This is a genomic window from Nocardia callitridis, assembly GCF_039543305.1.
Taxonomy (GTDB): Bacteria; Actinomycetota; Actinomycetes; order Mycobacteriales; family Mycobacteriaceae; genus Nocardia; species Nocardia callitridis.
This window is the reverse complement of record NZ_BAABJM010000008.1, coordinates 1-334,155: the sequence shown is the minus strand read 5'-3', so window position 1 is coordinate 334,155 and position 334,155 is coordinate 1. Positions and strand designations below refer to the sequence as shown.

At 66.4% G+C, this 334,155-nt stretch carries 280 protein-coding genes, 3 tRNA genes, 1 pseudogene and 2 CRISPR repeat arrays; of the genes and pseudogenes, 96 read left to right on the top strand and 188 right to left on the bottom strand.

The window, feature by feature from the left end:
* Positions 1–418: 418 nt before the first annotated feature.
* The 23 genes from murA to argS all read right to left on the bottom strand — a co-directional run bounded on the left by murA (position 419) and on the right by argS (position 25,991).
* Entirely contained in the window at positions 419–1,696 is a 1,278-nt protein-coding gene (murA, locus tag ABEA50_RS29175) for a UDP-N-acetylglucosamine 1-carboxyvinyltransferase (RefSeq protein WP_345499553.1), read from the bottom strand.
* Positions 1,697–1,868: 172 nt separating this feature from the next.
* Positions 1,869–2,462, bottom strand: coding sequence for a cob(I)yrinic acid a,c-diamide adenosyltransferase (locus ABEA50_RS29170; RefSeq protein ID WP_345499552.1), 594 nt, complete (start codon positions 2,460–2,462; stop codon positions 1,869–1,871).
* A gap of 90 nt (positions 2,463–2,552) precedes the next feature.
* Positions 2,553–2,969, bottom strand: a complete 417-nt coding sequence (locus ABEA50_RS29165; protein WP_345499580.1) for a DUF2550 domain-containing protein — start codon at positions 2,967–2,969, stop codon at positions 2,553–2,555.
* Between the two features lie 199 nt (positions 2,970–3,168).
* On the bottom strand, positions 3,169–3,546 hold the full coding sequence (locus tag ABEA50_RS29160; protein WP_345499551.1) for a F0F1 ATP synthase subunit epsilon: 378 nt from the start codon (positions 3,544–3,546) through the stop codon (positions 3,169–3,171).
* Between the two features lie 6 nt (positions 3,547–3,552).
* Entirely contained in the window at positions 3,553–5,001 is a 1,449-nt protein-coding gene (gene atpD, locus ABEA50_RS29155) for a F0F1 ATP synthase subunit beta (protein WP_345499550.1), read from the bottom strand.
* A gap of 42 nt (positions 5,002–5,043) precedes the next feature.
* Positions 5,044–6,015: a F0F1 ATP synthase subunit gamma gene (locus ABEA50_RS29150; RefSeq protein ID WP_345499549.1), complete on the bottom strand. Its 972-nt coding sequence runs from the start codon at positions 6,013–6,015 to the stop codon at positions 5,044–5,046.
* A 116-nt stretch (positions 6,016–6,131) separates the two neighbouring features.
* Complete coding sequence (gene atpA, locus ABEA50_RS29145) at positions 6,132–7,769, bottom strand: F0F1 ATP synthase subunit alpha (protein WP_345499548.1); 1,638 nt, start codon at positions 7,767–7,769, stop codon at positions 6,132–6,134.
* A 44-nt stretch (positions 7,770–7,813) separates the two neighbouring features.
* Positions 7,814–8,623 (bottom strand): F0F1 ATP synthase subunit delta, encoded by an 810-nt coding sequence (locus tag ABEA50_RS29140; protein WP_345499547.1) that lies wholly within the window; start codon positions 8,621–8,623, stop codon positions 7,814–7,816.
* Positions 8,624–8,735: 112 nt separating this feature from the next.
* On the bottom strand, positions 8,736–9,296 hold the full coding sequence (locus ABEA50_RS29135) for a F0F1 ATP synthase subunit B (protein ID WP_345499546.1): 561 nt from the start codon (positions 9,294–9,296) through the stop codon (positions 8,736–8,738).
* Positions 9,297–9,301: 5 nt separating this feature from the next.
* Positions 9,302–9,550, bottom strand: coding sequence for an ATP synthase F0 subunit C (locus ABEA50_RS29130; RefSeq protein WP_345499545.1), 249 nt, complete (start codon positions 9,548–9,550; stop codon positions 9,302–9,304).
* A gap of 80 nt (positions 9,551–9,630) precedes the next feature.
* Positions 9,631–10,479 (bottom strand): F0F1 ATP synthase subunit A, encoded by an 849-nt coding sequence (atpB, locus tag ABEA50_RS29125; RefSeq protein WP_345499543.1) that lies wholly within the window; start codon positions 10,477–10,479, stop codon positions 9,631–9,633.
* A gap of 251 nt (positions 10,480–10,730) precedes the next feature.
* The gene (locus ABEA50_RS29120) at positions 10,731–11,183 is read right to left on the bottom strand and encodes a hypothetical protein (RefSeq protein ID WP_345499542.1); all 453 of its coding nucleotides are present in this window, start codon (positions 11,181–11,183) and stop codon (positions 10,731–10,733) included.
* A gap of 10 nt (positions 11,184–11,193) precedes the next feature.
* Positions 11,194–12,348 (bottom strand): glycosyltransferase family 4 protein, encoded by a 1,155-nt coding sequence (locus tag ABEA50_RS29115; RefSeq protein ID WP_345499540.1) that lies wholly within the window; start codon positions 12,346–12,348, stop codon positions 11,194–11,196.
* A 24-nt stretch (positions 12,349–12,372) separates the two neighbouring features.
* Positions 12,373–13,038 (bottom strand): L-threonylcarbamoyladenylate synthase, encoded by a 666-nt coding sequence (locus ABEA50_RS29110; protein WP_345499539.1) that lies wholly within the window; start codon positions 13,036–13,038, stop codon positions 12,373–12,375.
* A 137-nt stretch (positions 13,039–13,175) separates the two neighbouring features.
* Entirely contained in the window at positions 13,176–14,051 is an 876-nt protein-coding gene (prmC, locus tag ABEA50_RS29105; RefSeq protein ID WP_345499538.1) for a peptide chain release factor N(5)-glutamine methyltransferase, read from the bottom strand.
* A gap of 628 nt (positions 14,052–14,679) precedes the next feature.
* Entirely contained in the window at positions 14,680–15,750 is a 1,071-nt protein-coding gene (prfA, locus tag ABEA50_RS29100; protein ID WP_345499537.1) for a peptide chain release factor 1, read from the bottom strand.
* A gap of 82 nt (positions 15,751–15,832) precedes the next feature.
* Positions 15,833–16,072, bottom strand: a complete 240-nt coding sequence (gene rpmE / locus ABEA50_RS29095) for a 50S ribosomal protein L31 (RefSeq protein ID WP_345499536.1) — start codon at positions 16,070–16,072, stop codon at positions 15,833–15,835.
* 627 nt (positions 16,073–16,699) lie between these two features.
* Positions 16,700–18,859 (bottom strand): transcription termination factor Rho, encoded by a 2,160-nt coding sequence (gene rho, locus ABEA50_RS29090; RefSeq protein WP_345499535.1) that lies wholly within the window; start codon positions 18,857–18,859, stop codon positions 16,700–16,702.
* Between the two features lie 430 nt (positions 18,860–19,289).
* Positions 19,290–20,255, bottom strand: a complete 966-nt coding sequence (gene thrB, locus ABEA50_RS29085; protein WP_345499534.1) for a homoserine kinase — start codon at positions 20,253–20,255, stop codon at positions 19,290–19,292.
* A gap of 25 nt (positions 20,256–20,280) precedes the next feature.
* Positions 20,281–21,354, bottom strand: a complete 1,074-nt coding sequence (gene thrC, locus ABEA50_RS29080) for a threonine synthase (RefSeq protein ID WP_345499533.1) — start codon at positions 21,352–21,354, stop codon at positions 20,281–20,283.
* Positions 21,351–22,703, bottom strand: a complete 1,353-nt coding sequence (locus ABEA50_RS29075) for a homoserine dehydrogenase (protein ID WP_345499532.1) — start codon at positions 22,701–22,703, stop codon at positions 21,351–21,353. Before ABEA50_RS29075 ends, thrC begins: the two co-directional genes overlap by 4 nt.
* Before the next feature lie 86 nt (positions 22,704–22,789).
* Entirely contained in the window at positions 22,790–24,205 is a 1,416-nt protein-coding gene (lysA, locus tag ABEA50_RS29070; protein ID WP_345499530.1) for a diaminopimelate decarboxylase, read from the bottom strand.
* Positions 24,206–24,332: 127 nt separating this feature from the next.
* Positions 24,333–25,991 (bottom strand): arginine--tRNA ligase, encoded by a 1,659-nt coding sequence (gene argS, locus ABEA50_RS29065; protein ID WP_345499528.1) that lies wholly within the window; start codon positions 25,989–25,991, stop codon positions 24,333–24,335.
* 117 nt (positions 25,992–26,108) lie between these two features.
* Here argS and ABEA50_RS29060 point away from each other — a divergent pair, with 117 nt between their 5' ends.
* The 6 genes from ABEA50_RS29060 to ABEA50_RS29035 all read left to right on the top strand — a co-directional run bounded on the left by ABEA50_RS29060 (position 26,109) and on the right by ABEA50_RS29035 (position 31,238).
* Complete coding sequence (locus tag ABEA50_RS29060; RefSeq protein WP_345499526.1) at positions 26,109–27,017, top strand: DUF3105 domain-containing protein; 909 nt, start codon at positions 26,109–26,111, stop codon at positions 27,015–27,017.
* Entirely contained in the window at positions 27,014–27,721 is a 708-nt protein-coding gene (locus ABEA50_RS29055; protein WP_345499525.1) for a DUF305 domain-containing protein, read from the top strand. Before ABEA50_RS29060 ends, ABEA50_RS29055 begins: the two co-directional genes overlap by 4 nt.
* A 99-nt stretch (positions 27,722–27,820) precedes the next feature.
* Positions 27,821–27,893, top strand: a tRNA-Arg gene (locus ABEA50_RS29050).
* Positions 27,894–28,235: 342 nt separating this feature from the next.
* The gene (locus tag ABEA50_RS29045) at positions 28,236–28,811 is read left to right on the top strand and encodes a TerD family protein (RefSeq protein ID WP_345499523.1); all 576 of its coding nucleotides are present in this window, start codon (positions 28,236–28,238) and stop codon (positions 28,809–28,811) included.
* A 150-nt stretch (positions 28,812–28,961) separates the two neighbouring features.
* On the top strand, positions 28,962–29,447 hold the full coding sequence (locus ABEA50_RS29040; RefSeq protein ID WP_345499522.1) for a hypothetical protein: 486 nt from the start codon (positions 28,962–28,964) through the stop codon (positions 29,445–29,447).
* Between the two features lie 357 nt (positions 29,448–29,804).
* Complete coding sequence (locus tag ABEA50_RS29035) at positions 29,805–31,238, top strand: metallophosphoesterase (protein ID WP_345499520.1); 1,434 nt, start codon at positions 29,805–29,807, stop codon at positions 31,236–31,238.
* 74 nt (positions 31,239–31,312) lie between these two features.
* Here ABEA50_RS29035 and ABEA50_RS29030 read toward each other — a convergent pair.
* Positions 31,313–31,384, bottom strand: a tRNA-Cys gene (locus ABEA50_RS29030).
* Positions 31,385–31,543: 159 nt separating this feature from the next.
* On the opposite strand from ABEA50_RS29030, the gene ABEA50_RS29025 reads away from it, so the two are divergent.
* Both ABEA50_RS29025 and ABEA50_RS29020 read left to right on the top strand, forming a co-directional pair.
* Positions 31,544–32,095 carry a MarR family winged helix-turn-helix transcriptional regulator gene (locus tag ABEA50_RS29025; RefSeq protein ID WP_345499518.1) on the top strand — a complete coding sequence of 184 codons (552 nt, stop codon included), beginning with the start codon at positions 31,544–31,546 and terminating at the stop codon, positions 32,093–32,095.
* A 115-nt stretch (positions 32,096–32,210) separates the two neighbouring features.
* Complete coding sequence (locus ABEA50_RS29020) at positions 32,211–33,287, top strand: Hsp70 family protein (RefSeq protein WP_345499517.1); 1,077 nt, start codon at positions 32,211–32,213, stop codon at positions 33,285–33,287.
* A gap of 7 nt (positions 33,288–33,294) precedes the next feature.
* Here ABEA50_RS29020 and ABEA50_RS29015 read toward each other — a convergent pair whose 3' ends face one another.
* Genes ABEA50_RS29015 through ABEA50_RS28995 form a run of 5 tightly spaced genes read right to left on the bottom strand, consistent with a single transcriptional unit; the run spans position 33,295 to position 38,727 of the window.
* On the bottom strand, positions 33,295–34,083 hold the full coding sequence (locus ABEA50_RS29015) for an enoyl-CoA hydratase (protein ID WP_345499515.1): 789 nt from the start codon (positions 34,081–34,083) through the stop codon (positions 33,295–33,297).
* Entirely contained in the window at positions 34,080–34,976 is an 897-nt protein-coding gene (gene mmsB, locus ABEA50_RS29010) for a 3-hydroxyisobutyrate dehydrogenase (RefSeq protein ID WP_345499513.1), read from the bottom strand. The genes ABEA50_RS29015 and mmsB overlap by 4 nt, the downstream gene beginning before the upstream one ends.
* Positions 34,973–36,061, bottom strand: coding sequence for an enoyl-CoA hydratase/isomerase family protein (locus tag ABEA50_RS29005; protein WP_345499511.1), 1,089 nt, complete (start codon positions 36,059–36,061; stop codon positions 34,973–34,975). Before ABEA50_RS29005 ends, mmsB begins: the two co-directional genes overlap by 4 nt.
* Complete coding sequence (locus ABEA50_RS29000; protein WP_345499510.1) at positions 36,058–37,197, bottom strand: acyl-CoA dehydrogenase family protein; 1,140 nt, start codon at positions 37,195–37,197, stop codon at positions 36,058–36,060. The genes ABEA50_RS29005 and ABEA50_RS29000 overlap by 4 nt, the downstream gene beginning before the upstream one ends.
* A 3-nt stretch (positions 37,198–37,200) precedes the next feature.
* Complete coding sequence (locus tag ABEA50_RS28995; RefSeq protein WP_345499509.1) at positions 37,201–38,727, bottom strand: CoA-acylating methylmalonate-semialdehyde dehydrogenase; 1,527 nt, start codon at positions 38,725–38,727, stop codon at positions 37,201–37,203.
* Positions 38,728–38,978: 251 nt separating this feature from the next.
* Between ABEA50_RS28995 and ABEA50_RS28990 the strand changes: the two genes are divergently transcribed.
* Positions 38,979–39,455: a helix-turn-helix domain-containing protein gene (locus tag ABEA50_RS28990; protein WP_345499507.1), complete on the top strand. Its 477-nt coding sequence runs from the start codon at positions 38,979–38,981 to the stop codon at positions 39,453–39,455.
* 23 nt (positions 39,456–39,478) lie between these two features.
* Positions 39,479–40,093, top strand: coding sequence for a PIN domain-containing protein (locus tag ABEA50_RS28985; RefSeq protein ID WP_345499506.1), 615 nt, complete (start codon positions 39,479–39,481; stop codon positions 40,091–40,093).
* 216 nt (positions 40,094–40,309) lie between these two features.
* Here ABEA50_RS28985 and ABEA50_RS28980 read toward each other — a convergent pair whose 3' ends face one another.
* Both ABEA50_RS28980 and ABEA50_RS28975 read right to left on the bottom strand, forming a co-directional pair.
* Positions 40,310–41,077, bottom strand: a complete 768-nt coding sequence (locus ABEA50_RS28980) for an SWIM zinc finger family protein (RefSeq protein ID WP_345499505.1) — start codon at positions 41,075–41,077, stop codon at positions 40,310–40,312.
* Entirely contained in the window at positions 41,074–44,349 is a 3,276-nt protein-coding gene (locus tag ABEA50_RS28975) for a DEAD/DEAH box helicase (RefSeq protein WP_345499504.1), read from the bottom strand. Before ABEA50_RS28975 ends, ABEA50_RS28980 begins: the two co-directional genes overlap by 4 nt.
* 237 nt (positions 44,350–44,586) lie before the next feature.
* On the opposite strand from ABEA50_RS28975, the gene ABEA50_RS28970 reads away from it, so the two are divergent.
* The gene (locus ABEA50_RS28970) at positions 44,587–45,300 is read left to right on the top strand and encodes an HNH endonuclease family protein (RefSeq protein WP_345499502.1); all 714 of its coding nucleotides are present in this window, start codon (positions 44,587–44,589) and stop codon (positions 45,298–45,300) included.
* 265 nt (positions 45,301–45,565) lie between these two features.
* Here ABEA50_RS28970 and ABEA50_RS28965 read toward each other — a convergent pair.
* Positions 45,566–45,742 (bottom strand): annotated as a pseudogene (locus ABEA50_RS28965) (oligopeptide/dipeptide ABC transporter ATP-binding protein); the annotation flags it as partial.
* 266 nt (positions 45,743–46,008) lie between these two features.
* Entirely contained in the window at positions 46,009–46,827 is an 819-nt protein-coding gene (locus tag ABEA50_RS28960; RefSeq protein WP_425577737.1) for a sulfurtransferase, read from the bottom strand.
* Between the two features lie 601 nt (positions 46,828–47,428).
* Between ABEA50_RS28960 and ABEA50_RS28955 the strand changes: the two genes are divergently transcribed.
* On the top strand, positions 47,429–48,682 hold the full coding sequence (locus ABEA50_RS28955) for a benzoate/H(+) symporter BenE family transporter (protein ID WP_345499501.1): 1,254 nt from the start codon (positions 47,429–47,431) through the stop codon (positions 48,680–48,682).
* Between the two features lie 430 nt (positions 48,683–49,112).
* Here ABEA50_RS28955 and ABEA50_RS28950 read toward each other — a convergent pair whose 3' ends face one another.
* From ABEA50_RS28950 to pdhA, 3 genes are read right to left on the bottom strand one after another with little or no spacing between them, the layout of a single operon-like run.
* Entirely contained in the window at positions 49,113–50,846 is a 1,734-nt protein-coding gene (locus ABEA50_RS28950) for a dihydrolipoamide acetyltransferase family protein (protein WP_425577736.1), read from the bottom strand.
* Positions 50,847–50,875: 29 nt separating this feature from the next.
* Positions 50,876–51,859, bottom strand: a complete 984-nt coding sequence (locus ABEA50_RS28940; protein WP_345499499.1) for an alpha-ketoacid dehydrogenase subunit beta — start codon at positions 51,857–51,859, stop codon at positions 50,876–50,878.
* Positions 51,856–52,968 (bottom strand): pyruvate dehydrogenase (acetyl-transferring) E1 component subunit alpha, encoded by a 1,113-nt coding sequence (pdhA, locus tag ABEA50_RS28935; protein ID WP_345499498.1) that lies wholly within the window; start codon positions 52,966–52,968, stop codon positions 51,856–51,858. Before pdhA ends, ABEA50_RS28940 begins: the two co-directional genes overlap by 4 nt.
* A gap of 133 nt (positions 52,969–53,101) precedes the next feature.
* On the opposite strand from pdhA, the gene ABEA50_RS28930 reads away from it, so the two are divergent.
* A complete protein-coding gene (locus tag ABEA50_RS28930) occupies positions 53,102–53,587 on the top strand; it encodes an Lrp/AsnC family transcriptional regulator (RefSeq protein ID WP_345499496.1) in 486 nt (161 codons plus the stop codon).
* Between the two features lie 52 nt (positions 53,588–53,639).
* On the top strand, positions 53,640–54,446 hold the full coding sequence (locus tag ABEA50_RS28925) for an SDR family oxidoreductase (RefSeq protein ID WP_345499495.1): 807 nt from the start codon (positions 53,640–53,642) through the stop codon (positions 54,444–54,446).
* A gap of 348 nt (positions 54,447–54,794) precedes the next feature.
* Here ABEA50_RS28925 and ABEA50_RS28920 read toward each other — a convergent pair whose 3' ends face one another.
* Entirely contained in the window at positions 54,795–55,187 is a 393-nt protein-coding gene (locus ABEA50_RS28920) for an acyl-CoA thioesterase (protein WP_345499576.1), read from the bottom strand.
* 26 nt (positions 55,188–55,213) lie between these two features.
* Positions 55,214–56,167 carry an AraC family transcriptional regulator gene (locus ABEA50_RS28915; RefSeq protein ID WP_345499494.1) on the bottom strand — a complete coding sequence of 318 codons (954 nt, stop codon included), beginning with the start codon at positions 56,165–56,167 and terminating at the stop codon, positions 55,214–55,216.
* Between the two features lie 81 nt (positions 56,168–56,248).
* Between ABEA50_RS28915 and ABEA50_RS28910 the strand changes: the two genes are divergently transcribed.
* Positions 56,249–57,103, top strand: coding sequence for an NAD(P)H-binding protein (locus ABEA50_RS28910; RefSeq protein WP_345499493.1), 855 nt, complete (start codon positions 56,249–56,251; stop codon positions 57,101–57,103).
* Between the two features lie 86 nt (positions 57,104–57,189).
* The gene (locus tag ABEA50_RS28905; protein WP_425577735.1) at positions 57,190–58,614 is read left to right on the top strand and encodes an MFS transporter; all 1,425 of its coding nucleotides are present in this window, start codon (positions 57,190–57,192) and stop codon (positions 58,612–58,614) included.
* Here ABEA50_RS28905 and ABEA50_RS28900 read toward each other — a convergent pair.
* The 4 genes from ABEA50_RS28900 to ABEA50_RS28885 form a co-directional block, all read right to left on the bottom strand.
* On the bottom strand, positions 58,556–59,479 hold the full coding sequence (locus ABEA50_RS28900; protein ID WP_345499491.1) for a collagen-like triple helix repeat-containing protein: 924 nt from the start codon (positions 59,477–59,479) through the stop codon (positions 58,556–58,558). The two genes, ABEA50_RS28905 and ABEA50_RS28900, sit on opposite strands and share 59 nt — an antisense overlap.
* A 221-nt stretch (positions 59,480–59,700) precedes the next feature.
* Complete coding sequence (locus tag ABEA50_RS28895) at positions 59,701–61,113, bottom strand: NAD(P)(+) transhydrogenase (Re/Si-specific) subunit beta (protein WP_345499575.1); 1,413 nt, start codon at positions 61,111–61,113, stop codon at positions 59,701–59,703.
* Between the two features lie 17 nt (positions 61,114–61,130).
* Positions 61,131–61,445, bottom strand: a complete 315-nt coding sequence (locus ABEA50_RS28890; RefSeq protein ID WP_345499490.1) for an NAD(P) transhydrogenase subunit alpha part 2 — start codon at positions 61,443–61,445, stop codon at positions 61,131–61,133.
* The gene (locus ABEA50_RS28885) at positions 61,445–62,563 is read right to left on the bottom strand and encodes a Re/Si-specific NAD(P)(+) transhydrogenase subunit alpha (protein ID WP_345499489.1); all 1,119 of its coding nucleotides are present in this window, start codon (positions 62,561–62,563) and stop codon (positions 61,445–61,447) included. Before ABEA50_RS28885 ends, ABEA50_RS28890 begins: the two co-directional genes overlap by 1 nt.
* 325 nt (positions 62,564–62,888) lie before the next feature.
* On the opposite strand from ABEA50_RS28885, the gene ABEA50_RS28880 reads away from it, so the two are divergent.
* From ABEA50_RS28880 to ABEA50_RS28870, 3 genes are read left to right on the top strand one after another with little or no spacing between them, the layout of a single operon-like run.
* Complete coding sequence (locus tag ABEA50_RS28880; RefSeq protein ID WP_345499487.1) at positions 62,889–63,329, top strand: HIT family protein; 441 nt, start codon at positions 62,889–62,891, stop codon at positions 63,327–63,329.
* Positions 63,326–64,162: a maleylpyruvate isomerase family mycothiol-dependent enzyme gene (locus ABEA50_RS28875; RefSeq protein WP_345499485.1), complete on the top strand. Its 837-nt coding sequence runs from the start codon at positions 63,326–63,328 to the stop codon at positions 64,160–64,162. Before ABEA50_RS28880 ends, ABEA50_RS28875 begins: the two co-directional genes overlap by 4 nt.
* Complete coding sequence (locus ABEA50_RS28870; protein WP_345499483.1) at positions 64,162–64,815, top strand: Type 1 glutamine amidotransferase-like domain-containing protein; 654 nt, start codon at positions 64,162–64,164, stop codon at positions 64,813–64,815. The genes ABEA50_RS28875 and ABEA50_RS28870 overlap by 1 nt, the downstream gene beginning before the upstream one ends.
* Here ABEA50_RS28870 and ABEA50_RS28865 read toward each other — a convergent pair.
* Positions 64,796–65,596 (bottom strand): MerR family transcriptional regulator, encoded by an 801-nt coding sequence (locus tag ABEA50_RS28865; RefSeq protein ID WP_345499482.1) that lies wholly within the window; start codon positions 65,594–65,596, stop codon positions 64,796–64,798. The two genes, ABEA50_RS28870 and ABEA50_RS28865, sit on opposite strands and share 20 nt — an antisense overlap.
* 18 nt (positions 65,597–65,614) lie before the next feature.
* The gene (locus ABEA50_RS28860) at positions 65,615–66,598 is read right to left on the bottom strand and encodes an AraC family transcriptional regulator (protein ID WP_345499481.1); all 984 of its coding nucleotides are present in this window, start codon (positions 66,596–66,598) and stop codon (positions 65,615–65,617) included.
* Between the two features lie 99 nt (positions 66,599–66,697).
* Between ABEA50_RS28860 and ABEA50_RS28855 the strand changes: the two genes are divergently transcribed.
* Together ABEA50_RS28855 and ABEA50_RS28850 are read left to right on the top strand one after the other, a co-directional pair.
* Positions 66,698–67,696 (top strand): MBL fold metallo-hydrolase, encoded by a 999-nt coding sequence (locus ABEA50_RS28855; RefSeq protein WP_345499480.1) that lies wholly within the window; start codon positions 66,698–66,700, stop codon positions 67,694–67,696.
* A gap of 159 nt (positions 67,697–67,855) precedes the next feature.
* Positions 67,856–68,008 (top strand): hypothetical protein, encoded by a 153-nt coding sequence (locus ABEA50_RS28850; RefSeq protein WP_345499479.1) that lies wholly within the window; start codon positions 67,856–67,858, stop codon positions 68,006–68,008.
* Between the two features lie 3 nt (positions 68,009–68,011).
* Here the strand turns inward: ABEA50_RS28850 and ABEA50_RS28845 are convergent, their stop codons facing one another.
* Positions 68,012–68,527 (bottom strand): GtrA family protein, encoded by a 516-nt coding sequence (locus ABEA50_RS28845; RefSeq protein WP_345499573.1) that lies wholly within the window; start codon positions 68,525–68,527, stop codon positions 68,012–68,014.
* Between the two features lie 106 nt (positions 68,528–68,633).
* Between ABEA50_RS28845 and ABEA50_RS28840 the strand changes: the two genes are divergently transcribed.
* From ABEA50_RS28840 to ABEA50_RS28825, 4 genes are all read left to right on the top strand, one after another.
* Complete coding sequence (locus ABEA50_RS28840; RefSeq protein ID WP_425577734.1) at positions 68,634–70,001, top strand: FAD-binding oxidoreductase; 1,368 nt, start codon at positions 68,634–68,636, stop codon at positions 69,999–70,001.
* Positions 70,002–70,068: 67 nt separating this feature from the next.
* Positions 70,069–70,353, top strand: a complete 285-nt coding sequence (locus tag ABEA50_RS28835; protein WP_345499477.1) for a GNAT family N-acetyltransferase — start codon at positions 70,069–70,071, stop codon at positions 70,351–70,353.
* 69 nt (positions 70,354–70,422) lie between these two features.
* Complete coding sequence (locus ABEA50_RS28830; RefSeq protein ID WP_345499476.1) at positions 70,423–70,617, top strand: hypothetical protein; 195 nt, start codon at positions 70,423–70,425, stop codon at positions 70,615–70,617.
* A gap of 118 nt (positions 70,618–70,735) precedes the next feature.
* Positions 70,736–71,734: a hypothetical protein gene (locus ABEA50_RS28825; RefSeq protein WP_345499474.1), complete on the top strand. Its 999-nt coding sequence runs from the start codon at positions 70,736–70,738 to the stop codon at positions 71,732–71,734.
* A 93-nt stretch (positions 71,735–71,827) separates the two neighbouring features.
* Here ABEA50_RS28825 and ABEA50_RS28820 read toward each other — a convergent pair whose 3' ends face one another.
* The 4 genes from ABEA50_RS28820 to ABEA50_RS28805 form a co-directional block, all read right to left on the bottom strand.
* The gene (locus tag ABEA50_RS28820; protein WP_345499472.1) at positions 71,828–73,531 is read right to left on the bottom strand and encodes a hypothetical protein; all 1,704 of its coding nucleotides are present in this window, start codon (positions 73,529–73,531) and stop codon (positions 71,828–71,830) included.
* A gap of 205 nt (positions 73,532–73,736) precedes the next feature.
* The gene (locus ABEA50_RS28815) at positions 73,737–74,021 is read right to left on the bottom strand and encodes a hypothetical protein (RefSeq protein WP_345499470.1); all 285 of its coding nucleotides are present in this window, start codon (positions 74,019–74,021) and stop codon (positions 73,737–73,739) included.
* A gap of 113 nt (positions 74,022–74,134) precedes the next feature.
* Positions 74,135–75,295, bottom strand: coding sequence for an acyl-CoA dehydrogenase (locus ABEA50_RS28810; protein ID WP_345499468.1), 1,161 nt, complete (start codon positions 75,293–75,295; stop codon positions 74,135–74,137).
* A 146-nt stretch (positions 75,296–75,441) separates the two neighbouring features.
* A complete protein-coding gene (locus tag ABEA50_RS28805; RefSeq protein WP_345499466.1) occupies positions 75,442–76,128 on the bottom strand; it encodes a TetR family transcriptional regulator in 687 nt (228 codons plus the stop codon).
* 79 nt (positions 76,129–76,207) lie between these two features.
* Here ABEA50_RS28805 and ABEA50_RS28800 point away from each other — a divergent pair, with 79 nt between their 5' ends.
* Complete coding sequence (locus tag ABEA50_RS28800; RefSeq protein ID WP_345499464.1) at positions 76,208–76,435, top strand: excisionase family DNA-binding protein; 228 nt, start codon at positions 76,208–76,210, stop codon at positions 76,433–76,435.
* A gap of 334 nt (positions 76,436–76,769) precedes the next feature.
* On the opposite strand, the gene purE is transcribed toward ABEA50_RS28800, so the two are convergent.
* Together purE and ABEA50_RS28790 are read right to left on the bottom strand one after the other, a co-directional pair.
* A complete protein-coding gene (purE, locus tag ABEA50_RS28795) occupies positions 76,770–77,270 on the bottom strand; it encodes a 5-(carboxyamino)imidazole ribonucleotide mutase (protein ID WP_345499463.1) in 501 nt (166 codons plus the stop codon).
* A complete protein-coding gene (locus ABEA50_RS28790) occupies positions 77,263–78,435 on the bottom strand; it encodes a 5-(carboxyamino)imidazole ribonucleotide synthase (RefSeq protein WP_345499572.1) in 1,173 nt (390 codons plus the stop codon). The genes purE and ABEA50_RS28790 overlap by 8 nt, the downstream gene beginning before the upstream one ends.
* A 155-nt stretch (positions 78,436–78,590) precedes the next feature.
* Here ABEA50_RS28790 and ABEA50_RS28785 point away from each other — a divergent pair, with 155 nt between their 5' ends.
* On the top strand, positions 78,591–79,130 hold the full coding sequence (locus ABEA50_RS28785; RefSeq protein ID WP_345499462.1) for a GtrA family protein: 540 nt from the start codon (positions 78,591–78,593) through the stop codon (positions 79,128–79,130).
* A gap of 7 nt (positions 79,131–79,137) precedes the next feature.
* Here the strand turns inward: ABEA50_RS28785 and ABEA50_RS28780 are convergent, their stop codons facing one another.
* Genes ABEA50_RS28780 through ABEA50_RS28770 form a run of 3 tightly spaced genes read right to left on the bottom strand, consistent with a single transcriptional unit; the run spans position 79,138 to position 81,695 of the window.
* On the bottom strand, positions 79,138–80,448 hold the full coding sequence (locus ABEA50_RS28780) for a sensor histidine kinase (RefSeq protein ID WP_345499461.1): 1,311 nt from the start codon (positions 80,446–80,448) through the stop codon (positions 79,138–79,140).
* A gap of 1 nt (position 80,449) precedes the next feature.
* On the bottom strand, positions 80,450–81,127 hold the full coding sequence (locus ABEA50_RS28775; RefSeq protein ID WP_345499459.1) for a response regulator transcription factor: 678 nt from the start codon (positions 81,125–81,127) through the stop codon (positions 80,450–80,452).
* A gap of 19 nt (positions 81,128–81,146) precedes the next feature.
* Positions 81,147–81,695 carry a PH domain-containing protein gene (locus ABEA50_RS28770; protein ID WP_345499457.1) on the bottom strand — a complete coding sequence of 183 codons (549 nt, stop codon included), beginning with the start codon at positions 81,693–81,695 and terminating at the stop codon, positions 81,147–81,149.
* A gap of 163 nt (positions 81,696–81,858) precedes the next feature.
* Here ABEA50_RS28770 and ABEA50_RS28765 point away from each other — a divergent pair, with 163 nt between their 5' ends.
* The gene (locus ABEA50_RS28765; RefSeq protein WP_345499455.1) at positions 81,859–82,812 is read left to right on the top strand and encodes an acyl-ACP desaturase; all 954 of its coding nucleotides are present in this window, start codon (positions 81,859–81,861) and stop codon (positions 82,810–82,812) included.
* 18 nt (positions 82,813–82,830) lie between these two features.
* Here ABEA50_RS28765 and ABEA50_RS28760 read toward each other — a convergent pair whose 3' ends face one another.
* Both ABEA50_RS28760 and ABEA50_RS28755 read right to left on the bottom strand, forming a co-directional pair.
* The gene (locus tag ABEA50_RS28760; RefSeq protein WP_425577733.1) at positions 82,831–83,628 is read right to left on the bottom strand and encodes a biotin--[acetyl-CoA-carboxylase] ligase; all 798 of its coding nucleotides are present in this window, start codon (positions 83,626–83,628) and stop codon (positions 82,831–82,833) included.
* A 107-nt stretch (positions 83,629–83,735) separates the two neighbouring features.
* A complete protein-coding gene (locus ABEA50_RS28755; protein WP_345499454.1) occupies positions 83,736–83,951 on the bottom strand; it encodes a hypothetical protein in 216 nt (71 codons plus the stop codon).
* A gap of 261 nt (positions 83,952–84,212) precedes the next feature.
* Here ABEA50_RS28755 and ABEA50_RS28750 point away from each other — a divergent pair, with 261 nt between their 5' ends.
* From ABEA50_RS28750 to ABEA50_RS28740, 3 genes are all read left to right on the top strand, one after another.
* A complete protein-coding gene (locus ABEA50_RS28750; RefSeq protein ID WP_345499452.1) occupies positions 84,213–85,853 on the top strand; it encodes an acyl-CoA carboxylase subunit beta in 1,641 nt (546 codons plus the stop codon).
* A gap of 129 nt (positions 85,854–85,982) precedes the next feature.
* Positions 85,983–86,342 (top strand): acyl-CoA carboxylase epsilon subunit, encoded by a 360-nt coding sequence (locus ABEA50_RS28745; protein WP_345499451.1) that lies wholly within the window; start codon positions 85,983–85,985, stop codon positions 86,340–86,342.
* A gap of 6 nt (positions 86,343–86,348) precedes the next feature.
* Entirely contained in the window at positions 86,349–86,984 is a 636-nt protein-coding gene (locus ABEA50_RS28740; RefSeq protein WP_345499450.1) for a Maf family protein, read from the top strand.
* Here the strand turns inward: ABEA50_RS28740 and ABEA50_RS28735 are convergent.
* Positions 86,910–87,722, bottom strand: coding sequence for a helix-turn-helix transcriptional regulator (locus ABEA50_RS28735; protein WP_345499449.1), 813 nt, complete (start codon positions 87,720–87,722; stop codon positions 86,910–86,912). The two genes, ABEA50_RS28740 and ABEA50_RS28735, sit on opposite strands and share 75 nt — an antisense overlap.
* 107 nt (positions 87,723–87,829) lie before the next feature.
* On the opposite strand from ABEA50_RS28735, the gene ABEA50_RS28730 reads away from it, so the two are divergent.
* The 3 genes from ABEA50_RS28730 (at position 87,830) to ABEA50_RS28720 (ending at position 91,838) form a co-directional block, all read left to right on the top strand.
* Complete coding sequence (locus tag ABEA50_RS28730) at positions 87,830–88,738, top strand: sulfurtransferase (protein WP_345499448.1); 909 nt, start codon at positions 87,830–87,832, stop codon at positions 88,736–88,738.
* 196 nt (positions 88,739–88,934) lie between these two features.
* A complete protein-coding gene (locus tag ABEA50_RS28725; protein WP_345499447.1) occupies positions 88,935–90,728 on the top strand; it encodes an acetyl/propionyl/methylcrotonyl-CoA carboxylase subunit alpha in 1,794 nt (597 codons plus the stop codon).
* A 129-nt stretch (positions 90,729–90,857) separates the two neighbouring features.
* Complete coding sequence (locus ABEA50_RS28720; protein WP_345499445.1) at positions 90,858–91,838, top strand: patatin-like phospholipase family protein; 981 nt, start codon at positions 90,858–90,860, stop codon at positions 91,836–91,838.
* A 63-nt stretch (positions 91,839–91,901) separates the two neighbouring features.
* Here ABEA50_RS28720 and ABEA50_RS28715 read toward each other — a convergent pair whose 3' ends face one another.
* Positions 91,902–93,218 carry a serine/threonine-protein kinase gene (locus ABEA50_RS28715; RefSeq protein WP_345499443.1) on the bottom strand — a complete coding sequence of 439 codons (1,317 nt, stop codon included), beginning with the start codon at positions 93,216–93,218 and terminating at the stop codon, positions 91,902–91,904.
* Positions 93,219–93,768: 550 nt separating this feature from the next.
* Here ABEA50_RS28715 and ABEA50_RS28710 point away from each other — a divergent pair.
* Positions 93,769–95,082: a fatty acid desaturase family protein gene (locus ABEA50_RS28710; RefSeq protein WP_345499442.1), complete on the top strand. Its 1,314-nt coding sequence runs from the start codon at positions 93,769–93,771 to the stop codon at positions 95,080–95,082.
* Positions 95,083–95,209: 127 nt separating this feature from the next.
* Here ABEA50_RS28710 and ABEA50_RS28705 read toward each other — a convergent pair whose 3' ends face one another.
* Positions 95,210–96,550, bottom strand: coding sequence for a serine/threonine-protein kinase (locus ABEA50_RS28705; RefSeq protein ID WP_345499441.1), 1,341 nt, complete (start codon positions 96,548–96,550; stop codon positions 95,210–95,212).
* Positions 96,551–96,579: 29 nt separating this feature from the next.
* Between ABEA50_RS28705 and ABEA50_RS28700 the strand changes: the two genes are divergently transcribed.
* A complete protein-coding gene (locus tag ABEA50_RS28700; protein ID WP_345499440.1) occupies positions 96,580–96,963 on the top strand; it encodes a DUF1707 SHOCT-like domain-containing protein in 384 nt (127 codons plus the stop codon).
* A 5-nt stretch (positions 96,964–96,968) separates the two neighbouring features.
* Complete coding sequence (locus ABEA50_RS28695; protein ID WP_345499439.1) at positions 96,969–97,307, top strand: hypothetical protein; 339 nt, start codon at positions 96,969–96,971, stop codon at positions 97,305–97,307.
* Between the two features lie 140 nt (positions 97,308–97,447).
* Here ABEA50_RS28695 and lat read toward each other — a convergent pair whose 3' ends face one another.
* Positions 97,448–98,782: an L-lysine 6-transaminase gene (lat, locus tag ABEA50_RS28690; protein ID WP_345499438.1), complete on the bottom strand. Its 1,335-nt coding sequence runs from the start codon at positions 98,780–98,782 to the stop codon at positions 97,448–97,450.
* Between the two features lie 64 nt (positions 98,783–98,846).
* Positions 98,847–99,299: an Lrp/AsnC family transcriptional regulator gene (locus ABEA50_RS28685; protein ID WP_345499437.1), complete on the bottom strand. Its 453-nt coding sequence runs from the start codon at positions 99,297–99,299 to the stop codon at positions 98,847–98,849.
* A 112-nt stretch (positions 99,300–99,411) separates the two neighbouring features.
* On the opposite strand from ABEA50_RS28685, the gene amaB reads away from it, so the two are divergent.
* Positions 99,412–101,013 (top strand): L-piperidine-6-carboxylate dehydrogenase, encoded by a 1,602-nt coding sequence (gene amaB, locus ABEA50_RS28680; RefSeq protein WP_425577732.1) that lies wholly within the window; start codon positions 99,412–99,414, stop codon positions 101,011–101,013.
* A gap of 63 nt (positions 101,014–101,076) precedes the next feature.
* Positions 101,077–101,150: transfer RNA gene (locus tag ABEA50_RS28675), tRNA-Met, on the top strand.
* A gap of 380 nt (positions 101,151–101,530) precedes the next feature.
* Here the strand turns inward: ABEA50_RS28675 and ABEA50_RS28670 are convergent.
* Positions 101,531–102,163, bottom strand: coding sequence for a nitroreductase family protein (locus ABEA50_RS28670; RefSeq protein ID WP_345499434.1), 633 nt, complete (start codon positions 102,161–102,163; stop codon positions 101,531–101,533).
* Positions 102,164–102,248: 85 nt separating this feature from the next.
* Here ABEA50_RS28670 and ABEA50_RS28665 point away from each other — a divergent pair, with 85 nt between their 5' ends.
* The gene (locus ABEA50_RS28665) at positions 102,249–102,917 is read left to right on the top strand and encodes a TetR/AcrR family transcriptional regulator (RefSeq protein ID WP_345499433.1); all 669 of its coding nucleotides are present in this window, start codon (positions 102,249–102,251) and stop codon (positions 102,915–102,917) included.
* Positions 102,918–102,995: 78 nt separating this feature from the next.
* On the opposite strand, the gene ABEA50_RS28660 is transcribed toward ABEA50_RS28665, so the two are convergent.
* Together ABEA50_RS28660 and ABEA50_RS28655 are read right to left on the bottom strand one after the other, a co-directional pair.
* Entirely contained in the window at positions 102,996–103,226 is a 231-nt protein-coding gene (locus ABEA50_RS28660; protein WP_345499432.1) for a hypothetical protein, read from the bottom strand.
* Between the two features lie 158 nt (positions 103,227–103,384).
* A complete protein-coding gene (locus ABEA50_RS28655; RefSeq protein ID WP_345499431.1) occupies positions 103,385–104,398 on the bottom strand; it encodes a hypothetical protein in 1,014 nt (337 codons plus the stop codon).
* A gap of 376 nt (positions 104,399–104,774) precedes the next feature.
* Between ABEA50_RS28655 and ABEA50_RS28650 the strand changes: the two genes are divergently transcribed.
* The gene (locus tag ABEA50_RS28650) at positions 104,775–105,710 is read left to right on the top strand and encodes an ATP-grasp domain-containing protein (RefSeq protein ID WP_345499430.1); all 936 of its coding nucleotides are present in this window, start codon (positions 104,775–104,777) and stop codon (positions 105,708–105,710) included.
* A 60-nt stretch (positions 105,711–105,770) separates the two neighbouring features.
* Here the strand turns inward: ABEA50_RS28650 and ABEA50_RS28645 are convergent, their stop codons facing one another.
* The 6 genes from ABEA50_RS28645 to ABEA50_RS28620 form a co-directional block, all read right to left on the bottom strand.
* Positions 105,771–106,100 carry a barstar family protein gene (locus ABEA50_RS28645; protein ID WP_345499569.1) on the bottom strand — a complete coding sequence of 110 codons (330 nt, stop codon included), beginning with the start codon at positions 106,098–106,100 and terminating at the stop codon, positions 105,771–105,773.
* A gap of 523 nt (positions 106,101–106,623) precedes the next feature.
* On the bottom strand, positions 106,624–113,286 hold the full coding sequence (locus tag ABEA50_RS28640) for a putative T7SS-secreted protein (protein ID WP_345499429.1): 6,663 nt from the start codon (positions 113,284–113,286) through the stop codon (positions 106,624–106,626).
* A gap of 2 nt (positions 113,287–113,288) precedes the next feature.
* Positions 113,289–113,906 (bottom strand): hypothetical protein, encoded by a 618-nt coding sequence (locus tag ABEA50_RS28635; RefSeq protein WP_345499428.1) that lies wholly within the window; start codon positions 113,904–113,906, stop codon positions 113,289–113,291.
* 26 nt (positions 113,907–113,932) lie between these two features.
* The gene (locus ABEA50_RS28630; protein WP_345499427.1) at positions 113,933–114,325 is read right to left on the bottom strand and encodes a hypothetical protein; all 393 of its coding nucleotides are present in this window, start codon (positions 114,323–114,325) and stop codon (positions 113,933–113,935) included.
* A 237-nt stretch (positions 114,326–114,562) separates the two neighbouring features.
* Positions 114,563–117,712, bottom strand: a complete 3,150-nt coding sequence (ileS, locus tag ABEA50_RS28625) for an isoleucine--tRNA ligase (RefSeq protein ID WP_345499426.1) — start codon at positions 117,710–117,712, stop codon at positions 114,563–114,565.
* Positions 117,713–118,130: 418 nt separating this feature from the next.
* Entirely contained in the window at positions 118,131–118,676 is a 546-nt protein-coding gene (locus ABEA50_RS28620) for a histidine phosphatase family protein (RefSeq protein ID WP_345499425.1), read from the bottom strand.
* Positions 118,677–118,782: 106 nt separating this feature from the next.
* Between ABEA50_RS28620 and ABEA50_RS28615 the strand changes: the two genes are divergently transcribed.
* Entirely contained in the window at positions 118,783–123,372 is a 4,590-nt protein-coding gene (locus ABEA50_RS28615; protein ID WP_345499567.1) for an ATP-dependent helicase, read from the top strand.
* A 24-nt stretch (positions 123,373–123,396) separates the two neighbouring features.
* Positions 123,397–124,185 carry a DNA-formamidopyrimidine glycosylase family protein gene (locus ABEA50_RS28610; protein WP_345499423.1) on the top strand — a complete coding sequence of 263 codons (789 nt, stop codon included), beginning with the start codon at positions 123,397–123,399 and terminating at the stop codon, positions 124,183–124,185.
* A gap of 269 nt (positions 124,186–124,454) precedes the next feature.
* Here ABEA50_RS28610 and ABEA50_RS28605 read toward each other — a convergent pair whose 3' ends face one another.
* On the bottom strand, positions 124,455–124,871 hold the full coding sequence (locus ABEA50_RS28605) for an SRPBCC family protein (RefSeq protein ID WP_345499422.1): 417 nt from the start codon (positions 124,869–124,871) through the stop codon (positions 124,455–124,457).
* A gap of 161 nt (positions 124,872–125,032) precedes the next feature.
* Here ABEA50_RS28605 and ABEA50_RS28600 point away from each other — a divergent pair, with 161 nt between their 5' ends.
* Entirely contained in the window at positions 125,033–125,254 is a 222-nt protein-coding gene (locus ABEA50_RS28600) for a hypothetical protein (RefSeq protein ID WP_345499420.1), read from the top strand.
* A gap of 479 nt (positions 125,255–125,733) precedes the next feature.
* Here the strand turns inward: ABEA50_RS28600 and ABEA50_RS28595 are convergent, their stop codons facing one another.
* A complete protein-coding gene (locus ABEA50_RS28595) occupies positions 125,734–127,467 on the bottom strand; it encodes a glycerol-3-phosphate dehydrogenase/oxidase (RefSeq protein WP_345499418.1) in 1,734 nt (577 codons plus the stop codon).
* A gap of 249 nt (positions 127,468–127,716) precedes the next feature.
* Here ABEA50_RS28595 and glpK point away from each other — a divergent pair, with 249 nt between their 5' ends.
* Positions 127,717–129,216 carry a glycerol kinase GlpK gene (gene glpK, locus ABEA50_RS28590; RefSeq protein WP_345499417.1) on the top strand — a complete coding sequence of 500 codons (1,500 nt, stop codon included), beginning with the start codon at positions 127,717–127,719 and terminating at the stop codon, positions 129,214–129,216.
* 691 nt (positions 129,217–129,907) lie between these two features.
* Here the strand turns inward: glpK and ABEA50_RS28585 are convergent.
* The 4 genes from ABEA50_RS28585 to ABEA50_RS28570 form a co-directional block, all read right to left on the bottom strand.
* Positions 129,908–131,083 (bottom strand): aminotransferase-like domain-containing protein, encoded by a 1,176-nt coding sequence (locus ABEA50_RS28585; protein WP_345499416.1) that lies wholly within the window; start codon positions 131,081–131,083, stop codon positions 129,908–129,910.
* Positions 131,084–131,301: 218 nt separating this feature from the next.
* Positions 131,302–132,327 carry a hypothetical protein gene (locus ABEA50_RS28580; protein ID WP_345499414.1) on the bottom strand — a complete coding sequence of 342 codons (1,026 nt, stop codon included), beginning with the start codon at positions 132,325–132,327 and terminating at the stop codon, positions 131,302–131,304.
* A 74-nt stretch (positions 132,328–132,401) separates the two neighbouring features.
* Positions 132,402–133,262, bottom strand: coding sequence for a hypothetical protein (locus ABEA50_RS28575; protein ID WP_345499413.1), 861 nt, complete (start codon positions 133,260–133,262; stop codon positions 132,402–132,404).
* Positions 133,263–133,854: 592 nt separating this feature from the next.
* Complete coding sequence (locus ABEA50_RS28570) at positions 133,855–135,258, bottom strand: NAD(P)H-quinone dehydrogenase (RefSeq protein WP_345499412.1); 1,404 nt, start codon at positions 135,256–135,258, stop codon at positions 133,855–133,857.
* Positions 135,259–135,428: 170 nt separating this feature from the next.
* Between ABEA50_RS28570 and ABEA50_RS28565 the strand changes: the two genes are divergently transcribed.
* Positions 135,429–135,905 (top strand): gamma-glutamylcyclotransferase, encoded by a 477-nt coding sequence (locus ABEA50_RS28565; protein ID WP_345499411.1) that lies wholly within the window; start codon positions 135,429–135,431, stop codon positions 135,903–135,905.
* Between the two features lie 71 nt (positions 135,906–135,976).
* Here ABEA50_RS28565 and ABEA50_RS28560 read toward each other — a convergent pair whose 3' ends face one another.
* From ABEA50_RS28560 to ABEA50_RS28550, 3 genes are all read right to left on the bottom strand, one after another.
* Positions 135,977–137,167, bottom strand: coding sequence for a M20 family metallopeptidase (locus ABEA50_RS28560; protein ID WP_345499565.1), 1,191 nt, complete (start codon positions 137,165–137,167; stop codon positions 135,977–135,979).
* Between the two features lie 218 nt (positions 137,168–137,385).
* Positions 137,386–138,672 carry a M20 family metallopeptidase gene (locus tag ABEA50_RS28555; RefSeq protein ID WP_345499410.1) on the bottom strand — a complete coding sequence of 429 codons (1,287 nt, stop codon included), beginning with the start codon at positions 138,670–138,672 and terminating at the stop codon, positions 137,386–137,388.
* A gap of 63 nt (positions 138,673–138,735) precedes the next feature.
* Positions 138,736–139,440, bottom strand: coding sequence for an enoyl-CoA hydratase-related protein (locus ABEA50_RS28550; RefSeq protein WP_345499408.1), 705 nt, complete (start codon positions 139,438–139,440; stop codon positions 138,736–138,738).
* A 128-nt stretch (positions 139,441–139,568) separates the two neighbouring features.
* Here ABEA50_RS28550 and ABEA50_RS28545 point away from each other — a divergent pair, with 128 nt between their 5' ends.
* Together ABEA50_RS28545 and ABEA50_RS28540 are read left to right on the top strand one after the other, a co-directional pair.
* Positions 139,569–140,348 carry a purine-nucleoside phosphorylase gene (locus ABEA50_RS28545; RefSeq protein ID WP_345499406.1) on the top strand — a complete coding sequence of 260 codons (780 nt, stop codon included), beginning with the start codon at positions 139,569–139,571 and terminating at the stop codon, positions 140,346–140,348.
* Complete coding sequence (locus tag ABEA50_RS28540; protein WP_345499404.1) at positions 140,348–141,850, top strand: phospho-sugar mutase; 1,503 nt, start codon at positions 140,348–140,350, stop codon at positions 141,848–141,850. Before ABEA50_RS28545 ends, ABEA50_RS28540 begins: the two co-directional genes overlap by 1 nt.
* A 22-nt stretch (positions 141,851–141,872) precedes the next feature.
* Here the strand turns inward: ABEA50_RS28540 and upp are convergent, their stop codons facing one another.
* Positions 141,873–142,496 (bottom strand): uracil phosphoribosyltransferase, encoded by a 624-nt coding sequence (gene upp / locus ABEA50_RS28535; RefSeq protein ID WP_345499402.1) that lies wholly within the window; start codon positions 142,494–142,496, stop codon positions 141,873–141,875.
* Between the two features lie 152 nt (positions 142,497–142,648).
* On the opposite strand from upp, the gene ABEA50_RS28530 reads away from it, so the two are divergent.
* The 5 genes from ABEA50_RS28530 to ABEA50_RS28510 are packed head-to-tail and all read left to right on the top strand — an operon-like array spanning position 142,649 to position 146,124.
* On the top strand, positions 142,649–142,972 hold the full coding sequence (locus tag ABEA50_RS28530) for a DUF2563 family protein (RefSeq protein WP_345499401.1): 324 nt from the start codon (positions 142,649–142,651) through the stop codon (positions 142,970–142,972).
* 4 nt (positions 142,973–142,976) lie between these two features.
* The gene (locus ABEA50_RS28525) at positions 142,977–144,071 is read left to right on the top strand and encodes an NlpC/P60 family protein (protein WP_345499400.1); all 1,095 of its coding nucleotides are present in this window, start codon (positions 142,977–142,979) and stop codon (positions 144,069–144,071) included.
* Positions 144,072–144,108: 37 nt separating this feature from the next.
* Positions 144,109–144,450, top strand: coding sequence for a hypothetical protein (locus tag ABEA50_RS28520; RefSeq protein WP_345499399.1), 342 nt, complete (start codon positions 144,109–144,111; stop codon positions 144,448–144,450).
* A 43-nt stretch (positions 144,451–144,493) separates the two neighbouring features.
* Positions 144,494–144,841 (top strand): YbaB/EbfC family nucleoid-associated protein, encoded by a 348-nt coding sequence (locus ABEA50_RS28515; RefSeq protein ID WP_345499398.1) that lies wholly within the window; start codon positions 144,494–144,496, stop codon positions 144,839–144,841.
* A 26-nt stretch (positions 144,842–144,867) separates the two neighbouring features.
* Positions 144,868–146,124, top strand: coding sequence for a primosomal protein (locus tag ABEA50_RS28510; RefSeq protein WP_345499397.1), 1,257 nt, complete (start codon positions 144,868–144,870; stop codon positions 146,122–146,124).
* Between the two features lie 59 nt (positions 146,125–146,183).
* On the opposite strand, the gene ABEA50_RS28505 is transcribed toward ABEA50_RS28510, so the two are convergent.
* Positions 146,184–147,281: an adenosine deaminase gene (locus tag ABEA50_RS28505; RefSeq protein WP_345499396.1), complete on the bottom strand. Its 1,098-nt coding sequence runs from the start codon at positions 147,279–147,281 to the stop codon at positions 146,184–146,186.
* A 324-nt stretch (positions 147,282–147,605) separates the two neighbouring features.
* On the opposite strand from ABEA50_RS28505, the gene ABEA50_RS28500 reads away from it, so the two are divergent.
* A complete protein-coding gene (locus tag ABEA50_RS28500; RefSeq protein WP_345499395.1) occupies positions 147,606–147,842 on the top strand; it encodes a hypothetical protein in 237 nt (78 codons plus the stop codon).
* A gap of 187 nt (positions 147,843–148,029) precedes the next feature.
* On the opposite strand, the gene ABEA50_RS28495 is transcribed toward ABEA50_RS28500, so the two are convergent.
* Both ABEA50_RS28495 and ABEA50_RS28490 read right to left on the bottom strand, forming a co-directional pair.
* Positions 148,030–149,322: a thymidine phosphorylase gene (locus tag ABEA50_RS28495; RefSeq protein ID WP_345499394.1), complete on the bottom strand. Its 1,293-nt coding sequence runs from the start codon at positions 149,320–149,322 to the stop codon at positions 148,030–148,032.
* 227 nt (positions 149,323–149,549) lie between these two features.
* Positions 149,550–149,951, bottom strand: a complete 402-nt coding sequence (locus ABEA50_RS28490; protein WP_345499393.1) for a cytidine deaminase — start codon at positions 149,949–149,951, stop codon at positions 149,550–149,552.
* 280 nt (positions 149,952–150,231) lie between these two features.
* Here ABEA50_RS28490 and sdhC point away from each other — a divergent pair, with 280 nt between their 5' ends.
* The 8 genes from sdhC to ABEA50_RS28450 all read left to right on the top strand — a co-directional run bounded on the left by sdhC (position 150,232) and on the right by ABEA50_RS28450 (position 156,742).
* Positions 150,232–150,630, top strand: a complete 399-nt coding sequence (gene sdhC / locus ABEA50_RS28485; RefSeq protein ID WP_345499392.1) for a succinate dehydrogenase, cytochrome b556 subunit — start codon at positions 150,232–150,234, stop codon at positions 150,628–150,630.
* Positions 150,631–150,632: 2 nt separating this feature from the next.
* A complete protein-coding gene (locus tag ABEA50_RS28480; protein WP_345499390.1) occupies positions 150,633–151,064 on the top strand; it encodes a succinate dehydrogenase hydrophobic membrane anchor subunit in 432 nt (143 codons plus the stop codon).
* 29 nt (positions 151,065–151,093) lie between these two features.
* Positions 151,094–152,845 carry a succinate dehydrogenase flavoprotein subunit gene (gene sdhA / locus ABEA50_RS28475; protein ID WP_345499564.1) on the top strand — a complete coding sequence of 584 codons (1,752 nt, stop codon included), beginning with the start codon at positions 151,094–151,096 and terminating at the stop codon, positions 152,843–152,845.
* Entirely contained in the window at positions 152,845–153,618 is a 774-nt protein-coding gene (locus tag ABEA50_RS28470) for a succinate dehydrogenase iron-sulfur subunit (protein ID WP_345499388.1), read from the top strand. The genes sdhA and ABEA50_RS28470 overlap by 1 nt, the downstream gene beginning before the upstream one ends.
* Before the next feature lie 786 nt (positions 153,619–154,404).
* Positions 154,405–154,710, top strand: coding sequence for a hypothetical protein (locus ABEA50_RS28465; RefSeq protein ID WP_345499387.1), 306 nt, complete (start codon positions 154,405–154,407; stop codon positions 154,708–154,710).
* On the top strand, positions 154,661–155,173 hold the full coding sequence (locus tag ABEA50_RS28460; protein WP_345499385.1) for a DUF6879 family protein: 513 nt from the start codon (positions 154,661–154,663) through the stop codon (positions 155,171–155,173). The genes ABEA50_RS28465 and ABEA50_RS28460 overlap by 50 nt, the downstream gene beginning before the upstream one ends.
* Positions 155,170–156,027 (top strand): helix-turn-helix domain-containing protein, encoded by an 858-nt coding sequence (locus ABEA50_RS28455; RefSeq protein WP_345499384.1) that lies wholly within the window; start codon positions 155,170–155,172, stop codon positions 156,025–156,027. The genes ABEA50_RS28460 and ABEA50_RS28455 overlap by 4 nt, the downstream gene beginning before the upstream one ends.
* 250 nt (positions 156,028–156,277) lie before the next feature.
* Entirely contained in the window at positions 156,278–156,742 is a 465-nt protein-coding gene (locus tag ABEA50_RS28450) for a tRNA (cytidine(34)-2'-O)-methyltransferase (protein WP_345499383.1), read from the top strand.
* A 177-nt stretch (positions 156,743–156,919) separates the two neighbouring features.
* Here ABEA50_RS28450 and ABEA50_RS28445 read toward each other — a convergent pair whose 3' ends face one another.
* The 3 genes from ABEA50_RS28445 to ABEA50_RS28435 form a co-directional block, all read right to left on the bottom strand.
* A complete protein-coding gene (locus tag ABEA50_RS28445; RefSeq protein WP_345499382.1) occupies positions 156,920–157,147 on the bottom strand; it encodes a DUF167 domain-containing protein in 228 nt (75 codons plus the stop codon).
* 43 nt (positions 157,148–157,190) lie between these two features.
* Entirely contained in the window at positions 157,191–158,291 is a 1,101-nt protein-coding gene (locus tag ABEA50_RS28440; RefSeq protein WP_345499381.1) for a DUF4349 domain-containing protein, read from the bottom strand.
* A gap of 108 nt (positions 158,292–158,399) precedes the next feature.
* Positions 158,400–162,020, bottom strand: coding sequence for an error-prone DNA polymerase (locus ABEA50_RS28435; RefSeq protein ID WP_345499380.1), 3,621 nt, complete (start codon positions 162,018–162,020; stop codon positions 158,400–158,402).
* Between the two features lie 95 nt (positions 162,021–162,115).
* Between ABEA50_RS28435 and ABEA50_RS28430 the strand changes: the two genes are divergently transcribed.
* Entirely contained in the window at positions 162,116–162,259 is a 144-nt protein-coding gene (locus ABEA50_RS28430) for a hypothetical protein (RefSeq protein ID WP_345499378.1), read from the top strand.
* Positions 162,260–162,341: 82 nt separating this feature from the next.
* Positions 162,342–162,557 (top strand): YciI family protein, encoded by a 216-nt coding sequence (locus ABEA50_RS28425; RefSeq protein WP_345499376.1) that lies wholly within the window; start codon positions 162,342–162,344, stop codon positions 162,555–162,557.
* Positions 162,558–162,637: 80 nt separating this feature from the next.
* Here the strand turns inward: ABEA50_RS28425 and ABEA50_RS28420 are convergent, their stop codons facing one another.
* The 3 genes from ABEA50_RS28420 to ABEA50_RS28410 all read right to left on the bottom strand — a co-directional run bounded on the left by ABEA50_RS28420 (position 162,638) and on the right by ABEA50_RS28410 (position 166,210).
* Positions 162,638–164,173 carry an AMP-binding protein gene (locus tag ABEA50_RS28420; RefSeq protein WP_345499375.1) on the bottom strand — a complete coding sequence of 512 codons (1,536 nt, stop codon included), beginning with the start codon at positions 164,171–164,173 and terminating at the stop codon, positions 162,638–162,640.
* Positions 164,174–164,245: 72 nt separating this feature from the next.
* Positions 164,246–165,373 carry a DUF5938 domain-containing protein gene (locus ABEA50_RS28415; protein ID WP_345499374.1) on the bottom strand — a complete coding sequence of 376 codons (1,128 nt, stop codon included), beginning with the start codon at positions 165,371–165,373 and terminating at the stop codon, positions 164,246–164,248.
* 33 nt (positions 165,374–165,406) lie between these two features.
* A complete protein-coding gene (locus ABEA50_RS28410; protein WP_345499373.1) occupies positions 165,407–166,210 on the bottom strand; it encodes an SDR family NAD(P)-dependent oxidoreductase in 804 nt (267 codons plus the stop codon).
* A 199-nt stretch (positions 166,211–166,409) separates the two neighbouring features.
* On the opposite strand from ABEA50_RS28410, the gene ABEA50_RS28405 reads away from it, so the two are divergent.
* On the top strand, positions 166,410–167,045 hold the full coding sequence (locus tag ABEA50_RS28405; protein WP_345499371.1) for a TetR/AcrR family transcriptional regulator: 636 nt from the start codon (positions 166,410–166,412) through the stop codon (positions 167,043–167,045).
* A gap of 52 nt (positions 167,046–167,097) precedes the next feature.
* On the opposite strand, the gene ABEA50_RS28400 is transcribed toward ABEA50_RS28405, so the two are convergent.
* Positions 167,098–167,574, bottom strand: a complete 477-nt coding sequence (locus ABEA50_RS28400) for a hypothetical protein (RefSeq protein WP_345499370.1) — start codon at positions 167,572–167,574, stop codon at positions 167,098–167,100.
* Positions 167,575–167,796: 222 nt separating this feature from the next.
* Here ABEA50_RS28400 and ABEA50_RS28395 point away from each other — a divergent pair, with 222 nt between their 5' ends.
* Entirely contained in the window at positions 167,797–168,768 is a 972-nt protein-coding gene (locus tag ABEA50_RS28395) for an SDR family NAD(P)-dependent oxidoreductase (protein WP_345499369.1), read from the top strand.
* 64 nt (positions 168,769–168,832) lie between these two features.
* On the opposite strand, the gene ABEA50_RS28390 is transcribed toward ABEA50_RS28395, so the two are convergent.
* The 5 genes from ABEA50_RS28390 to ABEA50_RS28370 form a co-directional block, all read right to left on the bottom strand.
* Positions 168,833–169,603, bottom strand: a complete 771-nt coding sequence (locus ABEA50_RS28390) for an alpha/beta fold hydrolase (RefSeq protein WP_425577731.1) — start codon at positions 169,601–169,603, stop codon at positions 168,833–168,835.
* 76 nt (positions 169,604–169,679) lie between these two features.
* On the bottom strand, positions 169,680–170,156 hold the full coding sequence (locus ABEA50_RS28385; RefSeq protein ID WP_345499366.1) for a DUF6653 family protein: 477 nt from the start codon (positions 170,154–170,156) through the stop codon (positions 169,680–169,682).
* Complete coding sequence (locus ABEA50_RS28380; RefSeq protein WP_345499563.1) at positions 170,153–170,749, bottom strand: TetR/AcrR family transcriptional regulator; 597 nt, start codon at positions 170,747–170,749, stop codon at positions 170,153–170,155. The genes ABEA50_RS28385 and ABEA50_RS28380 overlap by 4 nt, the downstream gene beginning before the upstream one ends.
* Before the next feature lie 104 nt (positions 170,750–170,853).
* Positions 170,854–172,440 (bottom strand): DNA polymerase Y family protein, encoded by a 1,587-nt coding sequence (locus ABEA50_RS28375; RefSeq protein ID WP_345499365.1) that lies wholly within the window; start codon positions 172,438–172,440, stop codon positions 170,854–170,856.
* Positions 172,441–172,633: 193 nt separating this feature from the next.
* Positions 172,634–173,326 (bottom strand): hypothetical protein, encoded by a 693-nt coding sequence (locus ABEA50_RS28370; RefSeq protein WP_345499562.1) that lies wholly within the window; start codon positions 173,324–173,326, stop codon positions 172,634–172,636.
* A gap of 899 nt (positions 173,327–174,225) precedes the next feature.
* Here ABEA50_RS28370 and ABEA50_RS28365 point away from each other — a divergent pair.
* The gene (locus ABEA50_RS28365) at positions 174,226–175,161 is read left to right on the top strand and encodes an alpha/beta hydrolase (protein WP_345499364.1); all 936 of its coding nucleotides are present in this window, start codon (positions 174,226–174,228) and stop codon (positions 175,159–175,161) included.
* A 303-nt stretch (positions 175,162–175,464) separates the two neighbouring features.
* Positions 175,465–176,592, top strand: a complete 1,128-nt coding sequence (locus ABEA50_RS28360; RefSeq protein ID WP_345499363.1) for a serine/threonine-protein kinase — start codon at positions 175,465–175,467, stop codon at positions 176,590–176,592.
* Between the two features lie 221 nt (positions 176,593–176,813).
* On the opposite strand, the gene ABEA50_RS28355 is transcribed toward ABEA50_RS28360, so the two are convergent.
* Both ABEA50_RS28355 and ABEA50_RS28350 read right to left on the bottom strand, forming a co-directional pair.
* Entirely contained in the window at positions 176,814–177,449 is a 636-nt protein-coding gene (locus ABEA50_RS28355; RefSeq protein ID WP_345499561.1) for a response regulator transcription factor, read from the bottom strand.
* A gap of 373 nt (positions 177,450–177,822) precedes the next feature.
* The gene (locus ABEA50_RS28350) at positions 177,823–179,265 is read right to left on the bottom strand and encodes an ATP-binding protein (RefSeq protein WP_345499362.1); all 1,443 of its coding nucleotides are present in this window, start codon (positions 179,263–179,265) and stop codon (positions 177,823–177,825) included.
* A gap of 212 nt (positions 179,266–179,477) precedes the next feature.
* Between ABEA50_RS28350 and ABEA50_RS28345 the strand changes: the two genes are divergently transcribed.
* Both ABEA50_RS28345 and ABEA50_RS28340 read left to right on the top strand, forming a co-directional pair.
* Entirely contained in the window at positions 179,478–180,923 is a 1,446-nt protein-coding gene (locus tag ABEA50_RS28345; RefSeq protein ID WP_425577730.1) for a PspC domain-containing protein, read from the top strand.
* Complete coding sequence (locus tag ABEA50_RS28340; protein ID WP_345499360.1) at positions 180,916–181,161, top strand: hypothetical protein; 246 nt, start codon at positions 180,916–180,918, stop codon at positions 181,159–181,161. Before ABEA50_RS28345 ends, ABEA50_RS28340 begins: the two co-directional genes overlap by 8 nt.
* A 98-nt stretch (positions 181,162–181,259) precedes the next feature.
* On the opposite strand, the gene guaA is transcribed toward ABEA50_RS28340, so the two are convergent.
* A complete protein-coding gene (guaA, locus tag ABEA50_RS28335; RefSeq protein WP_345499359.1) occupies positions 181,260–182,837 on the bottom strand; it encodes a glutamine-hydrolyzing GMP synthase in 1,578 nt (525 codons plus the stop codon).
* Between the two features lie 234 nt (positions 182,838–183,071).
* Here guaA and ABEA50_RS28330 point away from each other — a divergent pair, with 234 nt between their 5' ends.
* Complete coding sequence (locus ABEA50_RS28330) at positions 183,072–183,941, top strand: alpha/beta fold hydrolase (RefSeq protein WP_345499357.1); 870 nt, start codon at positions 183,072–183,074, stop codon at positions 183,939–183,941.
* Positions 183,942–184,613: 672 nt separating this feature from the next.
* Here ABEA50_RS28330 and ABEA50_RS28325 read toward each other — a convergent pair.
* A complete protein-coding gene (locus ABEA50_RS28325; protein WP_345499355.1) occupies positions 184,614–185,783 on the bottom strand; it encodes a GuaB3 family IMP dehydrogenase-related protein in 1,170 nt (389 codons plus the stop codon).
* A gap of 312 nt (positions 185,784–186,095) precedes the next feature.
* Positions 186,096–187,640 (bottom strand): IMP dehydrogenase, encoded by a 1,545-nt coding sequence (gene guaB, locus ABEA50_RS28320; protein ID WP_345499354.1) that lies wholly within the window; start codon positions 187,638–187,640, stop codon positions 186,096–186,098.
* Positions 187,641–188,037: 397 nt separating this feature from the next.
* Between guaB and ABEA50_RS28315 the strand changes: the two genes are divergently transcribed.
* Positions 188,038–188,442 carry a DUF5319 domain-containing protein gene (locus ABEA50_RS28315; RefSeq protein ID WP_345499353.1) on the top strand — a complete coding sequence of 135 codons (405 nt, stop codon included), beginning with the start codon at positions 188,038–188,040 and terminating at the stop codon, positions 188,440–188,442.
* Positions 188,443–188,758: 316 nt separating this feature from the next.
* Here ABEA50_RS28315 and ABEA50_RS28310 read toward each other — a convergent pair whose 3' ends face one another.
* The 3 genes from ABEA50_RS28310 to ABEA50_RS28300 form a co-directional block, all read right to left on the bottom strand.
* Positions 188,759–189,832: an anti-sigma-D factor RsdA gene (locus tag ABEA50_RS28310; protein ID WP_345499352.1), complete on the bottom strand. Its 1,074-nt coding sequence runs from the start codon at positions 189,830–189,832 to the stop codon at positions 188,759–188,761.
* Positions 189,825–190,403: a sigma-70 family RNA polymerase sigma factor gene (locus ABEA50_RS28305; protein ID WP_345499351.1), complete on the bottom strand. Its 579-nt coding sequence runs from the start codon at positions 190,401–190,403 to the stop codon at positions 189,825–189,827. Before ABEA50_RS28305 ends, ABEA50_RS28310 begins: the two co-directional genes overlap by 8 nt.
* 134 nt (positions 190,404–190,537) lie before the next feature.
* Positions 190,538–191,437, bottom strand: coding sequence for a hypothetical protein (locus ABEA50_RS28300; RefSeq protein ID WP_345499350.1), 900 nt, complete (start codon positions 191,435–191,437; stop codon positions 190,538–190,540).
* Positions 191,438–192,080: 643 nt separating this feature from the next.
* On the opposite strand from ABEA50_RS28300, the gene ABEA50_RS28295 reads away from it, so the two are divergent.
* From ABEA50_RS28295 to ABEA50_RS28285, 3 genes are all read left to right on the top strand, one after another.
* Entirely contained in the window at positions 192,081–192,374 is a 294-nt protein-coding gene (locus ABEA50_RS28295; RefSeq protein ID WP_345499349.1) for a WhiB family transcriptional regulator, read from the top strand.
* A 341-nt stretch (positions 192,375–192,715) separates the two neighbouring features.
* Positions 192,716–193,291 carry a sigma-70 family RNA polymerase sigma factor gene (locus tag ABEA50_RS28290; protein WP_345499347.1) on the top strand — a complete coding sequence of 192 codons (576 nt, stop codon included), beginning with the start codon at positions 192,716–192,718 and terminating at the stop codon, positions 193,289–193,291.
* A 1-nt stretch (position 193,292) separates the two neighbouring features.
* On the top strand, positions 193,293–193,544 hold the full coding sequence (locus tag ABEA50_RS28285; RefSeq protein ID WP_345499345.1) for a hypothetical protein: 252 nt from the start codon (positions 193,293–193,295) through the stop codon (positions 193,542–193,544).
* A gap of 226 nt (positions 193,545–193,770) precedes the next feature.
* Here the strand turns inward: ABEA50_RS28285 and groL are convergent, their stop codons facing one another.
* Positions 193,771–195,390, bottom strand: a complete 1,620-nt coding sequence (groL, locus tag ABEA50_RS28280) for a chaperonin GroEL (protein ID WP_345499343.1) — start codon at positions 195,388–195,390, stop codon at positions 193,771–193,773.
* A gap of 536 nt (positions 195,391–195,926) precedes the next feature.
* The gene (gene groES, locus ABEA50_RS28275; protein ID WP_345499558.1) at positions 195,927–196,226 is read right to left on the bottom strand and encodes a co-chaperone GroES; all 300 of its coding nucleotides are present in this window, start codon (positions 196,224–196,226) and stop codon (positions 195,927–195,929) included.
* 737 nt (positions 196,227–196,963) lie between these two features.
* Between groES and ABEA50_RS28270 the strand changes: the two genes are divergently transcribed.
* Entirely contained in the window at positions 196,964–198,571 is a 1,608-nt protein-coding gene (locus tag ABEA50_RS28270) for an Hsp70 family protein (RefSeq protein ID WP_345499341.1), read from the top strand.
* Positions 198,572–198,820: 249 nt separating this feature from the next.
* On the opposite strand, the gene tsaD is transcribed toward ABEA50_RS28270, so the two are convergent.
* Positions 198,821–199,864 (bottom strand): tRNA (adenosine(37)-N6)-threonylcarbamoyltransferase complex transferase subunit TsaD, encoded by a 1,044-nt coding sequence (tsaD, locus tag ABEA50_RS28265; RefSeq protein ID WP_345499338.1) that lies wholly within the window; start codon positions 199,862–199,864, stop codon positions 198,821–198,823.
* Positions 199,861–200,412, bottom strand: a complete 552-nt coding sequence (gene rimI, locus ABEA50_RS28260) for a ribosomal protein S18-alanine N-acetyltransferase (protein ID WP_345499336.1) — start codon at positions 200,410–200,412, stop codon at positions 199,861–199,863. The genes tsaD and rimI overlap by 4 nt, the downstream gene beginning before the upstream one ends.
* 214 nt (positions 200,413–200,626) lie before the next feature.
* Here rimI and ABEA50_RS28255 point away from each other — a divergent pair, with 214 nt between their 5' ends.
* A complete protein-coding gene (locus ABEA50_RS28255) occupies positions 200,627–200,773 on the top strand; it encodes a hypothetical protein (protein ID WP_345499335.1) in 147 nt (48 codons plus the stop codon).
* A 136-nt stretch (positions 200,774–200,909) separates the two neighbouring features.
* Here ABEA50_RS28255 and tsaB read toward each other — a convergent pair whose 3' ends face one another.
* The 5 genes from tsaB to ABEA50_RS28230 form a co-directional block, all read right to left on the bottom strand.
* Complete coding sequence (gene tsaB / locus ABEA50_RS28250; protein ID WP_345499334.1) at positions 200,910–201,656, bottom strand: tRNA (adenosine(37)-N6)-threonylcarbamoyltransferase complex dimerization subunit type 1 TsaB; 747 nt, start codon at positions 201,654–201,656, stop codon at positions 200,910–200,912.
* A 96-nt stretch (positions 201,657–201,752) separates the two neighbouring features.
* Positions 201,753–202,205 carry a tRNA (adenosine(37)-N6)-threonylcarbamoyltransferase complex ATPase subunit type 1 TsaE gene (gene tsaE, locus ABEA50_RS28245; protein ID WP_345499333.1) on the bottom strand — a complete coding sequence of 151 codons (453 nt, stop codon included), beginning with the start codon at positions 202,203–202,205 and terminating at the stop codon, positions 201,753–201,755.
* Entirely contained in the window at positions 202,198–203,277 is a 1,080-nt protein-coding gene (locus ABEA50_RS28240) for an alpha/beta fold hydrolase (protein ID WP_345499332.1), read from the bottom strand. The genes tsaE and ABEA50_RS28240 overlap by 8 nt, the downstream gene beginning before the upstream one ends.
* On the bottom strand, positions 203,274–204,428 hold the full coding sequence (gene alr, locus ABEA50_RS28235; RefSeq protein ID WP_345499557.1) for an alanine racemase: 1,155 nt from the start codon (positions 204,426–204,428) through the stop codon (positions 203,274–203,276). The genes ABEA50_RS28240 and alr overlap by 4 nt, the downstream gene beginning before the upstream one ends.
* 450 nt (positions 204,429–204,878) lie before the next feature.
* On the bottom strand, positions 204,879–206,393 hold the full coding sequence (locus tag ABEA50_RS28230; RefSeq protein WP_345499330.1) for an NAD(P)H-hydrate dehydratase: 1,515 nt from the start codon (positions 206,391–206,393) through the stop codon (positions 204,879–204,881).
* A 188-nt stretch (positions 206,394–206,581) separates the two neighbouring features.
* Between ABEA50_RS28230 and ABEA50_RS28225 the strand changes: the two genes are divergently transcribed.
* On the top strand, positions 206,582–206,974 hold the full coding sequence (locus ABEA50_RS28225; protein ID WP_345499329.1) for a plastocyanin/azurin family copper-binding protein: 393 nt from the start codon (positions 206,582–206,584) through the stop codon (positions 206,972–206,974).
* Positions 206,975–207,125: 151 nt separating this feature from the next.
* On the opposite strand, the gene glmS is transcribed toward ABEA50_RS28225, so the two are convergent.
* Positions 207,126–209,027, bottom strand: coding sequence for a glutamine--fructose-6-phosphate transaminase (isomerizing) (gene glmS, locus ABEA50_RS28220; protein ID WP_345499328.1), 1,902 nt, complete (start codon positions 209,025–209,027; stop codon positions 207,126–207,128).
* A gap of 36 nt (positions 209,028–209,063) precedes the next feature.
* Between glmS and ABEA50_RS28215 the strand changes: the two genes are divergently transcribed.
* Positions 209,064–209,927, top strand: a complete 864-nt coding sequence (locus ABEA50_RS28215; RefSeq protein ID WP_345499327.1) for a poly(ethylene terephthalate) hydrolase family protein — start codon at positions 209,064–209,066, stop codon at positions 209,925–209,927.
* A 58-nt stretch (positions 209,928–209,985) separates the two neighbouring features.
* On the opposite strand, the gene ABEA50_RS28210 is transcribed toward ABEA50_RS28215, so the two are convergent.
* The 5 genes from ABEA50_RS28210 to ABEA50_RS28190 all read right to left on the bottom strand — a co-directional run bounded on the left by ABEA50_RS28210 (position 209,986) and on the right by ABEA50_RS28190 (position 213,386).
* Positions 209,986–210,366, bottom strand: coding sequence for a hypothetical protein (locus ABEA50_RS28210; protein ID WP_345499325.1), 381 nt, complete (start codon positions 210,364–210,366; stop codon positions 209,986–209,988).
* Between the two features lie 52 nt (positions 210,367–210,418).
* Positions 210,419–212,071 (bottom strand): hypothetical protein, encoded by a 1,653-nt coding sequence (locus tag ABEA50_RS28205; RefSeq protein WP_345499324.1) that lies wholly within the window; start codon positions 212,069–212,071, stop codon positions 210,419–210,421.
* Positions 212,072–212,123: 52 nt separating this feature from the next.
* Positions 212,124–212,444, bottom strand: a complete 321-nt coding sequence (locus ABEA50_RS28200; RefSeq protein ID WP_345499322.1) for a hypothetical protein — start codon at positions 212,442–212,444, stop codon at positions 212,124–212,126.
* Positions 212,445–212,809: 365 nt separating this feature from the next.
* A complete protein-coding gene (locus tag ABEA50_RS28195) occupies positions 212,810–213,115 on the bottom strand; it encodes a DUF6802 family protein (RefSeq protein WP_345499321.1) in 306 nt (101 codons plus the stop codon).
* A 79-nt stretch (positions 213,116–213,194) separates the two neighbouring features.
* Positions 213,195–213,386 (bottom strand): PspC domain-containing protein, encoded by a 192-nt coding sequence (locus tag ABEA50_RS28190; protein ID WP_345499320.1) that lies wholly within the window; start codon positions 213,384–213,386, stop codon positions 213,195–213,197.
* 165 nt (positions 213,387–213,551) lie between these two features.
* On the opposite strand from ABEA50_RS28190, the gene ABEA50_RS28185 reads away from it, so the two are divergent.
* Together ABEA50_RS28185 and ABEA50_RS28180 are read left to right on the top strand one after the other, a co-directional pair.
* Positions 213,552–215,204, top strand: a complete 1,653-nt coding sequence (locus tag ABEA50_RS28185) for an ABC-F family ATP-binding cassette domain-containing protein (RefSeq protein WP_345499319.1) — start codon at positions 213,552–213,554, stop codon at positions 215,202–215,204.
* Positions 215,205–215,569: 365 nt separating this feature from the next.
* The gene (locus ABEA50_RS28180; protein ID WP_345499318.1) at positions 215,570–216,028 is read left to right on the top strand and encodes a hypothetical protein; all 459 of its coding nucleotides are present in this window, start codon (positions 215,570–215,572) and stop codon (positions 216,026–216,028) included.
* A gap of 105 nt (positions 216,029–216,133) precedes the next feature.
* On the opposite strand, the gene ABEA50_RS28175 is transcribed toward ABEA50_RS28180, so the two are convergent.
* A complete protein-coding gene (locus ABEA50_RS28175; RefSeq protein WP_345499316.1) occupies positions 216,134–216,388 on the bottom strand; it encodes a hypothetical protein in 255 nt (84 codons plus the stop codon).
* A gap of 78 nt (positions 216,389–216,466) precedes the next feature.
* Between ABEA50_RS28175 and ABEA50_RS28170 the strand changes: the two genes are divergently transcribed.
* Positions 216,467–216,595, top strand: a complete 129-nt coding sequence (locus tag ABEA50_RS28170; protein WP_345499315.1) for a hypothetical protein — start codon at positions 216,467–216,469, stop codon at positions 216,593–216,595.
* 9 nt (positions 216,596–216,604) lie between these two features.
* Here ABEA50_RS28170 and ABEA50_RS28165 read toward each other — a convergent pair whose 3' ends face one another.
* The 6 genes from ABEA50_RS28165 to ABEA50_RS28140 form a co-directional block, all read right to left on the bottom strand.
* Positions 216,605–217,033, bottom strand: coding sequence for a nuclear transport factor 2 family protein (locus tag ABEA50_RS28165; RefSeq protein WP_345499314.1), 429 nt, complete (start codon positions 217,031–217,033; stop codon positions 216,605–216,607).
* 128 nt (positions 217,034–217,161) lie between these two features.
* Positions 217,162–218,538: a phosphoglucosamine mutase gene (glmM, locus tag ABEA50_RS28160; RefSeq protein WP_345499313.1), complete on the bottom strand. Its 1,377-nt coding sequence runs from the start codon at positions 218,536–218,538 to the stop codon at positions 217,162–217,164.
* Positions 218,539–218,726: 188 nt separating this feature from the next.
* Positions 218,727–219,239, bottom strand: a complete 513-nt coding sequence (gene rpsI / locus ABEA50_RS28155) for a 30S ribosomal protein S9 (RefSeq protein ID WP_425577729.1) — start codon at positions 219,237–219,239, stop codon at positions 218,727–218,729.
* Positions 219,236–219,679 carry a 50S ribosomal protein L13 gene (rplM, locus tag ABEA50_RS28150; RefSeq protein WP_345499312.1) on the bottom strand — a complete coding sequence of 148 codons (444 nt, stop codon included), beginning with the start codon at positions 219,677–219,679 and terminating at the stop codon, positions 219,236–219,238. Before rplM ends, rpsI begins: the two co-directional genes overlap by 4 nt.
* Positions 219,680–219,884: 205 nt before the next feature.
* Entirely contained in the window at positions 219,885–221,399 is a 1,515-nt protein-coding gene (locus ABEA50_RS28145) for a hypothetical protein (RefSeq protein ID WP_345499311.1), read from the bottom strand.
* A gap of 91 nt (positions 221,400–221,490) precedes the next feature.
* A complete protein-coding gene (locus tag ABEA50_RS28140) occupies positions 221,491–224,160 on the bottom strand; it encodes an ATP-binding cassette domain-containing protein (protein ID WP_345499310.1) in 2,670 nt (889 codons plus the stop codon).
* 136 nt (positions 224,161–224,296) lie between these two features.
* On the opposite strand from ABEA50_RS28140, the gene ABEA50_RS28135 reads away from it, so the two are divergent.
* Positions 224,297–225,703 (top strand): neutral zinc metallopeptidase, encoded by a 1,407-nt coding sequence (locus tag ABEA50_RS28135; protein WP_345499308.1) that lies wholly within the window; start codon positions 224,297–224,299, stop codon positions 225,701–225,703.
* Positions 225,704–225,730: 27 nt separating this feature from the next.
* On the opposite strand, the gene ABEA50_RS28130 is transcribed toward ABEA50_RS28135, so the two are convergent.
* Positions 225,731–227,014, bottom strand: coding sequence for an FHA domain-containing protein (locus tag ABEA50_RS28130; protein ID WP_345499307.1), 1,284 nt, complete (start codon positions 227,012–227,014; stop codon positions 225,731–225,733).
* Between the two features lie 217 nt (positions 227,015–227,231).
* On the opposite strand from ABEA50_RS28130, the gene ABEA50_RS28125 reads away from it, so the two are divergent.
* The 6 genes from ABEA50_RS28125 (at position 227,232) to ABEA50_RS28100 (ending at position 233,725) form a co-directional block, all read left to right on the top strand.
* Positions 227,232–228,461, top strand: coding sequence for a DUF7373 family lipoprotein (locus tag ABEA50_RS28125; RefSeq protein ID WP_345499306.1), 1,230 nt, complete (start codon positions 227,232–227,234; stop codon positions 228,459–228,461).
* A gap of 10 nt (positions 228,462–228,471) precedes the next feature.
* Complete coding sequence (locus ABEA50_RS28120) at positions 228,472–229,680, top strand: DUF7373 family lipoprotein (protein ID WP_345499305.1); 1,209 nt, start codon at positions 228,472–228,474, stop codon at positions 229,678–229,680.
* A gap of 6 nt (positions 229,681–229,686) precedes the next feature.
* Positions 229,687–230,901: a DUF7373 family lipoprotein gene (locus tag ABEA50_RS28115; protein WP_345499304.1), complete on the top strand. Its 1,215-nt coding sequence runs from the start codon at positions 229,687–229,689 to the stop codon at positions 230,899–230,901.
* A gap of 126 nt (positions 230,902–231,027) precedes the next feature.
* The gene (locus ABEA50_RS28110) at positions 231,028–232,578 is read left to right on the top strand and encodes a serine/threonine-protein kinase (RefSeq protein ID WP_345499303.1); all 1,551 of its coding nucleotides are present in this window, start codon (positions 231,028–231,030) and stop codon (positions 232,576–232,578) included.
* A 492-nt stretch (positions 232,579–233,070) separates the two neighbouring features.
* On the top strand, positions 233,071–233,400 hold the full coding sequence (locus ABEA50_RS28105) for a WXG100 family type VII secretion target (protein ID WP_345499302.1): 330 nt from the start codon (positions 233,071–233,073) through the stop codon (positions 233,398–233,400).
* Positions 233,401–233,431: 31 nt separating this feature from the next.
* Positions 233,432–233,725, top strand: a complete 294-nt coding sequence (locus ABEA50_RS28100; RefSeq protein ID WP_345499301.1) for a WXG100 family type VII secretion target — start codon at positions 233,432–233,434, stop codon at positions 233,723–233,725.
* Between the two features lie 303 nt (positions 233,726–234,028).
* Here the strand turns inward: ABEA50_RS28100 and ABEA50_RS28095 are convergent, their stop codons facing one another.
* Together ABEA50_RS28095 and eccCa (ABEA50_RS28090) are read right to left on the bottom strand one after the other, a co-directional pair.
* Complete coding sequence (locus tag ABEA50_RS28095; RefSeq protein ID WP_345499300.1) at positions 234,029–235,474, bottom strand: type VII secretion-associated protein; 1,446 nt, start codon at positions 235,472–235,474, stop codon at positions 234,029–234,031.
* Positions 235,474–239,508 (bottom strand): type VII secretion protein EccCa, encoded by a 4,035-nt coding sequence (gene eccCa / locus ABEA50_RS28090; RefSeq protein WP_345499298.1) that lies wholly within the window; start codon positions 239,506–239,508, stop codon positions 235,474–235,476. Before eccCa (ABEA50_RS28090) ends, ABEA50_RS28095 begins: the two co-directional genes overlap by 1 nt.
* A gap of 181 nt (positions 239,509–239,689) precedes the next feature.
* On the opposite strand from eccCa (ABEA50_RS28090), the gene eccD (ABEA50_RS28085) reads away from it, so the two are divergent.
* Positions 239,690–241,156, top strand: a complete 1,467-nt coding sequence (gene eccD, locus ABEA50_RS28085; RefSeq protein ID WP_345499296.1) for a type VII secretion integral membrane protein EccD — start codon at positions 239,690–239,692, stop codon at positions 241,154–241,156.
* Entirely contained in the window at positions 241,153–242,547 is a 1,395-nt protein-coding gene (mycP, locus tag ABEA50_RS28080) for a type VII secretion-associated serine protease mycosin (protein ID WP_345499295.1), read from the top strand. Before eccD (ABEA50_RS28085) ends, mycP (ABEA50_RS28080) begins: the two co-directional genes overlap by 4 nt.
* Positions 242,548–243,376: 829 nt before the next feature.
* Here mycP (ABEA50_RS28080) and ABEA50_RS28075 read toward each other — a convergent pair.
* From ABEA50_RS28075 to eccB (ABEA50_RS28050), 6 genes are all read right to left on the bottom strand, one after another.
* Complete coding sequence (locus ABEA50_RS28075; protein ID WP_345499293.1) at positions 243,377–243,817, bottom strand: hypothetical protein; 441 nt, start codon at positions 243,815–243,817, stop codon at positions 243,377–243,379.
* An 89-nt stretch (positions 243,818–243,906) separates the two neighbouring features.
* Positions 243,907–244,185 (bottom strand): hypothetical protein, encoded by a 279-nt coding sequence (locus ABEA50_RS28070; protein ID WP_345499292.1) that lies wholly within the window; start codon positions 244,183–244,185, stop codon positions 243,907–243,909.
* 379 nt (positions 244,186–244,564) lie between these two features.
* Positions 244,565–246,037 (bottom strand): hypothetical protein, encoded by a 1,473-nt coding sequence (locus tag ABEA50_RS28065; protein ID WP_345499291.1) that lies wholly within the window; start codon positions 246,035–246,037, stop codon positions 244,565–244,567.
* The gene (locus tag ABEA50_RS28060) at positions 246,034–246,318 is read right to left on the bottom strand and encodes a DUF7162 family protein (protein ID WP_345499289.1); all 285 of its coding nucleotides are present in this window, start codon (positions 246,316–246,318) and stop codon (positions 246,034–246,036) included. Before ABEA50_RS28060 ends, ABEA50_RS28065 begins: the two co-directional genes overlap by 4 nt.
* A gap of 431 nt (positions 246,319–246,749) precedes the next feature.
* Positions 246,750–246,983, bottom strand: coding sequence for a hypothetical protein (locus ABEA50_RS28055; RefSeq protein ID WP_345499287.1), 234 nt, complete (start codon positions 246,981–246,983; stop codon positions 246,750–246,752).
* Between the two features lie 9 nt (positions 246,984–246,992).
* Positions 246,993–248,477 (bottom strand): type VII secretion protein EccB, encoded by a 1,485-nt coding sequence (gene eccB / locus ABEA50_RS28050; protein ID WP_345499286.1) that lies wholly within the window; start codon positions 248,475–248,477, stop codon positions 246,993–246,995.
* Positions 248,478–248,590: 113 nt separating this feature from the next.
* Between eccB (ABEA50_RS28050) and eccE (ABEA50_RS28045) the strand changes: the two genes are divergently transcribed.
* Positions 248,591–250,234, top strand: coding sequence for a type VII secretion protein EccE (gene eccE / locus ABEA50_RS28045; RefSeq protein WP_345499285.1), 1,644 nt, complete (start codon positions 248,591–248,593; stop codon positions 250,232–250,234).
* Positions 250,235–250,475: 241 nt separating this feature from the next.
* On the opposite strand, the gene ABEA50_RS28040 is transcribed toward eccE (ABEA50_RS28045), so the two are convergent.
* Together ABEA50_RS28040 and ABEA50_RS28035 are read right to left on the bottom strand one after the other, a co-directional pair.
* Positions 250,476–251,045 carry an NADPH-dependent FMN reductase gene (locus ABEA50_RS28040; protein ID WP_345499283.1) on the bottom strand — a complete coding sequence of 190 codons (570 nt, stop codon included), beginning with the start codon at positions 251,043–251,045 and terminating at the stop codon, positions 250,476–250,478.
* 97 nt (positions 251,046–251,142) lie between these two features.
* A complete protein-coding gene (locus tag ABEA50_RS28035; protein ID WP_345499281.1) occupies positions 251,143–251,955 on the bottom strand; it encodes an S-methyl-5'-thioadenosine phosphorylase in 813 nt (270 codons plus the stop codon).
* A 323-nt stretch (positions 251,956–252,278) separates the two neighbouring features.
* Between ABEA50_RS28035 and ABEA50_RS28030 the strand changes: the two genes are divergently transcribed.
* On the top strand, positions 252,279–252,593 hold the full coding sequence (locus tag ABEA50_RS28030) for a metal-sensitive transcriptional regulator (RefSeq protein WP_345499555.1): 315 nt from the start codon (positions 252,279–252,281) through the stop codon (positions 252,591–252,593).
* Between the two features lie 96 nt (positions 252,594–252,689).
* Here ABEA50_RS28030 and ABEA50_RS28025 read toward each other — a convergent pair whose 3' ends face one another.
* The 14 genes from ABEA50_RS28025 to infA all read right to left on the bottom strand — a co-directional run bounded on the left by ABEA50_RS28025 (position 252,690) and on the right by infA (position 263,598).
* Positions 252,690–253,595, bottom strand: coding sequence for a TAXI family TRAP transporter solute-binding subunit (locus ABEA50_RS28025; protein WP_345499280.1), 906 nt, complete (start codon positions 253,593–253,595; stop codon positions 252,690–252,692).
* An 84-nt stretch (positions 253,596–253,679) separates the two neighbouring features.
* Positions 253,680–255,113: a sensor histidine kinase gene (locus ABEA50_RS28020; RefSeq protein ID WP_345499279.1), complete on the bottom strand. Its 1,434-nt coding sequence runs from the start codon at positions 255,111–255,113 to the stop codon at positions 253,680–253,682.
* Between the two features lie 34 nt (positions 255,114–255,147).
* Complete coding sequence (locus tag ABEA50_RS28015; RefSeq protein WP_345499278.1) at positions 255,148–255,807, bottom strand: response regulator transcription factor; 660 nt, start codon at positions 255,805–255,807, stop codon at positions 255,148–255,150.
* A gap of 128 nt (positions 255,808–255,935) precedes the next feature.
* The gene (locus ABEA50_RS28010) at positions 255,936–257,291 is read right to left on the bottom strand and encodes an MFS transporter (protein ID WP_345499276.1); all 1,356 of its coding nucleotides are present in this window, start codon (positions 257,289–257,291) and stop codon (positions 255,936–255,938) included.
* Positions 257,292–257,346: 55 nt separating this feature from the next.
* Positions 257,347–257,640: a hypothetical protein gene (locus tag ABEA50_RS28005; protein ID WP_345499274.1), complete on the bottom strand. Its 294-nt coding sequence runs from the start codon at positions 257,638–257,640 to the stop codon at positions 257,347–257,349.
* 58 nt (positions 257,641–257,698) lie between these two features.
* Entirely contained in the window at positions 257,699–258,532 is an 834-nt protein-coding gene (locus ABEA50_RS28000) for an LLM class F420-dependent oxidoreductase (RefSeq protein ID WP_345499273.1), read from the bottom strand.
* Between the two features lie 51 nt (positions 258,533–258,583).
* Entirely contained in the window at positions 258,584–259,525 is a 942-nt protein-coding gene (truA, locus tag ABEA50_RS27995) for a tRNA pseudouridine(38-40) synthase TruA (RefSeq protein WP_345499554.1), read from the bottom strand.
* A gap of 149 nt (positions 259,526–259,674) precedes the next feature.
* A complete protein-coding gene (rplQ, locus tag ABEA50_RS27990) occupies positions 259,675–260,193 on the bottom strand; it encodes a 50S ribosomal protein L17 (protein ID WP_345499271.1) in 519 nt (172 codons plus the stop codon).
* A 55-nt stretch (positions 260,194–260,248) separates the two neighbouring features.
* Positions 260,249–261,307 (bottom strand): DNA-directed RNA polymerase subunit alpha, encoded by a 1,059-nt coding sequence (locus ABEA50_RS27985; protein WP_345499269.1) that lies wholly within the window; start codon positions 261,305–261,307, stop codon positions 260,249–260,251.
* 100 nt (positions 261,308–261,407) lie between these two features.
* Positions 261,408–262,013 (bottom strand): 30S ribosomal protein S4, encoded by a 606-nt coding sequence (rpsD, locus tag ABEA50_RS27980; RefSeq protein WP_345499268.1) that lies wholly within the window; start codon positions 262,011–262,013, stop codon positions 261,408–261,410.
* A gap of 20 nt (positions 262,014–262,033) precedes the next feature.
* Complete coding sequence (gene rpsK / locus ABEA50_RS27975) at positions 262,034–262,447, bottom strand: 30S ribosomal protein S11 (protein ID WP_345499266.1); 414 nt, start codon at positions 262,445–262,447, stop codon at positions 262,034–262,036.
* A gap of 10 nt (positions 262,448–262,457) precedes the next feature.
* A complete protein-coding gene (gene rpsM, locus ABEA50_RS27970; RefSeq protein ID WP_345499265.1) occupies positions 262,458–262,829 on the bottom strand; it encodes a 30S ribosomal protein S13 in 372 nt (123 codons plus the stop codon).
* A 270-nt stretch (positions 262,830–263,099) separates the two neighbouring features.
* Positions 263,100–263,213: a 50S ribosomal protein L36 gene (rpmJ, locus tag ABEA50_RS27965; protein WP_345499263.1), complete on the bottom strand. Its 114-nt coding sequence runs from the start codon at positions 263,211–263,213 to the stop codon at positions 263,100–263,102.
* Between the two features lie 163 nt (positions 263,214–263,376).
* Positions 263,377–263,598, bottom strand: a complete 222-nt coding sequence (gene infA / locus ABEA50_RS27960; RefSeq protein WP_003418601.1) for a translation initiation factor IF-1 — start codon at positions 263,596–263,598, stop codon at positions 263,377–263,379.
* A gap of 1,744 nt (positions 263,599–265,342) precedes the next feature.
* Here infA and ABEA50_RS31075 point away from each other — a divergent pair.
* Entirely contained in the window at positions 265,343–266,917 is a 1,575-nt protein-coding gene (locus tag ABEA50_RS31075) for a MinD/ParA family ATP-binding protein (RefSeq protein ID WP_425577740.1), read from the top strand.
* A gap of 1,154 nt (positions 266,918–268,071) precedes the next feature.
* On the opposite strand, the gene ABEA50_RS27950 is transcribed toward ABEA50_RS31075, so the two are convergent.
* From ABEA50_RS27950 to eccD (ABEA50_RS27935), 4 genes are all read right to left on the bottom strand, one after another.
* The gene (locus ABEA50_RS27950) at positions 268,072–268,572 is read right to left on the bottom strand and encodes a DUF4254 domain-containing protein (RefSeq protein WP_345499261.1); all 501 of its coding nucleotides are present in this window, start codon (positions 268,570–268,572) and stop codon (positions 268,072–268,074) included.
* Positions 268,573–268,980: 408 nt separating this feature from the next.
* Positions 268,981–273,036, bottom strand: coding sequence for a type VII secretion protein EccCa (gene eccCa, locus ABEA50_RS27945; RefSeq protein ID WP_345499260.1), 4,056 nt, complete (start codon positions 273,034–273,036; stop codon positions 268,981–268,983).
* Positions 273,037–273,048: 12 nt separating this feature from the next.
* Positions 273,049–274,434: a type VII secretion-associated serine protease mycosin gene (gene mycP, locus ABEA50_RS27940; RefSeq protein ID WP_425577739.1), complete on the bottom strand. Its 1,386-nt coding sequence runs from the start codon at positions 274,432–274,434 to the stop codon at positions 273,049–273,051.
* 38 nt (positions 274,435–274,472) lie between these two features.
* On the bottom strand, positions 274,473–275,948 hold the full coding sequence (gene eccD / locus ABEA50_RS27935; RefSeq protein WP_345499256.1) for a type VII secretion integral membrane protein EccD: 1,476 nt from the start codon (positions 275,946–275,948) through the stop codon (positions 274,473–274,475).
* A gap of 191 nt (positions 275,949–276,139) precedes the next feature.
* On the opposite strand from eccD (ABEA50_RS27935), the gene eccA reads away from it, so the two are divergent.
* A complete protein-coding gene (gene eccA, locus ABEA50_RS27930) occupies positions 276,140–277,963 on the top strand; it encodes a type VII secretion AAA-ATPase EccA (RefSeq protein ID WP_345499255.1) in 1,824 nt (607 codons plus the stop codon).
* Between the two features lie 243 nt (positions 277,964–278,206).
* Here the strand turns inward: eccA and eccB (ABEA50_RS27925) are convergent, their stop codons facing one another.
* Positions 278,207–279,697, bottom strand: a complete 1,491-nt coding sequence (gene eccB / locus ABEA50_RS27925; protein ID WP_345499253.1) for a type VII secretion protein EccB — start codon at positions 279,695–279,697, stop codon at positions 278,207–278,209.
* Between the two features lie 279 nt (positions 279,698–279,976).
* On the opposite strand from eccB (ABEA50_RS27925), the gene eccE (ABEA50_RS27920) reads away from it, so the two are divergent.
* Positions 279,977–281,731 (top strand): type VII secretion protein EccE, encoded by a 1,755-nt coding sequence (gene eccE, locus ABEA50_RS27920; protein WP_345499251.1) that lies wholly within the window; start codon positions 279,977–279,979, stop codon positions 281,729–281,731.
* Positions 281,732–281,776: 45 nt separating this feature from the next.
* Positions 281,777–282,294: direct repeats of the CRISPR family, unit length 28 nt; unit sequence GGATCATCCCCGCACGCGCGGGGAGCAC.
* 84 nt (positions 282,295–282,378) lie between these two features.
* On the opposite strand, the gene ABEA50_RS27915 is transcribed toward eccE (ABEA50_RS27920), so the two are convergent.
* The 33 genes from ABEA50_RS27915 to ABEA50_RS27760 form a co-directional block, all read right to left on the bottom strand.
* The gene (locus ABEA50_RS27915) at positions 282,379–282,579 is read right to left on the bottom strand and encodes a DUF397 domain-containing protein (protein WP_345499250.1); all 201 of its coding nucleotides are present in this window, start codon (positions 282,577–282,579) and stop codon (positions 282,379–282,381) included.
* A complete protein-coding gene (locus tag ABEA50_RS31070) occupies positions 282,572–282,703 on the bottom strand; it encodes a Scr1 family TA system antitoxin-like transcriptional regulator (RefSeq protein WP_425577738.1) in 132 nt (43 codons plus the stop codon). Before ABEA50_RS31070 ends, ABEA50_RS27915 begins: the two co-directional genes overlap by 8 nt.
* Before the next feature lie 8 nt (positions 282,704–282,711).
* Positions 282,712–283,011 carry a Scr1 family TA system antitoxin-like transcriptional regulator gene (locus tag ABEA50_RS27910; RefSeq protein ID WP_345499249.1) on the bottom strand — a complete coding sequence of 100 codons (300 nt, stop codon included), beginning with the start codon at positions 283,009–283,011 and terminating at the stop codon, positions 282,712–282,714.
* A 317-nt stretch (positions 283,012–283,328) separates the two neighbouring features.
* Positions 283,329–283,790: a hypothetical protein gene (locus tag ABEA50_RS27905; RefSeq protein WP_345499248.1), complete on the bottom strand. Its 462-nt coding sequence runs from the start codon at positions 283,788–283,790 to the stop codon at positions 283,329–283,331.
* 69 nt (positions 283,791–283,859) lie between these two features.
* Entirely contained in the window at positions 283,860–284,345 is a 486-nt protein-coding gene (locus ABEA50_RS27900; protein ID WP_345499247.1) for a hypothetical protein, read from the bottom strand.
* 348 nt (positions 284,346–284,693) lie between these two features.
* Positions 284,694–285,152 carry a hypothetical protein gene (locus tag ABEA50_RS27895; RefSeq protein ID WP_345499246.1) on the bottom strand — a complete coding sequence of 153 codons (459 nt, stop codon included), beginning with the start codon at positions 285,150–285,152 and terminating at the stop codon, positions 284,694–284,696.
* 3 nt (positions 285,153–285,155) lie between these two features.
* Positions 285,156–285,812: a pentapeptide repeat-containing protein gene (locus ABEA50_RS27890; RefSeq protein ID WP_345499245.1), complete on the bottom strand. Its 657-nt coding sequence runs from the start codon at positions 285,810–285,812 to the stop codon at positions 285,156–285,158.
* Complete coding sequence (locus ABEA50_RS27885; RefSeq protein WP_345499243.1) at positions 285,809–287,260, bottom strand: hypothetical protein; 1,452 nt, start codon at positions 287,258–287,260, stop codon at positions 285,809–285,811. The genes ABEA50_RS27890 and ABEA50_RS27885 overlap by 4 nt, the downstream gene beginning before the upstream one ends.
* A gap of 38 nt (positions 287,261–287,298) precedes the next feature.
* Positions 287,299–287,601, bottom strand: a complete 303-nt coding sequence (locus tag ABEA50_RS27880; protein WP_345499242.1) for a WXG100 family type VII secretion target — start codon at positions 287,599–287,601, stop codon at positions 287,299–287,301.
* Positions 287,598–287,930, bottom strand: a complete 333-nt coding sequence (locus tag ABEA50_RS27875; protein WP_345499241.1) for a WXG100 family type VII secretion target — start codon at positions 287,928–287,930, stop codon at positions 287,598–287,600. The genes ABEA50_RS27880 and ABEA50_RS27875 overlap by 4 nt, the downstream gene beginning before the upstream one ends.
* A 189-nt stretch (positions 287,931–288,119) precedes the next feature.
* A CRISPR array of direct repeats spans positions 288,120–288,454; the repeat unit is 28 nt; unit sequence GGATCATCCCCGCACGCGCGGGGAGCAC.
* Positions 288,455–288,638: 184 nt separating this feature from the next.
* Positions 288,639–288,935: a WXG100 family type VII secretion target gene (locus ABEA50_RS27870; protein WP_345499240.1), complete on the bottom strand. Its 297-nt coding sequence runs from the start codon at positions 288,933–288,935 to the stop codon at positions 288,639–288,641.
* 46 nt (positions 288,936–288,981) lie between these two features.
* Entirely contained in the window at positions 288,982–289,278 is a 297-nt protein-coding gene (locus ABEA50_RS27865) for a WXG100 family type VII secretion target (protein ID WP_345499239.1), read from the bottom strand.
* A 96-nt stretch (positions 289,279–289,374) separates the two neighbouring features.
* On the bottom strand, positions 289,375–290,169 hold the full coding sequence (locus tag ABEA50_RS27860; protein WP_345499237.1) for an ESX secretion-associated protein EspG: 795 nt from the start codon (positions 290,167–290,169) through the stop codon (positions 289,375–289,377).
* A 5-nt stretch (positions 290,170–290,174) separates the two neighbouring features.
* Positions 290,175–291,179 (bottom strand): PPE domain-containing protein, encoded by a 1,005-nt coding sequence (locus ABEA50_RS27855; protein WP_345499236.1) that lies wholly within the window; start codon positions 291,177–291,179, stop codon positions 290,175–290,177.
* A 33-nt stretch (positions 291,180–291,212) separates the two neighbouring features.
* Positions 291,213–291,551: a PE domain-containing protein gene (locus ABEA50_RS27850; protein WP_345499235.1), complete on the bottom strand. Its 339-nt coding sequence runs from the start codon at positions 291,549–291,551 to the stop codon at positions 291,213–291,215.
* Positions 291,552–291,583: 32 nt separating this feature from the next.
* Positions 291,584–292,840, bottom strand: a complete 1,257-nt coding sequence (locus ABEA50_RS27845; protein WP_345499234.1) for a hypothetical protein — start codon at positions 292,838–292,840, stop codon at positions 291,584–291,586.
* Entirely contained in the window at positions 292,837–293,154 is a 318-nt protein-coding gene (locus ABEA50_RS27840) for a type VII secretion target (RefSeq protein ID WP_345499233.1), read from the bottom strand. Before ABEA50_RS27840 ends, ABEA50_RS27845 begins: the two co-directional genes overlap by 4 nt.
* Before the next feature lie 114 nt (positions 293,155–293,268).
* A complete protein-coding gene (locus ABEA50_RS27835) occupies positions 293,269–293,544 on the bottom strand; it encodes a YbaB/EbfC family nucleoid-associated protein (RefSeq protein ID WP_345499231.1) in 276 nt (91 codons plus the stop codon).
* A gap of 44 nt (positions 293,545–293,588) precedes the next feature.
* Positions 293,589–293,930, bottom strand: coding sequence for a hypothetical protein (locus ABEA50_RS27830; protein ID WP_345499230.1), 342 nt, complete (start codon positions 293,928–293,930; stop codon positions 293,589–293,591).
* A 36-nt stretch (positions 293,931–293,966) separates the two neighbouring features.
* Entirely contained in the window at positions 293,967–294,749 is a 783-nt protein-coding gene (locus ABEA50_RS27825; protein ID WP_345499229.1) for an ESX secretion-associated protein EspG, read from the bottom strand.
* Positions 294,746–296,578, bottom strand: a complete 1,833-nt coding sequence (locus ABEA50_RS27820) for a hypothetical protein (RefSeq protein ID WP_345499227.1) — start codon at positions 296,576–296,578, stop codon at positions 294,746–294,748. Before ABEA50_RS27820 ends, ABEA50_RS27825 begins: the two co-directional genes overlap by 4 nt.
* Positions 296,579–296,591: 13 nt before the next feature.
* A complete protein-coding gene (locus tag ABEA50_RS27815; protein WP_345499225.1) occupies positions 296,592–297,176 on the bottom strand; it encodes a DUF3558 domain-containing protein in 585 nt (194 codons plus the stop codon).
* Positions 297,177–297,472: 296 nt separating this feature from the next.
* Complete coding sequence (locus tag ABEA50_RS27810) at positions 297,473–298,291, bottom strand: hypothetical protein (protein ID WP_345499224.1); 819 nt, start codon at positions 298,289–298,291, stop codon at positions 297,473–297,475.
* Positions 298,292–298,363: 72 nt separating this feature from the next.
* Positions 298,364–310,627: a glycerophosphodiester phosphodiesterase family protein gene (locus tag ABEA50_RS27805; protein WP_345499223.1), complete on the bottom strand. Its 12,264-nt coding sequence runs from the start codon at positions 310,625–310,627 to the stop codon at positions 298,364–298,366.
* Positions 310,628–310,655: 28 nt separating this feature from the next.
* Positions 310,656–311,180 (bottom strand): YbaB/EbfC family nucleoid-associated protein, encoded by a 525-nt coding sequence (locus ABEA50_RS27800; RefSeq protein ID WP_345499221.1) that lies wholly within the window; start codon positions 311,178–311,180, stop codon positions 310,656–310,658.
* A 92-nt stretch (positions 311,181–311,272) separates the two neighbouring features.
* Positions 311,273–311,587, bottom strand: a complete 315-nt coding sequence (locus ABEA50_RS27795) for a hypothetical protein (RefSeq protein ID WP_345499220.1) — start codon at positions 311,585–311,587, stop codon at positions 311,273–311,275.
* Positions 311,588–311,937: 350 nt separating this feature from the next.
* A complete protein-coding gene (locus ABEA50_RS27790; protein ID WP_345499218.1) occupies positions 311,938–313,662 on the bottom strand; it encodes a hypothetical protein in 1,725 nt (574 codons plus the stop codon).
* 154 nt (positions 313,663–313,816) lie between these two features.
* Positions 313,817–313,963, bottom strand: coding sequence for a hypothetical protein (locus ABEA50_RS27785; RefSeq protein WP_345499216.1), 147 nt, complete (start codon positions 313,961–313,963; stop codon positions 313,817–313,819).
* Between the two features lie 35 nt (positions 313,964–313,998).
* Complete coding sequence (locus ABEA50_RS27780) at positions 313,999–332,124, bottom strand: WXG100-like domain-containing protein (protein WP_345499215.1); 18,126 nt, start codon at positions 332,122–332,124, stop codon at positions 313,999–314,001.
* A gap of 17 nt (positions 332,125–332,141) precedes the next feature.
* Complete coding sequence (locus ABEA50_RS27775; protein WP_345499214.1) at positions 332,142–332,654, bottom strand: YbaB/EbfC family nucleoid-associated protein; 513 nt, start codon at positions 332,652–332,654, stop codon at positions 332,142–332,144.
* A complete protein-coding gene (locus ABEA50_RS27770) occupies positions 332,654–332,977 on the bottom strand; it encodes a hypothetical protein (RefSeq protein WP_345499213.1) in 324 nt (107 codons plus the stop codon). Before ABEA50_RS27770 ends, ABEA50_RS27775 begins: the two co-directional genes overlap by 1 nt.
* Positions 332,978–333,122: 145 nt before the next feature.
* Positions 333,123–333,437 carry a hypothetical protein gene (locus ABEA50_RS27765; protein WP_345499212.1) on the bottom strand — a complete coding sequence of 105 codons (315 nt, stop codon included), beginning with the start codon at positions 333,435–333,437 and terminating at the stop codon, positions 333,123–333,125.
* A 324-nt stretch (positions 333,438–333,761) separates the two neighbouring features.
* On the bottom strand, positions 333,762–334,155 hold a 394-nt coding region (locus ABEA50_RS27760), incomplete at its 5' end, for a hypothetical protein (protein WP_345499211.1).

Here is a 334,155-nt window from a genome sequence, read left to right as displayed (position 1 = left end):
CCAACAAAAAATGTTGACTAAAATGTCCGACACCCTCACACGGGGGTGCAAAAGCATCGGAACCAAATAAAATTTGGCACTGACATTCATCGACACACTATTGAGTTCTCAAAGAACACACGCACACACAATCTCCCGGGCCTTAACCCGATCAATCCGTGCGGCAGGTTTCCCACTCTAGCCCAACCCAGAACCCAAACAAAATCGGGGTCCCGATCGAACCTTACTTGGAGTGCCAGGCGCTCCTCGTACTACCTCGTTTCCCTGGCCTCGCTCAGCGCTTCCGCCTTGCTCTCCGGCCCCGGGTCGGTGTCCGTGTCGCTCTGACTCGAATAAAGTTACGTGTCGCCGTGAACGATGTCAAATCGCCTGGTCAGGAACTACTTTCAAGCCCACACGACGACACGCGTCCCACGCCTCAGGTGGCTTGTTTAGGTGAATTCGGCGAACCCACTCGCTCCACCTGCCCGCCGAGACTTTGCATCTGCTCGACGAAGTTCGGGTAGCCGCGATCGATGTGGAAGACGTCGTGCACCTCGGTCACCCCGTCGGCAACCAACCCGGACAACACCAGCCCGGCACCCGCGCGAATATCCGACGACCACACCGGCGCGCTGGACAACCGTGGAATGCCACGCACCACCGCATGATGCCCATCGGTCCTCGCGTCGGCACCCAACCGGATCATCTCCTCGACGAAACGGAACCGCGCCTCGAAGATGTTCTCGGTGATCATCGACGTGCCGTCCGCGATCGCCGCCAACCCGATGGCCATCGGCTGCAGGTCGGTCGGGAACCCGGGGAACGGCAGCGTCGAAAAGTTCACCGCGCGCGGACGATCCGCCTGGATCACCCGAAAACCGTCGGGCTCGAACGAAATCCGCGCGCCCGCCGAACGTAACTTGTCCAGCACCAACGACAGATGCTTCGGGTTCACCCCGGTCACTCGGACATCGCCCGTCGTCATCACCGCCGCGATACCCCAGGTCGCAGCCACGATTCGATCACCGATCACCCGGTGCGTAGTCGGCGACAGCCGCTCGACACCTTCGATGGTGAGCACCGAAGTGCCGGCACCGGTGATCTTCGCGCCCATCTGCACCAGCATGGTGCAGAGATCGACGATGTCCGGCTCGCGGGCCGCGTTGTCGATGACCGTCTCGCCCTCGGCGAGCACCGCGGCCATCAAAATGTTCTCCGTCGCGCCGACCGAAGGAAAATCGAGTCGGATCTTGGCGCCGAGCAGCTCGTCCGCACGCGCGACCACGCAACCGTGTTCGATCTCGCTGGTCGCGCCGAGCAGACGGAGACCGGCCTGGTGCATATCCAATGGGCGCGAACCGATCGCGTCACCACCGGGTAGCGCGACCACCGCGCGCTTGCACCGGGCCATCAACGGGCCGAGCACACAGACCGACGCGCGGAACTGCGTCACCGCGGGGAAATCCGCGTGATACTTCGGCTCCGCGGGTGTGGTGATGGAGACCACAGGACCGTCGATCGCGACGTCGCAGCCGAGGCCGCGCAGCACGTCACCCATCAACGGCACGTCCAGGATGTCCGGACAATTCGTGATCGTGGTGGTGCCTTCGGCCAAGAGCGCAGCGGCCATCAACTTCAAGACGCTGTTCTTAGCGCCTCCCACCGCGACCTCACCGACGAGTCGATTCCCGCCGGTAACCAAAAACCGTTCCATGCCGCCTCTCCGCGTATTCGGCGCACTCTGGAGTGCAAAGGTAGTTGCGGCCTGTGCCGCCACTTCGTGTATTGAGCGCGCTCGGGAGCGTGGTCGTTACGAAGCCTGCGGTCGGATGCCTGGGTGCGGTCCGTACCGTCGGCGGATTACCCATGTCGTCGGTGGATAAGACTCAGGAATCGGACGGGGTGTTCGACCGGGTTCCGCCCGGCTTCCACAGGATATCGCCGCCCGGATTCGCGACGCGGCCCAGGATGAACAACAGGTCCGACAGTCGGTTCAGATACTTGGCCGGCAGGACGCTCGTGTCGTCCTGGTAGGCCGCCACGGCCGCCCACGCGGAACGCTCCGCGCGCCTTGCGACGGTACGAGCCGTGTGCAACAACGCCGCCAAAGGCGTCCCGCCAGGCAGGATGAACGAGTTCAGCGCGGGCAGTTCGGCATTGAACTCGTCACACCACGCCTCCAGTCGCTCGATGTAGTCCTCGGTGACTCGCAACGGCGGGTACTCGGGGTCCGCGACCACGGGGGTGGAAAGGTCGGCGCCAGCGTCGAAAAGATCGTTCTGTACCTGTCGCAGCAGCTCGACGATCGCCTGGTCCGGTTGTCCCAGGGCGATCGCGACACCGATCGCGGCATTGGCCTCGTCACAGTCCGCGTAGGCCACAAGTCGGGCATCGGTCTTCGCGACACGGGAGAAGTCGCTCAGTCCCGTGGTTCCGTCGTCGCCGGTCCGCGTGTAGATCCGCGTCAGATGCACGCTCATCGGCACAACCCTACCGCCGCAACCCCCGCGCGTGTGCCGGTCGCGGCCGGTCGGCGCGAAACATCATGGGAATACCGACAATACGGAAACTCAGCGCATCCGCCGTGTGCGATCCGACGGGCGCGACTCCACCCAGGACGAGAACGCGGTCAACGAATCACGATCCAACGCCAACTCGAACGCGCCGTGCGGATCCGAGACACCCACCACCGCGATGCCGTCGATCATGATGTCGTACTCGTCGCCACGTGGACCCCTGCGCTCACCGATCTCGAGACCCTGCCGACGGATCACCGAATCGGGACCGAGCTTGAGACTCGTCAGCTTGAAGAACACCAGCCGATCCTCGTCGTAGCGGATCAGACCGTGCCGCCAGCCCTGACCGCCGTCGGCGGGCAATACCCGCAGGATCGCGGCGGTTCCGCCGCGACGCAGCATGATCAGGCGATACGTGGAGACACCGGCGAGAAACACAAGGATCAGCACCAGAATGATCAGGAGAACCATCCCGGTTTGCAATGTGCTGTCCATCCCTTCGCTGCGCCGCCGTGTCATCGACACTCCGTCGTCATTCAACCACGGACCCGAGTTTACAAATGGCCCGGCCGTGTCTTGGGCTGGAAACGACGACTGCCGGCGGCGAAGTTTCCCTCGCCACCGGCAGTTCTCATGCCTCAGGTCGTCGCCTATTGCCTCAGGTCGTCGCCTATGCCTTGCCGACCTGCTCGACCGCGCGCACGCGGCCCTGCGCGATCCGCTGCGCCTCCTCGGTGGCCTCGGCGTCGGCGAGCACCTGACGCGCCGACTCCACATCCACCTCGGCAGCGAACTCCGCCGACTCGGCGAGAATGCGCACCGAGTTGCCGGTCACCGAGAAGAAGCCACCGTGCACTGCGGCGATGATGCGCTCACCCTCGACATCCACGATGGTCACCGTGCCGCCCTCGACCAACTGGCCGAGCAACGGCTCGTGGCCCGGCATGATGCCGATCTGGCCCTCGGTGGTCTGCGCGCTGACGAACGACGCCCGGCCGGACCAGAGCAGTCGCTCGACAGCGACGAGATCAACTGAAATTTCCGCCATGGGTGGCTACTTTCCTGCGATCTTCTTCGCGGCCGCCTCGACGTCGTCGAGACCGCCGCAGCTGTTGAACGCCTGCTCGGGGAAGTGGTCGAACTCGCCCTTGCACACCCGCTCGAAGTCGTCGATGGTCTGCTCGAGCGGCACAACCGAACCCACCTGGCCGGTGAACTTCTCGGCCACGATGAAGTTCTGGCCGAGGAACTTCTCCAGACGACGGGCACGACCGACGAGAACCTTGTCCTCTTCGGAGAGCTCGTCCATGCCGAGGATGGCGATGATGTCCTGAAGTTCCTTGTACTTCTGCAGGATTCGCTTCACCTCGTTGGCCACCGCGAAGTGCCGGTCGCCGACAATCGAGGCCTCCAGGATGCGGGAGGTCGAAGTCAGCGGGTCGACGGCGGGGTAGATGCCCTTCTGCGAGATCGGGCGCGAAAGCTCGGTCGTCGCATCCAGGTGGGCGAAGGTGGTCGCCGGAGCCGGGTCGGTGTAGTCGTCGGCGGGCACGTAGATGGCCTGCAACGAGGTGATCGACCGACCACGGGTCGAGGTGATGCGCTCCTGGAGCTCACCCATCTCGTCCGCCAGCGTTGGCTGGTAACCGACGGCCGAAGGCATACGACCCAGCAGGGTCGAGACCTCGGAACCGGCCTGGGTGAAGCGGAAGATGTTGTCGATGAACAGCAGCACGTCCTGGTGCTGCACATCGCGGAAGTACTCCGCCATGGTCAGCGCCGAGAGCGCGACACGCATACGCGTGCCGGGCGGCTCGTCCATCTGACCGAAGACGAGGGCGGTGTCCGGCAGGACGCCCATCTCTTCCATTTCCAGGCGCAGGTCGGTGCCCTCACGGGTGCGCTCACCGACACCGGCGAACACCGAGGTGCCGGAGAACTCACGCGCGATACGGGTGATCATCTCCTGGATCAGCACGGTCTTGCCGACACCGGCACCACCGAACAGACCGATCTTGCCGCCCTTCACATACGGGGTCAGCAGGTCGATGACCTTGACGCCCGTTTCCAGGATCTCGGTCTTGCCCTCGAGCTGATCGAATGACGGTGGCTTGCGGTGGATTCCCCACTGCTCGCCGTCGCGGCCGAGGCCGGGGGTGTCCAGGCAATCGCCGAGGGCGTTGAACACGTGGCCCTTGACGAGGTCGCCGACCGGCACCGAGATCGGCTTACCGGTGTCGGAGACGCTCGCGCCACGGACAAGGCCGTCGGTCGGCTGCATCGAGATGGTGCGCACGATGCCGTCACCGAGGTGCTGGGCGACCTCGAGGGTGAGGGTCTTCGCCACCGACTTCAGCGCGATATCGGCGTGCAGAGCGTTGAAAAGGGCGGGGATCGAGCCACGCGGGAACTCGACGTCCACGACGGGGCCGATGATCCGGACGACGCGACCTTCGGTCGCTCCCGTCTGGCTCGTGTTGTCTTGTGTGACTGCTGCGGTCATTGGTCTTCTTCCGTGTCAGTGGGCGGCACTTGGCCGCTGCGCTTAGTCGCGGTCCGAACTCGCAGCTAGCGCGTTGACGCCGCCGACGATTTCACTGATTTCCTGCGTGATGTTGGCCTGCCGGATCGAATTCGCCTGCCGGGAAAGGCCTTCGGCCAATTCGTTGGCGTTGTCCGTGGCCGCCTTCATCGCGGTACGCCGAGCCGCGGACTCGGACGCCGCCGCCTCGAGCAATGAGGAGTAGATCCTGGTGTTGATGTACTTCGGCAGCAGCGCCGCCAGCAACACGTCCGCGTCGGGTTCGAACTCGTACTGCGCCCGCACCTCGGCGGTCGCCGAATCCGACAGACTGTCCTCGCCCAGATCGAAGCTCTCGTCGACGTAGCTCACCTGAATGGGCGCCAAGCGGCGAACCTCAGGAGTCTGCGTCAGCATCGATACGAACCGGGTGTACACGATGTGCAGTTCGTCGACACCGGCGATGTCCTCCGTGCCGTTCGGCGCGGGAACCACACCGTCGGAACCCACCATGAAGCTGTCCACCAGATGACGGCACGCGGCCGAGGCATCGGTGTACTTCGGCTGCTGGGAGAATCCGGACCACGAGAACACCAGCGGACGGTTACGGAAGGTGTAATACGTCAGGCCCTTGCTGCCCATGACGTAGAGCACCGGCTCCTTGCCCTCCTCGCGCAGCGTGGTGAACAACTCCTCGGCGCGCCGCAGCACATTCGCGTTGTAACCACCGCACATGCCGCTGTCACTGGTAATCACCAGTACAGCGGCCCGACGCGGATTCGGACGCTCGGTCAGCAACGGGTGCGACAGGTTCTTCGACGCGCTCGCCAGCTCGCCGAGTACCTTCGTGATCTCCTCGGCGTACGGCTTCGCCGCCGCGACCCTGGCCTGCGCCTTCGTGATTCGCGAGGTCGCGATCAGCTCCTGGGCCTTGGTGATCTTCTTGATCGAATTCACACCACGGATGCGGGAGCGCAATTCACGCAAGTTCGCCATCAGCGGTCACACTCCTGGGTCGCTGGCGTGAATCGACGGCCAGCGGCGGCCGACGTACGACTGCACGCCTGCCTTCCGCTCCCGTCGGGGACCTGGTATGTCATCACGACCCGCCGTTACTTCTCGACGTGCTTGCGGGTCACCGACAGGGACTCGACCTCTTCGTGGCCGAGTTCGCCCGCCGCCGCCTCGTTCACCACGCGGGTGCCGTCGGAGGCGAGGAAGCCCTGCTTGAAGGCATCCGTCGCGGACTTGATCGACTCGGCGGCGTCGCCGGTGAGCACCTTGCCGCCTTCGATCGCACCGAACGCGTCGGCGGCCGTGCGGTGCAGGTCCTCGAGCAGTTCCTGGTTGAAGCGGCGCACGTCGGCGACCGGAACGGAGTCGAAGTAGCCGCTGTCGACCAGGAAGATCGACACGATCTGGTCCTCGACCGCCACCGGGCTGTACTGGTCCTGCTTGAGCAGCTCCACCCAGCGGGCGCCGCGCTCCAGCTGAGCGAGCGACGCCGCGTCCAGGTCGGAAGCGAAGGCGGAGAACGCCTCCAGCTCGCGGTACTGCGCCATTTCCAGACGCAACGAACCGGCGACCTTCTTCATGCCCTTGGTCTGCGCGGCACCACCGACACGGGAAACCGAGGTGCCGACGTTGATCGCGGGGCGCACACCCTTGTTGAACAGATCGGACTCGAGGAACACCTGACCGTCGGTGATGGAGATGACGTTGGTCGGGATGAACGCCGAGATGTCGTTGGCCTTGGTCTCGATGATCGGCAGACCCGTCATCGAACCGGCGCCGAGTTCGTCCGACAGCTTGGCGCAACGCTCGAGCAGACGCGAGTGCAGGTAGAAGACGTCACCGGGGTAGGCCTCGCGGCCCGGCGGGCGACGCAGCAGCAGCGAGATGGCGCGGTAGGCCTCGGCCTGCTTGGTCAGGTCGTCGAACACGATCAGGACGTGCTTGCCCTGGTACATCCAGTGCTGACCGAGCGCCGAACCGGTGTAGGGCGCAAGCCATTTGAAGCCGGCCGAGTCCGAGGCGGGGGCCGCGACGATGGTGGTGTATTCCATCGCGCCCTGCTCCTCCAGCGCGGACTTGACGCCCGCGATGGTGGAGCCCTTCTGGCCGATCGCGACGTAGATGCAGCGCATCTGCTTGGTGGAGTCGCCGGACTCCCAGGCCGCCTTCTGGTTCAGGATCGCGTCGATGCAGACCGCGGTCTTGCCGGTCTTGCGGTCGCCGATGATCAACTGACGCTGACCACGCCCGATCGCGGTGAGCGCGTCGACGGCCGTGATGCCGGTGGCCATCGGCTCCTCGACCGGCTGGCGCTCCAGCACCGAAGCGGCCTGGAGTTCCAGCACACGCTGGCCTTCGGCCTCGATCTCGCCGAGACCGTCGATCGGCTGGCCGAGCGGGTTGACCACGCGGCCGAGGAACTTGTCGCCGACCGGGACCGAGAGCACGTCACCGGTGCGGCGGACCTGCTGGCCCTCCTCGATGTTCGCGTACTCACCGAGCACGACGGCGCCGATCTCGCGGTCCTCGAGGTTCAGTGCCACGCCGAGCACGCCGCCGGGGAACTCGAGCAGTTCGTTGGCCATCGCCGAAGGCAGGCCGCTGATGTGCGCGATACCGTCACTGGTATCGGTGACAACGCCGACCTCCTCGATGGAGGTTTCCGGGGTGTAGCTCTGGGTGTAGCTCGCAATCGCGCTACGGATCTCGTCGGAGGAGATCGTCAGCTCCGCCATGTTCTTCCTGCTCTCGGTGTCTCGAATGTCGGGGGGTGGGGGCGTCAGCTCAGCGACCGACGCAGCCGTTCCAGTCGGCCGGTGGCACTGCCGTCGATCACGTCGTCACCGACACGAACGACGATGCCGCTCAACAAACTCGGATCGACCTGCACGTGCACCGTCACCGGCTTGCCGTAGATGCGTCGCAACGACTCGGCCAGCCGTTCACGCTGTGGCCCGGTCACCGCGGTGGCGGCGCGCACATGCGCGACGATCTCGTCGCGACGGGCCGCTGCCAGGTCGGACAGATCGTCCAATGCCACGCTGATTCCGGTGTGCTGCCTGGTCACCACCTGCTCCGTGAGGGTTTGGGTGATGGTTTCGGTCTTGCCCGCGAGCAGGCGACCGATCAGTTCGCGCTTCGCGTTCGCCGGCTTGGACCGATCTGCCAGCGCCTGCTCGAGGTCGGGGTTGTCGGCGACGATCCGGCCGAGCCGGAACAGTTCGTCCTCGACGGCACCGAGGCGACCGCTGTCGGCGGCCGAGGCCAGCAACGCTTCCTGCCCGAGCAGTTCCAGGGTGTCGACCATGTCGGCGGTGCGTGACCAGTTCTGCGCCACCGCGGTGGTCAGCACCGCGAGCGTCGCCGCGCTGACCTTTCCGCCGAAGACCCGCTCGCTGAGCTCGGCCCGCGACTGACCCGGCACCGAAACGTCCGCGAGCGCGACACGCAGCGAACGCTCATCGTCCAGCACTGCGACGACGGCGAACAGTTCGGATCCCGCCGTGGCCGCAACACCGTCGCTGCCGGTCAGGGCGGCCCGAAGTGCCTCCCTGGACCGGGAGCTTGCCTCGCGGCTCGCTGCGTACATGCTTCTCACTTTCACTGTGTTGACCCGTGCCTGGTTGAACCATGCTTGGCAGGGACGGCCTCGGCGAGCGTGCTTATCCGCCGATTCCGGCCGCTGACCCGCTCGAGCATGGCTACCTTCCGACCCCGATGCCGGCATTCGAATCGTCGAGTTCGCTGAGGAACCGATCGATCGATGCCGCCTGCTTCGCCTCGTCCGAAACCGATTGACCGATGATCTTCTCGGCCAGGGTGACGGCCGTCTGGCCGACTTCGGAACGCAGCTCGGTCAGGATTTGCTGACGCTGGGCTTCCAGCTGACTGTGGCCAGCGGCGATGATGCGGTCGCTTTCGGCCTGGGCGTCGGTCCGCATCTGCGCGAGGATCTGCTGACCCTGGACACGCGCTTCCTCACGGATGCGCGCGGCCTCCAGCCGGGCGTCAGCCAGCTGCTGCTGGTACTGCTGCAGCGTGAGCTGGGCTTCTTCCTGCGCGGCCTCGGCACGCTGGATCCCACCCTCGATCTTGTCGGCGCGCTCGTCGAGCACCTTCGTCAAGCGGGGGACCACAAACTTGTAGAACGCGAACCCGATAATCGCGACGCAGACTATCGACCAGATGATGTCGTATGTCTCGGGAATGAGGGGATTGACATCGCTCCCCTCCTCCGCGGCGAACACTGAAAGCCTGTTCATGGCAATCAGAAAATGAAGCCGGCGACGAGGCCGATCAGCGCGAGGGCCTCGGTGAACGCGATACCGAGGAACATGTTGGTGCGGATCGTGCCCTGCAGCTCGGGCTGACGCGCGATGCCCTCGATCGCCTTACCGACGACAATGCCCACGCCGATGCCGGGGCCGATGGCGGCCAGGCCGTAGCCGATGGCGCCGTAGCCCTTGATCTTGTCGGAGTTGGTGGCGGCTTCCTGGGCCAAGTACGCGAGGCTCATGAGTCTTCCATTCCCTTTCTATTGCTCGCCGGCCGGTCAGCGCGGCGTAGCAGGTTTTCGCGGTAGGTATGCGGTTGGAGTCAGTGGTCGGCAGCGTGCTGCGCGAGGCTGATGTACACGGCTGTCAGCAGGGCGAACACATACGCCTGCAAGAAGATGACCAGCATCTCGAACAGCGTGAAGCCGATGCCGGCCAGCAGCGAGAACGGCGAGAACACCTTCATCCACGCCGTAGCGTCGAACAGGAAGAACCACGTGGCGCTGAAGAACAGCACCAACATGATGTGACCTGCCAACATGTTGGCCATGAGTCGCACGGTCAGCGTGAACGGGCGCAGGATGAAGGTCGAGATGAACTCGATCGGAATCAGCAGGAAGTGCAGCGCGATCGGCACGTCGGGCACGACGATGCTGCTACGCATGTACTTCCAGAAGCCGTACTTCTTGATGCCGATGGCGTTGAACGCGATATAGGCGATGGCCGCCAATACCAGCGGCATTCCTACGCGCGCATTCGACGAGATGTTCAGGAACGGCACGATGCTGGAGAAGTTCAAGAACAAGACGGTGAAGAAGATCGTGGCGATCAGCGGGAAGTAGCGCCGACCGGACTCTTTACCGAGGATTTCCTCGCAGATCTGTTCCTTGACGAACACCAGACCGTATTCGGCGACATTCTGCAGGCCGCGCGGCACGATGCGGGGGCTACGGAAAGCCAGTGCCATGACCGCGATGAGCACCACTGTCATCAGCAGTCGAATCAGCATCAGACGATCGAGTTCGAACGGCGTACCCTCGAACAGCACCGCTGGAGGGAAGAAGTCGGACAGCGACGGCGCGTGGAACTCGCCCGCCAAAGTGGTGACGCTCAGCGTTCTCTCCCGTGTTCGGGCCGTGGGTTCGTTCGTTCCCACGGTTCGATCGGACATTGACGATCAATTGGTCGACTCAGGTCGGCTCGAATTTCGTCAGCAGCTGAGCGGTAAGGGTGTAACTCCCACCGATGGCGTCTGTACGTGTGTCGGCGACATCGTCGACATGCAGAACCGGACCCTGCGGCCCGGTACGGCAGTAAGCATAGCGGCACGCTCGGGGACCTTGCTGATCGCCCGACACTTGGTCGCTTGCTTACCAAGACTTTACCAAGTTATCTACGACAGCGTGTAGGTGGGTACGGTTATTACCCGCCGGTACCAGATTCGTCATCCGCTTCGGGCACCGTAACAGTCGGAACCTTCTGACGCAGAACCCCGTAGGTCTCCGCGCCGAGGACGATCAGCAGCGCGCCGACGACCGTCAGGAACAACACCACCCGGTCGTAGAAGTCGAATCGGTTCAGTATCGCGATGATCACCACCGCCACCAGCATCTTTCCGGCCCAGCTCGCCAGCACCACCATTCCCGCGGTGCTCGGCGGCAGCTTCGAACCGAACAGCACGGCGGCCACCGTGGTGAGGATGAAGCCACCGCCGATGAGCGCGCCGAGCAGCCCACCCCAGAGGCCGGGCACCCCGGAGACGGCGGTGCCGATAGCCACCGCCAGCACCACGAGAACACCCAATCCGATGAGGCCGTAGCGCAGCGCGGCCTTGAGCGGGGCGTCGGGACCGGCGACCGGGTTAACCAAACTCACGAGTAGGACTTTACCCGGACGATGGTTTCTCCCCTGCGGCCTCCCTGCGTCGCATGCCGGGAATCGCGGTCACCACCAAGGCGAAAATGAGGCCGCCAGCGACGAACAACACCACCAGTCTTCGGTCGATCAACGACGTACCGACCGCACCGAACGCGAGCACACCGACCCATAAATAGATCAAAAGCACCACCCTGCGGTGCGAATGCCCGATCTGCAGCAAACGGTGATGCAGGTGCATCTTGTCCGGGGTGGAGAAACTCACCCCGGCGCGCACCCTGCGCACGATCGCCAACAACAGATCGAGCACCGGAATGAACATCACCGCGCCGACGAGCAGCAGCGGCGAGAGCAGACCGACGATGTCGCGGGGACCGTAACCCTGTAGGGGAATTCGACCGGAGGCACCGGTGGACACGGCCGCGAGCATCAATCCGATGAGCATCGAGCCGGAGTCGCCCATGAATATCCGCGCGGGCTGGAAATTGTGCGGCAGGAATCCCAGGCACGCGCCCGCGAGCGCGGCGGCGAGCATCGCGGGCGGGTAGGTGTCGACCGAACCGCCCTGGTCGTAGAGCAGCCCGACCGAGAAAACGAATACCGCGGCCGCGGTGATCAAACCGAGGCCCGCCGCGAGCCCGTCGAGCCCGTCGACGAAGTTCATCGCGTTGATCAGCGTCACCGAGATCGCCACCGTCACCAGACCGCCCTGCAAGGCGTCGAGTACGACCGTGGAGTCGTTGAACGGGTTGTAGATGACGTACCAGCTCAAACCCATGACAGCCATCACACCGGCCGCCGTGACCTGCCCCGCGAATTTGGTGAGCGCGTCCAGCCCCCACCGGTCGTCGACGATGCCGACCAGCACGATCAACGTCGCCGCGACCAGCACCGCGGGAATGTCCGGCGCGTAGTCGAACCCACGGCGCAACGCGGGCAGCTGATGGGCGAACAGCACAGCGGCGACCACGCCGATATACATACCGACACCACCCATGCGCGGCACCGTGCGCACGTGCACATCGCGTTCGCGCGGGACGGCGACCGCACCGAACCTGATGGCGAGGACGCGAATGCCGCCGGTGGCGAGGAAGGTGACCGCCGAAGAGGTCAGCAACACGAGCAACAGCTCGCGCAGAGGAACTACCGCACTCGAGCCGATCATCCGATTATCTGGTCCGCCATGCGACTACCGGGCCGGGGCACTGGTGAGCGCCTCCGGTGTGGTGCCGAGTACCTCGGCGACGTCGGCTGCCGAGACCGCGCCCTCGCGCAGGATTCTCGGCTGGTCGGCGGTCAGATCCACGATGGTGGACGGCACGGACTTCTCCGCGCGACCACCATCGAGGTACACGTCGACAAGACCGGCGAGCTGCTCACGCGCCTCGTCCGACGTCGTCGCGGGCGGCTTACCCGACACATTGGCACTCGATACCGCGAGCGGTCCCACCTCGCGCAGCAACTCCAGAGCCACCGGGTGCAGCGGCATACGCAGCATTACGGTGCCCCGGGTGTCCCCGAGGTCCCAGGCCAGCGAAGGCGCTTGCTGCACAACGAGACTGAGGCCACCCGGCCAGAACGCGCTGATCAGTTCTCTGGCCTGCGGGCGCACCGAGAACACCAGTCCGTCGATGGTGTGCCACGAGCCGACCAGCACCGGCACCGGCATGTCGCGGCCGCGGCGCTTGGCCGCGAGCAGCGCGTTCACCGCGGTGGAATCGAACGCGTCGGCGGCTAGGCCGTACACCGTGTCGGTGGGCACCACGACGAGCCGCCCCGATTTGAGGGCGCTGGTGGCCGCGGAGATTCCTGCGGCGCGCGAGTCGGTATCCGCGCAGTCGTAGACGCTACTCACGGTCACTATCCTGTCACGCCGGTCACCGGTTGCCATCATCACGGTCTACGACGCACCCGCGACCCCCGTCGCCGTGTGCTGCCGATTTCCGTCGCGCCGCCGGCGCGCGGAGTGACGATCGGCGGACCCGGTGGTGGTCAGCGCCGCCACGCCGCGACGAAGCGCGGCTTGCCGGCCAGGTCGGGGTGCTCGGTGATGCCCCTGAATTCGCCGTGTCGGGCCAGCAACGCGGCCAGGTCGGCACCGTTGGTGTCGTCGTGCTCGATCGCCATCTCGGCGCCGGAACGCAGCAGCCTGGCGATCGCAGGCACCATCGCGCGGACCACGTCGAGGCCGTCGACGCCGCCGAACAGCGCACGAGGTGGATCGTGTTCGGCCACTTCGGGTTCCAGCACCGCGTCCGCGGGAATGTAGGGCGGATTCGCGACCAGGATGTCGACCCGCCCGGTCAGCTCGTCGAGCACGTCGGGTGCGGTGACGTCGGCGGCGTGCAGGGTGATCGGGGTGTCACCGTCGGCGACGCGCAAGTCCGCGTTGCGCCGCGTCCACCGCAGCGCGTCCCGATCGAGCTCGACGGCGTGCACGTCGGCGTCGGGTCGCGCGTGCGCGATCGCCAAGGCCAACGCCCCCGACCCGGTACACAGGTCGACGACCACCGGCGCTCGTTCGTGCGCCACCGCCTCGAGATGCGCCAACGCCCAGGCGAACAACAATTCGGTCTCCGGGCGCGGCACGAACACACCCGGCCCGACCGCGAGGTCGATCTCCCCCATCGCGGCGGTTCCGGTCAGGTGTTGCAAAGGAATCCGCTGCGCGCGCCGAGCGACCAACCGCTCGAACTCGGCGAGCACCTGCGCCGACACCAACGGCGTGAGCACCAGCCGAGTGCGTTCTACGCCGAGCACATGCGCGGCCAGCAGTTCGGCGTCGACCAGCGGACTGTGCACCCCCGCGGCCGCCAATCTCTCCGCCGCGGCATTGATGGCGGGGCGCAACACTATTCGGCTCGACATGCCGCCACTGTGCCCTATCCGCAGACTCGCTGGTCACGCCGGTCCCGTGCGCCTTCGCCGCAACCCGACAGGCTCGCCCACCGACCACGAGACCCTGGGCCTCGGTCACGGATTCGCCATCGTGGCGAGCGCGCGGCGCCGGTTGGCTGTGCGTGGAGACCAAGGGCGCCGACGCGGCCGAGACGGTGTTAGTCGTCGAGTCGTTGCGGTGGGACGGCGGGCCGCGCACGGCTCGCCGCTCCCCGCGAATCCGCGCGGGGAAAGACTCGGACCGGCGGCCGTGCCCCAATTGTCACGAACGCACTCACCGCCGCCGCTGGCCACCGGCAACGATTGCGCTTCGAGATCATCGAGGCAGCGCGGCTGCGATCAGAACGGGGAGGCGATGACAATCGAGCCTTGGTGTCAGTCGGCCGCCGCCGAATTCCGCACGCCGCGGATCGTCGGTGCGCATCGGCAGCGCGTGCGGGCCGGATTCAGGGGTCTCGTACAGCACGCGTTGGCGCCGAGGCGGCACTCGGTCCGATCACAAGGGCGGTCGGGTTCGGTCGATTCAGCCGTAGCGCCGACCACCCACACCCTCGTCACCGAGACTCGACCAAGAAGTCTCACCACAGGACTTTTCGAGTTACTCAGCGGCCATGCGTGCTTCGCGGTCGGCCTTGCCCAGCGCGTCGAGCAGCGCGTCCATGTCACCGTCCAGAACCGCGTCCAGGTTGTGCGCTTTGAAGCCGATGCGGTGGTCGGCGATGCGGTTTTCCGGGAAGTTGTAGGTGCGCACACGCTCGGAACGGTCGACCGTCCTGATCTGGCTCGCGCGGCCCGCGGCAGCCTCCTGATCGGCCTGTTCCTCGGCCAGCGCTTGCAGGCGCGCGGCGAGAACCTGCATGGCGCGCGCCTTGTTCTGCAGCTGCGAGCGTTCGTTCTGGCAGGTCACCACGATGCCTGAGGGCAGGTGGGTCAGCCGGACGGCGGAGTCGGTGGTATTGACACCCTGGCCGCCCTTGCCCGAGGACCGGTAGACGTCCACACGCAGGTCGGACTCATCGATCTGCACCTGTTCGACCTCGTCGGGCTCCGGGTAGATCAGTACGCCCGCGGCAGAGGTGTGGATGCGCCCCTGCGATTCGGTCACCGGAACGCGCTGCACGCGGTGCACGCCGCCCTCGAACTTGAAGCGGGACCAGACACCGTCGCGGGCCGCGTCCCGGCTCTTGATCGACAACGTCGCATCCTTGTAGCCGCCGAGATCCGAGACGGTGACGTCGAGGATCTCGACTTTCCAGCCGTGTCGCTCGGCGTACCTCATGTACATCCTGGCCAGGTCCGAGGCGAACAGCGCGGACTCCTCGCCGCCCTCGCCCGACTTCACCTCGAGCACCACGTCGTCACCGTCGTGCGGGTCACGGGGGGCGAGCAGGTCGGCGAGTGTTTGTTCGAGCTCGGTGACCTGCTGTTGCAGCTCGGGAACTTCCGCGGCGAACGCGGCATCGTCGGCGGCGAGCTCCTGGGCGGCCTCGAGGTCGTCGCGGACGGCGCGCAGCTTGGTGTAGGTGGTCATGATCGGCGCGAGTTCGGCGAAACGCTTGCCGACTCTGCGCGCCGCGCCCGGATCATTGTGCAGCGCGGGATCGGCCAGCTGGGTCTCGAGGCCCGCGTGTTCGGCCAGGATGTCATCGATCGCGGACGGTTGGGTCACTGTGCTTCTTTCTTCTGGTAGCTGTCCACACAAAGCACCGACGCCCGGCCTGCGTTAACAGAACCGGGCGTCGGCGAGGAAGCTACTTCGCGCTCGTATCCGCGCTCTTGCGGTCGGCGCGCTTGCCGTAGCGGGCCTCGAAGCGGGCCACGCGGCCACCGGTGTCGAGAATCTTCTGCTTGCCGGTGTAGAACGGGTGGCACTGCGAGCAGACCTCGACGGTGATCTGTCCCGACTCCTTGGTGCTGCGAGTCTGGAACGTGTTGCCGCAACCACAGACGACCGTGGTGTCGACGTACGTCGGGTGAATTCCTGCCTTCATGGGTGTCCTCTCGATATTGGTCGCCGGGTCGCTTTCGCGCGGACGCGAGAACGTGAACCGGAACCGACTAGGCGGGAGGTCTGCTCGAGTGAGCAGACGCAACAGCCGCTCAGTATGCCAGAACAGCTGCTACGCACCGAAAACACCCCCGGTACTCGGTTTGTTCCCGCCCCATGGCTGGCCACCGTGCACACTCCCCCTGGAATTGCGGGCACGCGCTTCCCGCCGCATCGCGCAACGCTGGATTCGGGTAGCTCGCTACTCGGGTAGGCGAACGCCTCCGTTCATAGAGTGATCTCTTGTACATCGGCATGCCGATCCGAAGGAGGGAACTCGGTGAAGAAGTGGACGGCGACCGCGGTCTTCGGAGTATTGATCGCCCTCATCGTGGTGGGCTGGTTCGCCGAACTGGACACCACGACCACCGCCACCTACGCGCTGGAACCGCAGGCTGCGCAGGTCCACAGCGTCCACGACCCGGCCCTCGCGCATGGTCGCGCACTCGACACGGCGGTGATCCTCGGCGGCGTGATCGTCGGTGCCGCCCTCGTCGGGCTGCTCTTCTTCGGGCCGAGAACGCCGAAAGGGCCCCGCCTCAGCGGAGCCCTTTCGGTGCGACTGCGACGACTACTCGTCCAGTGCGCCAGGCGCGGTCTTGCTCACCTGCATCAAGAACTCCAGGTTGTTCTTGCTCTTCTTCAAGCGGTCGATGAGCAGGTCGATCGACTGGTGCGAGTCGAGGCCCGACAGAACGCGACGCAGCTTGTGCAGCACCGCGGCCTCGTCGGAGCTCAGCAATAGCTCGTCCTTACGGGTACCGGACGGATTGACGTCCACCGCGGGGAACACTCGACGCTCGGCGATCTTGCGGTCCAGCTTGAGCTCCGCGTTACCGGTGCCCTTGAACTCCTCGAAGATCACCGTGTCACCGGTGGAACCGGTCTCCACCATCGCGGTCGCGATGATGGTGAGCGAGCCGCCGTTCTCGATGTTGCGCGCCGCGCCGAGGAACCGCTTGGGCGGATACAGCGCGGTCGAGTCGACACCACCGGAGAGGATGCGACCAGAGGCGGGCGAGGAGTTGTTGTACGCGCGACCGAGCCTGGTGATCGAATCGAGCAGCACCACAACGTCTTTGCCCATCTCTACCAAGCGCTTCGCGCGCTCGATCGCGAGTTCGGCGACGGAGGTGTGGTCCGACGGCGGGCGGTCGAAGGTGGAGGCGATGACCTCACCCTTCACCGAACGCTGCATGTCGGTGACCTCTTCAGGACGCTCGTCGACCAGCACCACCATGAGGTAGCACTCCGGGTTGTTGGTCGCGATCGCATTGGAGATGTCCTGCATGATCGTCGTCTTACCCGCCTTCGGCGGCGAAACGATCAGTGCGCGCTGCCCCTTACCGATCGGCATGATCAGGTCGATCACGCGCGTGGTCAGCTTGTGCGATTCGGTTTCCAAGCGCAGCCGCTGATTCGGGTAGAGCGGAGTCAGCTTGCTGAACTCCGGCCGCCGACGTGCCGCGTCCACCTCACCACCGTTGACGGTGTCCAGGCGCACCAGCGGATCGAACTTCTGCCGCTGATTGCTCTGCTCGCCGTCGCGGGGAGCACGCACGGCGCCGGTGATGGCATCGCCGCGGCGCAGTCCGTTCTTACGGACGAGGTTCATCGACACGTAGACATCGTTCGGGCCGGCCAGGTAGCCGGAGGTCCGCACGAACGCGTAGTTGTCGAGCACGTCGAGGATTCCCGCGACGGGCTGCAGCACGTCGTCCTCGCGGATCTCCAACTCGCGGGCCTCGCCGCCACCGCCGGTGCCACCGTCGCGGTCACGCCCACGACGACGCTCACGGAAGCGACGTCCTCGGCGTCCGCGACCACCCTCGTCGTCGTCGTTGTTGTTATTGCGGTTGTCGCCGCCGCGGCCACCATCACCTCGGCCACCGCCACCGTTCTGGTTGCGGTCGCCACGCTGATCGTTGGACTGATTGCGCCGGCGCTCGCCCTGCTGCTCGTTGTCCTGCTTGGACTCCTCGCCGCGGTTGTCGGCGTTGCGGTTGTCGCCACGGTTGTCGGCGTTCGCGTTGTCACCGCCGGACCTGGACTGATCGCGTCCGCGCCGCTGACGGCCTCGGCCGCGCTGTCCGCCGCCACCACCTTCACGGCCGGAATCGTCGCTGCCACTGGTGGTCTCGGATGCGTTCGGGGTCGACTCCTCGACGGCGGTGCTGTTCTGTGCCGCCCCGTTCTGCGCTGCCGGGTTGGCCGCAGCGCCGTTGCTCGGCGCGGAATTGCCCCGAGCGGAGTTCGAACGTCCGGAATTCGAGCGCGAGGAATTCTCCTGCGTGTCCTTCTTCGCGGCGGGAGCCTCGCTCACCGCGGCGGACTGCGCCACATCGAGGGTGGTCTGCTCGGCTCTCGCGTTCTGGTCGGCCTTCGCGCCCTGTTCGCCACGGCCACGGCCGGAACGAGGAGCGTCGGTGCCGCTCGCGGGTGCCGCGTCGGCCGCCTTGTCGCCTGCCGCGTTGGCATCGGCGCTCTTCTGACCCCCTGCGGCCTTCGTCGAACCGGCCGCCTTGGCCTCGGGGGCGGCTTTGACCTCGTCGGTGCCGGGCTTGTCCGCCCGCGCCGATCTCCCCGCTTGGTTCTCTTTGATGGCGGCGATCAGATCGCCCTTACGCATCCCGGAGGTGCCTCGGATACCGAGCTCCCCCGCCAGTGCGCGCAACTGCGGCAACAACATTCCAGTCAGCCCCGATCGTGCGACGTCGGTTTGTTCGCTCATCTTCGCAATCTGTCCGGAGTCACTTTCGCGGTCGCCCGAGTTTCTAGAGTCTGCTTCCACCTCGGGTGTCGCGAGCAGGTCCGTATCTGTCACGGAATTCCTTTCCTTCCCTCGACAACCGTGTGCTGATTCGAGGGTTCGTCCCGCAGTCCGGACGTTGTGCCGGACCAGGATGCGTGGTGCGTCCGTGCGGGCGCGTGTGCCGTATCACCTGCCCCAGCGGCTTTGCCACCGGAGGTGGAAAAGGTGGGAGAGATCATTCCAGTTGCGCAGCTGCCGAGACCGACGCGGCACCCCCATGGCCTGGAGGCTCGAGCCTGGAGCCTGCTGGAGCGATTGCCCTGATGAAGCACCGGCGTCTGATGCGCACGATGTACGGACGTGCCAAGGATAGCTGCCAGGTGGGAACATCGGCAAGGCGGACGCGCCGTCAGTCGATCCGCACGCCGTCGGCGAGTCCCGGCTCGACCACGCGCAGCCCGTCCAACTCCGCGAGTTCGCGCAGTTCCGCAGGGAATTCGCTGGTACCCAAGGCCAATACGGTGGGCCCCGCGCCGGAGACCGTCGCGGCGATACCCGCCGCGCGCAGCCGCGAAATCCAGGTGGTGGTGAGCGGTAGCGCCGGTGCGCGCTGGGCCTGATGCAACCGGTCGGCGGTAGCTGGCATCAACAGATCGGGTCGTTCGGTCAGTGCGATCACCGCGAGTGCGGATCTGCTCGCGTTGAACGCGGCGTCACCGTGCGGCACCGCCTCCGGCAACAGGCCCCTGGTGTGCGCGGTCGAGGACCGCTCCCCTGGAATCAACACCACCGGACGCAACGACGCATGCGGGTCGAGCCGAACGGCACGGTAGAGCCGCCCGTGATGCTCGGCGGCCGGTACCCCGTTGCGACCGACGTCGGCCGCACGGTCGGTCTCGGTCCATGACACCACGACGCCGCCGAGCACGCTGGCCGCGGCATTGTCGGGATGACCCTCGAACTCGGCGGCCAGCTGCACCAGGGTCTCGTCCGAACTGGCAAGTGCCGGATCGAGTTTGGCGGCGAGGCCACTACCCGCCGCGAGACCCCCGACCACGGCCGACGCCGAGGACCCGAGACCACGCGAATGGGGAATCACGTTGCGACACACCACATCGAGACCATCGGCCCAGACACCGGCTGACTCCAGGCCGCGTTCGAGCGCACGCACCACCAGATGCGAGGGCCCCCACGGGACATCGTCGGCACCCTCACCCTCGACCCGAATCGTCAAACCGGAATCGGTGGTGCGCACCTCGATTTCGTCATAGATACCCAATGCCATGCCCAGCGAATCGAATCCGGGTCCCAGATTCGCGCTGGAGGCAGGCACCTTCGCGGTCACCGCGAGACCGGGCGGCAATGTCCTGGTCATCAGCGGGCTTCGTCGACGATCCAACTCAGGCCAGCTCCAGTTCGGCGGCCACCGCGACCGGGTCGACCGAAATCGCTTGCACCTGCGGCATTCCCAGCAGCGCGGTGTCGGGGTCCTTCAATCCGTTGCCGGTGACCGTGCAGACGACGGTCAGTCCCGAATCGAGCCAACCCTCCTCGCGCGCGGCGAGCACACCGGCGACGCTGGCCGCCGACGCGGGCTCCACGAACACGCCTTCGGTGGCGGCGACCAACCGGTAGGCGGCGAGGATCTCGTCGTCGGTGGCGGCACGGAACACACCATCGGACTCCTCGCGCGCCCGCACCGCGCTGTTCCACGAGGCGGGTGCGCCGATCCTGATGGCGGTCGCGATGGTCTCCGGATCCTTCACCGGCGCACCATTCACCAACGGCGCGGCACCCGCGGCCTGCACGCCGAGCATGCGCGGCAAGCTCGTGGTGATGCCGTCGGCGTGGTATTCGCGGTACCCGCGCCAGTACGCGGTGATGTTGCCCGCGTTACCGACCGGCAGCGCGTGCACGTCCGGTGCGCGGCCGAGCACATCACAGATCTCGAACGCCGCGGTCTTCTGCCCCTCGATACGCGCGGGGTTCACCGAATTCACCAGACCGATGCTCGGGAAGTCCGAGGTGACCTTACGTGCCAGCTCCAGGCAGTCGTCGAAGTTGCCCTCCACCTGAATGATCTTCGCGCCCAACATCACCGCCTGGGCCAGCTTGCCCATCGCGATCTTGCCCTGCGGGATCAGCACCGCGCAGGTCATCCCCGCCCGAGTCGCGTAGGCGGCCGCCGATGCCGAGGTGTTGCCGGTGGAGGCGCACAGCACCGCGCTCTGCCCCTGGTACTTGGCGTCGGTGATGGCCATGGTCATGCCGCGGTCCTTGAACGAACCGGTCGGGTTGAGACCCTCGACCTTCAGGTACACCTCGCAGCCGGTCAGCTCGGACAGGTGCGGGGCTGGCACCAACGGTGTGCCGCCCTCGAACAGCGTCACCGGTTCCCAGTCGGCGGCGCCCTGGAGTCGATCACGGTACGCGGCGATCAGTCCCGGCCAGCGGGTGTGCACTCCGGTAGTCATTCTTCGGTGCCTTCCAATCTCAAGACGCTGGTCACGGATGTGACGGATTCCATATTCGCCAACGCGGTCACGGTCTCCGCGAGCGCCGACTCCAGCGCGTGGTGGGTGACCACCACCAGCCGAGCACCTTCACCGTGTCCCTCTTGGCGGACCGTGGAGATGCTCACCTCGTGCTTGGCGAACTCACCCGCGACCTTGGCCAGCACACCGGGGCGGTCTTCGACCTGGAGGTTCACGTGGTAACGGGTGGGAGTGTCACCGATCGGCGCGATCGGTAGCTCAGCATAAACCGATTCGCCGGGAGCGCGACCGCCATAGAACTTGTTGCGTGCGGCCATCACCAAGTCGCCGAGCACAGCGGATGCGGTAGGCGCACCGCCAGCGCCCTGTCCGTAGAACATCAGCCGTCCCGCGTTCTGTGCCTCGACGACCACGGCATTGAATGCCCCGGTCACCGAAGCGAGTGGATGCTTGCGCGGGATCAGCGCCGGGTAGACCCGCACCGAGACCCGCTCCTTGCCGCCGTCTTCGGGCAGCGGCTCACCGGGAATCCCGACGACGCGTTCGCAGATAGCCAGCAGTTTGACCGTGCAGTCCAGCGCGGACGCGGTCTCCAGGTCCTCCTCGGTGATCCTGGAGATGCCCTCGCGGTAGACATCGGCGGCGGTGACGCGGGTGTGGAACGCCAACGAAGCCAGAATGGCCGCCTTCGACGCGGCGTCGAAACCCTGCACGTCGGCGGTCGGGTCGGCCTCCGCGTACCCGAGGCGGGTGGCCTCGGCCAGCGCGGCGGCGTAATCGGCGCCGGTCTCGTCCATCGCGGACAGAATGTAATTGGTGGTGCCGTTGACGATGCCGACCACGCGGTCGACCCGATCACCGGCCAACGACTGGATCAGCGGACGCACCACGGGGATCGCGCCCGCCACCGCGGCCTCGAAATACAGGTCGGCGCGGGTGTTTTCGGCGGCGGCGGCGAGTTCGCCGGTGTACTCGGCCAGCAACGCCTTGTTGGCGGTGACGACGGACTTGCCCGCGTTGAGCGCGGCGAGAATCAGCTGACGCGGCAGGTCGATACCGCCGATCAGCTCGACCACCAAGTCGACGTCATCGCGCGCGACGAGCGCTTCGGCGTCGGTGGTGAGCAACTCGGCGGGGACACCGCGGTCGATATCGACATTGCGCACCGCGACACCGCGCAGCACCACCGGCGCGCCGACCCTGGCCTGCAAATCCTGGGGCTGCTCACGCAGAATGCGCACCACCTCGGTGCCGACGTTGCCCATACCGAGGACCGCGACACCGATCGGACGATCGATTCCCCACGGGCTCTTCGTCGTTGCCGTCATGCTTGCACCTCTGTGTTCTTCCGTGGTGGTACCGGCGGGGCTGGTACCGGTAGGGCTGCTACCGATAGGACTCGATCACGGCGCACTCAGACCTCCAAGCCGAGTAGGTCCGCGATCGTCTCCCGCCGCAGGATCAGCCGTGGCACGCCCTCGCGAACAGCGACGACGGCGGGTCGGGTCAGTTGGTTGTATCGACTCGACATCGAGTAGCAGTAGGCGCCGGTCGCGGCGACCGCGACCAGGTCGTCCGGGCCGACATCGGCGGGCAGCCAGGTGTCGCGGATGACGATATCGCCGCTCTCGCAGTGCTTTCCAACCACCCGCGCCACCACCGGTGCCGCCTCGGACGTGCGCGAGACCAGTCGGCAGTCGTAGTCGGCCTGATACAGCGCCGGGCGGATGTTGTCGCTCATCCCGCCGTCGACGCTGACATATCGCCTGCGCAGACCGCCGTCCAGCGAGACGTCCTTGATGGTGCCGACCTCGTACAGCGTCACCGTGCTCGGTCCCGCGATCGCGCGACCCGGTTCGACGGCGATGGTCGGTACCGGAAGTCCCGCACGCCCCGCTTCGGCGGCGACCAGTTCACGCAGGCTCGCGGCAAACTGATCCAGCGGCGGCGGATCGTCGCTGGGCAGGTACGAGATACCAAGGCCACCACCGAGATCGAGGATCGAAATCTGCTCCGTGCGTTCGACACCGAACTTCTCGATCGCCTCGCGCAGCAGCCCGAGCATGCGGCGAGCGGCGATCTCGAAGCCGTCGATCTCGAAGATCTGCGACCCGATGTGGCTGTGCAGACCGACCAGGCGCAGGTTGTCCGCGTCGAAGACGCGAGCGATCGCTTCCATGGCGTCGCCGCCCGCGATCGAAAAACCGAACTTCTGATCCTCGTGCGCAGTCGAGATGTATTCGTGGGTATGGGCTTCCACACCGACAGTGACACGAACGAGAACGTCCTGCACCACCCCGGCGCGGCCCGCGACGGCCTCGAGTCGTTCGATCTCGATCAACGAGTCGACCACCACGTGCCCGACTCCGGCGGTCACCGCGGCTTCCAGTTCGCCGACGGATTTATTGTTGCCGTGCAGGGCGATTCGCTCGGCGGGGAAGCCCGCGTGCAGCGCGATCGCGAGTTCGCCGCCGGAACACACATCCAGCGAAAGCCCTTCGTCGCGAATCCAGCGCGCGACCTCACCACACAGAAATGCCTTCGAGGCGTAATGCACGCGCGCACCGGGTCCGAAGGCACGCACCATGTCGCGGCAACGGGACCGGAAATCGTCCTCGTCGACGACGAACAGCGGGGTGCCGAACTCGGCGGCGAGCTCGCGCACCGAGACACCGCCCACCCGCACGACACCGTCGTCGTCGCGAGCGGCGTTGCGCGGCCATACGTTCGCGGGCAGCTCGATCATCTGCCCCGGCGAACTCGGTCGTTCGGGCAGGTTGGGAGCGTGCGGAATCTCCGCGTGCCTCGGCCCGGCGGGGTGTGCGCTCATGCCGAAACCTCCTGACAGCGCGGTCCCGTGGTGCCCGTGCGGGCGGTCATAGCTGCGATCGGCTCGGTCACTGCCGTGCTCCTTCCCTGCCGTCGTTTCGGTCGCGCGTCGCTCGATGCACGGTGGCTCACATCCGCTCCGGCGCGCTGACGCCGAGCAGGGCGAGCCCGTTGGCCAGCACCTGCCTGGTGGCGTTGACCAGCCGCAACCGTGCCGCATTGGTGGACGAGACGGGTTCGTCACCGAGCGGGAGCACGCGCAGGTTCTTGTTGGTCTGGAAGCGGTGGTAGGCACCAGCCAGTTCCTCCAGGTACCTGGCGATCCGGTGCGGCTCGCGCAGGCTCGCCGCGCTGGCCACGACCCTCGGGTATTCGCCGAGGGTGCGGATGAGCTCACCTTCTTCTTCGGCCGTGAGCAATGCGAGATCCGGTGTGGCGGAATCGAACCCGAACTCCGCGGCATTGCGTGCGATGGAGGCCGAGCGCGCGTGCGCGTACTGCACGTAGTAGACCGGGTTCTCGTTGCTCTGACTGGTCCAGATCCCCAGGTCGATGTCGATGCTCGAGTTCACCGACGACCGGACCAGCGAGTAGCGCGCCGCGTCGACACCGATCGCTTCGACCAGGTCGTCGAGGGTCACCACGGTGCCAGCGCGCTTGCTCATCTTCACCGCGACACCGTCGGACAGCAGGTTCACCATCTGGCCGATCAGCACCTCGACGGTCGCAGGGTCGTCGCCGAACGCGGCAGCCGCGGCCTTCAATCGGCCGATGTAGCCGTGATGGTCGGCGCCGAGCATGTAAATGCACAGGTCGAAGCCGCGCGAACGCTTGTTCTGGAAGTAGGCGATGTCGCCAGCGATGTAGGCGGCGTTGCCGTCGCTCTTGAGCACGACGCGGTCTTGGTCGTCACCGTATTCGGTGCTGGCGATCCACCACGCGCCGTCTTTTTCGTAGAGGTCACCGGAGTTCTTCAGGGTCGCGACGGCCTTGTCGACCGCGCCGGACTCGAACAGCGAGCTCTCGTTGAAGTACACGTCGAAGTCGGTGCCGAAATCGTGCAGCGCCTGCCGGATCTGCGCGAACATCAATTCGACGCCTTCGGCGCGGAAGAGTTCGAGTCGCTGGTGCTCCGGCAGCGTCGCCGCCTCGGGATGCGCGTCGGTGATCTTGCCCGCGATCTCCGCGATGTAGGCGCCCGCGTACCCGTTGTCCGGTGTCGGCGCGCCGGTGGCCGCGGCGACCAGCGACAACGCGAAGCGGTCGATCTGCGCGCCGTGATCGTTGAAGTAGTACTCGCGGGTCACCTCGGCGCCCTGTGCGCTGAGCACGCGACCGAGCGCGTCACCCACCGACGCCCATCGGGTGCCGCCGAGGTGCACCGGGCCGGTCGGATTCGCCGAGACGAACTCCAGGTTGATCCTGGTCCCCGCAAAGGCGTGCGACGAGCCGTAGTCGGCGCCGTCGGCCAGCACCTTTTCGATGATGGCGCCCTGCGCCGACGCCGCGAGCCGGATGTTCAAGAATCCGGGCCCCGCCACCTCGGCGGAGGCGACACCGTCGGAGGCGCTCAACGCCTCGGCGAGCCAGGTGGCCAGGTCGCGCGGATTCGCGCCTGCTTTCTTGCCGACCCGCATGGCCAGATTCGTGGCGTAATCGCCGTGTTCGGGGTTGCGCGGACGCTCCACGGTGACCTCGTCCGGCAGGACCGCGGGGTCGAGCCCACGTTCGACGAGCACCTTCGCGGCGGTCGCGTGAAGGAGATCTGCAAGGTCAGCTGGAGTCACGAGTCTCTATCCTATGGTCTGGGCGGGTGCGCACCTTCGAGTGGGCACTGCTGCCCGACCCGTCCGGCGACGCGCAACCGTCAACGGAATCCCTCACGTGAAAGAGCACAGCGAGCGATGCCGAGCAGTCCCGAGGCCGAATCGGCCGAATCTGGCAAGGCCGCCAAGGCCGCCGCGAAGTCGACGTCGACGGGAAAACGGAAGGGCCCCACGAAATCCAAGCTGCCGGGATCCGGAGCCGAAAACAATCGGCAGTTCCCCTGGCTGATCGTCGGCGCCGTGGTCGTCGTCGTGGCATTGATCGGCGCGCTGGCCTTCAGCCTCGTTCCTAAATATCGCGAGAAGGCCGACCTGGAGCAGTTCACGCCGAGCGCCGAACGCCAGGACCCCTCCGAGCAGATCGACGGCGTCGTCAAGCGCGAGTACCCCGCCGGGCTGCACACCTCGCCGACCCAGCGGGTGGCCTACGACCAGACCCCGCCGTTCGGCGGGCCGCACGACGCGTCGTGGGCGACCTGCACGGGCACGGTATACCCGACGGCGATCCGCACCGAGAACGCGGTGCATTCGTTGGAGCACGGCGCGGTGTGGATCGCCTACAACCCGGACAAGGTGGACGCGGCGGGCATCGCGACGCTGCGCGAGAAGGTCGAGGGCAAGCCGTACACCCTGATGTCGCCCTATCCGGCGATGGATACCGCGATCTCGCTGCAGTCGTGGGGTCATCAGTTGAAGGTCGACAGCGTCGACGACCAGCGGATCAACCAGTTCATCACCGCGCTGCGGCTGAACAACTACGCCTACCCCGAGGTCGGCGCCGATTGTTCGACCATCGCCTTCGACACCGACAACCCACCGCCCTTCGATCCGACCCCGCCGGGGCCGGACGCGGTGCCGATGGACGGCAAGGGACTCGCGCGGGATCAGTCCGAGACCGGCGGCGGCCTGCCCGGCGTTCCTGGCGTGCCGGGCATCCCTGGCGTGCCAGGAATGCCCGGCGGCGCGGCGCCGTCGCTCGGCGGATGAGCGCCGAGCAGCGCGCGGGAGCGAACTCCGGCTTGCGCGCGCAGTACCGGCGACAGCGGGTCGCGCTGCTGATCGTCGGCGCGATCGGCGCGATCGTGGTCGGGTTCGCGGCGGGTGTCTTTCTCGGCGTGCCGGGGACCTCCGCCTCGGAGGCGAGCCCGGAGGCGGTGGACATCGGTTTCTTGCAGGACATGTCGGCCCATCACGCTCAGGCGGTGGAGATGGCGGGCGTGGTTCTGGTCAACTCCACCGACCCGGATGTGCGGCGCCTTGCCTACGACATCCTCACCACGCAGCAGAACCAGGTCGGCCGCATGCAGGGCTGGCTGCAACTCTGGGGTAAACCGGCACAATCGGTCGACGGATACATGGCCTGGATGACCGAACACGCTGCGGGACATGACCATTCGCAGACCGTTGGCGAACATTCCGTTCCCGTGCCGACCATGCCCGGTATGGCCACCGAGGACGACCTCTCCGCGTTGCGCGCGGCCACCGGTCCGACGATGGACACCATGTTCCTGCAACTGATGCTGCGTCATCACCAGGGCGGTCTGCCGATGATCGACTACGCGACCAGGTACGCGGCGACCACCGCCGTGCGCACCCTCGCCGACACCATGGCCAAGACGCAGCGCAGCGAATCCGTCACCCTCACCACCATGCTCAGCGCTCGCGGCGCGACACCACTGCCGCAGAACTGAAACCCGCCCAGACGCACCTTTTGGCCCGAGCACGCCGATACGATAGGCTGACCGAGCCCGATCGACCGGCCCCGCCGGAGCTGATCGAGTTGCTATCCCGCCCTCGTAGCTCAGGGGATAGAGCGTCTGCCTCCGGAGCAGAAGGCCGCAGGTTCGATTCCTGCCGAGGGCACACCGAAGGAAGGTCCCCGACCAGCTAGTTTTCCTGGTCGGGGACCTTCCGCGTTTCTTGTCTCGACCAGCCTGAGTGTCACGAGTTGTCGCAACCCGTCCGCGGTAACGAGCGAGCGGCCTACGGGCACAGGGACCTGCGAAGAGGGAGTTCGGTCTCCCCCCGCCAGGAACGGTTCGACCTGATAGGCCGGGTCACAGCACGCGCGAATCCCCTCGTTCGTCAATTCACTTAGCTACCAACGGCATTCCTGTCCTCGACAGCGGCAAATCGCCCATATCACGTGCTAGCTTCGAAGGGTCGGCGTCCTTCGCGCCGCGATGATCGACAGGGGAAATCGGTATGGGTGTCAGTTTGTCCAAGGGTGGCAATGTCTCGCTCACCAAGGCGGCGCCGAACCTGACCGCGGTCGCGGTCGGCCTCGGATGGGACCTGAGGACCACCACCGGAACGGACTTCGACCTCGACGCCAGCGCGATCGCGCTCGGCGCTGACAAGAAGGTCGTGTCGGATGGACACTTCGTCTTCTTCAACAACCTGAAGTCGCCCGAGGGCGCGATCGAGCACGCCGGTGACAACAAGACCGGCGAGGGTGACGGTGACGACGAGGTCATCAACGTCGACCTGGCCACCACCCCGGCGACGATCGAGTCCATCGTGTTCCCGGTCTCGATCTACGAGGGCACGACCAGGGGCCAGTCGTTCGGGCAGGTGCGCAATGCCTACATCCGCGTGGTGAACCGCGACAACGGCGAGGAACTCGCACGCTACGACCTGTCCGAGGACGCCTCCACCGAGACGGCCATGGTCTTCGGCGAGCTGTACCGCAACGGCGCCGAGTGGAAGTTCCGCGCCACCGGTCAGGGCTACGACTCCGGTTTGGCTGGCATCGCAGGCGATTTCGGCGTCAACCTCTGAGCACCGTCCTACCCTCGCGACCGAATTCACCGAATTCAGCGAGGGTAGGACGGATCCACTTTCGGCGGCGCGCAGGCCGACACCCTGCGAAAGCAACCCCACGAAATACGGTCCACGGTTCGCCAACTACCGAACTGCGGTCCACTCGACGTGCGCAGGCGCCTTGCCCGCGCGGGGACCGCTGGCGCACAACCGCATTCGGTGATCGCCACGGATCTGGAAGTCGTCACGATCACCGACACCACGGCGATACTGACCTGGACCACCGTGGCGCCGGACGCGTCAGGACGCCTCGTCCCGGTCGACGCCGACGCCGAAGTCCGCCTCGGCCCGGTCGATTCACCGTCGACCACAGTGCATGCCGACCAGCACCCGAACCAGACCGTGCGCTCCGACCACCATCGCGCGTGGACCGAGGCAGGCCGCCGAATGGTGATCCAACGCGCGGTGGCAATCCAATACGCCGGATGGCGACTCGGCCCGGCCGTTGCGAACGACCAGAGCCATACCGTCAGCATCGCACCCTCGCTGAAGGCCGAGTCCGCGCACTGCGCCGTCGCCGAAGACCAAGTCCGCGTGGCGTATACACCGTCGCCGACGCCCCCGACAAGGTCGCTGCAGGATTCGGCGGTATAGCTCGCCGAGGGCAGCGGTGTTCATAGTCGCCGTCGTCATACACACTCCATGAACCCGCCGCATCGGCGACACCCGCTGCCGCAATCTCGCGCCCGTCGCCACAACCGCTCGTTCGCGCTGTGGTTTCGCGTGTGTTCGCGACGGCGACGGCAGCCCACAGCCCGATCGGCTCAACCGCTTTCCGCACGCGCGCAACGTAATCAGAACGATCTTGCCCGAATCGCGGATCGCCGCCGCACGGCGGACTTGCGCAAGCCCTCCGCACGAGCACCGATAGGATCGGTCCGGTCGCTGACCGACAGCCAGCAAGGCGCGCACACCCGGACCGAACGCACGCACCGGCGGAAAAGGACGACGATGGGACGATCGGCACCGCACGCGCACACCCGCACCGACTGCTGTGGGCCGACCAGACGCACCGTGCTCGCCGCACTCGGCGGCGCGCTGGCCGCGAGCCTCGCGCAGGCGGGGACCGCTGGCGCACAACCGCATTCGGTGATCGCCACGGATCTGGAAGTCGTCACGATCACCGACACCACGGCGATACTGACCTGGACCACCGTGGCGCCGGACGCGTCAGGACGCCTCGTCCCGGTCGACGCCGACGCCGAAGTCCGCCTCGGCCCGGTCGATTCACCGTTGACCACGGTGTATGCCGACCAGCACCCGACGCCGTTCCACTACGCGCAGATCGACGGTCTCGAGCCCGGCCGACCGTATCGCTTCGAGGCGTGGTCGCGCGGCGCACGAGCGGTACCTGCGCTGAACGCGACCACCCTGATCCCCGGCGCTCCCGAATCCACCGGCCGTTTCACCACATTGGTGCCACCGCCGGGACGGCGACTGCGCACCCTCGCCTTGGCCAACGATCTGCACTTCGGCGAGGAGGTGAGCGGACTCATCGTGGGCGACCTGCCGCCCGGCGTGCGCCAGGACCCCGCTTTGCCGCCGTATCCGGAGGTCATGCTCGACGCGCTGCTCGATGATCTGCGCCGACCCGATCGCGCGGCGGACCGCCTGCTACTCGCCGGTGATCTCACCGCCGAAGCCTCCTCGGCGGATTCGCGCGCCGTACGCGCGAAGCTCGACCGGTGGGGTGCCTTGGGGAGCGACTACTTCGTGGTGCGCGGCAATCACGATCGCCCCCATACGGATTCGGACTACGCGGGCTGTGCGCCCGCACCGCGGGATCACCACGACTGCTGGGCAGAGGAATTCACCCCGCGCCAAGAATTGATCGAGCAAGACATGGGCGGGCTCCGGGTGCTCGGCCTGGACACCAGCGACCTCGACGGCTCCGGTGGTCGCATCGAACGCCCCCAATTCGATGTGCTGCGCGAACGATTGCGCGCCGAGCCGGATCGCCCGACGCTGGTGTTCGGTCACCACCCGGTCACCGTCGAATCGGGGCTCACCAACCCCGCGGGTCCCGGTTTCGTTCTCGATCGCACCGACAGTGCCGAACTGCAAGCGTTGTACGAGCGCAGCCCCGGCGTGTTCCTCCAGCACAGCGGACACACCCACCGCAACCTGCGCAGTCGTCCGGATACCGCGTACGGGGTGGAATTCCTCGAAGTCGCCGCGGTGAAGGAGTATCCGGGTGGCTACAGCCTGCTTCGCCTGTACGAGGGCGGCTACATGGTCAACTTCTACAAGACCCGTACCGACGCGGCGCGCCGCTGGAGCGCGACCAGCAGGGCCGAATATTTCGGTCTCATCCCGAATTACACCCTCGGCAGCTGCGCAGACCGCAATCACGTTGTGCTGCGTGATTTTTCGGGATTGTCCTGAAAGCTGGGCGCCCGGTCCGGCGTGCAGCGTTACGCCGAACCGAGCATGACCGACCGTGCGGTCGGCACCCGTAGAGCGAGCGGCGGGAATCGAACCCGCGTAAACGGCTTTGCAGACCGTTGCCTCAACCACTCAGCCACGCCCGCCTCGTGGACTACATTCCCATCGGCCGCCGCACGACCACAGGTTTGCGCTCGAGCTGATCACAAGGCTGGCTGATCACCAGGCTGGCTGGCACAAGGCGGCGGCCGGGATGTTGCCAGGACGTGCGCGGGCGCCACGACGACGCATGGAATGATCGGGAGATGTCTCGACCACGTCCGCTACCTCTCGACCCGATTCAGGAAGCCCACCGTCAATGGGTCGGTCACGGCTGGGGTGAGGTGGCCGACGGCATGGCGGCGGTGACCTCGCTGGTGCGAGCGCAGCAGATCGTGATGGCGCGGGTCGACGAGGTGCTCAAACCCACCGGTCTGACCTTCTCCAGGTACGAGTTGCTGATGTTGCTGAGCTTCAGCAAGCAGGGCGGGCTGCCGATGGCGAAGGCCAGCGCGCGCCTCCAGGTCCATCCCACCAGCGTCACCAATACCGTCGACCGGCTGGAAGCCGCCCACCTGGTGGAGCGAGTGCCGCATCCGAGTGACCGACGCGCAACGCTGATCGAGATCACGGACGCAGGAAGGGAATTGGTCGCGCACGCCACCGAGGAACTGAACGCGAAGGTTTTCGCCCTCCCCGGCATCGCGCACGATCGACTGAATACCCTGCTCCAGATCCTCGCGGAGTTCCGGCACGCCGCGGGCGATTTCGACGCGGGCGACGCGCCCGCCCGGTGGTCGACCGCCGAAACCGACTGAGACCCATCGCAACCAGACGGCCGGTTCTGCCCGCGCATAACGGTCCGGTATCCAACTCGCCGACCACGGTGCCAGTCGCCTTGGCATCCGCGTCGAATAGGTCCACGATGGACCCATGGTGCTGGTCTTGGGGGTGTCGGCGGGTGCGGGCAGTGCTCGCGCCGTGCTCACCCATTCCGATCAACCGCACCTACCGCCGATCGATCAATGCCAGGTACCTCGGCGCGTGGGCGGCGCGATCGACGAACCCGTCTTCGAGGCGATCCGGCGGATGCGTGGCGCCGCGGCCAAGCGCGACGAACTGATCACCGCCACCGCCGTCACCTGCCGCTGCGCCGAACACGCCGAGTCGATCAGGATCACGGCGGGACACCGCGATCTGCTGCTCGTCGACGAACCGTTGGCACAGCTGCGCTACCTACGCTTCACCGGTCAACTGCCGCACACCGGTTCGGTGATCCTCTACGATCTCGGCAGTTCGGGGCTGACCATCACCCACGCCGATTGTCGCACCGACACCGTCCTCGCGGTACGCCGCAGCACCGTGCTCGGCGGCGACGGCTACGACGCACTCCTGCGTGGCCAACTGGCCCGCGAGGGCGTCATCGCCGATCAACCGACCAGCCGCAGACACCGCGAGGAACTCAGTAGCGCACGCGTGATCACCGCGTGGGATACCGATACCGGCAGTCGCGCCGTGCTCACCCGCAACGACCTCGCCGCGCTGCGCTCGACGGGATTGCGGCATTCGGTCTCGATCGTGCGCGAACTGGTCGAGGAGTCCGGCAGCACACTTCAAGCGGTGGTGTTGCTCGGCGGCTGCCTGCGCGACCCCACCCTGCGGACGGCGCTCGCCGACCGGTTCGGCGTACCGATCGTCTACGACAGCGACCCCGACACCGTTTCCGCGCGCGGTGCCGTGTTGCTCGCGGCGCAACGCCATCCCGATGTGCGGATGAACCGGGTCTGCGGCGCGACACCACCGCCGGGCAGCGCGCTGTCGGAGTTGTCGGGGTCGATCGTCGCCCCGGTGGTCGGTCGACGCAAACTCGTCGCCGCCGTCGCGGTGACCGTCGCACTCGCCGCGACCATCGCCGGACTCCTTGCCGCACAACGCAACTCCGACCAACCCTCGGGGCGGATCTCGGTGCCGACGCAGATCGTCGACACCGCACCCACCCCGCCGCGGTAGCCGCGACTCAGCGGTTGGTGAACCGCGCGGGCCGCTTCTCCACGAAGGCGCTCATGCCTTCCTTCTGATCCTCGATCGCGAACAGCGAGTGGAACACCCGACGCTCGAAGCGCAGCCCCTCGGCGAGGGTGGTCTCGAACGACCGGTTCACCGATTCCTTCGCGATCATGGTGACCGGCAACGACATCGACGCGATGGTTTCGGCGACCTCCAGCGCGGTGTCGAGCAGTTCGGCCGCGGGGACCACCCGCGAGACCAGTCCGGCGCGTTCGGCTTCCTCGGCGTCCATATTGCGGCCGGTGAGCACCAGATCCATCGCCTTGGCCTTACCGATCGCCCTGGTGAGCCGCTGCGAGCCACCGATACCGGGAATCACGCCGAGCTTGATCTCCGGCTGCCCGAACTTCGCGGTGTCGGCGGCGATCAACAGATCGCACAGCATCGCCAGTTCACAGCCGCCACCGAGCGCATATCCGGCGACCGCGGCGATGGTGGGTTTGCGGAACTGCGCGAGCCGATCCCAGCGGGCGAAGTAGTCGTCGAGGAACACGTCCATGTAGGACTTGGGCTGCATCTCCTTGATATCGGCACCCGCGGCGAAGGCACGCTCGGAGCCGGTGATGACGATGGCGCCGACTTCCTCGTCGCGCTCCAACTCGTCCAACGCGCCGATCACGTCATCGAGTACCTGCGCGTTCAGCGCGTTCAGCGCCTTGGGGCGGTTGAGCGTGATCCATCCGACGCGGCCCTTACCCTCGCCCTTGCGCTCGACAAGGATCGTCTCGAAATCGGTCACTGGCCACCCTCTTGGTCGCTGCGGTTACGGATGTCGGTGACGATAGCGGAGAAGTCGCGCCCACCGTCGGTCTGGTTGAACCGCTCGTAGATCTGCGCGGCAAGCAGGCCGATCTCGCTGGCAACACCGTTGGCACGCAAGGCATTCGCGGCCAAACCGAGGTCCTTGGCCATCAGCGCGGTCGCGAAACCCGGCTGATAGTCATTGTTCGCGGGGCTGGTCGGTACCGGGCCGGGCACCGGACAGTAGGTGGTCAGTGCCCAACTCTGTCCCGAGGCGGTGGAGACCACGTCGAAGAACGACTGATGACTCAAACCCAGCTTCTCACCCAGCACCAACGACTCCGACAGAGCGACCATGGAGGCGCCGAGCAGCATGTTGTTGCAGATCTTCGCCGCCTGCCCGACACCGGAGGCACCACAGTGCACCACCTTGCCGCCCATCACCTCCAGCAACGGCAGTGCCGCACCGAAATCCGCCGCCTCGCCGCCCGCCATGAACGTCAGCGTGCCGGCCTGCGCGCCGCCGACCCCACCGGAGACCGGCGCGTCGATGGCGCGGTGACCCGCGGCCGTGGCCAGCTCCGCGGCCGCTTTCGCGTCGGCGACGTCGATGGTGGAGCAGTCGATGAACAGGGTGTTCGGCTTCGCCGCGGCCAACAGTTCCCGGTAGACCTCCAACACCAGTTTGCCGTTGGGCAACATGGTGATCACGGTGTTCGCCTCGGTGGTTCCCGCCGCGGTCTCGACGACCGTCGCGCCGTCGCGCTCGGCCTGCTCCCGAGCGGCGGGCACCGGATCGAAGGCCAGTACCTCATAACCGGCGCGCACCAGGTTCGCCGCCATCGGTGCGCCCATGTGGCCGAGGCCGAGGAAACCGATCTTTTCGCTCACTTCTTGTCCTCCGGTGTCGTCAAACCAAGTTCTCGATCGCCCAATTCGGCGAAATATGCCTCGACCAGGTCATCGGTCGCCTCGGGCAAGGTCGGGGGCACCCATTTCGGTGCGCGGTCCTTGTCGATGACCTGCGCGCGGATGCCTTCCACCAGATCGTGGGAGCTCAACGAGGCGATCGAGACCCGGTACTCCTCGTTGAGCACGGCTTCCAGGCTCGACAGCGCGCGTGCGGCGCGCAGCGAGCGCAGCGTGACCTTCAACGCCACCGGCGATTTCCCGAGAATCGCTTCGGCGGCCTCGTTCGCTTCCTGCGCGTCGTGGGCGCGCAACCGATCGACGATCTCCTCCACGGTGTCGGCGCTGTAGCAGGAGTCGATCCACGACCGAGCCGCCACGAGCCCGGATTCCGGTGCGGCCGTGGCGAATTTGGCGATCGCCACGTCTGCCGATTCCGTGCGCAAGGTCTCCAACAGCGCGGGAATCTGCTCGGAGGGCACGAAATAGTCGGCGAAACCCGCCGCGATCGCGTCGCCCGCACTCATGCGCGCGGTGGTCAGCGCGACGTGTGTGCCGATCTCCCCCGGCGTGCGCGAAAGCAGGTACGTGCCACCTACATCCGGGATGAAACCGATACCGACCTCGGGCATACCGATCTTGGAGCGCTCGGTGACGATGCGGTGGCTGCCGTGCCCGGAAAGCCCGACCCCACCACCCATCACGATGCCGTCCATCACCACGACATACGGCTTCGGATACTCGCCGATCAGCGCGTTCAGAATGTATTCGTCACGCCAGAACCGACCGGTCGCCGAATCAGCTTCCGCGGCGGCGCCTCCTGCGCTCGCGACCGAGGCGGAGGCGTCGGAGTGGATGGCGACGATATCGCCACCGGCGCACAACCCGCGCTCGCCAGCGCCGGTGACGGCCACGGTGCGCACGCCGTCGTCGACGGCCCATTCCCGCAACGCCTCGGTAATGGTCAGTGCCATCGGATGATTCAACGCGTTGATGGCCTTCGGCCGGTTCAGCGTGATCAGCCCGACGCCGTCGCGTCGTTCGACCAGAACTTCCGGTTCACTCATGCCGCTCCTACCACCGCGCGGGCGACGACCACCCGCATGATTTCGTTGGTGCCCTCGAGAATCTGGTGTACCCGCAGATCCCGGACGATTTTCTCCACACCGTACTCGGCGAGATAGCCGTAGCCGCCGTGTAGTTGCAGCGCCTTGTTCGCCACGTCGAAGCCGGTGTCGGTGGCGAATCGCTTCGCCATCGCACACAGTTCGACCTTGTCGAGGGCATTCGCGTCCAACGCCGCCGCCGCCCGCCACAGCAGAGTCCGCGCGGCCTCCAATTCGGTACGCATATCGGCGAGCTGGAATTGCAACGCCTGATTCTTCACCAGCGCGCGACCGAACGCCTTGCGCTCGGTCAGATACGGCACCGTCTTGTCCAGCGCGGCCTGCGCCCCACCGATCGAGCACGCGGCGATGTTCAATCGCCCGCCGTTGAGGCCGTTCATGGCGATGCGGAACCCGTCGCCCTCGGCACCGAGTCGATTTGCCGCGGGTACGCGCGCGTCGTCGAAGATCACCTGACGGGTCGGCTGCGCGTGCCACCCCATCTTCTTCTCGTTGGGGCCGAACGACATTCCCGGTGTCTCGGCGGGCACGATGAACGCCGAGACACCGCGCGCCCCGTCGTCGGAGGTGCGCGCCATCACCACATACACGTCGGTGGAACCTGCGCCGGAGATGAACTGTTTGGTGCCGTTGAAGACGTAGTCGTCGCCTTCGCGCACGGCCCGCGTGCTCAGCGCCGCGGCGTCCGAGCCGACACCCGGTTCGGTGAGCGCGTAGCTGGCCAGCAGTTCCATCGAGGTGAGGCCGGGCAGCCAGCGGCGACGCTGTTCCTCGTCGCCGAAGCTGTCGATCATCCAGGTCGCCATGTTGTGGATGGAGATGTAGGCGGCGATCGCCGGGCAGCCGGTGGCCAACTGCTCGAAGATCCGTACCGCGTCCAGCCTGTGCAGGCCGGAGCCGCCGAAATCCTCACGGGTGTAGATGCCGCCGAGGCCCAGCGGGCCTGCCTTGCGCAGCACGTCGACCGGGAAGAACTTGCGCTCGTCCCAGTCCAGTGCGTTCGGGGCCAAGAACTCGTCGGCGAACCCGCGCGCGGTGTCGCGGATCGCCTGTTCGTCTTCGTCCAGAATGAACATCGATCAATCCATCGTCGGGATGACGAAAGCGTTGGCCTGGGGCTCGTTTTCGGTACCGGCGACGCTGCGCAGTCCCTGCGGCCAGCGCTGGGTCACGGTCTTGGTCTTGGTGTAGAAGCGGATCGAGTCGGGACCGTGCTGATTGAGGTCGCCGAAGCCGGAACGCTTCCAGCCGCCGAAGGTGTGGTAGGCGATCGGGACCGGGATCGGCACGTTGACGCCGACCATCCCGACCTGCACCCGGGCGGAGAAGTCGCGCGCGGTGTCACCGTCGCGGGTGAAGATGGCGACGCCGTTGCCGTACTCGTGCTCGTTGGCCAGGCGCAACCCCTCCTCGTAGTCGGCGGCGCGAACCACCGCGAGCACCGGGCCGAAGATCTCTTCCTGGTAGATCCGCATATCCGGGGTGACCTTGTCGAAAAGGGTTGCGCCGACGAAATATCCGTCTTCCGCGCCGTCGACCACGAGACCGCGGCCGTCGACGACGAGCTCGGCGCCCTCGTCGACGCCGATCTGCACGTAGTTGTCCACCCTGCGCACGCCGTCTGCGCCGACCAGCGGGCCGTAATCGGCCGCGGGGTCGTCGGAGCGACCGACATTGAGCTTGTGCACTCGCTCGGTGAGTTTCTCCACCAGGCGATCGGCGGTCTGCTCACCGACCGGGACGGCCACCGAGATCGCCATGCAACGCTCACCGGCGGAGCCGTAGCCCGCGCCGATCAGCTGATCGGCGACGTCGTCGAGGTCGGCATCCGGCATGATGATCGCGTGGTTCTTGGCGCCGCCGAAGCACTGGGCGCGTTTGCCGTTCGCGGTCGCGGTCTCGTAGATGTACTGCGCGATCGGGGTGGAGCCGACGAATCCGACGGCCTTGATCCTCGGGTCGTGCAGGATCGTGTCGACGGCTTCCTTGTCGCCGTGCACCACGTTGAAGACACCCGCCGGCAGACCGGCTTCGAGGAACAGCTCGGCCAGGCGCAGCGGCACGGAGGGGTCGCGTTCGGAAGGCTTGAGCACGAACGCGTTTCCGGTGGCCAGCGCGGGACCGGCCTTCCACAGCGGGATCATCGCGGGGAAGTTGAACGGGGTGATCCCCGCGACGACACCCAGCGGTTGCCGCATCGAGTACACGTCGATGCCGGTGCCGGCGGACTCGGTGTATTCCCCCTTGAGCAGGTGCGGGATGCCGATGGCGAACTCGATCACCTCGATGCCACGCTGAATATCACCCTTGGCGTCGGCGATGGTCTTGCCGTGTTCGGAGGACAGCAGCGCCGCGAGTGATTCGATCTCGTCCTGCACCAACGCGACGAACTTCATCAGAATCCTGGCGCGCTTCTGCGGATTGGTGGCAGCCCATTTCGGTTGCGCCGCAGCCGCGTCCGCGATCACAGCCTCGACCTCGGACTTGCTCGCCAGCGGCACACGTGCCTGCACCTGACCGAGATTCGGATCGAAGACGTCCCCGAATTTCCCGGACGTGCCCGCGACGTTCTTTCCGCCGATGAAGTGGGTGATTTCGCGAACCATGCCAATCCTTGTCCTCGTAGCCGCCCACACCTGCCAACCGCAGTATATGGTCATCCAATAGTTGGACGCCCAAGCATCCTAGCACCGCGGAACCCTGTGATCCACCCCACGGAGCCGACACCCGCCGGGGATCGTCAGAGCAAGGAATGCCTTACACTTATAAGTGCAAGCACTCGGTTTGCCTCCCTGACAGGCTCCCCGATCCCTTGGCATCGAACTCGTGAAGAGGCCGGAAGGAGATTCGCGACACCATGGACGAAGCCCTGAATGCCTTAGCCATGCACAACACAAGGACGGCTCTGACGATCACAGCCGGCGAAATCGATCAAGCCAGAATGTTCAAAGCGCACATAGACACCCTTCGCAAGAACGCACCCGACGACAGCATCACCGTTGGCATCGAAGGCACCGGTTCTGTGACGCTGCCCGCCGAGCTGTCGTCGATATTGTCGATGATCTTGGACCTACTCGGCGACGGCCGCACCGTCACCGTCGGCAGCATGCCGAACGAAGTGACGACGACTGTCGCCGCGAAGATGCTCGGTATCTCGCGACCCACCTTGATGAAGCTCATCGACGCCGGCTCGTTGCCCGCACACAAGGTCGGCACCCACACCCGTTTGCTGAGCAAAGACGTGTTCGCGCACAAAGATTCACAACGCGAAACACAACGCGCGGCCTTCGCCCAACTGCGCGAGCTCGAGGACGAACTCGGTGTCATCGACTGATCACATCCTTGTACTCTGCTCGCATGGTCAGTGGGCGGGGTACTGGGGTTCTGGTCGACGCGAATGTCCTGTTCTCCCGCACACTCCGGGATTGGCTGGCGCTGATCTATCTAGACCCCGGCAACACCATGTTCGAGGTCCTGTGGACCGACGACATCATGGTCGAGTTCCACTATCACCTGCGCAAACGGAACCCGTTGCTCGATGATGCCCAGGTCGGCGGCATTCGGCGACGGCTAGAACAGGTGTTTGCCACGGGCCGAGTCGTCGGCTACACGATCGACAGGTCGAAACGATATCCCGATGTCGCGGATGCGCATGTGCATTGCGCCGCGGTGCACGCGGAGGCCGACATTCTGTTGACCGAGAACGTCAAACACTTCCGAAACCTCGATGACCTGCCGTACGAAATCTACACCGCCGACGAGTTCTTCGAGCTGGTCGATGATTCGGCACCGCGTGTAGTGCGGGCCGTGACCGCCGAACATCTCATCTATCACGTGCGTAGAAGCCACGATCGAAGCACCTCGCTGCCGGATCGACTCAAAGCAGCGGGTGCGCCCGCGTTCGCCGAGCGAGTCCGCAAGCATCTACTCACGCTCGATGTCGGCGCTCTGCTCGGTCGAGGCACGTCGTAGGACCCGTCGGGGAGAACTGTTCTGGCCGAAGGTCGGCGGAAGGGCAGTGTAGGGGCAGTTCCTTCTGTGGGTGGGTGGGCGCAGACTTGGGGTGGCACTCGGTGTCGGGAAGCCCGGCCCCCTTGCGATTCCGGACTGGTTCCTGCCCCGAAAAAGTCCGGGCGGCAAATTTGCCGTCAGCCCCGATACCGGGTGCCTACCAAGGGGTTTCGCTATTCAGCGGTCGAGCGTGCGGTAAAGGGTCGACAGGTCGCGGGCACCGGCGGACGCGGTCGGCTCGTCGGCGGCGGTCATACGGAGGGCCTTGCGCAGGAGCACCGGGTCCAAGTCTTCGGTGGCAGGGTGGTAATCGGGTTTCGGCAGTTCGGGCAGCGTGAGGTCGTCGCCGTAGGGATCATCGGATTCCCCGGTGTCCGTGTCGCGTTCGATGGCGCCGATGAGGGTGTCGAGGTCGATGCCGCGCAGATCGAGGATGTCGCGTGGGCGTTCGTCGAGCCGCTCGGCCAGCAGGTAGCAGACTGCGGCCACGTGCTTGCACGGCCAGCCTGGGTCGGGGCAGGTGCAGGTGAAATCCAGGTCGGCGGCGGTGGTCGGCAACAGATGCTCGCCCAGCGCGGTGGGCAAGGCGCCCGAGGCGATCTCCGCGAGCATCCCCGGCGCCGCGCGAATCGTCTCGACCAGCAGATCCATTTCCTCCTCGCGCAATCGCCGCACCGCGAACACCGCGACGAACGGGCGCGGCTGCGAACCCTGCACCTCGGCGGTCACGCTGCCGGGTTCGAGCCGGTAATCCACCACCTGACCAGCACGGGCGTAGGTGCGCCCCCGCGACATGCGACCGGCATCCGCCATCGCCTCGACCGACTCGATCAGCGCACGCCCCCACCAGGTGCGCACGAACGCACCACGCTTGCTCCTGGCGCGCACGCCGCCACGCACCGGCAGCCGCGTGCCGTACTGGCTGAAGTCCTCGAACGGGCTCATTCACCCACCGCCGACGCGCCGAGGGAGAACAGCTCACGCAGATCGTCGGTGCCCATCTCGGTGATCCAGTTCTCCCCCGTCCCCACCGCGAGATCGGCCAATTGCCGCTTGCCGTTGATCATTTCGTCGATGCGTTCCTCGATGGTGTCGACACACACCAGCTTGCGCACCTGCACATTGCGGTGCTGGCCGATGCGGAACGCGCGATCGGTGGCCTGGTTCTCCACCGCAGGATTCCACCAACGGTCCAGGTGCACAACGTGATTGGCGGCGGTCAGATTCAAACCGGTGCCACCAGCCTTGAGCGAGAGCAGCATCAACGGCGGGCCGTCGGGCTCCTGGAACCGCTCGACCATCGAGTCGCGCTTGACCTTCGGCACACCGCCGTGCAAGAACGGGACCTCGGTACCGAACCGTTCGACAAGATAGGGCGCGATCAGATCACCGAACTCCCGAAACTGGGTGAACAGCAACGCTTTCTCCCCGTCGGCCAACACCGAATCCAGCACATCCTCCACCAACGCGAGCTTGCCGGAACGATGCGAGCCACGATGCAGCACACCCGAGTCGTCACCGAGGAAATGCGCGGGATGGTTGCACACCTGCTTGAGTCGGGTCAGCGCGCCCAGCACCGCACCCTTGCGCGCCATACCCTTGGCGTCCTTGATCTTCGCCAACATGTCGTCGACCACCGCCTGATACAGCGCGGCCTGCTCGGCGGTGAGGTTCGCGCGCACCGTCATCTCCAGTTTTTCCGGCAGGTCGGTGATCACGGCGGGGTCGGTCTTCACCCGACGCAGCACGAACGGCTGGGTGATCCAGCGCAGGCGGCTGATCGCGTTCGCGTCGCGTTCGCGTTCGATGGGAACGGCGAAGCGGGCACGGAAGGACTGCGGGCTGCCGAGCAGTTTCGGCATCACGAAATCCATGATCGAGCGCAGCTCCTCCAACCGGTTCTCGACCGGGGTTCCGGTGAGCGCCAGCCGATGTCGAGCCGACAGCGATCTTGCCGCACGCGACTGCCTGGTATTCGAGTTCTTGATGTGCTGCGCCTCGTCGAGCACGATCCGTTCCCAGTGCTGCTCACGAAGCTGCTCCACATCTTTGGCCAGCAAGGCGTAGGTAGTCACCACCAGATCGGCCGCGGCTACCTCGGCGCTCAGCTGCTCGCCACGCAACCGCCCGACACCGTGGTGCACCCACACGCGCAGGCCGGGTGCGAAACGTTGTGCTTCGCGCTGCCAGTTCCCCACCACCGACATCGGACACACGAGAAGTGTCGGACCTGGTTCTGCGCTGTTACTTTCGATCTCGGTAGCGGCCGGATCGAGGGCTGCCGGTGCTCGACCGACCGGATCAGCGCCACGCGTGTGCTCGGTGCCGTCGTCATGGTGTTCCACCGGCGCACCGGCCGGGACGGACACCTCGCCCGCAGCCCACTCCGACTCTGCGCGAGCGGTGCGAGCGCGTGGCGACGCACTGCGGTCCGACCCGATCCGGTGCACCGACTCGTCATAGTGAACGTTGCGCCCGTCAGCACCAACGATCCGATCGACTACCGGGCTGTCGGCTGTTCGACCATTCGGGCTCGACGATTTTCCTCGGCCTGAACCGCGTCCACTGCCTGCGGCGTCGATCTCAGCGGCAGCCGCGATGTCGATCGCACCATTCGACAGCACACCCGCACTCGCGTGACCCGAGGGCGGCGCGAGTCCCTGCTCGCCGAGCCGGGGGTCTTCGTCCTGCGCGTGCGCCTCGCGCTCGTGCAGCAGCAGCGCCAGCACCTGCACGGTCTTGCCGAGACCCATATCGTCGGCGAGAATCGCGCCGAAACCATTGCGGCTCATGGTGGCCAGCCAGGTGAGACCGCGGCGTTGATACGGGCGAAGCTCGGCGTCCAGGCCCGAGGGCTGATCGACCGGATGCGCCGAATCACCGGAACCATCGAGGATTTCCGCGGCCCACCCGGTGGCGGTGACCTCGGAAATCGGCACTTGATCGACGCGGCTGCCCGCGAGTTCGCCGAGTAGATCGGCGAGTGTGATCGGGGTGTCGTCGGTGTGTGCCGCCACATAGCGTGCCGCGGCGGCCAGCGCCTTGTGATCGGCCTTGACCCACTCGCCGCGCAAGCGCACGAGATCGGATTTGGTGCGGATCATCCGTAGCATCTCGGCCTCGGTGAGCACCGTGTCGCCGACCGCCAGTTCCCACCGGTAGGCCACGAGCCCGCGCATGCCGACCGTGCTCTCGGCGGCGGCCACCGCGCCGTCCACCCGCAGCCGCATGCTCGGCGCGCCGACGCTCCACGCGCGCGGCAGCAGCAATCGAATACCGGCTTCCCGCAAGGAATGCGCGCCGTGTTCGACCAGGTCGGCGACCACCTCGGTGGGCAATAACAGGTCCAACGACCGTGGATCGGTGGGCAGGTCGCGTAGCCGAGGGTAAGCCTGCTGCGCCACCCCCAATTGCTCGACCGCGATCCGCACCGCAGTCGGATCACCATGCAGGACAACAGCGTTCGGCGCCTCACCGTCTACGCGTAGGCAGACCTCCAGTCGCCACAGCGCCGCCGATTCGTCGGCCATCGTGCTGGGTGCCTGCTCGGCGGACTCGAATTCGTCGAGATCGCTGTCGGGCTCGAGCAGTCGAAGCACCAGTTCCGGTTCGTCGCCGGTCAAGGTCTCGCGCCAACGCTCCAGCACTTCGGCGACCTGGTGGCTGCCCTCCTCCACGGGGTGATCCGCGACGAGCGCGGCGATCAGCGGATGCCGCGACCGCGGCGGGTCGATCAGTTCGCGCACGATCGGATCGGCGAGCTCGGTGACCATGTCGTCCAACAACGCGCCGGGGCGGCCTGCCACCCGCAACGCTTCCGGCATGGTGGCGGCGAGTTCGGCCAACCACGCGCGCTGCCGCTCGCCGCCGACCAGCCGCCATCGGACCCACCACTGACCGTCGTCCCTGCGCAGCTGCGGCACCACCCGTCCGGCCCGCACCCACCGCTCGACACCGAGCGCCACGTGCGCGAGAAAGCGCAGATCGCCGGAGACGGTCTCGGCGGGCAGGCGTTGCCGCAACGCGCGCGCCGCGGCGGAAGGCACCAACGCGTGGGCGCGTACCCGCTCGTGCCGGGCACCGTCCACCAAGACCTCGGCGCGATGGCGGAACTTCGACCCGCGCAACACCCCACCCAGCGGCTCGGGGACCGAGGCAGCCGCCGACTCACCCCACAGCAGCAGCCCCGATCCGGGCGACCACAAGCCGTGCAGCATCGTCCCATCCAATCAGGTGGGTCCGACAGCAATCTCCTCGCCGGGAGCACACGCGGGTATCCCCTGGTCAGCGCCGAAGAATCGGGCCGTTGTGCGCACCGAGGACGAACTAGCTCTGACATGGTTGTGATCCCACCGGTGCGACTGCGGCGGCTCAAGGCGCGATGCGTGCCGCGCACCGGGGACGCTGAGCCGCACACGCGTGCGATGTCGGTGCCCAGGTGTAGACCTGAGCCCATGAATTGGGGGATTCTTCGCTGCCTGCTTGCCGTGCTGATCCTGCTGACGACGGCTGTGGCGTCCGGCTGCGCCGGTCTCGGTGCGAGCGGCCCAGCCGCAGCGCCGGGCAGCCCGACCGCCGCCGAGCTGACGCTGCTGCTCGCGCGCGTGCGCGTCGTCTCCGAACGGCCGTTCCCCGGCGGGTACGAACGCGACTGCACGGCGGGCCGCGGGTGCGTATTCGGGCAGGCATGGACCGACGACACCGACGCGCCTGGCGGGCACGACGGCTGCGACACCAGGAACAACGTGCTGAACCGGCAGCTCACCGAGGTCACCTATCGGCAGCACACGCGCGACTGCGTGGTCGTCTCCGGCACGCTGGCCGACCCGTATTCCGGCAGACGTATCGACTTCACCAAGGCGCGGGCGAAAGCGGTACAGATCGATCACGTATATCCGCTGGCCGCCGCGTGGGATATGGGTGCGGCGCGGTGGCCGCTGGCGCGCAGGGTGCGCTTCGCCAACGATATCGAGTTCAATCTGCTCGCCGCCGACGGTGCGGCCAATCAAGCCAAGGGCGATAAAACGCCCGCGCGGTGGTTGCCGCCATGGCCCGAGGGGCATTGCTTCTACGCGGGCAAATACCTCACCACGGCAATCCAATACGATTTACCGATTACCACCGCCGACAAATCAGCACTCCAGAAAATCAGGCGCCGATGTCCGTGAGCGCGCACCAGCCACGCCGCCGAAATGGGCGCCGACGACCTCCGCCGTCGCACCCCGACCGCGAGGTGGATGCGGGCTCTCCGGCAAGCCACAACTCGTGCGGTGCACGGCCGACGGTAAGTCTCGGCACCGACGGACGACCCCCACCGTTGCCGCGGCCGCGAGAACGGTGAACTCGAGTCGTATCGACCGCGATGGCTACGGCAGCCGAGGGCCTTGTCGGGCGCATGACCACACCACACCTCGGCTTCTCGGGATAGTTCACCCGGTGCTTGGGTCCGGTCTGTTCCAATGGCGGTTCGGCGACCTGGCATTCCTCGATCGCGATCGGGCAGCGCGGCGCGAAGGAGCAGCCGGGTGGCAGGGCGTGCATGGCGGGTGGTGCGCCGACGATCGGGATCAGCGGGGCGCGGGCCGGGCCGTCCATCCGGGGAATCGATCCGCACGAAGCAGTTCGATCCACCGGCAAACGCCCCTGGATCGATCCAAGAATCGTAAGACGCACGGCCACATCGTGTAACGGCGTCACTCGACGATGCCGCTCACCGGTACCGCACGACGCGAGTCAGGCGACATGCACTCGGCCGTCGGACCCGAGAACCGGTGACTGCTACCTCGACCGCGCACAAACCACGTAAAGCGCACGGCCCCAGAATGTCTCGGCGCCAACTAGCCGAACGACTGGCTCCACCGGGCACACGACAGTGCTCAGGCCCCGGTCGCCACCGGTCGCTTGGGGTCGTTGGACCATTGCGACCAGGAGCCGGGGTACAGGGCGGCGGGGACGCCCGCGACGGCGAGGGCGGCGACCTGGTGGGCGGCGGTGACGCCGGAACCGCAGTACACGGCGAAGGGGCCGGTGCCGTAGCCGCTGAAACGTTCACGCAAGACGTCGGCACCGAGGAAGCGGCCGTCGGGATCGAGATTGTCGGCCGTCGGTGCGCTGATCGCGCCGGGGATATGTCCTGCGCGCGGGTCGATGGGCTCCACCTCGCCTCGGTACCGTTCGGCCGCGCGAGCATCCAGCAGCAGCCCGTCCCAGCGCGCCACGGCGTCACCGGTGAGGACGGGCAGGTTGCCTGGACTGAGTTCGACGTCGCCCGGTCGCGGGTCGGGTTCGCAGCCGGTCGCGAGCGCACCACCCGACGCGCTCCACGCGGCGAGTCCGCCGTCGAGGATGCGCACATCGGTGAGCCCACCCCAACGCAGCAACCACCATGCGCGCGAGGCCGCGAGACCGCTGGTGGCGTCGTAGACGACAACACGGTCGCCATTACGCACACCCCAACTGCGGGCGCACTTCTCGAGTTGCGTGGCCTCGGGGAGCGGATGCCTGCCACGCGTCGGCGAGGGCGGCGCGGACAGCTCGGTCTCCAGGTCGACGAATACCGCGCCGGGAATGTGGCCTGCCTGATAATGCTCCGGCCCATCGGGGTCACCCAGCGCCCATCGAACATCCAGCAGCCGTAACCGCTCGTCCGACAACGCTTCCCGAAGCTCCGGCGACGAGATCAGTACCGCGTTCAATTCAGCTCCTCGTCAAGAATCGCACCATTGCGTACCGACGCCGCTCACCATACCCATCCGGTTTCGCGGTGCCGTCATGTCTGCCACGTTTTCGTCGTGCACAGATCCTCGGCAATGTCGACCTCGACAGAGTGCCCATTTCGCCCGGCCGGGACACCCTGAAATCTCCACCGGGTTACTGGTCCCCGATCCTCCACTGCGACAACACCATTGATCGGCAAGATTCGACGCCGCGCCGAAGCGCCGCGCGTGCCCTGCTCAGGGGCGCTCATCACCGACCAAGCCAACCCACCACCGTCGCCGTGCGCCAGCGGCTTCCGTGGCGTCGGCGGCGACAACGACGACGAACACGACGACGGCGGTCGTCGCCAGCGACGACGGTCAGCACCGACAACGACGGTCGTCATCAGCGACGACAGTCAGCACCGACAACGACGGTCGTCATCAGCGACGACGGCCAGCACCGACAACGGCTACGACAACGGCTACGGCAGCGTTCGGCGCTCGAACTCTTCCGCGCGAGGCGAACCAGCGGAATTACGTCCAGTTTCGGCGCACTGGCTGGCGACATCACCGCAGGCCAGTCGGGAGAATTCGGCCTATGACGAAGGTTTCCCCCTCGTTGGAGTCATCGACCGTGCCACACCTCACCGACGAATCCGACGCCGCGCCAACACCCACCGAAACACCGGGACTCGCACAACCGCTCGGTGCCGGAGTGATCACCGCACTTGTCGGGTTCACCAGCTCCTTCGCGGTGGTGCTGAGCGGATTGACCGCGGTGGGCGCGAGTCCAGCGCAGGCCGCATCCGGACTGCTCGCCCTGTGTGTGACCCAGGCCGTCGGCATGATGCTGCTCAGCTATCGGTACCGCATGCCGATCACGCTGGCGTGGTCGACGCCCGGCGCCGCGCTACTCGTCGGCACCGGCGCGGTCGCGGGAGGCTGGTCCGCCGCGATCGGCGCGTTCGTGATCACCGGCGTGCTGGTGGTGATCACCGGCGTGTGGCAGCGCTTGGGCAGGCTCATCGCGGCGATTCCGATGGAAACCGCGCAGGCCATGTTGGCCGGGGTGCTGCTGCCGATGTGCCTCGCGCCGGTACACGCGGTGCGCACGAGTCCCGCCGTGGTGGTGCCCGTGCTGCTGGTGTGGTTGGTCCTACAACGGGTGGCGCAGCGGTGGGCGGTGATCGCCGCGTTCGTCACCGCCGCGGTCGGCGCGGGCATCAGCATCGCGGTCGAGCACAAGACCCTGGATCTGACCGCGATGGCACCCTCGGTCGATATCACGCTGCCGCAATGGAATTGGCAGGCCATGATCGGTATCGCCGTGCCGCTGTACGTGGTCACCATGGCCTCGCAGAACATTCCGGGCACCGCCGTGATGACCTCGTTCGCCTACCGCGTCCCGTGGCGTGCCGCGCTCACGGTGACCGGCCTCGGCACGATTGTCGGCGCACCGGCGGGCGGCCACGCGATCAACCTCGCGGCGATCAGCGCCACACTGTCGGCCGCGCCCGCCGCCCACCCCGACCCGAAGAAACGCTGGATCGCCGCGTTCACGGCGGGCGCGACCTATCTGTTGCTGGCCCTCGGCTCGGCGGCACTGGTCACCGTCATCGCGACCGCGCCCGAGGGAACACTGGAAACCGTTGCGGGCCTCGCACTTCTGGCGACCATGGCGGCGGCGCTCTCCTCGGCACTCGGCTCGCGCAAGCACCGGGTGTCCAGCGTGATCACCTTCCTGGTCTCGGCGTCGGGCATCGCCTTCTTCGGTATCGGCGGCGCCTTCTGGGCCCTCCTGGCCGGGTTGGCACTGCGCGGGTTGCTCGCCGATCACAGCGCCGATTCTTGAAGCGGGGCAAGACTTCCCAGCCGGGGTCGGTACGACACATCGACGGCTCGACCAGGTAGCCACCGACGCCGAGGAAGCACTCGATGACATCGCTTCGATCGCCCCGCCGTCGGCACATGCGGTCGCACCAGGACCTGCGTCGACTACGCGACTTCGATGTTGCCGCGCGTCACAACGATCGACAGGTGCGCCGGAAATCTCACGTGCTCGCACCGGAATACCGCCTGCCGCATACCGAACCCCGCTGATCCCAGCATGATTCACTCCGCGCGGCAGAACCCCAGTCAGCTGTCGAACTGGTCGAGATGTCTCCGGGAAGCGCGCGTCCCCGCACCGGACTCGTCGCGTCCGCCGACGATCACCGTGCCGGTACTCGAAGCGGCCCCGCCCGCCCAGCGCGTGCAGTCGATGACCGCCGAGCTGGCGCGACCTACAACCGGCCGAGCAGGACCAACGGGTCTTCGAGGAAGTTCGCGAGGGTGGCGAGGAAGCGCGCGGCTTGTTCGCCGTCGATCAGGCGATGGTCGAACGAGAGCGCCAGGGTGGTAACTCGGCGGATGGCTAGTTCGTCGTCGATTACCCAGGGGCGCTTGGCGATCGACCCGAGACAGAGGATCGCCGCCTCGCCGGGGTTGACCAGGGGTATGCCGGTGTCGACGCCGAAGACGCCGACATTGCTGATGGTGAAGGTGCCCCCGGTGAGGTCGGCGGGGGTGGCCGTTGCCGCGCGGGCGGACTCGGCGAGCCGAGCGATCGCGGCGCACAGCTCACGCAGGCTCAGCGCGTGCGCGTCTTTGATGTTCGGGACCAGCAGCCCACGCTCTGCGGCCACCGCGATCCCGAGATTGACGTAGTGCTTCGTGATGATCTGCTGCGCGTCCTCGTCCCATGCCGCGTTGATGCCGGGAAATTCCGTGAGTGCGGCGAGGACGGCCCTGCTCACCAGTGCCAACGGCGTGAGCGGTAAATCCGCGAACGACTTTGTGCCGCGCAGATGTTCGAGTAGTTCGATCGACGCCGTGACGTCCACCGTGACCGAGGTACTGGCTTGCGGGATGGTCCGCGCACTGGTCACCATGGCCGCCGCGGTGCGCTTGCGGATGCCGCTGACGGGGGTGCGAGTCTCGCGGTCGGAAGCCACCGGGGTGCCACGGTCGGCAGCATTGCCCGAAGCCGTATCCACGCGGCTCACGGCACGCACATCGTCGACGGTGACCGCGCCATCCGGTCCCGACCCCGCCAACTCCCACAGGTCGACGCCGAGTTCACGAGCGAGTTTGCGCGCGGAGGGCACGGCAGCGGGCCGGCTCGACCGGCCCGCCTGCGCGTTGGCGGTGCTCGAAACCACCTCCTGCGCAGCACTCTCCGGACCTTTTCTGCGCCTCGACACTCCTTCTTGTTCCGGGCCGTACCCGACGAGCACCGATTTACGCTCGCCACCCTGCGCGCCATCCCGATCACCCGCGTCGGCGCTGCCGCTCGCCCCATCGTCTGCGGCGGCCGATGCACGAGCAGTGTCCGAAACATCCTCCCGCACAGCACTCTTCGTATCGTTCTGCCGCCAGGACACGTCCGACTCCGCCGGGCCGCTTGCGTCGAGCACCGACTTTCGCTCGCCACTGACATCCAGCGCCTCGGCATCCACGTCCCCCGTGTCGCGCCCATCGACATCGCGCTCACGGCGGTCGAAGTGCTCACCTCTGACCAAATCGGTGTCGTCGCCACGGCGAATCCGGCCCGGCGGGTCCGCACGATCCTCGGCGGCAGTACTCGCGCGGTCGGCTTCATCGAGACGGCCGCCACCGCCGCGACGCTGTCCACCACCGCTCGGCGCGTTCGCCGGTTTGCGCCGAGACCGCCGACTACCTTCGCCCGCAGCACTATTCATCCCGCCGGATCCGGACACCGCATCCGAGCCGGTGCCAGCCACCCGAATGAGCACCGCGCCCACCTCGACGGTCTCCCCCGGCTCGGCGAGCAATTCCACCACCTCGCCCGCGAACGGCGACGGCACCGAGACCACCGCCTTGGCCGTCTCCACATCGACGATCGGCTGGTTCAGTTCCACGATGTCGCCGACCTGCACCGACCACTCCACGAGTTCGGCGTCGGCGAGTCCTTCACCGAGATCCGGCAACCGGAATTCCAGCAGTTGATCTGGCACGGGGGCACCCTCCCTGTGGCGCGGCGACATCAGGCGGCGAGCGAGCGATCGACCGCGGCGAGAATGCGGTCGGAGTCGGGCAGATGGTGTTTTTCCAGCTTAGCGGGGGGATACGGGATATCGAAGCCGCCGACGCGCAGCACCGGTGCCTCGAGTTGATAGAAGCAACGCTCGGTGATTCGTGCCGCGATCTCCGCACCGAGCCCGGCGAACACCGGCGCCTCGTGGGTGATGATCAGCCTGCCGGTCTTGGCCACCGACTCCTCGATGGTGTCGAAGTCGATCGGCGACAGGCTGCGCAGATCGATCACCTCGAGCGAATGTCCTTCTTCCTCCGCGATTTTCGCCGCCGACAGCGCGGTAGCCACGGTGCCGCCGTAGGCGACGACGGTGGCGTCGGTCCCCGTGACCCGCACATCGGCGCGGTGCAACTCGGGCAGGGATGCGGCGTCGAGGGCAAGGAAGTCCACGTCGGCCTTGTCCCAGTACCTGCGCTTGGGCTCGAAGAAGATCACCGGATCGTCCGAGGCGACCGCCGCGCGGATCATCTGGTACGCGTCGGCCGGGGTACTCGGTGCCACCACCCGCAGACCCGCGGTGTGCGCGAAATACGCCTCCGGTGACTCGGAGTGATGCTCCACCGAACCGATTCCACCACCGAACGGGATACGAATCGTCAACGGCGCGAGTACTTTCCCCTTGGTGCGATAGTGAATCTTGGCGACCTGCGAGACGATCTGGTCGAACGCGGGGTAGACGAACCCGTCGAACTGGATCTCACAGACCGGACGGTACCCACGCAGCGCCATACCGAAAGCCGTGCCGATGATGCCGGATTCGGCCAGCGGGGTATCGATTACCCGGTTGTCGCCGAAATCTTTCTGCAAGGCATCCGTCACCCGGAACACCCCGCCGAGGCTGCCGATGTCCTCGCCCATGAGCACGACCTTGGGGTCGTCTTCCAGAGCGCGACGCAATCCGGCATTGAGTGCGGCGGCGAAGGTGGTGATCATGACAGGACTCCTTCCGCTTCCGCGTCCTGCGCGCCGAAATCGTCGGCCAGGTAACGCGTGTACTCCCGTCGCTGCTGGGTGACCAGCGGATGCGGGGTGGCGTAAACGTGCTCGAACAGCTCCGACGGGTCGGGATCCGGCATCTCGATGGTCGCGGTGCGCAACTCGTGGGCGACCTCGTCCGCGCTATCGCGGACCCGCTGCTGGAAATCCTCGTCGAAGCCACCTTCGCGTGCCAGCAACCTGCGTACTCGGTCGATCGGGTCGCGGCGCGCCCACTGTTCGGACTCGGCGGAAACGCGGTAGCGGGTGGGGTCGTCGGCGGTGGTGTGCGGGCCCATCCGGTAGGTGATCGCCTCGATGAACGACGGGCCGCCACCTGCGCGAGCCCGCGCGATGGCTTGCCTGGTCACGGCCAGGACGGCGAGCACGTCGTTGCCGTCGACCTGCACACCGGGGATGCCGTAGCCGAAGGCTCGGCGCACGATCGGCGTCGCGCTCTGCACCCGAACCGGCTCGCTGATCGCCCAGTGATTGTTCTGGCAGAAGAACACCACCGGCGCGCTCCAGCCGGAAGCGAAACCCATGGCCTCGGCGATATCGCCCTGGCTGCTGGCGCCGTCGCCGAAGTAGGCGATGGTGGCGATCTCGGCGCCGTCGAGGTGCGCGGCGTAGGCGTAACCGGTGGCGTGCAGGCCCTGCGCGCCAACGATGATGTTCGGGTTGGTGATGTTCACTTCGTCGGGGTCCCAGCAGGAGTGCGCGACGCCGCGCCACATCCTGGTCATCTGGTCGGGTCGCACGCCGCGGCAATAGGCGACGGCGGCCTCACGGTAGCTACAGAACGCGTAATCGTCGGCGTGCAGTGCGCGGGCCGAGCCGACCTGTGCGCCTTCCTGACCGAGCAGCGGCGCCCACAATCCGAGCTGACCTTGCCGTTGCAGCGCCGTGCATTCGGCGTCGATTCTGCGGGTGACGACCATGTCCTCGTACAGATCGCGCAGTCGGTCGTGGTCGATGTCGGCGACGAGGGCCGCGTGTTCGCGGTCGAGGACACGGCTCCCGTCGGGCTGCACCAATTGCACCGGGTACTCGTTCGTTCCTGGCATCGGTCACCGCCTCCTCTACTCTTTTGTGCTGTACCTCACAGCATCCACGAGAAGTCGATATGCGCAAGTGGTGCGTTTCAATGTGAGCAAAATGCGCAATCTCGGGTGGGTTTGGAATGTCATACTGCGTTGCATGACCAGAGAAGCCGTGACCCTGGACGCTACCGACGCCAGGCTGCTGCGCGAGCTGATCGCGAACCCGCGCGCGACCGGCGTCGAACTCGCGGCCAAGCTCGGACTGTCCCGCAATACCGTGCAGGCACGCTTGACGCGGTGGGAGTCGGCCGGGTTGCTCGGCAGTTTCGAACGCAGGGTGCGTCCGCGCGCGTTGGGTTATCCCCTCGCGGCGTTCGTCGCGGTGGTGGCCGACCAACACCGGCTCGACTCGGTGGTGCACGAACTCGCCGAAGTCCCCGAGGTGACCGAGGTGTGCGGGATGACCGGCCTGACCGATCTGACGGTGCGCGTGGTCGCCAAGGATGCCGACGATCTCTACCGCATCGCGGGGCAGATCTTGAAAATCCCCGGTGTCGAGCGCACCAATATGGCCCTGGTGATGCGCGAATTGGTCGGGCCACGCACCGCGCCACTGCTCGACCGGCTGGCCGGACCGAACTGAACCGAGGCCGATCTCGTACCGTGCGCCGATTCGCCGTCGCTAGGGTGCGGAGATGGAGATTTCGGGAAAGGTCGCGATCGTTACGGGTGCGGGCGGGGGCATCGGGGCCGCACTGGCGCGGCGGCTGGTCGACGGTGGCGCACGAGTCGTTCTCGCCGACCTCGATGCCGCCGGTGCCGTGGACGTGGCGGGACCGCTCGGACCCCGCGCGATCGGCGTGGGCGGTGACGTCACCGACGAGCAGGTAATCCGCTCCCTGATCAACCGGGCGGAATCCGAATTCGGCCCGGTTGACCTGTATTTCGCGAACGCGGGCATCGGCGGCGGCGCGGGCCTCGACAGCACCGACGCGCAGTGGGCTGCCGCGCTCGAGGTAAATACGCTCGCGCACGTGCGCGCCGCACGGCTACTCGTGCCCGCGTGGCAGAAGCGCGGCACCGGCTACTTCGTCACCATCGCCTCGGCGGCCGGACTGCTCACCCAGCTCGGGTCGGCGCCGTATGCCGTGTCCAAGCATGCCGCCGTCGGCTTCGCCGAATGGCTCTCGATCACCCACGGGGACAAGGGAATCGGTGTGAGTTGCGTATGCCCCATGGGTGTCGACACACCATTGCTGCGGGGCGGACTGGTGCCGGAGGGTAACGCCGCCGCGGCCGAGCTAGCGGTGAAATCGGTGACCACCGCGGGCGCGGTGCTGTCCACCGACGACGTCGCCGAGATCGTGCTGGCCGGTGTAGCGGCCGAAGAGTTTCTCATCCTGCCGCACCCCGAGGTGCTGAAGATGTTCCGCAACAAGGCTTCCGACTATGCGCGCTGGCTCGACGGGATGCGCAGGTTCCAGGCCACACTGAGCAGCTAGGCCCCCGGTGCGAGCCGATTGTCCATCGCGAACGCCAGGTTTTCGGGCGCCCGGCAGGTTGCGCACCGTCGGCTGACCGCGACCTCGCTCGCTACCTGGTCGATCGTCGCCCAACAGTCGGAAACCCGCTCCGCGCGACAACTTTCGCAGCGGCACGGTAGATCTTCTGATCGATGAGCCGATCTGTTTCTGCGGATAGACGCGATCGCCGAGTCGCCGGCGCGCGACCCGTGCGTGCGCGGGACCCCTTCGGCGACCGTGAAGTACGAGTAGATCGCCGTCGACCGCCAACGCCCATCGGTACTCCGAGCCATCGGCCCGCAGCTCAACGGCGATGTGGTGCGCGGGTCAGTCGATGACGAGAGTGCTTGCGGCGGTGCGGATGATCTCGGGGATCTCGATCGACTTGCGGGTATCGGCGTCGACGTACACGTGCACGAAGACACCGGTGGCAACGAGCTCGGGCTCCTCGTCGACAGCACGGAAGATCGCGAGGTCGTAGGTGATGCTGGAGCGACCGAGGCGGGAGACGCGCAGGCCGACGTGCAACATTTCCGGGAAGCTGATCGAACCGAGGAATTGGCACGACGTCTGAGCCACGACGCCCAATGCGGGCAGTTCGCGGGTGTCGACGCCGGTGGCGTCCATCAGCCAGGCGTTCACCGCGGTGTCGAAGTACGAGTAGTACGTCACGTTGTTCACGTGACCGTAGTGGTCGTTGTCGGCCCATCGTGTCGGCATCGGCCAGAGCACCGGATACGGCTTGGTCACCCGACCGACGATAGCTCAGGGGTCCGCACGCCGCGGCGGTGGTCACGCGGGCTCACCCCGAACTGGCGTTTGAACGCGGTACTCAGGGCGAACGCACTGCCGTATCCCACCTGGCGCGCGATGGATTCGATGGTGGCCTCGGAGTCGGTCAGCAGATCGGCGGCCAGCGCGAGCCGCCACTCGGTGAGGAAAGCCATCGGAGGCGCACCGACCAGGTCGGTGAAGCGGCGTGCCAGCGCGGCGCGCGAGACACCCACCGCCTCGGCCAACCCCGCGACCGTCCAGCCGTGTGCCGGATTGTGCTGTAGCAGCCGAAGAGCCTTGCCGACCAACGGATCTCCGTAGGCGTGGTACCAGGCGGGTGCGTCGGTGCGACCGAGCCAGGTGCGTAGCGCGGTGATCAGCACCATGTCCAACAATCGGTCGAGCACAACCCCTTGTGCTGGTTCATCTTTGACAGCCTCGTCGACCAGGATGTCGAGCACGCGGGAGTCGAAGTCGTCGCGGCCGAGCACGATCACCGGCGGCAAGGCGCGCAACAGTCCATGACCTGCCGTACCGACGGATTCGTAGGCGCCGGTGACCAGCATCGTGCTGCCGTCAGGATCGGTACCCCACTGCCGAACGCCGAGACTCAATGTCTCACAAAGAATCTCACCGTCGGCAGTCTTGGTGATCTGCCCCGGCTCGATGATAACCTGCGGTGCGGTACCCGGGTCGTCGGCGACGGTGTAATGGTCCGGTCCACGGAAGATCGCGATGTCTCCGGCGCGCAGCTGCCGCGCGGGCGCGGTGTCGGTGACGATCCACGCACCGCCGCGCACCATCGCCACCACGGTGAGCGGCGCTTCGTCCTCGACGCGCAGCGACCACGGCGGCTCGAGCAGCGAACACATCACGAACGCACCGCGCGCACGCGGACCTTCGAGCAAACTGGCGAGAGCGTCCACGCCATCCAGATTAGACGATGACGCATGATCATGAGCTGATCAGCTATGTTCCGTCTCGCCCTCGGCCGGTGTACTCGAATCATGACAAGCACAACAGACATCACCACAACCCGCCGCACCCTCGTCACCGGTGGCACCGGGAAGACCGGCAGCCGGGTCGCCACACGCTTGCGGACCGCCGGGGTTCCGATCCGCCTTGGCTCGCGCGCGGCCGAGCAACCCTTCGACTGGGCCGATCGCACCACCTGGGCACCCGCGCTCACGAACATCGACGCGGTGTATCTCGCCTACGCGCCGGACCTCGCGGTGCCCGGCGCACCCGAGGTGATCAAGGCATTCGTGGCACAGGCGGCAGCACTGGGCGTAGAAAAGCTGGTGCTGTTGTCCGGTCGCGGCGAGGCGGAAGCCGAACAGTGCGAGCAGATCGTGCGGGACAGCGGCCTCGAATGGACCATCGTGCGCTGCAGCTTCTTCGCACAGAATTTCAGCGAAGGCGCCTTCACCGACTACATCCTCGCGGGCGAGCTCGCACTACCCAACGGCACCGTCGACGAACCCTTCGTCCACGCCGACGACATTGCCGACGTGGCGGTCGCGGCGCTCACCGAGCCGGGCCATACCGGCGAGACCTACGAGCTGACCGGGCCGCGCGCCTTGAGCTTCGCCCGGGCCGTCGCGGAGATCGCGGCGGCCACCGGACGGGAGATCAGCTTCGCCCCGGTCTCCCGCGCGGAATTCGTCGCGGCACTGACCGAGTATCAGGTGCCCGCCGACGAGGTGAGCCTGCTCGACTACCTGTTCGGCACCGTGCTCGACGGACGCAACAGCGACACCACCGACGGTGTACGGCGCGCATTGGGACGGGAACCGAAAGATTTCACCGAGTACACCGAAGAGGCCGCCGCGACCGGTGTTTGGGACACTCCGGCCCAGTAGTCGGTAGAGGGGACCGTCGGTCGCCGCGATCGCCGCTTCCACCCGCTGTTGGTCCTCCGCTCGACACAGGTCGGTACCGTCGAATGATGCCGCGCCCGACAGTCGACCAGCAGACCCGCATCGCCAGGCTCGCGGTGTTCACCGTTTTCGCGTTGAACGGTTTTCTGCTGTCGATGTGGGTGGTGCATATCCCCGTCATCACCGACCACACCGGCGTCTCGAAATCGACATTGGGGATGTTCATCCTGTTGATGGCGGGTGCGGGGGTTGTCGGTATGCGGCTGGCCGGTCCGTTGGCCGATCGGTTCGGGAGCAGGACATTGGTCGGCGCGGCCGCGGTCATCGCCTCGGTCGCGGTGATCGGCCCCGGTCTCGCGGGCGGACCGGTGACGCTCGCGATCGCGTTGTGCTGCTTCGGTTTCGGCAATGGCGCGCTGGACGTGTCGATGAATACCCAAGCGGTGCACGTGGAGCGGGCCTATCGCCGACCGATCATGGCGGCCTTCCACGCCTTGTTCTCCGGGGGTGGGTTGCTCGGCTCACTGGTCGGCGCGGCGACATTGCGCGCGGGGTGGGATATCCGAGTGACGTTGGTACTGGCCGCGATCGGCAGCCTGCTTCTCGTGGTGGTGCTGTTGCCGAGGCTGCTCGGCGACAACGCGGTGGCGTCGACGGCCGAGACCTCCGATTCCGCCACGGCGGGAGCGGAAGCGGCCGATGCCGTAGCGGAGCGAGATCCGTCGGCGTCACCCGTCGTCACCACCACGGACACAACATCGCCCGATGTGACACCGACCCGAGATACGAGCGCGCACACGCCCGAGCACGCGACCGCCGACGCGGCACCGCGCCCCGACGCGAAATCACCCCGCGACGAACCCGCACCGAACCCATCGCGAAAGGTGCTCGCGCTGTCCATGATCGCGTTCGCGGTGCTGCTCACCGAGGGCGTGGCCAACGACTGGAGCACGCTACAGATGCGTGAACATCTCGGTACCGACGCGGCCACCGCGGCGCTGGCCTTCGGCGCGTTCTCCACCACCATGACCGTCGGCCGGTTCGCCGCCGACCGCGTCAGCGGTGCCTTCGGCAGCGTCGCGGTGGTGCGCTACGGCACCGCGATCGCCGCTCTCGGCCTCGTGCTACTCCTGATCTCGCCGTGGGTGCCGCTGACATTGTTCGGCTGGGCGTTGGCCGGGCTCGGACTGTCCGGCAGCGTGCCCCAGATCTTCAGCGCGGCGGGCAATCTCGGCTCCGACAAGGCCGCGACGGACATGTCACGGGTATTCAGTGTCGGGTACCTCGGCTTGCTCGCGGGTCCCGCGGTGATCGGCTGGCTGACGGCACTGGTGCCACTCAACGCGGCGATGGTGGTGCCGTTGGTCGCCGTATTGATCTGCTGCCGATACGCGGGGGTCGTCGCGCCCGGTCGCCCGACACCGGACCCGGCGCCTAGCTGTCCACCGCCACCAAGCACAGCGTCATCGGATCGGGCTTCGGATACGCGATGACCTCGTCGGCGGTGTAATCCGCACCGCAAGCCGACGGTGTGGCACTCCCCTGCACGATCTTGCCGATCTTGTAGTCGGCACCCGAAGCAGTGCAGGCGATCTTCGTGCTGGCCGCCATTGTTCCGGCGTCGACGCAGTCCCCCTCGGCCACGTTGAGGCGCAAGCACACCGTGTAACCGCTCTTACCGGTCTGGTAATAGCTGGCGTAATCCTCGGTCGCGCAGTCCGCGCTACCGCTGTCGAGCCGCTCGGCCACCACGTAATTGGCTTCCGGGTCGGTGCACTCCTTGATCGCGAATTCGGGCTTGTAGGTGCTGCCCGCGAGCTTCGCGCACTGCCCCGCCTCGATCTTCTGGCCGTCGGAACGAAACACCGTCCGCAGGCCGAAGATCCCGCCGATCACCACGATCAGCAGCACAGCCGCGATACCGATCTTCAAGAAGCCCGAGCCGCCGCTGCCCGAAGGCCGTTGCCGCGGAGGTTGTCCCGGCGGCGGGAAGCCACCAACGGGCTGACCCGGCTGGCTGGGGAACTGCTGACCCGGCTGTTGCGGGAACCCGCCGTAGGGCGGTTGAGCTCCGTAAGGAGGCTGCGGCTGCGGCTGCCCCTGCGGCCCAGGATAACCCGGCTGACCCGGATATCCCTGCGGCACAGACTGTCCCGCCTGACCCGGCTGGCCCGCTTGACCCGGCTGACCCGGAAAGCCCTGCGCCCCTTGCTGGCCGGGGAACCCCTGCGGCGGTGCAGGATAGCCTTGCGGACCCTGCTGTCCCGGATACCCCTGCGGCGCAGGCTGTCCCGGCTGATTCGGATATCCCGGCCCACCAGGCTGGCCAGGATATGGATAGTTGGGCGGATTGGTCATCTCGCATCCCCTCCCCAGGGTCACACGTTGCACCGCCGTCGGCACGGCGTTTGTCTCGAGGAACGTAGCGGATCACCCAGAACCTGCCGTCCGTGGGGATGCCGTTCACGAGGTTTGTCCTGTTCAGCATGCTGGGCTGCCGCCTCACGACAGCACCTACGGCCCGCCGCTGTGCAGCGACGGGCCGTAGGTGAGCAGTGAACTTCGCGGAATCCGCTGTCTTACAGCGCCTTCAGTTCCTCGGTGACCGAGCCGACCGACTTCTTCGCGTCACCGAAGAGCATCGAGGTGTGGTCGGCGTAGAACAGCGGGTTGTCGATGCCTGCGAAGCCGGAGTTCATCGAGCGCTTCAGCACGATGACGCTCTTGGCCTGGTCGACATTGAGCACCGGCATGCCGTAGATCGGGCTGCTGGAGTCCTCGCGCGCCGCGGGGTTGGTGACGTCGTTGGCGCCGATCACCAAAGCGACATCGGTGCGCGAGAATTCGCCGTTGATGTCGTCCATTTCCTTGAGCGCGTCATAGGACACCTCGGCCTCGGCCAGCAGCACGTTCATGTGACCCGGCATGCGGCCCGCGACCGGGTGAATGGCGTACTTGACCTCGACACCCTTGGCCTCCAACAGCAACGCCATCTCCTTGACCGCGTGCTGCGCCTGCGCGACCGCCATGCCGTAGCCGGGCACCACGATCACCTGGTTGGCGTAGGCCATCTGGATCGCGGCGTCGGCGGCCGAGGTCGCCTTGGCCACCTTCTGCTCACCGTCACCACCGCCCGGCGCGGCACCGCCACCACCGAAGCCACCCGCGACGATCGCGGGAATCGATCGGTTCATCGCCTTGGCCATCAGGTTGGTGAGGATGGTGCCCGAGGCGCCGACGATCATGCCCGCGACGATCATCGCGGTGTTGTTCAGCGCCAGACCCGCTGCCGCGGCCGACAATCCGGTCAGCGCGTTGAGCAGGGAGATGACGACCGGCATGTCGGCGCCGCCGATCGGGAGCACCACCATCAGGCCGAGCACACCCGCGAGAACGAGTACCGCGATCATCCATAGTTGCGACACACCGTCGTTGGTGGCGCCGACACCGATCACGACCGCCGCGACGATCGCCAGGATGAACAGCAACGCGTTCAACGGCTGTTGCAGCTTGCCGATCCCGATCGGCTTGCCGGGCAGGATCTCCTGCAGCTTGCCGAAGGCGACCAACGATCCCCAGAAGGAGATCGATCCGATGATCGCCGCGAACAGCGAGCCGATCACGATGTGAATGGTCGGCTCCTCGTCGAACTGCGAGAAGCCGTGGCTGTTGATGAATTCCGACCACGCGATGAGGGCGACCGTGCCGCCACCGACACCGTTGAACGCCGCGACCAACTGCGGCATCTGGGTCATCTTGGTGTAGCGGGCCGGCGGAACGCCGAGCAGCACACCGACGACGAGTCCGGCGACGATCAGAATCCAATTGCTGGTGTGGCGCACCGAGATCAGCGTCGCCACCACCGCGAGCGCCATACCGATCGCGGCGATGATATTGCCGCGCACCGCGGTCTTCGGACCGGTCAGGCCCATCAGGCCGTAGATGAACATGCCGAAGGCCACAATGTAGAGGCCGTTGACCAGGTAGTTCACATTGTCGAAGGTATGCATCACTTGTCCACCTTCGCCGGTACGGCCTTCTTACCCTTGAACATGCCGAGCATGCGGTCGGTGACCACGAAGCCACCGATCACGTTCAGCGTGCCGAACACGACCGCGATGAACAGGATGATCTGGGTCAGGATCGAGGGATCCTGCACGCGGCCGAGGGTGACCAGCGCGCCGAGCACCACGATGCCGTGAATGGCGTTGGTGCCGGACATGAGTGGCGTGTGCAGGGTGTTGGGCACCTTCGAGATGACGGCGAAGCCGACGAACCCGGACAGCACCAGGATCGCGATGTTCGCGAGTAGTTCGGTATACATCAGGCATCCCCCTCACGGGTAACACAGGAATCCGCGAGCACCTGATCGCTGAAGTCGGGGGCGAGCTTGCCGTCGGCCACCATCAACTCCAGCAGTGCCGCGATGTTCTTCGAGTACAGCTCGCTGGCGTGCTCGGGCATGGTCGCGGGCAGGTTCAGCGGCGAGGCAATGGTCACCTCGTGCTTGACCACCGTCTCACCCGGTTCGGTCAGCTCGCAGTTGCCGCCGGTCTCACCGGCCAGGTCGATGATGACGCTGCCCGGCTTCATCCCTTCGACGGCGCCAGCGGTCACCAGCCGCGGCGCGGGACGCCCCGGCACCAGCGCGGTGGTGATCACCACGTCGAAGCCCTTGATGGCGTCTTCGAGCGCCTGCTGTTGCTGTGCCTTCTCGTCTTCGGTGAGTTCGCGGGCGTAGCCGCCCTCACCGGCCGCGTCGATGCCGAGATCCAGCCATTGGGCGCCGACGGAGCGCACCTGGTCGGCGACCTCGGGACGCACGTCGTAACCGGTGGTGCGGCCGCCGAGCCGTTTGGCCGTGGCCAGCGCCTGTAGTCCGGCGACGCCGACACCGAGCACCAGCACGGTTGCCGGTTTCACCGTTCCCGCGGCCGTGGTCAACATCGGGAAGAAGCGCGTGGACTCCGAGGCGGCCAGCAGGACCGCCTTGTAGCCGGACACGTTGGCCTGCGAGGACAGCGCGTCCATCACCTGGGCCCGGGAGATCCTCGGGATCGCCTCGACCGCGAAGGCCTGCACGCCCGCGGCTTTCAGCGCGCCGATCTGGTTTTCACTGTTGCGCGGCGCGAGGAATCCGATCAGGGTCTGCCCGGAGGACAGTTTGCCCACCTCGGCATCACTGGGTGGGGCGACTTTCACGATCACCTCGGCCGACCATGGGTCGCCGATCGTGGCGCCCGCCTCCTCGTAGGCGGAGTCGGGGATCAGGGCTTCGCGACCCGCTCCGGACTCGACGACGACCTCCAGGCCGTTCTTCAGCAATCCGGGAATGATCTTCGGCACCAATGCGACACGTCGCTCGCCCGCGTTGGATTCGCGAACAACACCGACACGCGCGCCACGTGGCGACGCGTCGCCCACGCTCTGCGTTGTCTCCACTTGTCAGACTTCCTTCTCGTACTGAGCCTCAGGCAACGTACTTCGATGCCCAGCTAAGTTACTCACCGGTAAGTTAATCCAAATCTTCGCAACTGTACCTGGCACGCGGTGAGCGTATCTGAGATAACCGTCACAGGCAGGCCGAGATTCCGTGGTGCGCTGCACGTGCCGACCAGCCGTTCGCCGAGCGCAGCCCCACCTTTCGCCCGCTCACGCGCTCCTGCACGACGAATCCGCGCGGCCCGAGCCAGAATTCGCGAACCGCACTCTTCACACGACGACCGCACCGCGGGTGTCAGTACTCGAAGCCCGTATCGTCCACCGTGTGAACGACTGCGCCTTCTGCCGCATAGTGGCGGACGAGGCTCCCGCGACCAAGGTGTACGAGGACGACCACCTGTGCGCCTTCCTCGACATCCGTCCCATCACCCGCGGCCACACCCTGGTGATCCCCAAGCGGCACGCGGCGCGGCTGTCGGACCTCGACGCCGAACTCGGCGCACGCGTCTTCCGCCTCGGTCACCGCCTCGCCGCGGCGGTCCAGCACGGTGGTCTCGCCGCCGACGGCGCCAACCTGCTCATCAACGACGGCGCCGCGGCCTTCCAGACCGTCGACCATGTGCACCTGCACGTCATCCCACGCAAGCACGGCGACAAGCTGCGCTTCGTCAAGGGCTTGGTGCTGCGCCGACCACACGACCCCGAATCCACCGCAGCGGCCATCCGCGCGGGAATCGCCGCGAAAGACCAAGGAGCACAGCCATGACCCCGACCCCGGATCGCGACGAGATCGTCCCGCTGCTCACCGAACAGTGGGATGCGCTCGCGAAGCTCGTCGCCGGACTGGACGAGAACCGTTGGCGCACACCGTCGCCCCTGCCGGGCTGGACGGTATTCGACGTCATCGCCCATGTGGTCGGCACCGAGTCCATGTTGCTCGGCGAGAAGCCACCCGCCCACGACCCGAACCGGGTGAAGACCGATGTGCGCGGTTTGGCGCACGTGCACAACGAAACCGCGGTGCTCAACGAGATCTGGATCGACCGCCTGCGCCCGCTCTCGGGTGACCGACTGTTCGCGCTCTACGACGAGGTCACCGAACGCCGTACCGCCGCACTGACGCAGCTGGACGCCGAGGGCTGGGCGCGCCAGACCCCGTCGCCGATCGGGCAGATCAGCTACGGCGCGTTCATGCGGGTGCGGCTGTTCGACTGCTGGGTGCACGAATTGGACATCGCCGACTCCCTCGGCCGCGAGGTCGAGGAGGGCGGACCGCGCGCCGAGGCGGCGTTCGCCGAGTTCGCGCGCTCGATCCCCCGTGTGGTCGCCAAACGCGGTGAGGCGCCGAGCGGTTCGCGCATCACCTTCGTCCTGACCGGGCCGTTGGCACGGACGCTGCATATCGCGGTGGCCGAGCGCGCGAGCTACGTCGACGGCTTCGATGAGCAAGCGAATGTCGAGATCACCATGGACTCGGGGCTTTTCGTGCGACTCGGCGGTGGACGCACCACCGCCGACGAGCACACCGAACAGATCTCGATCACCGGCGACGAACAACTCGGCGAACGCCTGGTCCGCAATCTGGCTTTCACTATCTGATGCGTCTGTTCCTGGCCAGCTACCGATTCGGCGCGCACTACGACCGGCTCGCCGCACTGGTCGGCAGGCCGGGACGCGTCGCGGTGATCGGAAATTCCTGTGACGCATGGCCTTCCATGCGCCCTGCGGCTGTGCAAAGCGATCTGGCTCCGCTACGCAAGCTGGGCTACCAGCCCGAAGAACTCGATCTGCGCGACTATCTCGAACGCCCCGACGCACTGGAATCGAGATTGGCCGAATACCCACTGGTGTGGGTGCGCGGCGGCAACACCTTCGTGCTACGCGCCCAATTCGCCCGCAGTGGAGCAGATCTCGTGCTCACTCGGCTGCTCACCGCCGACGCGCTCGTCTACGCGGGCTACAGTGCGGGCGCCTGCGTGCTCACCCCAGACCTGTACGGCATCGAGACAGTCGACGATCCCGCCGAGGTTCGATCCGCCTGCGGCATCGAACCACAATGGGACGGAATGGGTTTGGTCGATCGCGCCATCGTCCCGCACGTGCGTTCGGCCACCGACCCCGACGGCGAATGCACCCGCCTCGCCGAGCGACTTCGCGCCGAAGACTTCGCGCACTGGGCGCTCACCGACGACGACGCGATCGTCATCGATGGCGAACAGGTCTCGGAACTGCTCAGTCCAACGGCGTCATGAACGACCACAGCCGCCGTTCGAGATCGCGGACGCTGTATTCGCGGTAACCGTATGGCTGGTCGATCGGCTCGTAGACGATCTGCGCGCCTTCGTCTTTCGCGTGCCGAAAATGCGCGTCGACATCGTCTACGACGATCGACATCCCCTCGGTGCAGATGCCGTCGAGCGCGATCGGTGACGCGAGCCCGAACCGCTCGGACACCGCGTGCAGCCAGATCACGCCGTCACCGGCGGTGACCTCGCCGTGCTGCACCGAACCGTCGGGTGCGCGGTCGAGTCGGCCGGGCTCGAAGCCGAACACCGTGGTCAAGAACCGGTGCGCCGCCTCGATGTTCTGGTAGACCAGCGTCGGAATGCGTCGGCGAATCTTGGTGTCGAGCATGGTCATGTCCTCCAAGGTGTCGAGCAGCTCACGGGTGCCGAGGCTGCGTTGCTCGATGACGGTGGCGGCCATGGTGGTCAGCCGCTGCCGCAGCCGATGTTCGACGGCGAGCGTGCGATCCAGCTGCGCGATGTGGGTGCGCATCGCCTGGCTGAGATCCCAATCCGGGTCGTCCAGCGCTGCGGCCACCTCGTCCAAGCGAAGGCCGAGACCACGCAGCAAACCGATCCGGTAGAGCCGCTGCACATCGTCGCGGGAGTACAACCGATGCCCCGACGCACTGCGGCCTGACGGGGACAACAAGCCGATCTCGTCGTAGTAGTGCAGCGTCCGCACAGTCAGCCCGGCAACGGTCGCGAGCTCGCCGACCTTGACGTATTCACCCTTCGTTTCCGCCACATCATCGACGCTAAGACCTCACGGGGCGTGAGGTGCAAGACCCGCCGCGGCGGTTTCGGCGAACGAGTCGGCATCGTCGTCCCGTTCGGCGGACGGTCGCGGCGCGGTGCGGCGATAGCGGCCGGGCGAGACGCCGAACTGCTTGCGGAAGGCATGCGAGAAGGCATACGCGTTGGCGTACCCGACCCGGCTCGCCACGGTGGCCAGCGGGTCGGTGGTGCCGCGCAGCATGCCCGCGGCCGTGGTGAGCCGCCACCAGCTCAGGTACCCCATCGGCGCCATGCCGACGACCGAGGTGAAGCGCCGCGCCAGGGTGGCACGCGAAACGTCCACCTCGGCGGCGAGCCGATCATTGGTCCATGCCGAGCCCGGGTCGGTGTGGATGGCGCGCAGCGCGGCCGCGACCACCGGATCGTCGAGTGCGGCGGGCCAGACGCCCTTTCGGCTCATCGTCATCCATGCCCGAATCATGTACACCAGCAGCAGGTCCAGCAGGCCGGGCACCGCGACGCAGGAACCGGGGCGACGCTGGTCGAGTTCCATGCCGAGAAGTTCGATAGCGGAACGCAATTCCCGTTGATCGCCGATCCGGGCGGGCAGATGGATGAGCGGAGGCAATTCGGCCATCAGCGGATGCTGCCCCCTTCGATCCAGCCGATACTTGCCACACAGCACCTCGAATTCGCCCGACTCGGAGTGATTTTCGGGTCGGTCCCGCCACTGTTCGAACGGGACGGCCCGCGCCACGGCCTCGGCGTCGACCGGGCGATCGGCGAGCACGTGCGCGGTGCCGTGCGGCAGCAGCACCGCGTCGCCGGGGCCGAGCGTCACCGGCGCACCGCCGTCCGGCAGCACCCAGCAGCTGCCGCGCAGAACTATGTGGAAACCCGCGCCGTCGTAGGCCGCGAGCCGGGTGCACCAGTCGGCGGCGCTGCCGCGCAGTCGGCTCGACGACGGGCTGCCCACCCGCATGGCGGCGATCGCATCGCTCAGCACATCCATGCCTCGATCGTACCGAAAGCTTCGCCATTGAGCGTTTCTCATATCTATTTGAGAATCGACAGCATTGTTCGGCTCATACTTGCGACATAAGTTGAGGTCATGACATCTTCGTCGCACCTGTGGTTGGGCAATGTCGAGATCTTCCGCGTCATCGAATGGCACGGCCCGCTCATGCGCGGACCCGACCTGCTCCCCGATACCACCGAGCAGACCTGGCTGGACAACGCCGACTGGCTGGCCCCGGAGCACTGGGCGCCCGATACCGAACTGGCCGTCGCCGCCGTACAGACCTGGGTGCTACGCAGCGCCGGGCGCACCATCCTGGTCGACACGGGTGTCGGGAACGGGCGGGAACGCCCCGGCCGCGCTCTGTTTCACCGCAGGGATGGTGACTTTCTCGAACGGCTGATCCGGGCGGGGGTGCAGCCGGACGAGGTAGACGTGGTGATCAACACCCACGTGCACGGCGACCACGTCGGCTGGAACACCCACGACGTCGACGGCGAATGGCTGCCGACCTTCCCGAACGCGCGGTACCTGGTCCCCGCGGCCGACGACACCTACTTCGGCCCGAAGAACGGCTACGCGCGGGGCCGCCGCCCCGACGACCGCCTGCTGTACGAGGACAGCATCGCCCCGGTGCACCGATCCGGCCAGGTCGAGCTGTGGGACGGCGCCTTTCGGATCGACGACGCACTCACCTTGGAATCGGCGCCCGGCCACACCCCCGGTTCCTCGGTGCTGCGACTCGACTCCGGCGCCGATCGCGCGGTCTTCGTCGGCGACATGGTGCACACCCCGATGCAACTGCTGCATCCGACGTGCAGCAGCTGCCTCTGCCTCGATCCGACCGAGGCCGCGAGCACTCGTCAGCGCGTGCTCGAACGTGCGGCCGACCGCCGCGAACTGGTGATCCCCGCCCACTTCGCGGGCGCCGCCGCAGTGGAAATCCGCCGCGCGGGAAGCCGTTTCGAGTTCGGAGAATGGCAGTTCACCGATGACATGGACAGTGCGGCCACCACCCGAAGCGCGGCATCCAGCGAATCGGAGCCCGGCTCGAAAGTGGATGACGAGCGCGCTGCCCGTGCCGACCGATGACGTTCCCGACGGCCAGTCGTATGCGTGCGAGATCTCCTGCCGCACAGCCGAATCAGTGAGATTGCGCGGTCGGTCCCGGCCTTGCCGCAACAGACTCACGCCGCGACACTCGGTGCGACGACACCGCCTCCGCATAGGCGCGCAGCGTATGACCTCGTCATGATCGGCGGCGCGGTGCGCGCCGTCCCCGAGCACACGGTGCTGTTCGAACGCCTCGTCAACGCGATCGCCGACGCCGCGCCACGAATTCGCTTCTGCTTCAACACCTCACCCGAGACCACGCTCGACGCGCTACGCAGAGCCGCGGCCTGACGCTCACCGGGCATCCGAGGCGAGCGGGCGCGCCGGTTCGGCCTCGTCGCGGCGGCGGAACACCACCCACCGCATCGCGCTGTACATGTAGACCGCCTCGCAGGCCCCCGCGAGCAGGCGTGCCACATGGTATTCGACGCCGAGTGCGGTGAGACCGCTGCTGACGCCGAGCAGGAACAGCAGATAGTTCAGCACGACGACCACGACGTACACACCCGCCTGCTTGCCGACGGGTGCGTGTGAATGGAAGTTGAAGGTGCGGTTGAGCACGAAGCTCAGACTGAACGCGCACGCGTAGGCCGCCGTGACCGACAACCAGACCGGCAGCCCCCACCCGCCGTGCAACAGCGTCAGCAGGATCAGGTCGATCAGGAAGGTGAATCCGTTGATCACCGCGAAACCCAGAAATGTCGGCGCGACAACGTGGTTCAAACCGAACGGCAGCCGGGCGACGACCGCGACGCACACCTTGCCGAACCGGTCGACAGCCTTGTCGATACTCTTCGCCGCCTGCTGCACGCGGCCAGCCTGCCAGCGGAAGGTGTCGGCGAAGTGAGCACTCGGCAAACCCGCCGGTCATCCGGGAGCGCCGAGTACGCCACGACCGGGCACCCCGCCAGCTAGCGTGGATGGCGTGGATCTGCATGAGTTGATCGATCTCCTTCCCGACGGCACGGTGATCACCGACGCCGACCTGCTCGCGAGCTACCGACAGGACCACGCCAACGATCCCGACGCGGGCACACCCGTCGCGGTGGTGCGCGCGAACAGCACCGACGACGTGGCCACGACCCTGCGCTGGGCGCACGAACGCCACATCGGGGTGATCCCGCGTGGCGCGGGCTCCGGCCTGTCCGGCGGCGCGACGGCGGTCGACGGTTGCCTGATGTTGAGCACCGAACGCATGCGCGCGATCACCGTCGACCCGGTCACCAGGACCGCGATCGTGCAACCAGGACTGATGAACGCCGAGGTCAAGCGGGCCGTGGCCGAGCACGGCCTGTGGTATCCGCCCGACCCTTCGTCGTTCGAGATCTGCTCGATCGGCGGGAACGCGGCCACCAACGCGGGCGGGTTGTGCTGCGTGAAATACGGTGTCACCACCGATTACATCCTGGGTGCCGAAGTGGTCCTCGCCGACGGCACCGTGCTGCGCCTCGGCGGACCTCGCCTCAAGGATTCGGCGGGGCTTTCGCTCACCAAGCTGTTCATCGGCAGCGAGGGAACCCTCGGCGTCTTCACCGAACTCACCTTGCGGCTGCTGCCCGCACAGCCGCCGCAGAGCACGGTCGTGGCCGGTTTCGCCACGTTGGCGGGCGCGGTCGAGGCGATCCTCGCCATCACCGGCGAGCTGCGTCCCTCGATGCTCGAATTCATGGACTCCGTCACCATCAACGCGGTGGAGGACGAGATGCGGATGGGTTTGGACCGCAACGCCGCGGCCCTACTCATCGCCCGTTCCGACGCACCGGGCCAGTTCGCGTTACGTGAGGCCGAGCTCATGGTCGAGGCGTGCGAAAAGGCCGGAGCCACCGAGGTTTTCCATACCGAAGACCTCGAGGAGGGCGAGGCGTTCACCGCGGCGCGGCGCTTCGCCATCCCCGCGGTCGAACGGCTGGGTGCGCTCCTGCTCGAGGACGTCGGCGTCCCGCTGCCCCGCCTCGGCGACCTGGTCACCGGCATCGAAGCCATCGCGCAGCGGCACGAGGTGACGGTGTCGCTGATCGCGCACGCGGGTGATGGCAATACCCACCCACTGATCGTGCACGACCCCACCGACCCCGCGCAGACCGCACGCGCACACGAGGCGTTCGGCGAGATCATGCACCTGGCCATCGAGCTCGGCGGCACCATCACCGGTGAGCACGGCGTTGGCCGTCTGAAGAAGCCATGGCTGGTCGACCAGCTCGGGCCCGAGGTACTCGCCGTCTCGCAGCGCATCAAGGACGCACTCGACCCGCATGGCATCCTCAACCCCGGCGCGGTGCTCTGAGCACCCACGCGACCCGCCCACCTCGAAATCAGGAACATTCTCGCCAGGACAGGGGTTCTACCGAACTATGACCACCAGGCTCGAGCACAATGTCGCGGATACCCGTTTCGAGATCTACCTCGACGACGTCCTCGCGGGCTACGTCGACTACGCCGAACGCGAGGACCCGAAGGTGCGCGACTTCCAGCACACCATGACCTTCCCCGAGTTCCGAGGTCGCGGCGTCGCCGCCCAGGTCGTGGAGTTCGGCTTGCACGATTCCAAGAACGCCGGGTTCGCGGTCATCCCGACCTGCTGGTACGTCGACAAGTACATCGTCGAACACCGCGAGTACGCCGACCTGGTCGCCTGACACCGGCGGCCGGTCGCCGCGACCGGACAAGCATCGGCCACCGAAGCTACTGTCCCGGACAGAAATTCGATGCAAGGGGCATCGATCGCTGGTATCTGGCTGTGCGCCTTCGGCATCGGGTCGCTGCTGCTCGAACTGATGCAATTCATATTGTTGGCCTGGGCGCAGGATTATCAGCCGGTACTCGGCATCGTGCTCGCCGTCGTCGGCGCCGCTCTGCTCACCGCTCAGATCGTCACGGCGAACCGACAGCCGATCGAGTAGCGGGCGGGTCACTGTCGCGACCTGCTCCAACGGCGGACTGATCGATGAAAACCGTTGTCGTGCAACGCGATATCGGACGCGTCAGAATTATTCCTCAGATCGCGACCAGCAGTCGATCATGTCGACGCCGCCACCCGGCAAGCACGGCACTCACGCCGGGGTCGGCGGAGTTCGCTATACCGGGTCGGCGGTGTCGCGCATCGATCGCGTGGTGCGCCCGCACCGCAGTGCGCTGACCACCGCGGCCGATCCTCGCTCGAAAAGCACTCCGACGGGTGACAATCGAGCCATGGCCGACTTCGTGCTATCTACCGAACGCCGCGGCGAACTCGCCGAACTACTCGGCGACGAGCATCTACTGCGCACGCGTTATCCGAGGGTCGCCGAGTACCTGGATGCCGCGCCGAGACTGCCGGGGACCGGCGACGAGAGCGCCGATGCCGCGTTCGACCTGCGGTTGGTGCATTACCTCACCGGGGGTGCGTCCGAGAATCCGTACTGGGACATCGTCGCGCCCTCGGTTGGCGACGACGGTGCGCGCCGCGTGGTCAACGGCGGTCGACCGCGCGGAAGCGCACGTCTCGCCTTCGCGCAGACGATCCTGCAAACGGCGTACGCCTACGCGATCCCCGCACCCGAAACCTTGGACTGGGTCGCCGAATTCGCCGACGGTGCCGAGGTGGTGGAACTCGGTGCCGGTCGTGGTTACCTCGCCCGCCAGCTGACTCGAATCGGTGTCACCACAGCGGCGTACGACGCCGAGCCGCCGGACACGACGTCGAACCCGTCGTTCCCGCGGGCGGCGGGGCAACCCCAGGCCTGGCAGCACGTCGGCGATCTGACGGAGTTCGCGAAACAACCGCTCGCAGACCGCGTCTTGTTGCTGTGCTGGCCACCCGGCTGGGGTGATCCGATGGCCTCGCGCGCGCTGCACGAGTTCGAACAGGCGGGCGGCGAGCGGCTGGTCTTTCTCGGCGAACCGCACGGCGGTAAGACCGGTGACGACGGGTTCTTCGCTCGACTCGACTCGGCGTGGTCATTGAAATCATCGGACGCCCACTATGTTTCGTGGTGGAACCTGAATGACGTCGCGCAGGCGTGGCAACGCCGGAAGTAGCGCCGGTCCCCTCCCTCCGGCGCTGCCTCCGACATTGTGTGCACCGGAGCCGTGCGGCAATGACTCGTGCCGCGCCACTCCGGCCGACCGGTCTCAGTGACCGGTAGCGAAATCGGCCAACCGGGTGGAAACCACCTCGGGGCGACCGTTGTTCTGGCGCGCTGCGGCGGTGAGCACGTCGAGGTGGTTGTAACCGGGTAGCTCGATCACCTCGTCGCGCGGGTTTCCGGAATCCGCGACAGGAATCCCACCGCTGCTGCGGAAGCTGATGATCGGGTTCTGGTTCACACCGTCGCGATGAATGTGGTTGTGGGCGAACGACGGTGCCGTCTTCTGTTGCAGATCCAGCGTCAGCCGCGAAGGGAAATACCACTCGGTGAAGTCCAGCGGCGGCTCGGTCAGGCTGCGGGCCAGCTCATCGATGGATGTGACCTCGCTACCCGGCTCGGTGTACGGGCCGGAATCGGCGATCGCGGGATCGTTGTAGTCCAGCCAGCGATATACGGTGTCCTGGTCGAACCTCGTCGGCGAAACCTTCGGCGCGTCACCGAATCCGCCCATCGCCAGGCGGCTTCGGGCGATGGCGTCGGGCACCGGGAAGGTCTTGGGACCGACCGGCCCGCCGCCGACGAATCCGACGCTGGCCTGTAGGAAACCCAGCGGTTGCGAATTGTCGTCCAAGATCGCGCCGAGCACCGCCTGGTTGCTCGCGTTCAGTTGCCGCACATCGGGATTCCCGGTCGCGAACATCCCCAGGTCCTGGGAAAGCAGCGTGCGCAGCGTCCCGGTGATATTCAAGTTCTCCGGCAACCGACGCACGAGGTCGTTGGTCTCCTCGGGTCGCAGCCGCGCCGCGAGACCGGCCAGTGCGAGCAGGTTCGTGGTCTCCGGGTTGATCACCGCGGGCAAGCGCAACACCGGCATCGCCGTATCCAGTGCGAGCGAACCGTTTTCCACCACGCCCGCCAGCGGTGCGGGCAATTCGGGGAAGCTGACGCCACGCACGCCGAGGCCGGACTTGATCGAGGTGTCCAGCGCGAAGTAACCCGAACACTGGTTGTATCCGGCGTCGTCGGTGGTGGCGGGGTCGCCGTCGAAATCCCATTCGGCGAAGTACCCGGTGACGAAGCCGCCCAACGAATGTCCGCCGCACAGCACCTTCTGCTTGCGCACGGCCTGGTCGGGGAACTCCAGCCGCAGGATGTCGTATTCGTCGCGGAGGGTTTGTTCGAGCCCCTGGTCACGCAGCCAATCCGTCTGCGCGCCTTCGGCATAACCGGCGAAGCGACGGCCGTCTGCCTCGCCGTCGCGGAAGTAGTAGTCGGTGGCGGTGTCGAACGATCCGTTGCCCAGCGCAGCCTGCACTCCGGTGTGGTCCTCGAGGCAATTCGAGCGGCGATCCAACGCCCAGAACTCGATGTGTTTTCCCTGTTCGGCTGCGCTGGCGACAGTATTACGCGCGACGCTGTCGAACGCGCCAGCACCCTCGAAGACACCGGGTTGTGCCACCAGCACCCGGTCGGCGTCAGCGGCGGAATCCGGGCCGTCGGCCGAACGCCACCGCAGGTAGGAAAGGGTGTCACAGGCCGAAGGGTGCGGTGGGGCGCTCGCCGGAAGCGGCACCGACAAGGTGACCACCGACGACACCACCGACGACACCGGCGAGGACGATTCGTACACCGATTCGGTTCTGCCACCCGGCTCGGCGTTCACTACCGGAACGCTCACCGAGGCTCCGACGACACCGGCCGCGAGCGCCAACGACACGACCGACAACGGCGTCCGCCGAACCCGCATGCGTTTCATCCCTTCACCACATCGAACGTGGCGATGAAACCCCATGCGCCCGCATTCGGTGCCCGAATCGGCACAGCTCAGGCGAGCTCACAACGTGCACAGCGCGTCGAACAGGAACCCTCACAGTTGACCGAAAACGGGTCATGCCATCGGGAAAGCCGTTGTCTCCGAACGCACAACGGCCCAGCTACGGATCGGCGACCAGCTACTCGACGTCGAAGTACTCGTCGCCAGGGCGCTCCCACTCCGGGTGCGTCTGCCAATACGACCCACCCGGCAACCCGAGCAACGCCCAATGCCACGCATCGTTATGAAAGACCAGGCCACGGTTCGCGACATCCGGCGGCTCGTACTCGTAGAACCGCAACGCCTCCGCATGCGCCGCCGCCGCGGTCTTCCCGAGATACCGCTCCAGCACCCACGCATACCGCCGCCGCTCTTTCCCCAGGGTCTCGAGGTACTCGTCCTCGGACAATTCACCCGCGCCCATGGACCGACCGTAACCGATGCCAGCCGCCACGACTTCCCCGCACCGGCCACCGCCCGGCAACCCGAGAGGAACTGTCTCGGATCACCGTTCGACGCGACCGAGCCCGGTGAGGTTCAGCCCTTGAGCAGCGCGCGGCTCATGACCACGCGCTGGACCTGGTTGGTGCCCTCGTAGATCTGGGTGATCTTGGCGTCGCGCATCATGCGTTCCACCGGGAAGTCGGTGGTGTAACCGGCGCCGCCGAACAGCTGCACCGCGTTGGTGGTGACCTCCATCGCCACATCGGAGGCGAAGCACTTGGCGGCGGCGGAGATGAAGCCGAGGTTCTTCTCGCCGCGTTCGGCGCGGGCAGCCGAGGTGTAGACCATCAAGCGGGCGGCCTCGATCTTCATCGCCATGTCGGCGAGCATGAACTGGGTGTTCTGGAAGTTCGAGATCGCGGTGCCGAACTGCTTACGCTCCTTGGTGTAGGCGATCGCCGCGTCCAGCGCGCCCTGGGCGAGGCCGACGGCCTGCGCGCCGATGGTCGGGCGGGTGTGGTCGAGGGTTTGCAGTGCGGTCTTGAAGCCGGTGCCGGGCTCGCCGACGATGCGGTCGCCGGGGATGCGGCAGTTCTCGAAGTACAGCTCCGCCGTCGGCGAGCCCTTGATGCCGAGCTTGTGTTCCAGCGGGCCGACCACGAAGCCTTCGTCGTCCTTGTGCACCAGGAACGCGGAAATACCGTTGGAACCCTTGTCGGGGTCGTTCACCGCCATCACGGTGTACCAGGAAGACTTGCCGCCGTTGGTGATCCAACACTTCGAGCCGTTGAGCACCCAGTCGTCGCCGTCCTGCTTGGCGCGGGTGCGCATGCTCGCGGCGTCGGAACCGGCCTCGCGCTCCGACAGCGCGTAGGAGGCCATCTCACCGTTGACGATGTCGGGCAGCACCTTCTGCTTCAGTTCCTCGGAACCGTTGAGGATCAGACCCATGGTGCCGAGCTTGTTGACGGCGGGAATCAGCGACGACGAACCGCAGACGCGGGCAACCTCTTCGATCACGATGCAGGTGGCCACCGAGTCCGCGCCCTGGCCGCCGTAGCTGTCGGGCACGTGCACGGCGTTGAAGCCGGCGGCGTTGAGGGCACCGAGTGCCTCCTCGGGAAAGCGCGCGTCGCCGTCGACGTCCTTGGCGTACGGCGCGATTTCCTTCTCCGCGAGCCCACGGATGGCCTGGCGTAGTTCGTCGTGGAAGTCCTCGAGCTTGAACAGATCGAAATCCGGGTTTCCCGCCATGGGGCTCACTCCTGGTCGTCGTCACATGTCAGCAGTCAGGTGTCGGCACTCGGTGCCACATCAACGCAGAGCATACGCCTTGTTCCGCAACCACGTGCCGATACTCGATGGCACTGGGTGTCAATACCGTGCTAGTTCCTGGTAGCTCACAGGGTACCGAGCTTGCGCGCGAGCAGGTCGGCGACTTGCCTGGGCGGCGTATCGCGCGGGAACACCGCCAACACCAGATCGTCGGCGTCGGCACGATGACGCACACCGCGCGGAATCGCCGCCAGCTCCGCCCGTAGATCCACCGCACCCGCGTCGGTCTCCGCGCGCACCATCCTGCGCAACAGGTAATTGTGGGTCGCGGTGACGGACGCCGCGAACTGCACCCGTGTCAGATCCGGCACCTCGGGCAGCCGCGCACGCAGGTAGTCGGTGAACAACCGCTCGTAGCGGAACACCGTCACGATCTCCCGCTCCCGCAGCGCGGGCACCTGCCGCACCACCTGATACCGCCGCGCGGCGATCTCGCGCCATTGCGTGAACCGCTCGAACACCTGCACCACCGCGATGCACACCGCCTCCCACGGATCCTCGTGCGGCGCATCGAGAAACTCCGCGGCCTGACTCAGCTGCGATTCGTGATCGGCGAAGATCACGTCCTCCTTCGACCGGAACTGTCGAAAGAACGTCCGCCGCGAGATCCCGGCCGCCTCCGCGATCTCATCGACCGTCGTCGCCTCATACCCCTTGTCCGCGAACAACCGCAACGCCTGATCCACCACGGTCAACCGAAATTGCGCGGTACCGTCCCCGCCGCGCGTACGGGCAATATCGCCGGTAGTCACAGCTCCACCGTAGCGATCCCCGCGCCCTACCCGCGTCCCCACTTCGAGTAACCGCATCGACCATTGCGAAGTAACCCTCGTGTCCGCACACACCGAGCTCACGGCACAGCGGGCGGCAGACGTGCTCAACGTGTCGCCCCCTTACCTGGTCGGACTACTCGAGTCAGGCGACATTCCCTACAGACAGACCGACAGGCATCGCCGCATCCGATACGGCGATGTAAAGAAGTACCGGCAACAAAGCGACACCGAAAGCGCCTCCGCCGCTGACGAACTCACACGTCTCGGCCAGGAACTCGGCGCCTGATCACACCGACCGACCTCCCGCGCCTCGGGGCCCGATGCGCACGTGCAGCAGCACATCGGAATCCTGACTATCCGCAGACCCTCGGCGGTTTGGTCGACATCAACGCGATCTGAATCCGAGCGGCCCCCTGAATGACGCAAGCCGTGGGCCTCGTCTCCGGCGAGTGATCCCACGGCTTACTTCCAACCCCACCTCGATAGGGCGGCGATACCAGCGAAATTAGCACCGGTTGGTTCGGGCCACATTCTGACCCGAATAGACCAGATCGAAACTGTCCATCATTCCCAGCAGCGCTGCTCGGTGCTACGCCGCGCAGGTCGTCCGCGCGCTCACCTCAGCCCAGCAGCTTGGCACGCAAGGCGTTGTCCTTGTCGGTCACCATGTCGGCAAGGTCGGCTTGGAAGCGTTCCATACGGGTGCGCAAGGGCTCGTCGGTGGTGGCGAGGATGCGGACGGCCAGCAGGCCCGCGTTGCGGGCGCCGCCGATGGAGACGGTGGCGACGGGGACGCCCGCGGGCATCTGGACGATGGACAGCAGGGAGTCCATGCCGTCGAGGTACTTCAAGGGGACAGGGACGCCGATTACCGGGAGTGGGGTGGCCGAGGCGACCATGCCGGGGAGGTGGGCGGCGCCGCCCGCGCCCGCGATGATCACCTTCAGGCCGCGACCGGCGGCGTCCGTGGCGTAATCGAGCATGCGCTGCGGGGTCCTGTGTGCGGAAACCACACCCACTTCGAACCGAACACCGAACTCCGCCAACGCTTCCGCGGCGGCCTCCATCGTCGGCCAGTCCGAATCACTACCCATGATCAGGCCGACTCGAGGTTCACTCATGTGGGTCCCATCCATCCGTCCATATCGCGTGCGACATCCAATGCGCCGCACGCTCGGCCTGCTCGCGCACCACGGCCACATCGGCGCCGAGCACATTCACGTGGCCGATCTTGCGGTCCTTACGCTCCCCCTTGCCATACAGATGCACCTTCGCCTCGGGCAACCTGGCGAACAAATGGTGCAGCCGCTCGTCCATCGACATCTCCGGCGCCGACGGCGCACCGAGGATATTGGCCATCACCACCACCGGCGCCAACGGCTCGGTCGAACCGAGCGGGTAATCCAGCACTGCCCGCACATGCTGCTCGAACTGGCCGGTGCGCGCGCCGTCCATCCCCCAGTGCCCGGAATTGTGCGGTCGCATCGCCAACTCGTTCACCAGCAACGCGCCGTCGCGCGTCTCGAACAGCTCCACCGCCATCGCACCGACCGCACCGAGTTCCCGCGCGAGATTCAACGCCAAGGTCTCGGCTTCGGTCGCCAGATCGTCGGAAAGCTCGGGGGCGGGTGCGATCACCACCGCACACTGTCCCGCGCGCTGCACGGTCTCCACCACCGGCCAGGTCGCCGCCTGACCGAACGGGGAGCGCGCCACCATCGCCGACAGTTCCCTGCGCAGGTCGACCTTCGCCTCCACCAGCAGCGAAACACCCTGCTCCAGCTGCTCTTTCACGATCGCCGCCGCGACCTCCTCGGACTCCGGCATCCACACACCGCGCCCGTCGTATCCGCCGCGCACCGCCTTGAGCACCACGCGCCACTCGTGCTCGACACCGAACGCCACCGCGTCGGCGACCGTAGCCACCGGCGCGAAGGCCGGAACAGGCACGCCGAGCTCGGACAGTCGCCTGCGCATCGCCAACTTGTCCTGCGCGTAGACAAGGGCCTGCGGCGGCGGCTGCACATTCACCCCCTCGGCGACCAGCGCCTCGAGGTGTTCGGTCGGCACATGCTCGTGGTCGAAGGTCAACGCGTGCGAGCCGATAGCCACTTTGCGCAACGCCGCCAGATCGGTGTGGCTACCCAGCACCACGTCGGGCGTGACCTGCGCGGCGGGGTCATCGAGATCCGCGGCCAGCACCCGCAGGCGTTGCCCCAACGCGATCGCCGCCTGGTGGGTCATCCGTGCCAGCTGCCCACCACCGACCATGGCCACCGTCGGCATCGAGGAGGGGTCGAAGGATCGCACGCTCACGACGCGATCCCTCCTGCGAACGGTGTACACCCGCGTGGGGCCTCGGTGTCGAAGATTGGCTGTCTCACGCTTGCCAATATTGTCACGTCCGGCGCAAATGCCTGGTACCGGTACACTCCGGTCTTGTGTCATTCGTCGACAGCGTGGTCAGCGCGCTCCCGAAGCCGCTGCAACACATCGCTTACCGCAACCGCGAACTCATCAAGTTCGCCATCGTCGGCGCCACCACGTTCGTGATCGACAGCGGCATCTTCTACATCCTGAAATGGACGGTCCTCGCGGAGAAGCCGGTAACCGCCAAGATCATTTCCAGCGTGATCGCGGTGATCGCGTCTTACATCCTCAACCGCGAGTGGTCGTTCAAGAACCGAGGCGGCCGCGAACGCGCCCACGAGGCACTGCTGTTCTTCGTGGTCAGCGGCATCGGTGTGGTACTCGCCTTCACCCCGCTGTGGGTGTCGAGTTACGTGTTCGACCTGCGCCAGCCCAACGTGAGTTTCACCGTCGAGAACGTCGCCGACTTCATCAGCGCCTTCATCATCGGCAACCTGCTCCAGATGGGATTTCGCTTCTGGGCGATGCGGCGCTGGGTTTTCCCGGACCAAATGGACGAAATCTCCAGCGAATTCGAAGAACTCGTCGAAGAGGAATTCGGTAAGGGCTGAACCGCGCTCATCGCGGCTCGGTGACCGTCGCCGCGCTCTGCGACCGATACACCGACGAACCGAGAAAGACCGCGAACAACGCGGGCCTGCGGCGCTGCAACTCCAAGCGTCCACCGTCGGCCTCCACCAACGCCCTCGCCAACGCCAAACCGACGCCGGTGGACCCGCCCGCGGAGAACCCGCGATCGAAGATGTGTGGCGCCAGTTCGTCCCGTATACCGTCGCCCTCGTCGGCGACCTCGACACACACCAGCGGCTCACGGTCGGCACCCGGCCGCACCGTGCGCACCGACACAGTGCAGGTGCCCCCGCCGTGCATCAGCGCATTGTCGATCAGCACCGCCACCACCTCGCGCAGCCGGAAACCGGTGAACGGCGCGCTCAACGACTCGTCCCCGAGCAAAACCAACGTCCGACCGGCCTCGGCGAACGGTGGCGTCCACTCGGCGACCACCCCGCGCAACTCGTCCATCACCGGCACCGGATCGCGATCGGTGGCATCGTCGTCGCGCGCGGCGCGTACCAGATCATCGATCGCGTCGGTGAGCCGATCCACCTGCGCCATCGCCTCGTCGGCTTCGGCGACCACCTCGGGGTCACGGTGGGTCGACAACTCGTCCAACCGCAACCGCACCGCGGTGAGGCGACTACGCAGCTGATGCGAGACATCCGCCACCAACGCGTGCTCGCGCTGCAACCGCCCCGAAATCTCCACGGTCGCCGAATCGAGCACATCGGAGACCCTGTCCAGCTCGGAAATTCCGTGCCTGCGTGGATCGGGACGGAAGTCGCCCATGGCCAGCCGCGCGGCGCGCGCGGCGACATCGCGCAACGGGTCGGCCACCCGCCGGGCCGTGACCACCGCCACCGACACCGCCGCCGTCAACGAGGCGAGCACCGCCAACGCCACCACCGCGACCGCCTGCACCTGCATGGAATGCATCGGCCCCGAGGGCACCTCCAGTCGCAGCGACCCCGACGTGCCCATCGCCAGCGACTCCACCAGCGGATCGGGCACCTCGTCGACCCCGACATCCATCCGCGAGGCGTTGTCCTGCGGCGCCGGATACACGATGGTGAGCTTGCCGTCCTTGGGTACCAACGGCGCCACCGACCTGATATCCAACTCGCCGACCACCGTGCCTCGGTCGTGTTCCTGCGCGATGATCTCGGTGGCGATCCCGTCCAGGCGGGTCTGCAGATCGTTGCGGGTGATGTCCTCGACCCACAGCCACGCCGTGTACACCAGCGGAACCCCGAGCACCACCGTGGTGATGGTCAGCACGGTGAGCATGGACCGCAGAATTCTGCGCCGCACGTCAGTCGGTGTTCAGCCGAAAGCCGACACCGCGCACCGTGACGATGCGTCGCTCGGCCATCGGACCCTCGTCGCCGATCTTCCTGCGCAACCAGGACATGTGCATGTCGAGCGTCTTGGAACCACGCAGTTCGGCGTCGCCCCACACCTCGCGCAGGATGGTCTCGCGCCCCACCACCTGACCCGCCCGATCGATGAGCACCTTCAGCAGTTCGTATTCCTTGTTGGCCAAGCCGATCTCGACCCCGTTGACCAGCACCCTGCGTGCGGCGGGCTCCAACCGGATACCACCGACCTCGACCACGTCGTCACCGATTCCGCTGCGACGCAGCAACGCTCGCACCCTGGCGAGCAATTCCGCGAGCCGGAACGGTTTACCCACGTAGTCGTCGGCGCCCGCGTCGAGCCCGACGACGAAGTCCACCTCGTCGGTGCGCGCGGTCAGCATGAGCACCGCGATGTCGGCGCCGCGCGCCCGAACCTGACGGCACACCTCCAGCCCGTCCATCCCCGGCAGGCCGAGATCGAGAATCAGCAGATCGTGGTCGCCCTCCAGCGCCGTGCGCAACACCGAGGGACCGAACTGTTCGACGGTCACCGTGTATCCCTCGCGCCCGAGCGCGCGCGACAACGGCGCGGCGATGGCCTCGTCGTCCTCGGCCAGCAGTACGGCTGTCATACGGCCAGATTACGGGTGTTCACCGGTAATCGCGCTGCTGGTCGCGCGGGCCGTCGCGGAGCCCACTGCCCTGTGCGATGTCGAAAACCTGGTGGTAGAGCAGCGCGTGCACCTTCTGCACGTTGGGGATGTCGTCGTATTCCAGTGGTTCGGTGGACGAGGATTCGATCACCAGCGTTCCGGTACCGAGCATCCGGTCGAACAGACCGTGGCGGAACTGGACACTGGAGACCCGACTCATCGGAATATCGATCCCGCTGTGGGTGATCACGCCCTCGCGGACCAGCACCCTGCGGTCGGTAATGATGAAATGCGTTGTCTTCCAACTGATAATCGGTGCGACGCAACGCCAGCCGACGATCACCAACCACGCGGCGAGCACCACGAGCAGCAGCACCGACCGGGTGGTGTCCTCGGTCGCCTTGCGCCAGATCAACCCCCCGAGAAAGCCGGCGACCGCGGTCGCGACGATCAACGTCACGATCGGTACGAACAGCATTTTCCAATGCGGATGACGATGGAGTACCAGCTGCTCCTCCGGCGCCAGGACGTCCTCCGGATAACCCATGCGAGAACCCTACCGTGCGAGGATGTCCCGACGCCGACGACGCCGCCGCCTTTCCCGGCGTTACGCTCGTACCCGCACTCCGTTGCGAAACAAGCTCAGCTCGACCGCGCATAGCTCTGTCTTTAATGACGTCGCCCCGATCCATATGACCGTGGAGGAACGCGTGACCAAAGCACTGACGCAGTTGGAGATACTGACCGAACTCGAGCCCGTGGCCGAGCAGACACTCAATCGGCATCTGTCGATGGCCAAGGAGTGGCACCCCCACGACTACGTGCCGTGGAACGAGGGCCGCAATTTCGCCGCGATGGGCGGCAAGGACTGGGAGCCCGAGCAGTCGCGGTTGAGTGAGGTCGCCAAGGTCGCGATGGTCACCAACCTGTTGACCGAGGACAACCTGCCCTCCTATCACCGGGAGATCGCCGAGAACTTCTCCCAGGACGGCGTGTGGGGCACCTGGGTCGGGCGCTGGACCGCGGAGGAGAACCGTCACGGCATCGCGATCCGCGACTACCTCGTGGTCACCCGAGGCGTCGACCCGGTCGCTTTGGAGCAGGCCAGGATGATCCACATGACCAACGGCGCCCAGTCACCCGAGGACTGGGGCGGGTTCCTGGAGAACGTGGCGTATGTGACCTTCCAGGAGCTGGCTACCCGTGTCTCGCATCGCAATACGGGCAAGGTCTGCGAGGACCCGGTCGCGGATCGGCTCTTGCAGCGCATCGCGACCGACGAGAACCTGCACATGATCTTCTACCGGACGCTGTGCGGCGCGGGTTTGGATCTGGTACCCGATCAGGCCATGGAGTCGATCACCAGGATTCTCACCAACTTCGTGATGCCCGGCGCCGGGATGCCCAATTTCCGGCGCAACGGTGTGATCATGGCCAAGCACGGCATCTACGACCTGCGCCAGCACCTCGACGACGTGGTGAACCCGGTGCTCAAGCACTGGAACATCTTCGAGCGCAACGATTTCGGCCCCGAGGGCGAGAAGGCGCGCGACGAACTCGCCGCGTTCGTCGACAAGCTGGCCGTCGACGTCGTCAAGTTCGAGGAGCAGCGCGACCGTCTGCTGGCCAGGCAAGCCGCGAAGGGGCAGCTGCAGAGCACCTGATCCGTCGGCGTGACGCCGCTACGTGGCGGGACGCAGATGGGTGACGTCGCCAGCCGAGAGCGCGTGCTCGCCGACGAGTAACCGCCCGGCCTGGTCGACATCGTCGGCAATACCCGTGATCGACTGTCCGCCAGGCAATTCGGCGCGCACTCGCATGCCGATAGTGGCGCAGCGGGCGCGGTAGGCCGCGGCGAGTTCGGTACTCGCCCAGCCGGTGTCACGCCACGCGGTGAAGTGCCGCGTGAATTCGCCGAGCAGCGACTCGACGATCAGTGTCCGATCGGCCACCTTCTCGTTTGCCATGACGAGCGAAATAGCGTGTGGAACAGGGAGTTCGAATTCGGTCAGGCTCACATTCACCCCGACGCCGATCACCACGACCGGGTCCGAGCCACTCACGGCAACCTCGGCGAGAATGCCGGCGACCTTACGACCGTCGATCAGAACATCGTTGGGCCACTTCAGTTTCGCGTCGACACCGGCGCTCGCACGCAGCGCGTCGACCACCGCGACGCCGGTGAGCAACGGCAGCCAGCCGAGTGCCTCCGGTGCGATGCCGGGCAAACGCACCAGCATCGACATGGAGATCTGTGCCCGCGGCGGACTCACCCAGGTACGAGCGTGCCGACCACGACCCTGCTCCTGCGCCTCCGACAGCAGTACGGCGTGATCTATGCCCGGGTCGGCGGCACGCGCGATCAGGTCCGCGTTGGTCGAACCGGTCGACTCGACCACGTCCAACTCCGTGAACAGCGACCGAGGGGACTCGAGCAGATTCCGGCGCAATCGCACGACATCCAGGGGTTCTCGTTGCACACGGGGAACGCTACTGCGCGGCGCAGCGGACGAATCGCTCGGCCGCGAACCGCGGCCGTGTCGACCGGCGCGTCGGGTCGATTGCCGACCCGGCGCCGCCGATCCGACTAACCGGCGAGGCCGTAGTGCATACCCGGCGGGCGCCACGCGGAATGCTCGCCTAGCGTGGCACCCGCCTCGGCATCGAGACCGGCTTCGTCATGATCAACCGCCGCACGGTCGACACGAATGACCGGTTCGGTGCTGAATTCGGCTTCGGCGATGGTCGGTCCGGGTTCGCCGGCCCCACGAGTCCACGCGGTCGCCGCGGCCCGCTCCGCCACAACTCTGCTCCACTCCCACATTTCGCCAACCCCCGCCGCGATCCACTCGGAAAAGCCCGAGGTACTCGAAAAACCAATGCTCCGAGGCTATCCGGGCGACCTGGAGTCGCGATACTCATTTTCCGCCAGAAAACCGCGCCGACCTGGCAAGAAATGCCAACCACAACCCCACCCACCTGCGGTTTCCCCACCACGGGCATACCGATCGGTACACCCCGCTCGGTTCGAACGATACGGTGGCACTCGTTACACTGCGGACTTATGACGAGTGTCCAGCAGCAGTCCGCGCAACCTCCGGCGGATTCCCCCGATATCCACACCACCGCCGGGAAGCTGGCTGATCTGCGGAATCGGCTGGAAGAGGCACAACACCCGATGGGTGAGGCCGCGGTCGACAAGGTGCACGCCAAGGGCAAGCTCACCGCCCGCGAACGCATTCTGGCGCTGCTGGACGAGGGCTCGTTCGTCGAACTCGACGCCCTGGCCCGCCACCGCAGCGTCAACTTCGGGTTGGAGCAGAACCGCCCGCTCGGCGACGGTGTCGTCACCGGCTACGGCACGGTCGACGGCCGCGATGTCTGCATCTTCAGCCAGGACGTCACCGTCTTCGGCGGCAGCCTCGGCGAGGTGTACGGCGAGAAGATCGTCAAGGTGATGGACCTGGCGCTCAAAACAGGTCGCCCGCTGGTCGGCATCAACGAGGGCGCGGGCGCGCGGATCCAGGAAGGCGTTGTCTCGCTCGGCCTCTACGGCGAGATCTTCCACCGCAATATCCAGGCCTCCGGCGTCATCCCGCAGATCTCGCTGATCATGGGCCCGGCCGCGGGCGGGCACGTGTACTCCCCCGCGCTCACCGACTTCGTGGTGATGGTCGATCAGACCAGCCAGATGTTCGTCACCGGACCCGACGTGATCAAGACTGTCACCGGCGAGGACGTCACCATGGAGGACCTCGGCGGTGCGCACACGCACATGGTCAAGTCCGGTGTCGCGCACTACGTCGCCTCGGGCGAGCAGGACGCGCTGGACTACGTCAAAGACCTGCTCTCGTACCTGCCGAGCAACAACCGCGCCGAGGCGCCGCGCTACCCGGCCACCGACCCCGTCGACGGCGCCATCGAGGACTCGCTCACCGAGGAAGACCTCGAACTGGACTCGCTGATCCCGGATTCCCCGAACCAGCCCTATGACATGCACGAGGTGATTCGCCGGCTGCTCGATGACGACGAATTCCTGGAGGTGCAGGCCGAGCGCGCGATGAACATCATCGTCGGCTTCGGCCGCATCGACGGCCGCAGCGTGGGCATCGTGGCCAACCAGCCCACCCAGTTCGCCGGCTGCCTCGATATCGACGCCTCGGAGAAGGCGGCCAGGTTCGTGCGCACCTGCGACGCGTTCAACGTCCCGATCATCACCCTGGTCGACGTTCCCGGCTTCCTGCCCGGCACCGCCCAGGAATTCAACGGCATCATCCGGCGCGGCGCGAAGCTGCTCTACGCCTACGGCGAGGCCACTGTGGGCAAAATCACGATCATCACCCGCAAGGCCTACGGCGGCGCCTACGACGTCATGGGTTCCAAGCACATGGGTGCCGATGTGAACCTGGCGTGGCCCACCGCCCAGATCGCCGTGATGGGTGCTTCCGGCGCGGTCGGATTCGTCTACCGCAAGCAACTCAAGGAAGCCGAGCAGACCGGCGGTGACGTCGATGCGCTGCGGCTCGAGTTGCAGCACGAGTACGAGGACACGCTCGTGAATCCGTATGTGGCGGCCGAGCGCGGTTACGTCGACGCGGTGGTTCCGCCGTCGCACACCCGCGGTCAGATCGTGTCCGCGCTGCGACTGCTGGAACGCAAAATGGTGACCCTCCCGCCGAAGAAGCACGGCAACATCCCGCTCTGATCGAGCGATAGGCTCGGTAGCGAGCGCACACTGGATGTGCGGACACGCTGATCCGGACCAGACATATCGAATAGGGAACACGCCTGACACGGGGCAAACCCGGTCGAGGCAAAGAGAGGATCTGGCACTGTGACGACCGTGGCAGAACAAGAGGTGTTGAGCGCAGTCGAACTGGATCTCACAGTCGACCCGGGCACCGAGGGCCAAGACAACGCCGACGCCGCCGCGAAGGCAGACGATTCCGCCGCCTCGTCGACGACGACCGCCACCGCGGCCGACGGCACGGAATTGTTCCGGGTCGTCAAGGGCGCACCGACCGATGTGGATCTCGCGGCCCTGGTTGCCGTGCTGACCGCTGCGGCCAATACCGCCCCGGCGCAGGCACCGTCCGGCCCGCCGGACATGTGGGGCGCTCCGACGCTGTTGCACCGCACCGCTTCGCCGTTCTCGCCCTACGCCTTTCCACACCTGTCCCACCAGCGCGACTGACGGCGCGTGACCCGACTGGTACTCGCGTCCGCGTCACCGGCCCGTCGACAGGTCCTTCGGTCGGCGGGCATCGAGCCGATCGTTCGGGTTTCCGACGTGGACGAGGACGCGGTGGCGGCGGCGCTGCCACCGGCTTCGGCCGCATCCGTCGTTGTCGTCGAATTGGCGAAGGCCAAGGCGGCGACGGTGGCCGCGACGATCCCGGAGTTGGCCGCCGATTGCGTTGTCGTCGGCTGTGATTCGATGCTGCTCATCGACGGGGTGTTGCAAGGCAAGCCACACACCCCCGAGGTGGCGCGTGCCCGGTGGGGCGCGATGGCCGGTCGCAGCGCCGATCTGTTGACCGGGCACTGCGTACTTCGGTTGCGCGACGGTCGGATTCACGGCGAAGCCGCCGAGTGCAGCAGCACCACGGTGCATTTCGCCAAGCCGGAACCCGACGAACTCGACGCCTACATCGCCACCGGTGAACCCTTGGCCGTGGCAGGGGCGTTCACCCTGGACGGACTCGGCGGCTGGTTCGTCGACCGCATCGAGGGCGACCCTTCCAGCGTTATCGGAATCGGGTTACCACTGCTGCGCCGACTGCTTGCCGATGTGGGCGTCGGTATTACGCAGCTGTGGGGCGACCCGGCCCGCTGACGGCACCATCAGCGGCTCGGCGCTGTCCGACGCCGTCGAGACAGCCATCGCCGCGGTGGCATCCGTCGACTCGGTGTCTGCCACGTCGGCCATCCGACCCGTCACGGCGAACAGCTCGAGCTGTGCCACCGAGAGTTCCGGTTCCAGGAACGGGTCGAGGCGTGCTTCGACCAGACCACGTCCGCCACTGCGCTCCAGCACCTCGGTAATGAGCCCGAGGTGCACGCCGCACACCACCTCGGGGTGGGTGCGCGCGAGCTCGCGCAGCGGGCATGCGGTGAGCCGGATCAACACCCGCTCCTCCGTGGTGCCCGCGGGGTCGCGTTCGGGAGCGAAGCCTAGTTCCGACAGCAGCGTCATCGTGACGTCCTTGGCGTCGGCCAGCGAGGCGACCCGGTGCTCGCCCACGTCGATACTGGCGCCCCATGCCCGTCCCGCGGCCACGGAGGCCTCGGATCGACGCCGCGGGTCGGCACCGAGTTGGTCGGCGAGCACCTGAGCCAGTTCGAGGTAGCCGATCGATCGCTGCACCGCGCTGTACCCGATGCGTGGGCGCCCGCGACCGCGCGGCGGCTGTTGGAACTGCCGTACCAGCGAATCGCGGGTGAGCACATCGAGGTGAAACCGCACCGTGGTGACGTGCTGTCCGGTGACGCGAGCCAACTCCTGGGCATCCAACGGCTCACTCGCGCCACGTAGGATCGCGAGCAGTCGTCGTCGCGGCCAAGAATCGGACATAGCTCACCCCTCCTCCCGGGAGACTTTATCGGATATTGGTGCGATTTAATCGGCCATTGCACCGAAACCGCAGTTGTCACCATCCACCTCGCGTGAAGGACCACATCGTGCCCGTCGCTCCGGACCCGCATCCCGCATTCGGTTCCTACGCACACCCTCACCGACTGGTAACCACGCAGTGGCTGTCGGCGAACATCGGGGCCAAGGGACTCAAGGTCATCGAGTCCAACGAAGATACTTTGCTCTACGCCGTCGGACATGTCCCCGGCGCCATCCGAATCGATTGGCGGGGAGATCTGAACGATCCGGTCACCCGCGACTACGTCGACGGCGCCGGATTCACCGCATTGATGCGCGCCAAAGGAATCGAACGTGACGATACCGTGGTGATCTACGGAGACCGTGGCAACGCGCAGGCCGCGCACACATTATGGGTTTTCACCCTGTTCGGTCACGAAGACGTTCGACTGCTCGACGGCGGCCGCGACGCCTGGATCTCCGAGTCACGCGAGACCACTTTCGATCCGCCGCACCTGATCACGAGCGATTATCCCGAAGTCACCCGCGACGACCGGGCCGCGCGTGCGTTCCGGGAAGAGGTACTGCACCGGCTCGGCCGCCCACTGCTGGATGTGCGCTCACCGGAGGAATACACAGGGGACTCGGTCCGACTCACCAGTTATTCACAAGACACGGCGTTGCGTGACGGCCATATTCCTACGGCACTGAACATTCCGTGGACCGAGGCTTCCGGCAGCAACGGCCGTTTCCACTCGCGCGCCGATCTGGACGAGAACTACGCGAAGGCCACCGACGACCTGGTCGTGTACAGCAGGATCGGCGAGCGATCCAGTCATACCTGGTTCGTATTGACGTATTTGCTCGGATACGCCGGGGTTCGCAATTACGACGGATCGTGGACCGAATGGGGAAACTCGGTGCGAATGCCCATTGCCAAGGGGTCTGAACCGGGCGAAACACCGTCGCGCGCACAGTCCGGGACCCCGAGTGCGTAGCCCACCACGGCATTCGGCATTATCAGAAGCGATTGTGGCCCACGTCCTACCGCACGGTAGGAGTAGCCGAGTTCGGCGGTTGTTGGCAGAATGCCTACACTCGCCCGAGACGTAAGTTGCCGACCAGGGACCGGAGTCTGCCGAAGCGCACCCCCAATCCCCGCGAAGCGACCAAGATTTGCACACAGGAGGCTCAGTGCCCAGCCATGCCAGCGCACGGATAACGAAGGTACTCGTAGCTAACCGAGGCGAGATCGCCGTGCGCGTGATCCGGGCGGCCAAAGACGCGGGAATCGGTAGCGTCGCGGTCTACGCGGAACCGGATGCCGATGCCCCCTTCGTGAAGCTCGCCGACGAGGCGTTCGCCCTCGGCGGGCAGACCTCCGCCGAGTCCTACCTCGTTTTCGAGAAGGTTCTCGACGCCGCGGCCAAGTCCGGCGCCGACGCCATCCACCCCGGCTACGGATTCCTCTCGGAGAACGCTGATTTCGCGCAGGCCGTGCTCGACGCGGGACTGATCTGGATCGGCCCCTCGCCGCAGTCCATCCGCGATCTCGGTGACAAGGTCACCGCACGCCACATCGCCGAGCGCGCCAAGGCGCCGATGGCCGCCGGAACCAAAGACCCGGTGAAGAACGCCGACGAGGTCGTCGCCTTCGCCAAGGAGTACGGGGTTCCGGTCGCGATCAAGGCCGCCTTCGGTGGTGGCGGACGCGGCATGAAGGTCGCGCACTCCATCGAGGAGATCCCCGAACTGTTCGAATCGGCTACCCGCGAGGCGGTCGCCGCGTTCGGTCGCGGCGAATGCTTCGTCGAGCAGTACCTCGACAAGGCCCGCCACGTCGAGGCACAGGTCATCGCCGACACACACGGCAACGTCGTGGTCGCCGGCACCCGCGACTGCTCGTTGCAGCGACGGTTCCAGAAGCTGGTCGAGGAGGCGCCCGCGCCGTTCCTCACCGACGATCAGCGCGCGCGAATCCACGCCTCCGCCAAGGCCATCTGCAAGGAGGCCGGTTACTACGGCGCGGGCACCGTGGAGTACCTGGTGCAGGGCGATACCGTGTCGTTCCTCGAGGTGAACACCCGCCTGCAGGTCGAGCACCCCGTCACCGAGGAGACCTCGGGAATCGACCTGGTGCGCCAGCAGTTCCGCATCGCCAACGGCGACGCGCTGACGATCACCGAAGACCCCACCCCGCGCGGACACTCCTTCGAGTTCCGCATCAACGGCGAGGACGCCGGGCGCGGCTTCCTGCCCGCCCCAGGCCCCGTCACGGTGTACAAGGAGCCGACGGGCCCCGGTGTGCGCGTCGACTCCGGTGTCGTGGCGGGCAGCGTCATCGGCGGACAGTTCGACTCGATGCTCGCCAAGCTCATCGTCACCGGCGAGAACCGCACCCAGGCGCTGGAACGCGCCCGGCGCGCACTGGCCGAGTTCGAGGTCGAGGGCCTCGCCACGGTCATTCCGTTCCACCGCGCGGTCATCGAAGACCCCGCGTTCGTCGGCAACGACGAGGGATTCGACGTCTACACCCGGTGGATCGAAAACGAATGGAACAACACCGTCGAGCCCTTCACCGCGACCGGCACGGCCGATGACGACGATGACGGCCTGCCGAGGCAGAACGTCGTCGTCGAGGTCGGTGGGCGACGCGTCGAGGTGTCGCTGCCCGGCCAGTTCTCCCTGGGTGGCTCGGCGAGCAACGGCGCGGGCGTGATCCGCAAGAAGCCCAAGCCGCGCAAGCGTGGCGGCACCGGCGCAGGCGCCGCCTCCGGTGATTCGGTGACCGCGCCGATGCAGGGAACCGTCGTCAAGGTCGCCGTGGAGGAAGGGCAGTCGGTCGAGGCCGGCGACCTGATCGCGGTGCTGGAGGCCATGAAGATGGAAAACCCCGTCAACGCGCACAAGGCGGGCGTCGTCACCGGCCTCGCGGTCGCGGCGGGCGCGGCGATCACGCAGGGCACGGTGCTGGCGGAGATCAAGTAGCAGATCGGTCGAGTGCGTGTCCGAACTTCGCCGGTCGGGCACGAACTCGAGTAGAACAGCTGGCGAAAAGACCACCTCGGAGCGGGCGCGGACGGATGTCAACGCCCGCTCTGTCGTATCGTGAGCCGGGTGAGTAGTTCGACCGTCCCCACCGTCGCCGAGGTGGTCCGCGCTCGTCGGGTCGCCGGGAACCGGGAGGACGGGCGTCGGCTCGTCCTCGTCATCGAAGGCGGTGGCAGTCGAGGCGCCTACTCCAGCGGCATGGTGACGGCACTGGAGGAGCTCGGTCTCGCGACCGTCTTCGACGCTGTATACGGCACCTCGGCGGGCGCGATCAACGGCGCGTGGCTGCTGAGCGGGCGAGCTGTTCCCGGCATGCGGTCGTGGACCGACCCGATCATCATGCGACGCGCCATCGACCCGGCCAGGATGCTGCGTGGTCGTCCCGCCTTCGACCTGCGATACCTGGTGCATCAGGTGTACGACGGGATCGAGCCGATGGACTTCCCGGCGATCCTGGCCAATCCCACCACGTTCCACCCCATCGCCACCGATACCCGCACCGGGCTCGCGGTCGACCTGCACCCGTACATCGTGGACAAGCCGACGCTGCTGCTCGCGCTACGCGCCTCGGCCGGCCTGCCTGTCCTAGCGGGGCCGCCGGTAACCCTGGGTGGCGCACAATACTTCGACGGCGGCCTCACCGAGACCGTCCCGATCCGTACCGCGTTCGCCGCGGGCGCGACCCACGCCGTTGTCCTGCGCACCCGCCGCACCGACGAGCAGCGTCCCCCCGCCTCGCGTCTACACCGAGTCGTCGGCGGTGGATATCTGCGTGCGGTGGCGCCCGGCGCGCATCGCGCCTGGCTGGAACGGCCTCGGCAGCAGGACATCGAGGATCGCGCGCTCGCCGCCCTCGGCGATACCGCCTTGCAGATTCATCCGCCGATCGGCTCCCCCGATGTCGACAGCGCCTCGCGCGACACCGCACTGCTGGGCAACGCGCTCGAGATCGGCCGCACGGCCGTGCATTCCGTCCTCGCTCCCGTGCTGGACAGCGGTGTACCGGGCGAGGTGGATCGCGCGACGCCTACCGATGCGGTGGGGTAGTTCGCTCGCCGTTCGAACTATGACACGAAGAGCGAGTCCGCTCGGCAACGCCTGATTCCGGCGTCACAAACCCGGAATCCGCGATATCGGGTTATTCGGTATCGCAGGAGGTTTGGGTAGGTCGGCGGGGACACCCACGGTGCCGCCGGTGGCGACCACCACGGCCGCGCACCCGCCGATCAAAAGCAATGGCACGAGGCACAGCACAAGCACCCAACGGATCAGCCTGCCTGTTCGGCTCCGCTTGCGCGCTCGACTGGCCGCGCAATAGCGTTGCTTCGCAGCAGCTTTCCCGGGAAACACGCTTCGGCCGCGTATCGGGGGGCGCGGAGGTGGTGGGTACGGCACCGGCGCGGACCCTCCCGCCCAACCACTCGGCGGTACCGCCACGGAAGGTCGATGCCCTTGCGGCACAGCAGGGCCGGGGCTCATCCGGACCGGCGGTTCGGCGAGACGGGTGGCGACGAGGGTCGGTTTGGGGCCTGGCTCCGGCAGGAGCTTGGTCGGTTTCGGCGCTACCGCACGTGCTCGCACGGTCGCGATCGGTCGAGCAGGCGGCGCCACGATTTCGACTCCTGCCGCGTCCCTGGCCGACGCCGTGAAATCGGCTGCGGTGGAATACCTTTCCTCCGGGTTCTTGGCCATTCCACGGGCGATCACCGCATCCAAGCCGCCAGGAACCTTCGGGTTGACAGCGCGGGCGCGTGGCGGGGCGGTCATCAGGTGGGCGTGCATCTGTTGCGCGGGGTCGGTGTCACCGTATGGCCTTGCACCGGTGAGGCATTCGTAGAGCACACACGCCAGTGAGTACACATCCGACCGCGCGTCCGCCGTTCCCGCGAACCGCTCCGGTGCCATGTACGCCATCGTGCCGATAGCCAAACCCGTAGTGGTGGAGGTGGATCGACCGAAGCCGTGCGCGATGCCGAAGTCGATCAGAAAGGTGAACCCGCTGGGATTCACCACGATATTGGACGGCTTGACGTCGCGGTGCACCAATCCGGCCCGGTGTGCGGTGTCCAGCGCCTCGGCGACCTGACCGAGAATGCCCACCGCGACAGCGGGTGGCATGGGGCCGTGCGCGGCCAGTGTGCTCGCGAGATCCTCGCCCTCGATGTACTCCATATCGATGAACAGCCGACCGTCGAGCTCGCCGAATCGGTGTACGCCGGGAATATGCGGATTGCGCAGGCGCGAGACCACCTCGGCTTCGCGTTCGAAACGCTTGCGATACCGTGCGTCGGCCGCCAATTCGGTCGGCAGCAGCTTCAGTGCCACCCAGTGCGCCGCCTCGACGTCGTGGGCCAACCACACCTGCCCCATCCCGCCCTTGCCGAGCAAACGCTCCAGCAGGTAGCCCCCGGACCGCACCTCCCCCATCGCGAACCTCCAGTCACCAGCGACCTGTGCGGGCAGCGTACCGCGCCGTTCGCCCCGGCAGCGATGTGTGGTTCGCGACAACGCGCGAATACGCCGTGGTCAGCAGCTCGGCCCCGGCCGATCGTCGGGGAGACGACCCGGAGCGGACGCACACCGGTCGGCGACAATGGGACACAAGTGGGGCACGCCACAGATGATCTTGTGCGGCAATCGAATTCGAGGCGGTGACTTTCTTCCCGCTCCTGGTGAATCGCACCACTGACGCTACGTTCGTGTCGTTCCATTCGTCGCGCCCGCCCCGAAAAACGGTCGCGCGGGTAGGCATCCAGCAGGAGAAACCGGCCGGCTCGGTACCCGCGGCGAACGGTGCGGGTACCGAGCCGACCCGTGGTGCGACCGAGCAGGTAGCACCACGAAGTCACCGCGGGAGTGCCGCGACGCGGGCGCGCCGCGACGACGAGTTCACCAGTCGGCGTCACGGTATCCGAACCGATGGAACATCCCGGACAAACGTCGCCGGTCACCTCCGGCGGGATGGGCAGGAACGTCGGTGGCTATCACGGACATTGGGGCATACGCCCACCTCACCGCGGAAGACATCGAGGCGCTCGGGGGTGAGCTCGATCAGATCCGCACGGACATCACGCAATCGCTCGGACAGCGCGACGCCGACTACATTCGGCGCGTCATCAGGCTGCACCGCGGGCTCGAGGTGAGCGCGCGCCTGTTGTTGTCGGCCGCGCGATACCGCGTGCCGCGCACCCTCGGCACACTGCTGTTGGCCGCCGCCAAATCCATCGAGATGATGGAGCTGGGCCACAACATCAGCCACGGGCAATGGGATTGGATGAACGATCCCGAGATCCACTCCACCAGCTGGGAGTGGGATTTCCTCGGGCCGTCCTCGCACTGGAAGCGCTCGCACAACCACGTTCACCACGCCTACACCAACGTATTCGGGATGGACGAGGACCTGGGTTTCGCTGTCCTGCGGATGACGCGTGACGAGCAGTGGCGCCCGATTCACCTGCTGCAACCGGTGCTGAATGTGCTGATCGCCGCCTCCTTCGAGATCAGCATCGCGATACACGACTTGGCACTCGAACGGCGCCATCTCGGCCTCCGGCGCGGCCAGGTGCGGTCCGAACCCAACATCGCGCTCGCACGCAAGGTCGTCGGCCAGGTCGGCAAGGACTTCGTGCTGTTCCCGCTGTTGAGCGGACGGGGTTTCCGGCAGACGCTCGCCGCGAACGCCGTAGCGCTGCTGCTCCGCAATATCTGGTCGTATCTCGTGATCATGTGCGGTCACTTCCCCGATGGCGCAGAGAAATTCACCACCGAGCAACTGGAAGGGGAAACGCGGGGCGAGTGGTATCTACGGCAACTGTTGGGGACCACGAACTTCACCGCTGGCCCGGTACTCGCGCTGATGAGCGGCAATCTTTGCTACCAAATCGAGCACCATCTGTTCCCCGACCTGCCGAGCAACCGCTACCCCGAGATCGCCGAACGGGTCAGGGCGCTGTGCGACAAGTACGACCTGCCCTACACGACCGGTTCCCTGCCCGATCAATTCTGGCTGGCCTATCGCACCGTGTGGAAGCTGGCGCTTCCTGACCGGTTCCTGCGCGACACAGCCGATGATGCCGCGGAGACCCGATCCGAACGCAAGTTTCTCGGAGTTGCGCTGACGACCAGTGGGCGACCGATCGGGCCGTCGACCGACCCGGTCACCAGCGCACGGCGTGGGCTTCGCACGGCTTTGGCCGCGGCCGAATCGTCCGGACGACGGGCTGATCGCGTGCGGCGACGGTGGATTCGGGAATGGGCCCGGCCGCGAAGTCCGCACCGGGCCGACCAGTAGGTTCTGCCGGGAAGAGGGTGCTGCTGGTGCTCGGCGTGCCGCGTGCTCGGGGCCGACCGCGGCCGGGGTAAGCAATGGACGTCCGGGCTATTCGCGGCGCAGTCGGCGCGCGGTCGAGCGGACGTTGTCACCGACCGCCACCGCCCTCCACGTGACCGCGATGATGCTCGCCGTGCGCGGAACTGTCCTGCTGGGGGCCCGGCGCCGCCGGGGACAGGCCGGGGTGCGGCGCGAGAACCCAGTTGGCACTGTGGTCGGCGGCGGCGACACAGACCAAGGGGGTGCCATCGACAGCGAAGGCTTCGGTGTCGGCCACCGGATCGCAGGGGTGGCCGACGGTGGGTACCGCCACGAGTTCGGCGGAAGCGGGTGGGGACTCTGGCGGCAGGATCCCCGGCGCCTCGGTGGTGGGGGTCGTGGTGATCGCCATCGATGCCGAATGCGTGTCGAAATGATCGGGGCGCCCCCACCAGACAGCGCCGACGGCCAACAGCATCAGGGCGGCGATCGCGAGCACAGCGGATCTGGTCTCGCGTCGAGACCGAACGACCTCGGGTCGGGTGACCGGACGCAGCGTCCCCAGCGAACGCAGCGGTGTCGCGGGTTCCTGCGCGGTGACCACCGGCGTACAGCGATGCCGTGCCGCCTGGCCTCGGTGTTGCTCGCTCATCGCGCGCTTGGCCGCGGACGCGAAGGCACCGACGCTCGGCCACCGCTGCTGCGGGTGCTTGGCCATGCCACGCGCGATCACGGCGTCGAGCGCGGCGGGCACCTCGGGGCACACCAGCGCGGCTCTCGGCGGCTCGGCGGTCAGATGTGCGCGCAGTTGTTGCGCCGAACCGGTTCGACCGAAAGGACGCCGTGCGGTGAGGCATTCGTAGAGAACACACGCCAGCGAGTATTGATCGGAACGGTCGTCCACCTCGCCGTCGAATCGCTCCGGCGCCATGTATTCCAAAGTCCCGATGACATTCCCGCTGGCGGTGATCGCGGGCTGGTCGGGGCGGTGGGCGGTGCCGAAGTCGATGAGGTGCACGAACCCATCCGAGCCGACCATGATGTTCGACGGCTTCACGTCGCGGTGGACGAGTCCCGCACGATGCACGGCATCCAGCGCGACCGCCGTCTGCCATATGACCTCCACCGCGCGTTCCGGCGCCATCGGCCCCTCGGCACGCAGCAGTGCACCGACGGTGGCGCCTTCGATGAACTCCATCGCCAGGTATAGGCGCCCGTCGAGCTCACCGAAACCGTGCACTTCGGCGACATGTGGTCCGCGCACCTGGGCGGCGAAGCGCGCCTCACGCGCGAACCGTTCGCGGAAATTCACGTCGAACGAACCCGTGGCCAGTATCTTCAGCGCGACGTCACGGTTGCCCGAGGTGTCGCGCGCCAGCCATACCTGCCCCGTACCGCCACTACCGAGCAGCCGGTCGAGGCGATAGTGGCCGAACCACTGCTCGCCCATGTCCAAAACCTCCCGCTAGCCTCATGCTTATGGAGGATCTACCCGAAATCCGCATCGGTACCGCCGAACGCGAAGAAGCGATGCAGCGGCTCTCCGATCATTTCGCAGCAGGGCGCCTCACCGTCGCGGAATTCGATGACCGAAGTGGATCGATCGCGGCGGCGGTGTATCGCGGCGATCTCGCGAAAGTGTTCCTCGACCTGCCCGAACCGGCAACTACCGCCGTCACCGCCGCAAAACCGGCTGAGCCGACGAAATCCGACGACGGTTCGCGCACCGATTGGCCGGAGCGCTTGATCGCCGTAATCCCGATCATCGCGCTCATCCTGTTCTTCGTCACCCACACCTGGTTGTGGTTTCTGTTGATCCCGCTGGCGGGGGCCCTCTTCGTCAACAAGCGTCGAGGAGAGTGATACGGATGGAACCGATCGAGATCAACGCGGGTGCCTGGTACCTGCGTGCCCTGCGCGCCGACGAGCGCATCGATGACCGCCCCGCCCTCGCCGCGGGTGGCATCACCAACCCTGACCACGTCGCCGATCGCACGGCGGGCTGGACCGAGGAAACCCGGTTCTCCTGGGCAGTATGCGAACCGACCACCGCCGAACTGGTCGCCGAGGTCACGGTCACGCCCGCCGGAGATGGCAGCGCTGAGCTCGACGGTTGGTCGCGCGACGGATACGCCGAGGCGTTGACGGTCGCGCTGGGCAGCGTCCGGCGGTTCACCGAAGGTGCGCTCGAGTTGCGGGTGCGTTGACGGCCCCTGTCGCAGCAGCTAGGGGCGCTCTTCACGGATGGCGCTTACGTCCTCCCTCGCACGCACCCACTCGGCGGTGGGAGTGTCGCGATTTTCCGGCCGACCAACGCCGTCGCGGCGAAGGAACCGGATTCACCTGGTTATTCGAGGTCCGACAGCACGCGGTCGAGCGCATCGACAGTGGCGTTCAGCTCGGTTTCGCTCACGATCAGCGGTGGACGGAATCTGATACCGCGCTCACCGGAGCCCACGATCAGGACATGTTCGCGCTCGAGCATCGTGGTCAACACTTCCTCACGCAGCGCCGACGACGAGATCGTGATCGCGCACATGAGTCCTCTGCCGCGCGGCTCGCTGACACTCGGGTGCCGCGCGGCCAGTTCGGTGAGCCGTTCCAGCAGATGCGCGCCGAGGGGGCGGGATCCCGCGATGAGGTCGTCGGCCTCCAGCACCTCCAGGATCCGTCTGGTGCGCACCATGTCGGTGAGGTTGCCGCCCCAGGTGGAATTGAGGCGGGATCCGACGACGAAGACGTTGTCGGGCACCTCGTCGACGCGCCCACCGGCCATCACACCGCACACCTGGGTGCGTTTGCCGAACGCGACAACGTCGGGTTCCAAGCCCAATTGTTGGTAGGCCCAGGTGCTTCCGGTCATGCCGACACCGGTCTGTACCTCGTCGAGAATGAACAGTGCGTCGTTCTCGTGACACAGCCGCTGCATGGCGCGCAAGAATTCGGGGCGCAGATGCCGGTCGCCACCTTCGCCCTGGATCGGTTCGGCAATGAAACACACTATGTGGTGCGGCTTTTCGTCGAAGGCGCGGCGCGCTTGCTCCAGCGCTCGCGCTTCGGCCTCGTCGATGTCGAATGCCTCGGTCAGGTAGGGCGTTTCGATGCGCGGCCAGTCGAATCGCGGGAATCGGGCGATCTTGTTCGGGTCGGTATTGGTGAGCGACATGGTGTAGCCGCTACGTCCGTGGAAAGCGCCGGTGAGGTGCAGCACCGAGGTGGCGAGTTCTGCTGGGCGCCCGTGTGATTCGTTGTGCCTACTCTTCCAGTCGAACGCGATCTTGAGCGCGTTCTCGACGGCGAGTGCGCCGCCGTCGATGAAGAACAGGTGCGGCAGTCGGGGGTCGCCGAGGACGCGCGCGAAAGTGTCGACGAATCGGGCGAATTCGACGGTGTAGATATCGGAGTTGCTCGGCTTGTTCAGCGCGACGTCGGCCAATTCGGCACGGAATTCCTGGTCGTCGGCTAGGGCGGGATGGTTCATGCCCAGTGCGCTGGAGGCGAAGAAGCCGAACATGTCGAGGTAGGAGCTGCCGTCGCGTTCGTCGATCAGACGGCAGCCGCGGGAACGTCGAAGGTCGAGGACGAGATCGAATCCGTCGGCGAGCAGATGCGCCGACAACGTCGCGTGGACCCGCGCGGCGGAAGTGACCGCGGGGCGGGTGCCTTCCAGTTCGATGGTCACACCCCGAGCATACGGAAATATTTCCGCCGCAAATCAGAATTACAGGATTAATTACATCGTTACGTTACCTGTCATAGAATGTCTGCAAAATGATGGTGCTTCGGGTCCTGACGTTGGCGGTCGTCCTGATCTCTTGCAGCAACTGTTCGAGATGCCGGGGCGAGGCCACCCGAACCAGCAGCATGTAGCTCTCGTCGCCCGCGACCGAATGGCACGCCTCGATGCCGGGGACGTTCTGCAGGACGGCGGGCGCGTCATCGGGTTGTGAAGGGTCGAGAGGAGTGATCGCGACGAATGCCGAGAGCAGCTGACCGAGTGCTTCCGGGTCGACGTGCGCGGTGTAGCCGCGGATCACGCCGCGCGCCTCCAGCCGCCGAACTCGCGATTGCACCGCGGACACCGAAAGGCTGGCTTTCTCAGCCAGATTCGAGAGGGTGGCCCGTCCGTCACCCATCAGTTCACGAATCAGTAGGCGATCGATGTCGTCGAGTGCGGGTCTTGCCGGTGTTTCCGCCATCAGCGAAGGCTAACTCAGACAACCCACCTCGCGCCTCGCTCAGCACCCTCCCCTTCCCGACATATGAGACAACCATTTCGCGATACGACCGAAAGGTAGGGCTGAACTCCTCATGACAGACGTACTCGACGATCGATCCACCGGGAGTCCGACCGAGCGAGCGGCAAACGTATTGCGCCGCCTCGGCGTTCAGCCGCAAGCTCTCGGCGTCCAGCCGCAAGCTCTCGGCGTTCAGCCGCAAACGAGCAGCAGCCCACCCACGGAGGAGGGCTCACGGACCGAGCTCTCCGCGCATACCCCGATCACCGGCGAGCGCCTGTTGACCGTACCGGCCAGCACCGCCGAGGACGTCGACGCGGCAATCGACAGGGCCGCAACGGCATTCCGCGACTGGCGCACCGTTCCAGCGCCCGCACGCGGCGCGGTGGTGCGCAGACTGGCCGAACTGCTCACCGCGCACAAGCGTGACCTCGGCGAACTGGTGACCTTGGAGGCGGGCAAGATTCCTGCCGAGGCCGAGGGCGAAGTGCAAGAGATGATCGATATCTGCGAGTTCGCCGTCGGGCTCTCGCGCCAGCTCTACGGGCGCACCATGCCTTCGGAGCGGCCAGGTCATCGACTGATGGAGACCTGGCATCCGCTGGGCGTGGTCGGGGTGATCTCGGCGTTCAATTTCCCGGTTGCGGTGTGGTCGTGGAACACGGCGGTCGCATTGGTGTGTGGTGACACCGTCGTATGGAAGCCGTCGGAGCAAACACCGCTCACCGCGCTCGCCTGCCATACCTTGCTGCGCAAAGCCGCTGTCGAGTCCGGCGTGGATCCCGAAGTGCACCAACTGGTTCAAGGCTCGGCCGAGGTCGGCGCTCGGCTGGTGGACGACGAGCGCGTCGCATTGGTCAGCGCGACCGGTTCGGTGCCGATGGGCCGAACCGTCGCGCCTCGGGTCGCCGCACGGTTCGGTCGTTGCCTGCTGGAATTGGGTGGCAACAACGGCGCCGTCGTCACCCCCAGCGCCGACCTGGAATTGACCGCACGTGCCGTCGTGTTCTCCGCCGCGGGCACCGCGGGACAGCGTTGTACTACCTTGCGGCGGCTGATCGTGCACGAAGACGTGGTCGACGCGCTGGTCGAACGCCTGGAAAAGGCGTATCGGCAACTGCGGGTTGGCAATCCGTTCGACGAAGGAGTACTGGTCGGCCCACTGATCAACAACCGCGCCTACACGGCGATGGGGGCCGCACTCGCCCAGGCTGGCGTCGACGGCGGCGAATTGGTGTGCGGCGGTGAGCGAATCGAGGGATTCGGCGACGAGGCGTACTACGTGCGCCCGGCCATCGTCCGCATGCCCGCCCAGACGGCGGTGGTGCGCACGGAGACCTTCGCGCCGATCCTCTACGTGCTCACCTACACCGACTTCGACACCGCGATCGCCCTGCACAACGAAGTGCCCCAGGGACTTTCGTCCGCGATCTTCACCACCGACCAACGTGCGGCCGAGCGCTTCCTGGCCGCGTCGGGTTCGGACTGCGGTATCGCGAACGTCAATATCGGGACCTCGGGCGCGGAGATCGGCGGCGCGTTCGGCGGCGAGAAGCAGACCGGCGGCGGCCGCGAATCCGGCTCCGACTCCTGGAAGGCCTACATGCGCCGAGCAACCAACACGATCAATTTTTCCGACGAACTCCCCCTCGCCCAAGGCATCGAGTTCGGCTGAAATATCCTCCTGACCACCCGATTCGGTTCTGCGCGCACATGTGTGTAGTGTTGGTCTTACCGACGCGGGGTGGAGCAGCTCGGTAGCTCGCTGGGCTCATAACCCAGAGGTCGCAGGTTCAAATCCTGTCCCCGCTACAAACGAGAACGGCTCGGAACACACAGTTCCGGGCCGTTTTCTTATTTGCCGCAGAAGAGCGCGAAATCAACCAGCGACGGCCGACGCCCGCCACAGCTCGACCCGAGTAGGCAAGGTGGGTTGATCATGGACCGGGCGAGCTCTTTGCTCGCGACTCGGTTCATGAATTCCCTTGGTTCCGAGATTCTTTCGAGGCGTTCAGCGCTCGGGGCGTCTGTGCCGTCAGGCTCCGGTGAAGTCGAGGGTGTCAGCGCATTCTCATCGTATAGGTCGAATATTGCCAGCCACCTCGGACAGCTCGTGCGGGCGGCAGGCGCAGGTGACGGCGACCTCGCGGGGGGCATCGAGCGTATTGGCGCGGAGTCGGTCGCCTGGACCGTCATGATGACACGACCGGCTGTTCGGTCGCGCCCCACCGGTTGTAATAGGTGATCTCCGCCAGCGGCGGTCGGGGGGCCGGATGGAACTTGTCCGTGGTGGTGTAGCCGATGGCGAGCATGGCGACCTGGGTGACGTCGTCGGGGATGCCGAGGATTCGGGCGGTGTCCGACTCGTGTTCGCCGAGGTGGTAGCCGATGATGGTGCTGCCGAGGCCGCGGGCGCGTAATGCCAGTTGCAAGCTCCATACTGCCGGGTAGGCCGAGCCGTAGAAGGCGGTTTGTGTCGCGTTGTCGCCGCCAGGTCGGCCGTGCATGCACGCGATGACGTAGACGGGGATGCGTTCCAGTACGGCGAGCAAGTGGCGTCCCGAGGCCAATGTGCGTGGCGAAACCAGGTGGCCGTACTCGGCTTGGGACTTTTCTCCGCCGGCTCGGATGAGGTGTGCCAGTTGCTCTTTCGTCTCCTGGTCCGTGACGACCAGCCACCGGAAGCTCTCGACGAAGGCGCCGGCGAACGGTGCCTGCTGTGCCGTACGCAGACATTCGGCCAGCAGTTCCGGTTCGACCGGACGATCCAGGTCCAGCTTGCGTCGAACAGAGCGGGTGGTTGTCAGCAAGGTGTCGATGTTCAAGTGCGCTCCTCCGTCTTGGGCTTACTTTGTAAGTCTATCCCGCGTAACTTACGATGTAAGTACGGATGGCAGATCGGAGGCAGAGGTGGCGCAGCAGCGGGAGACGCTCACACGGGAGCGCGTGCTCGACGCCGCACTCGACCTGATCGACACGCAAGGGTTGACCAAGGTCTCGATGCGCCGCCTCGCCGCATCGGTCGGGGTCGAGGCGATGTCGCTGTACAATCACGTGCACAACAAGCGCGATCTGTTCGACGGTGTCGCGGCAAGGGTATTCGAGCAGATCCCGCTCCCCGACCCGCAATTGCCGTGGCAACAACGCATTCGAGCCCTCTGCGCCAGCGCGCACGAGTGCTTCACCGCGCATCCCAACGTTGTCGGCGCGCTGGCAGCCGGGCAGGCCAATCCGCGATCGGCACGCGCGCTGCGATTCCTCGACGCATTACTCGCCGCATTGCTGGACGCGGGCTTGGACGAACGCACCGCGGTGCTGCACTACCGCTCACTGATGGCCATGCTGTTCGGCAGCGTCATGAACCGCAGCACCGACATCACCAGCGTCGCGGGCGAACCGGAGGAACCGGTCACCGAATGGTTCAGCCGCACCGTCACCCCCGATCAGTTACCGAGCCTGCACCGAGCCCTCCCCGCACTGCTCGATATCGAGTGCCACCCCGGCTTCGACAACGCCGTCGAGATCTTCCTCGCGGGCATCCAGAACAACCCAGGCACGAATTCGCCTACGGGACTTTGACCTACGTCGAGTCGTCGCGCGAGCGCCGGAGCGCATCACCCATCCGCCCTCGCGGCGGGGACAACGCGCGAGGCGGAATCAAGGCACTGCGGTGCGTCGAAGGATGATCAGCGGGGTGAGGTAGTGCTCGGTGACATGGCCGCCGAGATCATGCACCGCTCGGGCCGCTTCGGCTACTTCGGTAGTGCTCCAGTCGCTGAACGTGCTGAACAGGTCGTGGATTTGTCGGGTGTCCAATTCGATTGTCCATGCGAATTGTTCGACGTGGATGGTGGTGAAATGTGGCCGTCCAGGGGCAGTCGATTCCACAGTGCGTCCGGGTAGGGCGGCCTGGCGCGCTCGTAGGCGTCGGCGTGGCGATCGAAGTGCAGCGGATCGGGCACCCGCGGATTTTACTTCGCTGACCCGGCGAACCGGAGCGGCGACGGCCGTCCAGGCACTCGCCGCGACGTAGTGCACGGTCGGCACTAGTCGCTGGAGGAAGCCGAATAATTGGGCTGCTCCGTGGCTGTCGCTTCCCGCCGTGCGCGGGATCCGGGGAGATTTAGTCGGCGCGAAAGCAGATCGATGAGGTCACCGGGCAGCGAGCTCGGCGCGGACACACCCGCATGATGGTGGGTAGTGAACCAGTGCGGTGCGTGCTTGTCGGCGACGAAGCGGCGCGAACCCGGTTCGTGGACAAGGTATTCGATGATCGCGAGCAGCACGTTGGCATCGCAGCGCGCGAGATACGCGGGGATGCCGAACTCACCGTCCTTGTCGAAGAGCCGGTTATCCACCGGCGCTTCGGAATCGGTGAGCCGCGCGGTGATCATGGGCGCCGCGGGCAGGTAGAGCGACACGTACTGGGACTTGGTCTCCACACCCGAAATGTCGTCCCACGCGACGAAGCGATCGCGCGCACGCGGACCGGGGAGCGGGTTGCGGCGGACGATTCCCGAGGGATACAGCTCGTAGAAAATCCGCCAGCGCGCCACCACGACCGCGAGAACCAGAATCACGAGCAGCACCACCGACACTCCGAAGGCGAGTGCGGCCATCGGATCGTCCGCCCCCGGCAGGATCTCTTCGCCGTCCTCTGCCCGCTGCGCCCAGAAGCAGGACTGGCCGTAGACCGTGAGACCCGCCATGATCGCCACCAGCGGAACGATTTTGGTGGGTTGCAGCAACCGGACACCCTCGCCTCGATCGATGTCGAAGCACACGCGCGCGGGAAAACCGGTCAGCATCATCACCCGGGGAAAGAACTCGCTGAGCAGGTCGACGAACTTCGCCGCCACACCAACACCGGCCACGGCGATGCCGATTCCGCCCGCGGAGACAATGAGCGACTGGCCACCCCAACCGCCGAGAACGGTGATGCCCCAACCGAATGTCACCGCGGCGAAACCGCCCACCAGTACGGCCAGCACGATGGTGACCCACAGCGGGTAGCCGGTCGACCATCGATCGTGAATCGACAAACGTGTGAATCGCACCATCAGCGCGACCGGAATTCGAATGGCGAGGCAACGCCTCGGCGGGAATGGTCAGGCCTGACTTCGAGCGACATCGACCGCTGTCCCCATGATCTATCGGTGGTCATCAATGCTTCGAGGCAACCTACCACCGGACGGACTCAGCCTGTTCGCGTACCGCACCGGCTCGGCAATCGTGGTGATACGCAAGGCTCTTCGCTCGAAGACATTCCTCGCCCCCACACCGGGTACGCGACGACCAGCGCTTTTCCTCAACCTGGAACACGCACTCGGAGCACACCGCTCAGAGCAACTCGCTACCAATCCAATACCATGGTGTCGCCGCGCATTTCGTGTGTCGATGATGGTCAGGGGTTCTACCGTGAACGATGTCGTCGTTATGACCGATTTCAGCTCGAATGAAGGCAGCAGGGAGTATCTCGCACGCGCAGCACATGTGCTGACGGGCCGCCCACCAGTGCTGATCGACGCGAGGCACTTCTACGACGGGGGTGCGGGACGCATCCATTCGGACGGTGCGACACCGGTGCTCCATGTCGAAACCGAGGGCATCGACGTCGCACCCGACACGCTGGTCATCTATGAGATACCGCCGGAGGACCGACCACGATTCGCCCGGTTCCAGCAGGCGATCGAACACAGCGGCATCGCCCGCCTCGGCACCGACGCCACCGCGTGGTCGGTCGCCAGCGATAAGCACAGAATGGTCGAGGTGTTCCGCGCCGAGGGCATTCGGCAGATGGAATCCGTTGTGCTGCACTCCCCTTCCGACCTCGCGGCGCGCGAAGCGTTCGCGGGTCTCGGCGGCGACGTGTGGGCGCGACCCGCCGTGGGGCTCGGCGGTCGAGACGTCTTCCACCTCACCGACAACGAGCAACTCGCTCGCGCCGTGGCGCGCTACGCCGCCAGCGACCAGAAGTTTCTGTTCTCGCGCGACGCGCGTAATTTCGACGCGCAGGGTCGCCGCCACCAATACCGAGTAGTCGTGCTGGGCGAGCGCGTATTACGCGTCTGCGAACACATCCAACCCCACCAGGACCTCCCCTGTAACGAGGCACAGGGAGCGCAATCCCACCTGCTCGAACCGAGCGCTCTCCCCGCCACTTTGGCGGACCTCGCCATCACCGCCACAAAAGCCCTCGGCCTCCCCTTCGGCGGCGTCGACCTCGTCGCCGAGAACGGCGGGGTGGTGTTCGAGGTCAATGTTCACCCGGTGCTGACCGGCGACCTCGGCTTGGAAACCATCGCGATGCCCTTCGTTCGAGCACACCTCACGAGCTCCCCCACGGCGTTCACCCAGCAAGCGACCGCGTGACAGATCTTTTCGCATTCAGCAGCGCCCGTTGCGCATCCGGGTCCGGGTCGTCCGTTCTCCTCAACCACACCACGGGCCGCTGACCGACACCTGTGCACGCTCGAAGATCTCCTTCACCTCTGCGACGAACTCGCTGTGCTCCTGCCCAAAGGACTCGACCCCGCCCACCCACTCGAGCGTGAAAGGAGGAAGAACTCCGAAACCTCCCCTCAAGCAGTCCGCCAACCCATCGAGATCGGCACCGAAATACCCTCCGGGGCCATTGATTGCCTCACCGATGGCACAGAAAAATGCGAGAGGTTCATCCACGTTACGCGCATCTATGGCGAAATTTCCGCCTGGTTGTATATCGGGTGACGGCCCGCCATCGACAGTTGGCCGGTCTACCATCCGCGCAACCTCCAACCATGCTGCGCGGTCTACAACAGAAAGATTCACCCATTGGTTTTTCTGGTCAGGACCACCAGTTCGCCATATTTCCCACACCGGCTCGACATTCGGGTGCGGTAGCCGCCACATGCTGCCGGAGAGCACGATATCGCGGCGAACTCCGCTCGCATCATGGCCCGATTCCCCAGCCGGCAAGACTTTTGTTTCGACGTCCGCGATGAAGTATCGGCCTATCGGATTATCCGCTCGATCGAGCAACAACAGCTCGACGTTTCCCACAGAGGTATCCCGTCGCCGTGTATTCAATTCCTGCCACGCCAGGTCATCTACTGGCCTCGCGCCGATCAACCGTAATTCGATCGCGTGATCGGCGGACGAAGAACCGAAGAATCCCAAGCAATCTATTGCCCGGCATACGACGGTGTCACTGTCTTCCAAATACAAGGCATACCGCTCAGTGTGACGCTCAGGCCGACTACGGTTTTCGAAGCTCAACCTACCCCTTCCATTACCACCACGACAGTTATTTACCCAGCCGCTGCGGGATTTTACCTCCCTCGGGGTACCAGGGTCCAGGAAAGAGGAACGGAGCCCGGTAATCATGGTCCAGAACGTATCCGAAGAGCCCGTCCGGTCGCTCGAGAATCCTGTGCCTCGTTCCCGGAACGTCCCATTCGAGTGAACCGGCCCATTGGGAACGCTGTCTGGGTGAAAGCTGCCTGCCTTCATGCACAGTCTGCTGATGAGTGGCTGGATCAATCCGCGGCGTGCCATTACCCGCGTGAATCTCCTCGTACTGTTCTCTGATTTTGGGTGGAACGGGATTCTTGTCGGACAAGTGCTTGCCGTTGGTGTTGAACTCCTTGCACATGAGCCCCAGCGGATCGAGCCACGTGGTGGGATTGTGCACATAGGTATTCGGGTTCGGTGCGGGGTCAAGTCCTAGAGGATCTTGCGTGAGATAGCGGGCGGTCTCGGGGTCGTAGTACCGGTGGTGGTTGTAGTGGAGGCCGGATTCGGGATCATCGATCTGCCCGGGGAAGCGCAGGGGTGTACTGGCCGTTCCGCGCCACACCGTGCGTCCCCATAAATCGCTCTCCGCCACTCCGGTTGTGTCGCCGGTGGTCGCGTCGATCAGCTCGGTCGGGGTGCCGACCAGGTCGGTGATGATCGCGAAGAACTCGCGGTCGACCGCGTCTCGGGCGGTGGTTTGGGTGAGAGGGGTGTGCGAGCCGGGCTGGTATTGCCAGCGGGTGGTGGATTCCGCGCTCGTCTGCTCGATGAGATGGCTTCCGTCCCACAGGTAGTCGACGTGCTCGAGGACGGCACCGTCGGTGCCGAGGCGTTGCTTGGTGGTGCGGCGACCGAGGGCGTCGTAGGTGTAGCGCCACCACTGACGGTCGGGGGTCCACACGTCGGTGAGCTGGTCGAAGCCGTTGTAGCGGTAGTGCCATACCTCGGGTTTGCGCGACAGGCGGGTGGTGGTCTTGCGGATGAGGCGGCCGCAGCGGTCGTAGTGGTAGCGGGTTCTGCCGTCGCGGATGAGGAGATTGTCGCGGTACTCGCGGTGCCCATCGCCGGAATCGGCCTGTGCCGCCGCGCGTTCAGCGCGACCGCTGGTGACGTTGGCGAGCTGATCGTAGGTGTAGTGCTCGACGGGCGTGCCGTTCTCGGCGATCGTGGTGACGCGACCGGCGGGGTCGAGATCGAAATCGCGGCGCGCCGGCGCGGTCGCCGATCGGTCGACGGTCTGCGCGGTGAGGTAACCGTCGTGCCGGTAGGCGAATTCGTCGCGGCGCAGCCGGCGAGGTTCAGGACGGGTGGCGGGCCCGAGATCGAGCGACAAGGCCGCGGCGGGAAAGGCCGTCACCTCCTGGTGGGCGACCCGACCAGCCTCGGTGAGTTCACGGGTGACAGCGACTTCGCCGACACGCCAACCGATCAGCCGCCCGAGCCGGTCGTGTTCGAAGCTGACATCGTGGCCGTCGGCGCCGATCCGGTCGGGGCGGCCGAGGATGTCGTGATGCCAGGTGGTGACGTTGCCGCTCGCGGCGGTGCGCCTGCTGCGGTGTCCGCGCCGGTCGTAGTCGAACTCCAGCGCCAGGGCACCGTCACGCTGCACGCTGGCGAGCGAACCGGTTGCGGTGTATGCGAATTCGAGGGCGTGGGTGACATCGGCACCCACCCCGTTGACCGCGGTACGGGTGCGACCGCCGCGATCGTAGGTATAGCGAATCCACTCGTCGGCATCGGTGCTGATCTCGGTGAGCCGACCGAGGATGTCGTAGTGATGGTGTCGCACGGTGCCCGCCGCCGAGGCGACGGTGGCGATCCGGCCGCCCCGGTCGTGGGTATAGCGCGTGGTGGCCCCGGTGTAGTCGGTTTCGGCGCTCGCACTGCCTGCCGCGTCGTATTCGTAGACCCAGTTCTGCCCGATCGGGTTGTGGACGGTCGTGACGCGACGCTCGGTGTCCCAGGAGAATCGGGTGACGGCGCCGTCGGTGCTTGTCCGCTCGTGCAGGAGATCGAAAGCGCCATAGGTGAATTCGGTCCTACCACCCGCACGGTCGAGGTGCGTGCGTACGTTGCCTTCGCCGTCGTAGGTCCACGAGTCGGTGCGGCCGTCGGGGTCGCGGCGGCGCAACAGGTGACCGGTTGGCGTCCACTCGTACCGCGTCACCGCCCCTAGCGGATCGGTGACCTCGACCGCGCGGCCCATGGCGTCGCGACGAATGCGGGTGACGGCGCCGTCGGGCGCCGTGACCTCGACGGGCAGGCCCGCGCCGTTGACACGGACAGCCGTGCGGGTTCCGTTCGCCTCGACCGTGGCGAGCGCGCCGTTGAAGTGATAGGTGTACTCGGTGCGCGTCCCGGCCGGATCGACGGTGGCGGCCAGATCACCCTCCTCGGACCACTCCAGGCGTGACACCGCACCGTCGGGCGCGGTGATCGTCGACGGACGATTGCGCCACAGATATTCGATCTCGGTCGAACTACCGTCCGGGTGTGCGACTTTCGTCGCGTCGCCGACACTGTTGTAGGTGTAGCTGGTCCGCGCGCCGTCCGAGGCGACGATGGTCAACGGCTTGCGGTCGGCGTTGTAATCGATGTGCGTGGGCCGACCCGTGGGGTCGCGCAGGTCCCGCAGTTGTAGCTCCCGATCGAATCCGTGCGTGGTGCTCGCACCGAGCGAGTCGGTGACGGTGGTGAGACGTCCCGCGCCCTCTGGCAATTCGCGGTAGTCGTAGTCGCAGTTCAGGATTCCCGCCGTGCCGCGCTGGTGCACCACACGGCCGAACTCGTCGTAAGTGTTGACCATCCGGTTGCCGTTGCTGTCGAGCCAGGAGGTCATCCGGTGTTCGTCGTCGTAGGTATAGCGGGTGACAGCTGCGCCGCCGTCGGCGACCGAGACCAATTCTCCTTCGGCATAACCGAATTCACGCAGCGCGGTGGCGAACTCCCCCAGCTCGGGTTCGTCGGTGACGAGCGCGAGCCCGGTGATACGTCCGGCCTGGCTGTCGACGCGCACCCGGTATCCGCCCGAATGTGACACCTCGACGGGCACGCCGTCATGGTCGTAGTGGAAACGCACGCGGTTGTGGTGGCGATCGGTGATCGCCGAGAGCGCGAAATTACCGAGCCTGGCCTCGATCCCGTCGAGGCCGAGTTCGGGTGCGAAATGCCAGATCAGCTCCCTGCGCTGATCCAGAACGCGGTACCCACCCGCCTCGGTGCGGGTCAACGACCAGTGCTGACCCCGGGTGAGCGGAGCGACCGGCACCCCCGCCTCGGCGTGCGGGTAGGCCAGCATGATCCCGTCCTCGCCGACGAAGGTGACGCCGTCGACTTCGACGATGACGCGCACGTCCACAGTCGCCGACCAGGACGGGCCGAACCATCGCCCGAAGCGATAGTTCGAATGGTGCGAGCGATGCAGGGCCAACGCCAGCACACCCGGCAGCTCGATATCCGTTTCGGGCAGCAGGAATTCGCCGGTGCTGATGTCCACCGGGTCGGTGGAGCAGGTCTTCTGCTCCGGCGTGCGGTCGGACTCCGCCCCCGATTCGCGCGCGTGCTCGTGCGCACCGGCGTCGGCGTCGGCGCGGTCGTGCGCGGTCGGTTGGTCTTGGTCGGGATCATGGTCGCGCGGGTGCTGATCAGAATCGTGTGGCCGATGATCCTGATCGCGATCGCCGGGCGTGTCCGAATCATGCGGTAGGCGTCCACCGTTGGAGTCGCGCCCCGATTCGCGGTCGTGTCGGCCGTGTTCGGTGGGATTGTCGACGTCGCGATGCGGATCGTGCGGACGGTAATCAGGACGATTCCCTCGATCGTGCGCGTCGCGATCGCCGCGTCCGTTCGAGTCGTGGTCCTGCTCGCGCGTGCGGTCGCGTCCGCCGTCACGATCGGCGGGGTTATCCGGGTCGCGATGCGGATCGTGCGGACGGTGCTCGCGGCCGTCCGGGCGGTCGGTGTGCCTGTCCGAATCGTGCGGGCGATGATCCTGCCGTTGCTCGCCGTCGCGTGAATCGCGCCCGTTCGAGTCGTGGTCCGGTTCGCGCGTATGGTCGCGTCCGCCGCGATCAGTGGAATTGTCCGCGTCCCGATGCGAGTCGTGCTGTCGACCGTTGTCGCGGGGCTCGTAGTCATCGGGCCTGGTCGAACGGTCGTGGGGGCTCGAGTTCTCCGAATCATGGTGCGGCGTGCGCGATCCGGGATCGTGGTGGCCCTGCCCGTTTTCGGGGGTGTGGGGTGTCTGTGACGAGTTGTGGTCCGAATCATGGCGATTCGATGACGGTGCCTCCGGGTGCTGGCGGGCGTCCGGTGCGTGGTGCGAATTCGCTCCCGGCGCGCTTCTGGCCGGGGTCTGCGGAGTCATGCGCGGTATCGCACGGGAATCCGGGTGGGCGCGTGCCGCGCTGGCGAGGTCGGGATGCGCGCGCGTCGTCGGTGCCGGACCGGCATCCTGGCGCGGGCCCGGAGTCTTCACCTCGGCATTGGCCGTCGGACTCGTGGGCGATCCCGCGTGCGGACCCGCATTCGAGTAGACGCCCGGCGCGGCACCGGGATCGGTGCGTGTGGTGGTGGAATCGGGCCCGTGCTGGCTCGGTCCTTCGTGGTTCGTATGCCCGGTCGGATTACCGTCATCCGGTCGAACCGGCGGTGTCTGGTCGGGATCCGGCTTTCCCTCATCGGGATAACGATCAGTTGGGGTGTGTTCGGGTTCGGGGTGGTGGGGTGCGGGAGCGTCGCGATCGGTGCGCTGACCGTGTTCGGAACCGGCGGGATCGGACGGGTTCTCGTGGTCGGTGCGCGAACCCTGCTCGGAGCCGGGGTGGTCGGAGCGGTTGGCGTTGTGCTCGGCGTTCGAGTGGGAATCCTGATGTGGTGCGGTGTGTTCCGGCCTCGCTTGTGGGGCATCCTGGGCACCGTCGGTGTGCGTGTTCGGATGTGTCGCCGGGTTCCGCGGCGAGTCAGCATGCGACACAGGATGTTCCGGGCTCGCGTGTGGGTTCTGTGGCGCATCGGGGTGCGACACGGGACGTTCGGGACTCGAATGCGCACTCGGTTCGGGGTTCGAGTGCGACACCGGAGGGCGCTCCGGGTTCCCGCGCGCGGGATCCGGGTCCGCGTGCGAGGGCGACGGACGATCGGGATCGGCGTGCGACGCAGGCGAATGGTCGGGGTCGGCGTGCGACACCGGAGGGCGCTCCGGGTCCGCATGCGGAGTCGGCGCGGGATCGGGATCCACATGCCGGACCGGTCCCTGGTTGTTTTCGTGGTAAGGCCCACCGGCGTCGTCGTGGTCGGTTTTGGTGTGGTGCTCCGGTGTCCCGTGCGAACCAGATTGTTCATGCGGGAGGCTGCCGGGATCACCCTCGTCGTGGCGCTGCGCCGGACCGTCGGGGTGCGAACCGGCGTCGATCGGGTCCGGGTCGTGTGCATGGCCGGGATCGGTATGCGCAGAACCCGCACCGGGTTCCGGAGCGTGTGGCGTCGGAGCATCGGGGTGCGACGGGTGGATTTCCGGGACCCTGGGCGCGCCCCCGACCCGCTCCAGCCCGTGTGCCGCCTTCGAGCCCACCTTCGCGAGATCTTTGAGTTTCTTCGCCGCGGACACTGCGGTACCGCCGCCGCCGGTAGCCAGGCCCAGCAACGCGTCACCGGTCAACGCCCCGGCGAAGTTGAAGGGATTGTCCCGCGCCTCGGAGAGGAACGTAGACACGGCGGCACCGGGATCCGCCGCCGCGACAACCAATCCCGTGCCAAGATCGGATAATCCGGACGCGTACTCGGCGGGGTGGGTGATGTTGTAGATGTCGAGCGGGTTCACCTGCCTGACGAACTGCACTATGCCGGTGAGACTGGTGAGCAGACCCGAGGTGAAGTTCAACAACCCGTGATCGAACACGCCCTTCAGATCGGTGATGTTGTCGAGCATCCGCTCGGAAAACGGGGGCTCCTCCGGCGCTTTCGCGGTCGCGGCGGCGATAGCGCTCACCGCGATCGAGGCGCCGTTGTCGCGCTGGGTGCGGGCGCCGCGGAGAATGTCGCGCGCCTCCTGCTGCAGCCCACTCCAGGTATCGACCAGTGTGGTCTGCGCCTGCTGCTCGCCGGTCAGCGAATTCCACCAGGTCTTCTGCCTGACCTCCTCGTCGCGGGCGGCCTTCCATTTCGCGATGGCGTCGGCCGCCTTCTTCTGCGCGGTGTCGACCTCGTTGTGCCAGGCGTCCATCGCCTTCGCGGCACCCTCCATGGCGTCGGCACCGTCGAACCACAACCTCGGCTGCTTGTCATAGGCTCGGTCGAAGGCTTCGGCACCGTCGCCGACCCACTCGCCCGCATCGATCTTCGCCAGTGCGTCGCCGGTCGACTCGAGTGCGGCCGACATCCTGCCCAACGTGTCCACCCGGGAACCGATATCGGCGGGATCGCCGAGAATCAGCTCCTTGGGATCTTCGGATTCGCCGAGTTCGCGCTCCTCGACATCGCCGCCGGTGGCCGAGGCGACCTCGTCGCCGAAATCGTCGAGTGCCTCGCTGACGCCGTCGAGACCGATGGCCTCCGCACCGTCGGACAGCACGTCCAAGCCGTCATCGATGATTTCCCCCGCGCCCTCGACGACGTTCTCTACGCCGTCTTCGATCGCGTCACCGACACCGTTGAGGAAGTCGCCGAGACCCATGGCTACTGTCCCCCTCGCTCCTTCATGATCTCGGCCGCACGCTCCGCGGCACCGGTGTCGTAGCCGGGAGTCTCACCCATGGCAAGACCGCCGAGCGGGCTCACGTTCGCCAACGCCTGCGGGCCGACCTCCTTGACCACCTCGAGGTTCGTCTGCATCTTCTGCCCGGCCTTTTCGAAGGACTCCTGGCTGTAATCCGCGTTGCGAATGTGGTTGAAAGCGTTGTCGGAGAAGGTGTCGCCCCACGACCGCTTGGTGATCTCGTCCTCGCTCAGGTGCGGGTTGCCCGCGAGGTGCGTCCACATCTGCTTGAAGGTCCCCTCGGCCAGATTCTCCATCTCGTCATAACGACCCGCCGCGAGACCGAGCACCTGCGCGATCGTGTTACCGCTCTGCACCAGGTCGCGCACACCCCACGACCACCGTTCGGTGAACTCCTCGAACGACTTCTGCACGGTGTGCTTGCCCACTTCCAGCGTGGACATCGTCAGCAACGAGAACCCGCGACCCATATTGCCGGTCTCGCTGATGCCGAGGGTCGACAGTTCACCGATCGTCGCCTCGATACCGTCCGCGGCCTGCTTCAGCACCGCGGGGTCGACCTTGACCTGCTCGGCCATATCCCCTCCCCGATTCCTGCACTCGTTCAGTCGATGTCGGACACGTCCGGTGGGAATGCCATCGGCGCGGAACTCACCGCGTCGATCGAAATACCCGTCGGCTCCGCACGTGACTGCGCGTACGCCACCAGCTGCGACCCGAGCAGCGAGTGGTAGCGGTACTCGCGGTCGGCTTGGATGCCGCCCGCCAGAAGATAGCCACGTGCGGTCATGTACTTGGCGTACTCCTCGATGCCGGTGAAGGCACACAACCAATCGATGCCGCCCACGTTGGACAACGAGACCCGGTCGTCGTCGGTGAGTGGCACCAACAGCGGCGCCTCGTGGAACGCGGTACGGAGTGCGTCAGGCTGACCGAAACCGGCATAGAACGCCGCGATTTCTTCGCGCAGCGTTCGCCTTTCGTCAACCTGGGCCATCCCCGTCGGCTCCCTTGATCTGAAGTGGTCCGCACCGATGACATTTACTGTACGCATACCCACCGAAGGAAAAGAAGTGTCCTCGGATCAGCTCTCGCGCACAGCAAATCGACCTGTGGTGAAAAATGCCAGCTCAGCGCCACCCATGGTGTTGCTCAGCAACATTGGGTGTCTGAGATGACCGAGTAATTGGGGGCACGGACCGCGCTGACGCCACCGTGTCAGCGCGGCGTGGTGTCACACTTTCGCGACGCGCACCGTGATCTCGGCGCCCTCGCCGACCGTTCCCTCGAAACCCTCTGTGACGGAGTCGACGAGCGTCGTCGACGTAGCGAGGGTCTCCTCGGCGATGAACCCCTCGTGCTTGCGCACGGTCGCAAGCACGTCGTCGGCGGCGGCGACGGTCAGCGCGATCCGATCCGACACCTCGAAACCCGCGTCCCGCCGGGCGTTCTGGACCACTCGCACCACATCGCGAGCCACACCCTCCCGCGCCAATTCCGGCGTGATCGCGATATCGAGCGCGATGGTGACACCACGCTGCGATTCGACAACCCACCCGCTGCGCGGCAACTCCGAGACGATCACCTCGTCCGGTTCGAGCGTGATCGTGGTGTCCTCGAACGCGATCGAACTGGTGCCGGTGTCGCGCAGTTGCTCGACCAACCGCACCGGATCGGCCGCGTGCACGGCGTTCGCGACCGACTGGGTCTGCTTGCCGAAACGCTTACCCAGCGCACGGAAATTCGCCTTCACACTCACATCGAGCACCGCCGCCGCCGACTGCAACCGATCGAGACTCTTGACATTGAGTTCCTCGGCGACATCCGCGAGCAGATCGTCGGGCAGCTCGACGCCCGGCGGCAAACCGACGTAGGCCGTGGCAAGTGGTTGGCGCACCCGGATCTTGCTGGTCTTGCGTGCGGCCCGCCCCGCCTCCGCGAGCGCCTGCGCAGTACGCACATGCACGCCGAGCGCCGCATCGATCACCGCGACGTCGGCGACCGGCCACCGCGCGAGGTGCACCGACTCCGGCGCGTCCTGATTGCCGGGACGCACCACCGAGCGCCAGATCTCCTCGGTGATGAACGGGACGAACGGGGCGAGCAGCCGGGTGCAGACATCGAGGCACTCGAACAACGTCGACAAGGCGTCCTGCTCACCGGACCAGAACCGCTGCCTGGACCGGCGCACATACCAATTCGACAGGGTGTCGATGAATTCCGACAACAGCCTGCCCGCGCCGGCGGTGTCGTAGGACTCGAGCCGCGCGTCCACCTCGCCGGTGAGGACGTGCAGCTCGCTGAGGATCCAGCGGTCGAGCACCTGCCGCCGCGCGACCGGGTTCGCGGCGTGCGGATCCCACGCGGAATTGCTCGCGTACAGGGCGAAGAACGACGCGGTGCTCCAGTAGGTCATCAGCAGCCGACGGGTGATCTCGTCCAACGGGCCGGGCCCGACCCTGCGCGCCGACCACGGCGACCCCGAACAAGCCATGAACCACCGCAGCGCGTCGGCGCCGTGTTCTTCCATCAGCGGGATCGGCGCGAGCACATTGCCGAGATGCTTGCTCATCTTGCGGCCGTCCTCGGCCAAAATGTGCCCGAGGCACACCACGTTCTCGTACGACGAGCGGTCGAACACCAAGGTGCCCACCGCCATCAGGGTGTAGAACCAGCCGCGCGTCTGATCGATCGCCTCGCAGATGTACTGCGCGGGATAGTCGCGTTCGAATTTCTCGACACTGCCCGGCACGTGCGGATACCCCAGGGAGGCGAACGGCATCGACCCCGAGTCGTACCAGGCGTCGATCACCTCGGGCACCCGCGACGCCTGCGCACCGCACTCCGGGCAGGCGAAGACCACCGCGTCGATGTAGGGCCGGTGCGGATCGATGTCGGCGACCTCGGCACCGGCGTGGCGGGCCAGTTCCGCGCGCGAACCGACGGCGGTGACATGCCCGTTGTCGCAGCGCCACAACGGAAGTGGCGTGCCCCAATACCGGCTACGCGACAGCGCCCAGTCGATATTGTTGTCGAGCCAATTGCCGAACCGCCCGTGCTTCACGGTCTCCGGGAACCAGTTCGTCCGCTCGTTCTCGCGGCGTAACTGCGCACCCACCGCCGTGGTCCTGATGTACCAGGACGGCTGCGCGTAATACATCAGGCGCGTGTGGCAGCGCCAGCAGTGTGGGTAACTGTGCTCGAAATCCGTGCGGCGGAACAACAATCCGCGCTGCTCGAGGTCCGCGATCAGGACGGGGTCGGCGTCCTTGAAGAAGGTGCCGCCGATCAGCGGGGTCTCGGCGAAGAAGGTGCCGTCGGCGGCGATCGGATTGATCACGGGAAGACCGTTGGCACGGCACACGATCAGGTCGTCGGCGCCGAAAGCCGGTGACTGGTGGACAAGCCCGGTGCCGTCGGCGGTGGTGACGTAATCGGCGGTGACCACGATGTGCGCGTTCGGGATGTCCACCAGAGCGAAGGGGGCACGGTAGCGCAGGCCGGTGAGTTCGTCGCCACGCACCGTGGCCAGCCGCTCGACATCCTCGCCGAGTACGTCGGCAAGCAGCGGTTCGGCGACGAGGAAGGTGCCCTTCTCGGTGCGCGCGACGACATAGGTGATCGACGGATTCACCGCGACCGCGGTATTCGCTGGCAGCGTCCACGGTGTCGTCGTCCAGATCAGCAGCTCGACGTTCTCGATGCCCGCGAGCGGTTCGATCAGCGGCAACCGCAAATACACCGAGGCGTCGGTCACGGTCTCATAGCCCTGTGCCAGTTCATGATCCGACAGCGTGGTGCCGCAGCGCGGGCAATACGGCGCCACCCGGAAATCCTCGGTGAGCAGTCCGCCGTCGAAGATCTGTCGCAGCGACCACCACACGCTGTCGATGTATTCCGGCGACATGGTGGTGTACGGGTGTTCGAGGTCGATCCAGTACCCCATGCGCTCGGTGAGCTGCTCGAACTCGCCGACGTGGCGCATCACCGACGCCCGGCAACGCGCGTTGAACTCGGCGATACCGAACTCTTCGATCTGCGGCTTGCCGTTCAGACCGAGCTCTTTTTCCACCGCCAACTCGACCGGAAGACCGTGGCAGTCCCAGCCCGCCTGCCGCGCGACCGAGTGGCCCTTCATGGTCTTGAAACGCGGGAACACGTCCTTGAAGACGCGGGCCTCGATGTGGTGCACACCCGGCGAACCGTTGGCGGTCGGCGGCCCCTCGAAGAATCCCCACCTAGGACCGCCCGCGGTCTGTTCGAGACTGCGCGCGAAGATCTCCCGCTCGTTCCACCACTGGATGATCTTCGACTCGTTGGCCGGGAGATCGATGCGTGCGGGCAGGGCGTCGAACGGTGACACGGGACGATCGCTGCTGGCCATGGTGCTCCTCCGATGTCGCACAGGTTGGGTGAGGTGAACCTGTGCGGGGACGAAGCAACCCAGGTGATCTGAGAGCCCGCGGTACCACCCCGCTTGCGCACCGTGGCGCGCCGCTCGTTGTACCGCGATGACGTGCGGCCGACGTCCGGTTCTACTGAGCACACTCGGCAAGGCGGTGCTGTTGTTCCGGAGGCTCCCCGGTGATGGCCGGATCAGCGCCGATGCGTCGAACAATAGCCCGAGCGGGTGCGCGCGCACCAATCAGTCGACCGTGGCCGCGATGAGGCCACGGTCAGCCCGCTCGGGGCCCTCAGGACCGGGTCGCGGAATTCGCCGCGCGCGCCCCGCCGCAGCCGATGGCCAGACCGCGCCGCCGCGACTCGTTGTTGTTACCCATGGTTTCGCACACTAATGCCGATCAGGCGGTGAAGTGCAGGGTCCACTGGCCACGAAAATGCAACCGGGTGACGCTGCCCGGCGGGATATCGATGCGCCAGAACGACTTCGGCGGGGCGTCCAGGGTGATCAGCATCGCCGAACGCACCACGGCGGGGTGGGTGACCGCGATGGTGGACGCGTCTTGCTCGACCACCTGCGCCATCCACAGCCTGGTGCGTTCGATCACGTCGACCACCGATTCGCCGCCGTGGCCGCGGAAGGTCGGATCGGTCAGCCAGGCGTGCAGCTCGTCCTCCGGCAGCGAGACCAGTTCGCCGCCGCGCCATGCCCCCGCATCGAGGTCGCGCAGGCGCATATCCTCCTGCGCGGTCAAACCCAGTGCCACCGCGGTCTCGACGGTGCGCCGTTCGGGGCCGGCAAATACCCGCTCGGCGCGCAACGGTGTCGACTCGGCGAGCAGGTCGAGTCCCGACTCGGTCAGCGGCTCGTCGACCGGAAACCGCGCCTTGCGCATCGCCTCGGTCAGTCCGTGGCTGACCAGGTCGAGTCTGAGCACCTTCCGCACGCACCGAAGCGTACGACGCCGCCGCACGCTTCGGTAGCTCGTTCTTCGCCCAAGGCGAACGGCGCGCACACGCCGCCGTGTCGGTGGGCGGGTGCAGACTGATCTCATGGCCCAGTTCTCCCCCGCGACCCAGGAGTGGTTCGACGGCGCCTTCCCCGCGCCGACACCCGCTCAGCTCGGTGCGTGGCAGGCCATCGCGGCACGGGAACACACCCTGGTCATCGCGCCCACCGGCTCGGGTAAGACGCTCTCGGCCTTCCTGTGGGCGATCGATCAGCTCTCGACACGGGAAACCGTCGAGCGGTCGGGCACGTCGGTGCTGTATGTGTCACCGCTGAAGGCACTCGCGGTGGATGTGGAGCGCAATCTGCGTGCGCCGCTGGTCGGCGTCACCCAAACGGCCAAACGCCTGGGGTTGCCCGCGCCCGAGATCAGTGTCGGCGTGCGTTCGGGCGACACCAGCCCGGCGGCGCGACGCTCGATGCAGCGCACACCCCCCGACATCCTCATCACCACCCCCGAGTCGTTGTTCCTCATGCTCACCTCGGCGGCACGCGAAACCCTGCGCACCGTGCACACGGTGATCGTCGACGAGGTGCACGCGATCGCGGGTTCCAAACGCGGAGCGCACCTGGCGTTGTCGCTGGCCAGGCTCGATCAGCTGACCGAACGTCCCGCGCAACGCATCGGGTTGTCGGCCACGGTGCGTCCGCCGGCGGAAGTCGGCCGGTTTCTGGTGGGCAAGGCCCCGATCACCATCGTGTCGCCGCCCGCACCGAAGACCTTCGACCTGTCGGTGCGGGTGCCGGTCGCCGACATGACCGAACCGGGCGACTCCGATCAACCCGGCTCGATCTGGCCGCACGTCGACGAGGCCATCGTCGATCTCGTCCTCGACCATCGCTCCTCGATCGTGTTCGCGAACTCACGCCGACTGGCCGAACGACTCACCGCCCGACTCAACGAGGCCTACGCCGTGCGGCTGGAACAGCCGGTGCCCACCGAGCACAAACCGCCCGCTCAACTCGGACCGTCCACCGAGGTCGTGCACGGCGCCGACGCGTTGTTGGCCAGGGCACACCACGGCTCGGTGAGCAAGGAGCAGCGCGCACTCATCGAGGACGATCTGAAGAGCGGGCGGCTGCGCTGCGTCGTCGCGACCAGCAGTCTCGAACTCGGCATCGACATGGGCGCGGTGGACCTGGTCGTGCAGGTGGAGGCCCCGCCCTCGGTGGCGAGTGGCCTGCAGCGGATCGGCCGCGCGGGCCACCAGGTCGGCGAGATCTCGCGCGGCGTGCTGTTTCCCAAACACCGCACCGACGTCATCGGCTGCGCGGTCGCTGCGCAGCGGATGGCCACCGGGCAGATCGAGGCGATCCAGATCCCGGCGCACCCGCTGGACATCCTGGCGCAGCAGACCGTCGCGGCGTGTGCGCTGGAACCGGTCGACGTCGACACCTGGTTCGACACCGTCCGCGGCACCGGCAGCTACCTCACGCTGCCGCGCTCGGCCTACGAATCGGTACTGGACCTGCTCGCCGGCCGCTACCCCTCCGACGAGTTCGCCGAACTACGGCCACGCCTGGTGTGGGACCGCGACGCGGGCACCCTCACCGGTCGCCCCGGCGCACAACGGCTCGCCGTCACCTCGGGTGGTGCGATTCCCGATCGCGGCATGTTCGCGGTGTACATGGTGGGCGAAAAGGCTTCTCGGGTAGGCGAACTCGACGAGGAAATGGTGTACGAATCGCGGGTCGGTGACGTCTTCGCGCTGGGTGCGACGAGTTGGCGTATCGAGGAGATCACCTTCGACCGCGTCCTGGTGACACCCGCCTTCGGCCAACCTGGACGGCTACCGTTCTGGCACGGCGACGGTCTCGGTCGACCCGCCGAACTCGGTGCCGCACTGGGCGAATTCGTGCGCAAAGCGGGCCAGCACGGCAAGAATCTGGAGAAACTCACCGCCGCCGCAGGACTCGACGGTTTCGCCACCGCCAATCTCGGTGCGCTGCTCGACGATCAACGCACGGCAACCGGCCACCTGCCCACCGACAAGACACTGGTGGTCGAGCGATTCCGCGACGAACTCGGCGACTGGCGACTCGTCCTGCACTCGCCCTATGGCCTACCCGCGCACGCGCCGTGGGCGCTCGCGGTCGGAGCCAGACTGCGCGAACGCTTCGGGGTGGATGCCGCGCCCACCGCCTCCGACGACGGCATCGTCGTGCGGCTGCCCGACACCACCGACGACCCACCGGGTGCGGAACTGTTCGTCTTCGAGACCGACGAGATCGACGAGATTGTCACCGAACAAGTCGGCGGCTCAGCGCTTTTCGCGTCCCGATTTCGCGAATGCGCGGCGCGCGCGCTGCTCCTGCCCCGGCGCGACCCCGGCCGCAGGGCGCCGCTGTGGCAGCAACGGCAACGCTCCGCACAACTGCTTGATGTGGCGCGCAAGTTCCCGGACTTCCCGATCCTGTTGGAAACCGTGCGCGAGTGTTTGCGCGACGTCTACGATCTGCCCGCGTTACGGGAGCTGCTCGGCAAGGTGGCTCGGCGGCAGTTGCGGCTGGTCGAGGTGGAGACCGCGACACCGTCACCGTTCGCCAGCGCCATGCTGTTCAGCTATGTCGGCCAGTTCATGTACGACGGTGACAGTCCGTTGGCCGAGCGCAGGGCGGCGGCACTCTCGCTCGACTCGGGACTATTGGCCGAGCTGCTCGGTCGAGTGGAGCTCCGCGAACTGCTCGACACCGAGATCATCGAGCAGATCGAAGCGGAGTTGCAGCGGCGCGTCGAGGAACGCCGTGCTCGCGACGCCGAAGGGCTGGCCGACCTGCTGCGACTACTCGGGCCACTGACCGAGGCCGAAGCCGAACAACGTTGTCTGGCGGACCCGAGGCCATGGTTCGCCGAATTGCTGAAAGCACGCCGCGCGCTGGAGGTTTCGTTCGCCGGACGCAGCTGGTGGGTAGCGGTCGAGGACGCCGCCCGGCTGCGCGACGCGCTCGGGGTGCCGTTACCGATCGGCACGCCCGCGGCATTCATCGAACCCGTTGCCGACCCACTCGGTGATCTGATCGGCCGCTTCGCCCGCACGCACGGCCCGTTCGACACCGCCGCCGTCGCCGCGCGATTCGGGCTCGGCAGCGCGGTGGCCGCGACGGCGCTGCATCAACTCGTCGCGGAAAAACGGGTGGTGGAAGGGGAATTCACGCCCTCGGCGAGCGGGTCGGAATGGTGTGACGTTCAGGTGCTGCGTCGCCTGCGCCGCCGATCCCTCGCCGCGGCACGCCACGAGGTCGAGCCGGTACCCACCGCCGCGTTGGGCCGATTCCTTCCGGCATGGCAACACGTCGACACCGGCGAACTACGCGGGGTCGACGGCGTAGCGGCGGTTGTGGAACAGCTCGCTGGCGTGGCGATTCCGGCGTCGGCCTGGGAATCGCTCGTGCTGCCGCAACGAGTGCGCGATTACTCCCCCGCCATGCTGGACGAACTCATGGCGGGCGGCGAGGTCATCTGGTCGGGCCACGGCGCGATCACCGCGCGCGACGGGTGGGTCGCACTGCACTTGGCCGATCAGGCGCCGTTCACCCTGACACCGCCCGACGATATCGATCTCTCGGAAACCCATCTGCGCCTGCTGAACATCTTCGGTGCGAGCCTGGCCACCTGGCCGCCACCGAACACCGACGACCTCGAACCGGTGCCGTTGGACGCCCCCGACAACCCTGCGTTACCGAACTTTCCTGCGGCGGCGCACGGCGGCGGCGCGTACTTCTTCCGACAGCTCTCGGACGCGACAGGCTTGTTCGACGACGCGATCGTGACCCGCTCCCTCTGGGAATTGGTGTGGGCGGGCATGGTTTCCGGCGACACCTTCACCCCGGTCCGCGCATTGCTCGCCGGCACAGCGCGCACCACCACCGCACACCGCTCCCCGCGCCGATCCCCCCGAGGACGCGCCTACCTGCCCCGCCCGAGCCTGCCGAGCCGCACCAGTCCCCCTTCGGTCGCGGGCCGCTGGTCACTGCTGCCGGAACGCGTGTCCGACAACACCGTTCGCGCACACGCCACCGCCGACATGTTGCTGGAGCGCTACGGCGTACTGACCAGGGGCGCTGTGCAGAGCGAAGGTGTGCCCGGCGGATTCGCCCTGATGTACCGAGTGCTCACCGAGTTCGAGGACCGAGGGCGGTGCCGCCGAGGCTATTTCATCGATTCGCTGGGCGGCGCCCAGTTCTCCACCACCGACGTGGTCGACCGACTACGCACCTTCGATACCGAGCGCACTCGCCCCTCGGGCGCGACACCGCAACCGAAGGTCTGCGCACTAGCCGCCTGCGATCCCGCCAATCCTTATGGCGCCGCACTGAATTGGCCGAAGAGCTCGGGCGAAGGCGGCCACCGACCGGGGCGCAAGGCTGGTGCGATCGTCGTACTCATCGAGGGCGAACTGGCGCTGTACCTGGAACGTGGCGGTAAAACCCTGCTCACCTTCACCGAAGAGGTGGCGGCCAGGCAACAGGCTTCGACCGCCCTGGCGGAGTTGGTGCGAAACCGTCGTGTCGACGGGCTGGTCATCGATCGCGTGGACGGAGAAACTGTGCACGGCAACCCCTTTGCCCATTTCCTCACCGAGGCGGGTTTCGCCTCGACCCCACGCGGACTGCGACTACGGAGTCGCCCGTGAGTTTCATCCAGGTGGGGTGGCCGTATGCCCGAGGGTGACACCGTTTTTCGTACCGCGGCCAAGTTGCGCGCCGCGCTGGCCGGGGAAGAGTTGGCACGCAGCGACTTCCGGGTCCCCCGGTACGCGACGGTCGATCTGCGCGGTCAGCAGGTGACCGAAGTCGGCAGCTACGGCAAGCATCTGTTCGTCCGGACCCCCACCGTCAGCGTGCACACCCATTTGAAGATGGAAGGCGAGTGGCGGGTGTTCCGTTGCGGACAGCGCTGGACAAAACCCAGGGTGAGCGCCAGGATCGTGCTCGGCACCGAGGACGTGGAGGCGGTGGGTTTCTCGCTCGGCACCGTTGAAGTGCTGCGCGCCGAAGACGAACACACGGTGACCGATCATCTCGGACCCGACCTGCTCGGGCCGAACTGGGACCCGGAGGAGGCGGTGCGGCGCCTGCGCCGATACACCGACCAACCGATCGGCCTTGCCCTGCTCGATCAACGAAACCTGGCGGGCATCGGCAATATCTACCGCAGTGAGGTGTGCTATCTCCGTCGCGTCCACCCCGCCACCCCGGTCGGCGCGGTCGGCGACCTGACAGCGCTGGTGCACGAGGCACACCGCGTGCTCACCAAGGCCGCGCACGAACCTCCTTGGCGTCCACTGGCTTACGGCAAGACCCGTCGGCCCTGTCAACGTTGCGCCACCCCGCTGGTGGTTGCGCTACTCGGCGAATCGGTGCCCGACCGCGACCGCACCGCGCGCCGCGAACGCGGCATCTACTTCTGCCCCCGCTGCCAACCCGCACCGGGGACGAGCGAATAGGTCTCGGGAAACCGTCGCCGCGTCGTACCTGACATTCACGCCGAAGACGACCGAAAGCACAACGGCGACTTCCGATCCCGCTGCCGCTGCCGCTGCGCAGAAGAACAGGGCCAATGCGATCGGGTCGCCCACCGTACCGAACACCAGTCGATCGACAACCCGGCGCCTGGGTTGGCGAAGCGGCACGGAGTGTTGCGTGCGGATGTGCGGTGGGGACGCACCGCGAAGCCATGGCCACGGGAACGCCCGCAGTCATGCGCTGGCCGTGCTCAACCCTCCAGCATCGATTTCAGGGTATCCAGATCTCGCCGCACCCACCCGGCGTCGGTCTCGAATTCCTCGTCATCGACACCGGGGCGGCGCAGCAGGGTGAGGATCACCGTCGTGCCCGCGCCGTTGGGGATCGCGCGCAACGGCACGGCGACGACAGATCCGTCCGGGAAACGCACCTGATGATCGGCGACGCCGAGGTCGTTGGGTGCGGTGAAACGGACGAAGGCCCTGCCCTCGGGTGCGGCGGCCACCCACTCGTCGGGTTCGGCATGAGGATCGGATGCACCCGGTTCCAACCCTTCGGCGAGGCCGGTCGCCCACGCGGGGAAGTTCCGTGGCTCGCTCAGGAATTCCGCGACCGTGTCGTAGGGGCACTCGATGTTCACGCTGACATTGCGCACGGGTTGGGTCACCCGCCCGACAGTACGACTCCCTCCACCACACCGGCGACACGCCGAGCCGCGCCGACGGATGGTCGTATCGACACTGTAATTTGCCACTCAGTTGCTAATGATCCACGCGGTCGAGACGACACCCTTCGTGACAGTTTCCGGACACGGCGCAGGAGCACAAGATGAAGGCGGCACCACCGACAGCCGTTCGACTATCCGTGGCGATCGCCGCCCGGCTCGCCTTCGCCGCATTAGCCCTCTTCGCCACGGTCGTGTTCAGCTACTTCCTGCTGCATCCTCGGCTCCCTGCCGACGGCCCCTCGCAGCCACCACACTCCACCCTCGCGCCGCCCTCCGGCGACCACACACCACCGGCCGGTAACGCCACCGCGCTACTGCGTTAGCCGCCCCGGTCGGCCACCGCGGTTCGGCACCGTAAGCGGCTCTGCCGACATCGATTTCCTCGCTCGCCCGGCCCGCATGAGTCGAGGCATACTCCTCCCGCGATGGAACCTCGGCGTGTGCCGCTCGTGAATCGAGCCGTCGCGTTCGAGATTGCGCAGGGCCACCGTCGACATCCGCTACGAACGCCGGGGATCCGACGCTCGGCCAGGTGAAACGCAGACTGAGCTGGTCGAGCGCAGCCACGATCGAGCAGCGACCATTTTTCACAGATCCGGTCGAGCACGTACGGATCGCTCGACCGACGTCACCTCGGGTCATGCAAGTGGGTCGACATTCCGCCACGACGCCGACGAGGCGCCGCAGCGGTGTGGTCGGGGGCTCCATGGTTCGAGTTCCCTCGCACGAGTCTCCCGCCGCGGCAGCCGCGCCGACCGGCGACGGCTACCGCGGTCGTAGTCGGTCGGAGCACAACGGGCGTTCAGTTCTCGACCGGGACGGGCTCCAAAATCTCCGGCCTCGGTTCGGGTGCCGCCGCGCGCAACGCGTCGGCCGCTTCGTCGTCGGGCTGTGTCTGCGAACGGATCTCCGCCTCGACCCTGGCGCGATAGGTGTCCACCTCGCGACGGATCTGCGTCTCGTCCCATCCGAGTACCGGCGCGGCCAGTCGCGCGACCTCCTCGGCGCAGGCCACGCCGCGATCGGAGTACTCGATGGAGATTCGGGTGCGTCGAGCCAGAATGTCGTCCAGGTGCACCGCGCCCTCGGCCGCGACGGCGTACACCGCCTCCAACCGAAGGTAGGACGGTGCCTCGGTGATCGGCTGGATGAGCGACGGGTCGTCGGCCGCCAACGACATCACCTCGTCGATCAGCGAACCGTACCGATTCAGCAGGTACTTCACCCGATACGGGTGCACGCCGTACTTCTCGGCCAACTGCACCGCCTGATTGACCAAGGCGAAGTACCCGTCGGCGCCCAGCAGCGGCACCTTCTCGGTGATCGACGGCGACACCCTGGCCGGGATGTCCTGCGCCGCCTCGTCGACGGCGTCGTAGGCCATCACCCGGTAGGTGGTGTATTTGCCGCCCGCGATCCCGACCAGCCCCGGCGCGATCCGCGCGACCGCGTGCTCGCGCGACAACTTCGACGTGTCGTCGCTCTCGCCCGCGAGCAGTGGCCGCAGGCCCGCGTACACACCGTCGATATCGTCGTGGGTCAGTGGGGTGACCAACACTTTGTTCACCCGGTCCAAGATGTAGTCGATATCGGCCTTGGTGGCGGCCGGGTGGGCGAGGTCCAGATTCCAGTCGGTGTCGGTGGTGCCGATGATCCAATGCGTGTCCCACGGAATCACGAACAACACCGAGGTGGGTGTGCGCAGAATGATCGCGGCGTCGCTGACGATGCGGTCGCGCGGAACCACGATGTGCACGCCCTTGGACGCCCGCACATGGAAACGCCCGCGCTGGCGCGACAAGGCCTGCACCTCGTCGGTCCAGACGCCGGTCGAGTTGATCACCACGTGGCCGCGCACCTCGCTGGTGCGCCCGTCGTCACTGTCGCGCACCTTCACCCCGACCACTCGATCGGCCTCCCGTAGGAAGCCGACGACCTGAGTGGAGGTGCGAATCACCGCACCGTAGTGCGCCGCAGTGCGCGCGACGGTCATCGTGTGGCGCGCGTCGTCGACGACGGTGTCGTAGTAACTGACCCCACCGATCAACGAGCTGCGACGCAACCCCGGCGCCAGCCGCAGCGCGCCGGCACGGGTGAGATGCCGTTGGCCTGGCACCGATTTGGCGCCGCCCATGCTGTCGTAGAGAACCAGACCGGCCGCGACATACGGCCGCTCCCACGCGCGGTGGGTGAGCGGATACAGGAAACGCAGCGGCTTCACCAGGTGCGGAGCCAGCTTCGACAAGGAGAGCTCACGTTCGTGCAGGGCTTCGCGCACCAATCCGAACTCGAGCTGTTCCAGATACCGCAGCCCGCCGTGGAACATCTTCGAGGAACGGCTGGAGGTCCCCGAGGCCAGGTCGCGCGCCTCGACCAACGCGACCCGCAACCCTCGGGTCGACGCGTCCAGCGCGATACCGGCGCCGACGACACCGCCGCCGATCACGATCACGTCGAAATGGTCTTTACCGAGCCGCTCCCACGCGGTCACGCGTTCCTGCGGACCGAGGAACTGGGCGTGCGGTTTCATGGTCATGCTCGACTCCTCCAGCCGCGCCGAGAACCGGCGACGTTGTGGTCTTGCTCGGGCATTTCGATCGAGTCGCTCGCAGACGTGCTGGGCGAAACCGAGACCGATCCGGCCCACACCGCGACCTCGAGCGCTACTGCTTGGTAATGCCGCCGACTCTAGTCCAGTGTTCCGCGCTCGGCGAGATGATCTCCGGCACCGCCCACTCTACGGATATCGTCGCCCGCGCCTGCTTTCTTTTAGTAGCCTGCACAAATGCGCCGCTACGTTGCCGCCATCGACCAGGGAACGACCTCGAGTCGGTGCATTGTCTTCGACCGCGACGGCCGGGTCGTCGAGATCGCCCAGCGCGAGCACGAGCAGATTTTCCCGCGTGCGGGCTGGGTCGAGCACGACGCCGAAACCATCTGGCGCAATACCGAATCCGTGATCACCGAGGTGCTGGAGAAGGCGGGGATCACCGCCGCCGATATCGCGGCGGTGGGTGTCACGAACCAGCGCGAAACCACCGTCGTCTGGGAGCGGGCGACCGGGAAGCCGATCTCACACGCCATCGTCTGGCAGGACACCCGTACCGATCGACTCTGCGATGAACTCGGCGGCGATATCGGGCGCTCCAGGTATCAGGAGAAAACCGGACTGCCGCTCTCGACGTACTTCGCCGGACCGAAGCTGCGCTGGATCCTCGACAATGTCGCGGGTGCGCGTGCGCGCGCCGAGGCCGGTGACCTGTGCTTCGGCACCATGGACAGCTGGGTGCTGTGGAACCTCACCGGCGAGCACATCACCGACGTCACCAATGCCTCACGCACCATGCTGATGGATCTGCGTACGCTGCAATGGGATTCGCAGATCTGCACGGAATTCGATGTGCCGGAATCGATGTTGCCGCAGATTCGCAGCTCCTCGGAGGTGTACGCGGAAATCTCCTCGGGCCCGCTGGCGGGCATTCCCGTCGCGGGCATTCTCGGCGACCAACAAGCGGCGACCTTCGGGCAAGCCTGCCTGATTCCCGGCGAAGCCAAGAACACCTACGGCACAGGCAATTTCATGCTGCTCAACACCGGAACGATACCGGTGACCAGCGAACACGGTTTGCTGACCACCGTGTGTTACCGGCTCGGCACCACCGACCCGGTCTACGCGTTGGAAGGCTCGATCGCGGTCACCGGTTCGTTGGTGCAGTGGCTGCGCGACAATCTCGGACTCATCGAATCCGCCGACGAGATCGAGGATTTGGCCCGCACGGTCGACGACAACGGCGGCGCCTACTTCGTCCCCGCGTTCTCCGGCCTGTTCGCACCGCGCTGGCGACCCGACGCACGCGGCGTGATCGCGGGCATGACCCGATTCATCGGAAAAGGCCATCTGGCCCGAGCGGTACTGGAGTCCACCGCTTTTCAAACCCGCGAGGTGGTCGACGCGATGCGCTCGGACGCCGAGTCCGGAAACCTCGACCTGGAACTGACCACCCTCAAGGTGGACGGCGGCATGGTAGCCAACGACCTACTCATGCAATTCCAAGCCGACATCCTCGACGTCCCCGTGGTGCGCCCCGTCGTCATCGAAACCACCGCCCTCGGCGCCGCCTACGCCGCGGGCCTCGCCGTCGACTTCTGGTCGACCACCGACGAAATCCGCGGCAACTGGAAAGCCGACAAAACCTGGGAACCGAACATGTCGGCAGAAGTACGTGACGAATACCTCACGACTTGGAACAAAGCCGTAGAACGCACCTACAACTGGGCAGAGTAACGAGCCACCACACCCAGCCGAGTAGCGGGCACACACATCGGCCTCTTGCCGAAACCCCCACCACCCCAACAAAACCCAGCCACTCAACGAGCCGCCCAAACACCTGTTCCGAGTGTCAGCGAGACCGGCACGGCAAGTTCGCGGCCGTCTGGCGTTCGAGTATCCGTTTCGTGAGCGCGCGCCCCGTCTACCGGGTGAAGCCGCGAACTCCCGTACCCAACTCACCCTTCCCACGAGCCGCCGAGACACGTCTTCTGCACGTCAGCGAGACCGGCACAACAAGTTCACCGCCATCTCGCTACCCGAGCACCCGGTTCCATAGGCACGCACCCCGACCACCCGGTAAAACCACCACCTCCCGTACCTCACTCAACCCTCTCCACGAGCCGCCCGAACACGTGTTCCGAGCGCAGCGAGACCGGTACGGTAAGTTCGCGGCCGTCTCGCTGTTGAGTGCCCGTTTCGTAGGCGACGAAGGAGCAAGAAACGGGTACTCAACAGCGAGACTCAGGGCCGCGAACCACGCGGCGCCAGCCGCCAAAAACACAGCGAGGAAGCACTCGCCCCCGCGTATCACCCCGCCGCCTAACGTGCTGCTGGTTCCTCGCCCCCGCATACCACCCCACCATTCGCATGGCGCTAGCTACTCGCCCCACACACCACCCTGTCCTACCGCCCCCACAAGCACCCCCTACCCCGCCGCGACCGCCAACCTCTCCACAGCATCACCAAGCGTCTCGGCGTCAGAAGTGGTGAAGCACATCCGCAACGCACTCCGGTGCCCCGCGTCGACCGCGAAGGCCGAACCCGGCACATAGGCGACCCCCGCGTCCAGTGCGTGCGAAAGCAGAGCCGTGGTGTCGGTGCCGTCGGTGAAATCGGCCCAGACGAACATGCCACCGGCCGCATCACTACAGCGCACGCGATCGCCGAAGCGGGTCCGCACCGCGTGCACCAAGGCCTTGGCCCGCTCCCCGTATACCGCGCGCACGTGAGCGACATGACCGGCCAGCCAGGTCTCGTCGGCGAGGAGTGCAGCCGCCATCTGCTGGGTGAGCGCGGACCCGCACAGGTCAGCGCCCTGTTTCAGCAATTCGACTCCGCGGCATACGGATTCGGGCGCGATCAGCCAGCCGACCCGCAATGTGGGCGACAGGATCTTCGATGCGCTCGACAACCGAATCACGTTGCGGGAGTGGGTCGCCACCGGAGCCGGTGTTGGTCGATCGAACCACAACTCACCGTAAGGATCGTCCTCGATCACCCAAAAACCGTGCGCCTGCGCCAGTTCCGCCAAGTGCACCCTGCGCTCGCGACTCATCGTCACCCCACCGGGGTTGTGGAAATTACTCACCGTGTGCACCACCGCAGGACGTTCCCCACGGGCGAGTAGATCTTCGAGGACATCGGTGCGCATACCCTCCGCGTCGAGCGGCACCGCGACAATCCGCGCACCGGCGGCCCGAAAGACTTGTAGCGCACCAACATACGCGGGGTCCTCGACAACGACGAGCGCACCCGGATCGAGCAGAACCTCGGCGAGCAGCGCGAGTGCCTGCTGCGAACCATGGGTGACGAATACCTCGGCGAGCTCGACCTGGCGACCGAGGCGCGCGGATTCCCGCACGGCCAGCACCTCACGCAGTGGCGCCCAGCCCGGCGACTCGGTGTATTGCAGGCACCCCTGCGTAGTGAGCGCTGCCTCGGCCGCGGCGGCCAACCGGTCACGCGGCATCAGCTGCGCGTCGGGTAGCCCACCCGCCAGGCTGATGATCTCGGCGCGAGTGGTGAGCTTCAACAAATCGCGAATCGCCGAACTGCGCAGGTTGTCGAGTTTGCTGGCCAATGCTGGCGCGGTCGGCGACATGGAAAACCTCCGGACGGGTACGGCACCCCCGGATTCCACTGTCGCATACGCAGATCAGAATATGAAATTGCCATCCCAATATTTGAGATCAAAGAGACGGGCCGGGTCTTTACCTGCTGTTTCAGTGTTTACCGGGTGAGATACCGTGACGCCAGACGTTGGGCCAGCCGCCGTGGCGCCCTTCGCCGCACACCGCGAATCACACCGAGGCCGCCGTCCTACCGACCGTCGAGCGAATACAGCAGATGCTTGCCGCCACGCACCACCGTGGTGATGATCTGCGGGTAGATCTGCTCTTCCCCATTGGGACGGTCTTCCTTGAGTTCCACCGAGTAGGTGCCGGGACTGATCTCGGAAATCCGCAGGCAATGCTTGGTACCGGCAGGGATCTGCTCGTCGATACCACCCTGAATGGTCGCCGCCGCCGCGATATTCGACGCGTCGTCGGCCACGAACTTCCTGGCGAGCGCACCGCTGCGATCCACATAGAACGCGTGCTGGAAACCGAGGATCGCGCCGGGACCGCTGTCGGTATCACCGGAGCCGTTACCGGTGGTCACCTTGCCGTCCTGGCTGGCGGGGCAGTCCGCCGTCGAACCCGAGCCACCGGCGTTGCCCGCCGCCGTATCGTCGCCGCCCTGATTGCCGGAGACCGCGAAGATCGTCCCGATCACCGCGATCAACACCACCGCGGCGGCCACCGAGGCGATGACGAGCCTGCGCTTGGACGAACCCGACTCCTCTTCCTTCGGCGCGGGAGCGGGCGTCCTCGGTTGCAGGCGGCGGGCGATCGGGTCGTCGGACCAGGACATTCCCGGGGTCTCGGGGGGCGGCTTCGGCACGTCGCCTTCGGACGAGGGGGTATTCCACCAGTTGTCGTCGTCACGCGGCGGGGTGGTCGAATGCCGCACCGTTTGCTCGGTGGAGCCGTCGTCGTCGAAGTACTGATCGCGCGGCGGTGGTGCGGGCCGCTCCCCGAATACCGTCGAATCCGGCGCCCGGTACTGCGGTGGCGGAGGGGGGACCGTCTCGGGCTCGGCGGGACGCCACGACAAATCCGGATGGTCGGTCTCCTGGTCCGGTTCGGGCCATTGCGGCGCGGCATCGCCGCCCATCGGCGGACCGAACCCCGAGACCGGAGGCCCGAATTCCGCACCGGAGGAACCGAAATCCTCCAGCGGGGGACCGAAACCCGAGCCGGGACGGCCGGATTCGTTCTCCCTCGCATCACCCTCGGAGGTCACACCCCAATCCTTTCACAGAAAGCACGGGTGGGGCGGTCGTAATGACCGCCCCACCCGCCGAAATTCAGCTCGTGTCAGTACTCGAGCGAACCACCCCACTGAGTGGTAACACCGCCGACCTCGAAGGTCTGCGGTTCGACACCGCCGGGCTCCAATGGAATTTTAACCTGTGCCGCCGCCTCGAGCGCTGCCGCGCCGCCCGGCTGCTGACGAATCCAGCCTTCGACGGCCGCCTTCGCCACGTTCAGTTGCGTGGTGTCGACCGTGGCCTCGGACTTGTTGTCCTGCAAGCCTTCACCGCCGGTGTAACCGGTGAACTTCACCGAGTTCGGGCCGAGGAATTCGACCGAGACACCGGCCTCGCCCTGACCGGTCGGCGTGCGGTAACCAACCGTGCCGACGTAGCCGTCCTGGTTGGTGAAGTGGTGGGTGTTCGCGAGGTAACCCGGCAATGCCGTGCCACCGTTGACGTTCGCACCGACCTCGGCATGCGGGCCCTGCATCTCGATGACCGGCGCGGGTGGCGCGGCTTCCAGCTGCTGCGGCTGCCACCGCGGCTTCGCCGGCTCCACGCGCTGCTGCTGCGCACCAGGCTGACCGGGTACGGATCCTTCGTCGCGGTCCAGCTCCGGGATCTCCGGCTCACCGGGGCGATCGGATTTCTCCTCGTCCGGCTTCGCCTCGCCAGGCTTGTTCGGCGCGACGGCGGCGGGCTGGTCGGGCTTCTGCCCCGGCACCGGCAGCGGCGCGACGCGCGGAGTGGTGACACCCGGCTGCGTCGGCTTGCCCAGCTTCGGATCCTTGTTCGGATCCGGCATGACCTGGTCTTGATCCGGGTCCGGCGTGGTGACACCCGGCTGGCTCGGCGTCTGCGAGTCCTCGGACTTCTCCTGATCGGGAGCCGTGGTCTCCGGAGCACCTGGATCTTCGGTCACGCCAGGCTGAGTCGGACTCGGCGTGGCCGGAACGGTCGGATCGTTGGGAGCTGCCCCCGCCGGCGCCGCGAGAAGAGTAGCCACAGCTGCCGCGGTCGCCAGCGGCAGCGAGGTGCCCGCCATCGCTCGCGACGCCCGATTCGGCTTACGATGTTTCACTTTTCGCAATTCCCTTTCCCGGATGCGACACGATCAGTCGCACTCAGTTGTCCTGGTGAGACGCCTGGTCGTCGAACGACCCGACGGCCGTTCACCGTTCCGATTTGGAAAGGAGCATCCCCCCACACCGAACCACGCGATCCGCCCGCCGATCGCATCTCTCCCGAGGAGTGAACCACATGCGCGCCGTACTGGCAACGCGAAAGTAAGGCAGACTCACCGCAGTTCAGCCGCCTCGCCCGAAGATCAGGACCACGCCCGAAAACCCGGCGCCGCCAAGCCCTTCCGCGCACCCCAGTGACCACGGGAAACACCGAATTCCGCCAGGACCGGCCACTGACCAGACGCAGGAACACGGTTGCGTCAGCGGATCCGATCATGCCGAGCCGATCCACCTGTGCGATCCGACACCGCGACAACAATGCCCGTCGGATCAATCCAGATCGTCGTGGCGCATCAACTGCCGCGCCGCCTCGGTCACCGAGCCCGTGAGCGACGGGTACACCGAAAAGGTCTGCGCCAGATCGTTCACCGTCAGATTGTTCTGCACCGCCAACGCGATCGGCAGAATCAACTCCGAAGCGATCGGTGCCACCACCACACCGCCGATCACCACACCCGTGGCGGGACGGCAGAAGATCTTGACGAAACCCCTTCGCAAGCCCGACATCTTGGCACGCGGATTGGTGTTCAACGGCAGCATCACCGTCCGCGCCGGCACCTCACCGGCATCGATCGCGGTCTGGCTGACGCCGACGGTGGCGATCTCAGGGCGGGTGAACACCGCCGACGCGACCGTCTTCAACCGAATCGGGCTCACGCCCTCACCGAGCGCGTGATACATCGCGATCCGCCCCTGCATCGCGGCCACCGACGCCAATGGGAGCAGACCGGTGCAGTCGCCCGCCGCGTAGATACCGGGAACCGGTGTGCGCGAGACACGGTCGACGCGCAGGTACCCGCTGCGGTCCAACTCCAGGCCCACCTGCTCGAGGCCGAGTCCGTCGGTGTTGGGGGTGGAACCGACCGTCATCAGCGCGTGCGTCCCGGTCACCGTCCTTCCGTCGGACAGGGTGACCAGCACACCGTCGGCGGTGCGCTCCACCGAATCCGCGCGCGCGTGCTTGACCAGCTCGACACCTCGCTCGGCGAACGCGTCCTCCAACACCAGCGCGGCGTCGGCATCCTCACCGGGCAGCACGCGGTCGCGGCTGGACACCAGCTTCACCCGCACGCCGACCTCGGTGTAGGCGGAGACGAACTCGGCACCCGTCACACCGGATCCGACCACCACCAACGTCTCCGGCAGCTCCGTGAGGTCATAGAGCTGACGCCAGTTGAGGATTCGTTCACCGTCTGGCACCGCGCCCGGCAACACGCGCGGGCTCGCACCGGTGGCAATCAACACAACATCGGCGTCGAGTACGTCCTCGGAACCGTCGTCGAACGTGGCGCGCACCTGGTGGGCGGCCGAGCCCTTGGTCGAGTCGGTGAGTTGCGCGCGCCCCGACAACACCGTCACACCCGCGGTCTGCAATTTGGACCTGATGTCCGAAGACTGGGCCAACGCGAGCTCTTGAACGCGTGCGTTCACCTCGGGCAGTTGCACCTCGGCCTGCTTGGGGTCGAGTGTGATGCCGAGATCACGGGCGCGACGCAGGTCGGTGCGCACGCCGGTCGAGGCGATGAAGGTCTTCGACGGCACGCAATCCCACAGCACGCAGGCGCCACCGATGCCGTCGGAATCGACCAACGTCACCGTCGCGCCGTGCTGCGCGGCGACCAACGCTGCCTCGTAGCCTGCCGGTCCGCCACCGATGATCACAATGCGGGTCATGGATACCTCCGCTCGGGCTGGTGTTCCGGGATCTCCGGTCCGCCGCCAACGTTATCCGGCGAGGTCCGAACGCCCTTTATCGCATCGCCGCGAGCCCGCGAACGTCGTCGCAACGATGGATCTGGCCGGGATGGAGTCGAATCCGCGCTCTTATTGGCTACCCTTTGCAGGTGCCGATCTACGCCGCCTACGGGTCCAACATGGACGCAACGCAGATGTTAGAGCGCTGTCCACACTCCCCGATGTCCGGAACGGGCTGGTTGGAGGGCTGGCGGCTCACCTTCGCCGGCGACGACATCGGCTGGGAGGGCCCCCTCGCGACCGTTGTCGAAGAGCCGGGATCGCGGGTGTTCGTCGTGCTCTACGACGTCTCCCCCGAAGACGAGCAGCGCCTCGACCGCTGGGAGGGCTCGGACTTCGGAATCCACAAGAAGATCCGGCTACGCGTCACCCGAGGCGCCGACGGCGGCGGTGACCCGACCTTGGCGTGGCTGTATGTGCTCGACGCCTACGAAGGCGGGCTGCCCTCGGCCCGCTACATCGGCGTGATCTCCGACGCGGCCGAGAAAGCGGGCGCGCCAGCCGAATACGTGCACGCGCTGCGAACCAGGAACAGCCGCAACGTCGGGCCGGGCAACTTCGGTTAGTCCACTGATGGGCGATGCGGCCGGAACAGTCCGGCCGCATCGGATCACTGACACGGGCAGCGCCCCACCGATCACGCCGGAGTCGGGTTCCCCTGACCGAGCACGATATTGCTCAACACCCGCACGCCGACCGCGAGCGCACGCTCGTCGAGGTCGAAGGTCGGCTGATGCAGATCCAGCTGGTCGCCCTCCCCCGACCACACCCCGAGCCGCGCCATCGCGCCGGGCACCTGCTCCAGATACCAGGAGAAGTCCTCGCCGCCGCCGGACTGCGGTGTGTCGGCCAGTGCTTGCGGCCCCACCGTTTTGATCGCGTCCTCGAACATCCTGGTCGAATGCTCGTCGTTGACCACGGGCGGCACACCGCGCCGGTAGTTCAGCTGATACCGCACGCCGGTCGGGGCGAGCAACCCCTCGACGATCTCGCGGACCATCGGCTCCAACAGTGCCCAGGTAGCGTGGTCGCCGGTGCGCACCGTCCCGGTGAGCATGCCGGTCTGCGGAATCGCGTTGGGCGCCTTGCCCGCCGACACCGCACCCCACACCATCACCGTGCTCGTCCTCGGATCGATCCTGCGGCTGAGCAGACCGGGCAGACCGGTGATCACACTGCCGATGGCATACACCAGATCGCTGGTCAGATGCGGACGCGAGGTATGCCCACCGGGCGAATCCAGCACCAACTCCACCGTGTCGGCGGCCGAGGTGATCGCGCCGACCCGGATACCGACCTTCCCGACCGCCAACCGAGGGTCGCAGTGCAGCGCGAAGACCCGCTCGACATCGGCCATCGCCCCCGCGGCCACCACATCGATCGCGCCGCCCGGCATCACCTCTTCGGCGGGCTGGAAAATCAATCGCACGCCCACCGGCAGGTCAGGCATCTGCGCCAACGCCAACGCCGTACCGAGCAGGATCGTCGTGTGCGCGTCGTGCCCGCAGGCATGTGAGACACCCGGCACGGTGGAGGCGAACCCGAGGCCGGTGAACTCCTGCAACGGCAGCGCGTCGATATCCGCGCGCAACGCGATGCGCGGTCCCGCCTCCAGACCCGGCCCGATATCGCAGATCAGGCCGGTGCCGCCGGGTAGGACCTGCGGGGTCAACCCGGCCTTCGTCAACCACGACGCGATGAACTCGGTGGTGGCGAACTCCGTGCGCGACAGTTCGGGATTAGCGTGAATATGTCTGCGCCACTGCACGAGATCGCCCGTGTGCTCGGCCAACCAGGACTCGAGCGCCTCCGCTCGCGCCGAAACCACGGATTCCGTCGAAATCCCCTTCGCGGATTGCCGCGCGGTCGCGTACCCCGGAGCGGACGGTCGCCGAACGGCGCCTTGCCCATACTCCGGACCGGGGCCTGGACCCTCGCCTGGCCCCTCCGACGCATGCGTGGGGCCCTGTGCGGCTACGCGGGCCGTGGCCACACGGGCCAACGCCTCAGCGCTGGTCGCGCGCGCCGCCGAACGGCCGGTAGTGCTCACCGATTCTCCTCCTGTCGTCGAACCACACCTTGTAACAACCTGTCCCGCTCGACCGGGTCACTCGCGGTGGTGATCGCGGTGCGGGCGAGTGCGCGCGCACCGTCGAGCACCGCACGATCGGCCGAGGCATTGACGCTCGCGGTCGCGAAACCGGGCTGGTGGGTGACCGCTCCACCGGCATCGACCCCGATGACCGGGTGAATTCCCGGCACGACGTTGGTGACGTTGCCCATATCTGTACTGCCGAGCGGTCGCTGTCTCTCCAGCTCCGGTGCGATCGGCACCCGGCCTAGATCGGCGATCTGCGCGCGGTAGACCGACAGCAGCGCCGGGTCGGGGGTCAACTCGGTGTACGTCGGCGACAACGTGGCGACCTCATGGGTACAGCCGGACGCGAGGGCGCCGGCTTCGAAACACGCCGACGCGCGTCGCGTCAGATCATCAAGGGACGCGGAGTCGGCTGCGCGTAGGTAATACAGCAGTTCCGCGCGTCCTGGCACGATGTTCGGGGCTGCGCCACCCTGTCCGACTATACCGTGCAGTTGCTGGCCCGGCTGGATGTGCTGACGCAGCAGACCGATCGCGACCTGCGCGATCGTCACCGCATCCCCTGCGTTGCGGCCCAATTCGGGTGCGGCGCTCGCGTGCGCCTCACGGCCGTGGAACACCACCGAGAGATCCGCGAGCGCCAGCGACGTCGCACCGGCGATATCGAGGGGACCCGGATGCACCATGATCGCCATCGCGAGGTCGTCGAACGCGCCGCGCTCCAACATCAGCACCTTGCCGCCGCCGCTTTCCTCGGCGGGTGTGCCGAGCACGACGACGGTGATACCGAGCGCGTCGGCGACCTCGGCGAGACCGAGCCCGGCACCCACTGCCGTCGCGGCGATGATGTTGTGCCCGCAGGCGTGGCCCATATCGGGCAGCGCATCGTATTCGGCGCACACACCCACCGTCAGCGGGCCGCTGCCGTAGCTGGCGCGGAAGGCGGTGGGTAGGTCGGCGACACCGCGCTCGATGACGAAGCCGCGCTCGGTGAGCGGCTCGATGACCTTCGCGACGCTACGGACTTCCTCGAACGCCAGCTCCGGTTCGGCGTGGATCGAGTGCGCGAGCGCGATCAGCCGGTCGGCGGCGGCGGCGATCGTGGCGTCCGAGGTTCGGATCGCGGTGGGTGTGTTCGCCGGGGAATCGGCGCGGTCGACACCGTCGACAGCGGGCACCCGTCGAGCACGGTGATCACTCTGTGCTCGACGGCGCCCGTCACTCGCTGGTGGCATGCGACACAGTCTTGCAGCGTTTGCCCCTCGGCGTTCCCCGGCGCGGCCGAGGCGCGCGCCGACTCAGCCCGCGGCGAAGGCCAAATTCTCGGGTGTCGTCGGTGTGGCCAAGCCCTCGAGCGCCCGCGCGTGCAGCGCGCGCTTGATGACGGGAAGGTTCGGTTTGCGATTGCTCGCCAGTGCCGCGGCCTGCTCGACGGCGGTCGAGAGCACCGCATCCGCTTCGGCTTTCGTGTCGACGATGCGCGCGGCGATCGCTTCCTCGGCCGGGTAACGGTAGCCGGTCGTCATCGCCTTGACCGCCACCTGACTGCCGAGCCGCTCGGTGATCAGCGCGTTCATGCCGACGGTGAACGGCATGCCGAGATGCACCTCGGGCAGGCAGTAGAAGCCGCGGTCGGCGCGCATCACCCGGAAGTCGTGCGAGGTCGCGAGCATGGCACCCGCGCCGAACGCGTGACCGTTGATGGCGGCGACCGTCGGCAGGGGGAAGGTGAGCAGCCGGGTGAACATGGTGTGCACGCGATCGAGGTAGCCGTGCAGTTGGGCCGGGTTGGCGAACACCCAGTCGATGTCGAGCCCGTTGCTGTAGAACTTGCCCTCGGCGGTGGTGACCAGCGCGGCCGGCCCCTCCGAGCGCTCGACCTCGTCCAGCAGGGAATGGAATTCATCGACCCAGTCCGGATGAAAGCGGTTGTCGCCATCGGTCTGTCCCTCGGTCGAGAGGGAGAGCACGAACACATCACCTGAGCGTTCCAGATTCGGCATGTGTGCAGCGTATCCGGCCGACGCAGCGATAACTACCGGCGGGTAGTAACGGCCGTCGCCCGCCACACAGGCACGATGACGGCGAGGATCCACGACCACCACCGCCACATCGCACTATCGTTGCGCCCATGCTTGCCGAAGACGCCGCGCGCGCGATCGCGGAACGCACAGGAGTGGCACGCCACCGGGTCGCGGTGGTACTCGGTTCGGGGTGGCAGGACGCCGCCGCGCAGATCGGCACACCGAACGCCTCCGTACCGATGCGCGAGCTGCCGGGCTTCGGCACCCCCAGCGCGCAAGGGCATGTGGGGATCGTGCATTCGGTGACCGTCGGCGAGACGCCCGTGCTGCTGTTACTCGGGCGACAACATCTCTACGAGGGCTACCAGCCACAGGAAGTAGTGCACCCGGTGGCGGCGGCCATCGCGGCGGGCGCCGAGACCGTGCTGCTCACCAACGCCGCCGGCGGTATCGGCTCCGGGCTTCGGGTCGGCGACGCGGTACTGATCAACGATCACCTCAACCTCACCGGACGCACGCCGCTGGTCGGCGCGTCGTTCGTCAACCTCGTCGACGCGTGGGATCCCGAATTGCGCGCGCTGGCAAAGGAAATCGACCCGAGCCTCACCGAAGGCGTGTACGCGGGCCTGCACGGTCCGCAGTACGAGACGCCAGCGGAGATCACGATGCTGCGCACCCTCGGGGCCGATCTGGTCGGTATGTCGACCGTGCTGGAGGCGATCGCGTGTCGTTCGCTCGGCGCGCGGCTGCTCGGTATCTCGCTGGTCACCAATCTCGCCGCCGGCGTCACCGGCGAGCCGCTCTCGCACGCGGAAGTGCTGGCCGAGGGCAATGCCGCGGCGCCACGCATCGGTAAGCTGCTGCGCGGTGTGCTGGAGCGGTTGTAATGCTGCGCTTCGGGACGGCAGGGCTGCGCGGGCCGCTGCGCGACGGTCCGGACGGGATGAACGTCGACACCGTCAGCAGGGCTACCTCCGGCGTCGTCGGTTGGCTGACCGAACGCTGCCTCGGCGGCGCCACGGTGGTCGTCGGCCGCGACGCACGGCACGGGTCGGCCGAATTCGCCACCGCGACCGCCGAAGTCTTTGCCGCCGCGGGCTTTCCGGTGACGCTGTTGCCCGAACCGGTGCCGACACCCGTGCTCGCGTTCGCGGTGCGCGCGCTGAGCGCGGTGGCGGGTGTGCAGATCACCGCCTCGCACAATCCGGCCACCGACAACGGCTACAAGCTGTATCTCGACGGCGGCTCGCAACTGATCGCCCCGGCGGACGCGGAGATCGAACGGTGCATCGCGGCGGTCATCGAGCCGGTGGCCCGCGCCGAGGTGGAGCCGGCTGCGGCGACGAGCACCGACCTGGTGCGCGGCTACCTCGACCGAATCCGTGCGCTGCCAGGGCTGATCGGCGGCATCGGCGGGCGCGCACCGGTCCGTATCGCGCTGACGCCATTGCACGGTGTCGGCGGCGAATTGGCCAGCGCCGCACTCGAGGCGGCGGGATTCACCGATGTGCACGTGGTGGACGAGCAATACGCGCCGGACCCCGAATTCCCCACCGTCGCCTTCCCGAATCCGGAGGAGCCTGGCGCCACCGACCTGCTGATCGCGTTGGCCGAACGCGTCGAGGCCGACCTGGCGATCGCGCTGGACCCCGATGCCGACCGGTGCGCGATCGGCATCCCCACCCCCGACGGTTGGCGGATGCTGCGCGGCGACGAGACCGGTGTCCTGCTCGGCGACTGTGTGTTGCGGACCGCGGCACCGGATGCGTTGGTGGCCACCACGATCGTGTCCTCGCGGCTGTTGTCCAAGCTCGCGGTGGCGCGCGGCGGTCAGTACGCGGAGACCCTCACCGGGTTCAAGTGGCTGGCGCGGGCGGGCGAAGGTCTGGTCTACGCCTACGAGGAGGCGATCGGGCACTGCGTCGACCCGACGACCGTCCGCGACAAGGACGGCATCTCCGCCGCCGTGCTCGCCGCCGATCTGGTGGCCCGGCTGAAGGCCGAGGGTCGTGGCCTGCTCGATGAACTCGACGACTACGCGGTCGAATTCGGGGTGCACGCGGGCGATCAGGTTTCGGTGCGACTGGATTCGGCGGCGGCCGCCGCCGAGGCGGTCGAGCGAATCAGGGCGAGGCCGCCGGACGATATCGCGGGCGAGTCGGTGAAATACGTCGACCTGAGCAAGGCACGCGGCCGAATGCGCACCGACGCGCTGATTTTCGAGGGTGCGTCGACCCGCCTGGTGATCCGCCCGTCCGGCACCGAGCCGAAACTCAAGTGCTACCTGGAGGTGACGGCGCCGGTCGCCACGCGCGACGAACTCCCCTCGGCGCGGGCGCTGGCACGCGCACGTCTGGCCGAGCTGCGCGAATATTGCGAGCGGCTGTAGCGCGGCATCGGGGTCGATCGGGTCAGCGTGGGCCGAACTGTCGGTCGCCCGCGTCGCCGAGGCCGGGAACGATGTAGGCGTTCTCGTTCAGACTTGCGTCGATCGCCGCGGTGATCAGCCGGATCGGCAACCCCGAGTCCGCAAGCAACGCAAGACCTTCGGGTGCCGCGACCACACACACCGCGGTGATGTCGGTCGCACCGCGCGCGGCGAGGAGTTCGATGGTGTGCCGCAGGGAGCCGCCGGTGGCCACCATGGGGTCGAGCACGAACACCGAGCTCTGCGCGAGGTCCTCCGGCAGCGACTCGAGGTAGGGAACCGGCTGGTGGGTTCGCTCGTCGCGGGCGATGCCGACGAAACCCACGCGCGCGTCGGGGATCAGGTCGGAGGCGGCCTCGACCATGCCGAGTCCCGCGCGCAACACGGGCACCAACAGCGGTGGGTTGGCCAGTCGCACCCCTTCGGTCTCCGCGACGGGTGTGCCTACGGTGAACCGCCGCACCGGCGCGTCGCGCAACGCCTCGTAGACCAGCAGGCCGGTGAGGTCGCGCAGCGCCATACGGAAGGCCGCGTTCGGCGTCCGCGCGTCGCGCATGGTGGTGAGCAAGGCGGCGGCGAGTGGGTGGTCCACGGTTCGGGTGTGCATGGGGGAACGATAAAGTCATGGGGCAGGGCGGCGGCGACCCCATCACGGAAATCAGTTTTTTCGTTTCGGTGGGAACCGATGGGGAACAGCGCGCGTCGAACCAAGAGAATGACGTACTCTGCCTGGGAACAAGACAGATGGGGGAAGTTCTGATGCGAAAGATGTCGGCGGACACCGAGGGCATCGCCGCCTATGGCGCGAACGCTCACTTGATGGCCGGTGAGATGACCGCTGCCGGGGTGAACGCGGTAGCGGCCGGCCCCGAACTACTCGGTCCGATCATGGGTCTGATCGGTGGCGATTTCATGGCCGCCTACGCCGCGGCCCACGCCGGACATGTCGCCTCGATCAGTCAACTGTCGGCCGTGTTGGCCAGTGTCGGTGGCGCTTCCATCGGCGCGGCGGGAGTCCTCACCGAGACCGACCTGAACAACGCCAGCGCGTTGCGGCAGGCCGACGGAGAACTGAACGGATGACCCTGTGATCGATATCAACGCACTGGCCAAGCCGATTCTCGACCTGCTCGCCAGTTTCGGCAGCGGGGTGCTGCCCGCGGGCGGACCCTCCGACTCCCTACGCAGCACCTCGACCTCCGTCGACCAGATCCATCAGATGGGTCGCGCGAGCATCAACGGCGTGAACAACGCGTGGGACGGCGTCGCCGCCGACGCGGTGACGGCGAAGGCGCTGCGCGTACAAACCTCCGCGGCCACCATCTCCGATCGTGGCAACGACATGGCCGGCGTGGTGAATCAGGCTGCGGCACAGGTGGAAACGGGCCAGAAAGAGCTCACCGGGATCGCCCAGTCGTTCATCGACAAAACAGTCGCCATCGGTCCGGCACTGGGTACCCCGGCGGGCATGTCACTGGCTGTCGGCACCGCGATCGACCACCTCGGCCAAGCGGTCAATACGGTCGGCAAGGTACGCAGCGAACTCGACACGCAGACCGCGTCGATGAGCGAACTCACCCCACCACCACCGACACCGCCGCCTGCGGCCATGCCGGTCGCGGCCGCCGCGGCACCGCAGGCGATCTCGATGGCCAGCGGCGCCCTCGGCAGCGTGGGCTCGATGGCGAGTGGCTTGATGGGTTCCTCGGCCAACCAAACTTCCACGGCATCCATCGCGAGCCCTGCGGGCACATCGAGCACGACAGGAACCAAGACCGACACGGGCACCGGCGTCAAACTCACGCTGCCCGACGGCAGCACCGTCACCGCGCCGAACGAGAAGGCGGCCACGGCGGTTCGCGCGGCGCTCGGCACCGTCGGTACCCCGTACGTGTGGGGCGGCAACAGCCCCGGCAGCGGCCTGGATTGCAGCGGTATGACCAAGTACGCCTACGGCGAGGCCGGGGTCGATATCCCCAGGCTCGCCGCCGAACAGGACGGCGGCTCACAGGTCTCCCCTGGCGACGTGATGCCGGGTGATCTCGCGGTCTGGGATGGCCATGTCGCCATGGTGATCGGCAACGGGCAGCTCGTCGAAGCGGGCGACCCGGTCCAGGTCAGCTCGATTCGAACGGAAAACTCAGGGATGAATTTCCACGGCTTCTACAGGCCGACGGAATGAGCGGACGCGGCATCGCGTCCGAGACAGGAGCGCTGTCATGACCCAACCGGAAGTCCCCAACGTCACGGTCGCGGGCAGCACCAATCGGTCGGGCACCATTTCGGTGCGCGCCACCGATCAGGGTGTGCCGGTGGAGATCAAGTTCGAACGCGGCGAATACCGTTATGGCGCACAGACCCTCGCCAACGAGATCTTGCGGCTCACGCAGCGGTCGGCCATCGCGGCACGCGCACGGCGCAGGGAAGTGCTTTCCGAGGCGGGCATGCCCACCGATATTCTCGATGGCCTCGGCCTGCCCGACCGGCAGGCCGCGGTCGACGAACTCGACCGGATCGATGACGCCGACACCGGGCCGACGAGCTGGATGCGGCCGGTATGAACACACCGATCGACCCCACCCACGAACACGACGAGGCGCAGTCATGAGTGCTGAGATGGACGCTCTGGTCGCCAACGCGACCCAGAAGCTCGAGGCGTTGGAGGCCGCCATGTACGGCCTCAAGCAGGTACGCGGCACTTTCACCACCGAGGACGAGTCGGTCACCGTCGAGGTGAACAGCGAGGGTGCCCTGGTCGGGTTGAACCTGGCGGAATCGGTGACCACACTGCCACCCGCCGAGGTCGGACAGATGATCGTGTGGGCGTGTAAGCAGGCCGCGGAGGACGCCAGCGGGCAGCGTTCCAAGGTCGTTGCGACACTGAACGAATCATTCGCGACCAACCCGAACGAGGCAGGAGCCGCCAATCAGGGCGGGCGGGATAGTGCCTGAATCGGAAGGTCGATAGGCTTCCGCACATGGCTTCTGGAGACATCGTCCCGATCGAGCTCGGCCTGACCGACGGCGATCTGGTCACCTTGTGGGCACCGCGTTGGCGTGACGGTGACGACGAGTGGGAGGCGTTCCTCGGACACGAGGATGACCTCTACGGCTTCGAGTCGGTCGCGGAGCTGGCCGCGTTCATCAGAACCAACTCCGACAACGACCTCGTCGACCATCCGGCATGGAAGATCATCGCGGGGCTTTCCGCGGTGGAATTGGAGCCGGAGGAGAACTTCAGCTTCGATCTGGTCGCCGTGCCGGAGCTGGCCGCGAGCGACCCCGAAGCCGAGACCATCGCCGAGCTGGAAGACACCCTCGCGATGGTCCGCAATATCGGCGAAGTGTGCGAACTGGACCCGGTGACCAAGTTCTTCGGCTCGCATCCCGTGCTCGGCGCGCTGCCCGGTGGTGTGAACGCCTTCCTCGGACGCGATGGCGAAGAGCTGTGGGACCAGGTCGGCGCGGCCATCGCCAAGGGCTGGGACGAAGTACTCGACGCGATCGATTCGGTCATCCACACTCCCGAGGTCGACGCCGAAGCCGTCACCGTCGCCGAGGCGGAACTGCTCGCCGCCGACGAGAACGTCGTCGACGCCGACGACACGGTCGACAGCGAGGAGGACGAGGAGTTCGAGCCGGTCGACCTCGCCGCCGACGACGAGGACGACGAGGACGACGAGGACGAGTCGTTCTGGAACGAGGTCGGCATCGACCCGATCAAGATCATCACCTCCGAGCGCACCCTGTTCACGCTGCGCTGCTACCTCGGTGACGAACCGATCTTCCTCGGTAGCAAGGGCAGGATCCTGACCTTCCCCACCGAGCGGGCGCTCGCGCGTTACCTGGCCGACGATCACGAGCACGATCTGGTGCGGGTGAGCACCTATGCCGAGGTGCAGACCGCCGCGGTGGACGGTTCGCTCGAGGTCGAGGTCACCGACGAGAACGTGTACGTACTTCCTGGTCTCGCCGACGATCTGGCCGAGGGGCCCGAAGCGGTGGATGTCGATCAGCTCGACCTCGCGGTCGAACTGTTCACCGACGCCGCCGATTACGCCGAGAACGACACCGTGGAGCAGGCGCTGGCCCAGGCCACCCCGCTCGGTTGGTACGTCTCGTACCTGTTGAACCCCGACCCGACCCGGATGGCACCCAATCCGCCGTTCGCGGCCGAGGCGCAGTCCTGGCGTGAGCTCGAGCAGAACCTGGAGTCCCGACTCGACAAGCAGTAACCGAATCCGGCCACCGACGCGCATGCGACGGTGGCCGGGCAAGCGGGCTGTCCGCCCGGCTACCCCAGCAACACCGCGTAGCCGGGTTTGATGATGTTGTCGATGATGCGCAGGCGTTCCGGGAACGGGATGAACGCCGATTTCATCGCGTTGATGGTGAACCGCTCCAGATCGCTCCACCCGTAGTCGAAGGTCTCGGCGAGCTTCGCCATCTCCCGGCTCATGCTGGTATCGCTCATCAGCCGGTTGTCGGTATTGACGGTGACGCGAAAGCGCAGCCGGGCAAGCAGATCGAACGGATGCTTGTCCAACGAGGGCACCGCACCGGTCTGCACATTCGACGAGGGACACAGTTCGAGCGGAATCCGGTTGTCGCGCACATAGTTCGCCACCAGTCCCAGCTCGGCGTCGGCGGTGTCGCCGGGCACCACGATGTCGTCGGTGATGCGCACGCCGTGGCCGAGGCGATTGCAGCCACAGAACGCGAGCGCTTCGTGGATCGACGGCAGGCCGAATGCCTCACCCGCGTGAATCGTGAAGTGCGCGCTGTTGGCTCGCATGTATTCGAACGCGTCGAGGTGGCGGCTCGGCGGATAACCCGCCTCCGCCCCCGCGATGTCGAAACCGCCGACTCCACGATCACGGAAACGCACCGCCAGCTCGGCGATCTCGCGCGAGCGTGCCGCGTGCCGCATGGCGGTGAGCAGGCACACCACCAGGATCTCGTGGCCTTCGGCGGCGGCCGCGGCGGTGCCCTCCACGAAACCAGCCAGGGTGTATTCGACCACCTCGTCGAGGGTGAGTCCGCGCTCGAGGTGTTGTTCGGGCGCGAAGCGCACCTCCGCGTACACCACGCCGTCGGCGGCGAGGTCTTGCGCGCATTCGCTGGCCACTCGGCGCAGGCCCTCCGGCGTCTGCATCACCGCGACGGTGTGCGCGAAGGTCTCCAGATAACGTTCCAGCGATCCGCTGTCGGCCGCGTCACGGAACCACGCGGCCAACGCCGCCTCATCGCTGGCGGGTAGCCCGTCGTAACCGCACTCGTTGGCGAGTTCGAGCACCGTCGCCGGTCGCAGTCCACCGTCTAGATGATCGTGCAGCAACGCTTTCGGTGCTTGGCGGATCGAGGCGAGCGTCAAAGGCGTCGGTCCAGTCATATATCGACGGTAGCCGCCCCACCCCGATCCGGCACCCAACTCCGCACCCCCGCCACCTCCCCGCAACCTCGAATCCCCCCAAACCACCACCAGCCAAACAGAACCCACGCCCCGCCCCACAGCCTGACAAGACCACCAGACCACAGCCGCGGAAAACCCCACAATGACACCAAACCCCCTGGCACCTCGCCCCCACTCCCAGCCAAGAGGGCAGCGCTCCCCCGATGACCTTGGCGCCCCCGCCACCGAACAAGCAAGCCGCCCTTGCAAGATCAACAGGACACGGTCACGGAAAAAACCCCGCAGTTTCACCAGGGTGTCCTGGTGATCTTGACTCCCGGGGGTTCGGCCTTACCCGTGCTCGGGGCCGTGGCTGGCGATGGCGGCGCGCAGATGCTCGGTGCCGCGATCGAGCCGGTTCCACGATCCAACCGTGGCGACGAACTCCCGCAACTCGAATCGGTGGTGGGCGGACGGCGCCCCTCCCCACCACGCACTTACAAGATCAACAGGACATGGGCGTGGGGAATGCCCCGCAGTGACGCGATGGCGTCCTGGTGATCTTGGCGACTTCCGTTCTGCGGTTGAGCGCGGAAGGTAGCCGGGCGCGGGGTGCCCGGCTGTGATGCCGAGGGGGCCTGGTGATCTTGGTGGCTGCTGCTGGGGGGCTGTGTCGCAAGGTCGATGAGGTGCGGGCGGGGGCAAGCGTCTGGTGGGGATGGGTGTGGGGGTCCGGTTGGGGTGGGGGTTATGGGGTTAGGCGTTCGAGGATTAGGGGTGGGGTGGGGGTGGGGGTTTGTGGTGGGGCGATGGTGACGGCGGTGGTTAGGGAGTTGGTGACGGTGGGGAATGTGTGGGGAGTGTCGGTGTGGAGGGTGAACAACGGGGTGTTCTTGGTGACGGGATCGCCTGGCTTGGCGTGGATTTCGACGCCAGCGCCCGCTTGGACCGGGTCGCCTTGACGGGCTCGGCCCGCGCCTAGTCGCCAGGCGGCCAGGCCGACGCCCATCGCGTCCATTCGCGTCAGCACGCCGTCGCGATCGGCGCGCACGACCTCGGTGTGTTTCGCCTTCGGCAGCGGCGCGTCCGGGTCGCCGCCCTGGGCGCGGATCATGCGGCGCCACCGGTCCATCGCCCGACCGTCGGCGAGCACGTCGGCGGGGTCGATGTCCAGGCCAGCGACGGCCACCATTTCCCTGGCCAGCGCGAGCGTCAACTCGACGACATCGGCGGGCCCACCGCCTTCGAGCACACGCACCGATTCGGCGACCTCGAGCGCGTTGCCCGCACTGCGGCCGAGCGGGGTGTCCATCGCGGTGAGCACGGCCACCGTGCGCACTCCGGCATCGGCACCCAATTCGACCATTGCCGTGGCCAATTCACGCGCGCTGTCGAGAGATTTCATGAACGCGCCCGCACCGACCTTCACGTCGAGCACCAGCCCCGAGGTGCCCTCGGCGATCTTCTTACTCATGATCGAGCTCGCGATCAGCGGCACCGATTCCACGGTCCCGGTGACATCGCGCAACGCGTATAGCCGCTTATCGGCGGGCGCGAGGTCGGCACCGGCGGCGCAGACCACCGCGCCGGTCTCCGGGTCGGCGAGGATCTCGCGCATCCGATCCCCGGTGAGATCGGCCTGCCACCCGGCGATGGACTCGAGCTTGTCCAAAGTTCCGCCGGTGTGCCCCAATCCACGCCCGGACAACTGCGGCACCGCCGCACCACACGCCGCGACCAGCGGCGCCAGCGGCAGGGTGATCTTGTCGCCGACCCCGCCGGTGGAGTGCTTGTCGACCGTAGGCCGTCCGAGACCGGAGAACTGCATGCGACTACCCGAGGCGATCATCGCCGCGGTCCAGCGCGCCGTCTCCCGCCGCGTCATGCCGCGCAACACGATCGCCATCGCCAACGCCGCCATCTGCTCGTCGGCGACCGCACCCCGCGTGAACCCAGCCACCACCCAGTCGATTTGCGAATCCGACAGCTCACCACCATCACGTTTAGTGGCAATAACCGAAACCGCGTCGAGTGCCGTCACGGTGCCCAGTGTGGCACGGAGTGGCGTCACCGAAGAGCGGGATCGGCGGCGCACGAGACGCTATAACGACCCCGGAACCAGAGCGAGCACGCCGCGAGTACCCGTACCCGAGTCCCGCTGGGCCGCCAGGCGCATCACGGGCGGCCGGGAAATACGCCTACGAAGGTCAGCAGGACATGGTGGGGTCGATTCCGTGACCATCACGGCCGGGTGTCCTGGTGGTCAGATCAGCGTTGCCCGGCGTCGAGGTCGTTGGGGGTGAAGGCGCCGGGGAGGAGGGTGGCCAGCGGGTGGGGCTCGGTCTTGTGGTCGATGAGTAGGTTGGGGCCGCCGTGTTCGTAGAGCAACTGGCGGCAGCGGCCGCAGGGGGTGAGGATTTCGCCGCGTGAGTCCGTTACCGAAACGGCCAGTAATCGGGTGCTACCGCTGGAAAATAAGTTACCGACTAGTACGCATTCGGCGCACAGGGTCAAACCATATGAGACATTCTCCACATTGCAACCAAGCACAATTCGGTTATCAGTACTGAGAGCAGCAGCACCGACCGGAAACCGGGAGTACGGCGCATACGCGTTACGCATAACTTGAATTGCGCTGTTACGCAGCACATTCCAATCGATTTCCGGCATAGCCGCCCTCCTGTAACCCATACCGAATCCAGCCACGCGAGGACCGCTCGGCACCCTCTTTCAGAACAAGAAAGGTAAACCTAACTACGCCGACTGTAGCGCAACGCACCGCACTCCGAATTAGTTCCGGCAATCGCAGAGGATTAGAGTCCAGATCAGATCGGTTCAGGTTCCCGGCGGCGGGCCGGAGCGCAGCCACCTGGGCATTCGCCCCCTCCACGCAGCCTGGCGCCGGACGTGAGAACCGGGTCCATCGACGACGTTGGAGGCACCGCACTCTATGACCACGATAGAAGCTCCGGCACAGCCGAAGCGGAAAACGCTGTACCGAGGCGATCCAGGGATGTGGTCCTGGGCGCTACACCGAATCACCGGTGTCACCCTGTTCTTCTTCCTCTTCGTGCACGTGCTGGACACCGCGCTGGTCCGCGTCAGCCCCGAGGCATACAACGACGCCATCGACACCTACAAAACCCCGCTCGTCGCGCTGATGGAAATGGGCCTCGTCGCGGTCGTGCTCTTCCACGCATTCAACGGTGTCCGCGTCATTCTGGTCGACTTCTGGTCCAAGGGCCCCAAGTACCAGCGCCTTATGCTCTGGATCGTCCTGGCGATCTGGTTCCTCGTCGCCGTCCCCGGAATCGGCCGCCAGTTCTTCTACCTGTTCACGGAGCACTGATCATGACCGCACCCATCATCGGACAGTCCCACGATCGGCCCGCGAGCCTGGACCTGCCGCGCTCACCGCGCGCCCGCTCGAACAACAACTTCGAGAAGTACGCGTGGCTGTTCATGCGCTTCTCCGGCCTGCTGCTGATCGTGCTGGTCTTCGGCCACATGACGATCATGCTGATGCTCGACGGTGGCGTGAAGCGCCTCAACTTCGCCTTCGTCGCGGGTCGCTGGTCGAGCCCGTTCTGGCAGTTCTGGGACCTGACCATGCTCTGGCTCGCCCAACTGCACGGCGGTAACGGCCTGCGCACGGTGATCGCCGACTACTCGCGCAAGGACTCGACGCGGTTCTGGCTCAACACCCTGCTTGCCGTCTCGATGATCCTGATCATGGGCGTTGGCACGTACGTCATCTTCACCTTCGACCCCAACATCAGTTAGGAACAGGCCCCCTCGTGAGCGAATCACCGATTCAGGAGCATCGTTACGACGTCATCATCGTCGGTGCGGGCGGCGCGGGTATGCGTGCGGCCATCGAGGCAGGCCCCCGCGCGCGCACCGCCGTGCTGACCAAGCTCTACCCGACCCGCAGCCACACCGGTGCTGCGCAGGGTGGCATGTGCGCCGCGTTGGCCAACGTCGAAGAAGACAACTGGGAATGGCACACCTTCGACACCGTCAAGGGCGGTGACTACCTGGTCGACCAGGACGCCGCCGAGATCATGGCCAAAGAGGCCATCGACGCGGTGCTCGATCTGGAGAAGATGGGCCTTCCGTTCAACCGCACCCCCGAGGGCCGGATCGACCAGCGTCGCTTCGGTGGCCACACCCGCGACCACGGCAAGGCCCCGGTTCGGCGCGCCTGTTACGCCGCCGACCGCACCGGCCACATGATCCTGCAAACGCTGTATCAGAACTGCGTCAAGCACGACGTGGAGTTCTACAACGAGTTCTATGTGCTCGACCTGATCATGTCCGACACCGACGGCGGTTCGGTCGCCACCGGTGTCGTCGCCTATGAACTGGCGACCGGCGAGCTGCACGTCTTCCACGGCAAGTCGATCGTGTTCGCCACCGGCGGCTCGGGCCGGATGTACAAGACCACCTCCAACGCGCACACGCTCACCGGTGACGGCATGGCGATCGTGTTCCGCAAGGGACTTCCCTTGGAGGACATGGAATTCCACCAGTTCCACCCGACCGGCCTCGCGGGTCTCGGCATCCTCATCTCCGAGGCGGTCCGTGGCGAGGGCGGCATTCTGCGCAATGCCGACGGTGAACGCTTCATGGAGCGCTATGCCCCCACCATCAAGGACCTCGCGCCACGCGACATCGTCGCCCGCTCGATGGTGCTCGAGGTACTCGAAGGCCGTGGTGCCGGTCCGAACAAGGACTACGTCTACATCGACGTGACCCACCTCGGCGAGGACGTGCTCGAGGAGAAGCTCCCCGACATCACCGAGTTCGCGCGCACCTACCTCGGTGTCGATCCGGTGAAGGAACTCGTTCCGGTCATGCCGACCTGCCACTACGTGATGGGTGGCATCCCGACCCGCATTCGCGGCGAGGTGCTGCGCAACAACACCGATGTGGTCGCCGGGCTGTACGCGGCGGGCGAATGCGCGTGCGTCTCGGTGCACGGCTCCAACCGCCTCGGCACCAACTCGCTGCTGGACATCAACGTCTTCGGGCGGCGGGCCGGTATCGCCGCCGCCGAATACGCCCAGCGCAGCGAGTTCGTCGAGCTGCCGGAGAACCCGGCACAGATGGTGCAGGACTGGCTGGCGCTGATCCTTTCCGACCACGGCAACGAGCGCGTGGCCGATATTCGCACCGAATTGCAGTACACGATGGATATGAACGCCGCCGTGTTCCGCACCGAGGACACCCTCAAGACCGCGCTCAACGACCTGCACGCGCTCAAGGAGCGTTACTCCCGGATCACGGTGCAGGACAAGGGAAAGCGGTACAACAGCGACCTGCTCGAGGCCGTAGAACTCGGCTTCCTGCTCGAGCTGGCGGAGGTCACCGTCGTCGGTGCGCTCAACCGCAAGGAATCGCGCGGCGGCCACGCCCGCGAGGACTACCCGAATCGCGACGACGTGAACTTCATGCGCCACACGATGGCCTTCAAGGAGGGCCCCGACCTGGTGTCGGACATCCGGCTCGACTTCAAGCCCGTGGTGCAGACCCGTTACGAGCCGATGGAGCGTAAGTACTGATGACCGCTGTAGTCGAGAAGACGCCTCCGACGAAACCAGCACCGATCCCCGACGGCTCGGTGATGATCACCGTCAAGATCGCCCGATTCAACCCGGAGGACGGGCAGGGCGCGCACTGGGATTCGTTCCAGGTGCCGGTACTCGGCACCGACCGCTTCCTGAACGTGCTCATCTACATCAAGTCCTACCTGGACGGCACGCTCACCTTCCGGCGCTCCTGCGCGCACGGGGTGTGCGGTTCCGATGCCATGCGGATCAACGGGGTGAACCGATTGGCCTGCAAGGTGCTGATGAAGGACATGCTGCCCAAGGAAGGCAAGTCCCTCACCATCACCGTCGAGCCGATCCGCGGCCTGCCCGTGGAGAAGGACCTCGTGGTGGACATGGAACCGTTCTTCGACGCGTTCCGCGCGGTGAAGCCCTACCTGATGACCTCGGGTAACGAGCCGACCCGCGAGCGCATCCAGAGCCAGGCCGACCGGCACCGCTTCGATGACACCACCAAGTGCATCCTGTGCGCCTGCTGCACCACCTCCTGCCCCGTGTACTGGAGCGACGGCAGCTACTTCGGCCCCGCCGCCATCGTCAACGCCCACCGCTTCATCTTCGACAGCCGCGACGAAGGCGCACGCGAACGCCTCGACATCCTCAACGACGTCGAAGGCGTGTGGCGCTGCCGCACCACCTTCAACTGCACCGACGCCTGCCCCCGCGGCATCGAGGTCACCAAGGCCATCCAAGAGGTCAAGCGCGCCCTGCTGTTCACCCGCTGAGCGGGACCAGCCGGACAACAAAGGCCGCCTTCGTCTTTCGACGGAGGCGGCCTTTGTGCGCATCGCACGTCCTGCACCATGCCACGCGGAGGTATCAAGGCCACTCAGATGGCAAGAACACCGCGCCGAGCAACGCCGCCAGCGGTACACCGATAGCCAGAACCAACCCGAACCCACTCACCGCCGGGCACCTGCAAGAACCGTGAACCGAGGCAACGACATTCGAGGAGCAGCACACTCCACGTCGCAGACACACAACAACCGATGCAGCGTCCTCGCTGTCACGTGAGCCGATGACGGTAACAACACAACCTCACAACCCGAGGACTCCACGCGTTCAGCAAGCCCGAGATACGACCGCGGGTGCATCCACGTGAGTTGATACCCGAGACGCTTCGCAAGCCTTGCCACTTGAGCCCTGTCCCACTCCGCAACAGGCGAAGTCGGATCAACCCATCCGATAGCGACCATTCCCTAGCCCCTTGCTGTGGAGGTTGGTACAGCACACGGCACGGGGAACACCTCCGATTACAGGGGGTGCGTGCTTCCGGGATGAACTCACCCGCACCGTGTGCCTGGGGAGAGACGCTAGGGACCCTGTGGGCCAGTGGTCTACGAACTTGACAGAACTTGACGTTGTTCGTTCTAGCTGGTGTGCAGAGAAGAAGAATCCGGCATCCTGGGTACTACGGGTGTCACACACAGTCACACCCCTAGACGGGAGCCAAAGACATGAGATTGCGTTTCCTCGGTAGAGGTGGCTCAGGGCAAGGTCAGTGCCCCACCTTGTACGCCACAGACAAAGACACCTACTTGGTTCAAGGCTGGGAGACCGACACCGTTGGGACAGTCGAAATTCCGCACTTGTTGACCGGCTTCGCCGAGCCAGACACGTTCATCGGCGCCACGTTGGCAGACACGGGCCGGGGAACCTTCAACCTCACCGGTCGACCGATCAACGATGCTGAAACACTGGGACAGCTCGAACTAGCCGACGACGAAACGGCTATCGAGGTGCCGAAGCGAGAAAGGAAGTTCTACGGTGCGATTGCATCCGGTCGAAGCGTTCTCGGAGTTGTTCGGCCAAGCTGAACGTTCGGCGTTCCACCTCGAAACAGGGGACGCCTACGACGTAGCCGACGAGAATCCGCAACTCGCGCGGTACCTCGAAGGGCACCGAGACGACGACTACGCATGGTTTCAGTCATGGCTGAGCCTGATGCGGGAATCAACGAACCGGGGCGTAGCCGTGTCCAGGGTTCGGGTAGTGACTGTGCCGCTGACCGATTATCACCAGTGGCTGTTGTCGATCACACCGGAGAACCAGCGCGCCGGGGAAGACATTCGGTACCTCGCACGCCATGAAGCCGGGGGTATCCCGGCCGATGATTGGTGGCTGTACGACGATTCGTTGGTCGCGTTCAACCTGGTGGATGCTAATGGAACCGGGGTCGGTACAGCGACGACGACAGACTCGGAAATCGTTCATTACTGCCGCAGTGTCAAGCAAAGGCTGTGGAGCTCGGCTACACCGTTCGAGGAATTCGCCGGGTGACCAACTCGGTACACGAACAACGTGAAGCGCTTGGTAAGCGTCTTCGCGAGATCAGGAAGGATGCAGGGCTCACTGGTCGCCAGCTCGCTATGCTAGCGGGCTGGCACGAGTCCCTGGTATCCAAAATCGAGACCGGTCACCGTACACCCACCGAGCCACAGCTTCGCGCGTATTGCACGTACACCGAAAACGAAGGTCAACTAAGCGATCTAGTAGCGACGGTTCGCAATATCGAATCTGCATATCTGGAGTACCGTCGATTACTGAACACCGGGACCGGTCGTAGGCAACAAAAATCAGTATCCCTCGCGGAGCGGACGAAGCTTATGCGAGCGTATGAACCGGTATTGATACCGGGAATTTTACAAACCGCCGAATACGCTACCGCCGTGCTAGAGCGGGTAACCGATTTTTACCGGATACCCAACGACGTAGAACAAGGTGTTTCCAACCGACTCGAACAACAAAAAGTTCTCTACTACGGTGATCATCGGTTTCATATCCTGGTCGCTGAGAACGCTTTATACACCACGGTTGGTAGTAATGAAGTTATGACGGGCCAGTTAGACCGTCTGTTAGCCGTGATTGGCTTACCTCGGATGCTGTTCGGGGTTGTGCCACTCGTGGCCGAGTGGCGAACTCCCGAGACAAACTTTTTCATGTTCGATGATCGGATGGTGTTGGTTGAGACACCAGCCGCTGAGCTGACCGTAACTCAGCCGAGAGAGCTTCAGGTGTATCGCAGAGTCTTCGATACTCTTGCTAAGCAAGCCGTGACAGGCTCTGATGCCCGCGCGCTGATTGGCACCGCGTTGGACCGCCGACGCCGAGGCATGGACCCAGCCGGGCAATGAGAGCCGACTCTCGTCGTGTCGACGCCTTCGCGGCGCCTCCGACCGAGGGCGACGGAAAACACAAGCTGGTCGATCAGCTCGCGCCGCGTCGACGACGGCACCTGTCGTTCAGCGGTGTGCTGCACGCAGAGCGCGACCTTGCCGCGACATCGGAAGATGTACACCGCACAGAACTCGGTTGACGTGCTGGCCGATAGCCGCATGGACACCGTGTTTTCGGGCAGCCGCCACCACCTGGTTGACTGACCGGGTGCTCCATTTGATGTTCCACGAGCCGGTCATACCGCCCAATACCGGCAATGCGATTCGGCTGGCCGCGGGGACCGGGTGTCATCTGCATTTGATCGAGCCGTTGGGGTTCGATCTTTCGGAGCCCAAGTTGCGCAGGGCCGGATTGGATTATCACGATCTCGCGGGGGTGACCGTGCATGCCGATCTGGACGCGGCATGGGCGGCGATCGCGCCGAAGCGGGTGTTCGCGTTCACCACGCAGGCCGAGCGGTGGTACACGGATGTCGCCTATCGCGACGGCGACGTCCTACTGTTCGGCACCGAGCCAACCGGACTCCCGGACTCGGTACTCGCCGACCCGCACCTCACCGATCAACTGCGGATCCCGATGTTGCCGGGACGACGGTCGATGAACCTGTCCAATTCCGCCGCCGTCGCCGTGTACGAGGCGTGGCGGCAGCTTGGATTTCCGGCGGGCACCTAGCGAAAACCGTTCTGCGCCAGTCGACTTCGTACGCGACCGGTGGCGTCAACTCGACCCCACGTGCGCGGTCGATGCGTCCCGCCGCGGCGCCTTACGCACCGCCGCAGTACGCGGATTCGCCGACTGTGCGGGTTGACCCATAAAGCAGCCGGTCGTCGTGCGCGCGAGGGCAGCCACTCAGAGGTCGATGTCGAAACGCTTGAAGCGCGAGGTCGCCCCGGCCGACAATCGCACCGAGCTTTTGGACACGCCGTAATGCTCAGCTAGTAACTCGATCGCCGCCTTGTTCGCTTTTCCCTCGACGGCGGGTGCGCGCACATACAACAGCAGGGCGCCGTCGTCCTGGACCTCGACCAGTGGCCCTTTCTTGCTGTTCGGTTTGATCGTCGCCCGAACCGTCGGCACCGGTCACTCCTGTTCTTCGCCGTTCATCGGGCCTCGGTAACGCTCAGTTGTCCGCGTCCGGCCGTTCAGTGCCGGAGCCCTTCGGGTCGGTCGAACCCGGGTCGGCCTCGCCGCCGAACTCGTGAGCACCAGGCTCCGCACTTGTCTCGCTGGTAGCGGGCGTCGAAGCCTCCGACTCGGACTCGGCCGCTCCGGACTGCGCCGAAGTACCGGTGTCGGCGCGCTTTTCAGTTGTCTTGACGGAGTCGGTGTTCTTCGACGGACCGTGCCGCCCCCGCGCGTTACCCCGACCGCGACGCGTCAGTCGCGCGATCCCCCACACCACGGCACCGATGACGACCAGGAACACGACCCACGGAATGGCCTTGCCCACGAACACCACCGCGTCGTGCAACCAGTCCACCAGCGAATGCCAGCCGGAGACGATGCCGTCCCAGAAGTTGTTCGGGCCCGCGTCCGGGGTGTTCGCGGTACTGCTGATGTCGATGGTGAGCGTGGACAGCGCGACCTGGTCGTCGAGGCGGCGCTTCTGCGCGGTCAAGCTGTCGAGCTCGCCCTGCCGACTCGACAGTGCCTGTTCGGCATTGATCAGGTCGGCGGTGTTGGCGGCATTGGCGATCAACGCGCGCAACCGGTCTACCGAAGCCTGCAACGCTTTGATCCTGGCGTCCAGGTCTTCCCAGCGCATGGTGACGTCGTCACGGTCGGTGCTCACCTCGGTGACGCGTGCGAGGCCGCCGAGTCCGTCGATGAAACTGTCGGTCTTGTCGGCCGGAATGCGCACGGTGAGTTGCGCGCTCGGGTCCTTGTCGTCGACACCGGGTTGGTCGGTGCGGCTGTCGACCCTGCCCTGCACGGTGCGCACCCGCTCGACGATCGTGCTCGCCACATCGATCGGATCGTCGGCGGTGAGATCCACCGAACCGGTAACGACTTCCTTGCGGTCGGTGACGGTCGTGGAGTCGGAGTTGTTCTCTTTCATCTGCCCCTGCGCGCGCAGACCGGGTGGCGCGAGCGCGGGTGCGGGCGCCTGCTCGGCGGAACCGACGTCGGTCGAAGTGGGTTCGGTCGCGTCGTCACCGCACCCGACGAGCACTGTCAGACCGAACAGGCCGATGCACAACACCGCACAAAGCTTCCGCATGGCTGGCACAGTATCGGTTCCGGCACCGAATGTCGGCCGGTAAAAGCGGCGAGCCCGAATTTCCGGTCCGATAAACACATTTCGTGACATCGCGACGCACGGAAGTACTCAGCGAAAATCCCGTGATGCCGAATCAACGCGCAGGTCCATGCGTTGCAGATGTTCGGCGACCACGGTCACCGCCCCTTCGGCATTCTGCACCCTGCCCCGGATCAACAATGCGGGGGCGCTGTGCGCGAGGCGACGGTAGCGCGTCCACAAACCCACCGAGCACACCACATTCACCATGCCGGTCTCGTCCTCCAGATTGAGAAAGGTGACACCCCCCGCGGTGGCGGGCCTTTGCCGGTGAGTCACCGCGCCGCCCACCAGAACTCGGGAACCGTCCCGCACCTCCAGCAGCTGATCGGCGGGCAGCACACCCAGTTCGTTCAGCCGCGCACGCAAGAACTCGGTGGGATAACTACCCGGCGAAACACCCGTCGCCCACACGTCGGCGGCGGCGAGTTCGAGCGCGCTCATCCCCGGCAGCGCGGGTGCGGCGGTGGCGGCGCCGGTGCCGGGCAGCCGATCATGTCGCTCCCCCGCCGCCGCGCCCGCCGCCCACAACGCCTCGCGTCGGGTGCCGCCGATGCTGCTGAGCGCACCCGCCGTCGCGAGCGCCTCGGCCTGGGCGACGGTGAGTTCCACGCGACCGGTCAGATCGAGAAACGAGGTGTATGGCCGTTCGCCCCGCGCGAGGACGATACGTTCGGCGAGGTCGTCGCCGATATGGCGGACGGCCGACAACCCCAATCGCACCTGGGTGCCGTGCTCATGCAACGTCGGCTCGGCCCGGCTGGCATTGATATCGGGACCGTGCACCACCACATCGTGCCTGCGCGCGTCCGCGACCAGTGACTGCGGCGAGTAGAACCCCATCGGCTGTGCGCGCAGCAGACCCGCGCAGAAGGCGGCGGGATGATGCAGCTTGAACCAGGCCGAATAGAACACCAGCGAGGCGAAACTCTGCGAATGACTTTCCGGGAAACCGAAATTCGCGAAGGCGTAGAGCTTCTCGTAGATGCGGTCGGCGACCGCGCCTTCGATGCCGTGCAGGTCTCGCATGCCCTGATAGAGCCGGGCCCGCAGGCGTCGCATCCGTTCGGGCGAGCGTTTGGAACCCATCGCCCGCCGCAACTGATCGGCTTCCGTAGGACTGAAACCCGCGACGTCGACGGCCATCTGCATGAGTTGTTCCTGAAACAGCGGCACACCGAGGGTGCGCTTCAACGAATTCTCCAGTGCGGGATGGTCATAGGTGACCGGCTCCAAGCCATTGCGCCGCCGGATGAACGGGTGCACCGAACCGCCCTGGATGGGGCCAGGACGAATCAGCGCCACCTCGACCACCAGGTCGTAGAAGGTGCGCGGACGCAAGCGCGGCAGTGTGGCCATCTGCGCACGCGACTCGACCTGGAACACCCCCACCGAGTCGGCGCGCGACAGCATTTCGTAGACGGCGGCTTCCTGCAGATCGAGCGCATGCAACTCCACGGTCTCGCCTTTGTGCTCGGCCACCATGCCCATCATGTAGTGCAATGCCGACAGCATGCCGAGGCCGAGCAGGTCGAACTTCACCAGATCGATGGCGGCGCAATCGTCCTTGTCCCATTGCAGAACGCTGCGGCCGGGCATCCGTGCCCATTCCACCGGGCAGACGTCGGCGATCGGCCGGTCGCAGATCACCATGCCGCCAGAGTGGATGCCGAGATGCCTTGGTAGTCCTTCCAGTTCGGCGGCGAGCGCGAGGACTTCGGCGGGAATATCCGACTCGGGATCCGACGATTCGGTCGCGCTCGATCGACGTGCCGACGAGTTCCGCCCGGCCGCACCCGACTGGTTCGACCGCGCGGTCCCCGCCGATCCTGATCGGGCCGTCGCCGCCGAGTCCGACCCAGCCGGGCCAGACCGAGCCTTCCCCACCGAAGTCGACCGAGCTACCCCCGCCGAGTCCGATCGGACCGACTCCGAGGGAGTGGGCCGCGTCTTCCCAGCAGAGCTCGAGTGTGGCGTCCCCACTGAGTTCGACGGCGTACCCGCGTGTGTCTCAGCTGTCGTACCCGAGTTGGCGGAATCCTCCGGGGTGGCAGGGCTCCAGCGGCTCACCTGTTTGCTCCACGCATCCTGCTGACCCGGTGAAAAGCCCAGCGCCCGAGCCGCATCGCGCACCGCCGACTTGCCTCGGTAGGTGATCACATTGGCCACCTGAGCGGCGTGGTCGCGGCCGTATTTGGTGTAGACGTGCTGGATCGCCTCTTCGCGGCGGTCGGATTCGATGTCCACATCGATGTCGGGTGGTCCGTCGCGTTCCGCGGAGAGGAAGCGTTCGAACAGCAGGTCGTTGCCGACCGGATCGACATTGGTGATGCCGATCGCGTAGCAGACCGCCGAGTTGGCGGCCGAACCACGGCCCTGGCACAGGATGTCGTTGGTCTTACAGAAGGACACGATGTCGTGCACCACGAGGAAATAGCCGGGGAAGCCGAGCTTTTCGATCACCGCGAGTTCGTGCTCCAGTTGCGCATACGCACGCGGATTCCCTTGCGGCCGACCGTAACGCTCGGCGGCGCCCGTGCGCACGAGCGCGCGCAACCACGACTTCTCGTCATGCCCGGCCGGCACCTCGAACGGCGGCAGTTTCGGTGCGATCAGGCGGATATCGAACGCGCATTCGCGGGCCAGTGTGACCGCGTTCGCCACCGCGTGCGGATGCTCGGCGAACAGTAATGCCATCTCCGCACCGGATCGCAGATGCGCACCGCCCGAGGGTGGCAGCCATCCCGCGACCTCGTCCAAGCTCTTGCGCGCACGGATGGCGGCCAACGCCATGGCGCGATGTCGCTGCGCCGGTGCGGCGAAATGCGCTCCGGTGGTGGCGATCACGGGTAGGCCGACGCGTTCGGCCAGCGCGGCGAGGAGGGCGTTGCGTTCGTCGTCTTCCTGAATACCGTGATGGGTGAGTTCGACGCTCACTCTGTCGACGCCGAACCGCTCGGTGAGTTCGCGCAACGCTGCCTCGGCGTGCGCGAGACGCGTACTGCCCGAATGCAAGTCACGCTCGAGCGCCTGTCTGAGATGTCCCTTGCGGCAGCCGGTGAGTATGTGCCAATTCCCCTGCGACGCATCGGTGAGCGCATCGAGGTCGTAGCGCAGAATACCCTTCTCCCCCGCCGCCATATGCGCGGTCGCCATCTCCCGAGAGAGCCTGCGGTAGCCCTCCTGACCACGAGCGAGCACGAGCAGGTGCGGACCCGCCGGGTCCGGCGATCCGGCGCGCGGTACGGAGTCGACACCCCGATCGGCACCCAACGACAGTTCGGCCCCGAAAACCGTCGGCATCCCCCATTCCCTCGCCGCCTCGGCGAACCGCACCGTTCCGTAGCAGCCGTCGTGATCGGTGAGCGCGATCGCTTCCAACCCCAGCCGCACCGCCTCCTCTACGAGCTCTTCGGGCTGACTCGCACCGTCGAGAAAGCTGTAGGCCGAATGCGCGTGCAACTCCGCGTACGGCACCACCGGCCCCACGCGTTCGATCGCCTCCGCGCGATAGTCTCCACGCTTACGCGACCACGCGGGACTGTCGCTGCCGTCACCGGGATACATCGCCTCCGGGTTCGTGCGCCCCGGCCGACCCGAAAGCACCCGCTCCAGCTCAGCCCAGGTGGGCGGCCCATTACTCCATCCCATCGCACACCATGCAGTCGAACATACATTCGATATGGTCGAACTGTCCAAGGCACTGCCCGTGACCGTCCAAAAAGACGAAAATAGTGTGTCGCGGGATGTCGAGTACGCGGTTTCCGCCTCGGCTATGCGGTGACGGCGCGCCGGTGGGGCGGCCCGAGGAAAGGACATCCGACATGAAGTATCTGGCGATGATCTACGGCAACCAGGCCAAGTGGGACGCGTTCCCGGCCGAGGCGTGACCCGGAGGAGATCGGGAAACAGAACGTTTCAATCAGAAGTACCGCGACAGCGGGGAGTTGCTGGGCGCCTACGGCCTCGCCGATGCCGCCGCGGCGCAGTTGGTACGTCGCGACGGCGGCATGCCGGTGGTCAACCGACGAGCCATATCTGGAGACCAAGAAGTACATTGCCAGCTTCTACCTGTTGGACTGCGACAGCCTGGCGCGAGCGCAGCAGATCGCCGCCGATATGCCGTTCGCCGATGCCGAACCCGTGGAATTGTGGCCGGTGCTGCACGACTCCGCCTCGGACGTGTGAGCAACCCCCGCGGCACGGTCGAGGAGCTGCTGCGCCCGCTGGCATGAGCACCGGGTGCACGCAGCCGCCGGATCTAGCGCCTAGAGTTGTGCGGCCAACCTCGCCTTGATGTCGGTCTTGAGGACCTTGCCGATCTTGGAGCGCGGCAAATCTGGCCAAATATCCAGGTGCTTCGGGGTTTTCACGCTGCCGAGGCGTTCCTTGACGAAGGCGACGAGTTCCTCGGGGGTGGCCTGACGCGCGGGCCGGAGTTGGACAACGGCGACCACTCGTTCGCCCCATTTGTCGTCGGGTAGACCGAGTACCGCGCTGTCCTGCACGGCGGGATGTGCACTGAGGGCCTGCTCGACCTCGGCGGAGTACACGTTGAATCCGCCGGTGATGATCATGTCCTTGGCGCGGTCGACGATGTAAAGGAAGTTCTCCTCGTCGAGGTAGCCGATGTCGCCGGTGTGGTGCCAGCCGTATGTACTCACGGCCGCGGTGGCTTTCGGATCTTCGTGATATCCGGCCATCACCAGCGGGCCGCGCACGACGATCTCGCCGCGTTCGCCGCGCGACAGCAACTCACCTGCCTCGTTCATCACCGCCACCTGGGTCAGCGGGGTGGGACGACCCGCACAGCCGAGCCGTTCGGTGGCGATCGAGCCATCGGCGCGGAAATGCTCCGCGGGGGCCAGGGTGGCGATCATGTTCGGCGCCTCCGTCTGACCGAACAGCTGACCGAGCACCGGACCGATCCTGGTCAACGCCTCTTCCAGCCGAGTCGGTGACATGGGCGCGGCCCCGTACCAGAGACAGCGCAGCGACTCGAGGTTGGTCGCGTCGAGATCGGGATGGTCCAGTAGGCCGTAGATGACCGTCGGTGGCAGAAACGCGTGCGTGATGCCGCGCTGCTCGACAAGCCGCAGGAACTCACCGAAATCGGGGCTCGGCATGATGACAACCTCGCCGCCGAGCGACAGGATCGGGAAGGTGAGTACGCCGGCGGAATGGGTCAGCGGTGCGAGCGCGAGATACCGGGGCCGCTCACCGAACGGGTAGCTCATCAGCGCCGACGCCGTCGAGATCGCCATGTTGGTGCCGGTCAGTCGCACCCCCTTCGGTTTCCCCGTGGTGCCGCCGGTTCCGGCGAGCATGCACAGTTCATCGCCGTTGGTGCGCACGTCGAGCACCTCGTCGCGAGATACCGCCCATTCATCGAAGGTCAACGCGCCATCGACGGTCGCGTCCAGGCAGACCAGCGTGGTCAGCTCCGGCAACTGGTCACGAATCCGAGCCACCAGCGGAGCGAACTTCTCCTGGAAGAGCAGACACCGGCAGCCGAACAGGTCGAGCAGTTGTCGATTTTCCTCGGCCTCGTTGCGCGGATTCACCGGACACCACACCGCACCGACCCGCGAGATGCCGAAGACACAGATCAGCGCCAGTGGGTCGTTGCCGGACAGTACGGCTACCCGGTCGCCGCGGCCGATCCCCGAGGCATCGAGTGCCGCCGCGATCCGGTAGGAAAGCTGTTGCGTCGCATGATAAGTGAGCGTCTCACCGTTCATGGTCAGACACGGAGCATCGCCGCCGAGTGAGACGCCCTTGTCCAGGTAGTCGGCCAATCGCACTGTGTACCTCGTTGCTCGAAAGTGGGTGCCGCGCCGGTCGTCACGTGACGACCGGCGCGGTGGGGTTTTTATCTAGTGGAGGACTTCCAGCGTCGGCTCGAGCACGAGTCCGAACGCGCGCAGCACGCCGAGCAGTTCGCGATGCCCGAAAGCCTGGCAGCTCGAGGCGAATCCGACCCGCTTGGGCCGATCCTGCAACAGGTGCGACGCGGCGTGCACATTCAGCAACGCCGTCTGCTTGTAGTTGCAGTTGCCGTAGATGACGCAGTGCGCGCGACCCAACGGCCCCGAGGCGTACACCGAATCCAGCGAGGTGTTGATCCTCGGGTTCTCCCTCGGCGGCATCTCGCTACGAACCAGTGCCGACTGCTCGTCGACGATACGGAACTTCTCCTCCAGCGAGAGACCCTCCATCTGCTGCAGCGCCGCCGCCACGATCTGCGGAACACCCTGCATCAGTGGGCGATTGAACACTCCACCCAACGCGCGCACGTTGGCGACGCGTGGATCGTTCTTGAACCACACCGGATGCGAGGTGCCACCCCACGGCAGCGCGAGGCCGAGTTCGTGCTGACCGGGCACGACCAGTTCGTAGAGTCCGCCGTCGGCGGGCCACTCCACGTACTCGTTCTGTTCCAGGTAGTACGCCTTGGCGAACGCCGCGTTGGTAAGGATCGTGTTCGTCGACGCGACCGTCGGGTGTCCCTTCCAGAACACCTCGATATCCAGGGTGTCCAAACCCGGTGTCTCCAGGCACAGATTCGCCGCGATCTCACCGATCGTGTACATCTGCGCGAGGCCGGGGGTGAGCACCAGGTCTTTGGCGGCGAAGTCGGCGCCGTAGCGGGACTCGACGTCGATCATCCAGTTCTGTTCACCGTTGGTGTCGGTGTAATGCGCGCCGATCTCCAGGCTGGCCTGCACGACCTCGTGCCCGTAACGCGCGAACGGTCCGACGGTGTTCAGCACGACCTTCGCCCCGCGGAAAGCCTCGGTCAGCGCGGCGGCGGTGTGTTCGACCTCGACCACGTCGTAGTCGACGGTGTCGATGCCGGGAACCGCGGCCACCGCCTCGGCCACCCGCTTGTGGTCGCGACCGGCGGCCAGGAACGGAATGTTGTACTCGCGCAAGTATTCACAGATGAGTCGACCGGTGTAGCCGGAGGCCCCGTAGACGACGACGTGCTTGTCAGTTGCCACGTTCTTTCCTTTCGTGTGCTGCGAGAAGTCCGGTCACATACCCATGCCGCCATCGACCGGAAGCCCTGCTCCGGTGATGAACTTGGCGGCGTCGGAGGCTAGGAACACGACGGCGTCGGCCATGTCGTCGACCTGGCCGAGGCGGCCCTGCGGAGTCAGCTCCGCGACGGCTTGCGCGGCGGCTTCCGGCGAGGGGAACAGGCCGATCGCCGCGCAATCGGCGGCGAGTTGGTTGCCCATCACGGTGGGTGTGAGGCCGGGGTAGATGCAGTTGACCCGCACGCCGTAGCCGAGCTTGCCCGATTCCGCGGCGGCGACCCTGGTCAGCCGGTCGATGGCGGACTTGGTCGCCGAGTAGCCGGAGATGCCGGGGAAGGCGATGGTCGCGGCGACCGAGGAGATGTTGATGACGCCGCCGCCGTTGCCCGCGGCACCGCCGGGTCGCATGGCACGGAAGGCGTGCTTGAGGCCGAGCGCGGTGCCGAGCACGTTCACGTCGAGCATCTTGCGGATGTCGGCGGGGTCGAGGTCGACGATGAGGCTGGTGATCTCGACTCCGGCGTTGTTCACCACCAGGTCGAGCCCGCCGAGCGCGTTGACCACGTTCGGGATGGCTTCGGCCCAGCTCGCCTCGTCGGTGACGTCGAGTGCGACGAACTCCGCGGTGGCTCCGGCGTCGCGCAGGGCCTGCGCGGTCTGCTTGCCGACGTCTTCGGTCACGTCACCGATCGCGACCGCGGCCCCCGCCTTGGCCAGCGCTTCGGCCATACCGGCGCCCAACCCACGCGCGCCGCCGGTGACCAAAGCCTTTCGGCCGGTCAAGTCATAACTCGTCATACCGGAATCTCCTCCTCGAGATCGCTACTCCGCCCCTGATGAATGGTTCAGACTGAGGCGTGGGTCACACAGTAAGGGGAAATCTATACACTCGTCAAGATTTTTTATGACAACTGTCAAGATTTTGGCTTCGGCAGCGCGATACACTGCTTCGGGATGCGCAAACGCGTACCACAGCCACCCGACGGGACCCAGCACGTTGACCGAAATCGTTGAGACGAAGCGAGATCGGATAGCCCGCCGCCAGGTCGACAAGTTCGACGCGCGGCGCAAGGAACTCGCTATCGCGACGCTGCACACCCTCGCCGACCTCGGCTACGCACGCACGAGCCTGCGCGAGATCGCGCAGAACTCGGAGTACTCGCACGGCGTGCTGCACTACTACTTCGCGGACAAGCGCGAACTCATCACCGAGGCGGTGCGCCAGTACGAAGCCATCTGCGTCACCCGCTACGACGACGTGGTGGCCCGCGTGACCAGCACCGAGCAGCTGCGGCGCGAGTTCACCGCCGTGTTCTGCTCGACCATGGAAACCGACGCCGCGCTCCACCGCCTCTGGTATGACCTGCGCAACCAGAGCTTGTTCGACGAGTCCTTCCGAAAGGACGTCCTCGAGATCGACGAGCGCCGCGAAGCCATGATCTGGCGCGTGGTCAGCCGCTACGCCGAACTGGCGGACACCGAACCCGCCTGCTCCCCCGCCACCGCGTACGCCGCGCTCGACGGCGTCTTCCAACGCGCGTTGCTCTGCGCACTGTCGGGGCTCGACAGCACCGTGGCGGCGCTCGACGAAGAGATCCCCCGCCTGCTCGACCTCTTGGTCATCGGCAAGTAAGCCCTACGCCGAGCGCCCACTCCGGCGCGAAAATTATTGCGACCCAGTTGATTTACGCTGTCTTGTACGCACTCTCGCCGGTCGGCAGCCGATCGACCGAACCGGCCGCGAGTGCGATGTCGACTTCGTTCAAACCCGTGCGAATCAGCGCACCGTAGGCGTCGTGCGCCAGGACATCGAGGTGACCCCTGGCAATGGTCAGGTGCATGCGCGCGGCATCGAAGTCGCCGACCCTGCGGTGACTGTCGGCCAGATTGAGATACAGCGAGGGGAGGAAACCACGCAACCCCTCGTCCAGCGGCACGCCGGGACCGAACACCGCCGCCAAAGCCCTTCTGTCCCAATGCAACGCACCCTCAGCAGTGTCTTGCATGTCGGCGAGATGATGGGCGATCACACACCGATACAACGTGTCGCCACCCTCCCCGATCTCGTCCCATAGTCTCTCGAGCGCAGTGCGCGCCGCTTCCCGATCCCCGCCACCGAGCCGCACCGCGGCAAAAATGTCCGCCATCCGATCGTCCGCCATGCGGCATATCATCGCACATATGTTCGAAAGATACGAGTGTTGTTCGACCGCGATTCGCCACGCACGAAAACCGCAGCTGAACGAATCCCCCTAGCCGCCAAGCGAACACCCCCGCACCCCGACCGAGCCGCCGCTTCGAACACCATAAATCGGTGGCCCACCCTGGCCGATAAACTTACTTTGGAGTAAGTTCATGGTCATTCGACCTGCGAAGGAGCAGTGATGACCGAATCCTCCGCCGAGGGCAAGCCCGGCCAGGGCCAGCGCCGCCGCCAGCGCGATATCGCCGGACGGCATGTCCTCATCACCGGAGCATCCTCCGGTATCGGACGCTCCGCGGCGATCGCGGTCGCCGCCAAGGGCGCGACCGTATTTCTGCTCGCCCGCCGCGACGACGAACTCGCCGAAGTGGTCGCCGAGATCAGGGCCACCGGCGGCGACGCGCACGGATACCCGTGCGACATCACCGATTCCGATTCCGTCGACCACGTCGTCAAGCTCATCCTCGACGAACACGACCACGTCGACATGCTGGTCAACAACGCGGGCCGCTCCATCCGCCGCGCCATCCACCGCTCCACCGACCGGCTCCACGATTACGAACGCACCATGGCGGTCAACTACTTCGGCGCGATCCGGCTCACCCTCGCCCTGCTGCCGCAGATGCGCGAACGCAAGTTCGGCCAGATCGTCAACATCAGCAGCGCGGGCGTTCAGGCCGCCACCCCGAGGTTCTCCGCTTACCTGGCGAGCAAGGCGGCGCTGGACAAGTTCACCGAGGTGGCCGCAGTCGAAACCAAGGCCGACAACGTCAAATTCACCACCATCCACATGCCGCTGGTGCGCACCCCGATGATCGCGCCGAGCGGCCGCCAGGGCCCTTCCCAATCCCCCGAATGGGCGGCGGCGACCATCCTGCGCGCGCTCACCGAACGCCCGCGACGCATCGACGTCCCGATCGGCACCCTCGCCGAATACGGCGCGATGTTCGCCCCCGGAATCCGCGACGTCGTCATGCACCGCTACTACCGCGCGTTGCCCGACTCCCCTGCGGCCAAGGGCGAACTCACCCCGGCTACCGAACCGAAACCGGTTGCGGTGCAAGAACCATCGCGTCCTCGTTCGGTCGCGCGACGAGTCACCGGCACGGCACTGCGCCGCGCCGCACGCTGGGTCCCCGGCACCCACTGGTGAGCACGACAGAAGGCGGCCTCCCTCGCGCAGGGGACAAGGAAGTTCGCCTTCTGTCGATGCGTGATCAGCGCAGAAACGGCTCGACGGTGGCCGCGAAATCCCGATACCGGTCCCGGTGCACGCTGTGGCCACAGGAAAACGTGGTCACCGTGCAGTCCACCAATGCGTCGGTGAGCACCGCGAGCCGCTGCGCATCGACCATGCCGCCGCGACCGCCGCGCAGAAACATCGTCGGCGCGGTGATGTCGGGGAGGCGATCCCACCACTCCGGATTCGGTGTACGGAACTGTTCGAGCGCGGTACGTGTCATCGATCGATCGAACGCGAGCACCGCCCTCGGGTGCCGAAGCAGGCTGACGGTGGCGTGCCAGAGTTCGGGGACGGTCGGCCACCGCCGGTTCAGCCGCAATTGTTCGGCGCCGGAACACAGCGGCAGCGGGCACTCCTCCATGACCAGCTGTCGCACCGACTCGGGGCGCGACTGCGCGACACATGAGGCCGCGTACGCGCCGAGCGAATGGCCCACCAGATCCACCGTGCCCAGTTCCAGGTGATCGCACAGCGCGAGCACGTCGGCGCCGAACTCGTCGAATCGGTAGGACTCCGGGTGCGAGCTGCTTCCGTGCCCGCGCAGGTCAGGGATGATCACCCGCCGCCCGGATCGAACCAGCTTGCGCGCGAACCTGTTCCAGGTGTTCCCCGCGCCGCCCATGCCGTGGATCAGCAGCACCGGCACCTCTGCGTGCGGGACAGCGCTTTCGACCGGACGCGCCCCCGAATCCCGGTAGGCGATCCGAACGTCCCGCAAAGTCATCGTGCCCACCGTCAGATCCACGATGATCCAGTTTACCGAGACCGCCCCGCAATACCGTGTGGTCCGACTCACGACCATGCGACACCGTGGTGAGTCCTCAGCGTCCCTCGGCGTTGCCGTACGCGATACCGAGGCGGTCGATCCGCCACAGCTGCCCGTAGACGATGATCGTGGCGCCGAAGATCGTCGGCCACACCGCGAGCGCGACGAGCCCCCAGACCAGCAGCACCAGCCCGCTCAGCGTACCGATGGTCCAAAACCGTTGCACCACATCGAATCCCGGCGGCATGCTGGAGCGGTCCGCGACCCACATGCGTTCACCGTAGATGCCGAGCGAGGACCAGGCGACGGGCTTCTCGACCGGCGCGAAGACGTGCGGGTTCCACCACAACCACGCGATGACGAGCGCCAGCGGCGCCAGCGCCCACCAACCGATCCACGTGCGACTCCAGATGGCGAGAATGGCCGCGGGAACGGCCGCGAACCTGGTCCAGACACTCCACGGGTTGGCGTGCCGCTGCCATGCCCGCTCATCCATTCCGACCATGCGCGCGTACTTCCGCAGAACGCTCATCGAAGCAGCCCCCTCGCCGTTGTGCGGATGGTGGCCGCCAGCACCTGCTCGTATCCTGGCTCGAAGCGGTCACGATGCATCGTGAGCAGGCCGGCGACCCTGAGCACGCCGACCATCGCCTCCGGCGCGATGTCGTCCACAAGAACTCCCGCGCGCTGCCCCGCCACGAGGTAGTCGAGCAGCGGTGTGACGAGAAGTGGTGTGACACGGGCGATCTGCTCGGCGCCGACGCGGCGGGTGACCGCGTCGAGTTCGGCGGGTTGCGTCAACAGCCTGCGGTACAGCGGATCGTCGGCGAGCACGTCGGTGATGGCGTGCATGACCGCGATCAGACCTTCCTCATCCGCGGGACGCGCGAGCGCCGCCGAGACCGGGGCGGTGACCCGTGGTGCGCGCCGGAGCATGACCTCCAGGTAGAGCGCCTCCTTGGAATCGTAGAAGGCGTAGAAGCTGCCCTTGCTGATCCCGACCGGCCCGACGAGCTCGTCCAGCGCCGTCTTCTTCAGCCCCTGCGTGGTGAACAACTCCTCGGCCGTGTCGAGCAGGGCAGACTCGATCCGCTCCCGCTCGACCGGCGTGAAGGCAACCGCCATGATCACCTCTTCCATCCTATGACCGAATTGGTCATTCAGTCATATACTAGCCCGCGCGCATGCCGCACGTCTACCCCGAATACCACGGGACGAGCCCGAATCAGTCAGTCGTAAAGCCCTTCGGCATGCCAGGTTTCGGCGTGATAGAACAGCAGCAGCGCGCGGACCATGGCGGGCTCGGCGTCGAGCTGCACCTGGGCTCGCGCGGTGAAACCGGCGGATGCGTCCGGCACCCACCAGCGCTCGTCTACCGGCCACGGCCCGGCCCATCCGGTCAGCGACCACTCCTTGCTGCCCCACCGCAACCGGGCCGGTCGCGCACTGAACACGGCACGCTCGGTGATCCGGATCGTGGTCCCGTCCTCGGCGCACAACCGCACCGGCGGACGATGTGGCAACAGCACCGACGGCGCCGGCTCCGGTAGCCGTCCCGGCCACGGCAGACCGGGATCGGACTCGGGCACCAGCTCACCACCCAACGCGACCATGGTGATGCGCTCCCCCGGCCCACGACCGCCACTGAGCACCCCGATACGCACCGCCTCGCCACCGAGCAACCCCTGCACCCGTACCAACGCGCGCCGCGCACGCTCGTCTTCGGCGCCCTCTCCTCCCCACAATCCGAGCTGCAACGCACCCGCCGCGACCACCTCGACCGGCACCAACCGCAGCAGGGTGATCGGCGCGGTGGGTCGGCCGTCGCGCCGGGTGAGCCAGCCGTCCAGCTGCCACCGCACCCGGTCCATGGTGTCGTCGGGGGTGAGCGGTCGCGCACACCGCCAGATCCTGGAAAACTCCTCGCCCGCTTCGGTTTCCGCGAATATTGACAATCTGGTGCAGGCCAGTCCCTCGGCGGCGAGCACAGCGTGCAGGCGGGTGGCGAGTGTGCGGCCCGCGAACGCCGCCGCATCCACCCGATCGATCGGCGGGTCACAGCGATAGTCCACGGTGAGCTCACGTGACGGCGGCCGCACCGAGGGTGGGCGTTCCGGTTTCGCCAGCGCACAACGGTGCGCGAGCACAGCGTCCGCACCGAAGCGGGAGGCCACCTCACCCGGCGTCAGCGCCGCGAAATCGCCGACCCTGCGTAACCCCAAACGGTGCAGCAGATCTACGAGCTCGACACGGGCCGAAGTGGCCATGCTGGGTTCCACCGCGAGTTCGGTGATCGGCAGCGGCGCGAGAAACCCGGCGCCGCCGTTCTCCGGCACGATCGCCGACCTCCGGGCGGCGATCACCGCGGTGGACAGTTCGTCGGCGATACCGACCTGTGCTTCCGCGCCGACCGTCGCCACCGCGTCGATCAACCGCTCCGCCGCCGCGGCCTCGGATCCGAAGTAGCGCGCCGCACCACGCGCGCCCAGCACGAGCAAACCGGGACGTAGCACCTCCACGCCGGGCACCTCCGCGTCGACCGCCGCGAACACCGGCTCGAACAAGCGCGCGTCCTGATCCGGATCAGCTTGCGCGAGAAACAATTCCGGACACCGCGACTGCGCTTCCCTGCGTCGCAGCCCACGCCGCACCCCCTCGGCCCGCGCTGTCGCCGAACACGCGACCACCCGGTTGCCGAACAACACCGCCACCGGCCGAGTCGGCGGCAGTTTCGCCTGCGCCGCGGCGGCGACCGCGGGCCAGTCCGGGCACCATACCGCGATGATCCGTCCCGAACGAGGCCGAGGAGACGCCATCACACCGCACTGTCCCGCATGACCATCGCACGACCCGACAGGCCACACCACACTGCCGCCGAACGGCAGCCGACCACACAGCCCCCACATCGAGCAGCCGAGGGCCGGGACGCCACCCACGCTCGCACCGACCCGCGACGAGATCGCCGACCACTCGGCGCCGCCTCGACCTTCGACATCGCCCGCATACCGCTCATGACACCGCTTCCCATGCGGCGCCGGATTCGGCTGTGCGGGAATCGATACCGGGTTCCCGTCGCGTCCACTCCACGCCACCCGCGCAGGGCCGCAACTCCAGGCGACCGCGCCGAGGTTGCCGCGCCTTGGCCCGCACCTCGACCTCGAGACAGAGCGAACGGAGCCGGCCACGCCCGTGACCGAGGCCGGCATACTCCGCGACGCGCGCGGTGAGGTCGAGGGACGCGCCGCTCCACTGCCCGTCGGTGACGACGAGGGTCGCACCCTTGCTGCGCGCCCGCGCCGCGAGCACCCGGGTTCGCGCGGGCGGGACGGCCGCACCACGCAGACTGAGTACCACCAGGTCGAGCCCGTCGAGCAGAACCGAGGCCACCTCCACCGGATCGGGGCCGGGATCGGCGACCACCGCCAGGCGCGGCAGGTGCGCGCCCATCTCCACCGCGGCGAGCAGGCCGAGTCTCGGCATCCCGATCACCGCGGCATGCCCGCCGTCCGCGGTCACCGCCGCGAGCAGACCGGCAAGCAGCGAACTCGCACCCCGATAAGCCACCACCGACCCCCGGGCCAGGCCACGATCGGGCAACAGCCCCGCAAGGGCGGACGGCACCGATACCGTCTGCCCGCTCGACTCGGCGTCGAGCGGAATCCGCTCGGTCATCCGCGCCCCGCGCACGGGCACCGCGGCCATCCTGCCGCGCAACTCCCGCAGCTCGTCAGGCCCTACCACCCGCCGTCTCGTGGCCGAGGCACCCCGACCATCCCCCACCTGCGCTAGCGCATCCGAACCCATCACTACCACCTACTTCCCACGATGGACCCGCGACGACACCGAGACGGCGACCCCACGGCACAGAGTTCAGCACCGATCCAGCTATCGATCTTAATCGAATATACGTTCGATATCCGTCCAGTAGAAACCGACCCCCGGGTTTCGTCAAGGGCGACACCGTGGCCGATCACCACCCCCCCGAACCGGAGGGTCCACCACCTCACGCGACAAGCCGACTACAAGCAACTTCAGGCGAGGGCACAGATCCGGACTCCCCTTCCGTGCAACGTCACCGCACCACCGCCCCGTGCACGCTGCTGCCGTGCAATGCTTCGACCGACAGGGCGCGCAATTGCGCGCGCCGCCACGATCTCAACCGTCGGTAGCCGAGCGGCAGCTAATCGCGCCCGCAGGTCGGCGTTGATCGCATGGACTCGAAGGCGTGCACGGCATGAGGATCGGACACGCGAACTCCTGGCGTCGTCGAAACCACACCCCCCGAAGACGCTGACCCCGCGGTGACGCACACCGACCCAACCGTCTCGGCAACGATCTCCGCACGCAGTGGGTTCAACGATGTCACCGAAAAGCATTGCGGTAGTTGGTATATCATTTTCCACCCCTGAAAATACACAGCCGGGAACATCCCCATCGTGCGCTTAACATCGTTCCCCTCCTTAGCTTTTCAACGTTAGGCGCGCAGCGTGATGGCCAATGAACGGTCTTCGATTTCCCGAACCGCCCGAGCGGGTAGCACGGCACACCATCGTTGGCCGAAAACTCGAAAGTTGTTGGCGGCAACCGGTATCACGTGCGCCATGCTCTGCGGGGCCATGCTCGCCCCACCCAGCGCGCAGGCGCAGGCACAGATCGATCACGTCGTCAAACGCACCGACCGATGGCTACAGGTTTTCGTCAACTCGTCCGCCATGCGCCGAATCGTCCCCGTGGATGTCCTACTCCCCGCCGATACGAACACACCAAACCCCACCCTCTACCTCCTGGACGGCAACGGCGCACAGGAATCCGCTGGCCAGAGCACATGGACACTGAAGACCGATGCGGTCGAATTCTTCGCCGACAAACCGGTCACCGTGGTGCTGCCCGTCGGTGGCGGCGGCAGCTTCTACACCAACTGGCTACGCGACGACCCGCAGCTCGGACACAACCAGTGGGAAACCTTCCTGACCCGAGAACTGCCCCCACTGATCGACGCCGAGTTCCACGGCAACGGCGCCAACGCGGTGGCGGGCATCTCCATGGGCGGTCAGGCGGCGATGACACTCGCCTTCCGGCACCCGGACCTGTATCGCTCGGTCGGCTCCTACAGCGGCTGCCTGTTCACCGGAGGAATCGGCCAAGCCTACGTTCGAGGAGCCGTCGCCGATCGCGGCGGTGACGCCGACAATATGTGGGGCAAGGCGACCGATCCGCAATGGAGCGCACACGACGTCAGCGATCACGCCGACGGACTGCGCGGGAAAGCGCTGTACATGTCGGCCGCTCTCGGCGTGCCTGGCTCGACCGACAAGACTTTCGACGCCGAACTCGGCTGGCCGTTCAACGAGGCGGCGGCGATCGCGATCGAGAAAGTCGCCCACGACTGCACCCTCGCCTTCGGCGCCAAGCTGCGGCTGGAGAAGATTCCGGCAACCGTACAGAAATACCTGATCGGCACCCACTCCTGGCCGTATTGGCAGCGACCACTCCACGATTCATGGCCGGTACTCGCCGGTGGTCTCGGCCTCGGCTGATCCGAGCGACACCGAGCCGATCGAACGCCGCGCCGAACAGAACGACGGCAGCTGCGGGGCAAGCATTTCAGCATCACCCCAGCAACCGACCGGAACCGGAGACGCGTGCGACACTCGATCGGAAGAAATGGACCCCGACTTCGCCGAGGGCGCGTCGGGCACGCCCAGCGCACCCCGCGCCCGCACACAAACCCGCGACGAAATCCGCCCGACCAGTCATCCTGGCGGCTACGGCGCCGACCGACCGGTACGAGGTGGTAACGAATCCGGCCAGCTACCCCGATTTTCGGCTACCCTCGCACCGTGACTGAACGCTCTCGCCCCTTCGTCGGCCCGGATTACCTTGTCGCGGGCCGTTATCGCCTCCAGTCCAAATTGGGCGGCGGTGGCATGGGCGCGGTGTGGCTCGCACACGACCGTCTACTCGACCGCGACGTCGCCATCAAACAGGTGCTCACCACCGAAGGGCTGGACGAAGCGGAAGCGAACGAGATCCGCGAGCGGATCCTGCACGAAGGTCGCGTCGCCGCCAAGCTCTCCCATGATCACGCGATCGCCGTCTACGACGTGGTGCTCGAGGCAGGTGAACCCTGGCTGGTGATGGAGCACTTGCCCTCTCGCAACGTCGCGCGGGCACTCGCGTTGGTCGAGCGCCTGCCCGAAATCGAGGTGGCGCAGATCGGCGCACAGGTCGCCGACGCGCTGGCCACCGCGCACGCCGTCGGCATTGTGCACCGAGACATCAAGCCGGGCAACATCCTTGTCGCCGATCGCGGCGACATCGTCGGCATGGCCAAGCTCAGTGACTTCGGTATCTCCAGGGGCGCCGGCGATCTCACCGACGAGCCGGACGGCGTGATCACCGGCACCCCCGCCTACCTGCCGCCCGAGGTCGCGCGCGGCATGAAGCCGACCGAGGCCAGCGACGTATTCTCCTTCGGCGCAACGCTGTACACCATGCTCGAAGGCCAGCCGCCGTTCGGTCTGGACGAGGACACCGATGAGACGGTGCGCCGCGCCGCCATGGCGCAGATCATTCCGCCCGAACGCAGCGGGGTGCTCACCCAGACCCTGCTGCACATGATGGAACCCGCGCCGCAACGTCGTCCGACCATGGCCGAGGCGAGGGACGAGATCCTCACCGCCGCTTTCGGTCCCGGCACCGGCCCGCAGATCATCGGCATTCCGCTGCGCACCGAGGACGGCACCATCCCGGCATGGGCCGCCCGTAATTCCGCCGCGGGCCTACGCAGTCCGCACTCGGCACCACTGCCCCGCCCCTACCGCGCACCCGCCGGTGCGACGGCGGGCACACCGCCGCGCAGGTTCAATGCCCAACCCGCCCAAGCGAGTAACGCCCCACTGGCCATCGCGGTCGGCCTCCTGATCGGGCTGATCATCATCATCGCCGTCATCGTCGCGATGATCTGACCGGCACAGCGGCAACCTGTGACGCGAGTAGACGAGAACACCGGCACGACGCCGAAACACCGGCCAGCGCAATGGTCCACGTGTCATGCCGGGCGTTCTCATCGCCGTGTTCGCCTATCTCCCGACCACCCAATTGCGCACGGCCGCTCCGCCATCTCGACCGGTGAACTCGAGTTAGCAAGCAGCCCATGGGGTTCGCGCATCGAGCACGGAGCCAGCGCTCAATCGATGCGGCGGCGATGCGCCCAGCGGGTCAGCGCGTTGCGGTTGGACTGCTGGGTCTTGCGCAGCACGTTGGAGGCGTGGGTTTCCACCGTTTTCACGGAGATGAACAGGGATTCGGCGATCTCGCGGTAGGTGTAGCCGCGCGCGAGCAAGCGCAGAACCTCCAGTTCACGCGGGGTCAGCGAATCCAGTTCCGGGTCGAGCGGTGGCTCCGGCGCCGGCGAACGCCCGGTGAACGAGTCGAGCACGAATCCGGCCAACCGCGGGCTGAACACCGCGTCACCGCCCGCCACCCTGCGAATACCCTCGGCCAACTCGGCACCCGAAATCGTCTTGGTCACATACCCTCTCGCGCCCGCCCTGATCACGGCGATCACATCCTCCGCCGCATCGGACACGCTCAACGCCAAACACACAGGGCCGTCGTCGATCCCCGTAAGCACCGCCACCCCACCACCTTCGGGCATGTGCACATCGAGCAACACCACATCCGGGCGCTCGGCATTGATCCCGGCGACAGCCTCGGCAACGCCGCCCGCCTCGCCGACGACTTCCATATCAGGTTCCCTGCTCAGTTCCGCCCGCACACCTGAACGAAAGACGGCGTGATCATCGACGAGAAAGACCCGCACGGTCACCTACTTCTCCTCATCCACGGTGGAACAAGCCACCCTGACAGCGCCGATCGGCGCGGCCGTCGACCCTTCATCGGTACCACACCGCGACACACCCGAAAACCATCTCACCGGAGCACCCCGGCGCACCGGTCGTGCCGCGACCGTTCGTACGGCACCCACCGGCCGACCGCGTGGATCCCGCAGGCCACTCCGATGCGCGTGCGACAGTGGACGAACCGACGCCACACCGCACCCGTACGTCGATCGAGCCCGCGCCGCCCCAACGTCGGTCACACGAACGGTCGCCGTGTCGGCACCGGCCGCCGAAGCGACCATGCGAACGGTCATTCCCGCGAATCCAAGGGCCCGCACCCCGGCCCCTTCCCAGTCACAGTGACTGCGCACGGTCGACCTGTTCATCGGCGTCGGAACGCTGCACACCGTCGAGATCCGCTGCCGCACCGTCATTCTCCGCTTCGGGACCGCCGGAATCCGTGCGCGGCATGATGATCCGCACCTCCGTGCCACGGCCGAGGGTGGACTGGATCTCCACCTGACCACCGCGACGCTCGATCCGACCCCGAATCGACTTCGACAATCCCCGCCGATCCTGCGCCACCGCCGCCACATCGAACCCGGCGCCGCGGTCGCGCACGAAGACACTCACCCGGTGCGGTTCGGTCTCGGCGAACAGGTCGATCTCCGGAACGCCCGCGTGCTTGGCCGCGTTCACCAACGCCTCCCGACCCGCACCGAGCAGCGCGGTGAAAACCTCCTTCGGTAGGCCGTACCCGGTGCCGCCGCTGTCCATCGAGACATCACCCACCGTCACCGGCGCCACCTTCACCCCGTACTGGTCCTCCACCTCACCGGCGATCGTGCGCAACGCGGCGGCCAGACTCGAATGAGCCGGACCGGAATCGTCGAACAACCACTTACGCAGCTCGCGTTCCTGGCTACGGGCCAGCCGAAGCACCTCCTGCGAATCCCCGGCCTGCCGTTGGATCAACGCCAAGGTCTGCAGGACCGAGTCGTGCAGATGCGAGGCGATCTCCTCGCGTTCCTCGTTGCGAATACGCGCGGACCGTTCGGCATTGAGCGCACGCATCATGCGCAACCACAGCGGAACCGTCAGCAGACCCGCCCCGACCAACGTCACCGCCACCGCGATCAACGCCGACCCGAGCGAACTCACATCGATCCTGGCCAGCACCACCACACCGAGCCCTGCCACGATCAACGTCACCCCGGCGACGATCCGCGACCAGGTCACCACCGTGGGACGGACCGGAAGACCGAGCAGCGAACGCGGACCATCGGCGTCGTATTCGCGCCACACCAGCGCCGCGCCGACGGTCACCACCACGATCGGCACCAACACCTTGCCCGCGGTGCCGCTGAGCATCCACGCGACCCCGACGGTCAGCCCCACCCCCAGCAACGCCAGTCCGATGGCTTGTCGCCGCTCGGTTCCTGACGGCTTGACGGTGTCGGATCCGCTCGGCGTGAAGATCCACAGCAACCCGTACGCGACGACACCGGCGCCGGCCAGCGCGGAAAGCAGCACGAACGCGATGCGCACCTTGAACACGTCGAGTTGCAGGTGATCGGCGACGCCACCGGCGACACCCGCGACGATCCTGCCGCCGGAACGACGATGCAGCTGTGCGGGTTCCGATTCGTCGACCAGCGGGGGCGCTTGGCCGAATCCGCGCGCGGCGGCGAGCTCACGCGCCGCGGCGAACTTCCTGGCATCGAATCCCCCGGCATCACGCACGCGAGGGTCGAGCCCAGGAACAGACGGGTACATGCCCTCGATACTGACACGCATCGCGCAGGTCAGCCATCAGGAATCACCCTGATCTCCGAGGTCTCGCCGAAGCCAGACCCCCGCTGCGAACCCGCTCATGTGGGCGTCACCGACGAATTACCCGTTTCATAGCCGAGAATTTGCCGGAGTAGGGGACAATTCAAGGAGATCAGGAGTGGATTCAGGGTTCCCCCCGATGTGGAGATGTGGTGATCGAGCCCACCATGGAGAACATGACGAAGACGAGCTTCGGTGATCAGCTCCAGCAACTCTGGCGTACACGCCCGGTCCGGCTGCCCAAGCAGGGGCCGGTCGCCGGCGTCGCGGCGGGATTCGCCCGTCGCTACGGCGTCGACCCGGTGCTGGTGCGCATCGCGTTCGTGGTGTCGACCATCTTCGGCGGCATCGGCATCGTGCTGTACCTGGTGGCCTGGCTGTCGTGGAGCGCGGCGGGTGAGTCGGTGTCGGCCGCGCAATCACTGGTCGGGCGAGGGCACAGTAGCCAGTCGCCGACGAAAACGATCGTCCTCATCGTCGCGCTCGCCATCGCGGTCACCACGACGGGACCGGCCTGGATCGGCCTCGGCGGGTCCGGCGTCATCAGTCTCGGATTGATGCTCGCGGGCTGGTGGATGCTGTTTCTGCGGACACCGGAACCACCGCAGGGCACCTCGCAACTCGACGCCTTCGCCCCCGACGAACCCCTCGCGGGCACCGGCTATCCGGGAACAGTCTTCCCGCAGGGTGCGCCCGCGCCAGGCTACGGCCAGCCGGTGTACTCCCCGTACACCAAGCTGCCCGACGCCTACGTCCCCCAGTCCCCCGAGGCGCCGAGCACCGACGACACGGTCGTGCTGACCAAAGATCCCACCCAGACCGTCGACAGCACGGCGACCGCCGACCCCGGTCCGGTCTCCCTCGGTAAAACCACCTCGGCACCGGGCACCGAACACCGCGAATCCCCCACGCAGACCGCCACTTCCCCGTCCACCGGCACACGAACGACACCGCCCGCGTGGGATCCGCTCGGTGTCGCCCCGCTCGCCTGGGACCTGCCAGAACCACCACAGACCCGCACACCCGTCGCACCACCGCCGCCGAAACGCCCCCGTTCCCGGCTGACCCCCGTCGTGATCGGTCTCGCCATCCTCGCCGCGGCGGGAGCGGGCGCGTTGGCCTCCGCCGGAGTGGAGTGGATGACACCGGGGCGCATCGCCGCCACCGCGTTGGTGGTGATCGGCTTCGGCCTCGTACTCGGCGCGTTCCTGCGCCGCGGCTACGGCCTGCTGGTACTCACCGCCCCGCTTGCCGGATTCGTCCTCCTGGCCTCGGCGATCGGGCCCGTCGAATTCGACAGGACCGCGATGGGCGAACACACCTGGGCACCAACCTCGGCCACCGAGCTACAACCGGAATACAGGGTGATGATGGGCACCGGACACCTCGACCTGCGGGGTTTGCATCTGACCGAGAACAAGTCGGTGGATGTCACGGTGCAGATGGGTGACGTCGACATCCTCCTGCCGGAGAACATGACGGTGCGCACCGCCTGCACCACCAGCATGAGCGAGGCGACGACCTGCGTGGACGGCCTCAGCGGCCCACAAACCCCCGGCGCACCCGTCCTCGACCTGAATATCGAAAGCCGCGCGGCAAACGTGGAGGTCAACCGTGGCTAAGAACCAAACCCCCGAGCCCGACACCGAATCGACCACCGACCCCACCGAAAAGCCTTCCTGCGGTGGCGGCCCCTCGTTCTCCCTACTCATCGTCGGCCTACTCGCCCTAGCCGTAGCCGCATGGGCTTTCATCGGCCCCCACGCCCTCCCCACCACCTCGATCCCCCTCGGCTGGGTCGCGGTAATAGCAGCCGTCGTCATCGGCGCCCTCCTGGTCCTCTCCCCCCGCCGCCGCTGATACACACACCTTCAGGCGGACACCGAATTCGCCAGCGAATCAGCATGGCCCGTCCGAAGGGACGGGCCATGCTGATTTTCCGGTGATTGGTGCGCGGGCTACTCCCACTCGATGGTGCCCGGTGGCTTGCTCGTGACGTCGAGGACTACGCGGTTGATCTCGGCTACCTCGTTGGTGATTCGGGTGGAGATGCGTTCGAGGACGTCGTAGGGCAGGCGGGTCCAGTCGGCGGTCATCGCGTCTTCGCTGGAGACCGGGCGCAGGACGATGGGGTGACCGTAGGTGCGGCCGTCGCCCTGGACGCCGACGCTGCGCACATCGGCGAGTAGCACCACGGGGCACTGCCAGATCTGGCCGTCCAGTCCGGCGGCGGTGAGTTCTTCGCGGGCGATCGCGTCCGCCTTGCGCAGGGTGTCCAAGCGGTCGGCGGTCACCTCACCGACGATGCGGATGGCCAGGCCCGGCCCGGGGAACGGTTGGCGCGCAACGATTTCCTCCGGCAAGCCGAGCTCACGGCCGACCGCGCGCACCTCATCCTTGAACAACAACCGCAACGGCTCGACCAGCGCGAATTCCAGGTCTTCTGGCAATCCGCCGACATTGTGGTGGCTCTTGATGTTGGCGGTGCCGCTGCCACCACCGGACTCGACCACATCCGGGTACAGCGTGCCCTGCACGAGGAACTCGACCTTCGGTGCCGCGGCGTTGTCGCCGGTGCCTTCGGCCTGCACCACCTCGGAGACCGCGTCCTCGAACGAGCGGATGAACTCCCGCCCGATGATCTTGCGCTTCTCCTCGGGGTCGGTGACGCCCTTCAGCTCACCGAGGAACTGGCCGACCGCGTCGACGGTGACCAACCGAGCACCGGTCGCGGCGGTGAAATCCTGCTGCACCTGTTCACGTTCCCCGGCACGCAACAGGCCGTGGTCGACGAACACACAGGTCAGCCGGTCGCCGATGGCGCGCTGAACCAGCGCACCCGCGACCGCGCTGTCCACGCCGCCCGACAACGCGCAGATCGCGTGACCGTCACCGACCTGTTCACGCACCCGCTCGATCAGCGAATCCGCGATATTCGCCGGTGTCCACGAGCCCGGGATGCCCGCGATCTCGTGCAGGAAGCGGCTGAGCACCTGCTGACCGTGCGGGGAATGCAACACCTCGGGGTGATATTGCACACCGGCGAGACGCCGCTCGGTGTCCTCGAACGCGGCCACCGGCGCCCCACTGGTCGTACCCGTCACCTCGAAGCCGGCGGGCGCGTCCGTCACGGCGTCACCGTGACTCATCCACACCGGCTGCACAGTAGGCAGCCCGCCGTGCAGGACACCGCCGTCGACGCTGAGGTCGGTCCTGCCGTATTCCCTGGTCCCGGTGTGCGCGACGGTGCCGCCGAGCGCACGCGCCATCGCCTGGAAGCCGTAGCAGATACCGAACACCGGCAGACCGAGATCGAACAACCGCGCGTCCAACTGCGGGGCGCCGTCGGCGTACACACTGGCGGGGCCACCGGAAAGGATAATGGCGAGCGGCTCGCGGGCAGCGATCTCCTCGATCGAGGTGCTATGCGCGACCACCTCGGAGAACACGCTCGCTTCACGGACCCGTCTTGCGATCAGCTGGGCGTACTGCGCACCGAAGTCGACAACGAGGACAGGTCTCTGGGATTGGGCCACGGCCCTAGTTTAGTGACGGGCGCGTCGACCCGATCATCAGGCTTGCCGCCCGCGCGGACCCACGCCGAACATCAACCAGCAAACCGACTTCCGGCCATCCCCGAAGCCCCTGTGGCCTGAAGCCACCGGAAGAATCGATGGTGAATGCGACAAATCGGAGCGCCCATACGGATTAAACATAAGTGTGAGCCAATCGGCTGCCCGTTCGCGCGGTTGCTGGTTATCCTCTAGCTCGTGCCATTCGCCCGCGCGATCGATGCCGACATCCACTACGAAGACAGCGGCGGAAACGGCCCCGTGGTGCTGTTAGCACACGAATTCTTCATGGACAGAACGATGTTCGCCGCACAGATGGCGGCTCTCGCCCCGGAATATCGGATAGTCTCCTGGGACGCGCGCGGGCACGGCGACACCAGGGACGAGGGTTTGCCGTTCACCTATTGGACCGCGGCACGCGACGCGCTCACCGTCCTCGACCATCTCGGCGCCGAACAGGCGGTCATCGGCGGGTCCGCGCAAGGCGGCTTTACCGCTTTGCGTGCCGCTCTGCTTGCCCCGGAACGCATTTCGGCGCTGATCCTGATCAGCACCGAGGCCAACGGCCCCACCCCGAGGCAATCGGAGGAGACCAAGAAATTTCTGGACAAGTGGTACGACGACGAATCACGTGCGGGCGCGGCCGACCAGTTGGCGTCCTGGCTGATCGGCGACGACGACCGGCACCGGAGGATCTGGAGCACTCACTGGCAGATGCGCAGCCGGGCGGGTATCGACGTCGCGGCCGGGTGCCTACTCAGCCGCGAATCCGTGGTGGAGCGGTTACCCGAAATCACCTGTCCCGCGTTGGTTATCCACGCCACGCACAGCGGAATCACCGATGATCGCGCCCGCGAACTCGCGCACGGAATCGCCGACTCGACCTACCTCGAGATCGCGGGCGCACGTCCTGCGGTAACCATGACCCACCCCGAGCCGGTGAACAGCGCGATCCGTCAATTCCTGCACACGTCACTGGTACCGGGTCGATCCCGCCCGAGCGTCAGCGGCGAGCGCGGTTTTCGACGCCACTCCCCGCTGCTGCGACACGAACCGCTCGAGTACTGATGCTGAACCACTCCGAACGAACACCTACTCGACACAGGGTCGGTGACGCACCGCGCCGAAGTACTACCCGGAACTGTCGCGCACCGATGTGCCCGAGTGCCGCACATCCTGCCGACGCGCATCGACCAAGCAACTCGTCATCGAGTGCGTCGATTGACCCGATCAGGTCGGGCAACCGACTGCGGCAGACGACCCCGTGGTCAGGGCCGCGATAACCCCCGCGAGCAGTCCTAGCGCGCATTCCGCGGACCCCGCGACACCTGGGCTCGCCGTGGGCGACGCGGGCTCAACGGGGACCGCCGCTGTAGCCGGCGCCGCACCGAGGCACAGCGCGGCGGCGACCATGACACCGGCAGTTGCCGAACGCATTTTTTTGCGCATCATGAAGCGCCCCTCGAATCAGATGTCGTTGATCCCCGACCGTCGATGACATTACGCAGGCGCAGTCGCGGCGGACAGCCATCGATACTCGGGGCTGGGACACACCCAACCGCAGCACTCCGTGCACATGAGATCGCAGTACTCGACCATCGACACATCGAACGGCGACGCAAGATCCAACGAACCGAACTGGCCGCCCGAAGGACCGTAGGGCACCGCTCGAGGCCCGGCTCATCGGCTCGGCCCAGCGCGAAGTTCGACGTCGAACCCCGTTACACCGACACGAGCCGTTCAGGCGCGAACGCTGAGCCCGACACGCTGGAACTCCTTCAGGTCGGAATAACCGGCCTTCGCCATCGAACGACGCAGCCCGCCAACGAGATTCAACGAACCGAACGGGTCGTCGGAGGGACCGTAGAGCACCCGTTCCAGGCTCGGACGCACCGAATCGGCGGCCTCGTCGGTATCGCCGCCGAGGTCCCAGGCATCGTCGACATGCAGCAGCGAACCGCGCGGCACCGAGGGGTGCGCCGCGGCCGAGGGCCAATACCAGCCGCGACCAGGCGCCGAGTCCGCCGCCGCGAGGGAAACACCGAGCATGGCGGCGTCCGCACCACACGCGATGGCCTTGGCGATCTGACCCGACGTCGAGAGGTCACCGTCGGCGATCACGTGCACGTAGCGGCCACCGGTCTCGTCCAGGTAGTCGCGGCGCGCGGCGGCGGCGTCGGCGATCGCGGTCGCCATCGGTACGCCGATGCCGAGCACCTCACCGGTCGTGGTCGCACCCGGGTAGGAGCCGTAGCCGACGATGACGCCCGCCGCACCGGTGCGCATCAGGTGCAACGCGGTGCGGTGATCGCTCACCCCGCCCGCCACGACCGGCACATCGAGCTCGGCGATGAAGGTCTTGAGGTTCAACGGTTCACCGTCGCCGACGTGTTCGGCGGAGATGATGGTGCCGTGCACCACGAGCAGGTCGACACCGGCCTGAAGCAAGGCGGGGGTGAGCGCCCGCGCGTTCTGCGGGCTCACCCGAACCGCCACGGTGACGCCGGCGGCACGCACCTGCGCGACGGCGGCGGCGAGTAGGTCCGGCTGCATCGGCGCGGCGTGTAGCTCCTGCAACAGTCCGATCGCGTGTCCGTAGCCGCCCTTGGCTACCAGTTCGAGCAGCTGATCGATCTTCGCGGACACATCGGCGTGCCGCGCCCACAGTCCTTCACCGTTGATCACGCCGAGTCCGCCGAGGCGGCCGAGTTCGATCGCGAACTCCGGTGACACCAGTGCGTCGGTCGGGTGCGCGAGCAACGGGATTTCGAACCGGTAGGCATCGAGTTGCCAACCCACCGACACCTGCTTGGACGATCGGGTCCGGCGGGAGGGGACGATGTCGATATCGTCCAGCTCATAGGTACGCCGGGCGGTGCGGCCCATGCCGATCTCAACCATGTCGCGCACGCCAAATCTCCTTGTTCATGGCCGCGCTGGCGCGGCGAGGGTTCACCGGCCCCAACGTCTCGCCGCCAGCGCCGCTTTCGTTTCGCGGCCTGGCCACGTTGTGCACGCGCGGCGATTGTCGTGCACACGTGCTCACGACCCGTGAGGTCGTCGCCATCCGCCGGATCCCGACGCACACCACACCGAACCAGGTCGGCGGGCGGTCGCGTCGGTGGTGCCCGCGGCGGCGAGCCGGGTGTTCGCGCGGGTCAGCGCACGAACAGGTCATAGTTCATCACGGACCGACCGGTACCGTACACCAGCCGGGACCGATCAGGCGCGACCAGTGTAATTCGGCGCCTCAACGGTCATCGTGATGTCGTGCGGGTGGCTCTCCTTGAGTCCCGCTGCGGTGATCTGTACGAACTGGGCCTGCTGCAAGTCGGCGATCGAATGCGAACCGGTGTAGCCCATCGCGGCACGCAGACCACCGGTGAGCTGATGGATCACCTGATCCACCGGTCCGCGGAACGGCACCCTGCCCTCGATGCCCTCGGGCACCAGCTTGTCCTCGGCGAGCACGTCGTCCTGGAAGTACCGGTCCTTGGAGTAGGACTTGGCCTGTCCCCTCCCCTGCATCGCGCCCAGGGACCCCATGCCGCGGTAGCTCTTGAACTGCTTGCCACCCACCAGGATCAGCTCGCCCGGTGATTCGGCGGTACCCGCCAGCACTGAACCGAGCATCACCGTGGACGCACCGGCCGTGATCGCCTTGGCCACGTCGCCGGAGAACTGGATGCCACCGTCGGCGATCACCGGAACACCGGCGGCCTTGCAGACGGCGACAGCCTCGAGGATGGCGGTGATCTGCGGCGCGCCGACACCGGCGACCACGCGGGTGGTGCAGATCGAGCCCGGCCCGACACCCACCTTCACCGCGTCCGCGCCCGCCTCGACCAACGCGGCGGCACCGCCGCGGGTGGCGATATTGCCGCCGACGATCTGGATGCGGTCGCCGACCTCGGACTTGACCTTGGCGACCATCTCGAGCACCTGCACCTGATGGCCGTGCGCGGTGTCGACGATGAGGACATCGACGCCGGCGTCGGCCAGTGTCATCGCACGCGACCACGAGTCCTCGCCGACACCGATCGCGGCACCGACGAGCAGCCGTCCGTCGCGGTCCTTGGTGGCGTTCGGGTACTGATCGGTCTTCACGAAGTCCTTGACCGTGATCAGCCCGCGCAGCCTGCCGTTGCCGTCGACGATCGGCAGCTTCTCCACCTTGTGTCGACGCAACAGTCCGAGCGCGGCCTCGGCCGTCACGCCCTCTTGCGCGGTGATCAGCGGCGCCTCGGTCATCACCTCGGCCACCCTGCGGCTCTGGTCCACCTCGAAACGCATGTCCCGGTTGGTGATGATGCCGACGAGGGCGCCGGTCTCATCCACCACGGGCAGACCCGAGATACGGAACCGCGCGCACATCGCGTCGACATCGGCGAGCGTGTCGGAGGGGCGACAGGTCACAGGGTCGGTCACCATTCCCGCCTCGGACCGCTTCACCGTCTCCACCTGCGCGGCTTGGTTGGCGGCGGACACATTGCGATGCAGCACGCCCATGCCGCCCGCGCGGGCCATGGAGATGGCCATCCTGGCCTCGGTCACCGTGTCCATCGCCGAACTGACCAGCGGTGTGCGCAACCGGATCTCACGGGTGAGTTGACTGGAGGTCTCGACGGCGCTGGGGATGAGATCCGAAGCGGCGGGCAGCAACAGCACGTCGTCGAACGTGAGGCCGAGCATGGCGACCTTGTTCGGGTCGTCGCCACCCGTAGGAGGGCGTACTTCGATGCGTTCGCCCGTTACGGGATTACTCATTCGGATCGACCCCTCCTGGACGTCGAAAGCAATCGGCGTGGGAACAACCGACGCCGTGGCAAATGATTGGGATGTGCGGTCAGGTTCAGCGGGTACTTCAGGAATCGGGATACCCGTTATCGCCTTGTTCCATCGTATCTGTCCCGCGATCGTGTCCCGACCGCGCCTACGGCGTGCATCGCGCGCCGCGGCACCCGCTAGGCTGAAACGCGGTCCTGCCGTTTTCACCCGGAGACTCGGCCGTCCCGCTGGCGCCGCGCGGCGCAGGAAACCCTGCCGTCGCACCCGCGAGATGCCTGTCGTACCGTCCGCACTAGTGTGCGAATACGAGTGCGTCACCGAAACTGGCAGCCCGCACAGCTGGCGCAGACCCCCCTGTTCTGCGTACCGTGGGGATGTGCGTGACCATCTACCACCTGGCTTGCCGCCGGATCCGTTTGCCGGAGACCCCTCCGACCCGTCCGCCGCGCTCGATGCCATCGAGCCCGGTGAGCCGCTGGATCCCCACGAGCGCCTCGCGGTCGAGGAAGATCTCGCCGATCTCGCCGTGTATGAGGCCCTACTAGCGCACCGCGGAATCCGCGGGCTCGTGGTCAGCTGCGAAGACTGTCGGCAGGACCACTACCACGACTGGGACATGTTGCGCGCCAACCTGCTTCAGCTGCTGGTCGACGGCACCGTGCGCCCGCACGAACCGGCCTACGACCCCACGCCCGAAGCGTACGTCACCTGGGACTACTGCCGCGGTTACGCCGATGCCTCGATGAACGAGGCGTTCCACGGCGACGGCTTCGACAGCTGAGCCCCACCGCCGAACCCGCGCATTCGGCAACCCCCGCCACACGGTCGGCGGACAATTCCCCATAGCGCGCTGCCCGCCTCCGCTACCCACTGTCCGCGCACGTTGTCACGCGCCGACCCCCGTCGCGCGGCCGCTGGTGCCCTCTCCTGGATGACGACGAGCTCTCCGAGAACCCCTCCCCAGCCTGCTGCCTGTCATACACCTCGCGATCGCCACCAAACTCAGCGTGCCGTGCGGTCCGCACGCACACAAAAGACCGACCACCTGATTCGGTGATCGGCTCGTGTGCGCCTGATCTTTATGTCTCTCCGAAGCCTCAGCGACCGGAGCTATCCGCCCCGAATGTCGGGCTGGACGACCCTTCGTGCGTCGGGACGGACGGCGATTCCGGTGTCTCGGCGACCGTCGACTGCGAAATGGTGCTGGGGTGAACCGTTGTCGTCGGCTCGTGGTGTGTCGGTGGTTGATCGGCCGGGGTGGTCGTCACGGGCGGAAGGGTCGGCGTGACGACCGGCGGCTCGTTGTCGTCCGAAGTCGGCGGCTTGGACGGGGTCGTCGCAGAATCGGAAGGATCGACCGGTAGCTGCAAAATCGTGTTGTCGGGTGTGGTCGTCGGCGTCGACGGACGGCTCTCCGAGCCGGAAGTCGGCCGCGGCGACTCGGAACTCGACTCAGCCGGACTCGGCGGAGTTGTCGCCTCCAGTTGGTCGGCCAGTTCGGGCGCAACCTTGCGCAACTCGATGATGAGCTGGTCGAACTGTGTGACCAGTTCGTCGTGCTTGGCCGGATCACTGACCTGATCGACGTTCGCCCTTGCCTGCTCGAGCCGCGCCTTCGCCTGCGCCGGGTTCTGTTCGAGCAAGGTCGAGGCCTCGGACAGATCGTTGTCGGCACGCGCTGCGACCGTGGTCTGCGCCTGCTCGCTGAACACGACTTCCTTGACCCGCCACAGCGGATCACCCGGTTCGGCGTTGTAGGAAAACGCCGTCATACCGCCGATCACCAGAGCCACCGCCGCGGCGGCACCGAGAATCGGACGAAGCAGCCGCAACGTGCCGTTGCTCTGCGCCCCTACTCGGACCTGTCGCGCACCGATCTCCTGGTTGACCGCGGCGACGATCTCGTCGAGATCCGGCGCCTCCGGCATCGGAGGCTCCGTGATCTCCGCTCGCCAATCCGCGAGCAACATCGCTAGTTGGTGTTCCTCGGCACTGCTCGTCTCTACCGGACCATCGCCCGAAAGAGCGTCGATCAGCGCATCGTCGTGACGTACCGCCGCGATGTCAACCGGGCCGGTATCGTCCCCGGACGCCTCGGCGTAGGGACCGCTATTTCGCGATCCAAGCCGCGCCTTCCAGTCACCCCGACCGCGCTCGCCATCCCTAGCCATACATTTCACCTGCCCTCGCCACTTGTGTCTTCAGTTTTGCGAGTGCCCTGTGCTGGGCGACTCTTATCGCACCCGCCGTACTGCCCACGGCGGCTGCGGTCTCTTCGGCTGACAAACCCATCACCAAGCGCAGGATCAAGATCTCACGATGTTTCTCCGGGAGCGTCGCAAGCAGCTGATTCATCTGCCTGCTCGTCTCGGACTCGAGAGCTCGTTGTTCCGGGCCGTGGTCGGTGGATATGACATCTGGTACTTCGGCCATAGCGTCCGCCTTGTTACGGGCGGCATTGCGATGTGCGTCGGCGACCTTGTGCGAAGCGATTCCGTATACGAAGGCCATGAAGGGCCTGCCCTGATCTTGATACCTGGGCAAGGCGGTCATCACAGCCAGACATACCTCCTGCGCAACGTCGTCCGCGGAGAGCTGCCCACGCTCCGCGGCACCGATCCGCGCCCGGCAATATCGCATCACCAGTGGGCGGATCATCTCCAGTACCTGAGCTAGAGCGGATCTGTCGCCCTGCGCGGCGGCAGAGACGGCGAGGTCCAACTCTTCGCCCGTGTTCGTCATCGTCAGAGATATTCCTGGCGTTACAAGTGGCACGGCCGGTGATGACCAGTGCTTCCGCCGGTGCGGCGGAACGTCCTAACAATAGCGACCGCGCACCCCCAACCCCGCAGCACGGGGGTCGCCCCAGCACCGGCCTAGCCCCCGATGTCGGCGCGAAACCGGCCACCACGGCTGCTGATAGCTCCCGCATATGTTCTCGACTCGGCCTCGGCGCCCGGCACGTCCATCCCGGCGCGCAACATCGCGCACGCCCACCGCAACGGTAGGAGTCCGTGCTCGCGGCAGTGCTGGTCGACGGTCGCGGCGAGGGCGCGGCAGCGGTCGCCATCTCCGGCCACGGCGGCCGCGGCGGCGACGAGCAGCAGGGACTTGACGCGGTGGCGCACCGACGGCGCGGTCTCGGCGACACCGAGCGCCGCCTCGGCATGGGTCATCGCCACAACCGCGCGCCCCTGCGCGAATGCCGTCTCCGCGCTGACCCAGTGCCATCGGATCGTTGTGCGCCAGTGGTCCAGGCGCAGCGTCTCGACACTCGCCCGCTCCAGCAATCGCTGCGCCAGTGTCAGTCGGCCGGTGCCGAGCGCGTCGGCGGCCAGCCCGGTGAGTGCGTCGCAGAGCGCTTCGTCGCGCGAGGGCATGCGGCGAACGGGGTGTGTGCCCGCGCGGTCGAGCGGTGAGCGTTCGGGGTCTTGCGCCGCGTCGGCGCGGGGCACGCGCGGGGCGAGGAGCGCGACGGCGCGCCCGTCGAGAACGGCGGCCTCGGCGTGCCAGCCGAGTTGGCGAGTCCATGAACCTTGGGTGCTCGCGGCCAGTGACAGCGCTACCGGGTCAGCGCTCCGCGTCCGCAGAACACGGAGTTCCGTCCGGGCCGCCGCGTAGCGGCCTTGGCCGCCGAGCAGCACCGCGCGAAGCCAGCGGCTGTGCGCGTCGACGGCCGCTGGCAACTCGGCGGCAGCGAGCGAGGGAGCAGCACCGAAGGCGGCGTCATCGAGGGTCGCGTGGCGTGGATCATGCTGCGTAGCGGGAAGGAGCACCGCCGCACTCTATCCCGGCCCCACAGGACACTCCCGCATCAACGGCACCGAGAAAAACTTATGGCGAATACCTAGCAAACGAGATTTGGTTCACAGGGCAGGCCTTGTTTCCACAGTGTAAATCTCGGAGGACAAAAACATGCGACAAACACTATGGTATTTCACAGCCGATTCGCGCAATTAACCTGATTGCACCGTTCGCGACATCTGCGATCCACTCGATACCGGCGCAACACGCGGCAGCGCCACCGAACCGGCTCGGGCACACCGCAACCGGAGGAACGTGCAAGCCGTCGATTTTCGTCTTCTACCTGCGAAAACACGTCATTTCGAGTGCGCCGACCAGCCAGTGACCGTTGATTAACCGTTCAGTATCACCGAACTTCATGCGAAAAGTAAATAGTGATCAAGTTAAATTTTACGGCCCAAGATTTGGGAAACTGCTGCGCAGAAGTATTGACGGAATTTCACGGCTGGACCTAACGTAACTCATCGCCCCGGTCGGCGCTGAGTGAAATTTCAGCGACGAAATGCGCTGGGCCGCGACAGACTATTCGTCACGGCACAGCACCGAGGCCCTTACCGACTGCTGCAGACCGACTGCTCGACAACGCTGACGAGCTCGCACCACGAGGAGTTCACCATGCCCATGCCCACCCACCTTCCTGGACCGAACGCCGATGTCTGGGATTGGCAGATGCGAGGATCGTGCCGCGGCCAGGATTCCGCGGTGTTCTTCCATCCGGATGGGGAGCGTGGTAGAGCCCGCACCGCGAGAGAGATGCGCGCCAAGGAGATATGCCATAGCTGCCCCGTCCTGATGCAGTGCCGCAGCCACGCGCTGAAGGTCAGCGAGCCCTACGGCATCTGGGGCGGAATGTCGGAGACCGAGCGCGAGATGCACGCTCGACGCAATCGACGCCGGATGGCCGTGTAGCGCGCGCACCACCGCTGGCCACGCCGTCGTCACACGGCCGTCCAGGAACACGAGCGGGTCAGAATTTCTTCCCATCCGCAGGCCGTTGGGCGTCGAATGCCTAGCAAACAACGAGCCACCGAGACCCGTTCCACCAGCAACGCCCGACCGCAACATGTTCATCCGAATGCGCCACGGCCACTGGATGATCGGATAGTTCGTCAACTATCGCCGACCCCACGTGAGGGCGGTGATAGCTACGCGCTACGGTGGTGACTGATGACACAGAATGGAGCGTTGTGACAACGCGGCCGTCGGCCGCAGAGGGCGACTCGTTCCGAAGAGAAGCCATCCCACCCAGTGTGGATTCTGCGGTGTCGGCCCGCGCAGCCGAAAGTATCGAGCTTGCCGCGCTTTTGAATCGTTGCGGCGAGTCCGACCAGGAAGCCTTCGCCGAGCTATACGACCGAACGAGTGCGCGCGTCTACGGTTTGGTGTTGCGCGTTCTGCACGACCCCGGATACGCGGAGGAGACCACCCAGGAGGTCTACCTGCAAATCTGGCGCACCTCAGCCAATTTCGACTCGGCGAAGGGGTCCGCCATCACCTGGTTGATGACGCTCGCGCATCGGCGCGCCGTCGACAGGGTCCGGGCCGAGCAGGCGCACACCCAACGAGAGGCCGCCTATGGGATCAGGGTTCTCGGCAACGAATTCGATGAGGTGATCGAGGAAGTCGGACGACGACTCGAACAGCAAGAGGTCCTCGCGGGCCTGGCTACATTGACAGAAACACAACGGGAAGCCATCTCGCTCGCCTACTACGGCGGGCGAACCTACGCGGAAGTCGCGGAGTACCTCGGCGTAGGGTTACCGACCGTTAAGTCCCGTATTCGGGATGGATTGACACGACTCAAGAAAAGTTTGGGGGTGACGTGAGATGAACGAACGCCAGGTCGATCTCGCGCACGCCGTCGCGCTCGGCCCGATCGACGACGAAGATCATCTACAAGTCCAGGAATTGCTGGACACCGAGGACCCTGTACTACGCACCATATTTCTCGAGGACATTCGACAGACCAAGGCGGCATTGTCCGCGCTCTCCGCGACGTCGGCGGTTACACCGCCGACGTCGCTTCGTACTCGCATACTCGAAGCAGTCGCCGCCGAGGAGCCCCCGGTAGCCAGCTAGTTCTTCGCACGGGAAAGACATCGCGTGCGCACCCCACACCAATGGGCGTGCCCCGAAACGTCACCCACTTCAGCTTCCGCGAAAAGCGTTCGCGAACACAAACTTTGCGTTCCCCCACGGTTGTTTCCACGAAGAGTTGCCGACGTATCGATGAGGAAGGCCCCCGAACCGAGGATCGGTTCGGGGGCCTTTGATCGCTGCGCGCGTCAGACGCCGTCGCGGCAGATCAGTGCGCGTGCCCGTGGTGGCTGTGCTCGTCCTCGTCGTCGGCGGGCTTCTCGACCACCGCGCTTTCGGTGGTCAGCACCATCCGCGCCACCGAGGCGGCGTTGACGACGGCCGAGCGGGTCACCTTGACCGGGTCGACGACACCGTCGGCGAGCAGATCGCCGTAGGTGAGGGTGGCGGCGTTGAATCCGCCCTTGCCCTCGGCGGTCTCGGCGACCTTGCTGACCACGACCGCACCGTCGAGACCGGCGTTGGTGGCGATCCAGAACAGCGGTGCCTGCAACGCGGTGCGCAGCGCCTCGACGCCGATCGCCTCGTCACCCGACAGCGAGTCACGCAGCTCGACGAGCTTGGTGGCGGCGTGCACGAGCGCGCTACCACCACCTGGCACGATGCCCTCCTCGACGGCGGCCTTGGCCGCGTTCACCGCGTCCTCGACCCGGTACTTGCGCTCCTTGAGCGCGGTCTCGGTGGCCGCGCCGACACGGACGACGGCAACGCCACCGGCGAGCTTGGCCAGCCGCTCCTCGAGCTTCTCGCGGTCCCAATCGGAATCGCTGGCTTCGATTTCCGCGCGCAGCTGGGCGCTGCGCGCCGCGATGTCCTCGGCGCTACCGGCACCGTCGATGATCGTGGTCTCGTCCTTGGTGACCACGACGCGACGCACCGTGCCGAGCACCTCGAGACCCGACTCGCGCAGGCTGATGCCGATATCGGGGTTCACGACGGTCGCCGAGGTGACCACGGCGAGGTCGTCGAGGAAAGCCTTGCGACGGTCACCGAAGAACGGCGCCTTCACGGCGACGGCCTTGATGGTCTTGCGGATCGAGTTCACGACCAGGGTCGAAAGCGCCTCGCCATCGACGTCTTCGGCGACGATCAGGAACGCCTTGCCCGTCTCCGCGATCTTCTCCAACAGCGGGAGCAGATCGGGCAACGAGCTGATCTTGTCGCGATGCAGCAGGATGTACGCGTCCTCGAGGACCGCTTCCTGCGCCTCGGCGTCGGTCACGAAGTACGGCGAGAGGTAGCCCTTGTCGAACTGCACACCCTCGGTGACGACGAGTTCGGTCTGCAGCGTCGAGGACTCCTCGACGGTGACAACGCCGTCCTTGCCGACGGTGGTCAGCGCCTTGGCGACCATTTCGCCGATTTCCTCGTCACGCGAGGACACCGTCGCGACCTGGGCGATGGCCTTCTCTCCCGAGACCGGCGTGGCCAGCTCGAGCAGTGTCTGCGACACCAGGTCGGCGGCCTTGCCGATGCCGGACCCGATCGTGATCGGGTTCGCGCCCGCGGCAACGTTTTTCAGCCCGGCCTTGACCAGTGCCTGAGCCAGCACCGTCGCGGTGGTCGTACCGTCGCCCGCGATGTCGTTGGTCTTGGTGGCGACGCTCTTCACCAGCTGCGCGCCGAGGTTTTCGAAGGGGTCTTCCAGTTCGATGTCACGCGCGATGGTGACGCCGTCGTTGGTGACCGTCGGGCCGCCGAACGACTTGGCCAGCACGACGTGTCGGCCGCGCGGGCCGAGGGTGACCTTGACGGCGTCGGCCAGCTTGTCGACACCGCGCTCCAGAGCCCGACGAGCCTTCTCGTCGAACTCGATCTGCTTTGCCATGGTTTTTCTGCTCCTGTATCGGATCTACGACGCCGCGAGGACACCGTCTTCGAAAGGTGCTGTCCCCGAGCGGCATTGGGTCTACAACACACAGGCTCGGTCGACGCCGCCCGCGATGGATGTCCATTGGAACGCCGAATACACCGGATCTACGAAAAGGGCGGGCGCCGAAGGCACTGTCTCTACCGAGACCGGTGCCTCAACGCCCGCCCCGAAGGCGCATGCCGAATCACTCGTAGGCCGAGCCCCGAAAAATGCCAACCCAACCGAGCCAACACCTTTCGAACCCCAACCCCGATCAGGCAGTACACCAAAGACGCCAACTCACCCAGTCAACTCGCAAGCCAAGACCCGAAAGACACCAACCCAACCGAGCCAATACCCTTCGAACCCCAACCCCGACCAGGCAATACACCAAAGACGCCAACTCACCCAGTCAACTCGCAAGCCAAGACCCGAAAGACACCAACCCAACCGAGCCGACACCCTTCGAACCCCAACCCCGACCAGGCAATACGCCGAAGGCGCTAGCCCCGCTACTTGGTGACGACAGCCAGCACGTCACGCGCCGACAGGATCAGGTATTCCTGGCCGGAGTACTTGATCTCGGTCCCGCCGTACTTGCTGTAGATGACGGTGTCGCCCTCTTTGACGTCGACCGGGATGCGGTCGCCCTTCTCGGAGACGCGTCCTTCGCCGACAGCGATCACGGTGCCCTCTTGCGGCTTTTCCTTCGCCGTGTCGGGGATGACCAGGCCGGAGGCCGTCGTCGTCTCGGCCTCGTTGGCCTGGACGAGGATCTTGTCCTCGAGCGGCTTGATGTTCACGCTCGCCACGTTGAGCCCTCCACTTTCAGGGATTTCGGTCATCCGGAACTGTTGTCCCGGAATCATCGGTTCGGTCACGACGCTGACCCCTTCGCATAGCCCCGTCGTCGCGGGTGCCGGGACTCCCTGCTCAGTGGTCAAACTGCTTGGCACGGTCAAACTGCTTGGCACGAGCCAAGAGTGCGAGGACGGACGGTTTGCCCGACCATCGCACGTCACACAGTGCCGACTAGCACTCTATACATGCGAGTGCCAGCGCTCAAGGGCAGGCTGTGCCAATTTTGTTCCTGCGCCGTCCCGCTGCTACGCGGGCACGGTCGACACAGCGTCGAATTCACCGAACCGCGCGGCGACAACCGGGCCACGCGGCGGAGTTTCCCGGCCCGTGATCACCGACACGCCCGATACCACCGTTCAGGGCTTTCCAACACTGGCAAAAATCTGTAACGTTCGGATAACGGATTGTGACACCATTGGTGATGGTGACTGTCCGGCCGCTTGTCGGCCATGACTTGTGCTGGTCAGGGCCCTCGGCGGTGCCGGCTGGCCGGCGCGCCAGCGTGCTCGAGCGTTACCTGAACCGAGTTACCGCGTTACCGAACAGCGTCATCCGAAGCGGCGTCACTCGGGTTCGACCGTCCGCCGACGACGAACCACCGGCTCCGCCGCACCGAGTTTCGCCACCGAACGAAGAGAACCAACCACGTCGCCCCATGGCGCGCTCGACCGCTCGAAAGGAGGTGAACATGCGAACATCACTCGGCATCTCGGCCGGCACCGATGTCGTGTGCTCGGCGCGCGTCACCACCGCCCCCAACGACGCGCAGAGCTTCGACTACCGCATCGTCAGCGCGGACGCCGACCATTCCGACCTCGGCGATCTCGTCGCGTCATCGATCGAACTGATGACCACCCAACTGCCGTCCACTCTCCCTTCGCGCGACAACGGATACACCGTTGGCGCCAGCTTCGCGGGCGCACGGCCAGGCGCGGGCCGACCGACCGATCCGCCGCGCCCGACCGGTGTCGCCGTCGCTTACCGAGGCAGGGAACAGGAACAGGCAATCCGCTCCGCCACCGCGAAACAGCGTGAGCTGCGGCTGGTTCCCGAAGGCACCGCGGCGCTGACCTACCTGCGTTACACCGGTCTGCTCGATCGCTACGAGACCGTCGCCATCATCGACCTCGGCGCGTCGGGACTCACCGTAACCGTCGCCGACCGGGCAAGCGACGAGATCCTGTGCTCCGAGCGCACCACCGCGATCAGCGGCAAGGTCATCGACGACCTCATCTATCACCACCTGGTCGACCAGCACTTCGCCAGGCGCGGGTCCCGGCCGCATCGCACCACGCTGACCAATCGCGGTCGCGCCGCCAAGGAACATCTTTCGGTCACGAACGCCGTCACCATCGACCATGCCGCCGGCCATGCGCTCAAGCTGACCAGAACCGACCTGGAACGGCTGATCGAGGAACCGTTACGGGAGATGGTCGCCTTCACCGGCACCGTGTTCGAGATCGGGCGGCGCCCGGACGCCGTCGCGGTGATCGGCGGTGGCGCGAATATCCCCGCCGTACTCGACACCCTCGTTCGCAACCTGGATATTCCGGTGTGCACCGTGCCGGACCCCGATGCCGTGATCGCGAAAGGTGCCGCGCTCGTTGCCGATTCGATGCAGCCGTCCACGCTCTCGACGGCCGCGCTCGGCGCCGAACCCGCCAACGGCACCTTCACCAAGGTGGTCGGCACCCTGGTCGGCGCGCTCGTGGTCGTCGGACTGGTCATCGGATACGGCGTGAAGACGCACGCACCCGCCGCCGACGACGAGGTCTCTCCCGCGGGCACCACCAGCGGCGCGAGCCAACTGCCGCCGTTGAGCAGCACCACCACCAGCGAGGTTCCGCCCACCTGGACCGGCACCATCACCACCGAACACACCGCGCCGATCCAGACGACGCCGTGGCAGCAGGGTGGGATCGCCGACGGTCCGACAACACCCACCACGACCGTGCCGACGAATCCCGAGCAGCCGAGCAGCACCGATCAGCCGACACCAACGAGCACGACGAGCACCGACCCCGCCGCCTCGCCCACGCTGCGCCCCGACCCGAACCTGCCGCCGATCCCGTTCCCCGAACTACTCGGACCGCTGCTCGGCAGCACGCCGTCGCCGACTCCGTCGGAAGACCCGGCGGAGCGAGACCGCGAACAGGAACTGACGTCCAGCACCACCGCGACGCCGACCACCCCCGGTGAGCTCGCTCCGAAATCCGACCAATCAGCGGCACCGACCACCACTCCGACCAACGCTCCCGGGCCGGACCGGCCCGGCACCGGTTCCTCCGGCGGCTGATCTCGCTTCGTACGGCGAAGGAATGCGGACGATTTCGGCCGAGCCGTACGAATGCCGCCGTACCACCGACCTCGGCGAACGCCGCGATACTCGGGTCATAACAAGGTCACGCACAACAGCCAAAACGCGTAGGCGGCGGTTAATCGCCTCGCGTGGCTGTCCGCGAGAAAGACTCCGGCGAGGTGTTCTGTCGCACCCTGCGCACGCAACAGGCCAGGGTGCGATGGTCGAAACCGGTCGCGCGGGTGGTCAGCCCACTCGACTGACCGACACGGGCAGTCCTGGATCGGTCGCCACGGTCAGCGGGGATGGCCGGGCGCCGCCGGCGATGACGTGGGCGCCGAGGGCGGCGATCATCACGCCGTTGTCGGTACACAGTCGCGGTTTGGGTACGCGGAGGGCTAATCCGGCTGCCGCGCAGCGTTCTTCGGCCAAGGAGCGGATTCTCGAGTTGGCGGTGGCGCCGCCGCCGAGTACCAGAGTGTCGACACCGACGTCCTTCGCGGCGCGCACCGCCTTCACCGTCAGCACGTCGGCGACGGCTTCCTGGAACGAGGCCGCGATATCCGCGATGGGGAGGTCTTCCACCGCGACACCGTCACGCTGCGCCGCCTCAACGTGCCGTGCGACAGCGGTTTTCAGGCCGGAGAACGAAAAGTCGTAGCGGGCATCACGCGGGCCGGTCATGCCGCGCGGAAACGCGATCGCCGACGGGTTGCCCTGTGCCGCAGCGGCATCCAACGCGGGGCCGCCGGGGAAGCCGAGGCCCAGCAGCCGCGCCACCTTGTCGAACGCCTCCCCCGCCGCATCGTCGACCGTGCTGCCCAGCTCGATGATCGGTGCGGCCAGATCGGTGACATGCAGCAGATGGGTATGCCCCCCGGAAACCAGCAGCGCCACACACGGCGGCATCGGCCCATGTTCGAGGGTGTCCACGGCGACGTGTCCACCGAGGTGGTTCAGCGCGTAGAACGGCACATCCCACGCCGCCGCATAGGCTTTCGCCGCCGCGACGCCCACGAGTAGCGCACCAGCCAGACCGGGGCCGATCGTCACCGCGACCGCATCCGGTGCCGCGATCCCCGCGGTCGACAACGCACGGCGCATGGCGGGCACGATCGCCTCCAGGTGCGCGCGCGAGGCGATCTCCGGCACCACACCACCGAAGCGGGCGTGCTCCGCGACGCTGGAGGCCACCTCGTCGGCCAACAGCTCACAGGTGCCGTCCTCGTGCCTGCGGACGATGCCGACTCCGGTTTCGTCGCAAGAACTCTCGATCCCCATGATGATCACGTGCGCACCTCGTTCGGCTGCTCTCGCGCGGCTCGCCACTCGATGCCCTGCGCGGTCAATTCGGGGCGACGCATGGTGTAGGCGTCGGCACCGCTGGGATGGTAATAACGCTTGCGCAAGCCGATGATGTGGAAACCGTACTTGGCATACAGGGCTATCGCGGGCGCATTGTCGGTGCGCACCTCGAGGAACACCGGTCCACCACGCTGATCCGCCTCGGCCAGCAACGCACGCAACAGCAAGGCGCCGATCCCGCCGCGATGGTGATCGGGATCAACGCCGATGGTGTGCACCTCGGCCTCCGGGTGCTCGGCGTCACCCAGCAAGGCGACCCCCGCGTAACCCACCATTCGCCCGCTGTCGTCGCGAGCGACGAGGTAGCGGTTGTGTGCGACGGCCAATTCGGAGAGGAACGCCGGTGCGCTCCACGGGTCGTCCTCGGCGAACAGCAGATGCTCGAGTTCGACACACCGCGCGATATCGCTGTACGCCATCGGCTCGATCCTGGCGCTGGCCGCGGCCGCATCGCCCGCGCTCCCGTCCGACATACTGTCGCCCACCTCCCGATCATCGAATCGGCTGTCACCCGGACGCCTGACGTCGGTCACTTGCTCTCCCGACGCGTCATCCGAGCCACTACCGCCCGGTACTTCATGGTCAACCCCACCGCCACGCACACCGTCAACCGTCGCGTCACCGCACGGTTCGCCGGAGCCCAACCCACTGCCCGGCTCCGACACCTCGCCGCTCGATTCTCCAACGATGTCCAAGCGCCCACCACGTGCGGCACTGCCGCCCGAGTCACTCGCACACGGCACATCGCTGGACGACCGGGCCGAACCCGACCGACTGCCGTCCGATACCTCGCCGCTGTCCGTCTCCTCGGCGCCCGGACCGGCAGCGCGGTGATCCGGGGCCGCACTGCTCGACTTCAGGCCGATGTTCGGTCGACCGGTGCGTGCGGCGCCATCGCTCGGCTCGGCGGCGACGCGGCCCTCGGCGGCGGTCGAGTGGGGGTCGTCCGACGGAGTGTCGTGCGACACCATCACGCTCCCGTCCGGTCGAGGGTGCGGAACGCTTTCTCGACGGCGTCCGGCCTGCGTAGGTAGAGCGGTACCAGTGCCTCGGGGGCGCGGCGGGCGAGGACATCGGCGGCGGCGACGCGTACCAGGCCCGAGGGTGACGGTGTTTCCACCGGCAGCACGGGAAGGTCGAAGTAGTCCACATGGGAGGCCGAACCCGCGATCGCCGTGGCCTGGCCGGTGTCCAGGTCGGCCGGCTTGTGCACCGAGGGACCCTCGATGCGGCGCGCGTCGCCCGATTCCTCGCGGTAGCGCGCCCAATACACCTCGCGGCGACGCGCGTCGGTAACGACGAGCAGTTCGCTGTCGGTGGTGCGGTCCGCGGCCGCCGGGTGCAGGCTCGGCTCCGAGAGCGCGTCGGCGGCGATCGCGTCGAGGCTGCACACCCCGTACACCGGAACGCCCAGCGCATCACCGAACGCGGCGGCCGTGGCCATGCCCACCCGTAACCCGGTGAACGGGCCGGGCCCGACGCCGACCACAATGGCGTCGAGATCGGTTCTGCGGCGGCCGGTCTCGGCGAAGCATTCGAGGATCTGCGGGGTGAGCACCTCGGCGTGCGCGCGGGCGTCGACCCGCACGCGTGAGGCGAGGGTGCCCACCGCGACGCGGGAGGCAGCGGGCGCGACGGTGGGGGTGGAAGTGTGCTCCAATTCCACCAATCCCGCCGTCACCGCAGGTGTCGCGGTGTCGACAGCTAGTACAAGCATGATTCGGTCAACGATACCGGGTGGCCGCCACGATCGATGTTCAGCTACCCGATGGCTATCCGGAATAGTCGTCGGTCACCCGCCGCCGACGACGCGCTATCGCACCCACTCCCAGATCGCCGTGCGCACTTCGGAATCCGCTGCCCGCGACAACCGCACATGCAGGTGTCGCTCGGTGAGATGTTCCACCACACCGCGACCCCACTCCACCACGACCACCGCTTCGGTCAATTCGGTGTCCAGATCCAGTGCGTCGAGATCTGCCAGATCACCACCGAGCCGATACGCGTCCACGTGCACCAACGCCACCGGCTCGCCGCTCGCGCGCGCACCCGCCCGATGCTGTCTCGCGATGATGAACGTGGGCGAACTCACCCGCCCCTGCACGCCGAGCCCCTCGGCGATGCCACGGGTGAGGGCGGTCTTGCCCGCACCGAGCGGACCATCGAGCACCACAAGATCACCCGCCGACAGTTCGGCGGCGAGCTCGCGGCCGAACGCTTCGGTGTCCTGCACCGTCAGCAGACTGCGTTGTCGCGGTTCAGTCACCGCTGACCTCCCGTGCTTCGGTCGACTCGATCGCCCCCGCGCGTACCAGCGTTCGATGCAGCGCGTCGTTGATGACATCGGGGTATTGCAGGTGTGCCATGTGCGCGGCGTCGTCCAGCCGAACCAGCTCGCTGCCTGGCAGCTCCCGCGCGAGCGCGCGCGAATTGCGGAACGGGATCACCAGGTCGTGGCCGCCACCGAGCACGAGCACCGGCAGCTCGGCCATGGTCGGTAGCGCCGCCGACTCATCATGGCGCGCAATCGCTTTCAGAAACTTCACGGTGGTCTCCACCGGCGTGCGGTCGATCATCATCGTGGTGAACCTGGACAGGGTCGGGCTCACCGGACCGTGATAGGAGCTGACGTGCAGGACCGGCGCGATCACATGCCGCGCACCGGAACGTCCCGCCTGCACCAACGCGGGTGCGGCGTGCACAGCGAGTCGGTATCCATCGATCGCGGGATCGCGCAGCAGCTGGGTGACACCGGCTTTGGTCACATCGGCGGCGGCGGTCGAGAGCAACGCGACACCGATCACCCTGTCGGCGAACAGTTTCGGAAACCGCGCCGCCGCGGCCAGTACCGCCATCCCTCCGAGCGAATGCCCCACGAGCACAACGCGTCCGGTGGGCGCGCTCTGTTCGATCACCGCGGCGAGGTCGCGACCGAGTTGCTCCACGGTGCAGCTCCCGGTACTCGGCGTACCGGACCGCCCGTGGCCGCGCTGGTCGAACAACACCATGCGCACCCGTGCACCCCACCGCCGCGCGAGGTCACGACGCTGGAAGTGGAACGTCTCCATGCTGTTGCAGAAACCGTGCACGAAGACCACCGTCACCGGCGCATCGGCCGGGCCGCACGTGCGCGTCACCAAGCGCACACCGTCGTCGGCGTGCACGACACCGGGATCGTCACGGTCGATGAGGTCGAAATCCTCGTCCCGCAATTCGTCGCGCAGCGCGGGCCACAACACCCGCGAACCCGCGCGCCGCAGGGCGTGTGCTCCGGCAAGGCCGCCCACCAGGCCCGCGGTGGCCAGCCCGCCGCGAAGTATCGTCAGCCGCCGAGTCATCGGTCGCCACCGACGTAGCGCCGCGCCACCCGCCCTCTCGGCGAGCACACCACCTCATAGTGAATGGTGTCGAGCAGATCCGCCCAGTCCTGGGCGCGCACCGCGCCCGCACCGAACAGGACCGCGGTATCACCAACGGCGACGCCCGCCGCGTTGTCACCCAGGTCGACCACGAACTGATCCATGCACACGCGGCCGAGATTAGGCCGACGTGCGCCACCGAGCCACACCGCGAAACGTCCACTCAGCGGCCGGAAGACACCATCGGCATAACCGACCGGGATGAGCGCGACCGTCGTGTCGCGCTCGGCGACCCACTCGTGACCGTAGGAAACGCCCTCGCCCGCGGCGACCGCCTTGACCAGTGCGACGCTCGCCTGGAACGTCATCGCGGGACGCAGGTCGAACTCACCGAGGTCTGGCACCGGTGTGAGGCCGTAGAGCGCGATTCCCGCACGCACCATGTCGAACCGGAGATCGGGACGGGTGAGCGTCGCCGCCGAATTCGCCAAGTGCACCAATTCCGGTGGCAAGCCACGATCTTTCGCGGCGGCGATGGCGTCGGTGAAGCGGTCGCGCTGCCTGTCGTTGGCCGGGTGACGCGGTTCGTCGCCGCGCGCGAGGTGGGAGAACAGCGCGCGTAGCCGCACCACACCGTCCTGGACCAATGCGTGCAACGCATCGAGGACCTCGGGGTATTCGGTCGGGGAAATCCCGTTGCGGTTGAGTCCGGTATCGACCTTGAGCGTGACCGTCGCGATGCGGTCGCTCGCGCGGGCGGCCGCGGCGATGGCGCGCAACTGGGCGAGCGAGGAAACGCCCAGTTCGATGTCCTCGGCGATGGCCGAGGCATAATCGTCGTCGTTACCGTTGAGCCAGGACAGGATCGGCGCGGTGATTCCCGCAGCACGCAGGCGCAACGCCTCCTCGATCGTGGTGACGCCCAGTTCGGTGGCGCCCGCGGCCAATGCCGTTTGCGCGACCCGCACCGCGCCGTGGTTGTAGCCGTCGGCCTTCACCACCGCCATCACCGCGGCGTCACCCGCGTGCGCGCACAGCACTCGCACGTTGTGCGCGATGGCATCCAGATCGACGACTGTCTCGGCTTGCACTGGTCCGCCTTCCGAATACTCAGGCCAGGTGTTGACGATTCGAGTCTATGGTCGGGCTCCGCACGGGTTGCGGCCAGTTCGCTCACAACCCCACGCGCGCCGGTCGGTCGGCAGAAACCACCAGTCCTGGCCGACTCGCCCGCAACCCCACACGCACCAGCCGGTCGGCAGAAACCACCAGTCGTAGCCAACTCGCCCGCAACCCCACACGCACCAGCCGGTCGGCAGAAACCACCAGTCGTAGCCAACTCACCCACAACCCCACACGCACCAGCCGGTCGGCAGAAACCACCAGTCGTAGCCAACTCACCCACAACCCCACACGCACCAGCCGGTCGGCAGAAACCACCAGTCGTAGCCAACTCACCCACAACCCCACCCCCAGCCGGACGGACGGCAGAAGCCTCGCATCGCGGCCAGTTCACTCACGAACGGACGTGAGCCGGTGAGCAGGCAGGAAGCCGGCTGGTCAAGACAGCGTCGATGTGCTCATCGAGAGCCGGCGCCGCGCCCATCGGCGGGTGGTAGTCCGCCGAGGTCGGTGGCCGGCGCAAGGCGCGGATCCGAGGCCAGCGCGCGCAAGACCCGGATGGCAGGGCGAAGGTGCGTGAGCAGCGGGCTGGCCGAGATGGGCGCTGCGGCCGATTCCCCGGCGTGGGCGGCCAGATTCGCGGCGAGTGCGTGCACGCGCGCAGCGGCCGCTGCGGCGTCAGGCCCTCGATAACCTGCGGCGAGCAGAGCGCCGATAATGCCGGACAGCACGTCACCCGCACCGGCGGTGGACGCCCACGAGCCGCCCGCCTCGTTCACCAGAACCGGTGCGTCCGGCGCCGCGATGAGGGTCGCGCGTCCTTTCAGCAGCACCGTCACCCGCCACGACTCGGCGAATTCGCGAACCGCCGTCACGCGATCGGCGCCGAGTTCGTGGCCGGTCAGGCGCGCGAATTCACCGGCGTGCGGGGTCAGCACCGTCGGTGCGCGACGGTCGGTGACCAGGCTCGGGTCGGCGGCGAGCAAGGTGAGTCCGTCGGCGTCGACCACCACGGGAAGATCGGTGTCGAGGATCGCGGCCAGGCGTGCGCGGGCGTCGGCGTCGGTGCCCGCTCCGGGACCGAACAGCCAGGACTGCACCCGCCCGGTACTCGAAATATCCTGGGTAGCAATGATTTCCGGATAGTGCGCGAGCACGTCGCCCGCGCCGGTCCCCACATACCGCACCATCCCCGAAGTGGCCGCTACGGCGGCGCCCGCGCACAAAACGGCCGCGCCGGGATAGGTCGCGCTGCCCGCGCATACGCCCGTCACACCCTGGCTGTATTTGTCATCGAATGCGCCAGGCACCGGCCACCGTGCGCCGATCTCCGCAGGGGCGATCGCGAGGAGGTTCGCGTCAGGAAGACGTAACCCGATGGGCACCAACTCGATTCGACCGCACTGCGCTGCTGCTAGCGCATGTACCGGCTTGTAGGCACCGAACGCGACCGTCACCGCCGCTTGCACCGCGGGACCGTCCACCGCACCGGTATCGGGGTCGACGCCACTGGGTAGATCCGCCGCGACGATCGGTGCACGTACACCCGCGACGAGTTCGGCCGCACCTGGCCGCAGCCCACCACGCCCCGATATCCCGACGATGCCGTCGATCACCAGGTCGGCATCGTCGGCGACCTCCTCGACGATCCGCCCGCCCGCCTTCCGCAGCGCCGCAAGCCCCGCCGTGTGGGCGCGCTCCGGATTCAGCAGTACAGCGCCGACTCGTACACCACGCCGCCGCAACATCGACCCCGCCCACAACGCGTCACCACCGTTGTCACCCGAGCCGATCAACAGCGTCACCGACCGACCCGCCACCCCACCGGTCCGTTCCCGAAGTTCGCCTGCGACGACGGCCGCCAAGCCATGTGCCGCGCGCCGCATGGGCACGCCGTCGGGAACTCGGGTGAACAATTCGGCCTCGGCCGCTCGCACCTCATCGGCGGTGAAATAGCCGCGCTGCGTTGACAAGAGTTCTCGCCTCCCGTGGATTGTTCTGGGCTGCTCGACTATTCGGAGTTCGCCGTGCGAACGCGCGCCGTCGGCCACACCACAGCGCCACGTTCTCGGTTTCGTCACGCCCGAGTGGGCAAGACGACCACACCGCCAGCAGACTACGCTTGGCGACCATGTCAATGGTGAGTCGCCGCGTCCGGTCCATGTCGATCATCACAGGCTTGGCCATGGCGGCAACGCTGGCCGTCGCCGGGTGCACCAATGGCGACACCGACGCCTCGAAAGCCACCCGCACCCCACGCCCGGTGGCGACCACCACCACGCCGACCGAAAAGGTCGACGCCGCGGTGACCATCGATGTCAGCGACCAGAAGTTCGCCCCCGCCGAAACCACCATCAAGACCGGCCAAACCGTCACCTGGAAATTCGACGACTCCGTCCCCCACAACGTCCAGGGCATCGGCGACAAGGCCATGGGCATCAACAGCCCCATCATCCGCGAAGGCGAGTGGAGCTACACCTTCACCACCCCCGGCTCCTACCGCTACCTCTGCTCCCTACACCCCAACATGCGCGGCACAATAACCGTCGAGTAACCATCCACAATCACCAGGACACAGGCGCGCCCACAACCAGCTCTGCGCACCAACAAGTCCTGCTGGTCACAGCGCCCGGTGTGTGGGTGCGGGGTGGGCGGGGGCCTTCCGGGCGACACGTGTGTCGGCCGGAAGGTGTTGTTGTGGTGAATTATTCGACTGTGACGGACTTTGCCAGGTTGCGGGGCTTGTCGACGTCGTAGCCGCGTGTCTGCGCTACCTCGGCGGCGAAGATCTGGAGGGGGACCGTCGACAGCAGTGGCTGGAAAAGGGTGGGGGCCGAGGGGATTTCGATGAGATCGTCGGCGAAGGGACGCACCGTGTCGTCGCCTTCTTCGGCGATGACGATGGTGCGGGCACCGCGGGCCTGGATCTCCCGAATATTGCTCAGCAGCTTGGAATGCAAGACCGCGCGGCCCTTCGGGGACGGCATCACCACGATCACCGGCACACCCTCCTCGATCAACGCGATCGGGCCGTGCTTGAGCTCACCCGCCGCGAAACCCTCGGCGTGCATGTAGGCGAGCTCCTTGAGCTTGAGCGCACCCTCCAACGCCACCGGGTAACCCACATGCCGACCGAGGAACAACACCGTAGGCACCTGCGCCAAATCGCGAGCAAGCGCACGCACCTGCGGCGCCGTCTGCAGCACTCGCTCCACCAACTTCGGCATCGCCTCCAACTCGGCGAACTCGCGTGCCACCTCGTCGGGGTACTTGGTGCCGCGCGCCTGCGCCAACGCCAAACCGACCAGGAAATTCGCGGTCACCTGAGCCAGGAATGCCTTGGTGGAAGCGACACCGATCTCCGGTCCCGCCCTGGTGTAGAGCACCGCGTCGGACTCGCGCGGGATCTGCGCGCCATTGGTATTGCAGATCGCGAGCACGCGCGCCTTCTGATCCTTGGCATGGCGCACCGCCTCCAAGGTGTCGGCCGTCTCGCCCGACTGGGAGATCGCCACCACCAAAGTGGAGCGGTCGAGCACCGGATCGCGATAACGGAACTCGCTGGCCAACTCGACCTCGACCGGCAGCCGCGTCCAGTGCTCGATCGCGTACTTCGCCAACAGGCCGGAGTGGTAGGCGCTACCGCAGGCCACCACGAACACCTTGTCGACATCGCGCAGTTCCTGATCGGCCAGGCGCTGCTCATCGAGCACGATACGTCCCGCGCCGCTGCCCTCACTGAAATGCCCGATCAAGGTCTCCGCGACCGCGGCGGGCTGCTCCTCGATCTCCTTGAGCATGAAGTAGTCGTGGCCGCCCTTCTCGGCAGCCGCGAGATCCCAATCGATGGTGAACGGGCGAGCCGCGCCATCGACCTCCTCGCCGGCGAAGTTGGTGACCCGGTAACCGTCGGCGGTGATCACCACCGCCTGGTCCTGACCCAATTCGACGGCCTCACGGGTGTGCTCGATAAACGCCGTCACATCGCTGGCGATGAACATCTCGCCGGAGCCGACACCGACGACCAGCGGCGTCGAACGACGCGCCGCCACGATCAGGTCCGGATGGTCGGCGTGGGTGAAGACCAGCGTGAACGCGCCTTCGAGACGGCGAACCACCGCGAGCGCGCTCGCCGCGAAATCACCCGCCGTCGGGCCATCGGCGTAGGCGCGCGACACCAGGTGCACCGCCACCTCGGTGTCGGTGTCGCTGTGCAACTCGACCCCGGCGGCCTCCAATTCGCCGCGCAACGGAGCGAAGTTCTCGATGATGCCGTTGTGCACCACCGCGACCTTGCCCGTGGCATCGCAATGCGGGTGCGCGTTGCGATCGGTGGGCGCGCCGTGCGTCGCCCACCTGGTGTGTCCCATCCCTGTCGTCCCCGCGAACCCGGACGTACCCGGTTCGCGGGTCGCCTTGTCGATGGCGGACAACTCCGCCTCGAGATTGGCCAATTTGCCTGCTTTACGCTCCACAGACAGCGACCCCGCACCATCGAGGATCGCCACGCCCGCAGAGTCGTAGCCGCGATATTCCATGCGGCGCAGCGCGTCAACAACGACGCCAAGCGCGTCCCGGTATCCGACGTACCCCACGATTCCGCACATGGCTCACCAGAGTACTTATCGGCTAACGTTCTCGTCGTGTCGGCGTCTGTGAAATCGCTAGTGAGCACCTTGACCGGTCGTGGCCCCTACCGGGTGCTGCGCGGAAACCTGGCCATCGCGGGTCAACCCGGAGCGGTCTACACGCCCGAAACCGGGCGGAATCTGCCCGCCGTGGCGTTCGGACATGGCTGGTTGACCGGCGTGTCGCGCTATCGAGGGCTACTCGAGCACCTGGCTTCGTGGGGCATCGTCGCCGCCGCGCCCGACACCGAGCGCGGGCCGGTGCCCTCGCACCTGGATCTGGCCACCGATCTCCGCACCACCCTCGACATCTGCTCGGGCGTGCGCCTCGGCGACGGAACGATCAGCGTGCACCCCGACCGGCTGGCCCTCGCCGGACACGGCATGGGTGCCGGGGCCGCCGTAATCGCCGCCAGCCAGCGCCGAGTCGCCGCGATCGCCGCCCTCTACCCCGCGCACACCGCGCCCTCGGCCGAGCGGCTCGCCGCCGACGGCGCACTCGGCGACACGCCCGCACTGATTCTCGCCGGCTCAGATTTCGAATCGGTTGGTTCCAACGCACTGCCGCTGGCCGCCGCGTGGGAAGGCAAGTCCATCCTGCGCACCCTCGACGGCGCCACCCGCAACGGACTCATCGAGGGCCGCCGCCTGCTGTCGGCCGTGGGTACCGGCAAACACGAGTCGAAGACCGCGCGCACCACCCGCGCCCTGCTCACCGGTTACCTGCTCGCCACACTGAACGACGACAAGACCTACCGGGCCTTCGCCGAACCGGACACCGACATCCCCCGCACCACCCTCATCGACCCGCACGCACCGAAGGACGAGGAACAGCCGAAGTTGAAGGTCGGCCAGCTCGCCAAATTACTGCGCAGCTGAACACCTTTCACCGACCGCGGTGCCGAGCCCGCTCGGCACCGCGACTCCCCCGCAGCGCTCAGATCAACCAACTCTTGCGCTGATAAAACGCCGCTTCCTCGTCTTCGTCATCAATCGGCGCCACCACATCATTGGCCTTGCGCGCCGCGATCGACCGCGCAATAGCCTCCCGCTGTTCCCGAGCCTCGGCCGCCAACGCGTCCTGCCGCTCCCGCTCTTCGACCTCTAGTCGCTCTTTCTCCGCGGCTTCGGCCTGCGCATTCTCGATCTCCTCGCGGTGCTCTTCCAGGAATTCCCGTTGGGCGGCAATAGATTCCTCGGTAAGCCGCTGGCTAGTCGCAGCTGTTTTGCGCTGGATATCCTCGAACTCGTCGAGCAGTAGCCGTGAGCGACGCTGACACTCCGCGATCGCGCTTTCGATATCGGCTGAATAGCTCATTCCCTGTACTCCCGCGAAAATCCGAAAGCTTGTAGATTACGGCGAACTCGGATCACAGCGGACCCGCCTCGGCCAAGCGTGCGCCGCCGTCCGGAGCGGGAGGTGGCTCGCTCGCGTTGGGTGCGGGATCAGCGACACCCGTGTCCTGCTCATCGTCGCGACGCCCGGTCGGCGGCGCGGGAACAGTCGGCACCCCCTGTGGGTTTTGTGACGGTGGCTCCGGCGTAGATGGAGCGGCGGGCTCCGTATGCTCGGCCCCCTTCGGTGGCTGTGGCGCCGAGTTTCCGGGCGGCGTAGAACCTTCCTCCGGTGTCGACTCGGCCCCCTCTGGCGTCGCTGGCTCGGAGTCATCCTCGGGCTCACCCGTCGAAATGACCGGCTTCCCATTCTCATCGAGCTTCACGCTGAACTCTTGCGGCTTTCCATCCGCATCTGACAACACAAGCTTGAGTTGGCCGTCTGGCCCCATCTCGAACTTGAGATGCTTACCGCCGATATCGAATTCGGCAGCAGGGTCGGCCTTGTCCTCATCCGGTTTTCCGTCGCCGTCCTTGTCTTCGGTCTTCCCGCTGAGATCTTGGGTGAGTTTTCCGATAGCGCCGTCGATTTGGCTCTGTACGCCCGAAAGTCCTTGACTGAGCGACTGACCCAATCCAGACAACGTCGTACCGGCTTCTCTACCGACCTGACTTAGGGCGGCCAGTCCGTCCAACCCCGGGACCGATGGCAACGAAGGCGTCGTTGTCGAAGCGGGCACCGTGGAAGGGCCAGGAGTCGTGCCTGCGGGAACTGTCGAGGGGCCCGGCGTCGCCGGACCGGGAGTCGCGGGACCGGGAGTCGCGGGACCAGGCGTCGCGGGGCCAGGTGGTGCAGGTGCCGTCGTTCCCGCAGGTCGCGGGTACGGCGCCTCGGAGACCTTGTCCAAGGCGTCGATAATCGCACCGTAGGCATCCTTCACGCCTTGATCCGCGAGCTTGCAAGCATCTACGAATTTATGAGCTTTTGCCTCATAGTCAGGTTTGAATACTTCGTCCAACCACTTTTGACAACGTTCCTCATAGCGGTCATTCTGAATCCCAAGCCCAGCCATATCCATCGGATGAAAACCCTCATGCAAGTCAGGAAATATTTTACCCAACTTCACGAAGAGACTACCGTCGGTAAAACCACTGAAGGTAAAAGAGCGACCCGATATAATATTGTCGATATCATCCGCATCTTTTCCGTCGACTTTTATATCTACCCCATTCTCCAAGATATAAAGCACGACGTCGGCCTTGATCTTTGTGGCAGCGCGCAACCTAGCCCGGGCGTCCGCTAGCTTCTGCTGCACGACAGTCACAGCATTCTTGTCGTCGGCCGCACGAGTAATCTGCTCGGTGAGCATGCGCAATGCCCCATCGGCAGCTTGCCCCTGCCACGCTGCGGCGATCGCCTGCACGGAACCACGTTGGGAATCGAGCTGACTTCCCACTTCGTTGAGCGCTGAATCCAGCTTTTCAGCGGCGTCGTCAATCCTGTCTTCGTTCAATCCATTCTGTTCATAGAATTGCTTGTGCAGGGCCGCATAGCTGGGCACATCCGCAGGAGAGTCGCCGAACGCGCGGCGATATCGAACCTCGAAACGCTCGAAATAGAGGAGACCGGTAGCTCCGGTTTTCAGATATTCTTGAACCGGCGCATCGGCAGGAACGCTCCAACTCATGGATCAACCCCCACTATCGAATTGAGAGATTCCAAATCTCTATCCAGACATTTCACGGCGCCGCCTTACCAATATCTCCGGCAGTCTCCCGATCGGTATCCGAATACGCGACGACCGATGCCCCCACCCCATCAGCCGTGGCAATCGTCGCCTCGGCCCAATTCTGCAGCCAATGAACGACCGACTCGAGCCCTTGCTGGATCTTCTTCCCCTGGTCGACGTAGTTCGCCCCGGTCTCGCCGGGACCGAAGACACCCTCGGTCACCTTTTCGGATTGGCGCGCCACGTTCTCTCCGGAGACGCGTAACTTGCTGGCCAGCTGCCCCAACTCGCCGGTCTGGACGCCGACCGTGCCGCCCGGATTGTCGCTCATCCACTCCCCTCCTTCTGTCCGTGTGCCGACGCGCGAACCCGAACTCACGCACCGATGGCCTTTACCCCATTCGACGCGACCCGGCGGCGTTCGGTTCCCTCGATCCAGCGATCACACACCAAAGGCGTGCCGAGGACCTACGTTGGTGAAAATCTACTGGGCTCCGCACGGGAGAACAACCGCGAGCGGGGGCATGACGACAACGCTCGATGCCTCGGCGCAACGAAAAGCGGTCGAGACCGTCGAACCATCGGACTCGAAAGAGCGCGACAGTCGACGATCCCGACCGCTTGCTTCAGTACACAGGACGCGAACACGTCGGATTCAGCCCCTCTACCGAGGGCCAACAGCGAACCCCCTGTGCGTCAACCGATCTTGCCCTCGTCGGTGCGCACCCACTCGGAGGTCCCGTCGGGATGCCGGTGGAACTCCCACGCCGCGTAGTCGCCGTCCTTCTCGACCACGCTCACGTGGTCGGCGATGCCGTCGTGGTCGTAGTCGGTCCAGACCTGCATGGCCTCGTCGCCGTTGGTGGTGATCGTGTCGAGGGTGCCGTCGCCGTCGATGTCCTGGGTGGGATGATCCAGTTCGACCGGGCCGAGGCCGTCCAGGGTCGAGGACGCATCGATGCCGGGTAGATCCATGCCGGGGAATTCGCCCGAGGTGATCATGACTTCCTCCTCAGCGGGATTCGTTCGAACGCGCTTGCCCCATCCTGTCATCCACGCCGAGAAGTCGCAGCCGTGCCCCTCACTGTTTGGGCATGAGCACCCACAGCACCAGGTAGATGAGGAACTGTGGGCCGGGCAGGATGCACGACACGACGAACAACGCCCGGACGAGACCAGCGCTCCAGCCGAGATATTCGGCGATGCCTCCGCAGACACCGCCGATCCACTTGTCTTGCGAGGAACGGGTGAAGCGGCGAGTGGGTGCGGTCATGTCGGGACCTTTCTTCGTGCTGATCACTTGGTGATTTCCACTTTGCCGCAGTATCGCGACACCGACATCGGTCCCTGGCACTATTCCCACCCTGATTTCCACCCCCATCGACTCAGGGTGGACCCCTACCCGAGTACCTCGATCACACACGGCAGACTTGACCGGGTGAGCACCACTCTGCACGCGCGCGGCCTCTCGGCGGGGCACGGTGCACGCACCTTGTTCACCGACCTCGACCTCACGTTGGCGCCGGGCGACGTGCTCGGGCTCGTGGGGGTGAACGGTGCGGGCAAGTCGACGCTACTGCGCATGCTCGCCGGGGTGAACACACCCACCGGTGCCATCACGCTCAGCCCGCCCGATGCCACCGTCGGCTATCTCGCGCAGGAACCGGAACGGGTGCCCGGTGAGACAGTCATCGAGTTCCTCGGCCGCAGGACCGGCGTCACCGCCGCACAGCAGGTGATGGATATCGCCGCGCAGCACCTGGCCGACGGCGGCGAGGACACCTACTCCCCCGCCCTCGAACACTGGCTCGCACTCGGCGGCGCCGACCTGGACCAGCGCGCCGAGGAGGTCGCCGCCGACCTGGGGTTGGTCGCGAGCTTGCCGCACGGCATGGACACCCCGATGACGGGACTTTCCGGCGGCCAAGCGGCCCGCGCGGGTTTGGCCTCGGTGTTGTTGTCGCGCTTCGACATTCTGCTGCTGGACGAGCCGACCAACGACCTCGACCTGGATGGCCTCGCGCGTCTGGAACGCTTTGTCGCGGGTGTTCGAGTGCCGCTGGTGGTGATCAGCCATGACCGAGAGTTCTTGGCGCGCACCGTCACCGGCATCCTGGAGCTGGATCTGCCGCAACAACGGGTCGAGGAGTACGACGGCGGCTACGACTCGTATCTGGCCGAACGCGAGATAGCCAGGCAGCACGCGCGCGCCGCGTACGAGGAATTCGCCGACACCAAGGCCGGGTTGCAGGCGCGTGCGCAACGGCAACGCAACTGGCTCGAACACGGCGTGCGCAACGCTCGACGCAAGACCCACGACCCGAAGAAGGTCGACTCGGACAAGGCGGGTCGCAAGATGCGTGCCGAATCCACCGAGAAGCAGGCCGCCAAGGCCAGGCAGACGCAGCGCCGGATCGAGCGACTGGAGGAGGTCGAGGAGCCGCGCAAGGAATGGGAACTGCGGATGAGTATCGCGTCGGCGCCACGCAGTGGGTCGGTGGTGGCGACGCTGTCGGAGGCGACCGTCACGCGCGGTGAATTCACGCTCGGACCGATCAGTGCCCAGGTGGATTGGGCCGATCGCATCGTGCTGACCGGCGCGAACGGCTCGGGTAAGTCGACGTTGCTCGCGTTGCTGCTCGGCAGGATCGCACCGGACAAGGGCACGGCGACGCTGGGGTCGGGTGTGCTGATCGGCGAGGTCGACCAGGCGCGGGGCGTGTTCCGCGGAACCGACACGCTGGCAGACACTTTCGGCGCCGCGGTGCCGGACTGGCCGGACGCGGAAGTCCGCACCTTGCTCGCGAAATTCGGCCTGCGCGGCCCGCACGTCGTGCGCGCCTGCGAAACCCTGTCCCCCGGTGAACGCACCCGTGCGGCGCTGGCGCTGCTGCAAGCGCGCGGGGTGAACCTGCTGGTCCTGGACGAACCAACCAACCACCTCGACCTGCCCGCCATCGAACAATTGGAGCAGGCCGTCGAATCCTTCACCGGCACCATGCTTTTGGTGACTCACGATCGACGCATGCTCGACACCGTGCACGCGACCCGACGCTGGCACCTGGACTCCGGCACTCTCATCGAAAGCTGACCGATGTTGTTGCTCCGAACAATCGCCCGGCGACACCCAACTCCAGACCACCCATCTGCGCGACCTGGCACCTCGGCTCCGGCACTCGCACCGAAAGCCACTGCCCGGTGGTATCTCTGCGACTATTCCCCGACTGCGCTCAATTGCGGGGCGCTTCGCGCGCGACAGGACGGCATCACGCCGAACACCACCGACCGTGCCGTTACCCCGACAATCCCCGGCGACACCCAACCCCAAGACACCACCCACACGACCAGACACTGACATCTGAACTCTGACACCGCACCGAAAGCCACTGACCCGTGCTATTTTCCCGATTTCCCGTCGAGCCCGAACCGATTGATCCGAACCAGCCCGTCGATGTCGTGGTCGCACGGTGGACCGACGGCGCGGGTGCCTCGACACTCGGAATAGATACCCGACTCACGCTGGCGATCACCGGTCTGATCTTTCTCGCCGCACTGGTACTCGGAGTATGGAAATACCACGGCATCCGCACGTCGCCAGCGGGTTCCGCACACATCTACGTCGACATCGCCCACCGCGCCGCACTGCTGTACTCCTTCGCGGGAATACTCCTCGCGGTCTTCACCGAACTGAGCGGTTGGCCCACAGCGGTCAACCTGCTCGCCGACGCGGTAGTGCTGGTGTTCTTCATCGCCGCGATCGCCAGCTACGCATGGCACGGCTGGCGCCGCGACACCACCAACCAGTTCCACGGCGAAGTCGACGGATCCTTACGCCTGGGCATGAACGCGCTGATCGTCGGCGAAATCGGCGGCTTCATCGTCCTGTTCACGGGGTTCCTGATCGAACAGTTCTGACTCCGAATGGCTTCGCTACGAGCTGGTTTCGGCGGCAGGCCGATGAATGCCGCTTTTCCAACTGTTAGCCGCCGCTCGGATGACTACGACCCCGGTAGCAATTCGTCAATTGCCGCGTCGCCGCATCCACTGGTACGGCAGCCACAGCGCCAGCGCGAACGGTAGCAGGATCGCCGCGAACAGGATTCCCGCGAACATTCGGTAGCCGTGCGGGTCCGAGGACAATCCGGTAGCGCTGAGCACCGCCATACCGACAAGCAGCACGATCAACAGGGCGGTGCAGGCACACCCGCCGAGCACGAGGCACCGTAACGCTGTTCGTAGGGCGTTTTTCCGGGTAACGCTCTCCGACGTATCCATGTTCGGCTCCACGGGTTGGAGTGTGCGGCCAGAAAGGGCCGCTGGTTCTCGCGTCGGATGTTCGATACCCGGCCGACGGTGGCAGCCGTTCCTTGGTGTCGCACTGCCGTCGAGCACCGGCCCGCTCTCGAGATGCTCACCGCGACTTCGGGCGAACTCGGCGGCGTCCTCTTCCTGTTCACCGAGTTGCTGGTCGAACAGTTCTGACCACGGAATTTATGGCTGCAGCGGCGTTCGCCTGGCTCTGACAGCACGGCGGGCGATTCGCCACTCCGCGTCGGATCGCACGAGGCGATCGTCGAAGGTAACGCTACGCGCAGCGCCTTCGGCGGTAATGCCGATACCTTTCGAGAGACTGTGCACGGTGCCATCTGTCGTCTCATCCAGAACGATGTTGGTGACGTGGTGTCCCACCGGATTTCGGTCGCCGAGGGCCAACACCCACTCCCGCATAGCCTCCAGCCCGAAAATTACCCCGCCGCCGAAGTCACTCACGTCGTACTCGACATCCGCGGTGAAAACCTCGTGCAGCTGATCGAGCCTGCCCGTGTCGATCAGATAGCCGTGCTGATTGATGAGGCGGATTATCGCCTCGCGGTCCTCGATGTTCATGGCCTCGCTGCCCTTGGTGACCGAATGTGCCACCTGATCATAGGGTCGAGCGATCGATGTTGCGGCTGCCGGGCTGCACCGAACCGAGTAGGTGACGACAGGGGGTGGCCGGATACTCGCTCAGAGCCGTTCCAGGCCGTTCCAGGCCGTTCCAGCGGAAGTCAGATCGACGCGACCCGCTTGGCCAAGTCGTCGGCCAGTTGCCGGGCCTGGACCGGGTCGGTGGCTTCGACCATGACACGCACCAATTCCTCGGTTCCGCTGGGGCGCAAGAGCACCCGGCCGTTCTCGCCGAGTAGTCGCTCGGCCTCCGCGACACCGTCGCGGACCACCGCAGCCTTCGCTACCTGTGACTTGTCGCTGACCGGCACGTTCACCAGCACCTGGGGGACGGTGGTCAGGACAGCGGCGAGGTCGGCGAGGGTGCGCTTCGTACGCGCCATGCGCGCCATCAGTTTCAAACCGGTCAGAACACCGTCACCGGTGGTGCTGAATTCCGGGAAGATCATGTGGCCGGACTGCTCGCCGCCGAGTGTGAAACCACCGCGGCGAAGTTCCTCCAACACGTAACGGTCACCAACGGCGGTGGTGCGCAGGGTAATTCCCGAGGCGCGCATGGCGATGTGCAGTCCGAGATTGCTCATCACCGTGGCGACGAGCGTGTCCTGGGCCAAGGTGCCCGACTCGTGCATGTCCAGTGCCAGAATCGCCAAAATAGCGTCGCCATCGACGATTTCGCCGTCGGCGTCGACGGCGAGGCAGCGGTCGGCGTCGCCGTCGTGGGCGAGGCCGAGATCAGCGCCGTGCGCACGTACCGACTGCGCCACCTTGTCGATGTGGGTCGAACCGCAGTCGTCGTTGATATTCACGCCGTCGGGTTCGGCGTGGATCGCGATCACCGTCGCGCCCGCCGCACGGTAGGCGGCGGGACCCACCTCCGACGCCGCACCGTTCGCGCAGTCCACGACGACCGTCAGCCCGGATAGATCCTGTCCGGCGGCCGACACCAAATGCTCGACGTACCGCCCGTGCGTCCCCTCGACGCTGTACTGGTCGGGAATCTCCAGGCCGCGGTCGCGCGCGCCGGAGGCGTTGCGCACCCTGCCGATCTCGGCGCCGGTCGGACGAATCGGCGAATCCTCGGCGATCAACGCCTCGATCCGGTCCTCGACCGCGTCCTCCAGCTTGTGCCCACCCGCGGCGAAGATCTTGATGCCGTTGTCCGGCATCGGGTTGTGCGAGGCGGAGATCATCACGCCAAGGCACGCGTCGTAGAGGCCGGTGAGGTAGGCGACGGCCGGGGTGGGCAGCACGCCCACCGAAAGCACATCGGCGCCCGCGGCGGTCAGACCCGCGGTGACCGCGGCTTCCAACATCTCGCCGCTGGCTCTCGGGTCGCGCCCGACCAGGGCGAGCGGGCGCTGTCGGCCTCGGCTCAACACTTGCGCGGCCGCGCCGGAAACACGCAGCGCCAGTTCAGGACTCAGCGAGGCATTCGCGAGCCCACGGACTCCGTCGGTACCGAACAACCGTCCCATAGTCGCCCCTCACAGGTGGATCTGCGGCGTGCGCGGCGCACTCCGAAGCGGCGCCGCGAGAAGTCATACAAGCACGAAAGCAGGCGACCAGCCGTGCTGGCCGCCTGCTTTCGTTCAGGTGACGCGTCGAGCACTCCGTTCTCCGCCAGCCCGAAGGTGCCGGAGAACGGTGGCCGACGAAGCCACAATCAGCGCTTCGAGTACTGCGGCGCCTTACGGGCCTTCTTGAGGCCGTACTTCTTACGCTCAGTGGCGCGCGGGTCACGAGTCAGGAAGCCCGCCCGCTTCAGCGCGGCACGATCTTCCGGGGTGACCTCGATCAGCGCACGGGCGATGGCCAGACGCAGCGCGCCCGCCTGACCCGAAGGGCCGCCGCCGTGCAACCGGGCGTGGATGTCGAACGACTCGGTGCGCTCGACCGTGACCAGCGGCGACTTGACCAGCTGCTGGTGCACCTTGTTCGGGAAGTAGCCCTCGATGGAGCGACCGTTGAGCACGAAGTTGCCCGAACCGGGCAGCAGGCGCACGCGAACGACGGCTTCCTTACGGCGGCCGACGGTCTGCACGGGACGCTCGATCAGGACCGGAGCGAACTCCTCTTCCGCGACGACCTCTTCGTAGCCGTCACCGTCCTCGACGATCTCGGCGTTGTCGAACTCCTCGACAACGGCTTCCTCGTTGAATTCCTCGGGCGCGGTCACTGGGCCACCTGCTTGATCTCGAACGGAATGGGCTGCTGCGCGACGTGCGGATGCGTCGGGCCCGCGTAGACCTTCAGCTTGCCCGCGATCGCGTTGCCGAGCTTGTTCTTCGGGATCATGCCCTTGATGGCCTTCTCGACCAGTCGATCGGGCCTGGTCTCCAACACCTCGCCGACAGTGCGCGACTTGAGGCCGCCAGGGTGCCCTGAGTGGTGGTAGATGAGCTTGTCGGCCTTCTTGTTGCCGCTGATGGCAACCTTGTCGGCGTTGATGATGACGACGTAATCGCCACCATCGACATGCGGTGCGTAGGTCGGCTTCGTCTTGCCGCGCAGCAGATTCGCTGCGGCAACGGCGAGACGGCCGAGCACTACGTCAGTGGCGTCGATGACATACCACTGGTGGGTAATGTCACCTGCCTTGGGGCTGTACGTAGGCACAGTGCTTCCCTGTCTGTCGTCGGTGTTGCCAGCCGAGCGTGCGGTCGAGAGTTGATCCCGGCGGCCGGAGGAGACCCGGGCCTCGATGGACGACCGACCGACCCGAAACGGGTCGATCAGACGTTCCACACGCCAGTCGGCCACGATACCAGCAGGCTGGTCGCGGCCGAAATCCGTCGTTCATGGTCTCGCTGAACCATCCTGCTCAGCTGCCGAACAGGTTGTCCTTCACCTTGCCCCACAACTTGCCCTTGCGCGGTTTGCCCTCGGGCTCGTTGTCGTCGAAGTCGTCGTCCCACTGGTCGCGCAACTGGTGCGCGCCGTGCGTCGGTGGAGGACCCGGTGGTGGCTCGGCGCTCCTCGGCCCGCCCGTTGGCGGCCCAGCGGGCGGCCGGGACGGTTCGTGCGGGCGGCCGGGCTGCGGCTCACCGGGACGGCCGAACCTGCCGTCGGGCAGATTCGGATTCGCCGTCACACCGCGCGGACCGTCGTCCGGCCCGATCCTGGTGGTCGGCGCCTCCGCGGACGGATACCCGGCGCCGTACTGGACGCCACTCGGCGGCGGAAGCGGTGCGCCTGGCCGCTGTTCCTGCGGACGCTGCTGCTCCGGCGGACGCTGCGGCGACACCGGCGGACGCGACGGCTCGGCCGGACGCTGCGGCGGTTGCTGTTCGGCTGGCCGCTGCGGCGGCGCCGGAGGACGTTGCGCCTGACCTTGCTGTGGCTGACCAGGCTGACCCGTCTGCCCATGGCCCTGCCCCTGCTGCGCCCGAATCTGCTGGGTCTGCGCCTGCTGCGCCTGATACTGCTGCGCCTGATACTGCTGGGCCGCCGTCGCCGGATCGGGATAACCACCCGATTGCGGCTCCTCGTACTCGGAATCGGTCACCAGCAGGTGCGAGGCACCGAGGACCAGCGCGTGAATCGGATGATCGGCGACCTGTAGCCGGTGTCCGAGGTGATTCTGGAACGCGAAGCGCAGCGGCTCGTTGAAGCACACATTGCCGGTCAACAGCACCGTCGAGGTGTCGGCGCCGATCGAACGGGCGGCGGCCATCACCTCGATCACCACGTTGTCGGCCGAGCGCGCATCGCGCATGGCCTCGGGGGTGACCGGCACATCGACGGATTCGGTCGGCTGTTCGTCATCGCCATGGACGGCGACAACAAGCATGGTCCGCCCGTCGGAGTACACCCCGGTCGCGCCGACACCGTGCGGACGCGCCCGATCCGGCGGATGTACGAGCCCGAGGGCCCGCACATACCCCGAGAGCGCGACGCTCTCCGGCAGTGGCTCCGCGGTGACGTCGAGTTGCTCGACCAGCTCCACGTACACGTCGATCTTCTCGTCCGGCCACCCGTCCGGGTACGGCAAAGCCACCAGATCCGGCTTGCCACGCAGGAACTCGCCGATCGCCGCGAGCGGGTTGTACATCCGCGCACGGAAAACCAACTCGGCGGGCCACGTAGCACCCGCGATCACGATCTGCGGGTGTCCGAGGATGTCGCGCACGTCGGCGATCGCCATCCCCAGGTCGGGTCGTCGCCGTTCTACCCCGGCCGTATGTAACCGGCCCGACGAATCCGCCAGCAGATACGCGGGCGGATTCCACATTCCTTCCACCTGAACCGGGCGGATCGGCTTACCGCCGCCGCCCGCAGCCACGGACACCACATCCCATCCGAGATGTACTGCCCCTATTCGCACCGTCACAGGCATCAGTGTGCCTGCTGTGCGGTCGAAACGCTTGCCGCCACGGAGAGGACCCGGTCATCGTGTCCTCGAACGCCGCGCGCCGCGGTCGCGGCGGTCACGCCGCCGACTTCCGCAGTCGCAGCCGGGTCCAGGTGAGGAACGCGAGCACCGCGGTGATCGCCACCAACAAGCCGATATCCAACGCCCAGATACCGGGATCCTGCTGCCACAGCGGGTCTTCCTGCGCGCTGAGGAACACCTCGCGGATATTCACCGTCGACGCGCCGGAGGCATACCCCCAGCGGGCGGGGAAAAGCCAGGACACCTGCTCGAGCACCACGCGCCCGGTGACCGGGATCAATCCGCCCGCCATCACCAGCTGACACATGATCGCCACCACCAGCAGCGGCATCACCTGCTCGTTCGACTTGGCCAGCGCCGAGAGCAGCAACCCGACGACCACGCAGCAGATCGCGGTCAACGCGATGTCGATATAGAGCTCGATACTTCCCGAGGACAGCACCGCGCCTTCGCCGGGTGGCTTCTTACCCGCGAGCACGATTCCCACCAGCACAGCCGACTGCACCAGCGCGGTGAAACTGAAGACCGCGATCTTGGCCATCAGGTACGCCGAGGGCAACAGGCCGACGGCACGTTCGCGCTGGAAGATGGTGCGCTCGCCGACGAGGTCGCGCACGGTCAAGGTCGAGCCCATGAAGCAGGCGCCGAGGATGAGCACCACGAGCAGCTGCTGGGTTTCACCGCCGCCACCTTCCGGGACGAACGTGCCGTCGGGCATCGCGCGCAACGCACCCTTGGCGAATCCGTTCTTGCCAGGCACCACCAGCGAGAGACCGCCGAGGATGAACGGAAGCACCACCAGGAAGATCAGGTAGCCGCGGTCGGCGATGATCAGCCGGATCTGGCGCCGCGCGAGCGTCGAGAACTGTTTGCCGCCACTGGATTGCGGTGGACTGCCAGTCGATCCCTGTTGCTGCGGTTGCGGCGGTGGTGGCGGGGGCAAGGCCGCCTGCCGCGATCGATAGGAGGCGAAGGCCTGATCGGGATTGGCCGCCACGTTCGCGAAGATCTCGGCCCAGTCGCTGGTACCGAGTGCTGCGCCGACTCCGGCCGGGTTGCCGCAGTAGGCGGTCTTGCCGCCCGGCGCGAGGAGCAGCACCTGGTCGCACATGTCCAGGTGCGCCACCGAGTGCGTCACCACGATCACCACGCGTCCCGCGTCGGCGAGCTCGCGCAGCATCACCATCACCTGACGATCCAGTGCGGGGTCCAGACCCGAGGTCGGCTCGTCCAGGATCAACAGCGAAGGGCCGGTGAGCAGTTCCAGCGCCACCGAAGCACGCTTGCGCTGACCGCCGGAGAGGCGATCGACCCTGGTGTCGGCGTGCTCGGTCAACGAAAGTTCTTTCAGCACACCGTCGATCACCTGTTGACGGTCGGCGCGACTGTTGTCCGGCGGCAGCCGCAACTCGGCCGCGTAGCCCAGTGCCTGGCGCACCGTGAGCTGACGGTGCAGCACGTCGTCCTGCGGCACCATCCCGATACGCGAACGCAACGCCTCGTACTCGGCGTGCAGATTGCGGCCCTCGAAAGTAACCGCGCCACCGGAGGGTTGGGTGGAACCCGCGATCAATCGCGACAGTGTCGACTTACCAGCACCCGAAGGCCCGATCAACGCGGTGAGCGTGCCCCGACCCGCCTGCATGTTGACGTCGACGAGTAGCTGCTTGTTGCCCTCGACGGTGAAACCGACACCGTGCACTGCCAGGCCCTGCTCCGCGATCGGCTTCTGCCGGTGCACCAAAGCGCCTTGCTGCACCACGAAGTCGACGTTGCCGATGGTGATGATGTCGCGCTCGCGCAGCACCGCCTTGTCCTGGCGCTGACCGTTGACGAAGGTGCCGTTGGCCGAGCCGAGGTCCTCGATCGTCAAACCGTCGGGCGAGCCGAGCAGGCGCGCGTGCTTACGCGAGGCGAGCGCGTCGTTGACGACGATCTGGTTGTCGGTGGTGCGGCCGATGGCCAGACCGCCGGGTGGCAGGCGGTCGCCGCGCGCGACCGCGGCGGTGGAGGCACGCGCGCGCACAGGCGGCGCGGTGGAAGTACCGGCCTTCGCGGTCATGTTCGGATTGAACGGCTGCGGCTCTTGTGCCGGACGTTGGAACGACTGCGCCCCCTGCGGCCCCCGACCCCCTTGCGCCCCCCGTTGATTGAGCTGATTTCCCTGTTGCGACGAATTAGCGGGCGGCCCGCCGGCATGCGGAGGATTCGACCCGGACGGCCCCGGCGGACCGGAGCGCGGCGGCTGCGCCGGGCGCGGCGGCGAAGGCGCCTGCGGCGGCGGACCCGAGTGCGCCCCGGCGACCTGTTGCTGATGCTGTTGCGGCGGTTGATGTCCCGGCCGCAGCCCGGTGCGGCCCGCACGCGGCGAAGGACGCTGCGGCGGAGCGGGATTCGCGGGTAGCAGGTGTAACAGTGGGCCGGTCACCGCGTCCCCCAAACGCACCTGAGTCGGCCGGTCGATCGAAGCTGGCCTGGTCAACCGTTGCGCGTCGACGAAGACGCCATTGGTGCTCCCGTTGTCGGAGAGTACCCACGCTCCCGACTGCCAGGTGAGTTTCGCGTGCACCCGCGAAACCAAGGGACTGTCCACGAACAGCGTGACCTCCGGCGCCCTGCCCATGGTGATTTGCTGGCTCGAATCGAAGATTCGCTCATTTCCATCATGGCGCACGGTGATGGTCTGCGCCCCCGGTGAAGACATGCTGCGGATACTATTCCATCACCCGGACATCGGCCGGTGCCCCTAACGCGCCCGAGCTTTCGTTCCGGCGACCGACACCGGCCAACCAGGGGGAGCCTTGCCGAAACTGCCAGCGACCGTACTGCTTACCGTCGCGATGAGTGTAGTTGTGCTGGTCACCGGCTGTACCAGCATGGTCGGCGGGCACCCGGTCTCCATTTACAACGACCCGTTCAAGGTGGCAGGACTGCCGACGACCAGCGGTCCGAGCGGGCCGCGCGACGGCGTCCCCGACAGCACGTTGACGGCGGTCAACGGTGACGGCGGCGAGACCGACACGATGGTGCTCAATGCTGTCGAAGACATCCAAACCTATTGGCGCGACGAGTTCGCCAAGGAATTCGAGGGTGAGTTCAAACCGGTCGACAAACTGATTTCGTGGAGCGCGAAATCGTCACGGGGTGAGGCGGTGAAGTTCTGCAAGGAGACCACCTATCACCTCGTGAACGCCGCCTACTGCCGCACCGACAACTCGATCGGCTGGGACCGCTCGGTTCTGCTGCCGACGATGACCGAGACCTTCGGCAAGATGGCCGTGGTCATGGTGCTGGCGCACGAGTACGGCCACGCGGTGCAGACCATGGCCAAGCTCGTCGGCAACAAGGACCCGGTGATCGTCAAGGAACAGCAGGCCGACTGCTTCGCGGGCGCGTTCATGCGCCATGTGGCTGAGGGCAAGTCCGCCCACTTCACCATCAACACCTCCGACGGCCTCAATTCGGTACTCGCCGCGACGGTCGCCATCCGCGATTCGGACCCCGACGACCCGGAGAGCGTGCACGGTTCGGCGTTCGAGCGGGTCACGGCCGTACAGAGCGGGTTCACCGACGGTCCGCGCGCGTGCAAGGGCATCGACAAGGACGAGATCGACCAACGCAGGGGTGACCTGCCGCAGAGCTTCGAAACCGATACCGGCGGCGGCGAATTCGAGATCAACAAGGGAACCTTGATCGAACTCGGCAAGGCACTGGGCGCGTTGCTGCCGACCGATCCTTCCCCGGCGTTCGACTACTCCGGCGCGAAGATCGACTGCCGCGACGGCGTCGACACCGAGCCCGTCACCTACTGCCCCACCACCAATACGATCGCCACCGACATCCCCGGCCTCGCCGAACGCGGCAGCTCCGACGCCGATCCGGACGATCCGCTGCCGGTGAAGGTGACCGGCGATTACAACGGTTACGTCGTGTTCGTTTCCCGCTACACCCTCGCGACCCAGAAGAACAAGGGACAGAGCCTGGTAGGCGCGCAGGCGGCACTGCGCGCCTCGTGTTTGTCCGGTGTGGTCACCGGCAAACTCGCCCAGCCGGGCCGACCTGCCACCGAGGGCGACATCGGGTTGTCGGCGGGCGACCTGGACGAGGCGGTGTCGGGTCTGCTCAACGACGGCCTCGCGGCGAGCGATGTGCGGGGACAGACGGTTCCGAGCGGCTTCTCCAGGGTCGACGCCTTCCGTGCCGGCGTGCTCGACGGCGAGAAGACCTGCGCGGCACGGTATTCCTGAGCCGACTACCGCCGGCACCGAAGCGGCTCAGCCGAACGGTGGGGGCGCGGTGTGTTCGAATCGCAGCACCCGGTTGCCGAGCATGATCTCGGCGCCAGCGACCAGAATCATGGACTGGTTCGGGGCCAGACGTACCCAGTCGCGGTAGCCGGGCATTCTGGTGCGGGTGCCGTTGGTGGAGCCTCGATCCACCACGGCCACATCCCAATTCAGCAACCGGATCTCCGCGTGCGCCCGCGACATGCCGCCGGAGGAGTCCTCCACACGGAACGGGATGAGACCGTTGGCCACCGCCCCCGCGCTCTCGGGATCGCGCCCGAGCACCGCGTCGGCGGCGACCATGAAGGTGGTGCCGTCATCGAGCAACAGGTTGCCCAGCGGCGGACGCACCACCTCGATCAGCGGTTGGGTCTGGTCCACCGGCATCCCGCACACGGTGCAGAACGCGGCCCTCGGATCGCTGGGATGCGCACGCGCGCACTTGAATCCCTGCACTTTCACCGCGATCGTGCTCGCCTTCGCGGTGGCCTCCAGCCGACGTTGCAGGTCGGGATCCGGCTGCGGCGCGGGATTGGTGCCCGCGATCATGGTCTGCGCGAACTGCGCGTCCTGCTCGTCGTCGGAGTCGTGCATGGCGGTCGAGGACCCGGTCCGCAGCGGCGGCTGGGCGTCCCGGGGCGGCCCGGCATCCCGACGCGCCTGCCTCGGTTCGTTTTCCTCGACCCGCGAGGTCGGCGGCACCTCCTGCTGACGGTGCGCGCCACGAGGTTCGGCTCGAGTCTCGGCTTCGGGTGCGGCGGCGCGGACGGGTCGACGCACACTCTGCGACCACACGATCGCACCGCACGCCTGCGCCACGCCTTCGACCAGCCAGCCGACCCCGCGCTCGGCCGGAAACTCGGGAATGCGGCCCTTCGCGTCGTCGACGAACAACGCGACGCCGTGCTCGGGCACCGGTACCGCCCGGTCGACGGTGAACATGGCCGCGCTGCCTCGAAGACGTTGCGGCGCTTGTGCGGCGAGCACCGCCGAGATCGCGCCGTGCAGGAAGACCGCGACCTCGCCATCGGGCGCCTGCGACAGAATCCCGAACTCGATCGGTGCGTTCGGGCTGATCCTGGCGGCTTCCTTCATCAGCCACCGGGTCGCGGCCTTGGCGATCGTCTCCCCCGGCGCACCGTCCGTGCGGCGGGTGACGTCGATGACGAGCTCGGCGAGTGCCTCCAGCGCCGCCATCGCGGTGGAATCGCCGCCGACCCGACCGGGCCCGCGATGCGCGACCAGTACGACCGCGTCCGCGGCCCGTGCCACGACGTGCGGTCCGCCGACGACCTCAACCTGTCGACCGTTCAACGGAATCGGTCTCCACCAAGCTCGCAGCGCCTTGTACCCACACCGACAGGGTATTGCAATACCCGGAAAGTCGGGCTCCCTCCCCGCTCTCGTTCAGGGAAGACTCACCCCGGCACCACAGTGGGGGCCGGTGCAGTAGCATTTCGCGGGAACGACAGAGTTTCGGGGAGGAACGATGGGGTTTGGCGCGAGGGCACCCCTGGCACGAAAATCGGCGGGCGTACTGGTCGCCACGGCACTGGTTTTCGGTCTCGGCGGCTGCGGTGAGACGGAGATCGCCGGTCATGCGATTCGCGAAGCACCCGACCCGTCCACGCTTGATGTCGGCAATTACCCGAGCGTTCCGCGCCAGATCGGGAACGCCAAGAACGACCAACAGGCACGCGCGCGGGAATCTCAGCGGCTCTCGGATCACGTCGCGTTGCCCTATGAGGCGGACCCGGCCTATGTCGAAGACGCGTGGGGCGTGCGCCCACACATTGTGCTGAACCGCAAGACATTGGGCCCCTTGGTCATCAACGACACCTTCGACGAGGTCGCCGAGGATCTGTCGGCGGGGTGGGTCAATGCCTGGCAGACCGGGGGCGAGTGGGCGGCACCGCGCCGGACGATGAACCTCGCGGTGTTGGAGTTCCCCGACGCACAGATCGCGAGCGAGGTCGGACCGACGCTCGAACACGACGACTTCACCTACAGCGGCGACAACCAACCGGTGCCGATCCCCGGCCACGCCGATACCACCGCGCATTGGCGACCGAGCATCAATTCGATCGGTTCGTGGACCGTGCACGACCGGTACGTGATCTTCATGAAGGTGGTCGACGACATCGGCCCACCCGATCTGGGGATGCTGGTGGATCAGGTGCAGCGCATGCTCGCCGTGCAGTTGCCCCTGTTGGATCAGTTCCAACCCACACCCGCCGATGGGCTCTCGCGCATCCCTTTGGACCCGCAGGGCTTGCTCGGGCGCACGCTGCCGAGCGACACCGATCACCTGATCCGCGCGGAGCCGGACGGGGTGTTCACCGGTCGAGGGTCGCTGTCGCTCATGCAAGCCAAGGACACCACCTTGCCCGAAATGCAGAACAACGGCGTCGATCTCGTGTCATTCGGCGACGCGGTCGTCTTCCGCAGCACCGCACGAACCGGCGCGGAGGGGCTGTGGGCGGCGTGGCGGCCCTCCACTCATCTGGAGCCCGAGCAGCGGATGGTCGAGGCGCCGAGCGGCCTCGGCGACAACGTCGAATGCTACGGCGAGGTGACCCCCAAGTCGGATCCGGAAACGATCGCGATGCATCTGTGCGTCTTCCAGGTCGACCGATATGTGGTGCAGGCGTTCGGCAAGCAGTTGCAGGACCTGCACCAGAAGATCGCCGCGCAGTACGCGCTGCTGACGAGCCCGTGAGGACGAGCAGGTGAACAGAAAGCTGTGGCCCGCCGTGCTACTCGCCGTCGCATTGACGGCGACTGGCTGTGCGAACACGATCGCGGGCACCCCCGGCCCCGGCATGACTCCGGTGGATATGTCGGGTCTACGCACCGGTGCGCAGGCCACCGAACCCACCGAATACGAGATGCACACCGTCGACGGCGCGAAGGACGTGCGACTGGTCGAGGCGCGCAGGATGCTGAATTTCCTGGTCCACCCGTTCGATGTCGACAGCGAGATCAGCACACTCGGCTTCGTCCGGCTCATCGTCGACCCGTACAGCATGACGGCCGACGGCGCGTTTCCCGAGGCCTACCGACCGGTGGCGGAGAAGTTCGACATCGTTGCGGGGGCGTATGTTTCGCGCACCAACGGCAGCCTGCGCAACACGAAGAAGCTGATCATCTCCACGCTGCGGTTTCCCACCGAAGCCGCGAGCAGGGGCGCCGTCGAGGAGTTCGACAGGGTCGCGCGCGAACAGGGTGAGCGCCACCCGGTTCCGGTGACGGGATACCCGGACGCGCATTCGTCGTCGGGCGATGATCGTGCGGTGCTCTCCTTCCAGGCGCACGGACCGTACGTCGTCGTCACCAATGCCGGAGTGCCGCAACCGGATCCGGGCGCGCTCGGCGAGCTGGTGCGTAAAACGCTGGACAAGCAGCTCCCCGCGCTCGACGCGCAGCAACCCATCCCACTCGACGATGTGCTCGATCTGCCCATCGACCCGGACGGCATCATGCGCAGGGCCGCGCCGACGGCGACGGACTACACCGACCCGTTCTTCGACAAGAAGGACTTCGGCCCCTTCGAACCGGAGGGTGTGCTGCATTTCGAGCGCAACCCGGTGCGGGTGCGCCAGGCGTTCGAGTCCGGCGGCGTTGACCTGGTGGGCCGCAGGGCATCCACCGTGTACCGGACCCGTGATCTCGCCGCCTCGTTCGCGTTGCAGAACGCGCTGGTGATCGCGGATCGCAATGACGAGGAGATGGACCCGCCGCCCGGTCTCCCCGACGTGCGGTGTCTGCTCCTGGACCAACGCGACGACAACCGGCAGTACAACGATTTCTGCGTCGTGGTCTACGGCCGTTATGTCGCGGTGGTGTATTCGTCGAAATTCGACGCGACCGGGTCGGATCAGCGCCTGATGGAGCGGACGGCGGCGCAATACGAAATCCTGGCCAAGAGTGATGGGTAAGCGACGATGACGCAGGTATCCAGGAAGCGCTGGCGCCTGGCAGCGACCGTACTGAGCGTAACGCTCGTGCTAGCCGCGGTGAGCTGCGGCTCTGACGACGGCGACGCCACACCCGAAGTCGATGTGACAAAACTGGATCCTGGCAATTACCCCACGACGCCGGTCGACGTCGGCAAGGACACCGACGACCAGACCGGTCTGCTGATCGAGGCCGGGCGCATCGGCGCGGCGACACCGCTGGTCGCCGATATCGACAGCCGCTACATCCACGTCGCAGCCGGGTCCTACAAGGTCGGGGCGATCACCGGGAAATACCCGGCGGCCGTCGACGGTGTGGACCCGGAAGAATTCGACGCCGTAGCACCGGGATTGGTGACCGGTTGGCGCACTCAGGGGCAACGCCGCTCCGCACCCAACTTGGGCAGCTCGATCGCCCTTCGAGTGTTCCGGTTCGGCAATGCCGAGCAAGCCGCAGGGGCGGTGACCGCGTTGTCGAACCGTGGTTCCGGCCAGGTCGCGACCATCCCCGGCTATCCCGAAGCGAAGGCGAAGTTCGATACCACTGGGTACGACCCACATCTGGAGGCGTTTCTCGCCAAAGGCGATCTGGTGCTCAACGTTCTGTTCGAGGACCCGGTGAGTGTGCCGTTCGAGGCGGGCACGCCCGCCGACCTGATCAAGCGCACACTCGACAAGATGACCGACATGCTCGGGCAGTATCAGCCGACACCGGTGCAGGAGATCGCCACACTTGCGGTGGATGTCGACGGATTACTCAGTCGCACCATGCCCCCGCAGCCGGGCCAGGCGGGTTCGCGCGCACCACGCACCGGCGTGTTTCCCGTGCAAACTGTGCTCAGCTACGCCGAGAAGCCGAATTCGATGCGGGATTCCCTGCTCGACGCCGGTGTCGACCGGGTCGCGCTCGGGGGCGGTGCGGAGGTCTATCGAGCCGAGGACGCGGCGGCGGCCGCCCGCCTTTTCGAGACACAGACCTTGGACGACGACCCCGACAGCGCCCCCGCGGACCCACCACCGAACCTGCCGAGGGCGCGGTGCTTCCAGCCGGTGGAGACACCGGGAAGACCGGCGGCCACCTCGGGAACCCCGCAGTGCTACATCGTGTTCGACCGTTACGTCGCGCACGTGGCCAGCAATAACGTCCAGGACCTGCACCAAAAAACCGCGGCACAGTACGAGTTGCTCGCGTTCGAGCGGTGATTCGGCCGCCGACTATCGAAGTACCGCCATGCCTTGGTGCGAGCGGTGCAATACCCTGCCACTTGCCGAGTATTCCCTGCGGCTAGCCAGAACAGCTTTTGCCAGACATGCGTTGAGGAGGACCGAATGGCGTTGCGGCCCGGTGCGATCGTGGGCGGATACCGGGTGCTACAGGTCCTCGGCAGCGGTGGAATGGGCACCGTCTACCTGGGGCAGAACCCGATTCTGCCCCGACGCGACGCACTCAAGGTGCTCAGCTCGGATCTGACCACCGATGCGGAATTCCGCGCACGCTTCGAGCGTGAGGCGAATCTGGCCGCGGGCCTGGATCATCCGAATATCGTCGCGGTGTACAACCGCGGCGAGGAGGATGGTCAGCTCTGGATCGCGATGCAATACGTCGAGGGCACCGACGCCTCGGAAGAGGTGAAGAAGGGGCCGTCGGCGATGCCGCCGCAGCGCGCGCTGCGCATTATCAGCGAGGTGGGCAAGGGCCTGGACTACGCGCACCGGCGTGGCCTGCTGCACCGGGACGTGAAGCCAGCGAATTTTCTGCTGTCGGCCGTCGACGGCGACGACCAGGAGCGGGTGCTGCTCACTGATTTCGGGGTGGCGAAATCCTCCGACGACGGTCAAGAGCTCACGCAGACCGGTCAATTCATGGCCACGGTCGCCTACGCACCGCCGGAACAACTGGTCGGCAGCAGCCTCGATCCGCGCGCGGATATCTACAGCCTCGGCTGCTCGTTGTTCAAGATGCTCACCGGACAGAATCCCTACCCGTCGACGATGCCCGCCATGGTGATGATGGGTCATCTGCACGAGCCGCCACCGAAATTGAGCGCGGTGCGACCGGGTCTTCCGCTCGCGCTCGACGGTGTCATCGAGAAGGTGATGGCGAAGAATCCGGCCGAGCGATACGGCACCTGTCGGGAATTCGTGCAGGCCGCCGAGGCCGCGCTCTACGGAACGCCACCGCCGAACACCCAGAATATGGGGTACACCTCCGAGCCGCGTTATGCGGTCGCGGCGCCACCGACCGACCCGAATGCCGTCTCGGCGACACATTCGGTGACCCAACGCGAGGAGACCGATCAAAACCTGATCTCCACGCTGCGTAATGGCAACCGCCCGAGCCGAGCCCGCCGCCTGCTGCTACCGGCCATCCTCACGGTCGTCGTCGCGGTCGCCGTCGCCGCGGGCACCACGTTGTTCCTGTCCAACAGCTCCGACGGCGAGACCGGTGACCACATGGCCCAGGTGCGCAAGGATAATCCGCAATTCGACGGAAAAACGGTGACGGCGTTCAATTACGGGGACTCGACGTTATCGGTGGTGCTCACACCGAGCGATCAGTCCGATTTCCTGCAAGACATCGGATTTCGTTACAGCACCAAATACAAGGCGGTCGGTGCGGAGAAATCGCCGCGCGCGATGTCGCCGACGACGTATTCCTCCGACCTCATCGAGTCGGATGTGGCGCTGGTATTGCGCAGCGACAGTCAGGCGGGAAACGGCGGGCTCGGCGGATTGCCGTCGAGCCTGCTGTCGAGCAGCGCGAAGATCGTTGTGGTGGACGACCCTTCCACGGTGCAGGCGTTCAAGTCGTGGACAAGTCAGTCGACCGGCACCCTGGTCGACAAGATGGTTCCCGCCATCGCGAAGGTCGTGAAATAGCGCGACGACCCGGCCGACACGCGCAGGTCCGCGCGGATCGGCTTCGCCACCGGCGTTTTCGATACCGGACGCGTACTTTCTGGTAGACGCGGTGCCGAGAAGTTCGGTAGGGTATTCGCAGCCAGCCCACTCGCCAGTTCAGGTGGTAGCGAGCAGGGGGAAGGAGGGGAGCGGTGCGCTGGCCGACGAGACAGATGTGACGGCACCCATGGACACACAGTCAGGACGGCAGCGATGTCGAGAGATGTTCGGGGGGCGATTCAGGCCCTGTCGTCCGGGACGGGTAGCCGCAGACTCGACAACTCGGTAACTCTCAGCGGGATTCGGGCACGATCGGTGATTTCCGTTCGATCCATTGTGGGCGCGAGCGCCGAGACCGGAAGGTCTTTCCGATGAGAGGGAACCGATCGGGCCGCACCCGCGTCCAACACTATGAAGAGGTCAGCTGGACGCTTGCGACGTTGACCATCGACCGAAACAGGAGGAATCGCAATGGCAGGACAGCTTAATGCGAGCAACGAGCTCATCAAGCAGAAGGCCAAGGAGTTCCAGGACCAGCACAACAGCCTGATGGCCGCCATCCGGCAGTTGAAGACCGACGAGGACAACGTCACCAACGGTGCGAACTGGCAGGGTGCTGCCCGCGATGCGTTCAACGCCTTCATGGAGCGCTACTACGTCCAGGCCGACAAGCTGAACGACAAGCTCATGGAGACCTCGGAAAAGCTGATCAAGGCCGGTTCCTCCTACGAGGACCAGGACACCGACTTCGCCAGCAAGGTGCAGGCCCAGGTTTCCAGCCTGGATCTGCCCGCCGTCTAATTCCCGATCACTGAGTAAAGGAGCCTGAGCAATGGCATCTTCGAACATTTCCGCCAACTTCTCGGGTGTCGAGGACGGCGCCCGTCAGATCATCGCCCGTGCGGAGGGCATCAGGAACGAACTGGAGTCCTTCCACCGCAAGGTCCAGGAGTTCGTCGAGACCGCGTGGAAGGGTGACGCGAACGAGGCGTTCGCCGAGCTGCAGCGCGGCTGGAACAACCACGTCATCCAGCTCAACACCACCCTCGACGGTGCGGGCAAGCTGGTCAGCAGCGGTAACTCGGACCTGCAGGGCACCGACACCGCGCTCGCGGGCCTCTTCTGAGAAACCCGTTCAACGCGAACCGAACTCGGGCCCCGGCACTTGTGCCGGGGCCCGAGTTTTGTCTTCGGTCGGTTCCTGCACGCCGCTGAAGTTCGAGCGGACCCGCCGGGCACACGCACCGTCTGGGGTGTCGACCATGGGTATCGCCAACGTGAATGCCCATCGGACGGCGGTGCGGGTTTTCCGGCGACACCGTTGACCGCCGGTCCGCCAGAGGTGCTGTGCGGCGGGGGTATCCGTGCCTCCTGTGGCCACCGCGACCGCGGCGACCGACGGTGACACCCGGTGGTGGTCTTCGCACCACTATTCGGTCACATGGACCGAATTCCCGAACTCCTCGCAGCTGGTCTCCAGCTGCGGCCACCCATCCCCCACATACTGGCAACCGACGCTGGCCTGAACCCCGTATTCCAGCAACACATGCCACCGCACGGTCGAGCCGTCACCGGGACGTTCGGTGTAGGCCAGTCCGGAACGACCACCGAACACCACGTCGCGCCGCAACTCGCCGAGCACACCTCGAGGGCGCTGCGCCATCTGGGTTTCCAGCTGCGCGGCGACCTGGTCGTAGCCGAAGTCGGGATCCAGCGGCGTCTGCGTCACAGTGATGCGTTGGCGAGTGCCATCGGTGGGGGTCAGTACGACGTGCGATGTCTGTTGCTGATCCGAGGGCGCGGCCACCTGCCAACCTTCGGGAACCTGGAAACGCAGGCGCCCGAAGGTTTCCGAAGTCCCCGAATCCGGGGTGGTCGGCGCCACCGACGAGGGGTGTGTGGTTGCTTCGGCCGCCGTGGCCGTGGTGGCGGGCTTGTCGGAGCCGCCGACCAGCACCACACCGAGAACCACCGCGACAACGAGCACCAGCACGCCGACACCGGCCAGCACGAAACCCAACGGCTTGCGCTCGGGCTGCTGTGCCGCCGCACGCTCGCGCAACGGCTGCATCCACTCGGTGGCTCGCGGCATCGCCATCGTGGGCTGCGGCTGCTCATGCGGTTCCGGTCGTCGACCGCGCACCAGGTCGGGCCCGGTGACCGGACGCAATTCCACACCGGGACCGCAGATTTGCTCGACCGCCGAACGCACCACCTCGACCGACGAGGGATCGCCGAGGCCCACAGCCTGCACCAGGTCGGTGGACTGACCATCGACCATCCGGCCGAGCAGGCCGTGCAGCTTCCCCAGACCGGGCGACTCCGGGCCGATGATCTCCGGCAACGCGAGCGTCGGTTCGTGCTCGCAGGACTCGATGTGCACACCCTCGTGGCCGCGGATCACCGCGGTCACCGTGGTTGTCAGCGTGGCGAATTCGAGGACCAGGGTGCGGCGACTGTGGCTGGTGCCGTGATCGGCCGCCACCGCACGCACGGCCATGTCTTCGAAATCGACCCGCTGGGCGAATTGTCGCGCCGCTCGCTCCAGCAACCCGCGTCGCGTCGCGCCCCACTCCGTCGAGCAGACCAGCAGGATCCGCTCGCAGGGTGGCTGGACCCCCAGGTTGTGCAGCACGGTGGCGAAGACCGCGCTCAGCGCGTCGAGCACCGAAGGCACCCTCGGCAGCAGCGCGAGCCCGTCACCGGGAACGAACTGCACGGCGGAACTCACCTGGGTCGGCGGTGTGACCGGCTCACCGACCACGAGGTCGACTCCGTTGCTGGCCAACACCACCGAGGGTGGCACGTCCCAGTGCGTGGTCGCGCCACGCGCCCAGATCCGGGTATCGGTGACGACCAGTTCGACCGTCGACATCAGAAGGAAGGTATCCAGGCGGTCTGCACGAGCCCTTCACCGTTACGCGTGACGAAGGTGCCTCGACCCGGCGGCATGAGGCTGGGCCGAGTGTTACCCATCAGCACACCTTCGTCGCGGTGGCAGCTCATGATCAGACCCGCCGATCCGAGATCTTTCATCCTCGACAGCGCGGGGTCGTACATGGCGCGGCTGGCGCCACCGGAGCGCCGCGCGATGATCAGGTGGAAGCCGAGATCGCGTGCGTGCGGCAGGCTTTCGACCAATGCCTGCACCGGGTTTCCGCTGGAGGTGGACACCAGGTCGTAGTCGTCGACGATGACAAACAACTCCGGGCCGTCCCACCAGGAGCGATCGCGCAGCTGCTGCGGCGTCACCTCGGGGCCCGGCGTGCGGCTTTCGACGTAGGCCGCGAGGTCGCTCATGTTCTTGGTGAACTGCGGTGCCGTCGAACCGTAACCGGCCAGGTAGCCGTCGGGCACACCCGCCAAGGTGCTGCGGCGGTAGTCACCCATGATGATGCGCGCCTGCGCCGGTGTGTTCGAGGAGGTGATCGCCGCGATGAGCGAATGCAGCAGGGTCGTCTTGCCGGACTCGGTGTCACCGATGATCAGGAAGTGCGGGCTCTCGTTGAAGTCGATGTACACCGGCGCCAACTCGGACTCGTTGATCCCGATGGGGAAACGCATGGTCTTCTTGCCCGGGTCCGTCTGCGACGGCCAGTTGCCCGCCAGGTAGAGCAACTGCTCGCGAGGCAGTTCCTCGGGCAGCATGCGCGTCTGCGGCGCGGGCCGTCCCGGCGTCAGGCGCGCGATGGTGGCGACGGCCTCACCGACCGCTTGACCGAGGTTGGTGGGGTCGGCACTGCCGTCGATGCGCGGCAGCGCGGTGAGCATGTGCAGGCATTCCGGGGTCATACCGCGGCCGGGACGCCCCTGCGGAACCAGGGAGGCGAACTTGCGGCCGAGGTCGGAGTCCATCGGATCACCGAGGCGCAGTTCGATTCTCGTGCCGATCTGGTCCTTGAGCGCCGGGCGCGCTTCGGCCCAGCGGGCCTGCGCGATGACGATGTGCACGCCGTAGGACAGGCCCTGCACCGCGAGGTTCAGGATGGCCTGTTCCAAGGGTTCGAAGTCCTGCCGGATCGAGCCGAAGCCGTCGACCACCAGGAACACGTCACCGAACGGGTCCTCGTGCGCGCCGGCGGCAGCCGAGCTGCTGGCGGGGTCTTCCGCGCGCAGGCGCCGGAACTCGCTCATCGACTCGATGCCGAGTTGCCGGAAACGCCCTTCCCGCTGGCGCACGATCGTCGTCATCTCCGCGACGGTGCGCCGCACCAGGTCGACATCGAGCCTGCTGGCCACCGAACCCACGTGCGGCAACCCTTGCAGGCTCATCAGCGTGCCACCACCGAAGTCGAGGCAGTAGAACTGCACCTGTTCGGCGGTGTGCGTCAACGCCATCGACATGATCAGGGCACGCAGCGCGGTGGACTTACCCGACTGCGGACCGCCGACGATGGAAACATTGCCGCGCGAACCCGACAGGTCGACCACCAGCGGATCGCGACGCTGGTCATAGGGCCGGTCGACGATGCCGATCGGCGCGCGCAGGGTGGCCACCGCGGCGTATTCGCCGGTGAGCACCGAGCGCGGAGCGAGCTGGTCGAGGGTGGGCGCCTCGTCCAGGGGCGGCAGCCAGATCTCGTGCGCGGGGCGCCCGTGGCCGTCGATCCTGGAGACCATCATGTTCAGGTTGGAGATCTCTTCGGCGTCGTCGTTCTGCTCGGGTTCGGCGTCGGTCGGCTCCGGCGGGAGCGGAACCCGGTCCGCGGAACGGAAATCGACGTGCCCCGCGGTGAAACGTCGCGCGTTGACGTCGATCTCACCGGCCTGAGTAGCGATGGTGATGTTGCGCTGCGAACCACCACCGACGTAGCGGCCGGACACATACGACGCCTGAAAGCGTTGGATCTCACCGGAATCCGACTTCAGGTACCCGCCACCGGGACTGTTGGGCAGGTTGTAGGCATCGGGAACACCGAGCACCTGGCGGGACTCGTTGGCCGAGAAGGTCTTCAGGCCGATCCGGTAGGACAGGTGGCTTTCCAGGCCCTTCAGCTTGCCCTCTTCCAAGCGCTGCGAGGCCAGCAGCAGATGCACGTGCAGCGAGCGACCCAGTCGACCGATCATCACGAACAGTTCCGCGAAATCCGGGTGCTTGGTGAGCAATTCGGAGAACTCGTCGAGCACCACGAACAGCGCGGGCAGCGGGTCGAGGTCGGCACCGGCGGCACGCGCCTTCTCGTAATCGGAGACGTTGGCGAAGTTACCCGCCGAACGCAGCACCTCCTGGCGGCGATTCATCTCACCGGCCAACGCGTCCTTCATACGGTCGACGAGGTCGGCTTCCTCCTCGAGGTTGGTGATGACGGCCGCGACGTGCGGTGTGCTGTCCAAACCGAGGAAGGTCGCACCACCCTTGAAGTCGACGAGGACCAGGTTGAGCTGATCGGGCGAGTGCGTCGCGAGCAGGCTGAGCACCAGGGTGCGCAGGAACTCCGACTTACCCGAACCGGTCGCACCGATGCACAGTCCGTGCGGGCCCATGCCGTTCTCGGCGGCTTCCTTGATATCCAGTTCGACGGGAAGCCCGTCGGCACCGACACCGAACGGCACGCGCAGTCGTTCGCGGCCATAGCGCGGACGCCACGCGTGTTCGGGGTTGAACGTGCCGATGTCGCCGAGGCTCATCAGCTGGCTCCAGGTCGAGATCACCTCGGAGTCTTCGGTTTCCACATCACTGCTGCGCTGGGTCGCCGCCCGATACGGCGCGATCCTGCGTGCCACCTGCTGGGCCTGCTGCGGGCTGATCCGGTCGATGATGGCGAAACGTTCCTGATTGCCGGTGGCGCCGCGGCCGACGCATTCGCCGTTCTCCACGATCATCTTGATGCCGCGCGACACCGCCAAGCGCGGCGCGTAGCCGCACAGGTCGATAATGGTGACGCCTTCGTAGCCGGATTCACGCAGCTGATCGTCTTCGGCTTCGAGCAGACCACCATCGACCACGAGGACGATGTGCACCATGTTCGGGTTGGCCGGTTGGTTGCGCGAGTAGCGAACGCGGTTGGCCAGCAACGGTTGCAGGCCCGCCATCGCGCCGCGGATCGACCCGTAGAACATGCGCTGGCTGCCGATGCCGTCCTGGCCGTCGGGGTGCTGGGTGTGCGGCAGCCACTTGGTCCACGCCCATTCCGGCGTCGTGTCGGGACCGCTGACCACGGCGATCAGCACCTGGTCGGGCGCCTGGAACATGCACAGCTGCAACAACATCGCCCTGGTCATGTCCCTGGCCTCGGCGCGGTCGCCGTCCAGTGCGATGGTCGCGAAGCCCTTCACCGCGATCGCGGTCGGCAGGTCGGGCACCGTCGAGTGCGCGCGCACGAAGCGGCGCAACGACACCGCGGCGATCGGTTCGAGTTCTTCGACGGGTCCGGTTTCCGGCGCGACCAGCCTGGTCGCCAGACGCTGTCCGCCGATGCCGATGCGCGCGTGGCAGAAGTCCTTGTCCCCCGCCCGGCGCTCCCACATCCGGCTCGTGCCGGCGAGCATCCAGACCAGTCCCGGCTCGGGGTGGCTCCACTCCACCGAAGCACGTTGCTGCGTGGCGGTTTCGGCGACATCCTTGCGCACCTGGTCGAGGTAGCGCAGGTAGTCCTTGCGGTCCTCGTTGGCCTCGGCGGCCTTTTGTCCTTTGCCGCCACCCTGATTGGCGAACATGCCGACCATCGAGAACAGCATCATGACCGGGAACATCATGCTCATCGGATTGGACGCGATGCCACCACCCTGGGTGAACATCAGCGCCATCATCCCGCCCATACCGATGACCATCACCAACGGCATCAGCTTCATCACCAGGTTGCCCGGCGTAACCCGTGGGATCTCGGGCGGCGGCTGCAGGGTGACTTCACCGCCGGGGGTGCGCGGCATCTCTCTGCGCGCACGACGTTGGAACCGGACGGTGCTCATCGGTAGAGATCCCCCTCTTCGCCAGCTGTGATTCGGCCTCAGTGTAGAGGGCACAGCCGATATGTCGTACAGTTCGACCAGCATTCTGCTGTCCAAACGGTGGGTTCGCAAGCCCGCCTCCGGCTCACGGGTTTGCGATTATCGGTGGTTAGAGGGTTAGGAAGAGTTGGGGGAAACTGGCTTGACGCACGCGCGACTTGATCACATCGAGGAAGACTCCTCGCGCGGAATCGTCCGCGCACCCGATCTGGCACGGGTGACCATTCTGGCCAAACACACTCAGGTGGATATGGCGATCCCGGTCGATGTGCCGGTGGCGCTGGTGATCCCCAGTGTGGTCGACATGGTGGCACAACACAGCCGCACCAACGAGTTCGACAACGACGGCGAACGCGTCGAACCCTCGGAGTGGGTGCTGGCGCGAATCGGCCACCCCCCGTTCTCCAATTCGCTGAGCCTCGGCGAACACGGCGTGCGCGACGGCGAATTGCTGATGCTCGAAAGCGCCTCGCACACCGCGCCGACACCGCTGTTCGACGACATCATGTACAACGTCGCGATCGCCGACACCGACCATTACCGCACCTGGACCCCGCGCACCGCGCGGATCACCGGCTCGGTACTCGCCGGACTCACCATGATCGCGGGCTGTCTCGGCCTCGCCTTGTCCCCCGGCGCGCTGCCGGTGTGGATCAGCGGCATCGTCGCGCTGGCCGTGACGATCCTGCTCGTGGTGGCGGGCATGGTGTTGAGCAGGATGTACGGCGACACCCCGACCGCGCTCGTGCTCGGTGGTTGTGCTTTGCCGCCCGCGTTCACCTCGGGTCTTTTGCTCGTTCCCGACGGCTTCGGTTGGGCGCATGTGCTTCTCGGCTCCGCACTGCTGGGCGCCACGGCGATTCTGGCGTGGCGAGTGACCGGGGTCGGGCTCGCATTGTTCATCGGTACGGCCACCGTCGCGGTGTACGTGGTACCCGCATCGCTGATCGCGTTGCTCACCGAGCAGCCGGAGCGTGCGGTCGGCGCCGGTGTAGCCGCACTCGGTCTCGGCGGACTCGCGCTCTCGCCAAGGATTTCCATGCTGCTGGCGAAGCTCCCGCTGCCGCCGGTCCCCTCGCCAGGCACCCCGATCGACCCCACCGAGGACGACCCGGACGATCACCGCGCGCTGCCGACCATGGAAGCGTTGCGGGTGAAAGCCGAACGCGCACGGATGTATCTGGCCGGGCTGGTCGCCGCTACCACGCTGGTCACCGTTCTCGGCGCGATCGGCGCCACCGACCCGACCGCGGAATCGCCCTACTGGCAAGGCATCGCGTTCGCACTGGTGTGCGCGGTGGTGCTGATGTTCCGCAGCCGCACCTACGCGGGCGCCGAACAGGCCGTCGTCCTCATCGCGGGCGGCGCCGGAATCGTGCTGATCATGTTGGTGGGCGCGGGATTCGCCATGGATCAGCCCCTGGCGGTCTTCGGTGCCGCGATGATCGTGCTGATCGGCGCACTGATCCTCAGCCTCATCGTCCCCAACCAGTCGGCCACCCCGCCGATGCGCCGCGCCGTCGAACTGCTGGAATACACCTTCGTCGCCGCGGTCATCCCGCTGGCCTTCTGGGTAACCAGCCTCTACTCCCTCGTCCGCGGGCTGTGAACCGGACGTTGCGCGTCGCGGCCGCGGCCGCGGCGGTGGGTTTCAGCGCGTCCTTCGGGTTGGGGCAGGGGGTGGCTTTCGCCGATCGGCCGCCGCCGGTTGACGCGGGGCAATTGCCCTCGGGAGACTCTCCCGCGCCACCGAAAAAGACCGAGTTGGGTACCAACTCGGTCTGCACGAGCACCCGCAAAGGCGGGGATGGACCCGGTGTCCCACCCGCACAGCAGGCGCTGGATCTGGCTCGGGCGCACGAGTTCTCCACTGGCGCAGGGCAGCTCGTCGCGGTGATCGACACCGGAGTCCAACACCACTCCCGGCTGCCGAACCTGCAGGGGGGCGGCGACTACGTCTCCACCAGCGACGGTACCGACGACTGTGACGCGCACGGAACTTTCGTCGCGGGCATCATCGGTGCCAGTGCGGCGCCGGGGTTTTCCGGTGTCGCACCGGACGCAAACATCCTGGCGATCCGGCAGTACAGCAGTCAGTATCAGGAAGAGGGCACCTCGCGCGGACAACGCCCGGAAGATCCACCGAAGGGATACGGCCCGATCGAGACACTCGGCTCGGCAATACGCAGGGCTGCCGATCTCGGGGCGAGCGTTATCAATCTCTCGCTGGTCATGTGCAACCCAGGGGACATCAAGGATGGCGGGGTCGGTGCGGCACTGCAATACGCGGCCGTCGAGAAGGACGTCGTTGTCGTGACCGCGGCGGGAAACAAGGAGGAGACGTGCCAAGCGGGAAACCCCGGCCTGGACCCGCTACACCCCGATACCGATGGCTGGAACACGGTCACCACCAACGTCACTCCCGCCAGATACGACCAATACGCACTTTCGGTGGGATCGATCGATGCGAACGGACAGCCGTCGAAATTCTCGGTCCCCGGCCCGTGGCTCGGTGTCGCCGCACCGGGTGAAGGCATCGTGTCACTGAATCCCCGCGACCCGAACGGCACCGCCGACGGCACGGTCAAAGAGGGCAAGGAAGACACCCTCCAAGGCACCAGTTTCGCCTCTCCCTACGTCGCAGGCCTGGCAGCACTCGTCCGCTCCCGCTACCCCGAACTCAGTGCGGCACAGGTGATCAGGCGCATCGAAGCCACCGCCCACGCCCCCGCCGAAGGCTGGAACCCCTACGTCGGCTACGGCGCCATCGATCCGATAGCAGCCCTCACCAGCGAAGTCCCCGAAACTATTCACGACAAGAAGCCGACACCACCCCTGAGCAAACAACTCGCGGTCCCCGCACCCCCACCCCCACCGGACAACTTGGCCCGCAACGTAGCCCTGATTGGCACCGCAAGCATCCTTACCCTGCTGATCCTCGGCTACCTCGCGTCCTTCCCGATCCGACGCAAGTTCGGGCTTTCCGACGACGATATGTAGCTAGAGTCAGCCGATTCGCCTGGAAGTATTGACTTCCAGGCGCCTCGGAAGTCAATTACGTTGTCGCAGGACACCTCTGGTATGACACGGCTAAAATGATCAGAAAATCGTTTCCTGAGGCGAATACACAGGCTCGAAACGAGCAGGAAAACACCGATTGCCCTGCGTGCTGCTTCCGACACGCAGGGCAACCTGCTTACAGTACCGAAGAATCAAACGTCGACACTAACGACCCTAGACAGGGACGTCATTCAGCGGTTCCATTGAATTTGGGTTTGCGGAGAGATATGGAATTTACTGCCGGGCCCAGGAGTGCAAAGGGCAGAGCCTGGGCCCGTCTCTCCCACACTGCGCAGGTAGTCGTCGCATTGCTGCTCAGTATCAAAAGTTGCGTTCGGATCATATTTTTCAGCTGCTGCTACTCCACCATGGAACACAGCGGCACCGCTGAATAGAAGTGCCCCAACACCAACAACAAGTCCCGCAGCCCTTGAGTTTTTCCGCATGTCTTATCCTTCGTTCATAGACTCATGAATATCGATCGATCCTTGAAATTATCACTTACAGAACTATCACCCCCGATACTTTGTCCGACACATATAGGGACGCATGCACGGAGCGATCGGTTCCATCTATTTCGAAGAACCCAGCGAAGGACCACCCAGGCTGACTGGCCAAGTTAGCCACATAGAGGCCAGCGCTGCGGGGCGCAGACCGCACGACCATCGGGCAAGATGGAACGGCGTGACCACATGGGATCACGCCGTTTCAGTGAGTCCATCGGCACAGTGTCCGGCAGTTGGGTCGATTCGCCCAGCTAACGCAGCGCCTATCGAGAGTCTGTGTAGTAGACAATCATCGAAGGGCCGATTTCGTCAGCAGTCTCCTCATCCAGCGGAGGTTTGAACACTATAGTCTCGATCGCCACGTCCCCTAGGCCAGCGACCGTCCCATCGGCGAACTTCTTCAACAGATCGACAACTCCCTGACTTCCCTTTCCCGACGGGTTGGCTTGGGAGCCGTGATAAACGATATTCGATCCGGCTGGAATTTCGCCCGAGACACTAACGTCGGAGTCCAGGCTGTAATAGACATCGACGATCTGCTTGAACTCGGCGTCTTCCGTCAACACCGTGCGCATGGTCATATCCAAGACCCTGATGTCGTCGAACGTGTCCATTCTGTCGGCCACGTCTCTGAGTAGCGCTGAAAGCGACCCACCTTCCGCGCCCTCCACCCTGAAATGCAGTTGTCTCCACTTGGCACTCATTTTGCTGGCTCCAAACTACTCATCCACCGATGCCCAGCGACCACGTTCCGTGGCCGACAGACCGAGACTGGCGGTCATGACCGCTCGTATTATTTGCGACCGCGCTTCTGCTTGTTCCTGTCGCCCTCGTACTTCTCATTCTTCTTGATCTTCTGCTTGGCCCGGTTGTAGGCAGCCTCGTCACATCCAGATCTACCCTGCGCTTTGCAATCAAGCGCGGCCTGCTCGTCGGCCGACAGAGTCTCCAACTGCGGCTTATTCTGGTGGACTGGCACGGTGATTGACGTGTGCGCCGGTGCGGTCTCGGCAGCATTGGCGACGGCCGGGCAGATACCGCCAAGCGGTGGAGCAGCGAGCAGCGCGACCAAGGCGATTCGTGTGCGTGGATTGAATTTAATTGCGGCAGAGCCTCGTCCGTTATCTGACAGTTTGTTCCGTCAGCGGATTGGACGACTCCGCGCCTAGGACGGTTCCACTCTGAATGTATGACGAACAACACTAGATGTTTAACTGTCGCGAATAATCCGAAACGATACGTGTTCCCGAAATAGCCGCACAGCCGGATAAAAGCGATTGCCCCGAACAAAGAGGACAATTGCTACACGTGTCTACCCCTGCCGCAAAACATTAACTGACATTGATCACTCCCGCCGTGGTCCGGTTCATATCACCATCGACTGCTCCACGACTGTCGGCGGGACCCACCGGACCCACCGGAGCCAGCGCGGGTCGAGTTGCCGTTCGCTTCTACTCGTCGTCTGATCCGGGATCAACCACGGCCAAAACAGGTTCCGAGCGCCGTTGACGGTCACGGCCGCTTCCGTACACTGCAGGAAGACCGAACAAGCTGCTTGTCGATGCGTTGGGATCGGGACCTTCCTGGTCGCTCACCTCGGCAGCGCTTGGCTGAGTTGATTCTCCTTCAGCACTAGCTGATTCGTCGCCCTCCGCTGGTTCCGATGGCTCGTCGCCCTCCGATGGCTCGTCCGTCCCGGGAGGGGCTTGGTCGTCTACCGGGGGCTCGCCGCCTGGCGGCTGGCCGTCCGGAGCGGGTCTGTCTGGGGGTGGAGGGGGAGCAGCTCCAGGATCGTCGTTGCCGACTGCGTGTTCGAAGGTGTTGGCCACCTGGTCGGCCGCGTCGGCGAACTGCCCGGCGGCGTTACCTGCGGCTTCGACTAGGCCCTTGCCGACTTCGCCTGCCGCGGTGAGTAGTTCCGGAACGGTTCCGGTAATGCCGCCTACTGCCGTGATCAAGCTCGTCACGTCCTGCGGCGTCCATGATTCCGGGTTCATCGCAGCGGTCGGAGCCGATGCGGGCTGGCCAGCAGGCGCGGGGGCAGGCGCAGCCGAGGAGCTGCCCGCCGGTGCACTCTCTGGGCTTTCCGGTGCCGTTGTACTCTCAGGACTTCCCCCTGCCGGACTTCCTCCCGGTTGAGCAACCGGAGCCGCCGCGGCAACCGTGGCCCCTTCGGGCGCCGGAGCGGTGCTCGGCGGATCGTCCGTTGCTGGCTGCGAGTTCGTCGCCGGTTGATCATCGCTCACCGGCGCTCCCGCAACTGGTGCGCCGGACTCCGCCGGCTGTGGTTCGGTCTCTGGAGCTGCGGGAGGCGTTGTCGCGGCGATCTGTTGGCCAAGTACGGCTAGGCTCGGATTATCCTGCGCGTGATCACCATTGGGGATATCGAGCGGGTCGCCGTCGCCGAGCTGTTCAGTCCGCTGCGCGACGACATCCTGGCACTGCCGTATCGATGTCTCGACGTCGGTTTGCGCGCCGAGCATTTCGTTGAGAGCCGTCGTGATCGCCGTCTGATGACTGTACAAGTCCCCATCCGGGTCAGCGGTATTCGCCGATCCGGAAACCGTCCAATCGTCGCCGACGGTGAACCCCGCATCCGTCGCGGTGGCCACTTTGCTCAGCAAAACGTTGCGATATCCGACGAGCGCGCCTCCGCCGTCTATGAAGGCCTGCGCGAGGTTGGCGATCTCGTCCGCAACTTTCTGCGCGGCGTCGCGGTCGCCAGCGACGCGGTCATACGCCGCGAAGTAGGCGTCGCCACTCCAGTGCGAGCCCGCCTGCCTGATCTGTTCGACAGTCGCCCCGACCAAATCCATGAACTCGCCGCCGCGAGTCTTGATGCCCTCGCCCATTTCACGCAGCTTGGCCGGATCCCACTGCGATTGGACCTCACTCAGCGTCGGCGTCGTATCCGTGGACCTCATCGATCGACACTCATCGCGTTCAGACCATCACGAAACTCTTGATCGGTGACCTCGTAGTTGGTCGCTCCGCCCTTGGCGATATTCGATACTCGCTTGCAACGCATAGCCATTCGCAGCCAAGCAGCCTCGATGCCACTATTCGCCGTCGTGCAAGCGTCGGCCACCGATGAGGACGGCAACGCTCCAGTGGTGATCGGCGGCGCCTTCAATTGGCCTATGTCCCCTGCGATCTTGTCCATCGAAGCTGCTAAAGCCCGTAGCTCCGCCGGATCGACCTTCATATGACCCCACCATTCATCAGACCCTCCCCATCGCTGGGGTCGAGCGTAACACCGTCGCGGCTCGAAACGCCGTGTCCTGCACATACAATCATCGACCTACCTTAGGCAGCCGTTCCGTCTCGGGCGCGCCGGTTGTCGGCCACGACCGAGCAAGGTGCGGTACATATCGTTGCTCGCCGTGCCTCTGCCGCTCAACGGATTTCGTAATGCCACTACAGGGTTAGATGCAGCAACCACCCCGGCGGTTCCATATGTGACGCAGGTCACATATGGAAAAAAACTTGTGCCTCATCACCCATTACTTAAAGGTGCTGACACAGGCCAGGTTTCGCGACGAGCAGGTAATCCGGTCGAGGCGGCGGGTGTCAGCGGCACTCGCACACGGGCCGATGAACGCCGGCCCGTTCCGATCCACCGCGGACGGCATCGAGTCAGCTCGACCCGCGTTCGATCCTGACCTGCTCGAGCAGCGTTTCGTAAGTGTCGAGCTCGGACGTATCAACCCTGCCGTATCCCGAGATCTCCCAGGGAATCGGGCAGGGAGGTGCGTGATCCGGATTCGGGCACAGCGCGTGGATGATGCGCTGCTTCACCTCCCCGGCTTCGGCTTCGGTCGCGAATATGCCCAGTCGTATTTCCCACACGGCGGGCTCATCGTCAGCCATGTCACTCGCTCACTTCGGGGACGCCACCGGTTCCTTGGCGGGCGCCGAGTCCGGTGCCACGCCGTCGTGGGCGACCATGGCTTCCTCTCGACCCATGGTGGGGCCGCCCGCGAGGAGGCCGACGATCGGCCATGGGGCGAGTTCGGGCTTGACGCCCGACTGCTCGTCCATGCCAAGGGCTTTCAGCGACTCCATGTCTTTGATGCCGAAGCGGACGCCGGTGTCGCCGACATAGAACATGCTGTCGCGGCGTTGGCTGTCCGGCTCGATACCGGTGGTCTGTACGAAGGCACCCGAGCCCGGCTTGAAGTACACCGAGTCGAGGTTCGGGCCGCTGTCGTCGGCCTGTGCCAACGGCACCAATTTCGCATCGGCGGGCATCGGCAGACTGACGCCGGTGAGCACCGAGAGTTCGGCCCGGTTGGCGCCGCCCGCGTCCTTCGAGGCCGCCGTATTCGGCTTCCAGGACAGGCAACTGATGGGCTGGTCCTTGCCATCGAGCGGAGACGGCGCGGTCTTCGGGTAATCCCCCACCTGGAGCCGGTTCGTTGTATCCGCCTGACTGTGCTCGAACTGAGTGATCGTGGGATTGCGGTCCGCGCCGGGGTTCGAGTTGCGGATGATGTCCGCGGTCACCGGTGTGATCGCCTGCAAGCCATCGGTGAGCACCACGAAATGCTGTCCGGTGCCTGCCTCTTCGACGACCTCGCCCACCCGGTGGTCGCCCACCGGGTAAGTCGTCTCAGCGCCGGGATCATCGATGCGCGGCGGCTCGATCGGCCACACCTCGGGAATGGCGTTGATCAGCCCCTCACTGACCGGGCGCGGGGTCGCACCGCGCATGTGCAGCGCGTCCATCACGGCGTTCACGGAGGTGTTCACCCTGGCGCGCTTGTTGTCGTAGATGAGGTAGGTAGCCGACTTGCCCTGCACGAGCATCGCTTTGTCCGCGGGCATCGGCGACGACTTCTCGCCGAGGTCGAGCTCGCCGATGAGCACGGAGGTGGTGACGTTGTTGGTGCCATCGATTTTCATCGAATCGCACACCGTCCACGGGCGACCCGTACCGGCCTTGTCGAAGTTCAGCGAAGCGGGCGCACCAGGAATGCCGATCAGCGGGCCGCGTGGATTTTTGCTCAGCTCAGAGTCTTTGACCGTGCCTGGCTTCTCGGCGCCGCCCGCGGCCAGCCGCGCCGAGGCCAGGTTCAACGCGGGATGCACGACGTCGTCGATCTTGACGTACACCGCGCCCGAATCCTTGCCGATGAGGATCTTGCTGCTGCCCACCTTGTCCTGCGGACGCAGCAGTGCGAGCAGACCGCAACCGGCGAGAACAACGCAGGCCAGCACGATGCCCACCGTGTAGGCGCGCGACTGCGAGCGCATCGGATCGTGCAGCATGCGCACGTCCCTGCGCACCAAGGCGTGTTCCATCCGACGTACCAGGAAGCGGTAACCGCTCACCTGCCAGCGCGTGGTGGGTCTTGAAGGCATTTTTCCTCCCCCGAACAGTGCTCGCGTTCGCGGAACACAGTACAGTTCGCGAGGAATATTGTTCAGCTCGGCCGCCTGAAAACGGCTGACACCGGTTTTCTTGGGGGACGACGATGGCGGAATCCGCTGGCGCGGCACCACGGCCACTGCTGGGGCGCATCTCGTTGCACAACCTGTTGGTCGCGCAGGTCATCGCCGTGATCGCGGGAATTGGCGCGCTGATCGGTGGATTGCCAGCACTGGCGGCGCTCGGCGTCGCGATCGTCGTCGGACTCGTTCCGCTGATCTCCATCGGCAAACGGACGCTGCTGGATTGGATCGCCACCTGGTGGCACTACCGCACCAAGCGCGGCTACGGCATCGGCGACACCGTGGATTTCCGTGGCAGCGACGGGCGTTCGCTCGGTTTGTACTGGGATGGCAGCCGGGTGGTCACGGTGGTCGAGGTGCTCGCCCCTCCCGGCGGCCTCACGCGCATCGCGCGCACCACGGTGCACGCCTCGCACCTGCTTCCGCTGCCCGAACTGGCGAAAAGTCTGAACCAGCACGACATTCTGCTCAGCGGCATCGACATCATCAGCCACGGCCACCGCAGCAGGTCGGGCACGCCGGCGGGCACGATCTACGAGTCGTTGCTCGGTCCGTTGCCCGCGACGGCGCACCGCACGGTGTGGTTGGCGATCAGCTTCGACGCGGTCGCCTCGCCCGCGGCCGCGCAACGTCGTGGTGGCGGCACCGACGGCGCGTCCAGGGTGGTGACCATCGCGACCCAGCGCATCATGCGCGCGCTGGAAGACGCCGACTGCAACGCGCGTACGCTGACCGCCCCCGAGATCAAGAAGGCGGTCCAACAGATCACCGGTGGGCTCGATCCGCGCACGCTCGAACATCATTGGCGCTACGCCGAAATCGGCAACAGCGTGAACATCGGTGGTGCGGTGGACCCGCAGAAGCTGGGCTCCGATCTGCTCGCCCAACTCTGGGTGGCGCCCTCACGTGGCACCACGGTCGCGGTGCGGCTGCGGCCGGGCAGCTCGGCCGAACAGGTAAGCGTCGGTGCGGCGTGGCGACTGACCGCGCGCGAATTGCCCGAACGCAGCAAGCTTTCCGGCATGGTCTCGCTGAGCGGTCGGCATCGCGAGAGCCTGTTGGCGCACCTGCCGATCGCGATTCCCGGCGTGGACGACACCGTCCCGATGACCGAATTCCCGATCTCGGTGATGGATTCGTTGCACCTGCCTTCCTCGGGCTGCGGGCAGCTGATCGGATCGGACGACGAGGGTAACGGTGTCGCGGTGCGAATCATCGGCGCCGGTATCTCGACCGTCTACGTGGCCGGTGAGCTGTATTTGGCGCAGCAGTTGGTGTTCCGCGCACTCGCGGTGGGCGAGCGCATCCTCATCCGCACCGACCGCGCGCATGCCTGGGAGAACCTGATCACCACGATCGGCAATCCGGAACGCCTCACCATCGCCGTCGAAACTCACCAGTCCGACGCGGGCTTCTCGGCGACCGTGGTGGACGGGGTGCTCGCGCCGGCGCCGCACGCCGGTGTCACCACGATCTACGCGACCGGCGACCCGATGGGCTGGCCGGCCACCCGCCCCGATCTCTCGATCCATCAGCCGGGCGCGATCGGCAACCACGTCACCTTGCGCACCGGCACCGCCCAGGTCGACCTCACCCTGGTCTCGATCCCGAAGGAAGCCACCTACATCGGCCAGCCACGCGGTCGCCGGGCCATGGCGAATCACTGACAGTCGGCCCACACGCGATGCGCGAATCGATCACCGCATACCCCGGTTCGCCCGCACTGCGCAGCGCCCGCCGGTTGGCCGATCCGAAACCCTTGGGTCACCGGCACCTACGGCCGCTGCATGCGGAACCGACACCTTCGGCGTACTCGCGCACGTGGGGGCGTACAGACTCGCGGGCGGGTCGCCGCTGTCGAATATGCCGAGCGAGTGGGTATTTCGGCGGCGCTGTTTCCCGTTCGACCTACGCGCGACTACCGGGATACGGTTGGCTCGCTCGCGCGACCCGCAAAGCCTGTGCCCACCAGGCGAGTTGAGTCAGTAGCCGTTCAGCGGCGTCGATGGCCGCGCCGTCTTCGGTTTCGCCGTGTTCGTCGAATCGCTTCTTGGCCCGGTGGAAACTGACCGTCTCGCGAATCGAGACCATGTGAATCTCGGCGACCACCTGGCGCAGTTGTTCCACAGCACGCACACCGCCCGCGAGCCCGCCATAGGAGACGAACCCGATCGGCTTGGCCCGCCATTCGTGTTTGGCGCTGTCGAACGCCGTCTTCAGCGACGCGGGATAGCCATGGTTGTACTCCGAGGTGACCGCGACGAAGGCGTCGGCGGCGTCGAGCCGAGCGCGGAAGGCCGCGGTCTCCTCGGTATCGGTGAGGTCGGTCGGCAATCCGGTTTCGGCGAGATCGAGGACGCCCGTGTCGAATTCGGTGTGCGCGCGGGCCGTGCGCAGAAACCACTCCGCCACGACCGGTGCGAATCGTCCAGGTCGCACACTGCCGACGATAATCTCGAGCCGCAACGGAGTGTCCATCGCGCGAGTTTAACCGCGCCGGTTACCGCCCGAAGGGCACTTGCCTACCGACGCGAACACGCCGCACGTGCGAACCGCTGCCGCACCGATCCCGGCGTTACGGCAGCTCGAACGGCAGCGAGATGCCAGCGTGCACCTGACAGCGGTCGCAGGACTCGGTGCCCTCGACGGCTGTGATCGATCTACGGATCAAATCCTTGAACGGTCCGAGATTGCGCTTGAACTCGGCGAACACATCGGTGGCGTGCACACCGTCGCCATGTTCCACACCGGCGTCCAGATCGGTCACCAATGCCACTGCGGCGTAACACATCTCGAGCTCTCGGGCGAGCACGGCCTCGGGGTGTCCTGTCATGTTCACCAGGTCCCACCCCTGCGCGGCGAACCATCGGCTCTCCGCCCTGGTGGAGAAGCGCGGCCCCTCGACGACCACCATGGTGCCGCCCGCACGTACCGGCAAGTCGCCGGGAGCGTCGGATTCGAGGACAGTGGAACGCAATTCGTCGCAGTAGGGATCCGCGAAGGACACATGGATACCGCCGCCGTCGAAATAGGTGTGCGCACGTCCCGAGGTGCGGTCCACCAGCTGATCGGGCACGGCGATGGTGCCGGGCCCCCAGTCGGTGCGCAGGCTACCGACGGCGCACGGCGCGAAGATCCTGCGCACACCGAGCGAACGCAGTGCCCACATATTGGCCAGGTACGGGACGGTGTGCGGGGAGAACTCGTGCCCCTTGCCGTGCCTCGGCAGGAAGGCCACCGGCCGCCCCGCCACCTCGCCGACCGCGATCGGCGCACTCGGGGCACCGTAGGGCGTGGTCGGTTCGATCTCGGTGGCCTGATTGTCGAAGAAGTCGTAGAACCCGCTGCCGCCGATCACGGCGAGCGCGGCCCTGCTGCGAGAACCCATACCGTGATTCTGCTGTACTTTTGACCGCGCGTGCACGGCGGACCATGCCGCAGCCTGACAACCGACACGGGCCGATGTACCCTGAGGGGGTATCAGATGCGTGGCGGCTGTCGCGAGCGGGCCACCCAAGACACCGTGCAACCCACGCGATCGCAGTTGACGCGGCGCCCGCCCAGCGTCCCGTCCCCCAGTACCACGGCAGTACCCGACCGAGCACAGCGGCAGAGGAGAAATCGGTGGCAAGCAAGGAAACCGACACCGACGAGCTCACGACCACCGTGCCCGTCGACGAACTACCCGAAGCCGAGCTGCCCGAGGCCGAGCTGTCTGAGGTCAAGGCTCCCGCCGAGCACGCGACACACGGCTACATCACCGGGAAAGACGACTACCTCAAGCGGCTGCGTCGGATCGAGGGTCAGGCGCGCGGCCTGCAACGGATGGTCGAGCAGGAAAAGTACTGCATCGACATACTCACGCAGGTCTCCGCGATGACGAAGGCGCTGCAAGCCGTCGGCCTCGGCCTGCTCGAAGACCACCTCGGCCACTGCGTGGTCGACGCGGCGATCGCGGGCGGCCCGGAAGCCGACGCCAAGATCAAAGAGGCCACCGACGCTATCGCCCGCATGGTGCGCTCCTGACCGGAACTGCCGTCGGACCGGATCGGTACCCGCCGCGACAGCCGAACCGGACGAGTCGCCCGGCCCACGACATGGGCAACCAGTCGGCAGGCCATCTCACCCGTGCCATTCGCGATAAACAGCGGCCGCGCCAGGGTGCAACGGCACTGAACCGGTGGTGATCAGCGAACGTCCGTCCAGAAATTGCGTCCCCGCGGCCTCGTTCGGGACCAGCGAATCCGCTTCGTACAGGAGTAATTCCACGATCGCGGCAGCCTGGGCTTGCCCGAGGGACGCGGCAGCGAGCAGGAGGTTGGCCACCCCGATCGTCTGCACCGCCGCGCCGCCGGGGTACACGTCGGCGGGGATCTGGACGTGATCGTAAGCGGGTCCGAAGCGTTCGCGCATCGGCCCGGTCAGTTCGCCGATGCTCACCAGGCGCATACGGGCGGGGATATCGAACAGGCGGGTGGGCACCCCGCCCGCCCACAGCAGCGCATCGATCTCACCGGCGGCCAACGCCCGCACCGCGACCTCGAGCGGATGATGCGAAGCCACCACATCGTTCGCGGGATCGAGCCCGGCCGCCCACAGCATCCGCGCGCCAGTCGACGCGGCACCGGACCCATCCGCCCCGAGACTCACCCTGGTCCCCCGTAGGTCGCCCACCGCACGAACCGTGCTGTCCGCGCGCACCACCAGTTGCAGATAGTTCTCATACACGCGACCCAACGCGAACGCACCCGACGTAGCCTCACCCACCGAATCCGACAGTGTCAGTGCGACATCCGCGCGCCCATCCGCCAGCAGCCGCAAGTTCTCCCGTGACCCCGACGTGGTCAACCGTTCGATACGCACCTTCCCCGCACGCTCGGCCGCCGCGACCACCAACCCGGCGAACGCGTGATAAAAACCGCCCGCCTCCCCCGCCGCCAACCGCACCGGCGTGCGGCTCGACCCGTCCGCACACCCCGCGAGCACCGCCCCTGCCGCACCCAACATCAGCAATCGCCTACGGTTCATCGTCGTCGCCCCCCTGTCATTCCCGTACCGACCGAAACGACAGGTGTCTGCTTGCGTTCCCACACTCGCCACCAGAAGCCATCATCAACGCGCCCTCGCCGGTAGCCGCACGTCGATCGAAAGACCATGCGGTAAAGCCGGTTTCACGGTGACATCGCCGCCGTGTGCGCGAGCCAATGTCACCGCGATCGGCAGGCCGAGCCCGGAACCGCCCGATGCGGCCGAGGAACCTCGGAAGAAGCGAGTGGTCAGTTTGTCGATCTCCTCGGGGGCCGCGCCGACCCCGTCGTCGACGACCGTGATGGTGACCCACTCCGGTGTCGTCATCACGCGCATCGTCGTGGTCGCGGCGGGGCCCGCGTAACGCGACGAATTACTCAGCGGCACATCGAGTATCTGCGCCAGCACCTCCGCCGAGACCAGCACATCGGCCGCACTCGGCGCGTCGAGCACCAGGCGTTGCCCCGCCGAAGCGTAGGCCGCACTCCACGCGTCGAGGCGATCGGCGACCACCTGCGCCGCATCGCAGTGCTGTTCGGCGTGTTCGGCGTGTTCGGCGTGTTCGGCGTGCTCGGCAGGGAATGCCGTCGGTGTCTCGGCGACGGCGAGCGTCAGCAGGCCGTCCAGCAGCAGCGTCAACCGCTCCACCTCGGCGCTCGCGCCGCGGAAGGTGTTCGCCGCGTTCTCGGGGATCGCGGGCTCCAATGAATCCAATCGAATGGTCAACGCCGCCAACGGGTTACGCATGGCATGCGCGGTATCGGCGACGAGTTGACGTTGCGCGTCCACCGAATCGGCGACCGCGAACGCCATCGCGTCGAACGACTCCGCGACCGCGCGCATCTCCGGCGGACCGCCGTACCGACGGGTGATCGACCGCGCGTGCGGCCTGTCCGCGTGCCCGCGTGGTTTGGGCAGGGTGGCGGCCAGTTCCGCGACCGCACCCGACAGCGCGGCGAGCGGTCGTAGAACCCACCGGCTCACGGTGAGCGCGAGCAACGTACACACCACCATCGCCGCGACAGCCCCCAACGCCGTCCACGCCCACGCGCGTGCGATATCGGCCCGCGCATTCGCGGTCGAGGCCTCGATCACCACGGCACCGTTCACCTGGACTCCGGTTCCCACCGGCCGCGTCACCAACATCGAGGCCGCGCCCCACGGCGTCAACTGGCGCACGACCTGCGGGCGCTGGTTGCGTCGAGCCGCCGCAACGGCGGAGGCGATGCCGGGGTCGGTCAGGTCGACCCCCGCGTTCACCGTCAACGCGCCCCTGGCATCCACCACGAGCACGTTGTCGCCGTACAACTCGTGATAGCGCCGCACCTCGTCGTCGAGTCCTCGACGGTCACCACCGGCGGCATCGGCGAGGGTGGCGAACCGATCGGCGTCACCGGAGCGCGCGAGCAGCAACTGCTGGGTGCGACTGGTCGCCACCGTCGAGGCCAGCGGCACCGCGAACCCGAACACGGCCAAGACCGCGAACGCCGTCAGCGCGATGAGCAGTCGACGCCGCACGGCATGTCCTCGGCCGGTGGGCGCGCACGCCCCGTCACTGCCCCCACCGATACCCGTAGCCGCGAATCGTCGTGATCAGTCCCGGCCGACCGAGTTTCGCCCGCAGGCCGGTCATGTGCACATCCAACGACCGTGACACGGTGACGAAGGCGTCACCCCAGATCCGATCCATCAACTGTTGCCTGCTCACCGCGGCGCCCGGCCGCACGACAAGCGCGGCCACCAACTGGAATTCCTTCTGGGTCAACGTGATCGGCTGGCCCGCCACCTCGACGGTGTGCGCGGCGAGGTCGACGCGGACATCGCCGGTCCGCACAACGGGATTCGCGCGTCTGGCTGGCTGCTCGGCCCTGCGCATGGCGTTTTCCAGTCGCGCGATCATCTCCGCGATCCGCGGCGGCTTCACCACGTAATCGTCGGCACCGCCGCGCAGGCCGCGCACGATGGTGCGTTCGTCGCTGCGCGCGGTGAGGATCAACACCGGTACGGCGCTGACCTCGCGCAGCTGTCGCAACACCACCAGACCGTCGCAATCGGGCAGGCCGAGATCGAGGATCACCGCGTCGTAGCCGGAATGCGCGGTCAACAGATCCGCGCCGCGCCGCATCCGATCGGCCCGATAACCGCGCGCGTTGAGCGCTTCCACCAATGCGTCGCCGACGCCGTCGTCGTCCTCGACCACCGCAAGCCGCACACGCCGATCCTCGCACAAGCCGAGGATCGGCGCGGGTGCCGGGCGGTCGGCCACGCGCGCCTGTGCGCGTGCGCCCGTGCACCGCCGCCTCGATGCCGCCCCCTCCGACGGCACCGGCAGCGGGTTCATCACCTGGCGGCGGCGGTATCGCCGCGCGCGGCGGATTCGTCGGACAGTTCGTCATCGATCGGCGAACGATGCGAGGTCTCCCGCATGAAGTAGTACGTGACCAGTGAAATCGCCACACATACCGCCACATACCAGAAGTACACGGACTCGTGGCCCGCCTTCTTCAATGCCAGCGCGATCGTCTCGGCGGTGCCACCGAAGATCGCGACCGTCAACGCGTACGGCAGCCCGACTCCGAGCGCGCGGATCGCGGTCGGGAACAGTTCGGCCTTCACGATCGAGTTGATCGAGGTGTAGCCGCTGACCACCACCAGGGCCAGCATCATCAGCGCCCACGCGCCGACCGGATTGCTGGTGTGCGCGAGCACGGTCATGATCGGCACGGTGAGCACGGTGCCGCCGACGCCGAAGAAGATCAGCAGCTTGCGTCGTCCCACCTTGTCCGAGAGCGCACCGACCAAGGGTTGCAGAATCACGAACACCAGCAGCGCGATGAAATTGATCCACGCGACCGTCGATTTCGGGATGCCGGAGGTATTGATCATGAACTTCTGCATATAGGTGGTGTAGGTGTAGAACGCGACGGTTCCCCCCAGGGTCAGTCCGGCCACCAGCAGGCATTCCCTCGGGTATTGCAGCAGGATGCGCAGCGAACCGCGCGACTTCTCCTGCTCGCCCGCCTGTTTCGCCTTTCCCTCGACCGCGCGGAACTGCTCGGACTCGTCCATCCCGCGCCGCAACCACATCACCCCCAGCGCACCCACCGCGCCGATCACGAACGGGATGCGCCAGCCCCAGTTGTTCATCTGGTCGTTGTCGAGGAACTGTTGCAGCACGATCTGCACGCCGAGCGCGACAAGTTGTCCCGCCACCAGGGTCACGTACTGGAAGCTCGAATAGAACCCGCGCTTACCCGGCGAAGCCACCTCCGACAAATACGTCGCGCTGGTGGCATATTCACCGCCGACCGACAGACCCTGTAACAGTCGCGCGAGCAACAAGATGACCGGCGCGGCGATGCCGATGGTCTGGAAGCCCGGCGTCACCGCGATCAGCAGCGAACCGGCGGCCATCACCGTCACCGACAGGGTCAGCGCGGAGCGGCGGCCGAACTTGTCGGCATACCGGCCCAGCGCCCAACCGCCGATCGGGCGCATCAGGAACCCGACCGCGAATACCGCCGCGGTCGAGAGCAACTGCGCCGTCGCATCGTCTTGCGGGAAGAAGGTATTCGCGAAATACACACTGAACGCCGCGTAGACGTACCAGTCGTACCACTCGATCAGGTTGCCGATCGATCCGCGCAGCACGTTCGCGATGACCCGGCGCTCGCTCGTGGGTTTGGTGGTTGTCACTGACTCTCCTCCATCCGACGCCTCATCGCATCGCCGAAAGCCAGTGTGTCGGCAGTCACAGCCGAACGGAACCACCCGCGGCGCTTCCTAACATTCCCTTAGGGCGATCATCCCCGCCGTGCCCGTCCCCCGAACACTCGTCATGCCTATCGATGACGGCGCGGCCACCGACGACGACCCTTTCCGTCGCTTCCAGTAGCGGCTGAACCCAGAGCAGGTCGCTCGGCGCGGATCCGCCGAGCCAGAAAGCGCCGAACCCGAGCTGTTCCAGCTCGCGCGCCTGTGCCGCACCGAACTCGTCGTGGCCGCTGCGGAACACACCGAATTTTCCGAAACTGCTGAGCGTCATGTTCCGTCAAACATGCTGTTACACCGAAATTCCCGGTGCAAGGCGCGCAAGACCCCGCTCAGGATCCGGTCAGCAACGGCGCCAATGCGCGCAGGGTCGGCCCCTCGTCGGGTTCGACCACCTGAATCGCCACGTGGTCGGCGCCGTTGGTCAGGTACTCACGCAGCCTGGCGGCGATGGTCTGCGCGTCACCGTGGGCGAGCACCGCGTCATAGAAAAGAGCGCTGCCCGGTTTGACGAGGTCTTCCTCCGACAAGCCGAGCCGCAGCAGGTTGGCGCGATAGTTGCGCAGGTTCAGGTAGAACTCGATCCTGGGCCGTGCGGTGGCGCGCGCCCGTTCGGCGTCGGTATCCAGCACAACCTTGTGTTCGGACGCCACCAGGGCATGCGGCCCCACGACCTCACGGGAGACCGTGGCGTGCTCCGGCGTGGTCAGGTACGGCAGCGCGCCCGCTGTGCGGTCCGCGGACAGCTTCAGTACCTTGGGGCCCAGCGCGGCCAGTGCTCGGCTCTGCTTCGGCACGCCCGCCGCGTCCAACTCGTCCAGGTACTCCACCAGCGCGTCGTAGGGCTTGCGGTAGTCGGTGTTCGCCTCGGGATGCCCCGCGCCGACGCCGAGCAGGAAACGGCCGGGGAAGCGCGCCTCGATCCGGTGGAAGGCCTCGGCGGCCTGCTTCGCCGGGGCGGTCCAGATATTCACGATGCTCGTACCGACGACGATCGATTCCGTAGCCTCCAGCAACGTCTCGACACCGGGCAGATCAGCGGGCGGCGAGCCGCCGATCCACAACGTGCCGTAGCCCAGTTGCTCCAGCTCACGCGCGTCCTCCGCACTGAAGGCCTGGTAGCTGCCGCGCCATACTCCGAATTGTCCGAGACCGTTGAGTGCCATGCTTCGAGTGAACCACTCCGCGAGGATCGGTATTCCGCCGGCGCGCGAAGTTCAACTACCGCAACAGCCTTCGTCCGTCGCGGGGACCGTCCGCATTTCCCGCGTCTGCGCGTTGCGCGCGGCAAGGTCGGTGTTCGCGGGATAGTCGACCGATATCAGGCTAAGTCCGTGGGCGGGAGCCACCGTGACGGCGCTCGACCGCGTGGTCTCGTGCACAAGCCCACCGACCCACTCCGGCGTGCGACGCCCCTCCCCCACCGCGAGCACGGCGCCGACCAGACTGCGCACCATCGACCAACAGAACGCGTCGGCGCTCACCAGCGCGGTGAGCTGATCGCCGTCGCGCTCCCAGTCGAACCGTTGCAGCTCACGGACGGTGGTCGCGCCTTCCCTTCGCCGGCAGAACGCCGCGAAATCGTGCAACCCCAACAGCTTTCGCGAGGCGGCACGCATCGCCTCGACATCCACTCCCGGCCGACAGGCGACCACGCTGCGCGCGCGCAGTGGGTCAACGCCGTAGGCGGCCGTGGTGAGCCGGTAGATGTAATGGCGCCGAATCGCCGAGAACCTCGCATCGAAGTCAGGCGGTGCGAGCGTGGCATCCGTGATACGCACATCCTTCGGCAGGAACCGCGCCATGCGCCGGACCAACCCGGCGACGTCCTGCGGGGTAGCGCCGCGCTTGCCGACCGTTGATCGGCCTGCGCTTCCGGTTCCGTACTCGGACACCGTGTCGGAACGCCCGGGGTCCCGTCCCGCAACACCGAGGCGCTCCACGTCCGACGCCGCGACACCGAAGGACATCGTGTCGAAATGCGCGACCTGGCCCTCGGCGTGCACACCCGCGTCGGTGCGCCCTGCGACGGTCAACTGAATCGGCTCGCGCAATACCTTGCTCAGCGCCTCCTCCAGCAGCCCCTGCACGGTCCGTAGGCCGGGTTGACGAGCCCAACCGACGAAATCCGTTCCGTCATAAGCGATCTCGAGCCGCACCCGAACCGGCGGCACGGCCGTCGCCGCGGTCGAATCCTGCACCGACACACCGTCCTCCTGAACGAACGAACGAGCCCGCCATCCCGGAGAACAGGTGGCGGGCTCGCTCGATGCTTGCGCGCGTGCGAACAAACGCACGCGCGGTGAACTCATGCCTTGTCGTCGGCCTTGGCGTCGGCTTCGGTGTCCGACTCGGCGCTCTCGGCGACAACCTCGTCGGGAGCCTCGGCCTCGACGACCTCGGCGGCAGGCGCCTCGGGCTGCTGGGACGCGGCGACCCGACGTGCGCGGTCGGCCTCGTTGGTCACGGTCTTCTCCCGGACCAGCTCGATGATCGCCATCGGCGCGTTGTCACCCTTGCGGGGCACCGTCTTGATGATGCGGGTGTAGCCACCCTCGCGACCCTCGAACGACGGACCGATCTCCGCGAACAATTCGTGCACGACGTCCTTGTTGCGGATCACCTTGAGCACCTCGCGACGGTCGGCCAAGCTGCCGCCCTTCGCCCTGGTGACAAGCTTCTCGGCGTAGGGGCGCAGCGCCTTGGCCTTGGACTCGGTGGTCGTGATCCGACCGTGCTCGAACAGCGCCGTCGCCAGATTGGCGAAAATCGCCTTCTGGTGCGACGCCGACCCGCCGAAGCGGGCACCCTTCTTGGGCTTAGGCATTGTGGTTCTCCTGTGTCATAAAGGCCGGATCCGGGGTGCCTACACCCCGAACGGCCTAGAGCTGTTCGGTTTCGGCGTAGTCCTGCTCGCCGCCGTCGGTGTCACTGAACGTGCCGTTGTCACTCCACGTTCCGGTGCTCGCGTCGTAACCCACCACGGTGGACGGGTCGAACGACGCCGGGCTGTCCTTGAGCGAGAGGCCGAGCGCGTGCAGCTTGACCTTGACCTCGTCGATGGACTTCTGGCCGAAGTTACGGATGTCGAGCAGATCCGACTCGGTGCGGGCGACGAGCTCACCCACCGTGTGCACACCCTCGCGCTTGAGGCAGTTGTAGGACCGGACGGTGAGGTCCAGGTCCTCGATCGGCAGACCGAAGGAGGCGATGTGGTCCGCCTCGGCCGGTGAGGGGCCGATCTCGATGCCTTCGGCTTCGACGTTCAGCTCACGGGCCAGGCCGAAGAGCTCGACCAGGGTCTTGCCCGCCGAAGCGAGCGCGTCCCGCGCGCTGATGGAGTTCTTGGTCTCCACGTCCAGGATGAGCCGGTCGAAGTCGGTGCGCTGCTCGACACGGGTCGCCTCGACCTTGTAGGTCACCTTGAGCACCGGCGAGTAGATGGAATCCACTGGGATCCGACCGATTTCGGCACCGGAGGCCTTGTTCTGCACGGCGGGAACGTAGCCGCGACCGCGCTCGACAACGAGCTCGATCTCCAGCTTGCCCTTGTCGTTCAGGGTGGCGATGTGCATGTCCGGGTTGTGCACCACGACGCCGCTCGGCGGCACGATGTCACCGGCGGTGACGGTGCCCGGGCCCTGCTTGCGCACGTACATCGTGACCGGCTCGTCCTCCTCCGAGGACACGACCAGACCCTTGAGGTTCAGGATGATGTCGGTGACATCTTCCTTCACGCCGGGGACGGTGGTGAACTCGTGCAGCACGCCGTCGATACGAATGCTCGTGACCGCGGCCCCCGGAATCGAGGACAGCAGGGTACGCCGAAGCGAGTTGCCGAGGGTGTAGCCGAAACCCGGCTCGAGCGGTTCGATGGTGAACTTCGAGCGGTTCTCCGCGACGACCTCTTCGGTCAACGTCGGACGCTGTGAAATCAGCATTTAGGATCATCCTCCTGTTTGGGCGCCCGCTATTTGACGCCTCGTTCTAGGGGTTGTGTGCGCGCTCGTCGCCGAGCGCGCACACCAGTGGCGCAGCCGATTACTTCGAGTAGTACTCGACGATCAGCTGTTCCTGCAGCGGCACATCGATCTGAGCGCGCTCGGGCTGCTGGTGGACCAGGATCCGCAGCCGACCGGGGATCACCTGCAACCAGCCGACCGAGGGACGGTCGCCGATGGTCTCGCGCGCCACCTGGAACGGCAGCGTGCCCAGCGACTTCTCCTTGACATCGATGATGTCGTACTGGGTCACCTGGAAGCTGGGGACGTTGACCGACCGGTTGTTCACCAGGAAGTGGCCGTGGCTGACCAGCTGGCGAGCCTGCCGACGGGTGCGCGCGAGACCCGCGCGGTACACCACGTTGTCCAGCCGGGATTCCAGCAGGCGAAGCAGGTTGTCACCGGTCTTGCCCTTGAGGCGGTTGGCCTCCTTGTAGTACCGGCTGAACTGCTTCTCCATGATGCCGTAGGTGAAGCGAGCCTTCTGCTTCTCCTGCAGCTGGAGCAGGTACTCGCTCTCCTTGATCCGCGCCCGGCCGTGCTGGCCGGGCGGGTAGGGGCGACGTTCGAATGCCTGGTCGCCGCCGACGAGATCGACGCGCAGACGACGCGACTTGCGGGTGATGGGGCCTGTATAACGAGCCATTTTTCGCTATTCCTTTCCCGCTAGACGCGACGCCGCTTGGGCGGACGGCAGCCGTTGTGCGGCTGCGGAGTGACATCGTTGATCGTGCCGACCTCCAGGCCAGCGGCCTGCAGCGAACGGATCGCGGTCTCGCGGCCCGAACCGGGGCCCTTGACGAACACGTCGACCTTCTTGACGCCGTTCTCCTGCGCCTTGCGGGCAGCGTTCTCGGCGGCGAGCTGCGCGGCGAACGGGGTCGACTTGCGCGAGCCCTTGAAGCCGACGTGACCCGAGGATGCCCACGAGATGACGTTGCCGGACGGGTCGGTGATCGACACGATCGTGTTGTTGAACGTGCTCTTGATGTGTGCGTGGCCGTGCGGGACGTTCTTCTTTTCCCTGCGGCGCGACTTCTGCGACTTCTTGGGGCCGGAGGCCCGAGTCTTGGGAGGCATCGGTTATCCCCTACTTCTTCTTGCCTGCGACGGTGCGCTTCGGGCCCTTGCGGGTGCGCGCGTTGGTCTTGGTGCGCTGGCCACGCACGGGCAGGCCACGACGGTGGCGCAGACCCTGGTAGCAGCCGATCTCGATCTTGCGACGGATGTCGGCCTGCACCTCGCGGCGCAGATCGCCCTCGACCTTGAGGGTGGAACCCTCGATGTAGTCACGCAGCTGCGCGACCTCTTCGTCGCTGAGATCCTTCGAACGCAGGTCGGGGCTGACGCCCGTCGCCGCGAGGATCTCCTTGGAGCGGGTACGGCCGATGCCGAAAATGTAAGTCAGCGCGATCTCCATGCGCTTTTCGCGCGGGAGATCAACGCCCATGAGACGTGCCATGCGGCATGTTCCTTCACTGTTGCGGAGGTCTGCTCCCTGTCCGTCCCCTCGTCTGGTGGGGCACCGGCCTCCGGTCCGGTGGTAGGCGCACACGCCCCCGGGCGAACCCGGAATCCGCAGCGTGCGGCTGGAGCTGGGAGTTTCTGCTTCGCGAAGGGTGGAGACCCCTCGCGTTCTTGTGGCCAAGCCGATCAGTGATCGGTGCCCGGTGGTGAGCTGCGGCGCCGTCGATGACGATCAGGTCGTCACGACTACACGCGCCGCCGACAATCAGCCCTGACGCTGCTTGTGGCGCTGGTTGTCGCAGATCACCATGACTCGCCCGTTACGGCGGATCACCTTGCACTTCTCGCAGATCTTCTTGACGCTCGGCTGAACCTTCACGTCCGTCCAATCTTGTTGTGGCTCACACGGGTGTGAACACAGTTTTTCCCCAGCCCGACGACTGGGGAAGTTTCTCGGTGAGTTCTGACGAACTTTCTCGCCGAACTCGGCTTCGACACCGGGCTCGTACCCGGCGGTGTCGTCGACTTGCGTCGACACGAATTCACTTGTAGCGGTAGACGATCCGGCCGCGCGACAGGTCGTATGGCGACAACTCGACGACCACACGGTCCTCAGGAAGGATGCGAATGTAGTGCTGGCGCATCTTTCCGCTGATGTGCGCGAGAACCTTGTGTCCGTTCTCGAGCTCGATCCGGAACATCGCATTGGGCAGCGGCTCGACAACTCGACCCTCGACCTCGATGGCCCCGTCTTTCTTCGCCATGTCCTCCGCGATCCCGGTTACGATGAACCTGGTTTGTTTGCCTTGTCTCTGTTCGGGTGAACAGGGCCATGAAGGCCCCAACCGGTCTCGTACCCGACCGATCGCACGCGAACAGCTCGGCGCGTCGGTGCACCGCCGCACAAGACTACCGGCACCACCCTGATCGGGCAAAAATGCCTCCTGTTATACCGCTCGACACGGGGTGTTGTCCGATGTTTCGCCCCGCCGAGCGAGGATGGATCGCGCACACGAACACCGTTGTGGCGGCGGCGGGCCTGACCCACGACACCCCGGCACGGTCGCGTAAACTGACGCCGTCCTGGTATGGGTCGAGCACAGCTGGAGCAGCCGTAGAAAAGGGGGATGCGTGAGCCGCAACAACGACGGCCTCCCCATGCTGCCGCCGTGGCTATCCGAAAGTGATGTCACGAGCGACGTCGCACAGGTCGGTTACGAGGCCCCGGTCGAGAATCTGCCGCACGACGACCTGATCGAAGAGCGGTCGAGCCGAGGGCTCGGTCGCTTCAAGAACCGTCCCGCCGAGGGCGAGCGTCCGCAGGAGAAGCGCCGCAAGGGCTGGCGCCGAGACAAGAACGACGAGCAGCAGCGTGAGAGCGCGCCGGCGCCGGGATCGAGCTGGGATCAGCCGATGCCCGAGGCGCTGACCCGCGACCCGCAACCGGCGAGACCGCAACCACCACAACCGAACTACCGGCAAGGCGACTCGTGGAATCAACCCGAGCCGCAGGTTCCGCCACGCCAGGACGGGTGGAACAACCCCGCGCCGACACAACCGACGCCGCCACCGCAACCGGGCGGCGACCAGCGCTACAGCGCCCCCCAGCAGCAGGTTCCTCCGCAGCAGCAACGGCCGCCCGCGCCACCCCAGCAGCCAGCGCCGCCGCAACACCATGCGGCACCCGCGCAACAGTTCGCACCCACCGAGCAGGTCGCACCCACCCAGCAGCAAGGCGACAGCGCGCCGGGCAACCTGCCGACCAGGAGCCCTGACCAGCCTTCGTCGGGGTTCCAGCCGCTCGGCGCACGAACCAACGAGGCACCGGCACCAGCACCTACGCGGCCGCCGTTGCCCGACCTGCCGCCACCACCTCCGCAGTCGGCGCAGCGCCCCGACGCCGCGCCACCCTCCTCGGGCGAGCAGCCCGCCGTGCATTCGGGTATCCAGCCGCCACCGGGCCCGCGGCAACCACCATCCCGACCCGGTGAACAGCCGCCCACACGCTCGGACGTCCAGCCGTCACCGCAATCGCATGCTCAGCAACCGCCACTTCCGTCCGGCGAACAGCCCGCGGTGGCGCCCCCCGGTGCGACGGCGGCCGCGCCGTCGAATCCTGGAGCGGGTACCACCCCGCCCTGGCAGACAGGTCGTGCGCCCACGCAGGACCGCACCGTCGACCCGAACCGTCGGCCACCACTGCCGGAATCCCCTGTGCCACAGGGCAGTTCGACACCGACAATCGAGACCGGGCACGGTACGGACGTTCCGGGACAGCGCAGCACCAACGGTGCTCCCGAAAGCCGAGCCACGACGGGGTCGCCCACGTCGGGCGTAACCCCCGACGCCGAACCGACCGACACCGCGGCGAACACCGAAACCGCGGCGCCGCAGTGGTTGGCGGGGCCAGGTGCGGACGGCCAGCGCCCCCCGCGGGAACCGCAGGTTCGACCGGAAGACCTGGCGCTGCCGCCGACCCCGCAGCGCGGACCTGTCCCGAGTCCTGGCATTTCCGCGCCGCAGGAACACGGTCGCGCACCGATCGACCACACGGCGACCCCGCCGCGCGATCCGAGCACCGAGTCCACGACCAGGGTCCCGCACCCGGTTTCTCCCGAACCGCCGTCGCCCCGGCCGGAGCACGGTGCCTCGAACACTCCCGCCGGACCGCCGAGCCAAGCACCCACCGCCGATCGCGACGCGCGTGACAACGCGCCGCAACCGACCGACCGAGGCCCCGCCTCAGGCGAACATCGGTCACCAGGCCCCCTCAGTGAGCCGGGACAAGCGCCGGTCGGCGAGGGGCCGAGGCACAGTCCCACCGATCAGACGGTCGTCGGGTCGACGCAGGGCCAGGCACCGAGTCGAGCACCGGAATCCCCCGGCCCCACACCGCCTTACGGCACGCGGGCACCCGGCGGCGACCAGCCACAGGCCGATCCGTGGCGCGCTCCGGCAGACCAGCCACCACCCGGTGCCGCACCCGTTGATCCCAGGCAGTACGGCGGTCAGCCGATGTCCGGCGCCCCCGCGCCCGCCGAACAACAGTGGCAGCAGCCGCAGGGCCAGCCGCCGTACCAGCAACCTCAGCAGTGGGGTTCGCCGAATCACCCGCAGCAACAGCCGCCGCCGGGTGGCGTGCCCTACCAGGGCATCTCGCCTTCGCTCGACGATGTCCCGATGCGCAGGGCCAAGAAAACCCCTGGCAGCGGGTGGCGCAAGGCCGTCCACCACGTCTCCGGCGGCGCGGTCAACCCGGGCATGTCGGCCGAGGAACGTCGGTTGCAGGAACTGGTCGCACGGATCAGACAGCCGGTGCGCGGTGACTATCGGATCGCGGTGCTCTCGCTCAAGGGTGGCGTCGGCAAGACCACGACAACCATGGGGATCGGCTCCACGTTCGCCTCGATTCGCGGCGATCGAGTGATCGCGGTGGACGCCAACCCCGACTTCGGCACGCTGTCGCAGCGGGTGCCGTTGCAGACCAGGTCGACGGTGCGCGATCTGCTGCTCGATCCGGCGATCCAGCGCTATTCGGATGTGCGCAGGCACACCTCGCAGGCCACCAGCAGGCTGGAAGTACTGGCCAGCGAGCGCGATCCGGCCGCATCGGAGGCGTTCAGCGAAGAGGAGTACCGGGCGGTAGCGCGAGTATTGCAGCGCTTCTACAACATCATCCTCACCGACTGTGGCACCGGCCTGATGCACTCGGCGATGTCGGGTGTGCTCGACCTGGCGCATTCGCTGGTGTTGATCTCCTCACCCGCGATCGACGGTGCGCGCAGTGCGGCGGCGACGCTGGACTGGTTGTCGTTGCACGGCCACGACCACCTGGTCCGCAATGCCGTGGTGGTGATCAACTCTCCGCGTGCGGGTAGCCCGAATGTCGGTATCCAGGAGTTGCGCGAGTACTTCTTGTCGCGATGCCGCGCGGTGCACATCATTCCGTTCGACACCCACATGTCCGAGGGCGCGGAGATCGACCTGCACCGCCTGCACAAGCAGACCAAACGCGCCTACGTGGAGCTCGCGGCGACGGTCGCGGACGATTTCGCTACCGACCACCGGCGTTACCAGCCCTGATCGTGACATCGCAAAGGAATTGGGTTCCGGGCGCCAGTAGTTCGGTATCCCCGCCTCGGCGTAGACGACCAGCTCGACCATCCGTCCTGCAATGTCGTGGACTTCGAGACCACCTCGACCACCAGACGCACCTGATCCGCCGGGATACCCCGGTCGTCCCACCCGATAGCCCCGATGGCGACAACCACATCAGCGATCGGCTCATCGTCCCCGATCAGCACCCCTACGCCTGCCAGCGCGACATGTCCCGCGGGTAGCACTTTCCGTCAGCACGGATTGGCGACGACGCATGCTCGGCCAACAGCTCTGTGCGCGGCGCTTGATCTGCCGCCGATCGGACCGAAGTGGTCCAGCTCGGTGCGGCCGGTCGTGCCCGGTCGGCACACCCAGAACTCCCGGTAGGTGCGTACCGAGAAAGCGTATGGCGGGGAAAAGACTTCCACGATGGAACGTCACAGTGACGACGTTCGGCGCAGGTCTGGGCGGCCACTGCCCGTCCCGACCAAGTGACCGCGGGGTTGCCAGCTCACCCACCGGGGCGTCCCGTCGCGGACCCCGAACGTGCACGGGTGCTCGGTGTTCTCGGCCCAAGTTGCCAGCTCACCCACCGGGGCGTTCCGTCGCGGACCGTGCGTAACGGGGTAGTGCATACCCAAAAGCCCGGACGCCGAAGGCGCATCGGCGCTGGGACCTGTCGGCCTTACCCGGATAGTCCGGATCGGTGATTGATACTCGGACTCGGACACCTCCGCTGAACCGAAGAGACCGACGGCGGCACGAGCCAACGGGCGGAGTAAGACGCGAAGAAACTTTCGTGGAGCTCCATGGTGTGATCGCGCCGCTGATTGATGGCGACGGCGTCATCCGATGCCACGGGACATGTTCTCGTCGCGGGTCGGCGACTACGAAGCCAGCGTCCACGCCGACAATTCGTCAGGACCACAAAACAATCGGTATCTCGAGCAGAATCCCTGTGCCGCAACGATATCGCGGCTCGCGCGGCGAATAGATCCCCGCCGAATCCCAGTACACCCGTGCGACCACACCCAACCCTGCTCAGCGACGGAACGCCGGTCAGCAGTCGGACATGATCACACGGGTGTCGGGTTCGACAGAAGAGGTATACGGCACCGGCGGCCTAGCGTGACGCGCCGTCACCACTCCGGCAAGCGCCGTCTACCCGCCAGTACATCGCGCACCAAATCGTCGTAGGCATCGGCGAGTTCGGCCAAATGATGCCACGCGCCGTGCAGAACCTCGTCGTTCGCATCGAGCGTCATCAGCGCATGGTGCGCGCGCACCGACGCCTCGGCGAGCCGGTCGATCACCGCACCGATGGTCTCGGTGTGCAATGTCGCGCCGAACCGATGCTGCGGCACGCCGCGTGCGATCCAATCATCGATCGCCATCACCAATTCGCTTCTGCGACGCTCGTTTTCCTGTAGCGCCGCGCGGCCGGTATCCACCGAACCGCCGTGACCGATCAGCCGCCGCTCGTGCAGCACCGCGATATCGCGAGCGAACCAGAGCAGCTGACTGCCGACCACACGGTGCCCACGACATGCTCGGACCAGTAGGTCCGAGGAAGGCAACAGCCCGGAGGGAATGGGCTGCACCGCTGTCTCAGCACACCGCTGTGTGTTGGGAAGAGTCATTACGACTGTTGTATCCGAACCTGCCACGTTGCCTCGCCGTCATCGCCGCACAACACCCCGGATCAGGACGCTGTTTACAATAAACCCCAGCGAAGGACTGTCAAGCGTTAACAGGGCGCTGACGGTCGGACAGAGTACAATTCGTTATCTCCCGCGAGTTATCGCGCGGCAAGATCACGAACGGCCCGGCCCAGCACCGGTTCGCCGACCCGATCCGCGCGTAGATCTATACGGGCCAAGGGAAATCCGGCACGACCGCCACTCGTCGCGGACCCGCCGACCCAGCTGCGAGATCCGATTACCGTCGATTGCAACATTATTCGGTTATCTGTTGCCGAAAACCCGGTTCGCACAGCAATTTCGCGAGACACTCCCGTTCGAAAAAATGAATTCCGGCTTGCCCGGCGTCTACATCGTCTCGGGGAGATAGGCGATGTGCACCATCTCCTGGCCGCGCGAGCGCGACACCAGAATGCCGCGCCCCGGTGGCAGCTTCATCGGCCGCACATCGCCGATCACCTTGCCCTCATCGCGCGGACCGCTCATCACCAATGTCTCCACCGAGAGGTTCTTCATCCCACCGAGCACGTGGTCATACAGCGCCCGCGCCATGCCGCCGGTGCGGCGGGTCGTCACCAGGTGCAACCCGATGTCGCGGGCCTGCGGCAGGTACTCCAGCAACGGCAACAACGGGTTGCTGCCACCCGCGGTGATCATGTCGTAATCATCGACCATGATGTAGATCTCCGGTCCGCTCCACCAGCTACGGTCACGTAACTGCTGCGGGGTGATGTCGGAGCCGGGGATGCGGCGCGAAAGATAGCGCGCGAGCTCGGAGATCATCGGGCCGCTGGTCTGCGACGACGTCGAGTATCCGGCGAGCCGGTCCTCCGGCACCACCCCGAGCATGCTGCGGCGATAGTCGATCAGCACGATGCGCGCCTGCTCCGCGGTGGAATTCTCGAGAATGCCCATCGCGATATTGCGCAACAGCGTCGTCTTGCCGCACTCGACATCGGCGAACGCCATGAAGTGCGGCTCGTTGCCGAAATCGAGAACGAACGGCTCCAATTCGTTCTCGCCGAGACCCACCACGACACGGGTGGGTCCGAGTTCGACGCCGCGGTCCCTGGTGATCGAGAGCATCTCTTCACGCTCGATATGCATCGGCAGCATGCGCACCTCCGGCGCCCGCCTGCCCCCGTACATCTGCACCAATTGTTCCTTGGCCTCGGCGACACCATCGGCGATGGTGGATACCTCGGAGTCGGAGTCCAGGCGCGGCAAAGCCACGAGCATGTGCAACTGTTCGGGAGTCAGACCGCGACCAGGTCGACCGACCGGAACCAAAGCGGCGGTACGCCGACCCATCTCGGAGTCCGAAGGGTCACCGAGCCGCAGTTCCAGCCTGGTACCGATCTGATCCTTGACGTTGGGGCGGATCTCCGCCCAGCGCGCCGCGGCCAACACCAGGTGGATGCCGTAGGACAAGCCCTGCGCCGCCATCGCGATCACCAGCGGCTCGAGGGTGTCGAACTCCTCGCGCATCGCCGCCCAACCGTCGATCACCAGGAACACGTCACCGAACTTGTCGTCGGCCAACGGATCGTCGGTCGCCTGGGTGCCGTTGATCATCCTGGCTTCCTGCCTGGCGTACTTGCGGCGCCGGTAGTCGACCATGGATTCGATGCCGAGTTCGGAGAAGCGCTCCTCGCGCTGCCGCATCAGGGTGGTCAACTCGGCGATGGTGCGACGCACCCGGTCGCTGTCGAGTCGGCCAGCGACCGAACCGACATGCGGCAATCCCGACAAACCCGCCATGCTGCCACCGCCGAGGTCGATGCAGTAGAACTGCACCTGTTCCGGGGTGTGCGTCGCCGCGGCGGCCATGATGATCGAACGCAGCGTCGTCGACTTGCCCGACTGCGGGCCACCGACCACCGCCACATTGCCGAGGGCACCGGCCAGATTGATGGTGAGCACGTCGCGGCGCTGCTCGTAGGGTTTGTCGATCACGCCGATCGGCATCCACAGCTGGCCGTGCCGGTTGATCGGCGAACGCCAATCCGGGTCGGGCAGCAGCATGTCCACCGTCGGGGACTCCTCCAACGGCGGCAACCACACCTCGTGCGCGGGGCGGCCGTGACCGGTCAGCCTGCGCACCACAACCTCGAGCAGCGTGTCCGGCAGCCCTTCGTCCTGTCCCTGACTCTGCTGACCGGGCGGCGGAGGCAGTTCGGGGCGCTCGGGCAGGACCAACTCCGGCTCATCGGTTTCCACGATTTCCACCTGCGCGGCGGTGAACACCGTCGGCGATTGCCCACGCACCACCCGACCGTCCACATTCCTGCCGCCGGACGGTGACACGTAGGGACCGGAAACGTAGGTGGCATTGAAGCGCAGCGGGTCGTCGGCGTCGCTCTTCAGGTAACCGGCGCCGGGGACGCCGGGCAGGTGGTATGCGTCGGTGATGCCGAGCACCGCGCGAGACTCGTTGGCGGAGAAGGTACGCAGGCCGATCCGGTAGGACAGGTGCGAATCCAGGCCACGCAGCTTGTTCTCCTCCAGCCGCTGCGAGGCGAGCAGCAGATGCACGTGCAGCGAACGGCCGAGGCGGCCGATCATCACGAACAGTTCCGCGAAATCCGGTTTCTGCGACAACAACTCGGAGAACTCGTCGACCACCACGAACAACGCGGGCAGCGGATCGAGCGCGACACCCGCGGCACGCGCCTTCTCGTAATCGGTGACATTGGCGTAGTTGCCCGCGGAACGCAGCAGTTCCTGGCGGCGGTTCATCTCACCGGCCAGCGCATCACGCATACGGTCGACCATCGAGAGTTCTTCCTCGAGGTTCGTGATGACCGCGGCCACATGCGGCAACGGGTCGAGACCGAGGAAGGTCGCGCCACCCTTGAAGTCGACGAGAACCAGGTTGAGCGCGTCCGGCGAATGCGTGGTGACCATCGAAAGCACCAGTGTGCGCAGGAATTCCGACTTACCCGAACCTGTGGCGCCGATACACAGACCGTGCGGACCCATGCCGTTCTCGGCCGACTCCTTGATGTCCAGCTCCACCGGGGTGCCGTCCGGGGTGACACCGATCGCCACGCGCAGCCGCTCCCGCGCGGTACGCGGCCGCCACACCCGACTCGGCTCGATCTGCGCCGCATCGGGAATCTTCAGCAACGCCATCAGGCCGGGATCGCTGCGGGTGTCGTCACCGAGGCTGACGATCTGCGCCGCGGTCGCGATCCGATACCGAGCCAGACCACGACCGAACGCCTCGGCCTCCGCCGCGCTGATCTGGTCCGCGGTCGCGAAACGTTCGACACCCGCGGCGCTGCGCGCGCTCACCTCACCGCCCTCGACCACCAGTTGCAGACCACGGCGGGCGGCCAGACCGTTCTCCGGCGCGGTGAGGTCGAGCACCGTCACCGAGTCGAGGCCGGATTCGCTGATCAACCGTTCGGTGCCGTTGACGTAACCGTCGTCGATCACCACCACCAGGTGCAGCCTGCCCTGGGTCGGCTGCGGATTGCGCATGAAGCGGCCGCGCTCCATCAGCTCCGACGACAACGCGGTTTCCAGCTCGGCCAGCGAGCCGTACATCATTCTGGCCGAACCCATTCCGTCGCGCACCGAAGGATGTTGCAGGTGCGGCAGCCATTTCGCCCACGCCCACGCCGGGCCGTCGGGGTCGGCGCAGACGATCGCGACCGCGACGTGATCGGGGCCGTGGAACACGGTGAGTTCCATCAGCATTCCGCGCGCGAGTTCGCGCCCGCCCTCGGCGTCACCGCCGATATTGATCGCGGGGAAGGCACGCAACGACACGGCTGTCGGCAGCTGGTGCACCACCGAGTGGGTGCGGACGAATCGGCGCAGCGCGACGGTGGAGACCGGTTCGAGGTCTTCGAGCGGGCCGGTCTCCGGCCGCGCCAGTTTGGTGGCGAGGCGATGACTACCCACGCCGACGCGCACATGCCCGAAATCCGGGTCGGCGGGACGCCGTTCCCACATCCTGCGGGTGCCGATCACCGAGGGCAGGTCCATCGGCACGGGATGGCTCCAGACCAGAGCCTCCAGCTGACGACCTCCGGTGCGGCGCACCTCTTTTCGCATCTGATCGAGGTAGCGGAAGTAGTCCTTGCGCTCCTCGTTGAGTTCGGCCGCGCTCTTGGGGCCGTTGCCCCGCATGCCCATCATCATGCCGACCATCGACATCAGCATCATCATGGGGAACATCAGCATCATCGGGTTCTGGAGCAGATTGCGCCCCATCATCGCCATCATGGCGATCATGCCGACGACCGCGATCACCATCACCACGGGCATCAGCTTGGTGATCAGCGGCGCGGGCAGCGCCCGCGCGATCTCCGGTGGCGTGGTCAGTGCGACCTCGCCACCCGGCGCGCGCGGCGGGGCGATGCGAGGTCGGCGCACGAAGCCTTCGGTAACCATGGGTCAGTTCCCCTACAGATCGATCTGGTCTGGATCGAAGTTCTCGTCCTCGCGCTTGCGACGGAACGGAATCGAAACGGCGGCACTGATTCCCAACACGACAAGGCAGGTGATCGAGCCGATGATCGCCACCTTGCGCGGCAGCGGATCCGGGCCGGGCGGCCGCAGCGGAGTCGGGATCGCCCTCGGCACTTCGGCACCCGCGCTCACCGGCTGGTCGGGCAGTTCGGCGGTGAGTGCGGCGAGCGGGTCGATCATGCCGTACCCGATGCGATTGTCGTGGTCGGTGCCCGGCCCGTGCGCGGTGCGTTCGATGCGGTCGATCACCTGTGCGGCGGTCAGGTCCGGGAACCGCGAACGCAGCAGGGCGGCAAGGCCCGACACGTAGGGGGCGGCGAAGCTGGTGCCCTCGATCGGTCGAATGCCCTCGGGGCTCTGCACGCCGTCGACCAGGCCGGTGGCGTTCGGTTTGCTGTCGAGCGAGACGATATTGCGACCGATCGCGGCCACGTCGATCCACGGGCCGTTGAGCGACAGTTCCGAGGCCGATCCGTCGGCGTCGACCGAGCCGACCGAAAGCACGTAGGGATCGAACCAGGCCGGACTGGCGACGGTCTGCACCGCGTTCCATCCGGTCCCGGAGTTCTGGTCCTTACACGCTCCGTCGGATTGCAGGTTTCCCGCGGCGGCGACCACCACGACGTTGTGGTCGTAGGCGTATTTCACCGCGGCACCGAGCGCGGCGTCGGCGGTGTCGGTTCCCGCCGCGGAACAGGCGACTTCGGAGATATTGATCACCGTGGCGCCCATGTCGACGGCGCGCACGACAGCGCCCGCGAGGGTAAGCACATTGCCGTACCCGGAGGTGGCGATGTCGCCAGGCGCCGAACCGCTCTCGCTGGCCGCGGGTTTGAAGGCCAGGCTGAGTTGTCGAATGCTGAGGATCTCGGCATCCGGTGCGACACCGACGAATCCGTCCTCCGGACTCGGCCGCGCCGCGATGATTCCGGCGACCAGCGTGCCGTGACCGTCACAGTCGTCGGTGCCGTCGCCGGTGAAGACGAAATCGCCGCCCGGTTGCAGCGCGGGCAACCGGGGATGTCGACTCACTCCCGTATCGATCACCGCGACCTTCTGCCCCGCTCCCCTACTGAACTGCCAGGCCGACGGCAGATCGAGTACCCGTTGCGACGCGGGCGGATCGACCGGCGGCGCACCGGCGAGTAGCGGTTGGGCGCACTCCGCCCCCGGCACGGTCGGCTCGAGCGGGCGCGGATTTCCGCTGAGCTCGAGCGCGGCGCCCAGCGCGCCCGGGTCGACCGTCGGCGGCGCGACCGCGGCGGCGGCCCCCGGCCAGCCGAACACCACGGCGCCGAGAACCCCCGCGGCGCAAGCGATCACGGCACCGCGCCGCCACGAGTTGACCGACCGCGTAGTCACAGGTTTCGGGCAATCGAATACACGCCGGTGATCCACAGCACCAACGGAATCACCGCGACGATCAGCAGATACTCGAAAACCTCTCCGGCTCTTCTCGTCACCGGTGTGACCTCGAGGTGCGGGCCGATCACCCCGAAGGCCACGATCGCGGCGGCGAGAATCAGCAACAACAGTCCCGCTACGAGGATGCGGTCGTGCTCGCCGAGCGCGAGTCCGAGCAGCAGTCCGATCAGGATCGTGGCACCGGCGGCGATCATCGTGCACGCCTGGGCCAGGTCGGCGAACGCGCGGCCGCGCAGCGCGAGAATGACCGCGGTGATCACCGCGAGCGTGGTGCCCTGCCACCGCGCGCTGCCGAACATGTCCGCGGCACCGAGCGCACCCACGGCCGCGACGATCGAACAGCCGACCATCATGCCGGTCTGATAGTGGTTGGCCGCCTTCGCCCTTCGGCCCAGACCCGTCGCCGAGGGCAACGCGGTGGCGCCGATCGCACCGATGCCCTCGATGGTCGGACGCGGCTCGTGATCGGCCGGGTCGATGGCGCCACCCGCGGTGGGCACCGGCGGAATCGGCAGCCGCGCGAGCACCGCCGCCAACCTCGGGACCATGGAAATCAACAGGATCGCGCCGACCAACAGCCCCGCGGCGATCTTGGCGGTCGCGGGATCGGCGATCAGCGACACCGTGGCGCCGATCACGCCGAACAACGCCACCGTCACCACGGCCGAGCTCAGGATAGCGCCCGCGGTGGTGACGCGATAGCAGACGACGGCGGCGAGAATGGTCACCGAACTGCCGAGCAGCAGGTGCGGGCTGCCGAGCTGTCCCGGCACGAAAAGCGCTGCGCCGCCGAACAACAGCAGCAGCGCGCACAACGACAACCACACTGCCGTCAACTCGTCGGCGTACTTGCGCGCCGCGATCGCCGCGGCGACGGCAGCGCCGAGACCGAAACCGGTGGCGAGGAACGCCGAGAGGATGCCGCCGGAATGCGCGCGCCCGACCGCCAACAGCGCCAGCGCCGCCACGACCGCGAACACCGCGCCGACCAGACCCGTCCACCGTGCGGCACCGGGCGACCACCCACGGAAGTCGTCGGCGGTCAATCGCGAGACGGCGTCGATGACGTCATCGAACAGCGCTGGTGCTTCCTGGGCGCCCGCCGAACGCAACACCAACAGCTCACCGTCGTAGACCTCGGCCTCGCTGAGGGTGCGACTCGGCGCGATCGCGTCGCGGCCGAGCCTGGCGAGCGTCCAATGCTCGGTCTCCAGTGGCGCCGCACCGTCGTCGGTTTCCACGATGTCGGGATTTCTGGATTTGATGAGGCCGACCAGTTCTCCGATGAACGATGCGATCGGCACTGTCGCGGGCAATCCCACATCGAGCTGGGTATTCCCCCCGATGACGGAAACTCGGCACAACTCGGCTTCGGCGGCCCGCGAGCCGCCACTCAACGACTCGGTCAATTGCTGAACGTCCCCAACTCTTTTACGCCTTCATGATCCAGACCTGATCTTCGGCAACCTACCCCGTATGTCATACGTTGCGTCCGACGGCGGCCAAAACCTAATGTATCGGACAGACGGTTCACATGCGATCGCTAAGCTGGCTGGAAGACGAACGCAGGCACCAGCAAACACGACGGGGTTCGACAGCAATGAGCGGCAATCGCCAAGCACAACGCGCCTTCGACGCCGGAATCCTGTCTCTCGGCTTGTCTATCGACGGCCAGGAATCCGTGCGCGACCTCGAGTACGCCAAGTTGGCTTTCCAACGCGCCACCGAGTGGGATCCGACCATGTGTGACGCGTGGCTCGGCCGCGCGGCGGCGGGCGAGGTGACCACCGAGGTAATCCGCAACCTCTACAAGACCAGCGCCACCACGCTGTTCCGCGAGCAACGCAGGCTCGGGCTCGCCCCGCGCGCGCTCTCGGGGCGGTTTCTCGCGGGGCTCTACATCGACTATCCGCTCTCGAGCTACACCGAGATCTGCTTGTCGCAGGCCGCCCAGCTGATCGCCGAGAAGGAATACGACGAGGCCGAGAAGGTGCTCGATGACCTTGCTACGCATCGTCGTTCGATCGTCTCCGAGACCGACAAGGCGGCCGACGACAGGATCAGCGCCTACATCCGCGGTGTCATGCACTTCAACACCCAACGCTGGCCCGACGTGATGGCGGTACTGACCGGCTCGGCCGAGTGGGACGACCCCTACCTGGCCGCGGGCGCGCACGTGATGGTCGGCTCGGCCTGTGCGCAGCTGGGCCTGTTCGGTGAGGCCATACGGCGGATGGAGCAGGCCGAGTCGGGGCCGATCCCCGCTGCGCGCACCACCGCGATGTTCTGCCGTGGCCTGTGCTTGCGCGAGAACGGCGCCGAGGACGAGGCGCAGCAGCTGTTCGAGAAGGTGTATTCGCAGGCACCGGATTTCGCGGCGAACACCTCCGCGATGCGCGACCGGACGTATCGGATCACGGTCACCTCCAAGGAATCCATCGACGCGCGCACCGACCGCTGGGATCCGGCCTCGGCGCCCTCGGTCGGCGAGATGCAGCAGGCCGACGCGGAAGATCGCGCCAAGCGCATCCTGGCAGAGGCTCGTGCCCAACTGGACAAGCAGATCGGCCTGGCTTCGGTGAAGACGCAGGTCGCGAAGTTGCAGGCGACCGCGCAGTTGGCCAAGATCAGGGCCGAGAAGGGCATGGCCAGTGTGCCGCGCGGTAACCACCTCGCCTTCACCGGCCCGCCGGGAACCGGCAAGACCACCATCGCCAGGGTGGTCGCCAAGATCTATTGCGGCGTAGGGCTACTCAAGACCGACAAGGTGGTCGAGGCCAAGCGCATGGACTTCGTCGGCCAACATCTCGGCAGCACCGCGATCAAGACCGACAAGCTCATCGACACCGCGATGGACGGCGTGCTGTTCATCGACGAGGCATACACCCTGATCCAGACCGGTTTGATCGGCGGTGACGCGTTCGGACGCGAGGCGGTCGACACCATCCTGGCCAGGATGGAAAACGACCGCGACCGCCTGGTGGTGATCATCGCCGGGTACGACGGAGAGATCGAGCGATTGCTCGCCGCCAACGACGGCCTCGCCTCCCGTTTCGCCAAGCGTTTGCAGTTCCCGTCCTACACCCCCGCCGAGCTAGGCGCGATCGGCGAGGTGATCGCCACCTCCCGCGACTCCGTGCTCGCTGACGACGCGAAAGCGCTGCTGGAGAAGGCCTGTGAGGGGCTCTACAACTCCGAACGCGTCGACCAGAGCGGCCAACAGCGCCGAGGCATCGACCTGGCGGGCAACGGCCGCTTCATCCGCAACGTGGTGGAAGCCGCCGAGGAAGAACGCGAATTCCGCCTAGCCAACGACGACACCCTCGACCTAGCCGCAGCCGACGAATCCGTCCTCATGCGCATAGAAGAACCCGACATGCGAGCCGCCCTAGGCGCCGTCCTAGCCACCCTATCCACCGGCTAACCCCCCAAACCCAGTTGGCTTCAAGATCACCAGGACACGAGTGCGGTAGTCGCCCGAAGGCAGCAGCGAGATGTCCTGGTGATCTTGGTCTTGCGCTGGGGAGTGCCTGGGGCGAGGTGAGAAGCACGGCTCACCGGCTCCTCTGGGACCCGTGCTTGTGCAAGATCACCAGGGCATAGGTGCGGTGGGTGCGGGCTGTGGGTGTCCTGGTGGTCTGCGGTCCAGGTCTGGGGAGTGGGTGGTTTAGTTGCCTGTGGGGAGGGTGTCGTGGCTTACCAGGGCGTTTTGCTTGGAGAGGGTGGGGCCGGGGACCAGTTGGCCGATTACTGCCCAGGGGGCGAGGCGGGGTTTGTCGCCTAGGCCGAGGACGGTCGCGGTTTCCTTGTCGGGGACCGCGTAGCGAATTCCGTTGTCCGCCACGTAGAACAGGCTGCCGCGACGGGGACTGCCTGGTTCCATGCCGGTGACCTGGACGAACTCGCCTGTCGTCGGGGGAATGTAGGTGGTGTCCACGCGGTCACCGGTGCCGTCTTGGGTGGCCAGCGGGACGGGGGTGGCCGAATCCGACAGTGGCAGTGCGGTGCCCGCGACCAGGCTCACCACCGCGCGGTCGCTCGGCGCTTCGGTGCCGCCGACACCGTGGGTCTTGGACCAATCGATGCAGGCGACGGGGGCGTCTTCGGCGGCGAGGATCTTCGGGGCGCGCTCGGGGAAGTGATCCAGCGGCAGCGTGTGCAGCACCGGCATATTGCTCAGCACGTCGGGCGCCATCGACTTGATCTCGCGCATCCCTTGCGAATCCGCGGTCCTGAGCACCTGCGCGGCGAAATCGGTCACCCGCTGCACCCCGTCGGCGAGCACCACATAGTTCTCCTGCGGGGCGCCGTTGCCCGCGCCCGCCACCGAGATCACACCGCCCACCGGCACCTCCGACAGCGCACCGGGGCCCGGCTGACCCGCCTGCGGGATATCCGGGACCGTCAACGGCGGTACGGCGGTCGCCGCGTCCAATAGGCCGGTGCCGACCGGACGCGCCTTGTACGCACCGAGATCCAGCGAGCGCGACACCGCGGCGTCGGCGGTGTCCACCTCCGCGCGCTTGCCGTCGTAAACCAAATACACCTTGCCGTCGCGACGCACGAGCAGCGCCTCGTCCTGACCGGTGCGGCGCACCCGCTCATTGAGCTCTGGTTGACCCGCCAGCACCGTGGTGAGCACCCCGGCGGAAGCGGACGCACTCCCGGTGCTCGACAGCTGCACCGCCTCGCACAACGCCCATTCCGAGTGATCACCCTGACCGGAGCCCGGCAACGCGGCGGGCGCGCCGGGGATACCGAGCAGCGGTCCGCGCGGCATCGAGCCGAGCTTGTCGTCCTTCACCGAGTTCGGCGCTTCGCTACTGCCGGTGATCAACCGCGCCGAAGCCAGATTCAGGGCCGGGTGCAGCTGCTGGTTCTTCTGCTCGTCGGTGACCACCACATACAGCGCGCCGGTCTCCTTGCCCATTACGATCAGCGAGTTGCCGATGGAACCCTGCGGGCGAATGAACGACAGGATGACCGCCCCCGCGATCACCAGGATGCCGAGGATGGCGCCGACGATCAACGACCGCGTCTGAGAACGCATGGGGTCGTGCAACATCCGCACGTCGCGCCGCACGAGCGCGTGGTCGAGCCGTCGCAACAAGAAGCGATATCCGTTGACCTGGGCCCTGGTGGTCAGCTGAGCCGGCACTGTGTCTCCATCGGGGCGGTGTCTCCATCGGACGTTCGGCGGCGTGGGATCCAGGCGCGAACGCCGCCCCTGCGCGACCGAGGTTTCGGGACGGCGGGCGCCATTGCCCGACCGTGTGAATTACATTATCGGCCGCTGCCGTCGTGTCAATCGAGTAGCGCTGCCACCGAAATTCGGGTCATCGACACCACACGCGCGCCCGATTGCGTCGCGGTACTGTTGTTCGAACACTTGCCGGGGTCAGCAAACTCCCGGTCACCGGAATTCGAGTCAGGGCGAATGATCGTGAACCAGAATGTGAACGAACGGGAAATTCCGGCGACCGCAACATTGCAGGACCCTGAATTCTGGCTCTTTCGCGAGATGCCATTGCGCCTTCTCGTTCCCGTCGCATTGATCGCCGCCGCGGTGGGTTGGGTCGCCGTCGCTCTGAACGCGCCGACGCTCGTCGCGGTGGCCATCGGCGCGGTGGTCCTGCTGATCGGAATCGCCCCGGTGCGCAAGCGGGAACCGCGCACTCCCGCAGGCATGTTCGCCCGCTCGATCGGGTACCGCTGGCGGCGCAGCAAGCCGGGGCCCGAGGAGACCGACGCCACCGCGTTCGACGTTCCGTTGCCCGAAGGCGGCAGCTACGGGATGCGCTGGGACGGTGGACTGCTCATCACCATGCTGCGCATCGACCCGCCACCGGACGCGCTGACGTTGCTTCGACCCGGCTCGTTGGCCACCGACCAGGTGCTCGCACTCGACGAAATCGCGCGCTGCCTCGGCCAATTCGACATCAACCTGGCTTCGATCGATGTGATCAGCACCGGCGCGCGCACCGCGAGCGTCGGCGCGGTCGCGCAACTCTACGACCGCATCGTCGGCCCGCTGCCCGCGATCGCGCACCGCACCGTGTGGCTGGTGCTGCGGTTGGAGCCGCTGGCCAACGCCGACGCGGTGGAAAGCCGAGGCGGGGGCAGTACCGGCGCGCTACGCACCTCCATCATCACCACCAGGCGAGTCGCCAACAAGCTCGCCGCACAGGGCATCTCGACCTCGGTGCTGACCGCGGGCGAGATGAACAGTGCGGTCCGCCAACTCACCAGGAACATCCCGCTCGAGGAGTTCACCGAGACCCCGAACTCGCTGGGATATCACGGCATTCACCTCACCAGCTACGAGATCGGCCCCGACCTGATCGGCGAGCGCGGCTTCGCCGACATCTGGGCCACCCCCAGCCTCACCACCACCGTCACGGTGCGGGTGCGCCAAGCGCCGCGCCGACCCACAACGGTGCGCGACAACGAACCCACCCCGATCACCCTCGGCGCACTGGTGCGTTTCGACACCGCCTTCGAGCCGGAGCAGCCGCCGATCGCCGGGCTGCGCCGGATGCCGGGCCGACAGTTCCGCGCCTTGGTGGACTGCCTGCCCACCGGATCGGGCCGACCGAGCACCTCCGATTACCGTGGCCCACTCGAAGCCCTCAGCGACCTCGCGGTGCCCACCGCGGGTTGTGGGCAGTTGATCGGCGCGGACAACACCGGCCAGGGCATCGCGGTACCGCTGATCGGTGACGGCACAAGGCACCTGGAGGTTTCCGGCAAGCTCGACCTCGCCCAGCAGGTGGTGCTGCGGGCCATCGCCCTCGGCGCACGCGCGGTGGTACACACCGACCGCCCCGAAGCCTGGCACACGATGGTGTCCAATGTAGGTGCGCCGCACCTGCTTTCACTGGCCCCCCGCTCGGCAGGCGCCAGCCACCACCCACCGCCGGTAGTCCCCAACTCGGGTATGCCGTTCCCAACCGCCACCGTCGTCGTCTTCGACGGCATCCCACCCACCGCCCTCACCGGCGGCGCGACCGTCGTCCACGTACGCGCCCCCGGCCAGCCCAGCGGTTTCGACGCCGACGTGATCCTCACCCAGGACGCCACCTCCCCCAACCGCATCACCGTGCGCACCTCCACCGTGCACACGACCGTCAATATGGTCACCACTCCGGACGAGATGCGCTACATCGGCGAATCGCTCACTGCGGCACGGTAAGACGAGCCCGACAGGGCGATCCACCCGAGTCCCCCTATCGGCAGGCCATCATCCCCGCACGCGCGGGGAGCACCCAATTTTCGCTGTCGGACACCATCTGTGGGTCGGATCATCCCCGCACGCGCGGGGAGCACCTACCGACGTTGCTACCGCTGATCCCCACCGAGGGATCATCCCCGCACGCGCGGGGAGCACCGTGGCATGGCCATAGCGAACTGCTGTTCCATCGGAACATCCCCGCACGCACGGGGAGCACGAGGACGGGAAGCGTTCTGTTGTGTTGCCGCGTGGATCATCCCCGCATGCGCGGGGAGCACACAACATCGCGATCCCACTGCTGGAGCAGCAGGGCGGATCATCCCCGCACGCGCGGGGAGCACACGTCCTCGGTGAGGACCCGCAACTTCGTCTTCGGATCATCCCCGCACGCGCGGGGAGCACTGGAGACCGAGGTTCCCTCGCTGCGCAGTCGCAGGATCATCCCCGCACGCGCGGGGAGCACTACAAGGTTGGCCGGACGGTGGTCAGGTTCGACGGATCATCCCCGCACGCGCGGGGAGCACACTTCCTAACCTGCACGTTCACAGACCGAGAGAGCGTTTTACATTCGGTTTGGTTCGATGCTCGGCGCCGCTACACCACCGATATCAGCTTCCGAACGCACCCCTCGCCACGCCTGCGGTGAACGCAGCCCACACTCTGGAAGGGACAACCAGCGCCGGACCAGCGGGATCCTTGGAGTCACGCACCCCGACCACACTTTCATCTAGGAACGCGACCTCGACGCACTGGCCGCCGGTCTCGCTGTAGCTGCTCTTGATCCAACGGGCTCCGGTCAGGTCAATCACGGTCGTGCTCCCTTGCTACCTGCCGCAGCAGATCTCGCGTGCTGGTCTCATCCAGCGCCGTCCGCCGGAGGGCATCGGTGTATTCATGGTATCGCTGAACAAGTTCGGGCTTCTCGATGTACATGTCGCTGCTCATCGAGCCATCCAGGTACACGATGGTGGCTCGATCGGCCTGCCACGCTGATCTGTGCCGTAGTCCAGGATGACAAAAGGCGTAGCCGGCAGACCCCAAACAGAACCGGCGAAATACAGGTGCACTCGAAGCGAAATGTTGGGCAGCTTACCGACTTCCGCGAGTTGACGAAGCTGTGCGGCCATGATCCGCCGGTTGCCGATCACTCGCCGCAGAGCCGACTCGTGCAGCAATACTTCGAGAGCCAACGGGCGGGCTTTGCGCTTGACGATGATCTGGCGGTTCAGACGTACTTGCACGTCCCATCCCCGCACGCGCGGGAAGCACAAATGTCAACCGAGCCGCTGCGAGCCGGCGGCTCGCACCGCATGCACTTCATCGAACAATGCCCAGCCCTCACGCTCACCGACATGGGGCGCTTGATCCAGCCAACCGCGTCGAACCGCCGATCCAGGAAAGCCCTGACCACACCTATTGGCCGTCATAGAACACGCAGAACCTACTCGCCGTCATGCCCTCCCATGATTGTCGCGTGGCATACGCCGCATTCGGAGGACGAACCGGACACCCTGGGTGGGACCGAGTTAGCTGTTTTCAGGTCGGTGTCGTAGGCCGTTCAGGCCGGATCGAAACGGTCCCAGCGCGCAAGATCCTCAAGGACCGGACCCGAGTCCGGCACTCGATACCACCACCATCCGCGCCCACTTACCTCGACCCGAGAAACAGCTGCCATACGCATCCCGGAGTCACCTACCGTAATTGCACGATATCTCTCATCAGGATTCGCGACATACTCCAACACCTTCCCTGACAATGGCGAGACCAAATTCCTCATCGCATCACTCAGGTAATCCCGAATAATGATCGCCGCACTGAAATCATATTCATTCCACACCGTGCGATCGGTCCAGGACAGCGCTCGATCCCTGTCGATCTTATCGACGTGTACGGCCCATGAATCGGCCAGCTGAAGCGCGCTGCGTCTGTCACCTGATGACAGCGCGATCGAACGAGCTTCGAACTCCGAAATCTCGTCTTCAGAAAAGTCTAGGGTCGCTCCGCTGTCAGCCTGTGTCATGGTTCTGCAGATCCAGAATCAAGTTACAAATCACTTTGGCTACCGTACTTCTACGTCGAAGGGAGCCGGTCAGTCCGCTGTACCGGGTGAAGTCCGTGGCTCACTGAAAGCGGTCAGAGCGTCTGCAATCTCATCGGGATAAAATCCGGTTCGATACCGAGCTTCTTCGCCACCCAAGAACCGGAACGCATCCTCGAGCAGGGGCGGCCACACTGTGCCAATTTTTTTCGGCAGGTACCGCGTCACCACAGACCGTTCTCGATCACCCCCTTGGGCGGTCGAGTGATGCTCTGAGGCCAGTGCTTCATGAATATCTTGGTCCGTCAGAATAATTCTGATACGAGAACTGGCCTCTATTTCAAATGGCACCGAACGCACGAGCTGCTTCAGTAGCTTCTTGGTTTCAACACTCCATCCCCATCGGTCCAATATTTCTGGAGATACATTTGCCAACTGAAGGGTCAATTGACGGATTACTTTGAAGTGTCCACCCGAGACTACGATCTCATGCCGCGCGTTCCCCGACATGGTGACATTACTCCAATCTTGACGCATTGTTACTTGAGATCCTGGAAGTCTTCGTAGCCGTCTTCGGGCGTGAACACTGTTCCACGCCCATTATCCTCGATAACAACACCCTTTGCTTCCGGATCCCATGTTGTACCCCAAACTCGACACACCGAGTTCCCGGCACATGAACTCGATACCGAATTCCCCAGATTCCGCCCAGTCCCAGATCGCAGCGAATTTTGCCGCTGGTCTTTCGCGAACCAGGTCGCAACTTTTTTGCGAACGCGACCTGCATCTTCAGGCTCTGCGTTCTCCGTACCAACCGGACCGTGATTTCGCTCGCCCCGAACACAACCGGGAGCCCTCGGAGCCGAACACGGCCAACCCGATTCTTCATTTCGACTTGAAAGCGGCCAGAGCGTCGGCAATCTCATCTGGATTGAATCCGGTTCGGTAGCGAGCCTCCAAATCCCCCAACCACGAATAGACCGTGGTTAAAAGTTGCGGCCAGACTTCAGCAACGGATGCGGGTAAATGCCTGACGACCTCGTCTTCCGGTCGGGGTACTTGCACATCAGAAGACACAGGCATATCACCGGAGACGACAAAGTTAATTCTCGTTGCAGCCGCAATATCGAGCTGCGCGGAATGCGCGAGCTGATCCAGGAATTCCCCGATTGCCGATGTCCAACCTGCGGGAACCAAGCACTCCTCCGGAATATTACCAATCTCGAACGTAAATTGTCTGACTACTTTGAACTGTTCAGCGGTGAAACGGAATTCACGGACAGGATGGATCGACAGCATTTCAACACCAGCCCGACTGCTAACACCCTCTCGCAATCCGTTCACAGTTTAATTCTGCACTGTGACAGCCGGCGCACCATTAGCAGAGAACCACTCTTGCAGTTGGTACCCACTGATTACATCCCCCGCTTCCATTTTAATTGGTCCTAGAACCGTCCCCGCCGCGCCGTCAACAACACAACCGTCGAGTCTGCAACCTGACAAGTCAGTCCAGCTGAACACGCACCCCCGTAAGTTGGCATTGCGCATATCCGAGTCGGAGAAGTCCACATCACGGAGGTCTGCTTTACAGAGATCTGCACCGCATAACGAAGAATTCTCGAATGTAGAGCCTTGGAGTACTGCCTCACGAAAGCTGACGTAATCTGCGCGACACCCTCGGCCTTCGATCTTTCGCAGATCCGACCTGCTGAAATCGGCGTTTTCGACGATCGCCGCCAACATCCAGGCTTGGTACAGATCAACCTCTACCGCACGCACGTTTGCAAGGTTCGATTCGTTGAACGCCGCGCCCTGGAGATCTAGCCCAGACAGATCTGCACCACTGAAGTTCAAACCATCCGCACAGAGTAGGGAGTCCGTAGTGGAGACTGAATCAGGCAGAGTAGCAAGTTTTCCAAAATACTCATCGAGAGATTTCCGCGCCATTGCATCGGACGGCCACCCAGCGACATCTTCCCGCGAACGTCCGTATTTTCTGGTCATCGACCCCAGATCACCTTCCCTTGCCATTCTGGGTTATTCGCAACAATCTGCTCCAGACGTGCCCGTCTAGCGGGGGACATACCGTCCGGGTCGATCAGCACATTCTCCCCGGTAGCAATATCCTTGTTGATCATCTTGACGAACTTATCATCCGATTGTGGATTGGTGATTTCTTTCCCTGCATCAGGCCGATACCCTGGCTGGGAATCTGGCGAACTCTTGACATCCCACCGCTCATTGTTCGAATCTACGAATTCACCTCGGTCTTCGCCGTTTGGTCCCAGTTCGGCCCTTGCGATCGGCCCAGGTATTGCACCATCATGCTCGGCTGCTAGCCCTACAGATGCCTCTCGGGCGGACTGAGGAGTCGTCTTTCCATTTTTCGCCGGATCTTTTGCCAGTTCCTCGACCCGCCTTTGGTACTCGCTAGTGCCAGGAGTATTGGAAGTATTTCTGGATGCATTCGGTTTATCATCACCATCGATGTAGGACTTCATGCCGATGATCCCGGCGAGTCCTGCGATGGTTTTGTCGAGGTCGATCGAGGGCAGCCCGTGGAACGCGTCGATGGTGCCGACTGCGCCTGCGGCGAGTTCGGCGATGCCGATCACTCGTACCATTTGGCTTATGCGGTAGGAGGATTGGATCGCGTTGATCGTGACGAGTACGTCGGCGTTGATGGCCGCGGCGGCGGCTACGGCGGAGGTGCCGAGGCTGAACAGGAATGTGGCGCCTGCGGTGATAGCGATCAGGCTGATGGAGAGCTCCAGCGCGTTGATCGTCTGAGTGTTGCTGTCACCGAGGGCGACCGTCGCGTCCTTGTAGGCGCCGATGGGAGTTGCCATCGCTTGGGCGGCGCTGTTGACGGTGTCGGCGCCGGACTTCAGCGTCGTGAAGTGGTCTTGTAACAGCTGACGGTTGGTGGGGTCGTCCATTCCGTCGAAGAGGGCTGAGATCGCCGAGATTCGCGCTGCGGCACCGGTGATCGTTTCGTGCTTGGCGAAGGCGTTCCAGGTGTTGTGTGCTTTGTCGAGTTTTCCTTGGTCGCCGTTGGGGAGTTTGCCGAACGCGGCGAGGACTTTCGCGACGAGCTCGTCGATGAAGGCTTTGGCTCCCCCATGATCAGCGAACCCGATACCGTTGTCGGCCACCGAGGTGGGGATGACGACCTTGTATTCGTCGACTACCTGCGCTCGTACGGGGTCCGGATTGCTTTTGTTCGCGGTGCCGTAGTGGTAGCCGTTCGCATAGAGAACGGCGGCGTAGTTGGTCAGCGCGTTTGCCAGGCTGCTGCAGGCCTGCATAGTTTGTTGAGCAGCTTTGTCGTAGGCTTCACCCCACTGTCTGCATCCGGGGGCGTCACCTGCCATGCCGGCACACTCGCCTTTGACCGCGACATGGACTGGCTTGTCCGCCGCGCGAAGGTCATCAGCCAGGTCAAGACACATCTGGGCAGCGTCGTAGTAGACCCTCCAGTCGACGCGCACTATTTGCCGCTTTCGAGCATGCGGCGATTCGTCTCCAGCGCACGGGTATAGGCGGCGTGGTTGGCTTTGGCCGCGTCGCTCATATCGCGGATGCCTTCGGCGAATTCACGGGCGCCGGTGACCCATTGGCGGTGGGCGTCGGCGTATGCCTGGGCCGCGCGGCTTTCCCAGCCGGTGTCGTGCAGGGCGGCGACCTTGGTGTCGATCTCGTCGAGGTGATCGGCGACGAAACCCGCCAGACCAGACAATCGGGACACGATCTGTTCGAGATGTTCCAAGTCGACCGTGAATTCAGAACTCACGGCAGGTCCAGGCTCGACGTGGTGATCGCGGCCGCGGAACCCTGATCCTGGGTCTGGTAGGTATCGGCGGTGACGCCGAGTTTCTCGGCCATGTCGGTGAGCGCGGCCATGATCCGCACCCCGCCGTCGTGAACTTCGGTCCAGCCGTCGCTGAATTCCGTTGCGGCATCACCGGTCCAGCTCCCACCCGCGACAGCGTTCACATCCTTGGCCGCCGAATCCAATGCCGAGCGCAACGATTCGGCGAGATCGTAGACGTACTTCCCGACGTCCCGCACCTGCTCGGGCACCACCGAAAGCCGCTCACCTGGCACTCCCCCCGTACTCATGCCACGAATTCTACGACCGCCACCCACCCCACACCAGCCCTTGCCACCTATGTCCGTGATGAGCAATTCGCTTCAGGATCTGGATAATTCGCGGCCGTGGCGTGCCGGATAGCGCACCCATTCAGGGTTCCGGCCAGCGAGGACAGCCCGCACAGGGCACGGTTCCCGATCAGAGGAAATGTCGCGGTGGGATCATCCCCGCACGCGCGGGGAGCACGCCGCATGAACCGGCACCGATGCCTACGGCAAGGGATCATCCCCGCACACGCGCGGGGAGCACACCGGGCTAGAGGTGTGCGTGATCCACCAAAGCGGATCATCCCCGCACGCGCGGGGAGCACGCGGACATCGTATGCGCCGAACGGAACGCTCCAGGATCATCCCCGCACGCGCGGGGAGCACCAGTATCCGCCGAACGAATCGGTCGGGGTCGCAGGATCATCCCCGCACGCGCGGGGAGCACGCCCACCAAGACCAATCGATGCCCCCGAACAGCGGATCATCCCCGCACGCGCGGGGAGCACACTTCCTGACCTGCACGTTCACAGAGCGAGAGAGCGTTTTACATTCGGTTTGGTTCCCGTCGGCACATACCGTGGCGCAGTGGTGCGCGGCGTCGTCGACCGTTACGGAAAACGGCCGACCGGAGCGGGAATTGCTCTGGTCGGCCGTTTTTCGCGATGTCCGAGGGTGGCCCCGGTGTGTCGCTCAGAGGTCGGCGAAGCCGTCGCCGATCTTGCCGTCGGTGCCGACCGCGCGGTGCAGCGCGTTCTCCACCGCGGCGGCGACCTTGTCCAGCACCACGAGGGTGTCGCCGAACTCGGTGTCCCACTTGGTGTGTGTCTGGTGGAACGAGTTGTACGCATCGGTGCCGGTCCATGCGACCTCGAGCGCCTTGGCCGCACTCTGCATGTCCTGGCTGTTCTCGGTGAGCTTCTTGCGGAAGCCCTGGAGGTCGCCGAACAGGGTGGTCATGGCGGCCTGGTTGTATTCCATCGAACTCATAGCTGTCCCTCCGAATGGGTGATGATCGAACGCCTACAGAAGGCGACTAGATACGGATGTAGTTGAACTCGTCTTCGCCTTCGGCATCCGTGCGCTTGAACTGCGCGGTACCCGCTCCGACCTGCTCGGTGATCCGATCGAGCAGGGCGTTGAGCTTCTGCGCCTCTTCGTCCCAGGAAGCCGAGGCCGCCATGAACGCGGTACGGGCGTCACCCGACCAACCCTTGGCCGCGTGCACCTCATCGGTGATCGCCTTCAGTGTGAAACGCATCCCCTCGACCGCGTTGGCCATGTCGCCCTTGGCCTGGTCGGCTCCTACGTGATCGGCGTATACATCAGCCATGATCAAACCTTTCCTATCGTGTATCCAAAATTCCGGAACAACGGTGCCGGTCGGCACCGCCGGATGGCTGGCGGGCGTACATGCACGCCCGGGGGTTTACTGCGGCAGCCACCTTCCCCCGGGCAATGCGTCGATCAACGCCGAAACCGCTTGCGCGATCCGATGATCGGTGCCTGGTGTAACCGTGGACCAGACCTGCTGATCCGGCGCGATCCCGGGCGCGGCCACAATGCGGCCACGGCCGGTGTCGTATACCGCGACCGCGCACGGCGGCCGGGTGGTCACTCCGTCGACGTGGGCATAAGCCACGACTTCGGCATAGGTGTGCACGGAGGCGAAGGCGAGTCCGTACGCGGTGGCGTCACGTTCGGCGACGCCGAGCGCGTAGAGCGCGTCCGCGTAATCCGAGGACGAGTCCGCCGCGTCCAGGCGCTCCCCGAGCTCGTCGGTCAACGCGCTGAACCCGGCCACCTCGGCAGGTTTGCCCGCACCGAGAATCCGCATCAGCGGACCGAGTAGCGCGGCGCCCGAACCGTCGGCCCACACCGCCTGGATGTCGAAGCTATCGCCCCTGCGCACCGCGAGGGCATGCTGTTCGCCTCGGCGCGCCAGGCAGATTCGGGCCTGCCACACCGGCTCGGTCAAGCTGTACACCCGGGCGACGAGCTCACGTTCGGGCTGCGCCAGCGCATACAGCGCGGCGGCCAGGTCGGGATCGCGCACCTCGCCGTAGCTGTCGAACACACCCTCTTCGGTGAGCGAAGCCACCGCGCGCTCCTGCGCCAGCGCCCATTCCTCGTACGAATCCTGTTGCGGCCCTACCGAAAGCACGAGCGGCATGGTCTGCACGCCGAGCCGTTCGGCGACCGCGAGCAGTCCGTCGTTGGTCATGGTTGTCATCCGGCGCCGCCGGTGGCTCGCTCGCTCGGCACGGACGCTTGCTCGTACGCGACGGGGTGTTCGATCGCGCCGAGGACCGCGGGTGCGGAGACGATCCCGAGCCCCTCACCAAGCGCGTCACCCGACTCGGCGACGCTCGCGTGCGCTTCCGGCTGGTATTCCTCGTCCCCGGCCGCTGCGGCACCCGCACCCATGGCACCGGGCGGCACCATCGGCGTCGTGCCGGTTTGCTGGGTCGAAACCACCTGGGGCACAGGAGCTTCGGTGACAGCGGCAGCCTGCGCGTATACCGGCGTGCGATAGGCACCAGGCGTGCGCGCCGGTGCGATCGCGCCGAGCAGACCCGGCGGCAACGCCATCGCGGGCATCCCGCCCGGTACCGAGGCACTCCCCCGTTCCGGCACCGCGGTCCCACCCTGCTCGGATTCCAGCGCTACCGCGGGCGCGATCACCGGAGGTTGCTGCTGTTCCCACGGCAGGGCCAGCGGCTCGGTGGCCGCCTCGTAGGAACGCATCACCCTGGAGGCCGCGGCCTTCGCGGCATCGGACTCGGTGTCGGTGCTCGCGGCGACGGCACGAATCGGCGCCCCCATCGCGGCACCGAGCGCGGCGATTGTCTGCTGGAGCTGTTGAATCGCCGCGATGTCGCCGGCGTTCGGCATGGTCAATCGCGCGAGCTGATGTGCGGCGGCCTGTGATTCGGCGCGCAGCGCGTTGTTCGCCGCCGCGCTGGCGGCATCGGTGATCCAGTCGCGCAGGGTCGAGATCCGTTCCAGCACAGCGTTACTCGTATTCGACTGCCACGCAAGGCGCAGTTCGGCGATGATCTGCTCGTACTCGACGACGGCGCCACCCATGGTCGCGGCCAGCCGACCCCATGCGGCACCGGCCTCGGCCATCGGCACCGCACCGGGACCTGTGCTCAGTTCGCGCGTCAGCCGATCGGGTTCCCGTGCCTCCCACACCACTCCGGTGAAACCGGGCTGCGGTGGTTCGATCATCACCAGCTCCGTGTTTGTCTTCGTCTTTCGCGGTCAGGCCGTACTCGGGGCGCTGCCACCGAACTCGGCGGCGCTGGCGTCCTCGGAACTCCCGAATTGATTCGCCTGGCTGCGCAGCGTCGCGGCCAACTTCCGCAGCTCGAGCACGCCGGAGGACGCGCTATCGCCGTAGGAATTGGCCACATCGCTCATCGTGCGTGACGCGCGCAACGACACCTCGTCGGTGCCGCTGGGCTCCGGCCGCAACGCGATCTCCTCGGCGCTGAGGCCATCGGCCAGGCGGTCGGCGAGCCCGTCCAGCTGGGTCGCCGCCTTGCGTGCCGCCGCGGGGTCGAACGCGACACCTTCGAAATCCACACCACTGCTTGACATCTCAGTCTCCTACTTGCCGTGACGCGGGCGCGTCAGAGGGTCAGTTCCTTGTCGGGTGGCGGTTCCGAGACCGACTCGGCCGCGCCGACCACCGGCAGCGTGACCCCCTCGATATCGCCGACGACCGCGTCGCCGTGCTGCGCGTTGACCAGGAACCCCGGCAGACCATCCCCCGCGTCCCCCGCGCCCCTGGCGCTCGACGCGGCGCCAGCGGCCCCACCGAGCGGCATCATGCCCGGCCCCGGCCCGCCTACCGTGGGACGCACCATGTTCCCTGGTTCCACGGCAGCGGAACTCACCGCACCAGGCGGCGTCGCACCCGCGGCACCTGTCCACGGGCTCAGCGGTGCGGTCAAGGGCGCCGGAGTGAATCCGGCAGGCACACCCGGTCCGGGGCCTGGCATTCCGCCCGCTTCCTTCGCACGCGCCGCGGCTTCCTCTTCGGTTTCCCCCGGCTTGGCGATCGGCTTCGGCGCGAGCAACGACGAATTCGCGCTCGCCAGCTGTCCCGCCGCCTGCGCGCCACTGCTCGCCACGGTCATCAACGGCTGTAGCAGCTGCATCACCTGGTCCAACGACTGCACCGAGCTGGCTCCGGTCGGTGCGTTCGTCACGGCGACCTTCTTGCCGGTGGTCGCCATGTTCGCCGAATGCACCGTCATCTCGGCCCTGGTCTTGGCGACCACGGCCGTCGCCTCGGTCAATGCCTCGACGGTGGAGGCCACCATGAACGCTTGACCACCCGGCACCGCGAGCAGCGGCGCGGCCATGGTCATCTGGGTCATGTACTTCGCGATGACGCCGGTGAGTTCGGCGCCGCCCACCGCGACCGAGGTCGCCGCGGTGCCGAGACCCACCTTCTCCTGCGCGCCCTGCGCGGCGATCTCGGTCCCGTTCTCGGCGGCGGCACCGGCCTTGTTCGCGGCGGAGTTGGCCGCCATGCCTTGCCACAGCTGCATGAGGGCCGGTAAAGCCGTGCTGCCCAGGCTCATCGCGGTCTGCAATGCCGTGGTGATTCCATTGAGCAGCTGAGTCGGATCCGGGCCGGGACCCGCACCGATCGAGCCGGTGCCGAAACCACTCGCCATATCGGTGAACGGTTTGGTGAGCGCGGAAAGATCCAGGACGGGCATCGGCGGCATTTCCGGCAACGGTGGCAGCGGCGAAACCTGCGGAAGCTGCGGCAAGCCGATGTCTTTCAACACCTCGTTGACCGACTTGTCGAGCATCGGCGCCATCGCGCTGCCGCGCAGCAGTTCCAGGATGGTCGGATCGAGCGGTGCGTTCATCGCGTGATGCGGGCGGCGCCGAACTCGTCGATCGAGCTCGTCTCCGACGCGTCGTAGGCGGCGGCGGCCTCGTGTGCGGCGACCGCGGTGCCCGCGTGCACACCGGCCAGCTCGAACAGCGAGGACAGGTGGTTGCCCTGCGCGTAGGCGAACGACATCAGGAAGTCTTGGCCGATCAAGCCGAAGACCGGCACGACAGCGGCGATGGTCGCCGCCTCGTCGAAGGCCCCCGCGGTGGCGATACCGGTCGCCATGGCGGCGGCCGAGTCTCCGTAGGCTCGGATCGCATCAGGCGTTGCCACGAAGTCACTCATCGAATTCCCCGTTCCTAAACCGCAATTGCCCAACAATTCAACGGTACCAACGCACAGCGAGGATGGAAGCCAACCTTGCTGAATCTTTGCGCAATCCCCGTGAACATTGGATGTCTACTCGGCGACTTCCTCATTGAAAGCCGTCACAACCTCCGCACGCTGCTCGAATGCGCTGCGCGCCGCCGCGTTTGCCGTCGCGACGAGCTTCTTCTCGAACTCGGCTGGCGACAGTCGCGAAATCGCCGAGGAGAACTCCAGATTCAACAATGCGCCGTTACCGTCGACCTCGACGGTGATCGAACCGTCCTGGGCCGCCTCCTTGCCGCGCGCGGCGGACATATCGTCGGCAAGATCGCGAATGCGGTACAGCCGCTGCTGCACGCTCGCCATCAATTCGTCCATCGTCTCGTACATCAGGCTGCCCCTCCCTCGGCTCAGACCTGTCGCAGCCAGCTCACTGGCTCCGTCTCGTATTCTGCCTCTTCGGTGAGCTCTTGGCGAGCCACTTGTTCTGGGGTCGGCAAGCCCATCAGCGACAACATCTCCTGTGTTGCCCCCGCCTCCTCCAATTGCGCCCTGCGCGCGAGCGCCGCACGGTTGGCCGCGGTCTTGCACAGCCGCAACACCTCTCCCGCCAACTCCTGCGGGTCGCGTTTCAGCTCAGCGGGTTCGACGGAGATGCCGAGCGGAAGCCCCTGTTCGGTGGTGCGCACCGCGATCGATCCCGTTCGCGAGCTCGCCGTCCACTCGACCAGCTCCGGTTGTTCATCGCCCATGGATCACACCTCTCGAATCGGGCACCCTCGTGCGGGTCAGGCACGTTCGTCCTTGATCGCGCGGACCACCGTCGCGATCCGCGTGTTGATCAGCGTAACGAGCTTGTTCCGGTCCGCCGACTGCGCCACCGGCGGATTCTGGTCATCGATGACGTATCGTCCGTCGTCGGCGAGATCGCGCAGGACGAGCCAGTGGCTGGTGATGCCTCGGGGGCCGAACCTGGAGCCACCCTGCACGATTCGGATCAGTCCGATGGTCGTCACCGGCTCTTCGAGAAATGCGGTCGACCGCACGGGGCTCGAACTGTCGAAGGAATCGAAAACATCCGACTGACCATAGGAGTAGTCGGTGTCCTCCGCTTCGGTTCCCGCGAGCACCAACTGCTTACGCGATCCCGCTTCGGCCGAGGGCACGACATCGGCGACCATGTCGGCCAGCGACAGCGCGTCGCCCTCGGCGAAGGTGAATCCCCCACTGTGCCGGACCGTCTCGCCGGGCAGCTGGGTCGCCAGGATCGCTCGATCGCCCTGACGCACCGCGAGCACCCGCAGGCAGCGGTCCGGATTATCGGGTTTGTTCGCGTCCCACGCGGTGACTTCCAGCCGAATATCCGGACGAGCCAACGTATCGAGCACGCTCGTGAACGACTCGTCCATTTTCGATGCCAGTTCCGCGCGCACCCGCGCTTGTTCCCGCAAGTAGTCCTCCCACAACGGGATTCTACTCGTGAAGATGAACGGGTGCGGGAGAAATCCTTCCTTCGAATCCTCCCACGCGACGACGAATTCCAAGTCGGTGAGCCGCCACGTTCGCGTCATTTCTCGACGACCGGCTTGGCCACAACCGGCGCTTCACCCAATCCCTCATCGAGATGTTCGAGCGAATCCAGGTAATCGGCGCGCTTGTGTTCCTTGTTGCCGCCTTGGCCCTGCGCACCCGGTCCCATCATGCCGGGGCCAGGCATCCCCTGTCCCGAGGCCGCGCCGGTGGCCACCCCGTTCGCGGCGGTGGAGATCTGATCCAGCCCGGCGCGCGGGAACAGCTTCGCGGCCTGGGTCGCGTTCTGCAAAGGGGGCGTGCCAGGACCAGGCCCTTTCCCCGGGCCGGGGCCCTTACCCGGCCCTGGCCCTGCGGCCTTCTTCATCGCGTTGTCGAGCCCGGCGAGCGAGGTCGGCGGAATTCCACCCGGCGGCGTCACCGCCGACTGCAAACCTTGCTGCAACGCCTGCCCGCCCTGCTGCAACGCCTGCTGTGCGGCCTGCGCCGCCTGCTGAAGTTGCTGTTGCTGCTTCTGCTGCGCGGCAACGGCCTGTGCCTGCGCCTGCTGGCGTTCTTGCGCTTCGGCCTGTTGCTGCGCGGCGACTTGCTGCTTGCGCAGCGCCTCCTGCTGTTGCTGATCGAGACCATCGGTGCCCGGTCCAGGTCCAGGCAGCTTCGCGGCAACGACCCCGGGGCCAGGGGCGCCTGGGCCGAAGCCTGGAGCCCCCGGTCCACCCGGCCCGCCGGGGCCACCAGGGCTCCCCGGCACGCCGGGATTGTCGCTGCTGGTCGGCTTCGTCGGAAACGGCAGCATCGGCACCGCGCCATCGGATTCCGGCAGACCGATCAGGTAGGTGTTCTTGAAATTCTCCCGATAGATCGGTGTCTGATCGGGGTAGGTTGTGCCACTCGGCGGCGGCGAGCCGCCGGGTGCGGTGATATAGGTTCCCGACGGATTCGACTTGGTGCCCGAAAGATCGGGGCCCACCGGCATACTCGACTTGGTCAACATCAACCAGCCCGCCGTGTAGGACAGATTCTCCCCGAGCACTTTCATCTTCGATTGCAGGTCTTGGGTATCGGCGACGTATCTGCCCGTCGCCGAGGCGGCCTTGGTCGCGGCGGAACCACCCCATTGGTCACCGTTGGCGACGGCACCGATCTTGTTGCCGAAAGTCGTGAAGACGTCGTCGAGTTCGCCCGCCATCCACTTCCATATTCCGGCACGCTGTGACGGAGTGTCGTAATCGATCTCGGTACCGATCGTCCGAAAACGTTCGTAATCCCAATCATTGGGGTTTTCACCATTGGCGGGCACGCCATTGAAAGTGGGCCCGCTGTAGTTCTTCATCGCATCCGGCATACCGCCGACATAGCTTCCGTTGGGATTGCCGTTGCTGCTCTTGATCTTCCCGGAGTCGAGGTTGTCCCAACCGTAGAAACCCGGCTGCACATAGGTGCTTTCGATAGTGTCCGGATTCGTGTGAAAGGTGCCCGGCTTTTTCGTCATAGCGGGCAGATCATCGAGCGTTTTGATCTGATTGAACTGATCCTCGCTGTCCACCTCGGCCCTGATGTAGGCCTTGCGCGCATCGGTGAACAGATCCGCCATGTCGTTCTGAATGTCCAGATGCTGCTGGAGAATATCTCCGAGGTTATTCGCGCTGGTGACGAACTTCTGTGCCAGGGTGTCGCTGGAGGGCAGGCTGGGAGCGAAGGCGTTGATGTTGTTCAGTTGGTTGATATAGCCCTTCAACCCGAGCAGACGGCCGATCACCGTGTTGCACGCATCCCGCAGGTCCTTGACCGCGTCGTTCTTGAGCGTGAGTGTGCCGTTGTTGGCATCGTTCTTCAGGCTGTCCCACGAAGGAACGTCGTTCGGCGCCATCCGTGACTCCTAGCTAACTCGGGACCACAGGGAAGGCCGCGTCGGCCCATCCCCGCACATACTGACATGGATCGGTGCGCGGCTCATCGCCCGTGATGAATCCGGAAATCGCGGCCCACGCGGTCCCCGTGGCGGTTCCCCAGGCGAGATAACACTCCTCGTCGACGTCACCGACCTTGCGGAACACCGTGCCCGGCCGATCGCCGACCGTCGTGGGGACGAACCGGTCGTAGTGCGCGTTCGCCAACAGCTCCTGGTAGCTCACCTTCGTCACATACAGTTCGGCGGACATGAACGGCTGACCGTCCGAGGAGGTCCAGCTACAGATCTTCCACCCCGGCTGCTTGTTCGGGCGCCGAATATCGGGCTCCAGCGCCGCACCGCGCAGCACCTCGGGTCGGATCGTGCACGGATCGAACAGCTCGTCGTCGGAGACCGGCGAACGCTGCGACTCGATGGTCGAGGTCGCCTCGGGACCGGTGGAGCGTGCCGGCGTCGAGCTGGATTCCGATTCCGCGGGCAGCGCCGAGGGCGCGAGCTCGCTGCCGCAGCCACCGGCGAGCAGCGCGGTGACGAGAACCAGTCCCGACCTTGCCAATCGAATCATCCTCACCTGCCCTACTTCTCGCTCGAACTCCACCGCGGTGCCGTACTCCCCGACGCGGTTGTCGCCCCGACTCCCATTCCCTACAGCCTCGACGTATCACCTGAACTCGCGGTAACGGGTCATCGACCGCGCGGCGAACAACCCGCCGTCGGCGACCCGGCCGCCACCACGTCCATCCCTCGAATCATCCCATGGCGCCGCCGAGTCATCGATGGTCGTGGCGAGATCCGTGCAGCGCCACCGGGACCGAACAACCCCTCCGGTACTCGAACGGCCGGTGTGCGCGGTCACCAGTTCGCCAGGCGTTCGGCGTAGTAATCACGGATCGCGGTCAACCGCAGCCGGGTGAATCTACCCGGTTCGTTGTCGTAGATCGCCTTGCCGTCGAGCGAGGTGAACGCCGCGGCCGGAACCGAATCCTGGCCCGCAGGAATGAACTTCAACACCTCGTCCAACGCCGCGAGCGCCGTGGCGAGGGTGTGGCGGGCGGTACGCGCGGACTGCGCGTCGAGGCCGAAAAGATCGGCGGGCACCTGCCCTGCCGCGGTGTCCGAATACCACAGCCACACACCGGGATCGAGCAACTGGGACGGATCCTCGCCACCGAACCGCACGGAATCGGCTGGCGGCGGCAAGATCTCGTCGGGCAGCCGGAACTGATAGACCCGCTCACGTCCGCAGCGCGGGCACACGCCGGTGTAGCGACTGGCCAAAACGTCCCCGACCGAGACAACGGCGCTACGGAACTCACACCGTCGCTCGCCGCAGTGCGGGCACGGCTGCAACTCGAGGAACAGCCGCGCCTCGGCATTGGTGCGCGCGAAGGGCAAACTTTCGGCGCCGGATGCGCCGTCCTGCGACGACGCCTCCGCACCGGTGTCGGTGGCGTTCGCCGCGTCGCCGGTCGGGCGCACCCAGACGCTCGGCCAGTCGTCGAATTCGGCGACCGCCGCACCGTCGACCAGCAGGGTGTACAGCGACTCCTCGGGGAAGTCACCGATCCGAACGGTGAGTACCCGTCCGGCGCTTTCGGCCAAGTACGGGGTCTGCGCGTCGCCCGTCGACGCCCAGACAATCCGTTGCCGCAAGAACTCCGATTCGGTCACTGATTCCCCTCGTCCGGAAGCTGATTCCACTGCACCATGCCATCGTCTCCCTGCACGCCGTCTATCCGCACGTCACCGTTTCCCATCACGCCCCGCACCACCAGGCGCGCCGCCGGGGCCGGGCAGCGCGAAGCCCCGTTCGGCCAGCAACGCACGCAAACGGTCGGGGAAGTCGGTGACGATACCCGTCACGCCGAGATCGATCATCCTGCCCAGATCGGCGGGCCGATTCACCGTCCACGGCACGACTCGCAGTCCCGCACGCTCGGCTTGGCGCATCAGTTCCTCGGTCACCATCGTGTGCTCCGGCGACAGGATGTCCGCCCCCGCCGCGCGCGCGGCGGCGGGTAGGTCACCGCCTGGCGTGTGCGGGATACCTCGAATCTGGGCGGCGATCGAGCGCACCTGGTCGAGTCGATGCACACCCGCGTCGGTGCCCAACCAGTCCCGCGTGGTGGTGCGCGGCGAGACCAGTGCGACCAGGTCCGCGTTCGGCGCCAGCTCCGCACCCAATGCCAATACGCGCCAATCGAACCCGAGTAACCGGTAGCGCACACCGCGCGCTTCGAGCACGTCGACGGTGTCGGCTACCAGCGCGCGCACCTGCGCGTCGGTCCAGTGCGGGTCGGTCTTGATCTCCACCGAAAGCGTCCCCGGCCATTCGGTACGCACCACCAACTGCGCCACCTCGTCCAGCGTGGCGATGGTGCTGCCGGGCTCGGTGGTCTGGGTCGCGGCGAATTTACCGTGCACCACGCCGGTGTCGATGCTGCGGACCTGCTCGAAGGTCAGTTCGCCGATCGGCTTTCCCACGTAAGGAAATTGCGGATCGCCGGGGGTGACCGGTGCGGTGTCACGCGCGCTGTGCTGGTCGATGCGCTGCTCGTGGTGCACCACCGGGACACCGTCGGCGGTGCGCCCGACATCCAGTTCGATCGCGTCGACGCCGAGCTCCATCGCCTTGCGGAACGCGGGCAGCGTGTTCTCCGACCACAGCCCGCGTCCACCCCGGTGCCCTTGGATCTCAGGTCCGACCGCACCCGGCACCGGTGCCGCCGGTTCGGGGGGAAGTCGATAACTGAAATCGCCCTCGACCGATGCGTCACGGGTGGCCTCCGGGTCGTGCGGACGTCCAGCGACATACCGGCCCAACCAGGTGGGGACGTCGACGCCGGGCCGATGCGCCACCGTGTCGACGGCGTCGCCACGGCCGATCGCGATGCGCGCGAAGTTACCGAGCGCCTCGGTCGGCGTCCGCAACGCGGGGTCCAGGTACTGCCAGTACTGCCGGTGGGTGCGCAGCGCGTCGGAAAACCTTGGTAGGTCCGGGAATTCAGAGGCGATCCTGGTCGCACCGAAGCGCCAGGTCGACGGGTCGACGCCCTGGCCACGCCCGGCGAAGCGACCGAGTTGTCCCGGTGTATTCGAGCCGAGCCAGGTCACCGGGTCACGCGATCCCGCAGCGACATACACCTTCGCCGCACCGAATTCGCTGGCATGCGACAACGGACCCATCCCCGGCGAGCCGAGCAAGATTACCTCCACCTGCTTGCGGATCGGCGCGAAACGGTCACCGGCGGCGGCGTAAGCCGTGGTTGTGGAGCCGAAGCTGTGTGCGAACAGGCGATTGATCGGCGGGGGCGGGCCACCGGGCAGACGCGACTGCAACTCTCGGGTGGTGTGCAGGCCCCACACGTCGCGCGCCAGCAACCGTCCACCCTCGATCGCTGGTCTCGGCGACACCGTCTCGGTCATCATCTTTCCGCCACTGGGCGCGTCGTAGCCGAGCCAGGCGATCGAGAGCAGCTTCTTGTCCGGCGCGAGTGCGCTGGCCACCTCGTACAGGTTCCAGGAATTCGAAAGCCTGCCGCTGAGTCGCTGCAATGTGGTGGTGATGCCGGGTATCTGCCAAGCGGTGACCTCGGCGAGGTCGGCGTCGCCGAAGGCGACCACCGCGCGACCCTCACCACCGAACTCCTTGGCCCCGTAGGACAACACCTGCACCGGCGGCGCGTCGGATACCGAATCGGCTTGGCGCTGGGCGCGTTCGAGCGCGCGGTGGGTGTAGAGCAGGTTTTCGAGTTCTAAGCGCTCGGCGGGGGCGAGGTGTTTGTCCATCCAGTGCGTGAGCTCGACGCCCTCGGGCACGCGTGCGCGGAACCCGGCCAGGTCGCGCGCGATCGCCAACCGGTTGGCCTCGTCACGGAAGCGGAACGGCACGCCATCGGCGTTGCCCAGTTCGTGCGGATGTACCCGCAGCACGGCGCGTTGCTGTTCGGCGGTAAGTCCGTGCCACCACTCGTGATTGGCGCTCGCGCGTTGACGCGCCTCGGCGGTCACCGAGGCGTCGGTGTACTCGCCGTGCAGCAACTCGCGCGCGGTCGCGACCGGCTCCGCGTGCGCGAAAGCGCTGTGCGCCGTGGCGACTTCGGCCGCGGTGGCGGGCCGCGCGTCGGGCAGAACCTGTTCGAGCGCGCTCCGGTAATCCAGATCGTGCTGGTTCAGGCGCGGTTCGAGTTCGCCACTGCGATGCGGTGCGGGTGCCCCGTCTTCGACCGCGGCGAAGCTGGCGGCGGCGTCGCGCTCGGAGACCACCTTGGGTACCCAGAACGACTGCTTGTCGCGATGCACCCGCGCCCACTCGGGATCAGCGGGGCGGGAGGCGATCCGCTGCCACCGTGTCGGGGCGTCCAGGGCGGGTCGATGCTCGGCGTGGGTGATCTCCGCGCCACGACCCGCCGCGATCAGGCCGATATTGCGCAGTGCCTCGGTCGGTCGTCTGGTCTCCACATCGGCGAACGAGTTGTAGCCCTGATGCACCTGCATCCTGGTACGGAATTCCGGTGTCGTCGGCGGTTCGGCGCCCGCCCTGATCGCGCCCCATGCCTCGTTCGCGGGGTCGATACCGAGACCGCGATTCAAGAAGCGGCCGTGTCCGCCCGCCACCGGCGCACCCAGGTTCGCGATCGGATCGCGCTGCGAGGCCAGGGAATACACGTTCTCGGCGCCGATGCCGAAGGCCGAGGCATCGCGCAACGGTCCGGCACCGGGCGAGCCGGACAGCACGACCTGATCGACCTCGCCGCGCATCCCCTCGCCCCGAGGGCCGAGCCTGCCCTCGACTCCGGCATGCGACAACGTGGTCGATCCGTAGCTGTGCCCGATCGCGGTGCGCAGCCTCGGCACCGGCGCGCCCGCACGCAGGTTCGCCTGGAACTCGCGCGTCGCGTTGAATGCGGCGATATCTCGGGCCACCACGTACCCGCCGACCTCCGCGAATACGGTTTTGGTCGCCTCGATCGGTTGGGTCGGATGGTGGTAGCCGATGTCGATGATCGCGGCGACCTCGTGTTCGGGCGCGAAGCCCGAGGTCACCTCGAACTGGCTGCGCGCGAACTGCGAACGATAGGCCAGCGACCGCAACGTCGTGCCGAATCCACCGATATGGCGGGTCACCAGCGCCGCGCTGTCGGCGTTGCCGATCGACACCGACACCATGCCGTTGCCTCGGTAGGCCGCGGCGTCGAAGCTGAGCAACTGCACCGGAGGCGAACCGATCATCTCGTTCGCACCACGCTCGATGACGGCGAGGTGGTTACGGGCGACGATCAGGTTGCCGAGACGGGTGCGCTGAACCTGACTCAATTCGGTACGCACCCACCGGTGCAATCCGACGTCGGCGGGCTTGTGTTCGAGGAACTTCGCGAGGTCGCGGGCGATCGACAACCGATTGGCCACATCGCGCACGGCGTAGGGCACTCCGTCGGTGTTGCCGATCAAGTGCGGACGGGTGCGCACCATCGCCGACTGGTGTTGCGGCGTCAGCGAATGCCACCAGCGCGCGTTGGCCGTGGCCCGCTGTCTGGACGAGACGATCACATCGGAGCGTGGGACGCTGCGTACCAGGTTGAGGAAGTCGGCGTGCGCGCCGAACTGCTCGCGCAGTTTCTCCCGCGCCTCGCCCGTCAACCGCTGTTCGGTGGCCGTGATCGGATGATCTTGCGGCAGTACCGAACCCAGGTGATCCTGGTGCGCGGTCGTCGTGACATCCGGTGCGGCGCTCGGCGGGCGGAACCCCGTCGAACCGTCCCCGACAGCTGGCGGCTGCCCCGACCGGACCGCGGACACGTGCGCGGCTGGGTCGGCGGCGATGGCGCCGAACACCTCCAACGACGACGTGGGCGCCCTGGTCGCGGGGTCGGCCGACAGGTAACGACCAGGTCCCGCGGACCTGGTGCCCGGTGCCGGTTCGACCTCGACCAATCTGCCACCGCGCGGCGTTTCCGGGGGAAGCAGACGTTCCCACAGCGCACCCCACCGAGAGCGACCGCCGCTCGGCTCGACGAAGGTCACCTTGTCACCGGCGATTCCGTACCGTGACACGTCCGCCGCCCGTACCTGGCGCGGTGCGTCGGCCAGGGTCAAGGTGTCGATCTCACGGCCGAGTCGGCGTCCGGCCGCCGCGTCGGTGGCCGTCTTGGTGCTCGGACCGTAAGCGAACACATGGGTTTTCGCCCGCGCGGTGCCCTCGGCGAGCCCGGCGTGGAATTCCCGACCCGCGTGCAGGCCCGCGAGGTGCTGGCGCAGTTGCCGTGCCGCCTCGTATCCGTCGACACGGGCTTCGCCGGGCAGACCATGCCGGTAGGACAGCACGGAAGCGGCCGTGGCGTCGGGTGACTGCCGCATCGTCGCCTCGAAGTGGTTGCGCGCGAACACCACGTCCTCGGGCAGCGAACGCAGACCCGCGTTGGCATCGACCACGTGCATCGAGACCGAACTCGCGCGGTCCACGTCGCCGAAGACGATCTCGACGCGGCCCTTGCCGTAGGACAGCAGTCGTACCTCGGGGCGCGCGACGGCGGGGTGCAGCGCGTCGGCGAGCAGTTCGGCGCGGTACAGCGCGTCCCGCGTGCGCAACATGTTCTGAAGTTGTTGTGGCTCACCCTTACCGAACTCGGGGTTGACCAGTTGTCCGCTGCCGAGCCGCTCGGGGCGGCGCGCGCGGAAGCCCTGGAGGTCACGTTCGAGTGCGAGGCGGTTGGCGTGGTCGCGCGCGGCGGCCGGAATCCCGTCGGCATTGCCGACGTGCGACGGATGCCGCTGGATCACCGCGTCGCGGTGCGCGGCGTCGAGTCCGTGCCACCATGCGGCGTTCGCGTTCGCCCGCTCTCGCGCCGGGCCGACGACGTCACCGGCGGTTCTGGCGGGGTGCAGCAGCACCTGCGGGTCCGCGGTGGGAGTCAATTGCCGTAGCGCGTTTTCGGCGTAGGCGGCATCGAGTTCGGACTCGTGCGGCGGGCGAACGATCTCAGCGGAGGTCTGCGCTTCGGCCTCGACGTTCTCGCGCGCGGGGTCCGAGCCTTCCCGCGTTGGCCGTTCGACCTGCGGCGGCCCGGCGGCGGGTTCCGTCACGTGCGTGGTGCTCGGGTCCGCCGACCGTTCGACCTGCGATCCCGACTCCGCCGTCACCTCCGCCGGGCGCGTCGTGCTCGGGTCCGCCGCCGACCGTTCGACCTGCCTTCCTGACTCCGCCGCCACATCCGCCGGGCCCGCGGCGCCGGGGTCCGTCGACCGTTCGACCTGCGATCCCGACTCCGCCTCGCGGCCCGTCGCGGGCGTGGCATTCGCATCCGTCGACCGTTCAACATGCGGTCCCGACGTACCGGCGGATTCCCTCGGCTGCGTCGCGCGCGGGTGCGTCGGCGGCTCGGCGCCTCGCCCCTCGGCCGTGCCCACGGGCTGGCCGTCGCGTCCGACATGCGTCGTTTCCGCTTGTGTCGCAGCAGGTTCAGCGTTCTCCGGCGATCCGGCAAAACGCCGGTTGACCTCCGCGTTGGTCCGATTCGAGCTGCCGACGATGCTTTCGTAGGCCGCGTCCCCGAAAAAACCTTTGCTGTGCGCCTTTCCGACCAACCACTCGAAAGTGGGTCCGTCGGGGTTCTCGTAGACCTGCTGATCCCTGGCGTTCAGTTCCGCGACACCGGCGCGGTCGAGCATCAACTCACGAGCACCGATGCGCGCACCGTGGCGCACCTGCGAGGCCAGTCGTGCGCGCTCCTCCAGTGACCGACCTTCGGCGACCCACTGCCGATCCAGTTCCGGGATCCGGCCGGTGACCTCGTTGTACCAGCGCCGCACCTCGACGTTCGCGGCCGCCGACTCGGTGGCGTGCACCACGGCGCCCTCGGTGAGGTCGACCCCCTCGTGCTCCGCACGTGCTTGGGCCAGTGCCTCCGCCCGCGCGGGCGGCCCCAACTCCGCCACCTGCTGCGCCAACACCGGATCACGCTCAGCCAACAACAGCCACGGATCGGTCTCCCCCTCCTTCACCCGCGCCGCAGGACCATCACGCACACCCAACCGATCCAACAGATCAGCCAAATCCTTGTGCAGACCTGGCAACTCGTCGCCGCGCGCCGGGTCGAGGATGGCCCGATCGATCTGTGCGGTCAGAACTTTCAGCTCCGCGTACCGTCCACCCAGATGCGTCGTCATCACCGAGGGACGATCGTTGACCGCGTCTCGCAACACGGCGGGGTCCTGCTCCAGCGCGATCTCGGCCAACTCGTGCGCGACCGCACGGGTCACGTCTTGCTCGCGCGCACGCGGCGCGACATTCACGTCATACCCCGAACCATCCGGTCGCTCCACGAACTCCGCGACCGCACCATCACGCGTCGCCCCCACCCGAACCGCGACCTCACGCCCATCAACCAACTCGAACCGCTGACCGGCCGCATCCCACGCAACACCCTCCGGCGTGATCAGCTCCAGATTGCGGGAAACCTCCTCGTGCAGCGCGGTATTCGATAGATCGGCCCGGTCCCCAGGACGTCCTGCACCGTGGAAATCGCCCACTTTGCTGGCTGTGCCACCGGAGGCTTCCGGCTCCGTGCCGCGCTGCTGCGTGGGAGCATCGGATCCGGGTCGGCGCCCGGTCCCCTCGACCGCACCGCCCTCGCGTCGAGCAGCACGATCACGTGCGGCCTCGGTATCGCCCGCGCCGGGCCGCTGGCCCCTTCGGTCCCCCCGCTCGACGGTGTCGGCCGGTTGTGGCGCGCTTAGCTCCGCCGCTGCGGCACGATCGGTGGTCGTCGGTGCCTGCTCATTCCGCGCACCGTGCCCCTCGCGCGCGGGTTGCGGCTGTGTCGCAGGCGGATTCGCTTCCTGCTGATTGGCGAAGCGCTGGTTGACCTCCGCGTTGGTCCGATTCGAACTGCCGAGAATGTAGTCGTAGGCCGCGTCCCCGAAAAAGCCTTTGGTGTGCGACTTTCCGACCAACCACTCGAATGTCGGGCCGTCCGGATTCTGATAGACCTGCATGTCCCTGGCGCGCAGACCCTCGACCTCGGCCTGGTTCAGCATCAGCTCCCGAGCACCCACCCGCGCGCTGTGCCGAATCTCCGAGGCCATCCTGGCCCGCTCGTCCACCGCGACACCGTCGGCCGCCCACTGTCGATCCAGTTCCGGGATGCGCCCGGTGACCTCGTTGTACCAACGCCGAATCTCACCGTTCGCGGTAGCCGGATCGGACACGTCGACACCGGCGTGCTCGACCACCGAACCCTCGTGCTGCTGTTCGTGTTCGGCACGCGCCTGTGCCAGCGCCTCCCCGCGCGCGGGCGGCCCCAACTCCGCCACCTGCTGCGCCAACACCGGATCACGCTCAGCCAACAACAGCCACGGATCGGTCTCCCCCTCCTTCACCCGCGCCGCAGGACCATCACGCACACCCAACCGATCCAACAGATCAGCCAAATCCTTGTGCAGACCCCGTAATTCCTCGACCCGCACCGGATCCGCCGACAACCGATCGATCTGTGTCGTCAGCACCTTCAGCTCCGCATACCGCCCACCCAGGTGCGTCGTCATCACCGCAGGACGATCATTCACCGAATCCCGCAACACGGCAGGATCCTGCGCCAACGCGATCTCCGCAACCTCATGCGCAACCGCACGGGTCACATCCTGCTCACGTGCTCGAGGCGACACATTCACGTCATATCCCGAACCATCCGGTCGCTCCACGAACTCCGCGACCGCACCATCACGCGTCGGCCCCACCCGAACCGCGACCTCACGCCCATCAACCAACTCGAACCGCTCACCCACCGCATCCCACGAAACACCCTCCGGCATGATCAGCTCGCGGTTATTCGAAACCTCCTCGTGCAAAGCGGTATTCGACAGATCGGCCCGGTCACCAGGACGTCCTGCACCGTGGAAATCGCCCACTTTGCTGGCCGTGCCACCGTGATTCTCGCCGATTTCGGTACCGGTGGGCCCCTGCGCACTCGGCCGCGCCGAGTGGCTTTCCGGTTCGTAGACGATCACCATGCGGTGATCGGGGCTCGGCGGCGAGAACGTCGCCATCCTGGCGTGGTCGGGCTCGCTGCGGCTGCCCGCGTCGATGCTGTAGTCGTAATCCTTGTTGCCCGGGTAGCCGAATTCCCGCTCCTCGACGACCCGGAACATGCCGTTGTCCGCGCCGAAGCGGCGATCGATCGCCGCAACCAGATCGGTGCCGGTGATGTGCCCGCGATCGCCGATCGCGCCGCCGTCCTCGATCGCCCGCTCCGGCTTCATGTCCCACTGCACTTCGATGCGTCCGCCCGGCGCGAGCACATCGGGCAGGGCGGCCGCGATCGCGTCGTAGCCCGCGCGGTCGAGGTGCGCGCTGACATTGTTGACGAAGATCCGCGCGACCCCGCCGTTCGTGCCGTCGCCGAGTACCTTGCCGTCGGAGAGCAGGTCGCCGAACACCATGACGGTGCCACGCTCGGTGAGCGGGCCGGGATCGATGATGCCGAGATCACGCCTGCGCTGCCCGGCGATCGGGTGTTCGTTGGCCAACTCGGTTTTGATGATCAACCCCCCGGTGGCGCGGTCGGCGATCGGCGTCATCTCCACCGCGAACGCACTGCGACCGACACCAACGTCGATCGTGTGACCCCCACCGGTCGCCTCGGCAGCAGGCTGCCGAGGCGCCAGCGGTATGTGCTCGTTTTCGCTACCGAAGACGTTCTGTTCCAACGGAAGTCGATAATTCGGCCGCGGGCGGGAAAGGACATCCACCATGGAATGGCCGGTCTCGGCGGCGTGCACCACCACGACGTACTCGAGGTTCATGCCGTGTTCGGTCGCGCCGCGGTTGGCGCGGTCGATACCGTGCAGGAAGTCGGTGAACGACACCGTTTCTTCGCCGACCCGCAGCTGACTGTTCGCGTGGTCGAGCACCCCCGCCGAACGCGACGGTCCGCCGAGTCCGTCAGCGGCGGAATGCATATCGGCGAAACGCTGCGCGCCGAAAGCATCGTGGAAAGCCTGCGGCATCGCCTCGCGGAACCCCTCGATGGCCGCGTGCACGGCGGCCACCCGTTGCGGCTCGGTGAGCCGAGGGTTGTTCATCGCCTCGTTGATCGGGTCGAGCGCAGGGAACAGTTCCCGCGCCGCGTCGACCGTGGCGCGCGCACTCTTGGCTTCCCGCTCGAATACCGGGTCGAAGACGCGGCGCGCCAACTCCTCCCGCATCCTGCCGTCGAGCGCGAGCGATTCCGCACGCACCACCGCGGGTGCGTTGTCGCCGGTGAGGTGCTCGGTGAGCTGCTCGAGATGTTCCTGGCGCCCGTGCTCGAACGCGTCCTTGCCGAGCGTGGCGTCGAAGACCGGGCGGTGTTCGGCGAGCTGGTTGGCGGTCAGTTCCAGGCGCCTGGCCAGTACCGGATCGTGCTCGACGAGCAGATCCCAGCGGTGCTGCGCCTGGGGACCCGCGCGCAACCCCAGGTGATCGATCAGATCGACCAGATCCTTACGCAGGCCGGGCAGTTCGCCCGCCATCTTGGGGTCGAAGGTGGCTCGATCGATGTGCGCCGTCAGTGCGCGCAGCTCCGCGAAACGACCCCCGAGATGGTCGGTCAGCGTCGTGGGGCGCTCGCTCACCGGATCGATCGTGACCGTTGGCTGTTGCGCCAGGTCGATTTCGGCCAGCTCGTGGGCGATCGCGCGCGCGACATCGTGGTTCCTCGCCCCCGGTGACACCGTCACGTCGTAGCCGGTGCCGTCCGGCCTCGCGACGAACTCCGCGACCTCGCGGGTACGGTGATCGCCGATTCGCACCGTGACGGTGCGCCCATCCCGCAACACGAAATGGCCGGACTCGCGGTGATAGGACACCCCCTCCGGGGTAATCAGCGCGAGATTGTTGCGGATCTCGGCGATGAGCACGGCTTCCGGCAAAGCGCCCTCGCCGACCCGAGCCTCGCCGTGGAACTCGCCGACCGGACCCGCGGCGCCTCGGTGCAGACCGGCATCGCCACCGCGCGGCCCGCCGGGTTCACCAGCGAAACCATAGGGTGTGAGAGCTGAATCACCGTGCGTACCAGGACCTTCCGTGTGCGGCTCCGGGCTCACCGAGCGCCGTGGTGCCTCCTCGCGCGGACCCGGCTCTGGTGCTTTCGTGGTGGACGCGGGCGGCTCCTGCCGGTCGGCGCTCGGCCTGCTCGTCGATCCTTCCTCGTGAGCACCGCCGGTCTGCGCGCCGTTGGTCGTCGGACGCTGCTCAGTGGGCACTCCCGCCCGGTCGACAACTCCGGTGTGGTCCTGTGCACTCGGCGGATCGGTGACCAACGGGGGACGATCGGACTCGAGCCGCCCTGGCGCGCCGGGTTCCGGCTCTACCGAGGCGACAGCATGCTCGGGCGACCCAGGAACATTCGATTCAGGAGTGCCGGACTCGGACACGGGGCGTTCGGACGAGACCGGCAGATCCTTCTGCCCGGCAACGAGATTGGATTCCCGGTCGCCCGCAACACCCGCGCCCTCCTCGGCCGCCCTTGCCCCGTTCTCTCGCACGCCAGTTCCGGATTCCTTGCCGTGCGGGGCGCGCTCGCCCGCTGGCCTCGGGGCACGTTCCTGCGGTGTGGATTGGCGTGCTTCCGACGGCGAGACGCCACGGTCGGCCTGCACCGGCCGGCTGGTCGAATCAGCCTGTCGTGCGGCGGAATCCGTGGGCCGCCCGGAATTGTTCTCGTGCGTTCCCACGGTGTCGGGATGCGAAGTACTCCCGTCACCGAGCGGCGCGCGTTGATCCCACTCGGCGCGGATCTTCTGCAACTCCGCGACATGTTCGGTACTGAACTCCCCTTTGCCCCCCGCCCGCGCGTCGACCTCGCTGACCCGCTTGAAGAAGCCCTCCGCGCGATCACGCTCAGGCCCCGGCGGATAGGGGTCGGGATGGGTTTCTCGCATCAAATCGCGGTTGAGCTGCTTGCCCTCTCGCGTCGACTCCCGCGTCACCACAGGCGGTTTGGTCGACCCGCCCGACACCCCAGACGAAGCGTGCGTGCCTTCGCTCATTCCCGCGCGCGGCGCGTTACCCATGTGCGCACCGCTGCGCGCCCCATGAATCACGCCGAGACCCACACCGGCGGCAAGCAATTGGGGATGAAAGGTCATATCAACCTTGCCCCAGTCCACATGACCGGTCGAAACGAACTGGCTCGCCGCCTGCCAACCGATTCCCGCGCCGTACATGCCGAAACCGCCCGCGACACCACCGATCGCACCGGTGAGTGTGCCCCGCATGAACGGCGACAAGGCGGTCTTGCCGAGCATCCGACCCGCGACCATGCCCACCGGCGCGCCCACGATTCCGCCCGCACCCCACTCGACGCCGGTGCGCAGGTTCTGTTTCCAGTCGAAAGTATCGCGGTGGCCCGAACCCATCTGGTAGGCTTGGATCAGGCCGTCGATGCCCGCACCCTGCAAGCCCATCTTCAGGCCCGCGATACCGATCTGCTTCAGGTACGGCTTCAGCAGGTTCTTCAGGCCGACCTTCCCGGCCTCCAACATCAACTGCTTCGCGCCCTGTTCGGCGGCCACCGACAACGACTGCCGCCCCGCGGCCAAGGCCAGCGGCACGCCCGCCTCGCCCCACGGCCACGCCGCGATCAGCGCGATCACCGCGTACACGGTGATACCGGCGAAGGTCGCCTCCATGATCTTGGTGTATTCCACCTGAGTACCGCCGTTTCGGCAGTACTCACCCAGCTCTTCGAGCGCCTTGGCGTTCTCCGAGATCGACGTCTCGCCGTGGAACAGCTTGGCGAATTCCTTGCGCGCCGCCTCGGCGCCGTCGCCGGAGTAGTACTTTTGCGTGCGGTCGATCACGCTCTTGATGTCGGGCTCCAGCGCGGCCAGATCTTTGCCCGCCTTCTTCCACGCCTCGCCCAGTGCCCACAGATCGTCCTCGTCGCCCTCGGGGTAGGCCTGGCCGAAATTCAGTGCGGTGAGAATCCAACTCGGCATCCACTCCCACATCGCGGTGATCTTCGACATCAGCCGATCTCCCCGGGCGAGGTGACGCTCACCAACCCGATTCGGCCACGTCCGACCTCCGCTCGGCGTGCCGGTCGTGGTCCCATTCTTCGACGTCGACGAAGCTCATCGCGGGCCGAGTGCCGTCCGAGATCACCGCGTGCTGGCGACGACTCGGCGGCGCCAGCGACGCCTCGGGCGGTCTCGGCAGCATGTCCTGCACATCGGGCATGCCGGGAAGAAACTCCGAAAGCCGCGGCAGTCTGGCGTTCTGCTGATGCAGCGAGTCGACCATTTCCCTGGTCTTTCGCCGCACCTGCCCCTGTGCATCCTGCGCGGCCTCGGTGACCGCCTTCGCGATCTGAGCGTGCGTCAAATCCTCGATACCGGCACCGAACCGAGTCTCGATGACGATCCCGTCCCCGTTGACCACCACTGTCACCCGACGCCCTGCCGAACTGGCCGCGACGGTGAGCTCGGACTGCTCCTGCTGCATGCGCGCGATCGAGGCCATACCGGCCTGCACAGCCGCCATCAGGTCCGCGAGTTGCGCTTTCGCCACCTCGTTGGCCATCACCTACTCCTCATCCGCGACCGGTCCGCACTGCCGCGGTTACCCCCGATTCGCCACCCCTGTTTCGATCCACCCGCCCATATCCGGGTGGTTCAGCTCTCGAACGTCGTCCGGTTGTCCAGCTCCATGCGCTCGAGTTCGGTGGCACCGTCCCGCAATCCGCCTGAATAGCTTTGCAACAGAGTGACTTTCGAGCCAACGGCGGAGTCGAGGTTTTCGTCGGAGGCGATATAACCCTTGTCGCCGGAGAATCCGTGGCCGAACTCGTCGTCGCCCCATTTACCCCAGTGCGCGGTCCGCGCGGCGGCCAAGGTGTTCAAAACGCCCTGAACTCGTCCGGCTACCACGTCCAGATCATCCGCGACACCACGCAATTGTGTCGGTGTCGCTTGCACGTTCTCGGCCAACGGTTCGCCCCTTCATCCGGCTACCATGCTGACTCGATGATCGCACGTTCTGGGGGTAACTGGAAAGTGAACCCCGACTGAATTCCCGAGAAGAATATGATCAATCATCGCCGCGAGCGCGCACAGTCAGGGGGACAACGCCCCGAGCTTCCCGCGAAAGGTCACCAATTCCGCTGCCCCGCAAGCGGCTATCGAGAAATGTGCCGAGCGGCGCGCGACTCGCGCCACTCGGCATCGAAAATTCACCCCGAAAAGATCGGCCCGGATTGTCGCGACGCCGAACGCGCGACAACCGACCCCGAACGACCGCGCCCCCGAACGTTCGACTGCGCCTCACCTACCCAGATGGGCTACTGCTGCCCCGAACCGTGGCGCTGGCGGAACCGCTGCTCGAACTCGGTGGCGTAGATCGACGGTGCCACCGAGGACGAGGACTGCTCCAATACCCCGTCATCGGCGATGTAGAAGATCGCGCGCCCGATCGCCACCTCGCCGGGCTCGGTGGGGGCATAGATCATCCAGCCCACACTGATTCGTTCGGCACGCAGCTGCGCCACCTGATAGTTCTCGGACTCCAGGCCGTTGTCGACGATGTAACGACCCACCCGCGCGATCGCATCGTTCTCCGACAGCGGCTGCGGCAAGGTGCGCGTCACCCCCGCCAAGGTGAGCTGATAGAAGGCGCTGTCCAAATCGAAGTTCTCACCGTCACCAAAGGTTTCGACCAGGGTGTCGCGGGTGACGACACCGGCCTCGGCCGCGGCAACCAAATTCCCCACCGCCGCCCGCAATTGCTCGCTCGGTTGCGCGGTGATCAAGCTGACCACGACATCGACCACGGTTTCCGAGGTCCAAATGCCCGGCACCGCCTCGCTGAGCCGATCCGCCGTCGGCGACTCGCCGCGATGCCAGGTGCCGTTGTCCCACCAGTAACAGAACGACAGCAACCCATTGGCCGCCCGCGGATTCAGCACCGGGTTGGCCACCCATTCCGGCGCACCCGCGTACAACGCGGGCAGCGGCTCACCACGGTTGTAGGCCGCGTCCAGTTCCGGTGCGTTCCACACCCCGCCCGACAACACCGCTCGACCACCCGGCAACGCGTACAACGTCGAACCACTGCGCTTGCTGCCCTCGAACCAATCCAAGGCGGGCAAAATCCTCGGGCCCCACTCCGATTGGGCCGCGACGAACGCCGAGGCGATCACCGCCCAGCGTGCGGACAACAACGGAAAGTCAGGAAAGTCATACTCCGACAACACCGCGTGCACGCCGTTTTCCCGGTCCGTGCGCGCCGCGTGTGCCGCCTCGCGAGCAGGACGCGACTGCTTGCCCCCGTGAATGAGATAGGCCGCCAACCACACCGGAAGCGTTTGCCTCGGATAAGCGTCCAAATCGGCGAAATAGATCTCCGGCGCGAAAATCTGGTCTTCGGGGAAAGGCTCGTCACCGTAGTCGTAATCGACCTCGATCTCACCCACGTTCGTCAAGGTGAGCAACAGACGCCACCACGGGCCGTCGGACAACTGCGCGGACGCGTGCCGCTGCTCGCGCACCAGGGCGAGCACCTCTTCGTCGGGTTGCATTCGCAGCGAACGCTGTTCGTTGTCGGCGAAGACCACCTGCGCCATCTCCGCGGAGGTGGTCAAGACGAACACCGCTTCCAACCGTCGCCACCCTTCCGGGCCGACGGTGGCCAGCTTCCTGGCAATCTCATGGCTCAGCGCCTTGGCCCGCGCGGCGACATCCTCGCCGGGCGGACCCTCGGCCAGGCTGAAACCGACGTCGGGGAGTTCCTCGTCGCCGGCCTGCGCCGTAGGATCGCCGACGGCTTCGGCGGACGCCGACCCCGCGCCCTCGGCTCGCTTGTCGAAGCTCTGCATGAACTGGCGGATGAAATCCACCGAGGGGTCTTCGCCCTCGGTCTCGACCGAAGACCGGCTCGGTTCCTCGGTTTTCCCGGCGGAATCCTCGGTGTCCGCCTGCGGGACATCCGGTTCGGCATCCGACGCCGACTCGTCGGAAGCCCGACTGTTCGAGGGCGGATCGTCCGGGGCGTCGTCTGGTCTGGTCACGTCGCAGCTATCTCCTCATTTACCCACCGGGCGCCGCCGACACGGCATGGTCTTCACCACGATGCCCGAGCTGTGTTACCCACCTATCCTGGCATAGCGCGGTTGCCGACCGGTGTCGAACAACCCCCCGCGCAACCGAACAGGCGAAGGAAAGTCAGTCCACCCTTCCGGTTTCGATGTTGCGGCCGAATTGCCCTATTCCGCCGACGAGTTCAGCTCGTGCGGCCGCGGTAGCACCTTCGGCACCTTCGGCGAGCCGGCGACCGAAATCGCTCTCGGCTCTCGTGACGTCCTCGCGCACGATTGCTCCTCGTCTACCTGTCGGCGACCCTGCGGTCAGTGGGTGAAGATCCGATCGCGGCGATTCGGGTCGGCGAGCACGTCGCGGATCAGCAGACCGAGGTCCAAATCGGGCATTACCGAACGGTAACGCACCTCGCAGACCGACTCGCCGTCGATATCGATGACCAACCACGCCGCGCTGTCACCGGTCTGCTGCCACACGACGGCCACGTGCTGGGCATCCAGGTCGAACACCTGCTCGCCCGCGCGCAACATCAAGCGATCGTAGAACCGGTAGAACACCATCGACAGCTCGCCGACCCGCCCGTAGACGCCACCGAGCGCGCCCGCCATCACCGGAAGGTCGTACAGCGTGCCCGTCACGGGGTCGAAATCCGCGTATTCGCCGAACGCGATGTGCGAGCGCACACAGATTCGGGTGCCGTCGCCGTACCCACCCGGATTGCCCGCGCTGTTGCCGTGCAGCGCCGCACGTGGGAAGGCACGCGAGCGGCGCGCAGGCGCCTGGGCAGGGGGCGGCATCGGCATCGGCGGCGGCATCGTAGGCGCGTCGGGCTGCTGCGGGGGCTGGGCGGGCGCGTGGCCGTTCTCGCCTTGCGCGCCGTTCGACAACGGCCCGTGTTCGAGGGTCTCCGGCCACGGCGCGAGCTGATTCGGCGCGGAGTCGTTGGTCCGACCGTTCGACGAATACCCCGGTGCGGCAACTGAATCTGCGCCTGGTTGTCCTTCTTCCCGGTCGTGCTCCCAGCCGCCCGGTGGTGTCGAATCGACGGACGGCACCGGCCCGGCCAGACTGAACGGAACCCAACCGTCCCCCTCGCGCGATTCTCCGCCCACCGACGGAACAGGCGATACCGGATGCTCGGCGATCGGCGCCGAACCATACTGCTGGGCCGCCGATCCCGAACCGCCAGGCCACTCGGACAACTGCGGCGGCGCGGGCAGCTCCGACGAGCCGGGGGCACCCGGCGTCGGAACGCCTGGTGGGCTCGGAACTCGCGGCGAGACAACAGAGTCCGTCCACTCCGGACCGTCCGACATCGGAAGCTGCTGCGGCCCAGGAACTTCAGGCCAACCAGGAGCACCAGGTGCCGAAACACCTGGCACCACAGGGGGTATCGGAACCACCGGTCGAACAGGTGAATCCCTCCACTCCGGACCGTCCGACGACGGGAGCTGCGGCGGCCCGGGAACATCAGACGCCGGGGGTCGCGTCGGCACTGGCGCCTGAGGCGCAGGGTGTGTCGGCGGTTCGGGCAGCGTCGGTGCGGACGGAAGCAACGGTGGAGTCGGGGCCTGCGGCGGGATACCAGGCGGCGCTGGTGGGAATGGAGGCTGCTGCGGCGGCACCGGTACGCCGGGTGCGGGTGAAACCTCCGGCGGGACCGGCAGGTTCGGCGCCATGGGCACGTCGGGCGACGCCGGAGGTAAGGGGATCTGCGGCGGCGGGAAACCAGGTGCCGTCGGCATGCCGGGTGGCGCAGGGAACTGCGGCGGTGTCGGCGCGGGTACGGGCGGAATGTCCGGCGGGTACGGAACATGCGGCGGTGCCGGAGGATTCGTCGGCCCCGGCGCGTCGGGTGGCACCGGAAGCTGCGGGGGGCTCGGCAGATCAGGTGGTGCGGGAAGCCCCGGAAACCCCGGAAGCCCCGGGGGCTCCGGTGTATTGGGAGGCTGCGGCACCGACGGGTTCGGCGGCGCCGGAAGCTCCGGCGGTGTCGGCGAATCCGGCGGCATCGGCGGCAACGGGGGTTCGGGCAAGTTCGGTGGTAACGGTATGTCCGGCGGAGTCGGGAGTTCGGGGGGTGTCGGGGGGACAGGCGGACGCGGCAGCTGAGGCGGGCGCGGCGGCTCAGGCGGGCGCGGCGGCTCAGGCGGACGCGGCGGCTCAGGCGGACACGGCGACTCAGGCGGACACGGCGACTCAGGCGGACACGGCGACTCAGGCGGACACGGCGACTCAGGCGGACACGGCGACTCAGGGACCGGGTCCGGGGGTGGTGTGGGGCGCGGTGGGGTCGGGGGGTGTGGCGGCTCGGGGGTGGACGGCGGCTCGGAAGGGAAGTCGGGGTCCGGGAGGTACAGGACGTCGATGTCCGGGCCACCGGGCAGGTCGAAGTCGTAGTCCTTCGGCGGGCGCGGGATTCGCGAGCGCTGGAAGGCACCGGGTAGCCCGCTCGGACGATTGTCGCCACCGTGCGGGCGGCGGCCCTCGCCCGCACCGCCGGAGTCGCTGTCCCGGCCGTCGGCATCGTCCGGACCCGACTCGTCGTCCTCAGATGGCTTATCCCGCGGCGGCGTACGTTCCGAGTCCGGTTCCGAGAAATCACCATCGGTCAACGGTTCGCTATGGCGCACCGCTGGTGTCGCGGCGGCCCCTGGCTCACCGTCACGCACAGCGTCTTCGGGATCAATACTTTCGGACGACGGGTCGCGCCTCCCCGCGTTCCCCGTATCCACCTGCCCCACATCTCCGGATCGTTCGGGCCCGCCCCGCCGTTCGGAAGGCACGCCGCCCTGCCGAGCATCCGAATCGCGTTCCACCGAGTGATCTTTCGAGACCTCGAGGTCTCCCGCCGGACGGTTCTCCGCAACACTGCCCGGCTCCGACGCCGAGCCGGACCGACGGGCCGGCCCCTCACCGTCGAGGCTGGAATCCAGCTCCGACTGCTCTCGCACCAGGTCGCCGCGCCCATCGGTAGGCATGTCCTCCACCGGCGAGCGCCGTGAACGCCCGCGTTCATCCACCGAACTCGGCGGGCGCGCAGGCACAGCCGACTCGGCTTCCGACCGACCGCCTATCGAGCGATCAGGCGCCCGAGCATCGATGTCCGGCTTTCGCGCCAGGCCGCCCTCTCGCCCAGAGGGCTCGCCCTCCACGGGCGAGGAGTCCGGCCGTTCCGAGGCGTCCGCGCCAATCGGGTCGGCGCTACGCACAGGCGAATCGGCATCCGACCGATCGTCCGTGGAGCGATCGGAAGAGTCGGCAAGGTGGTCCGAATCCGGCGGCGAATTATCCGTGCCGGCAACGGGGTCAGACACCGTGCGCGAATGATCCGAGGGTTCGGTGGCGTCGTCGTCGGGTCGCCGTGCCAACTCCGGCGACGCATCGTCGGGTCGGTCGGGTCTCGATGACTCCGGACCGTCGATGTCGGGGTCTTCGCCTGGTGGGAGTTCTCGGGTCGGTTCGAGTGCCGCACGCTCGTCGGGGCGTGGTGGGAGGGTGAGGGTGTCTCGGATGACCGGGGCCGGGGCGTAGGGGATTTTCGCGCGCCAGTCGGTCAGTGGTGGGCGTTGGGCGTTCCAGTCGAAACCCCGCATGATGACGTGCTGGTTGGCGTCACGCCAGGTCTCGGTCGGGTTGTCGCGCAGGTAGTTCGACTCGGCGAGGGCGTCCTGGAGCATCAGGATGTCCGCGGGCAGGTGTTCGCCCGCGAGCAGGCGATTCCATGCCTCGGCGACATCGGCGACCGCGTCCAGTTGGCGCCGCACCAGCACCCCGTCGCGTGGATCGCGCAGCAGGTGCGGGTCGTTCATCAGGTGGTTCTTGACGCGTTCGATGTCTTCGCGGGTGAATGCGGGCAGCTCGGTGAGCTGATCGGCCACCGGGCGAATCAGTTCGGCGCGGTCGACCGGGCCGATCGAGGTGCGCAGCACCTCGCGGAGGTCTTCCGCCAATCGCCGTGCGTCACCGGGTTTTTCGTCGACGAGCTGACCGGTCAGGTCTTTCACGACGTCGTGCAGGGGCGAGTCGGGATCCCCGACGACCGCACGGGTGAGCCGATCCACCAGGGCCGCGGCGCGTTGTTCCTTGTCCTCGACCACGCGCGCTTCCCGGTCGGCGGCAAGCTTGTCGGTGATGGTGTCGATATCGCTGTCGTCGGCACGGAAACGCTCGTACTGGCCGTCGGCCCATTCCTGCACCAGCGCCCAACGCGCCTCGGCCTCGCGTTGACGCTGCTTGAACGGCTCGGTGATATCGCCGTTGTCGAGCACCTGATCCCGGGCCTGCCATTCCCGAGCCATCGGCTGAACGTCGGGTCGTGGCGCGCGAAACCACGGGTGCCCCTTGAACCCTGGCCGAATGCGCCCCGGATTATCCTTGTCGCTGTACCAGGTGAACCCGGACAGCTTCGCCGTCTCCAGGATGATCCGCATCGTGTGGTAGAAAGCCCCGGCGAACGGCAGTTCGTAGGTGGGCATCCCTTCCGGGATAACCGGTTCGCCACCGGGAATCTTCGGCAGAAGATCCTTGTCGTAACCCGGCGGATGGTCGGGGTCGAACAGCTCGTGGACCGACGCCTGGAACGGTTCGGCCGCCCAGCCGCTCACCCCTTCCGGCAGGTCACGTGGCTCGAACTTCTTCGGCACCGTCGCGCTGTCGCCGCCTTGGCGCCAATCCGGCCTTGTCGGGTCGACCGCATGCCAATCCCCCGCGCCATCGCGCCAACTCACCACATGGATGCCTGGTTCGCCGCGGTGCCACCCGGTGCTGAGGAACCTGCGCCGCGGTGGCGCGAGTTCCTCGGTATGCCACACACCGGCACGGTCGGCGACGACATGCCGGTATTCGATGACCGTCTCGGGTCTGGTGAACGCCTGCGCCACAGCGGAATCGCGGCGCAGCGCGTCGGTGAACGCGACATCGTGCTCGGCGCGCGGGTGGGTGAATTCGCCGCGCGGTGCCAGCACGATGATGCGCGGGTGCTCACCCTCGATAATGCCGACGCGGTCGGTGACCTGGCGCGCACCCGCTTCGGTCAACGCGTCACGGAACGCGCCACCGAGTTCGGCGATGCGGTCTTGCAGGCGCCCGATCTCGTTGTCGTCGTTGTTGACTCGCTCTGCTGCCGCGCGCAGTGCGTCGAGTTGTCTACGGTGTTCGGCCACCTGATCGGCGGGAACGGTGCGATCAGCGACGGCGCGGAGAGTGTCGGCGAGTTCGCCGGGCCCCAGCCGCTCGACATCGACGCGCAGCCGCCGGGCAAGATCATCGCGCATCACGCGCCACGGCTTGTCCGCCAATACGGCCGCAGCACGCTCGCGGCCCAGGCGGTCGAGTTCGCTGGCGACCTCGGCCGAACGTGGCGCCTGTTCCCGGTGGAGTTGGTCGCGCACGTCGGCGATCTGCCGACGCAGCTCGCCGAGTTCGTCGTCCTGGCGTGGCGACCGGTCGGTCAGCGCGTCGAGTTCGTCGGCGCGCGCCAGCAGCCGGACGAGCTCGGCGACGGTCTCCTGTCTTGGCACCCGGACGGGAGCGTCGGGGTGCGCCAACTCCAAATTGGCGATGCGCCGGTCGAGTTCGGTCAACTCGGTGTCCAAGCGATTGAACTGCTCGGCCGCGTCTTGCAGGGTGAAAATGGTGCGCAGTCGTTGTGCGCGCTCGAACTCACCCACCAATTCCCGTGCCTGAGTGGGCGCGTCGTCGCCGAGTCCCGCGATGTCTCGCATGCCGACGATGGACGCGGTGAGCTCCTCGATGGTCGTGGTGAGGTTTCCCTGGTTCAAAGCCTCGTCCGCCCCGCGGAACCGGAGGTGACCGGTGTCGAAGCGGGAGAAGCGGTCATCGCGTTTGGCGCGTTGGAATTCACGTTCGGAGGCCAGGCGAGATCGTTCACGCAGCAGTTCGTCGCGCGCCTCGGCGGCCAAGCGTGAACGCTCACGCTCCAGGTCGTCGTCGGTCCGGGTCGCGGTGTCTGATCGCTGAGTCTCGGCGATGCGCTCGTCGAGGCGGGCGAGGTCGGCGATGGCGTCGTTGTAGTCCTTGGCGAGGTGTTCCAGTTCGTCGATCGCCGTGGCACGTTCGGCCGTGTTGTCGTCGGCGCCGTCGCGTAGCCGCCGCATGGTCTCTTCGAGGTGTTCGCCGGTCAGATCGGTGTCGGGATGTACGGGCAGCCGCTCGGCACGCAGGTCGCGCACGGCACGCAATTCGGCGGCCCTGGCGACCATTTCGGCGCGCGCCCGCACCATTCGGTCGACATCGGCGGTGTCGTCCCTGGCCGGTGTGGCGGTGTCGTTCGCATCGCGGGGTGGTGTCGGCTCGTCAGTCGACGCGGTGTCGGTGCGAGGCTTCAGCCCCGAACGCGCGTCTTCGGGTCGGGCGGTGGACGCTGGCGTCGGCTCATCGGTCGGCGCGGTATCGGCAGGAAGCTTCGGCCCCCGACCCGCATCCACAGGCGGGGCGGTGGACGACGACTTCGACCCATCAGTCGGCGCGGTATCGGCAGGAGACTTCGGCCCCGAACGCGCGTCTTCGGGCGGGGCGATGGTCGCCGGTTTCGGGTTTGGCGATTCTGAATCACCCCGCAGCGTAGTGCTTTTCGTTAGTGCGGCGTCCGTCCGGGACGCCGAACCGCCGCCCGGTGCGACCGGCGGCGTGGACGAACGCGCGGGCGCACCCCCGGCCTCGGGCGGCCGGAGGGTGGTGACGTGGACACCGTTCTCGTCGACGGACACCTGCCGGAATTCGACGCGCACACCCTGGTCGGCGAGTTGGCGTCGCGCGTCGGGGCCGAGTACCTGATCGGGCGCGGCGAACGGCGAGGCCACCAGCACCCGTTGCCCGGGAAGCAGCCCGACCCCCTCGGCGCCGTCGAGCCTGGTCGCTCCCTCGGCGACCAACAGGTCACGTGCGGCCAGCACGCCGGCGTCGATGCGCGCACGCAACTCTTCGCGTGCCGCGGTCTGAAATTCGACCAGTTCGGCGCGCAGCGGCCGCAGGCCCGCCATCGGCTCATCGATCCGCTGCTGTGCGGCATGCAGGTCGGCGAAATGCTGCTCCATCGCATCGCTCGGCACCCGGGGGCGATCGCGAATGGCTTCGGCTTCCGCGATCCTGGTGCGCAGCAATTCGTCGACGGCGCGGCCTATTTCGTGGGGATTGCGGCCTTCGGTGTCGACGCCGAGCGCGATGGCGCGCTCGGCGATGCGTTGTTCGAGTGCGCGGCGCGCGGCGCCAGCCTGTGCGATGCGCTCCTGCAGGGCGGGGAGGGCGGCACGCAATTCTGGGGTGACGGGGTCGTGTGGACGCGCGGGGCCGTCCTTCGCCCACCCGTTCGCGCCGGGATCGCTCTCCGGTGGTGCAGGGGGGTTCTCCGGTGGTTTCCGCGCCCCACCGTCGGCCTGCGTCTCCGGTTGCGCCGCTTCACTTTCTGGCACACGTGCACCGTGCGAGGAAGGACCGTTCGACGGATCGGCTGGCGGGCCGACCGGCCGCGGTGGTGTTTCCGGACCGTCATCGGGACCGGTCGTGCGCGGCGACGGCGCGGGTTCGACGCCGTCGAGGCGGGCAATTCGCTGCTCATACCACTCGTGATTGCGCCGCAACGCTTCTTCGTGCTGCCCACGCATCCGCTCATCGAACGCCGCCTGCTCCGCAGCCAATTCAGCACGGACACCGGCCAATTCAGGTGGCACCGCACCACTCACCCTGGCAACCCACTCCGCATGCTCGGCACGCATGCGCTCCATCCACGCAGCTTGCTCCGCATCCATCCGCCGCTTCCACTCCGACGGACCTTCCGACTCGGAATCGATCCGATGTTGCTGCGGTGCAGCATCTTCCGAATCAGGGAACCCTTCCAACAACGCGGCCTGCTGCTCGTACCACTCCTGATTACGCCGCAACGCCTCCTCGTGCCGCCCACGCATCCGCTCATCGAACGCCGCCTGCTCCGCAGCCAGATCGGCACGCACACCCGCCAACTCGGTGGGGCCCGCACTGACCCGAGCAGCCCACGCGTCGCGCTCAGCACGCATGCGCTCCGTCCACGCAGCCTGCTCCGCATCCATCCGCCGCTTCCACTCCGACGGACCTTCCGACTCGGAATCGGTCCGATGTTGCTGCGGTGCAGCATCTTCCGAATCAGGGAACCCTTCCAACAACGCGGCCTGCTGCTCGTACCACTCCTGGTTACGCCGCAACGATTCTTCGTGCCGCACGCGCAGACGCTCATCGAACGCCGCCTGCTCGGCAGCCAACTCCGCGCGCGCACCGGCCAACTCGGTGGGGCCTTCCGCCATCCGAGCAACCCACGCGTCGTGCTCAGCACGCATGCGTTCCAGCCACGCCGACTGCTCGGCATCCATCCGCCGCTTCCACTCCGACCGGCTGTCCGGTTCGGTCGCACGATCCGGCGCTTTCGCCGGGTCTTGCGCGACGGGGGTTGTCGCTTCGGTGGCGGCGTGGCGTCGGGCCAGTTCGTCCAACGCTTGCAGGTCGGCGGTGCGTTGGCGGATCTCCTCGCGCAGTTCGGCTTGGACCTCGGCCAACTGGGCGGGGGTCAGGCGCTCGTGTTGGTCGATCCTGCCGTCGCGGTAGATCTCGTAGACTCGCACCCATCGTGCGTCGTCGGCGTCGGTCAGGTCGAGACCGAGCAGGCGGGCCCAGTCGCTACTCACTCCCCATTCCGGGCCCGGCGACACATCGTGGCTGCCGTCGAGCAACCCCATGCCCTCGAACACCTCGGTCAGCTCCTGAATATCGCCGACGATGTCGCGCAAATGCGCGACAGCCTTCGGGTGCACCGGCAACTCTGTGTCGGCCACCCGAGGATCGAGCGCGTTCTCGCCGTGCGCGACCCGATCGAACGGGTCGGTCTTGCCCAGGGTGCGCGCGAATTCGGCGAGCGCGTCCACGGCGTTCGCGTGCTCGTCGGCACCGCCCCGTGCGGCCTTCGCGAGCAACGAGCGCAGCTTCTTCGGGTCGATCGCCTTCGAGTCCGGCTCGTAGGTGAGTTCCTTGGTGTACTTCATCGGAAACAGGTCGTCGGGGCGAGCACCGAGTCGCTGCGCGAGCCGATCACGCGCGCCGTCGACCACGCCCGCGTCGAGCCCGCGCACCAGCTTCACGTATTTGGCCAGCGCCTCGGCCTGTTGCAGGCGAAGCGAATTGCGACCGTGCGGATCCAGGAGGGCTTCGGCGAGCACTCGCGCGGTCAGCTCACCGGGCGCGACGCCGACGCGGTGAGCGAGCAGATCATGCGCGGCACTGAAGCTGTTGTAGGAGTCGATATCCCACGCGGTGCGGGCATAATCGATGATCGCCTCGATCTGGCTGGCGCGCACCGCGTTGTCGTGGCGCAACTCGGCCAGGCGCGCGGCGAGCCGGTCGGGCGACCCGAGTTCCTCGGGGGTGATCCCGAGTCGCTCGGCGAGTTCGTCACGCGCGGAACGAATTTCCGCCGGGCTCCGCGACTCGACGAGCCTCGGATCCGTCGGGTCGTCGCGCACGCCGCCGTGTTCGGCGGATTGTTCGGGCACGACCTGCCAGCGACCGTCGCCGTCGCGCAGCAGCGTCACCTCCACCCTGTGCCCCGCGACTTCCTCACCGATGTGCATGGCATGCACGGGATCGGTATCACTGAGATGGATGGTTCCATCCGTGCCGAGGGCGGCCACGCGGTAGCGCACCTCGACCAGCCCGGTGTTCACCGCCTCCGCGAGGTCGGGATGATCGCGCAATGCGTCGGCGAGCACGCGGTCGTGGTCCAGGGTGCCGTCGACCACCACCAACCGCATCGGATCGCCCGGCAGCAGCCCGATACCGTCGACGTCGGGCAGCAACGCCCCCTCGGCGAGAACGGAATCGCGCAGCGCCATCTCGCTCAACAGGTCGGCGAGTTCGGCCACCTCGGCGTCGGCCCGCAGGAAACGCGCGCTCTGGTCGGCGAAGGCGGCGAGCTCGCGCGCACTGTCACGCAGGCCGTCGACGTGCTCGGCGAGCAGATGACGCAGATTGGCGGGCGAAAGATCACCGAGGTCGACACCGAGCAGTTGTGCCCACACGGCGCGCTCGTCGCGAATCTGATCGCGGCGCAGTGCGTCGGCGAAGATCTCGCGCACATTCTCGTTGATGCCCGGCGCATCGGCATCGATGCCGTGCTCGGGAGTTTCGTACAGATCGCCCCAATTACGCAGCGGCTCAGCACCGTTGTTCACCCCTTGCCAGCGCAGCATGAACGCATCGACACCACTCGCGGCAAGGTATTCCGCGAGGAACCGACTCATCGGATCGAGGTCGAAGAAGCTCACCTTGTCGCTGTAGGGGATGCGCTCGTTCTCGGCGTTGTAGCGGATCGCCGCCTCGGCGAGACCCGACAAGGCCCCCATGCGCCTGGCTTGCTGGTATTCGAGGGTGTGCAGGGCACGTCGCACGGTCTCCGGGGTGAGCTCACCGAGGTCGACACCGGCACGCTGCGCGGCGGCGCGCAGGAGGTCGGCGATTTCAGCGCGTTGCGCGGTGACCTCGTGCAGTTCCTGCTGCCAGGCTTCCAGCTCGGATTCGGTGCGCCGCTTCGGCGCAGCGGCGTCCGAGTCCGGCGGGGGCGGTATTTCGGCGACCGGATCGGTCTCGTCCCGGCCGGGAGGGAGCTCCTCGGCCGCGCGAGCGCGCAGTTCGTCGAGTTCGACGCCGAGCTCTCGGCGCACCAGTTCGGGGTCGGCGTCCTCCAGCCAGTACCGGTACTCCTCGCCGTCGCGGTTTTTCGGGACGGCGTATTCGCCGACCGCGTCGGCGACGCGACCGCTCAGATGCTTCAGGAACGGGATCAGCTCGCGGTTTTGCCACAGCGCGACACCCTCTTTGGCCAGGCGCGCCGGGTTGCCCTCGAAGGTGCTCAAGACATCGGCATGTGCCGCGTCGCCGACCAGGTGGATGACCTGCTGCTGTCCTTGGCCGTCGAGACCGGAGCCGGAAGGATACTTCGGTGTGTGCCCGAGATAACCGGACCGCAGTCGCTCCCACAGCGACCGCAACCGGGACTGTTTGCGTGGCGCTTCCTGCGGTGGCGGCGATTGTTCGGTCGCCTCGATGCGCGGCGCCGCGAGGTGCTCGGTAGCGGCGACGCGCCAACCGCCGTCGCCGTCCGGTTCCAAACGCAGCCGCACGCGTTGACCGTCGACGTCGACGATCACCCGGTGCGCGTCGCCAGGATCGGTGCGCAACGCCTGCACCGCGTCGGCGAGATCGGCGATGTCGCGAGCTGCACCCAGCGCCTGTTCCCGCAGGCGCGCAATGGTTTCCGGGCGTACGTCGGCGGGATCGAGCCCGAGGCGCCGCGCCCAGTCCTCGCGGTTGGTCGCCGCGATCTCGCGGTGCGCGGGGTCGGCGGCGGCATCGTGTTCGGCCACCGCGTCGGCCAGGGCTTCGACACTGCCCGCGTGCACGAGTGTCTGGTAACGCAGCTCGGCGATCGTGCGTGCGAGATGTTCGGGTGCGAGGTCGGCGGGGTCGACACCGAGCCGCTCGATCAACTCGGCGCGCACCTGTTCGACCGAGCGCAAACGCGGCGGTGTCGCGGGTGATTCGCCCTCGCGCGGCGGCGGCACCTCGCCGTCGAGAACTCCTGTGCCCGCGATACTTTCGGCAAGATCGCGCAAGGCTCCGTGCGGGTCGAGGTGGCTGGTCAACGCATCACCGAGACCGAGTGATCGCGCGAGTGCGTGCAGATACTCCCGCTCGGCATCCGAACGCACCGGCAGGTCGGGAACGCCTACCTCCGAGGGCATCCGCAGATACTGCTCGGCCCACGCCATCGGATCGTCGGTGGAATCGCCATTGCGCGGACCCGGCTCGTCGTCGGCGCTGCTGGACGGCGCCTTCGGCGGGTCGGTGGGTGGTTTCTGCGCGCCGCCGTCGGTAGCCGGGGTCGGCCCTTCGTCGCCGGGTTCGGGCAGAGGTTCGCGTGGTGGCCCTTCGTCTCCCCGCGGCGCACGCGGGGCGGGCGGATCGGTCGCGGCGTCGTCGGTCACGTCGAGCAGGTCGGTCACGTCGAGCAGGTCGGTCGCTTCGAGGTGTTTGGCCGCGGGTTCACCGTGCGCGAGATCCCAAGCCGTACCGTAGAGTTCGCGGTAACTGCCCTCGGCCAGCGTGGGACCCACGAAGTCGATGTGTGCGCGAATCGCCTCGGCGCCAGCACGGAATCCCTCGGCCCACCGGTCGGGCGCACCATAGGTGGCGTCGAGGACTCCCTCGTTGTAGCGCAACTCCAACCCATCGGTCGGCAGGTCGTGGCCGAGCTCGCGCAGTTGCTTGCGTAGTTCGAGTTCCGTCGCGTGTGCGAGCGCCTCTTCGCGAAGCATCGCGTCGATGTAGGCCTCGCGCGACATCTGCGCTCGACTACGCGGGGTATTCGCCGACTTACCGCCGTGCACCGTGTCGGCGTGCGCCGCGGCATGCGCGAGGGCCAGTGCCTGGTGCGGATCCGACGCACCGATGTCGAGCACGATGACGTTGCGTTCCGGCGCGTATCTCGGCTCGGCACCCGACTCGTGCACGACCGCGATATCGAGGCGGGTGAGCAGAGCGTCGGTTCTGCGGCCGATATCGGTGGTACGCAACAGCTCTCGCACCTGTTCGGTGCGCGACGCCGAGGCCTCGGCCGCCGCGTTCCTCGGCGTCGGCTGCTCGGGAACGTCCACGGTGTGCTGTGGCGTCTGGTGCTGCTGAGCGGCCACTGCCTGCTCGTCGACGAGTTCGATCCGCGCGAAACCGTCGCCGCCGACGTCGACCAGGAAATGGTCGACGGTGACGCCGGGATCGTCCAACGCCGCACGCACCGCGGGATCGGCCTGCGCGGCCGCCCGCAGCGGGCCGTGGAAACCGTCGCGATCGCCCACGACCACCACCACCTGCGGCGGTTCGCCGTGGATGACCGCGACGCGATCGGAGGCCAGGTGGCCGCGACCACCCTCGACGGTCAGTCGACCTTCGAGCAGGTCACGTGCCGCGGCCGCGGTCGTCTCGTCGCCGACCCGCGCCACCCGCTCCACGGCATCGTGTAAGTGCGCCAGCCGGTCGGCCAGTGCGGCGGTGTCGAATTCGCGCCGCAGTACCGCGGCGCGACGATGCTCCGCGTCTCCGGAAAGCACGTCGCGGGCCAGATCGTCGGGGTGGATACCGAGTTCGCCCGCCAACGCGATGCGCTCGGCGGCGTTGGTCGCCCGCAGATCGTCGATCGAGTGCGGCAACCACTCCGGCGCTCTGACCACTTCGGGAACACCGAGCCGAGCGGCCAGATCCTGGACGTCGACGCCGATCTCGCGCACGTCCTGTTCGGCGGCGCGACGCTGGCCGAGCAGATCGCGGACAGCGTCCGCGCCCTCCGATGATCCGGGAACACGACCCGTATCGAAGAACTCACGGAAGTTGCCCCACCCCGCATGGTAGTACTTCGCGTAATTGCTGCCGTTACGCCAGGAATCGGCCGCCACGCTCGGTTCGATGGCGGCGATCCCCGCACGTCGACCGATCGCACGCTGTTGCTCGGCGTCCAGCTCCTGTGTCCGCTGTAGCGCCTCGGCGACCGCGTCGTCATAGGCGCGGTGGTAGCGATCGCCACGCGGATCGACGGTGACGTCATATCCGAGAGCACGCAGCTCACGGCCGAAATCATACATGCGCGCGAAGGCGTCGCTCTCCTCGCGAACCATCGCCGCCACATACTGTTCACGCCCCATGGCCTTACCTCGGGACGGCACATTCGCGGACTCACCGGACAACGAATACTCCGCGTGCACACCCTCGTGCACGAGGGTGATCGCCTGTTGCACATGCGAATTCCCGTCGGTGAACACGACGGCGGCGAAGCTTTCGTCACGGAACTCACCGAGATTGCCGACCGGAGAATCCGGTTCGAACAGCGCGCGTACCCCCGCTTTCTCCAGCAACGCCAAAACCTCACGACCCGTCGGCGTCTGCGCGAGCAGCGACCGCACCTGATCCGGGTAATCGTCCAGCGACGTGCCTACCCGGAGGTTTTGATCGTCGAATTCCGCTCGGCGGTCGGTGAATTCGGTGACCTCGACGCTCTCGGCATCCGCGTGGACCAGCCGGTAATCGATGTCACCCGCCGCGAGCGCCGCGTCGATCTGGCGCGCGAGGTCGGGATTGTCGTGCGCCAGTTCCGCTCGCGCGTCTAGCAACGCGCGATCGTTGTCGAGCATCCAATCCCGATACTCGCCGGTCCCCTGCTGCACACGCTGACCATCGACCATCCTCGTACCGAGCGTGGACCCGAATCCCTTGGCCTCCAACAGGACTACTCGCGGCGGGTGATCGGGCCCGCCGGGAATCAGCGCGACGACGTCGAAGGTATTCGCCTTGCCGGGGCCCGCACCCTCCTTGCCGGTGAGGAGTACGGCATTGCCGGGGAGCGTGTCGCGGGCGGCGTTCATGCCCGTCTGCTCGGCATGGTCGACCACCGCGTACTTGGCCATCGACACCTGCGTCGAGGCGTGCTCGAGCGCACCGACCTGCGCCAGCAGGCTCGCGTCGCCGTTCGCCATCGCCTGCGAGCGCAGTGCGTCCAGCGTGCTGCGCAGGTTCTGGCGAGTGAGGTCCTTCGCGGTGAGCTCGATACCCGAGTCCCTGCTCACCTGTGCGGCCAGTTCATCGCGCTGCTCGAGCAAGCTGTCGCGCTGGGCTCGCGCGTTCTCCCGATCCGCCACCAGCGCGTCGTGCGTCGCCTGCGCCCGCTCCGAGAGCCGATGCGGTTGCGCGTCAGCGTGTTCGGCGCGGACCTGCACCTCGGACGGGCGCGCAGGGGCGCCGTCGCTCGATCCCCGATCGAGCCACGCCAGCATTTCCCGACCCGACTCGGATTCGCCGAGCATGGCGCGGACACGCGGTGGAATCGACGGTCCCGTGCCCGGCCGGGACTGCGGGTGGGCGGAGCCCTCGGGACCCAGGGGATGGATCGGCTTGCCCTGCGCATCGAACAGAATCCCGAGGGTGCGGCGCACCTCGCGCGGCGTCGACGGCGGATACCGATGCTCGAGACCCGCGCCGACATCACGGACGACGATCGTGCCGTTGTCGTTGACCAGCAGGTACGCGTGCGCACCCACGCCGTGTTCATCGGTGACGCCGTATACGTCCACCACGAGCACCGAGGAACCGTCGCCCATATCGGAGTCCAGCAGTCGCGCGGCGAGCTCGTCGTGGGTGCCTTCGCGCAACCGACCACCCGCGGCGGTCTCGACGTCGTAGGCCGACATACCTTCCGGACCTACCGGGCGATCCGGCAGGTTGATCGCGTCGCTGCCGGTGCGTTCCTGAATCTCGCGCAGCGACAGCTCCGCACAGCGCCCCCGATTGCGCTCGGCCTCGCTCACCGGACGTTCAGCGCGACCGCGAGCGGGCGGCTCGTGGATGTCGCGGTGCGGTGCCGACCCGTCGGCACGCACTTCGCCGGGGGCGGGGCGAGTGGTCGGCTCCGCGGCACCGTGTGTCAGCAACAGCGCGGCGTCGACGCCGTTCTGGTGCGGGTCGATAGTCGGCTCGTCGTGCGAGCGGGCACGTTCGCCATCGGCGGGGTGCTGCGGGCGGTCGCCGGAATCGGGCCTCGTCGGCGCACGCTCGCCCAGCGGAGGTTCGGGGCGCACATGCGACCGGGTCGAGTCGGGTGCGGCCGGGTCGCGAGGCGGTGTCGCGGTATTCGTCGAGTCGCGGCGCGATCCGTCCGTCGCGTCGGGAGTGGTCGCCGGGCGGTCGGGTACTCGACCGTCCGATCCGTCCGCGCGTGGGGTGACGCCGTCGGGACGGGCACGGTCGGCCGGTGCGGCTCCCGGCTGCTGTTCACCGAAACCGCGCGGGACCTGACCGTGTGCGGGCTGCGCGCCGACGCGATTGGCCGGGTTCGCACCGCGATCTTGTTGCGCAGCAGTGCGATCCGGCGGTGCGCTGCGGTCGGTAGGGGTCGGATTGCGTTCGGCGGTACCGGATTTATCGGTAGCGCTGCCGCGATCCTGGTGTGTCGCAGCACGATCAGGCGGGGTCCCACGATCAGGATGGGTGGCGCCGCGTTCCTGGCTCGCACCGCGATCGGGTGACGGCGCGGCCCGCTCGGGCTGTGCGTTCACTCGTCGCTGTTCGGCTGCTCCGTCGTGCGCCCGCGTCCCTTCGCCCCCGGTCGTTCGTGGTGCGGTTTCAGCGGGGCGACCGCGGTTTTCGGCGGCAACGGCACGGTCGCCGGGCTTGGACGACCCGTCCGCACGCGAGTCGGCGGCACCGGCGCGCGGCGATTCCTGGCCGGGCTTGGGCGCTGGGGAGTTGTTCGACTTGCTTTCCTGCGGCGCCGATCGATTGTCCTGCGCATTCGAACGCGGATCGACCGGCTTGGTATCGCCCGCTTTCGTATCGCCAGGCTTGGTGTCACCGATCCTGGCATCACCGGCTTTGTTGTCGCCGACCCGTTGCTCCCCCGGCAGGGAATCGCCGGTGCGGCTCTGACCACCGCGTGCGGTGTCCGCGGATGTTCGAGTACTGTCCGCGCCAGCTTTATTTGACGTGGAATCTGGTGCACCAGAGCGTGTTTCGGAACTACCCGTGGGAGGCCCGGGCGCCTGGGCGTGTGCGACCGGCGCAGTGGTCGACGGGGCGCCGCGCTCGGCGGCATCCGAACCTCCGGTATCGGGGGCACGATCGGTGCTGTTGCCGTACGTGCTGTTGTTCGAGTCGCCGTCGGTCCGCGTGCCACTGCCTGGCGTACCGGTGCGATCGGACTGCCCTTGCTGGTCGGAGTGCTGCGTGGGTGTCGAGCCGCGCTCTCCCCCGGAATCTCCGTGGTGGCCGTTCGCGCCCCCGGAAGGCCCGGTCGAGTGCTCATTCGAGCCCGAGTGGTCCTGCGATACCGGCGGCTTCGAGGTCGAGCCGTCGTTACTGCCCTCGTTGGTCGAATTATTCTGTCCGACAGATTCATTCGAGGAATTATTGCCCGGTCCTTGATCAGGTTTCGGGGCGTCCGTGCCGGGGCCACGGTCGTTCGACCCGTTCGGCCGGTCCGACGCATGCTGCTCTCCTGCCGCCGTATTCGTCCGACCGTTGTTCGGGGAGTTGTGCTCACCGGGACCATCGCCGCCCAGGTCGGTGTGACTTGTCGGGCGGGTCACGGGTTGGTTGGAATTGTCTCCATTCCAGTGGCCATTGCCGTTGCTATTGCCGTTGCCCTGTCCATTGCTGTTGCTGTTGCTGTTGCTGTACCCATTGCCGTTGCCGTTGTTATCGCCTGTGCTGGAATGGTTTCCGAAATCATTGCCCGGATCGACGAGCAGGTTCCCGTTCCGATCCCCGAGCCCATTGGTGACACCGTCCTGCGTCCCACCCTGACCGAAGTTCCCTGGGCCGTCCACGTCGGGCATCGAGCCGATCCGCACGACGGGATCCACCACCGGACCGTTTCCCGGTGTGTACCAGTCCGGATGACGATTGTGATAGAAACCGTCCGCCATCATGCGGTTCGCACCCGACATCGCGCCGTTCGACGCGCCCGCGGTGAACATGCGCGGATCGATCTCGGTGTTCTTCAGGCCGTCGACGGCGGCGCCCCAGCCGTCCTGCGCCCACGTCAAGCCGAATTGCGAAACGACGCTGCCCGCGAAACCCGTGGCAGCACCCACCGTTCCGGCACCGGCGCCGGTGATGGCGCCCCGCATCCACGGCGCGAAACGGTCACCAAGCCCACGTGAGATGTAGTGCCCGGCGGCACCGCCACCAGCGGCACCCGCCGCCGAACTGATCGCCGTGACGCCGACCTGACCCCAGTCGATGCCCTTCGGCCGATTCCCCTCGATCACCTGGTAGGTCTGAATCCCGAGGTCCTGCACCGTGCCGAGGATCGTGTCGAGCGCCAGATGCCGGACGATGATCTCGGCCAGTTTGCGCCCGAGCACCTTCGCCAACAGCTCGATGACGCGCGTCATCAGCCGCCCGGCGATGATACGGATGGCCGCCCTCGTCACGCCGATCGCCGCAGCCTCGACCGCGGGCGCGGTCGGCGGAAACGCCCACGCGGCAGCGAGTTCGATCGCGAGCAGAGCCAGCGAACTGATCATCATCAGCTGCGCGTATTCGATTTCGGTGCCGACACTGTCGGCCGATTCGGCCATGCTGTCGAAGCTCTTGGCCAGCGTCTCCAACGACTGGTCGCCGACGAGGAAGGTATCGAACGCCTTCACCATCTCGGTGCGACCCTTACCCTGCGGGTAGGCGGTCATCGACGCGCTCTTGGCCGCCTCGACATCGGCAATGATGTCGCGCAGACTGCTCGCGCCCACCCGCCAGTCGCCCGCTACATCGCGCATGCCGTCCACGTCGCCGTGCGGCCACTCGGATCCGGCGACCCACTCCAGCCACTTCAGATAGCCAGGCAGCTCAGCCATCTGCGCTTACCCCTGGATCACCAACTGGTGTCGGTGACGCCACCGTCACCGACACGCTCACGATCGACTACCTCGACGTTGCTGAATCGGGGGGTCGCGCCGTCCTCGACATCCGCACGCCGCTCCTTCGCGTTGGGCGGGGCCAGCGACACCGGTGGCGGTGTCGGGATGTCGCTACTGAAATCGGGCATACCGTCGATCAATTCCGACAACTTCGGCAGCCGAGCACGCCGCTCGCTCAGCGGTGCCATCAGCTCACGAGCCTTGTCGGCGACATCGGTGGCCGCCTGTTGCGCGGCGGTGGTGACCGCCTTCGCGAGCTCGCTCGCCGAAAGCTCCTCATACCCCGCGGCGAACTTGGTCTCGATCACCGTGCCGTCGGCGTTCACGGTGACCGTGACCTTCTTGCGCACCGTGGCCGACGCGGTCAGCTGCGCGCGCTCCTGCTGCACACGCCCGATGTCACGCAGCTGATCGCGCGCCTGGTCGAGCAGCTTGGCCATCTCCTCTTTCGCATGCGCATTGGTCATCAGTAATGACCCTGGAAGCCATGGCCATTGGAGTGGTCCATTCGCTCGAGCAGATTCGCGGACTTGGTCTGACCATCGGCGAAGTTGTTCATCGTGATCGACATGTTCGTGGTACCGCCACTGAGCTTGCCGACCGCCGCGAGGTAACCGTTCGCGCCGTTCGCGAACTGGTCGCCGATCTTGTCGTCACCCCACGGCGCGCCACGGCTCGCCAGTGAGGTGGTGAGTGTACTCAGCACCGTGTCGATGCGATCACGAACGTGACCTGATTTCTGCGCGGCCTTCCTGAACAGCTCCGCGTCGGCTTCGAGGTTGTCCGCCATCGCATTCCCTCCTCACGCATTGGCGGCCGTTAGGCGCCATTGCTCCATGAAGAGTGATGATGACAGCCGTGAGCAACTTTCCAGTTGCCTGAATATGAACACGAGGTGCTGTCACAGTGACGGCACGGCAGTGACTTTCCGAAAACTATTGAAAGCCACCCTGGTTGTCGATCTCGCCGACCTCGAGTTCGTTCGCCGCATCGCTCTGACCCGCCTCGATGTCGTTGAACGTCTTGGCCATTCCGCCGACAGCGCCGGTCAGATTCTCGCGCGCGGCAACGTAGCCATTCGCGCCGTCGGCGAACTTCTTCCCGAAAGAGTCGTTGCCCCACGGTGTTCCATCGCCGCCGGTGACACCCTCCAATTCGGTGAGGATGGCGCCGATTCGATCGCCGACACCGCCGGAGATCGCCGCGGCACCACGAAGCTTGCCCGTATCGACGCTGATCTCTTCTGCCATCACTGCTCCTCGTCGTTCAGCGTGAACCCGATGTCCACGTCCGGTTCTTGATTTGCCGGGTCGTTCGGGTCGGGATCGCCCGGCCAGAGCGGATCACCCGGCCGCCATGGGTCACCCGGCTGTCTCGGATCATCCGGTCCGCGTTCGTCACCGGGTCCGCGTTCGTCACCAGGTCGCCTCGGGTCACCCGGGCCCCTTGGGTCGTCAGGCCCCCGTTCCTCGCCGGGTTCCCTCGGCTCGTTCTCGGGCCCCTGTCCCCCACCTTCGTCAGGCCCAGGGTTATCGGGGGCGGGCGGTGGCGGCGGCTTATCAGGTATCCAGTCCTCAGCTTTGGGCGCTGGCGGCACCTCGAAAGCGCGCGGCATCGGAGCGATACTCGTCACTTGCTTCGGACGGGTCTTCGCCTTCATGTCCTTTCCTGGACCCGGATCCGGCTCGTGGGTGGTCGGCGATGTCGTAGTGGTTTCCGGCGGCCTGGGTGGTGGTGAGTTCGGCGGCACCGGCGAACCAGGCGGCGTGTGCGAGGGCGAGCCCGGCGGCACCGACGGCGGACCCTGCACCGGCGAACCCGGCGGCGTATGCGACGGCGAACCCGGCGGCACCGACGGCGGACCCTGCACCGGCGAACCCGGCGGCGTATGCGACGGCGAACCCGGCGGCACCGACGGCGGACCCTGCACCGGCGAACCCGGCGGCGTATGCGACGGCGAACCCGGCG

Bases quoted from the DNA above. Each gene is read 5' to 3' on its own strand.
- murA (WP_345499553.1), bottom strand. From the start codon at position 1,696: ATGGAACGGTTTTTGGTTACCGGCGGGAATCGACTCGTCGGTGAGGTC.
- ABEA50_RS29170 (WP_345499552.1), bottom strand. From the start codon at position 2,462: ATGAGCGTGCATCTGACGCGGATCTACACGCGGACCGGCGACGACGGA.
- ABEA50_RS29165 (WP_345499580.1), bottom strand. From the start codon at position 2,969: ATGGTTCTCCTGATCATTCTGGTGCTGATCCTTGTGTTTCTCGCCGGT.
- ABEA50_RS29160 (WP_345499551.1), bottom strand. From the start codon at position 3,546: ATGGCGGAAATTTCAGTTGATCTCGTCGCTGTCGAGCGACTGCTCTGG.
- atpD (WP_345499550.1), bottom strand. From the start codon at position 5,001: ATGACCGCAGCAGTCACACAAGACAACACGAGCCAGACGGGAGCGACC.
- ABEA50_RS29150 (WP_345499549.1), bottom strand. From the start codon at position 6,015: ATGGCGAACTTGCGTGAATTGCGCTCCCGCATCCGTGGTGTGAATTCG.
- atpA (WP_345499548.1), bottom strand. From the start codon at position 7,769: ATGGCGGAGCTGACGATCTCCTCCGACGAGATCCGTAGCGCGATTGCG.
- ABEA50_RS29140 (WP_345499547.1), bottom strand. From the start codon at position 8,623: ATGTACGCAGCGAGCCGCGAGGCAAGCTCCCGGTCCAGGGAGGCACTT.
- ABEA50_RS29135 (WP_345499546.1), bottom strand. From the start codon at position 9,296: ATGAACAGGCTTTCAGTGTTCGCCGCGGAGGAGGGGAGCGATGTCAAT.
- ABEA50_RS29130 (WP_345499545.1), bottom strand. From the start codon at position 9,550: ATGAGCCTCGCGTACTTGGCCCAGGAAGCCGCCACCAACTCCGACAAG.
- atpB (WP_345499543.1), bottom strand. From the start codon at position 10,479: ATGTCCGATCGAACCGTGGGAACGAACGAACCCACGGCCCGAACACGG.
- ABEA50_RS29115 (WP_345499540.1), bottom strand. From the start codon at position 12,348: ATGATCGGCTCGAGTGCGGTAGTTCCTCTGCGCGAGCTGTTGCTCGTG.
- prmC (WP_345499538.1), bottom strand. From the start codon at position 14,051: ATGTCGAGCCGAATAGTGTTGCGCCCCGCCATCAATGCCGCGGCGGAG.
- rpmE (WP_345499536.1), bottom strand. From the start codon at position 16,072: ATGAAGGCAGGAATTCACCCGACGTACGTCGACACCACGGTCGTCTGT.
- rho (WP_345499535.1), bottom strand. From the start codon at position 18,859: ATGAGCGAACAAACCGACGTCGCACGATCGGGGCTGACTGGAATGTTG.
- thrB (WP_345499534.1), bottom strand. From the start codon at position 20,255: ATGACCAGGACATTGCCGCCCGGTCTCGCGGTGACCGCGAAGGTGCCT.
- thrC (WP_345499533.1), bottom strand. From the start codon at position 21,354: ATGACTACCGGAGTGCACACCCGCTGGCCGGGACTGATCGCCGCGTAC.
- ABEA50_RS29075 (WP_345499532.1), bottom strand. From the start codon at position 22,703: ATGACGGCAACGACGAAGAGCCCGTGGGGAATCGATCGTCCGATCGGT.
- lysA (WP_345499530.1), bottom strand. From the start codon at position 24,205: ATGAGCGCACACCCCGCCGGGCCGAGGCACGCGGAGATTCCGCACGCT.
- ABEA50_RS29060 (WP_345499526.1), top strand. From the start codon at position 26,109: ATGCCGAGCAGTCCCGAGGCCGAATCGGCCGAATCTGGCAAGGCCGCC.
- ABEA50_RS29055 (WP_345499525.1), top strand. From the start codon at position 27,014: ATGAGCGCCGAGCAGCGCGCGGGAGCGAACTCCGGCTTGCGCGCGCAG.
- ABEA50_RS29045 (WP_345499523.1), top strand. From the start codon at position 28,236: ATGGGTGTCAGTTTGTCCAAGGGTGGCAATGTCTCGCTCACCAAGGCG.
- ABEA50_RS29035 (WP_345499520.1), top strand. From the start codon at position 29,805: ATGGGACGATCGGCACCGCACGCGCACACCCGCACCGACTGCTGTGGG.
- ABEA50_RS29025 (WP_345499518.1), top strand. From the start codon at position 31,544: ATGTCTCGACCACGTCCGCTACCTCTCGACCCGATTCAGGAAGCCCAC.
- ABEA50_RS29020 (WP_345499517.1), top strand. From the start codon at position 32,211: ATGGTGCTGGTCTTGGGGGTGTCGGCGGGTGCGGGCAGTGCTCGCGCC.
- ABEA50_RS29005 (WP_345499511.1), bottom strand. From the start codon at position 36,061: ATGAGTGAACCGGAAGTTCTGGTCGAACGACGCGACGGCGTCGGGCTG.
- ABEA50_RS29000 (WP_345499510.1), bottom strand. From the start codon at position 37,197: ATGTTCATTCTGGACGAAGACGAACAGGCGATCCGCGACACCGCGCGC.
- ABEA50_RS28995 (WP_345499509.1), bottom strand. From the start codon at position 38,727: ATGGTTCGCGAAATCACCCACTTCATCGGCGGAAAGAACGTCGCGGGC.
- ABEA50_RS28990 (WP_345499507.1), top strand. From the start codon at position 38,979: ATGGACGAAGCCCTGAATGCCTTAGCCATGCACAACACAAGGACGGCT.
- ABEA50_RS28985 (WP_345499506.1), top strand. From the start codon at position 39,479: ATGGTCAGTGGGCGGGGTACTGGGGTTCTGGTCGACGCGAATGTCCTG.
- ABEA50_RS28980 (WP_345499505.1), bottom strand. From the start codon at position 41,077: ATGAGCCCGTTCGAGGACTTCAGCCAGTACGGCACGCGGCTGCCGGTG.
- ABEA50_RS28975 (WP_345499504.1), bottom strand. From the start codon at position 44,349: ATGCTGCACGGCTTGTGGTCGCCCGGATCGGGGCTGCTGCTGTGGGGT.
- ABEA50_RS28970 (WP_345499502.1), top strand. From the start codon at position 44,587: ATGAATTGGGGGATTCTTCGCTGCCTGCTTGCCGTGCTGATCCTGCTG.
- ABEA50_RS28955 (WP_345499501.1), top strand. From the start codon at position 47,429: ATGACGAAGGTTTCCCCCTCGTTGGAGTCATCGACCGTGCCACACCTC.
- ABEA50_RS28940 (WP_345499499.1), bottom strand. From the start codon at position 51,859: ATGATCACCACCTTCGCCGCCGCACTCAATGCCGGATTGCGTCGCGCT.
- pdhA (WP_345499498.1), bottom strand. From the start codon at position 52,968: ATGCCAGGAACGAACGAGTACCCGGTGCAATTGGTGCAGCCCGACGGG.
- ABEA50_RS28930 (WP_345499496.1), top strand. From the start codon at position 53,102: ATGACCAGAGAAGCCGTGACCCTGGACGCTACCGACGCCAGGCTGCTG.
- ABEA50_RS28925 (WP_345499495.1), top strand. From the start codon at position 53,640: ATGGAGATTTCGGGAAAGGTCGCGATCGTTACGGGTGCGGGCGGGGGC.
- ABEA50_RS28920 (WP_345499576.1), bottom strand. From the start codon at position 55,187: ATGCCGACACGATGGGCCGACAACGACCACTACGGTCACGTGAACAAC.
- ABEA50_RS28910 (WP_345499493.1), top strand. From the start codon at position 56,249: ATGACAAGCACAACAGACATCACCACAACCCGCCGCACCCTCGTCACC.
- ABEA50_RS28905 (WP_425577735.1), top strand. From the start codon at position 57,190: ATGCCGCGCCCGACAGTCGACCAGCAGACCCGCATCGCCAGGCTCGCG.
- ABEA50_RS28900 (WP_345499491.1), bottom strand. From the start codon at position 59,479: ATGACCAATCCGCCCAACTATCCATATCCTGGCCAGCCTGGTGGGCCG.
- ABEA50_RS28890 (WP_345499490.1), bottom strand. From the start codon at position 61,445: ATGTATACCGAACTACTCGCGAACATCGCGATCCTGGTGCTGTCCGGG.
- ABEA50_RS28875 (WP_345499485.1), top strand. From the start codon at position 63,326: ATGACCCCGACCCCGGATCGCGACGAGATCGTCCCGCTGCTCACCGAA.
- ABEA50_RS28870 (WP_345499483.1), top strand. From the start codon at position 64,162: ATGCGTCTGTTCCTGGCCAGCTACCGATTCGGCGCGCACTACGACCGG.
- ABEA50_RS28860 (WP_345499481.1), bottom strand. From the start codon at position 66,598: ATGGATGTGCTGAGCGATGCGATCGCCGCCATGCGGGTGGGCAGCCCG.
- ABEA50_RS28855 (WP_345499480.1), top strand. From the start codon at position 66,698: ATGACATCTTCGTCGCACCTGTGGTTGGGCAATGTCGAGATCTTCCGC.
- ABEA50_RS28850 (WP_345499479.1), top strand. From the start codon at position 67,856: ATGATCGGCGGCGCGGTGCGCGCCGTCCCCGAGCACACGGTGCTGTTC.
- ABEA50_RS28835 (WP_345499477.1), top strand. From the start codon at position 70,069: ATGACCACCAGGCTCGAGCACAATGTCGCGGATACCCGTTTCGAGATC.
- ABEA50_RS28830 (WP_345499476.1), top strand. From the start codon at position 70,423: ATGCAAGGGGCATCGATCGCTGGTATCTGGCTGTGCGCCTTCGGCATC.
- ABEA50_RS28825 (WP_345499474.1), top strand. From the start codon at position 70,736: ATGTCGACGCCGCCACCCGGCAAGCACGGCACTCACGCCGGGGTCGGC.
- ABEA50_RS28820 (WP_345499472.1), bottom strand. From the start codon at position 73,531: ATGCGGGTTCGGCGGACGCCGTTGTCGGTCGTGTCGTTGGCGCTCGCG.
- ABEA50_RS28815 (WP_345499470.1), bottom strand. From the start codon at position 74,021: ATGGGCGCGGGTGAATTGTCCGAGGACGAGTACCTCGAGACCCTGGGG.
- ABEA50_RS28810 (WP_345499468.1), bottom strand. From the start codon at position 75,295: ATGGCGGGAAACCCGGATTTCGATCTGTTCAAGCTCGAGGACTTCCAC.
- purE (WP_345499463.1), bottom strand. From the start codon at position 77,270: ATGAGTGAACCTCGAGTCGGCCTGATCATGGGTAGTGATTCGGACTGG.
- ABEA50_RS28790 (WP_345499572.1), bottom strand. From the start codon at position 78,435: ATGCCGACGGTGGCCATGGTCGGTGGTGGGCAGCTGGCACGGATGACC.
- ABEA50_RS28775 (WP_345499459.1), bottom strand. From the start codon at position 81,127: ATGACAGCCGTACTGCTGGCCGAGGACGACGAGGCCATCGCCGCGCCG.
- ABEA50_RS28770 (WP_345499457.1), bottom strand. From the start codon at position 81,695: ATGGGTTATCCGGAGGACGTCCTGGCGCCGGAGGAGCAGCTGGTACTC.
- ABEA50_RS28750 (WP_345499452.1), top strand. From the start codon at position 84,213: ATGACGAGTGTCCAGCAGCAGTCCGCGCAACCTCCGGCGGATTCCCCC.
- ABEA50_RS28735 (WP_345499449.1), bottom strand. From the start codon at position 87,722: ATGTCCGATTCTTGGCCGCGACGACGACTGCTCGCGATCCTACGTGGC.
- ABEA50_RS28715 (WP_345499443.1), bottom strand. From the start codon at position 93,218: ATGGGGGAGGTGCGGTCCGGGGGCTACCTGCTGGAGCGTTTGCTCGGC.
- ABEA50_RS28705 (WP_345499441.1), bottom strand. From the start codon at position 96,550: ATGGGCGAGCAGTGGTTCGGCCACTATCGCCTCGACCGGCTGCTCGGT.
- ABEA50_RS28700 (WP_345499440.1), top strand. From the start codon at position 96,580: ATGGAGGATCTACCCGAAATCCGCATCGGTACCGCCGAACGCGAAGAA.
- ABEA50_RS28695 (WP_345499439.1), top strand. From the start codon at position 96,969: ATGGAACCGATCGAGATCAACGCGGGTGCCTGGTACCTGCGTGCCCTG.
- ABEA50_RS28685 (WP_345499437.1), bottom strand. From the start codon at position 99,299: ATGGCGGAAACACCGGCAAGACCCGCACTCGACGACATCGATCGCCTA.
- amaB (WP_425577732.1), top strand. From the start codon at position 99,412: ATGACAGACGTACTCGACGATCGATCCACCGGGAGTCCGACCGAGCGA.
- ABEA50_RS28655 (WP_345499431.1), bottom strand. From the start codon at position 104,398: ATGGTGCGATTCACACGTTTGTCGATTCACGATCGATGGTCGACCGGC.
- ABEA50_RS28650 (WP_345499430.1), top strand. From the start codon at position 104,775: ATGACCGATTTCAGCTCGAATGAAGGCAGCAGGGAGTATCTCGCACGC.
- ABEA50_RS28645 (WP_345499569.1), bottom strand. From the start codon at position 106,100: ATGGTAGACCGGCCAACTGTCGATGGCGGGCCGTCACCCGATATACAA.
- ABEA50_RS28640 (WP_345499429.1), bottom strand. From the start codon at position 113,286: ATGGGTCTCGGCGACTTCCTCAACGGTGTCGGTGACGCGATCGAAGAC.
- ABEA50_RS28635 (WP_345499428.1), bottom strand. From the start codon at position 113,906: ATGGCCGAGCAGGTCAAGGTCGACCCCGCGGTGCTGAAGCAGGCCGCG.
- ABEA50_RS28630 (WP_345499427.1), bottom strand. From the start codon at position 114,325: ATGGCCCAGGTTGACGAAAGGCGAACGCTGCGCGAAGAAATCGCGGCG.
- ileS (WP_345499426.1), bottom strand. From the start codon at position 117,712: ATGGCCAGCAGCGATCGTCCCGTGTCACCGTTCGACGCCCTGCCCGCA.
- ABEA50_RS28615 (WP_345499567.1), top strand. From the start codon at position 118,783: ATGGCCCAGTTCTCCCCCGCGACCCAGGAGTGGTTCGACGGCGCCTTC.
- ABEA50_RS28610 (WP_345499423.1), top strand. From the start codon at position 123,397: ATGCCCGAGGGTGACACCGTTTTTCGTACCGCGGCCAAGTTGCGCGCC.
- ABEA50_RS28600 (WP_345499420.1), top strand. From the start codon at position 125,033: ATGAAGGCGGCACCACCGACAGCCGTTCGACTATCCGTGGCGATCGCC.
- ABEA50_RS28595 (WP_345499418.1), bottom strand. From the start codon at position 127,467: ATGACCATGAAACCGCACGCCCAGTTCCTCGGTCCGCAGGAACGCGTG.
- glpK (WP_345499417.1), top strand. From the start codon at position 127,717: ATGCGCCGCTACGTTGCCGCCATCGACCAGGGAACGACCTCGAGTCGG.
- ABEA50_RS28585 (WP_345499416.1), bottom strand. From the start codon at position 131,083: ATGTCGCCGACCGCGCCAGCATTGGCCAGCAAACTCGACAACCTGCGC.
- ABEA50_RS28570 (WP_345499412.1), bottom strand. From the start codon at position 135,258: ATGACCCGCATTGTGATCATCGGTGGCGGACCGGCAGGCTACGAGGCA.
- ABEA50_RS28555 (WP_345499410.1), bottom strand. From the start codon at position 138,672: ATGCCACCAGCGAGTGACGGGCGCCGTCGAGCACAGAGTGATCACCGT.
- ABEA50_RS28550 (WP_345499408.1), bottom strand. From the start codon at position 139,440: ATGCCGAATCTGGAACGCTCAGGTGATGTGTTCGTGCTCTCCCTCTCG.
- ABEA50_RS28545 (WP_345499406.1), top strand. From the start codon at position 139,569: ATGCTTGCCGAAGACGCCGCGCGCGCGATCGCGGAACGCACAGGAGTG.
- ABEA50_RS28540 (WP_345499404.1), top strand. From the start codon at position 140,348: ATGCTGCGCTTCGGGACGGCAGGGCTGCGCGGGCCGCTGCGCGACGGT.
- upp (WP_345499402.1), bottom strand. From the start codon at position 142,496: ATGCACACCCGAACCGTGGACCACCCACTCGCCGCCGCCTTGCTCACC.
- ABEA50_RS28530 (WP_345499401.1), top strand. From the start codon at position 142,649: ATGCGAAAGATGTCGGCGGACACCGAGGGCATCGCCGCCTATGGCGCG.
- ABEA50_RS28520 (WP_345499399.1), top strand. From the start codon at position 144,109: ATGACCCAACCGGAAGTCCCCAACGTCACGGTCGCGGGCAGCACCAAT.
- ABEA50_RS28515 (WP_345499398.1), top strand. From the start codon at position 144,494: ATGAGTGCTGAGATGGACGCTCTGGTCGCCAACGCGACCCAGAAGCTC.
- ABEA50_RS28510 (WP_345499397.1), top strand. From the start codon at position 144,868: ATGGCTTCTGGAGACATCGTCCCGATCGAGCTCGGCCTGACCGACGGC.
- ABEA50_RS28505 (WP_345499396.1), bottom strand. From the start codon at position 147,281: ATGACTGGACCGACGCCTTTGACGCTCGCCTCGATCCGCCAAGCACCG.
- ABEA50_RS28490 (WP_345499393.1), bottom strand. From the start codon at position 149,951: ATGCCGGAAATCGATTGGAATGTGCTGCGTAACAGCGCAATTCAAGTT.
- sdhC (WP_345499392.1), top strand. From the start codon at position 150,232: ATGACCACGATAGAAGCTCCGGCACAGCCGAAGCGGAAAACGCTGTAC.
- ABEA50_RS28480 (WP_345499390.1), top strand. From the start codon at position 150,633: ATGACCGCACCCATCATCGGACAGTCCCACGATCGGCCCGCGAGCCTG.
- ABEA50_RS28470 (WP_345499388.1), top strand. From the start codon at position 152,845: ATGACCGCTGTAGTCGAGAAGACGCCTCCGACGAAACCAGCACCGATC.
- ABEA50_RS28440 (WP_345499381.1), bottom strand. From the start codon at position 158,291: ATGCGGAAGCTTTGTGCGGTGTTGTGCATCGGCCTGTTCGGTCTGACA.
- ABEA50_RS28435 (WP_345499380.1), bottom strand. From the start codon at position 162,020: ATGGGATGGAGTAATGGGCCGCCCACCTGGGCTGAGCTGGAGCGGGTG.
- ABEA50_RS28430 (WP_345499378.1), top strand. From the start codon at position 162,116: ATGTCGAGTACGCGGTTTCCGCCTCGGCTATGCGGTGACGGCGCGCCG.
- ABEA50_RS28425 (WP_345499376.1), top strand. From the start codon at position 162,342: ATGCCGCCGCGGCGCAGTTGGTACGTCGCGACGGCGGCATGCCGGTGG.
- ABEA50_RS28410 (WP_345499373.1), bottom strand. From the start codon at position 166,210: ATGACGAGTTATGACTTGACCGGCCGAAAGGCTTTGGTCACCGGCGGC.
- ABEA50_RS28400 (WP_345499370.1), bottom strand. From the start codon at position 167,574: ATGGCGGACGATCGGATGGCGGACATTTTTGCCGCGGTGCGGCTCGGT.
- ABEA50_RS28395 (WP_345499369.1), top strand. From the start codon at position 167,797: ATGACCGAATCCTCCGCCGAGGGCAAGCCCGGCCAGGGCCAGCGCCGC.
- ABEA50_RS28385 (WP_345499366.1), bottom strand. From the start codon at position 170,156: ATGAGCGTTCTGCGGAAGTACGCGCGCATGGTCGGAATGGATGAGCGG.
- ABEA50_RS28380 (WP_345499563.1), bottom strand. From the start codon at position 170,749: ATGGCGGTTGCCTTCACGCCGGTCGAGCGGGAGCGGATCGAGTCTGCC.
- ABEA50_RS28375 (WP_345499365.1), bottom strand. From the start codon at position 172,440: ATGGCGTCTCCTCGGCCTCGTTCGGGACGGATCATCGCGGTATGGTGC.
- ABEA50_RS28370 (WP_345499562.1), bottom strand. From the start codon at position 173,326: ATGGCCGCGGTGCCCGTGCGCGGGGCGCGGATGACCGAGCGGATTCCG.
- ABEA50_RS28365 (WP_345499364.1), top strand. From the start codon at position 174,226: ATGCTCTGCGGGGCCATGCTCGCCCCACCCAGCGCGCAGGCGCAGGCA.
- ABEA50_RS28350 (WP_345499362.1), bottom strand. From the start codon at position 179,265: ATGCGTGTCAGTATCGAGGGCATGTACCCGTCTGTTCCTGGGCTCGAC.
- ABEA50_RS28345 (WP_425577730.1), top strand. From the start codon at position 179,478: ATGACGAAGACGAGCTTCGGTGATCAGCTCCAGCAACTCTGGCGTACA.
- guaB (WP_345499354.1), bottom strand. From the start codon at position 187,640: ATGAGTAATCCCGTAACGGGCGAACGCATCGAAGTACGCCCTCCTACG.
- ABEA50_RS28310 (WP_345499352.1), bottom strand. From the start codon at position 189,832: ATGGCTAGGGATGGCGAGCGCGGTCGGGGTGACTGGAAGGCGCGGCTT.
- ABEA50_RS28305 (WP_345499351.1), bottom strand. From the start codon at position 190,403: ATGACGAACACGGGCGAAGAGTTGGACCTCGCCGTCTCTGCCGCCGCG.
- ABEA50_RS28295 (WP_345499349.1), top strand. From the start codon at position 192,081: ATGCCCATGCCCACCCACCTTCCTGGACCGAACGCCGATGTCTGGGAT.
- ABEA50_RS28285 (WP_345499345.1), top strand. From the start codon at position 193,293: ATGAACGAACGCCAGGTCGATCTCGCGCACGCCGTCGCGCTCGGCCCG.
- groL (WP_345499343.1), bottom strand. From the start codon at position 195,390: ATGGCAAAGCAGATCGAGTTCGACGAGAAGGCTCGTCGGGCTCTGGAG.
- ABEA50_RS28270 (WP_345499341.1), top strand. From the start codon at position 196,964: ATGCGAACATCACTCGGCATCTCGGCCGGCACCGATGTCGTGTGCTCG.
- rimI (WP_345499336.1), bottom strand. From the start codon at position 200,412: ATGTCGGACGGGAGCGCGGGCGATGCGGCCGCGGCCAGCGCCAGGATC.
- ABEA50_RS28255 (WP_345499335.1), top strand. From the start codon at position 200,627: ATGTCCAAGCGCCCACCACGTGCGGCACTGCCGCCCGAGTCACTCGCA.
- tsaB (WP_345499334.1), bottom strand. From the start codon at position 201,656: ATGCTTGTACTAGCTGTCGACACCGCGACACCTGCGGTGACGGCGGGA.
- ABEA50_RS28240 (WP_345499332.1), bottom strand. From the start codon at position 203,277: ATGACTCGGCGGCTGACGATACTTCGCGGCGGGCTGGCCACCGCGGGC.
- ABEA50_RS28225 (WP_345499329.1), top strand. From the start codon at position 206,582: ATGTCGATCATCACAGGCTTGGCCATGGCGGCAACGCTGGCCGTCGCC.
- glmS (WP_345499328.1), bottom strand. From the start codon at position 209,027: ATGTGCGGAATCGTGGGGTACGTCGGATACCGGGACGCGCTTGGCGTC.
- ABEA50_RS28210 (WP_345499325.1), bottom strand. From the start codon at position 210,366: ATGAGCTATTCAGCCGATATCGAAAGCGCGATCGCGGAGTGTCAGCGT.
- ABEA50_RS28205 (WP_345499324.1), bottom strand. From the start codon at position 212,071: ATGAGTTGGAGCGTTCCTGCCGATGCGCCGGTTCAAGAATATCTGAAA.
- ABEA50_RS28200 (WP_345499322.1), bottom strand. From the start codon at position 212,444: ATGAGCGACAATCCGGGCGGCACGGTCGGCGTCCAGACCGGCGAGTTG.
- ABEA50_RS28195 (WP_345499321.1), bottom strand. From the start codon at position 213,115: ATGATCACCTCGGGCGAATTCCCCGGCATGGATCTACCCGGCATCGAT.
- ABEA50_RS28190 (WP_345499320.1), bottom strand. From the start codon at position 213,386: ATGACCGCACCCACTCGCCGCTTCACCCGTTCCTCGCAAGACAAGTGG.
- ABEA50_RS28175 (WP_345499316.1), bottom strand. From the start codon at position 216,388: ATGGATACGTCGGAGAGCGTTACCCGGAAAAACGCCCTACGAACAGCG.
- glmM (WP_345499313.1), bottom strand. From the start codon at position 218,538: ATGGGACGGTTGTTCGGTACCGACGGAGTCCGTGGGCTCGCGAATGCC.
- ABEA50_RS28145 (WP_345499311.1), bottom strand. From the start codon at position 221,399: ATGCCTGTGACGGTGCGAATAGGGGCAGTACATCTCGGATGGGATGTG.
- ABEA50_RS28140 (WP_345499310.1), bottom strand. From the start codon at position 224,160: ATGTCTTCACCGGGGGCGCAGACCATCACCGTGCGCCATGATGGAAAT.
- ABEA50_RS28135 (WP_345499308.1), top strand. From the start codon at position 224,297: ATGAGTGTAGTTGTGCTGGTCACCGGCTGTACCAGCATGGTCGGCGGG.
- ABEA50_RS28125 (WP_345499306.1), top strand. From the start codon at position 227,232: ATGGGGTTTGGCGCGAGGGCACCCCTGGCACGAAAATCGGCGGGCGTA.
- ABEA50_RS28115 (WP_345499304.1), top strand. From the start codon at position 229,687: ATGACGCAGGTATCCAGGAAGCGCTGGCGCCTGGCAGCGACCGTACTG.
- ABEA50_RS28110 (WP_345499303.1), top strand. From the start codon at position 231,028: ATGGCGTTGCGGCCCGGTGCGATCGTGGGCGGATACCGGGTGCTACAG.
- ABEA50_RS28105 (WP_345499302.1), top strand. From the start codon at position 233,071: ATGGCAGGACAGCTTAATGCGAGCAACGAGCTCATCAAGCAGAAGGCC.
- ABEA50_RS28100 (WP_345499301.1), top strand. From the start codon at position 233,432: ATGGCATCTTCGAACATTTCCGCCAACTTCTCGGGTGTCGAGGACGGC.
- ABEA50_RS28095 (WP_345499300.1), bottom strand. From the start codon at position 235,474: ATGTCGACGGTCGAACTGGTCGTCACCGATACCCGGATCTGGGCGCGT.
- eccCa (WP_345499298.1), bottom strand. From the start codon at position 239,508: ATGAGCACCGTCCGGTTCCAACGTCGTGCGCGCAGAGAGATGCCGCGC.
- ABEA50_RS28075 (WP_345499293.1), bottom strand. From the start codon at position 243,817: ATGAGTGCCAAGTGGAGACAACTGCATTTCAGGGTGGAGGGCGCGGAA.
- ABEA50_RS28065 (WP_345499291.1), bottom strand. From the start codon at position 246,037: ATGAGGTCCACGGATACGACGCCGACGCTGAGTGAGGTCCAATCGCAG.
- ABEA50_RS28060 (WP_345499289.1), bottom strand. From the start codon at position 246,318: ATGAAGGTCGATCCGGCGGAGCTACGGGCTTTAGCAGCTTCGATGGAC.
- ABEA50_RS28055 (WP_345499287.1), bottom strand. From the start codon at position 246,983: ATGGCTGACGATGAGCCCGCCGTGTGGGAAATACGACTGGGCATATTC.
- eccB (WP_345499286.1), bottom strand. From the start codon at position 248,477: ATGCCTTCAAGACCCACCACGCGCTGGCAGGTGAGCGGTTACCGCTTC.
- eccE (WP_345499285.1), top strand. From the start codon at position 248,591: ATGGCGGAATCCGCTGGCGCGGCACCACGGCCACTGCTGGGGCGCATC.
- ABEA50_RS28040 (WP_345499283.1), bottom strand. From the start codon at position 251,045: ATGGACACTCCGTTGCGGCTCGAGATTATCGTCGGCAGTGTGCGACCT.
- ABEA50_RS28035 (WP_345499281.1), bottom strand. From the start codon at position 251,955: ATGGGTTCTCGCAGCAGGGCCGCGCTCGCCGTGATCGGCGGCAGCGGG.
- ABEA50_RS28025 (WP_345499280.1), bottom strand. From the start codon at position 253,595: ATGAACCGTAGGCGATTGCTGATGTTGGGTGCGGCAGGGGCGGTGCTC.
- ABEA50_RS28005 (WP_345499274.1), bottom strand. From the start codon at position 257,640: ATGACGCTCAGCAGTTTCGGAAAATTCGGTGTGTTCCGCAGCGGCCAC.
- ABEA50_RS28000 (WP_345499273.1), bottom strand. From the start codon at position 258,532: ATGGCACTCAACGGTCTCGGACAATTCGGAGTATGGCGCGGCAGCTAC.
- rplQ (WP_345499271.1), bottom strand. From the start codon at position 260,193: ATGCCTAAGCCCAAGAAGGGTGCCCGCTTCGGCGGGTCGGCGTCGCAC.
- ABEA50_RS27985 (WP_345499269.1), bottom strand. From the start codon at position 261,307: ATGCTGATTTCACAGCGTCCGACGTTGACCGAAGAGGTCGTCGCGGAG.
- rpsD (WP_345499268.1), bottom strand. From the start codon at position 262,013: ATGGCTCGTTATACAGGCCCCATCACCCGCAAGTCGCGTCGTCTGCGC.
- rpsK (WP_345499266.1), bottom strand. From the start codon at position 262,447: ATGCCTCCCAAGACTCGGGCCTCCGGCCCCAAGAAGTCGCAGAAGTCG.
- rpsM (WP_345499265.1), bottom strand. From the start codon at position 262,829: ATGGCACGTCTCATGGGCGTTGATCTCCCGCGCGAAAAGCGCATGGAG.
- infA (WP_003418601.1), bottom strand. From the start codon at position 263,598: ATGGCGAAGAAAGACGGGGCCATCGAGGTCGAGGGTCGAGTTGTCGAG.
- ABEA50_RS27950 (WP_345499261.1), bottom strand. From the start codon at position 268,572: ATGACTCTTCCCAACACACAGCGGTGTGCTGAGACAGCGGTGCAGCCC.
- eccCa (WP_345499260.1), bottom strand. From the start codon at position 273,036: ATGGTTACCGAAGGCTTCGTGCGCCGACCTCGCATCGCCCCGCCGCGC.
- eccA (WP_345499255.1), top strand. From the start codon at position 276,140: ATGAGCGGCAATCGCCAAGCACAACGCGCCTTCGACGCCGGAATCCTG.
- eccE (WP_345499251.1), top strand. From the start codon at position 279,977: ATGATCGTGAACCAGAATGTGAACGAACGGGAAATTCCGGCGACCGCA.
- ABEA50_RS31070 (WP_425577738.1), bottom strand. From the start codon at position 282,703: ATGTACATCGAGAAGCCCGAACTTGTTCAGCGATACCATGAATACACC.
- ABEA50_RS27905 (WP_345499248.1), bottom strand. From the start codon at position 283,790: ATGACACAGGCTGACAGCGGAGCGACCCTAGACTTTTCTGAAGACGAG.
- ABEA50_RS27900 (WP_345499247.1), bottom strand. From the start codon at position 284,345: ATGCGTCAAGATTGGAGTAATGTCACCATGTCGGGGAACGCGCGGCAT.
- ABEA50_RS27890 (WP_345499245.1), bottom strand. From the start codon at position 285,812: ATGACCAGAAAATACGGACGTTCGCGGGAAGATGTCGCTGGGTGGCCG.
- ABEA50_RS27885 (WP_345499243.1), bottom strand. From the start codon at position 287,260: ATGTGTCTTGACCTGGCTGATGACCTTCGCGCGGCGGACAAGCCAGTC.
- ABEA50_RS27875 (WP_345499241.1), bottom strand. From the start codon at position 287,930: ATGAGTACGGGGGGAGTGCCAGGTGAGCGGCTTTCGGTGGTGCCCGAG.
- ABEA50_RS27870 (WP_345499240.1), bottom strand. From the start codon at position 288,935: ATGAGTTCGATGGAATACAACCAGGCCGCCATGACCACCCTGTTCGGC.
- ABEA50_RS27865 (WP_345499239.1), bottom strand. From the start codon at position 289,278: ATGGCTGATGTATACGCCGATCACGTAGGAGCCGACCAGGCCAAGGGC.
- ABEA50_RS27860 (WP_345499237.1), bottom strand. From the start codon at position 290,169: ATGACCAACGACGGACTGCTCGCGGTCGCCGAACGGCTCGGCGTGCAG.
- ABEA50_RS27855 (WP_345499236.1), bottom strand. From the start codon at position 291,179: ATGATCGAACCACCGCAGCCCGGTTTCACCGGAGTGGTGTGGGAGGCA.
- ABEA50_RS27850 (WP_345499235.1), bottom strand. From the start codon at position 291,551: ATGTCAAGCAGTGGTGTGGATTTCGAAGGTGTCGCGTTCGACCCCGCG.
- ABEA50_RS27845 (WP_345499234.1), bottom strand. From the start codon at position 292,840: ATGAACGCACCGCTCGATCCGACCATCCTGGAACTGCTGCGCGGCAGC.
- ABEA50_RS27840 (WP_345499233.1), bottom strand. From the start codon at position 293,154: ATGAGTGACTTCGTGGCAACGCCTGATGCGATCCGAGCCTACGGAGAC.
- ABEA50_RS27835 (WP_345499231.1), bottom strand. From the start codon at position 293,544: ATGGCGAGCGTGCAGCAGCGGCTGTACCGCATTCGCGATCTTGCCGAC.
- ABEA50_RS27830 (WP_345499230.1), bottom strand. From the start codon at position 293,930: ATGGGCGATGAACAACCGGAGCTGGTCGAGTGGACGGCGAGCTCGCGA.
- ABEA50_RS27825 (WP_345499229.1), bottom strand. From the start codon at position 294,749: ATGACGCGAACGTGGCGGCTCACCGACTTGGAATTCGTCGTCGCGTGG.
- ABEA50_RS27820 (WP_345499227.1), bottom strand. From the start codon at position 296,578: ATGGCGCCGAACGACGTTCCTTCGTGGGACAGCCTGAAGAACGATGCC.
- ABEA50_RS27805 (WP_345499223.1), bottom strand. From the start codon at position 310,627: ATGTCGAAGATCACCGCGATGTGGGAGTGGATGCCGAGTTGGATTCTC.
- ABEA50_RS27800 (WP_345499221.1), bottom strand. From the start codon at position 311,180: ATGGCCAACGAGGTGGCGAAAGCGCAACTCGCGGACCTGATGGCGGCT.
- ABEA50_RS27780 (WP_345499215.1), bottom strand. From the start codon at position 332,124: ATGGCTGAGCTGCCTGGCTATCTGAAGTGGCTGGAGTGGGTCGCCGGA.
- ABEA50_RS27775 (WP_345499214.1), bottom strand. From the start codon at position 332,654: ATGACCAATGCGCATGCGAAAGAGGAGATGGCCAAGCTGCTCGACCAG.
- ABEA50_RS27770 (WP_345499213.1), bottom strand. From the start codon at position 332,977: ATGGCGGACAACCTCGAAGCCGACGCGGAGCTGTTCAGGAAGGCCGCG.
- ABEA50_RS27765 (WP_345499212.1), bottom strand. From the start codon at position 333,437: ATGGCAGAAGAGATCAGCGTCGATACGGGCAAGCTTCGTGGTGCCGCG.